The organism is Sorangium sp. So ce363 (assembly GCF_051520435.1).
In the GTDB taxonomy this organism is placed as follows: domain Bacteria; phylum Myxococcota_A; class Polyangia; order Polyangiales; family Polyangiaceae; genus Sorangium; species Sorangium cellulosum_B.
The window spans coordinates 3,492,501-3,953,873 of the sequence record NZ_CP150333.1 but is presented as its reverse complement, the minus strand read 5'-3'; the positions used below and the strand labels follow the sequence as shown (position 1 = coordinate 3,953,873).

The window sequence follows — 461,373 nt, the reverse complement described above, 5'->3', positions numbered from 1 at the left end:
CGCGCGCGACGAGATCATCCGCCGGCTCGGCTGGCCGCTGCCCGCGCCCGACGGCGCGGGCGACGGCGGCGGTGATGCGGTGAACGGGCGCGGCCCCGAGGAGCCGCCGCCCAAGGTGATCCTGCGCGGCTTCGCCCGGCCCAACCTCCACCTGCAGGTCTCCGCGGTCGACGGCCCGCGCGAGGCCGGGCGCCGCACGGCGCGCGCGCTGCTGGAGGCCCTCGGCGATCCCGGCCGGCCCCGCGGGGCGGGCATCGTCTACGCGGCCACCCGCAAGGGAGCCGAGCGCCTCGCCGAGGCGCTCCGCGACGCTGGCTGGAACGCGGAAGCGTACCACGCCGGGCTCGCCCCCGAGTCCCGCGCCCGCCTCTCGGCGGGCTTCGCCGATCGCAGCCTCTCCGTGGTCGTGGCCACGAACGCCTTCGGCATGGGGATCGATCGCCCCGACGTCCGCCTCGTCGTGCACGCCCAGCCGCCGTCGTCGATCGAGGCGTACTACCAGGAGGTCGGCCGCGCCGGGCGGGACGGCGCCCCGGCCCGCGGCCTCCTCTTGTTCGCGCCCGCGGACATCGCGCTGCGCCGCCGGCTCTGCCAGCTCGGCGAGGGGGGCGTCGAGGCGAGCGCCGACGACGCCGCGCGCGCCTGGGGGCTGTTCCGCGAGCTGCTCCGCTACGTCGACGCCGCGACGTGCCGGCACGACTTCATCCTCCGCTACTTCGGCGACGAGGCAGAGTCGCTCGGCGGCTGCGGCCACTGCGACGTCTGCCTGGAGGTCGACGCCCTCGAGGCGAGCGACCCGGCCGCGCTCGCCCGCGACAACGACCTCGTGCGCCGCGCGCTCGCCGGCGTCGCGCGGGTAAAGGGCGGCGCCGGGATGCAGGCGGTCGCGTCGATGCTGATCGGCGAGTCGAACGAGCGCGTCCGCCGCATGGGGCTCGACCGGCTCTCGACGTTCGGCGTCCTCGAGAGGAAGAGCCACGACGAGGCGATGTCGATCCTTCGCGCGCTGCTCGCCAACGCGTGGATCGATCTCACGACCGGCGAGTTCCCCGTCCCCCTCATCACGCCGGCGGGCTGGCGCGTGATGCGCGGAGACGTGCCCGCGCGGGTGCGGCTCCCGGTCCCCGCCGCGCGCCGGCGGCCGCGCCGCGCGGCGCCGGGCCCGTCCGCTGCGCGCTCGCCGGCGGCCGCGCCCTCCCCGCGGGCGCGCACGCAGCCGGCCCCGCAGGCGCTCTCGTCCGCCGCGACCCGCGACGACGCGGCGCGCCCTGCGCCGGGCGCCCCCCTCCCCGCCTCGCGCGCGCAAGCGGAGCCCGGCGTCGAGCTCGAGGAGCGCGACGTGCCGCTGTTCGAGGCGCTCCGGGCCCACAGGGCCGCGCTCGCGAAGGAGAAGTCGCTGCCCGCCTACGTCATCGCGCACGACCGGACGCTCCGGGAGATCGCGCGGATCCGGCCCGCGTCGCTCGACGACCTCGCGCTCGCGCGCGGCATGGGGCAGGCGAAGATCTCGAGCTACGGGGAGGGCATCCTCCGCGTCGTCCGGGAGTTCTCGGGCCCCTGATCGGCCCGGGACCTCAGGCGAGACCCGTAACGCGGAGCTCCGCGATGAGCTGGCCATCCAGGCTGACGAAGGTCGTCAGGCGCCCCTCGACGTTGATGAACACGTCGAGCATCAGGCCCGCGCCGAGATCCAGGACATGGAGGTCACCCTTGAGGACCACCGTCGGGGCCTCGCCTCCCCTCGGCGGCCGTCTGGGTTCCCTCTCCATGGCCTTCTTCGAGTTCATGCCCGCCTCCGCCCACCAGCCCATCCGCGCCCAGGACCGCCGCCGCACGCCGCGCGGTCGACCCGGATGCGACCACACGCGCGAGGCAGCCCGCCCGCCGGCCACCACGTCAAGCGCGTTCCATGCCGTGCTCGCACGGCTGGAGTGATCCTTCCCTTCACGCAGCCCCCTTTCTCGCCCGCTCCTCACCCGGCCGGCGATGCCTTCATTTCATGGGATCGGCTTCACAGGAAGGTGCGAAGTTCAGCGAGGATCGGACTTTTGTTCCCGGCTTCCCATCCTCCCGATCGAGGCGGGCAACCCCGGTCGAGCTGGGCAGCCACGATCCCTCACCTCTCCCTCGCCCAGGACGAGAGCGACGCTGCTGCGCCCACCGAGACCCGGCCCGAGGCGAGCACCGGCCCCAGCGCTGGCTGCTCCATGAGCAGCGCCTCGACCCGCAGCAGCGCCGGCAGGTAGACGACCTCCCGCGCGAGGCCGCCGCCCCGGTGGACACGCGCCGCGATGCGCAGGGCGTCCCCCATGGAGCGCGCGCCGCGCGCCTCGAGGAGCCGCGCGGTCTCGACGAAGCCCGCGCCGCGCTCGACGCTCCGCGCGGCGAGGTGGCGCAGCCCGAGCTCGATCCGGCGGGCGCCGACCAGGTACCCCGCGGCGCGCTCTCGCGCGAGCGCCCAGCCCTCCTGATCGTCGCCCCCGTTCGCGGTCCCGATCGCGAAGATCCCGAGCGGGAGCGCCGCGGCGCGCACGCTGGGCGCCGCGTGCCCCTCGATCTCGTGGAGCACCGTGCGCTCGACGTCGTCGCGCGTGAGCATGCGCCCCCGCGCGACCTGGATCACCCCGTCGCCCGTCGCGGCGAGCGGCGCGATGTCGGCGATCACGACCCGGAGGGGCAGGCGCCACTCCCCGATCTCGCGGCGCATCCGCGACACGAGCGACCGGGGCGAGCGCGCGTCATCGCTCCGCACCCGCTCCTCGTCGCTCGACGCGGCGCCCGCCTCCTGCTCGACCCAGGCCGCGGCGAGCGCGTCCGCCTGCTCGTCGAACGCGTCGCGCGCGGCGTAGCGGCGGCGCGCGGCGGCCCAGCACCCGGCCCCGCCCGCGGCCTCGCAGATGGCGGCCTCCGCGGCGAGCTCGCTCGCGCGGCCGGCGTAGACCGCGCCGAGCTCGCCCTGCCCGGCGAGGCGCTCGGCCGCCGCCTCCATCGCCTTCCGGAGATCGCTGTGGTCCTGCGCGGGCGCGTAGGCGAACCGCGGGAGCTCCCCGCCGCTCCGAGCCCAGGAGGCGGCGAGCCGCGCGAGCTCCTCGACGAGGTTCACCGGCGTGCTCGACCCGACGACGCGGATCCGCCGCGCCGCGGCGCCGAGGAGCCGATCCGCGTCCGGCACCCACGCCGGAGGCGCCGGCCGCTCGGCCGATCTAGCTCGAGGACGCCGCGCCACGGCCCGCCGCTCCTTCCAAGTACGCCCCCGCCCCGTGCGCCCCCGCCTCGTGAGAGCGCCGCGCGCCCGGCGCCGCCCGCCTCAGAGCAGGTTCGCCGCGAGCTCCGCGAGCTCGCTGCGCTCGCCCTTGGCGAGCACCACGTGACCCGCGATGCGCTCGCGCCTGAACCGCTCCGCCACCACGAGCAGGCCGTTCGACGCGTGGTCCACGTACGGGTTGTCGATCTGCTGAGGGTCGCCGGTCAGCACGATCTTGGTCCCCTCGCCGCACCGCGTGATGATCGTCTTCACCTCGTGCGGGGTGAGGTTCTGGGCCTCGTCCACGATGAGGTACTGGTGCGGCAGGCTGCGCCCCCGGATGTAGGTCAGCGGCTCGACCTGGATCTGCCCGCTCTCCAGGAGCTCCACGAAGCCGCGCGCGTCGCGCCCCGGCCTCGTGCCGCCGTTCGAGAACAGGAACTCGAGGTTGTCGAAGATCGGCTGCATCCACGGGTTCAGCTTCTCGTCCACGTCGCCCGGAAGGAAGCCCAGATCGCGCCCGAGCGGCATGATCGGCCGGCTCACGAGCAGCCTGCTGTAGGCGTTGTCCTCGGTCGTCCGCTTGAGCGCCGCCGCGAGCGCGAGGAGCGTCTTGCCCGTCCCGGCCTTGCCGATCAGCGTGATCAGCCGGACCGAATCGTCGAGCAGGAGGTCCAGCGCGAACGCCTGCTCCTTGTTGCGCGGCCGGACCCCCATCACCCCCTCCCGCCCGACGCGGAGCGCGACGATCTGCCCGCGCGCCGCGTCGAACCGGCCGAGCGCCGTGTGGCTCGGCGCCCCCGCGTCGCGGAGCAGCACCGCAGAATTCGGCAACAAATCCGCGAGGTTGGCGCCGGCGAGAAAGCCGTTCTGGAAGAACGCGTCGACCTCGGCGCCGGGCACCTCGAGCTCCACCACCGACTGCTCGATGGCCGGGTCGTGCACCCGCTGGTTCTCGTACGTCTCCGCCGGGATCCCGAGCGCGTCGGCGCGGATCCGGAGGTTCGTGTCCATCGTCACGAAGATGGTCGGCCGATCCTTGTGCCGATCGCGGATGTCGATCGCCGTCTGAAGGATGGCGTTGTCCTGCGATCCGGACTCCAGCCCCACGAGCAGCTCCGGCCGCCGCTCCGGGATCGCGATCCGCAGCGTTCCGCCGCTCTCGAGCAGCACCCCGGTCGCGAGCGTCCCGGCGCCGCGGACCTCGTCGAGCAGCCGGGCGATCGTCCTCGCGTTGCGCCCGCGCTCGGAGCCCTCCCGCTTGAACTGATCGATCTCCTCGATCGCGTAGATCGGGATGATGACGTCGTTGTCCTCGAACCTGAAGATCGCGTGCGGATCGTGGAGGAGGACGTTCGCGTCGAGAACGTAATTCTTCTTCATGGGGGAGCGGGACGACGTAGCCGCCTGAAGCGACGGGCGCAAGAGAGCTGTTGTGCCGCCCGCGCCTGGTTGTCGTCACGCGCGCGGTCACGCGTTGACCCATGCATCGGCGCGAGCCTCGCCCGGACATCTGGAGAATACCGATCTTCGACTCGGCCGGATCTGGAACATCGCCCACAGTCGTCGCGTCGTCCCCGTCGATTCCCAGCCGGCCCGTCGTCGTCAGAGATCGATCCGGTAGTCCTTGATCTTGTAGAGCAGCGCCCGGTGGCTGATCTCCAGCACCTCGGCCGCCTTGGTCCGGTTGCCCTTCGTCTTCTGGAGCGCGCGCCGGATGAGGATCTCCTCGATGACGCGGGACGTCTTCTTGATCGACAGCTCGCCGCTCGTCAGCTGCATCTGGATCGGATCGCGCGCCTCGCGGATCCGCTCGGGCAGGTCGGCCTCGCCGATGCGCTCGCCCTCGCAGAGCACCATGGCGCGCTCGACGGTGTTCTCCAGCTCCCGCACGTTGCCCGGCCAGCGGTACTCCAGGAGCAGCCGCCTCGCCTCGGGCTCGAAGCCGCGGATGTTGATGCCGAACCGCGCGTTGTTCCTCGCGAGGAAGTGATCCATGAGGATCGGGATGTCCTCCCGCCGCTCGCGGAGCGGAGGGATCGCGATCGGGAGCACGTTGATCCGGTAGAAGAGGTCCTCGCGGAACCGGCCGGCCTGCGTCTCGGCCATCAGGTCGCGGTGGGTCGCCGCGAGGATGCGGACGTCGACCTTGATGTCCTTGCTGTCCCCCAGCCGGCGGAGCGTCTCCTCCTGGAGCACCCGGAGCAGCTTCACCTGCAGCGGGAGCGGCAGCTCGCCGATCTCGTCGAGCAGCAGCGTGCCGTGGTTCGCCTGCTCGAACAGCCCCGCCCTGTCGTTCACCGCGTCGGTGAACGCGCCCCGCTTGTACCCGAAGAGCTCGCTCTCCAGCAGGTTCTCCGGGATGGCGCCGCAGTTGACCGCGACGAACGGACCGCCGCGGCGGCTCGACCGCCGGTGGATCGCCCGGGCCACGAGCTCCTTGCCGACGCCGCTCTCGCCCGTGATGAGCGCCGTGGTCTTGTAGTCGGCGACCTTCGCGATCGTCTTGAAGATCACCTGCATCGGCGGGCTCTTCGCGAGGATCTCCTCGAAGAGGTTCTCCCGCCGGATCTCCTGGCGCAGCACGCGGTTCTCGCGGCGGAGCGCCTCCCGCTCCTCGGCCTTGCGGAGCGTGAGCAGCACCTCCTCGGCCTTGAACGGCTTCTGGAGGTAATCGTAGGCGCCCGCCTTCATCGCCTCGATCGCCAGGTCGACGTTGCCGTAGGCGCTCATCACGATGACCGTGGCCTCGTTGCCCTTGGCCTTCAGCGTCGCCAGCAGATCGAGCCCGCCCATCCTGGGCATCCGCACGTCGGTCAGGATGACGTCGGGCCCGAACGTCTCGACCATCGCGAGCGCCTCCTCGCCGCTCGAGACCGCCTCGACTTCGTAGCCATCCCGCTTGAGGAAGGTGCGCACCACGAGGCGCAGGTTTTCTTCGTCGTCAACGACTAGGACACGGCGCATACACCCTGAAAACTTTTCCTACACCGGCGCGCACCACTCCGCAACGAGTTGCGTCTTTGCCCCTGCCGCAGCCTGTCATCCGCGGTGTTTGGGAGTCGGGCGCAGCGCGCGCGGGCCCCCGGCGGGCGAGCTCTGCGAACGTCGCCGCGCACCACGCGAACGCCCCTGCGCGACGCGGAATGCGCGTGCGCGGCGACGGCGCTTCGCGGCGCTCGCGGCACGCCGGGACGACGCGGTGGTGGCAGTTGACGCGGCCCGCGCAGGCTGCTTTAGCGGCGACACGCGCAGGGAACCAGCTGGGGCCCGAGAGGCCTCGATCCTGCACGCCGGAGCGGCTTTCGCGGACAGGACCGCGCCCCTTAATTCGATCGCGTGAGGAGCCAGGGCATGAGGATGAAGGATCGTCTGGTCGACCAAGCAAAGAAGCTCACCTCGTCGGGCGTGGTCGTCCGTGTCGTCAGCAACGATCGCGTGATGCGGCTCGCCACGGGGGTCATGGACGCGAAGAACCGCCTGCGCGCCGCCCGGGAGCGGGCCGCGGAGGCCTGGGACATCCTGCTCAACGGGCACGCGCTCCCGAACATCGATCCCGCGCTCGACGACGAGGCCGGCGTCCACGTGGCGACGCCGTCCCGCGCGGCGGCCCGCCAGCCCGCCGCGGGCGGCGCGGGCGGCGCGGGGCTGTCCGTCGTGGAGGACACGGCGAGCAGCGACGCGCTGCGCGAGCGTACCGCCGAGCGCACCGCCGCCCGCACGCACGTGAACGGCGTGGGCGCGAACGGCGCGGGCTCGAACGGCGCCGGCACCTACGTGGCCGCGGCGGCCGAGCAGCAGCTCGCGACCCAGATGGCGGCGCGGACGTCGCTGTCGCGGATCGGCGGGCGCGACGTGTTCGAGAAGGCGTACAAGTTCATGACCGCGGACAACGCCCGCGCCATGGGCGTCTACCCCTTCTTCCGCCCGCTCGACTTCAACAACGGCCCCGAGGCGCAGCTCGAGGGCCGGACCGTGATCATGCTCGGCTCGAACAACTACCTCGGGCTGACGACCCACCCGAAGGTGCGGGAAGCCGCGCGGAACGCCATCGACAAATACGGCACCAGCATGACTGGCTCGCGGCTCGTGAACGGGTCGATGCGCCTCCACAACGAGCTCGAGCAGAAGCTCGCCGCCTTCCACGGCAAGGAGGCGGGGCTCGTGTTCACGACGGGCTATCAGGTGAACATCGCGACCATCTCGGCGCTCCTGAGCAACAAGCGGAGCGTCGCGATGATCGACAAGGACGATCACGCATCCATCTACGACGGCGTGCGGCTCGCGCAGGCGGCCGGCGCCCGGATGGTGCGCTACAAGCACAGCGATCCCGCCGCGCTCGACAGCGCGCTCTCCGAGATCGCCGACACCGAGGGCGCCCTCGTGATCACCGACGGCGTCTTCAGCGCCCAGGGCGAGATCGCGAGTCTGCCCGGGATCGTCGAGGTGGTGAAGAAGCACAAGGCGCGGCTCCTCGTCGACGACGCGCACGCGCTCGGCGTCATCGGCCCCGGGGGCCGCGGCACCGCCGCGCACTTCGGCCTCGAGAAGGAGGTCGACCTCATCGGCGGCACCTTCTCGAAGTCGCTCGCCTCGATCGGCGGCTGGCTCGTCGGTGAGCGAAAGGTGCTCGATTACATTCAGCATTTTGCCTACAGCTTCCTCTTCGCGGCGAGCGCCGCGCCGCCCTGCGTGGCCGCCGCCATGGCCTCGCTCGAGGTCATGCAGGAGGAGCCCTGGCGCCAGGAGAAGCTCCGCGAGAACTTCACGTACATGCGCACGGAGCTGCAGCGGCTCGGCTTCGAGCTCGGCAAGACCGAGACGGCCGTCATCCCCATCTACATCCGCGACGATCTCAAGACCGTGATGATGTGGAAGTCGCTCCTCGACGACTACTCGCTCTACGTGAATCCGTTCATCACGCCCGGCGTCCCGCCCAAGCAGCAGGTCCTCCGCACGAGCTACATGGCGACCCACGAGCGCAAGCACCTCGATCACGCGCTCGAGGCGTTCGAGAAGGTCGGCAAGAAGTTCGGCGTCATCTGAGCCGGTGAGCCGGGAGCGGCGCCCTCCGGGCCCGCTCCCCGCGCTCGACGTGATCGACGCGCGCCCGCCACGTTCGGCATTTTCGCCGCGCGGCGGGCGTGGTCAGCTGAGCGGTCATGGATCTTCGACCGTTCGCGCAAGGTGTCGCCGGTGCGCTGGGACCTGCGCTCCGCTCTTTCTTCCTGACCGCCGCGGCCATGTCGTTCCTGGCCCTCGTGCTCGCCGCCTCGTCGTATGCCATCGCGGCCGACGGCTCGGCGCTGCGCGGGGCGCTGGCGGCCGTCGCGGCGCTCGCGCTCTCCGCCGTGATCGGCTTCACGCTGTCGTGGAAGCGGGCGCTCGGCACCGGCATCCTGCAGATCGTGCGGGCGAAGCGCCTCGGCGGGACGCTCGTGAGCTCCGTGTTCGAGCGGCTGCTCGGCGTCTCCGAGCAGGCCGAGGCGGGCGCCCGCGGCGGGCGGATGGCGCAGGCGGTGGAGCGCGTCCCGCTCAACGAGGCGGTGAAGCGCCTGCGCCTCGCCGTGATCCACAGGGTGCAGGCCGCGCCGACAGGGGGCGGCGTGCGGGGGTTCCTGCGGCGCAGGATCGAGGCGCAGCTGCTCGGGACCATCGAGACGCTGACGCTGGCGCGCTTCCGCAACGAGGCCAACCAGGGAGGCGGCATCGACCTGCTGAAGGTGCGGGACGAGCTCGCCCAGGGCGTCGACGGCCTCGTCACCGACCAGATCGAGGGGACGCTGCTGAAGATGACGCTGCTCCTCGTCGGGGCCGCCGCGCTGGCGTCGCTCGGGGCGGCCGCGGGCATCCAGCACATCCCCCTGTGATCCTCCTCTCAAACCACGCGCAGGCCCTCTCCCCCTGCGCGCCCCCGGCCCTCGGCAAACGGCACCCTCGCCCGGTCGAGCGCCGCCGACGGCTCAAGCCGCTCCCCTGCCCGATCGACGCCTGTGGCCAGCGAGGTGCGCCGGCGCGGGCAGGCCACGCCGCCGCGCGCGCCGCTCGGGGGCTTCCCGTGCACATCGGCTTTGCCTAACCGCTCTCCATTACGTTAGTGTCGACCGACTGCCGCTACGTTTCATGTTGCTCTCATGTTTCATGTTGCTCTCACGTTTCATGTTGCTCTCACGTTTCATGTTGCTTTCACCTCATGCTGCGCAGAGGAGGCAATTCGATGATGGAGAACGATATGCGGAGATGTTGCTCGGCGCTCGCTTGCGTCGTGGGGTTGCTCGCGTCGCCGGCCGCCTGGGCTCAGGATCCCGCGCCGCCCCCGGCTGATCCAGACGCAGCGGCCGCGGCCGGGGCGACGGCCGCGCCGACGCCCGCGGCGGAGCCCGCCGCGCCGGCGCCGCAGGCGAGCCAGATCCCGAGCTGGTTCCGCTTCGACGCAGACAGCCTCGGTCTCCAGCTCTGGGCCGGCGCCACGCACCAGGTCGGCCCCATCAGCCTCTCGAGCGACATCTACCTCACCACGCTGGGAACCGCGGAGTTCGACATCGGCCCCGCCTTCACGATGGGCCCTGTCATCATCAACCCGATGGTGGGTTTCTCGTTCAACTTCATGACGATGCAGCCGGCGGCGCTGGTCGCCCCGCAGCTGTTCACCTTCGTCGACTCGAAGCCCGTTTACTTCGAGTCGTGGATCCTGGGGTCGTTCTCCAGCATGTTCAACGAGAGCGTCCAGAACTACGTCTACACGCGGGACTTCCTGCTCTACTACCCCATCGACGACTTCGGCATCGGCCCGCACCTCGAGGCCACGGTCGACCTCAACGAGGTCGCGCTCGAGGACGACCCGTTGACCGCCGGTGCGGACGTCGACGAGAGCGGCCTCGCCAGCCTGCAGGTCGGCGGCGTGATCGGGCTGAACTACGGCACGGGAAACAAGCTGCTCCTGTACGTCGGCTACGAGACGCAGAAGGAGAGCCAGATCGAGGAGAAGTACAAGCTCGCCGGCCGGTTCACGTTCATCCACAACTTCTGACGACGCGCGCCGCGCGGCGGCGGGTCGAGCTTCCCACCAGCCTCGGGCGCTGGTACCGCAGCGCCATGGCCAGACCGATCTCGTTCTTCACGACAGCGCTGTGCACGTTGCTGGGGCTCGGATGTCAGGCCCGGGATAGCGTCCCGCCGGCCGCGCCGGCCCCGAGCGCGTCCGCGTGCCAGCCCGCCGACTGCGGCCCCCTCGCGATGATCGCCCGCGTCTGCGACGACGGCTCCACCGGCAGCCCGCAGTGCACGCGCGCCGAGGGCGGGGCGTGCCGGTGGGAGCACGTCTGTCCCGGCGCGAAGCCGGCCTCCGAGGCGGCGGCCCCTGGGCCGAGCGAGCCCGCCCTGCCGGACGCACAGCAGCCGGATCCGCCGCCGCCGGCCACGGCGCTCGCGGACACGAACGCCGCGTTCGCGCAGCGCCTCTACGGCAAGCTCGCCGCCACGAAAGACAAGCTCTTCTTCTCGCCGGCGAGCATCTCGACGGCGCTGGCCATGACCTACGCCGGCGCCCGCGGCGAGACGGCGGCTCAGATGGCGAAGACGCTCGAGTTCACCCTCCCGCCCGAGGCGCTCCACCCCGCGTTCGCCGGGCTCCTCAAGGAGCTGGCGCTGGCGACCGGGCCCAAGGGGCCCGAGCTCCGGATCGCCAACCGGCTGTGGGGCCAGGCCGGGCTGCCGATCGAGCCCGCGTTCCAGAGCACCACCCAGCAGCACTACGGGGCCGGGATCGAGCTCGTCGACTTCAAGGGCGGGAGCGAGCCGGCGCGGGGGCGCATCAATCAATGGGTCGAACAACAGACGAACGGGAAGATCAAGGACCTGATGCCCGCCGGCAGCATCACCGGTCTCACACGGCTCGTCCTCACGAACGCCGTCTACTTCAAGGGGAAGTGGGCGACGCCGTTCGACAAGCAGGCCACCAAGAACGAGCCGTTCACGGTCAAGCCCGGGACGGCGCCGGCCGTGCCGATGATGCGCAAGACGCTCCTGGCGGGCTTTGGAAAGGCCGCTGACGCGTCGGTGCTGGAGCTCGCGTACGAGGCGCAGAGCCCCGAGCGCCGGCTTGCCATGGTCGTCGTCCTGCCCGCGCAGGTGGACGGGCTGGCCAAGGTGGAGCAGCGCCTGGCAGCGGGGGAGCTCAAGGCGTACGTAGAGGCGCTCCATCCGGCGCGGGTCGACGTGGCGCTCCCGCGCTTCAAGATGACCGCCGAGATCGAGCTGTCGGCGACCCTGAGCGCGCTGGGCATGCCGCTCGCGTTCGACGACAAGAAGGCCGATTTTACCGGGATCACGAGGGCGGAGCCGCTCTTCATCTCCCAGGTCCGCCACAAGGCGTTCGTGGAGGTCAACGAGGAAGGGACCGAGGCCGCCGCGGCCACGGGGGTCGTCATGACGACACGGTCGGCCCCGGCGCTGCCCCAGGTGTTCCGCGCGGATCACCCGTTCGTGTTCCTGATCCGCGACGTCGCGACAGGCACCGTGCTGTTCATGGGCCGCGTGACCGACCCGCGATGACGTTCCTCCCGGCGGAGGGGGGCCGAAAGTCCGCGCGGAGCGCCAGAACCGCCGTACGATGAGCCGTTTTGCCGGGCCTTCACGGGCTCCGCCAACCCCCGATCTCAAGGAGCGAGCGATGAAGAACGAAGACGCCGCGAAGGTGCTGCATGCCGTCCGTGACCTGGCCCCCGCGATCGCCTCACGGAGCGCGGAGATCGAGGAGGCGCGGCGCCTCCCCGCGGATCTCCTCGGCCAGCTCAAGGCGGCGGGTTGCTTCCGGATGTTCGTGCCGAGGAGCCACGGCGGCCACGAGGTCGATCTGCGCACGGGGATGGACGTCCTCGAGACGCTCGCCCGGGCGGACGGGGCCACCGGCTGGACCGTGATGATCGGCTCGGAGAGCCCGAACCTCTTCGCGCTCCTGCCGCGCGAGCGCTTCGACGCCATCTACGCCGGCGGGCCGGACGTGATCATCGGCGGCGGCTTCAACGCGCAGGGGGAAGCCCACGCGACGGACGGCGGCTACCGGGTCACCGGGCGCTGGAGCTTCGCGAGCGGCTGCGAGCACGCCAGCTGGTTGTTCGGGAACTGCGTGATCATGGACGGCGGCCGCCCGCGGATGGGCCCTGCGGGCGAGGCGCTCGAGGTGCCAGAGATGCGGGGCATGCTGTTCCCGGCGAGCGAGGCGCGCATCATCGACACCTGGTCCGTGCTCGGCCTGCGCGGCACGGGCAGCCACGACATCGCGCTGGAAGGGGCCTTCTGCCCCGAGGCGAACACGTTCGATATCTTCCGGGGCCAGCCGTCGGTGGCCGGGCCGGGCTTCGCCGCGCCGGTCCTGCACTTCGTGCTCCACATGGGGGCCGTGGCCGTGGGGATCGCCCAGGGAGCGCTCGACGACGTCGTGACGCTCGCGAGCTCGGGCAAGAAGCGGCTGTATGCGCGCGCCCAGCTGGCGGACTCTCCGCTGTTCCAGGTGAACCTCGGCCGCGCCGAGACGAGCGTCCGCGCGGCGCGCGCCCTGCTGCGCGACGCGGGGGACGAGCTCTGGGACGCGTGCGTGAACAACCCCGGCGCCGCCCTCGCGATGGCGCCGCGGATCTCGGGCGCCCTGGCCTGGGTGACGGAGGTGACCGCCCGGGCCGTGGACGCCTGCTATCAGGCGGGCGGAGGCGGAGTCGCCCGGAACGCCTCGCCCGTGCAACGGCGGTTCCGGGACATTCACACCTTCTCGCAGCACGCCGCCGCCGCAGAGGGCTGGTTCGGCCAGGTCGGCGCCGCGCTCCTGGGGCAGCCGACCGGCTTCTGGACCTGAACCCTAGCGATCACCGTCGTGGTCGTGGTCGTGGTCGTGGTCGTGGTCGTCAACGGCTCGATCGTGAACGTGAACGTCACTCGGAGATCGCCGCTCTCAACTCCCACGATTCACGTCGGCCGGCGCACGACCACGTTCACGACCACGACCACGACCACGTTCACGACCACGACCACGTTCACGACCACGACCAACGCGGTAGCGGTATACGTGGACATGTTGCGCCCCGCCCCGCTCGCCCCGCTGGTCCTCGCCGCCGTCTCGTTCGTCGCCTGCGCCGGTGACCCGCGCCAGGCGGATGCTCCCGCGCCGCCGCGGCCCCGGGCAGGCGCCTGCTCGGCCCGTCCGGCCTGCGACGCGCCGCCGCCGGCTGCCCTGCCGCGCGGGTTCAGACACACGCGCTCGCGCCTCGTCGCGGCCGGGTGGCCGCGCCACCGCGGGCGCGACCTCTTCGCCCGCGCCGACGGGCCCCAGTGGGCCATCGCGAAGCTCGCTTACGGGCCGCAGGACGACGATCTCGAGGACGAGGACGTCGAGGCCTACCTGCTCCGCGGCTGCAGCGGCGCCTGGGAGCGGCTCGGCACCTTCCGGACGAGCGACGACGACCACCCGCATCCGACCACGGAGGGGATCCCGGACACCGGCGGGCGCGTCTACATCGACCTCGCCGCGGGCCGGCGCCTCGAGGTCGGCCGGCACCGCGTCCACCTCGCCGTGGCCGGCGACGCCACGAGCGCGGATCTGTTCATCGAGATCCTCCCGCCCGGCGCGCAGGTGGCCGTGACCGACGTCGACGGGACGCTCACGTCGAGCGAGGTGGCGGTCGTGAGCGAGCTCGTCGGCGGCGGCCCGCCGGCCGCCCACCCCGGCGCGGCGGAGGCGATGCGCGCCCTCGCCGAGAGCGGGATCTACCTTTTCTATGTGACCGCGCGCCCCGAGTGGCTCGTGGGCAGCACGCGGATCTGGCTGCGAGAGCAGGGCTTCCCGCCGGGCATCCTCCACACCACCATCGGCGTCACCGGCGCGTTCGGCGGCGCGGCGGCCGAGTACAAGACGATCGAGCTCGGATGGCTCAAGGCGCGCACGGGCATCGTGCCCTCCTTCGGCTTCGGCAACATGCCGAGCGACGTGGCGACGTACACGGCCGCCGGGATCCCCGCCTCGCGGTGCTTTTATTACAAGCTCGGCGGCGATCTCCGCGGCGGCGTGCCCCACGAAGACTACCGGGGCCTCGCCCCGGCGCTCTTCAGCCCACAGGCCGCCTGCGCGCCCTGAGGGAAGCGCTCGCGACGCGGGCCTGCGCGCCCCGCGCCACGCGCCACGCCAGCGGCGGGCGCGCCCGGATCAGGGAGCGCCCCCGCCGCCGATCACTGCGGGATGTCGATCACGTCCTCGCAGGTGAAGTCGACGCCCAGGGACGCCTCGGGATCGGACTGTATCGCGCCGCACACGCTCTCGCAGAGCTCGATCTGCGTCGGGTTCGACGGATTGTCGTAGCGCCAGGCGTCGGCGCTCGCGCACTCCTGATCGTACGCGACGGCCTTCGGCTGGCCCCCTCCGCTCGTGTACGTCACGCGCACCCGCTGCTTGTCGAACGTCCGCCCGTCGGGAGCGGCCGGGATCGCGACCGTGCACGACACCGAGGCGCCGCGGATCTCGTCGATCGCCGCCCTGAACGCGGTCGCGGTCGCGTCGGGGTTGCCGGTCTCGATGATGAACGCCTTCCCCGTGCCGCCCGCCACGGCGATGTCGCGCAGGTTGTCGACGTTCCCCGGCTCGTCCTCCGGCGGGTTCGCCACCCCGATCACGTAGGTCGGGACGTTGTCCTGGCGCGCCCCCTCGACGCGCTCGACGACGGCCTCGATGCTGTCCGCGTCTCCGCCGCAGCGCTGCGGGTAGCCGTCGGTCACGAGCACGAGCGCGTACTTCCCGGGGTTCTCCTGGCGCTGCGCCTCGATGAAAGTCACCGTCCCGTCGACCACGAACGCCGTCGGCGTGCTCGTGCGCCAGTCTTCGTCGCGCGCGGGCGTGACATCGTCGATCGCCTCGCCGAACGCCTCGGAGGGCAGCGGCGTCATCTCGACGTCCGGCGTGCGGTAGGTTCTGGCGTCGCACATCCGCCGCTCGCCGGGGAAGAACGTGAGCGAGGCGGTGAGCCCCGCGGACGCCGGATCCTTGAAGAACTGCTTGGTCGCGGCGACGACGGGATCCCACTTGAGCTCCTTGCTGTGCGAGGGCCTGTCGTTCATCCCCATGCTGCCTGACACGTCGAACGCGACAGCCAGGTACACGGGCTGGAGCCCGGCCTGGGCCGATTGCGTGGCGCACGCCTCGCCGGCCCCGGTCGAAGGGCCTGCGCCGCTGCTGGGGTCGCCTGAGCCGGCGCCGCTGCCCGAGGTCACCCCCCCTGAACCGAAGCCGTTGTCGTCGCCTCCGCTCCCATTACCCGAGCTGTTCCCGGCGCCCGAGCCGCTCTGATTGAGACTCTCGTCGTCACCACCGCCGCCGCACGCCGCGCTGGCCACGGCGACCGTGAACAAGGCAATGCCCATCGCAGGCAATCTCATGGCCTGACTCCTTTTTAAGTAAGTGCCGGCGCTGCGCGCCGGTAGCAAAGCAGACCGCCACACGCGACCTCAGGAGCCGGCGCATCGCCGGACCACGCTCCTGAGAACTCGCCACCCATGCCGAGTATAAGCCATCGCGCAGCGCATTGCGAGATGCGCTTACTCAAAGTTCGTATCAGTTTCGTGACATCGTGTCGGTTCGCGCTGGTTTGCGCTGGTTCGCGTTGGCTCGCGCTGGCTCGCGCGCCCTCAGCGCAACTCGCCCGTGTGGCCGCACGCCTGTGCGCCTGTGTGACCTGTATGCGCACACAGGCGCGCGCCGGTGCTACGGTTCGCGCCTGATGGTCCGCGCAGTGTGTTTCGATCTGATGGACACCGTCCTCTACGACCCGTACCGGGAGGCGCTCGCCGCGGCGATCCGGTCCGCCGCGCCCGCCGCGCGCGCCGCGCCCCCCGAGATTGCAAAGCACCGCGACCCCACGTGCTGGCCTGCGTTCGAGATCGGCGAGATCGATGAGGCCGAGTTCGCTCGCCGGTTCTTTCGTGAAGGCGCCGAGGGGTTCTCGTTCGACCTCGACGCGTTCAACCGGGTGCGCCGCGCGGGATATCGCTTCTTGCCCGGCGTGCGGGAGATAGTAGCGTCGCTCGAGGGCCGCTCGCTCAGGTTCGTGGCGAGCAATTACCCCGTGTGGGTCGAGGAGGTGCGCGAGGCGTTCGCGCTCGACGTCCTGTTCGAGGGGGTCTATTCGAGCCATCACCTGGGCGTGCGCAAGCCGGCGCGCGAGTTCTTCGATCGGCTCATGACGCGCATCGGGGTCGGCGCGGGCGAGTGCCTGTTCGTCGACGATCGCGCGGAGAACTGCGAGGCGGCGGCCGCGGTCGGGATGCGCGCGCACGTGTTCGACGGGGCCGCGGGGCTGCGCGCGCGGCTTGTCGGCGAGGGGCTGCTCGGCGCGTGACGGGCTCGCCCCGCGCCGCCCCGCGCGTCAGAGCGCCGCGCAGAGCGGGCACGACGCGCCCGCGTGCGGCGCGTCGCCGCGATGGAGATCGAGGATGGCGCGGGAGATCTGCGCGAGCTCGCGCCGCACCTCGCGGCGCATCCCCTTCACGCGCGGGATGACCATCGCGTCGTAGGCCGTGGTCTGGTGCCGCATCCAGGCGATCACGGCCGACTCGGCGCGCTGCGCGACCGGGATCCGCTCGGTGCGGGCGACGGTGCCGCTGCCGACCGGCGTGGCGTGCAGCGTCACCTTGGTCGCGATCGCACGCGCGAGCGCCGCGTAGCGCGGCGAGAACCGGAGGAACGCGGCCACCGCCGCTTCGAACTCGCGCACGTACTCCTCCTGGTCGCGCTCCCTCCGCCGGGCGTCCGCCTCCCGCTTCTTTGCGTACGCGGGCGTGCTGCGCTCGGCCTCGAGCGCAGCGCGGGCGGCCTCGATGGTGGCGGCCGGCGCCCAGAGACCCCGGGAGAACGTCTTTCTCCCGCGCTTCTCGACGACCATCCAGGACGGGCCCGCGAGCTTCACCCGGCGGGTGAGCCCGGGGTCGCCCGGGGGAAGGCACACCCAGCCTTCGGGCGGCGAGAGCAGCGCGCCGTCGGGCGCGCGGAAGCGGCGGGGATCCGGGGTCGGGGCCAGGGTCAGGCACTCGGGCATGGCAAACCGCCGGCGTGCTAGGCCAGCTCATGCCGCGCGTCCAGAAGACGCCGGCCGCCGCCGTCGCCCCGCGCCGAAGCGGCCCCGCTGGAGGATGGTACGCTCCGCGCCAGCGAGGGGCGCTCACCGGTGTTCGCCCCGGCGCGGCCAACAGGACAGGAGGACAGCGTGTCGGACGACGATCGCACGAGGTGGGACGCCCGCTACCGCGAGGGCGGCGGCGATCCGGGGGAGCCTTCCGCCGTGCTCACGGCGCTCGATCCGCTCCTGCCCCGGCGCGGGCGCGCGCTCGACCTGGCGGGCGGCGCGGGTCGTCACGCCCTGTGGCTCGCGCGGCGCGGGCTCGACGTGACGCTGGCCGACATCTCCGAGGTCGGGCTCGGCATCGCGCGGACCGCCGCGGCGAGAGAAGGGCTCGCGCTGCGTACGGTGGCGCTCGACGTGGAGCGCGACCCGCTCCCTGCCGGGCCGTGGGACCTCCTCCTGATCTTCTACTTCCTCGAGCGCAGGCTCGCGGCCTGCGCGGCGGAGCTCGCCCCGGGCGGCCACCTCGTCGTCGTGCACCCGACGCGGTCGAACCTGCTGCGGCGCGCGCACCCGAGCGCGCGCTGGCTGCTCGATGACGGCGAGCTGCCGGCGCTCCTCGGCGACGCGCTCGAGGTCGTCCGTTACGAGGAAGGGTGGCTCGAGGAAGGGCATCACGAGGCTCGCCTCGTCGCGCGACGTCGGGGCGTCGCGGCGCCTCCTCGGTGACGGCGGCCCGCCGCCGACGTCGCGCGACGACCATGACGCACGAGCTCCGCGCTGGCGGGCGCCCGGCGCTCGTACGTCGCGGTGCGCGGGTCCCCAACGCTTGCCGCGACGCGAAGATCGCGCTTTGCTCGCGCCATGCGCTTCGCTCGCCTCGCGCCTCCCGATCAGGATCGCCCCGCCTTCTTCGCCCGCCTCGACGGCGCAGCCGCGCTCGTCCTGGACGCTCCGCCCTGGCTCGGCGGCAAGACCACGGGGGAGGCCGTGGCGTGGACCGACATCGATCTCGCCTGCCCCGTGGCCCCCACGAAGATCGTGTGTGTGGGGCGCAATTACGCCGCGCACGCGCAGGAGCTGGGCAACGACGTCCCGGTCGAGCCGCTCCTCTTCCTCAAGCCGCCCTCGGCGCTCATCGGTCCTGGCCAGTCCATCGTGCTCCCTCCGGAGAGCCAGCGGGTCGAGCACGAGGCGGAGCTCGGCGTGATCATCGGCCGCCGCGCCCGGGCCGTGCGGCCGGAGGACGCGCTGGACCACGTGCTCGGGTACACCTGCCTGGGCGACATCACCGCGCGGGATCTGCAACGGAAGGACGTGCAATTCACGCGGGGCAAGGGGTTCGACACGTTCTGCCCCGTGGGGCCGTGGATCGAGACGGCGCTCGATCCTGCGGCGCTCCGCGTGCGGGCAGTCGTGAACTCCCAGGTGCGGCAGGACGGCATGACGGCGCAGATGATCTGGGGAGTCGCCGAGCTGGTCGCGTACATCAGCCGGGTGATGACCCTGGAGCCTGGCGACGTCATCGCGACCGGGACGCCCCAGGGCGTGGGGCCGCTCGTGTCCGGCGACGAGCTCGTCATCGATATCGCCGGCGCCACGGCCGAGGCGCGCGGGATCGGCGCGCTGCGGGTGTCCGTGGCCGCGCGGGGAGACGGCGCGAGCGCGCGCTAGGGCCGCGTCATCGAGGTTCCTCCCTGGGGTGAGGTCGTACTGAGCTGCCCGGACACGGACGAGCACCGCCGACTGGTGGAAGCTGCAAACCGCGGGCGAGCTGGGTACCCTCTGGCGGCTTCTTCGATTTTTGTGGAAGCAAGGCCTTGCGCCCGTACTACGAGATCCGTAGAACTAGTGCGTGCCGTCGACCCTGGAGCGTCACGCTGAACAGCTGGCCGCGCTTGGCCACCCGGTGCGCCTCGCAGTTTTGCGTTTCGTGGTGCAGGCCGGCGCGGATGGCGCGTCCGCCGGCGACATCCAGGCGCACATGCACATGCCTGCGTCCACGCTGAGCCATCACCTGAAGCGGCTTGTCGACGCCGGCGTTCTGCAGACGCGCGGTGAAGGAACGTTCCACTTCTACAGCGCCGATTACGCGGCGCTTCGCGGCCTCACAGACTACCTCTGGGAGGACTGCTGCAAGCGCGGGAAGGGCTGCTGCTAATTGGTTCACCGCGTCAACTTCATTCGCTAACCCTGCAGTCACCCTCGCCCGCGCCGCAACCGACACGTTCGCTGGCATCCGTCCCATCGACACCCTGGGCTTCATCATCGCCCAGGTCGCCGGCGCTGCTGCCGCGACAGTGTTCTTCCGCTGGCTGGTGCCAAGCCTGCCCCAGCGCGCATCCGATGTCGTCGTGCCGCGGGAGGAGGCCCGCACGTCATGACAACCACACCGAAGCGGATCCTCTTTGCATGCATCCACAATGCGGGCCGATCGCAAATGGCCGCGGCATGGTTCAACGCCCTGGTCGACCCCTCGAAGGCACGCGCCATCTCCGCCGGCACCGAGCCTGGCTCGCGCGTTCACCCTGAGGTGCGCGAGGTGATGCAGCAGGTCGGGATCGACCTGTCCGGGTCGACGCCGCAGAAGCTCACGGACACGCTCGCAGCGGACGCGCACCTGCTGATCACGATGGGCTGCGGCGAAGCGTGTCCGGCGGTCCCAGGCCTGCGCCGCGACGACTGGCCGCTGGAGGATCCGAAGGGAAAGCCGCTGGAGCGCGTCCGTGCCATCCGCGACGAGGTGAAGGCACGCGTCGAGACGCTCATCGCAGCCGAGGGGTGGGGATGATGAGCAACGCGAAGATCGACCCTGCTGCGGCGGGCGATCTCGACGTCGTTCGGGAGCTCCTTGCCCAATCGGAGCTTCCGACCACCGGCCTCCTCGACCAGTTCCCCGCCGCATACGTCGTCATGCGGCGCGGCCTGGAGCTCGTCGGCGTCGCTGGGCTCGAGACGTACGGACGAGCCGGCCTTCTGCGCTCCGTGGCCGTGGTGCGGACGCTTCACGGGCGAGGTATCGGTCAGGCCCTCATCGCCAACCGCATCGACGCTGCACGGGCAAAGGAGCTCGAGGCCGTTTACCTTCTGACCACGACCGCGGCGGACTACTTCCGGGGGCTGGGCTTCACCTCGGCGTCGCGCGAGACGGTTCCAGCCGACCTCGCCGCCTCCCCGGAGTTCGCGGGAGCCTGCCCGGCCTCGGCGACCTGCTTGATGCTCTGCTTGTGATGCCAGCGAGCCAGCGCGGCTGGTCTCCTGCCCGCAGACGACGCTCGAACCCCAGCGCTCATCTCATGGACACGCTCACATCAGCCCTTCCGCTGCTCTGATATCCTTCCACGAGCATCGAGACCTCGCTCAAGCTCCCCATGTTCATCCCCAGCCTCTGCCATGCGTCAAAGTGGTTGGCGACGGTGATGGTTCCGCTCGTCCGCTTCTGCTTACGAACGCTCCAGAACTGATAAGGGGCATTGATGCCATCGATCGCAAGCACTTCGGATCGCTGGGTTTTGTAGATGTCATAGACGCCTCCGTCGCTCGTGACGGTGCCCATGGTTCCTGGTCCGCCAGGGGGACGCCAGGTGCCCCAGCCATCAATGATATAGTATTCCACGGCCGGGCTCTTCGTCCACCCGTAGACACCCAGGAAGGAATTGCCGCCTGGCTGAAAGTCGGCCTCATAGGTCACGATCTGATTCCGTGACCCGGGCCTCAGCCCCTTACGCCCCAGCAAATTATTGATGTTGCTCCATTCCAGGCTGAAGCCATCCGCGGTGTTGGTCAGGCATCCGGTCCCCTGGTCCTTCCAGAGTTGATAGTAGAAGCCGCAGTGGTCGCCAGTTTGATTGCTGCAGACCGGCTGTTCGGATGTCGTGCACGTGTCGGGCGCGCCGCCGGCCCCACCCTCCCCGCCGGCCCCGCCGGCCCCGCCGGCCCCGCCGCCGCCCGTGCCCGAGCTGCTGCTCGACGACGAGCTCGCGCTGCTGCTCGACGACGAGCTCGCGCTGCTGCTCGACGACGAGCTCGCGCTGCTGCTCGACGACGAGCTCGCGCTGCTGCTCGACGACGAGCTCGCGCTGCTGCTCGACGACGAGCTCGCGCCTCCGCTGCCGGCGACCGATACGAGCGAAGGCTTGCCGGAGCCGTTCGCGCAGAACCCGAACGTCATCGAGGCATTCGGCCGCAGATTTCCGTTCCAGCTCAGGTTCGAGGCGGTGAGCTGCCCGTTCGATGAGGCGAAGGTCGCGTTCCACTGGTTGGCCACCGTGGCGCCGTTGAGGCCGACCACCACGCGCCAGCTGGTGGTGTTCTGCTGGCTCGTGTTCTTGACCGTCACGTTCGCGCAGTAGCCACCCTGCCACTGAGACTGAAATGCGAGTTCCGCGGACATCGTGCCGTCCGAGCTGTTCAACGCGGAGTTCAGGACATTGAGGTCCTCGTCCACGATGTGCTCGACGTTGCACGCCAGCAGGCTGCATCCGATCGAAGCGGCGAAGTAGCCAAGCAAGGGAGCGATGCGCATTGAAGGTTTCTCCAGGAGGGTCCGGTGGAGTCGCGGGCTTCTGCTCGAGATGGATTGATGAACCATCGAGACGCCTGCGCGCCCTCGATCCATTGGTTAAGATTCAGAATTTCCGGCCAGCGCGCTCATGATCCCGGTGTTCACGAATGCACCCGTGAGCCGGCGCAGACCCCATGCCCTGGTGCTCACGACGCTCGTCGAACAGACGCGCACACACGAATACGCCGTGTGATGGTGCCGGGCACCAGCTCGCAGAAAGCAAGAGCAACTCGGACGCGCAGCCGCAAGAAGCAAGTGATCCCGGCAGTAGCCCCCCTCGGAGTCGGCCCTTGAGCGATCCTGCAACCGACTGCGGCGCCCGGCTGAGAGAGGTCCGGACCGCCAAGGGGAGTTTGGAATAGTCTTACAACCATGAGGCGAAAGTCAAGGGCGCTTTCTTCATCTCGGCCAATTCGCCCTGGGAAAATTGCAAGATCACAGTCACGCTGCATGCGTGGGTTCAATCATCGAAGCATCGTTGAAGCGGCGAGCGCGACGAGGGCATCGCCGAAACCTCCGAAGAGCAAGCCGACGAAGCCGGGGTCCGGCGCTGCGGTAGCCGTGAGCGTGGAGCGCGACGGCGCGCCGCTCGCGCCCCCCTCGGAGGCGAGTGCGCCGGCCGCGGCGAGCTTCCAGCATCGCCCGACGCCCACGCACGCGCCCGTTTCGTGCAGACGGTCCAGAACGGCATGTCGATTCTGGCCCGCGATGGGGCGAGCCGCGCCGAGTTGGAGGCGGTGGCCCGCGTCGCGATGCTGAACTGGGACGTGGTCGGCCGAGTCGCACGCGCGCTCGAAGGTTTCAGCTCCGAGCCCGAGGTCGGCGTCGTGCTCGGCCACCACTGCTCGCTCGATCTGTCAGGATCGCGCTCGTGACAATCTCGAAGAGATGATCGGCGCGTCGACCAATCGACGGTTGGTCGCCGAGCCACGCCAGCGCCGCGATCAGCGCGAACAGCTCCGTGCCGTCGATGTCGCTCCGCGCCTTGCCTTCAGCTTGCGCGCGGGTGAGGAGTCGCGTGCCTGCCGCGCGCACCGCGACGCACGAAGCGTGGAGGGCGGACTTCGGGTCATCGAGGGCGGCGATCATCAACGCCGTGATGCCGTGATAATTGCGCGTGAACGCGACCGCATCGCGTAGCCACGTCACGAGCGCATCGTCCGGCGCGCTCGAAGTTTCGAGCTCGGACGCCTGCGCCGTCATGTCGTCGAGACTCGTGCGAAGCAGCGCCTCGAGCAACGCCTCTCGCGTCGGGAAGTGACGGTACAGCGTGCCGAGGCCGACGTCGGCTCTGCGGGCGACGTCGCGCAGCGATGCGTCGGCCCCCTGCTCTTTGACGACGGCGCGCGCGACAGCGAGCAGGTGGTCGTAGTTCTTCTTGGCGTCAGCACGCATGGGACTCTCTTGACAAAAGGAGCACCGCTCCGCATATGTGGATCACTGCTCCGAATACAGGGAGCACTGCTCCGGAAAGAATAGCCCATCCACGCGTCGTTCTCGATGAAAGGAACATCATGTTCAGCAAGCTCGATCTCTCGAAGGAACTCATCGGTCGCCGCGCGCTCGTCACCGGAGGCTCGCGCGGCATCGGCGCGGCGATCGCGCAACGCCTTCTCGACGCAGGCGCCAAGGTCGTCGTCTCCGCGCGGTCGCGCAACGAGGAGACGCCCGCGGTGGCGACGTTCGTTGCCGGCGACATCCGCACCAGCGAAGGGGTGAACGCGATCGCGTCGGGGGCGCTCGCAGCCCTCGGTGGGCTCGACATCCTCGTGAACAATGCGGGTGGGTCGAACGGATTCCCGGAAGGCGCCGCCTCGATCCCGGAAGGGGAGTGGCAGGACGTCTTCGCGTTGAACCTCTTCTCGTCGGTCCGCCTCACCAACGCGGTGCTGCCGGCGCTCCGCGAATCGAAGGCGGCCGCGGTCGTGAACATTTCCTCGACGGCCGCGACGATGGGGGCCGGGGCAGGCCCCTTCGCCCACTACAGCGCGGCGAAAGCGGCGCTCGACGCCTACTCGCGCGTCCTCGCCGTCGACCTCGCGCCGAGCAATATCCGCGTGAACGTCGTGACCCCCGGACCGGTGACGACCGTGGGCTCGGACGCGGTCCGGAAGACGTTCGGCGACGCGATGGGCGTCCCCGCCGAGGCCTGGCTCCAGTCGGTGCCGCTCGGCCGCTGGGGTGCCACCGACGACATCGCGGAGGTCGTCGCGCTGCTCGTATCGGATCGCGGCAAGTGGTTGACCGGCGTGAATTACCGCGTCGACGGCGGAATGACGGCGCGCTGACCATCCAGACCCTCGATGGCCTCGTCGCCCGGTGCCGCAAGGACCGCGCTCGCGAAGCTGCGCACGCTTTCGAGACGCTTCAGGTCGAGGGGCAGCATCTCGAACTCGGCCTGGAGAGCTGCCGCCGAGTGCGTCGATGAGCTCGTCGACGGCGCTGCGGCTGCGGTAGTTGACGACCGCCGACGCGCCGAGGGAGCGTACGTAGTCGAAGTTGTGCGGTCGACCCGAGGCGCCCCGACAACCGGCGACTGGGCGGTCTAAGGGGCATTCAACGTCCTGGCCTCTGGGACAGACGCCCCGTGAGGAGCGCCTCCGCGTCTCTGCGAGCGCGGAGGCCGTGCGGGCGTTCCGGCGCGACGTGGGTCTTTGATCGCGTGAACACATGAACCCGTGATCGCGCGCCGCGTCCTTCCGGCGCGCCAGAATACGCGCGCCGGACGGCGCGTTGAGCCGGGCGTGCTCCTAAAGCCTCGCCCGGCCCGGCCTCGCCTCGGCGCGTCGACCCCTCGACGGCTCGCCTATCGCACGCTCGTGACCCTGGTGTTGCTGCTGCTCGTCGGGGGCGCTGCCCTGGCCTTCGCGCGCCTCTGGGTCCTCCGGTCGGCGCGCATCTACCGCGAGCTCGACGCCGTACCGCGGGGCGAGGTGGCCATCGTCCCGGGCGCGCTCGTGTGGCCGGACGGAACGCCGTCGGCGGCCCTCGAAGATCGGCTCGCCGCGGCCCTCGATCTGTACCGCGCCGGCAAGGTGCGGCGCGTCCTGGTCTCCGGGGACCACGGGCGTGTCGGGTACGACGAGCCCAACGCCATGCGCGCGTGGCTCGTCAGCCGGGGCGTGCCTTCCGAGGACGTGTTCATGGACCATGCGGGCCTGCGCACGCTGGACACGATGCAGCGCGCCGCGCGCGTCTTCGGCGTGCGCGACGCGGTCGTGTGCACCCAGGGCTTTCACCTGCCGCGCGCCCTGTACCTGGCGCGCGCGGCGGGCTTCCCCGCGGTGGGCTACGCCGCCGACCGGCGCGTCTACGCGAACGCCGACCGCGACGCACGGCGCGAGCTCCTCGCCACGGCGCTGACGCTCATCGACACCTGGTCAGGCCGCGGGCCGCGTTTCCTGGGGCCGCCGGTGCCCATCCAGGGCGACGCGAGCGCTTCCCACGACGCGTGGACGCGCGGGTTACCCCCAGGTTAGCGGAGGAGATCGATGGAGTTCAGAGTGCTGGGCGGGTCAGGGTTCAAGGTTCCGGTGCTGAGCCTCGGGACGGGGACGTTCGGCGGAGGGAACGAGTTCTGGGACAGCTGCGGCGGGATCGACGTGGCCTAGGCGATCCGGCTGGTCGACATCTCGCTCGAGGCCGGGATGAACATGTTCGACAGCGCGGACATCTACTCCAATGGGCTCGCGGAGGAGATCCTCGGCCAGGCTATCAAGGGCCGGCGGGATCAGGTCATCATCTCCACGAAGGCGACCTTCCGGAGCGGCTCCGGGCCGAACGACGTCGGCTCGTCGCGGTATCACCTGGTGAGGTCCGTCGAGGGGGCCCTGCGACGGCTGCAGACGGACCATATCGATCTCTTCCAGCTTCACGGCTTCGACGCGCTCACGCCGCTCGAGGAGACGCTCGGCACGCTCGACGATCTCGTTCGAGCGGGGAAGATTCGCTATCTCGGCTGCTCGAACTTCTCAGGCTGGCACCTGATGAAGTCGCTGGCGGTTTCGGAGAAGTATGGTCTTTCTCGGTACGTGGCGCACCAGGCCTACTACTCATCGGCTGACCTCACCGTGGCCCGCCGCCGTGCGCGGCGGGCCAGACGACGGGCGGCCCGCGGCGCCGCGCCGTGAGGGCCCAAACGTGCGTCGTCGAGGACGGGCTACATGGGATCCGGTACTGCACCACGACGTCCGGTGTGGATTATTGCTGGTGCTTCCCGGACGATTCTCTCGCTGGCCCCGTACCCGCGTGAGGCCCGCGAGGAGGGCGCTCGCTCAGACCCCAGCGCCCTCCCGGAGCACGATCGTCACGTGCGACAGCCCTGTCCCGCCGAGGAGCATCGCCTTCACGAGGAACTCGACCATCGTGTCGAGGCACTCGGCGGGCGAGAAGCCCGCCCTCCCCGCCCCGAGCAGCGGCAGCGCCATGTTCCGGAGCTTCATCGTGTCCGCGTGATAAAAGCACCCTTCCAGGAGCCGCAGGATGAGGTCGCGCGTCGGCCTGTAGGTCGCCACGTGATCCCAGTCGAGCGTGATCGCGTGGAACACGAACCGCGCGTTCAACCTGCCAGCGGAGCTGACCACCACCCCGCCGTGCCGCACGGGAACGTACTTGCGCGTCTCCATGTGGCACACGCCGCCGCTCGCGTGGTTCAGGGCGAGCGCCACGCCGCCCGACATGGTGAGCTGCCCGTCGTCCGCGCTCACGAGCGCGTCGGCCGACACGCCTGCGATGTTCGCGCGCACGATCGAGAGCGTCCTGTCCCCGTGGAACTGGAAGGCCGTGACCGGCCCCGCAGGGCCGCCCGACAGGAGGGCGGGCCGGAAGCGCTTGTACTGCTCCATGTACACGCGGAGCGTCAGATCGTGCGGGTCCCCCCAGCGGGTGCTCTGGGCGCCCACGAGGGCGGTGTCGATCTCGTCGAAGGACTGGAAGCGGTCCTTCGGGTCCTTGGCCAGGCAGCGCTCCAGGACGGCCTGCACGTCCTCGTCGAGCTCGGGACGGAGCGCCCGCGGCCGGGCCGGGATGTCCTGCCGGTGCGCGAGCAGGAGCGGCAGGAGCTCCTGCTCCTCGAACGGCCGCTGGCCCGTGGCCGCGTGGTAGAACGACGCGCCATAGCTGTAGATGTCCGCGCGAGTGTCGCTCTCCTGCGGGCTCCACGCCTGCTCCGGCGCCATGTAAAATGGCGTCCCCAGCACGGTGCCCATCGCGGTGAGGGGCTGCTCCCGGAGCGCCGAGGGCCCCGTCGTGGCGGTCAGGCGCGCGAGGCCGAAATCGGCGACCTTCAGCTCCCCTGACGGCGCGATCAGCATGTTCGACGGCTTCAGGTCGCGGTGCATCACGCCGAGCTCGTTCGCGGCGGCCATCCCCCGCGCCGCATGGAGCATGTAGCGCCGCAGATCGTCGAGCGGCAGCGGTCCATCCTGGAGCCGCGCGGCCAGCGACGGGCCGCCCACGTACTCCATGACCATGAACGGCGATCGGCTCGAAAGGAAGCCGAAGTCGTAGCAGCTCACCACGTGCGGCGACTTGATGAGCGCCGAGATGCGCGCCTCGCGCAGCATCCGCTCCCCGGCGTTCGGATCCGTGTGCCCGGTGAGCACCTTGATCGCGACGACCCGCGCGAGCGCGAGGTGGCGCGCGCGGAAGACGGCGCCCATCGAGCCCACGCCGAGCAGCCCCTCCACGCTGTACCGGCCCGCGAGCTCCTTGCCCAGCGTCGACGCGTCGATCATGAATGGACCATCGCTTGCACCAGCGATGATGTTCGGAACCCCGGGCGCCGCGGTCAAGGGGCACGGCGCGCGACGCGGCTCAGACGGCGTACGCCGCGGGAGCGCCGGCCTGCGCGCGCTGGCGCGGCGCCTCGCGCAGCCTCGCGATCTCGGCCTCGACGCGGGCCCTGAGGCGCGGATCGTCGGCGAGGCGCCTGGCCCAGAGCCGCTTCATGCGCACCCACACGGTGCGTCGGATCGCGCGGTCGCCGAGCGCCGCGGCGCCCCCGCTGCGCTCGGTCGCGACGATCAGCCGGGCATAGTCGGCCGCGTGCAGCGGGCCACAGATGGCTTCCCACGCGCCGACATAGGCGGCGTCGAACCTGTCGCGGAGCGCCCGCTCGCGGCGCCTGGTCTCTTCCGTCATCGCGTCCCTCCACCGCCGCTCGGCCTCTGCCCAGCGCGCCTCCGACAGGCCGTGCGCCCTGAGCACATCGGCGCGGGGGACCGGCTTCTCGGCGAGCTCCGCCGTGACGATGGCGCACCGCTCGAGGCTCACCTCTTCGCCGTCGCCGAGCGGCGGGAGCGACGCGGAGGGCGATTCGTCCTCGCGCCGGAGGACGTGAAAGAAGCGGGACGCGGCGGGTCGCTCGGGCTCGCGCGCGAGGACGCCCGAGGCCGGGGCGGCGTAGGACGAAGACTCGATGGGCGGCGGCAATACCTCGGCGGACGGCGGCGGAACATCCTCCTCCAGCGCGAGGGTCGCGAGCCCCATGGACGGGCCGGGCGCCGGTGAAGCGAGCGCGCCAGACCAGGGCGCGCCGGGGATCGGCGCCCCGAGCTCGACGCGCGGCGCCGCCCTCGGGTCGAAGAAGAACGGGATCGCGGGCCGCTCGCCGACGCGCACCTCCTCCTCGCTCGACAGCGCGAGCGTCGCGCTCGCGACGGCATCGATCTGCGGTCGCGCTGGCTCGGGCCGGCCCTGCCGCGCCGATCCCGGCGCGGGCGCGAACGGAAGCGCCGGCGCGCGCACCGCCGCCTCGCCCTGCTCGTCGGAGAGCGCGACCGTCTGCAGCGGCGACGGGCGCTGGATCAGGTCGATGAGCTCGATCTCGTCGTCCGAGAGGTGGATGGTGCGCCCCGGATCCCCGTCCCGCTGGCGCGCCTGGCCGGGCGCGTCCTCGATGTGCACCGTCCCTCGCGGGCCGATCGGGAGCGCATCCGGAGCCGCTCCCGCGGCGCCCGAGGCCCGCCCGGGGCGCAGGTCGGGCCACGCGAGCTCCTCGCCGTCGACAGCGACGCCGGCCGCGATCCGCACGGCCGCGAGGGCGTGGCCGTCGGGGACGGGGACGATCTGACGCCACACGACCGTGCAGCGCTGCTCGGCGCCGTCGATCCGGAGCGTGTCCGCGCTGAGCTCGATGATGTCGCCCCCTGTCGCAGGAGGCGCGGCGAGCCCGTGGATCCGCGCCACGCCGCGCGCTCGGGGCAGGCGCATCTCCAGCCGGCGAGCGGCCGGGTGCAGATTCTCGAGCACGATCCACTCGTCGCCGCGCAGATACTCGGTCCGCTGGTCCGGGGGCGCCGCCTGGAAGTACGACCAGTCGAAGCCAGCGGGGATCTCCGCGTTCGGGCCCTCGAGCGTCTCGCGCCGGGTCTTGCCGAGCAGCCGCTTGCGCACGGGCCAGGCGCGCGCGATCGGGCCGAGCCCCGCGGGCCGCGCGGGGTCCTGGGGATCGAGGACCCTGGCCTCGCCGTCGCTCGCGTCGATGCCGAAGGGGTTCTCCCACCCGTTCGCGCCACGCGCTGCCTTCTCGTACACGAGGGGCATCCGCTGGAACGGCTTCTTGTCGCGGACGAGGAGGCGTTTGTCGAGCGCGCAGCCGCCCGCGCCAAAGACGGCGAGCCGCACCGGCAAGCACTCGACATGCGCCCCGTCAGGGGCGTGCGCGTCGCCCGTGAAGAGCACGTCCGCGCGGCCCAGGTAGGGCGCGAGGTCGCCGGTGAACCGCACGCTCCGCGCGGGGTTCTTGCCGTGATGGACCTCGGCGCGGAGGATCTCCTGCGGCTCCGTCCGCCACATGGCCGCGCCGGGCGTGAACGCGAAGCTCGCCTTGACGATGATCGTGATGTAGCGCTGGCCCTGCGTGCGCCACGAGACGGCGGCGGCCTCGGCGCCCGGGAGCGACGTCACGGCGTCGGGCGGCAGCGCGCTCACGACCGCGTCCTTCTGCAGAAGCACCTCGCCATGGTTCGCATCGCGTCAAGCATCGCTCGGCGACCATTGAACCCGCTCAACGTGACCATCGCGTTGCAATCGCGTGATCTGCGTGTGGAGCCGGCGCGGCGGCGAGGGCGTGAGCGGGCGTGGACCGGAGCCGCCGCTCACCCGCCGCACGGGTTCACCCGGCATGCCCGGACGAAGCCGATCTCGCTCTGCCCCGCCTCGATCCGCTCGATCCACCAGGCGAGCCCCGGATAGGTGGCCCGGATGAACGCCGCCGCCTCCGCGAAGCGCGCCGCGTCCCCCCGCGCGGCGTAGATCTCGGCGCGGAGCGCGTGGGCCTCCGGCTCGTAGACGCCGCGGAGCACGTCGAGGAGAGCCGGGTCCACGTCGCCGAGCGGCTGCGGCCCGTACATCAGGTAACGCAGGATGCGGTCGAAGCGGAGCGGGTCGCCCGGCTCCACGCGGCCCGTGACCGCCGCGCCGCTTTCCGGAGGGAGGCTCGTCCAGCGGCCCCAGGAGCCCGCGCGGGCGGCCTCGGGCGCGAGGCGCCCGAGCTCGCGCTGCTCCTCGGGGCTCGGCGCCGCGAGCTCGATCGGCACCGGCGGGCTCTCCGCGCGGTCCGGCGGCCCGATGTAGACGATCGCCAGCGTGTACTGCCCGGGATCGAGCCCCGCCGGGAGGTACGACGAGACGTCGATGAGCATGCGCCTGCACTCGCCCGGGCACAGGCGGAACACCGGCGTGCCGTGCTCGGGGAGCACGACCGGCCAGGGCTCGGTCCTCGCGACCTCCTCGCCGGTGCCCGCCCGTGCGAGGCGGACGCCGATCGCGCCGGCGTTGCCCGCCCAGCTCGGGCGCGGCAACCGCAGGATACAGGCCCGAGGGCGGTCGGCGCACAGCGTGATGGCCACGTGGAGGGGAAAGCCGAGCACATAGCGGCGATCGTGATCGAGCGAGCGGAGCACCAGCCCAGGCGGGCCGACCGGGTCCCCGGCGCTTCGCGGGTGTTCATCGGACATGACGGCCCCTCATCTCCATCGAAGTCCCCTGTTGTTCTCGAGGCGCACGCGCCGGGTCTCCTTCATGTGGCGCCCGCACAGGTCGTTGCCGACCCGCCCGTCGGTTCCAGGGATGAGCTGCTGGTCGGCGTCCACCATCCAGTGGGACCGATAGTTCATGCAGCACGTCGTCTGGCGCGGCGTCCGGTAATCGAAGTAGCCGCACTTGTGCGGCATTCCGAACGCGTGCGTGAGCTCGTGGACGATGGTGTGGAGCGTGGCTTGCTCGTAGCCGCGCCGGGGCCGCGCCCCCTCGGGGTCCCACCACGCCCTGTGATGGGTGAACAGGATGGTCCTGCCGGCGAAGTACCTCGCCGGCCCGACGTCGATCGTGGGGCTCAAGCCGGCGGTGTAGGTGGCCCCTGGGCCCCGCACGTCGGCCTCGACGCGCGCGGGGATGCCGTAGCCCGGGGGCTCCCACGCCCCGTCCCTGCGGCGGGCCCGAGGGAAGAAGAAGAGGCGCCGCTCGTACGCGTGCGCCAGCGACCCGTCGCCCGCGGTGAACTGGTTCTGGATGTCGTGCGGCGCGATCCAGAGGCGGGTCCGCGGCGGGTCGCCGAGGATGGCCGCGCTCGCGACCGAGAAGCCCATCTGCCAGCCGTCCCAGCGGAACGTGACGTAGCTCGCGTCCGGGTGGGCGCCAGGGATCTCCACGTACTCGCCGCGCCGCTCGCCCTCGCCGCCGTCCAGGATCGTGACGCTCCCGGAGAACAGCGGCTCGCCCCGGACCTCGGGCACGGGGTGCGGATCGAGCGCGGCGATCAGGCAGAACCAGCCAGGGTCCCCGGCGTGCTCGAATTGCTCGCTCACGAAGCGCGAGGCCATCTCGCCGAGCGTGCCCGCGTCGAGCGCCATGTGCTGCAGGTCCTGGATCACGCGCGCCTCGGTGAAATCGAGCTGGCTGAAGACGGGCTCGAAGTGCTTCGGCGCCTGCTCCACGGGCAACGGGGGCGCGCTCTCCATCCGGATGTACTCGACGTCGATCCGGCGCCAGAGCGTCATGATCCCGGTCTCGTCGGCGGCGCCTTCCGCGAGGCCCTCGGCGTCGATCTCGGCGCGGACGATCAGGTTGTCGCCGGCGACATCGGTCATGTGGCGCCGGATCGTGCTCCGCCCCCCCACGATCGCGGTGCTCGCGCTGGTCTCCGTCGCGTAGGAGAGCGCATAGCCCTCCACCTCTTCCCATCCAGGCACCCTGTCCTGCGTTCCCTCGTTGTCGTCTTCAGCCGGCGCCACATAGTCCCCCGCGGCGTCGTAATCGTTCTCGTCGAGGGTGGCAGCCCAGTCCGGGTGCACCTCCGGCGGCTCATTCGAGGGATCGTCTGGATCGCGCGCGCTCCAGCGAATCCGGGCTCCTTCTGGCAGCTCGCCCTCGGAGCTCATCACCTCGACGGTGATCTCGACGAGCTGCGTATTCTTTGCCCACTGCCCATCGAGATCTCGGTTGATGTAGACGCGTCCCCGGTTATCGAGGCTCTTGTAACCGGGCTTATATCCAGCCGCCCGCGTCGTCCCCGGCGGCGCTGTGCTGTCGGGAAAGCCCGGCAGATACAGGCCCTTGATGTCGACAATCCGGACAGCGATCATCGGGACGCAGCATTGCAAATGCCGCGCTCAGCCCGGCCGCCTCCGGGCGTCTCATCCCCCGGGGCTCGTGCCTTCCGCTTGTCGCTTTCTCCCGGCGCGCGTTCGTGCGTAGACTCCGCGCCCTCATGAGCTTCGAGCCAGTTGCAGGGTTTCGCTTCGGCGCCATCAGCGCCGGGATCCGGAAAGACGGGCGCATCGACGTCGCGCTCGCGGTGGCCGATCAGCCGGCGATCGTGGCCGGCATGTTCACGCGGAACGTGGTGCGCGCGGCGCCCGTGGACATCGCGATGCAGCGCGTCCGGTCGGGGCGCGCTCGCGCCGTCGTCGCCAACAGCGGGTGCGCGAACGCGTGCACGGGCGAGGCAGGCTGGAAGGCGACGCTCGATACGACGCGCGCCGTCGCCGAGTCCATCGGCGCCTCGGAGGACGAGGTGCTCCCCGCCTCGACCGGCGTGATCGGCGCCGTCCTGCCCGCGCACCGGATCATCGAGCGTGTCCCCGAGCTGTCGGCGCGCCTGTCGCCGAAGGGCTACCTCGATTTCGCCCAGGCGATCTGCACGACCGACCGCTGGCCGAAGCTCGCGCAACGCAAGCTCGGCGCCGGCGCGACGCTGCTCGGCATCGGCAAGGGCGCCGGGATGATCCACCCCGACGTGGGCCCGCCCCACGCGACGATGCTCGTCTTCCTGTTCACCGACGCCGTGCTCGACGCCGGCGAGGCGAGCGACGCGCTGGCGGCCTCGTGCGACGTGACGTTCAACGCGTGCAGCGTCGACGGGGACACCAGCACCAACGACACGGTGCTCCTCCTGTCCTCCGGCGCGTCCCAGCGCCGCGTCTCGCGCGACGAGCTCTCGGCGGGCCTCACCGAGGTCTGCGGCGAGCTCGCGCGCTCGATGGTGGCGGACGGCGAGGGCAGCACGCACGTCGCCGAGATCCGCGTCCGCGGGCTCGCGACGCGCGACGGTGCGCGCGCCGTCGCGCGCACGGTGGCCACGTCGATGCTCGTGAAGACCGCGCTGTTCGGCAAGGACGCGAACTGGGGGCGGCTGCTCGCCGCCGCGGGCCGCGCAGGCGTCCCCTTCGACCCGCGCGAGGCCCAGATCCTCGTCGGCGGGATCCCGATCGTGCGGAACGGCGCGCCGGTCGGGGCGGAAGCCGAGCTCAAGGCGAACGAGGTGCTCGCGCGCGACACCTACGTCATCGAGCTCGTGCTCGGCGGCGGCCCCGGCGACTTCGCTTACCTCACGAGCGATCTCGGACACGGCTACGTCGACGTGAACGCGGGGTACCGCTCCTGATCCTCGCGGGATGACCGGCCGGGCTGCTCGCAGGGAGCGCCCCCGCGCCTTCGCCCCGACCGGAAGCGCCGTCTGCGGCCTTCCCCATCGCTCCCGGGCCCCGAGCGCCGGCCGTCCCCCGCCTCACCGCCGCACGATCCCCGCGGATCAGTGAACCTCGCGCGACGAGCATAGGTGAACGCAGGTTCACAAGCGGGTTCACAAAATGAGCGCCTCGTCGGGCTTCCCGGCGCTCCTCTCCTGCTGCCCCGTGGCACGCTGCGTGTTAGCGCGCGTCATGGTAGTCGTGCGGGAAGGCCGCGCCGGTGCCGGCCGCCGCTGGAGGACTTCGATGCTTCTTCATTCCCCCCTTGCGAAGATCCTGGGTCGAGGCGCGCTGTTCCTGATGATCACCGCGACCGCGACGGGCTGCGGCGGCTGTGGCGATGCGTCGCTCCAGTGCGACCCCGATGGTGAGAACTGTTTCCTCTGCGACGGTTACGGGTGTCGCCCCGTGGAGCCGGACATCGACGCCGCCAGCAGTGGGGGTCAAGGCGGCGCGGGTCCGGCAGACCCGGGCCAGGGCGGCGCGGGCCAAGGCGGCGCGGGGGGCGCGGAGGCCGAGTGCGACGCGGAGCTCACCACGTGTCCCTGCGACGGCGACAGCGCGTGCGAGGACGGCACGCGGTGCGTCGACGGGCTCTGCATCGCGGCGTGCGAGTTCAGCTACGAGTGCGGCGACGGCAGGGTGTGCGTGAACGGCGAGTGCGCCGATGGCTGCTCCAACGCCGCGCCCTGCGCGGAGCCCGGCACGCGCTGCGACCGCGGGGTCTGCGTCCCCGACCCCGCGAATCCCGAGTGCGGCGACGCGGCCCCGTGCGAGGGCGGCGCGGTCTGCGTCGACGGCGCCTGCACCACCGGCTGCGCGACGCACGCGGACTGCGCGTCCGGCGAGGTGTGCAACGCGGCCACCGGCGCGTGCATGGACGACCCCTCGCCTCAGCCCGGCTGCGGCGCCAAGGCCTGCGCGGCGCAGGGCCAGGAGTGCATGGAGGACGGCTACTGCCACTACCCGTGCGAGAACACGCGGGCCTGCCAGCTCATCGACAGCCGCTTCGTCGGCTGCGCGGACGGGTTCTGCAAGACGCGGGAGGAGGTCGCGCCGGAGTGCTCGCTCGACGAGCCTTGCCCCGACGGCGAGAGCTGCATCTCGGGCAAGTGCCTCTGATCCCCCGCACACCTTGACCGTCCGTCACGCGGCGGGTAATCGCCTCCAATGGTCTCCCGCTCTCCCGTCCATCGGCCCGCGCATCGGCCCGCGCCGCTCTTCGCTCGGATCGCCCGCGCCGCCGCCGTGTCGCTCGCCCTCGCCGTGCCGAGCGTCGCCGCCGCCGAGACCCGGATCGCCGTCGTCGACGTGCAGCACGCCGTCATGCAGACGGAGGACGGCATCCGAGCGCAGGCCACGCTGAAGAAGCTCTTCGACCGGCGGCAGCAGGAGCTCGACGCGAAGCAGACCGAGCTCCAGCGGGCGCGCGAGGACATCGAGAAGCAGTCGCGCGTGCTCTCGCGCGAGTCGCTCCAGAAGCGGATGGAGGACTGGCAGCGCCAGATGGTCGAGCTCCAGACCGTCTTCGTCGACTACAACAAGGAGCTCCAGAAGAAGCAGGGCGAGCTCACCGGGCCCATCCTCAAGAAGATGATGCTCATCGTCGGCAGGATCGCGAAGAAGTCGGGCTACGAGATCATCTTCGACAAGCAAGCGGCCCCGTACGTCCGCGCCGATCTCGATCTGACGGAGCAGGTCATCCAGCTCTACAACACCGGCGGCGGCGAGGACGACGCGGGCGGCGACAAGGCAGAGAAGAAGGACGACGCGAAGTAGCGCGCCGCCCGCGCGCTCCACACCGCGGAAAGGAGCCGGCCTTGCCTGAGCGAACCCAAGCGCCCGTCACGCTCGACATCCATCAGATCCTGTCGATCCTGCCGCACCGTTACCCCCTCGTGATGGTCGACCGGGTGACGGAGATCACCGCCAACAAGTGCATCCGCGGCTACAAGTGCGTCGCTTACAACGAGCCCTGGTTTCAGGGGCACTTCCCCCAGCGGCCGATCATGCCCGGGGTGCTGATCCTGGAGTCGCTCACGCAGCTCGGCGGCATCCTCGCCTATGCGTCGGATCCGTTCGACGCCACGTCGAACCTCATGTTCTTCCTCGGCATCGACAAGGCGAAGTTCCGCCACACTGTGACGCCCGGCGACCGGCTCGATCTCTACGCCGAGGTGCTGCACCACCGCTCGAACGTCTGGAAGCTGCGCGGCGAGGCGAGCGTCGACGGGACGCTCTGCGCCGAGGGAGAGATGCTCGCTTCCATCGTCGATCGCGAGCCCTGATCGGGGAGGGAGATCTCGTCATGAGGCCCAGTCCATCGCCGTCGTTCGCCCGTGTCCTCGCGGCCCTCTGCGCCTCGCTCGCGCTGTTGCTCGCAAGCGGCTGCGGCGGCGCCGCGCCCATCGCGCCCCCGGCGCCCGAGACGGGCGGCGGCCTGATCGGCTCGGCGGCGCCGGAGCTCGCGGCCGAGGTCGTGAGCGGCGAAGGGCCCTCCACGCTCAAGGAGGCGCGCGGCAAGGTGGTGATCGTCGATTTCTGGGCGACCTACTGCCGCCCCTGCAGAAGATCGTTCCCCAAGTACCAGGAGCTCGTCGACCGCTTCGGCGGCAATCTCGCCGTGCTCGCCGTCTCCCTCGATGCACCCGAGGACGTCTCGACGGAGCAGCTCGCGGGGTTCGCGGACGAGGCGGGCGTCAGGTTCAAGATCCTCTGGGACAAGGACCAGAGCGCGGAGAAGGCGTACAGGCCGCGGAGGATGCCGACCGCGTTCGTCGTCGATCGGAGCGGCGTCGTGCGCCATATCCACGCGGGCTACGAGGACGGCGAGGAGGACAAGATCTCCCGGGAGGTCGAGGCGCTGCTCGGCCCTGCGGCGACTCCGCCGCCTGCCGACGGCGGCCGCCGATCCCCTTGACGCTCCCGAGGAGGCGACGCTCGTCTTGATGACCCCCACCCTGATCCGGCGCGTCTCGGTCGAGGCGCTCGACATCCCCCTGCACGAGCCGTTCGGCATCGCCGGCGGCGCGCAGGAGCGCGCGGCGAACCTCCTCGTCACCGTGGAGCTCGCCGACGGGACGCTCGGCTTCGGCGAGGCGGCGCCGCTGCCCGCCTTCAACGGCGAGACGCAGGACGGGTCGCGCGCCGCCGCCCTCTCCTTGCGCGAGGCCGTGGTGGGCTCGGACGCGCGCGCGTGGCGCGCCGTCGCGCGCGCGCTCCGCGAGGCGTCCGGGGGCGGCGCCGGCGCGGCGCGCTGCGCGATCGAGGCCGCGATCCTCGACGCGCTCACGAAGCGCGCGGGCATGCCGCTCTGGGCCTTCTTCGGCGGCTCCGGGACGGCGCTCACGACCGACATCACCATCACCACCGGCTCGCCGGAGCGCGCGGAGGAGGCCGCGCGGCGCGCCGCGGCCATGGGCTTCCGCGCGCTCAAGGTGAAGGTCGGCGGCCGCCTCGCCGCGTCGGACCCCGCGCGCATCGAGGCGATCCACGCGGCCGCGCCCGGGGCGTCGCTGATCCTCGACGGCAACGGCGGGCTCACGGCGGGCGAGGCGCTCGCGCTCGTCGCGCACGCGCGCCGGCTCGGCGCGGACGTCGCGCTGCTGGAGCAGCCGGTGCCGCGGGACGACTGGGACGGCATGAAGGAGGTCACGCGGCGCGCGGGCGTCGACGTGGCCGCCGACGAGAGCGCCGCCTCCGCGGAGGACGTCCTCCGCGTCGCGGCGGAGCGCGCGGCGACCGTGGTCAACATCAAGCTGATGAAGGGCGGCATCGCCGAGGCGCTCGACATCGCGGCGGTCGCCCGCGCCGCGGGGCTCGGGCTCATGATCGGCGGGATGGTCGAGTCGGTGCTCGCGATGACGGCGTCGGCGTGCTTCGCCGCCGGCCTCGGCGGGTTCTCGTTCGTCGATCTCGACACGCCCATGTTCCTCGCCGAGAACCCGTTCGACGGCGGCTTCGTCCAGCGAGGCCCGGCGCTCTCCCTCGAGGGGATCCGCGCCGGCCACGGCGTCACCCCGAAGCGCCGCTCTCCAGGGGCGGGCTAGCGGCCGCGTCGCCGACGGCGCCGATCCACGCCGGCACGCCCAGCTGATCGAACGGGCCCCGCAGGTCGTCGGGCAGCGGCGCGGCGAGGCGCAGCGGCGCGCCCGTCTCGGGGTGGGCGACGGCGAGCTCGGCCGCGTGGAGCGCGAGGCGGTGCAGCGCATACCGCTCGCGGAACAGGCGGTTGTGCTCGCCCTTGCCGTAGTTCACGTCGCCGATGATCGGGTGGCTGATGTGCTTGAGGTGCCTCCGCACCTGGTGCAGGCGGCCCGTGCGCGGGCGCGCCTCGACGACGGCGTAGCGCTCGAGCGCGTGGAGGCGCTCGAAGTCGGTGACGGCCGGCACGCGCGGGCCCCCCTCGCGCCGCGGGATCGGGTGATCGATGCACCCGCGCTCGGGGGGCACGCCGCGGACGAGCGCCAGGTAGCGCTTCCGCGCGAGGCCCTGCTCGAACTGCGCGCAGAGCAGCGCGGCGGCGGCGGCGTCGAGCGCGACGAGCAGCACGCCGCTCGTCGCCCGGTCGAGGCGGTGGACCGGGTAGACCTTCCGGCCCAGCGCGCGCTCGGCGAGGTCGACGAACACGACCGGCGCGTCGCCCCAGCCGCGGTGCACGAGCAGCCCGGACGGCTTCGCGAAGGCCGCGACGCGATCGTCCAGGTGGAGCAGGGAGAGCTGCGTCGCGGCCGCGCTCATCCGGTCCCGAGCGCGAGGTACCGCGCGAGCCGCTGGTACAGGGCGGCCGCGAGCTCCGCGTCGTGCTCGCAGACCTCGGCGAAATCGTCCTTGCGGATCCGGATGAGCCGCGTCCGCGCCGCGGCGACGGGCAGATCGCCCTTGCGCCGCGCCCCCACGAGCGACTCCGGGAAGAGCAGGCCGGAGGACCCGACGCGCCGCCCGTCCGGCAGATTCACGGCCCCGTCGAGCACCAGGTAAGCGACCAGATCGCTGGCGACGTCGCGCGGGATCCGATCCCCCGCGCCGAGCTCCACCTCCACGCCGGCCGCGAGCGCCCCGAGCACCGCCGCGGGGCTCATGCCGGCGAGGAGCGGGCACGCGGAGAGCACCGACAGATCGCGCGAAGACGGGCCGGCGTCGTCCGCGCGCTTGACGAAGCGCTCCTTGATGTCGATGACGATCACGCTCGCGTTGTCGTGGCCTCCCCGCTCGCGCGCGTGGCCGAGGAGGCCGGCGGCGACCTCCTCGGGCCCGCCCTTCGAGCAGAAGCGGGAGAGCGACGCCTCGCTGTCGATCGCGTTGTGCACCCCGTCGGTGCAGAGGAGGATGCGGTCGCCGCGCGACAGATCGACGAACACGGTGTCGACCGCGACGGTGCCCGCGAGCCCGATCGCGTTCACGAGCGGGTTCCGTTGCGGCTTCCTGGCCGGGGTCGGGTTGCCGGCCGCGCGGAGCGTATCGTAGAGGGCGTGGTCCTGGGTGAGCTGGACGGTGGTCGTCGGGCGAACCAGGTACGCGCGGCTGTCGCCCGCGTGGGCGAAGAACGCCCGGCTGTGCGCGAGCACGACGAAATCGAGCGTCGTGCCCATCCCCTGGTAGCTCGGCTCCGTGCGGCGCGCCTCCAGGATGGCCGCGTGCGCGGCCTCGGCCACGCGCCGGAGCAGCGCGAACACCTCGCGCCGCGCCTCGATGTTCGGGTCGGCCACGTACGCGTCGAGGATGGCGGCGGCGGGCGGACGGAGCACCTCGCCGCGCACCGTGTCGACGGCGATCTGAGCCGCGACCTCGCCCGCGGCGTGGCCGCCCATCCCGTCGGCGATGCCGAAGAGGGCGAGCTCGGGGCAACAGAGGATCCGGTCCTCATTGCTCGGGCGGACGAGGCCGACATCGGTCGATGCGGCGAACTCGATGCGATAGTCGAAGCGTGGGAGGATCCGGGACACCGCGACCAGGATAGACACCGTGCGGGCGGCGTCAAAATGGCGCGTCTGTCGGCGACCGCGCGACGGCTCCACGCCCGCTCGCCTGCGTCGGCCGGCGCTCGCCCTCCCCCTGCCGCGAGCGCGCGCCACGTTGCCGCCCCGCTGCCCCGCTGGCGCCGCCGCGCCAGGGGGGCAGCGGGGCCTCGCCCTGGCCCCGCTGACGCGGGCCGGCGCGCCCTGCGCACCGGCCGAGGCGAGGCCGTGCCTCCGGCGGACACACCAGCGTGCAACGCGCACGGATCCACGGTTGGCCCGACTCTCGCGTCTTCGGGGAGCATGCAACTCATCGAGGTGGACGTCGGGCGCTTTCGGCTCGAATTGGGCGGAGGGCTCGGGCTGGAGGTCATCGTCCTGTTCAGCCGCTCGGTGGCCTTCTGGCGCTGGGGCGGCGAGCTCGTTGCGGAGGTCAGCGTCGGCGTGAGCTGAACCGGACAGCCGTCGTCTCGACCCGAGCCCCGCCGGCCACAGCAGATTCGGGGCGCGCAGCGAAAGAGCCCCAGACGAAAAATTCCGGTAGGATTCGGCTCGACCGCATGAGGCCTCGCTGCTGTCTGACATCCACCACGCTCGCTCCTGCCGCGGCTCTGCCGGAGGCCTGCGCAGCGACTCGGCCATTCACGCTCGAGCTCGGCGGTCCGACGCGGACTGCGGGGCGCGCGACCTCGCGCCGCTCGTGGAGCGCGCGATGACGGTAGAACCGCGGATCGACGTCGCCACGATGCGGCGAGCGCTGTCCACCGCCGAGGCGGTGATGGCGCTGAACCCTCCCGAGTCGCCGATGAGCGAGGGGTACCGGCTGTTCCGGGTGTCAGGCGGTGACGTCGCGTGGCTGGACCTGCCCGCGAACAGCGGCGCATATGCCGTCTTCGGCTCGCACCCGCGCTGCGACATGAAGTTCGCGTCGGGCGACGATGTCTGCGTGCGCCACCTGGTCGCCACCTGCTGCAACCTCCCCGACGGCGGCTTCGGGCTGCGGCTCATGGATCTGCAGACCTCGATCCCCTTCTTCGTGGACGACGACGTGCCGCGGCGGTCGATCGTCGTCAGCGGCCCGCTGCTCGTGCGCATCGGCAAGCACGTGGTCGGCGGGCTCCCGGTCGGGCCGCGCGCCTCGTCGAGGGTGCTCGAGGTGAGCTCGTGCGGGATGAGCGAGCCGCCGCGCGGCCTCGAGAGCGTCGCGGGCAAGGCCGTCATCGAGGGCGCCGCGCCGCCGGCGGCGACCGAGGGCATCACGACCAGCCACCGCTTCGCCCGCGGGGAGATCTCGCACATCACGTCGGTGCGTCCCGTCTCGCACATCGAGGAGATGGTGGCGCCGCGCGCGAAGAGCGGGTACGTGCGGCTCACGCTGCAATCGAGCGAGCGCAGCGCCGCGGTCGAGCTTCCCCAGCAAGCGCTCGACGACGGCGTGCTGCTCGGGCGCGCCGACAACTGCCTGGACCGCGGCCTGCGCTCCGTCCTGAGCACGCACATCTCGCGGACCCACCTGCTGCTCCTGCGGGACGGCGCGGAGATCATGGCCCTCGATCTCTGCTCGACGAACGGGACGAGGTTCGCAGGCCAGAAGGTCCGCCGCGTGATGGTGCCCGCCGAGGGCCTCGCGCTCACGCTCGGCCCCGAGCTCACGCTGATCTGGCACCCGCAGACCTGACACGCTGGCCGCGCGTCGCGTCCGCTGGCCGCCCTCGCGGCGAGACGCCTGGCGATCCCCGAAGTGCGGCACGTCCGGCCGAAGCACCGCACTCCCCAGGCCGCGCCGCGAGGAGCGCGGCGCGCTACGCGCTACGCTAGAAGCTGGCGCGCGATGACGAGGCGCTGGATCTGGCTCGTGCCTTCGTAGATCTGGAGGACCTTCGCGTCGCGCATCATCTTCTCGACGGGGTACTCCTTGACGTAGCCGTTGCCGCCGAACACCTGCACGGCGTCCACGGCGGTCTGCATGGCGCTGTCAGCGCCGTAGGCCTTCGCGAAGCTCGAGACGATCGGGTCGCGCACCCCGTGATCGAGGTTCCACGCAGCCTTCTGGTAGAGCAGGCGCGTCCCCTCGACGCGGATCGCCATCTCCGCGAGCATCCACTGGATGAGCTGGTGGTTGCCGATCGGCTGGCCGAAGGTCTTGCGCTCCTTGGCGTAGGCCACGCACTCGTCGACGCAGCGCCGCATCAGGCCCGTCGCGGCCGCGCCGATGTCGGGGCGGGTCTGGTTGAAGGTCTCCATGGCGAGCTTGAAGCCCTGCCCCTCGGGCGCGAGCAGGTTCGCCTTCGGCACCTTCACATCATCGAGGAACACCTGGGCGGTGTCGCTCGCCCGCTGGCCGAGCTTGTCCTCCTTCTTGCCGACGCGGACGCCGGGCGTGTCGCGGTCCACGATGAACGCCGCGATCCCCTTGTGCCGCAGCTCCGGGTTCGACGTCGCGAAGATCACGTAGTAACGCGCGTAGCTCGCGTTCGTGATCCAGCACTTCTGCCCGTTCAGCACGTAGTCGTCCCCGTGCTTCGTGAAGCGCGTCTTGAGGCCCGCGACGTCGCTGCCCGCGTCCGGCTCGCTCGTGCAGTAGCTCGCCATGATCGGCTCGGCGGTGAGCATGCCGAGGTACTTCTTCTTCTGATCCTCGTTGCCGGCGAGCTTGATGGGGGTGAGCGCGAGGCCGTTCGCGAGGAAGCTCGTCTGGATCCCGGTACACCCGTACGAGAGCTCCTCGGCGAGGAGGGCGTTCTCGAGCTCGCCCATCCCCGGGCCGCCGTACTCGGCCGGGCAGGTCGGGTTGACGAGGCCGATGTTCCAGCCCTCCACGAAGACATCCATCGGGAAGTACGATTTCTGATCGCACTCGGCCGCGATCGGGAGGATGCGCTCCTTCGTGAAGCGACGCGCCGTATCGATGAGAGCCTTGTGCTCTTCGCTCACAGAGAAATCGACCACCTTGTGACCTCCGGCTAGTGGGGCGGGGACGGCGCTCACCGGGCCCGCCAGCTACGCGGGACGAGGACCTGCGCCCCCGTCACTCCTTCATTCTGCGCCTGCGTCGCTCGAGCTCGGCGCGCACGGCGCGGCTGCCCAGAATGTAGCCGACGATCAGCCCAAGCATCAGCACCACGGGGATGTAGAGCGCGTGCTGCGGGGTCATCTCCCCCAGGTTCGGCATCAGCTCGCCCCCTGGCCCGCTCCAGCCCGTGCCTTCTGCACGGCGGCCTCGAGCGCGTCGATGCGCCGGTCGATCTGCTTCTGCCGGCGCCAGGAGACGAAGACCAGCGCGAAGAGGATGAGCCAGATCGCGGCGTACGCCTCGACCAGCAGCTTCTCTCCGCTCTGCATGTCGTTCCCCCCCTGAACGGGGCGGAACGCCTGCGCTCGGTCGTCCGTCGTGGTGCTCGTCGGCTGCTGCAACGCCGCATGGGAGAACAAGGAATGATTGGATTTCACGTTGTCAGTCCTCTCCGATGCCGGCTTCGAGGGCCTCTTGCTCGAGCTCCGCGAGCCGCGCGGACGCGAGATCGACGCGGTAACGCGCCCACACGAGCGCGAGGGTGAGCAGGGTGAACGAGAGGAAGCCGAAGCCGAGCGCCATCTTCATGTCAGGGTGCCCGAGGCCGCCGCCTTTGCCCGTGATGACCGTGGGGTGGTTACCGCCCCACATCTTCACCGAATAATGGATGATCGGCAGGTTGGCCGCGCCGAGGACGCCCAGGGCCGCCGCGAACTTGCGCTCGGCGTCGCTGTCGCCGGTGAAGGCGCGGAGCACGACGTAAGCGATGTAGATAAGCACGCTGAGCAGCGACGTCGTGAGGCGCGGATCCCACGTCCAGTACACGCCCCACGCCTTGGCGGCCCACAGCGGGCCGGTGACGAGGACGATCAGCCCCATCGCCACGGCGACCTCGGCGCCAGCCTTCGCCAGCGAATCCCAGCGCTGGGTGCCGCGCGCGAGGTAGCCGGCGGAGCCGATGAAGCAGACGGTCGCGCCGATGTACATCGCGTACCCGGCGGGGGCGTGGAAGTAGAAGATCTTCTGCACGATCCCCATCGTGGCCTCGGTCGGCACGACGTACGCCACGAAGTGGAGAGTGCCGATGACGGCGAGGGCCGACGCCGCGAGCAGGACGTAAAACGCGATGCTGGCGCCCGCGGATGCGCCGCTCGTCGCGCGCCGCGCCGCATCACCGTTCGCTGCCAAAGCCACCTTGTGCGGCGCCCGCTCGACGTTGACGTTGGCTCCCATGCTGTCGCGCACCGTACTGCCAAGGACGGTCGCGTTCAAGCCGGGGTGACGCGGAGCCGAGCGACGCGGCGCGTGCCTCAGCGCGGCCGCCCCCTCGCTCAGGTGCCGTCCGGCGCGATGGCGTCCCAGCCGGTCGCCTTCGCGAGCCGCGACATCGCCATGTCGAGATCCATCGTCGCGTTCAGCTGGTTAAATCGGTTCGTGGCATATGCCTTGGCTGGATCGATGAGATCCTTGTCCGCCATCGTCCCGACGTCGATTCCTTGCTGCACCATCACGAGCCAGCGCTTCCCGTACTTGGCCGCCTTGGTGTAGGCGTCGAGCCGCTTCTGGGCCTCCACGACCTCGGCATAGGCGGTCTCGACCTCGGTCGCGACCCCGCCCATGGCGAAGCGCTGCGTCGCGGCCATCTCCTCGAGCTGCGCCTCGGCGGCGCGGATGCGCGCCGATTGCGGCAAGAGGTCGAGCTTCCACTGCAGCGCGAGCGCCGCGCTGTAGTGGAAGAAGTTGCCGGGGTCGCTGGTGAAGGGGTTCAGCTGATCCGCGACCTCCGGGGCGGCGCTCACCCCGACCTGCAGGGCGATGCCGATGTCGGGGAACAGCTGCGCGCGCGCGAGCCGCACCTGCGCGGACCTCGCGTCGAAGCCGGCGCGTGCCTGCGCGAGCTCCGGCCGGTACAGGCGCGCAGCGGTCAGGTAACGGGTGACGTGGCCGAGCCGGTGGTTCGGCGGGCGGATCGGGACGTCGGGGATGTCGAGATCCGCGACGCCCGTGTAGAAGCGCAGCCCCGCCAGCGCGACCGAGATGTATTTGTCGACCTCGGCCCCGCGCGCCTCGAGCTCGGCCCCGAAGGTCTGCAGCTTGAGCAGCTCGATGGGATCACCCTCCTCGCGCTCGACCTGCTCCTCGAGGCGCCGGAGGGCCTTGTCCATCTCGGCCCTCACGTCGACGAGCAGGCTCCGCGAGTCGCGCGCGAGCTGGAGGCCGAAATAGGCCTTGCGGACGTCGAGCCGCACCGCGTCCCGCTCCTTCTCGACGCTCGCCTGGTTCACCCGGACGTTCGCCTCGGCGGCGTCCCAGAGGTTCGTGATCTTCCCGAACGTCCAGAGCGGGACGACGCCGTCGATGTTCACGCGCCAGCCGACCCCGAGGCTCGAGGTGAGCGAGACGTCGGTGTTCGGGCTGAAGACGTTGTTCCCGCGGACGGTCGGCGCGAGCGCGACGCCGCCCGTCAGCTTGAACTGCGAGAACGGGGCGTACCGGGCCTCGTCGAGCTGCGCGCGGACCTGGTCGAGCTTCGCGCGCGCGGCGGCGACGTTCGGGTGATTGCGGTCGGCGAGCGCGAGCACGCCGGGGAGATCGTGGACCACCGCCGCTCGCCGCCCGGGCGCCCCGCCGGTGTCGGCGGCGGCAGCAGGGAGCGGCGCGAGCCGGACCGCGAGGGAAACGGCGGCGGCAGCAAGGGCAGCTCGTGCAGCGCGTCGGGCCATTTTCGGCGCAACGTAGCACGAGCCGGCCGCGCGCTTCTGCGACGTGCGCGCGCGACGTGCGCCGCGACGTGCGCCGCGACGTGTCCGCGCGTCAGCCCGCGCCGCCCTTGCTCGGCCCCGCCCCGTCGCTCTCCCCCTGCGCTGCCTCGTCTCCGCGCGACGCGACCTTTTTCTTCAGCCTCCGGAAGTTCGAGCGATCCATCCCCGCCTGCCGCGCCGCCTCGCTGAGGTTGTTGCCCGTGCGCTCCAGCAGGCGCCCGACGTAAATCTGATCGAACGCGTCGACGGCGCGCTCCTTGGCCTCCGCGTAGGGGAGATCGCAGAGCTCGGCCGGCAAGACGAGCGCGTCCCTCGGCGGGCGAAGCGGCGGCCCGGAGCGCCCCGACACCGAGGGCGGCAGATCCGCGGGCAAGATCGCCTCGCCGCGCGCGGAGATCACGGCGTGCTCGATGGCGCTCTCGAGCTCGCGCGCGTTGCCCGGCCACGCGTGCTCGCGGAGCAGGCGCGCCGCCTCGGGGCCGATCCGCTTGACGCCGCGCCCGTGCCTGCGCGCGCACCGGTTCAGGAAGTGGCTCGCGAGCAGCGCGACGTCCTCCTTGCGCCGCCGGAGCGGCGGCAGCTCGACGACGATGACGCCGAGGCGGTACGCGAGATCCTCCCGGAGCTGGCCGGCGGAGGCGAGCTCGCGGAGGTCTTCGCACGTCGACGCGATCACGCGCACGTCGACGCGGCGCGGCTCGCCCCCCACCCTCGCGATCTCGCCGTGCGTGAGGACCCGGAGCAGCCTTGCCTGGGCCGCGGGCGGCAGCGCCGAGACCTCGTCGAGGAAGAGCGTGCCCTTGTCCGCCGCCTCGATCAGGCCCCCGCGGGCGCGCCCGTCCTGCGAGGCGTCGCCGCCTTCGCCGAAGAGCTCGACCTCGGCCCGCGACCCCGGCAGCGCGCTGCAGTCGACGGCGACGAACGGCCGCGCGGCGCGCGGGCCGCGCCGGTGGACGGCGCGCGCGACGAGCTCCTTGCCCGTCCCGCGCTCGCCCATCAGCAGGAGGGGCGCGCCGACGGCCGCCACGCCGAGCGCCTTCCTGTAGGCGTCCTGCATCGCGGCGGAGCTCGTGATCACCTCGCCGAGCTGCTCGTGCTCGTCGACCCGCTCCTCGAGGGCCCGCGCGCGGCCCTCGAGCCGCCGGCGCTCGATCGCGCGCTCGATCGCGATCGAGACCGCGGCCTCCGCGTCGACGGGCTTCGTCACGAACCCGTACGCGCCGGCGCGCACGGCCGCGATCGCGGCGTCGAGGTCGGCGTGGCCGGCCATCACGACGACCTCGACGTCGGGGTACGTGGCCCTGATCCGATCGAGCACCTCGGCGCCGCTCATGCGCGGCATGGCGAGGTCGAGCAGCACCGCCTCGACGCGGGTCGTCGCGAGCAGCCCGAGCGCCGCGGGGCCGTCCTCCGCGGTGAGGACGTCGAAGTCGCGCACGAGCGCGCGCGCCAGGCCGCGGCGCAGGGCCGGCTCGTCGTCGACGAGGAGGATACGGGCGCGATCTGCGGCGTTCACGAGGCGGAGCGGCGGGGCGGGGCTACAGCGGCTTGCGTGAGGCGAAGGGCGGGAGGTCGGTGCCCCGGCGCGTCTGCGGCTCCCTCGGCTCGTCCGCGGCCGTGTGCGCCGCGTGCGTCGCGGCGAAGGCGGGATCGCTGGAGCGGCGGAGCTTCCCTGGCGGCGGCGAGGACTGCGGCTCGCCGCTCGCCGCCGGCGTGTAGATCTGGCCGTGCTGCTGGAAGACGCAGATCCGGTTGCCGCCCTCGCGCTTCGCCTGGTTGAGCGCGCTCTCGGCGGCGCGGATCAGCCCGTCCTTGGAGCGGACGTCGCGCGAGGGATAGAGCGCGACGCCGATCGATACGCTGCACGGCCTCGCCTCTCCGCCGAACTCGACCGGGTTGCCGGCGGCCTCGCGCCAGATCCGCTCGGCCACCGTCAGCGACCCGGCGAAGTGGGTGCTCGGCAGGACGATGAGGAACTCCTCGCCGCCGTAGCGCGCGACCACGTCCACCTCCCGGACGGAGCGGCGTATCCCATCGGCCACGCGCCGGATCACGGCATCGCCGAGCGTGCGCCCCCCGGTCTCGTTCATCGCCTTCAGCCGATCGATGTCGACGAGCACGCAGGCGAACGGCTCGTGGTAGCGCTCCGCGCGCTTGAACTCCTCGTTGAGCCGCGTGAAGAGGTAACGGTAGTTGTAGAGCCCCGTCATCTCGTCGTGGATGGAGAGCTGCTCCAGGTAGGCGCGCTGCGCCGCGACCTGGTCGTGCAGCCGCTTGATCCGGAGCATCGCGCCGACCCGCGCGAGGAGCTCCTCCTCCTCGAACGGCTTGCAGACGTAGTCGTCGGCGCCGATCTTGAGCCCCTCGACCCGGTTCGCCGTGTCGCTCTTCACGGTGACCAGCACGACGGGGAGGAACGACTCGGAGGTCATGCTCTTGAGCAGCCTGCACGCCTCGAGGCCGGTGAGCCGGGGCATCACGATGTCGAGGAGCACGAGATCGACCCCTCCCCGCCCGATCAGCTCGATCGCCTCCTGACCGTCGTCGACCGCCTCGACCTGGAAGCCCGCCTTCTGGAGGATGCTCACCAGCATCTGGCGCGCGAGGCGGTCGTCGTCCGCGACGACGATCCTGGCCGGTCGACCGCTCGGGAGCTCGATCGGCGCGGAGAGCGGAGCGCTTCGGAGTTCGTCGCTGTTCGGCACCGGCACATCCTCCCTTCAGCCGGGGCCGGGCGCAACGAGATCGCGCTGCGGCGGACGCCGCCTCGCCGAAGGTCGCGCGCGGTCGCGCGCAATCACGAAGGCAATCGCAGGGGTTGCCCGGGCAAGTCGCCCCTGCATCGCCGATCTCGCGCGGGCTGCCGTCGCGCTGGTTTCGCGGTAAGGACCCGGCATGACTCAGGCGCGGTTCTGGAAGCTCGCGGCGCTCGCGCTGGCCTTCACGCTCGGCGTGATCCTGTGGGGCGCGTTCGTGCGCGCGACCGGCTCGGGGGCCGGCTGCGGCAGCCACTGGCCGACGTGCAATGGCGACGTCATCCCACGCGCTCCGAGCGCGGCGACCTTCATCGAGTTCACGCACCGCGCCACCTCGGGCGTCGCGTTCCTGCTCGTCGCCCTGCAGCTCGTCTGGGCCTTCGTCGCGTATCCGTCGGGCCACCCCGTGCGCGGCGGCGCGGCCGCGTCGATGCTGTTCATGATCACCGAGGCGGCGGTCGGCGCCGGGATCGTCCTGCTCGAGTACGTCGCCCACGACGCGTCGGCGGCCCGCGCGATCTGGATGGCGGTGCACCTCATCAACACGTTCCTGCTGGTGGGCGCCATGACCTGCACCCTCTACTGGGCGCGCGGGGGCCGGCGCGTGCGCTTGCGCGGCCAGGGGGTGACGGGCGCGCTGCTCGGCGCCGGGCTCGCGGGGGTCCTGGCGGTGGGCGTGACCGGGGCCATCGCCGCGCTCGGGGACACGCTCTTCGCCGCGGCGTCGCTCCGCGAGGGCCTGGCGCAGGATTTCTCGCCCGCGGCGCACTTCCTGCTGCAGCTGCGCGTGCTGCACCCGACCGTGGCGGCGGCCGTGGGCGTCTACCTCCTCTTCGCCCGCGGCGCCGTCGCTGCCCGGCGCCTCTCGCCCGAGGTCGCGCGGCTCTCGGCGGCGACCGGAGCGCTCGTGCTGCTGCAGATCGGCGCGGGGCTCCTCAACCTCTTCTTGCTCGCGCCGGTGTGGATGCAGCTCGTCCACCTCCTGCTCGCCGATCTCCTGTGGATGGTCCTCGTCACGTTCGCCGCGGCGGCGATGAGCGAGTCGGCCTCGGCGGCGGACGCGGGCCCGCCCGGGGAGAAGGCCCGGCGGGAGGCGGTCGCCATCTAGTTGCCCTCCAGCGGTGAGCTCGGCCGCGGCCCGGGCCCCCGCCGCGGCCAGCCGGAGCTCTAGAGATCCGAGCTCTCCTCGTCGCTCCCGGGGTCCTGCGAGATCGTGCGGCGCTCCGAGCGCTTGCGCGCTCCCTCGGCCGGCGCCGCGGAGCGCTGCTCGGGGACGGACGGGGGGAAGTCGACCTGGAGCACCATCCCTTGATCGGTCTCGAGCACGCGGTAGGTCGCGTCGGCCTGGGTGCGCAGGTCGATCACCATGTCGAGATCGTTGCCCTGGCCGACGAGCTGCACCTGGGTCACCGGGGTCGCGAAGAACGACGTCACGAGCGGGAAGCGGTTCGTCTGGATCGCCCCCGCGCCCTTCAGCCGGTAGACGAGGCGTCCGGCGGCCTTCGACTCGGCGACGTCGACCTTGCCGCCGTGGATCTGCACGAACACGCGCGAGCCGCCGGTCGGGAGCATGCGGAAGCCGGGGAAGGTGGCGACCGGCCGCCCGGTGAGGCTCGCCTGCGCGTCCTTCTTGGGCTTGCGCGCGCGCCCGGGGCGCTTCGGCGCGCCGGCGCTGCCGCCGCGCGGCTTGTTCACCGCCGCCTTCTGCGGGGCCGCGGCCTTCTCCGGCGCCGCGGCCGCCTTCGGGGCCGGCTGGGCGGTGGCGCCCTGCGCGAGGGCCAGCGACGAGGCGAGGCCGAGGGCCAGCGAGAGGCTCAGCGAGAGGTGCCCGGAAGGTCGCATCCTGGCAGTACAGCACGACCGCCTGGCCCGGCAAAGGCGGCAGCACGGTAAGCTCTTCGTGTGCCGGCCCGCGCTCCACGCTTCTCGCACGTCATCGGCGTCGACGACGCGCCGTTCGCCCGCGACCACCGCGGCGACGTGCAGGTCGTCGGGACCGTCTTTTCGGGGCTGCGCCTCGAGGGCGTCCTCTCCACCCGCGTGAGGCGCGACGGGCGGAACGCCACGCCCGCGATCGCCGCGATGATCCGCGGCTCGCGCTTCTACGCCCAGGCGCAGGTGGTGATGCTCCAGGGCATCGCGGTGGCGGGCTTCAACGTCGTCGATCTCGCGGCGCTGCACGACGCCCTCGCCCTGCCGGTCGTGGTGGTGGCGCGGCGCCTCCCGGACCTCGACGCGATCCGCGACGCGCTGCTCTCGCGCGTCCGGGGGGGGCGCCGCAAGTGGGCGCTCATCCAGCGCGCCGGCCCGATGGAGCCGGTCGCGGGCGTGTACGTGCAGCGCGCCGGGATCTCGCTGGACGACGCGAGCGCGCTCATCGCGCGGCTCTCGGTGAACGGCCACCTCCCCGAGCCCCTGCGCGCCGCGCACCTCATCGCCGGCGGGCTGACCACCGGCGAGAGCCGCGGGCGCGCGTAACGGGACGCTGACGAGCCGCTGACGGGCCGCGACGGCTCGCGCGCGTCAGAGCGCCTGCCGGCGCGAAGCGCTGGCGGCGCCCGCCTTCTCGGCCTTCTTCCCGCGGCCGGTCACCTTCGAGTAGATGACGTCGAGGTTGGCGTTGATGTCGAGATAGAACTGAGCGTCAGGGCTGTAGAAGAAGTTCCTGCGCTGGCCGTCCTCCCCGAGCTGCCCCGTGGTGTTGTTGTAGCCGAGCGTGAGGTCGACGACCTCGTAGACCGGGTAGCTGACGTTGATGTCGAACGCCGTGTTCGGGAGGTAGGTGGTCCCGTCGGAGCCATACCGGGCGCAGCCGGTGCTGATCTCGACGCATCCCTCTCCGAGCTCGGGCTTGAACCGGCTGAGCAGCCCGAAGCTCGCCCCCAGCGAGAGGTCCTTGTAGAGCGGCACGTCGAGATCGAGGCTCGTGGTCAGGCGATTGAGGACCTGAGCATACCCACTCAGCTGTTCGTCGCGCGCGACCTCACCGCTCGGGTTCTGCCGGAGTCGTCGGATGTCGGGGTTCACCCGCATGATCGATCTGGAGAACAGGTGGGCGTACGTCACGCCGAGCGTCGCCGTCACATGGTTGAGCCCGTCGGCCTTCGAACCGAGCAACTTGATCTTCTGGATCACCTGCGGGCCCACCGACAGGGTGAAGTAGTCGCCCGAGTTCCAGCTCTGCGGCGAGGTCGGCAGGGTCACGCGCAGCCGCATGGCCGCGTCCGTCTTGTACTCGCCTTTGTTCGCGCCGCCGCTCTCCCAGAGCGCGCGGCTGTACCGGGCGCCGAGCGACATGTCCTTGAGCTGCGGCTCCCGGTACGTGGCGGTGGTGTCGCTGTTCGTGAGCTCGACGAGCCAGCCGACCTCGGCCGATAGCGACACCTTCTCCTTGGGGCGATCGAGCAGGTAGTAGCTCGGCCGCAGCGTGAAATCCCAGCCGTAGACCTGGATGTCGGGCGTGTACTCGCCGCCGACGCCGAAGAGGGTCGTGCTGCCGGCCTGGTTCCAGGTGAAGCTCGTCCCGCGCCAGCGCAGGCTCGTCTCTTCGTCTTCCTCCTGCACGGCGTCCGCCGCGGTGGCCTGATTCCACTGCACCACCGGGGAGACCGCCGCTGCATCCGGCCGCGGAGGCTCCGGGGGTGACGGCGGCTCCGCCGGAGGCTGAGGCTGCGCGGGGGGCGCTGGCTCCGCGGGCGGAGCGGCAGCCGGCGCAGCAGCCGGCGCGCCGGGCGCAGCAGCCGGAGCGCCGGGAGCCACAGCAGGAGCGCCGGGAGCCGCAGCAGCGGGAGCGCCGGGCGCCGCCGGCGCCGGGGCGGCCGGTTGCTCGGTCGGCTGGAGCGGCGTGGGATCGACCGGCGGAGCTGTCGGCGGCGCAGGCGGCGTCTGCGCGGACGCTACCGAGATGCTGCCCAGGACACTGGCAGCCACAAGCAACGATCGGAACGTCATCTCCACTCCCTCTCCTGGTCGCCTCGGACCCTCACGCTCCACCGCGCGCTCGGCCAGACGTCGGCCCACGCTCCGCGCGCCCCCCGGCGGTCAGCGCGCCGGGACACCTGCTCGGTCCGCCCCCTCTGCAGAAAACGTACCCTTCCGCAAACATCGCCCAAGCATTGGTAATCATTGGACATACACGGCAACCTCCGCGTGCCCGTTACGGGGCTGACGCGCACCCCCGTTGCGAATGTGACGATGCCTGAAGTAAGCCAGCGGGCGATGGAGCCGATGTCCTTCCCGGGCGACAGGGATTCGCCCCTCTCGCCGCGATCCCCAGGAAGCCCCCGCGGCGACGACGGCGGGGGCCACCGGCCCACCGAGATCAACGCCCTCCTGGGCCGCGGTACGCACTTCGAAGGCAAGCTCTTCTTCGAGGGCCGCGTGCGCATCGACGGCAGCTTCCGCGGCGAGATCCGCGGCGAGGACGTGCTCGTGATCGGCGAAGGGGCGCTCGTGATCGGGGAGATCCACGTCGTGACGTGCATCGTCACGGGCGGCGAGGTCCAGGCGAGCATCCGCGCCCGCGATGCCATCGAGCTCTACGCTCCATCCAAGGTGACCGGCGCCCTGCACGCGCCCGCCATCTTCATCGACCGCGGCGTGCAGTTCGACGGCTCCTGCAAGATGGCCCCGCTCGACGAGGAGCCAGGCGAGCGGCCCCTGCGGCCGCCCACGGCATCGTCCGAGCCCGACGCCGACGCTGCCGGCCAGGCCGCGAGCGCCGCGCCCACGACGCCCACGACCGACGACAGCGCGCAACGCGCGCGGTGAGCGTCAAGCGCGCCGACGCCGACCGCTGAATTCCGACCTCGTCCGAAGAAAGCATGTTTTCTGTAGTGCGCAGGCGTGCGGCCGCGTGCTGACGGGGTTACATCTAGCGAGGGGCTGCGGTCTCGCCGCCCGAGGCGCATGTCCGCGACGTGGGGGGGAGCCCGCGCTGACGGACGTCGCTCGAACAGGAGAGTCCATGAAGAAACTGTGGTCCCTGTCCTTGATCGCCTTCTCGCTCGCCGTCCTCGCCCTCTCCCTCTCGCCGCGCGCAGCCCGCGCCGCCGACGCCGAGTCGGAGAAGCTCGCGTCGCTCGGGAAGGCGCTCCGGTACACGCTGAAGACCACCGAGCCCGTCGCCGCGATCGACACCGGGGGCGCGGCGATCCTCGTGAAAGCGCCCCTGCCGACGGTCCGGAAGATCGTCACCTCCTACGGCAACTACAAGACGTTCATCGGCCCCTTCGACCAGAGCCGCGTGCTCACGAAGCGCAAGGGCACGAGCGAGGTCTATCTCCAGGTGCCGATCCTGAACGGCGCCGCGCACATCTGGACGGTCGCCGACATGTCGCCGCCCACCAAGGACGGCGCCGACGAGGTGATCTCCGGCCGCCACAAGCGCGGCAACGTCGCCGACTTCCGCGCCCGCTGGCGGCTCCGCGCCGTCGACGAGCACCACACGATCCTGAAGCTCGAGCTCTTCGTCGCCCCGAAGCTCCCTTTCCCGCCCTCGGTCGTGACGACACAGCTCGTCAAGGCGGCCGACAAGGCGGTGACCGCGGTGCGGAATCGCGCACAGTCCGAGGCGCCCCCCGGCGCTGGGGCGACCACCGCCGCCACCACCGACGTTCCGCCGGGCGCCGCAGCGAGCACGTCCGCCGCCGCGTCCGCTGGCGCCGCTCCCGCCGCGCGAGGCGACGACCAGAGCAGCGTGACGGCGGCCCCCGCCCTGCTGCCAGCGAGCGTGGCCGATCTGCCGCCGGCCGACGACACAAGCGTCCGCCGCGACAAGGACGTGGCGCGCCGCTAGCTCTCCCCGCAACCGACGCAACCGACGCAACCGACAGGGCGCCTCGCGACAGAGCGCCCAGCCACCCCTCCTCCCCTTCTTTCCTTCCGTCCACCCTTCCCCGCTCGGTCTACCGAGGCGGCTCACGCCCCCGTCGTGACGCCCGGTCGCCTCCGATCGCCGCCGCCCACCGCTGAGCCTGTTGAAAACCCCGGAGCGCCCCGGGCGTGCTCCGGCGCGCGCTCGCTGGGTGCAATTCCGCAGATCTACGGAGGCTACGGCCCAGATCGTCCAGGGTTCCCAACAGGTTTTTCAACACGCATTCCGATTTCCCCACAAGAATTCCCACATTCCGCGAGACTTTTTCAACAAGGCGCGCCCCCGGCGGAGGTTGCGAGGGGACGGATGCATGAAGTAAAGCGTCTGCCGAGGTACCCCTTGCTGGACGTGCATTCAGATGCGCCGGCGCCCTCTCAGCCTCCTGCCGTGGCGGGCGCCTGCGCTTCCCGGGAGCGGCGCTCGGCCGTCTCGCGGTGGTGAGCAGAACATCGCTCCTCATTGTCCCGACCGAGCGGCACGTTGAACGCGAGCTCGCCTCTCTCGATCTGCGCGACGCGCGCACCGCGGACCAGGAAATCCGCTCACGGTGGAGCTTCGTCTCCGAGGCGCTCGCCCTGCTGGCGCCGGACGCCGCCATAGCGAGCCCTCACACCACCCGCCTCGCCACCCGGCTCGCCCTCGACGCCCTGCCGCCGGATCGGCTGCGGCAGCCGGCCGAGCCTGCCGCGCGCGTCGCGCTCGCGCACGCCCTCGACCGCGCCCTCGGGAGCTTCCGGCGCGCAGGGACCTCCCCGGCGGAGCTGCGGGCGCTCGGGACCCCGTACGCGATCGCCATCGCCGAGGTCCTCGATCGGGCGGACGCCGCCCTGCGGGCAGCGCGCCTCGTCGACCCGCGCTGCGCGGGGTTCCTGCTCGCGCGGGCGCTCCGCTCGGCCGGCGCGTCCGCCGCGCTCCCGCTCCCGCGCAAGGTCGCGATCCGCGGCGCCGTGGCCTGGGAGCCCGACGATCTCGCCTGGGTCGAGGCGCTCCACGCCGCGGTCCGCGCCCGCGGCGGCGCGGGCGTCACCGTCGAGCTGCCCGCGCTGCCGGACGACGGCGCGGCGCCGGTCGCCGACGCCCTGGAGCGGCGCTGGGCCTCGCTCGAGGACGCGCCGGAGATCGCGTGGGTGCCCGATGGCGGAGCGGAGCCGCTCGCCGCCATCGCGGCGAGGACCCCGGAGGGCGAGGCGCGCGCCGCCGCCGCCGAGGTGGCCGCCGCGCTCGGCCGCGGGATCCCGCCCGAGCGGATCGCCCTCATCGTGCCGGCGCTCGACGACGCCGCGCTCGAGCCCCTCCGCGCCGCCCTCGCCGACGCGGGCGTCCGCTCGTCGGAGCCGCGCGGCCGCGCCGCCGCGAGCTGCCCCGACGGGCGCGTCGCGCTCGCCATCCTGCGCCTCGCCGTCGGGCCGGTGCGCCGCGAGCAGGCGATCGAGATCCTCCGCGCCCCCGGGGTCCACGCCGGCGCCTGGATGGACCGCACGTCCGCCGCCGAGGCGGAGCGGCGCTCGACCGACCTCGCCCACCGGCTGCGCGACGTGCCGGTCGAGGTGGATCGCACGGGCCGGCTGCTCATCGACGGCCTCATCTCGGTCGTGGCGGCCCGCCGCGCGGACCGCCGCGCAGGGACGGCGCGGACGCCGCCGGCGACCGCGCAAGAGGCGCTGAGCGACGCGGAGCTCGCCCTGGGCCTTTCGGTGCTGGGCGGCGCGGACGGCGACGAGGACGGCGACGACGAGGCGTGGATGCCGCACGCGCTGGAGCGGCTGCTCGCCAGCGCCCGCTGGATCGGCGAGGCGACGACGCGGCCCGAGATCGTGCGGCGCTTCCTGTCGCTCCTCGACAAGCTGGGCTTCGGCGAGCCCGGGATCGAGGAGCTCCGCGCCGCGCTGCGCGGCGAGCGGCGGAGCGGCGGCGGGCTCGCGCTCGAGGCGATGGGCGCGATGGGCGCGATGGGTCAGAGCGCGCGGGCCGCGCGCGCGATCCGCGAGCAGGCCGAGGCGCTCGCGCGGGCCGCGTACGACCTCGGCTGCGAGGAGCGCCCCGCCACCGCGGCCGAGATCTACGCGGAGCTCGAGCGGGCCGCGGCCGAGCAGGGCGCCGGGCCGCGCGGCGACGCCGGCCGCGCCGGCGCGGTGCGCATCGACGTCGCCGCGGGGTTCACGGCGCTCGAGCACGACGTGGTGGTGGTGACCGGGCTCGACGCGCGCGCCTACGGCGGCAGCCCGGGCGCGGACGAGACGCTGCTCGGCGAGGCGCTCCGCGGGAGGCTACCGGCGCCGAGCCGCCCCGCGACGGGGCGCGAGCGCCAGGCGGCCCAGCGCGCGGAGCTCGGCTGGGCGCTCGCCGGCGCCCGGCGCGTCGCCCTCCTCTTCACGCGCGGGGACGACAGCGAGCCGAACGAGCCGCACCCGCTCTTCATCGCGGCCGCGGCGGCCGGCGCGCACCAGCGGACGGAGCCCGCCTCGCGCGTCGCCCCGGACGCGGCGCCCCTCGGCCCGCGCGACGCGGAGCTCATCGCCCTCGCGGGCGGCGGGAGGCCGGCGGCGGACCTCGCGGAGCGGATCCGGATCGAGCGCGCCCGCGCGGACTTCTTCCTCGATCCGCGCGCGCCGATCGACCTCCACACGGGCCGCGTCCTCGTCGACCGCGATCCCGCGCTCGCCGCGCAGCTCAGGGCCGCGATCGGCGGGGCGCACCCCGGCAGGCCGATCGCCGTCACCCACATCGAGCGCGCCGTGGGCTGCGCCTTCGCGGCGTTCGCCCGCCGCGTCCTGCACGTGCGCCGCGCCGAGGATCTCGCCGAGTCGGCCGACGCGCGCGAGCGCGGCACGCTGATCCACCGCGCCCTGCAGGCCTCGTTCGAGGCGCTGCGCGAGCTCGGCCCGGAGCGCGATCCGGCCGAGCAGCTCGCGGCGGCGCGCGCCGCGGCCGAGGCGGCGCTCGGCGCCTCGGCGCCCATGGCCCCGCTCCGCCGCGAGGCGGTCGAGAAGGCGATCGCGGACGTGATGGAGGTCGTGGCCCGCACCCTCGACGGGGAGGACGCGTCGCCGGAGCTCCACTTCTTCCTGGCCGAGCGGCGCTTCGGCGCCGGAGAGCCGCCCCCCTGGCAGCCGCTCGAGCTCCCCCCGCTGTCCGACGAGGAGGGCGGCCCGAGCCTGTGGGTCGACGGCCAGATCGACAGGCTCGATCGATCGACCGACCAGCGCGTCGTTCGGGTCGTCGACTACAAGACCGGCAAGCTCCCCGACGCCAAGGAGCGGCGGCGGGCGCTCCAGCTGCCGCTGTACAGCGCCATCGCGGCGCGCGCGCTGGGCGCGGAGGAGGTGCGGGCCGTCTACATCGGCGTGCGCCAGCGCGGGCTGATCGAGCTGTGGCCGCGCACGGCCGAGGACCAGCGCGCGCTCGCCGAGGGCTGGGCCGAGGCCGCGCGCACGGCGCGGGCCGCGGTCGTCGCGCTCTGGGAGGGCAAGGCCGCGCCGCGGCCGACGCTCTCGACGATGTGCGCGCGGTGCGACGCGCGCGACGTGTGCCGCCGCCCCGCGGTCGTGCCGAGCGACGAGGCCGCGGAGGAGGTCGCGTGAGCGACGCCCCGCGCGGCGCGGAGCTCGCCGAGGGCGACGCGCTCATCTACGCCTTCCGCCGCAACGTCGTGGTCGCCGCGAGCGCCGGCACCGGCAAGACCCACCGCCTCACGGCGCTCTACGTGCTGCTCACGCTCGGCCTCACCTCCCTCGGCCTGCCCGACGCAGCGTCCGCCGCGCCGCCTGTGCCGCCGGACCGCATCGTCGCGACGACGTTCTCGCGCGCCGCGGCGCGGGAGATCGCCCACCGCGTCGAGCGCTCGCTCCGCGAGATCGCCCGCTGGAACGGCGAGGCGGACATCCCCTTCGCCGACATCCTCCGGGCGCGGCAGGCGGCCGTCGCCGGCCTCGCTGGCGCGGGCGGCGGCGCGTCGCTGCCCGTCGCCGAGCTGCGCAAGCGCGCGGAGGAGGCGCTCGCCCGCCTCCCAGCCGCGCGCATCGACACGCTCCACGGCGTCGCCAAGCAGATCGTGGACCGGCACGCGATCGCGATGGGGCTCTCGCCCTCGGCCCGGATCCTCGACGAGGAGGAGGCGCAGGCGCTCAGCGACCTCGCGGTCGACGAGGCGCTGAGCCGCGCGCTCGCCGAGGGGGGCGAGCGCGCCGAGGCCGCGCGCGCGCTCATCGCCGCGACGGGCGGCGTCGAGGCCGCGCGGAGCGAGGTCACGCGGCTGCTCGACCGGCTCGACGAGGACGGCCTCGCGCCGCGCCGGCTCGCCGTGTCCGACCACGCCGCCGAGGCCGGCGCGCTCGCGCGGGAGCTCCGCCGCCTCGCCGCCGAGAGCGCCGCGCTCGGCAGCGCCGCCTTCCGCGCGCCGGCGGCGGCGCTCGTGGCGGCGCTCGGCCGCGAGGACGGCGGCGCGCCCTTCCCCGCGAGCGCGGCGAGCGCCCCGCTCATCGAGCTCCTCACGCAGCGCAAGCCGCACAAGAGCAAGTCCACGCCGGCCGACGAGGCCCTCATCGCCTTCCGCGAGGCGCTGCCGGGCGAGACCCACCGCGACAAGGCGCAGCAGCTGCTCGGCTTCCTCCGCGAGGCCCCGGCGCTGTCGCGCCGCGAGGCGCGGATCGTCGAGCTGCTGGAGGAGATCCGCGAGCGGCTCTCGGCGATCCGCCGCACCGAGGGCGGCCTCGGGTTCGGGGATCTCCTGCGCGCCGCCCGCGACGGCCTGCGGGACGATCCGGCGATCGGCGCGGCGGTCCGCGGCTCGGTCGACGTGCTGCTCGTCGACGAGTTCCAGGACACGAGCGCGGTGCAGCGCGATCTCGTGTACCTCCTGCGCGAGCGGGACGACGCCGCCCTCTCGCGCCCGGCCGGCGTGGCCCCGACGGCGGCCGGCCTGTCCGGTCATGGCCTGTTCCTCGTCGGTGATCGCAAGCAGTCCATCTACGGGTTCCGCGGGGCCGACGTCTCCATCTTCTGCCGCGTCTGCGCGGAGCTCGCCGGCGCCGCCGCGGGCCGCGCGCTCGAGCTCGCGGCCGCGCTCTGGTCGCCGAACCCGAGCGCCGATTTCGTCGCGCTCCGCGAGAGCCGCCGGTCGACGCCCGAGCTGCTCGCGTTCATCAACGCCTTCTCCGCGCGCGATTTCGCCCAGGATCGCGGCGCGGGCGACGGCGACGCGGGCGCGCCCCCGGCCTCGCCGCGCGAGTTCGAGATCGCCTACAGCGCGGCCGAGCACCTCGTCGCGGCGCCGGGCAGGGCCGCGGAGGGCCCGACGGACGTCGTGCTCGTCAGCGACGGCGGCGGCGCTCCGGACGGGGTCGACGCCCTCGTCCGGGACGCGCGCGGACAGCTGCGCGAGGCGCTGATCGCGGCCGCGTACATCGCGCGGCGCGTCCGCGGCGCGGGCGTCGCCGGCGCCGCTGGCGGCGACGGCGCCACGGACCGCGCCGGCGCCGCGACCGGCGATCTGCGCTTCCGCGACGTCGCCGTGCTCACCCGTCGGAGGAGCACGATCCCGCTCGTCGAGCTGGCGCTCGCGCGCCTCGAGATCCCGTACGTGGTGGCCGGCCGCGCGCTCTTCGACGCGGCCGAGGTCCGCGATCTGGCCGCGATCCTCCGCCTCCTGCTCGATCCGCGCGATCGCCTGGCCCTGGCGACCGTCCTCCGCGGCCCGGTGGTCGCGCTCTCCGACACGTCGCTCGCGCTCCTCGCGCCTCCTGGCCGCGGCCTCGCGGTCCCGTTGCTCGGCCGCTGGCCCGCCGCCGCGCTGGCGCAGGGGGTCTGGTCGCCCTCCCCGGACGACGCCGAGCTCGACGACGGGCGCCCGCTCCCCGTCCTCTCGCGCCTCCCCGCGGGGGATCGCGAGCGGCTCGAGGCGTTCCGCGCCCGCTATGCCGGCCTGCGCCGCGCGGCGCTCCGCTCGACGCCTGGCGAGGCGATCCGCGCCGCGGTCACCGCCTTCGATCTCGACCGCGTCCTCGCGGCGCTCCCTCGCGCCCAGGCCCGCCTCGGCAACGTCGATCGCCTGGTCTCCATCGCCCGCCGCCGGGGCGGCTCGCTCGCGAGCTTCGTCCGCTGGCTCGACCGCCGCATCCGCGACGAGGCGGACGAGCCCGAGGCCGCTGTCTTCTCGCCCGAGGACGACGCCGTGCGGCTCACGACGATCCACGCCAGCAAGGGGCTCGATTTCCCGGCCGTCGTGCTCCTGGATCTCAACGCGGAGCCCCGCGCGGCTCAGCCTGGCCTGAGCTACGTCCCCGCCGCCGGGGACCGGCCTGCCGCCCTGCTCGTGCGCCACTACGCGCGGGTCATCGACGGGCGGTCGCGGACCGGCTCGCTGCACGAGGCCGAGGCGTCGGCGCGCGGGCCGTCGTTGCCCGTCAGCACGCCCGCGCTCCAGGCGGCGCGCGCCGAGGTGCGGGCGCGGGAGCGCGCCGAGCGGCAGCGGCTCACGTACGTCGCGATCACGCGCGCCCGCCGCGAGCTCGTGCTCGTCGGCGCCGAGGCGAAGCCGCGGAGCGGCTCGGCGTGGCTCACGCTGAAGGCGGCGGTCGACGCCGAGCCCCGGGCCGCGGCCGCGGTCGACGCCGAGCCCCGCATCACCGCGGCGGACCTCGGCATCGAGGCCTCCACGCTCGCCGGCACCCTCCGCGCGACGCTCGACGCCAGCTCGCTGCTCGCCGGGGCGAAGGCGCCCGCGCCTGGCACCGACGCGTACGCGCGCGCCGCGCCGGCCCCCCGGGCGCCGCCGGCGATGGGGCCTGCCCGCGCGCAGACCGTGCTGGTCGCGGCGGCGTCCCTCGCGGCGTTCCAGGCGTGCCCGCGCCGCTTCCGGCTGCGCCACCTCCTCGGGATCGGCGAGCCTGCCGGCGAGGGCCAGCTCGGCCTGTTCGACGTCGAGGGCCCGCCCGAGCTCCCGGGCGAGGAGCGCGTCGAGCTCGAGGACGGCGCGGACCCTCGCCCTCCTGGCCGCGCCGTGCACCGGGTGCTCCAGCGCTGGCCGCGCGCGCGCTGGGGTCAGCCGACCGAGGCCGAGGAGGTCGTCGCCCGCCTCGCCTTCGAGGGGTTCCCGCCGCACGGCCCCGACGTGCTGCGCACCGCGGAGCGCGTCGCGCGCTTCCTGGACGGCCCCTACGCGCGGCAGGTGCGCGGCGAGGAGGCGTCGCTCCTCCGGGAGGAGGCGCTCGTGCTCGACGTCGAGCCCCAGCGCGCCGGACGGCGGCGCGGCGCGAGGCTCGCGCTCTCGCTCGCCATCGATCTCGCCGTCCTGCACCCGGGCGGCCTCATCGACATCGTCGAGTACAAGCGCGCGCGCCCCCGGGCGGATCTCTCGCCGTACGAGCTCCGCCTGCGCGCGTGTGCGCTCGCGCTCAGGAGGCGCCACCCCGACCGCCCCGTCCGCGCAGGCGTGCTCTTCGTCGGCGCCGAGGTCGAGCCCGTGTGGCTCGCGGCTTCGGGCCCCATGGGGACCCTCACCGACGACGAGCACGCGCGGTTCGAGCGCGAGCTCGCCCGCCTGGCCGAGCGCTTCGCCGAGGCGAGGGCGGAGGATCGCTTCGACGGCGTCCCGGTCGAGGCGTGCCGCAAGCTGCGCTGCGGCTTCGCGCGCGCCTGCCACGGCTAGCGTCGCCGCGGCCCCCGGAACGCGCTCGAAATCGAACGAAGGCGGGACGGCGCTCGTGGAGCGCCCTCCCGCTACGCCCCCGCCTGCTCCTCGAGCTCCTCCTGCGACGCGCTCTGCGCCGGAGCGCGCCGCGGCGGCTCCAGCACGAGCGGCAGGATCTCCTCCATCGACGACACCATCGTGATCTTGATCTGATCCTTGACGTCCTGCGGCACGTCCTCGAGGTCGCGCCGGTTCTTCACCGGGATGAGCACGTGCCGGATCCCGGCGCGGTGGGCCGCGAGCAGCTTCTCCTTGACGCCGCCGACCGGCATCACCCGCCCGCGCAGCGAGATCTCCCCCGTCATCGCGACGTCGCTGCGCACCGGCGCGCCGAGCAGCAGCGACGCCACCGCGGCGAACATCGTCACGCCCGCGCTCGGCCCGTCCTTCGGCGTGCCGTGCTGCGGGATGTGCACGTGCAGATCGATCTCCTTGAGCCACTCCGGATCGAGGTGCAGCCGATCGGCCTTGCTGCGCACGAAGCTCACCGCCGTGCTCGCCGACTCCTGCATCACGTTCCGCATGTTGCCGGTGAGCACCACGTTGCCCTTGCCCGGCATCTTCGTCGCCTCGATGAAGAGGATCTCGCCGCCCGCCGGCGTCCACGCGAGGCCGGTCGCGACCCCGGGCTGGAGCGTCCTCTCGGCGATCTCGGGGCGGTGCTTGTGCGGGCCGAGCACCTGCTCCACGTGCTCGGGCGTCGCCACCTCGCGCACGTCGTGGCCCTCGGCGACCTTCACCGCCGTCGCGCGGCACACCGCCGCGATCTGCCGCTCCAGGCCGCGCACGCCCGCCTCGCGCGTGTAGTGGTCGACGACCGCCTCGATGCCCGGCTCCGTGAACTCCAGGCGCTCGTCCGTGAGCCCGTGCGCCGACAGCTGCTTCGGCACCAGGAACTCCCGCGCGATCCCCAGCTTGTCCGTCCGCGTGTAGCCGGGCACCTCGATGACCTCCATGCGGTCGACGAGCGGCCCCGGGATCCCGTCCCAGTTGTTCGCGGTCGCGAGGAACATCACCTGCGACAGATCGAACGGCAGGTCGAGGTAGTGGTCCTGGAACGTCGAGTTCTGCTCCGGATCGAGCACCTCGAGGAGCGCCGCCGCCGGATCGCCCCGCAGGTCGACGCCCATCTTGTCGACCTCGTCGAGCACGAGCACCGGGTTCTTGGTCCCCGCCTTCTTCAGCGCCTGCAGGATGCGCCCGGGCAGCGCGCCCACGTACGTGCGCCGGTGCCCCCGGATCTCCGCCTCGTCGCGCACGCCGCCGAGCGCGATCCGCTCGTAGCGGCGCCCCATGCTGCGCGCGATCGACTTGCCGAGCGACGTCTTGCCGACGCCGGGCGGCCCGATGAAGAGCAGGATCGGCCCCTTCTTGTCGGTGCGAAGCTGCCGGATCGCCGAGTACTCGACGATCCGCTTCTTCACCTTCTCCAGCCCGAGGTGATCCTCGTCGAGGCAGCGCCGAACGCTCTCGACGCTCAGCTTGTCCACCGTCGTCTTGGACCACGGCAGATCCGCGATCCACTCGAGGTACGTCTTGGTCACGTTGAACTCGGCCGACTGCTGCGCCATCGAGCGCAGCCGGCTGAGCTGCTTGCGGACCACCTTGTCGACCTCCGCCGGCACCTTGGCGCGCCGGATGCGCTCGCGGAGCTCCTCGATCTCGTCGTCGTCGCCGCCCTCGCCGAGCTCCTCCTTGATCGACTTCATCTGCTGCCGGAGGATGTACTCGCGCTGCGACTTGCCCATCTCCTCCTGCACCATGGAGGAGATCTCCTTCTTGACCCGCAGCACCTCGAGCTGGCGGCCGACCATCGCGAGCACGAGGCGGACGCGCGCCTTCACGTCGAACGCCTCGAGGATCTCCTGCTTATCGCCGACCGAGGCCTGCGCCTGCGGGAAGTTCGAGGCGATCAGATCGGCGAGCGCGCCCGGCTCGCGCACGTTGTCGAGGATGCCCGCCGTGTCGCGCGGCAGGTTCGGCATCAGGCCGAGCACCTCGCGCGTCGCCTCGCGCAGGCCCGCGCCGAGCGCCTCGAGCTCCACGTCGCGCACGAGCGACTCCGGGATGCGCTCGATCCGCGCGCGCATGTACGGCTCCAGCGAGAACGCCGACTTCACCCGGAAGCGGCCGAGCCCGTTCAGCACGACCGAGTAGTTGTTCGGGCCGAGCCGGATGACCTTCACAACGCGCGCGACGGTGCCGACGGAGTAGAGCTCCTTGAACGTCGGCTCGTCCACGTCGGGCGACCTCTGGCTGATCACGCCGACCAGCGCGCGCTCGCGGCCGAGGAGATCCTCGACGAGGCGCACGCTCCGCGGCCGGCCGACGTTGATCGGCACGACCGACATCGGGAACAGCACCGAGTTGCGCAGCGGGAGGATCGGGACGCTATCCGCGTCGGGCGAGGGAGGCGTTCGCGAAGAAGGATCGCCGGTCGGCATGCAGACAACCCTAGTACAGCGCTCTTCTCGAAGCCATGACGCGGGCGCGCCGCTAGAAGTCCTTGATCTTCCAGACCCCGTGCTCGCGCGTGAAAGCGACCGTGCCGCCGGCGCCATAGGCCATGGACGCGCTGTCCCCGGTCTCCTCGATGGTCGCGGTCGGCAGCGCCGCCTTGATCGCCTGGACGACCCGGTTGATCTGCTCCTTCTGCGGCCCCTCCCAGGCGCTCTTCAGCTTCTCGGGCGTCAGCTGCGCCGCGGCGGCCGCGGCCCTGACCGTCCCGGGCCGACCGCCAGGCTTCTGCGCCGCGTCAGCTCCCGCGGTCCCCGGCGCGGCTCCAGGTCCGGCGGGCTGCGCCGGGCCCTCGCCGCCGGCGCGCGCAGCGCCCGCCTCGCCGGGCGCGCCTGCCTCATCGGGCGCGGCGCCCGCGGGCTCGACGAGGCCTTCCCTCTCGGCGTCGGGAACGTAGCGCATGATCACGTCGTAGCGCCTCCGCTCGAAGGCCCGCAGGAACCCCACCAGCGCCTGCCGGGGCGTCGCCTGACCGTAGAGATCGACCGCCGCCGCGTCGAGCCGCCAGCGGCCGCCCTCGAAGACGAGCAGGAGCTCCTCGCCGTTCGGCATGGTGACCGTCGCGGTCACCACCGGATCGGCCGCGGGCCGCGCGATGGCGCGGGCGATCTCGAGCGCGTCGTCCGGGTTGTCCCGCACCGCGCGCCGGAAGGCCTCGAGCGACATCGACCGCTTGGCCTCGTCCGAGAGCAGCCGGTAGGCCGCGTCGACGCGCCCCTCCTGGAGCGCCTGCGCGTAGGCCCGGAGCGTGTCGCTCGGGCCCTGCTGTGCGTAGCTCGATCCACACGCGGGGAGCGCGAGGGCGAACAGGAGAAGCGCCGTGCGTTTCACGGATCGCGCCATAGCACACGCGGCGGCGAGCGCGCAGGCGGCGCGGCGCCGCCCCCTGCGCTCGCCGCCGTCCCCGTCACTTCGCGCGCTTCAGCACCGCCCCGTCCCTCACCGGCGCGCCGTCGCTGCCGTCCGGCGATCCCTCGTTGATCCAGTAGACGGTCGCCTCGTCCACCACGATGTCGCCCGGCCGCGCCTGCCCCGAGGCCAGCACCTCCTGCTCCCCGCCCCCCTTCGGCATGCGCACGACCGTCCCCGCGTCGCGCCGCGTCCAGTACACGTGCCCCTCGTCCACCGCGAGGCCGTTCAGCTGGCCCTGATCCGACACGATCTCCTCGGGCGCGCCGGCCTCCGCCCCGCTCAGATCCGCCCGGAAGACGCTGCCGCCCTCGAAGCTCGCCCAGTAGACCGCCGCCGCGCTCCCCTCCCCGTCCACGTCGAGCGCGATCTCGCGCGGGGTGAGCTGCTCCGCGGCGATCGTCACCGAGGCCTCTCCCACGCGGCACGCCACCGCCCCGTCGGTCCTGCCCAGCGTGCCCTGGTACGTCCAGCACACGGTGTCCCCCGCGCTGGCCACGCGGTAGGGCGACGAGAACGCCGTGCCGGGCGGCGTCAGCTCCTCCGGCGCGCCGAGCGCGACCTCCGCGCCGCTGCCGCTCAGCTGCGCCCGGAACACGCCGCCTCCCCAGAGCTCGGTCCACGCGAGCGCGCCGCCCGAGAGCGCGAGCCCCTCGGGCTGCTCCAGATCCGCGAGCAGCACGCGCGGCTCGCCGCCCGCGAGCGGGACCACCCTCAGCGTGCCGTCCTCCGCGTTCGTCCAGAAGGCCACCTGCCGCACCTCGTCGATCGCGAGATCCCGCGGCGAGGCCTGCGTCGCGCCGAGGATCAGCGGCTCGCCGCCGTCCACGGGCGCCGTCTTCAGCGCCCCGTCCTCCTGGGCCATCCCCTCGCCGTCGAACGTGGCGCCCGCGATCCACGTCACGCCGCCCGCCGCCACCTGCAGCGACACCGGGTGGACCTGCGCCACCGCCACGGGGACGGGCGCCGACGCGTCGGGCTCCGTGGACTCGCCGCCCCGCAGCGCCGACCACGGGCCGCACGTCGGCAGATCCGTGCCCTTCCTGCGGCACTGCCCCTCGCCCGCCGCCGCGATCGCGAGCCCCGCGAGCTTGCCGCTCTGCGCCCGCCGGCACACCTCGACCGGCAGTCGGAGCACGTTGCCCTCCTCCACCCGGAAGCCCGCGTCGCTCTCCGCGTCGAGCGGCACGAAACACGCGCTCTCGCCGCAGATCCCGCCGCCCTGCGTGAGCAGCGCGACGTTCACGTCGCCGCTCGGCGCGGCGGCCCGGCAGACGGTGCCGTCCGCGGCGAACGCCTCGAGATCGACCGGCGCCGACGCGGCGCCGGCGAAGCACTGGAGAGTGTCGAAGCAGAGCCCGTCGCCGTCGCCTGCCCCGCCGCCGAACACGGCCACGGCCTCGTAATCGGGCAGCTCGCGCGAGTCGACCTCGCGCGGCACGCACGAGCCCGCGACGCAGCTCTGGCCCTCGGGGCAGCTGTTCTTGACGAGCACGTTGCCCTCCGCGTCGCGCAGCGCGTTGCCCTGCTCGTCGCGCTCGACCTCGGCCGAGCCGTCGCACAGGAACTGGATGGGCATGTGCAGCGTCGCCGTGCGCCCCTCGGGCACGGTCGTCAGCACCTCGCGGAGCAGGCGCACCCCGTCCTTCCCGCCGCGGCTCGCGATGACGCGCACCCGGAGCGCCTGCGACGGGTCGTCGGGCGTGAGGAAGCCCAGCGTCGCCGGCAGGAGGATCGACCCCTCGCTCCCGAGCCGCTCGAACGTCTCGTCGTAGACGACGGACCCGTCGAGCGTCGCCTCGATCCGGACCGTATCGATGTCCTTCGGCAGCGACATGTCCGTCTGGAAGACGACCATGAGCTGCCCCTTCTCCCCGCCGCAGGCCGAACCCCCCGCCGCCGCCGCGAGCGAGAGCAACACCACCGCCGACATCGGTCCCGTCCGCTTCGTCCGCTTCGTCCGTTTCATCCGCATCAACGTCTCCCTCCGAAGCCGAGCGGGACCGTGCCCAGGCTGCCCTGCTCTGCCGGCGTCCCCGGCTCGAAGAGCAGCGAGCCCGCGACGAGCGCGCCCGCGAAGATCGCCGCGCCGCCGCCGATCCAGAGCCACTTGCTCGCGCCGCCCCGCTGCGCGGTGCGCTCCAGCGACACGTCGATCCGGCGGCGCTCGTCGTCGCGGACCAGGATCTGCGCCTCGTGCGGCGTCATCCCCGGCGCCGTCACCCGCAGCGCGTGGGTCCCGCTCTGCACCGAGCCCTCCCAGCGGCCCTTGCCCACCACCTTGCCGTCGATCGCGATGAGATCGTCCTGCCCCGCCGCGATGGCGAGCCGCCCCCGGTTCACCGCCCGGTCGAGCCGCGCCACGAGCGCGACGCTGTCGCCGCCCACGACCTTCACCTGCCGGACGAAATCGACGAAGCCCGGCTTCGACACGCGGATGCGGCGCTCGCCGATGTCGATCGGCACCGGCGCGGCGAGCGGCGTCGTCCCGACCGGCTCGTCGTCCACGAACACCGCGGCCCCCGGCTCGCTCGCCCTGACATCGAGGAGGGACACGAAGATCCCGGCGGCCTTGAGCAGATCGGCGATGTCCTGCCTGTCGCGCGCCGACAGCGCGGCGCCCGCCTCGGCCTCGATCCGGCGCAGCGTCGCGAGCATCGTCGCGTAGCGCCGCAGGTTCTTCTGGCAGAGCGCGACCTTCCAGAGCAGCCGGTGATCGCGCGACAGCTCGTAGGCGCGCTCGTACCGCGCGAGCGCGCCCGCGTAATCGCCGTCGTCGAACAGCGCCGCGCCCGCCCCGTGCTCGGCCCTGGCCATCCCGGTCAGCGACTCCGCGAGCGGCGTCTCCGCGGGCGGCGTCGCGGCGGGCACGGCGGGCGCTGGCTGGGCCGCGGCGACGCCCGCCGCGAGCCACACGCCGAGCGCGGCCGCGATGGCGCGCCCCCAATGGCCCAGGTGCTTCCCTCGCATCGATGCTCCTTGCTGGCGGAGGCACGCCGCGATGGCCGCGCTCCGACTCTCCGACTCTCCACCTCGGATTACCGCGATGCTATCCGATGCACGCGCCGCACGAGCAACTGTTGGAAACGTCTCGGACAAATCGCCTTTGCTCCGCTTGCGGTGGCGGGGATACCATCCGGCGCCCATGAGAGGCTTCATCACGGTGGGCGCGGCGCTCGCGGGCGCGCTGATCGGCATCGCCCTCGGCCCGTCCTCCGCGCGCGCGGAGGGGCCTGGCGCCGTCGCGCTCAGCCGGTTTGAGCCGACACCCGCGGGTGATCCGCTCTTCGGTGTGCCGTCGCCGTTCATTGGAGGGCACCTGGTCCCGCGCGGGCTCGCCCTGTTCGACCACGCGGAGGATCCGCTCACGCTCGGAGGCGGTGCCTCGCCGGAGCGGGCGATCGTCGGCAGCCAGTCGCTCCTCCACGTCGGCGGCTCCCTCTCGCTGTGGGATCGGCTGCTCGTCTCGGCGTCGCTGCCGCTCGCGCTCGCCCAGAGCGGCGACGGCGCCGCGGCGGCGGCCGGCGCGGGCGCCCCCGAGGCGCCGTCTTCCCCTGCGCTCGGGGATCTGCGCCTCGGCGTGCGCGTCCGGCTGCTCGGCGACGACGGCGACCCCTTCCAGCTCGGCACGAGCGCGTCCCTGCACCTGCCCACGGGCAGCTCGGACGCGTACGTCGGCGAGGGCGCGGTCCGCGTCACGCCGCAGCTCCTGCTCGGCGGGCGCATCGCGCGCGTCGTGTGGAGCGTCGCGGCCGGCGCGGTGATGCGGAGCTCCGAGAGCCCCTCGACGCTCGCTTATGGCGGCGGCGCGGGCGTGCTCCTCTGGGACGAGCGGCTGCAGCTCGGCCCGGAGGTGTACGCCGAGACGATGCTCCAGGGCGGCTCCCTGTCGCTGACCGCGCGCGAGCGGGTCGAGGTGGAGAGGACGACGAGCGCCGAGCTCCTGCTCGGCGCTCGTCTCCGCCCCCTCGCTGGCCTCGTCGTCGGGGCGGCGGCCGGTCCGGGCATCGGCGACGCGATCGGCACGCCGTCGTTCCGCGCGATGGGGACGGTGGCGTGGGCTCCCCCGGCGCCGCCGCCCGCCGGCGCGGCGGCGGACGCCGGCGCGAACGCGGATCCGGACATGGACGGCATCCCCGGCGCGCGGGACGCGTGCCCGTACGCGCACGGCCCGGTCAGCGCCGACGCGAAGAGGAACGGCTGCCCCGTCGAGGACGAGGACGAGGACGGCGTCGCCGATCCGGACGACCTCTGCCCCCGGGCGGCCGCGGGCTCCGGGGGCGGCGATCCGTCGCGGCGCGGCTGCCCCGCGGACCAGGACGGCGACGGATTGCCCGACGCGCTCGACGCGTGCCCCGCGGAGAAGGGCGACGCAGCGGGCGGCGCGACGCGCCCTGGCTGCCCCCCTGGTCCTCGCCAGCCCACGGACCAGGACGGCGACGGCCTGCCCGACGACGCCGACGCGTGCCCGCGCGAGAAGGGCCCGGCGAGCGGCGACGCGCCCGCGAGCGGCTGCCCGACGCGGGTGCGGGTGCAGGGCGAGCAGATCGTGCTGCTGGAGCCCGTCGTGTTCCGCGTGCTGAAGAATGACCCGGCGCCGATCGATCCGAAGAGCGAGGCGGTGCTCGCCGAGGTGCGCGACGTCATCGAGCAGCACCCGGAGTGGGTGAAGATCGAGGTCTCCGCGCACACGGACGGCGCCGGCAACGCCAGGTTCAACGAGACGCTCTCGACCGCTCGCGCGGAGGCCGTGCGCCGGTGGCTCGTCGGGAAGGGCATCGCGGCCGAGCGGCTGGTCGCGAAGGGATACGGGGCGAGCCAGCCGATCTCGGACGACAGGAGCGCGGCCGGGCGGGAGAAGAACCGGCGCGTGCAGCTCCTCGTCCTGGAGAAGAGATAGCCGGCGGGCGACGTCGGAGCGCTGACGAGCGCGTCAGGCCGTCTGGCGCGGCCCGGGGAGCAAGAGAGTGATGATGAAGCGAACCGTCATGGCCACAGCAGTCGGCGCCGCGCTGGCCCTCGCGGCGGCGCCGCGGAGCGCGGCGGCGCAGTGCGCTGTCACAGGGCCCGTTCAGGCGCTCGTCGATGGTCTCAACTTCCGGTGGGACGTCGGGACGGAGGGGGTGATCAGCGACGGGACCGATGACGCCTTCGACAGCGGCATGCTACTTCGGGTGGACGGGGTCGCCTTTCCTGCCTCGGCCCGGGTGGAGGAGATGGACGGGAGGCAGTTCGTCCACGGGCCGACGCTCCTCGGCGATCTGGAGGTCACCCGCAAGGTGTACGTGCCGACCGACGAGGGCTGGGCGCGCTTCCTGGAGATCCTCCACAACCCCACCACCCGAGAGCGGGCAACGGTCGTGCGGATCGAGACGAACGTCGGATCCGACGGCGCTACCACCATCACGCAGTCGCACACCGGCGATCTGGAGTTCACGCCGGCGGATCGATGGCTCGCCACCGACGACGCCAACGACATGGCGGGGGATCCGAGCCTCTTTTTCAATTTCTACGGGCCTTCCGCGGTGATCGCCCCGGGGAGCGTCGGGATGGCCACCTTCGACTGCGCGGAGACGCAGGGGCCCGTCGTCGAGTTCACCCTGCAGCTGCCGCCCGGAGAGACGCGGGTCGTCATGCACTTCGGCGGCCAGCGCGCGAGCCGGGCCGATTCCCACGCGGGTGCGGCCCGCCTCGACGCGCTCCCGGCGCCGGCGCTCGCCGGGATGTCGGTGGCCGAGCGGGCCTTCGTCGTCAACTGGGACGTGGACGGCGACGACGACGGCGTGAAGGACCTCGACGACAACTGCCCGTCCGCGCCGAACCCGGCTCAGGCCGACGCCGACAGCGACGGCGCGGGCGACGTCTGCGATCCCGACGACGACGGCGACGGCGTCCTCGACGGCGACGACAACTGCCCGCTCACGCCGAACGCCGATCAGTCGGACCTCGAGGGCGACGGCGCGGGCGACGCCTGCGATCCCGACGACGACGGCGACGGCGTGCCCGACGGCGTCGACAACTGCCCGTCGGCGCCCAACGCGGGGCAGGAGAACAACAAGGACGAGTCGCCGCCGGACGAGAGCGGCGACGCGTGCGACGACGACGACGACAACGACCGCCGGGGCGACGAGGCCGACAACTGTCCGCTCGTCCCCAACCCCGATCAGGCCGACGCCGACACGGACGGCCGGGGCGACGCGTGCGACCTGAACGCGCTGGACAGGGACGACGACGGCGTGGAGGACGGCGTGGACAACTGCCTCTCCATCCCGAACCCCGACCAGTCCGATCTCGACCGCGACGGCGAGGGCGACGCGTGCGACGGCGACGACGACGGCGACGGCGCGTCCGACGGCGGCGACAACTGCCCGCTCACGGCGAACCCGAGCCAGAGCGACGGCGACGACGACGGCTACGGCGACCGGTGCGACGACGACGACGACGGCGACGGCGCGCCCGACGACGGCGACAACTGCCCGTTCCTCTCGAACGAAGGGCAGGAGGACGCGAACGGCGACGACGTCGGCGACGCGTGCGACTGCAGCGCGCCGGCGAAGCCTGACGGCACGCCCTGCGACGACGGCGACCCCTGCACCCGGACCGACGCCTGCGACGGCGGCGTCTGCAAGGGCGCCGATCCGGTCGTGTGCGCGCCCTCCGGGGACGCCTGCACCTCCGCGCAGTGCCACCCGAGGCACGGCGAGTGCGCGCTCTTCCCCAACGAGGGCGCCCGCTGCCCCGGCGGCACCTGCGTGGCTGGCGGCTGCGTGCCCGATGACGCCGGCAGCGGAGGCGGCGGCGCGGGCGGCGAAGACGGTGCGGGCGGCGGCGACGCGGGCTCGGGCGGCGGCGACGCGGGCTCGGGCGGCGGCGACCCCGGGGCGGGCGGCGTCGGAGGCGACGGCGGCGAAGACGGCTCGGGCGGCGAGGGCGCCACCCTCAGGCCGCTGCGCGGCGACCCCCGGGCGCACGGCAACGGCTGCGGGCTCGCGGCGGGCGCCGACGGGGCGGCGGGCTCGGCAGCGGCGTGGCTCGCCGCCGCGGCGCTCCTCGCGCGGTGGCGGCGGCGGCGCGGGTGACGCGCGCCGCCGGGCCGTCCGTCACGTGATCGGCGCCAGCGCACACCGCGCGATGCGCCGATCCACGCGTGCCTGTGGCCCTCGTTGCCGGCCCCGTGGGTACCGCGCGCGCTGCCTGCCGTGGTACGGTGAGCGCGGTGCGAGACCCTGACGAGCTTCGCCGGTTCGCTCGCCAGGACTGGGCGGCAGCCCAGCGCGACAAGGAGCTCTACTGGCGCGACTGGAAGAAGCAGCACGGCCCCGCCGCTGGAGTCCGGATCGCCGATGAGCTCCGCAAGCAAGTCCTCGCGCAAAGGCCAGCGTGGCCGAGCGACGGAGAGCGCGAGGAAGACCTCGCCACGCACCTCCGCGTCCTCGAGGCGCTCGATCGCCTCCCGCCCCGCCGCCGTCGCGTTGCTCGCTGACTTCGCCGCAGCGATGCGCAGGCGGCGCCTTGACTGGTATGTCTTCGGCGCCCAAGCAGCGGTGGCCTACGGGAGACCCCGCATGACCGCGGACGTCGACGTCACCGTCGCCATCGAGCAGCTGGGCACGCTCGCGCTCGTCGACGAGCTCTCGCGTGCCGGATTCGACCTCCGGGTCGCCCTCGGCGAGGACTTCCTGCGCGACGCTCGCCTGCTGCCGCTGGTGCATCGCTCGACCGCCATGCCCGTCGACGTCGTGCTCGCGGGCTCCAGCCTGCACCTGGAGTTCCTCGCGCGCCGGAGGCTCGTCGACGTCGGGGGCGTGCGTGTGCCGATGATCAGCCCGGAAGACCTGATCGTGACCAAGGTCCTGGCCGGCAGGCCCAAGGACCTGGAGGACGTGCGCGGGGTGCTGCTCGAGCAGCCCCGCCTCGACCTCGAACGCGTCCGCGAGCTGCTCGGCGAGCTCGAGGTCGCGCTCGGCGACGACCAGCTGATCCGTCGTTTCGAGCGCCTGATCCGTCGACCACGCGCGAGGCGCGCTCGCGCGAAGTGACCCCAGGGCGGCCCGCGCGCGATCCCGGCGCGCGGCCTGCGGCATGCGATATGCGCCGCCCGGCCGCGTCACTCCACAGGCGGGCTGACCCCGGGCGCGCCTCCGGCGGCGGCGCCCCCCTCCCCCGCTGCCGCCGGCTGGCGAGGCCCTTCGGCGCCGGCGCTCCCGGCCTTGCCGCCGGCGTAGCGCCTGCCGGCTCGCTCGGACGCCTTCAGGACGGGGCCGCGGATCGTCTCGATGGCTTCCGCGGGAGCGCTGGAGATCTCCAGGTTGGAGAGCACCGCGGCGACGACGCGGAGCCATTGATTGCGCGCCGCCAGGATCGTCGCGTTCACGAGCGGCGCGGTCTTCTCCTTGGCGGCGAGCGCGTCCCGCCGGTGCTCGATCGTCGAGAGCTCCTTTCCCGACGCGAGCCACCGCTGCACGGTGTGGAGCAGCGTCGTCTTGCCCGGCGCCGGGATCGCCTTGAGGAACGCGGCGGTCGAGGGCTCCTCGTCGAGGAGCCGGGCGATCCGCGCCGTGTTGCCCGACTCCGCGGTGGGCGACGCCTTGATGATGGCGAGCCCGGTCGGGAACAGCCTGGCCTGGGCCCGATCACACGCCTCCGCCCCCGCGACGTCCGGCGGCTCCTCCGCCAGACAGTGCTCGCGGTGCGCGTCGATGCCGTACGAGACCGCCTTGGCCAGGTGATCGTGGCGCTCGTCGACCTTCGAGAGCTCGTCGTTCAAGGCCGTCATCCCGGCCGACACGCCCGTCCTGCTCGGGCGAACCGCCAGCACGGCGCCGTGGACCTCGGCCACCTTGTCGTGCAGCCCGGCGATCTCCGGGATCGACAGGAACAGCCGCTTCCGCTGGGCATCCTCGATCCACGGAGCGACGAGGGCGACCATCTCTTCAATCATCAGGTGTTTCAACATGGGACAGACCTCCACGTGGGGGGACAGCGCGTCGTGCCAGGGAAGCGCCGGTCTCGTGTCCTGTCGATGACACCCGATTACAGGAGCAACCGCGGAGCGCGCAGCGCGGCCCCAGGGCGCGCCTCGGGGTGACCGACGTGACGTGACGGCCCTCACCAGCGCCCGTCATGGGCCGAGGCTCACAAGAGCCGGAGGAAGGCAGCCCCGATCTGGCGCGCAGCGTAATTTTGAAGGGAAGCCCAGGTGTGGACCTGGGCACCGCGTTCGCGGCAAGGTCCTGGGAGGGTCGCGATCTTGCCGGCACGTCGAGCTCCGACGCTCGGGCAGATCGCGACCTGGGCGAGCGCCTGGCGACGAGCGTCAGCTCAGGTCACGTTCTCGACGGGACACCCGAGTTCGAGCGTCCTCCCAGATCGCGACCTGCCGGAACGCCGGACGACGAGCGTCAGCTCAGGTCACGTCCTTGACGGCAGGTCGTTATCGACCGCTTTCCCAGATCGCGACCTGTCGGAACGCCGGACGACGAGCGTCAAGTCAGGTCACGCTCTCGACGGCACGTCGATATCGAGCGCTCGCCCAGATCGCGACCTGCCGGAACGCCGGACGGCGAGCGCTCGGTTGGGTGGAGGGGGATTTCGGCCAAAAGTAAGGTCTTTTGAACCGCCAAAAGACGCCCAGATTTTGAGTTTTTCTTGGCGTCTTTTGGGTCCCGGTAGGGACGGCCCGCGCTGACCTACTTTCGGTCAGTCTGGGCCGCCCCCCGGACAGAACCCGGCGAGCGGATTTCCCGCACCGGGCTCCCACCTCGGGTCAACGGACTGGCTCGCGGTAGAGCCGGCCAGGGATGATGGATGCGGGGCGGCGGGAGGGGAAACCGCTCGTCGAACCCCGTTCGTTGCCGTCGGGACCAGTGCGCGCGCTGGCTCCTGCGCTGAAGCTGGCGGTGCCAGCTTGCGCGCACGCGTTCCCGAAACTGCTGCAACGCCCGGTAGTTCGTGGGCACTCCGTAGTACCGGAAGTGCCCTTCGAGCACGCTGGAGAGCCATGCGTGCTGGGTTGGCACGGGCTCATGCCTGCGCTCGTGCATCGCTTCGCGCAGGCTCGCCAGCTTGGCGTTCCGTTTCTTCCGCGAGGTGCGGCGCTTCAGCTGGAACTCGCCTCGCCGGCTTGCGCCGGCGATGTGCGTGAACCCCAGGAAGTCGAACGTCTCAGGGCGTGCACGCCCATCGCGCTCGGCGTCCTGCCGGGCGAATCTCCCGAACCGAAGCACCCGGGTCTTCTCCGGGTGCAGCTCCAGGCCGAACTTCGCGATGCGGGAGGCCAAGGCCTCCCGCATCGCGCGCGCGTCCCGCTCGAACTGAAAGGCCATCGCGAGATCGTCGGCGTAGCGCACGATGTACACCTCACCGCGTGCATGCCGCTTCCTCCACTGGTTGACCCACAGATCGACCGCGTAGTGAAGGTAGACGTTCGCAAGCAGCGGGCTGATGCTCCCGCCCTGTGGCACTCCTTCCTTCACCTCGCGTAGCTCGCCTTCCTCCATGACGCCCGCGTGCAGCCACTTCATCAGCAGCCGCACCATGCGCCTGTCCCCGATCCGGTGCTCGAGGAACTTCTGCATCCATCCGTGATCGATGGTGTCGTAGAACGATCGGATGTCTGCATCGAGCACCCAGCTCGTCTTCCGGCTGATGGCCTCTGCGAGTGCGTTCAGGGCGTCGTGCGGCCCCCGGCCGGGCCGGAAGCCATACGAGAACCCCAGGAACGCTCGCTCGTAGATCGGCTCCAGCACCATCCGCGCCGCCTGCTGGACGAGCTTGTCTTCCAGCGCCGGGATGCCGAGCGGCCTCACGCGCCCATCGCCTTTCGGGATGTGCACGCGCCGCACCGGCTGCGGGTGGTAGCTGCCGCGATGGATGCGATCCTGAAGGTCGAGCAGCCGAGCGTCGAGGTGCTCGCCGTACTCTTCCCACGTGATCCCATCCACTCCGGGCGCCGCGCGCTTACGCAGGCGCTGGTACGCCTCCTTCAGCAGCGGCGCCTTGATCGCGCTCAGCAGGTTGTCGAACCGCTCCCCTTTCTTCTCCTTCGCTCGCTGTCCGATCCGCACCACTTGCGTGGGCGCGCCTTGCCGGTCCTGAGCCCGGGACGCGTTTCGTGCTGCGGATTTCCCCTCGGCCGCGGGCCGTCCCTCCACCGACTCGACGGGCGTTACCCGCGTCTTCGCCGGCTTCTCCGGTACCATGCCCCCGTCCGACTCCTCGAAGTACAACACCACGGAGTGCGGCTTTGTGCCTTCCCGCGGCTGTCCGCTGCCCACCACCGGCATCGCGGCTCCTTCGAGGTCTCCCGGTTCCCGTGCATGAGGCGTGTGTGCGCGTGCCGAACTCCTCGACCCCGGAGGGGGTGGTTGGCCCAGGTCCACTTTGTTCGGGCCTCCACCATGGCCTTCCACGCAAGACGATCGTGTCGGCCCCCTCGAATTCAACCGTTTCGGGGCTGTATCACCCGGCCCGCTCACTCGTCCCCCTACGCTTCGCCTCGTGGGTCGCTCCACGCTGCGCAAGGGCTGGCCTTCCCGGGGGTGGACTCCTCCCGGGGCAGGACTCGCTCGATTCGCTGGTGCTGCTCCTCGTTGCTCACCTGCTCCCTCATGCCGGTCTTGACCGGCGCATCCGTCTTGGCGGTTCCATCATCACGGATTCACGGAGCCCGACGCCGACCACGGCCCGCACGTCGGCAGGCCCACGGTCTTCTGGACGCACGCGGCCGTCACCGGCGACGTCACGACGGCCGCGATCTTGCCGGCGGCCACCTGATCACAGACGGCGGTCGGCAGCTGGATCCGCCCGTCCTCCGCTACCCCGAAGCCATCCGCGCTGCCGGCGTCGAGCGCCACCAGGCAACGTTCGGCGTCATCGCAGATCCCGTCGCCCGCCGCGGTCTCCAGCGCCACGTTCAGCGGGACCCCGCCCTCGCCCGCGATCGAGCACGCCGCGTCCACCTCCGCAGGCGTCGTGCCCTGGAAGCAGGCCGTCACGTCGAAGCAATCGCCGTCGCCGTCGCCGTCACCGCCGCCATAGACGTCCGCGGGCGCGTAGTCGGGGAGCGCGCCCGCGTCGACCTCGCTCGATGCACACGCCCCCGCGACGCAGGTCTGCCCCTCCGAGCAGTGCTTGTTCACCACGTCGCCGTTCGCCTCGATCTCGCCCGAGTCGTCGCAGAGGAAGTTGAGCGGCAGCGTCAGCAGCGCGACGCGGTTCTTCGGGATCCTCGTGACCGCCTCGCGCAGGACGCGCGGCGCGCCGAGCTCGTTCCCGATGCGGGCGCTGACCTTGATCCGGATCGAGTCGCCCCCGCCGCTCGAGGAGTAGAAGCCGATCGTCGCCGGCAGGCGCGCGGCGGCATCGGACTCGCCGAGCCGCTCGTAGGTCGCCGAGAACTTGGGGGTGCCGCCCTCGAACACCTGCACCTGGAGGGCGCCGAAGTCCTTGGGCATCTCGAGATCCGTCGAGACGGCGAGCATGATCTCGTCCGGCGGAGAGCACCCGCAGGCCGCGACAGCGACGAGCGCGGCGAGCGCCGCCCGGGCGACGGCGCTCATCGGCCACCCCCGAAGGGGATCGTGAACGTGGCGCCGCCCTTCCGGGACAGGGAGACCGAGCCGGGCGACGTGCGGCCGTCGACCGGCGGCTCCGGGCCGAAGACCCCCGTGGCGACCAGGACCGCGCCCGCGAGCACCAGCACACCGCCGCCGATCCAGAGCCAGGTCTCGACGTTCCCTTGCTTGGGCTGCGGGACCAGCGTGACCTGCACGCGGCGCGTCTGGTTGTCCTGGATCATCACCTCGGACTGGTGCGTCACCATGCCGGACGCCGTGACGCGGAGCGCGTGACCGCCGCTCGGCACGGGGCCGTCGTAGCCGCCGCGGCCGACCACGCGACCGTCGATGGAGATGACGGCGTCCGGCGCCGCCGTGACGATGAGCCGCCCTTGATGGACCTCTTTCTCCAGCGTGGCCGTGACCGTCACCTCGCCGCCGCCCGCCACCTGCTGAGAGACCTCGACGTCCTTGAAGCCCTTCTTGGTCACCCGGATCTTCCGGGTGCCGACGTCGAGCAGCACGGGCTCGCTCAGCGGCGTCTGGCCGACCTCCTCGCCGTCGACGAAGACCGTGGCCCCCGCCTCGCTGGCCTTCAGATCGAGCCGGCTCACGTAGGCCTTCGTCGCCTCGATGAGCGCAGCGGCGTCCTTGCGATCCTGCTCCCCGAGCTGGGGGCCGGCGTCCCTGAGGAGCTTCTCGACCGTCCCGAGGAGGCGCGCGTAGCGCTTCAGGTTCTTCTGGCAGAGGGCGATGTTCCAGAGCAGCCGCGGGTCGCCGGAGAGCTCGAAGGAACGCTCGAACTTGATGATGGCGTTGCGGTAGTCGCCGTCGTTGAAGAGGATCCGCGCGGCCTCGTACTCGGCCTTGGCCTCGCCGGTGAGCGTCGCGGACAGCGGCCCCTGGACGGCAGGCGCGCCCGCGGCGGGCGCCGGCTGCGCCCCCGCGGGCGCCGGCTGCGCTCCCGCGGGCGCCGGCTGCGCCCCCGCGGGCGCCGGCTGCGCTCCCGCGGGCGCGAGGGCCGTCAGCACGGCGCCGCCGAGCGCGACCGCGGCGCCGACGCGCAGGCTCCTGCTGCTCCACAGCGGGAGCCGTTCGCTTCCTGGCCAACTCATCTGGGCTTACCTTTGTCGTTCAGCACATCGAAGATGCTCCCCGGCTGCGCGGCGGTCGCGGTCGCGGTCGGCGCGGCGGTCGCGGCCGGTGGGGCCGAGGGCGCGGCGGTGGGCTTCGGCCGAGGCCCCGTGGCGACCGGCGTCGCGCTCGCCGGCGCCTTCGGCCCGGCGGTCGACAGCGGCGCCGCGGTGGCCACCGGCGCGGCGGTCGCCACCGGGGACACGGTCGCTGACGGCGCCGCGGTCGCCGGCGGCTGCGGCTCCGCGGTCACCTCCGGAGGCGCGACCGGCGGGGGCGGGGCCAGCGTCGCGGGCGCCGAGGGCTCGGCGGAGGCGGTCGCCGCAACGGCCGACGGGTCGGCGGGAGGGGCGTCCGCGCCGCCATGGAACGTGACGAAGCGCAGGATTCCGCCGAGCACCACGGCGACACCCACCACGGCCAGCGCGAGCACGACGCCGCTCCGCGAGCGCGCCCCGGGCGCGGCGCCGCCGGCCGTCCAGCCAGGCGCGGTGCCCGCCGGGCCAGCCGTGTGGCCGACCGCGCCGCCCGCCGTCGCGCCGGCAGGCGGCGCCGCGCTGTGCCGCGCGGTCGCCGCGGGGACGCCGCTCACGCGCTCCTGCGACGTCTGCCAGGGGGGCGGCGTGCTCATGCGCTCGCGCACGGAGCTCGCCCGGTCCCGGAAGGAGACCGCGGGTACGAGCCCCAGCGTCCGCTCGATCCGCTCCAGCGAGGCCAGCGCGAGCGGAGGCCCGAAATCGACGATGGCGCCCGCGAGCTCGGCGACGGACTTGAAGCGCTTCGCGACGTCCCTCTCGAGGCAGCGCAGGATCGCCGCCTCGAGGCCCGGCGGCAGGTCGCGCCGGAACGTGGTCGGGGGCGGCGGCGGCTCGGTGTTGATCATCAGGATGAGCTCGGACAGCGAGCTCGCGTCGAAGGGGACACGCGCGGTGAGCAGCTGGTAGAGGATGGCGCCGAGCGACCAGACGTCCGCGCGCGCGTCGACCGAGCGCGCCGAGCGCATCTGCTCGGGCGCCATGTAGAGCGGCGAGCCGAGCACCATCGCCGTCTTCGTCAGTCCGAGCTCCGGCTCGGCCCCCGCCGTCGACGGGTCCGCGAGCGCCTTCGAGATGCCGAAGTCGAGCACCTTCACCATGCCGCTGCCGTCCGCCGCGCGCGTGAGGAAGAGGTTCGCCGGCTTGAGATCGCGATGGATGATGCCGGCCGCGTGCGCCTCGGCGATGGCCTCGCAGGCCTCGAGCACGTAACCCACGGCCTCCTCCAGCTCGAGCGGGCCGCGCCGCCGCAGCGTCTCCTGGAGGTCGCTCCCCTCCAGGTACTCCATCACCATGAACGGCGCGCCCGTCTCGAGCGTCCCGACGTCGAGCACGCGCGCGACGTGCTCGCTCTTCAGGCGCACCGCCGCGCGCGCCTCGCGCACGAAGCGCTCCACCATCTCGTCGTTGGCGCCGGGATGGAGCAGCTTGATGGCGACCCGCTGCTGGAGCTGCTCGTGCAACGCGGCGACGACGACGCCCATGCCCCCTTGCCCGAGGATGCGCTCGACCCGGTATTTCCCCGATAGAACTTGACCTTCGGTGACCGGTGAGCTCACGAACGCTCCCGCGCTGGGGCTGCCTCCAGGGCGCCACCACCGCCACGTTATCCAGGGGGCCACCTTATGCGATCCGGCGCTCGCGTCCAAGGCCATTGCCGCGTTACCTGCGACGTCATCGGGATCACGCCGCTTCCCTTGCCGCGAAGGGCGACTACCCTACGCGCCATGCCCCGCATCGCCAGTGTCGAGCGCAAGACGCGCGAGACCGACATCCGCATCGAGATCGATCTCGACGGCCAGGGCCGCTCGGAGATCAAGACGCCGCTCCCCTTCCTCACGCACATGCTCGATCAGATCGCCCGCCACGGCCTGTTCGATCTCACCATCCACGCCGAGGGCGACGTCGAGATCGACGGCCACCACACGACCGAGGACTGCGGCATCACCCTGGGCACGGCCGTGCAGAAGGCGCTCGGCGACAAGGCGGGCATCGCCCGCTACGGCGAGGCGACGCTCCCCATGGATGAGGCGCTCGCGCAGTGCGCGCTGGACCTCTCCGGCAGGCCCTACTTCGTCTGGCGGGTGCCGCTGCCCAAGGCGAAGCTCGGCACCTGGGACGTCGAGCTCGCCCCGGTGTTCTTCGAGGGCTTCGCGCGCGGCGTCGGCGCGAACCTCCACGTCCGCCTCATCGAGGGGGACAACCTGCACCACATCGTCGAGATCTGCTTCAAGTCGTTCGCCAAGGCGCTGATGAAGGCGACCCGGATCGAGCCGCGCGTCGCCGGCATCCCGTCCACCAAGGGGAGCCTCTGAGCCATGCAAGCCATCGCGCTCGTCGATTTCGGGATGGGCAACCTGCGCTCCGTGGAGCGGGCGCTCCAGAAGGCCGCCGAGGACGCCGGCGCGCCGTGCGCGGTGACGCGCACGGGCGACCCGGAGATCATCGGCCGGGCCGACAAGGTGGTGGTGCCCGGCCAGGGCGCCTTCCGCGACTGCGCCGCGGCGCTGCAGAACGGCATCGGCGAGGCGCTGCGCGCGCAGATCCGGAAGGGGACGCCCTACCTCGGCATCTGCCTCGGCATGCAGGCGCTCTTCGACGGGAGCGAGGAGGCGGAGGGCGCGCGCGGGCTCGGCGTGTTCCCCGGCACCGTCAAGCGCCTCACCCCACAGCCGAGCGCGGCCGAGGCGGACGCGGTCGCCGGCCAGCCCTGGGTCGGGATCAAGATCCCCCACATGGGCTGGAACCGCATCGCGTTCGCGCGCGAGGTGGCGGGCCCGCTCGGCGTGTTCGCTGGCGAGCGCCCCTTCGTCTACTTCGTCCACAGCTACCACGCCGTCCCGCTCGACCCCGTGCTGGTCGCGGCGACGACGGAGCACGGCCCGCACCGCATCACCGCCGCGATCGAGCGGGACAACGTCACGGCGACGCAGTTCCACCCCGAGAAGAGCCAGGCCGCCGGCCTGCGCCTGCTCGCCCGCTTCCTGGACGGCTGACCCGCCCGCGCGCGCGTCAGTGCGGGCGCAGCAGGCGCTGGTGCACCTGCTTGACCTGCGCGAGCTTGAGGTGCGCGCCCAGGGGAAGCTCGGGCGCGCGCGCCCCGCCCGCGCCGCGCCCGCGCCGCGCCCGCGCCGGGCGCGAGGGGGGAATCGGCGAGGAGATCGACGAGGAGCGCCGCGCCGCCCTCACCCGCTGCGGCCGCCGCGGGGCGAGCGGGAGATCGACGATGAACGCCGCGCCGCAGCCGAGCTCGCTCTCGACGCGGATCGCGCCGCCGTGCGCGCGCGCCGCGACGTGCGCGATGTACAGGCCGAGCCCCAGGCCGCCGAAGCGCTCCACCGGGACTGCCCGCTCGAAACGCGCGAAGATCCGCTCTTGGTCCTCCCGCGCGATCCCCATGCCGCGGTCGCGCACGATGAGCCGCGCCCGCGCGCGCGTCGCGCGCACCTCGATCGAGATCGGCTTGCCCTCGCCGAAGGTGAGCGCGTTCTTGATCAGGTGGAACGCCATGCGCTCGATGTGAGACCGGTCCCACCAGCCGATCACCGGGCCCTCGGCCGCGACCGAGATGGCGCCGCACGCGGCCGGCCGGTGCGCGACCGCCGTCGCGAGCACCTCGCGGATGAGCCCGACGAGCTCGACCGGCTCACGGGTCGGGGCGCCGCGGGCCAGGCCGCCGTGCCTCGCCTGGAACATGTCGTCGCAGAGCCGGGCGAGACGGCCGAGCTGACGGTCGAAGACGGCCAGCATCGCCGCCGCCCACGCCGGGGTCTTCTCCGGCTCCTGCTGGCTCATCCGCTTCGTCAGCTGGAGCTGCAGGAGGAGCGAGGTCACGGGCGTCCTGATCTCGTGCGCGGCGAGCACGAGGAAATCCTCCCGGATCCGGGCGGTGTCGTCCCGGATCGGGACAGCGGGGATACGAGGGTCGACGTCGTCCAAAAACGCGGTCATGGCAGAGCCTGCTGGGCGGAGTTGTGGTGTGCCCCCGCGCCCGCAAACGCATGGAGTGTGCCGCCCGCGAGGGCCCGCAGATTGGCACTTCTGGCGGCAGGAGAGCGCCCGATCTGCCGAGCGGACGCGCGTCAAGGCGTCGCATCGCGCCGTCCACTGCGCAAAACCCCGCGAGTGTGAGCCGAGCCGCCTGGACCGTTCTGCAGCGCGCGGCGCCTCGGGTCACGCCGGAGCGCCGCCAGGCTGCTGCGGTACACGGGTCAGGGCGCACCCCTGCTTGCGGGCCAGGGTCCGCGGAGCAGCTTTGTCCGCATGCAACACCAGAGTGGAGAGCAACACCGGAGTGTGGAGCCGGGGGCCAGGGCTCAGATCCGCGGATCCATGAGCGAGCTGCACGCGCTCCTCAGGGAGTTCGACACCGCCATGCTCGTCACGATGACCCCCGAGGGGCTGATGCGGGGGCGGCCGATGGAGATCCAGGAGCCGGCCGAGCTGATGGACTGCGATCTCTGGTTCGTGACGGAGGACGAGGCGGCGAAGACAGGCGAGATCGCCCGCGAGCACCAGGTGGCGGTCTGCTGCTACAGGCCGCGGGATCGGGCGTACATCTCGATCTCGGCGCGCGCGACGATCGAGAGGAACGAGGAGAAGATCCGGAGCCTCTGGAAGCCCTCGTGGAAGGCGTGGCTGCCGGCCGGCCCCACCCACCCTCACGCGGCCCTCCTGAAGCTCTATGTCGAGCGCGCCGAGTACTGGGAGCCCGAGGGCGGGCGGCTGCGGGTCCTCTACGAGAAGGCCAAGGCGCTCGTCCAGCGGAGGTCGGCGGAAGACAAGCTGAACCCGCCGAAGCACATCTGAGCCGCGCCGCGCCTGCGGCGGCGATCGAGCAGGCGCAACCCGAGGCGAGAGGGTCCTTGGGCTGGATCAACCTCGGATGGATCAGCCAGGTGTCGGCGTAGCGTCGGCCGCGCGCTGCGCGCGCTCCCCGTCAGGGGTGCCGCTGCTCTCGAGCGCCGCGCAGATCTCGGCAAAGCCGTCAAAGGGTGTGCACGGTATCCCGTCGCGGGAGCAGAGCACGTCGAGGGCGCTGTCCCGCACCGCGAACACGCGATCGCAGCACCGCGCCGCGGGGTAGTCCAGCCGGCCGTCGCCGATGTAGACCGTGGAGGTCTCGCCGGTGGCCGCCTTCAGCTGGTCGAGCACGCGGATCTTGAAGTCCTCGCCGGGAGCGAGCGGCACCGTCTCCGGCACGGTCACGCGCCAGCGCCCATCGAAGGCGGCATCGAAGCAAGAGAACGCGGTGCCCGGCGGCAGGAACTCGCGGATGTAGAACGGCAGGCCGTGGCTGATCACGTGGAACACCCACGACCGGCGGGCGCACAGGGCCAGAAGATCCGCGAAGCCCGACCGCAGCTCGGCGTGCGGGCGCAGCTCGGCCAGGAGCTCGGCGGCCGGGCGATCCACGTCGGCGTAGCCGCGGCGGAGGAGCTCGAACGGCGTGAGCTCGCCGGAGGCGGCAGGCGCGAGCAGCGCCTGCCGCCAGTCATAGCGAAGGTGGGCGTCCCAGATCCGGTTCGTCAGGTCGTCGCAGGTGATGGTCCCGTCGAAGTCGCAAAGAATGAGCACGACCGCTGATTTGCACGCCGCCACGCCGGACGCCACCGCCGTGCTGCCCTGACCGGCCCTCGCCACGGGATCGCCATCCACGGCTCGGGTGCGGTGCGCGCCCCCGAGCCGGGCCTCCGCGCAGGATCAGCCGCCGGTCGCGGCCAGGCCGCGACCGTCAGAGCGCGACAGGGAACGGATTGCGCTCCGTGAACGCGCCGACCTGGTGAAAGTAGGGATATGGCAGCTTCGTCTTGCTCGCAGCATCCAGCTTCGCGATGTGCTCTGGCGCGAGGTTCCAGCCGACTGCCCCGAGGTTCTGTCGAAGCTGCTCCTCGTTGCGAGCGCCGATGATCACGTTCGCGACGCTCGGCCGCTGCAGCAGCCAGTTGAGCGCGATCTGCGGGACGGTCTTGCCCGTCTCCTTCGCCACCGCGTCGAGCGCGTCGACCACACCATAGAGGTACTCGTCGTCGATCTGCGGCCCCCCCTCGACAGACAGCTTGTTCCGGAGCCGGCTGACCTCCGGCAACGGCTGCCCGCGCCGGATCTTCCCCGTGAGCCGCCCCCAGCCCAGCGGGCTCCAGACCACCGCGCCGACCTTCTGATCGAGCGCCAGCGGCATCAGCTCCCACTCGTAGTCGCGCGCCACCAGCGAATAATACGCCTGGTGCGCCACGTACCGAGAGAGACCATATTTCTCCGACACCGCGAGCGACTTCATCAGGTGCCAGCCGGAGAAATTCGAACATCCGAGGTAGCGGATCTTCCCCGCTCGCACGAGATCGTCCAGCGTGCCGAGCGTCTCTTCGAGCGGCGTGACCGCGTCGAAGCCGTGCAGCTGAAAGAGATCGATATGATCCGTCTGCAGCCGGCGCAGGCTCCCCTCGATCGACCGGATCAGGTGATACCGCGACGAGCCGACGTCGTTGGGGCCCTTGCCGCTCCGGAAGGTCGCCTTGGTGGAGATGATGACCTTGTCGCGCCTGCCCTTGATCGCGTGGCCGAGGATCTCCTCAGCGAGCCCGTCGGAGTAGATGTCGGCCGAATCGAACATGTTCATCCCGGCCTCGAGCGAGACGTCGACCAGCCGAGTCGCCTCGGCCACGTCGCTCGCGCCCCACCCCCGGAAGAACTCGTTGGAGCCACCGAACGTCCCCGTCCCGAGGCTCAGCACCGGTACCTTGAACCCTGACCCGCCGAGCTGTCTGAACTCCATGAATCGCCTCCGCGCCAAATGGGGACGACCTCTGAGCGCGGGGGGAGGAGCGCCGGACATCAGGCTCTCGCCCCCTTGCCGCGGTCGTGGACGGTTAGGAACTCCAAAGCGATCCGGAAGTCAAGCACCACCGTGGCCAGCGCGCGGAGCTGCGGGGAGCGCGAGCGCCGCGCTCCGCGATCACAGCCCGAGATCGAACCGGAACGCCCGCAGCGCCTCCGCGCTCGCAGAGCACCGGAGGCGCTCGTCACGCGGCATCTGCCCGAGCGTGCGCGTGTGCCCGGCCGGGATGAACATCGGCTCCCAGTGGATGCCCTCGTCTCCCCGCCGCTCGACGGCGATCTCGCCGGGGACGCTGCCCGTGTAGACACGCAGCGTCCGGCCGTCGCAATAACACACCTTCTGGACCACGTGCGCCGCGCGCGACTGCCCCGGAGGGATGAGGGAGCAAATCCGGTCCTGCAACCGCTCCCAGAACGGCATCACGAGCGGGCCCGGGAAGCCGTTCAGGTGCTCGATGAAGAGGCCGCCGTGCTCGACGAAGAGCGGCACGAGGGAGAGCCGGTAGGCGGCGAGGGCCTCCTCGCGTACGACGGTGTCGAGATCCGAGGAGAGGATCTGGGGCACGTCGAGCCGGAGGACGCGGAGCGGCGTCGGGGCGTCCTTCCACACATAGGTCATGTCCGCGACCTTGCGGTGGTTCGAGGAGACGAAATAGACCATGACCATCGCCCTCACCCGTCCCCTCACGCGTCCAAAGCGTCGAGCAGGTCCACGACGCTCTTCGTCTTGTCGTTCGGGTCGAGCTCGATCACGTCGATGTGCCAGTCCTCGAGCAGCGCCGGCTGGACGAGCCCGGCGCCGAAGGTCGCCCAGTAACCGCGGCGGTTCGACGCGCGCCTCGCGAGCTGCGGGCTGCCCTCGATGCGCATCTGCTCCATGCGGTACCAGATGTACCGGATGTCGACGTCGCCGAAGCTGTAGCCGAGGAAGAGGAAGCTGTTGCTGAGCAGATCGGCCCGCAGGCGCTGATCGGGGGCCGCCTCGAGCCGGAGGCGGCCGAAGTACTGCGATTCGGTGAGCACCACCGTCTCGGGCCAATCGAGATCTCCATGAAACTTGATGACGTGGCACGCCCCCTGCGCCGGGCACCGCGCGAAGTCGTCGAACCTGGCGAGCGCCACGGCCTCTTTTCCTGCGTCCCGCAGCGCCTCCTCGATGTGGTGCTCGAAGTTGGTCGTGTAAATGGTCGAGAAGTCGCGGCGCGCCAGGGCCTTGTGCTGGCACGAGCTCCTGCGCCGCTCGTCGACCTCGCGCGCGTGGAAGCGCGCGCGCATCTCGGCGATGAAGCTGTCGAGGCCGCCCGCGCACTCGCGGGCGAAGAAGCCGGCGAGCTGCGGGGGCAAGCCGTGCAGCTCGAAGAGCGCTGGCTCGAACCCGAGCGCGGCGCCCATCCACCCCATCAGCTCCTTCCACATCGGCAGCCGGAGCGGGGCAGAGAAGCCCGCGCCCAGAAAGGGAATGAGGCGACCTTCCCGGTACGCCTGCCGGAGCGGGATCGCCGCTTGCTCGAGCGTGAGTACAGCCATCTTCAGCGAGCGATGGTATCTGCCCGACGACCTCGCGCAACCAGCGCCCGCCGGGCCGGAACGCCTCGCCCCGAGCGGATGTCGGCGCGGATGTCGGCCGGCGAGCAAGGACAGAAGCCGCGACGCATCAGGACACGCGCGGCAGAGCTCGGCGCTGCGGAGGAGGGCGCCGGTCGCACCTCCCTCCCCACGGCGGCAGAGCGGCGTCGAGCGGGCCCTCGCGCGAGGCAAAATGCCAGTAGAATCCCGCGCATGGAGATTCTTGGGATGGAGGCTTGGCGTCCGCTGCGCGCGGTCCGGTCCGCGCTGGTCGAGCGCCTCGGAGCGCGGCGCTGATGCAGATCGCAGCGTCTGCCGTGACGATGTGGACGGGGGCATGCCTCGTGATCGGGGGCTGCACGGCGATCGTGGGCGTGGACAAGCCGTACCACCTGGCGGACGGCGCGGGCGGCGGAAGCGGAGGTGGAGGTGGAGCCGAGACGTGCACGCCAGAGGAGGTGCGATGCGCGCAGAACAGGCCGCAGACGTGCGACGAAGGCGGAGCGTGGCAGGACGAACCCGAGTGCCCGGCGGAGGTGCCCCTGTGTGACGACGGGCGCTGCATCGTCCCTCGGAGCTGCGCCAAGATGGACGCGATCTGCGGGCCGCGCGGAGACGAGGGCTGCTGCGGGAGCCTGGTGGTGCCCGGAGGCACGTTCGATCGGGGCGACGCCGAGCCGCGGCTGGCGACGGTGAGCGACCTCCGGCTGGATCGATTCGAGGTGACGGTGGGGCGGTTCCGGGCGTTCCTGTCGGAGTACCCGGCGAGCTGGCCAGCGGTGGGGGCAGGAGCACACCCGAAGATTCCGGACAGCGGGTGGCGCGCCGCGTGGGACGCCAACTTGCCCGTGGACCGGGCGGCGCTGTCGGCGTCGCTTCACTGCGAAGATCCCTATTTTTCGTGGACCGACGAGGTGGGCGAGCACGAGCTCCTGCCCGCGGCCTGCGTGAGCTGGTACGTGGCGTTCGCGTTCTGCGCGTGGGACGGCGGTCGGCTGCCCACGGCAGCAGAGCGGCGCTACGCGGCCGCCGGCGGGGACGAGCAGCGCACGTATCCATGGTCGAGCCCGGAGAGCGCCCCGGAGCCCGACGAGAGCTACGCGGTGTACGGTTGCGGCCTCGATGGATCGTGCGAGATCGCGGACCTCCAGCCGGGCGGATCGAGGTCGCCGCGGGGAGACGGGCGGTGGGGACACGCGGATCTGGGGGGAAACGTGTGGGAGTGGGTGCTGGATTCGTTCGCCGCGGACGACCCGATCGCGTGCGATGACTGCGCCGTCCTCACCCCCGACACGAACCACATGATCTGGGGCGGGGGCTGGCGCAGCGGGAAGGAGACATTGCTCACCTCCGCCTTCCAGGAGCGCCCGCCGAACGGCCACTTCGCCGGCGCGGGGCTGCGATGCGCACGGGCGCGGTGATGCGCGCAGCTGGGCGTCGCGGCGTCGCGGCCGCCGCTCCGCGCAGCGCGCGCCGCCCTTCGGGGTCCCTGGAACCTTGACGCGACAGCCGCCGCGCGCGACCCTCCCGCCGTGTCGGGCACGCTCGCGGACGGAACGGTCTTCGCGCACCGCTATCGCGTGGCGCGCCTCCTCGCCGTGGGCGCGATGGGGTCCGTCTACGAGGTGGTGCACATCGAGACGAACCGCCGCCGGGCGCTGAAGGTGATGCACGCGTACCTCTTCCAGAGCGAGGAGATGCGCAGCCGCTTCAAGCGCGAGGCGCAGATCACGGCGGAGATCGAGAGCGAGTACATCGTCGACGTCTTCGACGCGGGCATCGACGAGGCGACGGGCATGCCGTTCCTCGTGATGGAGCTGCTCCGCGGCGAGGAGCTCGGCCAGCGCCTCAAGCGCCTCGGCAGGCTGCCTCCCGGCGAGGTCGCGACGTACCTCCAGCAGACCGCGTCGGCCCTCGACCGGACCCACGCGGCGTCCATCATCCACCGGGATCTCAAGCCGGAGAACCTGTTCGTCACCCAGCGGGACGACGGGACGCCCCGCATGAAGATCCTCGACTTCGGCGTGGCGAAGCTGCTCGCCGAGGGCGGGACGGCGGCCGGCATCACGCGGAGCCTCGGGACGCCCATCTACATGGCGCCCGAGCAGTTCCGCACCGACACGAAGCTCACCAGCGCCGTGGACATCTACGCGCTCGGGATGATCGCGTACACGCTGCTCGTGGGGACGCCGTACTGGAGCCCGGAGGCGCTCAGCGCGAACGACGTGATCGCGTTCGCGCTCGTGGTCGTCCACGGGCCGCAGGAGCCGCCGGTCCACCGGGCGATGTCGCAGCGGGTGGTGCTGCCGCAGAGCTTCGATGGCTGGTTCGCTCGGGCCACGGCCGTCGATCCAGCGGCGCGGTTCCGCCTCGCGAGCGAGGCGGCGCAGGCGCTCTCCGAGCTGCTCGTCCTCGCCCCGTCCAGCAGCGGGCGTTCGCCCCGCCCGACCACGCCGCCCTGGGCCCTGGCGAGCCCCTCGGCGCACGCGCTCGCCACGCCAGCACCCGCGCTCGCCGCGCCAGCGCTCACCGTGCCGGCGATCACCGCGCCCTCGTTGATGCCGCCGGTGGCGACGAGCATCGGCCCGATGGGGCCGGAGCACCCGTCTCGCTCCCCGGTTGCGCCCCTCGCGGCGACCATGGAGACGTCGGTGACGTCCGTCCCTTCAGGGAACATCACACCGATAGCGCCAAGCCGAGCCCCGCTCGTCGCCGCCGCGGTCGTCCTCGGGCTCGGGGTGCTTGGCGCAGGGACCTGGCTCCTGATGCGCGCCGGGGCCCAGGCCGATCCGGCGGTGGCCGCGTCGCCTTCGGCCGCTGCGCCGGACGCCGGCTCGGCGAGCGCCGCCGCGACCGCTGCGCCGAGCGCGACGCCGCCGGCAGAGCCGTCGGCGCCGACGCCCAGCGCCTCCGCGCCAGCGCTCGCCGCGGAGCCCACCCAGCCCGCGACCAGCGCGAGCGCCAGCGCGAGGCCGGCCGCGCGCGGGGCGGCGGGCGCTCCCCCGAAGGCGACGCCGAGGCCCGCTTCGACCGGGCGAACAGGCGCCGCCGCTCGCCCCAAAGTCCCTTTGCTGGGACGAGATTGAGACCGATGTCCGCCGCGCTGCCGGTCCGCCCCTCGCCGACACCGGTTGACACCTTCGCCTGTGGATACCCCAGAACATGACACGTCGCCTGCGCCGGATGGCTCCTCTCGCTCTCGTCCTCTGGCCGCTCGCCGCCGCGACGCCCGCCGCGGCGCAGGACAGCGCGGCCGCGGAAGCCCTCTTCAACCGGGGCCTCGCCGAGATGGAGGCGGGCCAGTACGAGACCGGCTGCAACGCGATCGCCGAGAGCCATCGGCTCGAGCCCAAGCCGGGGGCGCTCTTCACGCTGGCCATCTGCGAGTCGAGGTGGGGCCGCGTCGCGAGCGCGTTCGCCCACTTCGGGGAGTACCTTGCGCTCCACGAGCAGCTGACGCCGGAGCAGAAGCGCCGGCAAGGAGAGCGGCCCAAGGTCGCCCGGGAGGAGCGCGAGAAGCTGGCCCCGCTCGTGCCGGAGCTCGCGCTCTCCCTCCCGCCCGGAGCCCCCGCAGGGACGGTGGTAAAGCGCGACGGTCGCGCGGTGGACAGCGCCGCGCTGGGCGCGAGCGTGCCGGTGGATCCGGGAGAGCACGTCGTGTCGACGCAGGCGCCGGGAGGGCCTGTCCAGGAGACGCGGATCCACCTCGCTCACGGCGAGAAGAAGCGCGTCGATCTGCAGGTGAGCGGCGCCCCGGCGCCGTCCGCCGAGAGCCTTTCAGGCCGGCGGGCGGCCGTGTACGCGGCCGGCGGCGTCGGCGTCGCGGGGCTCGTGCTCGGCGGGGTGACGGGCGCGCTCACGCTCGGCAAGAAGAGCGTCGTCCGCGAGCACTGCGGCAGCGGGATCGGCCTGAGCGACCCGACGGCCTGCGACCAGACGGGCCTGGACGCGGCGGAGAGCGCGAGCACCACCGGGCTCGTGAGCACGATCGGCTTCGGCGTGGGGCTGGCCGGGCTCGGGGCGGCGGCGGTCCTCTACCTGACCGAGCCGACGCAGAGCGACATGACCGCCGGCGCGACGTCAAGGCGGATCCGCGCAGGGGTGCTCGCGGCAGGCCCGGAAGGGGTCGTGCTCGGGGCGAGCGGGTCGTGGTGACGCGGCGGGGCAACGGACCTTCGCCGCCTTCGCCGCCTCTACCCACCGGCGCAGAGGCGCGCTAGACCCGCCGCGTGCAGCTCATCCCCGCCATCGATCTCCTCGGAGGCCAGGCCGTGCGCCTCCATCAAGGGCGCTACGATCAGGTCACCGTCTACGACCAGGACCCGGCGGCGCTCGCCGCTCGCCTCCGCCGTGCCTGCGATCGGCTGCACGTGGTCGACCTGGAAGGGGCCCGCGCCGGCCTGCCCGTCCAGGCCGACGCCGTCCGCGCCGTCATCGCGGCCTTCGGCGCGGAGGGCGGCAGCGTGCAGGTGGGGGGCGGCATCCGCTCCGCCGCCGCGGCCGAGAGTTACCTCGCGCTGGGCGCCGATCGCATCGTGCTCGGGACCGCCGCGGTGAACGATCCCGCGCTCGTACGCGACCTCGCCGGCCGCTTCCCGGGGCGCGTCGTGGTCGCCGTGGACGCCAAGGACGGGCGCGTGGCCGTGCAGGGCTGGGAGCAGGTCTCCTCCGTCACCGCCCTCGACGTCGCCCGCGCGCTCGCCGGCGCCCCCGTCGCGGCGCTCCTCTACACCGACGTCTCCCGCGACGGCACGCAGGTCGGCCCCAACCTGGAAGCCACCCGCGAGCTCGCCGCCTCGTGCGGCTTCCCCGTCCTGGCCTCCGGCGGAGTCGGATCGCTCGCTCACCTGCGCGCGCTCGCGCAGATCCCCGGCGTCAGCGGCGTCATCGTGGGCCGCGCGCTCTACGAGGGGGCCTTCACGCTCGCCGAGGCGATCGAGGCGGCGAGCGCCTGACGGCGTGTGTGCGTTTTCGTGTACGATCCCCCCGACAATGCACGAGCGCGACGACCCACGGCCCTCCACACGCGAAGTCGCGGCGGAGGAGTTCCTGTTCCACCTGCACCGGGGCAGCGAGCTCCTGCAGGACAACCGGGTCCACGCCGCGAAGGCGGAGCTCGAGCGCGCGCTGTCGCTCCAGCCGAGCGATCCCAAGGGGCAGGACCTGCTCGGGATCGTCTACTTCCGGCTGGGGCTCTACCCGCGGGCGATCGCGATCTATGAGCGGCTGATCCAGGCCCACCCGGAGGCGGTCGAGCCGCGCATCAACCTCGCGCTCTCGTACCTCAAGACCGGGCAGCCGGCGCAGGCGCGGTCCGAGCTCGAGAAGGCGCTCGAGCAGAACCCGAAGCACCAGCGCGCGTGGGGCTACCTGGGGCTCGCGTTCCAGCGCATGGGCGACTACGAGCGCGCGAGCCACGCGTTCGCGGCGGGCGGCCACGACGCGATGGCGCGCCGCCTTCTCGACATGACGGGCAGCGCCACGGGCCGTTACTCGATGGAGCCGCCCGACACCGAGGATCAGCCGCCGGTCGAGGCCAAGGCCGAGGTGCAGCGCGCCGCAGGCGAGGCGGTGCAGGCGCTCGATCGCGCCGGCGCGGGCTTCCGGCACGACTCGGATCTGCCGCGCATCCCGTCAGGGACATGGTCGGCCATCGAGCCTGGCCGCGAGATGATGCCGACCATCCCGGCGCCGCCGTCGCTCAAGAGCCTCGGGGCGGACGGCCGCGCGGGAGGCGCGACGAACCCGCTCGGCGCGGGCAAGGCTCCCGGCCCGAGGGTCGGCGCGGCGCCGACGGTCCCGTCGATGCCGGCGGTGCAGGCGCCGCCGGGAGGGAGCGTGGCCCCGACCGTGCGCCGCAGCACGGTGGCGCCCGAGGAGCCCTCCGCGACGGGCCGCTTCGCGATCGCCGTCCCCGCGGCGGCGGACGCGGCGGCGGCGAGCAAGAAGGCGGCGGGGCGCCCGTCGTCGTCCTCGCTGCCGCCTCCCACGGCGGCGCCCGCCGCGACGCCGCCGGCCGCGACGCCGCCGCTGGAGACGCTCTCGGCGCTCGCGCGCGAGCGGCTGCTCGTCTTCCCGCGCGAGGCCGCGGTCACGCGGCACCCGACCGGCGTCGTGCTCGTGCAGTCGACGAAGGGCTTCGTCGCCCGGCTCGACGCGCTGCGCACCATGAGCGTGCACTCCGGGACCGCCACGCACGTGCTGAAGCGGCAGGCGCGCGGGCGCATCTTCGACGAGCCGCTCGGCGGGCCGAGCACGCCCTTCATCGAGATCGGCGGGCGCTGCGAGCTCGTGCTCGGCGCGCCGGAGGGGCGGCGGCTCCACCCGGTGACGCTCGGGGAAGAGTCCATCTACCTGCGCGAGGACGTCCTCGTCGGCTTCGATCTGCCGATCGGCTACGAGAACGGCCGCCTGCCGGCCGGCGAGGGCGAGGCGGTCGCGATGGTGCAGCTCCGCGGCCGCGGCCACATGGTCCTGTCGGTGCCCGAGCGCGCCGCCGCGCTGGAGATCACCCCGTCGCGGCCGACGTCGACGCGCGCGACCGCGGTGCTCGGGTGGATGGGCCGGCTCCTGCCGCGCACGCTGCCCGCCTCCGAGGCGCCTGGAGGGATGCAGGGCTTCGTGACGTTCGGCGGAGAGGGGATGGTCCTCGTCGATGGTCGCTAGCGCGGGCACGTCCTTGCGGGGCATCAAGGCGCAGCGGCGGCGCACGCTCTGGGAAGACGCGCGGAACCTCCCGAACCTGCTCACGTTCGCCCGGATCCTCATGATCCCGGCCGTCCTCTTGCTCCTGTCGAGGGGCGCGCCGCGGGACTGCTTCTGGGCCGCGGGCGTCTACTCGCTCGCGGCGATCACCGACATGCTCGACGGCTACCTGGCGCGGCGGCAGGGCCTCGTGAGCGTGCTCGGCAAGTTCCTCGATCCGCTCGCCGACAAGCTCATCGTCGCCGCCACGCTCGTGTGGCTCGTGCCGATGGGCCGGATCCCGGCGTGGGCGGTGGTGCTGCTCATCTCGCGCGAGATCACGATCACGGCGCTCCGCTCCATCGCCTCGACCGAGGGGCTCGTCATCGCAGCGGGCGACGGCGGGAAGATCAAGACAGCGCTGCAGATGATCGGGATCGTCTGCTTGATCCTCGGCTACCCGTACCACATCCACCTCGGCGTCGACTTCGGAGAGGTCGACGTGGTGCACGTCGGACGGCTGCTCATCTATCTATCGCTCGTCTTCTCGATCACGAGCGCCGCGCAGTACATGGGCCTGTTCATCGACGCCATCGACGCCAAGAACCGGCCGGCCCCTCCGCAGTAGATGGGCAATAGGCAAGCCCGCCTGGTTCTGCTAGACCAGCGCGCGTGAAAGCCCCGAAGACATCGCGCAACGCCTTGCGCCCCGCGCTCCTCCTGGCCGCGCTCGCCGCGGCGATCGTCGCCTCAGCCGCGAGCTGCAGCCGGCAGCAAGAGGGCGAGCCCTGCGAGATCGCGAACGGCAACGATGACTGCGCCGATGGCCTCGAGTGCATGGGCATCGGTCAGCAGCAGCAACAACATCGTTGCTGCAGGCCGAATGCGATCACGCAGGTCTGCGATCCCAACCAGGATCCGACGACGAGCGGCACGAGCAGCGCGAGCGGCACGAGCAGCGCGAGCGGCACGGGCGGCGGCGGTGGCGACGGCGGCAACGGGACGGCCGGGGGCGGCGGTACAGGCGAGGGCGGAAGCGGGGGCGGTACCGGTGGCGCCGGTGGTACGGGCGGAGGCGGTGGCGGCACCGGCGGCGCGGGCGGCACCGGCGGCGCGGGCGGCACCGGCGGCGCGGGCGGGCGCTAGCGCAGCGAGGGCAGCGCCCGCACCCCCGCATCACACCCACGGAAGCGACACGCGCGAGCGCTCCAGGCCTCGCGCTCGCGTGGAGGGCAAGCGGCGCGCGTCGATGCCGCCGCCCGCCGCGTGACGCCAGCGGCATCAGGCCCTCAGGCCGTCACTTCAGCCCAGCGCGCGACGCGCCCGCGCACGCCGCCTGAGCACGGCAGCTCCGGCGAGCGCGACCCCGGCGAGCGCCGTCCACGGCGCGACGGGCGCGCTCGGCTCACCAGCGCGGCAAGCGCACCCCACGACCGTCGCCTCCGGCTCGGGATCCTCGACCGGATCCGTCGGATCCGGCGTCGCGCCGCCCGTGGAGCCGGCGGGCTCCGGCTCGACGGGCTCCGTCGGATCGACCGGCGGCTCCACCCCGAGATCGTCGCTCTCCACCGTCACGGACGAGGACGGACAGTTCTTGTGACCGATCACCAGATAGTACGTCTGCGTGGGATCGAACGGCGGATCGGAGGTCTCGTCGATGACGAGCTCACCGCTCGTCTCGGTGATCCCCTCGACGCTGTAATCGTAGTTCGTGGCCTCCGGCAGCAGCTCGCCCAGCGTGAAGCCGACGTGCCGGCCGGTCCTCACGTAGATGCTCCACTCGACGTCGTTGCCGCGGTCGGGATCGAGCTCCACGGTGAAGCGGACGCCCTTCGCGGCCCGATCCGGCTTGCTCTTGAAGTGGAAGAGGCTCTGCAGGCTGAGCTGCGAGCGGTAATCCGCGCACGACGCCCCCGAGCCGAAGACCAGCGAGTCGATCCCGAACATGTTCGTCGTCTGCGACTTGCCCCCGCTCAGATCGAGCACCTCCTCGCAGTCGTCGAGGCCCCGGCTCTCGATCAGCGCGTCGACGGCGCCGGCGTCCGCCTCCGTGAGCTCGCCGGCGGTCACCAGCTTGTCGGTCGCCCGCTTCAGCGCCTTGGCGAAATCGCCGAACGAGGCGTTGGGGGTCAGCAGCGTCACCGTGCCCCAGACGAGCTTGTCGCCCACCTTGGCCCCGAATTTCTCGCGCAAGGACCACGCGAGGCTGCCGATCAGCTCGCCGTCCTCGTGCACCTCGCCCACCAGATCGCCGGGGCACGTCTTGGTGTCCTTCGCGAGGTCGCGCGCCATGCCGAAGGGCGCCAGCGTCGCCTCGCCGAGCGTGGAGTCGCCGTTCACGGTGCAGGCGAAATAGTCCGCGATGCCCTCATCGATGCTGCCGGCCCAGGGGGAGAGCCCGTATTCGTTGATCGCGAACTGGCCTCCATTGTAGCCGACCGCGTTGGCGGAGACGTAATGGGTGAACTCGTGGAGGAACACGTCGGAGTCGTCCGAGAAATCGAAGAACGAGCCCTGGCCGATGGCGATGAGGTTCGGCGCGCGGAAGGGCTCGCCCACGCCCTCTCCCGAGAAGAACGCGTTGTCCATCGGCCGGCCCGCCTCCAGCATGTTGGCGACCGCGACGAGCTTCCAGCCAGGCGCCCCCATGTCGATCTGGTGGGTCGACACGAAGTAATCGCGCATCCGGGTGAGGTGGTAATAGATGCCGACCTGCGCGAACTGGTCGTGCGCATCCTCCGCGCTCGTGGGCGGATCGTAGAGGAAGTCCTCCCCTGTGTTCGGCTCGACGCTCTGCTCCAGGGTGAGCGGGACGCCGGCGGTGAGGTCGCCATCCACGTAATTCACCACCTTGAAGTTGCCGTTCCAGCCGCTCAAGGTCTGGGGATCCGCCGCGTCGAGGCTGCTGAGCTCGAGATCCTGGACCTCGGGCGTGACCGCCGAGCTGATGGGGTAAACGCGCCCTCGCGCGTGCACGGCCAGCGAGCGCCTGTGGACGAGCTTGCCAGTGTGCGCGTCGACGAGGTAGCGCTCCCCGCCGCGATCCGACCGGACATCGACGACCCAGACGAGCTTGCCGCCCGTCTCCGCCTCGGGAAACACCGCGAGCGCCGCGTTCGGCCGCTCCGCGAGCGTCATTCCGTAGGTCGCCTCGACCGCGCGCTGCGCGGCCTCTTCCCCGTGAGTCGGCGTCGTCGCGACCGACAGGTCCCGCGCCACGTCGAGCACCACGACCTCCGCGCGGTTCTCCCGGGTGAGATCGATCGCCACCGCGGCGCCGAGCACGGGCAGTCCGGCGTGGACCTGCGCAAACCGGACAGTGCGGTGATCGCCATCCACGAGCTCGCTCTGGTAACGCAGCGAGACGCCCTGGAGGCGGAGGTCTGAAGCGGCGTGCTTCAGCGCCGCCTCCGCCGCGCCCCGCGCGCCATCCGTGCCGCGGAAGGACAGCGCCGTTGCTGGCGAGCCCTTCGGTAGCGTGTGCCACTCCGACGCGGCGGCGGGCCCCGCAGAGGCCAAGGCTGCGAGTGCGGTCAACGGAAGCAAGAGCGGCAGTCGTCTCATGGGTTCATCTCTCCGGCTGGATTTCTGCTGGCTTTCTGCAAGCAGCGCTCGCGTGAGGCGCGGCAGGGCCGGACCGACGAGCGCGACCAACGTAACGAGTTGCGTTGGCTCATCAAGGAGAAGCGACGCGACGTCCTCGCGGAAAATCAAGGAGTTGTGGCCGCGATTGCCTCGTTACGTGACCTCCCTGGTCAACCTGCGTGGTATGTCTCCGGCACCTTCAACGCAGGCTGCCGTGGCTCTCTCTGAAACAAACACCTCCATTGGATTCCCGGTGACGTTCGCCCCGAGCGACATCGTCTCCGCCTGTTCCCCGCGCCCCTCCGGTCCCTCCGGTGCGCCGCTGCCCAGCAGGGTTCGCGTCGGCGGCCGCGTGCTCGAGGTCGCGGAGGGCGCGGTCGTCCTCGGCGACGCGTTCGGCGCGCTGCGCGTCGCGCTCGAGGGCGCGCTCGCGCCGCCGCTCGAGGTCGGCGATCTCGCGATCGTCGAGGGCGCGCCGGCGCCGACCGACTGCGCGCTCGCGTCCGCGCGGCTCGTCGAGCGGATCACGCCCCGGAGGCCGCCGCGGGCGCGCGCGGGCGCCGCGGCGCCGCCGTCGAGCGAGACGGAGCGCGCGATCCATCGCGGGCGCGGCGCGGCGCTCGCGCAGCGCGCGGCGGCGCTCGCCGCGGTGCGGGCGCTGTTCGCCGAGCGCGGCTTCCTCGAGGTGGAGACGCCGAGCATGGTCCCCTCCCCCGGGCTCGATCTGCACCTCGACGCGTTCGCGGTGCAGGCGGCGCGCCCGACGTTCCTGATCACGAGCCCGGAGTACCAGATGAAGCGGCTGCTCTCGGGGGGCGTCCCGCGCTGCTTCCAGCTCGCGCGCTGCTTCCGGCGCGGAGAGCTCGGGGACAGGCACAACCCGGAGTTCACGATGCTCGAATGGTACCGCGCCTTCGCCGGCGTGGACGAGGTAATGGCCGACACCGAGGCGATCGTGCAGCGCGTCGCGGGCGCGCTCGGCGCGGATGGCACGATCTCGACGTCCGGCAAGCAGGTACGTTTGGAGCGGCCGTTCCCGCGGATCTCGATCGGCGAGGCGTTCGCGCGCTGGGCGGGCGTGCCCGCGGACGACGCGATCGCGCTCGCGTCGAGCGACGAGGAGCGGTTCTTCCGCCTGCTCGTGGACGCGGTGGAGCCGGCGATCGCCGCGCTGCCCCACCCGGTGTTCCTGGTCGATTTCCCCGCGCCGTTCGCGTCGCTCGCGCGGCTCAAGCCGAGCGATCCGCGGGTCTGCGAGCGGTTCGAGCTGTATGTCGCGGGCGTCGAGCTCTGCAACGGCTTCGGCGAGCTGACCGACCCGGTCGAGCAGCGCGCGCGGCTCCTCGCCGATCAGGCCGCGCGGGCCGCCCAGGGCAAGCCGGTTTATCCGATCGACGAGCGCTTCCTCGACGCGCTCGAGGAGGGGATGCCACCCGCGGCGGGCAACGCGCTCGGGGTCGATCGCCTCGTCGCGCTGTGCCTCGGCGCCGCGTCGATCGGCGACGTCCTCGCGTTCCCTCACGGCTGGCTGTGACCGGCGCGGAGGTCCCCGACGGCGACACGCGCCTCTCACCGGAGGTCCTGTCGCAGCTTGCCCGCAAGTACCTCACGCTCGCGGAGCTCCGGCGCGCGCGGGCGGCCGGGGAGCCGATCCCGGGCAAGGAGGTGTTCCGCGCGCTCGCGGGGGAGTTCCCCGGCGCGCTGAACGAGCTCGACAACCTGCCCTTCGACGAGATCGAGCGGCGCCGCGACGCGCTCTCACGGGCCCTCGCCGGGGGCCCGGAGGAGCGCTGGATGGCCTGGATGCACGGCTATCACGCGCTGATGCGGGCGGCGCTCTACGTGAAGATCCGCGTCGCGCGTCGTGAGGAGCTGTCCGACGTCGCCGCGGCGGCGCTCGCGGAGCGGGCGGCGAGGCACGCCGGCACCCCCGTCGACGTCGCGTTCGTGATCGCGGTCAAGGCGCCGCCGGACGGCCGGCTGAACCGCCTCGTCCTCGGCCGGCTCGCGACGACGTTCGGCGCGTCGATGGCGGAGATCCGGGGGACGATCTTCCCGCGGCGAAGGGCGGCGGGCGGCTGACGCGCGGCGCGCTCGGCCGAGCGCCCCCGTGACGAGCTCCGGCCATCGGCTAAGCTCCGCGCCCGATGGAACGTCTCTTCTTCCTGCTCTCGGGCGTTTACGGGTTCCTCGCGGTGGCGCTCGGCGCCTTCGGCGCCCACGGGCTCAAGGCGACGCTCGACGCGGAGCCGGACGGCGCGCTGCGCCTCTCCTGGTGGCAAACGGGCGCCCAGTACCACCTCGCCCACGCGCTCGCGCTGGCGCTCGCCGCCCACCTCGCCGCGCGCACCGGCGGCGTTGCGGCGACGGTCGCCGGCTTCTGCTTCGCGGGCGGCGTGCTCTTCTTCTCTGGCAGCCTCTACGTGATGACCGTGACCGGCGTCCGCGTCCTCGGCATGGTCACGCCGTTCGGCGGGCTGCTCCTGCTCGCGGGCTGGGGCGCGGTGGCCGTGGCCGCGCTCGGGATGGCGAAGGGCTGAGGCGCCCGGCAGCGGGCGCCGCCGCGCCTACGTCGTCCTGCGCGCGAAGAGCCGGCCGAACCGCGCCGACGCGCGCTCGCGGAGGGATGCCACGCGGGACCGCACCCGCCCCCAGCGCTCGCTGCGCGCGAGATCGTCGAGCAGCGAGTACGAGACCGGCGTGACGATCAGGGTGAGCAGCAGGCTCAGGGACTGGCCACCGATGACCACCACGGCGATGGTCTGGCGCTCCTCGGCCCCGGGCCCCGTGCCCAGCCAGAGCGGGAGCATGCCCGCGACCAGGGCCAGCGTGGTCATCAGGATGGGCCGCAGCCGATCGCGGTTCGCCTGGAGGATCGCCTCCTCGCGCGGCACGCCCTCGCCCCGCAGCTTGTTCATGTGATCGACCTGGAGGATCGAGTTCTTCTTCACCACGCCGAACAGCACGAGGAAGCCGAGCGCAGAGTACAGGTTCAGCGTGTTCCCGGTCGCCCACAGGCTGAGCAGCGCGAACGGCACCGACAGCGGCAGCGAGAGCAGGATCGTCACCGGGTGCACAAGGCTCTCGAACTGCGACGCCAGGATCATGTACATGAGCACGATCGACAGGAGGAACGCCCAGATGAACTCGCCGAACGTGCGCTCGAGCTCCGCGCCGCGGCCGCGCACGCTGGTCGTGTACGCCGCGGGCATGTCCATCTCCCGGGCGGCGCCGCGCAGCGCCTCCAGCCTGTCGGCGAGCGCGTAGCCGGGGGCGACGCCGGCGCGCAGGCTCGACACCCGCTGGCGATCGAGCCGGTCGATGCGCGACGGGCTCCTCGCCTCCTCGATGCGCACCAGGTTGTCGAGGCGCACAAGGTCGCCCCGGAGCAGCGGCGTCCCGGCCGAGGGCGCCGTCGCGCCGCCGGCGCCGCCCGGCGACGGCGCGGCCGACGAGCGCGCCGTCCGGGGCACGTACAGGCGGCGGACGGCCGCCACCCGATCGCGATCCTCCTCGATGAGGCGCAGCTGCACGTCGTAGTTCTCGTTCTCGGCCTCGTCCCGGAAGCGCGAGACCGCCTGATCTCCGCCCACCATCAGGCGCAGCGCGGTCGCGATGTCCTGCGTCCGGACCCCGAGCTGCGCCGCGCGATCGCGCTCGATGAGCACCCGGAGCTCCGGCCGGTCGATCTTCAGCGTCACGTCGGCGTCCACGATGCCGCCGAGCTGCGCGGAGCGGTCGCGGAGCTCGTTCGCGTAACGCTCGAGCTGCTCGATGTCGGGGCCCTGGATCGCGAAGTCGATCTCGAAGTTCCCGCCGCCGATGTTGAACGACGGCACGTTGCGCACCGAGATCCGGAGATCGGAGTACTTGCGCAGCTTGCGCCGCACCTCCTGCATCACGTCCTTCTGCGAGTAGTTGTCCTTGAAGGCGCGCCATGGATGGCCGGAGAACGTCTCCCGGAGCAGCCGTGTCAGGGAGAACGTGCGCTCGTCGTGCGGGGCGATCCGCACGAAGGCCTCGCCCGCGCTGACGCCGCCCACGAAGCCGCCGCCCGCGGTGGCGAGCACGCTCCGCACCCCGCGCACCCCGCGGACGTCGTCGCCGATCTGCCGCATCACGTCGTCCATCGCGCCGATGCTCGCGCTGAGCGGGGCCGTGACGCGGATCTCGAACTGCGCGTCGTCCGCGCCCGAGGGGATGTACTCCTGCTTCACGAGCCCGTAGAGCGGCACGGCCGACGCCATCACCAGCGCGCCCGAGACGGCGACGAGCGCCCGGTGCCGCATCGCGAACGCGAGGGCGCGCGTGTACCTGGCCTCGAGCCTCCCGTAGAAGCCCTCCCGCGTCGCCGCCTCGCCCCCGCCGCCCGGCCCGTGCGCGCGGGCGCCCTCCTCGCGGAGCAGGCGCGCGCTCATCATCGGGGTCAGCGTGAAGCTGACGAGCAGGCTCACGAGGATCGCGACCGTGGCCGTGATCCCGAACTGGAACAGGAACCGCCCCGAGATCGACGACATGAACGAGACGGGGACGAAGATGACGACGAGCGACAGCGTCGTCGCGAGCACGGCGAGCCCGATCTCCTGCGTCGCGGCCCTGGCCGCCTCGAAGGAGTCCATCTTCTTCTCCTCGACGAAGCGGAAGATGTTCTCGAGGACGACGATGGCGTCGTCGATGACGATGCCCACCATCAGCACGAGCGCCAGCATCGTCACGCTGTTCAGCGTGAAGTCGAGCAGCCACATCATGCCGAACGTCGCGACGACCGACGTCGGGATGGCGACGCCCGCGATGATCGTGGACCGCCACGACCGCATGAAGAGCAGGACGACCGCGCACGCGAGGATGCTGCCGAGGACGAGGTGCACGTTGATCTCGTGCAGCGCCGTGTAGATGTAGCCCGACTGATCGCGGATCACCTCGAGCCGCACGTCCTCGGGCATCTGCTCGGAGAGCTTCGCCAGGTTCGCCTTCACGGCCTCGATCACCGCGACGGTGTTGGCGCCCGACTGCCGCACGACGTCGAGGACGACGGTGGGCTTGCCGTCGAGGCGGGCCAGCGAGCGCTGCTCGTAGGTGCCGTCCTCGGCGCGGCCGATGTCGCGCACCCGGACGGGCCGCCCGTCGACGGTGGCGACGACCAGATCGTTGAACGCGCCCGCGTCCTCGATGCGGCCCATCGTGCGCAGCGTCCGCTCCTCCTCCTTCCCCGTGACGTTCCCCGCGGGGATGTTCGCGTTCTGCTGCACGATCGCGTCGCGGACGGCGGTGATCGGCAGGCCGTACGCGGCGAGGCGGTCGGCGTTCAGCCAGATCTTGATGGCGCGCTCCTGCCCCCCCACGACGCGCACCTCACCGACGCCCGACGACCGCTCGAGCTGCACCCGCACGAGCTTGTCGGCCACCTCGGTGAGCTCCCGGATCGAGCGATCGGCCGAGAGGGCGATCGACATGACCGGGGTCGAGTCGTTGTCCTGCTTCGCGATGACGGGCGGCTCGGTGCCCACCGGGAGCCGGCGCAGCGCCGCCTGCACGCGATCGCGGACGTCCTGCGCCGCCGAGTCGATGTCCCGGTCGAGGTTGAAGGTGGCGACGACGACGGAGGTTCCGCTCGTCGAGATCGAGCGGAGCTCGGTGATCCCCTCGACGGTGTTGACCGCCTCCTCGATCTCCTCGGAGATCTCCGACTCGACGTCCTCGGGCGCGCCGCCGGGGAGCGTGGTGCGGACCGAGACCGTCGGCAGGTCCACGGCGGGGAAGCGATCCACGCCCAGCTTGAAGTACGCCACGGCGCCGACCACCACGAGGGCGAGCGTCAGCATGGCGGCGAACACGGGCCGCTGGATGCAGATCCTGGCGAGCGCTTGCACCCTAGCCCCCTTCCACCACGCGCACCGGCTGCCCCTGCTGGAGCGACCCGGGCCGGGAGACCACGGACTCCCCCACCGCGACGCCGGACACGATCTCGACCCGATCCCCCGACGTCTTTCCGGTGGTGACCAGCTTCTCCTTCGCCTTGCCGTCCTCGACCGTGATGACCTTCGCGAGGCCGGCGAACCGGACGACGGCGGTCGCCGGCACGGTCGGCACCGGCCTCGAGCTCACGACGATCTGCGCGCTGACGAGGCTTCCCGGCCGCAGGTGGCCGGGGTTCTTGATGTCGCTCTCCACGAGCAGGGTACGGCTCTGCGGGTCGATCGCGGGCGCGAGGCGCGCGACCGTCCCCGGATAGGTGGCGCTGTCTCCCTGGAGGGTCACGCGCACGGGCTGGCCCGCGCGCACGCTGGCCGCGTCGAGCTCGGGGATGGCCACGCGCAGCCGCAGCGGGTCGATCCGGACGACGTCCACGATCGACGCCCCCGCGGCGAGGTACTGGCCGACGTTCGCTCTCCGCACCTGGACGACGCCATCGAGCGGCGACCGCACCAGGGTGTCGGCGAGCTGCTGCCGCGCCATGCGCAGCTCGGAGCGCCGCTGGCGGACGGCGGCCTCGCGGATGCGCACCTCCTCCCGCGCCGACTGCACGGCGGTCTCCGCGCGGACCGCCGCCGCCTCGGCCGCGTCGAGGTCCATGCCCGACATCAGCCCTTCCCTGGCGAGCCCCCGCGCCCGGACCTGGTTGGCCTGCGCTTCCTTGAACGTCGCGAGGGCCTGCCTCACCACCGCCGTGCCCTCGATATCGAGCTCGCTGTCAGGCCCGTCCGGGGGCAAACCGAGCTGGGCGCGGCTCTGCGCCAGCGCGGCCGTGGCCTGCTCGATGCGCAGCTCGTAGTCCCGCGCCTCCAGCTGAGCGATGACCTGATCTCGCTGGACCGGGCTCGCCAGGTCGACCGAGATCGAGGCGAGGCGCCCGGCCACCTTGGCCCCGAGCGTCACCTGCTCGTCGGCGTCGAGGGTCCCCGAGATGTCGACGGCCTGCTCCATGACGAGCTCCGTCACGGGGGCGAGCGTCACTTCCTTGACGCTGGCCGCAGGCTTCTCCGCCTTTGCGCCGCCGGGCTGGGACGCTCCCTGATTGCACGCGAGGCACTGCAGAGCGGCCGCGAACGCGACCGCCGATGTCCAGAGCACCCTTGGCGGGCCGGAGGCGCGGTGACGGGAGTTTTCGGGCTGGCGAAGCTCGGGAAGGACAGTCCACATGGCGGCGGCCTCAGATGACCAGGAACGCCCCCCCGAGCGCGTGTTCGCCGCAGGATATTGACGGCATCAGGGTTGGAGCGCAACGTGCGCGCGGGCACGCCGCAGCGGTGTCCGCTTCGCGAAAGCGGCTCGGATCGGGCTCTCGACGTGTCGGATCGCTCTGCCGTCCTATCGGATCGGCTCTCGGCGTGTCCGATCGCGCTCCCGGCGTGTCCGATCGCGCTCCTGCGATGTCGGATCGGGCTACCGGCATGTCCGATCGCGCTGCCGTCAGGTCGATTCAGGCTCAGGCGCTGCCGGTGTCGGGCTCGATCCAGTCGTTTCGGGCTCATCCTGCTTCACCGCGCGCCGACGCGCGCGGGCACGCGCGCTCGACGTGCGGAAGAGCGCGAGCACCTTGCGCTCGTCGCGGTAGACATAGCGGCCTGCGGCGCGGATCTCGTCCATGGCCTCGCGCAGCCACCAGAAGGCGCGATTCCGGAGCGCCATCGCGGCGTTGCCGTGGGGATCGACGGCGCGCTCCGCCGCGCCGCTGCTGAGCGCCGCGGCGAGCTCACGGGCGCGCTCCGGGGCGCGCTTCGGAAGATCGGCCCTGGCCAGCGCGTCGCGGTGCTGCTCGAGGAGCTCGGCGAGCTGGTTCAGATCGCTCACCAGATCGGCGACGCCGGCGCCAAGGACGATCCCGTCGACGCGGCGCTCCACGTCCTCGTCCGTCGCGAGGAAGTAACGGAGCGCCGCGATGGCGTCGCGCTTGAGGGCTTCCGCGTCCTTGCGCTGCGCCCGCAGGTCCGAGGAGAGCGGGAGCGTGCGGAACTCGGTCCAGGCGGACTCGGCGGCGGCGAGCAGGTCGCGCCGGGCAGAGATCGAGGTGCCGACCTCCTTCGAGAGCCTGCTCTTCTTGTAGATCTCCTTGCCGAGCTTGCTCAAGGCGACCTCGAGCTCCCGCGCCTCCTGCAACGTATCGGAGACGGGGTGGTCGATCGGCGCCTCATAGGCAGGATCGAGATCGAGCAGCTCCTGCCGCTGGGCGGCCGTGAGCGTCGACTTCTTCTTGCCGCCGCGCTGCGGCTCCGCGGAGGGCTTCTCGCCCTGCATGTCCGCGTCCGAGGCGGCCTCGGTTCGTGACTTCTTCTTCTTCTTTTCGCTGGTCATCGGCGTGAGCGTACGGCAGCTCGCGCCATGCGGTCGAGCGTCAAGGGCGCGTGCTGCCGGCCTGCCGAGGGCGCCGGCTACACCCGGTGCAGCAGAAAACCGCCATGACGCCAAGAGAAGAGGGGAAGATCCCGTCACGGCGTCTTCCGCACCTACTCCGCTCGTTCCTTGGCGCCCTCGGCGTCATGGCGGTTCGCTTCGTCGCCCGACTTCCCGCAGCGATGATGGCTGGTCCGGATAGAGGGGATATCCCTGGCGTCATCGATCGAAAGGTGAACGGAGTCCATCCCAGGCTTCCTTGCTCGAGACGAGAGAGCTGGGGCCGTCGCCCTCACATCGCTGCTCCCGCGGGAGCGGACATCGCCTGTCCCGGCCCGCCCGGCGCGGCCGCGGCCACGGGCAGGAGCGGCACGCCGTCGCGGTAGATGACCACGTTCCCGAGCGCGGCCGGCACCCGCGGCCCCCGCGTGACGATGCCGACCAGGTTCAGCGGGTCGCACGCCGAGAGCTGCACGATCTCGCCGGACAGGGGCTCTCGCCGGACGGCGCGGAGCGCGTCGAGCGCCTCGGGCAGCGCGAAATGCTCGCCCACGAAGCCGGCGACGAGGTGCCCTCCCCGGAGCTGACCCGCCATCTCGAGCCGCCGGTAGACCCGGAGGAGGTCGCGCCACGCGGGCGGCCGCGGCTCGCGCGCGAGCAGCTCGCGACAGACCACGCCGTAGCGGCGGAGGTACTGGTGCGCGAGCGCCTCGACAGCGTCAGGGCCCTCGGCGCCCTCACCAGCAGCGGGCGCGAACGCGTCCGGGCGCGCTCGCAGGAGCGACCACCTGCCCGACGCGACGGGGCCACCCCGGCGCGCCCCGCCGCGCAGGCGGCCCGCGCCCAGCGCGACGGCCGCGCCGCCGCCGAGCAGCGAGCGCAGCGCCGCGAAGCCGTCGCCGGTCACGAGCCCCGCGGCGACGAGCTCCCAGAGCGCCTCCTCGACCTCGTCCCGGGAGCGGCCCGCGCCGCCCACGCCGCCCACGCCGACGGCGAGGTCGTCGAAGAACGACGCGCCCGCGCGCGTCAGGAACGACAGCACGCCCTGCGCCGCCTCGGAGAGCGACGCCGGCGGCGGCGCACCCTCGGCCTCCCGAGGCGCGAGGAGCCACGGGAGATCGCGGCGCAGCGCCAGCGTGATCGGCGCAGCGCGCGTGGGCGCCGCCACGTCGCGCGGGACCACGCGGCCCCACGCCACCTCGCCGGACAGGCAGAGCGCGTCGAGCAACCCCTCGTCGTAGCCAGCCACGCGCGCGGGCAGCACCGCCTGCTCCCACGCGCCGGCGGCGAGCTCGAAGCCCTGCAGCTGCTCGATCACCCGCCCGAGGCCCCCCGGCCCGCGCGCCTGCGTGCCCGGCCGCACGCCCTGCCACGCAAGGAGGAACCGGAGGAGCTCCGCCGCGGTCGCGGGCTCGATCGCCTTGCGCAGGCCGGTGACGGTGCGGCGGTGGATGCGGGCGAGGAGATGGCGGTCGCACCACTCGATCGACAGATCGCCGCCGCCCGCGGCGGCCTGCGCCGGCCGCGGCGGCGCGCTCGGGAGGAAGCGCCCGCGCAGCGCGCCGCCGGCGAGCTCGATCCGCGCGAGCGCGGACTGCGCCTCGTACGCGGGCACGTCGAGCCGCGACGCGAGATCCTCGGTCGAGATCGGCCCCGCGGCGCTCAGGAAGCCGCGGACGAGCGCCGTGATCGCGGCGCCGCGATCGACCGCCCCGGCGGCCCCGCGCACGGCGGGCGGCACCGCGACGTCGGGCGCAAACACCGCCCCCGGCCAGATCACCTCGACCAGCGGCCGCCGCTCGGTCGCCACCCAGCGCGGCGCGCGCGGCGCGCCGGCCCCCGCGCCCGGAGCAGCGCCCACCTCGGCCGCGCGCCCGGCGGCGCAGAGCGCCTCGAAGTGCCTCGCGAGGCCGCTCCGGATCCCCTCCTCCGCGGGGAGCGCGACCCGGTCGAGCAGGAGCTCGTGCAGCTCGTCCGCGTCGCGCACGTCCGGCCGCGCCTCGGCGACCACCTCGGCGACGACCGCCGGATCGAGCCCGCCCAGCCGCTCGGCGACCTCCGCCGGGAGCCCGCGCCGCACCCGGACCGCCCTCGCGCGGCGCTCCTCCAGCGGGGCGTCGTCGAGGAACGCATAGGGGTTCGCGTTCAGGATCTCGTGCGAGAAGACGCTCGGCTCCGGCGTGTCGAGCGCGACGACGCGGATCGCCCCGCTGCGCAGGCCGACGAGCAGCGCGCGCAGCCCCTCGACATCCATCAGCTCGGTCAGGCAGTCGCGCAGCGCCTCGCGGACGAGCGGGTGATCCGGCGGATCGACGTGCGCGAAGAGCCCGTGGTTGTCCTGGCAGCCCTGCTGCTCGGGGAAGATCGAGAGCAGGAGGTCGTCGGCGCGCATGCGCTGGAGCGCCGGCGGCACCCGCCGGCCCCCGCGGAACCGGAGCAGCGCGAGCGCGCGGGACGCGGCCCAGCGGAAGCGCGTGCGGAACATCGGGCCCTGGAGAGCGGCCTGGACGAGCACCTCCTCGAGGCCCTCGGGGCGGACCAGATCGAGCACCTCGTCGATCGGGAGCCCGTGCTCCGCCGACAGCGAGAGCAGCACGCCGTCGTCGGTCGCCGCCGCCTGGAGCTCGAAGTCGAACGAGCGGCAGAAGCGCTTGCGCAGCGCGAGCCCGAGCGCGCGGTTCACGCGGCCGCCGAGCGGCGTGTGCACGACGATCTGCTGCCCACCGGCCTCGTCGAAGAAGCGCTCGACCACCACGGTCGCGCCGCCCGGGACCGCGCCGAGCGCCGCGCGCCCCGCCTCGATGTAGTCGCGCACGAGCAGCGCCCCGCGCGCGTCGAGCGCGCACGCCTCCATGAGCCAGCGCGCCGCCCGGGACCACGCCGCCCGCGCCTCCTCGCCGCCCTGGCCCCGCTCGGCCGCCGGCCGCGGCCCATCGGCCCGCTCCTCGTCGAGGCGCGCCGCGACCTCGGCGCGGAGCGCGGCGACCTCGGCCGAGAGCTCCGGCGTGCGCGCCGGCGCCTCTCCGAGCCAGAACGGCACCGTCGGCGCGGCGCCGTGGGCGTCCTCGACCCACATCTGGCCGCCCTCCAGCCGGAGCACCCGCCAGGAGGTGTTGCCCAGCAGGAAGACGTCGCCCCCGGACGACTCGATCGCGAAATCCTCGTCGAGCGTGCCGACCTTGGTCCCGTCGGGCTGGAGCACCACGTCGACGGCCGCGATGTCGGGGATCGCCCCGCCCGAGGTGAGCGCCGCGAGCCGCGCGCCGCGCCGCCCGCGCAGCCGGCCGCCGATCGCGTCGCGGTAGACGAGCGACCCGGCCCGCTGCCGCGCCCCACGGGCGGCGGACGCGCCGTCGTCCGCCGCGGCGGCGCCGCCCGAGACCATGGCCACCACCGCGTCGAAGTCGCGGCGCGAGAGGCCTTCGTACGGCGCGGCCCGGCGGACGAGCGCGTAGAGCCCCTCCTCGTCCCGCTCCTCGCAGGCGCACGCGGCGATGATCTGCTGCGCGAGCACGTCGAGCGGCCCCTCGCGCGACGCCATCCGATCGAGCTCGCCGCGGCGCGCCGCGCGCACGATCGCCGCGCACTCGACGAGCTGGTCGCGCGTCAGCGGGAAGAGCCGCCCGCGCGGCGTCGCGGCGAGGGCGTGGCCCGAGCGGCCGATGCGCTGGAGGGCGACGTTGATCGACCGCGGCGAGCCGACGAGGCAGGCGAGGTCGACCGCGCCGACGTCGATGCCGAGCTCGAGCGAAGCGGTCGCGACGACGACCCGGAGCTCCCCGGCCTTGAGGCGCCGCTCCGCCGAGAGGCGCCGGGCCCGCGAGAGGCTGCCGTGGTGGGCCGCCACGACGTCCTCGCCGAGCCGCGCGCCGAGCGCGTGCGCGACCCGCTCGACGAGGCGGCGCGTGTTGACGAACACCAGCGTCGACCGCGCTCCCTCGGCGAGCGCCGCGATGCGGTCGTAGATCTCGGTCCACTGCTCGTGCGTACAGACCGCGCCGAGCTCGTCGCGGGGCACCTCGATGGCGAGATCGAGGTCCCGCCGCTGCCCGACATCGACGATCTGGGGCAGCTCGCGCGCGCCGGCGACGAGCCGGGCGGCGACCTCGATGGGGCGGACCGTGGCGCTGAGCCCCACGCGCTGCGGCCGGGCGCCGCCCTGGCCGACCACGAGGTCCTCGAGCCGCTCGAGCGAGAGCGCGAGGTGGGCGCCGCGCTTGTCGCCGGCGATCGCGTGGACCTCGTCGAGGATCACGGTGCGCACCCCGGAGAGCGCGCGCCGCCCCGACGCGCTGGTCAGCAGGATGAACGCGGACTCCGGCGTCGTGACGAGCACGTGCGGCGGCCGGGCCGCCATGGCGCGCCGCTCCTGCGCGGGGCTGTCGCCGGTCCGCACGAGGGCCCGGATGCCCGGCGCGGGCAGGCCCGCGGCCTCCATGGCCGCGGAGATCTCGGCGATCGGCTGCTCGAGGTTGCGGTGGACGTCGTGGGAGAGCGCCTTCAGCGGCGAGATGTAAAGGACGTCCGTGCGGTCCTGGAGCGCGCCACGCGCCGCGTCGCGGACGAGCCGGTCGAGGCAGAAGAGGAAGGCCGCGAGCGTCTTGCCGGCGCCGGTCGGCGCGCTGATCAGCGCGTCGCGGCCGGCCGCGATGACCGGCCAGGCGCGCTCCTGCGCGGGGGCGGGGGCGCCGAAGCGGTCACGAAACCACCGGTCGACGACGGGGTGAAACATCCTATCGAGGGTAGCCCGCCGGGGGGAGAGGCGAAAGCGAGAGGGGCGGCGGCCGGCGCGGGGGAGCGGCGCTGGGCGAAGGCCCGCGGCGACCTGGGCGAGCGCTCGACGAAAGAAATCGACAGATGCCTGTCGGGTTCCTTTCTGACCTTTCGGATGAAGTAGTGAAGCGCGCGGAGTGCGGGGTGAGACGCACCCCGAGACCGCTCATGCTGCCGGAGCGAGGCGCACGGAAGGCCTCTCTCCCACCCGAGAGGAGAACCTCGATGCCTACCCCCACCACCGCCGAAGTGAAGCTCCCCAACATCCAGCCCCAGCGCACCGAAGCCGTGTACCTCGCAGCCGACGAGTCGCTGATGCAGTTCGTTGTCGACTACTACTACCGGCGCTACGACGAGTACTTCGAGCAGGAGGGCACGCTGCCGGAGCTCGGCGTGAGCTATCTGTACTCCATCCCGGAGTCGCCGAGGCTCAACCTGGCGCCGCTTCCGCCCCAGGTCCAGGCCGGCAGGTCCAACACGCTCTGCACGGTGGAGACGATCCGACTCGCCCTCACCTTCCCGGACCGCAAGGTGGAGTTCATCGCCAGGGCCGACATCCTGGCGACGTGCGTTGTGGCCGGTCCGCGGCTGATCATGAAGGTGGACAAGGCCGTGGCCACCACGCAGGGCCAGGTGGATCCTGTCGCGACCCAGGTGCTCGACAAAGTGGTGGTGCCGGCGCTGGTCAAGTGGCTTGAGCGCCTCCTGATCCCCGAGCTGACGCAGGGGCTCGGCGACATCCGGGCGACCTTGATCAGCGCGCAGGTGGAGGACGATCAGATCAACGGGTATGCACGGGTCTTCGGCGGGAACCAGGCCACGGCACCTGGAATGGCGATCCCGCGCACGGACCTCGCGCCGATCGAGGGGGCCGGGCGCGTGCGGCTCGTCGTGCGCGAGGACGCCATCAATGTGGCCTTCGAGGAGCTGGTCAAGGACCCCTCCTGGAAGGAGAAGGAGAAGGCCAGCTACTCGGTCTTCTCGGGCGAAGCCGAGGTGAAGGCGACCGTCTATTCCCCCAACCTCGAGATCTCCGAGGGCAAGGCCACGTGCACGCTCCGCGTCAAGGCGTACGCCAAGGTCTCGGGGAAAGTGGCCGGCATCGGCGAGTCCATCAAGCTGGAAGGAGAGTGCGTGCTCAAGCCCGTCGTGAGGTTAGAGCGCCTGGACGGAGACGCGAAGGTGGCCATCAACCTCGACGTGAAGCGCTCAGACATCGACATCAAGCTCGATGGGAGCTGGGGCCCGCTCGACTTCGCCCGCAAGTCGCTCAACAAGACCATCGACGCCCTGCTGGACGCCGTGCTGGACCAGGTGGCGCGCTTCGCCTCCAACATCCGGCTCGTCGCGTTCGACATGAACAAGCTCGCGAGATCGGCGGGCCTGGAGGTTGCCGTCGGCCTGGACGAGCTGAGCTTCAAGAAAGAGATGCTCTGCGGGCAGTTCACCCTCCGCGAGCGCCCGTGATCTGATTATTGAGGAGACGTGGTGCGCGGAGCACGGCCCAGTCCGTGTCGCTCTCCATGACGAGCGCCTCCATGGCCCGTATGTCCGCATCGTGGTGACGGCAGACGCTCCGCGTGAGGAACAGCTTCGAGCGTGGCGGCGAGCTCTCGTGGTTCGGTGACCACTCTCGCCAGCCGACCTCGGCGCGACGTCTGCCCTCCGGACGCCCTGGCGATGTTCAGCGGGAAAAGCCCGTTTGGTTCATCGCTTTGTTGGGCCGCATCCGTCGACGGTCACGAGAGCACGTCGGCGGCGGTCTTCGCCCCAAGGACTTTATCGATCCAGCGGTCGAGGGTCGCGATGTCCGTGCATGCCTGGACGCGCGCGCTCTCGCTCTCGGTGAGCACGATCCCTGCACGCGCAAGAAGCCGAAGCAGCGTGTCCCTCTTGCCCTCACGCAGGCCCTCGAGCTTGCCCTCACGTAGGCCCGCGAGTTTGACGCGATCCATGAGCTCCCGCACGAACGGAAAAGTCGTCTCGCCTTCGATCTGCCGTTCCATGACCAACGCCTCCAGAGCCCGCCGCATGGGCTCACGCAACCCGCTCCAGATGACTTGAAAATAGACCATGGCGTGCTCCTGATCGAGCCGGCCAAGGGCAACGAGCGCCGCCCGGACCACGGTGAGCCCGTTCGGCCCGTTGCCGTGCGCCACCGCCGAAAGCACCGCCAGCTCGGTGTCCTTCTCCGCGTCGGCTGGGTCGGTGATCTCGGGTACGACGGCCGGACCGAGCACCAGCGGCTCGACGTTGCCGAGGCCCAGGCCGAGGTCGATGTTCTCCGCCGCCCAGTCGGCCACGCCGGCGTCCGGTGCGATCACGAGGACGACCGTGCCGCACCGCTTCCTGGCACGCACGACCGTGACGTACGTCGGCCTGCCCCGCGAAGGTTACCGCCACACCAGCCGTGCGGCGCCGTCAGCGCCCGCCGCGGCCTCGCCGGGCCGCGCGATCCGCCTCTTCCTCGCCGAGCTCCTCCGACTCGGCCTCGTCCGCGTCGAGCGGCGCGATCCGCCGCCTGCGCGGCGCGTCTTCGACCGGCGCCGGCGCCGGCGGCGGCGCGCTCCCGCGGATCTCCTGCGCGATCCGCGAGAGCACCGTCGCGACCCCCTCCTCGACGGCGTGCCCGAAGTCCTCCGCGCTCTGCTCGAGGCGCTGCTTGCGCTCGAGGCGCTCGATCCGGCGCTGCTCCTTCAGCCGCCGGTGCTGCTCCTTCCGCGCCTGCGCGGCGCTGCGCTCGAGCTCCCGGCGGATCTGCCGCGGGGACACGTCGCTGGAGAGCGCGCCGAGCGCGTGGAAGGCGAGCCCCAGGCCCCACCCGAGCAGCGGCCAGAAGAACCACCACGGCCCGTCCGTGAGCGCGTTCACCGCGAAGAGGAACGCGTTCACGAGGAGGAACGAGAACAGGTGCGAGCGGAACCCCTTGCGCCGGCGCGCGAGGATGGCCTCGCGCGCCGCCTCCTCGCCCCGGACATGCTCGATGTCGCGCGACGCGGCCTCGATCGCGCCCCGGGAGATGCCGATCTCCTCGGCCGCCGCGACCAGCTCGTCATGGCTCACGTCGCGCGTCTGCGCGTCCCGGAGGGCGCGCTCCAGGATGGCCCGCACCTCGGCCTCGGTGTACTGCCGCCCGCTCGGCTTGCCCGGTTTCACCATCGCTCTCCTCGCGACCGCGCGGAGCATACGCTTGACCGCGTGCGGCCGCGCCGCTTCCATGAAGGCAAGGATCCCATGAGCAGCGAAACCGCCTCACAACGCGTGGGGACCACGATCCGCAACAAGTGGACGCTGGAGCGGCTGCTCGGCGCCGGCGGCATGGCCGCCGTCTACGTCGGCGTCCACCGGATCGGCCGCCGGGACGCGCTCAAGATCCTGCACCCGCAGGCCGCGAAATCGAAGGAGATCTGCGACCGGTTCGAGCGCGAGGCCCAGGCCGCGAACCGCTTCCGCCACCCGGGCGCCGTCGAGATCCGCGACATCGACGTCGCCGAGGACGGGGCGCCTTTCCTGGTGATGGAGCTCCTCGAGGGCGAGTCGCTCGCCGAGCGCGAGCGCCGCCTCGGCGGCCTCCCGCTGGCCGAGGTGCTCCGCTTCACCGCGCAGGTGCTCGACACGCTCGCCGCGGCGCACGCGCAGGGGATCATCCACCGCGACATCAAGCCGCCCAACCTGTACGTCGTCGGCGACGGCGCAGCGGACACGCCCGCGCACGGCGGCGTCCCGCGCATCAAGGTCCTCGATTTCGGGCTCGCGCGGATCCGCCAGGACTCCAGCCTCCAGGGGGAGCTCACGCGGATGGGCCTGGTGCTCGGCACGACGCCCTACATGCCGCCGGAGCAGGCGAAGGGCCGCGACATCGACACCCGCGCCGACCTCTTCGCGGTCGGCGCCACCATGTTCCGGCTGATCGCCGGCCGCCATGTCCACGAGGCGAGCACCGACTTCGACCTCCTGCTGAAGATGGGCAGGGAGCCGGCGCCGCCGCTCGCGCAGCGCGCGCCGCACGCGCCGCGCGACGTGTGCCTCGTCGTCGATCGCGCGCTCGCCTTCGACCGCGACCAGCGCTACCCCGACGCGCGCCAGATGCTGGAGGACGTGCGCGCCCTCCTGCGCAGCGAGCCGCCGCCGCGCGCGTCGCGGTTCGCGCACGCGCTCGCTCCGGACGCGATCACGCTGCGAGAGCAGCCGTCGCCCCGGGGCGCCACGGACGAGAGCGGGCCCGCCACGATCCCGGTGCACCCCGCGAGCGTCTCGACCTCCATCGATGTCATCGCCGTCGACTGGAGCGACGAGCCGCCCGTGAGCGGCGGCTCCATCACCAAGGAGTGGGTGCGCCCCGAGGCCGCGAAGGAGGACTCGATCGCCGTCGACTGGAGCGACGAGCCGCTGGACGCAGGCGCGCCCGCCTCGCGCCCGGCGCGGCGCTGACCGGGCGGCGGGCGGTCCGCCTGCCGGGGCGAAAGCGCCGCTGCCGCCCGAGCAAGACGGGAGCCGCTCGGCTAGGATGCGCCGGCCATGCTCGGCGAAGCGAAGCGGATCTACCTGGCCACGCGGAAGAAGCACGATCAGCTCTTCAACACCTACCTGATGCGCCCGCTCGCCGGCGGCGTGGTCGCGCTCCTCGCGCGGACCGCGATCACGCCGAACCAGGTGACGCTGCTCAACCTCGCCGTGTTCGTCGTCGCGGCGGCGCTGCTCGTCGCGCTGCCCACGGCGGCGGGGGGCCTCGTCGCCATCGCCGTGCTCGAGCTGAGTTACCTGCTCGACTGCGCCGACGGGATGCTGGCGCGCCACAAGCAGCTCGCGTCGAAGGAGGGCCACCTCTTCGACTTCTTCACGGACGAGCTCAAGGCGGTGCTCCTCTCGGGCGCGCTCTCGATGCGCCTCTTCAGCGCCGGCGGCCTCGGGCTGGACGGCGGCCGCTGGCCCGGCGGAGATCCGCGCTTCCTGCTCGCCGGCGTCGTCGGGGTCGCGGTGATCGCCTCGGCGATCTCGCTGACGAACTTCGTCCGCCGCCCGGAGATCAGCGGCAAGGAGACCTCGGTCTCCGCCTATTACGAGACCGCCACGGAGGAGCGGCCCCGGTCGCCCGCCGCCCGGGCGGCGGCGCTCGTGATGACGTTCCTGCGCTTCCTGAACCACTACCCGAGCCACATCTGGGCGTTCGCGCTCGCGGACCGGCTCGACGTGTTCTTCTGGATGTATGTGCTGATCAACCTCCTCTACCTGGCGAAGGGCTGGCTCGGGCTGCTGCTCAGGTTCGGACGGTCGTAGCCCCTCTTCGTCCCCCACCGTAGGGCCATGTCCTAGGGCGAGTGCGTCGAGACGACCACCCTGCGTTCATGTGTGCGATGACCGAACAGCATGATCCGCCCCGACGGACTGGTGGAGATCCTGGGCCCGGTTGCGGTATGAACGCGCGATGGAGATCCAAGATCTGTCCGACTTCCTGCGCGCCGATCCTCGCTTCGCCACCCGTCGCAAATGGCTGATCCTGAGCGAGTTCGTGTACACGTCCACGGGTGAGAAGGTGGAAGAAGGCTTCCGCTACTTCACCTGCCCGATCGGAGCGCTCACCGCCGCCCTGGAGAGGCGGGACTTCGCCGCCATCGCGAAGCTCCCCTTCGCCCTGGACGGGGATGGCGACCCGGACACCTCCGCGGTGCGCCTGGATCTCGCCTACACCGCGTCCGGCGCGCTCGCCGCCTTCCAGCCCGTGGAGTTTCGCGACCACGCGCCCACGCCCCTGTCGGCGCCCGTGATCCTCGAGCGTGCCGAGGCCCAGGCGCTCCGCGACGTCGTGCGAGAACTCGACCAGTCCGCCTAGTACTACAGCAGAGGTTCGAAGGCAGCACCCTCGGCACGCACGCAGCCGGGTGCTGCTCCGCTGCGCGCGCCGCGCGGCCATGCTGGCAGCCGCTCCTTGCAAGCTCCCCGGAGGCTCGGTTAAAGCGCCTCGATGCGGAGATCCCTTCCCTGGCTGGCTTGCTTCATCCTCGGCCTCGGGCCCGTCGGCTGCGGCACAGAGGGCGATGACATGACCCCGGCCACACCGTCGGAGTACAAGCACCCTTTGCCGGAAGGCGAGAGCATCTGTGGGCGAGCCGACTTCGAGGAGATGTTCCCTTTCTCCCTTCGATCCTCGACCCTCCCCGTGCTCGTGCACCATTACAAGGCGGAAGAGCGCGACACCGCGCGCCAGGTCCTCGCGTTCATCGAGGAGGGCTGGGACTATCATGTGCGCCGGATCGGCATGCGCCCGCCCATCGGCGATGGCGGAGAGTGCGGGCCGGACGACGCATTCGATGTGTTCGTGTGGAGAGGCCACCGCAGCTGCCTCGTCGACGTCCTCGGAGGCGAGCCGTCGACCTCATGGGACGACCGGCGCCCGTACATGATCGTCGATCCGTGGGGGCCTTACGGCGGCTCCGCTCTCGAGGAGACCGTGGTGCACGAGATGGCGCACGCCTCGCAGGCCGCGGACGACTGGAGCGAGAGCCCCGTCGTCTTCGAGATGTCGGCGACGTTCCTCGACCAGGTCCGCGCGGATCGCTATACGAGCGACGGCCTGGCCGATTTCCAGAGGCACCCGGAATGGGCGATCGACCACAACGACCATTACGAGACATGGTCCATGTACGGCGCCTCCATGGTGCTGCTCTACCTCAAAGATCGGTTCTTCGACGGCGATCCGCGGTTCGTCTCGCGCATGTGGCTCGGGGCGCGCGACGCCCCCGCCACAGGCGACGGCGCGCAGCCCAACGAGCCTGACTTCGTCGATGCGCTCGATGCGATGCTCCGAGAGGCGGCGGGCATGAGCTATGTCGAGGCCGTCCCCGAGCTCGCGCGCTGGCGCTGGTACACCGGCGATCACATCGACGATCGCCATTTCCGGCACTTCGCGGGCGGCCTTCAGAACCTCGCGGCGGCGAAGCTCTCGCTGGCAGCCCAGGTCGAGGCCAGGCCGGGCAGGATCGACGTCCGCGAGCGCGCGCCGATGTTGCTCGGCACCAGCTATATCGAGCTCTCGGCAGGAGCCGACACGCCACGATCGCTCCGGGTGTCGCTCGAGGCGCCCGACGACGCGAGGCGCCGCTTCGTCGTCCAGGCCGTCCCCGGTCTGACGCCTGACTCGGACGGCGAGATCCTGGACCTCTCGTCCGGCTCCGCGGAGCTGAAGCTCGCGGCGGACGGGAAACGAACGCTCGTGGTGACCGCGCTGCCCACCGGGGCCTACGATCCCGACGCGAGAGGTGAAGAGCGGTATCCGTTCACCCTGATCGTGCGCGACGGCGCGGCCGCCGTCGCCGACGTCGAGGCGCGTCGAGGGCGGCTCTCGGCGCCTGATCCGAGGTGAGGCGGCGAGAGCCCACCTCCAGCCGACTGCCGAAAACTGGCCCTCCTCCCCCTCCTGTGCACTACGGTCGGCGCGCCATGGACACGCCGCCTCGAACGCGCGCCGCAGCCACGCTCGCGGCGAGCCACCATGCGCTCGCGCTCCTCGCGCTCGCCGCGTCCCTCTCGGCCTGCGGGCGCTCCGGGAGCGCCGCCGACGCGCCCATCGAGCTCCCCGGCGCCGCAGGAAGCCAGAAGGCCCAGGGCGCCTCCGCCGCCGCCCTCGCTTCCCCCGCGGCCGTCGCCTCCCCCGCCCCGGCCGAGGATGAGCCGCCGCCCGGCCTGCCCGAGGGCCCGCCCATCGTCTCGCTCGGCGGCGTCGCCACCCCGCCGGCGCCGATCCCCGAGGGCCGCCCGCGGCTCGCCAGCACCTCGATGCTCACCCGCGTCCTTGCGCGGCCCAGCACCGACGCGAAGCCCGTCGGCTTCCTGCGCGCCGGCGCGGTCGTGGAGATGGATCCCGAGCCCGCCGGCACGTCCGGCTGCCCCGGGGGCTTCCGCAAGGTCAAGCCGTTCGGCTACGTGTGCGTCGGCCCCGACGCGACGCTCGACCTCGACGACGAGATCGTCCGCGCCGCGGCCCGCCGCCCCGACGTCACCCACAAGCTCCCGTACATGTACGGGACCGTCACGCGCGGCGGCCCCGCCTACGCGCGCATCCCGACCGAGGACGATCTTGCGCGCTTCGAGCCGAGCCTCAAGAAGCACCTCGATCGCTGGGCCAAGGACGAGGAGAGCGGCGCCACCTACGGCCTCGACGTCTGGCTCAAATGGAGCGCCGAGCCCGCCCCGCCCGCGCTCGACGCGCTCGCGCAGCGCATCACCGATCGCGAGATCCCCTGGTACCTGCGCGAAGGCCGGCGCGCCCCCAACCTCTCCGGCCTCATCAAGACCGATGACGCCGTGAAGATCGACGAGGTCTCGCGGCGCAACGGGATGGCCTTCCTCGAGTCGTTCCTCCACGAGGGCCGGCGCTACAACGTCACCACCGATCTGCGCGTCGTCCCGGCCGACAGGTTCCGCCCCATCCGCGGCTCCGAGTTCCACGGCGTCGAGATCGGCAAGGACGTCGACTTCCCGTTCGCGCTCGTGCGCCGCGCCGGGGGCAAGCGATGGCGCGTCGAGGGCAAGAAGCTCGTCGACGGCGGAGAGCTCGAGTGGCGCTCCGCCGTGCCCCTCACCGGCAAACAGCAGTTCTTCGGCGGCAAGCTGCACTACGAGACGAAGGACGGCGACTGGGTCGACGACCGCCACGCCGGCCGAATCGACCCTGCCAAGAAGATGCCTGCCTGGGGCAAGAACGGCGAGAAGTGGCTCGACGTCAACATCACGAAGCAGGTGCTCGTCGCCTACGAGGGCACGAAGCCCGTCTATGCGACGCTGATCTCGAGCGGCGAGGCGGGGCTCGATGACCACGAGTCCAGCACCGCGACCAAGCGCGGGATCTTCCGTATCCACACGAAGTTCGTCACGAGCACCATGGACTCGGACACCGTCGGTGAGGAGTTCGAGCTGCGCGACGTGCCTTACGTGCAGTACTTCGAGGAGGGGTATGCGCTGCACGGCGCGTACTGGCACGACAAGTTCGGCCGGCCCAAGAGCCACGGCTGCATCAACCTGTCTCCAGAGGACGCCCGCCGCCTGTTCTTCTGGACCGAGCCGGCCGTCCCGCCGGGATGGCACGGCGCAGCGCGCTCGCTGACCGGCACCGTGGTGTTCGTCCACCCCTGAGCCGCGCGGCGCCACGGCCGCCAAGCGCCCGGCAGCCCCTCGGCTCAGGCAGGGCAAGGGCAGCACGAACGCTCGGCGCGCTCGCACGCGAGAGGAGCGGGACAGATCGATCGGAGGTCACACGCCGTGCGACTGCCGGCTCGAACGGCGCCGGGGTCGTGGTAGCGTCCCGCCCATGCAGCTTGCCGTCGTGGGAACAGGGTATGTCGGCCTCGTCGCCGGCGCGGGGTTCGCGGATTTCGGGAATGACGTGGCGTGCGTCGACGTGTCCGCTGCCAAGATCGAGATGCTGAAGCGCGGAGAGGTGCCGATCTACGAGCCCGGCCTCGACGTGTTGATCGCAAAGAACACCCGCGACGGCAGGCTCCGGTTCTCCACCGACGTCGCCAGCGCCATCCGCGACGCCGAGATCGTCTTCATCGCCGTCGGTACGCCCCAGGCGGACGACGGCTCCGCCGACCTCTCCGCCGTCGAGGCCGTCGGCGAGACGATCGGCAAGAACCTGAACAATTTCAAAGTGATCGCCACGAAGAGCACGGTCCCCGTCGGCACGGCGGACCGGCTCCGGCAGATCATCGGCGCGAACGCCACCCAGCCGTTCGCGGTCGCGTCGAACCCGGAGTTTCTCAAGGAGGGTGACGCGGTCAACGACTTCATGAAGCCCGACCGCGTGATCATCGGCTCGGACGACCCGAAGGCGCGCGAGATCCTGCGCCACCTCTACAACCCGTTCGTGCGGGCGAGCGACCGCATCCAGCTCATGGACGCGCGCTCGGCCGAGCTCACCAAGTACGCCGCCAACGCGCTGCTCGCGTCGCGCATCTCGTTCATGAACGATCTGGCCGTGCTCGCGGAGAAGCTCGGCGCGGACATCGAGCTCGTGCGCAAGGGCGTCGGGGCCGACCCGCGCATCGGCACGAAGTTCCTGTTCGCCGGCCCGGGGTTCGGCGGGTCGTGCTTCCCCAAGGACCTCTCGGCCATCCTCTACACCGCGGGCTCCGTCGGGCACGATCTGGAGATCGTCCGGGCGACCGAGCGGATCAACGCGCGGCAGAAGCGGCTGCTCGCCAGCAAGGTGAGCGCCTACTTCGACGGCGCGCTGAAGGGGAAGACGATCGCGGTCTGGGGGCTCGCGTTCAAGCCGCAGACGGACGACATCCGCGAGGCGCCCGCGCTCACGCTCATCGACGCGCTGCTCGAGGCGGGCGCGACGGTCCAGGCGCACGACCCGCAGGCGATGCCGAACGTGCGCGCCATCTACGGGAGCCGCATCCTCCTGAGCGACGGCATGTACGGCGCGGCCGAGGGCGCGGACGCGCTGGTCGTCGTCACCGAGTGGCACGAGTACCGGCGCCCGGACTTCCACCGGCTGAAGCGCATCCTGAGCTCCCCGACGCTCTTCGACGGGCGCAACATCTGGGAGCCGGACGAGCTCCGCGGCATGGGGTTCGTCTACACGGGCATCGGCAGGAAGTAGCGCGCGACGCCGGTGGCGCGGCGCGGCACGCCACCGGCGCCGCGCCCCTCAGGCGTCGTCGTGGTCTGGCGGCGGCACCTGGCGGCGGGTGCTCGGCGCTTCCTCGCTGGCGTACCGCGGCAAGCTCACGGGCGTGTGGTTGCGGTTGCCCGGCAGCTCCTCGCCGAGGTGCCGCGTCCCGTTCGCGGGCGTGTGCCGCCGGCTGCTCGGCGGCTCCTCGCCGAGGTGGCGCGCGGCCATCGGCGTCGGCATCGACATCCGCCGGCTGCTCGGCGGCTCCTCGCCGGTGTGCCGGTCCCAGCGCCGCTCGAGCATCTTCCGATCGACGCCGATGAGCCGCGCCGCGGCCGCCTTGTTGCCGCCGCAGCTCTCGATCGCGTGGTGCAGGACGGCGCGCTCGATCACCCGGAGCTTCGATCCCAGCCGCTCGGGCAGCGCGAGCAGGGCGCGCGCCAGCCGGTCGATCTCCGCGGTGGCGTCCACGACCGGCCGCTCGCGCGCGAGCTCCTCGAGCGTGGGGACGTCGATGAGATCGTCGTCCGCGAGCAGCCCCAGCCGCTCGACGACGTTCCGGAGCTCACGCACGTTGCCGGGCCAGGGCCGCCGGACCAGCCACGCGATCGCGTCGTCGGTGTAACGCAGCTTGCGCGGGAGCTCCGCGCTGAACGCGAGCAGGAGCTCGATGAGATCGGCGTCGCGCTCGGCCAGCGACGGGACGTGCACCGTGACGACGTTGAGCCGGTAGAAGAGGTCCTCCCGGAAGCGCCCCTCGCTGATGCGCTTCTCCAGGTCGACGTGGGTCGCGGCGAGGACGCGGGCGCGCAGCGGGATCTCCGACTCGGCGCCGAGGGGGCGGAAGCGGCGATCCTCGACGACGCGGAGGAGCTTCGCCTGGAGCTCGCCGGGCATCTCGGCGATCTCGTCGAGCAGGATGGTGCCCGCGCCCGCGAGCTCGAGCTGGCCGCGCATGCGCTTCTCGGCGCCGGTGAAGGCGCCGCGCTCGTGCCCGAAGATGAGCGACTCGATGAGCGTCCCCGGCAGCGCCGAGCAGTTGACCGCGACGAACGGCTCGCCGCGGCGCGAGCTCATCTCGTGCAGCGCGCGGGCGACCATCTCCTTGCCGCTGCCGGTCTCGCCGCGGATGAGCACCGTCTTGCTCGACTCGGCGACCCGCTCGATGATCCGGCGGACGCGCTCCATCCCCGCGGACGAGCCGATGAGCGCCTTCGTGCCGAACGTGCGGTCGACCCGCTCGCGGAGCCGCACCACCTCGCCCTTCAGGAGCAGCCGCTCGCGCTGCCCCTCGATGATCGGCAGGAGCATCTCCGGGCAGAGCTCGTCCTTCAGCACGTAGTCCTGCGCGCCGAGCCGCATGGCCTCCCGGATCTCGGAGAGCTCGCTGACCGACGTGACCATCAGCGCCGGCGTGCTCCGCCCCGAGGCCCGCACCCGCCGCAGGATCTCCAGGCCGCCGCGGTCGCGCGGATCGTCCGACAGGCGCACGTCGAGGAGCAGGAGGTCCGGCGCGCTCCGCTCCACGACCGCCATCGCGTCGTCCAGGCCGACCGCCTCGAGCACCTCGACCTCGTCGAGCGCGGCCAGGATCTGCCGCAGCGTGCGGCGGCCGCTCCGCTGATCATCGACGATCAGGATCTTCACGCGACCTCGTCCTCCGCGGTCATGGAGACGTCGGCGGCTGGGATCGAGATCACGAACCGCGTCGTGCCGTCGCGCCGCTCCGGCTCGATCAACCACCCGTGGGCCCGGACGATGCGGTGCGTGATGGCGAGCCCGAGCCCGGTCCCGCGGGGCTTCGTCGTGTACCAGGGCGCGAAGAGGCGCGACGCGTCCCCCGAGATGCCGGGCCCCGTGTCCCACACGACGAGCTCGGCGCCGCTCTCGGTGGTCTCCCAGACGACCCCGATCGTCCCCTTGTCGCCGGCCGCGTCGAGGCCGTTCGAGAGGAGGTTGACGAGCACCTGCGTGGCCTGATCGGGATCGCAGCGGAGCCTCGATCCAGCGCTCACGCGCGCCTCGATCCGCCGCTTGCCGAGCTGATCGCGCAGGAGCATCTCCGCCCGGCTGACGAGCTCCTCGACCGCGAGGCGGCGGCGCTCGAGCTTCCTGTGCGTCACCCGGCGCAGCCCCATCACGAGGCGCTCGAGGCGCTCGACCTCCTCGCAGCCGATGTCGACCTCCTCGGCGTCCAGGCTCTGGTTCTTCGATCCGCGCTTGAACACGGAGCGGAAGAAGTTGATCGGGTAGCGCACCTCGTGGGTGATCTCGGCCGCGAGCGTCTCGATGAGCGCCGCGCGCTCGTCGCGCCACGCGGCGGCCTGCTCCCGCCGCCGCCGCTCCAGCTCCGCGTAGCTGTGGGCGTGCGCCATGGCGAGCGCGGCCTGGTTGCCGATCGTGCGGAGCAGATCGAGATCTTCGCTGGTGAACAGGGCGCCGCCGCGCTTCTTGCCCACCTCGAGGACGCCGAGCAGCCGGCCGCGGAACATGACGGTCAGCGAGAGCTCGCTCGCGCTCGCGCTCGCCTTGGAGGGCTCGACCTCGATGACCCGCTCGCCGCTCGACTCGTCCGCCCTCGGCGCCGGCTCGCCGGGCGCGGCGCCGGCGCTGCCCGCGCCCGCGCCGTCGGCCGCGTCGACCGCGATGCGACGGAAGGTGACGCGCTCGCAGGAGAGCCAGCGCGCCACCGTGCGCTCGACCGCGAAGGCGACCTCGTCGGGATCGGCGACGAGCGTCAGCTCCTCGCTGAGCTGCTCGACGGTGGGCTTGTACTCCGCGCGCGCCGGGAAGAGCTTCCGATCGCCGGCGCCGAGCGCGGACACGACGAGCGCCGCGCTGACGACGGCGGCCGGCGCCGCGACCTTGATCGCGCCGAGCAGCGGGAGGCCGGCGTACCCCGCGCACGCGGAGCAGAGGATCACCGTGAGCGCGACCATCATGCAGGCGATGATGACGCGCGTGAGCGGGCGCGACAGGAGCGCGCGGCTCCCCCAGAGGTCGTAGCGGATGAACGCGACGACGCTCGAGACGGGTGTGAGGGCGAGCGCGGGGATCGCGAACCACGCGAGCGTCGACGCCGGGGCGCCGAGCATGGCGAGCATGAAGCCGAGGGCGATCACCACGTGCGGCGGCGCCATCGCGAGGAGCAGCGCGCGCAGCGTGCGGCGGCGATCGCCCTCCGCCGCGGCGAAGCGGAGGATCAGCGTGGTCGCGAAGAAGAAGAACGACGCCACGAACAGGATCGCGCAGACGCTCCGGAGCGCGACGGTGGTCCAGCCCATGGCGTGCGAGGCGAGCAGGGCGGCGGCGAGCAGGCCGCCGAGCCCGTGCGCGATCCGCGCGAAGACGGGGTAGCGCGCGATGAGCGGGACGTCGTCCGGCAGCCGCAGCGCCAGCGTGAAGAAGCTCATCGGGACGAGCGCGTAGGCGACGTGGAAGAACGGGACGAGGTGGCGCGAGCTGTGGTAGTCGAACAGCGCGAACTGGAAGAGCGCGGCGAACAGCGCGGCGCTCGCGAAGGCGCGGGCGAGCTTGCCGTGGGGGCTCGCGCTGAGGGCGATGAGCGCGGCGCCCACGTAGAGCGAGGCGACGACCATCAGCCCGCCGGCGTAGAACCACCAGGCGAGCGCGTCGAAGGGGACGAGGGAGAGCTCGACGTCGCGCAGCCCCTCCGCCGTCTCGACGCGGGCGTGCACCGAGCGGCGCCCCTCGCGCGCCGCCCGCTCGACCGCGGCGTCCCAGGCGCCGGCGCGGTAGCGCCCCGCGGTGCTCTCGAGGCGCCAGCCGTCGACCTCGACGACGCGATCCGGGTACCGGAGGCCCTTCTGGAAGCCCTCCCAGGACGGCAGGCCCACGCTCGAGACCACGCCGTCCGGATCGACGAGCACGCCAGGGAACGGGCGCTCGTACCAGCTCAGAGCGCTCCTCATCCCCGAGCCGCCCAGCACGAGCGCCGCGAGGACGACCACCGCGAGGAGCCAACGGCGATTCTCGATAGCTGGCATCGGGAGAGCCGACGGCGCGCAAATTGCGCCGCCAGCCGTTCACGATACGCTGGAACTCCGGGTGAACCAACGGGGCTCGCGCGCCGGACCGGGCGCAACGCGCCCGTCACCCGCGATCCCGGCGCCCCGGCGGCGCTACTACGCAATTATCATTACGTTTTCCCGTGGAGATGAGAGCGGGATCACCCCGCGGCGGGACGGCAGCGCGCTCAGGCGGCGCCCTCGTGCGCGTCGCCGTCCGTGGCGTCCGCGAACACGACGTCCGCCAGCGCTCCGAAGCGCGACTCGACGTCGGCGACGGCGGCGGCGTCGGTCGCCGATCGCTCGAGCCGGTCGAGCAGGGCGGTGATTTCGTCGCGCACGCGCGGCGATGGCGGCGGCGCCGCGCGGCTCGCGGCGAGGGCGCGGACGACGAGCGAGAGCTGCCGCAGCACGGCGCCCGCGCCGTGGGCGCGCCGGCGCCGCGGGTCGCCCGCGGTGAGGCGGGCGTGGCGCACGAGCGCGCAGACGCCGTGGCAGAGGCTCGGGTCGGCGAGCAGCGCTCGGACCGCCCAGCGCGCGAGGCGGCGCGAGTACAGGCGGCGGACGAGCGGCCCCTCGGCGCGGGCGTCGTGCCAGATGCGCGCGGCGCCGTCCTCGCCGACGGACACCAGCGCGAGCGCGATCGGATCTCCGGCGGCGAGGCAGGCTCGACCGGCGTCGATGCGGCCGTAGCCATGCTTGGCGTTGTGGCCATCGCGATCGCGCCCGTCGGGGAGCACGTCCCACGCGTCGGCGATCGGCTCGGCCGACGCGGGCGCCGCGGGAGGCACCGGGGCGAGCGTGCGCATCACGAGGGCGTCGAGCTCGGGCAGGCGGAGCGACGGGTTTTGCGACAGGACGAGGAGCAGCGAGCCCGCGGCGAGGGCCGAGGCCCCGCTCGACTCGGCATGGCAGAGCCGCTCGAGCGCGGGGGTCGCGCTGGACGCGGGCGGCAGCGGGCAGGTGATGTCGTCGCCTGGCGCGAGCCACCGCACCGCCGGGCCGCGGTTGGCGAAGGGGCGGCTGCGCCCCTGCCGGTCCCGCCAGAGGAACCACCCGTCGCCGCGGGCGCCCGGGCCGACGCAGAACACGCGCGGGTCGCTCGCGGGCTCGCCGAACCCGAGCGAGAAGCTCGCGTGCAGCGACTCGGGAGGGCTCGAGGCCTCACGGCCCGTGGGGAACACGACAGGGCAGCCCCGGCCGCGGCGCCCGAGGCGGGCGGCGAACTCGAGCGCGTCGTCGAGCATGGGCGTCGTCGAGCCCTCGACGTACGCGGCGCACACAACGACGTCGGCGCCGTCGCTGACCGCCCGGACGATCGCGACCGGCAGGGCGAGGACGCACGATCCAGGCTTCGGGATCAGGTAGAGCCGGGGCGACGCGTCCGGCGCGACGCCGCGGAACCCGCCGGGGCGACGGCCCCCCACGGCCCACGCGACCATGAACGCGCCGTGCGCCTGGCTGCGCGGCGGCTGCTCCATCATGACGAGCACCTCGCGCTCGAGGCCGAGCTCGTCGGCCGTCCACGCGTCGTCGTCGATGACCCCGAGGCGCGTCCCGGCGCCGCCCCCGCAGCGGCGGCGATCGACCCCGATCCCGCCGCCCTCGTCGCGCAGGAACCAGCGGCCGGGGGTGACGGGCTCGTCCTCGACCGACGCGCGGCGCGCGGTCCACCCCTCCGGCCGCGCCGCGGCGCCGGCGGCCGCGTCGAAGCGCGGGGCGACGGCGGCGCTCGGGCGCCGGGCCGACGCGACGTAGCGCACCGGCAGCGCCGCGGCCGAGAGCGCCGCGGCGACGTCGGCGCGCCGCCCGGGGTCGGGGGACCGGGCGCGGAGCCAGAAGATGGGCGTCCGTTCGATGACGCGCTCGACCGCGACGCCAGACCAGCGCGCCCCGAGCGCCGCGGCGACCGCGTCGGGCGCGACGGGGCACCGCGAGGCGACGACGACGTCGAGGGGACCATCGTCGTCGTCGCCGGCGGCGGTGGGGACCGGGGCATAGCCGAAGTCCCACGGCGGGCGCCGCGGGCGCGCCCTGGGCGTGGCGGACGACGCTGGGGGCGGCGCGCTCTTGCGACCGGGCGCCGGACGCGCGCGCGCGGACCCCTCCTCCGGAGAGCCCGCCCCCCCTCGCGCGGCCGCGCCGCGGCCGCGGCTCATGCCAGCACGGCCTTGGCCCAGGCGTTGAGCGCGTGGGCGCGGTTGGCGAAGCCGGGGCTCTCGGCCTCGCACCGCGCGAGCTCCTGCGCTTGCCCCTCCCTCCCCTCCGCCCAGGCCGCGACGCGGCGAGCGCCGAGCACCGCGGCGCGCCGCCGCGCGGCGCGGAAGCACCGGCGCTCGCCGTCGAGCATCGCCGCGAGGACGCCGGACTCGAGGACCATCCGGCGGACGGGGAGCAAGGACGAGGGCGCGTCGGGGGTCGGCGGCTCGCTCTGCGCCTTCGGCGTCACCGCGATCCCCCAGGGCGGCGTGCCGAGCGGTCCGTACGCGACCGCGCCGCGGTGGCGCGGCTCCGAGGCGCGCTCCCGATCGCGCTCCTCGGCCCGGGGCTCTCCGTGCGCGCGCGATCGGAGCTCCGAGGCCAGGACGACGGCCCAGGCGCCGCCTCGCTGGTAGTCGTCCTGCCAGTCCATGACATCGTCGTGGAGCTGCAGCCCGAGCCACACCGACGACAGCAGCCGCGCGAGCACCTCGCGCCGCTCGGCCGTCCAGCCGGCAGCGTGCGCGAGGGCGATCGACGCCGGGAAGCCGACGCTCTGCTTGCCGAGGGAGAGCGCGTAATAGCGGCTGAAGCCGGCGGGCCCGCCGCTCGCGAGGAGGCTGCGCTCGGTCTCGATGGCGAACAGCGTCGCGTCGTCCGCGCGCGCGAAATCGATGGCCGGGTCGTCGACCCCTGGCGCGACGCGGCGGAGCGCCTCGTCGCGCGCCCGCCGAGCGTGCGCCAGGATGGCCTCGAGCTGCCAGGTCGGGCGGACCTGCTTGTCCTTGATGCGATCGGTGCCGAACGCCTCGATGACGGCGAGCAGGTGCGCGAGGAGCGCGTCCTGCACCGTGGCCCCGCGGACGCCCGGCATGGCCTCCGCGAGCAGCGCGGGCGCGGCCAGCGTGATCTCGTTGCTGAACACGGCGCTCCAGGGCACGTCGCGCGACGGCGACAGGCCGAGCGTGTAGGCCAGCCCCTGCGCGTCGGCGTGCAGCATCCCGGGGAGGGTCCGCCAGAACGCCTTGTAGAGCTCGTCCACCCACAGGGCGTCATCCATGTGCGGGCACCTCCCTCGCCCGGCGCGGCGCGCCGGGCTCGGCGCTCGCGGTGCGCGGCGCGCTCCGGGCGCCGGTAGATGGCACCGGGGCAGAGCCGCGCCGGTGAGACGTACGCCGATGGCGGTGCAACCCCGCCTGTCGCCTGCGCCGCGGCATCAATAGACGTTCGACTCCTTCCAGGGCGACAGGCACACGTTGAAGCGCTCCTCGACCACGATCGCGCGCCACTGGAGCACCTGGGAGGCGCTCAGCCCATCGAAGAAGCCGCCGATCCAGGAGCGGATGCGGCCGTTGAGCTGCGCGCGGATCCTGGCCGCGTCCACCGGCTCCTCATCTGCCTCGGGCGCGACGACGTAGAGGGCGAGCAGCTGCTTGAACTCGTCGAAGTGCTCCTGGTTTCGGAGCAGGGAGATGTAGAGCGCGCGCAGCTGTGCGTGCGGGTCGATCGAATTCACCGTTTGCATGGGCCTCCGCCGCCGGTCCACCGCCGGCGTCGGACGGCACATTGCACGTCACGGGCCGCCGCGGGCCAGCGTGTAAGCCATTGAAATTACTCGATCGCCAGCGGCGGCCGGAGCGGGGCGATACCCGAAACCGACCATCATCTGCCCGAATCCGACCGCTCCGCTCGACGCGATGTCGCCTTTCCACGGAGGTGGACATAGACATGTCCAGTGCTGCTCGTGCCCGACTCGACACCAGCCGGGATCGCAAAGGACGCACCGGCACAGGCCGTTCATTTCATACGTAGCCGAATCGAGCAGTGGAGCTGGATCACTTCCCGCCGCCGAAGCTCGGGCTGCCCCCCCCGCTCGGAATGAAGATGACGCCGCCGCCGCCCCCACCGCAGTCGCTGAGCGCGATGAGAATGAGGAGGACGACGATCAGGACGACGACGATGACGACGATCCGGCCGGCTCCGGCGCCCGTCCCGTCGCCGAACGAGGGGCTCGGCGGGGGTGGCAGGTGGAAGGCGGCGGCGAGCTCCTTCCCTGGAAGCGGTGAGCAGAACGACACGCTCACCTCGGTCGGGGCCTGCTCGATGCTGACCTTGCCGCCCTCGCCCTGGTACTCCGTGGCCTGCACGGCCTCGCCGATCTCGACCTTCCAGTAGAACTCGCCGATGACGTATTCCACCTCGGCGTGGACGCTCTGCTTGAGCGCATACGTCCGCCCTTGATAGCTCGCCGTCGAGCCCATCGGCTGGACCTCGCCGGGCGAGAGAGGCGTCACGAGCTGCCACGCCCCGTCCTCTTCCATGAGCCACAGGTAGCCAATGCTCGGTCCGCCGTAGAGCAGGTACTCGCGCCAGCGGTAACGCTCGCCCTCCACGGTGCAGCCGCGGATGACGAAGCCGATGCAGAGCACGCGCATGCCGCGGAGCTGGCCCTCGGCGCCGAGCGGGACGTACGGCTCCATGGGCGGCCTGGGGACCTGGCCGAGCGCGACGAGCGCGCCCTTCGTGAGATCGCTCGCAGTACCACAGTACCGGCAGACGATGCGCTCCGTGGTGCCGGGCGCGGCGAGCGGCAGGTTGCCGCCGCAGCTCGGGCACACGACGGCCGACACCTGCGCCGTGGGCTGGTCCACAGGGGCCCCGGTGTCGAGCTTCATGGTGGCCGGGTCGATCTGCCGGCCCAGGTAGAGCTTCGGCGGGATCGTCCGCCCGTCGCCGTAGTCGAGCGTCCCGAACTCGCCCCTCGGCCCCGCGATGTCGACGAAGCCCGTCACCACGCCCGGCGCGGCGACGTGGGGCATCTCTCCTTCGGCCGAGATCACGCGCCGGCGGCCGACCTCGACGACGGTGAACATGCCGTGCCCCTCGAGGTGGACACGGCCGCCCGGCTGGAGGGAGCTCCACTGCGGCAGCCCGTTCAGCGGGAGCGGCGCCTCGGTGGTGGCGTACCAGCGCCCCTGGGCGAACGCGACCCACGTCCAGCGGCCGCTGGCCGGGAACGCGATGAAGATCTCCTGCCAGGGCGCGCCCGGCGCGCTGGCCCGATCGAGCTGGACGCGGCCGTCGACCACGAACGGCTCGTTGCCCCAGCGCCCGGTGACGCCGAGCTGGAGGGGCGTGGGAATCTCGACCAAGTCGGCGACGCGCCCGACGGCGCGGAGGTCCCGATCGGTGCGCGCGACGACGAACTTGCAGTGCTTGCACACCTGCGCCATCGCGCCCGCGAAGCGAAACGTGATCGGCGCGCCGCAGGAGGGGCACGCGGCTGCTCGGTCGAAGGGCGTGCTCACGCGAGCACCATACTAGAAGCCTCGACGACGAAAGAGGAAGCGTTTCAGGTGCGCCGGCGAGCCCGAACAGGCTGTGGTCCAGCGCGAGCGGTGCTAGGACCGCGCCGATGCCGGCCACCGAGGAGAGCCCTGCGGGAGCTCGGGGCGCCCCTCCCGGGGACGCCCCGGCGCCCTTCCCCGCGGCGCAGCCGCTGCCCCGGCTCGTGCACCCGGCGCTCCTCGCGAGCGTGTTCGTCATCGCCACGTCGGGGCTCGTCTACGAGCTCATCACCGGCACGCTCGCGAGCTACGTCCTCGGCGACTCGGTGACGCAGTTCAGCTTCGTCATCGGCCTCTACCTGTTCGCGATGGGGATCGGCTCGTACCTCTCCCAGTACATCGAGAGCCGGCTCCTCGAGCGCTTCGTCGAGATCGAGCTCGGCCTCGCGCTCGTCGGGGGGCTCTCCGCGCCGATGCTCTTCCGGGTCTACACCGCGCTCGGGTCGTTCCGCGCGCTGCTCTACTCGCTCGTGCTGCTCATCGGGATGCTCGTGGGGCTAGAGATCCCGCTGCTCATCCGGCTGCTGAACTTCTCGCTGGATCTCAAGCGGCTCGTCGCGCGCGTGCTCACGCTCGACTACATCGGCGCGCTGGCCGCGAGCCTGCTCTTCCCCTCGCTCCTCCTGCCGCGCCTCGGGATCCACCAGACGAGCCTGTTCTTCGGCGTGCTCAACGCGGCCGTCGCGCTGACGAGCACGTTCCTGTTCCCGCTCGATCGCGCCGTCGTCGTCCGGCTGCGGGCGCTCTGCCTGATCGTGATCGCCGGGCTCGGGGTCGCCTTCGCGCTCGTCTCGCGGTTCGTCGAGCGCTCGGAGGCTCTCTATTTCGGGGCGCCCATCGTCTACGCGGCGCAGTCGCCGTACCAGCGCCTCGTCATCACGAGGAGCCCGCGCACGACGCGCCTCTTCCTCAACGGCAACCTCCAGTTCTCGTCGGACGACGAGCATCGGTACCACGAGGTGCTCGTGCACCCGGCCGTCGCCGCGCTGGGGCGCGAGCCGCGGCGCGCGCTGATCCTCGGCGGCGGCGACGGGCTCGCCGCGCGCGAGCTGCTCCGTTACCCGTCGGTCGAGCAGATCCTGCTCGTCGACCTCGACGGCGCGGTCACCGGCGCCTTCCGCGATCTGCCGCTCGCCGCGGACCTGAACCAGGGCTCGCTGCGCGACCCGCGCGTGGCCGTCCGCAACGAGGACGCGTTCAAGTACCTCGAGGAGTCGACCGAGTCGTTCGATCTCGCGATCGTCGACTTCCCCGATCCCGGCAACTACGCCGTCGGCAAGCTGTACACCGACGCCTTCTATCACCTGCTCCGGCAGCGGCTCTCCGTGCGCGGGCTCGCCGTCGTCCAGGCGACGTCGCCCCACTACGCGCGCGAGTCGTTCTGGTGCGTCGTGACGACGCTCGAGGCGGCCGGCTTCAAGGCCGCGCCGCTCCACGTCTACGTGCCGAGCTTCGGCGAGTGGGGCTTCATCCTGGCGGGCGGCGAGGGGCTCGCCGCGCCCGGCGCCCTCCGGATCGATCCGTCGAGGCTCCGCTACCTCGACTCGAGCGGCCTGCCGGAGCTCTTCCGGTTCCCCCGCGATCTGGGCCGCGTCGAGGCGCCGATCAACCGGCTGAACGACCAGAAGCTCGTCTCCGTGTACACGCGCGAGTGGGCCGAGTGGACCCGGTGATCCGGTGAACCGCCGCGGCTTCCTGAGCTCCGTGGCCGCGGGCTGGGTCGTGCACACGGCCTCGCCGGGGCGCGCGCCGCTCGCCGGCGAGATCGTCGGCGCGGCCCACGGCGCGGGCCACCTGCTCCGCGGCGGCCCGCTGCCCGCGGCGAGCGGCCCCGCCGAGCGCGCGGACGTCGTGATCGTCGGCGGCGGGGTGAGCGGGTTGTCGGCCGCGTGGCGGCTCGCCGGCGCCGGGCTCGATCTGCGCGTCCTCGAGCTCGAGCCGAGGCCGGGCGGCACGAGCGCGTGGGGCGACGACGGCGTCGTGCCGTACCCGTGGGGCGCGCACTACCTCGCCGCGCCGAACGTCGAGGCGCGCGCGACGCTGCGGCTGCTCGAGCAGATGGGCGTCGTCACCGGGTGGGACGCGGCGGGGCGCCCCGTGTTCGATCCGCGGCGGCTGTGCCACGCGCCGGGCGAGCGGCTGTTCTACGAGGGCGCGTGGCACAGCGGCCTCGCGCCGGTCGACGCGCTCTCGAGCGAGGCGCTGGACGAGCTCGAGAGGTTCCACGCGCTGGAGGAGGAGCTCACGGAGCTCACCGGCAGCGACGGGCGCCCGGCGTTCCAGATCCCGCTCGATCGCTCCTCCCGCGACCCCGAGCTCCTCCAGCTCGACCGGATGAGCATGGCGGCGTGGCTCGATCGCGAGGGGTACCGCACGCCGTTCCTGCGCTGGTACGTGCGCTACGCGATGCTCGACGACTTCGGCGGCGCGCTCGAGGAGATCTCGGCCTGGGCGGGGCTGCACTACTTCGCGGGGCGCAAGGCGCGCGCGCCCGAGCTCGCGGGCAGCCGCTACCTCGTCTGGCCCGAGGGCAACGGCCGGCTCGTGAAGGCGCTGCTCGAGCGCGCGGCGCCGCGCGTGTCCCTCGGCGCGCTCGTCACGTCGGTGCGCCCGCAGCCGAGCGGCCGCGTCGAGATCGACTACGTCGACCTGCAGCGCGGCGAGGCGCGCCGCGTCGAGGCCCGCGCGGCGATCCTCGCGGCGCCGGCGTTCGTCGTGCGCCGGATCTTCGCGGGGAGCGCGGCGGGCGAGCTGCCGGAGCGGGTCGCGTCGGCGTGGCTCGTGGCGAACCTGCACGTCGAGCGGCCCATCGATCCCAACCACGCGTGGGATTCCGTCCTCTACGGCGCGGAGGGGCTCGGCTACGTCGACGCGCGCCACCAGCTCACCGATCTCGCGGCGGCGACGACGCAGCGGTCGCGCCTCGCGACGCCGGTGCAGCGCACCGTGCTGACCTACTACCGCGCCTTCGGCGGGCCGGACGTCGCCGCCGCGCGCGCGGCGCTGCTCCGCGCGCCGTGGGCGTCGCTCGCCGACGGCGTGCTGCGCGATCTCGCGCCGGCGCACCCGCACCTGCGCGACGACGTCGAGCGGATGGACGTCATGATCTGGGGGCACGCGATGCCGCGCCCGCGCCCCGGCTTCCTCGGCTCGCGGCCGTTCGAGCCGCGCTGCGCGCTGTCCGAGCGCGTCGCCTGGGCCCACGTCGATCAGCCGGGGATGGCGCTCTTCGAGGAGGCGCACGCGTGCGGCGTGCGCGCCGCCGAGACGATCGCGGCCTCGGCGGGGATCGCGATCGGCGAGAGCTGGCTCTGAGCTCGAGCGCCCGTCGCCTCGGCGCGCGCCGCGGAGCCCCACGTCCTCTCCCATCTTTCAAGAGCAAAGTGCGTCCGGCGAGCGAGCGCCTCCGGAAGGGTCCTCTACCCCTGCCGCCGGCCGCTTCCAGCGGCCATGGAGCGGCCGCTGTGGGAGATCAGGCCCAGGATTTCAGCTTTGCCCTCGCCTTGAACTTGCGCTGCCCCCCTGCTCCGCGTCTACTCTCTGCCCATGTTGCGGACCCGGTTTGCCGGGATGACGGATACCGGGCTCCTCCGGGACCACAATGAGGACAACCTCCTCGTCAGCGAGGAGTACCGTGTCGTGGCCGTGGCGGATGGAATGGGCGGACACCGCTCGGGCGACGTTGCGAGCCAGCTTGCCGTGAACACCCTCTCGGACTTCTTGTCCGTGACGGTCGGGAGGGACGCCACCTGGCCCTTCCCAGCCGATCCGAACCTGACCGAGGAGGAGAACTACGTCGTCACCGGCCTCCGGCTGGCGAACCGGCGCATCTTCGATCGCTCGCTGAAGACGCTCGCCGACTTCGGCATGGGCACGACGATCGTGGCGGCGATGTTCTCCAAGGACGCCGAGCACGTGACGGTGGGTCACGTCGGGGACAGCCGCTGCTATCGCCTGCGCGACAGCCAGATCACGCAGCTCACCCGTGACCACTCGCTCGTCAGCGACGCGGCGCACATGGCGCCGTGGATGACCGAGGAGGAGGTCCGGCAGCTGCCGGCCAACGTCATCACGCGCGCGCTTGGCATCCGCGAGGACGTCCTCGTCGATCTCGTGACGGACGAGACGCGGCACGGTGACGTGTACCTCCTCTGCTCGGACGGCCTGTCGGGGCTGGTGAGCGACGATCAGATCCTCGAGCTCGTGATGTCCAGCGGCTCGCTGGACGCTGCGTGCAAGGCGCTCATCGATCGGGCGAACTACTTCGGCGGCACCGACAACATCACGGTCGTCCTCGCCCGCGTCGAAGAGGTGCCCGACGGCAAGCGCCCCTTCAACGACGAGCCCACCCAGGAAAGCCGCTAGCCCGCGCTCCGCGCCGCTCTGCTCTACGGTCGCGTCGCGCGCGAGCACCCGACACCGACGCCGCGCAGGCCTCACCTCCTGCGCGGTGCGCTCTCGCCCGGAGCAGCGAGCGATCCCCCCTCGGGCCGGGTAGCTCGGCGCGACGATCGCGTCGAGCGCAGCGCCACCATCACCCGCGCGCGCACGACGCCGCGGACGCTCCGCGCCGATGCGTCGGCTACAGGACGAAGTGATCCATGAGCTGAAGGACCTCCAGGTTCAGCCCCTTCAGAGCGGCGCACTCTCGCTCTACCTCGGCCTGGAAGACCGGCTTGATGTGGTAGAGCATCGTCGGCAGATCCCTCGGCGCGCGGAACTTCTGGAGCTCGAGGGCGAGCGTCTGCGGCGTGTGGTGGCCGCTCACGGTGGCGAGGCGCTGCTCCCGGTTGGGGAAGCTGACCTCCATCAGCAGCGCGCGGAGGTCCTGCTGCTGGTTCAGCACCTCCCACAGCCGCTCCGTGGGCCCGGTGTCGCCGCTGTACGCGATCGCGCCGCCGTCCCCTTCGATCACGAACGCCGATGCGTCGATCGTGTGCGTCACGTGGACCGCGCGCACGAGCCGCCCGGCGACCGGCGTGGGGCGCTCCGGCTTGAGCTCGAGGTACTGGATGGTCGGCTGCCCGGCGCTCGGGATCACCGCGAAATCGGGCCAGAGCACGTTGTTGAAGAAGTGCTTCTTGAGCGTGCGCAGCGTCTCGCGCGTGCCCGCGATCACGAGCGGCGGGCACCCGAGCTGGCAACGGTTGTCCGCGATCGTGGCCAGGTCGCGGATGTGATCGAGGTGCGCGTGGCTCACCAGGCACGCCTCGATGCGCGCCTGGTCCTTCACCTCGAGCCCGCTGGTCAGCGAGCCGGCGTCGATCGCGAGGATGTCGTCCACGACGAACGCGCACGTGCGATGCCTGGGGGTCTCCCCGCCGTGGCAGCCGATGACACGCAGCTCCACTGGTTCAGCTCTCTCCGCCGAACTTCTGCGGCATGTCCAGGAACTCGATGAAATCCCGGAACCTGCGCATGTCGGTCACCATGATCGCCGCGGGTCCAGGCGGCCCGTACGAGAGGAGCTTCAGCCGGCGGAGCCGCTTCATCACCTCGTCCACCGTCTCTTGCTCGACGTCGACCTCGCGCGCGATGTCCTCGGGAGAGGAGCGGACGCGTATGCCTTCAGGCGTCTCCTCCCCGAAGGCCTCGGCGTGGCGCGCGAGCGCCAGCATCACGCGCGCCTTCGGGTCACGGTGCATGAGGATCTCGACGAGCGAGTTCGCCGCGTCGAGCCGCTTCGCCAGCTTCTTGAGGAGACGGAGCGCTATCTCGACGTCGCGCTGCAGCATGACCTCCAGTTTCCGCGCGTCGATCACGAGGCAGCGGGACGGCTCGCTCACGGTGGCCGTCGCGTTCCGGGGCTTGCCGTTCAAGATCGCCATCTCGCCGACGAACTCGCCGGGCCCGAGCACCGCGAGCACCTTGTCCTCGCCGGCGACCGACTTCGTGATCCGCACGGCGCCCGACTGGATGACGAACATGACGTCGCCGGAGTCACCCTCACGAAAGAGCACGTCGCCCGGCACATACTCGCGGCCATAGCGGGCGAACGACGACTCCGACATTGCCCTGGAGTCTAGCGCCCCACGTGACCGCGGGTCAAAAACCCGGGCAAGAGCGCTGGCGCTCACAAAACGCGAGGGGCCCCCAAGCCAGCATGCTTTGGAGGACCCCTCGGCCCGCTTCGTCGGGGCAGCGCGCTCGGCGGGCCGGCGCCGCACGGAGGCGGCGGCAGCCCGAGAGCGGCGCGGACAGGCGATCAACCCATGTCGAAGTCGCCCATGCCGCCCATGCCGCCCATGCCGCCCATACCCCCCATGCCGCCCATGCCGCCCATGCCGCCGGGAGCCCCGCCGGCCGCGGCCTTCTCCTTCTTGGGCTTCTCAGCGACGAGGGCCTCGGTCGTGAGCATCAGCGCGGCGACGCTGGCCGCGTTGGAGAGCGCGTGCCGCACGACCTTGGCCGGATCGATGACGCCTCCGGCGAGCAGGTCCTCGTACGAGTCGGTCGCGGCGTTGTAGCCGAACGTCGGCGCGCCCGACCGGACCTTCTCCGCGACCACCGTCCCGTCGACCCCCGCGTTCTGGGCGATCTGGCGGAGCGGCGCCTCCACGGCGCGGCGCACGAGCCGCACGCCGACGTCGCGCTCGTCGTTGAACTTGAGCGACTCCAGCGAGGCGGCAGCCCGGAAGAGGGCCACGCCGCCGCCGACCACGATGCCTTCCTCGACGGCGGCGCGGGTCGCGTGCAGCGCGTCCTCGACGCGCGCCTTCTTCTCCTTCATCTCGGTCTCGGTCGCCGCGCCGACCTTCACCACCGCGACGCCGCCGGCGAGCTTCGCGAGCCGCTCCTGGAGCTTCTCGCGATCGTAGTCGCTCGTCGTGTCCGCGATCTGCTTGCGGATCGCCTCGATGCGGCCCTTGATGGCGCCCTTGTCGCCCTGGCCGTCGACGATGACCGTGTTGTCCTTGTCGATCTCGACCCGCTTGGCCGTCCCGAGGTCGCGCACCGTGGCGCTCTCGAGCTTCTGGCCGAGGTCCTCCATGAACGGCGTCGCGCCCGTGAGGATGGCGATGTCCTTCAGCATGTCCTTGCGGCGATCGCCGAAGCCGGGCGCCTTCACGGCGGCGACCTTGATCGTGCCGCGCAGCTTGTTCACGACGAGCGTGGCGAGCGCCTCACCCTCGACGTCCTCGGAGAGGATGAGCAGCTCGCGCCCCTGCTTCACCACCTGCTCGAGCAGCGGCAGGAGGTCGGCCATGGCCGAGATCTTCTTCTCGTGCACGAGGATGAGCGGGTTCGTGAGCACCGCGGTCATCTTCTCGGGGTCGGTCACGAAGTAGGGCGAGAGGTAGCCGCGGTCGAACTGCATGCCGTCGACGGTCTCGAGCTCCGTCGTCATGCGCTTGTTCTCCTCGACCGTGATCACGCCCTCCTTGCCGACCTTCTCCATGGCGTCGGCGAGGATCTGGCCGATCTCCTTGTCGCCGTTGGCGCTGACCGTGGCGACCTGGGCGATCTGGTCCTTGTCCTTGGTCGGCTTGGCGGCCTTCTGCACGGCCTCGATGACCTTCGCGACCGCCGCGTCGATGCCGCGCTTCAGATCCATCGGGTTGTGGCCGGCCTCGACGAGCTTGAGGCCCTCGCCGAAGATCGCCTGCGCCAGCACCGTCGCCGTCGTCGTGCCGTCGCCGGCCTTGTCGCTGGTCTTCGAGGCGACCTCGCGCACCATCTGGGCGCCCATGTTCTCGAGCTTGCCGGCGAGCTCGACCTCCTTGGCGACCGTGACGCCGTCCTTCGTCACGACCGGGGAGCCCCAGCTCTTCTCGATGACGACGTTCCGCCCCTTCGGCCCGAGGGTCACCTTGACCGCATCGGCGAGCGTGTTCACGCCCTTGAGGATCGCGGCGCGGGCGCCGCGGCTAAAAACGATCTGCTTCGCAGCCATCTATCAATCCCCTCGCGGCCGCGCGGCCGCGTGTACTAACGCTTGCGTTCGGTTGCCTCGGACCTGGTTCACGTCGCGGCGGACTCGGTCACGGCGAGCACGTCGTCCTCGCGGATGAGCACGTGCTCCTCGCCGTCGAGCTTCACCTCGGTGCCGCTGTACTTGCCGAACAGCACCTTGTCCCCGACCTTGACATCGAGCGGACGAACCTTGCCGTCCTTCAGGACCTTGCCGTTGCCCACCGCGACGACGCGCCCCTCGATCGGCTTCTCCTTCGCGGCGTCGGGGATGATGATGCCCCCCTTGGTCTTCGTCTCGCTCTCGACGCGCTTGACGACAATCCGATCCTGCAGCGGCCTGATTTTCATGCTGGCTCCCTCGTCCTCGGCTTGTTGACTGACCATCGGCTCGCCGGAGGTCCCGTTCGCCCCCCCGCTGGGGCGTTCCGCCCGCGCGACGAGAGCTAAGTGCCCGAGATCGCAGTGTCTTGGCACTCTCCTAGGCCGGTGGCTAAACCGCGGGCGAAAGTAAATCAGTCACCCGGCGCGTCAAGGGCACGCAGCAGGGAGCCGCGACTTTTCCGGGGCCGAGAGTCCCGAGCGGCGAAGCCGAGATGTCTGGAGAAGCGACGGCGAGGGCGCGGTCGCGACATCGTGGAGCCTCCTCAGGGACGAGCCCCCCTCCGACAGCGCGGAGACAATCTGGACGGATCATGGCGAGAGCGCGGCGACAGCAGCGCGACGAGCGACGAGCGACGAGCGACGAGCGACGAGCGACGACAACGGACGGCATGCAACGAGGGCGGAGCGGGTTGAGCGAAGGGTTGAGCAGGGGGAGGCCTTGCTCAACCCGCGAAGCGCCCGAACCACCCGAAATATGGGCGATTTTTGGCGGCGGGCATTTTTCTTTGGCGGGTCCGATTTTGATTGCTTGACAATCCAGGCAGCCCGAGTAGATTCCGCGGCCCGTGGCGCTGATGAACACGGCGCTGACCCCTTGGGGGATCGTCTAACGGCAGGACGCAAGATTCTGGCTCTTGCTATCAAGGTTCGAATCCTTGTCCCCCAGCCAGGCCGCTCAGCTCTGCTGTCGGTCTTCTCCACAGAACAAGGTCCCATCGTCTAGCGGTTAGGACATCGGCCTCTCACGCCGGTAACGCGGGTTCGATTCCCGCTGGGATCGCCACTTCACTCCCCTCGCCTCGTTCCCTGCTGCTTCCGTCTGATGTCGTGCGTCGAGCACGGCGCGAAGCACAGCGTCATCTGACGAGCGCGAGCACGCAGTTCAGCGAAGACGTCCTGCTCCGTTCACGTTGCGCTACCCTCTAGCGCATGGCGGCGCAGGACGAAGAGGAGCTCTTCGACATCCTCGATGACGGGGGCCGGTCGCTCGGCGTGCGCAAGGCGCGCAGGCTCGTTCACCGCGACGGCGACTGGCACCGGAGCGTTCACGTGTGGGTGCTCCTCGAGCGGGGGCCCGATGGTCTGGAGCCGGACAGCGGCCAGAGCGCCGCGGAGCCCTGGGTGCTCTTCCAGCAGCGCAGCCCCGACAAGGACACCTGGCCCGGCGCGCTCGAGGTCGCCGTGTCGGGGCACTACCGCGCCGGAGAGGATCTCGCGGGGGCGCTGCGCGAGGCGGAGGAGGAGATCGGCCTGCCGCTCGCGCCGCGCGACGTGGTCCGGCTCGGCACGCGCCGCAGCCAGGACGATCACGCGCCGGGCATCGTCGATCGCGAGCTGCAGGACGTGCTGCTCGCGACGACCCGACACGCGCTCGAGGAGCTGCGTCCCGATCCGCGCGAGGTGACCGCGCTGCTGTCGCTCCCGCTCGGCGCGGCGCTGCGCCTCGTTCGAGGCGAGGTGCCCCACGCGAGCGGCCTCGTGCGGCGGCCGCCGGACGCCGCGGGCGCCGTGAAGGTCGAGCCGCGCGACGTGCGGCTCGATGAGTTCGTGGTCGCGCGCGACGGCTATTTCGAGCGCGCGCTTGACACGATCCGCCGGCGCCTCGCGGGCGAGGCGCCGGCCCCATGGCTCCTCGGCTAGGACGGCGGCGCTTTCTCCTCGCGCCCGTGCTGTCAGCCTGAGCCGCGGCGGCCGTCGGCCGGCCGCCGGGGCTTCTCGGGGGGCACCGCCGACGCGACGAGGAACCCTTCGGCGCGGTGCGGGGCGAGCCCGCAACGCGCGTTCATGCGCTTGGCGATCTCGTCGCCGGCCCTGACGAGCGCGTAGAACCACCGGATCCCGAAGCGATCGTGCCCTTCCCGGAGCGCCGCGGCCTGCAGGGGGGCCCCGAGCCCCCGCCCGCGGTGGTCCTCGCGCAGAGAGGTGCAGATCGGCATGGCCGTCCACGAGGGCGCCTCGCCCACATCGGAGATCCAGAGCGGCGGGGCGCCCAGCAGCCCGAGCTGGGCGAGCGCCTCGCGCCCGCCGATCTCGGCAGGCTGTGGCCGCGTCATGACGCACAGGGTGGCGCAGCCGATCAACGCCCCCGCGCCGTCGCGCAGCGCGAGCGTCAAGGAGCGCCCCTCGCCGCCGCGCAGGTACCACCCCGGGAGCGGCGCGTGGCCGCTCTCGGCCTGAAGCTCCTGGATCGCGCGGATCGACGCCTCGTCGTCGTCCGGCGACACCCTGGACAGGCGCAGGCCCGGCGGGAATGTGCGAAACCGGCTGAGCCCCTGCACGGCGGCGCGCACCTCGCCGGCCGGGGCGCCCATCACCGAGAGGTCCTCGTCCACGGAGAGCCCCGCCTGGCGCAGCGACGCCGAGAGCGCGGCGAGCTCCGGCCGGGGGGCGTGCAGGATCACGCGCTCGAAGCAGCGCACGAGCGCCTCGCGCCGCTCCGGCGGCGTCCGCTGGGCGTGCAGCAGGATCAACGAGCGACCGTCGGTGGTGATGCCGTCCTGCTCGCCGATCCAGTCGCGGGCGGCGTACAGGATCCGCTGAGCACGGTAGTCCGCGGCTTCACCGAAACAACCCGGTCCGTCCGCAGGACCGGGGCCGCGCTGCTGCGGGGCGTCGTCGCGATCGAGGTCGAAGGCAAGCATCATGGCGGCATCCCTCCTGTCGAGAAGCAACGGCGGCTTCCACGCATGGCGGCCCCTCGAGGAGCCGCCACCCGGCGCGGGACGCCCGCGCCCAGCGCCCGAGCGAGCCCCTGCCGCGCCGCGCAGGTCCACCGGCGAGATGGCCTGACACGGCGGTGCGCGAATGCGGGAGAACTCCGCTCCACCAGCGGCTGTCCAGCCCGCGTGTCGAGACTTCAACTTATCCCTGCTCGGCGATCGCGCAAGCGGCGACATGCCATGATCCGGGCAGCGCTCCAGCTGGGACACGCACGCTCACGCATGCTTACAAGCAATCGGAATCACTAACGAATCAGGCCAACATCCACTGTCGACCTCAAGGCACATCGCCGCCCGACGGGGCCGCGGCATGGACATAGAACGACCTAGCCTGGAGAGACCCATGGCCCCGGGCACCCGCGCGTCGGGGGCGGACCGGCGAGGCGCGTCGGACCAGGGTGCTCGCTCGCGGTGGCCTTCGGCGGTTGAGGACGATCGCGCGCCCTGGTAGGTTGGCGTCCAGTATTGCGCGATGACCACCGCCCTTGTCACCGACCCCGACGACGACGCGCCCGTGACGCCCCGCCCGTTTCTCAAATGGGCGGGCGGCAAGGGCCAGCTGCTCCGGCAGTTCCAGCCGCTCCTCCCCGCGTCCTACGGGCGCTACTTCGAGCCCTTCATGGGGGGGGCCGCGCTCTTCTTCTGCCTGCAGCCGAAGCGCGCGACGCTGACGGACGTCAACGCCGAGCTCATCGACTGCTACCGGGCGGTGCGCGATCGGGTCGACGAGGTGATCGCCGCGCTGGGCAGCCACGCCTACGAGGAGGCGCACTACTACAAGGTTCGCGACGTCGATCCCGCCTCGCTCACGCTGCCCGAGCGCGCCGCGCGGACCATCTTCCTGAACAAGACGGGGTTCAACGGGCTCTACCGGGTCAACAGCGCCGGCCGCTTCAACGTGCCTTTCGGCCGCTACGTCAAGCCGTCCATCTGCAACCCGCCCCAGCTGCGGGCCTGCTCGGCGGCGCTGCAGGGCGTCGAGCTCGAGGTCCGCGACTTCGAGCGCGTGCTCGATCACGCCCAAGAAGGCGACTTCGTGTACCTGGACCCGCCGTACTCGCCGGTCTCGTCGACCGCGAACTTCACGTCCTACAGCGCGGGCGGCTTCGGCTTCCGCGACCAGGAGCGCCTCGCCGCCCTCTTCGCGGAGCTCGACGGGCGAGGCGTCCAGGTGATGCTCTCGAACTCCGATGTTCCGGAGATCCCGCCGCTCTACAAGCGGTTCAAGATCGACCGCGTCGCGGCGCTCCGGAGCATCAACGCGAAGAGCGACGCCAGAGGCCGCGTGGGGGAGATCGTGATCCGGAACTACGGGGCCAGGCGGAGCCGCAAGGCGGCGCCCGCAGACAAGGCGGGCTGAGCCCGGCGCCGCCGCGCGGCGCGCCGCTCAATCGACGGTCTTCCCCTCGCGCTTCTCCGGATCGGGGGCCGCGCGCTCCTCGGCGTACGCCATCGCCACCTCGATCTCCTCGTGGATCTCGCGCGAGGTGACCTTGTTCCCCGAGGGATCGACGGCCTCCCACACGAAGCCGCGGACCTCCCCCGGGCGCTCGGGTATCCAGCGGACCCGCAAGGTCCAGCCGTGCAACTCGGCCGTATAACCACCTTCCTCGTGATCCCGCTGCCATGCAGAGACGGTCGGGTGCTTCACCATCGCGATGTCTCCGCCGCAGAAGGTCGAGAGGACAGAAGAACTGTTCCCGAATGGCCGCGCTCCCCCCCCGAGCAACGCCGCCGTCCGGGAACACGGGGAAGATAGCAGGCGCCCGGCGCGCGGCGATCAGGCAGGCGTGTGTTCCTCATGCGGATGCACCTTACCCGAATCCCAGCGCGCGCCGAAAGGTCCTCCCCTTCCGATGGGGCCGTCGGCGCGAGCAGCGTGAACAGCACAGGCATCGTCGCGCGGACAGGCGGCGCCTGCGACGCGCACCCCATGCTACGAAGCATGCATGGGGGGAGGAATCGTCGTCTTCTTCGGGCTCGCGCTCGTCGGCTATCTCCTGGTTGCCCCGCTCGTCGCCTTCGTGTTCGCCGTCCGGGCCAACCGGCGCAACGAGGACCTGCTGCTTCGGATCCACGCGCTGGAGCACCGGGTGGCCGAGCTCTCCGGGCTGCGCGGCCGCGCAGCGCTCACCGCGGCGGCGGAGAGCCCGCGAAGCACACACGACCTGGAGCAAGAGCGGATTGCCCAGGGCGCGATCCCGCCCCCAGCGGCGGCGCACCCCGCGCTCGACGCCGAGGGCGCAGGTGCGCCGCCCGCGCTCGACGCGGCGACCGCCGGCGCGCCTCCCGAGATCGCGCATCCGACCGCCACCGCGCCCCCGGCGGTCGCGTCCACGGCGGTCGCCGCCGCGGAGGCCGCGGCGCCCCCCGCGATCGCGTTCCCGAGTCCCGCCGCTCCTCCGATGCCTCGAGCGCCTCTCCCCGCGGCGACGCTCGACGCGAGCGCGTCCGGCGCCGGCTCGCCCGCGCACCGCGAAGCCCCGGAGCGACCCTCCATCGAGGAGCGGCTCGGCCTCACCTGGCTCACCCGCGCAGGCGCGACCACCTTCTTGCTCGGCGCGCTCTTCTTCTTCAAGTACGCCTCGGACAACGCCTGGATCGGGCCGTTCGGGCGCGTCGCGATCGGCGCCGCGACCGGCGCCGCGCTCCTCGCGATCGCCGAGGTGCTCCGCGGACGCGCGCAGCGTCGCTTCGTCCACACGCTCATCGGCCTCGGCCTCTCGGTCCTGATCGCGTCGGTGTGGGCGAGCGCCGCGCTGTACGAGCTCGTCCCGATCCCCGCGGCATTCGCGGCGGACACGGCGCTCCTCCTGCTCGGCGCCGGCCTCGCGCTCCGCCACCGCGGCGAGGCCATCCTGATCCTCAGCCTCGTCGCCGGCTTCCTCAACCCCGTCGTGCTGTCGACGGGGCAGGACCGGCCGCTCGTCCTGTTCGGCTACCTCCTGCTCATGACGAGCGTCGCCCACGCCGTCGCAGCGAGGCTCGGCTTCCGCGTCGCGCCGTGGCTCGCGATCGCAGGCCATACGGCGCTGTTCTGGGGCTGGTACGCCACGCACTTCGACGCCAGCGCCGCCCCGGCCGGCGGAGACCCGGACGCGGCGCCCTGGCTCGACTCGCCCGCGCAGGCGCTCCCGGGGCCCTACTTCCCGCTCGCCGCGCGCGCGGCGCCCCTCGCGTTCATCGCGCTCGCCGCGGCGCAGGGCATCCTGCGCGCGCTGTGGCTGCGGCGCGCGCCCGCCTCGAGCCCCGACCGAAGCGCCGCGCCGACCGGCGCGGCAGCGACCGGCGTCCTCCGCGTCGCGGCGCGCGCGGACGCCACGGCGACCAGCATCGCTGCGCTCGTGCTCGCCCACGCGGGCGCGACCGCGCTGCTCTTCGACGCGCCGCGCGCGCTCACAGCCACCGCCATCGCGCTCGCGCTCGCGGCGCTGGTCGCCCTGCGCGCGCCGGAGGAGAGCGCCTGGCTGCTGGCGCCGATGGGCGCCGCCTTCCTCGCCTTCGCCGCGACGTTCGCGGACGCGCCTGCCGCGCACCGGACGACGCTGGTCGCGCTCGTCGCGGCCTGGACGCTCGTCTACCTCGCGGGGTGGCTCCGCGGCGCCGGGCTCGCGGGTCAGCTCGATCGGAAGACCGCCATCGCGTGCTCCGCCGGCGCAGCGCTCTTCGCCTGCACCGCGGGCATGCTGCTGATCGAGGCCGATGCGGCGCTCTTCGCGCTCGCGCTCGCGGGCGCGGCCGCCCTCGCGGCGTGGACGGCCGCGCGCGCCGCGCTCCCCGCCCTGCTCCTCGCCGCGGCGATCGTCTCGGCAGGCGCGCTCGCGGCGGCCGCGCATTTCGCGATCGCGCCGGCGGACGCGGGCGCCTCGGCGGCCGCCGATGCCGTCGACGCCGTGAGCGCCGTCAACGCAAGTTTCCTCGGCGCATCAGCGCTCGTCATGCTGGTGTTCCTCGGCGCCGCGGGCGCCTCGGCGCGGCGCACGCGCGAGCCCGGCGCGCCGGCGCTCTCGTGGTCCGACGCGCTCGCCGCGTGCGTGGCGACGCTCGGGTTCGTCGCGGCCGCGCTCGGCGCCACGCCGGAGGACACGCCGACGCTCCGCGCGCTGCTCACCGCGGGCGCCGGCGCCCTGGACCTGGCGCTCGGCGCCGCGCTCCTCCGCGCCGGCGTGACCCGCGCCGGCGCCGCGCCCCCCGCCGATCGCATCGCCCTGCTCCTCGGACAGGCGCTCGCCCTGTTCGCCGCGGCCGTCGCGTTCGGGCTCGGCGGCGCGACGGTCACCGTGGTCTGGAGCATCCTCGCGGCCGTGGCGGCCGCGATCGCGGCGCGCACCGGCGAGCGCGCCTGGCTCGCCGTCACGCTGCTGCTCTTCGGCGCCGCCCTCGCGCGGGCGCTCGTCGTCGATCGGGCCGAGGCCGAGGCGCTCGTGACGACCTGGTTCGCGACGCACGGCCGCGATGGGACGATGGCGGTTCCCGTCCTGCTCAACGCGAGGACCTATGCGTTCGCGGGCGTGAGCGCCGCCCTGCTCGCCGCGGGGCGGCTGCTGTCGCGCGCGGCGTTCGCCCGCCCCCCGGACGCCGCGCGCGCCGAGCTGCGCGGCGCCGCGGTGGCGGCGCTGGGCGCGGGGTATGCCCTGCTCATCACGACCGTCGTCCTCGAGGTGCGGAGCGCGATCACCGCGCTCCCCGCCGCCCCCCCTGCCCCGCTCGACGCGGCCGAGTTCGCCGAGCTCACCGTGCAGCACCGCGCCGCCCTCGAGGGCCAGCAAGGCAGCCTCGCGATGGCGACCACGCTCGTGCTCGCCCTCGCGGCGATCGCGCTGCTCACCGCGGGGTTCGCGGCGCGCGACGCCTTCCATCGCTACGCCGGGCTCTCCCTGTTCGCCGTCACCATCGCGAAGCTCGTGACCTGGGACGTCTGGCACGTCGAGCGCATCTACCAGATCGCCCTCTTCACGGGCGTCGGGGCGCTGCTCGTCGGCGGAGGGTTCCTCTACGCGCGGTTCGGCCGGCGCCTCGTGACGCTCCTGCGCGCCGGATCGCGGGGCGCGGCCGGGCCGCTCGCGCTGCTCGCGGCGATGAGCCTCGCGCGGCCCGCCGAGGCGCAGACCGGCGCGGCGCTCCCGACCGAGAGGCACGCGCTCGTCCGGCCCATCGAGGGCGTGGACGCCGCCGGCGACCACCGCGTCGACGTCGATCTCGACCTCTACCGCGAGAGCCGGGCGGAAGAGCTGCTCGCCGACGTCCGCATCGCAGGCCCCGACGGCGCCGAGGTGCCCTACGTGATCCGCGAGCCGGGCGCCGCGCACGCCTCCGGGCGGATCGCGGCCACGATGCTCGATCCGGGGGTCGACGCCGCCGGCGTGGCGCACGCGACCTGGGCGCTCGACGCGCCCGGCACGCGCCACTGCCGCGTCGAGCTCAGCGTCACCGGCGGCAGCTTCCTCCGCGAGGCGCGGGTCGAGACCGGCGCGGATCCGCGGGCGCTCAGCGAGGTCGCGCGCGGCGCCCACGTGTACCGCATCCCCCAGGGCTCGGAGACGGTCGAGCACCTGTCGGTCCGCTATCCCCTCTCGCGCGCCGCCCTGGTCCGGATCCGCCTTGTCCCCCAGGGCGCCCCGGCGCGCGACGCGGCCGCGGACGTCCGGATCACGGGCGGCGCCGTCTCGTGCGAGCCGCAGGCCCCCACCGAGTCCCCCGCGCTCCCGCCGCTCGCGATCGTCGAGACGCAGCGGGACAGCGAGGCGAAGACGACGCTCGTCACGCTCGACGCCGGCGCCGACGGCGCGCCGCTGGAGGCCGTCCTCCTCGACGTCGCAACGCCGGAGTTCAGCCGCCGCGTCGACGTCGCCTCGACCACGTACCGCGCGGTCTGGCCGGCCGTGGGGAGCGGCATGATCCATCGCATCCGTCCGCACGGTGAGTCAGGGCCCTCGCTCGCGTCGACACGGATCCCGCTCATCCCCACCCGGAAGCGCTTCCTCCGGCTCACGATCCACGACGGCGACTCGGCGCCGCTCTCCCTCTCGGGCGCGCAAGGCGAGGTGCGGGCGCGCGAGGTCGTGTTCCGCGCCGCGCGGCCGGGGCCGCACCGGCTCTACGTCGGCGACGCGCTCGGCAAGCGCCCGAGCTACGATCTGGCCGACCTGCTCGACCACACCGTGCGCGAGCGTCCCCCTGCCGCGAGGCTCGGCGCCGCAGCGGCGAACCCGGAGCTCGGCGCCGCCCCGGTCGCGCGCGACCTTCCGTTCACCGAGCGGCACCGCGCGCCGCTCGGGGGCGCGCTGGCCGTCGGGTTGCTCGCGCTCTCGCTGTGGGCCGCGCGGCTCCTGAAGCGAGGGGAACGGGAGCAAGAGCAACGCGCGCCGCCCGACGACCCCGCGCCGCCGCGGCAGCGAACACAAGACAGCGAGCCCGGGCCGTGATGTGCTCGCATGTTGCCGTGGGTCGCCGGGAACGCGGCGCTCCGGCGGTCCGGACCAACCATCGAGGTGGATGCACCATGAGAGGCGGGCGCTTCGTCTACTTGGGTCTCTGCGCGAGCGTCGGGGCGGCGCTCTGGGCCTCGGGCGCGTGCTCCGCGACGGCGCGCAACCAGCAGGCGCCTGGCGAGGGCGGCGGCGGGGGCGCGAGCAGCGCCACGACGGCGGAGACGGGCAGCGGCGGACGGGTGGAGTCGACGGGCTCCTGGGCTGATTTCGGCGGCGGCACGCCGACGGAGGAGGGCCCGTCACCCGACGAGGACGGCGACGGGTTCACCATCGAGGACGGCGACTGCAACGACGGCGACACGAACGTCAACCCAGGCGCCGTCGAGGTCGTGATCACGGAGCCCGACCCGAGCGGCGCGGTGCCCGAGCCGGCCGACGAGGACTGCGATGGCGTGATCGACAACGCGCCGCCGGCCTGCGACAGGAACATCGCTCCCGCCGACTTCGACGCCATCCACGGGGCCCACGCGATCGACCTCTGCGCCAGGGCGTCGCCCGGGGACAGGAAGTGGGGCGTGCTGAGCGCGCAGTACGTGCGCGGCGACGGCTCGCCCGCGGAGCCCTCGCCCGCGGTGGGCGTGCTCGATTCCTTCGGCCCCAACGTGCACCCGCAGGGCGGGACCCGCCTGCTCGTCCTGTCCTCGGGTCGCGCCCGGATCGCCGGGTGGCCGGGCGCGTGCAACGCGCATAGCTGCACGAACTACGGGCCGGGCGTGGCGCCGCCCGGCTTCCCGCAAGGCGCCCCCGGGTGCCCTCCCTCGGCAAACATCCACGACGACATCGCCCTCGAGCTCGTCATCCGCACGCCGACGAACGCGACAGGCTACGAGTTCGCGTTCAAGTTCTACACCTTCGAATACCCCGAGTTCACCGTAGAAGACTGCTTCAACGACCAGTTCGTCGCACTGGCGACGCCCGCCCCGCCAGGGTCGCTCAACGGCAATCTCTCGTTCGATAGCCTTGGCAACCCCGTCGGCGTCAAACTCAGCTTCTTCGAGGTCTGCGAGGAGTGCCCGCTCGGGACGGACGAGCTCGAGGGTACCGGCTTCGGGCTCTGGAACGACGCCGGCGCGACCGGCTGGCTGCGCACGCGGGCCCCGGTGACCGGCGGCGAGGAGCTCAAGCTGCGGTTCATGATCTTCGACACCGGCGACGAAATGCGCGACTCGACCGCGCTCGTCGACGGCTTCAAGTGGGTCGCGAACGGCGGCACCGTCCCGCTCGAGACCGCACCCGTCGAGGATCCCCGGTAGCGCCCCGGGGTCCGGACGACCCGAGCCCTCCGGATCACGCGCGCCGGCCGCGGCGCGAGGTAGACCGCGCGCCGTGGCCGGCGCGATCCCGTATTTTACGGCCGGGATTGTTGCGCAGAACGATACGATGCCGCGATGCTGCTCCCTTCCTTGGAGAACCTCGCCTGCTTCGAGGCCGCGGCGCGGACGCTGAACTTCCGGACCGCAGCGCGCGCCGTCGCGCTCAGCCCCGCCGCGTTCGGCCAGCGCATCCGGCAGATCGAGGAGCAGGTCGGCGCTCCGCTGTTCGAGCGCACCACGCGCCGGGTGCAGCTGACGCCGCGCGGGCTCGCCTTGCTGCCGCGCGCCCGCCAGTGCCTGGCGCTCGCCGAGGACTGCCTCCGCAGCGCGATGGGCCCCGCGCCCGCTCCGGTCGAGCTGACGCTCGGCACGCGGTTCGAGCTCGGGATGTCGTGGATCGTCCCCCAGCTCGGCGCGCTGACACGGCGGCGCCCCGAGCTGACGCTCCACCTCTACTTCGGCGCCTCCGACGACCTGCTGAAGCGCCTCTACGACCGCAGCGTCGATTGCGTCGTCACCAGCGCGCGCTGGAGCGCGACGAGCCTGGCGGCGGAGACGCTGCACGAGGAGCGCTACGCGTTCGTCGCCTCCCCCAAGCTGCTCCGGCGCGAGGCGTTCGCCCGCCCGGAGCACGCGTCGCGGCACTGCCTGCTCGACATCGACCCGACCATGCCGCTGTTCCGGTACCTCGCGGATCAGGCGGGCGGCGCCGGCTGCTTCGCGTTCGCGCGGCACCGCTGGGTGGGGCTGGGCGCCGCCATCAAGGCGCTGGTGCTCGCCGGCGAGGGCGTCGCCGTGCTGCCGCGCCACATGGTCGCCGCCGAGCTCCGCGGCGGCAAGCTGAAGCGGCTCCTGCCGTCCGCGCCCCTCGCGCGCGATCATTTCCGGCTCATCTACCGGCGCGACGACCCGCGGAGCTCGCTCTACGCGAAGCTCGCCGAGTCGCTGCGCGCGGTGCCGATCCAGTGAGGCGCGCGCTCGCCAGCGCGGCGCGGAGCGGGCTGAACGGCGTAGACTCCCGGCCGAGGACCATGAGCGAGCTCCCCGGCGCCAGCGCGCGCCTCCCCGCGACGCCGATCACGGCGCAGGACATCAACGGCGGACCGGACCCGGAGCGCCGCGTCCCCTTCGTCATCACGGCGCCCGGCGTGTACACCCTCGTGGAAGACGTCGACTGGGTGGCGCACGACGCGAACGCGCGGGCCATCACGATCGCGAGCGACGACGTCACCCTCGACCTGTGCGGCAGGACGCTGCGGCAGATCGACCCTCCGGCGCCCGTCGTCGCCCCCGACCCGGGCGCGAGGCCTTGCCGGGGCGAGGTCGTCTCCGGGAACGTGGGCGTGCTCGCCGAGGGGAGGTCGCGGCTCGTCATCAGGAACGGCAGCGTGCTCGGGATCCAGGGGGTGGGGATCGCCGCCAGGGCGTGCAGCCAGCTGGATCTGCTCGATCTGTCGGTCCGGCGGTGCGGCGGCGACGGCGTGTTCGACACGGGCTTCCTGTGCCGCAACGGCGGGATCTTCGTGATGGGCGCCCGGGACGCGGCCGGCGGCGTCGCCTTCGCCGAAGGGATCCGGATGATCAACTGCGTGTGCTCGGAGAACACGAGCCGGCTCGATTTCGTCGTGACGCTGGGCGCGCTCGTCCTGTTCTGCGACGACGTGCAGGTCAAAGGGTGCGTGTTCAACCGCACGGCGAACACCAGCGCCCAGCCGAGCGGCGTGCAGTTCAACGTCGTCGGCGCCGACTTCGTCATCTGCCGCAACGTGCTCGTGGAGGACTGCGAGGCGCACGACAACACGTCGGGCGGAGAGCCGGCCGGCTTCTTCGCGTGGGGAGAGAACTACAAATTCCTGCGCTGCAGGGCGAACCGGAACTTCACGCTCACCGGGAACCGCGCGTGCGGGTTCAACATCTCGACAACGAGCAACCTGGAGATGGTCGAGTGCGAGGCGGACGGGAACTACAACGCGAACCCGGCCGCCTCCGCCGATGCGGTCAAGGACTTCTCCGCGCTCGGCTTTCGCATCGGCAGGGCGGTGTACCGCGGGCTTCTCGAGGGTTGCCGCGCGATCGGCAACCACGGCGCGAGCGCGAACGCGCCCGCCGGCGGCTTCGCGCTCCACGCGACCCGCCACGTGGTGCTGAGGCGCTGCGTGGCCGTGGGGAACAGGAACGCGAGCGGGACCGCCGAGGACGACGGGCTCGCGGCCGGGTTCATCGCGTCGACGCCGCTCGCGGATCCGCAGGGCGGCCTCGTGGGCGGCGAGGGCAACGCGTTCGTCGACTGCATCGCCGACGGCAACACGGTCCACCGCACGCCCCTGTTCGTGCAGCCGCCGGCCCCGCCCGTCGACGCCGGTCCGTCGCGCGGCGATCCTCAGAAGGGCGCGGGGTTCCTGCTCGAGAGGCAGAGCGACGCGAGGATCATCGGCTGCCAGTCCGCGAACAACGACGGCAAAGGGATCTGGCTGAGGGCCTGCGCGCGCGCGCTGGTCGAGGGAAACACGCTGTCGAGGAACACGCTTTACGGCATCCAGAACGACGATCCCGCGGGGCTCAGCGCCTTCACCGGCAACCGGGCGCACCTCAACGGGTCCCGGCACCGCCACAACTACGTCGGCCTGCCGCCGGGCACGCCGGTCCGCAAATGGACGCTCGGCTCCCCTCCCCTCGACGGCCCTTCGGACGGGATAGCCAACCTCAGCACCCGGCTGCCCTGAGCGGCGAGCGCCTCGCGCCGCCGGGGGCGATCACCGGGTACGGGCGAGGGCGCCCGGGGTGATCCCGAACCGCCGCTTGAAGAGCCGTGTCAGGTGGCTCTGGTCGGCGAAGCCGAGCGCGCGCGCGAGCTCCCCGATCGGGCGGTCGCCGGCGAGCAGCGCCTCGCGCGCGCGATCGAGCCGCCGCCGCGTCACGTAGGCGAGCGGCGGCTCCCCCAGCGCTCGCTTGAACTCCCGCGCCATGTGCGCGGGGCTCAGCCCGGCCACGCCGGAGAGCGCCTCCAGCCCGAAATCGTCGCCGAGGTGCGCCTCGATGTAGTCGAGCAAGCGCCGCAGCGTCGCAGGGGAGAGCCCGCCCCGAGCCGGCCGCTCCGCCTGGACCGCATGGCGGGCGCCGAGGCGCGCCGCGAGCCCGGAGAGCATCGCGTCCGCGAAGAGCGCGCCCGTGGCGCCGCCGCGCGAGACCTCGACCAGCAGCGCGCGGAGCACATGCTCGATCTGGGCGTCCACGAGCCCCACGCGGGGCTCGATCAGCAGCTCCCGCACCCCTGCGAGCCGCGCGAGCCGCGCGGGGTCGAGCACGAGCGCGCCATAGATCGTGGGCTCGCTCACGCGATGGGAGAAAGGCACCTCCGCGGGCTGGAGCCAGAGGCTGCCGGGCGGCATCTCCACGCGCTCGAAGCCGCGCTGGCCCTTTCGCTCGAAGCGCAGCGGCGCGTCCGCGAGGTTGATGGCGATGTAGTGGCCGGCGACGGCGAGGTGGTCTGTCTCCCAGGACGGGTTCACGCCGAGCTCGGCCACCATGCCGGTCCAGCGCAGCGAGCGGCTGGACGCGCGGATCTCCGCCTGCCGGAGCGCCTCGATGGGCTCGCGGGTGCCGGCACGGACGAACGGGATGGCGCTGCGGGAGACGCGGGACATCATCGGAGAGCCGGCCCCAGCATGCGCCCGCGGCGCGGGGCCGGTCAACGCAGCAGCCCGGTTCCAGGGAGCGCAGCGGCGTTCTATAGCGCCCTTCCCGCCCGCCCTAGGATGCCTGTCGCCGGGCGACGACTGCGCCCGAGGAGGACGACCATGGAGATGCGTTACAAGCTGCTCGGCGGCAGCGGGCTCAAGGTCTCGGAGATCAGCCTTGGCACCATGACCTTCGGCGAGGACTGGGGCTTCGGCGCCTCGGCCGAGGCGTGCCGCGGCATTCTCGAGGCGTACCGCGCCCGCGGCGGCAACTTCATCGACACCGCCAACAAGTACACGAACGGCAGCGCCGAGCGGATCGTCGGGGAGCTCGTCCGCGGAGACCGCGGCGCGTGGGTCATCGCGACGAAGTACTCGCTCTCCATGAACGACGCCGATCCGAGCGCGAGCGGCAACGGCAGGAAGAACCTTGTCCAGTCCGTCGAGGCGAGCCTCAAGCGCCTGGGGACGGACTACATCGATCTGCTCTGGGTCCATGCGTGGGACTGGACGACGCCGGAGGCCGAGCTCATGCGCGCGCTCGACGACGTGGTGCGCGCGGGCAAGGTGCTCTATGTCGGCATGTCCGACGCGCCTGCCTGGGTCGTCTCCCGGGCGAACGCGATCGCCGAGCTCCGGGGCTGGTCGCACTTCATCGGCATCGAGATCGAGTACAGCCTGATCGAGCGCACGGTGGAGCGGGAGCTCGTCCCGATGGCATCCCGGCTCGGCCTGGGCGTGCTCGCGTGGGCGCCCATGGCCGGCGGCGTGCTGACGGGCAAGTACACGCGGGGTGGCGGCAACGACGCCGCGCGCGCAGCGATGAACCAGGGGCGCCTGGACGAGCGGGGCCTGCGCGTCGCGCGCGCGGTCGACGCGGTGGCCGAGGAGCTCGGCTGCTCCTCGGCGCAGGTGGCGCTCGCGTGGCTCAGGTCGCGCCCGGCGCAGGTGATCCCCATCATCGGCGCCCGGAAGCCCGAGCAGATGCAGGACTGCCTGGGCTGCCTCGACGTCGTCTTGCCCGCCGCGGCCCTCGAGAGGCTCGACGCGGCGAGCCGCGTGCCGCTCGGCTTTCCCTACGAGTTCCTGGGCGACCCCGGCACCGAGCGGGTCGTCTACGGCGCCACGGCGGCGCGGCTCGACGTGCCCAACCCCGTCCGGCGGCTCGCCTCGGGCGGGTGACGCCGGCCTCGCCGCCTCTCCGCCTCGCTCGCGCGCGCGTCAGCGATTCCCGTCCTGCGCCTGCTCGACGCGCGCCCGGATGGCTGCGACGGCGCGCGCGGAGCCGTCCAGGTTCTCCGCGTTGAGGAGGCTCTTCGGAAGCGGCAGCTTCGGCCGGAGGAACACCTCGAGGGACAGGCGGGTCGACTGGGCGTCGATCTTCTCGAGCCGCCAGGTGGCCTGGAGATCTTGCACATTGCCGGAGATGAACCGGGACGAGTACGTCTCGACGCCATCCTCGACGACCGGCTTCTGGATCTCGATGCGCGCCCACATCGTGACCGCGCCCGAAAGGGCCGAGACCTCCATGTAGAGATCCCACCCGCCCGCGGGCGTGCGCCCGAGCAGGCGGCACTTCTTGTAGTGCGGCATGAACTCCGGATAACGCTCGAACGAGAGCACCGCGGCGCGCACGCGCTCCAGCGAGCCCTTCACGACCACCGTCGACCGTCCACGCGCAAATCCGGTGCTTCCGATCGGGACTGCCATGGTCGTGATCCCGGTCGTATCGGGCGCCGGCTGCGCGCGCTCGGCCTGCTCGCCGTCGCTCGTGACAGCCGGCAGGACATCACCTCTGTCGCGCTGTGCCGGCAGGCGCGGTACATCCAGGTTGATCCCCCGTTCCCCCGTGCTGCACGCGGTGGCCGCGAGGGCGAGTCCCCCGGCGAGCGCGCGCGGGATCGATGCGCGATGGCCGGTCGTGGTCGAGCGAGTTCTCCGCATGACGGCCCAGCTTGCCAGCGACGTGCCGGCCGCCCCCATCGCCCCGATGATACCGCGCAACACATCCGCTCAAGCCGCCCCCCCACCCCGGCCACCAAGAACGGATCACCCGCCCATCGAGCGCGGAAAACACGGGCTCCTTCCCGATTCTCCACGAGAGCTCGGAAGGCCCCCTGTCTCCCCCTTCGCGCTCCTATCGGTCAGGATTCGCCAGAGAGGTAAGCTGTCAGACTCGGAATGGGGATGCCTGTCGGGCGGCCGAACTGCCAGTCCGCCGACTCGACCCCGACGCCGCCGATGTCGAGGTGGATGAACGGCAGCGCCCCCCCCTTGAGCCCCGAGGCGATGTCGAGGAACGCGAAGGGGAACTGGTGCCCGCGCGGCGTGTTCACCGAGGCGAGGCGGTTCGAGGAGACCACGTCCTCGGCGCTCGACCGGGGCGCCACGAACGCGTAGTCCTCGCGCCGCGGCCGGACGCGCTCCATCGGCTCGCCCCAGCGCTCCGCGAGGACGTCGAGCCTGTCGAGCTCCAGCCGCGCGGCGGAGTTGCCGATCGCGCCGGTATAAGGCCCGTGGGCGCGGTAGACGTGCCCGGTCAGCGTCGCGACCGAGAACAGGATAGGGTCGGCCGCGCCGCTCATGGCGAGCTCCCGCCCGAGCGCGAGCAGGTCAGCCAGGATGAGGCGGCCCTCGGCGTCGGTGTTGCCGATCCGAACGCGCACGCCGGCGCGGCTGCGGATGATCTCGTCGCTCACATAGGACTCCTCGCCGATGCTGTTGCGCACGAGCCCGAGGAGCCCGACGATGCGCACGCCCTCCAGGCCGAGCGCCGCGGCCGCGCGCACGAGGCCGGCGACCGCGCCGGCGCCGCCCTTGTCCCGGGACATCCCGGCCATGTGCCCGTCGGTCTTCAGATCGACGCCGCCCGTGTCGTAGGTGACGCCCTTGCCCGCGAGCAGCACCGTTCGCCGGATCTCCCCGCGAGGCCTGTAGTCGAGCCGCACGACGCACGGCCGGTGCCGCTCGACGACCCGCGACGCCCGCGAGACCGCGCTGATGAGCGGATAGTCATCGACGTTGCGCTCGATCTTGACGAGCACCCCCGTCCTGGCGAACGCCGCCTCGCACAGCTCGGCGACGCGGCGGGGCGCCATCCGCTCCGGCTCGGTGCCCGTGATGTCGCGGCAGAGCGCCCGACCGACCTCGATGGCCGCGATCTCGCGGGCGCGCGCCTCCGACAGCCCGAGCACCGCGACCGACTCGGCCGAGCGCGGGGCCATCTCCGCCTCCCGCGCCTCGAGCGGCGTCCACTGGCTCCCGAGCGCGGCGAGCGCGCCCACCTCCACGGCCCGCGCGAACCGCGGCGCGGCGCCCACCGGAGCGCGAACGACGAGCAGCGGCCGGCTCGCCCCCGCGTCCACCGCCCGCGCGAAGCCGGCCGCCGCGGCCTCCGCGACGGAGCGGACGTCATCGATGTCCTCCGAGAGCGGCCCCATCGGCGCGAGCACCAGGCGCCCGCCAGGCACCCCCGGCGCCGGCAGGACGACCGGAGCACTCTTGCCCTCGAGCGCGGAGTCGACGCGCGCCGCAGCCTCGACCGCCGCGCCCACGGCGGAACCGAGCCCCCCCGCGTACTTCGCGATGGGCGATGGCGCGACGAGGACGACAGCATCGCAAGCCGCGATCGCCGCGTTCGACTCCGCGAGGGCGTTGGCAGGCAGCCCCGCCAGGGAGGTGACATGGACCATGGCGGCGAATGATGTCACATGGGTCAGCATTTTTGCAGCACCCGTCGCCGCCGATAGGGCACCGACATGCGCCCCGGAGAGCAGGCCTGGCGCGCGGGCATGGAGCACGCGCCGCGCCCGGCGCGCGCCAGGCCCGCGCGCCGAGCGGCCTGGCGCGCTCGTCCGCCCCTGCGGTCACGCGCGAGGCGGCCGGCGTCGAGCTCCGCGTCGCTTCAGGAGAAGAGCACGACGCTGCGGATCGACTCGCCTTCGTGCATGAGGTCGAAGGAGCGGTTGATGTCGTCGAGCGGCATCGTGTGGGTGATCAGCTCGTCGATCTTGATCTTGCCCTCCATGTACCAGTCGACGATCTTGGGAACGTCGGTGCGCCCCTTGGCGCCGCCGAACGCGGTGCCCTTCCAGACGCGCCCGGTGACGAGCTGGAAGGGGCGCGTGGAGATCTCCTCGCCGGCCCCCGCGACGCCGATGATGATGCTCGTCCCCCAGCCCTTGTGGCAGCACTCGAGCGCCTGGCGCATCACCTTGACGTTGCCGATGCACTCGAAGCTGAAATCGGCGCCGCCCCGGGTCAGATCGACGAGGTAGGGCACGAGATCCCCCGCCACCTCGCTCGGGTTGACGAAGTGGGTCATGCCGAACCTCTCGGCCAGCTCGCGGCGCTTCGGGTTGATGTCGACGCCGACGATGATGTCGGCGCCGGCCATCCGGGCGCCCTGGATCACGTTCAGCCCGATGCCGCCGAGGCCGAAGACCACGACGTTGTCGCCGGGCCTCACCTGCGCGGTGTTGATGACGGCGCCGATACCCGTCGTCACGCCGCAGCCGATATAACAGACCTTGTCGAACGGCGCGTCCTCGCGGATCTTGGCGACGGCGATCTCGGGCAGGACGGTGAAGCTCGAGAAGGTCGACGTGCCCATGTAATGGTGAATCCGCTCCTTGCCGATCGAGAATCGGCTCGTTCCGTCCGGCATGAGCCCGCGCCCCTGCGTGGCGCGGATGGCCTGGCAGAGGTTGGTCTTTCCGCTCGTACAATAAGAGCACTGCCGGCACTCGGGCGTGTAGAGGGGAATCACGTGATCGCCTTTCTTGAGGCTCTTCACGGACGGCCCGACGTCGACGACGACGCCCGCGCCCTCATGGCCGAGGATCGCGGGGAAGAGTCCCTCCGGATCCTTGCCTGAGAGCGTGTAAGCGTCGGTGTGACAGACGCCCGTTGCCTTGATCTCGATGAGGACCTCGCCCTCGCGAGGGCCCTCCACCTGAACGTCCTCGACCGTCAGCTTCTCGCCGGCCTTGTGGGCCACGGCTGCGCGCGCTTTCATGATCGGTGGTTCTCCTCCCGCAAGCGGGGCGTTCGGGGCCCGAGCGGCGCCCGAGCCCCTCCCATAGCCGGGCGGGGAAGCAGGTTTCAAGGGGAACCCCGCCGGCGCCGCCCCGCGTCGCCCGCCGTCCAGCCTGCCCGCATTGCGCCGCCCGGCCTGCCCGCATCGCGCAGCCCGCTCGCTGCCCGCGCCCCCACCCCAAACGAGCCCCGTCTGCGCGCCCGGCGCCCTCTCTCTCACTCCACCCCACAGACGACACGCACTGTTCGTGGGGAGGACAACCGGTATTGCGAGGGCACAGCGAGCGCGCCTTCTCGCGACGTCGCGCATCTCGCCAGTCTCGCCAATCTGGCCAATCTCGCCAGACGCTGTCCTCGACCGGCGCAACAGGGAATCCGATGGCGTTTGCGTGACAGCACGCGTACCATCACCCCGCTGTCCTTATGAACACACTCCGTTGCCCACCGGGTCTCCGCGCGCTCATCGCAATAGCCGCGCTGGTCCTCGTCGCCTGCACTGGCGTGAGCCCGCCTGCTGGCGGGGCGGCCGGCAAGGGCGCTGGCGGCGCCGGCGGCGGAGGCGGCGAGAGCGCTTCCTCCGAGGGTGGCCACGGAGGACAGGGAGGCGCGCCGATCGACACCATGGAGTGTGTCGACGAGTGCCCCGCTGAGAGCGCTGGTATCACGATCGGCTGCAAGAAGCGCTTCATGTTCGGAATGAACTATGCGTGGCACAACTTCGCCGGCGACTTCGGCGGCATCGCCGCGTGGGACAAGCGCGGCGTCGCGGCCGAGGTGGAGACGCACGCGAAGAACCTCGCCGACATCCGTGCTCACGGGGCGAGCGTCGTGCGGTGGTGGATGCTGCCGGAGATCCGGGGCGAGAGCGTCGTCTTCGACACGAGCGAGAACCCGACCGGCCTCGGCGGGACGACGCGGAGCGACGTCCAGAAGGCGCTCGAGCTCGCCGAGCAGGCGGACGTCAACCTGGTGTTCTGCCTGTTCTCCTTCGACAACTTCCACCCGACGCGGCTCGACGCCGACGTGAAGACCGTCGGTATCACCCCCATCGTGAAGGACGCAAAGCGGCGCGCGAAGCTGATAGACAAGGTCGTCCGGCCGATCGCCAGGGCCGTCGCGCAGAGCCCCTACCGGCACCGGATGGTCGCGTGGGACGTGATCAACGAGCCCGAGCTGGCCATGACCGGACCGAGCCCGGACGACGGCCCTCGCTACGAGCCCGACGCCCAGGTGGATCCGATCGAGCACGCGCAGATGACGGCGTTCCTCGGCGAGGCCATCCGGGCGCTGCGCGCGGAGAGCACGGCGCTCGTCACGATCGGCTCGGCGTCGATGAAGTGGGCGCGGTCCTGGCGCAACACCGACGTCGATTTCTACACCTTTCATATCAACGACCGGGTCAACCTGTACTGGCCCTACAACCAGTCGCCCGAGGACTACGGCATCACAGACAAGCCCGTCATCATGGGGGATTTCCCGATCGCCGGCCTGGCGACGGCCGCTTTGCCGACGCTCCTGGAGAGCTGGTACAGCCAGGGATACGCGGGCGCGATCAGCTGGGCCTACAGCGACGCGACCACGGCCGAGCTCGAGACGATCAAGGCCTTCGCCGACGCGAAGGGCTGCGGCGTGACGTACTGAGAGCCCCTCTCACGACAGCCAGTAGTCGACGAGGGACGCGCCCGTCACGTCGTGGGCGACCCCGGCCGCGATCGCCCACTGGGCCAGCGCGCGGCCGAGCGCGGCCATGGTCGTGAAGCGCCCGTCAGGGTCCTTGGCCAGGCCGCGCTCGATGATCTCCCAGAGCCGCGGGTGCAGCTCGAGGGCCTCCGGGCGCGGCGGGGCGGCGCGCAGCACGTCGTGCACGATGGAGATGCTGCTCGGGCCGCCGAACGGGCGACAGCTGCTCACGAGCTCGTAGAGCACGACGCACGCGCTCCACACGTCGGCGCGCGCGTCCGACTCCTGCCCGCCGCGGACCTGCTCGGGCGCCATGTAGGCCGGGCTCCCGACCAGCGTTTCCCTCCGCTCGTCGCCCGCCGCGCGCACCGCGGTGAACGCGATCCCGAAGTCGATCAGCTTGGGGACGGTGCGGCGGCCCTCGCGCACGAGGACGATGTTCGCCGGCTTCACGTCCCGGTGCACGACCCCCGCGCCGTGCGCCGCGCCGAGCGCGCCGATCACGGGAAGGAGCAGCTGGACCGCGGAGATGGGCGACATCGCGCCCGATTCGGCGAGCGCCTGGGCGAGCGACCGGCCCTGGAGGAGCTCCATCACCGCGAACGGCTCTCCCTCCTCCGTGAAGCAGAGATCGAAGATCCGCACCGCGGCGCGGTGCGACACCCGCGCCGTCGCCTGCGCCTCCCGGATCAGCCGCGAGGTGGCCTCGGGGACGGCGCAGTCGCGACGGATGAGCTTCAGCGCGACATCAAGGCTCAGGGAGAGATTCCGCGCCTTCCACACGGCGCCCATGCTGCCCTCTCCGAGGAGCTCTGTGAGGCGATAGCGCCCCCCGAGGACGTCGCCTGGGGCGTAGCGCCGCAGCGCGGCGGAGCACGGGTCGTTCGCAGGAACCGCCAGGGCGGCAGCGGACGGCGCTCCGGCAAGCCCGGTCCGCAGCGTGGCGGGCGGTACGCTCGCCGGGGTGGCCGGAGCGTCGCTCGGCGTCTCCAGCGGCGCGACGTCCCCGCCATGACGGAAGGCCGAGCCGGACGGCCGCGACAGGCGGCCCGACGTCCGGAGGTCGACTGGCTCGAACGGAGGGCGGTGAGACGAGGGCCAGCGCGGAGACCGCGGCGAGCGGTATGCACGCTGAGAGGCTCGGCCCCCGCTCGGGGGGCGGGATCGATTCGACGCGGGATCCATCGAGCCGCCATGTGGCGTCGTGGAGCTGTCAGTTCGGTGGCTGTCCATATCCTTGCCCACGTGTGCTGCAAGGAGCAGGCCGATGAAAATCGCCGCAGATCCGCCTCTTTCCCGCCCGCCGCGGCGCCGGGATTGCGGTGTGGAGGCATCAGATCCGGCGCCCGCGGCCATCGGCTCGCCCCGGAGGCTGCGCGCCGTCCGCCGCGACCGGCGCGCGCGTCTTCCGTGGCCGCAGCGCGTCGTCCGCCGGCGCGGTCCCGGGACGAGCGCGCGACCGATCCGTCGGCGCAACGGTCGTCGCACGACGCATTCCCTGCGCGCCACACCGGCGCTCTACGGGTACATCGACACAGGATGTCGGTCAGGATCGCCCGATAGCCAGCGAGGCACCCACGGGGCGCGCGCCGGGATCGCCGCGGCGCGGTCGCCCCCTCGCGCCGCTCAGCGGGCGGAGCCGGGCACGACGCGCCCCTTGAACGCGATCGGCACCTCGAGGGCCCTGGCCGCCTCGACGAGCAGCGCGTGCTCGCTCTCGTGGATCACGCCGTCAGCGGCCACGAGGCGGACGGCCAGCTCGATCGCGGCCTCGCGCATCCGCACGTCGGGCAGGCGGACGCGCAGCGCCGCGAAGCGGCCGCTCCTGCCCTCGTCGCGCACCGATCGCTCGATGATGGAGATGAGCGACTCGACGAGGTCGGCCCCGAGCCGCCCCTCGCTCATGGCCGTCACGTGCCGCGCGAGCTCGGCGCGCTCGGCCTCGTTGATGGATCCGTCAGCGTATGCGGCGAGGAACATGATCTCGACCATCGCCTCGAGCCTGCTGATCTCGAGGTGACGAAACGAAAGCTGCGTTTCTTCCATCATGAGGTCCTCAGGATAGCGTATCACGGCCGCGCTTGACACAGCGCCCCTGGGCCCGCCCGGTAATGGCGCTCGCCGCGCGGCAACGGCGCTCGCCGCGCGGCAACGGCGCTCGCCGCGCGGCGACGGCTTCCAGGAGCGCGCGGCGAAAGTTCTCGTCGAGCGCGACGCCGGTCGGTGCTCAACTCTCCCCACCATGAGCACCACCACCCCGACCGACCTCTTCCTGTCGCTGACGCCGCACAAGGTGATCGAGGCCGTCGAGGCCGCGGGCGTCCACTGCAACCGCGTCTGCTACCCGCTGAACTCGTTCGAGAACCGCGTCTACGAGGTCGAGCGCGAGGATCGCACCCGCGTCATCGCCAAGTTCTACCGGCCGGGGCGCTGGACGCGGGAGCAGATCCTCGAGGAGCACCGGTTCCTCGCGGAGCTGGCGGACGCCGAGATCCCCGTCTGCCCGACGCGCCCGTTCCCCGACGGCGAGACGCTCAAGCAGATCGACCACATCCCCTACTGCCTCTTCGAGCGCATGGGCGGCCGCGCCCCCGACGAGCTCGGCGACGAGCTGTTCGTGCGCCTCGGCAGGCTCGCCGCCCGCATCCACAACGTGGGCGCGGCCAGCGCCGCCGAGCACCGCGTCCGGCTCTCCGCCGACACCTACGCGCGCGAGGACCTCGGCTGGCTCGTCGAGCGCAAGCTCATCCCCGCGGCCGTCGAGCGGCGGTACCTCGCGGCCGCGCGCGCCGTCGCGGACGCGGCCGAGGAGCGCCTGCGCGGCGTCGACGTGCACCGCATCCACGGCGATCTGCACCCGGGCAACCTGCTCCTGCGCGACGGCGCGCTCCGCGTGCTCGACTTCGACGACATGGTCGTCGGCCCCGCCGTGCAGGACCTGTGGCTCCTCCTCCCCGGCCGCGACGAGGCCGCCCGGCAGCAGCGCGAGCTCTTCATCGAGGGCTACGAGGAGCTCCGCCGCTTCGACCGCTCGACCCTCGGGCTGATCGAGCCGCTCCGAGGGCTCCGCATGATCCACTACGCGGCGTGGATCGCGCGGCGATGGCACGACCCCATCTTCCCGAGGACCTTTCCGCACTTCGGCACGGAGGCGTACTGGCGCGAGGAGGCGAGCTCGCTCGAGGAGGTGCTCCAGCTGACGCGCGACGGAGACACGGGCGGCCCCGGCGGCGGCGCGGACGAGCCGCCGCCGAGCGGGGGCAAGTACTTCTGGGACCTGAACTGATCCCGCTGGAAGCGCCCACCGCAGGCGCACCCGGCGTCGATCAGAGACGCTTCAGCACCAGGATCAGCCGCCACGCCGCGGCGTGCTCGAACGGCACGTCGACGTTGAAGTCGCCGAGCGTCGCCACCAGCGAGAGCTCCGGCACCCGCTCCGCGACGCGCCGCCACCCGGCGAGGTCCGGGACGTACCACGTCGCCTCCTGCCGGATCGACGAGAGCTCCCTCGGCGCGCCGCCGTTGCGCCGGGCCGCGCACACCACCTCGAGGGTCACGGGCACCACGCGATCGGGCGTCGACCGCTCGATGTGGATGCGGAACCGAGCGTCGATCGACTGCTCGCCACGCAGCTCGGTCCACTCCGTCCTGTTCACGCCGGACGGCGTGAGATCGGCGGGGTGGGTCGCCTCGATGACGTGGACGCCGCCCGGCAGGAGCAGCGAGGCGGCGAGCCGGAGGTGGCGCTCGAGCGCCGCCGGCGTGGCCAGCTGGTGGATCGCCGAGAGCGGCACGAACGAGAGATCGACCGGCGCGACGTCCGGGCGCTCGTCGAGCTCCGCGCACGAGAAGCGGATGCACGCCCCGGCGCCGCGGGCGCCCGCGGCGCGCTCCGCAAAGGCGATCATCGCCGCCGAGCCGTCCGCGCCGGCGCAGCCGACGCCGAGCTCCGCGAAGGCCTCCAGGTGCCGCGCGGGCCCGCAGGCCCACGAGAGGACGCGCTGCACCGGGCGGCCGCCGAAGCGGCGCGCGCACGCGAGCAGGAAGTCGCGCTCGGCGGCGTAGTCGCGGTAGCCGAACGCCGCGTCGTAGAGCGCAGGCTCGCCCGGCGGCGGCGTATCGCCGCGCGCCGGCGCCTCGCCGCGCGCGGGCGCCTCGCCGCGCGCCGGCGCCTCGCCGCGCGCGGACGCCTCGCCGCGCGCCGGCGCCGCCGGGGCGACCCGCTTCGTGTAGATCATGAGATCGTCGCCCGGCGCGTAGAAGTCGGCGAGGACCGCCGCCCGCGTGAACTGCACCGCGTCGTAGAAGCGCACCGCCGCGCCGTGCCCCTCCCGGCTGCCCGTCTCCACGCGCACGAGGCCGCCGCCCTCGCGCGCGATCTCGCTCTCCATCGTGGCCACGAGCCCCCGCGCCACCCCCGACCGGGCGAAATCGGGCGAGGTCGCGATCCAGTACAGGTCGTACGTGGACTGCGTCATCGGCGTGCGGCCGTAGCAGAGGTACCCGAGGAGCCGCGGCGCCCCGTCGCCGCCCGAGGCGCCCTGGAAGCTCAGCACGAACCGGTAGCCATAACCGTCCGTCGAAGGCTGGCCGAGCGTCACGTCGACGAGCTCCAGCGCCACCGCGCGCTCGTCGTCGGTGAACGCCGGGACCGACTCGAGCAGCGCGGCGATGAGCGGCCGATCTTCCGCGCGGAGGCCGCGCTGGGTGATCACGGCGCCTCGGGCGCGGCGGCGAGGGCGCCGCGGGCAGCGGAGCGCGCCGCGGCGCGGCCGCGCGCCGGCGCGCGGCCGCGCGCCGGCGCGCGGCCGCGCGCGCGGAGCAGATCGTCGTGGCGCGCGCCGCGGGCGAGCGCCGCGCGGAGGATCTCCCAGACGACGTCGGCGTACGACAGGCCGGCGCGCGCCGCCGCCCGCGCGAAGCCGGCGTCCGGCGAGAGATCGCAGTTCGGGTTGACGTCGATGACGTGCGGCGTGCCGCGCTCGTCGAGCCGCACGTCCACGCGGCCGTAGTCGCGCAGCCCGAGCACCTCGAACGCGCGGCGGCCCACGGCGACGACCCGGCGCAGATCGAGCGGCCGCAGCACCGCCGCCGAGGAGGGCGTCCCGATCGACGCGGCGGTCTCCGGGCGCCACTTCGACTCGTACGTGACCACGTGCGGGTGCCCCTCTGGCAGGCCCTGAAAGGTGACCTCGCCGGGCGGCAGCACGCGCGGCGTCGGCCACCCGAGCAGCGAGACCGAGATCTCCCGCCCGTGCACGTAACGCTGCACCACCACCGGCTGGCGGCACTGCGCGACGACCGCGGCGACCTGGTCGCGGAGCGCCCTGCGATCGTGGACGACCGAGCCACGATCGATGCCCATCGAGCCGTCCTCGCGCTCCGGCTTGACGATGACCGGGAACGCGACCTCCGGGATGCGATCCGGGCCTTCGACCCGCACCGTCGCCGGCACGCGCACGCCGGCGCGCGCGAGGATCCGGTTCGCCTCGGCCTTGTGCAGGCAGCTCCGGAGCGCGACGTGATCGCTGCCCGTGAAGCGGAGATCGAGCCCCGCGAGCAGCCACGCGCACATGACCTCGTGGCGGCTGTCGCCGTCGAGCGCCTCGCACAGGTTGAAGATCACGTCCGGGCGATGGTCGCCGATGGCCGCGAGCACCTCGCTCGGCCGGAGCACAGGCCGGTGCGCCACGCGCACGCCCGGGGCCGCGGCGAGGGCCGCGAGCACGCTCTCCGCGACCACCGCGCTGCCGTCCTCGCGACCGAGCCGGAGCCGCCCGCTCCCCACCCGCTGCGCGAGTGGCGGCTCGTCGACGACTTCCTCCGGATCTCTGTTCGACAGGATCAGTATCCGAGGCTCAGGCACCGCACGCCTCCGAACCTACGCGGGGCAGGAGAGCCCGCGACGGCCGCGCCGGGCTCAGGGAGCGGCCGGAGAGAGGCCTGGCCATCGGCGAACGCGGAGAGGGTGCCCTGTCGAGAGACACGCGAACGAAACGGAATCCATGCATGCAAGTGGCCACACTTCACCAGCTTGCCCGGCAATCGCAAGGGGAGATTTGCCCTCTCCGGACGGAAAAGAAGGCGCGACGCGCCGCGGCTCAAAGCCCCCGCACCGGCTCGGATCCGGCGCGCGCGGCCGGGAAGCGAGCTTTCCGAGCACAACGTATCTCGGACAACAGGCTCTTCACACGCCAGCCACACGCGCGGGAGCGTCGGAGACGAGAGGAGACGGCTGGGCTGCAGGGGGAAGGGTCGAGTCCGGCGGCGAGAGGGGAGAGCGGAGAGCGCCGGACGCGCTCGCGGCGAGCGGGCGGCCTGCCGCCGAGGACGCCTGAAAAGGACTTCCCTTTCCGGCGTCCTCGAGCCTCCGCCGGTCAGGCGGCCTGGCCTTCGGGGCGCGGCCTGCGATCGGCCGGGAAACAGGCCTGGATCTCGTCCATGCCGAGCGTCTCCTTCTCGAGGAGCGCCCTGACGAGCGCCTCGATCTCGCCGCGCCGGGACCTCACGATCTCGATGGCGCGCGAGAGCTGCGCTTCCGTGAGCGCCCGCGCCGTCTCGTCGACCCGGTCGAGCAGGGCCGGGCTCCGCGAGGGGTGCCCGTCGCCGACGCAGATGGGGCCGAGGTGGCTCATGCCGAGCTCCGCGACCATCTTCCACGCGATCGTCGAGGCGCGCTGGATGTCGTCCGAGGCGCCCGCCGTCATCGTCCCGAGGACGACCATCTCGGCGGCGCGGCCGCCCATCAGCATGCAGATCTGATCCTCGAGGTACTCTTTCCGGTACATCAGCCGATCCTTCTCGGGCAGCGCCTGGGTCACGCCGAGCGCGCGGCCCCGCGGCAGGATCGACACCTTGTGCACGGGATCGCAGCTCGGCGCGAGGAGCCCGACCGCGACGTGCCCGGCCTCGTGGACGGCGGTCGCATAACGCTCGTCCTCGTCGACGAGCACCCCCTTGCGCTCGAGCCCCATGAGCACCCGGTCGCGCGCGCGGTCGATGTGCGTCGGGTCCACCGCGTCGGCGCCCTCGCGGGCCGCGAGGATGGCCGCCTCGTTCAGGAGGTTGGCCAGGTCGGCGCCCGAGAAGCCCGGCGTGCCGCGGGCGATGTAGCTGAGATCGACCTCCCCCTGGAGCGGGATCGGCCCGGCGTGGACGTTGAGGATCTCCTCGCGGCCGCGCACGTCGGGGAGCGGCACGGTGACCTTGCGGTCGAAGCGCCCCGGCCGGAGCAGCGCCGGGTCGAGCATGTCGGCGCGGTTGGTCGACGCGATGACCACGATGCCGGTCTCGTGGTCAAACCCGTCCATCTCGACGAGCAGCTGGTTCAGCGTCTGGTCGTGCTCCGCGGAGGCGGAGTCGCCGTGCCCCTTCGCGCGAGCCCGCCCCACGGCGTCGATCTCGTCGATGAAGACGATGCACGGCGCGGACTTGCGCGCCTCGGCGAAGAGCGCGCGGACGCGGGAGGCGCCCACGCCGACGAACATCTCCTGGAAGCTCGACCCCGACGCCGAGAGGAACCGCACGCCCGCCTCGCACGCGACGGCGCGCGCGAGCAGCGTCTTGCCGGTCCCGGGCTCGCCCGTCAGCAGCACGCCGCGCGGCGGGCGGCCGCCGAGGCGCGCGAAGCGATCGGGGCTCTTCAGGAACTCGACCGTCTCGGCGAGCTCCTGCTTGACCTCGTGCATCCCCGCGACGTCGGCGAAGCGCACCGCCGCCCGCGCCGCCCCGGCCTTCACGTCCGAGAAGACCTTCGGGCTGCGCCGCCGGCTCACCGTGAAGAGCGCGAAGCCGACCGCGGCCAGCACGACCACCGGGAGCACCGCGGACGCGGCGCGCGACGGATCCTCCTGGGAGGCGAAGTCGACCGAGGCGCCGGCGCCCGCGAACCGGGAGACCAGCTCCTGCCGGAGCGTCGGCTCGTCGACGACGGCCGTCACCGCGGCGCCGCCCGCCTGACGCACGAGGAAGCGATCCCCGCTCACCTCGACCGCGGTCGCCTGCCCCGCCTGCGCGATCTGGAGGAGCTCCGTGTACGTCGCCGTGCGCTGCGCGGACGACTCGCGAGCCGCGCGCAGCGCGAGCCCCAGCGTGACCGCAAGCACCACCCCCATGAACCCAAGCACCCAGAGCCGGCGCCCCGCGGGCCCCAGCCGCTTACTCACCTGCAAGAACCAGGAATTCACTGCTGCGCCACCTTACTGCTCCGGCGTCGGGCCGGAGCGGATCTCAGGTGTAGCAAGGATACGAACCTCAGGAAGTTCCTTCTGCCATCATTCTGACGATCTGAGCCGTAGAAACCTGCGAAAGGATGGCAGCACCGCAAAACGGAATACGGAGAACGGACAGCGGCAGGACGAACGTCTATTCAATGTTGGGAGGATTGGGAGGATTAATTGACGAGCTCGCCGATGGCGGATTGACGAGCCCGCCTGAGAGCCTCCTTCTCGGGATGGGGTCGCCGGTGGAGCAGGAACCAGGAGAGAGGGGCAGAGAGGGGCTGCCTGCGCGCTACGCCCCGGCGGCTCGCGCGAACTCGGGCGCGAACGGCAGCGAGAAGCGGAATGTCGTCGCGCCGCCAGGGCTGCTCTCGACGGAGATGGTGCCGCCGTGGGCCTCCACGAGGCCCTTCGTGATGTAGAGGCCGAGACCGACGCCGCGGACGCTGCGCGGATCGACCTCGGGCGCGCGCGAGAAGCGCTTGAACAGGTACGGGAGCGACGCCTCCGAGATACCACCGCCCCAGTTGGTCACCGCGATGTGCGCGCTGGCCCGCTCTGCGCTGACCGTGACCGCGATGTCGCCCTCCGGTCGACCGTACTTGGCCGCGTTGGAGAGCAGGTTGGTGACGATCTGCTCCAGCCGCCCGGGGTCCGCCAGGACGGCGGGCACATCGCCCTTCACCTCCAGGCGCAGGGCGTGGCCCGCGGTCACCTCGGCCGACTTCTCGAGGATCTCGCCGAGCTGCGCGCGCAGATTGACCGGCGAACGATCCAGCGTGAGCTGCCGCGCCTCGATCCGCGAGGCGTCGAGGAGGTCGTCGATCATGCGGCGCAGCCGCTCGATGGACGAGGTGATCCTGTCGAGCTGTTTTCGACCGTCGGCGACGGCCTGCTCGTCCGCCGCGCGACCCAGGAGCTGGCTCGCGGTCGCGATGACCTGGATGGGCTGGCGGAGATCGTGAGCGATGACGCCGATCCACTCCTGACGCTGCCGCTCCATCTCCTTGAGCGCCGAGATGTCCTGAAAGACGGCGACGGCGCCCTGGAGCTCGCCGTCGTCCGAGCGCACCGGCGCCGCGTTGACCAGCACCGGGACGAGGCCCCGGTCGGCGCGCCGCAGAAGCCCTTCGGCGCCCGCCACGACCTCCCCGCGCTCAAGGGCCCGGATCAGCGGGCGCTCGTCCCAGACGAGGGGCTCTCCCGCCGGCGTCCTGTGCTCGAAACTCAGCCGGTTGCCCCAGGGATCGGGCTCGTCCACGACGCTCGACGCGTACTGGAGCGCCAGTTTGTTGCAGCTGATGAGCCGCCCCTTGGCGTCGACGAGGATCGCCGCTTCAGGCAGCTGCTGCACGATCGCCTCGAGCCGCTTTCGCTCGTTCGCCTCGGCCCGGTACAGCCGCGCGGTCTCGAGGGCGCCGCAGGTCCGGTCGGCGAGCAGGTCCGCGACGCGCTCGTCGTCCTCGGTGAACGGCGGGCGGCCGGGGCGCTTGCCAAGGTACAGGTTGCCCACGCTCCGGCCGTGAAACCGGATCGGCACGCCCAGGAATGCCTCGATCGGGTCGTGGTGCGGCGGCAGGCCGATATAGGCGGGGTGCGCGCGGACGTCGGCGAGCCGGATCGTTCGGCCCTCGCGGACCACCGCCCCGAGGACGCCCACGGGCCGCGGGAGCGCGCCGATCTGCGCGATCCGCTCCGCGGGGACGCCGCTCGGGACCCAGGCGTCGAACTGCCGCTGGCTGTCCTCTCCGATGCCGAGCGCCGCGTAGTCGGCGCCCACGATCTCCTTCGCGTGCCGCGTCAAGACCTCCAGCACGGAGCGCACCCCCGACTCGGAGCGCGGCAGGCGCGCCAGCGCCTCCGAGACCGCCGCGCTCGCGGTGCCGATGGCCTCGAGCTGCGAGCGGATACGCCGCTCCGCCTCGTGAGCGCTCGCGATCTCGGCGTCCATCGCCTTGCGGCGCCCGATGTCTCGGCAGATCATCGAGACGCCGGTGACGTGGCCCGATGCGTCCGCGATCGACGACACCGTGACCTCGATATCGATGCTCGCCCCGCCCTTGGTCCGGCTCACGGCCTCGAAGCGCTCGACGCGCTCGCCGCGGCGCAGGCGCGCGAGGACGGCCTCCGCCTCGCCGGCGCGCTCGGGCAGGCACAGGACGGGCAGCGTCTTCCCGATCACCTCGCTGGCGTCGTAGCCGAAAAGGCGCTCCGCCGCGGGGTTCCAGCTCAGGACGGTCCCGTCGAGGGCGGTGCCCATCACGGCGTCGTCCGAGGACTGCGCGACGGTCGCGAGGAAGGCGCGCTCCTCCTCGGCGCGCTGCCGCGCCTCGTCGAGGAGGTTCATGCGCGCCGCGCTGACCCAGAGCATGGCCCCGAGCAGGAGCGTCGTGATGGCGGAGGCGAACCAGAACGACGCCGCGAGGGGGTATGCCCCCCGATCCGCGCCGACCAGGACGAGACGGCCGATCACGAGCGGAACGAGGACGACGTAGGGCAGGAAGCGCCGCAGCAGGATGCCTCCGGGCCGGCTGGCCGTCAGCGTGGCGAGCGCCGTGCAATCGGGCCGCGCCATGAGGAGCCCGGCGCAGAGGGCAAGAAAGGCGATCGCGGTGTGGAGCGCCATGCCCGTGAACGGGAGCAGCGCCGGAAGCCCGTAGAAGTAGTCGACGCCGAACACGTAGCCAGTCAGCGCGGCGAGCGCGAGCGCCGCGGCCAGGAGCGCGCTCCACTCCGAGAGCAGGCACGCTCGCCGCGTCTTCACGGGCAGCGAGAGGAGCGATAGGCCGATCAGGATTAAGCAGAGCGCGGTGTTCGGCGAGGGCCTGCCGGGGAGCTTGCCAGGGGAATCCATGCGCCCCGCGGGCAGCAGGCGATCGACGCCGAAATCGCGCGCGAAGGCGTACTCCACGAGGATCGCCAGGCCGAGCGCGATCACGACGGCGGCGCACGCCTGTCCCAGCCGGCGGACCGGCGCCGGACGCTCGCGCACGCCCAGCACCCAGAGCGACACGCTCGACAGGACGAGCGCCGCCGCGGTGTTGGGCACCATGCTCGGCAGGCCGTCCGCGATGGAGATGAGGGTGGTCGACCCGATCCACCAGCCGAGCAGGGCGACGCACCCAAGGACGAGCGAGCAGGTTGCCGCGACGGCGACACCGCGTCGCGCGCCGCTCGAAGGCACCATCGCCCCGTCTCCCATCGGGTCCTCCCGGCCAGAGCATAGTGCCGGGCTACCGGGACGGCGCGGCTCCACCTGCGCAATTCAGACGCGCAAACCGGACGGCGCACGCGCTGTCCGACGCAGATGGATCAGGCGCTCCGGCCTGCGCCGACCTCATCCGCCGTGCCGGACGGAGCGCGCAGCGGCGCTCGGCTCCGACGCACGAGCTCGGGCGGCGATGCCCTCGCGCGGATCGCGCGAGGGCGCGCGCGAGCGCTCAGCGCTGCTTCGTCCCGAAGACCGCCGCGTCGACGGAGAGCCTCCCCGGCCCGACGAGGAGGAGCGCAACGGAGATGGCGAGGTAGACCGCCGCCGTCTCGTAAGCGGGTCCGCCCATCGCGAAGAACGGATCGCCGCGCGACACGTGCATCAAGACCGCGACGACCATGGTGGCGACGAGGCCCAGCGACGCGACCGGCGTCAGGAGGCCGAGGATCCAGGCAAGGCCGCCCCCGAACTCCGAGAGCGCGGCCAGCCCTTGCAAGAACCCCGGAACGGGCGCGGTGGGCCCCATCCAGCTGAAGGGGGCCTGGATCTTCCCCCAGCCGTGAAACATGAACGCGACGCCGATAACGACGCGCAGCGCGAGCAGCCCGACCGAGGCCGAGAACGGCACGTCGGTTACCCGCAGGAATCTCTTGAGCATCGGGATCACTCCTCTCGGCCTCGGTAGTAAGGAGGAACGCCCGGGACATCAAGCGCGTACGAGAGGACCGGACCCGCCGGACCCGAGGCGCCGCGCCCCCGCGGCCCGGGCCCGGCGCGCCGGCCCGCGCCTCACGCGCTGGTCTGGGCCTCCAGGTCGTGGCGGTGCGCGGCGGCCGCGCGCTCGTCGCGGAGGGCCTCGAGGCACCGCCGCTTGATCGCCGCGAACTCGCCGGAGCCCACGATCGCCGCGGTCCTCGGCCTCCCGAACGGCACCGCGATCTCCGCGCCGACGCGGCAGGGGCGGCGGGTCATGAGGGCGATGCGGTCGGACAGGAAGATGGCCTCGTCGATGTCGTGCGTGACGAACAGCACCGTCGTGCGCACCTGGCGGAAGACGTCGAGCAAGAGCTCCTGCATCGAGAGCCTGGTCTGGGCGTCCAGCGCGCTGAACGGCTCGTCCATCAGCACGACGCGCGGCTCCGTGATCAGCACGCGCGCGATCTCCACGCGCTGCTGCATGCCGCCGGAGAGCTGCGCCGGATAGGCGTCCTCGAACCCCGACAGCCCGACGAGCGAGAGCAGGCGCCTGGACGCCTCCCGGCGCTCGCGCTCGGGGACGCCGCGCACCTTGAGGCCGAAGCCGACGTTGTTCAGCACCGTCTTCCAGGGGAGCAGCGAGCTCTGCTGGAAGACCATGCCGCGCGCCGGCCCCGGCCCCTCGACCCGCTCGCCGCCGACGACGATGCTGCCGCGCTCCGGCGCCACGTACCCGGCGACGGCGTTCAGGATCGTCGACTTCCCGCACCCGGACGGGCCGAGGAGGCTCACGAGCTCGCCGCCCTCGACGCGGAGGTCGAGGTCGCGCACCGCCTCGACGCGGCGGGCGCCCGTCCCGAGGGCCACGGACAGGCCGCGGATCTCCACGGCGCCCCCCGGGCTCTCCCGGCGCGCCGCCGCGCGGTTCGCGTCGAGCGTCATCGGCCCTTCTCCTGGGGCTCTTGCCACGGGGTGAGCCACGCGCCGGCCCGCAGGACGAGCGCGCTGCTGAGCATGCCGAGCAGGCCGATGAGCAGCATGCCGAGGACGATGTCCGGATAACGCTGCAAGTTGTACGACTCCCAGGTGAAGTAGCCGATGCCGTACTGCCCCCCGATCATCTCGGCGGTCACGAGGCAGAACCAGGACGTCCCCATGCCGATGCTCATCCCCGTGACGATGCTCGGCAGCGCGCCCGGCAGGACCACCTCGAGGAACAGGCGGAGCGGGCGCGCGCCCAGGCTGCGGGAGCTCGCGATGAGCCGCGGATCGAGCGCGCCCACGCCGTGGATCGTCGCGATCAGGATCGGGAACAGCGCGCCCATGTACGTGATGAAGATCATGCTCAGCTCGGCCGACGGGAACATCAGGATCGCGAGCGGGAGCCAGGCGACGCCGGGGATGGGGCGCAGGATCTCGAGCGGCGGCAGCAGGGTGTCCTCGGCGAGCCGCGACCTGCCGATGAGGAGCCCGAGCACGACCCCCGTGGCGCCCGCGGCGGCGAACCCCGCGAGGACGCGGAACACGCTGTTCCCGAGGTGCTGCCACAGCTTCGGCGAGGCGAAGAGCTCCCGCGCAGCGGCGAGGACGTCGGTCGGCGCAGGCACGTTGAGGAACGTGACGACGCCGAGATCCGCGCGGGTCATCGACGCCCACTGCCAGAGGCCGACGCACGCCGCCACGGACAGGGCGCGCAGGGAGGCGCGGCGGAGGTCGCGGCGCGTCGTCGCCGGCGCGGGGGACGGCGCGCCCCGCCGGGCCGCGCTCGCCACGGCGGGCGCGAAGGCCGCGCCGCCGGCGAGCTCCGCCCCGGCCGGCGCGCTGCGCTCGGAGATCATCGTCATGGCGCCGCCGCCGTGAGCTTCGCGCGCTCGGCCCGCAGGGTCGCGAAGTCGACGACCGCCGCGCCGTTCTCCGCGGCCCACCGCTCCGCGTCCTCCTTCGCCAGGAACGCCGACAGGCCGCCGTCCGGGCGCCTCGCGTACCACGCGCGATCGGCCAGGAGCTTCACCCCGCTCGCGCGATCGTGCACGAACACCGCGCGGATCTCCTTGCCCTCGGTCGTCAGCTGCCCGAGCGCGGCGAGCGCCGTGCCCGGGCTGGCGTACGCGCGCACCTTCGGCTCGCCCGCGACCCAGATCTGCGCGGCCAGCGTCGGCTCGGCGATCGGCTCCCCGGACAGCGCGTCCTTCCCGGACAGCGGGAGCTTCGCGTAGCTCGCGAGCCGCGCCTCGTAGTCGAGCCCGAGCTCCGCCGCCGCGCGCCGGATGTACCGGTCGTCCACGAACGTGCCGACATCGAGGGTCGTGTCCGTGCGCTTCAGCAGCGTGAGCGTGTCGACCGCCACCTGGAGGGCGCGGCGGACCTCGGGTTTGATCGTGAAGTCCCGCGTCTGGATGCCGAGCGGTCCGTGGAACATGTAGGCGACCTCGGCGTCCACCCCGGTCACCTTCTCGATGAGCTCGCTGTACTTCTCGGGCTCCTCCGCGAACAGGCGGTCGGCCTCGAGCGCCGCCTTGAGGAAGGCCACGACGATCTCCGGGTATTTCTCCGCGTACGCCTCGCGCACCAGCACGCCGTGCGCCGTCGGCACCTTCACGCCGGAGCCGTCGTAGATCTTCCGGGCGAAGCCGCGGAAGGGGAAGAGCTCAGCGAACGGGACGAAATCCGCGTGCGCGTCGATCTTGTTCGCCTTGAGCGACGAGCCGCCCACCTCCGGCGACTGCGAGACGAGCGTCACGTCCCTGTCCGGGTCCCAGCCGAGATCGCGGATCGCCCGGAGCAGCATGCCGTGGGCCGACGACCCGAACGGCACCGAGATCTGCTTGCCCTTGAGGTCCTTCAGGCCCTGGGCCGGGGAGTCGCTCGGCACGACGATCCCGTTGCCGCTCCCCAGCGCGCTGCCGGAGAGCGTGGCGATGAAGCGGCTGCGGCTCCCCTGCTTCTGGAACGCCACGCCGTTCAGCACGCCGGGGAAGTCGGCCATCGCGCCGATATCGAGCTTCTCGGCCACCATCTCGGTCGTCAGCGGCGGCCCGGAGGTGAAGTCCTTCCACTCGATCTCGTAGGTGACGTCCTTGTACTTGCCGTCCCTCGGCAGGTGCTTCTCGAGCAGCTTGAGCTCCCGGATGAGCAGCCCGCCGGTGGCGCAATTGATGGTCGTGTCCTGCGTCCCGATCGCGATCCGGATCGTCTGCTTCGCCTCGGGCTTGCACGACAGCCCGGCGACGACCGCCGCGAGGAAGCTGAGGAAGGCGAGCGCGCGGAGTGCCCTGGTCATCGGTTCAATCCCTCGCAAAGGTCTCATGTCGTTCGTTGCCTCGTCCGATTCCCGTCCGGATGGCCTCGAGCGCGCGGCCCGCCGCCTTCCGCACCTCGACGTCGGCGTCGCCGAGCAGCCGGCGGAGCGGCGCCTCCGCGGCCGCCGCCTCGATCTCGCCGAGCGCCTGCGCGGCCGCCTTGCGCAGATCCGCGAGATCGCTCCCGAGCAGCCCGACAAGGTCCTCCGTGGCCGAGGCGGCCCGGAGCCGCCCGAGCGCGAGCGCCGCCTCCTTCCGGACCTGCCAGGCGCCGTCGTCGAGCGCGCTCCGGAGGTGCGGCGCCGCGAGGCCGTGCGCCGAGCGGCCGAGCACGATGGCGGCCTCGACCCGCACCCGCCAGTCCGGATCGGCGAGCAGCCCCACGAGGTCCTGGACGAGCGCGGTATTACCCCGCGCGCCGAACGACTCGAGCGCGCCGATCGCCACCTGCCGCACCCGCGCGTCGGGATCGCGCAGGCTCGGGCGGAGCGCCGGCGCGGACTCGGGCCGCCGCAGGTAGGCCAGGGCGAGGACCGCCTCGCGCCGCACCTCGGGATCCGGGTCGCCGAGCGCCCCTTCGAGGGGCGCGAGCGCCCGCGGATCGCGGATCTCGCGGAGCGCCACGATCACCGAGGTGCGGACGAACGGGCTCGTGTGCCCCAGCGCGTCGATGAGGTGCGTGGCGGCGTCTGCCCCGCGGATCTCGCGGAGCGCCGTGGCGGCCGCCTCCCGCACGCGGGCGTCCTCGTCGTCGAGCGCCCCGACGACGGCGGGCACCGCGCGGGCGTCGCCGAGATCCTCGAGGTGCCCGAGCGCGAGCGCCCGCACCGTCGGATCCTCGTCGCGGACGGCCGCGATCAGGGGGTGGATGATCTCCGGATCCGAGAGATCCTCTATCTGCGTCAGCGCCAGCTGGCGCGCGCCGGGGTCGGGATCCCCGAGGATGCCCTCGAGATCCTGCGCGAGCGAAGGCTGTGTCATGTCGTCTCTGCCGTGGGGTCGTTATCGGATGAGAAAGGGGATCTTCACGGTGATGGCCTCTTTGGGGCAATCGATCTCGCACGCGAGGCAATACCAGCACTCGTCGTAGGCCATTCGGGCCTTCTTCGTCTCGGGATCGATCGCGAGGCAATCGACCGGGCACGAGTCGATGCAGATGCGGCAGCCCTTGATGCACGACGCCTCGTCGATGACGACAGGCAGATCGAGCCGCACGGCGGCCTCGGCGTGGCCCACGGACCTGGCGCTCTGCGCCTTGACGGATTCGCGGTTGAGCAGGTGACCCATCGCTTGATTGACCTCGTGTTCTCGCGTTCTCGCTCGCTCGTCAGGCCGACGCGCGCTGCTCCTCGGCCGGGATGCGCAGCCGGTGGTAGGCCGCGCGCTCGCCGTCGTCGATCGGGAAGAGATAAGGCTCCACCGGCCTCTTGAAGGCGACCATCTCGCCGCGCTCGTCCTTCTTCAGGTGCACGTGCGTGAACCAGCTTCGGTCGTCCATCTCGGGGTAATCGAGCCGGTAGTGGTAGAGGCCCCAGCGGCTCTCGGTCCGGTACAGCGACGCGCGCGCCGCCATCTCCGCGCAGTCGCGGATGAAATGGCACTCCATCACCCGCATGAGCTCGTGGGGGCTCTCCGCGGTGACCTCCTCGAGCTCCTCCTTCGCCCGCAGGAAGTACTCGAGCCCGAGCGTCATCTTGTTCCCCGTCTTGGGCGGCTGGAGATAATCGTTCACCAGGCGCCGCACCTTGTATTCGTACTGGTGCGGCGCCACCCCGCTCCGCCGCGAGAGGGGGGCGAGGATGCGCTCCCGCTCGGCGTCGACCGCGGCGGCGAGCGGCTCGACCGCGGGCGCGCGCTCGAGGTAATCGAGCGCGCTCTGGGCGCAGATCTTCCCGTAAGTGAGCGCGCCGAGCAGGTAGTTGTGCGGCACGCACGCCATGTCGCCGGCGGCGTAGAGCCCGGGCACCGTGGTCTCGCCCTTCTCGTTGACCCAGACCCCCGACGCGCTGTGCCCGCTGCACAGGCCGATCTCGGAGATGTGCATCTCGACGAGATCGCTCGCGTAGCTGTGCCCCCTCCCCTCGTGGAAGCGCCCGCGGCTCGGGCGCTCCGTCTGGTGCAGGACCCGCTCGACCTCGGTGATCGTCTCCGGGGCGAGGTGGGTGAGCTTCAGGTACACGGGGCCGTTCGCGGAGTGGAGCTCCCGGTAGAACTCGAGCATCATCTGCCCGCTCCAGTAATCGCTCTCGATGAAGCGGTGCCCCCGCGCGTTGACCGTGTGCCCGCCGAGCGGGCCTGTCACGTACGCGCACGCCGGACCGTTGTAGTCCTTGATGAGCGGGTTCACCTGGAAGCACTCGATGCCCGAGAGCTCGGCGCCCGCGTGGTACGCCATCGAGTAGCCGTCTCCCGCGTTGGACGGGTTCTCGTACGTCCCGTGGAGGTAGCCCGACGCCGGCAGCCCGAGCCGCCCCGAGGCGCCGCAGCACAGGATGACCGCCCTCGCCTTGATGATCTCGATATGTCCTTCCCGGGTGTCGAAGCCGATCACCCCGGCGACGTGCCCGTCGGTCACGAGGATCCGCGTCGCCATCACGCGGTTGACGACCTTCACGCCGGCGCGCTTGACCATGCGCGTCAGGATCTTCTTGAGATCGTAGCCCTCGGGCATCGGGAGGACGTAGCTCCCGTTGTGGTGGACCTTCTTGACGTCGAAATCGCCCGATCGCGTCTTCTGGAACTTCACGCCCCAGGAATCGAGCTCCTGGATCATCGCGAAGCTGTTGCGCGCATATTCATAGACGGCGCGCTGGTTCACGATGCCGTCGTTGGCCACCGTGATCTCCTTCACGTACTGCTCCGGCGTCGCGTGCCCTGGGATGATGGCGTTGTTCAGCCCATCCATGCCTATCGCGATGGCGCCGCTCCGCTTGATATGCGCCTTCTCGAGGAGGACGACCCTCCCCCGGGGCAACCGCTGTTGCGCCTCCACCGCTGCAGTGGAGCCTGCGCTGCCGCCGCCCACGACGACGACGTCCGCCTCTGTCACGCGAATGTCCATTACAAGCCCTCAAGGTTTCAGGCGCGCGCACACGACGACCCCACCGCCTCTCGGCCCAATGGGCCAACAGCCAGCGGCCGGGGTCGGACGCCCGGCGTCTCTCATCACAGACGCGGCATCCGTTTTAACAGACGGCCTGTGCTTCGGCAACCGCTTTGTTGCTGCTGGCGCAGCACCGGCCGGGTGTCGGGCGCCGTGGGAGGGCGCCTTGCAAGCGACACGTCAGGGTCTGGCGGCGCCGCCATCGCGGATGTGCGGCGCGCAGGCAGGCTCACCCCCGGCGGGGATCCCCGAGCCACCCAGAAAGATTCGCCTTTCCACCCTGGTTGTCTCCCCGGAGACGCGGGCGGGACGCTACCATGCGGGTCAACCCGTAGTCCTCCCATGGATCGGGGGAACCGAGCGCGGACCTCGTTCATCACCGGTCACCCGATTCACCGCGCTCGGCGCCTCCCAGCCAGGGCGCCCGCGCGCCGCTTCGCTGCATGGCCAAGCACCCGTCCCAGCTCGCCGACCTAGAGATCCAGCGCCGCCTCGGCGCTGGCGGCATGGCGGAGGTCTTCCTCGCCAAGAAGCGGGGCGCCGAGGGGACGTACAAGCTCCTCGTCGTCAAGCGCATCCTCCCCGCGCACGGGGCCTCGCGGCGCTTCCGCGCGATGTTCGTGGAGGAGGCCCACCTCGCCACGCGCCTGAACCACCCGAACATCGTCCAGGTCTACGAGTTCTCCGACCACGGCGAGGACGGGCTGCTCCTCTCGATGGAGTACGTCGAGGGCTTCGACCTCGGCAAGCTGATGCGGGCCGCCCAGCAGAAGGAGTCGCGGATCCCGCCGCTCGTGTCGGCGTTCATCGTCTCCGAGGCGGCGAAGGGGCTGCACTACGCCCACGAGCGCAAGGACGAGGGCGGCATGCCGCTCGCCATCGTCCACCGCGACGTCTCGCCGCAGAACATCCTGCTCTCGCTCGAGGGCGTCGTGAAGATCGCCGACTTCGGCATCGCCAGCGCCAACCTCTTCCGCGAGGAGCCCGGCGTGCTGAAGGGCAAGTTCGGGTACATGTCGCCCGAGCAGGCGCGCGGCGAGCGCGTCGACCGGCGCAGCGACATCTACGCCCTCGGCGTCGTGCTCTACGAGCTGCTCGCCATGCGCTCGCCGTACGGCAAGCTCGACGACGAGGCGCTGCTCCAGGCCGTGAAGGAGGGCCGCTTCGACCCGCCGTCGTCGCACGCGCGCGACATCCCCGCGGAGCTCGAGGCGATCGTGATGCGCGCCATGGAGCGCGAGCCCGAGGCCCGCTTCCAGACCGCGCGCGACCTGGCCGGGGCGGTCGCGCGCGCTCTGCTCGCGAGGCAGGAGCTCGTCGACAACGCCTCGGTCGAGCAGACCGTGGCCCACCTGCTCGGCCGCGACCGCGCGGAGGAGGCGCGCGAGGGCGCCGCGCGCCGCGTGGAGGGCGCGGAGGGCGCGGAGGAGCAGCCCGCCGACGACGGCTCCGTGGCGCAGCCGCAGACGCTCGCGGCGGTGCCGGCCGCGCGCACCGGAGGCGACGCCGAGGGCACGGGCGCGCCGCGCGCCGTGCGCGAGGTGCGCCACGTCGCCGTGGTCACGCTGCGCATCGAGGGCGTCGACGCGCTGCTCGGGGCGCAGGGCCGGCTCGCCGGCAAGCGCAGCGGGCGCTCGATCCGCACGACCCTCGACGCGATCGCCTTCAAGCACGGGGCGATCTGGTCGTGGGAGTCGCACGCGAGCGCGCGCGCGGTGGTCGGGCTGCTCGCGAACCCCTCGCGCGCCGCGGCCGACGCGGCCTCGCTGGCGGTCGACGTGCATGAGGCGCTCGCCGGCGCGTCGGAGGACCTGCCCGTCGAGCTCCGCGCCGCGATCGGCATCGTCCGCGGCATCGCGTACGGCGAGCGCGACGAGCAGGGGCACCTCATCAACCACGCGCTCAAGGAGCCCGCGAACTTCCTCGCCGAGCGCATCGGCAGCCGCACCCCGTTCGGCAAGACCTGGGTCGCGGGCGGCGTCTACCGCCTCGTCCGCCGCGACTTCCGCTGGGGCGACGCGCCCTCGCTCGACCTCGACGACGCCCGCGGCTACCCGGTCCCGCACCAGATGCGGCTCTACGCGCTGCAGCGGCCGCTCACGCGCGAGGAGCGGATGGCGGAGATCGCGCTCTCGCCGAACGACCTCGTGGGGCGCGACGCGGAGCGGGCCGATCTGCACGCGGCCTACCACCGGGCGATCTCGCCGCCCGTGAAGGGCAACGTCGAGCCGCCCGCGCGCTTCGGCGAGAGCGAGCCGCCGGGGAGCCGGCAGAGCAGGCCCCCGAGCATCTCGAGCAGGCCCTCGATCCCGCCGGTCGGCGCGCTCCGCGGCCAGTCCGTGGCGCGCGTCATCGTCGGCGAGATGGGCATCGGCAAGAGCGCGCTCATCTCCACGTTCCTCTCGGAGCTCCCCGGCGACGCGCGCGTGCTCCACGTCGAGTGCTCGCCCGTGAAGAGCGAGCTGCCGCTCGCCACGGTCTGCGACGTGCTCCGCGACGTCACCGGGATGGGGCTCGACCACGCGATCGACGACGCCTCCCACGTGATCCGCGCCCTGCTCGGGCCCATCGCGCGCTCGCCGCTCGGCGCGCGCATCGTCACGCGGCTCGCCGAGCTCGTCACGGGCAAGCAGCTCGAGCACCCCGAGGAGGAAGCGGCCGCCTACGGCCGCGACGTGGTGGTGCGGGGCGTGAAGTACCTGCTCGGCTCGCTGGCGCGCCACCAGCCGCTCGTCGTCGTCATCGACGGCCTCCAGTGGGCCGACCGGCCGAGCCTGGAGCTGCTCTCGGAGCTCCTGAAGCAGCGCGCGGAGCGGCTCCCGGTGCTCGTGCTGCTCCTCACGCGCCCCGAGGAGCGCGTGACCCCGTTCATCGAGGGGCTCGTGCGGATCGAGCTCCGCGGGCTCAGCGCCGAGGAGCAGATGCGCCTCGTCGAGGCCCGCCTCGGCGTGCGCGACGGGGTGGCGGCCGTCTGCGGCGAGCTCGTGCCGCGCGTCGCCGGCAACCCGTTCTTCCTGCTCGAGATGATCGACGCGCTCCTCGAGCGGGGCACGCTGGAGATCGTCGAGCACCCGGGCGGGCGGCACGAGCTCGTGCGCCACGACCGGACGGGGGATCGCGGCGAGCCGCTGCCCTCGACGCTGGAGCAGCTCATCGGCGACCGCCTGCGCGAGCTGCCGCCGGCGGAGCACGACGTCGTGAACTGGCTGGCGGTCGCGGGGGGGCCGCTGCTCAAGGACGACATCCTGAACCTGACGCGGCTCGCCGACGACGAGGCGGTGACGCGCCTCTGCGCCCGCGGCCTGTGCGATCGCCGCGCCGGGGCGGTGGACTTCCGGCACCCGCTCGTGCGCGACGTGGCCTACCTCGCGCTCGACGGCGCGAGCCGCGTGCGCATGCACCGGCGGCTCGGCGAGCACCTCTCGACGACGCCGCTCTCGCAGGGGCTCTCGGCCGCGATCGTGGCGCAGCACCTCGCGCGGGGCGAGGCGCCCGGGCCGGCGGCGGAGCTCTACCTCGACGCCGCGCGGGCCGCGCGCGCGGGGCACCAGGCGCAGCTGTCGCGGCGGTACTACGAGCGCGCGCTGTCGCTCCTGCCGACCGGCGACACGCGGCGGATGATCGCGCACGAGGCGCTGGAGGCGATCTTCCGCCACCTCGGCCGCCGCCGCGACCGGCGGCGGCACCTCGCGGCGCTGCGCCAGCTCGCGAAGGAGAGCGGCCACGCCCGCTGGGCGGCGCTCGCCCTCGTGCGCACCGCGCGGTTCGACCTCGACGACGGCTACCTCGCCCGCGGCCTGCCGGTGGCGCAGCGCGCGGCCGAGATCGCGCGCATCGCGCGCCGCCCCGCGCTCGAGGTCGAGGCGCTCACGATCCTGTCGGAGGTGCTGCGCGAGCTCGGCGACGTCCAGGGCGCGATCAGCGCGGCGGATCGCGCGCTCCGGGTGACGCAGGCGGGCGGGCTGACGCCGCGGGCGCGCGCGGAGGTGCTGCGCACGAAGGGGGTGCTCCTGCGCCGGGTCGGCCGCGTGCAGGAGGCGGTGGAGGCCTACGCCGAGGCGATCGCGGTGTTCCGCGCGGTGGGGGCGCGCCGCAGCGAGGCGCGCGCGAAGAACTCGCTCGCGGTGGCGATGTTCGTGCTCGAGCGCTTCGAGGACGCGATCGCGGTCGGGCTCTCGTCGATCTCCATCGATCTCGCGATCGGCGGCCGGTTCCAGATCGCCAAAACGTTGAGCAACATCGGCCACGCCTACGCGAAGCTCGGGGACGTACCGCGGAGCCTTGCGTACATGAAGCGGGCGCGCGAGGCCCACGAGCGCTATGACGATCAGGATGCGCGGGCCGACACGCTCCTCTGCTCGGCAGGGATCCTCCTCGAGGCGGGCGACGTCGACGCCGCGCACACGCTCTGCGCCGATGCGGGCGCGCTCATCGCGGTGACCGGCAGCGTCTACGACATGATCCACGAGCGCAACGTCCGCGGCCTGCTGGCCAGGGCGCGAGGCGATATCCAGGGCGCGATCGCGAACGCCTCCGAGGCGCGGCAGCTCGCCGAGTCGCAGGGGCTGATGAGCTACCACGCCCACGCGACGGCGATCGAGGCGGCGTCGCGGGTGGACGCGGGGGAGGTCCACTCCGGGGTGCTGCTCGCGCGGACGGCGCTCGGCGCTGTCGAGGCGGGCAGCTCGGAGTACGGCATCGAGGTGCGCGACCTCTGCTGCGAGGCGCTGCAGAAGGGCGCGCCGGCGAGCTCGACGGACGCGTACCACCGCGCGGCGGCGCACGTGCGGAGGGTGGCGGGCTACATCCGCGACGCGCGGCTCAGGGCGCTGTTCCTGGAGCGCACCGTGGTGCGGCGGGTCCTCGCCGCGGAGGCGGACGGACCGGCGGCGGCGCACGACCCGCTCCGCCGCGGGGAGATGGCATGACGGGAACGGGCGCGAGGCACGACCCGCTCCGCCGCGGGGAGATGGCATGACGGGAACGGGCGCGAGGACCGGGGCGAAGCCGCGGCGCAAGGTGGCGGTGATCCTCTCGGGCGGAGGCGCGCGGGGCGCGTACGAGGTCGGCGTGCTGTCGTACGTCCTCGACGCGTTCGCCCGCCTCCGCGGGGCGCCGCCGCGCATCGACATCCTGTGCGGGACGTCGGTGGGCGCGGTGAACGCGTGTTACCTCGCGGCGCACCTCGACGATCCGACGCTGGGGGTGCGGCGCCTCGTCAACCTGTGGACGCAGCTGAAGCTGGAGACGGTGCTCGGCTTCGGGGTCCGGCAGGCGATCTCGATGCCGAAGCTCCTGTTCGGGGGCGGGTCGGAGGGGGTGGGCCTGTTCGATGTCTCGCCAATGCAGCGGCTCGTCGAGCGGGAGATCCCGTGGCGCGCGATCGCGCGGACGCTGCGTCACGGCTACCTCTCGGCGGTGAGCGTGTCGGCGACCGAGATCGGGACGGGCCGCACGGTGATCTTCATGCAGACGGGCCCGGACGGGGCGCTGCCGACGACGGCGCCGCCGCGGACGATCATCCGGGGGGCGCTGATAGGCCCGCAGCACGCGCTCGCGTCCGCGGCGATCCCGATCCTGTTCCCGCCGGTGCGGATCGGCCGCGATCTGTACATGGACGGGGGCGTGCGGCAGAACACGCCGATCGCGCCGGCGCTCCGGCTGGGGGCGACGCACGTCCTGGCGATCGGGCTGTCGCGCGAGGTGCGGAGCATCGACGCGGGGGACAGCGGCAAGCCGCCGGGGATGGCGCTCGTGCTCGGCAAGGTGCTGAACGCGTTCCTGCTCGACCACATCCAGACCGATTTCGAGGTGCTGACGCGGGTGAACCACATGATCGAGGACGGGGAGCAGGCGTTCGGCCCGGATTTCCTGCAATCGATCAACGGAGCGGCGGCGCTGCGCGGGGCGCTGCCGTACCGGCGGGTGGAGACGCTGGTGGTGCGGCCGAGCGCGGATCTCGGGCGCCTGGCGGCGGAGCACGTGAGGGCGGGCAAGCTGCAGGGCGGCCCGGCGATGATGCGGAGGCTGCTCTCGCTGGTGGACGTGGGCGCGGAGAACGACGCGGATCTCGCGAGCTACCTCCTGTTCGACGGCTCGTTCACGCGGAAGCTCATCGAGCTGGGGCGCGCGGACGCGGAGGCCAGGCGGCACGACGTCGCGGACTTCTTCGGGAGCGCGGCGGAGGAGGCAGAGCCCAGGCTGTCGGACAGCGCGGAGTGGTCGATCCCGCCGCCGGTGGGGCCGGGGAGATCCGTGTAGCGCCGCGGCGGCGGAGGTCGTTCGGTCGCGCTCAGGGCCCCAAGCGCGACCCCCTCCCCCAGCGTTCACCAACGTGAACGTGGTCGTGGTCGTGGTCGTGGTCGTGGTCGTCGACGACACGATCGTAGACGTCAACGTTCCGCCGGTACCTTGATCGACGATTGACGGGACGAGACGTTCACGTTCACGACTGAGCCGTTAACGACCACGACCACGACCACGACCGCAGTGGTGGCTGCTGGGGGCTGGCTTGGGGCCCTGAACGCGCATGGTTAACACCTATGCCACGGGGGCCTACCGCGGCTGCCGTGGATGGGGAATCAAGGAGGACCTTCGGCGACGTGGGCCCAGGGCGCGGACAGTCAGCGCGCGTCGCGGCCCCGGCGGCCCCCTCAACGGTCCGGACCCATTGTGCCCCCCCTGGCGGCGCCCCCTTCCAACGGATCCGGTCCGCTTCGCCCCCCCCGGCGGCACCCCCAGGCCGAAGGCAAAGTATCTCGGAGAACACGATCTCAACGAGACCGTCGACGATATCCCCCTTGTGAGTGACATGCTTGTCGAGGAACATGGCCTCGACGTGCAAGCGCTGGCCGACAGCCCGCATCGTCACGGCGTCAAGGCCGGCCTCATCGACGAAGCGAAGCACCGCCCGCAACACCCGATCCCGCGACAGAGGCATGCGCGGGTCGGCCCCACCGCCCCGCTCCTGCGCATCCATCCATCCATCGACCGAGCCTTGCGCGGCGTCCGTGGCGAGCGCTTCCGGGAGCTCGACCCAAGCCTGCTGGGTATGCCTCCATAACGCCATGACCCCTCCCTGCTTCGCCGTTGACAAGATTACACAACAAACCCATTGTCTATCGCCTCGTCACTCGAAGGCTCACACAACGCCAGCGTGCCTGTCCTTCACCAAGGCTGACGCCGCTCCGATCGCCGGCATGACGGCGTTCAAAGGGCTGCACGACGTCGGGAAGAGCCGCGCTGGCAAACGCGTACTCGTCGGCGTGCGCGACAAGATCGCCGTCACCGGCTGACGGCTCGGATTGGAGCGAGAACCATGACCATCAACTCGAAGATCCTGATCACTGCGCTGGGAATGGGAATACTGGGTTGGGCTTCCGTGGCGCGCGCCGAGGCTCCCTCCGCAGCACCCGAGGCGGATCGCGCTCCGAACGAGTTCGCCCCGGCCCTGCGCCGCGGGGAATGGCTCTCGTCTCTGGGGTTGCACGCTTCGCTCGGCCTCGCCTTCGGCGGCGATGAGCTCGCCGAGCTCACGTACTCGGACGGCTCCACGACCGCCGTCCACGCCGGAGAAGGGATCTCCCTCTCCGGTGGACTGACCTGGACGCCTCTCTGGCTCGGAGATCGCGTGGGACTCGGTCTCGGGCTGGACGCCGGGTGGAAGTACAAGAGCACGCTCGTCGACGCCGATGGCTCGATCAAGCTGGAGCGCATCCCATTGATGGCCTCCGTCCGAAGCCTGGTGGCAGTCGACAGCTCGTGGCACGGCGTCCTGGCCGCGGGCGGGATCCTGGAGATCAACCCGCACCTCTATGGCGACGGCGTCCTCGGCGGCGCCGATGCTCGGTTCGACGACGCCCTGGGCGGCATGCTGGAGCTGGGCGTTCTGTGGGGTCGTCCGAAAGGCTTCGGGTTCGAGATGACCGGGCGCTGGACAATCCTGAGCTACGAGTACATGGGCGAGAGCAGCAACGCCAGCAGCGGGTCCGTCAACCTGACGGTCCACTTCTTCCTCTGAAGAGGAGAGGAAAGCGCCGAGCCCGGATTCGACCGGTTCAGGGCTCCCCGGGGCGCCCCTTCGACCGGCGCTCGATCTCATCCGCGGTCGATTCCAGCGCCGCACGCAGATCGAGCACCGCCCGCTCCAACTCCTCGACGCGCCGGCGGCTCACCGCGAGCTCCGCTGTAAGCGTCACCTCCGCCTGCCGTGCGAGCCGATAGGCCACGAGCTGCGGGCGATTCAATCGCAGGCGCTGGACGAAGAACTCGCCTGCGGGGGTGAGGCCAACGAGATGTCCGTCGTCGCTCTCGTGCAGGTGCTGCGCCAGATTATCTCGCCCGGGATGAAGCAGGCGGACATAAGGAGGATCCTGCTCGTGCCAGTAGGCGCCCTTGTGTTCGTTGCACCTGGCACAGCAGTAGACGAGGTTCGCCACGTCATCGGTGCCTCCATGCGCGCGCGGGCGATGGTGGTCGACCGTCAGCGTGGCCCCGACCGCATCCTCGTGCACCCCGCAGTAGGCGCAGCGCGCTCGAAAGCCCTCCCGGACCAGCGCGCGTAACTCATCGGCCACGCGACTACGCCCTCAGCGGGCCGGGGCGAGATCGTGCCCCATGAGGCGCCGGTAGTCCTCCGCCAAGGCCGCGTTCTTCTCCCGCAGCTTCTGGAGGTAGGTGGTGGCATCTGCCAGGAGCCCTTCCTGCTCGGCCACGATGCGCGCCAGGGCGTCAGCCTGGGATTCGATCTGTGCCTTCTGCGCCGCGAGGTGCTCCGCGCGTGCCGCTGCCAGCTCCATCGCCGGGCGCAGGGCGTCGGCCTCTTCCGCGTCGAGATCCTCGAACAGACGAGAGAGCTCCGCGCGCTCGGGGTCCGTCAACGTCCCGCGCGCCTCGGCCGCGCGGAGCGCCTGGAAACGCCGGCTCTTCTCGTCGTTCCACCGCACCCCAGGAGAATGCCACGCCGAGGACGGCGCGCCAACCTGGCTAGTTCCGCCCGGCCCGCGCCCCTCAGCGATCCTTGTCCTTCTTGCCGCTCCCCTTCTCGCTCTTCTTCTTGGCGTCGTCGACCTTCTTCTTCTCGTGCTTCTCGTTCTTCTCGGGCTTCGACTTCGACGCCACCTTCTTCGACTCGCCGCGGCCGAGCGAGATCTCCAGGCGATCGCCGCGCGCCTTCGCCTTGTAGGCGGGCACGCCGTCCTTGAACTGCAGGGTGACCTCCGCGCCGTGCGCGGTGTTGACCACGCGCACCGACGCGATGCGCTTGTCCTTGCGGGCGAGGCCGCTGCCCGACGACAGCGCCCGCCGATCGGGCAGCGATACCGTGAAGCCCATCGCGCCGGCCGCGCCGTTCAGCTCCTCGATCGGGCCGTCCATCTTGAGCTTCAGGACGATGGGGTTCCTCACCGACCCCTGCCCCCACTCCCGCGGCCCCTCCTGGTCGCCGTCGTCCGCCGCTTCCACCTCGTCGTCCTCGCCCGGGCCGCCCGGGACCGCCGCGCCCGGCGCGAGCGCGTCGCCGGCCAGCGCGCTCGGCTCCGCCGGCGGCGTCGGCGGCACAGGCTCCGTCGTCGACAGGGGCGTCGCGCCGAACAGCGGGACGTTCGCCGTGAGCGCGCCGCCCGGCGCTGCAGCCGGCCCCGCGGCCGCCGCGAGGGCAGGCGCGCCGGAGGACGCCGACGCTGGCAGCGCCGGCGCGCCCGCGGCCGACTCGGCCCCGGCCGAGGGCGCGTCGCCGCCCCGCAGGCCCAAGAGGCGCGCCGCCCCGAACACCACGAGCACCGCCGCCAGCCCAAGGAAGCTGCCGACCGCGGCCGCCTTCTTGTTGAAGCGCGGCGGCTCCCCGCCCTCGCCCGCCGCCTCCTCGGGCTCCTCGCGCACCAGCCGGCGCCCGCCGGACTTCAGCGCGCCAGCCGGCGGCGGCGCCGTCTTGCGGCGCGGGCCGCCGTCCTTGCCCGACCCGTCGCCGTCGCCTGCGCGCGCGGCGCGCCGCGCCTTGATCCTCGCCACGAGGCCCGCCATCGCCGTGGCCGCGCGCGCCCCGGCGCCGGCGAGCGCGGGCGCGATCTTGCCCGCCACCGCCTTGCCCGCCATCGCGGCCTTCTCGCCGACCTCGCGCAGCCGGCCCGGCTGCGCGTCGGCAGCCGCCTCGGCGCCCGCGTCCTCGGCCGCGCTCCCCGCGGAGGACGGCGCTCCGTCGTCCGCGGAGGGCGGGGCCGCCTCGGCGCCCGCGCGCGCCTCCCGGGCCGAGAGCGCCGGCGACACGTCGCTGTCGTGGTCGTCGTCCGCGTGGGCCGCCGCGCCGCCGCTCGCGCCCGAGGGGGCGCGCTCGCCCCGAGGCTCGGCCGGCGGCGCCGAGGACGGCCGCGCCGTCGCGCGCTCGCCCTGATGATCGCGCGCCGGAACCGTCGGTGCCGTGGAAGGCCGCGCAGCCGCGCGCTCGCTTTGATGATCGCGCGCCGGGACGGTCGGCGCCGACGACGGTCGCCCAGCCGCGCGCTCGCCCTGCGGCGGCGACGACGGCGCCCGCGCGCCGGCGTCGTGGGAAGATCGCGCCGGGGCCGGGGGAAGCGCCTCGGGCGACGAGGGCCGCGGCCGCGGCGCCCTGGCCGCGCGGGGCGCCTCGTAGGCCAGCGTGACCACGAGCTGCGGCACGCTCGTCGTCGGGTCGACCTCGACCCTCACGTGATCGATGTACGCCTCGCGGCGCGTGCCCTGATCGACCTCCTCCAGCTCGAGGGAGCGGCCCACCTTGAGGAACTCCAGGTTGGAGCCGACCTCCAGGTCGTCGAGCCCGCCGCCGCGCACGCGCGCCTTCATGGGCGAGCCCAGACCCTCGATGTGGAGCCGCACGCGGGAGCCCCGCTGCGCGGCCCCGGGCGACGCGGCCGCGGCCTGGACGGCGAGCGCCGGCGCGGGGCCCGCGGCGCCTGCGCCGCCCGCGTCGATCGACGAGCACATCGCGCGCACCGCCTCCTCCGACCCGGCGTCGAGGCCGGTGAAGCGCAGGCCGAACTCGCCGCCGCGCGCCTGCTCGGCGCGCCAGCAGACCTCGCCCTCGACGACCAGCTCCTTGCCGAGCCCGTCGAACCGGCAGATCAGGGCGTCGCCGACCCGCGGCAGGTACGCCGTGCGCAGGCGCATCCCCTCGGGGGACATGTCGATCGACTCGGCCTCGAAGCCGCCGCCCGACGTCTCACCGACCGCGACGAGCGCCTCGACGCGGACCCGCTGCCCGGCGCCAGCGCGCCGCTCGCCGCCGCCCTCGCGCTCTCTGTCCAAGGATTCCGGCGCCTTGCGAACGCCCTCTCCCTCTGCGCCTCGACCGTTCATACGCCCATTCCTCCGCCGCGAAGCCGCGTCCGCCGTCGCGGGCCCTCCGCGGTGCAAAGGGCCCATTGGCCGGCAGTACGGCGTAAGCCGCGCGCTGGCCAAGTTTTGGAGGCCCCGGCCACGCGCCATGCGCCACGCGCCACGCGCCACGTGAATACGCGCCGCCGTGATGCGCAGCGTTGCGGCGCGGCGAGCGACGGAGCAACGGGGGCGGAGGCGGTGTGCGATGGGCGGCAGGCGGTGACAGGCGGTGACAGGCGGTGACAGGCGGCGATCGAGCGCTCGCTTCACCTGGCGCTCGGGGGGGCAAACGTGGGAAACTCTCGCGATGGGCAAGGACGAGCCCCCGCAGAACCAGGACACGCCCGCGCCCGCCGCGAATCAGGATGTCGTCTTCATCCATAGCCCCGTCGAGCAGGGGGAAGGCTTCCGGGTCATCCGGAGCCGGGAGGACCGGCTCGAGATCGGCGAGCTGCGGCCCACCGAGCACGGGCGCCCGCTGAACGGGGAGCTCGTGAAGCTGACGCAGCGGTCCGAGCACGCGCGGCTCTTCGACGTGGAGGTGCTCCTCCCGGCGGCGCGCGAGTCGCCCCGGTCAGGCCCCGCGCAGGTCGCGACCGACGCCTACCGCTCGAACTGGGAGGCGATCTTCGGCCCGCGAGAGGCGAACAAGCTCGCCAACTGAGCGCCTGCGATCGCGGGCCGTCAGCGAGGGGCCATGGCGGCGAGCTGCCGCGCCTGGCCGGTCTTCCGGAGCGCGTACGCGATCCCGCGCTGGAGCGTCCCCTGGACGACGGTCTCGCTCAGGTCGATCCCGAGGCTGACCAGCGTCTGCGACACGTGGCCTCGGATCCCGGTGATCACCGCCTCGGCGCCGAGCAGCCGCAGCGCGGTCGCGGCCCGGACGAGCGTCGCGGCGACGCTGCTGTCCACGCCCTTCACGCCCGTGATGTCCAGGATGACGACCTGCGCCGACGTGTCCGCCACGCCGTGCAGCGCCGTCTCGAGCGCCTCGTCCGCCCGCTCCGCGTCCAGGGTCCCGATGAGCGGCATGACCATGATCCGGTCGGTGATCGGGATGAGCGGCGTCGACAGCTCGGCGAGCCGCTCGCGCTGCACGCGGATGAGGTCCTCCTGGAGGGCGGCGCGCGCCCGCTCGGCGCTCTCCCGCTCGACGAGCTCCGCCTCCAGCTGCACCTTCGCCGCGGAGAGCTCCGCGGTGCGGGCGGCGACGGCCGCCTCGAGCGCGTCGTTGGCCCTGCGGAGCTCGTCGCTCGCCGCCTGGACGCGCGCGTAGAGCAGCGCGTTCTTCACGGCGATGGCGGCCTGCGCGGCGACGAGCTCGAGCACGTCGAGGCGGGCGGGCGAGAACACCTCGGGCGCGGCGTTGTTCTCCAGATAGAGGACGCCCGAGATCTCCCCCTGGCTCACCATGGGCAGCGCGAGCACCGATCGCGGCTTGCGCGCCGCGACGTAGGGGTCCCCGTCGAACCGCCCGTCCTGCGCGGCGTCGGCCACGACGACGGCGCTCCCGGTGCGCATCGCGAGCTCGATCACCCGGGCTGCGGCGGCGCCGCTCTCGCGCACGGGCGTGGACGGGCCGACGCGCACCTCGCCCTCGTCCTCGGCGACGGCCTCCACGCGCGGCCCGCCCTCGTGGTCCAGGATCAGCGCGCCCCGCTGGGCGCCGACGCTCTCGACGGCGAGCCGGAGCAGCCGCGTCATCACGCGGCCGAGGTCGATCTCGCGCGCCACCGCCTGCGCGGCGCGGATGAGCGCCGCCGCGTCGAGCAGCGCCACGCGCCGCGCGACCGTCTCGATCGTCGACGAGGCGACCGAGGTCAGGTTCGACAGGACGCTCGCGGACGCGGGCTGGCCCGCCGCCGCGCGGGGGAGCAGCTCGACGTACGCCTCCTCCATCTGCCGCAGCTTGGCCGTGGCGCCCCAGCGCGCGTAGGCCTGGTAGGCCTCGACGAGGCACGAGCGCGCGAGCCACGGCATGCGCCTCGCCGCGAGGAACCTGCCGAAGAGCTCGCTGACGAGCGCGCGGTAGCGCACGTACCCCGCCTGCTCGGCCGCGTCGCTCGCCTGCTGGTAGAGCTCGAGGATCGGCTCCAGCGCCTCCCCGGCGACGCGCGCGCGCTCCGCCCGGACGAGCAGCTCCAGGTGCCGGAGCTCGGGGCAGTCCCGCGCGAGGACGGCGAGCTTGTCGTGGCTCGACGCGAGCATCTCGGCCAGCGCGCCGCCCTCTTCCCCGCTCGCCCGAGGGCCGAGCGCCAGGATGGTGAGGCAGGTGTAGAGCGGCAGATCGACGATGCCGATGTACTGGCCCGTCACGGCGCGGGCCCGCTCGTGCGCGCGGCGCGCCATCCGCAGCGCGCCCTCGTAATCGCCGTAGAGGTACGCGAGCGCGAGCTTGTTCGTGTAGTAGAAGCCAGCGACGATCGCGAAGCCCATCACATCGAGCTTCGGCACGAAGGCGTCCTCGTCGAAGCCGGCGTCGCTCAGCGTGCCGCGGTCCAGCGTGCGCCCCTCGAGGTTCTGGATCACCTGCAGCGCGACGGTCTGGACCGCCGTCGACAGCGCGTCCTTCGTGCGGGAGGTGAAGCGCAGGAACCCGCCGACGTCCTCGCGCACGCGCCGGAGCTCGCCTTCCAGGCTGAGCTTCATCTGGGCGACGATGTTGGAGGCCGCCGACGCGAACATGAAGTCGCCGGTCTCCATCCCGGCGACCCGCGCCCGCTGGAGGACCTCGAGCGCCTCGCGCTGCGGCCTCGAGTGGTTCATGACGACCCCGTAGTTGAAGTCGACCTTCGCCCTGATGGCATCGACCCGGTACCTCTCGTTCAGGGCGACGCCCATCCGCACGATCCTGTAGCCCTCGTGCGGCTGGCCCCAGAACGCGGCCAGGTAGAAGCCGTGGAGCGCGTACGCCACGCTGGCCATCGGCGAGATCCCGTGCCGGAGCGACAGGTTCGCCATCCTGACGGCGAGGAGCTGGGCCAGCGGCAGGTTGACGATATACGCCGAGGGCGAGCCGTAGCCGAGCATCTCCACCACGATCCTGACGCGCGGATCGGCGAGCTCCGGGCCCGCGCCGACGTCCTCGCCCCGCCGGGCGGCGAAGCCGCGCTCGGCCTCGGCGAGCTCCGCGCGGAGCGCGGCGGCGAGCGCCTCGCCCTCGGTGGGCACCTCCATGCCGAAGAGGCGCAGGCCCTGGAGCGCCACCGCGAGCGAGTCCGCCCAGCGGTGCTGCGCGTTGTAGAGGACCATCCGCATGCAGTAAACGCGCGCGCGCTGGACGTCCGAGGTGGCGCGCTCGAGGAGGGCGTCGAAGAGCGCCTCCGCGTCGTCGCAGCGGCCGGTCAGGTACGCGCACTCGGCCTTCGCGGCATGGATGTCGAAGACGTCGAAGGCGAGGCCCGGCTCGCCGGCCCATGGATCCGGGCCGAGCGCGGACGCCGCGGCGCTCAGGTAGCCGAACGCGGCGTCGTACGCGGTCGCCGCCTGCGCGCGTCGCCCCGCGGCCAGGTTGAGCCGCACGAACTCGCCGCGCTCCGCCGGATCCTCGATCGGGGCCGGGGCGAGGTTCAGGTGGCCGACGACGACGAACAGATCCTCGTCGCTCGGGTCCTCGCCGAGGCTCGCCGCGAGCAGCCGGCCGATGCGGTGGTGCAGCCGCTTCCGCTCCGGCTCGTCGATGAGCGCGTACGCCGCCTGCTGGACGCGATCGTGCAGGAACCGGTACGAGACGCGGAACGAGGGGTCCTCGAGCAGCCTGCCCGCGACCGCCGCGTCGCCGGCGTGGACGAGGCGGTACTCGGGATCGAGGGGCACGACGAGGCCCGCCCGCAGGGCCTCCCAGAGGGCCGCGGCCACCCCGCCCGGGGGCTGCTCGGCGACGAGCGCGAGCGTCCGGAGGTCGAAGCGGTGGCCCACGCAGGCGGCGAGCCGGAGGGCGCGCTGCGCGCCGGGCGCGAGCCGCCGGATCTTCGCGGCCATCAGCTCGACGACGCCCTCCGCGCCCTCCGCGCTCCGGGCGCGATCGAGGCTCCACGCCCACGCCCCCGCGGCCGGATCGAAGCGCACGATCCCCTCGCCGGCGAGGGCGTGCAGGAGCTGGTGGATGAAGAACGGGTTGCCCGCGGTCCTCTCCAGGATGAGCGCCGCGAAGGCGTCCGTGTCCTCGAGGCGGCAGCGCAGGGCGTCGGCGAGGAGCCGGCGGATGTCCTCGATCTCGAGCGGCCCGAGCCACACCTCGGAGGCGGACGCGCCCGCCGCCCGCAGGCCGCCGACGAACCTCGCCAGCGGGTGGGCGTCGTCGACTTCCTGGTCGCGGTAGGCGCCGATCACGAGCATCCCGCGGACGTCGGGATCGGTCATGAGGAGCTCGAGGAGCTTCAGCGAGGCCGGGTCGGCCCACTGGAGGTCGTCGATGAAGAGCGCGAGGAGGTGCTCCTCCGTGACCGCTCGGACGAAGGTCTGGAACGCCAGGCTGAAGCGGTTCTTCGACTCGCTCGGCCCGAGCGGCTGCACGGCGGGCTGGGGTCCGACGACGCGCTCGAGCTCGGGGATCACGTCGACGACGACCTGCCCGATCGAGCCGAGCGCGGCGCTCAGCCGGGCCTTCCAGCGCGCCACGGACTCCTCGCCCTCCGACAGGATGCGCTCGCACAGCTCGCCGAACGCCCGCGCGATGGCCGCGTAGGGGGTGCGCTGCTTGAGCTGGCCGAACTTCCCCGAGACGAAGTACCCGGGCCGCCGCGCGAGCACCTTGTAGACCTCGCGGACGAGGGCGGACTTGCCGACGCCGGCGTGGCCGGAGATGAGGAACATCTCGACGGCGCCGGCCGCCGCGCGCTCGCACGCGGCCACGATCGCCTGCGCCTCGGCCTCGCGCCCGTAGAGCTTCTCCGGCAGCCAGAGCCGGCCGCCCGCGTCGCGCTCGCCGAGCGGGAAAGGATCGACGCGGCCGTCGGCCTCGTACCTCCGGAGGCACTCCTCGAGATCGGCGCGCAGCGCCTCGGCGCACGGATACCGATCCTCCGCGGCCTTGGAGAGGAGCTTCATGACGAGATCGGAGACGACGCGCGGGATCTCGGCCGACGCGGCGTGCGGCGGCGTCGGCGTCCTGGCCAGGTGGCAGTGCACGAGCTCCATGGCGCTCGGCGCGGTGAACGGAGGCGCGCCCGTGAGCATCTCGTAGAGGGTGACGCCCAGGGAGTAGAGGTCCGTGCGGCAGTCGAGGCTGCGGTTCATCCAGCCCGTCTGCTCCGGTGACATGTACGGAAGGGTCCCCTCCGCGGCGCCCGGGTTCTCGGCCCTCGGCGCCTCCTGCGACAGGCGCGTTGCGATCCCGAAGTCGGCGAGCTTGACCACCAGCGGATCGAGGCGGACGAGCAGGTTGTGCGGCTTGACGTCCTTGTGAATGATGCCCGCGTGGTGCAGCGACGCGAGGGCGTCCGCGACGTGGATGCCGATCCGCAGGGTCGTGGCCAGGCCGAGCCTCTCGCTCCGCAGGACGATGTCGAGCGACGCGCCGCCGAAGTCCTCCAGGACGAGCACGGGCCCCCCGTCGCTCTCCTCGACGTCGAGGACGCGGAGGACGCCCGGGTGCGCGATCTCGCGCGTGATCACCTGCTCGTGGCGGAGCCTCGCGATCGCGCGCGGCGACGCCCGCCCGGCGCTCGGTCCCTTCAGCACGACGGGCTGCCCGTCCGACGCGCGGCGCGCGCGGCGCACGGTGATCATCGTCCCTTCGTGGAGGATGGCTTCCGCGGCGTAGCCCTGCAGCGGGCTCGCGGATCCGGTGGCATGGTCCGCGCCGAGCGTGGTCATGCGTACAGGTTACAACTGATATGGAACCTACCGTGACGGCGTTCGACGTCGCGTCGGAGCCGCCGTGACCTAGATCGGTAGTCCAGCGCACATCCCATCGATGGTCCTCGTCGTTCCTTGTCTCGAGCTCCGCCGGTGCGCGGGCGTGCCGAATCTTGAGCCGCGGAGGCCTCCCGGGGAACACTGCTGGGCGTGGTCCAACCCCGCCGGTCGACCGTCCCGCCCTTGACAGCGGTCGCGCCCTTCACGCAAAGGCGAGGCGTGCAGGCGCTACCGCTGACGGCGACCGACGACGAGGCGCTCGCGCGCGCCGCCGCGCAGGGACACCCGGGCGCCGCGCCCATCCTCTGGCAGCGGTTCGCGCCGCTCGTGCGCCGGATCCTGACGCGCACCCTCGGGCCGGGCGACGAGGTCGACGATCATGTGCAGGACACGTTCCTGCGCTTCTTCCGCGTGGCGAAGGACCTCAGGGACCCTTCGCTGCTCTCGAGCTTCATCGTCGGCATCGCGGTGCGCGTCGCGCGCGCCGAGCTGCGGCGCAGGCGCGTGCGGCGCTGGCTGCAGCTGTCGCCCTCGGGCGAGCTCCCGGACATGGGGGGCGCGCAGCAGGATCCGCAGGGGCGCGCGGCGCTCACGCGGCTCTACCGCATCCTCGACCAGGTCGACGACAGGTCCCGGACGCTCTTCGTGCTGCGGTTCATCGAGGGGCTCGAGCTCACCGAGATCGCCGCCGCGCTCGGCTGCTCCCTGGCCACGACGAAGCGCCACCTCGCGCGCGCGTCCCACCGGATCCTCACCGCCGCGGAGCGCGATCCCGCGCTCTCGGCCTACCTCACCAAGGCCCCGCAGGACCTCGATCGGCCCGGGACCCTCCCCGCCGACGGAGGAGATCGCGATGAATGAAGCGGAGAAGCTGAGCCGGCTCGCGGACCTCGTGCGGGGCGGCGTCCCCGCGGACGTCGACGCGGCGCACGACGCCGCCGAGCGCGCCCGCTTCGTGGAGGCGGTGAGCCGCGGCGCGGGCCGCGCGGGAGCCCTGGGCCGCGTGGGCTCGTGGCTGCGCGCCTCGCCCCTGTGGAGCGCGCTCTCCGGACGGCCGCGGTGGAGCTTCGCGCTCGCCGGCGCGGCGGCGCTCGCGCTCGCGCTCGTCACGCTCTGGCCGGCGCGGCCGCTCGACTACGCCGTCGAGGGCGCGCCTTCCGCCGCGGGCCGGTACATCGCCGCGACGGCCGGCGGAGAGGCGCGGCTCCGCTTCACGGACGGCACCTCCGTCGCGCTCTCGCCGGGCAGCGCGATGCGCGTGGTCGACGTCGACGCGGTCGGGGCGCGCATGCTGCTCGAGGACGGCCGCGCGTCGCTGCGCGTCACGCGGCGGCCGAAGGCGCGCTGGTCCGTCGAGGCGGGGCCGTTCGCGGTGCTGGTCACCGGCACGGCGTTCGACGTGTCCTGGAGCCGCGGCGACGGCACGCTGCGCGTCGATCTGCACGAGGGGAGCGTGACCGTGCGCGGGCCGCTCGCGCCCGACGGGCTGCCGCTCCGCGCCGGGCAGCGGCTCGTGGCGCGGATGCGCGAGGGCGACGTGCAGATCTCGAGCGGCGACGCCGCGAGCGCGGCGGACCCGGCGCCGAAGGCGCTGCCGCCCGCGGGCACGGCGGCGCAGCCCCGGGAGGAGAAGACCATCGGACCTGGCGACGCCGGGGGCGGCGACGCCGGGGCCGTACGGCCGGAGGGCTCGCGGGCAGAGGGGGCGCCCGCGAGTCCTCCGACGGACGGTGCGGGGCCGGCCGGCGCGGCGGCGGCGGCGCCGAGCTGGGCCCAGCGCGTGGCGGCGGGGGATTTCCGGGCGGTCCTGGCCGAGGCGGAGCAGCGCGGCCTCGGGGGGGTGCTCGAGCGGGGCTCGCTGGACGACCTTGTCGCCCTAGGGGACGCGGCGCGGTACGCGCGGCGCGGCGACGTGGCGCAGCGCGCGCTCTCGGCGACGCGCAAGCGGTTCCCGGGGACGAGCCAGGGCAAGGCGGCGGCCTTCCTGCTCGGCCGCCTGATCGACGACGGCGGCTCGCCCGAGGCGGCCGTCGCCTGGTACGACACGTACCTCGCCGAGTCGCCGGGCGGCCCGTTCGCGGCCGAGGCGCTCGGCCGCAAGATGGTGGCGGTCGAGCGCACGGCCGGCCGGGCGGCGGCGCGCCCCATCGCGGAGCTCTACCTGAAGCGCCACCCGCGCGGCGCGCACGAGCCCGTGGCGCGCGATCTCCTCACGCCGTGACGCCCGGCGGGTGACTCACCCGTTCTGGCATCCATCGTTTGATCCGATCGGGAGAGCGTTCGGGTGGTGGGGGGCTTCCCCCCATAGGCGTTAACCAAGCTTCGCGCCACGTTCTCCTACATCCGAACGCTTACGTAGTCGTGGTCGTGAACGTTTACGTGGTCGTGGACGTGAACGTGAACGTGAACGTTTACGTGGACGTGAACGTTTACGTGGTCGTGGGCGTGAACGTTTACGTGGTCGTGGGCGTGGTCGTTCACGGCCTATCGTTGACGACCACGACCACGACCACGACCACGACCACGACCACGACCACGTAAACGTTCACGTTCACGTTGCTGACGATGGTGGGTGGAGGGGGGCGGGCTTCGTGCCCTGAGCGTCACCGAACGAGCTTGGCCTAGGGGGGCTTACCCCACCCTGCCGGAACGATGGATCCGTCAAGACGCCCCAAGACGCCAAGATTCGGAGACCAGGAGCGCGCTCTGGCGAGGAGGTGTCAATTCGAGCGGCTCAGCGGGTACTTGTAGAAGTTCTGCGCCCACTCGATGGTCCAGATCGTCGGCTCCACGTACACGTTCTTGTCCGCGCCGAGGATCATGCCCCGCTTCATCTTCGCCATCGCCGTCAGGAAGACCTTGCGATCGTCCTCCATGCGCGGCCGCATCACGGTCGACGGGGGATACAGCTCCTTGACCTGAGCCACCGTCGCCGCGTCGTTGATCCACCCGTCGACCCCGTGCTCGCCCTTCGGGAGGCGCGAGCCGCCGGCGTCCAGCCAGTCGCGCAGATCGTTGTTGCCTCGGTTCATGCCGTCGGCATGGCAACCGATGCAGGAGCTTCCGGTGTTCAGGCGGCGGTCCTGGGTGGCGAAGCCCAGCGTGCTGTTGATCTGCGCGTCCGAGGCGGTCTTCTGGAGGCGCGGATCGCGCACGATGTTGACGAACGCGTCGACGCGGCGCTGGTTGATGCCGCCCCAGAGGGAGTACCCCTGCAGGCCGTTCGGCAGATCCCAGATCACCTCCTCCGCCGACTGCTGGAGGCCGTCGGTCCCCGTGTAGTAGCGGCAGTTGATGTAGCTGCCGCCGGCGTAGCTCGGCGCCCCGTCGCACCCCGCCGGCTCCGTGCCGTTCGGCTGAGCCAGCGTCGCGATGAAGCTGTAGTTGCTCGCCGAGCCGCCGGCCCCGCTGATGAACTTGGGGATCGGGTGCGCCCAGAAGGGGAACCGGATCTGGCCCGTCTCGTACGCCTGCTCGATGGTGGTCACGCCGTCGAGCTGCCCGGAGAAGACATCCCACGTCTTCCAGTAGAACCCGCCGCTCTTCGTCCTGGCCCTGTAGTACATGCGGGAATCGACGGTGATGGCCTGCTTCGTGAGCATGTACTCGTACGACTTGATCCCCGCGTCCTTGATGACGCCGAGCTCGGCCTCGAGATCCTGCGCGTACCAGGGGATCGCCATGATGGCGTTGTAGACGTCCGGGCGTGTCAGCGTGTAGACGAGCTGGCTCGCCTCGATGTAATCGGTCTTGAAGCCGTTGACGTTGGGCGGCAGCACCTGGCTGTCCGTGGCGCCCTCCACGTTGCCGGCGAGGACGCGCCCCCAGACGAGCCTGGCGAAGCTCGGATCCACCTGGACCGTCGAGGTGTATCTGTACCGCTCCCTGAACGTGACGTCGGAGCCGACGGGCTCACCCAGGTAGTTGACCGAGGTCCTCCCGAAGAAGACGTCGTCGTCCGATCCGCCGAAGTGGAGCTTCGTGACCCCCTTGTTGTAGCCCCAGTAGTTGCGGGTATCGAAGCGGTAGACCATGCCCTTGCCGTTGATGTCCACCGGGTTGACGATCGTGGGGGCCCAGCGCGCGGTCGAGTTCAGGGCCTTCGACAGCCCCACGCGGGCCACGTTGAGCTCCTCTGCGCTGACGCCCGCGTTGTGGAGCTCGTGCAGCGAGGCGTACTTGATGAACTCCGCGTCCGCCGCGGCGACGGTGGCCTTGTCCGTCGCGATCCACGCCTTGACCTGGTCCTCGGTGACCTTCTCGCCGGCCGCGACGGGGCGCGGGGTGGCCGGCAGGGTCGGCGCGACGGCGTTCGCCCACGCCGTGACGGCGTTGAGCATCTGCGTGTTCGCGTCTCTGCAGCTCGTTCCGAAGCAGTTGTGCCGGTCGATGCCCATCCGGACCACGAGCTTGGAGTCCGCCGGCTTCTTGAAGTTGACGCGCGTGAGCGCGTACTCGTGGGCCAGCGCCGGATCGACGTCGGAGTGCATGGGCGCCTGGGCCTTGCCCGTCGAGCTGTGGCAGCCAGAGCAGTTGGCGGTCAAGAGCGGGTAGACCGTCGTCTTGAAGGCCTCCAGCGACGCGGCCATGTTGAAGTTCATCTCCTTCGGAAGGCAGACGGCCTCGACGTTCTTGCCGCCCTTCCCGTCCGGGATCTGGCTGTAGCCGAGCGTGCAGCCCGACGCCGGGTTGACCCCTGTATCCGCGTCGCCGCCGCCCGAGCCGCCAGCACCGCCGGAGCCGCCCGCACCGCCGGAGCCGCCCGCACCGCCCGAACCACCGACGCCGGTGCTCGCGCTGCTGGAGCTGGTCGAGCTGCTGGAGCTGGTCGAGCTGCTGGAGCTGGTCGAGCTGCTGGAGCTGGTCGAGCTGCTGGAGCTGGTCGAGCCGCCAGCGCCACCAGCGCCGCCGGACCCGCCCGAACCACCGACGCCGGTGCTCGCGCTGCTGGAGCTGCTTGAGCTGCTGCTCGCGCTGCTTGAGCTGCTGCTCGCGCTGCTTGAGCTGCCCCCCACGACCTTGAACGTGAACTTCTGGTTGTCGCCGTTCGCCCAGCTGTACTGCTGGAGGCCGGCGCCATCTGCGGTCGACCGCCCGATGACGTCGAGCGCCTTGTTGCTGTTTCGGGCCATGATCCGCTGGGCGTTGTTGCCGACGTCCACGAACGAAAATTGCTGGCTCGTGGCGTTGCCGCAGCTGGATTGGACGACGGTGGCACCGTTCGCCGTCGATCCACCGTTGATCCCGAGGCAGAGGCCGCTGTTCACGTTCCGCAGCCGGAAGTATCCACTCCCCGCGGACTCCGCCCGGAACTGCTGTCGCGTGGAGCCGTTGCACGTGGCGATCTGCGCAGCCGCCGAGCTCGCCGTGCTGCCCCCGCGGATCTCGACGCACTTGTTGCTCTGCACGCCGACGAGCGTGTAGACCGCGTTCGGGTCGATCGTGAGGCTCTCCTCGAGCGCGTCGCCTTGCTCGCTGCCGGTGTCGTCCAGACCAGCGATGCATGAGACGGCGAGAAGGCTCGTCGCGGAGGCAAGCAAGGCGCTCCTTGATGCGAATCTCATGTTGTTCTCCTCTGTCAAGTAAGAAGTACGGTCTATCTACAGCTCGACGCTGCCCTTGCGCTGGTCAGGGGCTCTCGACACGCAATGCGCGATGGAGGCTCCGGAGGGACGGCCGCGGTGGTCATCGGTCATCGCCCCCCCAGGGGATCTCGATCACGAGGTGCGGAGCTGGAGGACTCGTTCGACAGGCGGTCAGGCACCGCTAAGAGGATTACTCTTGTCTCGTATCGTGTTGCGAGTCAAGCCAATCATGCGTCCCGCCGCGTCATTTGCACGTTCGTTTGCGTGGTCATTTACGTGTTCGTTCACATGGTCATTCACGTGAGCGTTCACATGATCGAACACATGATCGTTCGCGCGATCGTCAATAAATCCGCGCAAAAACGCACGAATTTGCGCATCTCCGCGCCGGTCTCCCGCCGTCGATCCTCTTCACTTTGCCGCGCATCTGTCCATCTTGTTCAGTTTGTCGGCATTTATGAACGACTATTTACGAAGCCACGACCACGACAGTTGATGGCCAATGACCTGTGCCGCAATGTCCCACATTGACCGAGACATTTGGCTTCTCGCGCCCTCTTCGCCCGTACCACTGAACGGGTCGAGTCTCGCCTGAACGAGAGTTGCCGCGGCACCCCTGGATCATCGGATGACCAGGGATTCGCCGTGCGTTGATTCCTGCACAAATCCAGGCAGGTCGCTCCCCCGAGGCGGTACCCGGCGGGGCACGGGGCGGATCGCCAACGGGCCAGGGCAAGGAGAAAGGGTCAGGCGATGGTCAACATTGACAAGTTGAGAACAATTTGTCAAGTTCAGGCCTTGACGGTCTGCGCGCCGATCGCAAAGCTCGTCCGGTGCGTGGGCGAGCCACCCTGGCCGAGCGCGCGCTCCACCCGGAGGAGCCCACGCCTCCTCCGGCGACCAGGTCGCGGAATGGTCGCCTTCAAGGTCGTGTTCTGTCTCGCCAGGCACCGCGCCTGGCAGGAGGTCGTCCCCTCATGAACGATTCACGGCGTCGCAAAGGGCTGCGGCTCGAGCGGGCGCGCGCTTCAGCTCAGTTCAAGGACGGCAAGTTCGAGAACCCGTCGGGCGCCGGCCCCACCATGACCAAGGGCTCGACGCTGCCCGTGCTCGGCGAGTTCTTCTTCCGCCGCGGCCGGCGGGAGCCGCCCGCGCCGCTGCCCGTCGTGCGGCCCCACGAGACCTGGACCCGGAAGAGCGACACCGGACTGCGGGTCACCTGGCTCGGCCACAGCACCGTCCTCCTCGAGCTCGATGGCCGCCGGGTCCTCACCGATCCGGTGTTCGGCGAGCGCGCCTCGCCGGTCTCCTTTGCCGGCCCGCTGCGCTTCCATCCGGTCCCGGCCACGCTCGACGAGCTGCCGCCGCTCGACGCGGTCCTGCTCTCCCACGACCACTTCGATCACCTCTGCGCGCCGACGATCGAGGCGCTGGCCCGCACGCGCGTCCCCATCGTCACGCCCCTCGGCGTGGGCGCGCTCCTCGAGGCGCTCGGCGTCGACCCGGCCCGGATCACCGAGCTCGACTGGCACGAGCGCGCGGAGATCGGCGGCGTCCGCTTCACCGCGACGCCCTCTCAGCACTTCTCGGGCCGCGGGCCGACGAGCCGCAACGCGACCCTCTGGGCTTCATGGGTCATCGAGGCGGAGCGGCGCAAGGTCTTCTTCTCCGGCGACACCGGGCTGTTCCCCGGGTTCGAGGACATCGGCAAGCAACACGGCCCCTTCGACCTGGTGATGCTCGAGGTCGGCGCGTACCACCCTGCGTGGGGGACCATCCACCTCGGCCCCGAGAACGCGCTGACCGCGTTCGAGATGCTCGGCGGCGGCACGCTCTTGCCCGTCCACTGGGGCACCTTCAACCTCGCCCTCCACGACTGGGACGAGCCGGCCGAGACGCTGCTCTCCCTGGCCACCGAGCGCGGCGCGCGCGTCGTGACCCCCGGGATCGGCGCCGCGTTCGAGCCCGAGCGCGTCGGGGCGCCGACCCCGTGGTGGCGAGCGGTCGCGGGCCCGCGGTGACGGACGGCGGCCAGCCCCGTTCCGCCGGAAGGCCGCGCCGCGCCTCGCGCGGTCACGCCGCCCGGGGCCTCGTCTCGGGCGAGAGCGGCGTGAGCTGCTCGACGGTGTAGGCGTATTCGTAGGTCTTGCGGAACTCGCGCCAGCTCCGGAGCTGCGGCATCCACTCGTCGTCCCGCAGCGCGCTGAGCAGGAGCAGGATGCGTGACTCGGAGGACAGCCGTATCACGGCGTCGCGCGTCTCCTGCGTGGCCATGCAGAGCTCGAGATCGGTCGCCGTGCGGATCCCATGCGCCTTCAGCTTCGAAAGGATGCTCGACGGCGCGTTCCGGGCCGGCTCGGCCTCGTCTCGCGCGTGGAGATACAGGATCGCCTGATCCACGAGGTCGACCAGGCGCGGGGCCGGGATGCGCGTGCGCAGGATCAGCTCGATCAGGTTGTGGTGCGCGAGGTTCTCGATGTTCTCGATGCCCTCCTCGAGCAGGCGCGCCTTGTCGTAGAGCGTGATGCCCTCGAGATGGGTCAGCGGGTCGCGGTCCTTCAGGGTCGGGACGAAGAACGTGACCATGCGCGTCTTGAGCAGGTCATGGAGAACGGCGAGCCCGGTGTCCGGGACGATGCCAATGAAGAAGGCGAGCACGAGCAGCTGCCAGGGCGCGTTGTCGATGGGCGCCGCGCCACCCGAGGGCGAGGCGCCCTCGAACGTCTTGCTCATGACCCAGGCCAGGATCGTGGCGATGATGATGCGCACGGAGATGTGGCTGTACGCCTTGGGCCCGAGATCCGCCCGCACATAGCGGCGGAATACCATGTTGAGCGCGAAGAAATACGTCCCGAGGAACGCGAACGTGAAGGCGGTCCGGTTGGGGATGAACAGGGAGTGAAGCTCGACCGGCTTGTCCCCCAGCGTCTCCGCCACGGACGCCACCGTCGGCAGCGCCGAGATCACCCAGCCGACCGAGAGGAGGAACGTGCTGAGGATGATCGGGACGAAGAACAGCGGACCGCGCCGGGTGTCCAGCGCGTCCTTCATCAGCGGAGAATAGGCCCGCTCCGCCTCGTCGATCGTGCGGAGCGCGGGGTCGAGCCGCAGCACGTCGCGGTGAAACTGCTCCTTCACCACGTTCCGGCGCTGCTCCGCGAACAGAAAGAACAGGAGCGCGGGCAACGTCGCCGCGGCGCCGATGAACAGCGCAAAGAGGAGCAGCAGCGCCATGCTGCGCATCGATAACGTGAAGATCTCGTGAAGGCGCGTCTCGGCCTGCAAGAGGACCGTGGCGGCGGGGATGCCGAACCCCACCAGGCACACCGCCAGCATGCCGATCGCGCGCCAGAACTGGTCGCGCAGCATCAACGCGGTGCTGCGATGGCGATGCCGGGCCCAGCGCTCCAGCGACGGGAACACGGTGAACGCGATCATCCCGACGCCGACCGTGCCGAAGGCCAGGCGGGCCCAGCCGTCCAGGGTGACCATGAACAGCGACGTGAGCCCCCCGAGGACCAGCACCCCCGCGATGGCGGCGGCGTCGAGGCTCGGCTCTTCGGCCTGGACCGGGGCGCGCTTCTCCACATAACCACGCTCGAGCCAGACGCTCAGATCCAGCCCCTGCGCCGCCGTCTCCGTCGTGCGCACCACGTCGAAAGGCGCCACGACGAGATCGCTGCCATCGCGCCGGATGCAGATCCGGCGAGCCGTCTTGTTGACGAGCTCGATCTCCTCGGCGGGCGGCGCCTGCCGTGCGTCCCCTCGCCCGCAGGGCGGCCGCCGTGCCCGCTCTGGCCTGGAAGGAGCCTGCCCTGCCTCCGGCGAGGCCTCCTGATGGCCTGACTGCCCCTGCCGTCCCCCGGTCGTCGGGCTCACGAGCACCAGCGGACCGCCGTCGCGCTTCGAATCCGAGCCGCTGTGTTGGCGCGACGGCAGCTGCTGCAGATCCTCGAGCTCCCCATCTGCCATGGCGTTTCCCCTCGATCGGCGCGGTCGCCCCTGATCCCTGCGGCGGCGACTCGACGACAGGTTGGGGCCCAGTCGAGCTTATGCCCATCGACGCTCCTCCGCGAGAGCGCGCCGCATCGGGGAGGTCTTCCCGGTCGTGGCCCGTCCGGACGGACGCTGCGGGATCCCGTGGCTCGGCTCCTCGGGTACGTCACGGGGGCCCCATGCCCCCTCCCCTCCCGCTCCCTCCCCGTTCGCTGCGATGCGCCTCCACCCCCGCCTGCGATCTGATAGAGCCCTGGCGCGTGCGCTCCCTCACTCTCCTGCTCTGGCTCCTCCTCGCGTCGGCGCCCGCCGCGGCGCGGGCCGACGCGGCGCCGCCCGGCGCGCCCTCACGGAAGGCCGAGGCGGCCGCGTCACGGGTGGTGATCGTCGAGGCCGGCGTGGACGACCCGCTCGTGCTCGAGGCGGCGACGCGGCTGCGGGCCGAGCTCGGCGCGGCGGGGTTCGAGGTGGTGCGCGTCATGCGAGCGCCCGAGGGCGATCTGCGCGCAGGGCTGGAGCGCGCCGCGAAGGAGGCAGACGCGTTCGCGGCCGCGACGATCGTCCGCTCGCGGACGGGCGCGACCGCCGACCTCTGGATCGTCGATCGGGTGACGCAGAAGACGGTGGTGCGCGCCGTGGAGGCGGCCGGCGCGGCGGCGCCGTCGGTGATGGCCGTGCGCGCGGTCGAGCTCCTGCAGGCGAGCCTGCTGGAGGCGAGCCTGCAGGAGCCGCACGGGCGCGCCGCGGAGGACGGCGGCGCCGCCGTTCCCGACGACGTGCGGCGGTGGATGGCGCCGGTCCGGCAGCGGGCCGGGATGCCCCCTGCGCCGGAGCGGGCCGGGATGCTCGCGGGCGTGGGCGTGGAGGCCGGCTTCGTGGCGCTCCTGAGCGCAGACGGCGTCGGGCCGGCGCTGGGGCCCGCGCTGCGGCTGTCGTACGGGGTCGGCGCGGACGGCCGCGGCGGCGCGCTGCCCGCGGGGCTCGCGGCGCGGCTGACGTTCGCCGGGCCGACGCTGGGGCCTACGCTCGAGGGCGAGCTCGGCACGGTGTCCGTCCGTCAGGAGATGGCCTTTCTGGAGGCGGTATGGGCGCTGGACACGGGCGGCGCGATCTCGCCTGTGCTCTCGGCCGGCGTGGGCGGAATTCACCTGTTCGTCAGCGGTGATCCCCTGCCGCCGCTGCGGAGCGCGACGGGCGATGTCTGGTCGGTCGCCGCGGCCCTGGGCGGGGGCGCCGGGCTGCGCCTGACCGACCGCGCAACCCTCCTGGTGGATGCACACGCGATCTTCGCCGAGCCCCGCGCCGTCGTGACGCTCGGCGGCGAGCGGCTCGGCACCGCGGGGAGACCGACGTTCGCCGGGTTTCTGGGGCTGCTCGTGCGGCTCTGAGCGGGCCGCGCCCGGGTGGGCCGGCGGGGGGCCGCGAACGCCGGCACAAGGCGGTTTGCCGATGTTGGAGAGGCGCCGATTCCGGTACCGTCTGTGAATCAGTCGATGGCGCGCCCGATGGGGGCACGGCCTCCTGGTTCGGGTGACAGCGATGAGAGTGCGAAGAATTGCGGCGGCTTTGCTCACCACGGTCGCCTTTTCGACGGGATTTCTCGGCTGCTCTGACGATTCCGACGACGGCGCGGGAGGCACATCGACGAGCGACGGCGCGGGCGCCGGCAGCAACGGCGCGGGCGCGGCGGGCCATGGCGGCTCCGGCGACGGCGGCTCCGGCGACGGTGGCTCTGGCGACGGCGGCTCCGACGGCAACGACGGCGGCTCCAGCGCCCAGAGCGGCGCCGGGGGCGGCGACGGCGGCTCCGGCGACGGCGGCTCCGGCGACGGCGGCTCCGGTGACGGAGGCTCCGGCGAAGGGCCGGGGCTCGGCGCCCGGTGCGAGAAGGACGCGGACTGCGGCCGGCGTGGCCTCTGCTTCACGGAGTCGGGCGACGAGTTCCTCGGCGGAGGCCCGGCGGGCGGGTACTGTACGACCACGTGCACCGGAGACAGCGATTGCGAGGGCGAAGGCAGCGCGTGCTTCGACGGCCTCTGTCTGCTCGGCTGCACCTCGGGCGAGCCCCCGCTCGAGACCATCGTCGACGAGCTCGATCCGACGAAGTGCCGCGGCCGCGAGGAGCTGCGCTGCGAGGACATCGAGGATGTGTCCGTGTGCATGCCGAACTGCGGATCGGACAGCCAGTGCGGCGGCCGGGTGTGCGATCCCCGCATGAACTTTTGCGTCGACGAGCCTACGCAAGGGCTGCCGGCAGGCGCCGCGTGCGCGCTCGAAGCCGACGGCACGGATCCCTGCGCGGCGTGGTGCATCGACATCGGCGCCGACGTCGGCGTGTGCGCCGAGCTGTGCGGGATCGGCGGGGACGTCGCCAACGAGGACTGCGGAGGGCTGGAGAACGGCCTCTGTGCGTATCCTCTGGCAGCCGAGCCCGGGATTGGTGACCTCGGAATGTGCGCGCCCGCGTGCAACAGCCACAGCGACTGCCTGCTGCCGCACGCCTCGTGTGTGTTCCTCGGCGTGGAGACCAACGGATTCTGCCTCTTCGGAGTGACGAAGTGCCCGAAGGGCCAGAGGGCCTGCGCGGCCGGCGAGGTCTGCACCGTGACGCCTGAAGGCCGTTTGTGCCTCGACGAGAATTACCCCCTGGAGGACCCGGGCACAGGCGGTGCGGGTGGTGGTGGCGGCGCGGGTGGAACGGGCGGCGCGGATGGCACCGGTGGCGCCGATGCCACGGGCGGCGCCGATGCCGCAGGCGGCGCCGATGCCACGGGTGGTGCAGGCGGCACGAATGGCGCGGGCGGCACGGATGCCTCCGGTGGCGCAGGCAGCACGAGTGGCGCGGGCGGCGCAGGCGGCACGGATGCCGCAGGCGGCGCAGGCGGCACCATTGGCGCAGGCGGCATGGATGGCTCGGGTGGCGCAGGCGGCACCAATGGCGCAGGCGGCACCAATGGCGCAGGCGGCACGGATGCCTCGGGTGGCGCAGGCGGCACCAATGGCGCAGGCGGCACCAATGGCGCAGGCGGCACGGATGCCTCGGGTGGCGCAGGCGGCACGAATGGCGCAGGCGGCTCCCTCGATGGGTCGTCGGTGTCTGCCGGGGGCGCCGAGTAGCGGGAAGCGCGATCAGGGCGCTGGCCGCTCCTGCCCAAGCAGCAGCGTTGTCGCTTCCGGCGCTCGCCAGTCCCTCGCGCCCGTGAAGCGGAGGGACATCCTGCCGTCCGCCTCCACCAGGAAGGTGTCGGGCAACGTCGAGACCCCGAACCGCTGCTGCACCGCAGGGGATCCGGCCCGCACGACGCCGGGAGGGACCTCGCCGCCGAAGAAGGCGCGCACGACTTCCCAGTTCTCGTCGACGCTCACGGCCACGACCTGGAGCCTCCCGGCCTTCTCCAGCTGCTGGCCGAGCTCCAGCAAGCGCGGGAGCTCGGCGCGGCAGGGGCCGCACCAGGTGGCCCAGAAGTGGAGCAGCACAGGCCGGCCGCGCAAGGCGGCGGCGCGAAGCGAGGTCCCGTCCGGTTGCTCGAAAGCAGCGTCGGGCACGCGCTGGCCGTCGTGGAGCCGCTCGACCACGAAAGGGCGACCTGGCCGCTCGGCGCCGCGGCGGCGCTCCACGGCCCAGTAGAGCCCCACCGCGAGCGCCTGGACGAGGATCAGGACGCCCGCGGTGACGGCGATCGTGCGGAGGCGGGAGCGCGCGCGCACCGGCTACTCCGCCGCAGGCGACAGGGCCGGGCCGGCGCGCCGCGGAGGCTCGGAGGCGCCCGCCTCGCCGGCGGCGTCCGCGCGGAGCCTCCCGCCGACCACGCTGTAGAGCGCCGGCAGGACGAGCAGCGTGAGCAGCGTGGAGGAGATCACGCCGCCGATCACGACGGTCGCGAGCGGGCGCTGGACCTCGGCGCCGACGCCCGTGTTCAGCGCCATCGGCACGAAGCCCAGGGAGGCGACGAGCGCCGTCATGAGGACCGGGCGGAGGCGCCGCTCGGCCGCGAGCTCGATGGCGTCCCGCACGGGCATCCCGGCCGCGGTGTGCTGCCGGATGGTCGAGACGAGCACCATGTCCCCGAGCACCGCGACGCCCGACAGCGCCACGAACCCGACGCCCGCGGAGATGCTGAAGGGCAGATCGCGAAGCCAGAGCGCGACGACGCCGCCGATCGCGGCGAACGGGACGCCCGTGAAGACGCGGACCGCATCCAGGAGCCGCCCGTACGTGAAGTAGAGCAGCAGCAGGATCAGCCCGAGCGCGATGGGCACGACGACGAGCAGGCGCGCCTGCGCCCGCTCGAGGTGCTCGAACTGCCCGCCGAAGCGGACGTAATAGCCGGGCGGGAGCTCGACCTCCCGATCGAGCCCCGCCCTCGCCTCCTCGACGAAGGTGCCCACGTCGCGGCCCCGGACGTTCGCCTGCACGACGATCCGGCGCTTGGCCCACTCGCGGTTGATCGCGGCCGGCCCCTCGGTCGTGCGGATCTTCGCGAGCCGCGCGAGCGGGATGCGCTCCCCGCCGGCCGCGGTGACCAGGATGCGGCCGATGGAGGCAGGGTCCTCCCGGTAGCGATCGTCGATGCGCAGCACCACGGGGAAGCGGCGCTCGCCCTCCTGGAGCTGCCCCACCTCCCGCGCGCCGAGGGCCTCGACGACATCCAGGACGTCGGCGGCCGCGATGCCGTGGCGGGCGATGGCGGCGCGGTCGACCTCGATCTCGAGCACGGGCTGACCCGTCACCTGCTCGGTCACGACGTCCGCGGCGCCGGGGATCTTCTTGAGGGCGGCCTCGATCTCGCGCGCCTTCTGCTTGAGCGTGTCGAAGTCGTCGCCGAACAGCTTCACCCCGAGATCGGCCCGGATCCCCGCGACCATCTCGTTGACCCGCATCTCGATCGGCTGCGTGTAGATGACGCGCATGCCCGGCATCCCCGCGAGCTCGGACTCCATCACCTGGACGAGCTCGTCCTGCGTGGCGGCGCGCTTCCATGCCTCCCGCGGCTTGAGCGTGATGAACATGTCGGACAGCTCGAGTCCCATCGGGTCCGTCGCCACCTCCGCGGTGCCCGTGCGCGTCCAGACGCGCTCGATCTCGTCCGGGAACCTCTCCAGCAGGACCCGCTCGAGCCGGGTGCCGTAGCGGATCGACTCGCCCGCCGAGACCCCCGAGAGCCGCACGGTGTTGGCGACGAGGGTGCCCTCACGGAGCCGCGGCACGAACTCGGCGCCGAGCCGCGTCGCGAGGAAGGCCGCGTTGCCGAGGAGCAGCACGGCGCCGGCGAGCACCGCCCAGCGCCACCGCAGCGCGAGGTGCAGCGCGGGCCGGTAGGCCCGCTTGAGGAGGCGCACGAGCACGTTCTCGCGCTCCTTCATTCGGCGCGGCAGGAGCAGGCTCGCGAGCGCCGGCATGAGCGTGAGCGACAGGATCATCGAGCCGATGAGCGCGAAGATCACGGTGAGCGCCATCGGCCGGAACAGCTTCCCCTCCGCCCCCTCGAGGGCGAGGATCGGCAGGTAGACGATCATGATGATGAGCTCGCCGAACATCGTCGGCTTGCGGACCTCGATCGAGGCGTCGCGCACGACGTCCGTCGTGCTCCGGTCGCTCGTGTCCTCCGAGAGCCGCCGGACCGAGTTCTCGACCATGATCACCGAGCTGTCGACGACGAGGCCGAAGTCGATCGCGCCGAGGCTCATCAGGCTGCCCGCGACGCCCGCGCGCAGCATGAGGTCGAACGCGAAGAGCATCGACAGGGGGATGGCCGAGGCCACGATGAGCCCGGCGCGGAGGTTGCCGAGGAAGGCGAAGAGCACCGCGACGACGAGGAGCGCGCCCTCGAGCAGGTTCTTCCTTACGGTGCCGAGCACCTTGTCGATGAGCTCGGTGCGGTCGTACACGACGGCGACGTCGACCCCTGGCGGCAGGCTCTTCTCGACCTCCGAAAGGCGCGCCTTGAGCCGCGTCGTGACGTCGTGGCTGTTCTCGCCCATCAGCATGAAGCCGAGGCCGAGCACGACCTCCCCCTTGCCGTCGGCGGTGACCGCGCCCCGCCGGATCTCGCGCCCCTCGACCACCCGGGCGACGTCGCGCACCCGGATGGGCGCCCCGCCCTTGGCGGCGACCACGATGTCCTCGATGTCGCTCACGCGCGTGGCGATGCCGATGCCCTGGATCAGGCTGGATTCGCCGGCCTGGTCCAGGTTGCCCCCGCCCACGTTGGCGTTGTTGCGCTCCAGGGCCTCGGAGAGGTCGTGGAGCGAGAGCCCCCGCGCGGTGAGCTCCGCCGGGTCGACGAGCACCTGGATCTGCCGCTCATCGCCGCCCCACGCGTTCACCTCGGCCACGCCGCGCACCGAGCGGAGCTGCGGCGCGATGACCCAGTCGTGGACCGTCCGCAGCTCGCTCAGCGACTTGCCCTTGCCCGTGACCACGTAGTGGAACACCTCGCCGCGCCCGGTGGCGACGGGGCCGAGCTCCGGGCGATGGATCCCCGGCGGCAGCGTCACGGTCTGGAGCCGCTCCATGACGACCTGGCGGGCCAGGTAGATGTCCGTGTCGTCCTCGAAGCGGGCGGTGACCTGAGAGAGGCCGAAGCGGGAGAGCGAGCGGACCTCCTCGAGCCTGGGCAGGCCCGAGATGGCCTGCTCGACGGGGGCCGTGATCTGGCGCTCGATCTCGACGGGGGAGAGGGCCGGGGCGACGGTGTTGATCTGCACCTGCACCGGCGTCGTGTCCGGGAAGGCGTCGATCGGCAGCTGACGGAACGCCAGGACGCCCGCAAGGGAGAGGCCGATCGAGGCCAGGATCACGAGGAAACGGTGGCGGAGCGACCAGGTGATGACGGCGTTCAGCATCGCGCGCGCCTCAGTCCTCGCCGCAGCAGCCGGCGCCGATGCTCTCCTTGAGGGTCTCGGTCTTGAGCAGGAAGCTCCCTTCGGTCGCGACCTCCTCGCCCGGGCGCACGCCCCTGGTCACCTCGACGACATCGCCCTCGGTCGCCCCGATCTCGACCCGCCGCGCCTCGAACTGGTCGTCCGCGAGCCGAACGAACACGAGCTTCACCGTCCTCGCGCGCTGCACGGCTGCGCGGGGCACCACGACCGCCGCGCGGGATGGGGCGAGGATGCGCGCCCTGCCGAACATGTTGGCCCGCAGCGCGCCGCCCGGGTTCGCGAGCGGCACGCGCGCCTTGGCGGTGCGCGTGGCCGGGTCGATGGCCGGCGCCACGTAGGTGATCTCCCCCTTGAGCTCGCGCCCCGCGATCCCGTCGACCTCGATGACAACGGGCTGCTTCAGCGAGACGGCCGGGAGGTCGGTCTCGGGGACGTCGAGCTCGGCCCACATGCTCGAGACGTCGACCACCTCGAACAGGGTCTCCTCGACGCCGACGAGCCTGCCCACGGTCGCCTTGCGCTCGGTCACGATGCCGGCGAGCGGCGTGGTGAGCGTGTAGCCCCCGCTGCCGCCCGCGCTCGCGCCCACGACGGCCAGGGAGGCCGCGAACGAGGAGCGCTCGGCGCGCGCGGCGTCGAGCTCCTGCTGCGCGGCGAGGACGCTCCGGCGCGACGAGATCCCCTCCTTTTCGAGCTGCTCCTCTCGCTTCAGGTTCTCCTCGGCGATCGTGAGGCGCGACTGCGCGCTGGCCAGCCGCGAGCGATCTGCCCCGACCTCGGCGCTGTCGATGACCGCGAGCGGCGCGCCCTTCTTGACCTCCGCGCCGACGTCCACGTGGAGCTGCCGGACGACCCCCGCGGCGCGGGCGTTGATCTCCGCCACCTTGAGCGCGTCGTAGACGATCCTGGCGGTCACGGGGATGCCGCCGCCGCCCTGACGCTCGACGGCCTTCGCGGTGAGGATCCCGGCGAGCCGGGCCGTGTCCTTGGTCTTGAGCTTGACCTTCGTCCCGTCGGCAGGCGCGCCGTCGCTCGCCACGTCGGCCGCCGGCTTGCCTCCGCGCTCGGGGTGGCAGATGGGGCAGATGGACTCCGGGAGCTCGTGCTCTTTGCACCAGTCTCCCTTCGCCTGGAAGATGGGGGCGAGCCTCGGATTGCACTTCGTGCAGAGCGCTTCCAGCACGCCGTGCTCCTTGCACATGGCGCCCTCGACGGGCGCCGCGGCCTTGGGCTTGGCCTCCGCCTTCTCCTGAGCGGCGCGGTCGGTCCCTTTGGCCCCGCACCCCGACAGAACGGCGAGGAGCATGAGCAACACGATGTGAACGCGGCGGGGCATGTCAGCTCCCCTTCGGCGGCCTGACGATCTTCAGGTCGGGGTTGCACTTGAGGCACTGCGACTCGGGCAGCCCGTGCTCCGCGCACCAGTCGTTCGTGGCCTTGAAGGCCGGGATCAGCTCCGGGTTGCAGCGGGTGCACTGCGACTCGGGCACCTGGTGCTCTCCGCACCAGTCCTCGTGGGAGCCGGGCTTCACGTCGGCCGGCGCGTGCGCCGCATTCGCCTGCGTCTGCTCGGGCGCCGCCTTGCCGGCGCTCGGCGCCTCCTTCGAGCACGACACGGCTCCGAGGGCGACGACGCAGAGCACGAGCGAGATGGAACGAATTTTCATGGGTGTATCCTTCCTTGTTGTTCGCAACGTCACGTGACGGACGAGTCTCGGGCACGCCGTCGCCCTCACGCGCCAGCGCGCCGCCGCTCAGCGCAGCACCGCTATCACCGCCGCCGACTTGCCCGCGAGCGTGATGCGCGAGCTAGGTGGAGCAGCGCTGAACGGACGCGCTGGAGCGGGCGCGCGACGACGCGTCGCGAGCATGCCTTCCGCTCGGACCTGGCAGGGCGCTGAACCACGCCGCGATCGCCTGAGGCCATCGAGGGCTGACGGGGCCCACGTGGAGCTCACAGGAGCGCGATCGACGGCTCGGGCCGGGGAGCGGCCATCAGCGCCGTGCTAGGCGCGGGGCCTTGGGACGTGGAGCACCTCGCGCGCCTCGGGCGACGGGGGTGCGCGCTCGGGCACGAGCATCAGGAGCTCCACGGAGGAGGGCGCGAGCAAGACAGGAACGATGGGCGAGGGTGGGACCGCCGGGGCTCTCGCCGCGCAGCACCCCGAGGCGCAATCCAGGGGACAAGGGCAGTCCCCCTGGTCGTCATCGTCGGGACACGACTCGCCGCAGTCGTCGACGGCCACGAAGGCGTACGCCACGGTCAGCTGGCTCATGACCAGGGCGAGCACGATCACGGAGAGCAGCCGGACGAGCCGCCGCGTCCATCGGGATCGGGGATGTTGCCTTCGCTGCCGAGTCACGAGCCGACAGAGGCTACCATGTGGACCGAGGGGAGCGAGCACCAACAGCCGCAGGGCCGGCCAGGAGACACCTTCCGCAGCAGCCGTGCTCGCCGCGCCACGTGGCGACGCCCTCCTTGACGACGAGCGCGGCGATGACCAGGGCAGCGATCGGGTCCGCCCACCACCAGCCGAGCGCCCCGTTGAGCCCGATCCCGGCGAGCGTCGCGAGCGAGAGCCAGACGCCCCGCCACGGCCAGCCATCGTCACGCGCCTGCAGGCTTGTCCGACAGCGATTGGATGCACATCCGCAGCCCCTCGCGGAGGTTCCGCAGCGTGGTCACGGCGGACAGCTCGAGGCCGAGCGACGTGATCAGCGCGGCCACCGCGGGGCGCACGCCGGTGATGACCCCCTTGGCGCCGAGCAGCTCGACCGCGCGGATGATCCGGATCACGTGATCGGCGGTCTCGCCGTCGATGCTGTCCACGCCGGTCATGTCGAGGATCGCATAGCGGGAGCCTGTCCTGACGATGGCGTCGAGCAGCTCCTCGGTGATCACCCCGGCCCTCACCCCGTCGAGCGTGCCGATCAACGGGAGCGTCAGCACGCCGTCCCACACCTGGATGATCGGGGTGGCGAGCGCGCGGAGCTCGTGCTGCTGCCGCTCGATCAACGACAGCTTGTCGCGGAGCTCCTGCTCGGTCCGCTGGAGCTCCTCGGCGATGCGGGCGCGCTCCTCGACCTCGCGCTTCAGCTTGTGCAGCGCGATGGCCAGATCCGTCTTCGTCGCCCGCTCCTCGTCGAGCAGGTGCTGCAGCCGGTCCTCCAGGCTGGTCGTGGCGGGGCGCACCGTGAACTCGTCGTGGGCGTCGCCCCGGGCGGCGAACGACGTCTGCTCGACGTCGCACTCCTCCCCGAAGAGCCGGGTGCAGAACCCGGCCAGCTTGCCCGCGATCATGCTGCTGCCCCAGCAGACGTCGAGCTCCTTCTGGTAGACCGACTCCCACCCGTTCACCACGCGGAAGCGGGCCTCCTTCCGCTCCCGGTCCAGGGAGAGCACGTGCCACACGCCCCAGCCCGCCGTGGCCGCGCCGACGCCGAGCGCCTTGAAGCCCTCCTCGAACGTCGGATAACCGGAGATGTAGGTCCAGTCGTCGTCGATGCTGAGCCGCCCCCCGCTCTCCACAGCGAGGTTGAAGCGCTCGGTCCCCGCCATCCGCTGGAAGCCGGACATCAGCCCAACCACGCTGCTCGGCAGGAACATCGACACCGAGGGGACGCCGGCCCAGGTGCACTGCCCGTTCTCGAGATCCCACTCGATCGCCATCCCCCCGACGACGACGCGGATCTTCTTGTCCAGAAGCTCAGGGCTTGTGCTCATAAATTCTCCGAGTCCACGAGCGCACCCGCCCGCCTGCCGCAGTGTACCGGCTCGACCCGGCGCGCGTCGCCCTCGACGGGCGAGCCACGACTGGCCTCGGTCCGGCCAAGACGGCGCTCTGGGGCTCGGGACGCGCTGCCGCCGCCCCACGTGCTCGTCCCGCGGAACCCGCCGCTCGTGGCCGAGAACCTGGCGCTCGTCGGTTCGTCCCTGATCTTCGCGAGCTCGGCTGGCAGTCTGGCGCGGCATGAAACCAATCTCGCAATGGCTGATGGCAGCCGGCCTGGTCACGCTGGCTGTCCCACAAACTGGGTGCAGCGGGGAGTCGCCCGCACTTCCCGAGCGGGACGAGCTCCGCGAGGAGCTCGAGCGTCGCCTCTCGGACGCGGCCGCGGCCGGGTTCTCCGGGTCGGTGTTGGTCACGGTCGACGGGGCCGAGGTGCTCGCGAGCGGCTACGGCTTGGCGGATCGAGACAACGACATCCCCAACGTCGCCGGCACGGCGTACGACTTCGGCTCCGTGATGAAGGACCTGACCGCGACGGCCATCTTCAAGCTCGAAGGCGACGGCGCGCTCGCGGTCACCGACTCGCTCGCGACCCTCTTCGATGACGTACCGGCCGACAAGGCCGAGATCACGCTCGTTCAGATCCTCCAGCACCGCGCCGGGTTCGACGAGTACCACGACACGGAGGGTGACTTCGAGCCGATGACGCGGCTCGAAGCACGCCAGCGGATCTTCGCGCAGGAGCTGCTGTTCGAGCCGGGAAGCAACGAGGAATACTCCAACTCCGGCTACACGCTGCTCGCCGACGTCGTGGAGACCGTCTCGGGACGAGCGTTCACGGACTACGTGCGTGACGAGCTCTTCGCTCCCGCCCACATGCGACAGAGCGGGTTCTTCGGTGACCCGATCTGGGAGCAGGTCGACACCGCGATCGGATACGACGCCTCGACCTTCGGGGAGAACGACCCCGCCGGATGGCCGTACACCTGGTCGCTCGTCGGCAATGGCGGGCTGGTGACGACCGTCTCCGACCTCGAGCGCTGGCTGGTCGCGGTCTGGAAGGGGGAGGTGCTCGGTCCGGCCGCATTCGAGTCGTACGAGACGCATTACCTCTCGGGCGGCGCCCACGACTTGGAGGGCAAGACGGTCTACGCCGCGGCCGGCGCCGGGGACTATGGCCTTGGAGGGGTTGCGGTCGACTGCCCGGCGGCGAACACGCGCGTGATCCTCGGGACGAACACGTACGATGTGTTTGACATCGAGGGCTTCGGGATCGAGCTGGCGAAGCTGGTCCTCTCGGCCGAGAGAGGCGAGCTCAGTCGGGCAGAGTGATGCCGACGGTGTTCTCCAGGAGCCGCTGCCGGACCTCTCGCGCGCGATCGCGCGAGACGGGCACGCGGAGCCCTGGACCGACCTCGAGGATCAGCTCCCCGTCGAGCCGGCCGAGCCCGTGCACGTGCGCCGGAGCGACGAGCCAGTTGCGGTGCACGCGAAGGACACGGTCGCCCAGCGTGGCCCCGAGCGCGTTGAGCGAGAGGTCCACCGAGAACACGCCGTCGACGTGGTGGAGATAGGTGAGCCGCTCCGCCGCCTGAAACGCCAGCATGCCGTCGAGGTCCAGGAAGACCAGGCGGTCGTCTTTTCGCGCGACCAGGCGGGGGTTTCCTGCGCTCGGGGACGGCGCCCGGCGTCGCTCGAGGAGCCGCGCCACACACGTGGTGACGCGGTCGAGCGTGAACGGCTTGAGGAGATAGTCGACCGCGCCCATCTCGAACCCATCGAGCGCGTGCTGCGCCAGAGCGGTGGCGAGCACCACCGCCGGCGGGCTCGCGCGATCCGAGAGGGAGCGGGCGAAGTCGAGGCCCGACGTGTCTCCAGGGCGATCGACGAGGCGGATATCGACGAAGACGGCGTCGATGCCGACCTCGATGCGATCGAGCGCCTCTCGAGCCGCCTCGACGCTCGTCACCGCGGCGATGGTCCCGAAGCTCCCGGTATCGCGCAGCAGCTCCACGAGGAAGTTGCGCGCCGGCCACTCGTCCTCGACGACGAGAGCAGAGAGCTGTTTCATGCGGTCCTCCTGGGCAGCGTGACCTCCAGGCGCGTCCGGCCGGGCTTCGAGTCGATGCGCAGCGACGCGTCGGCCGATTCCAGGGCGACGCGGCGCCGCACCAGCGCGAGCCCCCGCCCCTCCGGCGGGACAGCGGCCAGGTCGAAGCCGGGGCCCTCGTCCTCGACGGCGCAGCGCAGGTGTCCTGCCTCCCCGGTGATCTGCAGGACGACACGGCCGCGCTCCCGTCGGCGCAGCGCGCCGTGGTGCACCGCGTTCTCCAGCAGGGGCTGAAGCAGCAGCACCGGGAGCACGCAGTCGTCCACCGAGGCGTCGACGTCCCATTCGAACGCGAGCCGCCCGAAGTGCCGAGACTCCAGGATGCGCGCGAAGCCCCGCAGCCAGCTCACTTCCTCGCGGACCGTGTGATGGGATCGCCGCGATCCCTGCATGATGTCCCTCAGCAGGTCGCCGAGCGTCGCGATCAGGGCGCGAGCCTCGGCCGGCTCTTCGGTCACCAGGCCGGCGATCGTGTTGAGCGTGTTCAACACGAAGTGAGGCTCGAGCGCAGCGCGGATGTGCGCGAGCTCGACCTCCTGGCGCAGCGCGCGCCGCTCGTGCTCGAGCCTCCGCTCGACGCCGATCTGTCGAGGCAGCTCGATCAGGAGGGCCCAGAAGCCGAACAAGGCGTCGCCGTCGAAGAAGCCCACGACGGCGGTGGCCACGAGCGGCCGTCGCGGTCCTTCTGGAAACACCTCGGGCAGCGCCGTGGCGACCAGGAAGAAGATGGTGTTGGTGATGGAGCTGGCGATCCCGGCGGTGAACGCGAGCACGACGAGCTGACGCCAGATCGGCGCGCGCTGCGGTTCGATGCGGCGCGCCACCAGCGTGAGCGCGCCGAGGACCGCCGCGACCCACACCGCGGTGCCCAGCCCGCGCCAGGGCTCGAAGCTTCCATGGTCGATCCAGTCGAGGAGCCAGAGCACGGCCGTGGTGATCACCACGGCCTTGCCGACGTGGGCCTTTCCCTCGCTCGCGGGCTCCTGCGTCACCCGTTCAACGCTAGCAGCGCCGGGCCCCCGGTGTCGGGGAAGCCGCCTCCGTGCGGTCGCGCGCCGCTCGCGCGCGATCTCGCTCCATCGCCGGTCCCCGCGCGGCGACAGATTCCCTGTCTGCCGCGCTCGGGAGCGGCGCTCGCCGCGCGCGGGCGCACCGCGGCCGCGATTGTGGCGAGTCGCTCCGCTCACGTAGACTGCGGCCCCGATGCTCCTCACGCTCACCACCACGCACCGGCCGGCGACCGACCTCGGCTACCTGCTCGTCAAGAACCCTGCGAACACGCAGTCGTTCCCGCTGTCGTTCGGCAAGGCGCACGTGTTCTATCCGGAGGCGACCGAGGAGCGGTGCACCGCCGCGCTCCTGCTCGACGTCGATCCCGTGGACCTCGTGCGCGGGCGCGGCGCGGGCGAGCCCGGGACGCTCGCGCAGTACGTGAACGACCGGCCCTACGTCGCCTCGTCGTTCCTCTCCGTGGCGATCGCGCAGGTCTTCGGCTCGGCGCTCGGCGGCAAGTGCCGCGACCGCCCGGAGCTCGCGGACGCGCCGATCCCCCTCTCCGCCACGATCGAGGCCCTGCCGTGCCGAGGCGGAGAGGCGCTGCTCCGGCGGCTCTTCGAGCCGCTCGGCTACGAGGTCGCGGCCGAGCGCCTCCCGCTCGACGAGGCGTTCCCGGAGTGGGGCCAGAGCGCCTACCTGCGCGTCTCGCTCGCGAGGACGTGCCGGCTCAGGGAGCTGCTCGCGCACCTCTACGTGCTCGTGCCCGTGCTCGACGACAAGAAGCACTACTACGTGGGCGACGCCGAGGTCGACAACCTCCTCGCCAAGGGCAAGGGGTGGCTCGCGGAGCACCCGGAGCGCGAGGCGATCGCGCTCCGCTACCTGAAGCACAGCCGGCCGCTCTTCCGGGCCGCGCTCGCGCGGCTCGTGGCCGACGACGAGGCGAGCCCCGAGGAGGCCGAGGACGAGAAGGCCGCGCCCGAGGACCGGGGCGAGGCGCGGATCAGCCTCGACCAGGCGCGGCGCGAGGCCGTCGTCGCGGCGCTCCGCCGGGCCGAGGCGAGGAGCGTGCTCGACCTCGGCTGCGGCGAGGGCAAGCTGCTGAAGCGCCTCGTCGACGAGCGCGTGTTCGAGCGCGTCGCGGGCGCGGACGTCTCCGTGCGCAGCCTCGAGATCGCCAAGAACCGGCTGCGCCTCGACGACCTGCCCGACAAGCAGCGGCGGCGCATCCAGCTCTTCCAGGCGTCGGTCACCTACCGCGACGCGCGCTTCTCGGGCTACGACGCCGCGACCCTCGTCGAGGTCATCGAGCACGTGGACCTCTCGCGGCTCGGCGCGCTCACGCGCAGCGTCTTCGAGCACGCGCGGCCGCGCGTCGTCCTCGTGACCACCCCGAACTCCGAGTACAACGCGCTGTTCGAGGGGCTGCCGCGCGGCGCGCTCCGCCACGGCGACCACCGCTTCGAGTGGACGCGGGCCGAGTTCCACGCCTTCTGCGAGGGGGTCGCGGCCGCGCACGGCTACGCCGTCGAGCACCTGCCCATCGGCCCGATGGATCCGTCGCTCGGCGCGCCGACGCAGATGGCGATCTTCACGCGCGAGGGCAGCGCGGGCGGCACGAGCAGCACGAGCGGCGCGGGCGGCGGAGAGGCCCAGGACGGCGGCGCGGGCGGCGCGGGTAGCGCCCTCGCGCAGGCGACGGAGGTGGCGTCATGAGCGAGCAGGCCCCCCTCATCGTCCCTTCCCTCTCGCTCGTCGTGCTCATCGGCGCGTCCGGCTCCGGCAAGAGCACGTTCGCGAGGGCGCACTTCAAGCCGACCGAGATCCTCTCGTCCGATCACTACCGCGGCGTCGTGTCCGACGACGAGAACGATCAGGCCGCCAGCGGGGCCGCCTTCGAGGTCCTGCACTTCATCGCGGGCAAGCGGCTCGCGTCGGGGCGGCTCGCCGTTGTCGACGCGACCAACGTGCAGGCGGACGCGCGCAGGCCGCTCGTCGCGCTCGCGCGCGAGCACCACGTGCTGCCGGTGGCCATCGTGCTCGACATGCCGGAGAAGCTCTGCCACGCGCGCAACGCCGGCCGGCCGGACCGGCAGTTCGGCCCGCACGTCGTGCGGGGCCAGAGCCGCGAGCTGCGCCGCTCGCTCAAGGAGCTCCGGCGCGAGGGCTTCCGCTACGTGCACGTGCTCTCCTCCCCCGAGGAGGTCGCGGCGGCCACGATCGAGCGGCAGCGCCTGTGGACCGATCGCCGCGACGAGCGCGGTCCGTTCGACATCATCGGCGACGTCCACGGCTGCTTCGACGAGCTGGTCGAGCTGCTCGAGGCGCTCGGCTACAAGCTGGAGGGGCTGCCGGACGCGCCGCGCGCGTCGCACCCCGAGGGCCGGCGCGCGATCTTCCTCGGCGACCTCGTGGACCGCGGGCCGCGCTCGCCCGACGTGCTGCGCCTCACGATGGCGATGGTCGAGTCGGGCGCCGCGCTCTGCGTGCCTGGCAACCACGACGTGAAGCTGCTGAAGAAGCTGCGCGGGCGCGACGTGAAGCCGACGCACGGGCTCGAGCGGACGCTCGAGCAGCTCGAGGCGGAGACGGACGCGTTCAAGGCGAAGGCGGCGGACTTCATCGACGGGCTCGTCAGCCACTACGTGCTCGACGACGGCAACCTCGCGGTCGCGCACGCGGGGGTGAAGGAGGCGTTCCAGGGCCGGGGCTCGGGCGCGGTGCGCGAGTTCTGCCTGTACGGCGAGACCACGGGCGAGACCGACGAGTACGGCCTGCCCGTGCGGTACAACTGGGCCTCGGAGTACCGCGGCAAGGCGATGGTGGTCTACGGCCACACGCCGACGACGGTGGCCGAGTGGGAGAACCGCACGATCTGCATCGACACGGGGTGCGTGTTCGGCGGCGCGCTCACGGCGCTCCGCTACCCGGAGCGCGAGCTGGTCGAGGTCAAGGCGCGCCGCGTGTACTACGAGCCCGTGAAGCCGCTCGCGCCGCTCGCGGGCGAGACGAAGGCCGAGCCGCGCGGGCAGGCCTACGACGTGCTCGACATCGACGACGTGCGCGGCCGGCGCGCGATCCGGACGCGGGTGCACGGCATGGTGACGATCCGCGAGGAGAACGCGGCGGCGGCGCTCGAGGCGATGAGCCGCTTCGCCGTGGATCCCCGGTGGCTCATCTACCTGCCGCCGACGATGTCGCCGAGCGAGACGGCGAAGGACGGGGGCCTGCTCGAGCACCCGCGCGAGGCGTTCGCGTACTTCCGGCAGAACGGCGTGGGCCGCGTCGTCTGCGAGGAGAAGCACATGGGGTCGCGCGCGGTGCTGGTCGTGTGCCGCGACGAGGCCGCGCGGCGGCGGAGGTTCCGCCTCGACGAGGGGCCGCTCGGCGTGTGCACGACGCGCACGGGCAGGCCGTTCTTCTCGGACGAGGCGCGGAGCCGGGAGCTCATCGACCGGGTGCGGGCGGCGATGGATCGGGCGGATCTGTGGGCCGAGCTGCGCACGGACTGGGTCTGCCTCGACGCGGAGCTCCTGCCCTGGTCGGCGAAGGCGCAGGATCTCCTGCGCGGCCAGTACGCCGCCGTGGGCTCGTCGGGCCGCGCGTCGCTCGACGCGGCGGTGCGGGCGCTCACGATGACCGCCGCGCGCGACGAGAGCGCGCGGGGGCTGCTCGAGCGGCACGCGGCCCGGAAGGCGGCGATGGACGGGTACGTGGCGGCCTACCGGCGTTACTGCTGGCCGGTGCGGTCGCTGGCGGACCTCCGGCTGGCGCCTTTCCACCTGCTCGCGAGCGAGGGCGCGGTGCACGCGGCGCGGGACCACGGCTTCCACCTGCGGCAGCTCGCGCGGCTCGCCGAGGTCGATCCGGCGTTCTTCGTGGAGACCCCGCACCGCGTTGTCGACCTCTCGGACCCGCAGAGCGAGGCGCAGGCGGTGGCCTTCTGGACGGAGATGGTCGAGCGCGGCGGCGAGGGCATGGTGGTCAAGTCGTGGGAGTGGGTGGTCCGCGGCCCGCGCGGGCTCGTCCAGCCGGCGATCAAGTGCCGCGGGCCGGAGTACCTGCGCATCATCTACGGGCCGGAGTACCTGGCGCCGCAGCACCTCGCGCGGCTGCGCCACCGCAGCGTGTCGGGGAAGCGCGCGCTCGCGCTGCGGGAGTACGCGCTCGGCCTGGAGGCGCTCCACCGCTTCGTGGAGGGCGAGCCGCTCCATCGCGTGCACGAGTGTGTGTTCGGGGTGCTGGCGCTGGAGAGCGAGCCGGTCGATCCGCGGCTGTGACGGGGGTCGGCCAGACGTCTGGCGATGAATAGCCAGACGTCTGGCCGTCGAGCTCGGCGGCGACGATCCCGAGGGAGGCGCCGCGCCGGCGAGGCTCAGGGCACGGCCATCTCGAACGCCACCGCGTAGTTCGGCTGCGCGGTCCCCGTCATCGAGCCGACGAAGGGATCGGAGTCGCGCAGCTGGCCCGAGCGCCACGTCCGCCCCGAGAACGCCGTGCCGTCGCTGGTCATGGCGTAGCCGACCCAGACGCCCGTCGCGGGGAGATCGCTACCGACCGTGATGCGCACCGTGTCGCCCGAGATCGCGACGGAGCTGATCGGGATCCTGGTGCTCGCCGTGCGGACCTCGAAGCCGCGCCCCTGCGCCCACTCGGTGAGCGCGCTCTGGTGCGGCGCGGGGAGCGAGCTGTCCCAGGCGAGCGGCGGCACGGGCACGTGGAAGTGCACCGTGATCACGCGACCGCTGCGCTCGACCCGCGTCGGCTGGAGCGGCTGCCAGTCGCGGCCCTGCACGACCTTCTCGCTATAGATCTGCCCGAGCTTCTCGCCGAGCCGCTCGTAGCCGATCGCGGTCATGTGGATGTTGTCGCTCGCGTACGGGTACTGGTACTTCGGCCCCGAGCAGATGATGTCGCCCGGGCGGTCGATCCCGGCCTGCCACTGCGCGAGCGTGGCTGCCGACCGCTGGTTCGAGCCGCTCGGATAGGCGTGCTGCTGGGACACGAACATCGGGATCGACCGGGTCTGCCCGGTCAGCGGCTTGAGATCGGCGTTGTAGTCGGACCAGAGCTTGATGAGGTCGTTCTTGTAGCTGGAGCTGCCGGCGTCCGACTCGCCGTGGGTGATCACGATCGCGCCGACGCCGTACGTCTTGCCTGCCGCGCCGGCGAGGCGGGCGATGGCGGCGGCCTCGAACAGCGACGCCGCGTAGGCCCGACCCGTCGAGCCGGTGTCGGTGGCGCCCTTCCGGATGACCGACATGGCCTGTCCGCTCTCGCCGACGACGGTGTGAACGCTGATGTAATCGCCGCCCGTCGCTGCCTGCACCAGCGCCGTGATCTGGTCCCCCATGGCCGTGTGCGGCGACTCGCCATAGATGTTGCGCGGATACGCGCTCGGGTAGCCCGTGGCCAGCGCGCGGATGGGCTCGACGAGCGGCACCATCGAGAGCGAGCCGTTCCTCGGATCGAAGGGCGGCACGGAGGCATTGCCCAGCGAGAGCTTGAGGTTGTGACGGCGCTGGGTGGTCGCCCTGGCCGGCGTCCCCTGCGCCCCGACGGACAGGCTCTGACCGGTCCCGATGATGCCGGCCCAGTCCCAGCCAGGGCCCGCGCCTCCGCCGCCCGAGCCGCCGCTGCCGCCTGCGCCGCCGCTGCCGCCTGCGCCTCCGCTGCCGCCCGCGCCGCCTCCGCCAGAGCTGGCCGAGGAGCTGCTGCTGGAGCTGCTCGAAGCGCTGCTGCTCGAGCTGCTCGAAGCGCTGCTGGAGCTGCTCGAGGCGCTGCTGGAGCTCGCCGACGTCGAGCCGCCGTTCCCGTTGCCGTTGACCGACGTGATCGAGGGCTTCCCCGTGCCGTTCGCGCAGAACCCCCAGGTCGTCGACGCTCCTGCTCCCGTCGACGCTGCTCCCAGCGAGCCGTTGTAGCTCTCGTTGGTGGCGTTCAGCTGCCCGTTCGACTGCGTGATCCGCGCGTTCCACGAGCTGGACAGCGTCGCGCCGTTGAGCGCGATCGAAAGGCCCCAGGACGTGCTCGGCTTGGAGCTCGCGTTCCTCACGGTCACGTTGGCGCAGTACCCCGTCGACCACTGCGACTGGTACGACAGCTCCGCCGACATCGTCCCGTCCGAGCTGAGCAGCTCGCCCTCCAGCGACAGGATCTCTTCGTCGTCCGGAGACGCGGCGATGCAGGCGGCCAGGCAGCAAGCGATCGAGACTGAGCCCCAGCTCAGCAAGCTAGCAAAGCGCATGAATTTTCTCCTGAAAGCGGCCGAACGGGCCGCAAGCAAACTCCCTAAGATACCACGTTGGAACCGCGGAGGACACAGAGCTCCTTCGCGGGGGGGGCAGGGAATTCCCCCCAACCACCAAGTCACGCTCTCGTCTGTGCCTTCTGCGCCTCGTTGATTCCTTCTCTCACGAGGCCAGGAGCGAGCTGCAGCCGCTCGGCGACAGAGCGCTCCGCGGCTGACTCGGGTCCGGGCTGCTCGGGCCGCGCGGGGCGCGGCGGGAGGGGGCCCGCGGGGCGCGGGCCCGCTTCGTCACGGCGACAGCGTCACGGACTTCGCGTCGAGCGCGACTTCGTAGTAGCCGTGCGGATCCCAGTTCAGCGGAACGCCGTTCTGCTTGAGCGTGCCGCCGGCGACCGTCACGCGCAGGTACTTGCCCGGCGGGAAGTTGGCGGGGAGCTGCCACGTGTAGGTCGTCGCGCCGCCGGACGTCGAGGTGGTGGCGGAGGAGACCGCCTTCTGGCCGCGCCAGTAAGCGCCGACGTTGACCACGCTGTCGAGCCACATGTCGCCGAGCGCCTTCGAGTGCTTGACGTGATCGACGAAGGCCTGGAGCCCTATGGGCTGATAAGCGCCGTCGGAGCCGCCGGTGAAGCCGTGCACCAGGACGGTGCGCCACTTCTTGGCGTCCCGCGCGCTCGTGACCTGCTGGTCCAGCACCGTCGTGGAGGCGCCGGTCGGCGGGATGTAGCAGGGCAGCGTGAACGGATCAGTCGAGTCGTTCGGCCCGATGAGGTTGTTGGCCACGCCGCGGTTGATGAGGAAGCGGGTCCTGGCGATGCCCGTGTACACGGACGAGCCGTTCGGCGCCGCCATCGTCCACACCTTGGTCCCGAACCTGCTCTCGATGAACTGCGTCGCGGCGTCCGTATCGGAGCCGCTGTCGTTGCTCGAGTGGCTCTTCGTGTGGTTGCCGAGCTCGTGCCCGTCGCTCAGCGCCCTTTGCCACACCGAATTGGTCGATTCGGTCTTGCCGGTCTGGAGGTAGAAGGTGAACGGAACGTCGAGCGCGTTCAGCGTGTCGTAGTTCTGGATCTGGCTCGAGTTCGAGTCGTCGAACGTGTACGACACGGCGCCCGTGAAGCCGGCCCAGTTGATGACCCTGAACCCGCCGGCCGCGCCGGACGGCTTCGCCACGTTGCTGGGGCCTGGGGGCGTCGGAAGGCCGGAATTGACCACCGGGCCTCCACCGCTGCCGCCCGCGCCTCCGCCGCCTGAGCCTCCGCTGCCGCCTGCGCCGCCTGCGCCAGAGCTGGCCGAGGAGCTGCTGCTGGAGCTGCTCGAAGCGCTGCTGCTCGAGCTGCTCGAAGCGCTGCTGGAGCTGCTCGAGGCGCTGCTGGAGCTCGCCGACGTCGAGCCGCCGTTCCCGTTGCCGTTGACCGACGTGATCGAGGGCTTCCCCGTGCCGTTCGCGCAGAACCCCCAGGTCGTCGACGCTCCTGCTCCCGTCGACGCTGCTCCCAGCGAGCCGTTGTAGCTCTCGTTGGTGGCGTTCAGCTGCCCGTTCGACTGCGTGATCCGCGCGTTCCACGAGCTGGACAGCGTCGCGCCGTTGAGCGCGATCGAAAGGCCCCAGGACGTGCTCGGCTTGGAGCTCGCGTTCCTCACGGTCACGTTGGCGCAGTACCCCGTCGACCACTGCGACTGGTACGACAGCTCCGCCGACATCGTCCCGTCCGAGCTGAGCAGCTCGCCCTCCAGCGACAGGATCTCTTCGTCGTCCGGAGACGCGGCGATGCAGGCGGCCAGGCAGCAAGCGATCGAGACTGAGCCCCAGCTCAGCAAGCTAGCAAAGCGCATGAATTTTCTCCCAGGAGCGGCCGGAGGGGCCGCAAGCAATATCGGTAAGATGCCACGCCGACGCGCCGCGCGCAAAGCATATGACACGGCGCGCTCAACCTATCTTTGTTTCGTGTTCCGCTTCGTGTTCCGCTTCGTGTTCCGCTTCGTGGTCCGCTTCGTGGTCCCCCGATTTCCGATTTCCCATTCTCGATGCCGACCAGCGACCCTTCGATCACACCACGTACCGAGTCAAGAACAATTGCTCTCTCAGCCCGCGACGGATCAAACACCATGCTGTAGTTCAATGTAACGAAGCAGCACAGGGCACATCGGCGAGCCCACAGCCATCAGTGGCAACGAAACTATTCATCGACGCGATTCGCCGACATCGCGTCTCCCATGGCCACCCGGGTTCCTTGAAGAGAAACTATTTGAACCACAGGCGCACAGAGCACACGGATGCTCCTCTGTGCCCTCGCTGCCTCTGTGGTTCGTGCGCGACATCAGGGCCGCGCATCGAGTGATGCGGTAACAGAGCACCCCTCAGCGCCGAGGTCGCAGCGCGCGCCGGCTCGACCGCGGGGATGACAGGGTTGTTACGGCGACAAGGTGAGCGCGCCCGCGTCGAGCTCGATCTCGTAGTAGCCGTGCTCGTTCCACTCCAGCGCATTTCCCCCCTGCGTCAGCGTGCCGCCATCCACCGTGACACGGAGGTACTTGCCCGTCGGGAAGTGCTCCGGCAGCGTCCACGTCCAGGTCGTCTCGTCGCCGGACGTGTCGCTCGTCGCCTCCGCGAGCACCCTCTGACCGACCCAGTAGGTCCCGACGTTGACGGCTCGTTCCAGCCCGCGTCGCCGAAGGGAGAGGCCATCGTCCAGACGTCGCTCTGGCCGTAGTTCGAGACGAGATCGCGCTGCCGTGAGCCCGATTGGTATGTTGCTGTCCTGCCGCGCGGGAGCTCGGTTTGTGATGGCGAGGCACACCGGCGTGCCACTCTACGGGCTGACGAATCCCCTCATCTTGTTGGCATTTTCAGCGGAGAATTGAACAGGGAGACAGGGAGATCGGTGGGATTCCACTCCCCTCCTCCCCGCCTCCCTGTAAATTTTTCCGGGATTTCGAGGGAGGTTTCAGCTCTACGGGCTCATCCGCGTCGTTCGGCTCGCTGCGGCGTACCTTCGTATGCCTCGCTTCATTGCCTGACGGCTGAGCCCGTATCCCGCGAATCTGCAAGGAGCAGGAGGCGGCGGACGGCGCGCGATCAGCGCTCCGTCCGCCGGGAGATCGCCGTCAAGCCGGGCGATCGAGCTCGTCCCAGAGGCGCACGTCGCTGCGCTCTTTCAGGAAGATCCCGCCGACGACAACGGTGATGAGCGCCACCGCGATCGGATAGAGGAGCCCCGCGTAGATGTTGCCCGTCGCGACCGTCACCGACGAGGCGATGAGCGGCAAGAGCCCGCCGAACACGCCGTTGCCGACGTGGTACGGGATCGAGAGCGACGTGTAACGCACCTTCGCAGGGAAGGCCTCGACGAGGTAGGCCGCGATCGGGCCGTAGACCATCGTGACGAACAGCACGAGCACGAACACGAGCGCGGTGAGCACGACCGGGTTGTCCGCGTTCTGCTTCATCGCCCAGAACACGGGGAAGAAGCCGATCGCGCCGCACAGGTTGCCCGCGAGCATGATCTTCTTCCGGCCGATGCGATCCGAGAGCGCGCCGAAGAACACGAAGAACGGCATGCCGAGGGCGAGCGCGGAGGCGATCACGATCGTGGCCGTGATGAACGGGACCTTGAGCGTGTTCTGCAGGAAGTAGAGGGCATAGAACTGCCCCGTGTACCAGACCACGCCCTGGCCGGCCGTGGCGCCGAAGAGGGCGATCAGGATGACCTTCCAGTTGCGCTTGTTGCCGAGGCTGTCCTTGATGGGAGCGGTCGACGTCTTCCCCTCGGCCTTGAGCTTGCTGAAGATCGGCGACTCCTTGAGGCGGGCACGCACGTAGAAGGACACGCCGACGAGGAGGACCGACAGGAGGAACGGGATGCGCCAGCCCCAGTCCTTGAAGGCCTCCTCGCCCACGAGGAGGCGGGTGCTGAGGATCACCGCCAGCGAGACGAACAGACCGAGCGTCGCCGTGATCTGGATGAACGAGGTGTAGAAGCCGCGCTTCTCGTCGGGCGCATGCTCGGCGACGTACACCGCCGCGCCGCCGTACTCGCCGCCGAGCGCGAGGCCCTGAACGAGGCGGATCAGGACGAGGGCGATCGGGGCGAGGAGCCCGATCTTGTCGTACGTCGGCAAGAAGCCGATGAGCGCCGTCGCGCCGCCCATGAGCAGCAGCGTCACGAGGAACGCGTACTTCCGACCGACGATATCGCCGATGCGCCCGAACACGAGCGCGCCGAACGGGCGGACGACGAAGCCCGTGGCGAACGTGCCGAGCGTCAAGAGGAAGCTCGCCGTCGGGTTGTCCTTCGGGAAGAAGTGCGTCGAGATGATCGCGGCGAGACTCCCGAAGATATAGAAGTCGTACCACTCGATCATCGTGCCGCCAGCGGACGCGAAGATGACCTTCCAGAGCGTGGAGCTGCTGACAACCTCACGCGCGGCCGCGGGGGCCGGGCTCGTGGGCGTCACGGCGAAGGTTTGGGGAGACGTCTGTGCCATGAGAACGGTTCCTCGGAGGAGCTCCAGCGCTTGTCGAGAGGGCCGGAGACGGGCTTGGAGGCGCGCCGAGCGGAAAGAGGCAGCCAGGGTGTTCTTCATGGCTCCTCCTCCCTCGCACGCGAGGGAGGAGGAGGGGCCGGGCAGCGTGTGGGTCGATGCCCTGTCACCCCCGGCTCGCGGAATGCTGCTCTCTTTGATCTGAATACCACGCAAGCAGCCTTGAGAATACCTGTTCGTCCACGGGGCAAGCACGTTGGCGGGCTCGTTCGGCCACGTCTCGTTACGATCGGTAACACCCGACGTCCCGCGCCGACCGCTTCACCTTCGGGCCTCATCCACCGGGTCGACGCCGCCTCGACGACGCGGCGCGCGCAGCGCGCAGTCGGCCGCGTGCCGCCCTGAGGACGACCCCGGCCCGGGCCCGCGGGCGCCGGCTCAGGGCTCTGCCTCGGGCCTGCGCCGCGCGTCGCCCGCGCCCGCGCCCGCGAGCGGCAGCCGGACGACGACCGTCGTCCCCCGCCCCACCGCGCTCCGCAGCGTGAGGGCGCCGCCGTGATCCTCGACGATCGAGCGCGAGAGCGGCAAGCCGAGCCCCGTGCCGCTCGGGTCGCGCTTCGTCGTCACGAACGGCTCCAGCACCGCGGCGAGGAGCTCCTCGGGGATGCCGCTGCCGTGGTCCTCGACCTCGACCACGATCTGGTCCGCCTCGATCCACCCTCGGACGGCGATGAGCGCGCCGGCCTCGGACGCGTCGCGGGCGTTCGCGAGCAGGTTGACGAAGACCTGGACGAGCTCGCGCCGGTCGCCGATGACGACGAGCGACTCGGGGCAGGCCTGATCCACCCGGACGTGGGGCGCCGCGCGATCGAGCCGGATGAGCCGCACGGCCTCGGCGACCACCTCGGCGAGCGCCACGCGCCCGACCCGCGCGCGCGCGCCCTCGCCGGGCTTCGGCACGGCGCCGGTGCGGCTGTGGTCGAGCAGGGAGCGCAGGATGGCCTCGATGCGCGCCGCCTCGCCGAGGATGAGGCCCGCCCGCGCGCGGATCTCGTCGCTGTCGGACTCGGCGCGGAGGTTCTGCGCGAGGCAGGCGATGCCGGTGAGCGGGTTGCCGACCTCGTGGGCCACGCCGGCGGCGAGGCGGCCGAGCTGGGCGAGGCGGTCGCGGTGGGCGAGCTGCGCCTCGAGCGCGCGCTGCTCGGTGCGGTCCTCGACGAGGAGGACCACGCCCCCCGAGGCGGCGCGCGCGTCGAGCGGGTCGAGCGCGGCGCGGTGGACGCGCAGCGAGCGCGCGCGGCCGGCCACGTGCGCCTCGATCTCGTCCGCGCCGGCCTCGCCCGCGGAGGCGGCGCGGGCGGCGCGCGCGAACAGCTCCGCGAACGGGGCCGGCAGCCGGTCGAGCGGCGCCCCGACGAGGTCGCGCTCCTCGGCGCCGACGAGCGCCTCGAGGCGCCGGTTCACGAGGCTGATCGCGCCGTCGGAGCCCACGGCGCAGACGCCGAGGGGGAGCTGCGCGAGCACCGAGCGGAGCCAGCGCCGCAGGAGGTCGAGCTCCTTCGCGGCGCCGACGAACGTCGTCGTGGCCTCCCCGCGCGCGAGGCGCCGCTCCAGCCAGCGGAGCTCCTCGGTCAGCGCGCCGCTCGCCGCTCTGCTGCCGAACGCCCCGGGGGCGGCCTGCGCGTCCGCCTCCGCGACGGTCCTCGCGAGCACCGGGCCGACGAGCGGCGACAGGTTGCGGTGCAGGCGCTCCTGCAGCGCGTGGAGCTCCGTGGGCCGCGTCTCGTCGCGCGGGATGTCGAGCTCGATCCGGGCGCGCGTGACCTCGAGCGCGGCCGCCTCGCGGCCGAGCAGCCGCGCGAGCCGCTCCTCGAGCGCGCCCACGCTCGAGGCCACGGTCGCGCGCTCGACCGACGGGCCGATCTCGCGGCGCGTGCACAGGCGCGCCGCCTCGCGCTCCTCCTCGGCCGGGGGGCGCAGGAGCGAGACGAGCCCGAGCGTGGCGCCGTTGACGGCGAGCGACACGAACGTGGGCAGCGACCAGGTGTCCATGGCCGCCGCGGGGTCGGCCTGGCCCGCGCCCTCGCGCAGGAGATCGAGCCACCCCGGGTCGAGCCCGGACAGCTCGGGCAGGAAGGGCGCGAGGCAGGTGGCGGTCCACGTGCCGATGCCGGCGAGGAGCCCGGCGAGGAACCCGGCGCGCGTCGCGCGCTCCCAGAAGAGCGCGGCGAGCAGCCCCGGCAGGAACTGCGCGAAGGCGACGAACGACACGATGCCGCTCTCGACGAGCAGCCCGCGGTGCGGCTGCGCGCGGTGGAAGAGCCACCCGCCGGCGAGGATGACGATCAGGAGCCCGCGGCGGAGCCACAGCACGCGCGCGTAGACGTTGCGGCGCAGCGTCCTCCGGGCGAGCGGCAGGAGCAGGTGCGTGGCGCTGGCGCTCGCGAGGGCGACGGCCGTGACCATGACCATGGCGCTCGCCGCGGAGATGCCGCCGATGAACGCGGCGAGCGCGAGCCAGCCCTGGCCGAGCAGCTGCGGCACGAGCAGCACGTAGCTGTCGGCGGGCTCGACCGGCGCGAGGCGGGTCCCGGCCCAGAGGACGGGCAGGACGGGCAGGTTGAGCGCGAGCAGGAAGAGCGGGAAGGCCCAGGCCGCCTTGGCGAGCGCGCGGTCGCCGGCGCCGCCCGCGAACGCCATGTGCCACTGCCTCGGCAGCAGGAAGGCGGCGGCGAAGCTGATGACGAGCATCGACGTCCAGCCGCTGTCGTCGCGCACGGGGCGGCCGAGCGCCTCGACCTCGGCGGCGTGATCGCCGAGCCAGTCCGCGAGCCCGCCCGCCCCGCCGAAGGCCCCGAGCACGGCGACGAGGCCCACGGCCACGAGCACGGCGAGCTTCGCCGCCGACTCGAACGCGACCGCCGCCGCGAGGCCGTCCTCCCGCCCCTGCTCGGCGGCCGGGCGGGCGCCGAAGAACGCCGTGAAGAGCGTGAGCAGCGCCCAGAAGACGGCGCCCACGGCCTCCTCGTGCCCGGGCCCGGAGAGCACGCGGACCGACTGCTCGGTCGCGCGGAACTGCTGCGCGACGTAGGGCACGCTGGCGACGACGGAGAACGCGGCGACGACCGCCCCCGCCGCGGGGCTCTGGAAGCGGAAGGCGAAGAGGTCGGCGAGCGAGGAGAGGCGCTGCTCACGCGTGATCCGAAGGACGCGCGACCAGAGGAGCGGGGTGGCGATGCACGCGAGCGTCGGGCCGAGGTAGACCGCGAGGAAGACGAGGCCGTGGCGCTGCGCGAAGCCGACGCCGCCGTAGTAGGTCCACGATGAGGCGTAGACGCCGAGCGACAGGGCGAGGACGAGCGGGTGACGCGCGAGCGCGCGGGGGATCCGCTCGCGCTGCGCGGCGAGCGCGATCGCGGCGAGCACGGCGAGCCAGGCCACCGTGGCGAAGAGGAGGACGCCGACGTCGATCACGGCGGGCCTCGATCACCGGCGCCGGGCGCCGGGTCGCCGCGCTCGCGCTCGCCGCGGGCGTGATCGCCGTTTGGTAGGTCGCCGCGGTCGGCGCGCGTCGCGAGCAGGGCGAGCGCGATCAGCGCGGCCCAGACCGCGAAGACAGCGGCCACCGCGAGCAGGCCTCGGGCCCAGAGCAGCCGCGCCGGCGACACGAGCAGCACCGTGCCCAGCAGCATGAGCACGAGCGCGCGATCCGCCGCGCCGGCATCCGCGCCGTGTCCTCCGGTCATGCGGAGAGGCTACTCAGGGCCGCAGCGGCTGAACATGCGCTGGCCCACAATGCAACGCGTCATTTCAGTGGATGATGGGGGTGCGACGAGCCGGCGCTCACCCGCTCTCGGCCACGATCCCTGCGAGCAGGTTGCGCGCGTGGGCGATCACGCCCTCGTCGCCGGATTCGACGCCCCACTTCGCCGCGATCGCGGGGAACGCCGCCCAGCGCTCGCCAGCGTGGGCCGCGAGGCCCGGCCACGTCGTGCCGCCGGCCGCCTCGAAGCGCGCGAGGCACGCGTCGAGCGCGGCCTTGCCGAAGGCGCCGACGAAGAGCGCGAAGTCGACCGAGGGATCGCCGATGTGGGCCTCGGTCCAGTCCAGGATCCCCGTGAGCCGGCCGCCCTCGTCGAGGAGCATGTGGCCGGGGTGGAGATCGCCGTGCACGAGGGCGAGGTCGCGCGGCCAGATCGCGTCGTTCGCGAGCCAGCGCTGCCATCGGGCCCACAGCGCGTCCGGCGGCGCCAGCGCGGCGCGCGTCTCGTCCATGGCCCGCGCATGGACCTGGCGCGCGTCGTCGATGGACTTCACGGGGACGCCCGCCGAACGGGCCGCCGCCGCGTCCACGCGCTGGAGCGCCGCGAGCGCATCGGCCACCGACGCGATGAACACCTCGGACGGCGCCGCCGGATCGACGCGGCTCCAGCGCGGGCCCGCCTCGGGATCGAAGGAGACGGCGGGCACGTCGCCGAGGCGCGGATAGGCGATCACGTGGTCGGTGTGAACGCGCCAGTCGGGCACGGCCACCGGCAAGCGCTGGCGTACGAGGGCCAGCACGCGCGCTTCGACGCGCGCCGACGCGACGACCGCGATGCGGCGCGGCGTGCGCACGACCCACGGAACGCCGTCCTCGTCGTGGGCGTGCACGACGAGGAAGTCGAGCCCGCTCCGGTCGAAGTCGGCGTGGGACGTGACGAGACGGAGCCCCTCGCGGCGCGCCGCATCGAGGAGAGCGCCGACCGTGTCGATCGGCGCGAAGGAGGAAGAGCCCGTGGGGGAGATTTCGTTGCTTCCGGTCATGAGAGCGAGCCTCTTCGCGCGCCGCCTTTCCAGGGCGGCGCGCGCGGATGGGGAAGACTCGCGGCGCGAGCTCACGGCCGGCGGGGCGTGCGTGACGTGAACGTTCCAGGCTGCCGGGCGTGAGTCACCGCGCCCCGGTCTTCCACGTTGCGGGGGAAGACAGGGCACGGACAGGCACCCGCGCGCTCGCCGCGCCCCCCCGGCGGCGCCGGGGCGACAGGGCGGACGAGGATGCCGAGCTCAGCGGAACCTGGAGGACGCCACGGACGGAGGGTCTCATGTGACGCTCGGCGCCGCAACGCCTTCGTCCCGTGCCATGTCGAGGAGGCGCGCGAGGACGACCTCGAGCCAGCCCACGTTGCGCCCGGCACGCCCGTGGCCCCGCGCCGTCGGCTCGGCGGCCCGGAGCGCCTGCGCCCCGTTGGCGATGCCGCCGGGCCGCCGCCCGAGGTGCCGCGCGCAGAGCTCGCGCAGGTCGAGGCTCGGCGGGCGCCCGAAGCCCTCCTGCGCGAGCAGGTCCGCCGTGAAGGAGCCCCAGGTGCCCAGCACGCCATCGCCGACGAAGGCGCGGAAGCGGCTCAGGGCCGCGCCGGCGTCCTCGCCGCCCTGCAGGCGGTCCTCGGGCACCTCGAGCTGGTGCGCGACGCTCGGGCCCAGCGGCCGCCGCGGGCGGAGGAACGCCTCGAAGCGCTCGCCCGACGCGCGGCAGGCCACGAGGTGCACGAGCTCGGACGTCGGCTCGGCCGCGCCGGCGTCCGCCGGCCAGCCGGAGCTGGCCCCGCCGTCGACGAGCACCACCCTCGCCGGCTCGGCGAGGTAGGGGCGCAGCGGCGCGAGCGGCGAGGCCGCCTGCGCGCGCCGCCGTCGCGGGGCCTTGCTCCGCGCCTGGTGCTCGATCTGCCGGTCGACCATGAACGTGAAGGCCCGCAGCATCTCGTCGAAGCGCGCGGGCTCGCCCTCGAGCGCGGCCAGCGCGCTGGCCACCGCCTCGACCGTGGCGAGGCACTCGGGCCGGGGCTCCTTGCGGATGCGGTAGTTGCCCGGCGCGCGGGGCGTCACGCCGATGCGCCGCGCCGAGGCCAGGCGCGGGTTCAGCGCGAGCATCTTCCTCGCCTGCCACCACGTGCCGTCGAGCACGATGAGCGAGCGCACCGGCGCCCCGCCCGCCGCGGGCGCGTCGCCCCCGGGGAAGAGCACGGCCGTGGTCGGATCGCTCGCGAGGGCGGCGATCCGGGCGTCGTCCTCGAAGACCACCCCCTCGTGCAGCTCGGAGTTGGGCAGCGCCAGGTGGGCCATGCGCGCCGTGCCGATGCCAACCTTCCGCTCGCGCGGGTGCTGGAGGAGCACGACCCGGGTCCTCGTCGGCAAGGAGGGCAGGAGCGCGCAATAGCAGACCGGACGGGGGCGCCGGCAGCGCCAGCAGACGTCGCGCATGGGAGGCCCCTTGTACCGCGTCCCTGGCGGGCGAAGGACCGAGCCGGGGGTCGCCGCAGCTCTTGCGGTCGTCGCCGCCATCACCGCAGCCCAGGAGCGCCAGGCTCAGCAAACCCTGGTCACCCGAGGTGAGGCGCATTTTACAGACACAGTGCATTTCATCATGCAGCCAGGTCCGGGAGCCACTCGCCGTGGAGCCCCAGCGGGGCGCGGCACGGCAGGCGGACGCGGGCGACGGGCGGCGACGCGAACCTCGACGCGTCGAGGACGACGAGCTCGGTCGCGGAGCCGTCGCGGCGGTGGACGAACAGGATTACCCAGGCATCGTCCTCCGCGTCGCTGCCCGGCCGCGGCGCGACGACGCACTCGCCTGGCATCGCGTCGTCCCCGAAATCGTGGACGACCGCGGCGCCGGTCTCGAGATCGTGCTGGCGCGCGATCGTCCGCGAGAAGCTGCCGTCGGCGCCGAAGTCGCAGAGCTCTATCGTGTACGCTCGGCGATGGCGGGCGCCGACGACCGCCGGGTGCACGCGCGGGAAGTCGAGGAACCGAGGATCCAGCGCCGTCCCTGCGGCGCGGCCGCTCGAGAGGTCGAACGTGAACCGGTGGAGCGCGTGCGGCATCATGATGCGCGGGGCGCGCACGGCGTCGAGCACGATCGTGTCGCCTTCCTCGAAGGCGTTGACCGTGTGGCTGATCGTGCATGGCGCGACATCGAACCACCGCATGTCCTCATCGCCGCCGTCGCGGGGCAGGACGCCGAAGCGCGCGGGGAAGTCGTCGTCCCACCGGATAGGCACCGGAGATCGCACGTCCCCGAGGAGCACGGGAAGGACATAGAAGATGACATACCGCTCGGTGATCGCGAAATCGTGCATGAACGTCATCGCAGGGACCTCGATCGCCGCGCGATGCACGACGCGGCCGGCCGCGTCTGCGCGGTAGTACGTGAGGTGCGGACGCGAGGGCCCATTGGAGAAGAACAGGAGTTCGCCGGTGCGCGGGCAGATCTTCGGGTGAGCCGTCATCGCGCCGCCGAGCGCTCCGCCGAAGTCGTAGGGCCCCACGGTCTCGAGCTCGGCGGTCACCTCCACCGGCGACCGCGTCTCGACGAGCGCGAGGATCCGCCCGGCGTGGCGGACCACGCTCGTGTTCGGCGGATAGGCGCCTGCGATCCACCGGTTCCGGTACCAGCGCGCGCGGCCGCCCTCCAGGCGTACGCCGTGGAGCATCCCTTCTCCGGCGAACCACGCCGGCGACCGACCGGCCCGAGGATTCGGCCCGTTGCGCACATACGTGCCGCGGAGGTCCGCCGGGATCTCGCCGATGACTTCGAGCTCGACGTCGGTTCGCTCCTCGTGCACGGGAGCGAAGGCGCCGGCCAGGTGGAAAGGCACCGTGTCCGGATTCGACATGTATTCACTGTATACTCCAGGAGAAAAATGTCCAGCGTGAGGAGGAAGAAAGGCGGCACTTACCATCATGGCGACCTCCGGAAAGCGCTCGTCGACGCCGCCATGCGCGCGCTCGAGCATCAGCGGGCGGAGGACCTCTCTTTACGCGCGCTGGGCCGCGAGCTCGGCGTCAGCCCCCGCGCTCCGTACCGCCACTTCGAGACGAAGGAGGAGCTCCTGGCGGCCGTCGCGGTCGAAGGCTTCCGCGCCTTCGGGGAGCTCCTGACGCCGCGGGTGGTCGCCGCCGGTGCGGACCCGATCGCGCGGCTCCGGGCGATCGCGGAGGCCTACGTCGTCTTCGCGGTCGAGCGCCCGGCGGCGTTCCGCGTGATGATGGCGCCCTATGCCACGGTGAAGGAGAGCGCCCCGGACCTCTTGCAGGCGCGCGCCGAGAGCCATCGAGCGACGATGGATGCCATCGCGGAAGGGCAGGCCGCGGGGATCCTGCGCGGAGGCGATCCGATGCAGCTCGCCCTCGTGCTGTGGTCGAGCATGCACGGGCTTGCCGTGCTCCTGACGCAGGGGCAGCTCGGACGATACGACCGGCCCGTCGAGGCGGCGCAGCTCGCGAACCTCGCCAGCGGCCTGCTCATGGAGGGGCTGAGACCGCGTCCGGCAGAGCCTCTACCCGCGGACGAGTCTCCGGCTTGACGTGCTGCGGGCCGGGCCGCAGAGCCTGCGCACCGAAGGCCATGGGGAGCCGCCTACTCGTCCGCAAGCCGATGTCGGTCATGAAAAAGGAGCTGGAGGGGGAGCACCGCCTCCGGCGCGCCCTTGGGCCGCTGCAGTTAACGAGCCTCGGGATCGGCGCCATCATCGGGACAGGCATTTTCGTACTCACCGGTCAGGCCGCGCACGACAAGGCAGGTCCTTCGCTGATGCTGTCCTTCGTGGTCGCGGGGATGGCCTGCGTGTTCGCGGCCCTCTGTTACGCGGAGTTCGCGGCGATGGTGCCGGTCGCGGGCTCGGCCTATACGTACGCGTACGCGACGCTCGGCGAGCTGCCGGCGTGGATCATCGGGTGGGATCTCGTCCTGGAGTACGCCGTCGGCGCCGCCGCCGTGGCGCACGGGTGGTCCCACTATGTCCAGGACTTGATCGGGATCTTCGGGGTAGAGCTGCCAAGAGAGCTCAGGAGCGCGCCGTTCGACTACGATCCGGCGCTCGGCGAGCTGGTGTCCACAAGGGCGATCCTCGATCTCCCGGCCATCCTCGTGACAGCTGCGGTCACGGTGGTCCTGCTCAAGGGCATCCGCGAGAGCGCGACCATCAACGCCGTGATGGTCGCGCTCAAGCTCGTCGTCGTGCTCTTCGTCATCGCGGTCGGCGCGTTCCACGTCACCCCGGACAACTGGCGGCCGTTCGCGCCGTTCGGGCTCGGGGGGCTCAGCCTCTTCGGTCACACGCTATTCGGCGAGATCGGCAAGGGGGGAGAGCCGCTCGGGATGCTCGCCGGCGCCGCTACCATCTTCTTCGCCTACATCGGGTTCGATGCGGTCTCGGCGCACGCAGAGGAGGCGAAGCATCCGCAGCGCGATCTCCCCATCGGCATCGTGGCCTCGCTCGTCATCTGCACCACCCTGTACGTCGCCGTCGCGGCGATCCTGACCGGCATGGTGCCCTACGCCGAGCTGAGCATCGACGCGCCGGTCTCCGACGCCTTCGCGCGCGTCGGCCTCCCGTGGGCGCAGTTCATCATCTCCCTCGGGGCGGTCGCCGGAATCACCTCCGTCCTGCTCGTGCTCATGAACAGCCAGCCGCGCGTGCTGCTCGCCATCGCCCGCGACGGGCTCCTGCCCAGAGGCTTCTTCGGCTCGGTGCACCCGGTCTTCAAGACGCCGTGGAAGTCCACCCTCCTCACCGGGTTTGTGGTCGCCACCCTCTCGGCGGTCCTCCCGCTGCGGATCCTGGCGGAGCTCGTCAACATCGGGACGCTCCTTGCGTTCCTGTTCGTATGCGCGGCGGTCCTGATCATGCGCCGGACGGCGCCGGACGCGCCGCGCCCGTTCCGGGTGCCGCTCTATCCGCTCACTCCGATCCTCGGGATCGTGATCTGTCTCATCCTCATGTTCTCGCTGCCCACCGAGAACTGGCTGCGTCTCGGCGCCTGGCTCCTCCTCGGGCTCGCGATCTACTTCGGCTACAGCCGCAAGCACAGCGCGATCATGGAGAGCCAGTGACGCCGCGGCGCTCGCCGCGTTCGGCCCCCGCCCGCCGGCGCGAGGCAGACGGCCCAGCGGGCGGACGCCGCACGCCCCGGGGCTGCAACCCGGCCCGCCGTCACCCCTTCCCGGCCGGATCCCAGGCCTCCAGCAGCTGCCGCGCGGCGCGCAGCGGGCTGAGCGAGCCCGCCTCGACGAGGGCCTCCACGCCAGACAGGCGCTCCCGCACGCCAGCGCTGCGCAGGAACGCCTCCCGCAGGTGCCCCTCGATGAGCTCGAACAGCCAGCGGCGCGCCTGCCCCGCGCGGCGGCGCAGGAGCCAGCCGCCGGCCTGCATGTGCGCGCGGTGGCGCAGCACGATCTCCCACGCTTCGCGGACGCCGCGGCCCTCCTGGGCCGAGCAGACGGAGGCGACGGGCGCCCAGCCGTGAGGCGCCGGCGGGAACAGGTGCAAGGCGCTCTCGTAATCGCGGCGCGCTCGCGCGGCCCTGTCGACGTTCCCGCCGTCGGCCTTGTTGATGATCACGAGATCGGCAAGCTCCATGATGCCCCGCTTCACGCCTTGCAGCTCGTCGCCGGCCCCAGGCAGCATGAGGAGCAGGAAGCAATCCGTCATGTCGGCGACGGCGACCTCGGATTGCCCGACACCGACCGTCTCGACAAGGATGTTGCGGTATCCGGCCGCCTCGCAGAGCAGGATGGCCTGGCGCGTGGCCCGCGCCACGCCGCCGAGCGAGCCGCCCGACGGCGAGGGACGGATGAAGGCCCGCGGGTCGCTCGCCAGCCGTGGCATCCGCGTCTTGTCGCCGAGGATGCTCCCGCCATGGACAGGGCTGCTCGGGTCGACCGCGAGCACGGCCACCGTCTCCTCGCGATCGCGCACGAGGTGAACGCCGAGGGCGTCGACGAACGTGCTCTTGCCGACCCCGGGCACGCCGGTGATGCCGAGGCGCGTGGCGCCGCCGGCGTGAGGCAGGCAGCGCTCCAGGACCTCCTCGGCGAGCTCCTGGTGGCGGGGGAGCGAGCTCTCGGCCAGCGTGATCGCGCGCGCGAGCGCCGCCCGGTCGCCCGCGAGGAGACCGTCGACGAGCTGCCTCGGGCTCGACTTCAACCTAGCGCGCCTCCTGCGACGAGAGGCTCCCGAGGAGCGTCCGGACGATCCGCGCCGCGGCCTCGGGAATGACCGTCCCGGGCCCGAAGATCCCCGCGACGCCGCGCTCCTCCAGATACCGGTAGTCCTGCGGCGGGATCACGCCGCCCGCCACGACGAGGATGTCCCCGCGGCCGGCCTGCCCGAGCGCGTCGATGAGCTGCGGCACCAGCGTCTTGTGGCCGCCGGCGAGCGAGGAGACCCCGACCACGTGCACGTCGTTCTCGACGGCGTGGCGGGCCACCTCGTCCGGGGTCTGGAAGAGCGGGCCGATATCGACGTCGAACCCGAGATCCGCAAAGGCGGTGGCGATGACCTTCATCCCCCGGTCGTGCCCGTCTTGACCCATCTTGGCGACCAGGATGCGCGGGCGCCGGCCCTCGATGGCCGCGAACTCGTGGACGAGCGCCTCGACCTCTCGGCCAGCGCCCGCGTCGCGGATCTCCGCGCCGTACACGCCGCTCACCGTGCGCACCGGGGCCTCGTAGCGGCCGAAGACGCGCTCGAGCGCGTCGGAGATCTCGCCGAGCGTCGCGCGGCGGCGCGCGGCGTCGACCGCGAGCGAAAGCAGGTTCCCCTCGCCCGTCTCGGCAGCGCGGGTGAGCGCGGCGAGCGACTCGCCAACAGCAGCCTCCGCGCGGGCGGCCTTCACCTCGCGCAGCCGCGCGAGCTGGTTCTCGCGAACCGCGGTGTTGTCCACCTCGCGGAGCGCGATCGGCGCCTCTCTCTCCAGCCTGTACGCGTTGACCCCGATGATGACGTCGCGGCCCGCGTCGATCCGGGCCTGCTTGCGGGCCGCGGCCTCCTCGATGCGCAGCTTGGGCAGGCCGTTCTCGATGGCCTTGACCATGCCGCCCAGGGACTCCACCTCCTGGATGAACTGCCACGCTCTCCGCGCGAGCCGGTCTGTCAGGCGCTCGACGTGGTAGGAGCCGCCCCACGGGTCGATGACCCGGCAGATATCGGTCTCCCGCTGCAAGAAGAGCTGGGTGTCGCGCGCGATCTTCGCCGAGAAGTCCGAGGGGAGCGCCAGCGCCTCGTCCAGGGCGTTCGTGTGCAGCGACTGCGTGCCGCCGAGCACGGCCGCGAGCGCCTCGATGGCCGTGCGCGTGACGTTGTTGAACGGGTCCTGCTCGGTGAGGCTCCAGCCCGACGTCTGGCAGTGGGTCCGCAGCGCCATCGTCTTCGGGTTCTTCGGGTGGAACCCCTTCACGATCTTCGCCCACAGGAGCCGCGCGGCCCGCAGCTTGGCGATCTCGGTGAAATGGTCCATGCCGATGCCGAAGAAGAACGAGAACCGCCCGGCGAAATCGTCGATATCCATGCCCGACGCGATCCCGGTGCGCAGGTACTCGAGGCCGTCGGCGAGCGTGTACGCGAGCTCCAGCTCGGCGGTCGCGCCGGCCTCCTGCATGTGATAGCCGCTGATGCTGATCGAGTTGAACCTGGGTGTCTTCTCGGCGGTGTAACGGAAGATGTCGGCGACGATCCTCATCGACGGCGCCGGAGGGTAAATATAGGTGTTCCGGACCATGAACTCCTTGAGGATGTCGTTCTGGATGGTCCCGGAGAGCAGCTCGGGGCGCACGCCCTGCTCCTCGGCGGCGACGATGTAGAACGCCATGATGGGGAGCACGGCGCCGTTCATGGTCATCGATACGCTCATCGTATCGAGCGGTATCTGGTCGAAGAGGATCTTCATGTCCTCGACGGTGTCGATGGCCACGCCGGCCTTCCCCACATCGCCGACCACGCGCGGGTGATCCGAGTCGTAGCCGCGGTGGGTCGCGAGGTCGAAGGCCACCGAGAGCCCGGTCTGCCCTGCGGCCAGGTTGCGGCGGTAGAACGCGTTCGACTCCTCGGCCGTGGAGTACCCGGCGTACTGGCGGACGGTCCACGGGCGGACCACGTACATGCTGGTATACGGCCCGCGCAGGAACGGCGGCGCGCCGGCGGAGAAGCCGAGGTGCTCGAGCGACGCGACGTCCGCCGGGGCCGCGCCCGGCTCCGGGATCTCCGTTGTGTCGCCGAGCTGCCGCATCGCCGCGCGCGCGAGGCCCCGCGCGAGCTGCTCGATGTACCAGGAGCCGGCCGCAGGGCTGTCTCGCGCGTCGAAGCGGGCCTCCTCGCGGAGGATGACCCGGGCGTTGCCGAGCAGGCGCTCGGGCGGCGTGACGACGATGTCGTCCGCGCCGCCCGCGATGGCCGCCATCATCCCGACGATGCCGCGGAGGAGGTTCTTGTGCTCCTCGTCGCCGGGGACCACGGCCGACGGGATGACGGCGGTGATCGTGGCGCCCGGCCGCAGGCGCTCGGCCACGAGGCGCGCGGCGCAAAGGCGGGCGATCTCCAGGAAATAGCTGCATCCCATCGTGAAGCGCAGCTCCGGCGCGCAGCTCCGGAGCTCGGCGACCAGCGACGCCACGAGCGGGCCGCCCGTGGCCGGCGGGAGCGGGGGGCTGTCCGGCGCGAAGATCGGCGGCACGAGGAGCCCCTCGGCGCTCGCCCAGGAGAGGTCGTCCTCGGTCTTGCCCTTGAGATCCCGGTGGAGCGCCTGCTTCCACGTCGCGAGCGCGACCGGCGCGAAATCGGCGAAGAGCCTGTCATCCATGGGCCTGCACGACCTCGATGAGGTGACCGAACGGCGCGTCATCGCGCGATCGGGGGTGCACGAAGAAGATCGTCGTGCCCCGGGAGCCCGGCCGCGGCGCCGCGTCGATGATGCGGAAGCCGCGCGCCTTGAGCTCGTCGAAGGCGGCCTGGACGTCGCTGACCCGGTAGGCGACGTGGGCGAAGCCCCCGCGACCGCCGTTCTTCTCGATGAGCTTCTGGACGGGAGACTCGGGAGAGAGCGGCTCGAGGAGCTGGACGTGGTTGTCGCTGTCGCCGATGCGGAGCATCACCTCGCGGACCTGATCCGTGCCCCGCACCTCCTCCCGGTGCACCTCGCGGAAGCCGAGCATCTCGTACGCCTTCACCTGCGCGTCGAGCTGCCCGGCGGGCACCGCCATGGCGATGTGGTCGATGAACAGAAACCCAGGAATCTGGTCCTTCATGGGCTCTCGTTGGATCGGAAGGCCGGTCGGGGCTGCAGGGGCCGGCGGTGTCGAGGGGGGCGCCATGCGCGCAGCTTGCGCCGCGAAGCGGGGCGGCGGCAAGAGCCGCGCGCCGTCGCTCACGCGCGATAGGCTGCGGGCGTCGGCCGGCGTTGTTATAGACTCGCGACGACGTGCGGGAGCGCGAGCGCGCCCGGGGCAACACAGGGGGAGCGTGCGACATGCAGGGACGGGATCACGACGAGCTCGTCGCGGAAATCGAGCGGCTGCGCCTGCGCGTGAGCGAGCTCGAGAAGGACAGGATCCGTCGCGACGCGGGGGTGAAGCGGCTCGCAGACTACGTGCGACTCCTGACGAGTTACATGCCGGCGGCGGTCGCGCTGTTCGACCGCGACATGCGTTACCTGCTGACGAGCAGGCGCTGGCTCGACGACTATGGCCTCGCGCCGCGCGACATCATCGGTCTCTCGCACTACGAGGTCTTCCCCGAGATCCCGCAGCGATGGAAGGACATCCATGCGCGCTGTCTCGCAGGGGCGAGCGAGCGCCACGAGGAGGACCCGTTCCAGCGGGCCGACGGGCGCATCGAGTGGGTGCGCTGGCAGGTCTTCCCGTGGCACGACGAGCGCGGCGAGATCGGCGGGATCATGATGTTCACCGAGGTCATCACCAAGCAGAAGGAGCTCCAGGATCGGCTGCGCGTGCAGTCTGCCGCCCTTCGCGAGCTGTCGACGCCGATCATCCCGATCTGCGACGAGGTGCTGGTCCTGCCGCTCATCGGCACGCTGGACGAGCGCCGCTCGCAGCAGCTGACGGAGGCGCTCCTCGACAAGATCTCCGACAAGGGAGCGCAGATTTGCATCGTCGACCTCACGGGCGTCTCCGCCTTCGATACGCGGGCAGCGAGCGCGCTCGCGCGGATCGCCCAGGCGGTGCGGCTGCTCGGCGTCGAGGTGGTGTTGACGGGCATCCGGCCCGAGGTCGCTCAGGCGCTGATCGGCCTGGAGGTGGAGCTCAGCAGCATCGTCACGCGCCGCGACCTCTCGCACGGGATCGCGTTCGCGATGGCGACCAGGAAGCCCTGACCGCCCGACCCCTCCGGGCTCACCGGACCCGCCACGCCGGGTGCTCGTCCCCGAGGGCGGGCGCCTCCACCAGGCCGTTCTCGACCGCCCCGTCGTCGCTCTCCGGTTCACACAGGTACACGGCGATCGCGCCGAGCGGCTGCTCGGTGTCGACCCGGAACCAGCCCTCGGGGGCCCGCCGGGCCTCCTCGCGCCACCGCACCGACACCTCGCCGACCCGGGCCGCCTCCAGGATCGCCCGTCCCCCCTCGGCGCCGAGCGACGCCACCCGGGCGACCTCGACGTCGTGGACGCCCCCGGCCGGCTCGACGCGGAGCCCGTGCTGGCGCAGGGCCTCGGCGATCGCCGGCGGCACGAGGTAGGCCCGCGGCCGATCCACCACCGTGGTCCCGACGAACCGCGCGTGGTGCGGGATCCGCAGGGTGACCGGCTCGCCGTCGAACGCCCGCGGGCTGCGCGTCAGGATGTCGATAGGGGTCCCGGTCGGCTCGAGGCGGTACCGGACCGCGACGCGCTCCGGCGGCCGGGCGCTCGCGGCCACGACCTCGCGGACCGCGTCGGCGTGGGCGGCGAACCAGGAGAGGGCCTCGATCTGCCACGCCGAGGCGGTCTGGACGCGCTCCTCGAACGGGAGATAGCTATAACACTCGAGCAGCAGGTCGAGCCGCCCCGTGAGCCCGCGGTAGTTCGAGCCGAACCGCGGGTGATGCGGGTAGGTCATCCAGCCGAGGCCGACGGGCGACGCCGGGTCGACCTCGCCGTCCGCGTCGAGCACCCGCTCGTCCTCGACGAAGTTGCCGTACCAGCCGCTCTCGAAGCCGCGCCGCCGGACCGCGGCGATCACGTCGGGGACCAGGCGGTCGCGCACCATCGCGATCGGCTCCGGGCGGCCGGACTCGATGGTGTGCGGCACGTCGACCGTCATGTGGAACCGGTGCACCGACCCGTTGGTCGCGTGGTTGTCGATCGTGAGATCGGGCGCCCAGGGGATGCACACGCGCTGCTGGAGCAGGCGCATCTCGGGCGCGGCCTGGCGGAGGTAGTCGCGGTTCAGGTTGATGCCCTGGCTCTGGGTGCGGGTGCCCACGACGGGACCTGGCTGGCCGGTGAGCTTCTTCAGGTCGAGGCGGCGGTTCCGCGGGTCGAGCGCGTCGTTGCCATCCGCGTTGAACAGCGGAACGACGAGGAGCACGAGCGCGTCGAGCCAGTCGGGGTGGCGGCCGTCGAGCAGATCGCGGACGAGGGCGAGGCTGGCCTCCTTGCCCTCCACCTCGCCGGGGTGGATCCCGTCGAGCATCAGCACCACGGGGCGCCCGGCGCGGCGGGCCTCGTCCGGGGATCGCACGCCGTCCTTGGACAGCACGAGCAGCGGCAGCTCCCGCCCGCCCGGGCTGGTCCCGAAGGTGTTCACGTGCAGGCGCGGGTCGTTGCGGCCTTCGAGCGCGCGGACGAACCGCATGACGTCGGCGTGCAGGGAGGTCTCCCGGAATCCGGTGGCTTCGGCGCGGGTGAGCAGCATGGGCCCGATCTCTACCCCGCCGCGCGCAGCAGGGGGCAGTGATCGGCGACGACGGCGCGACGACGGCGCGCCCCGCCGGAAGAGCCCGCACGTGTGGTGGTGTGGCGGGTGTGGTGGACGAAGCGACGGAGTCCTCGTCCAGGCTGGTCAGAGCGACAGGACAGGACGCGACGCGAAACCATGGAAGGCTCGGCAGGCACGTCAGACACGCATGTCTTCCCGTCGCCACGGTCGCCGGCGCGCGCGGTCGGCACGCGGTGCCCAACGCGGTCCATGCGGCGACGCGGCGACCAGACGCTCAAAGAACGGATTGTCATTTTGGCAGGATGAGCCATTGTACAGGTGGCGGACGTGTCAGCTTTGGCAGAGCGGCGCAAGAAGCCCCTCGATCCATGCGCTGGTTCCAGCGGATGCCTGCTGGCACGACGCTCGCATTCGCAGGAGTTGTCACAGGGACGCTGGCAGCGAGCGGGCGCTCGCGAACGAGGCAGGTAGCACCATGTTGAAGATCCTCCGGAAGTTGAATGAAGGGAGCCTCCTCCAGCGCACAATGATGCATATCGCGGTGCTCGTCGCCGGATCTGCGAGCGTGGTCGCGCTGACCAGCGTGCTGCTCGTGTCGACCGCGAGGACCGTGCTGCCGCGCCACGATGCGACCGAGGCCGGCGCCGACAAGGCGGATGAGGAGCAGGGCGCCGACTCGGATGCTGATCCGAGCTCGTCGGAGGCGGCGGCGAGCCCCGCCGGCGCGAGAGGCGCGCCGAAGGCGCTGGCGCAGGCGCGCGTGGCGAATCGACGCGAGAGCGCGGTGGCGCGGTGATCGCCACATCACCTCATCACGGCATCTCCCTCGCTCGAACGCGCGGTTGTCGTCGCCTCGCCCCGAGGGCGTGAGCGCCGGCCAAGGGAACGCCGCGCCAGGACGCCTGCGCTGGATCCGCTCGGCGCACACGTGGTAGCACCGTCGCCGATGACGCAGCCCCCGAGCCCCCTCGCCACCCCTGTCGCGTGGAACATGGTCGCCGACGACTACGCGGCCGACATCGTCCCTCACTTCGAGAAGTATGCCGCCGACGCGCTCCGGCTCGCCGGCGTCGGCCCGGGCGCCCGCGTGCTCGACGTGGCCGCCGGGCCGGGCACCCTGTCCCTCCTCGCCGCCGGGGAGGCGCGCGTGACCGCGGTCGATTTCGCCCCCGCGATGGTCGAGCGGCTGCGCGAGCGCGCCGCGGCCGCGGGGCTCGCGGTGGACGCCCGCGTCGGCGACGGCATGGCGCTGCCCTTCGAGGACGGCTCCTTCGACGCCGCCTTCTCGATGTTCGGGCTGATCTTCTTCCCCGACCGCGACCGCGGCTTCCGCGAGCTCCTCCGGGTGCTGCGCCCCGGCGGCCGCGCGGTCGTCGCGAGCTGGGTGCCGATGGACAGGACGCCCATCCTGGGTGAGCTCTTCTCGGCGATCGGCGCCGAGCTCCCCGGGCTGCCCTTCGGCGAGGGCAAAGCGCCGCTCGGAGACCCAGGCGAGTTCCGCGCCGAGATGGCGGCCGCCGGGTTCCGGGACGTCTCGGTGCACGAGGCGGAGCACTCCCGCGAGTCGCCCTCGACCGAGGAGTTCTGGCGCTCGGTGAGCAGGAGCAACGCGCCGCTGGTGCTCCTGCGCGACAAGCTGGGCGACGAGCGCTGGGAAGCGCTCGGCAAGGCGATCCTCGGCAGGCTGCAGGCGCGGTTCGGCGACGGTCCTCAGCAGCTCTCGATGACCGCCCTCCTGGGCGTCGGCGTGCGGTAGCGACGCCATCGCAAACCGCGCCATGGGCCGCGTGGCGCGGTGGGCCCCGCGAGGGCCCACGACGACCGCCCATTCCAGCGCAGCGACGCGGACTACGGAGCGACGCGGAGCGTCCGCGACACCACGAGCGCCCGGCAGAGGGCGATCCGGTCATCCAGGTCGAGCCCGGGCAGCTCGCGCACGTAGAAGATGCCGTGAAGGGCGATGAAGCGCAGCGCGGGCTCGCCCCAGGCGTCGACGCGGACGAGCACCGCGTCGCCATCGACGAGCTCCGCCTTGCCGTCGTTCAGCCGGACCGACACGTCGCGATCGCGGATCACCCGGCGCGGGCCGCAGACGGACGAAGCGTCGCTCCACGGCTCGGGCGGCGGCTCGCCGTACAGGGCGCTGTACGCGGCCGCGAACTCGTCCCACGTCGCCTCGCGGCAGGCGTGCGTGACGGGCGCATTGCCCGGCGCGTGGTGCAGGAAGCGCCCGAAGAAGCGCTGGCAGAAGTCGGCATATTCGATCGTGAAGAGGACGAACTGGTGCCAGGCCTCGTCGACCCGCAGCGAGAACATCGGGTAAGCGCGGGAGCGGTCGGAGTCGACGAGCCAGAGATAGCGCACGAGCTCCCGGAACAGCGCCTCTGCCTCGCGCTCGGTGGCCACGGTCTTGTTCATGAGCAGCTTGCTGATGACGAACGGCGCCCGGTAGGCAAAGAGATCAGGCCGCCTGGTCGCGCCCGGCGTCACGACGTCTGTTTGAGTGAGCTGCGTGAGCTGCGTGAGCTGCGTGGGCTGCGTGGATTGCATGGGTCAGTTCTCCTGGGCTTCGAAGGGCTGAAAGGTCCCCCAGTCGACGAGGGCGCGGGCGAGCGCGAGCTGCTCTGCCTGCGCGAGGCCGGGGATGTCGCTGGGGCGGAGCTCCCGGGTGGTCGACACCGCGCGGAGCGCGGGCCCGGCCCACGCGTCGACGCGGAGCAGGACCTGGGCGCGCCCGCCGCACCGCGCGACGAGCTCGGCGCGGCCCGCGCGGGGCGCCACGTCAAGATCCACGCCGGGCCAGCGGCGCGCGAGGACGGTGTGCGCGCCGAGGGCCTCGGTCCGGCCGAGCGCCCGGGCGGCGCGCCGCCGGGTCCCCGCGTCACCGCGGGCGTGGAGGCGCGCGAGGAGCGCGGCGGCCTGCGGGCCCCGGCGCTCGAGGGCGTCGATCTGCGCCCGGCGAACGCACTCCCGCTCGTGCGCGAGGAGCGCCGCCGAGAGCGCGTCGTCCGGCTCGGCCCGGGGCGCCATGGGGATCAGGCCCTCGATGGGGCCCACCTGCGCCTCGATGACCGGACCGTCGTGAGGGCCGAACAGGTGCAGCGAGATGGACCAGCTCCCCGTCGGGTTCCGCGGGTCGTGGATGCACGGCCCGTAGATGTGGCCGACCCGCCCGGCCTCCGCGGAGAACAGCCGCTTCGGCACGAGCCGCCGCGCGCGGGCCGTCGCGTCCCAGTCGAAGGTCGCGACATCGAGCGTGTTGTGGACCACCGCCGTGACCGTCCAGTCCGAGTGCTCGTGAGCGCCGGCCGCGCGCCCGGGCCGCCAGTACGCGAACGCGAGGCGCACGCCGAGCTCGGGGAGGACGTGAAACGGCGCGAGATCCGGCGCGCCGTCGCGACGCTCGATCTCGAGCGCGAAGAGGTCGAGCAGGAGCTCATCGTCCGAGAGCCCGGCGCGGACCGCGCCCTCGACCGCGCGGACGTGATCGCGCGGCGGACGGCCGCGGCCCTCAGGGCCCGGAAAATCGAGCCGCCCGAAGAGGGCGGTGAGCTCGGCGAGCCTCATGGCGCGACCCGGAGGAAGTCGCCCTTCACGAGCGGACGGCAGAGCGCCACGCGCTCGCCGTCCTCGAGGCCGGGGAGCTCGCGGACATAGAAGTGATCGCAGTCGACGATGAACTGCAGCGCGTCCTTCGCCCACGCGTCGATGCGCAGGAGGACACGCGGCGGCTCCAGCGACCACACGAGCTCTGCCCTCCCCTGCTCGACCCGCACGAAGATGGGGCGGCCGAACGTGACGCGGATGAGCCGGGTGTCGGGCGTCACGGCGAGCTCGTCGCTCCACGCCGCGGAGACGGGCCCGAAGAGCGCCTCGTACTCGGCGCGAAACTCGGCGCGGGTCATCTCGGGGCGCGATCCGGGGCCGCCGCGAGGAGCCGTGTTGGCGGTGTGGTGGACGAACTCGCCGAAGAAGCGGTGTCCGAAGGCCGCGTACTCCTCGGTGAAGAGGACGAGCTGGTGCCAGACCTCGTCGATCCTCCGGGAGAACATGGGGACTTGCCGGGTCCGGTTCGCCTCGCAGAGGAAGAGGTATTTCTTTACCTCGTCGAGGAGCCGCGCCGCCTCCTCGCAGGAAGGGACCACCCGGTCCTTGACGAGCTTCTCTTCGAGCCACGGCGCACGGAAGGAGAGCAGTTCGGGGATGATTGACGTGTCCATCACCGCCCGTGCGTTGCGAACCTCGTGCCGAGCGGCGCTCACCCGCTTAGGGGACGGGCACATCTCGACGTTTTCGGTGCTCGGCGCACCGGAGTGCGCCTGCGCGCCGAAAACGCCGATCTGAGCCCGTCTCCTGTGCGGGTGAGCGCCGCTCGGAGCCCCAACCCGTGCACCGGGGCTGACCCGATCGGGAAGGGTGATGCCAGACGGATTTCCCCAATTGGGAAAGGGGTTGCTCAAGCGCGGCCGATACCGCGCCAAAGCGGCCGATACCGCGCCCAAAACGGCGTGGCACGGCGACTGCAATAGCCCTCCTCGCGGGACGTCGAGTCCCCGAATGAAATAACCAACCCATCCACGGAGCAATCGCCATGAACGAGCAGATCAAGGTCGAGGTCGAGGTCGAGTCGAAGCAGGAGACCGTCGAGGAGCGCCCTGCGCGCCTGACGGTGGAGGTCCCCACGGAGCTCCAGGCGGGCGTCGGCCCGGCCGTTTGCACCTGTCCGCCCGGCTGCTGCGGCAGCGGCAACTGAGCGGCCGTCGAGGCGCCGAATGCCGCAGCCCGCGGCGACCGGCTCCTCGAACCTGACGACACGACCGCGGAGGCCCGCGCTGCGATGAGCAGCGTCGGGCCTTTCGCGTTCAAGACGCACGATGCGCCGGCGAGGCCGGCCGTTCACGCCGAAGCCTCACAGATCGAAGCGACCCGACGCCTCGGGCTGATAGACGATGCGCTCGATCCGGAGCCGCCGGGTGCGGCTCGGCGTGGGCCACTCCACCTCGTCGGCCTCTCGACAGCCGAGCAGCGCGAGCCCCATCGGCGCGAGCACCGAGATACGGCCGCTTTTCACGTCGGCGATCCCGGGAAACACCACGGTCACGCAGAGCCGCTCCTCCGTGTCGAGATCGAAGAGGTCGACCGTGGAGTTCATGGTGACGACGTTCGGCGGGATATCCCCTGGCTTCACGACGTCGGCGCGCTCGATCTCGATCTCGAGCGCCTCCAGGTTCGGGGAGTCTCCCCCGGGCCGCGCGCGCAGCGCCTCGAGCAGCCGCGCGAGGCGATCGCGGTCAAATTCGGTGAGGACGATGGGGTTCGTGTGAGGTGCCATGAGCTGGGATCTCCTTGTGTCGTCAGTGCGATCCGGGCTTGGCCAAAGGTCCGCGCCGGCGAGCTGGACGGCGTGAGTGCTCGCCCAGGTCGCCCGCTCAGGCGCCCTCGACGCCAGGCCCGCTTCCTTCCGGGAGCGGCCAGCGAAAGACGCCGGAAGGCCGCTCCCCTACGAGCGTGCGGGCGACCTCCGGCAGAGGAGCCGGGATCGCAGGGGAATGAGCGCGCTACGCGCGCCGCGGCAAGGCCACGAACGCGACGCGACGGGGTGCAGGCAGGCGCTCATTCGATGGGCATCGTAACACGACGGTGCCCCCCAGGGCCATGACAAGGGGAGGCGCGCCCGGGAAGCTGTCCTCATTTGCCGCTGTCGTTCCCCCCGACCTTGCATCACCCCCAGGCGGGCTCGGCCATTGACCGGGTTGGTGCTGAGCTGGTCGAAGCACCGATTCGCCTCGCCCTCTCGCCGATTCATCGCAGATCCCACCCACGGACTCGGAGACCTTGTCGATAAAGCGTCATTTTTCCTGGAGGGATGCGGATCGCGTAAGGTTATCTATGTCAACCAGCGCGCGCAGCGTGGCTGTGCGCACGGAACTAGCGATGTGCCTGCCGACCAGCGCTCACGCTGGCGACAACACCCCTAGGTCGAGGCCGTCATCCGCTCCCTCACGCTCACGGGTGCGCGATGACGATCAGCGCCGGCGCCCGCTCCAGCACGGCGCCAACGCACTCGCGGGCGGTGAGCGGATCCAGCGCGCCGAAGCTCTCGTCGAGGATCACGGCGTCCGAGCGCTGGAGCAGCGCCCGCGCCAGGAACAGCCGGCTCCGCTCGCCGTGCGAGAGCTGCCACCCCGTCTCGCCCACGACCTGATCGAGCCCCGAGGGCATCCTGTCCAGCAGCGGCCCGAGCCCCAGCTTGCGGCACACGACCTCCGCCTCCCGCCGGTCCTCGGGCGACGCGGGCCACGCGCGGCCCATCAGCAGGTTGAACGCGAGCGTCCCGGAGAGAACGTGGTTGTCGTGGAACTGCGGCGCGCTCGCCACGCGGCTGCGCCACGCCGCGCCGCCCAGCGTCCGCCGGTCGAGGCCGCGCAGCAGCACGAGCCCCGACGACGGCGCGTGAAGGCCGCTGAGCACGGCCGCGAGCGTCGACTTGCCGCCGCCGGAGCGCCCCTCGAGCAGCAGCCGGTCGCCCTTCGAGAGGACCAGGTCGCAGCCGCGGAGGACCGGCTCGCCGCGCTCCCCGTCGTAGCGGAACGACACGCCCCGCGCCTCGATCACGACGTCCGACGCCGCGGGGCGCCCGAGCACGGCCTGCGGGATCCCGGCGGGCTCGCGCCCCTCGGCCGCCACGAAAAGCCGATCGATCGAGCGCCACGACACCGCAGCCGAGAGCAGCGCGCCGAGGCTCGTCGCCAGCGTCGCGAACGCGGCCTGCGCCTGGAGGATGCCGCCGGTCGCGACGACGAGCGGGCCCGCGCCCACCCCGCCGAGGACCGCGGGGACCAGGCCGAGCAGCCCGAGCGCGAGCCACCCGCGCGCCGGGAGCGACGCAAGGAGATCCCCCACGCTATCCATCCGGTGCGCGGCGCGGTGGTAGCGCTCCAGCGCCGCGTCCTCCTCCAGGTGGTGAAGGTGCGAGGCCTGCTGGGCGACGCGCGTCCGGTGCCCGACGACGTGCTCCACGAAGCCGCTCGTGATCGCGAACCGCTCGCCCGTCCACGCCGCCCGCTCCCGGGCGAAGCGGCGCCCGAGCAGCGCCACGGCGAGCGTCCACCCGAGGAGCAGCGCGACGTGGAGGCCGCCTCCGGCGCCGGCGGCGAGGACCGCCGCGGCGCTCGCGAGCTGCACGAGCGCGACGATCGCCCCGAGCGCGCCGCCGAGCCCGGCCGTCTCGACCGCCTCGGACTCGGAGACCATCGCCAGCAGCTCGCCCGAGCCGCGCGCCCGGATCGTCGCCGGCTCCAGGCGGAGCGCGCCGCACAGCAGGCGCTGCTTGAGGAGCGCGGCGACGTCGATCATGAGCACGCCCCCCGTGAACGAGGCGAACAGCTGCACGAAGAGCGCCGAGAGCGACAGGAGCACCCACGCGAGCAGCCACCCCGGCTGCACGTCGCCGTCGAGCGCGCCCGCGCCGATCAGCCACCAGGCGAAGACGCCGAGCGCGATCTGCAAAGCGGCGGCCGCGAGGAAGATCGCGCCCCGGCGGAGCACCCCGCGCCTCGAGAGCAGGCGCCGGAAGCTCGACCCCGGGTCGGGGCCCAGCAGCCACACGCCGTCGATGGGGCGATCCGCGACGAGCTGGGCGAGCAGCTCGTCGCGCGCCCGCGCGGCGCGCCGCGGCGGGACGCGCGCCGCGGCGAGCCACTTGTCGACGTGCGACGCGGGGCGATCCTCGAGGTGGGCGGTGAGCGCCCGGCGCACGGTCTCCAGCGGGATCCGCGCCGGCCTGAGCGCCGGCGTCAGCACCGAGAGCCCCCGCCGGCCCGCGGACATCACCGCGAGGTAGCCCTGCTCGACGCGGACGATCGAGGGGCCGAGGGACGGGAGCGCGCGCGCGAGCTCGGCGAAGCTGCACTGGACGGCCTCCGCCTCGACGCCCATGCACCCCGCGTACGCCTCGATCCACGCGGTGGGGTCGCCCTCCGGCGGCGCGCCGGGCGACGGCGCCGCGCCGCTCGCGAGCCCGCACGCGGCCGTGAGCGCGCTCATCGCGTGGCCGAGCGCGGACGGCTGCCACGCGAGCCCGCCCAACGTTGCGGCCTGTCCGGCCTCGCCCGCCTTCACGCCGCCCCCTGGAGGAGCCGGCCGCCCTCCATCGTCGCGCTCCGGAAGCGCTCCTTCGACCAGACCTCGTCGCGCGCCCGCGCGTCCGCCTCGGCGAGCGCGCGGTAGCGGCTCCGCGGGTCGTCCATGAGCTCGCGCGGCGCGCCGTCCTCGACGACCCTGCCCCCCTCGACGACCAGCACGCGGTCGAAGCCGAGCGTGTCCATGACGTCGTGGCTGACGAGGACGAGCGTCGAGCGCCCCCAGTGCTCCCGCGCGCGCGCGAGCAGCTCCCGGCGGCGCTCGCGCTCGAGCCCGCGGAACGGCTCGTCGAGGAGCACGAGGCGGGCGTCGCCCTTCATGAGCGCCCGCGCGAGGCGGACGCGCTGCCCCTGCCCGCCCGACAGGCGCGCGCCCCCCTCGCCGATCGCCGCCTGCAAGCCGTCGGGCAGGCTCTCCAGGACGCCGGTTAGCTCGGCCTGGCTCATGGACAGGGGCACGCGCGCGAGGGCGTCGCCGGCGTGGCCGAAGGTGATGTTCTCGAGGAGCGTGCGGTTCCAGAGCTGGATCGCCGGGTCCACCCACGCGGTCGCGCGGCGCAGGCGCTCGACCGCCGCGTCGTCGAAGGGGCGCCCGTCGACGAGCACCTCCCCCGCGGACGCCCGCAGCCACCCGAGGAGCAGCGAGAGAAGCGACGATTTCCCCGCGCCCGACGCGCCCACGATCGCCACGTGCGCCCCCGCCGGGACGCTCAGCGAGACATCGGACAGGAGCGTGTGCCCTCCCGCCTTCACGCTCACGCCCCGGAGGTCGATCGACGTAGCGCACGCGGCGGCCAGCGCGGCGCCCTGCGCGGCGCGCGCCGCGTCGACGGCGTCCTCGGCGGGCGCGCGGGGCAAGTCCATCTCCGGCGCCGCGAGCGGCGCGAAGAGGCGCACGGACGCGTTGCGCACGTTCTTCCAGCCGAGCAGCGCCGCGACGAGCTCCTGCGCCGCCGCGGGGAGGCGGAGCGACCAGAACACGAGCAGGAGCAGCGCCGCCGCCGGGCCGCCGGAGGCGACGTAGCCGCCGACGATCGCGACCGCCACGGCCGTGCTCGCGATCCCCTGGGCGGCCTGCATGGCGGTGGACTGCGCGTGCACGAGCCGGCCGGTGCGCGCCCACTCGACGAGCAGCGCCTCATGCTCGCGCCGCACCGCCCGCTCCGCGCCGTGGACGCGGATGGGCACGACGCCGAGCAGGGCGTCGAGGTAGAATCGCTCGAGCGACGCCGCGTGCGTGCGCAGGCGCATGAGGCTCTCCACGAGCGGCCTCCGCGCGAGGTACGGCGCGGCGAGCGCGACCGCCGCCGCCACCAGCGACAGCCACGCGCCGCCCGGGTAGAGCCAGACGACCCCGAGGAGCGTCGCGGCGAACGACAGCGCCGCGCGCGCGATGCGGGCGAAGAGCGCCGGGGCCTCGCGCATCAGGTGCATCGCGTGGCCCCGCGCGGTCATGTCCGAGGTCGGCCGGCTGCGCAGGTAGCGATCCTCGAGCCGCGGCAGCTTCTCCAGGAACGCGGCGCGGAAGCGCACCTCGAGGGCGCGCCCGAGGCGCGAGACGGCGTGGGCCACGAAGATCTCGAGCGCCAGGCCCCCGGCGGCGAACGCGACGAGGGCGAGGAGCCCGAGCGCGCGCTGGTACGCGACGGTGACGCTCTTCACCGCGTCGAACAGCCCGCGGAGGATGACCACGTCGATCGCGGCGATGGCCGCGCTCGCCGCGAGCGCGACCCCGACGAGCGCGAGCGCCCCGCCCGCGTCCGCGCGCAGCATCCAGAAGAACAGGCGCGAGGGGGACGGCGTCGGCAGCTCCAGCTCCCGGCGAACGGACGCCGGCAGCGCTGCGGTCGCGGTCGCGCGCGGCGCAGGCCGGTCCGGCGCGGCCGCGCGCGCGGCCTCGGGCGCGGCGCTGCCGCGGTAGCTCGGCGGCGGCGCCGCGGCGGGCGGCGCAGAGGCGCGCGCGGCCGCGCTGGCCCGGCTCGCGCCGCGCTGACGCGGGCCGACGTGGACGATGACCGCGCCATGCACGAGGAGCTTCCCCGGCGCCTTGCCCTCCGTGGCCCAGAAGAACCCCTTCGGGATGGCGCCCGCCTCCCCGGCGAGGGCGCGCTCGAAGACGCCCTCGAGCACGCGCTGCGCCTCGCCCCCGCGCGCGATCGCGCCGCCGCGGACGAGGCGCGCCACCATCCGCACCGCGGCGTCGAGCGCCGCGAAGGGCCGCCACCCCGGGTCCGCGTCGGCCCGGGCGATCAGCGCCTCCCCGTCCGCTCGCAGCGCGCGCAGCTTCGCGCGGAGCGGGCCGAGCGAGTCCGCGGACGACGCCCACCGCCGCCACCGATCGATCGAGATCGGGATCGGGAAGTGCGGCATGTCCTCCATGAAGCGCGCTGAGCGCACCCAGCGGCGCCCGCTGCCGGGGTCGAGGATCTGCACGAACGGCCCGAGCCGGCGCCAGACGACCACGAAGTGGAGCGCGCCGCCCGCGCCGCGCTTGACCACGATCGCGGGGAGGCAGTCGGCCTCTGGCAGGAGGAAGCTGTCGTGGGGGACCACCACCTCGGCGGTCGCGAGCCCGAGCTCCTGCCCGAGCGCGGCGAGCGCGTCGATCGACGTCCCGTCCACGTCCGTCTGGCAGCGGTCGCGGAGCCACTCGTAGTGCACGTCGACGCCGAACCCCTGCAGCACCGCCTTGAGCGCGGCGGGGCCGCAGTCCATGAGCGACGCCTGCAGCACCTCGGGGACGAGGAAAGCGCGCTTCATCGCGCACCTCCCGGCGCCACGGCGCGCAGGAGGAGCGCCCACGGAGAGACGCGCTCCACCTCGACCTCGGCGGTCCCAGGCATCCCGTGCTGCACCGGGATCGACGCCGCGCTCTCCGGCCGCACGAGCAGCTCGACGCGGATCGCGCCGTCGTACGGCTCGCTCGCGACGTGGGAGACCTCCCCCTCGATCATGCCGAACTGCGTCCACGCGAACCCGTCGAGGCGCATCCGCGCCCTCTGCCCGGGGACGACGCGCCCCACCGCGTCGGACGGCGCGAAGAGGGCGACGGCGTGGAGGTCGTCGCCCGGGACGACCGTCGCCACGAGGTCGCCCGGCTTGAGCACGTCCCCCACCTGGAGCGCCGCGATGTTCCCGAGCTTCCCCGCGATGGGCGCGCGGACCTTGCGCCGCTCGATCTGCGCGAGCGCCGTGTGCACCGCCGCGTCGGCCGCCTGCTGCTCGGCCACCAGATCCCCGAGCGCGCGCCCGAGCTCGGCGAGGCGGGCCGCCGTCTGCCGCTCGTCGTGGCGCCCCGCGACCGAGAGCCGCCGGAGATCGGCGCGCGCCCCCTCCGCCTTGAGCTGCTCGTCGGCGGCGCGGCTCTTCGCCTCGAGGTGGTCGGCCGTCGACGCGAGCCGCTCGTCGTGCAGGCGCTCCGACATCGCGCGCAGCTCCTCGCCGTGCGCGGCGGAGAGATCCCGCTGGCGCAGGTCGATCCTGGCGCGCGCGACCGAGGCGTCGGACAGCTTCACCTGCCACGCGCGCACCTCCTCCTCGACCGCGATCTGGTGCTGCAGCGCCTCGATCTTCGGCGCGAGCGCGGCCGCCCTCGTGCGCTCCTCCTCCAGGCGCCGCTCCTCGACGGCGGCGTCCAGCTCGACGAGCACCTCCCCTTGCTCCACGTGGCGGCCGAGCGAGACCTGCACCACCGACACGCGCCCGGGCTCGGCGGCGGCCACGCGGTGGGCCATCCGGCTGACCTCCAGGCGCGCCTTCCCGGTCGTCGCGTAGACCGAGACGCGCGCCGCGTGCATCCAGCCCGCCCAGGCGCCGAGCACGGCGAGGATCACGGCGAGGCGGATCCACGTCCTCGGACCGCGCTCGATCTCGAGCGACCGCATCGTGCGGAAGAACGGCGAGGCCACGTCAGCACTCCTCCAGCGCGACCTTCTTGCGGGGCCGCGCGATGCCGTACGTGTTGAGCTTGTTGGTGAGCGTGCGCCGCGACACGCCGAGCAGCTCGGCGGCCCGCGTCTGGTTCTGGCGGGACTGCTCGAGCGCCGCGACGATGCGGTCTCGCTCGAAGGAGCGCAGATCACCCTTGATCCCGGCCTCGACCGGCGCCCGCGGCGTCTCCAGCATCAGGTGGTCCGCGCCGATCGGCCCGCCCTTCGACATCACGACCGCGCGCTCGACCACGTGGCGCAGCTCCCGGACGTTCCCCGGCCAGGCGTGCGAGAGGAGCGCGGCCGTCGCCTCCTTCGCGAGCGGCGGCGCCGGGCGCGCGAGCCGCTGCGAGAGGCGCGCCGCGAAGAGCTCCGCGAGCGGCAGGATCTCGGAGGTGCGGGCCCGGAGCGGCGGGATCCGCAGGGTGATCGCGTTGAGGCGGAAGTAGAGGTCCTGGCGGAAGCTCCCCTCCCGCACCATCTGCTCGAGATCGCGGTGCGTCGCCGCGATCACGCGGACGTCCACGCGGCGCGGGCGCGTGCTCCCGACGCGGACGATCTCGCCGTACTCCAGCGTGCGGAGCAGCTTCGCCTGCGTGCGCGGGGACAGCTCCCCCACCTCGTCGAGGAACAGCGTGCCCTCGTGGGCGGCCTCGAACAGCCCTTCGCGCGGCGCCACCGCCCCGGTGAACGCGCCGCGCTCGTGGCCGAAGAGCTCGCTCTCGACGAGCGACTCCGACAGGCTCGCGCAGTTGACCTTCACGAAGCGCTCGCGCGGGTGCCGCGACATGCCGGCGATCCACTCCGCCACCACCTCTTTTCCCGTCCCGGTCTCGCCGAGGATCAGGACCGGCAGCGGCGTGGGCGCCACGGTCTCGAGGGCCTCGCGCAGGCGCCTCATCTCCGGATCGAGCGCGAGAAAACCGCTGGAACAGCCATCCACCATGAAAGCTCCCCCTCGCGCCGAAGGCGCGGGACGGCGTGTCGCGAGCGCGACCGAGTTCAGGAGCGAGCCGAAGCAAGTCGGTGGCCAACACGCCGACCCATCGATGAACGGACTGGCCTGGATGCCCGCGTGCTCCGTGGCGGCGCGAGGCACCGCCGAGGAGAGCGAGCAGGACGCGCAGGATGTCCCGCGCGGAGGCTGCGCGTCGAGGCTCGCCGCGCCGCCTGGAGGCCGGAGCCTCCACCTGATGGCGGGCGCCGCCACCAGGAAGGAGCGAGACGCTCACGGCGCGGGCGCGCCGCTGTCATGGACTGTCATTGCGTCGAGCGTCGATCTGGCCGGCCGGCCAGCGCGGGCGCCGACGTCGAGGGCGGCCGCGCCACGTCGGCGCGACTTGCGCAACATCGGCACGTCGTGCGCCACGCCAACGCGGGCACCGGGGCGCGTGGTCCTCGCCGGAGACCGAGCGCGTGTTCGTCCGCGCGGGGGCGCCCCGTGGGCCGCCAGGGTGCCGCCAGCAGCCTCCGGCCGCGGCGGGTGTTATCGCAGGACGCCGAGGGCGGTCTCGATCTGGTTGCGGGCGACGACGCCGTGATCGTCGATCGAGTAGTCGTCGGCCTCGAGCCGGAAGGTGCGCGTCGCGGTGACGTCCGCCCGGCCGCTGAAGCGGTACGGGATGACGGGCGACGAGAGCGTCTCGCGGAGCAGCTGGAGGCCGAGATCGACGGGGACGCTGACGGGGACGCGGACCTGGGTCGTGCGGTCGGAAGCGAGCCATACGCCGTCGCCGTCGGCCCGGAAGTCGACCGCCAGCGGGTAGCGGCCGGCGAGCACGACCTGACCGCGCACCGCGCGGACAGCGACGTCGTACGAGTTCGGGTTGTGGACGTTGACGACGATCGTCATGAGGATGCCGAGGCTCGGCGGGAAGGCGATGCGGATCCCTGTGATCTCGGCGTGGTCGAGCTGCATCGTCGGTTTGCTGACGCATGCGGCGCCGGCGATCGCCGTCAGCGCTGCGAGCGCGAGCGCGGGCAGGCGGCGCACGGGGTTGGTCTTCCGGGGAAACGGCACGAGCGCGAGCTTAGCCGCGCAGGGCCGCGCCGTCACCTCGCGGCGTGGCGGGGCGGGCGCGGCGAACGGCGGCGCGCGAACGGCGGGCCGCGGCGCTCCGCTCGCGCCGGCGACGCCGTGAAGCCGTCCACGAGCCCCAGGGGGACGGTGAACACCGGCAGGCCAAGATCGCGAACGTCCAGTCGCCCGAAGACGGGCACGTCGACGACGCCCGCGCTCGGGAGTCGCTCCAGAGCAACGAGCAGGCGACAACGCACGTCACGAGAGCTCGGATCACGACGGGAGGTCGTATGCAGTGTGGCTGTCGTACGATGCGTGCTCAGCAGCCAACGCCACGCATCCACGACCGGCTGGTGTCCATCGCGGCCAAAGACGATCTCTGGCTCCACCCCTCGGAGGCTCCCGCCGCCGAACGCCTTTATCATCCTGTCGTGTCGCGTCGCGTCGTGTCGCGCGCCTCGGAGAGCCCCTCGGCGGCGTCTACGGGCCGGCGGATGGGGCCGCTCGCGCGCCCGGTGAGCTCGACAATATCGAAGAACCGACGGGTCCGGAAGTTGCTTCAAGCGTGCCTATGATGCCGCTACCCAAGATCTGCGCCGCCGAGCTCATGACCGAGAACCCCCGGACCGTGCGGGTCGACGACCCCATCGGCGAGGCGGTGAACGTGCTCCAGACGATGGACTTCCGCCACGTTCCGGTCGTCGACGAGCAGGGTGAGCTGGTCGGGATGCTCAGCGATCGCGACCTGCGCGCGCTCCAGTCACCCCACGCCGAGGACACCGCGGAGGTCGGCGCAGCGCCGCGGAAGGCCCGCGCGCCGGTGTCCACGATCATGAGCGGCAATGTCGTGAGCGCCAGTCCGGACGCGGACGTGACCGAGCTCATGGAGCTCATGCTCGACAACAAGATCGGCGCGCTCCCGATCGTCGACGGAGAAGGTGCGCTGGTCGGCATCGTCAGCTATGTGGACATCTTTCGCGGGCTCCTCAGGGAGGAGTGACCGCCGCTTCAGGGAGGTGGGCTGGGCTACCGTGGCTGACCTACCAGCAGGCCGATGACGGGGAACGACATCAGGACCGAGAAGGAAATTCCCATCATCCAGCGCAACCATCTCTTCTCCGGATGATGGACCCAGTAAGACAGCAGCAGCGACAGAGACAGGGACTGCAGGAGAACCTCTGGAAGACCCCTGAGGTGGACCCATGTCGGCAACGTTGTATAGAGCATCCCCTCGATGGATCCCGGAGCCGGTCCGAACGTGCCAAGGATGCCTATCACCGCCAGGGCGATCCACATCACCAGCCACCCGTTCCTCTTCCCGAAGAACGGCTCGCGCAGCAGATGGAAGAGCCCCCCGAACATCACTCCCCGGATGGGCTGAAAGAGCGGTCCCGCCATCACCCAGGGATCGCTCGTCGGCCGCATCAGGAGGTTCAGGCTGGACTCCGCGAAGAACCGCGTATAATCGAGCAGCGAAGACGCCAGAAGACCCACGATGGTGTAGGTGACAGAGTGGGTCACGGCCGTCTTGACCACGATCTCGAGAAGCGTTGGTCGCACTGGACTCACGACGTGCCCCCTGTGAGACGATGTTATGTGGGCTGTACGGTGTTGATGGTCGCAGTCGCACGAGGTGGCGCTCGTGGTCACGCACATCGGCGCCGCTCGAGGAGCCTGCGGCTGCCGAGCCGCCCCGCGCAGGCGAGGCGCGCCGGGTGCCAGGGAGCCTGACGCGGCGCCCACGTGGACCGTGGTGATCCGCAATCGTATCGTTATCGTTATTGTGTTTGTTGCAGGCCACGTGCCAGCGATCGCCCCGGCCGGGGATCGTGGGCAGCGACCTGCAGTTCTTGCGTCAACGCGAACGACACGCGCATGGAGCAACAGCGCCGCGCTTGGGATTCACGCCGGCGCGGCCGCGCGGAGGTCGACCACGGAGCGCGCGAGCTCGGGCCCGGCGCGCCGGAACACGACGAGCTCCCCGGCGTCTTCGCCCTCGACCGCGTAGCGGAGGACAGGACCGAACACCTCGCCGAGCTCGCCGGCGTTGCACGTGGGCAGGTAGGTGCGCAGCACCCGCGGGTCGTAGTAGCGAAAGAACATGGCCGCCCCGTCCGGACCCAGGACGCGGAGCAGGCGGCGCAGGTGCCGCCGCACGGTCTCGAGGGGAGACGGCGTGGCGAGGAAGATACCCCAGCTCTTCCCCCACCCGAGCCGGAGCAGGCGTCGCGTGAACTCGCCCGATCGCTGGAGCCTCACCAGGTAGGGCGCCACCTGGGCCAGCTCCGGGCCCAGCTCGCCCGCGAGGAGGCAGCAGTGCGGCAGGTCCGAGGAGCGCACCGAGTCGGAGATCGCCGTGTCGCGCGCGCCGTCGAGGACGGCGTAGACCAGATCCGCCTCCGCGCCCCAGAGGTGCTGAACGATTCGATCGAGCGCGGCGTCATCCATCCATCACCTCGCGGCGGGGCCGCCCGGCGCGGCCCCGGGCATGATAACCTGCCTCCGTGCTGCGGCTGCGGTTGAACGAGCGTTTTCTCGACCTTGTCTCGCCGGAGGGCGGCGGGCCCGCAAGGCCGGGCGAGGAGCGGTGGATCGATCTCTTCTGGTCGTGGGAAGAGCCGCCCCCGGGCGATCGCGTGCCGCTTCGCGGAGATCGGCTCGCGGCGCGGCGCACCATCGCCTCGCTCGGCGCGCGCGCCGAGATCCTGCACGAGCTGCGGCGGTTCCTCCGCGAGGAGCGGCCCTGGCTCTCGATATCGCCGGACGATCGCGAGGTGATCGACCACCTCGCGGCCGCGCTCGCGGCGGGGCAGGTGCACGTCGCGGAGGCCCCGGACCAGGGTGGCTCCGGGAAGGACTTGGCCCAGCCCGCGCCCTCTCCCGCCGCGGCGGTCCCGGCCCAGCGCCCGCGCGCCGCGGCAGCGCCGGCGGAGGAGCCCGACGACGCGCAGGAGGAGCCGTGCTGGCCGTGCCTGCAGCGGGCCGCCGCCTCGGCCCAGGCGTTCCGGGACGCGGCCGCGGCAGGGCTCCCGTTCATCGCGGACAGCCCGCGCGCCCCCTGACGGCGCGGAGCGCCGCGCCTGACCGAATCCAATCGGCCGGAGTGGTGGTACCGTCGGCCCACCTATGGATGTCGTCTCCGACGGGCCGCTCCCCGTCGCCTCGCTCCTCTGGCAGGTGCGCTCCCTGACCTGGGTGCTCACCGTCGTCTGCAAGGCCACGTTCACGCTCGCGCCGGGCGAGTCGCCGCTCGCGCCCGCGCAGGAGCCGATCCGCGAGCGCGACGCGCACCTGGGCGACGACCCCGCGCGCAGCCTGATCGAGGCGAGCGATCTCGCGCCGCAGAAGCAGGGCGCCGATGTCGTCCTCGTCGGCCACGCCCACGCGCCCGGCGGCAGCCCCGCGCGGTCGCTGATCGCGCGGATGGCGGTGGGCGAGATCGATAAACCCATTCAGGTGTTCTGCGATCGCCGGTTCACCCAGGAGGGCGAGCTCCAGGAAGGAGCGCACTTCACGACGATGCCGCTCGCCTACGAGCGCGCCGCGGGCGGGCCGGACACGGACAACCCTGCGGGCATCCATCGCGAGGCGCGCGACGCCCGCGGCAGGGCCGCCGTCCCGAACCTCCTCCCCGTGGATCGGGTCGTGGCCAGCCCGGACGACCCCATCGCGGCGGTGGGCTTCGGCCCCATCGCCCCCACCTGGCCTTTGCGGCGCCGCAGGCTCGGCAGACACGCGGCGGCCTGGTCGTCGGGCGCGCTCCTCTCGAGCCCGCTGCCGGAGGATCTCGATCGCACCTTCTTCAACGTCGCTCCGCTCGATCAGCGCCTGCTGCAGCTCCGCGAGGACGAGCAGATCGTGCTCGAGAACCTCCATCCTCGCCACCCGCGCCTCGTCACCAGCCTCCCCGGCGTCCGCCCGCGGGCGACCGTCACCGGCCGCGCCGGCGGGCCGCGCGATCTCGCCATGCGCTGCGACACGCTCGTGATCGACACCGATCGCCTCCTCTGCACGCTGACCTGGCGAGGCCAGCTCCCGCTCGCGAGCCCCAAGGAGTCAGGGCAGATCCGCGTCTCGCTGGAGCGGCCCGCGAGGCAGGCGCCGGCCGAGGCACCCACCCCCTCGGCGCCGGGGCCCCAGCCGCCGCCGCGGGTGGCCCCGGCCGCGCCCAAGGTGAATCCCCCCGCCCTCGGCCCGTCGACGCTCACCCTCGACATCCAGGCGAAGTCGCTCGACGCCCCGCGGTCGCCGATCATGCCCTTTCGCGCGGGGCCGCCCACGCCGCCTCCTCCCGAGGCGCCCGCTCCGCGGCCGGCCGACCCGCCCGGTGTCCGGCCGAAGCCGAGCTCGACCGAGGGCCAGACGGGCGATCTCACCGAGGACGCGACGAAGGTGCCTCTCCCCTTCGTCGCCCCGTCCTCGGCGCCGCCCCCCGCCGCCGCATCGAACACCCCTCCTTCGAACACCCCTCCTCCCAACACCCCTTCTCCGATCCCTGCCCCGCCGATCGCGAAGGCCTCGCCCGGCGAGCCGGTGAGCCCCTGGGCGGCCGGCGCTCCGCAGCCCGGGTCGAGCGCCATGGGCATGATCCCGCACGCGCCGGCGGCGCCGCAGACCATCGGCGCGATGCTCGCGGGCACAGGCGGGGCAGCGGACGCCAGCGCCGCGCTCGCGCCGGCGCAGCGGGACGCGCTGACGCTCGTCTGGTTCGATCGGAAGAGCGTGCCGCGCATCGTCCGCAAGCCGGCCTGGCAGCGCCTGCTCGACGCGATGGAGGCCGAGCCCCTCGACCCGGAGGCCGACGATCCGGCGCTCTCCGACGAGCCCGCCGAGATCGAGGATCGGGCGCAGGTCTTCGAGATCCTCGATCGCGGCGCGGCCGCCGATGTCGCGGGCGTGCACGGGGCGCTCGCGCGCGCCGCCGGCAAGCGCGGCATGCCGGTGCCGCCCCTCGAGCTGATCGAGGGCGAGCTCTCGCTGTCCTTTGACGAAGTGGAGACGCTGAAGGCGCTGGTCTCCACCGCGACGCCGCTCGCGACAGGCGACGACGCGCTCGCGGCGGCGCTCGGGGCCGCCGAGAAATTCCTCGCCACGCCGGGCGTCTCGACAGCGCCCGCCGTCGCCGAGGCGCTGTGCGGGAAGATCCGCGAGGCGCTCGGCCACGGAAAGAAGGGCCGGGTAGAGCTCGCGAACGAGCAGGTGGAGCGCGCGCTGCTGGAGCAGCGGCACTACCAGAAGCGCAAGGTGCTGGGCGGGCCGCACCTGCGCGGGCTGCTGCGCGTCGCGGGAGAGACGCAGCCGCTCGTCATCTACCTGCCGGCCTCGATCGCCGAGGCGCTGCCGCTCTCGGCGCGCTTCCGAGCGCGGGTGATCGCGGCGGTGCACCCGGCGATGGACGAGCGGGAGGCGGAGCCGGTGGCGCTCCAGGCGGCGGCGCTGGGGCGGGTGGTGCAGGTCAGGCAGCGGCGCGCATCATGAGGATCCGGACAGGCGCCGTCACGCCCCCCCGAGCCGCAGCACCTCGCCCGTCTCGCCCTCGATGACGAACCCGCCGATCTCCGTCCCCAGGATCTCGCTCCGCTGCCGCACCGAGCACGACGGCAGGAACGACCGCAGCACCCGCGGATCGTAGAACCGGAAATAGAGCCCCCTCCCCGTCTCTTCGTCCCTCACGATCAGCGACCGCCGCAATCTCTGCCGCACCTCTCGAAAAGGCCTCCGCCCGGTCAGGTAGACTCCCCAGCTCTCGCCCCACCCCTCGTTCACGAGCACCGGCAGGAGCGCCGACCCCTTCTCGATCCGCACCAGGTGCGGCGCCGCCCGGGCCATCGCCTCGCCCGCGACGCCCTCGAAGAGCGAGCGATTCTCGTCCTCGCAGGCGCGCAGCAGCGTGAGGATGCGCCGTTCGCGGGCGGCGTCGAGGAGGGCGAAGAGCGGCTCCGGCTCGCTCTGCAGCGCCTCCAGCGCGACCGCCCGCGCGGCGAGCAGCTCCCGTGACGGCGGCGGGCGCGGCAGCGCTGGCGGGAGATCGGCGCCCAGATCGTCCGGCACGAGCCGCAGCAGGAAGTGGGTTTGCCCCGCGACGACGAGCGCGCCGTCGCCGATCGTGGCCTCGGCGACCGCCTTGCCGTCGACCTGCGTCCCCCGGCGGCTCCGATCGACGAGCCGGCACACGGCGCCATCCCAGGCCACCTCGAAATGCACCGGCGCCATCTGCTCGTCCTGCGAGATCACGATATCCGCCCGCCCGAGGCGCCCCACGCGCAGCGCCTCGCCGGCCTGGAGGCGCACGCGCCGCCCGGCGAGCAGCCCTGATGTCACATGGATCAGCGCCTTCACCCGGCGCCGTCCATCCGGCAGCTCTCGCAATCGAGGAACGGAGTCCCCGACACGGACGCGGCGAGCAACGCATCGATGGTGGGGGTCGAGCCGATGTTCACCGTCGGACACCCCGTCACGATCGCGCCCTTCGGCGCCGTCTCGTCGCCGAGACGCGCGGCCATGGCGCCCTCGATGAACACGGTCGCCGAGCCCTGGACGATCGCGGCGCTGGCCGGGCACGCGGCGCGATCGCCGACCCGCGCCGCGGGCAGGAAGCCGATGTTCACCGTCCTGGCCGACGAGACGATCGGCGTGGGCCCAGGGTGGGTCTGGCAGGTGTGCAGATCGGTGAGGCGCGCGGCGGCGGGCATGATCTCGCTCCTCCTCGTCTCAGGGAGACGGCGTGTCCTTGGGGTGCGCCTCTTCGGCCTGGAGCGGCGCCGCCGGGTTCGCGCCCTGGCCGGCGCCCGGCGCGCCGCCGCTGTTGATGTTGACGATGGATCCCACGATGTCGACGCCCCCCGGGTGGATGTCGATGAAGCCTCCAGGCCCCTTGATGGTGAGCCGCTGGCCGGCCTCGAGCACCAGGGTCGCGCCCGCCTTGATGTGGAGCTGCTTGCCGGCCTCGAGCGCGTGGTTCGCGCCCACGCGCTCGTCCCGGTTCACCGCGACCGTGAGCGACACCGAGCCGTCGACGGCCGTTCGCTGGTCCAGCTTCACGTGCACGTGGTCGCCCCCGTGGACGAGCTGCTTTCGCGCGCCCTTCACGACCACGTGCTCGTCGCCGCCCACGGTGCTCCGCTTGTGGCGCGCGGTGCGCTCGACCTCATCGCGCTTGACGAGCTGGTTCCTGTCGCGCTGCGCCTGCATGTAGACGAGCTCCTGGCCCGCCTGGTCCTCGAACTTGATCTCGTTGTACCCCGCGCCGCCGGGCGACGAGCTGCTCTTCCAGGTGCTCACCGTCTTGTGATCCGGCAGCTTGTACGGCACGAGCTCGCGGCCGTTGAAGGCGCGCCCGGCCACGATCGGGAGATCTGGATCGCCGTCGAGGAAGGCCACCAGCACCTCCTGGCCGACGCGGGGGAGCATGAACATCCCGAACCCGGCGCCCGCCCAGCCCTGGCTCACGCGCATCCAGCACGAGCTGTTGTCGTCGAGCTTGCCCTCGCGATCCCACGGGAACTGCACGCGCACCCGCCCGAGCTCGTCGGTGTGGATCTCGGCGCCCGGCGGCCCCACCACGGTCGCGCTCTGCAGCCCGGGCGCGACCGGCCTGGGCGTCTTGCGCGCCGGCCGGTACGGGACCTTGGGATCGGCGAAGAGCGCGCGCCCGCGCACGCTCCACGGCTCGCCGAGCGAGGCCACGATCTCGAGCTCGGCCACCAAGAGCGGCCCTCTTCCGAACTCCGGGTGCGGGTGCTGATCGACGGCGAAGACCCGGCCGGGGTAGAGGTCGATCACGTTGGCCTCGAAGAGCACGCCGCGCTTGTCGGCGCGCATCGCCGCGAGGACCCGTGTCGAGAGATCGGCTCCGTGCTTCGGGTCGTGGCGGTAAACGCCCTTGGCGTCGCCGACGGGCGCGCCGCCCCCGGCGCTCGCGGCGAGGAACGCGCCGGGCTCGTAGCGGTACTGCTCGTACTTCGCCTCGGGCGCGGGCGCCGGGGGCGCCTCGCCGGTGAGCGCGAACGAGGGCTTGCGGAAGTCGTGGCCGCGGATCGTGCTCGCGCCGGGCCGGACCTCGTGGCCGAGCCGCACCCTGGTGACGAACTCGCGCTCGGCGGTCTCGATGGGGTTGTCGACGTACGGCAGCGGCGGCCCCGGCCTCAGCGGCTCCGCCTCGAGCTTGTCGCTCAGGGTGAGCTTGGTGTCCGCCCCGCGGTCGGGGAAGGTGTAGGCGATGCCCGCCTCCTCGAGGAGGCGGGAGAGAAAGGCGTGATCACTCTCGCCGTGCTGGACCTTGTACTCGAGCCTGGGGTACGCGCCGCGATCGATCTTCCACGCCGGCTCGATCGCCCACTCGCCGAGGAGCGCGTCGACGATGTCGGGGATGGAGAGGTGCTGGTAGATGCGGTGGCCGCGGCGCTGGGTGAGCAGCCAGAGGCGCGGCACGATGCGGAGGTAGTACGTCGAGAGCCCCGTCGGCTCGGCCTGCACCTGCTCCACGTGGCTGCACACGCCTTGCCAGAGCCTGCTGCTCAGCCAGTGGAGGTGCGCGGCGTCGGGCTGGATCTGGAGCGACGCGCTCTGGCCGACGAGCGACTCCAGCTCGAGATCCGAGAGCCTGGACCGGGCCCACACCGAGACGGCGAAGAGCTCGGAGACAGCCTCCTGGACCACGACACGGCGCACGGAGAGCGAGGCCTCCCCGGACTGGAACGAGAGCTCGAAGATCGACATTCGGATCGGTCCTGGGTGCGAGCGCCGCCGCGGGAGGCTGCGGAGAGCGAATGGTAGCCCACCTCGGAAAAGAACGGGGGCGTGGCAGCCAGGAGCATCGCGTCGTCCTGGCCCCGAGACCAGACAAACGTCGACGCAATCCAGAAAAAACCCTCGAGATTCAGGGAGTCAGCCTTCGCGTCCCCACGAGTGCGCCGGGGCGAGCCGCGCCTCGAACCAGCAGAACGTCTCGCGCACCCGGAACACGCCGCCGTCGCCGTGCTGCTCGGCGAACCGAGAGAGCGCCGCGGGCTCGACGGCCCTCGGGTCGAACCGGTCGTGGGTCGTCGCCTGCCACCACCGCAGCAATGCGTCCAGCGTCGGATACACGTGAGTTCCATGCTGCTCCTCCAGGCGGAGCAGCTGGAGCCCGGCGCCCTCGACGTGGTGCGCGAGCGCCGCGGCGTCCTCGAAGGCGAAATCCCGCAGGATCTTCTCCCCCGAAGGGTCGGCGAGCCGCGAGAGCTCCCCGACGAGCGCTGGGAGCGACGAGACGCACTGGACGAGGATGCGCCCTGCGGGGCGGAGCAGGTCGCGCATCAGGCGGAGGACCGCGCGCTTGTCGCGGATCCAGTGAAACACGAAGTTCGAGAAGACGAGATCGAAGGGGCGGCCCCGGGCGACATCGCCGAGGGTCTCGGCCGCCGCCACCTGGAACTCCAGGTTGGGCGCGCCTGCGGTGCGCCGGGCGAGCGCGATCCGCGCCTCGTCCGGATCGATCCCAAGGACGCGCCCGTCGGGGCCCACGAGCTCGGCGAGCTGCCGCGTGAGGCCGCCGGTGCCGCAGCCGAGGTCGAGCACGAGCTCGCCCCGCCTCACGCCGGCGAACGCGATGAGGCGCTCGCCGCGCCCCCTCTGCCAGAGGCTCCCTCTCCGGTAGGCCTGCGCGGCGCTCGACGCGGCCACGGCGGGCATCCTGACGCCAACGTCCTTGTCGAGGCTCCGAGGAAGGTCACGTCTCATCTCGCACCCCCGTGGTCGAAGCGCACGGTGATGAAGTAGCCAGAGCCCTCGACCACGTTCGCCGAGTGCGGGACGCCCGGCGGGATCCAGATGCTCGTGCTCTCGGTGACGTGGTGGACGCGGGAACCGAGCTCGACGCGGTACTCGAGGCCCGCGGGATCCGGGAGGATCAGGTTGATCTCCGGGCCGTCGTGGGTGTGCAGCGCCGTGTAGTCCCGGCGCGCCGCCTCGGCGCTGTCCACCCGGTGAACCGCCAGGTGAACCGGGAACCCCGCGGCGAAGAACCTGCGGATGCACTCGACGTCCTCATGGAATGCGACCGAGGACAGCGGGCTCGGCACGTTGGCGCAGAGGACCGCCTCGTCGATCCGCTTTTCGACAGAGAGGGACCTCGAGAGGAGATTCATTGTCGTCATCGGTATCGGCGCAGACATCATGGCGCTCAGCTCCGTGTGATGGCGCGGCGGCGCCGCGCGCCCGTGGACGGGGGTCGCGAGCGGGCAACAACGCAACGCGCATGCCGCCTGGCGCGCCCTCCCCGGCGTGACGTCCATGGGCGCAGCGCAAGCGCACCGACGCGGCAAATTCGACCCAAATGGGCGCGCCGCGGCGCGCGCCGGGCCGACGGCTCGACCTCTGCGCCGGGCGAGCCGCCGTGACATGTCACGGCCGACAGCGTGACATGTCACACCCGAGAGCGTGACATGTCACGCCCGCCGTCACGCTCTGACCGTGCCATCGCGCGCCGCCGGGGCGATCTGTGACATGTGGCAAGCACCGCACCACCGTCGTCAGTCGGTGATCGTCTCGTATTGCAGCATCGTCCCGCACGCCGCCGCGAAGTACCCGAGGAGCAACATCATGTCCACGCCTGGCCCGAACGCGGTCATCTTCGCCGAGGAGAAGAACGCGAACAGGATGTCTCCCACGGCCATGAGCGCGCAGCCCGCGAGCAGCGATCCCCAGATCGCCCACACCTTGCCGCCGCGGAAGGCGCGCGTGATGCGCAGCATCACCAGCGCGGGGACGAGCGCGATCAGATCGAGGATGGGATAGGCGATGTTGATGAGCCGCTCGCCGAGCGGCACCGGCGCGCGCGCGATCGGGGCGAGCAGGGGATAACCGACGATCGCCATCGCCGCCGCCGCGCCCGCGGCGATGCCGAGGTGCTCGCGCGCGCTGCCGACGGGGAAGCCGGACGCGCGGTACACGAAGACGAAGCGCACCGACGCGGCGATCAGCAGCGCATATCCCAGGAGGAACGCGGCGTCCGCGATCGACGGCAGCGGCGTGGGCGCGCGCGCGACGAGCGGATAGTACACGAGCCCGACCTGGCCCAGGGTGAAGAGCGCGAGCCACGCGCCGAGCAGGAACCACGGGCCGCGCGCCGGGTTGTCGCGCTCGAGGCGCGCGGCGCTGCGCAGGCCGAACACGGCGGCGACCGCGAGGCACGCGAGCCGCACGAGCGGACCCACGGTGTCGACGACCGACGTCGGGAGGATCCGCTCGGAGAGCTCGGCGGCCTGTGGCAGGAGGCGCGGGACGTACACCGCGCACACGATCGTCACCACCACCGGCGCCACGCGGCGAACGGGGACTCGCGTCATCGAGCTCCTCCCTGCGCCCCGATCGCGGCGCGCGCCTCGTCGAGGATCCGCTGGGCCTTGTCGCGCCCGACGAACACGCCGAGCCCCGGCGCGACCGCGGCGAGCAAGCGCTCCACGTCGGCCGGGGAGAGGCGCCCGTGCTTGAAACCCAGCTTGTCCGCCTGGCTGCGCACGGCCGCGCGCGCCATGTTCTCGCCGAGGTACGGCGCGAGCACCTGCACCAGCTTCTTGATGACCTCGTCCGCCGGAAGCATCGCCCTCAGCAGCGACGCGCCATGGCGGCCTGGAGCTCGCCCAGGCGGACGACGTGGATGGTCATGGGGGCGCTCGCAAGGTAGACCGCGCTGCGCGAGAGGGTCAACGAGGCAGAGGAAGCGCCCGCGGGCCTCCCCATATGCTCCGTGACGATCTCCGAGAGCTCATCGAGCTGCCCATGCGCGAGCCGGCGCTCGAGAGCCGCGGTGTTCGCGCCGCAGCGCAAACGCGATACCCTCCTTCAGGGTTTGAAGCGTCACGAGGTCGCCGAGACCGACGCCCTGTTCGATCAACGACTGCGCGATCCGCGGCTGGATGCCGGCGAGCGCCACCTGGGCGGGGCTGCCTCCACGCGCCGCCTCTCGAAGAGCTCCCGCTCGGCCAGGCTATCAAAGGCACAGCCGTCCCAGGTCAACTCCGGACGAGGTCGCTCGCCGCGTCCAGACTCGCTGGCCTGCGGAGCCCGCCTTCCCATGGCGCCCCCTCGATCTCGCAGGTCAGCGGAACGGTTGGGCAGAAACGGGCAATTTATGGCCTCACTGAACGGGACCAACCATCGATACAGCTTCACTTTTCCAAGAGGAAGGCGGATGGCGCACGGAACCCTCGATCACCTGGTGAGCGGCGATCACCCTTGACTTATTAAAAGCTCTTTACTTTCCCTTTCCCCGCGGCTCATCCAACGTCGGCGATGATCGTTGTGGAGCAAATTTACACCCGCTTCTCTGCTCGGAGGCCTCGTGCTACGCAAATGCCTCCGGCGGTTGGCCGATGCTCCATCTGGCGTCTGGCTCAGCGGCTGCGCGGAAGCATGCACCCGGCACCCAGCGGTCCGGCATCCAGCGGTAACGAGGAGCACCATGCGAATCAACGATCAGGCAGGTCCGTCCACCGTGTCATTGGGCAAGAGGTCTCAACGCACGTTCGGTTTCCTCTCGTGCGTTACGGCCTTGCTGCTGGGCGCCTGTAGCGGCGAAGATCCCGACGCCGGGGGCTCTGGTGGAGCAGGCGGCAGCGTGTCGTCCACCTCCACCACGACCTCCTCGTTGACCGGCACCAGCGCCGGCCCCAGCACCAGCAGCGCCGGCGCCGGCGACCCCTCCACCTCCGCCGCGACCACGGGCTCGTCCTCGTCGACCGGAGATCCCGCCGGTGGCACCGGCGGCTCGAGCGGGACGGGCGACACGCACCCGAAGGATCATTGCGTGGATGGTTACGATCCCCATCCCAGCGACGCGACGATGAAGGACGGCGCGGCGGAGTTCGTGAAGAACAACCAGATCGATCTCACGGTTCAGCCGGAAGTCATCGCCTGGATGGAGGAGAACGAATGGCAAGCCGCCCACTTCGAGTGGCATAGCATCCGGCGCTGCAATGGCGGCATGGGCATGAGCAGGGTCAATATCTGCAGGTCGGCGGTCCCGGTCCCGTCGGACCAGGAGTGCAAGAGCACGGGCGACGGCTACCAGTTCCTCGCCATGCACCGGCACATGATCCAGTCGCTGAAGCAGCTCTGGCCGAAGCACTCGGAGCAGTTCGAGGGCTTCAAGAAGTTCCCCACGACGGCGGAGGAGCTGCCCCAGCAGTGGAGATCGGACTTCAGGCCCTGGAGCTCCACGACGCTCGCCAACGCGAAGATCGGCGACGAGATCGACAAGCCGGAGAACCTGAGCCGCTTCCCGGACGAGGGCGCGCTCGGTATGTGGCTCCAGTGCTTCGCCGGCCAGGCCATCCCGGGCACCAGCCTGCAGGCCAGCGGCCTGCACGGGGATCTCCACTTCAAGTGGGTGCGCCCCCAGAACACCGATCACGGCCTCGGCAACCAGTTCACGAACATCGACAACTACATGTTCTGGAAGCTGCACGGCTGGATCGACAACGTCTGGGAGAAGTACCGTGTCGCCAAGGGCATGTCGCCCACCGACCAGAAGCTGAAGGACGCGGTGGCCGCCCAGTGCTACGAGATGGACGCGATCGCTCAGGTCATCAATCCCGACCTGAAGCCGGATCCGGATCCGGGGAATCCCCTGCCCGAGGAGTCCGGCGTGTTCCACACCACCGTCCGTCCGATCTTCGAGAGCGCGATCCACAAGTGCAGCGGTTGCCACGCCGCGCCGTCGACCGGTCCCGCAGCAGGTCTGTCGCTCGGCGGCGACATCAGCTCGACGGACATCGTCGCGGGCCTCGTCAACAAGGCCGCCAAGGGCGGCGGGCAGTTCAAGCTCGTGGTCCCGGGAAATCCGGACCAGAGCTGGCTCTACCTCAAGGTCGCAGGGACGGCCGGGAGCGCCGGATGCAGGCCTTCTGCCGGAGGCACCTGCCAGACGGGCGTCATGCCGCAGGCCGCGGATGGCAAGCCGAGCGTGACGAGCGCTGAGCTCGCGACCCTCCGCCAGTGGATCCAGAGCGGCGCGCCCGCGCCGACGAAGAACTAGACTCGCCCCGCTCGGCCTCCCCCACGGCCCGCTCGCCCCTGCGCATGCGCGGCCCCTGGGGGGCAACCCCCCGTCAAGGCACGCCTCACCATCGTCATCGATGAACGCCGCCGGCTCGATGCCACCCCCTACGGTGCGCGAGCCGGCGGGCGACCCAACGCGCCCTCGAGCGGGCCCGTGGGGCTCTCGCTCTCGGCCACGCGGATGACCATGCAGGCGGCCGGCTCCCATCTTACGGCTTGGTTACCTCGAAGGACGCGACCTTCACCGAGCCGCCCAGAGACTGTGTGGCGTAGTTGAAGATGCCGAACCGGTAACCGAGGAAGTACTGCCAGTTCTTGTTCATGTTGAGCGTGTTGCCCAGGTTGGTGAATCGGGCGCCGTCCGTGCTGTAGGAGAAGCGCGCCTGCGCGCCGCCGTTATCCGTGCGGACGTTGGCCTCCACGCGCAGCCAGATCGTGTTGCCGGACGCCTCGGCGGAAGCCACCTCGGTGCCCGTGCTCGTCGTGGCCCAGGAGGTGTTCATGTTGACCCCATTGGTCATCACGACGCGCGTCGCCCCGTTCGCTCTCTTGACCCCGATCCACGCCGACATGTCGCGCAGGGCAGCGAGGCCGGCGACGTCGCCGTTCTGCATCTTGCTATGATCGAGCTCGATCGTCGCGATCGACACGGGCCCTTCGATACGGCGCGTCAGCGTGTTTCGCGCGGCGTACAGATCGCTCGTCACCGTCGCGGCTTGCAGGGTCAGCCCGGCCCCGGACGACCACTTGGTGCTGTCGGGGTTGTGGTTCCACTCCCACTCGGGGCGCAGGGTCGCCTCCGCGAAGGTGTCCTTGGTCACAGGCGGCTTCACCCGGTTCGATCCACAAGGCAGGTTCGGGAAGGGGTACGTACCTCCCCATTTGCCGTCCACCAGGGTGAGCGAGGGCCAGCCGTCGGCCCAGGTCATCGGGGCCATCACCGGGATGCGGCCCGCCGGGTACGAGTCGTTGAACCCGAGGTAGTACCAGTCGCCGTTCTGCGTCTGGACGACGCCGCCCTGGTGCGGGGCGCCGCCGGAGCCCGGAGCGCCGGCGTAGGGCAGCTTGACCGCGAAGGGCCGCAGCTCGTAGGGACCAAAGGGCCCACTCGTCGAGCGAAGCACGTACTCACCGTTCGCGTATTGCGTGGTGAAGATGTAGTAGTTTCCATCCTTCTTGATGAAGCGAGAGCCCTCCAGCGGTCCGGAGAGGTTGCCCGGCGTCTGGAACACCGTCTGACTCTTGACCTGGCTGAAGCCGTCTGCGCTCAGCTGCGCCACGCTGATCGTGTTGTTTCCGGAAGCCACGTACATGGTGTCGTCGTCGTCGATCAACAGCCCCATGTCGTAGTAGCAGCCGCCCTTGTGCTTTTCCCACGGACCTTCGGGGGACTTGGCCGTGAAGACCCAGCCGCCGCCCTTGTTGTGCATGCAGCCCATCCAGTAGAAGGTCTTGTTGCTCTCCCGGTACTGGAGCGTGGAAGCCCAGATGCCGTTGACATAGGATCGACCCCCGCTCAGGTCGTACGACGGGTCGACGTCGAGCAGGGGAACGGAGTGTGAGACGTACTCCCAGTGGACCAGATCGTAGGAGCGGAGCAGGGGCGCTCCAGGCGCATGGTGGAAGGTGGACGCCGTGTAGTAGTACGTGTCGTCCACGCGAATGACCTCCAGATCGGGGAGGTCTTGCCAGAGGAGAGGATTGGAGTAGGTCTCGGGGCAGACGGCGGGGGCGCCGCCGCCGTCGCCGCCGTCGCCGCCGCCAGCGCCGGGGTCACCGCCCCCGGACGCGGCCGAGCTTCCGCTGGCGCTCGTCGAGCCGCCGCTCGTCGTCTGCCCATCGCTCCCGCCCGAGCCGCCGCTGCTCGAAACGCCCGTTCCAGAGCCGGTCGTCGCGCCCGTGGCGCCGCCGCCGCCATCACCGTCGCCCACCTGCGACTCCCCACTACAACTTGCGAGGAGAGCGAGGAGACAGACAGCAGACGCCGCACCGCCTGCGCGTCGGTTGAGAGAGCGGGTGTTGGTAGGTCGGGAAGGGAAGTGCATGGTGATGGCCCGATAAGAGGTGTCAGCGAGAGCGCGCGGCGCGCGGCTGTCAGAAAAAAGAAAAACGAACGCGTCGAGGCGACGCGGCTCCTTGGTCGGGACGACCCGGCGTGGTCGCGCGGTCGCCGCCCAGAAGCATTCGCCCGAATCTTTCGGGAAAATTCACAGGGAGGCAGGGAGACGGGGAGTAAAATTCCACCGTTCTCCCCGTCTCCCCGCCTCCCTGTTCAATTTCCCGCGAAAAATGCCAGCCCAGGGGAGGCTTTGTCAGGTCACCGCCCTGCCCGAGCGCGCCTGAGTCAATTGTGAACGTTCACATTCCACCAGTCAACCAAAATTGACGGGGGCGCGCCGCCGTCGACGGAGGCTCAGGAGCGCGGCCGGGGGATCCCGAGCCGCTGCCGCCGCTCCCACAGCGCCTTGCGGCTGATGCCGAGGCGGCGGGCGATCTCGGTCTCCGTCAGCTCGTGCTGGTGCTCGAGGACGAAGCGGCGGAAATAACCCTCGAGAGAGTCGGACGGGGGCTCTCCCTCGTGCGCGTCCGCGGCAGGCGCGGGCGACGGCGGTTGAGGGGGCGCGTCGAGCCCGAGCAGCTCCAGCCCGATCTCGCTCGCATCGGCGAGCACCATCGCGCGATGAACGGCGTTCTCCAGCTCCCGGATGTTGCCCGGCCAGGGGGCCGCCGCGATGGCGGCGCGCGCCTCCGGCGTCAGCGTGAGCGGCGCGCGGCCCATCGCCCACGCGCGCCGCCGGAGCAGCGACTCCGCGAGGCGCAGCGCATCGCCCGGCCGCTCGCGCAGCGGCGGGAGGCGGATCTCGAGGACCCGCAGCCGGAAGTAGAGGTCGCTCATGAACGATCCGTCGCGCACCATCGCCACGAGATCTCGGCGCGTCGCCGCGACGAGGCGCACGTCGACGCGCCGGGCGCGGGTCGCGCCCACGCGCCGCACCTCGCCCGTCTGGAGGAAGCGGAGGAGCCGCGCCTGGACCTTGGGCGGCAGCTCGGCGACCTCGTCGAGCAGCAGCGTCCCGCCCTCCGCGGCCTCGCAGAGCCCAGCGCGCGCCGAGATCGCGCCGGGGACGGCGCCGCGCTCGTATCCGAAGAGCTCCCCCTCGATCTGCCCCTCGGGGATGGCCGCGCAGTGGACCGGGACGAACGCCAGCTGCCGGCGCGGGCTCAGCCGGTGCACGGCGCGGGCGAGCGTCTCCTTGCCCGTGCCGCTCTCGCCGAGGACGAGCAGCGTCGCCTCGCTCGGGGCGACCTTGCGCACCCGCGCGAACACCTCGCGCATGGCCGCAGAGCCGCCGACCATGCCCTCGAGCTCGTCGTCTTCAGTTGTAGGCGGCACGGGCGGCGCAGGCGGCGCAGGCACCGAGGCGCCTGGCGCGACGTCGGGGAGCGCGCTCCCCGCAGGCCGCGCGCCGGGGAGATGATGGTCGAGGAGGGCGACGAGCTCGGCATGATCGAACGGCTTCGACAGGTAATCCGCAGCGCCGCGCTTCACGGCGTCCACGGCCGCCTTCACCGTGGCGTAGCTCGTCATGAGCACGACCGGCGCGCCGCCGCACTGCCCGACGAGCGCGGTGCCCGGCGCGCCCGGCAAGCGCACGTCGGCCAGCACGAGATCGAACGCGCGCAGATCGTGATCCGCCGAGGCATCCTCGACCGACCCCGCCTCGATGACGTCGTGCCCATGACGAACGAGCAGCCGCCGGAGCTCCGTCCGGATGACGACCTCGTCCTCGACCAGCAGGATCCGGCTCACGGCGCCACCTCGAGCCCGCGCATGGGACAAGGCTACTCAGGACCGTTGCGGCTGAATACGTGAGGACGCATAGCGCAACGCGTCAACGCTGACGGCTCAGTTGTCCAGGTTACTGATCGCAGCGCCATGCGAGGACCGAGGCGCATTCTCCGCCGGGGGAGCGGGGGGCCTCACCGGGCGCGCAGGGGCTCCGAGCTCCGCGCGCCCGATCGGGCGCCCCCCACGAGCGGCCTCCGCTTTATTCGGGTTGGGGGACGAACAGCGTGAGGTCGATGGCATTCGCTATCGCCTCCAAGCCAGTCGGGTTGAAGTGCAGGCCGTCATCCTGGAAGTCAAGCTCAGGATTCACCCGGAAAGGATCGGTGGGGTCGAGGATCTCCGGTTCCACATCGATAACCGCGTCGAACTTGCCGCTCATGCGGATCCATGTGTTGACCGCCTGGCGGGTGGCCTCGTGCTCGGCGGTGTCGTAGTCCTTGTTGCCTTTGAACGGCGTGATGGGCATTCCGTAAACGCGCATCCCTTTATCGTGCGCCTTGGTGATGAACTCGCCATAGGCCTTGATCAGCTCATCGGCGACGTTCGGCACGCTGTTGCCGCCGATGTCGTTCACGCCCTCGAAAATGATCAGCCACTTGGCGCCGCGCTGGTCCAGGACGTCACGCTGGAAGCGATCCTTGGCGGTCGGCCCGAGCCCGCCGGCCAGCACTCGGCCCCCGCCGATCCCCTGGTTCAGCACGGCGACGTGCTGGGTCCCCTGATTGGACCGCAGCCGGCGAGACAGGAAGTCCGGCCAGCGGGTGTTCCCGTCCGTGTCCGAGCCGCGGCCGTCGGTGATCGAGTCACCGAGGATGACGACCGCCGCGGCCTCGGGGACCGCATCGACGTCGAGGCCCGTGATGTAGTACCAGTGCGCCGTGGACACAGGGGAGGTCAGGTTCGCCGCCGAGACCCCGTTGCCGGTCTGGATATACGAGTTGGTCCGCGAGCCCGGGTGTCCGGTGATCCCGGCCGGCACGGCGCCGAACTTGATGGTCACCGCCATCTTGGTGAGGGGCTTGATGGTGTACTCGATCGGATCGGAGAAGGCGGTCTTCCCCACCGGGATGGTCACCGCATCGGCCCCCGCAAACTTCAGGGCATGGTCGGTGGCAACGTCGATGCCGTCGGCGGTCGTCGACTCCGCGATGTGGACCGACTCCATGGTCACCGGCCCGTCGCCGAACTCGTTCGAGAGCAGCAGTCGCACGCCCTTGCCGCCGATCGACGTATAGATCACCTGGCGCAGCGTGTTGTTGGCCAGGCCCGGCGCGGGCGGGTTGTTGTTGGTCTCGGTCAGCTGCGGGCCGGTCGTCCACGTCCCGACCCAGTGCGCCTCCGCCGCGCCGCCGGCGCCACCACTGCCGCCGTCGCCACCCCCCACGCCCGTGGCCCCGCCGCCGCCGGTGGCGCCAGCGCCGCCCCCTCCGGTGTCGCCGCCGCCATCGCCGCCGCCGCCGCCAGAGGCATCACCCCCGCCGGAGCTCGCCGCGCTGCTCGAGCTGGACGTCGAGCTCGACGTGCTGCTCGATGTCGTGGTGTCCGTGTCATCGCCGCAGCCGGCGACAGCCAAAAACAGAAGAGCACAAAGTATTCTTCGCATGGTCCTCGACGCTCGAAAGATTGCTGTGTTCGCGATCGTTCGAATTGCCCCTCGGCGCACCGCCCCCGCCGACCAGCAGCTCCTTCAGCGCATTCGAACTTTCGAATTTTTTGATTTCAGCCGATAGCGCGCCGGTTCGCTCGTGCGCGCAGCGTCGCCCGGATCGAGCCCCGATCGATCGAAGAGCTCATCTGGATGGCTGCGCTGCCCACCGTCGATGTCCGGAGGCGCGCGGGAGAGCGCGGGCCGATGCCATGTCCCTCACACGCGCCATCGAGTGTGTCACACGAGGACTCGAACTACTACTCGGTTCATCGCCGGGAGGACGCCCGGGGCGCGCCGTCCGACCACGTGGCGTTACGTTCGGTAACGCTTCGATGCGCTCGCGTTACGTTCGGTAACACCCGGCGCAACGCGTCGTCGAGGCGCTTCGACCCATGACCCGAGGCCGCCGCGGGCCGCGCGGGCGGCGCTCCGGCCAGCCCGGCGCCCGCGGCGCGCCGCCGGGCGGCTGGCGGCGGGGGTCAGGACGAGCGCTCGGAGGGACCGGCGGCGAGGGCCTCGTGCACGGCCTCGCGCGTCCCGGTGCCGGCGAGGAGGTGCCACGCTCGGAGCGTCGGCAGGTCGCGCATGGCCTCCACGGCCAACCGCAGCGGTGGCGGCATGGGGCCGAACCGAGCTTCGTAGAGCTCGATCGTCGCTTGCGCCATCCCCTGCGCCATCCCTTGCGCGACCCCCTGCGTGCGTCCCTGCTCGATGAATTGCTCGACGAGTTCCTGCGTGGTCATCACGAACTCCTCTTCTTCCGGTGTCGCTGGCCCGCGCTGGATCGGTTCCGCATGGCGGGCGCAGGCTGGCACGCCGTGCGGACGAGACGAAGAAAAATTCAGGCTCGTCCGCGCGGCGGGCATCGCAAACCGCTTACGCGCGCTCGGCCCGATGCATTTTCATTTCGACACACCAACTGCCACCAACGGCCTGATCACAAGGTGCGATCGCGGCCGGCGGACCTCGCCAATCGCCGCGTCTTCCTTTCGTGGCCCCCGGAGCCGACACGTCGAGCCACGCCGACGCAGCGCGCCTCAGTCCGCCTCGATGAAGGCGTATCCGAGCGTCGGCTCCGCGACATCCCCTCCAATGTAGCCGGCGGCCGAGGCCATGCTGTTGCTGTACTGGAACGTCTCGCCGAAGCCCGTGGTGGGCTCGGTCGCGGCGAGCTTCTGAAAGACGCTTTCCGGAGTCGCACGCTCGAACTCGAAGAAGATGGGCGCGTCCTTGCGCGACAGCCCCGTACAGGGCGGGCTCTCCGAGCTCGCGAACGCCGAACCCGCCCTCGGTAACGCGGTCCCCCGTGCCTGCGAAAGTCGGCCGTACCCGAGGAGCGCCGCTCCGATGGTAGGATGCGGCGCATGCCCCTGCCGCACCTCGATCCCGGAGCCCTCAAGGCCATCGTCGAACCGACGGACGGGCCGCACCCGACCGGAGCGGTCCGGGCGTACCGGCGCTCCTTGCGCCTCCACGGGTGATGAGCGCTCCGATGGACCGAGAGTGGCCGCTCGACGCGGACGACTTCTCCGCCTACTACGCCTTCGCGCCCGCGGCGCTCGCCATCCGCGAGTGCGTGCGGCTGCGCGCCGTGCGCGAGCTCGATCTGCCGGAGCCGCTGCTCGACGTCGGCTGCGGCGACGGCCTGTTCGCGCGCCTCGCCTACCCGGACAAGCAGGCGTGGGGCATCGACATCAACCCGACCGAGGTGCAGCGCGCGCAGCGGACCGCGTCGTACCGCACGCTCATCTGCGGCAACATCGTCAACGTCCACCTGCCCGAGGGGTTCTTCGGCAGCGCCATCGCCAACTGCAGCCTCGAGCACGTGCCCGATCTCCACGGCGCCCTCGTGAACATCCGGCGCGCGCTCAGGCCCGGGGCGCGGTTCGTGCTCATCGTGCCCACGCCCGACTGGACGTACCAGCTCGCCCTGCCCGAGGCGCTCCGCTCCGTGGGCCTGGTCGGCCTCTCACGCGCGTACGGCGACGCGCTCGATCGGGTCTTCTCGCACGTCCACCTCTACGACGAGGCGGGCTGGCGCGATCACCTCGCGCGCGCGGGCTTCGACCTCGTGGAGACGCGCCCCATCGCGGGCCGGCCGACCTCGTGGGCGTTCGACTTCATGCTGTACCCGAGCTTGCTCGGCTACGTGATGCGCAAGCTCACCGGCCGCTGGATCGCAATGCCAGCGCTCCGCCCGCTCACCGTCGACGTGGCGCGCGCCCTGGTCAACGCGCTCGGGCGCCTCGCCCCGGGCGGCGACGCGGCCGCCGAGTACCTGCTCGTGGCGCAGGCAGGGCCCGATGGCTGAAACGGCGGCGCCGCCCGGCGACTACTTCTCGAACCACCGCCGCCGCGAGCGGTTCCCGTGGTCGCTCTACCACGGCGCGCTCACCCGCCCCCTCGCCCGCGCCATCGCCGCGCGTGGCCCGCGCCCGCGCGTGCTCCTCGTCGGCTGCGGCCTCGAAGGGGAGATCCCCGGCGCGCCGCCCGCGACCGAGCTCTACGGCTGCGATCTCGACGCGCGCGCCATCGAGGCGTGCCGGCGCCTCTACCCGGCGCGCGCAGCGCGCTTCGCCGTCTGTCCGGGGCCCTACGAGCTCCCGACGGGCGGCGGGTTCGACGGCCCGTTCGACGTCGTGCTCGCGAAGGAGGTCGTCGAACACACCCTCGATCCGTCGCGCTGGGCGCGCGGGCTCTCGGTGCGCCTCGCGCCGGGCGGCGCGCTGCTGCTCACGACCCCGAACTACGGCCGCCTGTCGACGCTGCCGCTCCTCGAGGCCACGGTGCTCGAGTGGATCGCGCGCCGCGACGGCTTCTCGCGCAAGCACATCCACCCGAGCAAGTTCGACGAGCGCAGCCTCGCGGCGCTCGACGTCGGGGAGCGGATGCGGCTCGTGTCGGTGCGACGCACGCTCACCGGCTGGTCGCTCCTCGGCACCTGGCAACGCGCCCCGGGCTGACCCGGGCGACGGCGAGCTCCGCTGATGCTCTACCTCCTGCTCGCGCTCGGCGTCCTCGTCCTCCGGCTGGCCGAGCTCCGCGCGGGCGCGGCCGCCGGCCCCACCGCGCCCGCGCCCGCGCCGGCCGTACCCGTCGCGCCCGCGCCCGCGCCGCGCCTCGCCTGGCTCGCCGCCGCCGCGGCGGTGGTGGTGGCGCTCCTGCCCGCGCTGCGCGACGCGCCCGCGCTCGCCGGGCCCGGCGCCGCGCTGTCGAAGGACACGATCTCGCACCTCGCCATCGCCTACGACATCGCGACGAGCGGCCTGCCGCACGGGTGGATCGCCACGAACAACGGCGGCTTCCCGGTCGCGCTGCACTACCCGCCGGTCGGCTGGCTGCTCGTGGCGGCGCTGATCCGCCTCGGCGTCGCGCCGGTGGTCGCGGTGAAGGGGCTCGGCTTCGCGGCCTTCGTCGGGGCCCCGCTGGTCGTCCTCGCCGCGGCCCGCGCGGTCGGCGCGCGGCCCGCCTCGGCCGCCGCCGGCGCGGTGGCGCTCGCGTGGGTCGCGCCGTACGTGCAGTTCGCCGGCGGGTGGCCGTCGTTCTTCCTCCTCGGGCTGCTCTCGCAGATCCTGGTCATCCCCCTCGTCATCGCGTGGGCCGCCGCGGTGATCCGCCCCGCCCGCTTCGAGCTCGGACCGGCGCTCGCCGCCGCCTGCGCGGCGACGCACCCGCAGGTCTTCACGGTGAGCGCCGCCGTCCTGGGCGCGGCCGCGATCGCCGCGTGGGATCGGCGGCTGTGCGCGCGCGTGCTCCGCTCGCTCGCCGGCGGCGGCCTGGTCGCGGCCGCGCTCTACGGCCCCGGCATCGCGTCGATGGCCGCGCCCTTCGGCTGGCCCGCCGGCCTCGGCTGGCGGCACATCGGCTTCGGGCCCGAGCGCGTGCTGCCGTGGATGCTCGATGGCGACCTGCTCGACTTCGCGCACGCCCCGGTGATCGGCTCCGCGTGGATCGCCGCCTGCTTCCTCCATGCGACGCGCCTCCGCGCCCCGGCGTCGCGGGCCGTCCTCGCGGCGTCGGCGCTCGCGCTGCTCCTGTCGATGAGCGGCGGCTGGATCGTAGGCGCAGGCCCGCTCGGCCGCGCGCTGCTCTCGCTGTTCCAGCCGATGCGCGCCCTCGCCCTCCTGCCGCTCGTCGCGGCCGCGGCCATCCTCAGCGCGCTCGACCTCGCGGCAGCGGCGCTCGCGCGCATCGGCGCCTCGCTGGCAGCGCGGGGCGCGCGCCGCTCGCGCCCCGCGCTCGCCGGGCTCCTGCCAGCCGCGCTCGCCGCGGTCCTGCCGGCCGCGCTCGCGCTCGTCGCGGCCCTCGAGATCCCCGCCCGCGCGGCCGATCTCCACGTCCTTGCAGAGAAGCAGGCCGCGCTCGTCGCGTCGCGCGGCTGCCCGCCGCCCGCCGAGGGCTTCGACCCCGATCTCATCGCCCGCTGGCTCGCCGAGGCGCCGCACGGCCGCGCGAGCTACGCCGTCGAGGACGAGTTCGCGACCTGCTCGATGATGCACGCCGCCGATCTCCGCCGCGCGGTCCCGATGGCCGTCTCGACCGGCGCGGGCGCGCATGTGGGCGTTCACGCGGCGGCCTTCCTCGAGGTGGCGCCCGAGCGCCCCGGGAGCGCCGCGCGGGCGGAGGCGCTCGGCATCCGCACGCTCATCCACCTGACCACGCAGCGGCCGGGGCCGCCCGAGGCGTGGGCGCTCGTGGACAGGCGCGGCGAGGTCGAGCTGTCTCGGCGGGTGGGCGGCACGGACTACGTGGGGCTCGGGTGCGTGCGCGAGGTGTGGCGCGGCCAGGAGGCCGATCTGCTCGCGGCGCTCTTCGAGCACCTGAAGCAGCCGCGCACCGTGCTCGACACGCCTGGTGAGCTCGTGGCGCTGGAGGCCACACGCGGCCCGCTCGAGCGCGTGGCCGTGGCCGACGACGGCTGCGACGCGGCCCGCGCCAGCGTGCGCGAGGTGCCGCGCGAGCCGGGCGCGTACGAGGCGTCCGTCGAGGCCGAGGCGCCGGTCGATGTGGTCTTCCGCGCCACGGCGTACAGCGGCTGGCGCGTGCGCGACGGCGGCGCCGAGCTGGCCCCGCGGCGCGTCGCCCCAGGCTTCTTCGCGGTGCGCGTCGGGCCCGGCAAGCACCACCTGGAGGCGGTGGTGGCGCTGCCGCGGTTTTACCTGCAGGGGCTCGCGCTCGCGTGCGGGGCCGCGCTCGCGCTCGGGGCCCCGCGGCTCCGGCGGCCGCTGTTCCGCCGGGGCCGGATGTCCGCCACCACGCGCCGGTGACTGGCGCGTACCCGAGACCACCGTGCGGAGCTACCCACCGCCGTTCCAGCGCCCGGTGACCAGGAGGTCTCCGGGCGCACGACGCCCGATCCGCCGGTCGGAGGTGTCGTATCCCTCGCCGTTCACGTATTTCACGTAGAGTACCGCGGCGCTCCGCGGTGAGCAGCGCGCGCGTCGAGCTTCGGCGGAGAGCGAGCAAACGAATGCAGATGGCCGCGGGGGGAGCGATGTATACACGGGTTGCTGTCGCGCAGCTCGCCTATTACCCGGCGATCATCGTCGATCGGCGGTCTCCGATCGAGGACCCGCTCTTCGATCCGAGGACAGCAGCCGATTCGCTGCTCCCGGCGCGCGCCGATGTGCCCGACGCGATCAAGCCGAGGCTCGAGGCCCTCCGGCGGCGCATCCGCGAGACCTACGACGCGCAGCTCTTCGCGCGGATCCGCGCGGTGCTGTCGGCTTGCCTGGAGTACGGGGCGAGGATCGTGGTGTTTCCCGAGTACAGCATCCCCTGGGAGATCCTCGGCGGCGTCGCCGACGCGGCGGGCGACATGGTGGTCGTGGCGGGGACGCACTCGGTGGATCGGGCGGCGCGCCGCTCCGGCATCTACGAGCGCCTCGGCGCGGGGCTCCCCGCGCTCGGACAGTCGGTGTGCCCGGTGCTGCATCGGGGTCGGCTCCTCGGCCTGCACGCGAAGCGAGCCACGGCGGCGGTGGAGCGGAGCACGATGCGCCCGGGCGAGACCTGGGCGCCCGTGGAGATGCCGGACGGGATCCCAGGCCCCATGGGCGTGCTGGCCTGTCTCGATTTCCTCCTCCGGCACGGCGCGCACGACGTGGCGCCCATCGCCGAGCGCGTCGGCGAGTGCCGCTTCCTCGCCGTGCCCAGCGCGACGCCGCACACCACGCTGCCAGAGCTCTCCGGAGCGGTGTGGGAAGAGGCGCGCCGGTACGGGCGGCCCACGCTGTATTGCGATGGCGCCGAAGGCGGCGGCACATCGATCTATGTCGATGAGGCCCAGGCCCACGAGCTGCGGCGGTTCCCGGACCGGGCGGGGTACCTCGAGCCAGGCGACGAAGGTGTGATCGTCGCCGACGTCGACCTCCGGTACGAGCGGGCCAGCGCGCACCTCGCTCGCTCCACCCGCCCCGCCGCGCCGCCGCCGGTCGTGCCGGTCGCCGAGGCGACGCTCGTGTACCGAGGGCACCCCGCGGGAGAGGCCTATGCGCGGTGGCTCGACGGCGCGAGGGAGCTCCTCCGACGCGACGACGACGAGGCGCTCGAGACGCTCGTTGCGCGGCTCGAGGAGGCGCGCGACGTGCTGCTGAACGCGGGCGCCCTGTCCGGGGCGGCGGCGCGCGGGAGGCGGCTGCGTCGGCTCTATGGCGAGCTCGACAAGCTGACCCGCGTCGAGGAGATAAGGCAGTTCACCCGGGAGATCATCGTCCCCGCCGAGGTGCTGCCGCTCGAGGCGCTGCGCGCGGCGACGGCGGGGGCGGCCGCCGACGTCGTGTTCGCCTGGATGGCCGAGCGGGAGGCGCGCGAGGCCGGGTTCGTGGAGGTCGAGGCGCGGCTCCGCAAGGCGGTGGACGCGAAGCGGGGCAACGGCGAATGGACGCCCGACGGCATGGCGGCGCTCGGCGCGGTGGCGCAGGCGGTGCGCGGCGCGCCGGAGGCGAGCGACGACGAGCGGGAGAGCACGCTGCCGCCGGACGTGAGGGCCGAGCTGCCGCGAAGGCTCGCCCCGGCGGCGCTCGGAACGCAGCTGCACCTGGGCTGGGTGCTCTCCTTCAAGCGACAGCCATCCGACTTCCGCGCCGCCATGGACGACGCCGCGCCGCGCGCCTCCGGCGGCGCCCGCGCGGCGCTGGGCCCCATCGCCGAGCCGAGCAAGGAGGAGCTCGCCCCGCGGTTCTCCGAGCACCAGATCCTCTCTGCGGAGACCGTCTTTCTGCTCGCGCTCGCCGAGGGGTGGGAGCACGTGGCGGCGGTCGGCGTCTGGCCTGAAGAGCGGCCGACCTGGTGCACGCTCATGGTCGCGGCCCTCCGGGACGAGGGGTGGACCTTGCTGTGGATCGAGGGCCTCGAGCGCTGGGCAGAGCCCCGGCGAGCGCGGGAGAAGCTCCGCGCGGCCGCCGTCCGGTCGGGTCTGGTCAACGCTGCGCTCGAGGCGATCCCGCAGGACACCCTGGCTCCGCGGATCGCGCTCCTGTCACCGCGCTTCGACGGCGCGCGCGACGTCGTCGCGGCGCTCCGCGAGCAGCGGCTGCGCGAGGTCGCGGGACGGTTCGTGGAGCCCGAAGCCTGCGTCGACGGGCGCGACGAGCCCACACCCCTGCTCGGCGCCCTCGACGCGTGGCTCTCGTCGGGCGAGAAGATCGCCCTCGTGCTCGGCGAGTTCGGCCTGGGGAAGTCCACCGCGCTCGCCGCGTGGGCCGAGCGGCGGTGGGCTTCCGCCGAGGGGCCGAGGCCCGTGCTCGTCAACCTCGCCAGCGCCTCGCCCCACGTGAGCCCGGAGCAGCTCCTGCTCCAGGCGGCCGGGGCCGAGGACCTCCCCGCGAACCGCGCCGCCCTGCGCCTGCTCATCCGCCACCGGCTCGTCGTCCCCTGCTTCGACGGCTTCGACGAGATGGCGACTCGCCTGGAGGCCTCCGAGCTCGCAGGGCGGCGCGCCAGCCTGCTGGAGGTCGCGGCCGGCGGCGGCAAGGTGCTCGTCTCCTCGCGAGATGACCACTTCCCCGCCGAGGCGCACCTCCAGACCGGCGCCGAGGGCGTGTCTTCTCAGCCGCCTGGCACGTCCGCGGGGATACGGCGGTTCGCCGTCCAGCCGTTCACCGAAGCGCAGGTGCGCGAGCTCGTGCGGCAGATCCGCGGCGAGGACGGCGCCGCCGCGGCGCTCTCGCGCATCGCCGCGATCTACGACCTCAAGGACCTCGTGCACCGGCCGCTGCTGCTCGGGATGGTGCTGGCCACGCTGGACGAGTTCGCCTCCGGGGCGAAGGTCGGGCGCGCCGATCTCTACGAGGCGTACCTGAAGCGGTGGCTCGACAATACCCGAAAGGGCGACCCCGACAGCTTCACCGACGAGCAGAAGAAAGAGTTCGCCGAGGCGCTCGCCGAGCAGCTCTGGCGGTCCGGCCGGCCGGCGTGCACCTGGCAGGAGCTCCAGCAGTCGGTCCGCGCGCGGCTCTTTCGCTTCCTGCCCGAAGGCATGCCGGCGGGCGCCGCGTTCCTGGAGATCCAGGGCGGGACGTTCCTCGTGCAGGAGGGCAGCGACGGATACCGCTTCGCGCACAAGGCGTTCCTCGAATACTTCCTGGCGCGCGCGCTGGTGGCGACGCTGGCCGAGCGGCCGCTCGAGGCGCTCCGGACCAAGCCGATCACGCGGGAGGTCGCGGCGTTCGTGGGCGAGATCCTGAGGACGTTCGGCGAGCCGAGGCGCGCGGCGGCGGTGCGCGCGGTCCAGTCGTTCCTGAGGATGGACCGGCAGCTGACCCCTTCGACGAGGGAGCCGGCCGAGAACGCCCTCCGGTTGCTGCTCGGTCTCGCGCGATGGGCCGAGGAGACGGCCGGATGGATCCCGGAAGGGGCAGATCTCCAGGGCGTGCAGCTCGCCGGCGAGGACCTGCGCGGCGCGCCCCTCGCGGGCGCAAACTTGCGGGACGCCAACCTGTCCGGCGCCGACCTCTCCGGCGCCGACCTGACAGAAGCCGCGCTGAGCGGGGCGATGCTCTCCGGCGCGAAGCTCGACGGGACGATCCTCCGGCGCGCGATCGCGCACCGGGCGGACTTCACGCAAGCCGAAGCCAAGGGGGCCATCCTCGAGCTGGCGACGCTGAGCGGCGCCATCCTGCGGCAATCGACGTGGACCGGGTGCCGCTGGAACGGCGTGCTGGCCGAAGGGACCGACCTGAGCGCCTGCGTCATCGCGGGCAGGGGGGCGCTCCTGGATCACGCGCGCAGGCTCGCCGCGACACCTCCCTCGGCGCACGCAGACCTGGTGTCCGGACACACCGGCACGATCAACACGCTCGCATGGTCGCCGGACGGCCAGCGCCTCGCGACCGCCGGGTACGACCAGACGGTGCGCCTCTGGCACGCGGACACCGGCATGGAGCTCGCCCGGTTCGAAGGACATTCCGACTGGGTCCTGGCCGTGGCATGGCGCCCGGACGGCCAGCGCCTCGCCAGCGCGGGATACGACCTGACGGTGCGGATCTGGCACTCCCTCACGGGCAAGGAGATCGCCCGACTCGAGGGGCACACCGACTGGGTGAGGGCCGTGGCCTGGCACCCGGACGGCGAGCGCCTGGCCAGCGGGAGCGATGACCGGACCGTGCGCATCTGGGACACGAGCACAGGCGAGGAGGTCGCCCGGCTCGAGGGACACGCGGACTGGGTGAGGGCCGTGGCCTGGCACCCCGACGGCAGGCGCCTGGCCACCGCGGGCGTCGAGAGCACGGTGCGCATCTGGGACGCGAGCACAGGCAAGGAGATCGCCCGGCTCGAGGGCCAGGCGCGCGGGGTCACGGCCGTGGCGTGGCACCCGGACGGCAGGCGCCTGGCCATCGCGGGCGACGGGAACACGGTGCGCATCTGGGACGTCAGCACGCGAGGCGAGATCGCCCGCCTCGAGCGCCGTTCGAGCGGGGTCCGGGTCGTGGCGTGGCGCCCGGACGGCAGGCGCCTGGCCACCGCGGGCGACGAGAGCACGGTGCGCATCTGGGACGCGAGCACAGGCAGCGAGCTCGCGCGGCTCGAGGGCCATACCAACTCGGTCAGGGCCATGGCGTGGCACCCGGACAACAGGCGTCTGGCGAGCGCGGGTGACGGAAACACGGTGCGGATCTGGGACACCGGCACGGGCAAGGAGCTGACTCGGCTCGAGGGCCACTCCAGCTGGGTGCTGGCCCTCGCCTGGCACCCGGACGGCGACCGCCTGGCCAGCGCGGGAAACGACTCGATGCTGCGGATCTGGGACACCGGCACGGGCAAGGAGCTGACTCGGCTCGAGGGCCACTCCAACTGGGTGCTGGCCCTCGCCTGGCACCCGGACGGCAACCGCCTGGCCAGCGCGGGAGACGACCAGACGGTCCGCCTCTGGGACACGAGCAAGGGTGAGGAGCTCGCGCGGCTCGTGGGCCATTCGAACGGTGTCCTGGCCGTCGCCTGGCACCCGGACGGCGGCCGCCTGGCGAGCGCCGGGCACGATGGCAGCGTGCGCATCTGGGAGGCGAGCACGGGCCAGAACCTCGCTCGGTTCGAGGGTCAGTCCGACTGGGTCCTCGCGCTGGCCTGGCACCCGGACGGCGGCCAGCTGGCGAGCGCGGGACACGACATGATGGTGCGGATCTGGGACCCGGACACCGGCAGACAGCTCGCGTTGCTGGAGGGTCATACGCGCGACGTCAAGGCCCTGGCCTGGTGCCCGGGCGGCAAACGACTGGCCAGCGCGGGCGACGACACGACGGTGCGGATCTGGGACGCGGGCACCGGCGAGGAGATCGCCCGGCTCGAGGGCCACACGCACGGGATCACGGCGGTGGCCTGGGCGCCGCGCGGCGATCGCCTGGCGAGCGCGGGGCACGACGGCACCGTGCGGCTCTGGGACGCGGGCACCGGCGAGGAGATCGCCCGGCTCGAGGGCCACACGCGGAGGGTCATGGCCATGGCCTGGCAGCCGCGCGGCGATCGCCTGGCGAGCGCGGGGCACGACGGCGCCGTGCGGATCTGGAGCGCGGATCAGCGAAGGCTCCTCGCCTGCTTCGTATCCGCCGGCCTGACCGCGCTCGCGCGCACGCCCGGGGGTTTCTGCGTGCTCGACGGCGCGGAGCCCGAGCGGGCGCGCCTCGCGCTCCGCCGCCCCGAATCGAGGACGACACTCTACCTGCCCCTCGCCGGCTTCCGCGACGTCCTGGGGCGTCCGGACAAGGTGGCCGCGGCCCTCGCCGGCGACCTCAGCGGCGATAACGTCACAGAGGAGCTCGCACGGCACGGCTATTCGGGCGGGGTCCCCTGGGATGGCGACGAGCGCTTCATCTCCGATGCTCCAGGGGCGCTGGCGCCGCGAGCCGCCAGCATCGTGCCCCCGCGCGCCGCCACGGACAGCGTCCCTGCGCCCGACCCTTCGCAGTCGTACGCCCTCACGAACCCCTTCCGGCCCGGCCCCGCCCTCACCGACGCTTCTGCCCTCCCGGGCCGCGCCCCCATCCTCGCGGAGCTCCTCGCCCTCATCGACAGCCGCAGCCCCGCGGTGCTCCGCGGCCCGCGCCGCTCGGGCAAGACCTCCATCCTCCACCACCTCGCCGCGCGCCTCTCCCCTGCCCGCGCCGTCCACCACCGCTCTCTCGAGGGCCGCGCCTCTCCCCTTCGCACCGCCGACGATCTCGCCGTCTTCCTCGACCCCTCTCTCCAGTCCGACGTCACCCCCGCGCTCACCCTCCGCGACCGCCTCTCCAGCGCCGGGAACGCCGTCCTGCTCCTCGACGAGGTCGCCAATCTCCACCAGGCCGACGCCACCGTCTTCGCCTGGCTCCGCGCCGTCGGCCAGGAGAGGACCAGCGTGGTCCTCGTCGGCTCGCACTGGGACTGGGTCACCATCGTCGAGCACGCCTTCGCCGCCGCCCCGGGCTCCTCGTTCGGCAACGACGTCACCCCCATCAACCTCGGTCCGCTCTCCGAGGCGGACGCGATCCGCTTCCTCGTCGACACCGCTCCTCCCGACGTCGCGGTGGAGGCCGAGCGCACAGCCCGCTGGATCGTCGAGCTCTGCGGCCCGTGGCCCTTCTATCTCCAGGTGATGGGTTATGCCCTCGTCCAGGCCGTCCGCGCAGGTCAACGCCGCGCCCTGGTCGAGCGCGCCGGCGTGCGCGAGCTTTACGAGCAGCGCCTCCTGCTCGACCGCGACGCGGCCTTCTTCCGCCCGCGCTGGGCCGAGCTGCCCCAGCGCGCGCGCGCCGTGCTCGGCGCCCTCCGCGGCGCCCCCGACGCGGCGCTGCCCGAGGTGCGCAGGCTGCCTTCGGAGGACGTCGCCGTCCTCTGCGACGCGGGCCTCTGCGATGCGCTCGGCGCATGGCTGGCGGATCCGCCGTTCTTCGACTGGATTCGCCGGGTGGCCAGGGAGCCAAGGAGAGAGCCGTGACGCGCGATTTCGACGTGAGGCGACCCTACGCACCGGAACGCGATGTCCGCAATCACGCGCAGCTCCTGGATCTCTTGCAGTCCTTGCCGGTGAACGGCGTGATATGGCCGCTCGTCGGCGCCCGCAGGGCCGGGAAGACGTGGACGCTCAAGGCGCTCGAGCACCACCTCGGCCTCGCCGACAAGACGAGCGTGCGTTACCTCGACCTCCGCAAGTTCGGCCGGGCGCTCCCCAGCGTGCCGCCGGGGACAACGCTCCTCCTGGATGAGCCGCAGCTCGCCGGCCAAGGCGGCAGCCCGCGCGACGCGAGCGCCTTCCTGCGCTGGTGCGTCGACCTCTACACGACCAACACAAGGATCTTCCTGGCGATGAGCCCCGCCGAGTGGATCGCGCTCGAGCGCGCGGCCTCCGGCGACGCCGGGCTCGTCTGCTCGCGGGACATGCGCTTCCTCGATCCCCTCACGCACAGCGAGGCGCTCAAGCTCGCCCGCACCGCGGTGTCGAAGGCGCTCCTCCCCGACCTGCCCGCCAGCTGGCGCCGGAATCCCTTCCTGCTCGAGCTCGTCTTCGAGCTCGCCGAGCAATCTCCCGCTCTGGCGAACACCCCATGGGCGCTCCTGCGAACGGCGCGCGTGAGCAGCGAGCGCATGGAATTCGCCTACCACCGCGCCGTATTCGAGGACGGCCTGACCGACGCGCAGCGGGGCGTGCTCCGCGAGATCGCGCGCGGCGCGTCTCCCCGCGACGAGAATGTCGATCTGCTCGAGCGCTGCGGCCTCGTGGAGCGCCGCGGCGGGCGCCCCGTGCTCGCCGATCCGATCCTCGAAGCGAACCTGTGCCCGCTGCGGATCCACCATGTCTCCGACATCCATTTCGGCCCGAAATCCGCCGAGCGCGTCGACGTCAAGGAGAGGAACCAGCACGGCAATACCATGAAGGGCGGGCTGGGCCCCCCGCGCGTCTGCGATCATTACGTCGAGCACGTCGCCGAGCTCGCCGCGGCCGGCCGCGCGCCGCACCTGCTCGTCGTATCCGGTGACGTCGCCGAGTGGGCCGACGACGACCAGTACGCCGAGGCCCGCCGCTGGCTCGATCAGGTCTCCAGGCACCTCGCCAATCACCCTCGCCTCCCGCCCGACGAGCCCAACGTGCTGCTCGTGGGCGGCAATCACGACGTCGACTGGCGGCAGGCGACGGGGCCCGCGCAGGCCGGGACGCAGGCGCGCCACGTGCCTTTCGCGCAGGCCTTCGGCGATCACCCGCGCTGCGCGCGGCCGCCGCTCGAGGAGCCGCCGGCGACGCGGGCGCTCGCGGTGGCGCGGTATGCGGATCTCGGGGTGGAGTTCGCGTTGCTCGGATCGGCGGAGTTCGGCGGCCAGGAGGAGGAGGGGGATCCGGTCCGGGACGAGCTCCTCTCGCTCATCGGCCGCCTGCGGCGAGGCGCCCTGGAGGAGCCGGACGCGGAGCGCGCCGCGGCGCTGCGCGACCACGTGGCGCGCATCGATCCCGGTCTGGTCCACAACGCGGATCTCCAGCGCCTGCGCAGGGCGCAGTGGCACGCGCCGATCCGGATCGCGGTCCTCCATCACCCGGTGTCCCCGCTGCCGTCCACCGAGCTCGCCCGCTTCGGCGGCCTGATCAACGCCGGTGAGGTGAAGGACGCGCTGGCCCACAAGGAGTTCTGCCTGGTGCTCCACGGCCACAGCCACACAGGCTGGTTCGGCAAGGAGCAATGGCCGGAGCGGCACGAGGACTGGACGATCCGTATCGCCGCGGCGCCGTCGCTCTCGAGCCGAGAGGTGCAGGAGCACAACGGCTACAACGAGATCGAGATAGCGCGCGACGGCGTGGGCGGCGAGGTCGACTATCACATCCACGTGAGGCGCATGGTGAGAGAGGGCGCGATCTGGACGCGGCGAGCGTCGATGGGGCCGTTCGCGCCGGGGAAGTAGCGCCGCGGCTGGGGGAGCGCGCTCGCAGCAGGAGCGCGCGAACACGCAAACCGCAGCGTCAGCGCCGGCGTCAATGCATGTGGTTCCCCGGCTGCCGGCGTCTAGCCGCTTTGCGATTGCGGTGTTGGTCAGGTCGCCCAGCGCTCAGAGAAATCTGGCGTTTCGCCGCGCTCGATGGCGAGCACCCATTTTTCAAGCACTGATGCGCCGCTCTCCCAGAACCTCTTGCAGCCGTCGATGTAGGATAGAACAGCGCCCCGATGCCCGATGGAAAACAACTGGGATGCGAGCTCAAAATCGGGCCCAAATGTGTTAAGCTGCGGCGAGCCGCGGACCTCACCAGCGGCCTGGAGGTGCTCTACTGCGCTGGTTGAATCGCTTCGTGCCATCGCGACCTTTCCTAGAACGACGTGTGCGTAATGCATGGCATTTCCGTACTCAAATGTGTCCACATGATCCGTGGCATCGGAGAGCAGTCGCTCTGCGGCTTCGGTCGCCCGTTCGTAGTTCTCGGACAGGACTGCCACCCTTGCGATGTCGATGAGAATTCCGAACGCTCCAAGCGCAGAGCGCTCAAGCGTGAGCGCCGCCTCGTATTCCGCGAGCGCCTCTCGTGCAAGTCGCACACGTTCTTCGCGCGATGTGGCACCAATGCTGGAAAGGAAGCACAGCCCTCCCAGGAGCTCTCGCCAGTCTGACGTATCCGGTTCGACTGTGGTTCCTCGCCTGTACAGTTCTTCGGCCAAATCTCGATCTTCGATCGAAAGAAATCTCCCGGCATTCCTGAGAATAGCGGGATCGTTGGGATGGTTGGACACCGCGCTCAACCAGAGGCGCTTTCCCTCATTGTACGCGTCCGGGCATTCATGCGGAGCGATGCGCGCGAACGCCGCCAGGCAGATTTCTGGGTGATGAGCGATTAGCCAGCGAACGTGATCTATCCGTCGGCGCCGGGCGTCATCATCTTGGTTCCTGAAATAGAACCCGAGCAACTTTACGCGTGCTTCGACGTCGTTCGGGCTCTTCAGCAGGTGGGTCTCAAGGGCTTCTGCATCTTGCGCGGCCAGGTCGATGGCGTCGGTGCATAGGGAGAGCCAGTCGGGTGAGCGTTCCATGGCGCTGCGAGGATAGCGCACCTGGCGGACGCATGTCGGCGAGCTCGGCGCCGCTCCTGTCCACCGGACCGAGCTCGGGCACATCGCCGACGAGGTCGCGCTGCATGACCCCGGAGCAGACCGCGCGGCGCCTGGTAGAGGTGGACGCCGCCTCGAATGCCCGAGGGCCGTGGCGGTGTGACTCGGACGTTCCTGCGAGCACCCGGCGGTCCTGGTCCGCGGCGACGCTCCCTGGGCCGAGCCGGAGAGCTCGCCGCGGTGAGCTTCAATCCCGCTATTCAGGAAACCGAAACGTCTCGACGGCGTTGCCGCTCTCGCCCTCCGTCGTGCTGCCGTCGTGGTTCCAGCTGGTGCCGCCCTTGCCTGGCTGTCCGATATCGAAGGTGACGCCCTCGAGCGTGAGCTGATCCTCGTCGAGGTAGGCGACGCCGATCGAGTCGCCGCCGCGCCCGGGGCCGCCGTAGCCGCCGGGCCCTCCTTGGCCACCCCTGCCACCCAGGCAGCCCTGAAAGACGTCCGCCTCGGCGGCGCCCGGTGCGCCTCGGCCGCCTCGGCCGCCTTCCTGGGGTGGCCCGCCGTCACCGCCTTGGCCGCCGGCGGCCGTCTCGATCACGCTGTCGCGCACGGTCACCCGGGCGTGAAGCGCGAGGACGCCGATGGTTGGATTTCCGTTCGCTCCCCCGCGTCCCCCCCGGCCTCCGCAACCGCCGGCCCCGCCCGAGCCTCCTCCCGCGCCTCCCTTGGAAGCCGCGCCGCACACGGCGAGTCCGCCCCGGCGACCGCCGCCGCCACCGCCCCCCTGGCCCGGGGTGCCCCAGGTCCCCTCGCCCCCCGTGTCGCCTTCCCACCCAGTCTCGGTGAGACGCCCGATGCCCCCACCGGGTGCGCCCTGCGTCCCCGGCGCCCCTGGGCCCCCGTTGGACCCGTCGTAACAGAGGACCCCGCCCAGCTCGCCGGTACCACCAAGCCCCGCGGGCGAAGGGTCCCGCACGGAGGCGGGCTCGCCGTCGGCTCCATCCTCGGCGCTGTCGGGCAGCCCGTCGCCTCCCTTGCCGCCGATGCTCGTGTGTCCGCTCTCGCACCGGTTCACGGCCGCATCCCCGCCGGCGACGACGGCCGCCGAGCACGCGTCCCTGGCGAACGTACCATCCGGTCCGTCCGGTGGGCTGTACCGAGGCCACTCCTCGCCATCGGTGCCTTCCAGCGCACTGTCTGCGAGGATCTCACTGCGCAGGATCTCCACCGCCGTGTTGGATTGAACGAGCGCGCCGAGCGGGCCAAACGCCCAGAGGTTGAGATCGGCGAGCGTCGACACCCCGTCTGCGGCCCCCGTGTCCTCGGGGCCCGCCGGCTCGACGATCACCATGGGGTCGAAGATCGGCGCGTGAAAGAATGTGGACCGCGGGATTCGGGGGTCGCGATCCCATCGCCGGCAGTGGAAGCCTCCGAGGAGGTCCACGCCGGAGGGCAGTAGGATCTGATGCACCTCGAATCCGTCATTGCAGATGAACACCCGCCCTCGTCCAGTGCGCGCGAGCTCGACGCCGCGCTCGACGGTGAACACCGGCTTCGCCTTCGTGCCGGGGTTCCCGTCGTCGCCGCCGCCGTAGTTTCCGGCGACGAACACGCCACAGCCGTCGTCGAGGATGTCGGCGGCGATGTGCTCGACGCAGACCGACTCCGGGGGCGGCTCGTCCGCGCAGGAGGTGCCTTCACAAGGCGTCACGCCAGGGTCGTTCACGTCAGGTGCAGTTCCGCAGCCGGTCGCCCACGGGGACAGCAGAAGGACCAAGGCCGCCGCGGTGCTCTTTTTCATGTGTGTCTCCTGACGGGTGCCGCCAGCACAGGGCGATTCATCGAGGTGGTTCCGGGGCTGGCGCATCGAACCGGTACCAGAACTGCGCAATCCCGCGTTCCCCCTCGCCGAGCCCGCTTTCCAGGGTTGCATTGCCGCCGATACCTCCCTCGCCGGCTTGTCCGGGCAAGACCGTCGCATGCTCCAAGATGGCCACGGAGGCGCCCAAGGAGCCGATGCCGAGCGAGTGGCCCCCGTGCCCGCCACCGGCATCGCCCCCGCGACCGCCTTTGCCTCCGGTGCCGCCGCGGCACGCGGGCCACATGTCACCTGAACCCGCCGGGGGCCTTCCACCGTAGCCGCCGAATGACCCGCCGCCGCCGGGCTGGCCCGTTCCACCGACCCCGCCATCGCCGCCCTTGGCCCCGAGGACCGTGCTGGCATCGACCGTGAGGTCGCTCCCCTGCAAGGCCACGATCCCGATGCTCGCGCCGCCGTAGCCGCCCCCCTGGCCGCCCTTGCCACCGCAGCCGCCGCTGCCGCCTGATCCACCGGCGGCACCGGCCTGGGGCCGACCAGCCGGACACGCGAACGTGCGGCTGCGCGAGTAGCTGCCCCCACCCCCGCCGCCGCCCTGGCCTACGCCGCCCTTCTCCCCGTCTTTACCGCGGACGCCGACCCATCCGTCGACGCCCAGAAGGCCAGCGCCAACCGCTCCCGCAGCGCGCTCCGCGGGGGCGCCGTCTGCGCCGCGGCCTCCATCCCCGCACGGCATGCCGGACGCGCCGGTGCCGGCCAGGCCGCGGTTGTCCGGAGTCCCGACCGGTTCCGGCTGGCCTGGCGTCCCATCGCCGCCCGTCTCGAGGCCCCCATCGCCCCCCTGGCCACCCGTCGACTCGATGCCATCGTCGCACACCGTCACGACCGGAAGCGCGCCCAGCGCCACGTTCGCCGTGCAGGCGTCCACGCCTTCATTCCCCAGCACGCCGGCATTCGCGCGGAAGCTCGGCGCGTCCTCGCCCGGCTCTCCATCCTTGCCGTCGCCTGCGAGGATCTCGCTCTTCCGCACGATCGCCCTGGCCCCATGCTCCAGGATCATCGCGATCGACGACTTGCCGTCGCGCGCGGAGGCGTCCGCCGCCACGGCGCGCACGCCGAAGATCACCGACGTCGCGTCGTCCCCCGCGATGACCGCGCCTTCCCGCCCGAGGACCCGCACCGGGATCCCCACGGGCGGCGCGATGACGGTCAGCGCACTCTGCCCGTCGAGCGGCCCTCCATAGGACCAGTCGCCGCCGGCACACACGCGGCTGCCCCAGAGGTCGACTCCCTGGGGGAGCGAGATCGCCTCCTCGAACACCCCACCGCAGGCGTACACGCGCCGGGTCGGCGCCTCACCACCCCCTCGCCCATTCGCGGCGAGCCGGATCGCACGTTGCAACGTCTTCACTGGCGCATCCTTCGTGCCAGCGCTCTCGTCGTCGCCCTGCTCGCCGACGAACACGCCGCACATGTCGAGCGCCGCCGCCTTCGCCGGATCCCCATCACAAGGAGACGGCTCCGGCGGCGGAACCTCGCACAGGTAGTCGTCCGCGCAGCTGTCCGAGTAGCACCCCGTGTTGCCGGCCGCGCCGGTCATACCGAGCGCGATCGACACCAGCGAGCGGAGAACCGCTCGACCGCGACCCACGGCGCCAGCTCTGGAACGCATGACCTCGCCCCGCTTCACCACGCTCCCTCGAGAAGCACCCCTGCCCGTTCGCTCGTCGCCGTAGGTACGACGCGGACGCCAGCGGCCTTCGGTCCTGCGTCGAAGACGGCGATCTCCGCGAAGAAGGAGGCCGCCGTCGCCACGCCGAACACGGCGCTCGTCACCAGCGACACCTTGCCGAGGGTGGCGAACAGAGCCCGCTCGTTCACCTGTTCGTGAATGCCGGCGCACGCCGCGGGGGCGCTCGCTTCCCGGCAGGTGTGCGACGTCCATCCCCGCGCGCGGCGCGCGGCGTCCCCCTCGCGCAGGTCGCCATGAACGACGTGAGCGCGCAGGAGAAAGACCGCACCGGCCGCTGCCGTCGCCGTCGACACGGCGATACCGACGATCCGCGCCGTCCCCGGCCAGGAGGCCCATGGGCTGGGGAGCCCATGGGCTGGGGAGCCCGTCCGCACAGCCGCCGGAGCGCTCGGGGCTCGCGGCGCTTCGTTCGGTGACACCGGCGCGCCCTCCTCGGCATCACTCGCCGACGCGCTCGCCGACGTGCGCGGCAAATGCATCACGATCTCGTGCTTCGCGCCTGCCACGGCGCCGACGATATGGAGCGCGTTTTCACAGCCGGGCGCTCGGGCCCACACCATGTGTTCGCCCGGCTCCAAGAAGAGCACGTAAGTCCGCGCGGACCGGCCGATCGGCTTGCCGTCGACGAGCACCTCGGCGTCCGGCGGATCCACGTTCAGACGCAGCACTGTCACGTTCCACTCCGCCTTGCGTCGCCCGACCTCGAACCTTCGCTGCAGCGGCAAAGGGAGCGCCTCGAGCTGCGAAAGGCTCCAGGCCAGGTGCTCGGCCGCGTCACGGTGCCGGTTCAGCGCGAGCTCGCACAGCCCGAGCTCCCCGGCGATCTCCGCGCGCTCTAGCCCCGTGCTGGATGCCGGGTCTGCCGCCTCGAAGGCCGCCTTGTAGGCGGCATAGGCCTCTGTCCACCGCCCGGCATCGCGCGCTCGCTGACCACGACGAACAAGGTCCTTCACCGTCGATCCGTTGCTCGGTCTCGCCTTCGACTGGATACCGTCTGCACGGGCCGAGTTCGTGAAGCCCGTCGCAGCCCCGAGCGTGAGAAGAACCGAGCAAAGATGCGCCATGAAACGCATGCGGTCACCGTACTCACGCTCACTGCGCCGCGTCAATCAGCAAGACGTGCTGAACGTCTTCTGCAAGCCCCAGGATTTCGTGCCCCACGTCGAGGATGCGCTCGTGTTGCGTCCGTCTTTGGTGTGGTTCCAATCCGGGCTGCTCGAGCTCTCGGCGGCGCGCAGGCTGCTCGACGCTGGGATTCCGGTCGCGGAGGATTGTATCGGCTGCCGGCGCGCGTCGATGTGGCCTTCCATCGAGCCATTCGAAGCACAACGCTCGGCGGCGAGCTCCAGGACGCCATGACAACAGCCCCACGCTCGACGCCCTCCGGCCTCGTGTGGATCCCTGGCGGCACCTTCACGATGGGCCAAGATCCGATCTTCGAGTCCGAGGCGCCAAACCCACCGCATCGCGTCGAGCTGTCCCCTTTCTGGCTCGGCGCGCACCCGGTCACCCGCGCCGAATACAATGTCTTCGTCGAGGCGACGGGCGCCTCGGCGCTGCCCTCCGCGGGCCGGGCAGAGCTCGACGCGCCCGATCGGCCCGTGGTGAACGTGAGCTACGCGGAAGCCCTGCGGTATTGCGCCTGGGCCGGTGGGACGTTGCCCACGGAGGCGCAATGGGAGCTCGCCGCGCGCGGATTCGATGGTCGGCGGTACCCCTGGGGAGACGATTCCCCGGACGAACGGCGCGCCTGCTTCGCCGAGGACTGGAATCGCGGCGGGCCGAGCCCGATAGGCGAGCACCCGGCCGGCGCGAGCCCTCTTGGTTGCCACGACATGGCCGGCAATGTCTGGAGCTGGTGCCTGGACGCGTTTCGCGCGGACGCGCACCTCGAACGAATGCGCCTCGGCCGCGATCCGTGCGTGGGCGGCGCGACGCGGGTGCGCCCGCTGCGAGGCGGGTGCTGGCGCAGCATCGAGAGCAGGCTCCAGTCGGCGTACCGCAACTGGAGCCACGAGGTCGCGCGACATACAACGATCGGCTTTCGCCTCTGTGTCTCGACTGTTTGACGCGAAGGCTGTCAGGACGAAGGCAGATCGCGTGAAGTCGGCGGGGGCGGGGATGCCGAGGGGTGCGGGACGCCGAGCAGGGCCGCGGCGGCGGGCGCGATCCTCCGCAGGTCCACGGCACGCTCGTGCCGTCCGCGTGGCGACGGCATCCTCCCGGCACACCTCGTGAGCGGCGCCAGCAAGACGAGCGCGTCCGACGCAGGCGAGAGCCCGACGCGCCTCGCGCACGCCTGTCCGCCGATCGCGATGGCTGACCAGCAGGCGCCCTGACCACGCCTCGCGCGCCGTGATGGGCACGGCGCAGACATCAAACGGAAACATACGGTCTACAACCCATCTGGCGTCCGACATCAAACGGAAACATACGGTCTACAACCCATCTGGCGTCCGACATCGACCGGAAACATACGGTCTGCAACCTATTTTGGGCTCGACATCGACCGGAAACATACGATTTACGACCCATTTACGGTCCTTGTTTTATGAATCCGTCCTGAGGCCTCGATCGCCGCACCGCGAGGTCCTTCAGAACTTGCAACTTACGAGGACCCATGACCCAGGCTACCAAGGCGACCAAGATCGAGCTATTTTCGCTGTCAACTCCAGCGATGCGCGCATTCCACCTGACCTGGCTGGCGTTCTTCGCCTGCTTCTTCGCGTGGTTCGCGGTGGCACCGCTGATGCCGGTCATCAAGGGCGAGTTCGGGCTGACCAAGGAGCAGATCGCCAACATCAACATCGCCGCGGTGGGAATCACGGTGGCGGGTCGTCTGGTGATCGGGCCGCTCTGCGACAAGTACGGCCCGCGGGCGACCTACACGTGCTTGCTCGCGCTCGGCGCCATCCCCGTGCTCGGGATCGCGCTCGCGCAGAGCTATGAGGTCTTCCTGTTCTTCAGGCTGCTGATCGGCATGATCGGCGCGAGCTTCGTCATCACGCAGTATCACACGTCCGTCATGTTCGCTCCCAACGTGGTCGGCACCGCGAACGCCACCAGCGCGGGCTGGGGCAACGCCGGAGGGGGGGTCACGCAGTCGACCATGCCCTGGGTGCTCGCGGCGGTGCTGAGCCTGGGTGTCAGCTCATCGCTCGGCTGGCGCCTCGCGATGGTGGTGCCGGGCGCGCTCATGCTCGTCGTCGCGGTCCTCTACTGGAAGTACACCCAGGACTGCCCGCAAGGGAACTACAAGGACCTTCGCGCGGCGGGCGTCGAGATCGAGGGCGGGAAGAAGGGCGGATGGGCGATCTTCAAGGCGGCGATGGGCAACTACCGGTCCTGGATGTTGTTCATCACGTACGGGGCCTGCTTCGGGATCGAGCTCTTCGTGCACAACGTGGCCGCCAGCTACTTCGTGGACCGCTTCAAGCTGGATCTTCAGACCGCAGGCATGGCCGCGGGTAGCTTCGGGCTCCTGGCGCTGTTCGCCCGCGCCGTGGGCGGCATGCTCTCCGATCGGCTGGCACACCGGAAGGGCCTGGACGCCCGCACGACCCTCCTGTTCGCGCTGATGGTCGGCGAGGGGCTCGGCCTGCTCTGGTTCTCCCGCATGCAGACGGCGGGGATGGCGGTGCTCGCGATGATCGTCTTCGGGCTCTTCACGCACATGGCTTGCGGCGCCACCTACGCGCTCGTGCCCTTCATCGATCGCAAGGCGCTCGGCGGCGTCGCAGGTATCGTGGGAGCGGGCGGCAACGTCGGCGCGGTCGCGGCGGGTTTCCTGCTCAAGGCGGTCGGCGACACCCAGGATTGCTTTGCGGTGCTGGGCTTCGCCGCGCTCGTCTCGTCGGTGTGCGCGATCCTGGTGCGCTTCACGGCCGCCCACAAGGCCAGCGAACAGGCCCTCTACGACAAGGCCCTCGCCGAGCGCCTCGCCCAGAGCGGCGCCCCGGCCACGGTCGGCCTCGCGCGCGCGAGCTGAGCACGCTCGAGGCGACCGCCGCGAACCATCGAGGGTCTCGCGGCGTCGCCCGTCGGCGGGAGCGCAGGGCGCCTCCTAATCGGCCTCCGCAACCCCCAGTCGAGCGCCCAGACGATCCTCGTCACGCGGCTCAACCCCGACGCGGCCCCGGAGAAACTACCACTGATCCATCTGAAAGTGATCGCGCACGATCCACTGAGGCGTTCCGCAGTCGTGAACACTGCCCAGCGTGAACCGCTGACCAAAGCCGCGCAGCGCCGCCGTCTGCTCGGGTGTCGCGGAGGTGATGTTCGCCAGCAGCCGCAAGTTCGGCAGCCCCTCGCCGCGCAGAAGCGACAGCGCCGCCTCCGCGCCGAGCGGCGTGAAGAATGACATGAGCAGCTCGAGCGACCGATCTCGAGCGTGACTCAACGCGTACGCGGCCGCGTCATCGAAGTCACTCTCCTCCACGTTCAGCCGCTGCAGCGAGGCCCAGCTCGCGCTCTCCGCCAGGTCACGCCAGAACGCCGGGCCCGCCGGAGTTCCCCACAAGCTCAGCGAGCGCAGCCGTGCCGCCAGCGGCAGACCCGACAGACGCGGCATCATGCTGGCATCCACCTCACCGCAGCCGAGCGCCAGCCGGTCCAACCGAGGCCAGCATGCGCCCTCGAACAGCGTGCACAGCGACCCGCTCAACACCCGCTCGTTGAAGCCCAACGACAGGTGCCGCAATCGCGGCCAGGCACCCGCGCCGTGCAGAGCCTCCAGCCCGGCATCCCCGATCCGCAGATTCCACAGCCCCAGTTGCTCGAGCTCCTCCTTGGGCAGCACGCGAGCAAACTCCCCCATCACGGCGTCCCCCTCGAAGCTCGCGCCGCTCGCTTCCAACACGAGCTGCCGCAGCATCGTCGCCGCGGGAGCTCGCGCCAGCGTCAACGCATCCTCTGCGTCGAGCAAGGCATCGGACAACAGCAGCCGTCGCGGCTTCAACGACTCGATCGCAGCCAGACACTCCTCTAGCTCAGCGCGCGGCAATTGCTCGAGCTCCAGCGAACTCGCGTCCAGCAACCGTACTCGGGTCAGACGCCACAGGCACGCCGCATGATCTTTCCTCACCCGACGCACCCTGAACAACCCCCACTCGAACTCGCCGTCGACCCCATCTTTGTCGCTCAGTCCCCACGCCCCGCGCAGCTCGTCCCGCGCCCTCCGCCGCGCTTGCCACGCTCCCGCCTCGTCGGCTCTTACCCGCCGCTCCCATTCGATCAACTCAGCCAGCGGATCACCCGCCGCGCTCAACGTCTCAGCGTACGCGAGCCAGGCCTGCGCGTCGGTCGGATCACGCCGCAGCGCGGCCTCGAGCTCCCTGTCGTTCATCGTTCGCCCTCAGCGTCGCTTTGCCTGCCATGGTGGGGTTGCCCCTTGCACCATCGCGTCATGGTACACCGGTCGTGCTCGCCTGCGGTTGCGCGCGCCGGGGCCTCCGGGACGCCGCCGGGCGCGGCGCCGCGGGCGAGCGAGGCAGGCGGAGCGCGGGCCGCAGGTCAGCGCGAGAGCGGGCTCGCCGTGCTCCGCAGCTCGCGGCGCCCCGCCGACAGGGCCTCCATCAGCGCGGTGTCCTCGGCTGGCTTGACGAGGTGCCTGTCGAAGCCCGCCTCTCGCGATCTCCTCCGGTCCTCGTCCTGACCGTAGCCGCTCAGGGCGACGAGGCGCGTCGATGCGAGCGACGGCTCGGCGCGGATGGCGCGGGCCACGTCGTACCCATCCATCCCGCCCGGCAACCCGAGGTCGCACAGGACCACATCCGGAGGGCGCGTCCGGGCCGCCGTCAGGCCGGTCGGGCCGTCGAACGCCGTCTCCACGTCGTAGCCGCTCAGGGTCAAGAGCATCTCGAGGCTCTCGGCCGCGTCGTGGTTGTCCTCGATCACGAGGACGCGAACCCCCTGGCGACTGGCATCCTCCCCGTCGGAGGCGGCCGACAGGTCCCGGGCGACCGGCGCCGCGAGCGGCAGCCGCAGCGTGAACACCGAGCCGCGGCCGGGCCCCTCGCTGTGAGCCGCCACCGTCCCGCCGTGGAGCTCGACGAGCCCCTTCACCAGCGCAAGGCCGAGCCCGAGCCCCCCCTTGCTCCGGGCCAGCCCCTGATCCGCCTGGCTGAACGGATCGAAGATGCGCGATAGCAGCCCCGGATCCATCCCGACGCCGTTGTCCTCGACCGTGATGACGGCCTGTCCAGACACGCCCCCTTCGCGCCCGGACCCCGGAGGGCCCGCCTCGACGCGCACGCCCACGCGCCCGCCCCCGCGCGCGCCCGCGTCGGTGAACTTGCCGGCGTTCTGCAGCAGATTGCCCAGCATCTGCGCCAGCCGGGTGTCGTCGCCCTCGACCCAGAGCGGCTCATCCGGCGCGCTCACGCGGAGCGCCACGCCGTCGGCCTCGAGGTTCGCCCGGTAATCCTCGGCGGTCTGGCGGACGATGCTGACGAGATCGCAGCGCGCCTTGCGGAGCTGGATCCGGCCGCGGGCGATGCGAGAGATGTCGAGCAGGTCGTCGATCAACCGGACCATGTGCGTGACCTGGCGATCGATCACGTCCCGGGCTCGCCGCTGCACGGGATCCGCCGCTCCGACCCTCCGGAGCATCGCGACGGCCGTGCGGACGGGCGCGAGGGGGTTGCGCAGCTCGTGGGCGAGCATGGCCAGGAACTCGTCCTTCCGTCGGTCCGCGTCCCGCAGCGCCTGCTCTGCCAGCTTGAGATCGTGGATGTTGATCGCGATCCCGAACCAGCGGACGATCCGGCCCGAGGCGCCGCGGATGGGCCGCCCGCGCACCTTGAACCACTGGTATCCGCCGTCGCGCCACCGGATGCGGTACTCCAGGTCATACGGGGCGAGCCCCCCGACCGCGGCGCGCCAGGCGGCGAAGACCCGCTCCCGATCGTCCGGGTGGAGGACCTCGAGCCACCGGTCGCCGAACTGCCGCTCGGCGGGCACGCCGGTGAACTCGACCCATTGCTCGCTGAAGAACTCGCAGTAGCCGTCGGGCCGGGTCGCCCACACCATGCCCGGGATCGATTCGAGGGTCTGACGGTGAAAGAGCTCGCTCTCGCGCAGCGCCGCCTCGGCCCGGTGGCGCTCGGTCAGATCCAGCATCGAGCCGATCATGCGGGTGGGCACGCCGCTCGCGCTCCGGCCGATGTAGCCGCGGTCGAGGAAGGGCGCGTACGAGCCGTCGCCCTTGCGAAAGCGGTACTCGTCGGTCCAGCTCTCCCCGTTGCCCTCGATCGCCGCGCGGATCCCCTCGGATACCCGCGCCCTGTCCTCCGGGTGGATGCGGTCGTACCAGCCCTCGGGGCCGTCGCCGAGCTCCTCCGGCGTGCAGCCGAAATGCTGGACGACCGCTCCGTTCCAGTAGACCCGGTTCGTCTCCAGATCCCAGTCCCAGATCACGTCGTTCGTGGCGCGGTTGACGAGGCGATACTGCTCCTCGCTCCGCCGGACGGCCGCCTCGGCCTCCAGCCGGGCGGCTTCTGCGCTGGCCGCGCGATCGCGGGCCTCGCTCTCCCGCAGCGCCACCTCGGCCTGCCCGGCCGCGGCGGCGCCCTCGGCGCGCCGGCAGCCAGCCCCGTCCACCCGTGTGCTCCGCATCGTCGTCGTCGCCCGGAGGTTTGCGTAGTGGCGCGCTCGGCATTTGGCCACCCGCCGGCGCGCTCGTCGCGCCAAGAAACGATGCCGGAGACGGTGGCGACGCGGGCCCCGCGCGGGCCCCGTCAGCCGACGCGAGCTCGCCTGCGCGGTTGCGGCCGCGACCTCTGGTAACAATGCATAGCGCGTGGCTGCGCTGGGGAAATCCGCGGAAGAAGGCGCCGCCGACGCGCTCAAGCGACAGCTGGCCGAGCTCGGCGGCGCCGAGGCGTTGCTGCAGGCGATCCTGGGCAGCGCATCCGATTGCATCCTGGTGCTCTCCCCGGACGGCACGATCCTGCTCTCCGGCCGCGCGCTGCCGAGGGCGAGCTCGACGAGCCTCCTGCGGACGAGCGTCTACGAGCACATCGCGCCGGAGACGCGAGAGGCGGCCCGCTCCTGCGTCGAGCGCGTGGTGCGGTCGGGGGCGTCCGACAGCTGCGAGTGCACGATCCCCGGCGAGCACGGCCAGGTAGCGCTCTACGAGGTGAGGGTCAGCCCCATCCTGCGCGGCGGCCGCGTCGCCACCCTGCTCATGATCTGCGCCGACGTCACGGAGCGGAGGGCGACGGAAGCGGCGCTCCGGAGGAGCGAGGAGCGCTATCGTTCGGTGATCGCCGCCCTCGACGAGGGGATCGTCCTCCAGGACGCGAGCGGCTCGATCGAGGCGTGCAACGCGAGCGCCGAGCGCATCCTCGGGCTCACGTCCGCGGAGATGGCGGGACGGGAGAGCCGCGATCCCCGCTGGAGGGCCGTCCACGAGGACGGCGCTCCTTTCAACGGCGACCTGCACCCGGCCATCGTGACGCTCCGCACGGGGGCGCCGCAGAAGAACGTGATCATGGGGGTCCACCGGCCGGAGGGCGAGATGGCGTGGATCTCCATCAACTCGCAGCCGTTGCTCCGCCCGAGCGAGTCCATCCCGTACGCGGTGGTCACGTCGTTCCACGACATCACGGAGCGCAAGCGCTCCGAGGAGGAGCTGAGGAGGAGCGAGGAGCGCTTTCGCGCCACCTTCAACCAGGCCGCGGTCGGCATCGGCCAGGTGTCGGTCGAGGGCCGGTGGCTCCGGCTGAACGAGAAATTCTGCGATCTCGTGGGTTACTCCCATGCAGAGATGACCGGTCTCACGTTCCAGCAGATCACCTATCCGCCGGATCTGCCCACCGACATCGAGAACGTGCGCCGCATCTTGTCGGGGGAGGTCCAGACGGTCTCGCGTGAGAAGCGTTATGTCCGGAAGGGCGGCGAGCTGGTCTGGGCGAAGGTCACGGTCTCGCTGGTCCGTCACACCTCCGGGGCGCCTGCCTACTTCATCGTCATCGCGGAGGACATCACGGACCGGAAGCACGTCGAGGAGACGCGCCAGGAGTTCTTGACCATCGCGTCGCACGAGCTCAAGACGCCCCTCACCCCGGTGATGCTCCGGGTGCAGGCGCTCCTGCGCATGTACCGGAGGGCCGGCGGGCCGCCGCCGGCCGCCGAGGAGGTGATCCCGAAGCTCGAGGCCGTGGAGGCGCTGCTCGAAAGGCTGCACCGGCTCGTCGAGGAGCTCCTCGACATCTCGCAGATCACGGCGGCGCCGATGACGGTGGCGCCGGAGGAGGTCGACCTCAGCGCGTTCCTCCGGGACATCCTGGACGGACACGCGGCGCTGCTCCGGCGCGCGGCGTGCCCGGTCACCGTCGACGCGCCGAGCGCCCTCCGCGGCCACTGGGACCCGGTGCGGCTCGAGCAGATCATCACCAACCTGCTCTCCAACGCGTCCAAGTACGGCGGCGGCAAGCCCGTCGACGTGGCGCTCGAGGCGTCCGGCGACATGGCGCGCCTCACCGTCCGCGACCGCGGGATCGGCATCGCGGCGGCCGATCACGAGCGGATCTTCCGCTGCTTTCAGCGGGCGACGACGTCCCGCCATTACAGCGGGTTCGGGCTCGGGCTGTGGATCGTGCGCGAGGCGGCGGAGGCGATGGGCGGGGCGGTCCGCGTGGAGAGCCGCCTGGGCGAGGGCGCGAGGTTCACGGTCGAGCTGCCGCGCGCGCGGCGGCACGCGAGCGACTGATCAGCTCGCGTCCGGGGGCATGATCCCGCGCACGAGCTTCTGCGCGCTCGCCATGCTGGAGACCAGGCTGTGATGCTGGACGGCCTTCTCGACGGCCGCGATGAGCCCCGACACGTCGCCATTCTTGTCGAAATAGCCGAACGCCTTGTGGGTCGAGAGCAGGTCTTGCTTCTCCAGGATGTCCTGGAACGCGGTGTAGAAGATGATCGGCACCTTCGGGAACAGCGCCTTGATCTTCAGGTAGGCAGTGAGGCCGTCGATGCCCGGCATGCGGATATCCAGGATGACCAGGCTGACCATCTCCGTCATGGCGGCGATGCCCTCCTGCGCGCTCGCGTACAGGCGCACGTCGTAATCACGCCGCAGCGTGAACTCGAGCGCAGACCGCATCCGCGGGTCGTCGTCGATCACGACCACGATCGCCCGCTCTTTGTCAGGCTCCTTCGGCGCCTCGTCCGAAGCTTCGCGGAAGCGCCTGGTGAATTTCGCCGATGTCATCTTGGCGCCTCCTTTCAATTCCCGGAGAGGTTGAGATCGATCCGGCCGGCGGGCGCGCCGGCCGGCTGCGGCCGTTGCGGCTGTTGGTGGGGCACCGCGCGCGGAAGCCGGACGACGAACGTCGTTCCGCGCTCCGCGGCGCTCTCGACGTCGATCGTCCCGCGGTACATCGCGACGAGGCGGGAGACGAAGCTGAGCCCCAGGCCCACGCCGGTCGTCGGCTTCGTCGAGAAGAACGGCTGGAAGATCTTCGAGAGGTCGTCGGACGAGATCCCGTCGGCGTTATCGCTGATGGTGAGGACCTGGAGCTCCCCCTCGTCGACCGTCTCGACCCGCATCCGCCGGCCGCGGCCGTCGCCGACCAGGAGCAGCGCGTCGCGCGCGTTCAGGACGATGTTGCTCACGATGGAGTCGAAGTGCGACTCGTACCCGACGACCGCCGAGCCGCCCCGGAGATCGAGCTCGACCGACACGCCCTGGCGCGCGAACTCGTCGCGGTGCCGCGCCGCGACGGACTCGATGACGCGGCGGAGGCTCACGACCTCGTTGCCGGCGAGCGCGACGCCGAGCTTCGAGTACTCCAGGATCCTGTTCGTGACGCTCAGCGCGCGCTCCGTGCAGTCGCCCACCATCCGGAGCACGCTGTCGAGCGTCTCCTCGGCCTCCTCGATGTCGCCCAGATGGGCGATGGCCGCCTTGAGCTTGCCCTCCGGGATATCGCCCTTGAGCAAGTCGAACAGCTCGCCGAGCCGGGCCGCGTTCTTCGCGCACAGCGTCTCGCCGCCCTGGGTCACCGACTCGAGCACCATGGCGGCCCCCGAGAGGGCGTTGCGCATCTCGTGCGCGAAGCCGCCCGCCATCTGGTTCTCGACCGCCTCCCGCTCCAGGCGGACGATCGTCGCGTGGGCCTGCTCGAGCTCCGCCGTGCGCTCGCGGACCTTCTGCTCCACGCCCGTGTAGAGCTTCGCGTTCTCGATGGAGATCGCCATCTGCGAGGACAGCATCGAGAGGAGCTCCAGCCGATCCTGGGTGAACGTCCCGGTCGCCGTGTTGTTCTCGAGGTAGATGGCCCCGTAAAGGCCGTTATGGTGGGTGATGGGCGTGCACAGGACCGACCTCGGGCAGCGCTGAGCGACGTAGTCGTCGCGCTGGAACTGCCGATCTGTCGATGCGTCGGAGAGGACGACGCACTGTCCCGTCCGCGCGACGTACTGCACGATCGCGGCCCAGAGGAGCGGGCGTTCGTGCGCCGCGGCCTTGTCGAGGGGCAGCCCCGGGAAGCGCGGTTCGTCGCGGCCGTCCGTCCAGTCGACCTCGGCCTCGATCCGCAGGCCGTCGCTGTCCCGGAGGACGAGGCAGCCGCGCTGGGCGCCGGCGTTCTCCATGGCGACCGACATGAGCTTGGCGAGGAGCCTGTCGAGCACGATCTCCCCGGAGATCGCCTGCGCCGCCTTCAGGACCGTCCTGAGGTCGAGGCGCGATGCGCCGAGCGAGGTCGTCGTGACGAACGTCCGTGAGGGCGCGATCTCCGAGGACCGCGGAGGGTGCGCCTCGCGCGCGGCGAGCTGTGGATACCGCTCCTCCAGGTCCTGCGCCTTGCGGACGGCGCCCCAGAGGTCGTAGTGGTAACTCGCGTCCGCGAGGTACACGCGCGCGAGCTTCTCTTTCCCCTGCGCGAGCCAGAACCGCCCCGCCAGCTCGCAGGCCACCGCGGCCTCGTTCACGTAGTCGTGCTCCGAGGCGGACGCGATGGCGCGGTCGTACAGGTCCAGCGCCTCGGCCGCGCGGCCGTCGATCCGCGCGAGCTCGGCCTCCACGAGCAGGTACCGGTGCAGGAAGTTGCTGGCGCACGTCCCGGACAGCGCCTTGAGCTTCGCCTGGTTCTCCGACAGCTTCGCGCGGTAGCGCGCCTTGTCCTCCGGCGAGGCCGCCGGGTAGAGCGCGGTCATGGCAAGGGAGTAATAGAAGGTGTGCAGCGGCGTGAACACCTTGCCCGTGCTCGCGCCGAGGGTCGGCTCCGTCTCGGCGGCGTGCTTGTAGGCGAGCTCGTATTCACCGAACACGAAATAGAGCATGGCCTGCGCCGTATGGATATAATTGACGGTGTTGAAGTTCTTCGTCGCGTAGAGGCCGGGGAGCGCCTGCTCGGCGTCGAAGAACTCTCCCTTGATCTTCGCCGCGTGCTCGGACCTGCCGGTGAGGTTCCGGATGGCCTGCCGCCACACGCTGAGCTGGTTGATGACCTGCTCCTGCTTGAACCTGAACACCTCCTCGATGTGCCTGTCGAACATCGCCTCGAGGTCGAGGAGGTTCTGCCCGGAGACGGCGCCGCAGACGAAGGCGTTGATCAGGCAGTACGCGGCGCTCTCGGCGTCGCCGTTCTCGGCGTAGCTCAGGTACCCTTCGATGAGCGGCGCCTGGCTCTCGCGGGCCGGACGGTAGAAGTGCCGCGAGAGCCCGTAATAGAAGTTGTAGACGCTCGCCTTGTAGAACGGCTCGTCCCGGCGCCGGTGCACCGCGATCGAAAGCTCGCCGAACCGGGATCCCGTCGCGATGTCGCCCACGCCGGCGTTGACGAGCACGCTGAACGCCGCGAACGCATAGGACGAGAGCGGCGACTCGCCGTGATCCATCGTCAGGTCGAGCGCGCGGCAGATGAAGAGCCCGAGCATCTCCGGCGCGGCGAAATACGACGCATGGATCGCGCGCCGGAGGATCACGAGCGCGGCTTGCTTCGGGGCCTCCGTCATCGGGGCGAGCCGGCCGAGGCGCTCGAGGCCGATCTCGGCGACCTGCTTCGTCGTCTTCGTGTAGGCGTCGAGGAAATCCTGCATGCCGGGGCTCGCCGGGAACGTCTCGCCGAGCTGCGCGAGCGCCTCCACGGCGATGTCCACGGCCTTCCGGAACTCCGCCTGGGTGTGGTGATAGAGGATCAGGAGCTCGTAGAGCTTGCTCCTGTTCATGACGTCGTGGATCTCGCACAGGGCGGCGTCGACGAGCTCCTTCATCGCGCCCCAGTCGGCGTTCATGCACGCCGCCTCGGCCGCGCCGACGTGGAGCGCGCTCATCAGCGCAGGATCGCTCTGCCAGGCGCTCGCGGGCAGCAGCGAGAGGCCTCGGGCGAAGTAGCCGCGCGCCGCGTCGAAGGCGGCGGAGAGCAGCGCGCGCCGGCCCGCGAGGAGGTTCAGCTCCGCGAGGCGCCGCTGCTCCGCGGCGTCGCTCAGCAGGTCGGCGCCGCGGTTCAGGTGGTAGACGACGTCGAAGACCTTCTCCTCGGGGGCGCGCCCGCCCAGGCTCTGCAGGAGCAGCCGGCCGATGTCGGCGTGGAGGCCGCTGCGCTCGCCGTCCTCGATCATGGCGTACGCGGCCTGCTGGACCCGATCGTGGAGGAACCTGTAGTCCGGGAAGACGAGCGGCGCGGCGAGATCGTCGGGCGCCGCGGGCTCCATCGGGGAGAGCGGGACGATGAGGCCCTCCTGCAGCGCGGGCGCGAGGTGCCGGTAGGCATCGGCGCGGGTCTCCTCGCGGATGACCGCGAGCCTGCCCAGGTCGAAGCGGTTGCCGAGGCAGGACGCCGACATGAGCGCTCGCTGCGTGTCCGCGGGGAGCTCCCGCAGCTTGCCGATCATCAGATCGACGACGTTGTCCGTGATGTTCCTGGACTCGATGTGCTCGACATCCCACGTCCACGCCGCGAGCCCGGCGTCGTACCGCAAACACCCGGTGTGGTGCAGCGTGCGGAGGAACTCGTTGACGAAGAACGGGTTGCCGCCCGTCTTCCGCGTGACCAGCGCCGCGAGCGGCATGACCGCCGCTGCGTCCGCGCGCAGCGCGTCGGCGAGCATCCGGCAGACCATCTCGGCGCCGAGCGGCCCCGGGGAGATCTCGCGCACCCGGCCGACCGCCCCTTCCCGTCGCAGCGCGGCGATCGCGGCCGAGAGCGGGTGCGCGGCCCCCACCTCGTTGTCGCGGTAGGCGCCGATCACGAGCAGGCCGCGCAGCTTCGCGTCGGTCATCAAGAGCTCGATGACCCTGAGGGACGCCGCGTCGGCCCACTGCAGGTCGTCGAGGAAGATGGCCAGCGGGCGCTCGGCGTCGCAGAACACGCGGACGAAGTTCTGGAGGACGCGCACGAAGCGGTTCTGGGACTCGGCGGGCCCCAGCGCCTGGACGGCCGGCTGGTCGCCCACGATGCGCTCGATCTCCGGGATCACGTCGACGAGGACCTGCCCGTTCGCCCCGAGCGCGGCCTTGATCTTCGAGCGCCAGAGCGCGAACTGCGCCTCGGGCTCGGCGACGATCTGCCGCACCAGGTCGCGGAACGCGCTGGTGATCGCGGTGTACGGGGTGCTTCGCTGGAGCTGGTCGTACTTGCCCGCGACGAAGTACCCGCGCGCCTCGGTGATGGGCTTGTACAGCTCGTGCGCCAGCGCGGACTTGCCGATCCCCGAGTACCCGGCGATGAGCATCAGCTCGGCGCCGCCCCGCGCCGCGCGCTCGAACGCCTCGATCAGCGCCTGCACCTCGCGCTCGCGCCCGTAGAGCTGCTGCGGGATGCGGAGCTCGCCGGAGGCGTCGGCGCGGCCCAGCGGGAACGGGGCGATCTCGCCCGTGGCCGCGAGGCGCCGCTCGCACTCCTCCAGGTCGTGAAGGAGGCCCGCCGCGCTCTGGTAACGGCCCTCGGCCGCCTTCGCCATGAGCTTCATCACGAGGTCCGACAGGACCTCCGGCACGCCCGGACAGCGCGCGCGCGGCGGGGCGGGATCGCGCGCGACGTGGCAGTGAACGAGCTCCATGGCGTCCGTCGCGCTGAAGGGCGGCGCGCCCGTGAGGAGCTCGTAGAAGGTGGCGCCGAGCGAGTAGAAATCGGTGCGATGGTCGAGGGACCGGTTCATGCGGCCGGTCTGCTCGGGAGAGATGTAGGCGAGGGTCCCCTCGAGCACCGCGGGGCTCTTGATCGAGAGCTCTTCCCGTGAAAGCCGCGTCGAGATGCCAAAGTCGATGATCTTGGCAACACCCGTCTCGCGGTTGGCTACGATATTGGACGGATTGATATCCTTGTGTATAATTCCGCTTCTGTGGACTTCGCGAAGGGCGCGCGTGATCTGGATCGCAAGCCGGACGAAGTCCGCGGCGTCGAACGGGCGGCGCTGGAGGTGGTGGAGGTGGTGCGCCAGCGAGCGGCCGCCGAAATCCTCGAGGACGAGGAGGAGCCCGTTCTCGTGCCTGCGCAGGTCGAGCGCCCGGACGACGCCCGGCGCATCCAGATTGCTGAGCACCGCGTATTCATGCCGGTAGCGCGTGAGCTCCGTCTGGCTGGGATAGTCCGAGCGCAGCAGCTTGAGGATCACGGCGCGCCCGTCTCCGGCGCGCTGGCCCCGGTAGACGCGCGAGCTGCCGCTCTCGTAGATCGTGTCGGTCGCTTGATACCCCGAGATCGTCAGCATCACTCCCCTTGACGTCAGACGTGCTCTGGCGCTGTCAGGCGCGGTCAACAGCCACGTCGTGGCATGCCCCCGCCACGAATGTGTCCTGGATGGTACCACGAAGCCGCTTCGCGGCTGGACGAATCTCGCCGGACGGCGTGGGTGGATATCCGCCGTTGATACCTGTTCTGGTTCAAGGTGCCACTTTGGGAGCCGGGCCTGCGAGGTCTCCGGACAGGCAGCAGGGAACAGAGGGCGATGGCCCGCACGGAGCCGAGATGCTGCCCGGCCGCTAGCTCCGTGAGCGTCGTGACGCCGTCGTCGAGTCCCTGGCGCTCGCCCTCTTCACGAAGGCGCCCGGCGTGAGCCCGACGAGCTCCCGGAAGTCGGTGATGAGGTGCGCCTGGTCGTAATAGCCCGCGTCTCTCGCGATACGCGCCCAGTCCTTCGAGGTCGCTGCCATCCGCACCGCACGCTGCAGGCGAACGGTGCGCGCGAAATCCTTCGGCGAGACGCCGACGCTCTCGGTGAAGGCACGGCGGAGATGCCGCGCCGTGACGCCCAGCCGCTCCGCCACGCTCTCCACCCGAACCTCGCCTCCTTCGAGCAAGCGAACCGCGCGGCGCGCGAGCCGCGCCGATGCCGATTCGAACGTCTGGCGGGCACGAAGGGCGATGGCGCAAGACACTCGGTCGAGGAGCTCCGGCAGGCTGCGCGCCGCGAGCAGCTCGTCGCAGAGATCGCCGCCCGGGCGGCCCCAGATGTCTTCCAGCGGGACGATCCGATCCGTCAGTACGTTCGCGGCCACGCCGAGGAGCGGCGCCGACCAGCCTGGCTTGAACTGGATGCTGATCGCCCGCGCCACGCCGCCGGCGTTCTTGAACAGCGCGCGCGTGCGCGGCCCCGCGACGCACACGTCGCCTCTCCGGCCTTCCTCGAGCGCGCGGAAGACGAGCATCGTTCGTCCGTCGGGCAGCCGTTCATGACGTGTGTGCCCACCCACCGGCAGGAGCGAGTGAACGCCCTCGACGAAGCGCGAGAGCGAGAACGTCGCCGCGGTGTCCGTCGTGTGCAGCACCGTCGCAGTGTCGCGCGCCGGCCGCGATCGTTCAAGCCGACGCGGAGCGAGCGCTCCGAAAATGTCCGGTCCTTCCAATGAGAGAGCGGTGGAGGGAGCTACCAAGGCGATGAGCGGGGCCGAGCCCCCGAAAGGAACTCCACATCATGAGCCAACCGACTCCCGCAGCGAACGCCTCCAGCGCACCCGCGCAGGTCTTCTCGATCCACCCCATCGTGCTGCCCGCTCCCGGCCGCCCCGTCGATCTCCAGGTGCGCGTCTCCGCGCCCGTGACCGGAAGCGAGCTGCCCATCCTGCTGCTCTCGCACGGCCACGGCCCCTCCAACTTCGTCTCGTCGCTCCACGGCTACGCCCCGCTCGCCAATTACTTCGCGGCGCACGGCTTCGTCGTGATCCAGCCGACGCATCTCGACTCGAAGACGCTGCCCTTCAGAGGCTCGGACCACCCCGATGCGCCTCTCTTCTGGCGCGCGCGCGCCGAGGACATGAGCCGCATCCTTGGCCAGCTCGACGCGATCGAGCGCGCCGTCCCTGCGATCGCCGGGCGTGTGGATCGAAGCAAGGTGGCGGTCCTCGGCCACTCGATGGGCGGGCACACCGCGAGCGTGCTGCTCGGCGCGCGCCACGTGGACCCCCACGACGGAAGCGAGGTGAGCGTCGCCGAGCCGCGGATCAAGGCGGGCGTGCTGCTCGCCGCGCCCGGCCGAGGCGACGCCCTCAGCAAGTATGCAGCAGAGAACTACCCATTCTTCGCGAACATCGATTTTTCCACCATGACGACGCCCGCGCTCGTGGTCGCCGGCGATAAAGACGGCTCTCCCCACCTGACGACCGCAGGCGCCGCCTGGCACGCTGATCCCTACTTCCTCTCCCCAGGCCCCAAGTCGCTGCTCATGCTGGTCGACGCAGGGCACGGGCTAGGGGGCGTGGCGGGCTACGACCTCGCCGAGACCACCGACGAGAACCCCGAGCGCGTGGCTGCCGTCCAGCTCCTCACGCGGGCCTACCTCCACACCGCGCTCTACCCCGGAGACCCCGCCTGGCGGGACGCACAAAGCGCGCTGGCGGGCGCTGCCAAGCCGCTCGGACGAGTCGAGTCCAAGTCGTGATGATCGAGCGCTCGCGGACGAGGCCTGCCGAGCACCAGGCAGGCGAGTGAGGCGTACGAAAGTACCCCGCAGCGAGCCGAACGATGCGGCGGAGCTCGCAGCGCACGAAGATGCGCCCCGCGTTCACCCCGTGAGCGCGTCGAGGGCCGCGAGCAGCGGCGCGGCCCTCTCGCGGTCGATCATCTGCACATAGGCGATCCTGCCGCGCAGGTGCGCCTCGAAGTCCGGCACGCCCCGGCGGTTCTGGGCGGCGAGGCCGGTCTTCTTCGCCGCGTGGAGGATCGCGCGCAGGCGGCGCACCTCCTCGCGCGGCGCCGAGGGCTTGTCGTTGACCACGACGCCCGTCACCACCTGCCGACCGCCGGCGCGCTGGATACGACCCTTCGCCGGATTGATGGCGAAGCCCTCCTCCTCGACGATGTGGCGGACGCGGGCGAGCAGCATTGCAATATCGCCGCGCTTGCCCGGGGGCGCCGAGAAGGTGAGGTCGTCCGCGTACCGTGTGTAGGTGAAGCCCGCGCGGGCGCACATGCCGGCGAGGCGGCGATCGAGCTTCCGCGCGACCTGGTTCGAGATCGCCGGGCTCGTGCACGCGCCCTGCGGCAGCGCGCGATCGCCGACCGCGACCCAGTAGCGCTGCCCGTCGTACTCGACAGGACGCCGCGGCGGCTCGGTGCAGAGCAGGGCGAGGAGCGTGGCCACCGCCGGGGAGTAGCCGAGCCGATGGAAGACGCCGCGCACCCGCGGGAACGTGATGGTCGGGAAGAACTCGGACAGGTCGAGGTTCACGACCACGTCGCGGCGCGTGTGCGGGCGCGCGTTGGTGAGCGTGGAGCGGCCCTTCACGAAGCCGTGCGCGGGCGCCTCGACGGGCAGCTTCTCCAGGATCTCGCGCAGGACCCACGCCTGCGCCGCGGCCAGGGATGCGTGGGGCGCCGCGAGCTGCCTCGTCCCGCCCGAGCGCTTCGGGACGTCGAAGTACACGTAGTGAGGGCGCTCGACCGCCTCGCCGTGAAAGCAGAGCCAGCGCAGGCGCGGGACGGCGACGCCGAGGGCCGCGGCCAGGTCGGCCGGGGTGGACAGCACGGGCAGCCCGCGCTGGGCGAGCGACTCGACGTGCGATCGCCGGTCCGCCAGGCCCGCCGAGACGTCGGTGCCCAGGAAGATGATGTCCTCGGCCCGGCGGCGCGCGATCGCCTCGGCGCGCTGCCGCTTGCGCTCGGCGCTCTGGCGCCGCTTCTCCTCCTTGCGGGCGAGCTTCTCGCGCTTGAGCCGCTCGATCGCCTCGTCGGCCGAGCGCGCCGCGACGGTGCCGGCGAGCGCCGCGGCGTCCTTGTGCCTGAGCCAGAGATCGCCGACGCGGTGGATCTCGGCGAGCTGCGCCTCGGTGAGCAGGCCGCGCAGGACGAGGCCCCGATCGATGAGGGCGGTGCGCTCGTCGCTCTGCGGCGGGATCGTGTCCACGCGGCCGATCCAGGCCGTCAGGCGCGGGTTGATCTTGAGCGCGCGCCTGCGCAGCTCGTCCGCGGAGAGGCCGAGGATCCCGCCGGCGTCGTAGGGGTCCGCGGGGCGCGGCTTCGCGCCCGCCGCCGCGGCGCGGGGCTGCCCCGCGCGGGCGGCCGGCTTCGCCGCCCGGGCCACCTGGACCTGCGCAGGCGCGGCCCCGGCGCCACCGCCGCCCGCCAGCTCGGCCTCGGTCCCGTCCGGCGCTCGCTCCCTCTGCTCGGCCCCGCCAAGGCCGAGCATCGACTTCAGCTTGTCCCAGAAGCCCATTCGACAGTTCCTCTGGACAGCACCCGGTCCAGCCCTCCAAGGAAGCCCGCCCGCCCGACTACTTGCTCGTGACCACGCCCGATCACCCAGGCGCCGGGCAGCTGTGCGGTTCCAGGACCGCAGGTCCCTCTGAGTGGAACCGCACAGCTGCTAAAGGCGCCCAAAGAACATCGGGGGTGGGGATGCATGGAAGAACAACCTCCACCGCGGCGGAGCGCCGCAGCATGTTGGGCTCGAGCGGACGGACCTCCTTGCAGGGCTGGACTCTCGGATCTTGGGTGAACCTCACTTCGTCGATCGCCTGGCGACGAGCCACGCGAGGCCCACCACCGCGGCGGGGCTCGCCTTGAACTGGTCAGCGACGCGCCGGATCTCGGCCAGCACGTCCGCGTGAACGGGGAGCGTCCTCACGACCGGCGTGCGGAGCTCGCGCGCGCGGAGCGCCCGCTCCGCCTCCGGACCGCCGAGCGCGAGGGCCTCGACCCAGGACCGGCAGCCCTGGATGCGCTCGAACGCGAGATCCCACGACGCCTCGACGATCTCCGCGAGCCCCGCCCGCTGGGCCGCCGCGGCGCGCTCGATCTCGACGAGGAGCTCCGCGGGGAACGGCACGGCCTCGCCTCGCGGGGCGGCCGTCGTCGCCCGCGGGCCGCGCGAGCCGGCCTCCGCCTGCTGCGACGGCTCCGGAGACGGCAGCGAGGGCGCCGCGTCACCGCGGCCGGACAGGTGGAGCTTGACCGCGAGCAGGTGCCGGCACGGGCCCGCGCGCAGCCGGTTCTTGTAGAAGTACGAGCAGCTGCACTTCGCCTTCTTGATCGCGCCGTCGGTGTCGAGGAGCAGCTCGCAGCTCGTCGCCTTGGCCCTGGCCATGACGACGCGGCGGCCGCCGGAGAGGGTCTCTTCCCGCGCGATCTCCACCCCGCCCCGGGCGATGCGCCGGCCCTCCGCGAGCTCCGGGGGCTCGGGGCCGAGCAGCGCGTCGGAGAGGGCGACCGGCATCACCGGGCGGCAGCGATAACACTCCGCGGCGTGGTCGTAAACCACCTGCCCCTGCTTCGCGGCGAGGTGCAGCGCGCCGCGGAGCGCGCCGTCCGGCGCGCCCATCGACACGGCGAGCTCGCCGTAGGACGCGCGCCGCACCATCTCGAGGTGGCGCGCGACGCGGTCCGCCAGCTGCGCGTCCGGGGTGAAGGCGTCCGCCATGACGTCGAGGTGCGAGCCCGAGGTCCAGTCGTTCGCCGTCCAGCCCGAGAGCGCCAGGGTGAAGCGCATCTCGCCCATGAAGACGATCCACAGGCTCGGCAGCCCGGAGCCGAGCAGCCGCACCTCGATGCGATCGGCGAGCGGCAGGAGCCGCGCGAGCACCGAGAGGCGGCGCCTCCCCCACACCTTGATCTCCTCGGTCGCCTCCGCCGCCGGCGCGCCCCTCGGCGCCCCGGAGCGGTACGGGCCGAGCCCACCCGCGCCCGCCGCGGGTCCCACGGCCACGGGGACATCGTCGCAGGTGACGCCGCGGCACGGGATGGAGACGCCCCAGGGGTCGAGCACGAGGATCGGCGCCTTGCCCGGCGTGAGCTGGAAGCGCAGGCTGCGCGGGCCCGTGCGCTCGCGGTGCCGATCGAGGTGCGCGAGCAGCGAGTAGACCGCCTCCACGGGGACGTCGACCCTCCGGCACGGCAGGCACATCGCCGCCTGGAGCTGGCCGAAGCCGCGCAGCCACGAGGGCGGGAGATCGATCTTCTCCTCGCGGTAGTCGCCGCGGCCCTCCACGGCGACCTCGAAGCCGGTCGGATCGACGAGGAGCCGCGTCGGCCGGTAGCTGCGGAGCGTCTGGAAGTGCTCGTAGAGCGCGAGCGAGTAGTCGACGTTCGTCGTGCCGAGGCCGGCGTCCTGCGCGCCCCGGAAGGCGTCGCGATCGACCGAGAGGCAGCCGTAGCTCGACTCGTCCTTGGAGAAGCACTCGAAGAAGACGACATCGGGCGCGACGGTCACGACCGGATCGCAGGGGACGAGGTGGCGGAAGAGCTGCGGATCGTTCCGCGCGAGCTCGTTCGCCCAGCGGACGCGCGCGCCCCAGTAGAGCTTGTGCATCTTCCGGAAGTCGGCCTCGAGGTTCGGCGGTAGCGGCGCGCTCCCGAAGCGCGCGAGCTCGGCCTTCATGGCCTCGCCGTGGAGCTCCCGGCGGAGCCGGGCCTCGCGCTCGGCCTCCTGCTGCTTCCACGCCTCGTGGGCGGAGCGATCCTTCGGCAGGCGCCGCAGGTCGCCCACGACGACGTCGTGGAGCGCGCTGATCGCCTCGCGGAAGCGCACCGGCCGCGCGAGCTCGCCGTCGAAGAAGACCCTGGGGCGCGCGAGGTTGGGCGCGAAGCTGAGGGCGGCGCCGCCGCCGAGCTCCTTGACGCCGCTCGTGCCGAGGTAACGGAGATCGAAGCTCACGCCGCGTCCTCCCCCTCGAACAGCCGGAGCTCCGGGAGCCTGCGCGCGATGGCGTCGCGCAGCGCGGGGGCGCGGAATGCGGCGCGGGCGAGGGCGCCGAGGGCGGCGCGCCGCTCGGGCGCGCGCACGCTGCGGAGCGCGACGCCGAGCAGCGGCAGGAGCGCGTCGGCCTCGCCGGGCCGGGCGACCACGCGGTCCGCGATCTGCCGGACGACCGCGCGCTTGTCGCGCGCGCCGCCGTGGACGGCGAGCAGCGCCGCCGCCCAGACGTGCCGCAGCGCCTCGGGCGAGAAGGCCGCCTTGCGGGCGGCGAGGTGCCGGACGAGGAAGGCGCGGGCATCGGCGTGGGGCGTCTCGGCCAGCGCGGCCCACAGGCCGGTGTCGTCACGGAAACGGGCGTCGGCCTCGAAGAGCTCGAGCGCGCGGGCGCGGACGTCCTCGTGGCGGGAGTCCAGGAGATCGCGCACGTGCTCGGCCCGGCCGTGGGGCGAGCGCCCGAGCACCTCGACGAGCCACGCGACCGCCTCCTCCCGCACCCGGGGGGCGACCGCGGTCGCGAGGCGCGCGAGGGTGTCGAGATCGGCGGCGGTCTCGACGGGCTTCGTCCTCGCCCAGCGGAGGCCGAGCTCCGCGACCGGCGCGGCGCGCGCGCAGGCGAGGGCCACGCACTCGGCGAGCGAGAGCCGCGCCGGCGAGACGTGCTCGACCACCGCCTCGCAGACGAAGGCGAGCGCCGCGGCGTTCTCGGTCTGGAGCAGCGAGAGCCAGTCCGCGATCGGAAGGCTCCCGAGGCCCGGGATCTGCCGGAGCAGGCCGGCGGCGAGGGTCTGCACCTCGTCGTGCGGGCTCTCGAGGAGCGCGCGCACGCGGGCGAGCGGCAGGCCGCGGAGCTCGGCGGCGTAGCCGCGCTCGAGCAGCCCCACGGCGAACGCCCGGACGGTGCGGCTCCTCGCGGCCGTGACCAGGCCGAGCACCTCGTCGAAGGCGCCCTGCCACGCCTCGGGGTAGATCGGCGCGGGCTCGAGCTCGGCGAGGGCGGCGCCCTCCGCGAGGCGGACGCCGCGCGGGAGGCGCTCGAGGGCGGGCGAGCCCCAGTAGAGCGCGTGGAGCAGCCCCCAGGCGTCGAGCAGCCGCTCGGGCCTGTCGAGGTGCTCGTCGCGGTAGAGCGCGAGCGCGGCGCGGATCGCGCGGCCGTAGCGGGCGGCGTCGCGCCGGCCGAGCCGCCGGAAGTAACGGAACGCGCGGCGCCGCAGGTAGTGGCGCGTCCGCATCGAGAAGCGCGGCGACGCGACGTCGCCCTGCGGGAGGCTGACCGGCACGCCGGTGTCGCTGACGAGGCAGGGCTCGTCGCTGGAGGTCCTGGTCACCCAGTCGTAGCGGGTCACCTTGACGAGCTTGCGGCGGACGAGGCGATCGAAGGCGACCATGAAGCGGCCGACGATCTCGTCGTCCCCCGCCTGCTCGGCGAGTTTGTAAAGGACCTTGACGAGGCCGCGGTGGTGCGGCCGGTCGCAGCCGTCGTCGATGTAGCGGAGCAGCGCGCGGCGCGCGAAGGGACGCCGGTCCGCGTACCAGCGCGGGGCGAGCGCTTTCAGCTTCCGGCCCGCCTCCGAGGCGAGCACCTCGTCCACGAACCGGTCGTCGCCGGCCTCGAAGTGCTCGTCGAGGAGGAGCGTCGACGCTGTCTGGGATCGAGCGGCGCTCATGCGCGGCAGGATGCTACGGAACCGGCGCGGAGCCGGTCAAGGGCGGCGCCGCCGCGCCGCGCGTCGCGCGAGGGGGGATCACGCGGCGCGCGGCGCGGACGGCGCCCTCGGTGTCCCCTTACAACCGGCGCTCAGCGCACTCGCCGCGCGACACGACCGACACGCCCGCCGCGTGCGCGAAGCACTCGTTGGGGTACGTCTTGTCGTCGCAGCCGCAGACCGGGTCGTACTGCTCCGTGCACGCCTCCGGGATGGTCTCGCAGGTGCCCGTCTGATCGGCCGCGCCGCACATGGCCTCGATGCTGTAGTTGCAGAACTCGCCCTTGCCACAGGCGAAGCCCGCGATGCCGCCGCAGATCGTCCCGGGAGCAGGCGCGCACTCGCCCTTCGACGCGACCGACACGCCCGCCGAGGCGGCGGCGCAGGCGTTGCCGTACGTCTGGCCGTCGCAGCCGCAGACCGGGTTGTACTCGAACGTGCACGCCTCCGGGATGGGCGTGCAGGTCCCCGGCCCGTCCCACGCGCCGCACTCGACCTCGGGCGGGAAATTGCAGAACTCGCCCTCCTCGCAGGTCCAGCCGCCGCGGGTGCCGCACGCCTTGCCTTCCGAAGGCGGCGCGCACTCGCCCTCCGACGCGACCGAGACGCCCGCCGCGTTCGCCGTGCACGCGTTGCCGTACGTGTTCCCGTCACAGCCGCAGACGGGGTCGTACTCCCTGGTGCACCCGCCCGGCGTGGGCAGGCAGGTGCCCGTCATGTCGCCCGCGCCGCACTGGGCGTCCGGCGCGAAGTCGCAGAACTCACCCTCCTTGCAGGAGAGGCCGAGGAGGCCGCCGCAGATGTCGCCCGGAGGAGGCGCGCACTGGCCGATCGACGACACCGACGTGCCCGCCGCGTTCGCCATGCACTCGTTGCTGTACGTGTTGCCGTCACAGCCGCAGACCTCCCTGAGCTCCTTCGTGCACACCTCGGGGATGGGCTGGCAGGTGCCCGTCTGATCGGCCGCGCCGCACATGGCGTCGAGCTCGTAGTCGCAGAAGAGGCCCTTCTTGCAGGAGAGGCCGAGGAGGCCGCCGCAGGCCTTGCCCTGCCCGCCGCCGCCCCTCACCTCCTCCGAGTTGGACGCGGTGTCGTCGTCGGCGATCTCCACCTGACAGCCCACGGCGAGCGGGAGCATCGACAGCGCGAGCCAGAGAAAGGATCCGATACGGCTGCTCTTGGTACGATTCTGGACGTTCATGGGTTCCTCCAAAAGAGCCCCGCCGTCACCGGCGAGGCGATAGACATCCACGAGCCCCTCCCCTCCAGGGGAAGGGCGCCTCGCGCCGCGCGCAGTACGGCGAGCGCGGCGCGCGAGTTCGATGTTCGTCTCCCCGACCGCTCAGTCGGGGAGCGTCAGTGTCAGGACGCGGCGCCCGGGCTCGGGCGCCGTGACCTCGAGGAAGAGCACGTCCTCGCGCTCGACCCCTTCACCGTCCGCGCGCACCGTGACGACGGCGGACTCGCCCGCCGGCACCACGAACGCCTCCGCCGGGCTGACCCCGAACGGCCCTGCGCCGCGGCGCAAGCGCGGCGCGCCGATGGACACGTCCTCGGCGCACGTGTTGCCGACGACAACGTCGCTCTCGCCGGCCTCGAGCGAGACCCACGAAGCGGGCTCGATCGTGAGGCAAGGCAGGTGCGCCAGCATCGTCTGCGTCGCGTTGATGGGCTCCCCCGTGAGCTGCAGATCCACCGGCTCCGACCGGCGCTCGCCCTGCTTCACCTGGATCCGCAGGACCTGATCCGTCGACGCGTCCACCGCGGCCACGAAGCTGCCGTCGCGGCTGATCTCCGCGATGACGGGCGCGTCCGCGCTGTCGAGGTTCGTCACCACGACCACGCCCTCCGCCGGCTCGACCGCGCCAGGCTCGCCCTTGAGGAAGACCTGTTGCCGCAAGACCATGGGGTCGCCCGACACGCCGACGAGCCCAGTGTCCAGGATCGGCTCGTGGACCGGCGGGCTCGGCTGCGGGCTCACGACACAGCCGCCAACGAGCGCTCCGAGGAGCGTCGCGACGCGCGCGCCCCGCCGTCCTCGGTGTCCGTATGTCGTCCGCATCGCCATGCCGGCCATTAGAGCAAACCTGGTGCCGAATGAAAAAGGACGGAAATCGTCGTGAAATGCGAGGCACAAGTGTCTCATCGAGTGTCTCACTGTCTCAGATGGCACATTCATGAGACACTATGCGGGTGAGCCAAGCCGAAGGGACCCTGCTCGCCCGCCGCTACCGCCTGATCCGTCCCCTGGGGCGGGGGGGCCTGGCCACGGCGTGGCTCGCGCGTGACGAGGCGCTCGGGCGGGACCTGTGCCTCAAGCTGCTCGGCCACGCGCGCACGGCGGAGCGGGCGGCGTTCCGCGGCGAGTTCAGGATGCTGGCGGGGCTCTTCCATCCGCACCTCGTCCGGGTCCTCGACTTCGGCATGCTCCGGGAGACCGGCGAGCCGCGCTTCTACTTCACGTCGGAGGCGGTGCTGGGCGCGCCGCTCGACGAGTACGTGACAGGCCGGCGCTTCGAGGAGGCGCGGGCCGCGATCGTGGACGTGCTCGACGCGCTGCGGTTCCTCCACCGCGCGCGCATCCGCCACGGCGACGTGAAGCCGGCCAACATCCTCGTCGGGGCCTCGGGGCGCGCGGTGCTGATCGACCTGTCCTGCGCGGCGCGGCTCGGGGGGAGGCCCGACGACGGCGTCTCCGGCACCCGGGGCTACCTCGCGCCCGAGGTGATCCGCGGCGAGCCGGCCGACGGGCGCGCGGACCTGTTCTCGCTCGGCCGCACGCTCGAGGCGATCGCGCCGCTGCTCGCGGAGCCGCTGCCGGAGGCGATCGGCGCGCTCGTCGAGCGGCTCGTGCGGTCCGAGCCGCGCGACCGCCCGGCCGACGCGGGCGAGGTGCTCGACTGGGTGGGCGCCGCGCCGCGCGCCGTGGCCCCGCCGCCGCCGGAGCCGCCCCACCTCGTCGGGCGCGATGCGGAGATGCGAGCGGTCGCCGAGGCGCTCGCCGCGCTCGAGCGAGGCGAGCGCGGCCCGCGCGTCTGCGTGATCGCCGGGGAGCCGGGCTGCGGGAAGAGCCGCCTCCTGCGCGAGGCGACGTGGAGCGCCGAGCTCCGGATGGAGGCCGTGGAGGGCTTCGCCAGGGCCAGCGCGCCGGTGGCCTCGATGCTGCGCCGCGCGACCGGCGAGGAGGCGCTCCCCGCCGGCGCGCTGGGCGCCCTGCGCGCGCACGAGCGCCTGACGCGGGCGCGGGGAGGCCACGCGGGGGCGGGGGCCGGGCCGCTGGTGCTCGTGCTCGACGACGCCGACGAGGTGAGCGGGGCGGACCGGGAGATGCTCGAGGCGCTCGCCCGCCTGCTCGGCCCCGAGGATCCGGTCCTGCTCCTCGCCGCCGAGCGCGTCCCGCACGGCGGCGGCCGGGCGCCGCTCGCCGCGGTGGCCGCCGAGGCGGGGCGGAGCGCGCGCGAGGTCGCGCTGCCGCCGCTCGGGCGCGAGGCGGTGCAGCGCTGGATGGACGACATCGGCCTGGGCGACGCGACGGAGGTCGTGCTGCGCGCGAGCGCGGGGTGGCCCGCCGATCTCGTGGTGATCGCGGGGCGGCTCGCCGAGAGCGGGGACGTGGCCGGGCTCGACGCGACGACGCCCGGGGCGAGCGCGCGCTACGCGCTGCGGCTGCGGGGCCTCGGGCGACCGCTGCGGGACGCGGTGGCGACGCTGGCCGTGCAGGGGGGCGCGGTCGCCGACGAGGAGCTGCCGCCGCTGGGGCTGCCGGTCGCGCACCTGGCCGAGCTCGCCGCCCGCGGCGTCGCCGCGCGCACCGCAGGGGGGTGGACGCTGACGCGCGCCGGGCCGATCGCCGCCCTCCTCTGCGCCCTCGGCGGCGAGGCGGTGCGCGCGGCGCACGCGCGGGCGGCCGCCGCCCTGCCGGCGCACGCCGAGCAGCGGGTGCTGCACCTCGCGCTGTCGGGCGACGCGGCGGCCGCCGAGCGCCTGTTCCTCGAGCGCCGCGCGGAGCGCGAGGCGGATCCGAGGCCGTGGGGCGCGACCGCGGAGGCGCTGCTCGAGGTGGCGACGTCGGCGGAGGCGCGGCTCGAGATCGCGTCCACCCTCCAGCGCGTCGGCCGCGCGGCGCGGGCGCGCGAGGTGCTGGAGCACCTGCTCGTGAGCGACGAGGCCGGAGAGCTCGGCGCGCGGCGCGCGCAGGCGCTCGTCCGGCTCGGCGCGTGCCTGCTGGAGCTGGGCGACCCCACGGCGGCGCTCGCGCGGCTCGACGAGGCCGAGCGGAGCGAGCAGGCCGGCGGGGAGGGCTCGGCGTCATCGTCCACGCCGCGCGAGCGCGCGGGGCTCGCCGATCTGGCGAGCCGGGCGCTGCTGCGGCTCGGATCCCACGCGGAGGCGCGGGCCCGCGCCGAGCCGGCGCTCGCGTGGTGCGACGAGCCGGAGGTGCTGGCGAGCCTCCACGAGGACGTCGGCGTCGCGGCGAGCTACCTCGGGGAGCGCCGGCTCGCGGGGCTGCACCTCGGGCTCGCCGCCGGGCTGCACCGCGATCGGCGGGCGCCGAGGGCGCTGGTGCGGGCGCTGTCGTACCAGGCGATCGACGCCTTCCGGGCCGGGGAGGTCGAGGCGGCGCTCGTCGGGTACCGGCAGGCGCTGGCGACGGCGGAGGAGCACGGGCTCGGCGACCTGGTGGCGCGCTGCAGCCTCAACGTGGGTACGGCGTGCCACCAGTCGGGCGAGCTCGGGGAAGCGCTCGCCGCCTACGAGCGCGGGGCGCGGCTCGCCTCCGCCCTGGGCCAGGCGGACCTGGTCCTCGTCCTCGATTTCGATCTGGCGAAGCTCTGGGCGGACGTGGGGGCGTTCGAGCGGGCCGCCCGCGTGGCCTCCCGGGTGGAGGCGGAGGCCGCGCGGCGGGGCGCGCCGTTCTTCGCGGCGGCGGCGGCCTCGGTCCTCGGGGACTGCGCGCTCGCGGGCGGCGACGCCGAGGAGGCGGCGCGCTGCTTCGAGCGGTCGCGGCGCGGCTTCGAGGCGCAGGGGGCGCAGCGGGAGGTGGTGGAGGAGGAGCTGGAGCTCTGCCGGGCCCACCTCGCGCGGGGCGCGGTGGGGGACGCGCGGGCCGCGCTGGGCCGGGCGCGCGAGCACGGCGCCGCCCGGGAGGCGCCCGACCTCGGGGCGCGCGCGGCGCTGCTGGAGGGGCGGCTCGCGCTGCTCGACGGCGAGGGCGACGGCAACCTCGGTCAGGTCGGTTCCGACCAGGGCGGTTTCAACCTCGGTCAGCCCAACCTCGGTCAGGGCGCCCCCAACCTCGGTCAGCCCAACCTCGGTCAGGGTGGCCCCAACCTCGGTCAGCCCAACCTCGGTCAGGGTGGCCTCAACCTCGGTCAGCCCAACCTCGGTCAGGGTGGCCTCAACCTCGGTCAGCCCAACCTCGGTCAGGACCTCACCGCCGCCCGGGAGCGCCTCGAGCGCGCCCTGGGCCTCGCCGAGCGCGCGGCGCAGCCCGACCTCGCCGCGGACGTCCGCCTGGCGCTGGCCGAAGCCCACGAGCTCGAAGGCGAGCCGGAGGCCGCCGCGGCGCAGCGGGAGCGCGCGGCCGCCGCCTGGACCGCCATGGCGCGCTCGCTGCCGGAGGCGCTGCAGCACGCCTTCTGGACCCACCCCCGGCGCCGCGCGGCGCAGCCGGCGCGCACCCCCGCGGCGGCCGAGGCCGCGGCGCCGCCGGCGGCGGAGCGCACGGCCAAGCTCGAGCGGCTCCTCGCGGTGTTCCGCAGGCTCAACTCCTCCGTCGAGATCGCCGACATCCTCGCGATGGCCATGGACGCCGCGATCGACCTCACGGCCGCGGAGCGCGGGTTCCTGCTGATCGAGCAGCCGGGCGGCGAGCTGCGCGTCGCGGTCGCGCGCAACGTCGACCGGGAGAAGGTCGGCAGGAGCCACCTCAAGTTCAGCTACGGCATCGCCGAGCGCGCGATCGCGACGCAGGAGCCCGTGGTCACCGTGGACGCCCAGGAGGACCCGCGCTTCCACGAGCACGCGTCGGTGCACGCGATGCGGCTCAGGTCCGTGATCGCCGTGCCGATCCGCTCGCCGGACGGCGTGCTCGGCGCGCTCTACCTCGACAACCGCTTCCGGCGCGCGCGGTTCGCGCCGGAGGACGTCGACCTGCTCCTCGCCTTCGCCGACCAGGTCGCGCTCGCGCTGCGCAACGCGCGGCTCGTCGACGACCTGCGCCGCCGCACCGTGGAGCTCGAGGCCGAGCGGCGCCGCGTCGAGGAGCTCCTGCGCGGCCAGGCCGCGGAGATCGACCGGCTGCAGGAGCAGGTGCTCGTCCGCCAGCAGGCCCTGGAGCACCGCTACGATTACGGCGCCATCGTGGGGCGCGGCCCCGCGCTCCGCGCGGTGTTCGCGACGCTCGACCGCGTGGTCGACGCGCCGGTCAACGTGCTCGTGACGGGCGAGAGCGGCACCGGCAAGGAGCTCGTCGCGCGCGCCATCCACTTCGCCGGCCCGCGGAAGAGCGGCCCGTTCATGGGGATCAACTGCGCCGCGCTCCCCGCCGCGCTGCTCGAGTCGGAGCTCTTCGGGCACGTCCGCGGCGCGTTCACGGGGGCCGACCGGGACCGGACCGGCCTCGTGGTCGCGGCGCGCGGCGGCACGCTCTTCCTCGACGAGCTGGGCGAGATGCCGCTCGAGGTGCAGGCGAAGCTGCTCCGGGTGCTCCAGGAGCGGGAGGTGCGCCCGGTGGGCAGCGCCGAGGCCGTGCGCGTGGACTTCCGCCTCGTCTGCGCGACGAACCGCGATCTCCTGGCCGAGGCCGCGCGCGGGCGCTTCCGGGAGGACCTCTACTACCGCGTCGCTGTGGTCCAGATCCGGCTGCCGGCGCTGCGCGATCGCCTGGAGGACCTGCCGGAGCTCGCGCTCCACTTCGTGCGCCGCGCCGCCGAGCAGCTGGGCCGCCCGGCGCCGCAGCTGTCCCACGAGGCGCTGCGGCGGCTCGGCCAGCACGGCTGGCCCGGCAACGTGCGCGAGCTGGAGAACGTGATCACGAAGGCGGTCGTGCTGTGCGACGGCCGCAGGATCGGCCCCGACGACGTGGACCTGCCCCGCGCGCAGGAAGGCGGCGGCCGCGGCGCGCCGCGACCGCCGCGCGACGAGCGCGCCGCGCTGCTCGCCGCGCTCGAGCGGACCGGCTGGAACGCGCTCCAGGCCGCGCGCGAGGCGGGCATGTCGAGGGCGACGTTCTACCGGAAGCTGCGGCGACTCGGAATCGAACGGCCGATCGAGCCGCCCATCCCACGCACGACCGAACGGCCGAAAGGCGCCCGCGACGACTGAGCCCTTCCTCCAGCGCCCCGAGCGCGAGCGCGGGCCCGATCGGACGCTGGCGACTGGCGCTCTGGACGGCGTCCGTCACAGGCGTACACACGCACCGTCCTCCGCCCGATAGCATTAGTTCTCCTCTTCTGACATCGCCGGCACGGGGCAGTTCGCCCCACTTGGGGCAGTCCGGCCTCTATCCAGCCATGAGCCTGCCAGCCGCGTGGCGTCGCGCACCCCGACGCGATGGAAGAGCCGCCCACGACACGGCGTGGAGAAAGGCATCTCATCCATCGGCGTGACGGGGATCATGCTCCACCCTGACCACGACCGCGCACCGACAGGCGCTCTCCGCCAGGGATGGCCCGGGCCTTGCGAGGGTGCCGGGCATGAACACAGCAAAATTCGTCCTGCTGCTGCCTCTCTCGCTTGCCGCTGCGGCCGGCTGCGATCGAGCGGAAGGCACGACTCGCTCGGACGGCAGTCCCGCGGTGCCGGGCGAGGTCGCCCAGCGGGCGAACAACCCCACGCCGACGGCCGCCGACAACACAGGCAAGAACGATCGCGATCGCGATCCCGCCGCGCTGACCCCCGGGGACCAGGGCGAGAACGAGGCCGATCGCACGATCACCCAGAAGATCCGGCAGGCGGTGGTCGCGAACGACACGCTCTCGATGAGCGCGAAGAACGTCAAGATCATCACGACGGGGCAGGTGGTGACGCTGCGCGGCCCGGTGAAGAGCGACAAGGAGAAGGCCGACATCGCCGCCATCGCCCTCGGGATCCCGGGTGTGCACAGGGTCGATAACCAGCTCGAAGTCGACGTTGACTGAACCGATACGAACGGTCCGAAAGGAAGACACCATGGCAACGAAGAAAGCGGTCCTTGGCCTCGTGAGCACGCTCGCTCAGGCAGACATCATCGTCGGCGATCTCCAGCGCGCCGGCTTCATGACCAGCGACATCTCGGCGCTCTTCCCCGACAAGCACGGGACGCGGGACTTCGCGCACGAGAAGCACACGAAGGCGCCCGAGGGCGCGACGGCGGGCGTCAGCGCGGGCGGCGCGGTCGGCGGGACCATCGGGCTGCTCGCCGGCATCGGCGCCCTCGCCATCCCGGGGCTCGGGCCGTTCATCGCGGCCGGCCCCATCATGGCCGCGCTGAGCGGCGCCGCGGCTGGCGCCGCGCTCGGCGGCGTGACCGGCGCCCTGATCGGGCTCGGCATCCCCGAGGTCGAGGCCAAGCAGTACGAGGGCAAGATCAAGGGCGGCAACATCCTCATCTCCGTCCACGTCGAGGACAGCAACGAGCGCGCGCTCGCCAAGCAGATCCTCGAGCGCGGCGGCGCGACCGACGTCGCGGTCCTCACCGAAGAGGGGATCTCGTCGAAGCACAGGGCCGTCGCCTGAGCGTGACGCGCTGTCATCCCACGTGATCTCGGGCAGCTGCCCGCCTGACGCCGCGCATCGGCCGGTGTCAGGCGGGCAGCCGCTCGAGGTCGAGCTCGTCCGACGGCGTGATGTCGGCCTTGAGGAAGCGCTGCATCTGCCGGAGCGCGTGGCCGTTGTCCTCCTCGGTCTCGGAGGCCACGCAGTCCGACGGGACGAGCAGCCGGTAATCGCGCATGTAGGCGTCGTTCGCCGTGAACAGGACGCAGATGTTCCCCGCCATGCCGGTGAGGAGGAGCGTCTGCGCGCCGAGCGACTCGAGCAGGATCTCCAGCGTGGTGCCGTAGAAGCCGGAGTGCTTGGGCTTGAGCACGAAATAATCGTCCTCTCCAGGCCGCAGCAGCGCCGCGATCTCGCGGCCGCACACGCCCTCTTCCAGGCAGTGCTCGATCTGACGGTGGAAGTTGGATTGCCAGCGGCCGAAGTTGTCGTTCACGTAGACCGCCGGAATGCCGGCGTCGCGACACCGCTGCTTCAGCGCCCGGATGCGGTGCGCCATCGGGAGCGCGTGGGCGAGCAGCCGGTCGCCTCCCGGGAAGTCCAGATCGTTGATCACGTCGATGAGGAGCAGCGCTGTCCGGCTCTCGTCCGGCGCGGCGCCGTGAAGGTCGTGGGAACGCCGAGGCATGTCGTGCGCGGGTTATACTGCAGGCGAGGGCGCGCGGGGCAGCGATCACCGCCGATCACCGCCGCGCCTGGTCCGCCGTGGCGAAACGCGACCTCGGCTGTGGCAGCGCGCGGCAGGGGGCGCAGGATCCGCGATGGCCCCCAGGCGGCCAGGACGGGCGCGCGGCGCAGGATGCGCGAGGACGCGTCGTCGGCCGCCGGCTTGCATTGCTCGCCATGACGGACCTGGCGCGGGCCCCTCGGGTCGCCTTCCGGGTCGAAGGAGCGCACATGCCTCGCAGCATCTGGAAAGGGAGTATCAGCTTCGGGCTCGTGCAGATCCCGGTGGCCCTCTACCCCGCCGAGGAGCCCGACGAGCTCCACTTCACGCAGCTCGACAGGCGCACCATGGCGCCGATCCGCTACGAGCGCGTGAACCGGGAGACGGGCGAGCCGGTGAGCTGGGACGATATCGTCCGCGGCTATCCCTACGAGAAGGGCGAGTATGTCGTCCTGTCCGACGAGGACCTGCGCCGCGCGAACGTGGAGGCGACGCAGACCGTGGACATCCTCGACTTCGTCGACGCCTCGGAGATCGACCCGATCTACTATGACAAACCGTATTTCCTCGCTCCCGCGTCTCAGAACGGCAAGAAGCGATCGCCGGTGACGGCGTATGTCCTCCTGCGCGAGGCGCTGCGGAAGACGGGCAAGGTCGGTATCGCGAAGGTCGTGATCCGGACGCGCGAGCACATCGCCGCGGTGAGGCCTCACGGCAGAGGGCTCGTGCTGAACCTGCTCCGGTTCGCGCACGAGCTCCGCTCCGATGAGGAGCTCGACCTGCCCGAGATGGACGCCCAGGGAAAGGGGCTCGGGAAGCGGGAGCTGGAGATGGCGGAGCGGCTGGTGGCCGAGATGGCCACCGCGTGGGAGCCGGAGAAATACAAGGACGAGTACCGCGACGACGTGATGAAGCTCATCGAGAAGAAGGTGAAATCCGGCCGCACGACGGCGCCCGCGGAGCCTGTCGAGGAAGAGCGCCACCGCCGCGCCACCGGCACGGTGGACCTCATCGCGCTGCTCAAGAAGAGCCTCGGACAGAAGGGCGAGAAGGCCGCGAACGACGAAGCGAACAGCGGCGCGAAAGACGGTGCGAAAGACGGGAGAAGAGCGCCGGAAGAAGGCGGCAAATCCAGGGTGCGAAAGGCGGAGGCCCCGAAGCGGAAGGGCCGCAGCTCGCGTCGGGCCGCGTAGCCCGCACGGAGAAGCGGCCTGCACGCCGCCCGCCGGTCTCACCGGGGGCGCAGAGGAGGGTAGAGCGAGCTCATGCGCCCCAAGTATCCGGCGGACGTCACGGCGGCTTTTCTCGAGCTGCAGGGGCAGCCCCCGCTCGCGGCGCAGAAGCTGGCTCCGGGCGCCCGCGTCGCCCCCGACGAGGCGCCGCCCTCCTTCGCCGCGATCCTGACGCAGCTGATCGAGACGCTGTTCTTCGCGTCCATGGCGACGGAGGAGGGGCGGCTCAACCCGATCGGCGTCGTGTTCGCCGAGCGCCTCGCCGAGTTCGAGTCCGGAGAGCCCGCGTGGGATCTCGTGCGGTTCGGGTCTCCGGTGGCGTTCGACGCGGAGCACCTGGCCAACCTGGGCCCGGCGAGCGCGTGGCCGCGCGCCTTCCTGGCCGTGGTGCCGCTCGATGGGTCGCTCGCCGTCGCCGGCATCGCGGTGCCGCACAGCCGGCCGTCGTTCGCGCTCGATCAGCTCGTGCGCGTCGTCGCCCCGAAGCCCGGCGTCGTGGCCGTGTACCGCGGCGAATGGGAGGTCGTTCGTTACGAGCGCGGCGCCGTACGGACGTGGATGCCCAAGAACCGGCCGCTGCTCGACTCCATCGAGCGGACCGTCGCGCGGGACCAGGCCAGCGCGCTCGCCCGCAACGTGCGCGGCTATCTGCTGCGCATCGTCGAGGGAATGGTCGAGCTCGGTCGCGGCGGGCTCCTCGTCGTCCTGGGGCCCGGCGAGGGCCTGCCGCAGCTCTTCGGGGAAGAGGGCAATCAGCTCGACACCGAGGTCAAGCGGCTGGCCCCTGCCCTGTGCCTCGGCTCGGCCATCCTCGACCTCGCCGGCGCGCACGAGACCCACCTGCCGGACGGGCCATGCCAGCCGTCCGGGGGGAGGCCAGCGCCGCGTGACTCGGAAGACGCGCTGCAGAGATCCGAGCGCGTCAGCCGGCTGCTCGAGCTCATCGTGCGGCTCACGACCGTCGACGGCGCGGTCGTGATGAGCCACGCCCTCGACGTGCTCGCGTTCGGCGCGAAGCTGCCGCCTCCGAGGGCGATCATCTCCGAGGTCTTCGCCGCCACCCCCGACCAGCGGATGGACGCGAGCTTGAGCCTCGACGCGCGCGGCACCCGCCACCGCGCGGCCGCGGCGTTCGTCGCAGGGTACCCGGAGAGGATCGCCTTCATCGTCTCCCAGGACGGCAACGCGGCGACGTTCCAGGAGATCGAGGGGAAGGTCGTCTACTGGCCGCTTTGACGAGGCGCGGCGCGCGAGGCGCGACCTGCGAACTCAAAGATGCCGCAGGATGGCCGCAGGCATCTGATCGAGCGGCGCCGCGGCCGCGGCGAGCCCGGCCTCCAGCACGCGGCGGGGCATGCCGTAAACGACGCAGGACGACTCGGCCTCCGCGAGGACCCTCCCGCCCGCCGCGCGGATCGCCCGGGAGCCCTCCAGGCCGTCGTCCCCCATGCCCGTCAGCACGACCCCGAGGACGCCCGGCCCGAACTCGGCCGCGGCGCTCGCGAAGAGCAGATCCACGGACGGGCAATAGAGGGACGCGCTGGCCGTCGCCACGAAGCGGACGCTGGCGCGCGCGAGGTTGCGCCGGACCTCGAGGTGCGTCCCCCCGCGCGCGAGGGCCACGAGCCCGGGCCGGAGCGGGAGATCGTCCGACGCCTCGACGATCGAGAGCGCGCTCGCCTCGTCCAGGCGGCGCGCCAGCGATTCCGTGTAGCCAGGAGGGATGTGCAGCGCGACGACGATGGGGACCGGGAACCCGGCGGGCATCGCCGCGAGGAGACGCGTCAGCGCCAGCGGGCCGCCGGTCGACGCGCCGATCACGACGACCCGCGTGCGCGACAGCGCCGGGATCGGGCCAGGCGCGGGCGGCGGCGCGGGCGGCGGCTCCACGCGGTGGACCTTCGCCTCGGCGGCGGCGAGCACCTTGCGGACCAGCTCGTCCGCGAGGCCGAAGAGGCGATCGGTCGCGAGCGCCGTCGGCTTCTCGACGAGGTCGGTCGCGCCTTGCTGGAGCGCCCTGACGCCGAGATCACTGTCCGCCTCGGCGCTGCTCACGACGATCACCCGCGGCGCGCCCTCGCGCGGCAACGACGCGAGCACGCCGAGGCCGTCGAGGTTCGGCATCACGAGATCCAGCGTGACGACATCCGGCTTGTAGCGCGCGATCTTCTCCAGCGCGTCGAGGCCGTCCATGGCCGTGTCGACGACCTCGATCGAGGAGCTCGCGCCGAGGACCTGCCGCAGCACCTTGCGCACGAAGGCCGAGTCGTCGACCACGAGCACGCGGACCGCACGGCGCCTCATGGCTCCGCGTTCCGGTACAGGAACACGCCGCCCCGCTCCTCGCAGGCGAGCGCGGTGCCGAGCCGGAAGAGCGACTCGGAGACCCCGACCAGGAGGATCCCGCCCGCGGAGAGCGCCCCCGAGAGGTTCTTGACCACCCACCGCGCCGTGTTGTCGTGGAAGTAGATGAGCACGTTGCGGCAGATCACGACGTCGAGCTGCCCGAGCGACGCGATCTGGGACGCGTCGAGCAGGTTGATCCGCCGCCAGTCGATCGCCCGCCTCAGGTCGGCGCTCACGACGACGCGGTCGGGCGTCACCTGCAGCCACCGCTCGGCGAACGGAGGGGGCGGGGCGTTGCTCCGGAGCGAGCGCGGCCCGAGCACGCCGGCCTGGGCCCGCGCGAGCGCCCGCGCGCTGATGTCGCTCGCGATGAGCTCGACCTTGTCGAGCAGGCCCCGCTCGGCCAGGAGCATCGCGAGCGTGAACGGCTCCTCGCCGCTCGAGCAGGCCGCCGACCAGAGCCGCGGCCGGCCGCCCGCCGCCACGCGCGGCGCGACGAACTCCGAGACCGCGAGCTCGAGCTGCGCGAGCTCGCGGAAGAAGTACGTCTCGCCCACGACCAGCCCGTCGATCAGCGCGTCCATCTCGGCCGCGCCCGCCGGGTCGTAGCGGAGGAAGTAGTAGTAATCGAGCAGCGAGTCGAAGCCGGCGTCCAGGGCGCGCGCCGACAGCTTGTCGCCGAGCAGCTCGCGATCGGCCGCGTCGTAGTGGAAGCCGATCTTCTCGGCGACGAGCGCGCTGAAGATCGCGAAGACCTGCGGAGAGATGGGGAGGCGGCTCGTCATGCCCACGGGATCAGACCCACTGCGCGAGGACGGACGCGGACACGCGCCGCACCTCGGGATCAGGATCGGTCCGCGCGGCGCACTCGACCGCCGCGAATCCCTCGCGGGTGGCCACCGCGGCGAGCGTCGTGGCGGCCGCCTTCCGCGCCGGCGCGCGCGGCAGACGGAGCGCCTCGAGGAGCGCGGCGTGCGCCCTGGGGAGCCGCATCCGCGCGAGCGCCGCGGTCAGGAGCGGCGAGAGCTCGTCGTCCGCCGTCCCCAGCGCGTCGAGGATGCCCTCGATGCGGCCCGGCACGGGCGTCGAGAGCGCGGCGAGGAGCGGGCCCTGCGCCCGCGCCGTGACGAGCAGCGCGACCAGGGTCCTCGTCGCCTCGGCGCCGGGCCGCCCCGCGATGAAGCTGGTCGCTGCCGCCCGCACGCTCTCGTCGGGGTCACCCACCGCGCGCACGAGCGCGGGCAGGACCTCGGGCGACGAGAAGCCGGAGATGGCCGACACCGCGACCAGCCGGGTCGCCACGTCCGGGGACGAGAGCGCGTCGAGCAACGTCGGCAGCGACGCCTCCCGCCCGGCGATGCCGAGCCCGATCAGCGCCGACCGCCGCATGTCCGTGTCGCCGTCCCGGGCCGCCTGCTCCAGCGCCGCGAGCGCGAGATCGCCCTTGATCCCCGACAGCGCCTCGATCGCCGCCACGCGCACTTGGCCGCTCTCGTCCCGGAGCCGCTCGGCGATGACCCCTGCCGCCGCCTCCCACCCGAGCTTCCCCAGCGACTGGCAGGCGTAGTACCGGACCCACGCGTCGCCGTCGCGGAGCCCCGCGAGGAGCGCGCCGATCACGCGAGGGTCCCGGCGCGACTGCCCGAGCGCCCGCATCGCCACGGCCCGGATCCGCGACGTGGGATCGGCCGCGACCGCGACGAGCGCGTCGAGCGCCGCCGGCGCCGCGAGGGACGCGAGGCCATGGATCGCCTGCTCGCGCGCCCGCACGTCGGGGTCGCAGAGGCCGTCGAGGAAGACCGGCAGCGCCGACGCAGGCGCGAGGTGCCCGAGGATCCGCAGGGCCGTCCGCCGCGCGGCCGGGGCCCCGTCGCGGGCCGCGGCGAGCGCGAGCGCCTCGACGTCCGGGCCGCCGAGGCCCTGGATCGCGGTCGTCGCTGCGTGGACCACGCGAGGGCTCGGGTCGTCGAGGACCTGGAACAGCGCGCGCGCCGAGCCGGGCTCCGCGATGCGCGCGAGCGCGTCGCACGCCGCCGCGCGGACCTCCGCGTCCGGATCGGCGAGGCAGCGCTCCACGTCGCCCGCGGCTGCGACGCCCCGGACGAGCGGCAGGAGCAGGAGCCTGCGCGTGCTGTCGCCGTCGCGCAGCGCCGCGAGCACCCGGGGGTCCGCGCTCCGCGAGAGCTGGCCGAGCGCCTCCGCGGCGGCGCCCGCGACGGGAGGATCGGCGTCGAGCAGGCGCGTCAGCTCGAGCAGGGCCTCGTCGCCCCCGATCGCGCCGAGCACGCTGCAGAGGGCGGCCTGCTCGGCCGGATCCGCGCCCGCGAGGCTCTGGGAGAGCCGCCGCGCCACGCCGGGCGCCGGCGCCTCGCTCCGGAGCGCCTCGTCGATCGGCGCGACCGTCCCGTAGCGCTCGCGGTACCGCTCGCGCAGCTCGGCAAGCGCCGCCGCGGCGACACGCACGACGCCGTCGCTGGGCCGCCCGAGGAGGCGCACCAGCGGCGCCACGGCGCCGCGGCTGCCGGTGCGGCCGAGCGCCCGCGCCGCCTCGAGCAGGTAGCGCGGATCATCGAGGAGGACCGCCAGCGGACCGGTCGCGCGCGGGTCGCCGCTCCGGCCCAGCACGTCGATCGCCGGGAAGACACGGAAGAAATTTCCGCTCGAGACGGCCTCCACGAGCGAGTCGACCGCGGACCTGCCGCCGACCCGGCCGAGCGCCTCGATCGCGGCGACCGCGACGTTGTCGTCGGGGTGCGATGTGAGCTCCGCGAGCCGGGAGACGGCCTTCGCGCTGCCGCGGCGGCCGAGGATCTGCGCCGCGTCGGCGACGAGCGCGGGGCGAGGATCCAGGGTCAGCGCGAGCACGGCGGCGTCGACGTCGCCCAGCGACGCGACGAGCGCGTCGACCGCGGCGGCGATGCGCGCCTCGCTGTCGCGCCGGGTGGAGAGGCACGCGCAGAGGGGGTGGACCGCCGCATCGCCGAGCGCGGCGAGAGACGCGACGACGGCCCGCCGCACGGTCCAGCTCGGATCCGCGAGCATCTCGATGAGCTCAGGCACCCCCGGGGGCCCCGAGGCGGCGAGCCGCTCGACCCGCTCGACGCGCAGCCGCTCCGCGTCCGAGATGGCGAGCGCGGGCGCGGGTCGACGAGCGATCATGCTGTCTCCGGCGGCGTGGGGTGCGGCGTCCCGTTCGCCTTGATGTGGGCGACGGCGTGGGCGACCGTGGCGACGACGCCCGCGACCGCGTCCGCGTGCTCCGCGCTCGCCTGCCGGATCCTGCCGAGCTGCTCGAGCACCTGGCCAGCGTCGCTCGCGATCACGCCGGTGTCCCTCGCGTGCCTGGCCGTGGAGGCGAGCAGCTCCCGGAGCGGGTCGCGCAGCCGCGAGAGCGAGGCGGCGTGCTGCTCGCTCCGGGTCGAGAGCTCGCCGATCCCCTTCTCGGCGGCCTGGAGCGACGACGTATGCCGGTTCGCGCCCGACGCGAGGGCCATGCTCGCCTCCGCCTGATCGGCCACGGCCCGCGCCGCCTGCCTGGCGATCCGGCGCACGGACTCCCCCTCTTTTGCCAGGGCCGCCGTCGCCTTGCCCTGGTCCGCCGTCGCGGTGGTCACCGCCGCCGCGAGCCGCGCGACCTGGCGGGCGGACGCCTCCAGCTGCTTCGCGGCCCGCGCCTGCTCGCCGATGCTACGCGCCGACTGGACCGATACCCGCCGGATGTCGTCCATCGCGCGCGCGATCTCGGTCGCGCCGCCCGCCTGCTCCGCGAGGCCGGCGACCATGCGCTGCGACGCGCCCGTGACGTCCTGCGTGAGCGCCGTGATCCCGGCCAGGGAGCGGGTCTGCTCGACCATGGCGGCGTTGGTCTGCTGGGTCAGCGCGCGCATCTGCGCGGCGACCTTGGCCAGCTGCAACGCCCCCGTCGCCTGCTCGTCCATCGCCCGCGACACGCGCTCAGCGGTGGATGTGAGCTGCGCGTTCGCCTTCACGGATTCCCGCAGCGCGCGCGCCTGCTCGGCGGTCGCGTCCTTCGTCTGCCGGGCCATGCGCCGCATCTCCGCGCTGCCCTGCGCGAGCGCCTGGATCGCCTTGGTCTGCTCGGCCGCGGAGCGCGCGACCGCCCTGCCCTCGTCGCTCATGCGCGACGCGGTCTGGGTCAGGGAGGCCACCGCCTGCACCTGCTCCGCGTTCGCCCGGTCGATGTCGCGGATCGAGCGGCCGAGCTCCTCGACCCCCTGCAGGATGGACGTGAGCGCCCGATCGGCGTCGCTCGCGAGCCGGGTCCCCTCGTCCGCGACCTTCACGCCCTCGCTCGAGGCGGCCACCGCCTCCCGGGCGCTCGCCTGGAGCGCGCGGACGATCTTGGCGATCTCGGCGCTCGAGACGGCGGCCCGATCGGCGAGGTTGCGGATCTCCTCGGCGACGACGGCGAAGCCGCGGCCGTGCTCCCCCGCGCGCGCGGCCTCGATGCTGGCGTTGAGCGAGAGGAGGTTCGTGCGGTCGGCGATCAGGTTGATCGTCTGGACGATGTCGCCGATCTCCTCCGCCCGCTTGCCCATCTCCTTCATGACCGACGCGGAGTCGGCCATCGCCTGCCGGATGCTCCCGAGCCCGGCGATGGACCGGCCGACCGTCGCGGCGCCCTGGCGCGCGGTCGCGACCCCCTGCTCGGCGGTCGTGCGCGCGGTCTCGACGATGGCGACGATCCGCCGCGTCGAGGCCTCGACCTGCGACGACGTGGCGGCGTTGCCGGCCGCGAGCCCGCTGATCTGCTCGGCGCTCTGCGCGACCTGCTGCGCGGCCCGCGCGAGCTGCTCGGCGGCGACCGCGTTTGCCTCGATGGTCGCCGCGTTCTTCTCGGCGGTGGCCGCGACCTCCTCGACCGAGCTCGCGATCTCCGTGATCGTGCTCGCGGTCGTCGACGCGCTCGCGTCGAGCGCCTTCGCGCTCTCGGCCACCCCGCGGATCGACCGCGCCATCTGCTCGGCGGTCGCCGCGGTCTCCTCGACCGCGCTCGCCATCTCGGTCGCGTCCTTCGCGACGCGATCGAGGGAGCCGCTCACGCCCACGACGGCCCCGGCCATGCTCGAGATCTGCGCCCCGACCCCCTTGGCGTCGGCCGAGAGGCGCGCGACGCCCTTCGACATCTCCTCGATGGTGGCCCCGATCTGCTCGATGGCCGCGGCGCTGCTCTCGCCGCGGACCGCCGCCTCGTCGGCCGATCCGCTCGTCACGGAGACCGCGCTGAGGAGCTCCTCGCTGGAGGACGCGAGCTCCTCGGCGCTAGCGCTCACCGCCTTCACCGAGCGGGCGATCTCCTCGAGCGCGACCGCGGTCGTGTCCGCCGAGGCGGCGAGCGCGTCGGCGTCGCCCTTCACGCTGGCGAGCGCGGGGGCGAGCGCGCCGATGCCGCCCGCCATTCCCTCGGTCCCCCTCACGACCTCGATGACGGCGTCGCCCACCCGCTGCCCGGAGCGGGCGAGCGCCTGCGCGGCCGCCCCAGCCTCCTCGATCTCGCCCGCGAGCGCCCCCGCCATGGCTCCCTGCTCCCTGCCGGAGGCGGCCTGCTCGGCGCCGAGGGCGGCGAGCCGCGCGGCCGCCTGCTCGACGCCGGCGACGGTCGCGATCGCCTGACGGAGCACGCGCTCGGTCTGCTCCGCCCGCGCGAGCGCGCCATCGATGTCCGCGATTGCATCAGATGCCATGATCCTGCTCCTCACCGATGATCCTGCCGACGTCGACGAGCATGACGAGGCGCTCCCCGAGCTTCGCGACGGCCCTGACGAACCCGGCGCTCTCCTCCGCCATGACCTCGGGGGGCGGCCTCAGCTCGCCCTCGGCGATGTTGACGACCTCGCGCGCGCTGTCCACCAGGAGGCCCACGGTGCGGCCGCCGCGCTGGACGACGATGACGCGCGAGTCCAGCGTCGGCTCCGCGCTCGGGAGCCCGAAGCGGACGCGCAGATCCACGACAGGGACCACGCGGCCCCGGATCTGCACCAGGCCGCCGACGTACGATCGCGCCCCCGGCACCCGGGTCGCCCCGGCGAACGACTCCATGTGGAGCACGTCCGCCGCCGAGATGATGTACTCGGTGTCCGCCACCTTCAGGACCACGTGCAGATCGCTCACGAGGCCCCCCGGACGAGCACGCCGCGACCGCCGCGGCCAGCGGAGAGCCTGCCGCTGAGGGTGACGAGGTCGAGGACGAGCGTGGGGCGCCCGTCGCCGAGATCCGTCGAGCCAGACACGCCCGGCACCCGGACGAGCGGGTCCTCGAGCGGCCGCACGACCACCTCCTGCTGGCCGATCACGCGGGTCACGCCGAACGCGAAGGGCGCGCCGTGGCGACGGACGACGAGCGCCCTGCGCGCCGGCGAGGCCCCGAGCTCGAAGAGGGCGCCGAGGTCGACCAGGGGCACGACCTCGCCGCGGCGCTCGATCAACATGGTCCCGCCGCGCGCTTCGCCCACGGCTGGCAGCATCGTCCCGCCCCGCGCTTCGCCCGGCGCTGGCAACATCGTCCCGCCCCGTGCTTCGCCCAGGGCTGGCAACATCGTCCCGCCCCGCGCTTCGCCCAGGGCTGGCAACATCGTCCCGCCCCGTGCTTCGCCCAGGGCTGGCAACATCGTCCCGCCCCGCGCTTCGCCCAGGGCTGGCAACATCGTCCCGCCCCGCGCTTGGCCAGGGGCTGGGCCGCGGAGGATGCGCGCGGCGTCGATCTCCATGACCTCCTCGACGCCCGCGACGGGCGTCACGAACAGCTGGTCACCGCACAGGAAGGAGAAGGCGTCCACGATGGTCAACGTGAGCGGGATCCGGAGGGTGAAGGTGGTGCCGGCGCCGGGCGACGTGCTCACCGAGAGCTCGCCGCTGAGCTGCTCCACCGCGATGCGGCGCACGATGTCCATCCCGAGCCCGCGGCCGCTGGTCTTCGTCGCCTGATCGAGCGTCGACAGCCCGGGGAGCGTGATGAGGTCGAGCAGCGCCGCGTCGCTCTCGGGCGCGGGGCGGCCGGCCCGCCTCGCGACCAGCGCGCGATCGATGCCGCGGCCGTCGTCGGCGACGCTGAGCTCGAGCTGATTGCTGGAGCGCTCGAAGCAGGAGACCCGGACGACGCCCTCCTCGGGCTTGCCGAGGCGCCGCCGCTCGGCGGGCGGCTCGATCGCGTGATCGACGGCGTTGCGGAGCAGATGCACGATCGCAGGGAAGACGCGCTCCGCGACCGCCTTGTCGAGCTCGGCCTTGCCGGCGTCGATCTCGAGCCGGACCTGCTTGCCGGTCGCGCGTCCGAGGCCGCGGACGACGAGCGGCACGCGCTCGAGGAGCTCCGCCACGGAGATCATGCGCGCGCGCATGATGGCGCCGCGCAGGTCGCGCAGCGTCCGGTCGTGCTCGCGCAGGATCTCCGACAGATCGCGGGTGTCGACCCCGCGGGCGCGCAGCTCGGCGGCCGCCCGAGCGAGCCGGAACCGCGTCACGACCAGCGCCGAGAGCTTGTCGAGCGCGTCGTCGAGGCGCGCCACCTCGACGCGGACGACGCCTCGGAGCTGGGGCTCCCGGTCCGCCGGCTCGTCCGGCTCGCGCTCCGCCAGCGCCGCGACGGCCGGCGGGACGGGGGGCTCCACGGTGAGCGCGCGGACGCCATCCGCCGCCGCCGCACGCGCGACCGCCTCGTCGGGCGCGCTCGTGAGGACGAGGAGCGCGAAGACGATGCCGCCCGGCGCCCCATCGCCGGCCGGCACCGAGAGCGGGACGACCTTGACGATCTCGGCGAGCTTGCCGACGCGCTCGCGGACGGTCGTGATGTTCACCCCCTCGGCGGTGCGCGCCGGCGAGGGGACGAAGTCGACCCGCAGCGCGCGCCGCCCGCCGGCCACGCCCTGCGCGAGCTGCACCCGCTCGCCAGGCCCGAGCTTCGCGAGGATCTCGGGATCGGCGCCGATGGTCGGCACGGGCGGCGACGGCGCGGCGGCGAGATCGAGCGCGGTGAGCGCGGCGAGGAGCTCGGGCGCCGCCGGCAGCACCGGCTTGCCCTCGGCGAGGGCCCGCGCCCGCTCCTCGATGGACCGGAGCCCGCGGAGCAGGACCTCGATCGACAAGGCGGAGAGGCTCCCGGCCGCCCGATCCGCCGCCCGGAGCACGGTCTCCATCGCGTGGGCGAGATCCACGATCGGCTCCACGCCGACCATGGCGGAGAGGCCCTTGATGGTGTGAAGGGCGCGGAAGAGCTCCCGGATCGCCTTGGGGCTCGACTCGCCGGCGCGGAGGGCCGCCTCGACGGCGAGGAGGTTGGCCATCGACGCGGAGAGGTGCTCTTCCACCTCGACGAGGTAGCCGGCCACGAACTCGTTCACATCGAGCGCGCCGCCCATCCGGTCATCCGGCGCTGGCGCCGTTGTCCTGCAGGAGCGCGCGCACGCTGGCCAGGATGGCGTCGGGAGTGAAGGGCTTCGTCATGAACTCGGACGCCCCCGCGGCGAGCGTGCGGACGCGGGACTCCTCATCACCCCGGGTCGTCACCACCAGGATCGGCAGGCTCCGCAGCCTGTCTTGACCCCGGATGAACTCGATCACCTCGAGTCCCCCGATATCGGGCATATTCAGGTCGAGCACCACGAGATCGAACGGCCTGAGCGAGAGCGTCTCAATCGCCTCAAGCCCGCTCGCCGCGTGCGCGAACCCGTGCTGCTCTGCCCGGAGGCAGGCCACCACCATCTCACGCATCACCCGGCTGTCATCGACGACGAGGATCTCTGCCACAGCGGTGCTCGATCGAGGGAATAGCCTTTCCGAATCCGGGGTGTCAATCGCGCTTGTGCGTCCGTGAGAGAATCAGGGAACTCCCGTCAGACACGTCCCGAGCTGCGGATGCCACGCTCGGGTGAGCAGCGCGCAGCGGCCATGCGCTGCCCGCGCGTAGAGGACCCGGTGCGCCAGCGAACGTCGGCGGGCGCGAACGCCACGACAGACGTCGATGGAACCCGGCGAGCGTTGCGTGATGCGTGGCGCAATGACCAGAAGCAACCTGACGCGACCAGAGGCAACCAGAGGCAACCAGAGGCAACCAGAGGCGACCAGAGGCAACCAGAGGCGACCAGAAGCAACCGACGCAGGCAGGCAGAAGAGGGCGACAGGGCGCCTTTCATCGTATTAGGCTTGCATCGTCGCGGGCTCTCCCTCAGATGAGACTGGGCGGTAAAGATGCTTGCGGAACCAACACGTCTCCGCGTCCCGTCCCGTCCCGAGAGGCGCCGCCCTGTGGCGATATGCCTCACGGCCCCTGCTGCTCCTGGAGAACCATGAATCGGTCAATGACGATGGACTTCGTGCTCGCCGACGCCGCGCGCGATGCGAACGGCCCGCCCCGGCGCCCGGCGCCGGCCGCGGGGCGAGGCGTCCGGGAGGGGGGCATGGAGCCGCCGCCGAGCGAGTACGCGCAGCGCGGGGTGGTGTGGATCCTCGACGATTCGTTGCTGGAGGCCGAGATGGCCGCGCGCGCCCTCGCGCCAGGGTACGAGGTCCAGATCTTCACGGACGCCGCCGCGATGCTCGAGCGCGTGGCGGGGGGCGATCTGCCGGATGTCCTCGTGCTCGACCAGGTGATGCCGAGCATGTCCGGCACCGAGATCTGTGGCCTCTTGCGGTCGCGCGCCGCCACGGTCGGGCTCCCGATCCTCATCCTGACCGTGGCCGGGCAGGAGGAGGACCTCGTCGAGGGGCTCACCGCGGGCGCCGACGACTACGTGGTCAAGCCCTGCCCGGCGGCCGCGCTGTCGGCGCGCGTCGGCGCGCTCCTTCGCTCGAAGCGGCTCCGCGAGCGGGCCGAGCGGGCCGAGCGGATCGCGGCGGTGGAGCGCGATCTGCTGCGGGCGCTCATCGAGCAGAGCGGCGACGGCATCATGGCCGCGGACGCGCGCGGGGCGCTCCGCATCTGCAACGGCGAGGCCCAGCGGCAGCACGGGGTGTACGCGAGCGACGCGCGCGACGCGCTCGACGCGCTCCGGACCCGCGGGCTGCTCGCGCTGGACGGCCGGCCGCTGCGCCCCGACGAGGACCCGCTCCACCGCGCGCTCCGGGGCGAGAAGGTCGAGAACGCGCGCTGGCTCGTCACGCGCCCGGACGGCTCCATCCGCGCCCTCGCCGGGACGGCATCGCCGCTCAGGCACGCCGACGGCTCGCCCGCGGGCGCCGTGCTGATCACGCGCGACGAGACCGACGCGATCGAGGCGGAGCGGGCGCTCCGGGACAGCGAGGAGCGCTATCGCGTGATCATCAGCGCGCTCGAGGAGGGCATCACGCTCCAGGACGAGCGCGGCGTCATCCGCACCGCGAACGCGAGCGCCGAGCGGATCCTGGGCCTGCCCATGGCCCAGCTCGTCGGGTCCACGATGCTGGGCCCGTCGTGCCGGCTCGTCCGCGAGGACGGCTCGACGTTCCCTTTCGAGATGGTCCCCTCGCAGATCGCGCTGCGGACCGGCGCGCCCCAGTCGGGCGTCCTCCTCGGGCTGGAGCGGCAGGGCGGCTCGGTCCTGTGGCTCTCGGTGAACGCGCAGCCGCTCCGCGGCGCGGACGGCTCGGTGGCCGGCGTCGTCTCCTCGTTCTTCGACATCACGGCGCGAAAGCGCGCGGAGGAGGAGCGGCAAGACCTGCTCGCCGCGGCGCAGTCCGCCCGGCGGGAGGCCGAGGCCGCGAGCCACCTGAAGGACGAGTTCCTGGCGACGATGAGCCACGAGCTCCGCACGCCGCTCACGGCGGTCCTCGGCTGGGTCCGGATGCTGCGCACCGGCAAGCTCCCCGAGGAGCGCCGCGACAAGGCGCTGGAGACGGTGGAGCGCAACGCCCAGGCGCAGGCGCAGCTCATCGACGATCTGCTCGACATCTCGCGCATCATGGCCGGCAAGCTCCGGCTGGACGTCCATCCGATCGAGCTCGTGCCGGTGATCGACGCCGCCCTCGAGGTCGTGCGGCCGGCCGCCGACGCCAAGGGGGTGCGGCTCCTGTCGCTCCTCGAGCCCGGCGTGGGCGCCGTCGCGGGCGACGCGGGCCGGCTGCAGCAGGTCGTCTGGAACCTGCTCAACAACGCGGTGAAGTTCACGCCGCGGGGCGGCGTGGTGCGCATCCAGCTCGATCGCGCCGACGGGTCCGCCGAGATCACCGTGTCCGACACCGGCCAGGGCATCGAGCCCGCGTTCTTGCCTTACGTGTTCGAGCAGTTCCGGCAGGCCGAGAGCGGCACGACCCGCAAGCACGGCGGCCTGGGCCTCGGGCTCACGATCGTGAAGAGCCTCGTGGAGATGCACGGCGGCACGGCCCACGCGCTGAGCGACGGGGAGGGTCGGGGCGCCACGTTCGTCGTCCAGCTGCCGCTCGCGGCGCCGCCGAGCCACGACCGGGGGCGCCGGCTGGCGCCGCTGCCGTCCGTCTCCGCCGGGAGCGACCGCCCGCCGGAGCTCGCGGCGCTGAACGTGCTCGTGGTCGAGGACGAGGACGACACGCGCGAGCTCCTCGTCACGATGCTCGAGCAATGTGGCGCGCGCGTGACGGCCGTGTCGTCCGCGGCCGAGGCGCTGCTCGCCGTGAAGGCGCTGCAGCCCGACGTGCTCGTGTCCGACGTCGCGATGCCCGGCGAGGACGGCTACGTGCTGATCCGCAAGATCCGCGCGCTCCCGGCGGCGAGCGGCGGGCGGACCCCGGCGATCGCGCTCACCGCCTATGCGCGCACCGAGGATCGCATGCGCGCCTTGCGAGCAGGGTTCAACACCCATGTCCCGAAGCCCATCGAACCGGCGGAGCTGCTCGCGGTGCTCACGACCATGTGCGGCTCGAGGGCGGGCTCCTAGGTCGCCTGCGGCGCGCCATCGCGCCATCGCGCCGCTCGCACGATCGGCTCGGCGCGGCGCGCCGCCGGCTCACCCCCTCCGGCAGCTCCGCTCGATGGTGTCCATCAGCTTCAGCACGTCGAACGGCTTGCTGAGGATCGCGTCCGCGTCGATGCCGGCGCGCTCCGTCGCGCCGCGCGCGGTCATCACCACGGTGGGCGTGGCGGCGAGCGTCGGGTCGCGCTTCTGCTCGGCGCGAAACTGGAACCCATCCATGACCGGCATCATCAGGTCGAGCAGGACGAGCGCGATGGACGAGGGGTCGTCGCGCAGGCATGCGAGGGCCTCGCGCCCGTTCGCGGCGCAGGCGACCGCATACCCCTCCTCTTCCAGGAGCTCGCTCAACGTCCGGCGGATCGCGGCGTCGTCATCGACGATCAGGATGCGCTTGCTGGGACGGCTCATCGTCATGCGCACTCGCTCCCTCCGCAGGGTGACAGCGACCAGAGCGCCACGACCTCGGGCCGGCCCGCGGGGCCCCCTCGCGCCGGGCGCCTCAGGCGCCCTCGAATCCCGGCAGACCCTGCCGGCCCGAGGCCCGAGGGCCGGCGAGCGGCAGGGTCACCTTGAAGGTCGAGCCCTCTCCCAGGACAGAGCTCACCTCGATCGAACCATCCAGCGCTTCGACCACCTGCATCGTGATGTAGAGCCCCATGCCCAGACCGCCATAGTGCCGCGCCGACACGGCGCGCTCGAACCGCCCGAAGATCCGGCCGATGTGCTCCTGCGCGATCCCGATGCCGTGGTCCGCGATCGTCAACGTGGCCATCGAGCCCACCGAGGCGACGGTGATCTCTATCGGGTTTCCCTGACCATACTTGAGCGCGTTCGAGACGAGGTTTTCGACGACCTGCTCGAGCCGCACCCGATCCCAGTTCCCTGCGGCGTCGTCCGCCGCGCTCACGGTGACCCGCGAGCCCGCCTCCGCGATCTCGCCGCCCTCCTGGAAGCGAGACACCACCTGCCGGACGATGTCCGACAGCCGGACTTGCTCGAGCTCCAGGGCGAGGCGCCCCGCGGAAATGCGGGAGATGTCGAGGAGGTTCTCGACGAGCCGCCTCAGCCGCTCGCTCTGCCGGCGAACGAGCCCGAGCCGGTCCATGAGCCACGGGAGGCGCTCCCTGTCGGGGCACAGCTCGGGCGCGCGGCGCATCAGGGTCTGGATCTGCAGCGCGAGCGGGGTGAGCGGCGTCTTCAGCTCGTGGGAGGCGATCGAGAGGAACTCGTCCCGCAGCGCGATCGCGCTCTGCGCGTCCCTGTACAGGCGCGCGTTGTCCACCGCGAGCGCGCAGCGGCGCCCGAGCTCCTCCGCTGCCGCGAGGTCCGCCCGGCTGTACCGGCGCTCGGATCGCACGACGATGAAGGTCAGCGTCCCGAAGAGCCGCCCGCGCCGCGCCAGCGGGACGCACATGAACGAGTGCCCCCCGATGGCCCGGATCACCCGGAGGTGCTCGTCGTTCTGCGCGATGGCGCACATCTGCTCGTCCGTGAAGTGCTCGACGAGCACCGACCTCTGCTCGAGGAGCACCTTGGTCGGCGGGTGCTCCGGGTTGCCGTCGAGCTTGGGCGCGAAGCGCTTCGCCTCCTCGGCCACGGCCGCGAGCGAAGGGTCCGAGTGCGCCACGCCCACCCGCCGGAAGGTGCCGTCCTCCTCGTCTTGCAGGTCGACGATGCAGAAGTCGGCGAGGACGGGCACCGCGAGCTGCGCCACCCGCGCGAGCGTCGTGGAATAGTCGAGAGACTCGGCCAGCACCACGCTCGCCGCGTCGAGGAAGCGGGGCAGCTCCTGCGCGCGCTCCCGCTCCGCGGCCTCGACGGCGCGCCGCCGCATCCGCGCCATCTCGATCTGCGTCCGGACGCGGGCGAGGAGCTCGCGCGGCGAGAACGGCTTCACCAGGTAATCGTCCGCCCCCGTGTCGAGGCCCTCGACGACGGCGTCCTCCCCCGCCCGGGCGGACACGAGCACCACAGGGACGCTGCTCGTCCTCGGGTCCGCGCGGAGCTCCCGGAGGAGCGCGACGCCGTCGAGCTCGGGCATCATCACGTCGCTCACCACGAGGTCGGGCGGGCGCGCGAGCGCGGCCTCGAGGGCCGCCCGCCCGTCCGAGGCCGCTTCCACGCTCCACCTCGGCGTGAGCAGGTGGACGAGGTACTCGCGCATGTCCGCGTTGTCGTCGGCGACGAGGATCCGGCCCTCTCCGCCGCCCGGGGCGACCTGCACGGGCGCGGCGTCGGCGCGCGGCTCCGGGCCCGCTGGCGCCGCTCCTTCGCGCCCGGGTGAGGACCACTGGGACGCCTCGACCACGTGGAGGCTCGCGCTCGCCGCCGAGGGCGCCGGCTCCCCGGCGGCGACCACGCGCTCCGGCGAAAGGTGCGCGCGGCCCCTCGGGATCGCCACGGTGAACGCGCTCCCCTGCCCCACCGCGCTCGAGGCGCGCAGCGAGCCCCCGTGCGCCTTGACGAGCTCCTGGACGAGGGAGAGCCCGATCCCGGTGCCCTCGATGCTCCGGCTGCGCGCGCCGTTCACGCGGTGGAACCGCTCGAAGATGCGCGGGAGCTCCTCCGAGGGGATCCCGGTGCCGGTGTCGCGCACGGTCAGCTCGACGTGATCCGGGTGAGCGCGCAGCGAGACCGCGATCTCCCCCTCGAACGTGAACTTGAAGGCGTTCGAGAGGAGGTTCATGACGACCTTCTCCCATTGCGCCGCGTCGACGTAGACGGGCTCGGGCAGCGGCGGGCAGTCCACGACGAGCGACAGGCCCGCGCCCTCGATCAGCGAGCGGAAGGAGCTCGCGAGCTCCGCCGTGAGCCGCGCGAGATCGGTGGGCGCGAACGACGTCTGGAGGCGCCCCGCCTCGATGCGGGAGAAATCGAGCAGCGTGTTCACGAGCCGGAGGAGCCGGAGCGTGCTCCGGTGGGCCGCGGCGAGGCCGTCGCCCGCGAGCGACCTCGCCGGGCTCGACAGCGCGTCCTCGACGCGCCCGAGGATGAGCGTGAGCGGGGTGCGGAACTCGTGGCTCACGTTGGCCACGAACTCCGTCTTGAGGCGGTCGAGCGTCGCGAGCTCGTCCCGGTGCTGCGCGACCTCGCGCTCGAGCCGCCGCTGCTCGGTGACGTCCCGCCCCTCGGCGATCATGAAGACGACCTTGCCCTGCCGATCCTTCACGGGGTTCAGGTTGAAATCGATCGTGATGCTCTTCTCACCTTCGTTCCCCCCGAGGACCTCCACGTCGTACCTGACGAACTCGCCGCGCGCCGCGCGCCGCACAGCGTCCTTCAGGCGCTCCTGGATCTCCGGCGAGCCCTGCCACCAGCGGCACTCCCAGAAGGGCACGCCGTGCACCTCCCGCCGCTCCACGCCGGCGCCGCGGGTCGAGGTGTGGTTCGACTCCCAGCTCGTACCGTGGGCGTCGAGAAGGCCGAAGAACTGGAAAGAGCTGTTCATCGCGACCCGCGCCGCGAGGAGCCGCATCAGCCCCGACTCGCGGCCAGGGCTCGCGCGGGCGAGCTCCTGCTTCAGGAGCTCGGTGTCCCAGAGGAGATGTTCTTCGGAGTCGTCCACAGGTCGCACGATCGCGAGGTCTTCCAGGCATTCGATGAAGTCGCGCCCTTCTGCGCGTTCCTCGCTCGACCGCTGTTTCATCCCTTCTCGCATCACGCCCGCGGCTGCTCGAGGCAGAGAACAGCTCATCCTGAAGCGCTTAGTGGAGATCGCCGACCACGCAAGGGCCGAGCGGCAACCCCCCTTGAACTTCCACGGGGGGCCCGCGCGTGGATCCGGATCGTTCGAGCGCACGACCACCCCTGCGTGCGCCGCAGCAGCCGATCACCACCGGCTGCTGCTGAGGCAGCAGCCCCCTCGCACCGCTCCTCCACGGTCACGGCCAAGGCAGAGCTGGCCCGGTTAGTGCACTTGGCATTGGAGGGCGGAGCGCGCAATGACCGTCAGCTCATGAGGGCGCGCAGGGCGCCCAGGAAATCTCGGTGGAACCCAAGACCTCTCTGCAGCGCGCCCCCGGCGCTCCGGTGCTCCCAAACACGCCCTTCCGGTTCATCATTCACTTCGTCGGTCGTTACCGCGCCTGGTATCTGGCGATGTTCGTGTTCGAGTCCGCCCACGCCTCGTGCGGGATCATGATCCCGTACGCCATCGGGCAGGTCATCCAGGGGGTGACGCAGGCGTCGGGCGCTGGCCGCGCCGTGCTGAGCGGACGGCTGCGCGACGCGCTGGCGCTGTTCGTCGCGCTCATCGCCGGCGAGTTCCTGTTCAGCCGGATCGCCGGCCTCTGCCAGATCCTCGTCGGGCCGTGGCAGCGCCAGAACGTGACCCGCAATCTGTACGCGTACCTCCAGCACCACTCCCATCGTTACTTCAGCAACAACTTCGCCGGGGCGCTCGCCCACCGGATCAGCGAGACGTCGATGGGGGTCTCGCAGACCCTGTGGGCCATCCTCTTCGACTTCTGGCCCATCGCCATCGTCTTCTCGGTCTCGATCGGGCTGCTCTACCGCGCTCACCCGGCGCTCGCCGCGGTCGTCTCGGCCTGGGCGGTGCTGTTCGTCGGCATCTCCTACTGGCTCGCGACCCGGTGTCAGCCCCACGCGGTGCGCGCCGCGTCCGCGCGGAGCGAGACCACGGGCAAGCTCGTCGACTCGGTCACGAACCTCACGAGCGCGCGGCTCTTCGCCCGGTTCGGCTTCGAGCGCGAGTACCTGGACGAGCAGCTCAAACACGAGCTCCGCGCGGTGCGCAGATCGAACTGGTACTCCGAGCGCGTGCGCTGGTTCCAGTTCGCGTCCGCCGCGCTGCTCAAGGTGGCGACGCTCTACCAGTCGCTCAGGCTCTGGGAGCGCGGCGACATCGGCGTCGCCGAGTTCGTCATGGCGACGAGCCTGTCGCTCCTCATCATCAACGAGGCGCGCAACCTCAGCCGCCGCTTCCTCGAGTTCTTCGAGTTCGTCGGCAACGTCGCGAACGGGGTGAACACCATCGTCCGCTCCCACGAGCTCGTCGACCGCCCCGAGGCCGTCGCCCCGACGCTCGAGCGCGGCCGGATCGAGCTCCGGAACGTGACCTTCGGGTACACGCCCGATCAGCCGATCTTCGAGCGCCTCGACGTGACGATCCCGCGCGGCCAGCGCGTCGGGCTCGTCGGCTTCTCCGGCTCCGGCAAATCCACCTTCGTCAGCCTCATCCTGCGTCTCTACGACATCGACTCCGGTCACATCTTGATCGACGGCGTGGACATCCGAGACATGACGCAGGACGCGCTTCACGCGCAGCTCAGCCTGATCCCGCAGGACCCGAGCCTCTTCCACCGGACGCTCCTCGAGAACATCCGCTATGGCCGGCTGAACGCGACCGACGCAGAGGTGGTCGAGGCCGCGCGGAAGGCGCACGCGCACGATTTCATCGTGCAGATGAAGGACCAGTATCACTCCATGGTCGGCGAGCGCGGCGTCAAGCTCTCGGGCGGCCAGCGGCAGCGCATCGCCATCGCGCGGGTCATCCTGAAGGACGCGCCGATCCTCCTCCTCGACGAGGCGACATCGAGCCTCGACTCGATCACCGAGCAGGCCATCCAGGACACGCTGGACGACGTCATGAAGGGGAAGACGGTGCTCGTCGTCGCCCATCGCCTCTCGACGGTGGTCCACCTCGACCGCATCCTGGTGTTCGAGAACGGCCGGATCATCGAGGACGGCACGCACGCCGAGCTGCTCGCGCGAAACGGGGCCTACAAGCGGCTCTGGAGCAAACAGTCGGACGGATTTCTGCCGGAGAGCGCCGCCGAGGAGCCTCCGGCGATCGAGTCGCCACCGGTGCGCGTCCACGAAGCACCGCGGCTCCAGCCGGCGGCTGACCGCGCCGACGAGCTCCCGCGGGGTGCTCCGCTGAAAGCGTGGGAGGCACCGCTCGCCTGAGCGGCCGCCAGATCGAGCAGGCCGCGGGCACTCGTGCTCACCGAGCTCAGGCCGAGGCCGGCTCCTTGAGACCAGCTTCCCCCGACGCGAAGGCGCTCGGGACTGGAGCGCGCCAGCGCCGAAGAGGCGCGCTTACCGGAAGCTCCACGGCTGCGGCTGACCCATGCGGGCGCGGAGGCCCTCCTCCCAGCGGACGAGCCGCGGCGTGAGCCACGCCGTGCCCACGGCCAGGACCGCGCCGGCGACGACGTCGACCGCGTAGTGCCAGCGGAGGAGCATGGTGGAGACGATGATGTTCATGGAGAAGAACGCGGCCACCACGGCGAGCCAGAGGAGGCGCCGGTCGGTGCGGGCGCGGTGGAACGTGTACAGGGCGAACCAGAGCGGCGCGGCCGTGTGCAGGGAGGGAAAGACGTCCTTCATCGCGCCGCCGGCCTGCACGACGCTGCTCACGCAGCCCCAGAAGAAGCCGCCGTCCAGCGGCCCCTGATAGAGGTGGCTCAGCGCCTGGATGGGGCCGTACGCAGGGACCGCCATGTAACCGAGCTGGCCAACACAGTAGACGATCGTGGAGCCGACCGCGTACTCCGTCGTCCCCCGGCCTGGGCGGGCGACCCATACCGCCAGCACCATCGAGAGGAAACAGATCAAGAAGTAGCTGAAATAGAAGAAGGAGAACCACTCCACGATCGGGCGCGTGTTGAAGCGCTCCATCCAGAGCGCTGGCTCGACGCGGAAGAGGAGGAGATCGAGGTGGAGGAGCTCCGCGTCGACGCTATCGCTCCGGACCGCCGGCAAGAGGGTCCGCAGCGACAGGTAGTTGAGGAGGAAGGCGCCGACGAGCGAGAGTCGGTAAAGGACGCTCCGCAGCAAGGGCGCCAGGAACGTGGCGCGGCGCACGAGCACGCAGACGGACACCAGGGCGGCGATGCCCGCCAGATTGCGGTTCATGCACTGCGCTCGCAGCTCCGTCGGCGGCGCGCCAAGCAGGAAGATCGTCGTCAAGGCGAGATAGCCGATGAGGATCGCGTCGTGGAGAGCGAACACGCCGACCAGGCCGCGCAGAGCGTCCTTCAACAGCGCGCCTTCGCGCTCGACGTCGACCAGCCCGCCGGAGCCGGCGACCTCATCGCAGTCCGTTGTGAGCCTCTCTTGCATTCGGGGACGTTCCAGGGATGGCATGGTGCGCATGGGCTGATGACGCCGGGCCGCTCTGTATCACGTGTTCACGCGTGGCGTCACCGTGACATCGGTGACGCTCCAGCGACCGGGAGGCAGCAGGCGGAGCAACTCGGGGGCCACACGGATGTCGAGTTTTTGACGGGCCGCTTCGCGCCGCTTGACAGCGGTACGGGCCTCCACGCCCCCGGCATGGCGCTCGTGCGACAGCCCAACCGCCGCCTCGGCGGACCGCTCGCATGCGAACGCGGCGACGCAGCGGCGCAGGGCCTACGCGTCACCACGACGCTGTCGCGTCCCAGGTTGGGCTGCCCGGGCTCCCGGACGCGCAGAATCTGCGCGGCTGCGGCGCCCTGGATCTGCGGGACGGCTGCGCCCGACAACGCCGGTCGGGGGATCGGCGATGGCGATCGAGAACGCGCGCCGTCAAGCACGCTGGGCACCGGAGCTCATCCTCGCGGCGGCCCGGCGGCCGTGACGTCGGCGACGTCGCGAGCGCTGGAGTCGTCCACACGAGAGGGCGCCGTGGGATTTCGACCGCGCGGCGCGGACGAGGCGCGATGGCCCGCGCGCTCACGACCGGTGGGGCAGTCTGCCGCGCGGCGGGGCGTCCGCTGGAACGCCGGTCTCGGCCGGGCTGAGCGGCGCTGGACGCAACGCGATCGGCGCTGCGCACGTCGGCGCAGAAACCGCGTCTTCCCCGGGCGCGCGCGGAGGATCGCGGTCACCTCACCCTGCTGGAGCGCACCCTGGACGCTCCCGGGCGCTCACGAGAATCCGCGGAAGCCCCGTTGGATCCGCGCCGGTCACGTCGCGTGGCCATGGATCCCTCTTCATGGCACTCACGTTGCAGTCCCCCGGAGGAGCCGACATCGTTCAGCGACGATCCCACAGGGCACCACGCCTGGGTCGCCCCGTGAGGGCGCTGAAGCGATGCGCCCAGACACCAAGGAGACGACTCATGGCACAGCAACACGGTCAGAGCAGCAGTCGTGGGTTCGCCGCGATGGACCAGAAGCAGCAACGCGCGATCGCGAGCATGGGCGGCAAGGCCGCGCACGAGAAGGGCACGGCCCACGAGTTCAGCTCCGAGGAGGCCCGCGCGGCCGGCCGCAAGGGCGGCGCGAGCGTGAGCCAGAATCGCGAGCACATGGCCGCGATCGGCCGCAAGGGCGGCGCGGCCGTGAGCCAGAACCGCGGACACATGGCGCAGATCGGCCGCAAGGGCGGCGAGTCGCGCGGCGACGGGCAGAGCGGCGCGCCGGGGGAGAGCGAGCGCGAGGGCGAGCAGGGCAGCAGCGCCGCACGGCACGCCGACGCCGTCGGGCCGCGCCACGAGACGAACTGAGCAGCGCTGCGGCACATCGCCGCCGGTGATCGGGCGCGCGGGGGTGCCTGCGCGCCCGATCGTCCGTCACGGCGACAGGGTGACGAGGAAGACGTCGCCGTTGCTGAGATCGCCCACAGGCGCGCTGTGCTCGATGGCGGGGAGGCCGCCGCCGAGCTCGATCCGCTCGCCGTGGAAGAGGCCAGCGGCAACGGTGTTCCCGCTGCCGGTGACGGCCTGGGCCGTCGAGAAGCAGAAGACCCCATCGCGGTAGACGTCGGACCAGAGCTCCTCGGAGAAGTCCGGACTGAGCTTCGCGACGAACGCATCGCCCGACTCGGGGGGCTCGATCTCCACGGGCGCCCCGCCGAGCTCGAGCGCCTCCGTGAAGTAACCGCTCAGCACGTGGTTGCCCCAGGGGTCCTGCGAGAAGCCCCAGACGAACTCGTCGCCCGCGGACGGGAGCCCACGGGCGGCGAGCGGCTCACCGGTCTCTGCGTCGAGCCGGGCCAGGTAGAGGTCGTAATCCCCGACGGCGGCGCGCTCGATGTCCGTGGGCCCGACGCGGAACGGAGCGCTGTAGTTGCCGAGCACGACCGGATGGCCGCCGAGCCCGAGGCCGATGAACTTGGCGAACTGCTCGCCAGCGGCGCCCAGCGACCGACCCCAGACGAGGCTGCCCGATGCGAGATCGAACCGCAGGACGAGCCCATCGATGCCGTAGATCGGCTCGTCGTCGCGCGAGCCGTCGACGGCGCTCTCCACGACGTGGCCGTCGATCTCGAGCCTTCCGCCGAAGGCGCCGGCCGCGTAGAGGGCCGACTCGCCGACCGCGATGCTGCGGAAGCGCTGCCAGCTCTCCGCGGACCCGAACCGCCGGCTCCAGAGGTGGCCGCCGCCGGCGTCGAGCTTCGCCACGACGACGTTGAGACCGCCGCTCCCCTCGAGCGCGGTCCCGGGCGCCTCGCTGAAATTGATGCTGCCGTCGACCATGCCGAGGACGACGATCTCGCCCGCCTCGGTGACGGCCACGGCCGTGGCGCCCTGGTCGAGCTCGCCGCCAAAGCGCTTGCTGAAGAGGTGGTTGCCGTCGGCGTCGAGCTTGGCGACGAAGAGGTCCTTCCCACCGGCGCTCACGAGCTCCGTGCTCGCGTCCGCGCCGAAGTTGAGGGTTCCCTCGAACTCCCCGGCGACGACGACGTTGCCGATCGAATCCGTGGCCACCGCGAACGCGACCTGATCGGACTTGCCCCCGAAACGCCTGCTCCAGACGTGTCCTCCCGCCGCGTCGAGCTTCACGACGAAGAGGTCGAGACCACCGTCGCTCGCGAGGGCGTCCGCCTCGCCGCCGAAGTTGATCGCCGTCTCGAAGCCGCCGACCAGGACGACGTCGTCGTGCGGATCCGCCGCGATCGCCTCGATTCGCTCGTTCTTCGCCTCGCCGGCGCCGAGCCCCCACAGGGCATCTCCGAGGAACGCTGGAGGCTCGCCGCCGCCGCTGCCGCCCGCGCCCCCGTCGCCGCCTGCGCCCCCCACTCCACCTGATGCACCGGCGCCCGCTTCGCCACCTTGCCCCCCCGCACCTCCGACTCCACCGCTGCCGCCGGCGCCGACTCCACCACTGCCGCCGGCGCCGCCGACTCCACCGCTGCCGCCGGCGCCGCCGACTCCACCGCTGCCGCCGGCCCCCCCTTCACCGCCTTGCCCGCCGCCGCCTCCGGCCCCGCCCTGCCCGGCGACGCCGCCTTCACCGCCTTGCCCGCCGCCGCCTCCGGCCCCGCCCTGCCCGGCGACGCCGCCTTCGCCGCCTTCGCCGCCTTCGCCGCCTTGCCCGCCGGCGCCTCCGACGCCGCTCGCCGACGAGGTGACGCCGTCCTCAGGCTCCGAGTCGCAGCCGTTGCAGCCCAGGGGAAGTCCCATGCTCGTCAGAAGAGCAATCCGAGCCACGTTCGTCACCAAGTGCGCTTTCATCCATCCTCCATGTCTCGACGAAGAGCCCGAGCCGCGGGCGCTCGGTGGAGCCAAGGCCGGTCCGGCACCCCCTCGCTGTGGGCTGTCGAACGTCCTCAATCTGCTGTGTCGTGGACGTCAAGTACGCGTGCGCGCGGATCGAATCAAGCAGCTGTCGCGGCGAATTCGTGGCAACGATCGGCTATCCCTGGATCCGCCGGAACGACGCGTCCCGCCTGGACGGCGCGCCTCGCCTGGAAGGGGCTCCCCGCTGACCAACCGTTCTCTTGCACACGGCCCGCGATGGCCTCGGACCCGCGCCGCGCGCGTCGCAGGTTTGCCCCATCGTGGCAGAATGCCCCACCGCGAGCCCCGCGGCACGTCCAACATACAAGCCGCGCCGGGCGGCGGTGGGCGCGGTACGCGATCTGCATCGTTCTGCGAGTGATGTGGGTGGCTTGGCTCAGGAGCGACACGGCTCTCTTTACGCTCACGCCCTTCCCGTGCAGCGGCGACAGGGGCCGCGCGGGCGAGCGTCGGCACGGCGCTCGCCCGCTCACCCGCCTGTCGCCCGCTCGCTTCAACCACCTCTCCGCCGACCCGCGGGAGGGGACTGACGAGCTCACCCGGGCGCGCATTCGCGCGCGAACGAAGAGCGCCGCCGGCGCGCGTCCCCCCGCGCGCGCCGGCGGCGCGGCGGCCATGGAGGCCGCATCCAGGGCATCTGGCGCGGCGGATCATCACGCCTCCCGGACGGCGGACCCCACGACCGATCACCGAGACGAAGCGCCGGGCCAAAGCGCTCGGCGTCCAGACGCGGAGCGCCTATGACGGAGCGAGCCTACGATAAGAACACCGCCTGGACCCACGCCGTCATCCCTCCGATGACCCCCCTCGCGACCGACCACGAGGCGGACGTGTGCGTCGTCGGCGCGGGGATCGCCGGGCTGACGACGGCGTATCTCCTCGCGAAGGCCGGCAAACGCGTCGTCGTCCTCGACAACGGCGCCATCGGCGGGGGCGAGTCAGGGCTCACCACCGCGCACATCACGCACGCGCTCGACCGGCGCTGGGCCTCGCTCGCGAAGCTGCACAGCAAGAGCCGCCTGCGCCTCGCCGCAAGGAGCCACACGGCGGCCATCGAGACGATCGAGCGGCTCGTCGCGGAAGAGAAGATCGACTGCGACTTCCGGCGCGTCCACGGCTATCTGTTCACAGCCCCGGGGTCGCCCCCGGCCACCCTCCGGGACGAGATCGAGGCCGCGCACCGCGCCGGGCTCGGCTCGACCCATTACGTCGACCGCGCGCCGCTGCTCGATTTCGATACGGGGCCCGCGGTCCGCTTCCCCGATCAGGCGCAGTTTCATATCCGCAGGTACCTCGCGGGGCTCGCGCGGGCGATCGAGCGCGACGGCGGCAGGCTCTACACGCTCGCGCACGTGGTCGACGTCGACGAGGACGCCGTGCCTCACGGGGTGGTCGTCAAGACGGCGCGCGGGCACCGGGTGATCGCCAGCGAGGCCGTGCTCGCCACGAACTCCCCGTTCCTTCCGCGCATCGCCGTGCACCTGAAGCAAGCCGGTTACCGGACCTACGTCGTCGGCCTGCGCATCCCGCGGGGCGCCGTCCCACCGGGGCTCTACTGGGACACGGCCGAACCGTTCCATTACGTCCGCCTCGCCAACATCAACGGCGCGGACGGCCCTGACGAGGTGCTCCTCGTGGGAGGAGAGGACCACAAGACCGGACAGGCCAGCGACGCGGACCAGCGCCACGCGCGGCTCGAGGCGTGGGCGAGAGAGCGCTTCACGCAGGCCGGCGAGGTGCTGCACCGCTGGTCCGGCGAGGTGATGGAGACGGCCGACGGCCTCGCGTACATCGGTCGCATCAAGAAGAGATCGAGGATCCTCATCTCCACGGGCGACTGTGGCAACGGCATGACGCACGGGACGATCGCGGGCCTCGTGATCTCCGACCTCGTGCAGGGCCGCGACAGCCGGATGGCGTCGCTCTTCGATCCCACCCGCGTCAACCTGAGCCTGGCCGCCGTCTCCGAGGTCGCGAAGGAGAACCTCAATGTCGCGTGCCAGTACGCCTCATGGCTCGGCAAGGGCGATGTCCCTGACGTGGCGCAGATCGCGCCCGGCGCCGGCGCCGTCGTGCGCAGGGGCCTGAAGAAGCTCGCCATCTACCGGGATCCGCAAGGGCAGATCCACGAGATGTCGGCCATGTGTACCCACCTCGGCGGCGTGGTCTCGTGGAACTCCGCGGAGCGCAGCTGGGACTGCCGCTGTCACGGCGCCCGCTTCGACGCCATGGGCCGCGTCCTCCGAGGCCCGGCGACGGCCGATCTCAGGCCGATCGCGCCGAGCGAGGCGCCTCTCAGCGCCGGAGGATCGGTTTCGCCGCCGAGGGAGCGGGAGGGGGTCGCCGGCCAGCCGGCGGCCGTGCCCCTGTCCCAGAGTCGCCCGGCCACGTGAACGGAGCGAGTCGCGAACGCCAACAACCGGTGAACGCAATGGTCGTGGATCGACGTGATCGACATGATCAATACGATCGGCGCCATACGCGATGCGCGTGCCATGGGCCCATGAGCACGATGCGCGCGCTGGCGTAGTTGACCCCCGCGCGAGCGGCGTGCGATCATGATCGAGTAGTCCGGGGCTGTCCCGGGCGGCTTGGTGATGAGATGAAATTGTTGCGCCCCCGTGCCTCCCGCGCCGCAGGCATAGCCCTGGCTGTCCTCTCGGTCGCCGGGGCGCTTCCGGCGCGGGCCGAGCCCTCGGCGGCCGATCGGCAGACCGCGCGAACGCTCCTCATCGAGGGGCGCAAGAAGCGCGACGCGGGGGACGTCGCCGGCGCCCGCGAGGATTTCCAGGCGGCCCATGCGCTCGTGCGCGCCCCCACGACGGGGCTCGATCTCGCGCGTGCCGACGAGGCGCTCGGTCGCCTGATCGAGGCCCGGGAGACGGCCTACGAGGTCGTTCACCTGCCCCTCGGGAGCGACGAGCCGCCGGTGTTCACGCAGGCGCGGGCGGCCGCCGCGGCGATGGTCGAGCAGCTCGAGGCGCGCATCCCGTCGCTCCAGCTGCGGGTCGAGGGCCCGGCGCTGGACCAGCTCGAGGCGCGCGTGGACGGCCAGCCGATCCCCCGCGCGGCGCTCCCCTACCCGCGCAAGCTCAACCCCGGTCGCCACGAGGTGGTGGTGACGGCGCCAGGTTTCCAGACGGCGCGGCGCGAGGTCACGCTGAAGCAGGCGGAGCGCGCGCCGGTGGAGGTCCGCATCCGCCTCGTACCGGGGCAGTCGACCGAGCCGAAGGCAGGCGCAGCCGCGGGTGGGAGTATGGGCGCAAACGTGGGCGGAGGGCAGCTGCCACCCGTGGACGCGCCGACGGAGCCCCGCGCGCCGGTGCCGCTGTGGGCATGGACGGCGGGCGGCGTGGGGCTCGCGGCGCTCGCGGGGGGCGCGGTGTTCGCTGCCGACCACATGGCCGCGCGGGCTCGGGTCGAGGACGAGTGCCCCGGGTCCGTGTGTGATCGGGGCGTCCACGACTTCGAGAGCATGGAGGCGCTCCGGGCGCGGTGGAACCGCAGCCTGGGGCTGTCGGTGACGCTCGGCGCGGTCGGCCTCGCCGGCGTGGGCGCGGCGCTGGGCGGCATCCTCCTGCGGCCCGGGGCGGGCGGCGAGCGGGCGTCGTCGCTCGTGCCAATCGCGACGCCCACGGCGCAGGGTGTGGTGTGGCAGGGGGTGTTCTGATGAGGGTACGGCGGTTCTACCCGGCGACAGCCGGCGCGGCGCTTGGCGTCGTGATGGTGGGCGCTGCGGCGCTCGGCGCTGCGGTGCTCGGCTGCGCTCCCGAGCTCAGCCTGTCGACCCCTGCGGGGGCCGGCGGCGAAGGCGGCGGCGGCGCGCCGCAGTCGGGCGGCGAGGTGCAGTGGGCGCGCGCGCTCGGGGGCGACGGGGAGCGTGCAGGGGCGAGCGTGGCCGTCGCCGACGACCGCACCGCGGCGCTCCTTGGCAGGCTCACGAAGGCGGAGGACGTGGCCCTCGACGACGAGAGCGTGACCCCGATCGGCGAGGAGAACGTCTTCTGGGCGCGGCTCTCGGCGAGCGACGGGTCGGGGCTCGGGCTGAAGCGCTTCGGTGCGTTCGATCCGCAGACGGTGAACGCGCTCGTGCCGGACGGGAACGAGGGCCTCCTGGTCGCGGGGGAGTTCTCCGGCACGCTGGAGTTCGGCGGCGAGCCGCGGACGAGCGCCGGCGGGCGAGACGGCTACGTCGCGAGGCTCGACGCGGAGGGGCAGGAGCTGTGGCTGCAGCCGCTCGGGGGCATCGGCTTCCAGGCGGCGACGAGCGTGGCGGCGACGGCGATGGGGCGCCTCGTCGTGGCCGGCCGCTTCTCGGGCGCGCTGCACGTCGGCGAGGACCGGCTCGAGAGCGCCGGTGGCAGCGACGTGTTCCTGGCGAGCTTCGATGACAACGGCGCGCCGCTCTGGACCGAGCGGTTCGGCGACGGCTTCGATCAGCAGGCCCGCGCCGTGGCGATGGACGAGCGCGGCAACGCGATCGTGATCGGAGATTTCGCCGGCACGCTCGATCTGGGCGGCGAGCCGCTGGAGAGCGCCGGGGATTTCGATGTGTTCGTGGCGAGCTTCGACGCGCTCGGCGAGCACCGCTGGAGCAAGCGCTTCGGCGATGCGGGGCCGCAGCGGGCCAAGGCGGTCGCGGTGGACGGGGCGGGCAACGTGATCGTGGGCGGGGAGTTCGGCGCGACGATCGATCTCGGCGGGGGCCCTCGGGCGGCCGGAGAGCACCAGGCGGTGTTCGTGGCCAAGCTCGATTCGACGGGAGAGCACATCTATAGCCGGGTGATCGGCGAGGACGGCGCGTCGCTGGGGCAGCTCCTCGTCGACGGCGCGGGGGACGTGGTCGTCGCGGGGGGGTTCCGCGGAGACACGACGCTGGCGGACGGGTCGGTGACGAGCGCGGGGGACGACGACGTGTTCGTGGCCAAGCTCGATCCGGAGGGCGGCTACCGGTGGAGCCACCGCTTCGGCGGCGCCGGCGCGGACCGGGCGACGGGCGTGGCCATCGATCGCGACAGGCAGGTCTACGTGACCGGCGCGTTCACCGGGAAGGTGACGTTCGGGGAAAAGCGGATCGAGGGAGGCGAGGGCACGGACGTGTTCGTGACCAAGCTGTCGCCATGAAGGCCATGACGAATGGAGGCGCGATGAAACGTGCGGGGACGAGGGGCGTGCGGTCGCGCGGGCGACGGTTCTCGGTGGGGCTCGTGGCGGGCCTGTTCGGGCTGATCCTGCCAGCAACAGGCTGGGCGGAGGACCCTGATACCGATCTGGATGGGGTCGTGGATCCCCTGGACAACTGCGTGCAGACCCAGAATCCGGACCAGGCAGATGCCGACGGCGATGTTCTCGGCGATGCGTGCGACAACTGCCCGTCCGCTATCAATCGGGATCAGCGGGATTCGGATTCCGACGGCGTCGGCGACGCGTGCGACAACTGTCCTGTCGCGATGAACCCGGACCAGTCGGATGCGGAGGCGGACGGCACCGGCGACGCCTGCGACGACGATGACGACAACGACGGTGTCCTGGATGCCGATGACAACTGTCCTGGCACAGCGAACGCCGATCAGGTGGACTCCGATGGAGACGGCACCGGCGACGTTTGTGAGGCCGGTGACGACGACGGCGACGGCATCGACAACGACGTCGACAACTGTCGCGACGTCCCGAACTCGCTCCAGCAGGACAGAGACGACGACAAGATCGGCGATCTCTGCGACAACTGCCCTGCCACGCGCAATCCGAACCAGGAGGACGGCGACGGCAACGGCGTCGGCGACTTCTGCGAGCCCGACATCGACACCGACGGCGACGGGCTGCGCAACGCAGAGGACAACTGCCCTGTGGATCAGAACCCTGGCCAGGAGAACGCGGACGGGGACAGCCTCGGGGACGCCTGCGATCCCGACAGCGACGACGATGGCGTGGTCGACGTGGAGGACAACTGCGCCGTCGTGCCCAATCTGTTCCAGGAAGATACGGACGGCGACGGCACCGGCGATGCCTGCGAGGACGACGACGACAACGACGGCGTCGTGGACGCAGAGGACAACTGCCCGCACGTGCCCAACCAGGATCAGACCGACGGCGACGGCGACGGCCGCGGCGACGCCTGCGACCTCGGGGCCGACGTCGACGGCGACCGCGACGGCATACCGGACGAGACGGACAACTGCCCGCACGTGCCGAACCCCGATCAGACGGACGCCGACGACAACGGCGTGGGCAACGCTTGCGAGGACGTGGACGGAGATGGCCTGAGCGACGCGGCGGACAACTGCGACGAGGAGTACAACCCCGATCAGGCCGACAGCGACGGCGACGGCCAGGGCGACGCCTGCGAGGACGACGACGACAACGACGGCGTCCCGGACGAGCAGGACAACTGCACCTCCGTCCCCAACGCGGATCAGGCCGACAACGACGAGGACTATCAAGGCGACGCCTGCGACGTCGATGACGCGGACGACGACAACGACGGCGTCCCGGACGGCGACGACAACTGCCCGCTCGCGGCCAACGCGGATCAGGGGGATGGCGACGCCGACGGGGTCGGCGACGCCTGCGACGACAGCGGCGGTGCGGGCAGCAGCGGCGGCGGGTCCACGGAGCCGGAGGTCTCGTCCGGGCTGGTCTGCGCGATGCAGCGAGGCGAGCGCGGCGGCGCGCTCGTCGGCCTCGTGGCGCTCCTCGCGGGCGCGCTGGGCCTGGGCGCCCGAAGGCGGCGCGACCACGCGGCGTGACCGCCGCTGCGCGCTGCCCTGGCGCGCAGCGGGCACGCGACCCCATGAGAGCGACGAGCGTGCCCGCTCGGTTGCCACCTGGAAGACGAAGAGACAACTGCGAGCACAACGTGGGTTATCACCCCACGACCACACGCCGGTTTCGCGATGGCTCCGCGTTTTTTTCGCGATCGGTCATTTTTCTGAGCCGTGACCTGACCGCGGCGGAACTGCTCCGGATGAACGCGCCGGTAGTCCCGCTCCGCAGCTCGCGCTGCGGACGGGAGCGCCTGAGCCACCTCTGGAGACACCATGCGCCTAGCTCTCTCTCTCTCGTTGGTGACCGCCCTGTTTGGACTCACCCTCAGCGCCGGCTGTAGCGACAGCACCGTTGACGGCGCCGCCCCATCCGGCGGCGCGGGAGGAGGCGACACCGCGAGCGGCGGCGGCACCGCGAGCGGCGGCGGCACCGCGAGCGGCGGCGGCACCGCGAGCGGCGGCGGCACCGCGAGCGGCGGAGGGGCCGGCACCGGCGCTGCGGGCGGGGGCATGGCGACCCCGACGAGCATCGTCGAGTGCCAGGGCAAGATGTACGCGTGCGGGGATCTCGTCGACAACGACGACGATGGGCTCCTCGACGCGCAGGATCCGGACTGCCTCGGCCCCTGCGACAACACCGAGGGCAGCTACTACGGCGGGATCCCCGGCCAGGCGGGGCCGGCGTGCACCGTCGACTGTTATTTCGACCAGGACTCCGGCTCCGGCAACGACGATTGCCACTGGAACCACAAGTGCGATGAGCACGAGGTCGCGCCCGGGTTTCACCCGGAGTCCATCAACGGGACGATGTGCGCCTATGACAGCGGGGCCTCGACGCCGGGCGCCGATGGCAAGAGCTGCAGCGATCTCAACGACGAGCAGTCCGATATGTGCCATACGATCTGCGGTCCGCTCACGCCGAACGGCTGCGACTGCTTCGGCTGCTGCGAGCTGCCGGCGGGCGGCGGCAAGTACGTCTGGCTCGGCTCCGACGCCGATGGCACCGGTGAAGGCTCCTGCTCGCGCGGCCACGAGTCCGACCCGGCCCGCTGCGAGCCCTGCACGCCCGTGGATGCTTGCCTGAACGAGTGCGGCCGCTGCGAGCTGTGCCTTGGCAAGGACACGCTGCCAGACGACTGCTTCGAGTCCGGCACCGGCGCCGGGGGCGGCGGAGCTGGAGGCGGAGCCGCGACAGGCGGCGGCGGAGACGCGACCGGCAGCGGCGGCGGGCCCACCGGCGAGCCCCAAGGCCAGTGCGCGGCGGGGATCCAGCCGTGCGGGCTCTCCGGCCAGGAGCCTTGTGACGCAGGCTACTACTGCATCACCGGCTGCTGCCAGGTCATCTTGAACTAGCCCTACGTTTGCCCGGGTTCTCCCTGGATTCGAGGACAGGGATTGAACCGTGAAAGACACAGAAGAACCGGAGGGATGTGTTCCCCCTGCTCGGTGCCCGCCGCGCCTTCGTGATTCACTGTCCCTGCTCGGAGCGGCGACAGGATCGCAGGCCGCGGCGCTGGCCGCTCACGAGCTGAGAAGCTGAGCCTGCAGCGACAAGACGTGGTTTGAAAGGAGACGAGTCGATGGTGATGCGCTCGATATCTGTTGGATTGCTGTGCGCCTTGATGGGGATGGGGTGCGGCGGCGACGATGAGGGTCAGCCGCAGAGCTGCTCGGTGGCCGCGCAGACAGGGTGCGCCGCACCGCAGGTGTGCGAGGAGGTGGAGGGCGCCGAGCCCGCTTGCTTCGAGCCGGTGACCCTGAGGGGGCGCGTCTACGATTCGCTCGACGACAAGGCCATCGCGGGCGCGCGCGTGCTCGCCCGGGACCCGAGCGACGCGGTGATCTCCCGGGTGGCCGTCACCGGGGCCGACGGGACCTATGAGCTCGTCGTGCCCGCGCGGCGCGACGCGAGCGGCGCTCCGATCGAGGCCAACATCACGCTGCGCGCCGACGCGCAGGCGTACGAGACGTTCCCGAAGGCGCCGCGGGTCGCGCTGCCCATCGACCTCTCCACGGCGGCGGGCGAACCGCCCGCGATCGAGTCGGCGGCGACGGAGATCTCGCTGTTGCCGCTCTCGGACAGCGAGGGGCTCGGTTCCATCTCCGGGGTCGTCCACGCCGACCAGCCTGGCGGGACGCTGCTGGTCGCAGGCGGCGCCACCGGCGCGGCCGATCTCGACGGCAGCTACACCATCTACAACGTGGCTGCGGGCGACGTCACGGTGAAAGGTTATGCCGCCGACCTCGCGCTCGACACGGCGAGCGCGACGGTCAGCGCCGGCAAGGAGACGACGGGCGTGGATCTCCACGCGACCGGAGACGCGACGGCGGTGGTGAGCGGCAAGGTCGAGATCGTGAATGCTCCAGGGGGGAGCGAGACCTCGGTCATCCTCGTCGTGGCCGATACCTTTGACGAGGCGACCGCGCGCGGCGAGGCCCCGCGAGGGCTCCGGCAAGGCAACGTCACCGGCGACTTCTCGATCGCCGGGGTGCCCGATGGCGATTACGTGGTCCTCGCCGCGTTCGAGGACGACGCGCTCGTGCGGGATCCTGACACGTCGATTGGCGGGACCGAGATCGTGCGCATCACCGTCGCCGGCCAGGACCTGCCCGTCCAGGAGTCGTTCAAGGTGACGGGCGCGCTCGGCGTGGTCTCGCCCGGCGCGAGCACGCTGGAGGAGGTGAGCGGGACACCGACGTTCGTCTTCGCGGACGACTCCAGCGAAGATCTGTACGAGGTGAGATTGTTCGACGCGCTCGGCGCGAAGATCTGGGAGAACCTGGAGGTGCCCGGTGTGTCGGGGAGCAAGAACGTCTCTGTCGACTACGACGGTCCCGCGCTGATCCCGGGGATGATCTACCAGTTCAGGACCACCTCGAAGAAGGACGGCACGCCCATCTCGCAGACCGAGGATCTGAAGGGGGTCTTCCTCTACAGGTGATCGCAGGGCGCGCGGGCGCCGCCGTCATCAGCGACGGCGGCGGGCGCGGCGCGCGCTGCCGAGCGCCACGAGGACGCCGCACAGCGCGAGCGCGCGGGCCGCTCCTGACGCGTGCCCGGTCTCACCGCCGATGACGGCATACGCGCAGCTGACGCCCAAACAGCAGCAGTGGCCCGGGGGCGCTCCTCCCTCGGATTGGCCCCCTCCCCCTTCCCCACCCCCACCCGCCGCATCTCGGCCACCGCCGACCCCTGTGCCGCCCGCCCCGCCGGCATCGGTGGAGCAATCGCCGCCGGCGCCGTCGCCCCTGCCTCCGGCGCCCTGGGCCGGTCCTCCGGCGTCGCCGCCGCCGCCTGCGCCGCCGCCGCTTGCGCCGCTGCCGCCTGCTGCGCCGCCGCCGCCCACGCCTGCTGCAGTCCCTCCGCCGTCGCCGCCACCGCCCCCTCCCGCGGTGGCGCTGTTCGGCGTGTTCCGGCAGCCAAAGAAGGGATGGCATTCGTCCGTGGTCGTCGGATCCCCGTCGTCGCAGTAGAGCGGGATGTCGCTCAGACAGAGTCCCTGGAAGCAGACCTCGCTGCCATTGCAGACATCGAAATCATCGCAGCTGGCGCCGTCCGGCAGGCTCACGTCCGCGGGACAGCTGCCTGCGCCGTCGCAATACTCCCCGGGATCGCACAGCGAGGTCGCGATGCGGCAGATCGTGGTCGGCGGCTCGGCGGTGCACAGATCCGAGCAGCAATCGCCGTTGCGCAGGTTGCCGTCGTCGCACTGCTCGCCGAGCCCGAGCTCGCCATCGCCGCAGACGGCGGGCCTCACCGTGAGCACCGTCGGATCGGCCGCGCCGGCGAACAGGGGCTCGTCGGTCATCGCGCTCGACTCGTTGACGCCGTCGGAGTCCGCGTCGAAGAAGAGCGTGCCCTGGTTCGTGACGACGAGTCCGTCGGTCAGGGGAAGGAGGATCGCTTCCATCGTGAGCGCCACCCACTCCCCCGGCTCGACCTCGCCGTCCCAGCCCACCGTGTTGGTGGCGGGATCGGCCGAGACCGCGCCCTTGTCCGCGAACGCGCCTTCCAGCAGCAGCTCGGGCGGGAGCACGTCCACGAACTCGAACCCTGCATTGTCGGGCTGCACGCGCCCACCCGTGTTGCTGATGAGCGCCGTATAGGCGAGATCCTCGCCGGCGATGCGCTCGCCGAGGACCGTGAGATAGCCGATCAGGCGCGCTGGCACGGAGACGTCGATGCCCACGCCGCTCTCGTTGTTTTCCGGCGCCGGATCGTGCTCGCTCGAGCTCACCTTCGCCGTGCTCTCGATCTCCTCGTCGACCGTGGGCGGCGGGAGCGTGGGCGCGACCATGGTGACCGCGATGGACGAGCTCTCCCGTGCGGCGAGCGAGGCGCGCCGGCACACGAGCTCTCCGCCGGCCAGGTCGCACGTCCAGCCGGTCCCCGAGGCGTTGGCGAGGCTCGCCCCGGCGGGCAGCACGGACGACACGACGACGTCGCTCGCATCGCCCGGCCCCTCGTTGGCGACGTCGATCGTCATCGTGAGCTGCGCGCCCGGCGATACAGGATCCGGCGCGGCCGTCTGGGTGATGGCCAGATCCGCCCCGCAGGCCCCGGACACGACCGGCACCGCCGCGAACACGATGTTGTCGACCGCGACGCCGCACGGCCCGGGGCGCCCGATATCCGTGCAGACCCGGCTGTCGTCCTGCGTGTAGTCGAAGCGGAGCCTCACGGTCCGCCCGCGCATCCCCGCGCCAGGGAAGCGGATCGACACGCGCTTGCTCCCGCTGGAGCTGCCGGACCATACCGCGTTATCCTCCAGGTAGTCCGGGTCGTCGCGGGCTGGAAGGTGCTTTGGGAAGTGGTGGCTCCCGCCGGTGACGATCCGCTCGGCGAACGCCTCCGCGAGCACCGCCCGGGGCACGGCGCCGGCCGTGAGATCCTCCACGCGCAGCGTCAGACCGTCGAACGCCTGGATGAGCTTTTGCGGATCGTCCTCCAGCTCGTAGGTGAGATCGAAGTCGAGCGTGACGTGGGAGTTCCCGGAGCTCTCCGGGATCGTCACGGCGGGCGACACCAGCGCGACGAGCGACGTCACCGCCTCCTCGTCGTGAAATGCCGCGTTGTTTCCGGGCGTCAGCGTCTGCGCGACGGTCCACGGCGAGGCGGAGGCCGTCCCGCCGGCGCGCACCGACTGCCAGCCGGAGGGCAGCGCTGGCGCGCTCGCTGCGTCGAAGTCCTCGCGGAGGAGGACCTCCGCGGCGCCCGGCGAGCCCGTCTCGAGCTGGATCGGCAGCTCGACCGTGCCCTGAGCCGAGCTCACCGTGAGCGTCAGATCGATCGGCGTTCCAGGAACGAAGTCCCGGCCCGTCCTGAGGACGAATGGCGCGTCGCTCGCGACCGTGCGGAGGGGCTCGATATCCGGGTAAAGCGCGCTCGCCCTCACGATGGTCACGGAGGGCGTCTCCGTGGACAGCGCGGCGGTGATCCGGGAGACGGTCGTCCTGCCGGAGATCGGGTTGGCGAGGTGGTTCTCGAGGTAGACGCCGACGTCGACGAGCTCCCCCGGATCGACGCGCTCGTTCGCGAGGGCGCCGCACGCGGTGTCCGCGATCCGGGCGCCGGCCGCGCGCAGCGGCGGGACGCTGGCGAGCTCGTCGAGGACGTCGAGGTGGACGTTGGGCGCGATCAGGGAGGTCGACGACGGCTGCCCCTCGTCGAACCGCGGCGGGGTGGCCGTCATGCTGAAGACGCTGTAGAGCTCACCGGCGAGCGCGACGCCGCCGATGCGGTCGCCGAGGTTCTGCCGGGAGGCGTCGTTGCCGTGGCCCGCGTGAAAGGGGTGGTCCGAGATCGGCGCAGGCGGGCTGAAGGAGGCGCCTTGATCGCTCGACGCGGTGTGGACGATCTCGGTCAGGTCGCCCGAGCTGTCGACATCCTGGTCGTAGTAGACGACGTGCGCGGTGCCGGTCGTTCGGTCGACGGCCACGAAGGGGAAGAACTGGGCCCGATCGCGCCCTGGATTGCTGTTGAGGAGGACGGCGGGGCCTGCGGTGCACTGCTCCGTGAAGGAGCGCAGGGCGATGTCCCCTGTGCCGTGGGCGCCGCTCCGCTGGTAGACGACGTAGACCTGCCGCGTGGCCTGGTCGACGTCGATCGACGGGGCGCTCCTTCCGTGGTCGACGCCGAGGATCTGGTCTTCCGTGGGGTAGCTGGCCTCGTCGAGGAGGGTGAGCGGCTCCCAGGTGACGCCTCCGTCGATCGACCGGCGGCAACCGACGTTGCGCAGCGAGGTCCCCGGCTCGATGGCGCGAAAGACAGCATAGACGACCGAGTCCCTGTCGGTCGCCCCCGGGAGGATGCGCGCGCTCGGCCCGTCGAGATCGCCACCGGCGGGCGCCTGCGCGATCGTGGCCGCGGGCGACCAGGTCTGGCCGAGATCGTCGGAGTGGCTGTAGAGGATCCTCGGAGACGCTCCGCCGCGCTGAACCCAGGCAACGGAGAGGCGCCCGGTCGCCGCGTTGACGTCGAGGGAGGCCTGCTCGGCGCTCTCCCCCGCGACGAAGGCGGGGGTCACCTCGACCGGTGCGGACCATGAGGAGCCGGCCGTGCTGCTGCCGGGGTTCGAGGCATGGAGGCAGAGGCCCTGGAGGCCATCGGCGGGGCGAACGTAGGTGGAGGAGCTGACGAACACGTCGCGGGTCGGATCGTGGACGACGCGCGGGGCGCCGAGCACCTGGCCGCCGGCGACCGAGGGCAGCGCCCCCGCGCCGCTTGGGCCGAGGACCTCGGCGAAGGATCTCCCGCCGTCGGCGGAGCGCGCAACGCCGGACAGGCTGATCGGATTCGCGCGGGCGCCGCGCGGATCGGTGTAGGTCGCGACGAGGATGCTCGCGTCGGCGTTGGCGGCGATCGCGGCCTGGTGCTGAGCGCCGAGCGCATCGACCGCGTGCACGGTGCGGTCGGCGCTCGCGACGGCCGCGAGCCGAGCTGCGCCGAGCGCCTCCGGTTCGTCGCTGCCACAACCGGCGCTGGCGGTGAGGAGCCCCCCGCTGAGCAACCAAGCGACCGTGCGTCGCGCGCGCATAACACCTCCGAAAGGAGATAGATGCCGCGAGTTCGCAGGACGTGCCGATTTCCCCGACATTGCGAGGCCTGTCCGGCGAACGGGCGCGATGTGCTGGGGTCGGTCTCGCACAACGCCAGCGCAAGCCCCGCGCCGCGCGAGGGATGCGCCCGGCGCGAAGGCGCGCGTCGACGCGCTTTCCCTTTCTTCCTGGCCGGCGAGCCGTGTGCCAGGACCCGATGCGTCGCGCGCGGAGCGTCCAGCGAGCGCCCTGGCACCGGCAGGCGCCTGGGCGGACGGCTCAGGCGCGGCGCCCGGGGCCGCCGCGGTCGCGGCTCGCCTGGGAGGCGGGCGGCTCGGGTGGACGGGCGGGGAGCACCAGGTCCGCCAGACGGCGTGCCGCGGCGAAGGCCACCTCCGCATCTCTGACGGGGCCCTCACCCGGGTTGGCGGCGGACCCCTCACCCAGGTTGGGATCCTCAGGGGCGGACCCCTCACCCAGGTTGGGATCCTCACCCGGGTTGAGTGGGGTACCTGGGGCACCAGCTGGGGTACCAGCCGATGTTCCACCCAGGTTGGGAAAAGCCAGTACGGAAGGAATTTCCCTGGACGAAACCTCACCCAGGTTGGCGCGCCCGCTCAGCGCGAGCATCGCGATGCCATGGAGGCCCGCGAAGAGCACGTACGTATCTTCCTCCGGCCGCCTGCTACCGTGATGACGCAAGAGCTCGACGAATGAGCTCCAAAGAGGGCGCGCGAGCCGCAGGCGCCCCTGTTCGCGCAGGCGGGCGCGGTCGAAGCGGCGCTCAGCCATCAGCCAGTACAGGTCCGGATGGCACAGCGCAAACTCGACGTAGCCGACGGCAAGCGACCGCGCACCGGCGCCAGCGCGCGCCCGCGCGTCGAGGCGCTCCGCGAGCCGCCGCCAACCGAGGCCATCGACGCGAATGAGGAATCCGTCGAGCGAGCCGAAGTGGTGATACAGCACCATCGTCGTCTGGCCCAGGAATGCGGCGATCTTGCGGGCCGTCAGATCGTCCCGCGTCAGTCGTCCCTCGCAGAGCGCCATGAACACGCGTTCCACCGGCTCATCCGCATCCATCACACCCATGCCCACCATCCTGCCACGTCCGCGCCTCGCCCGTTGACGCCACCAGGATAACATTGTTATCCTTGGTCATGGGATGGCTGCTTCGCAACGCAACGTCGGTCTCCGGGGCGCAGCGCGGGGGCCGCTGGCTGGTAGGGTTGGCGCTTGCGGGGGCGTGCACGTCGCGACCGCCGACGGCGGACGACGCGCCTGCAGGGCCGTACGCGGTCGTGGACGGGTGGCCGCGTGTCCCTGACGGGATGGTGTTCGGCCCAGCGCTTGATGTGGCGGTTGATGCGCGAGGGCGCGTGCTGGTGAGCCATGCGGCCGGGCGCACGTCAGGGAACGACGCGCCGATCCGCGAACCCACGATCTTGGCGTTCGATCCAGAGACGGGCGAGCTGCTCGACGCGTGGGGAGAGGGGCTGTTCTTCTATCCACACGGGATCGAGGTGGATCGCAACGACTTCGTCTGGGTGACGGACTCCGAGCAGAACCGGGTGTTCAAGCTGACGGCGGAGGGGGATGTGGTCATGACCCTCGGCGAGGCGCCATGAAGGGCATCGGTGTGTGGATCCTCGTACTCCTCGCGGATATCGGGTGCGCGACGAGCCCCGAGCAGCTCGACCGGCCCACCAACGTGGCCTTCGGCCTAGACGGCGATATCTACGTGGCGGACGGCTACAACCATGCGCGGATCGCGCGCTTCTCCGAGGACGGCGGGTTCGTCATGGAGTGGGGCGAGAAGGGCTTCGGGCCGGGACAACTCGACACGCCTCACGGCATCGTCACCGACGACGAGGGGCGCGTCTACGTGGCGGACCGGGAGAACGCGCGTGTTCAGGTCTTCAGCGCGAACGGCCACTACCTGGCGCAGTGGAAGAGCGCCGCGTTGGGGCGACCGTGGGCGATCGCCTTCGGACCCGACCGGCACATCTACGTTGTAGACGGAGGCGATCAGGATCCAGAGCGGCCTCGGGGGCATGTGCTGCGGATGAGCCTCGACGGGAAGATCGTGGACCGGTGGAGCACATCGGGGGACGGTCCCGGGGAGATCGACTGGGGGCACGGGATCGCCGTTGGGCACGACGGCAGCGTCTACGTCACCAGCCTGAGGGGTCGCGGCGTGCAGAAGTTCCGGAGGACGAAGTGAGGAGGAGAGCGCGCGGGCTCGCGCTTACGATTACGGTGGTTGCCTCGGTCGAGGCGGCGCCGAGCTGGGCACAGATGACGGGGGACATTCCGTCGCGACCTGGCGGCCGCGGTCATATTGCGCTGTACGGCATTTTCACAGCCTCGCCGCAGAACCCGACGGTGGCTACGATTCATGTCGCGCCGCAGGTGGCGGGGGGCGTTCGCCTGAACAGCTGGCTGCACGCAACCACGGACGTCACCTCGGCCTGGACTACGTTTCGGATCGAGGGCGAGGCGCGGCGCTCATCGTTTCGCTTCGGGAATCCGTTCGTGACCGTGCAGGCGGCGCTTCTCGAGGAGCGAAACCGCTCGATCTATGCCGGGGTCGGGGTTGCACCGCCGGTGACGACGTTCCCTGGCACCATCCCGAAGAATACGGAGGCCGAGTACAACTACGCGGTAGCTACGGCCGCGCGCGGGTTCGCGGATTACTGGATGTGGGCACCGAACGCGATCCCGATCGCGCTGTTGCTCCGCAGCCGGGCGGAGCTGTCCATGCCGGTGATCGTTGGCGCTGAGCTGGATCCAGCCGTGCTCGTTTCCGTGAACTCCAACCCGTCTCGGCTGGCGGTCGTGGCCGCCGCTCACGCGGGTTTGCGGATGGGTTTGCTGACACCCGGAGTGCGAGTGCAGATGCTCGCGCAGTCGGCACCGCTCGCAGGGCGAGATTTCTCACAATGGGCAGCAATCTTGTATGCGAATGTCGAATTCGAGCCGGTGTTCGTACGCTCCCAGGTTGCCGTCAACCTGGATGCGCCGTCCGGGCTGACCGGGCAGCGAGGGGCGACTACGTGGGGGGTATCGCTGGGAGGCGGGGTCCACCTTTAGAACTGTTGAGCTCTTTCTTTGGTTTTGTTGCCGGCCCGCGATGCATCGCCAGCATCCCCTCCATGGCCTTCGCAGCAGCCGCCGTTCACCGAGCCACATTGCGACGTCGCGGCGACGTCGCGCTCGACTGACGTTGCGCTCCGCACACGCCCTGCTCTGCCCCCCGACCTGACCATTGGGTGGCGCAGGTGGCGAAGAGGATGACGGCCGCCACCTCCTCGAACACCCAAATCCTCAAAAATCGGCCGATTTCGAGTCTGGCACGGCGTTTGACATACCCGTCAGGCATGAGCCAGCCTCGTGCGATCGTCCCCGGCGCTACGTATCTTCTCACCCGCCGTGTACTGCGAAGGCATTTTCTTTTCCGCCCCGATTCCGCGATCACACGGCTCGTGATCTATACCCTGGCCGTCTCGGCCCACCGCTATGGTATCCTCGTACACGCCCTCTGCGTGATGTCCACGCACATTCATATCGTTGTCACAGACACACGCGGTGAGCTCCCACGATTTTTGCAGAGATTCCATCGGCTTGTCGCTCTCGGGACCAAGATCTTGCGCGCGTGGGAGGGGCCGGTGTGGGACGATCGAGCAACGAGCGTGGTACGGCTAGCAACACGGGACGCTCTGGTGGAGAAGATCGCTTACACCCTCGCAAATCCAGTCGCTGCTGGTCTCGTACCGCATGCACATGAGTGGCCAGGAGCCAAGGTGCTCGTCGGCGACATCGGCTGCGGCGTGCTGCGCGCCCAACGCCCTGAAATATACTTCAATCCACAGAGCCCCGAATGGCCAACCGACGTCGCACTTGCGATCACGCTTCCACCGTCGATCAGCGATTCCGATGCCGACAAATTTCGCCGGGAGATCACAGGACGGATCGATCTGCACGAGAGACAGGCTCACGCTACCCTGAAGCGACAAAGGCTTGGCTTCCTCGGGGCTGCGCGCGCGAGGAATATTTCTCCTTACAAGCGAGCAACGAGCATCGACCCACTTCGCGATCTCAATCCAACATTCGCAGTCGGCCGCCGACAGGTAGACGCAAAGAACGCCGCCATCGCGGCCGTACAAGCCTTTCGCATCGCATACCGACATTCGATCAATCAATGGCGTGCAGGTGTACGCAACGTAACTTTCCCAGCGGGTACGTGGTGGATGCGCGTGTTCCACGGGGTCACCGTCAACGAGGGCGAGCCTGCGGCCGCATAGACGCAGAACCAGCACACATTGACACAATTATATTAATATTGGAGACCAGGAGTCTCAGTTCGCCCGTCGCACAACACGACTGACGCCTGGATGCGGCGTTGTTGCAAGCAACGGACGGGACCAAGCATTCGATCTCCTTCAAGGCTCGATTCATGCGCAACAACGGACGATTCGGCTGGCCGGCAGGCGTACTGGCTCGCCAGCCCGGGTTCGCTCGGGGCTGCCAGGCTCGGCGTGAACAGAGTCCGAGCGGTCGAAAAGTCTGCGCGGAGTGGAGTCGAGAGTCGACATTACCATCGTGACGAGAGGCGATTCGGGGCCGGGACCGAGCTGGCGTGCGCGTCACGTAGCGCCCAGCACGGTGGGGTTGCGTTCCCGGCCGCAGCACGGCGGGGTTGTGCCCCGCGCGCGGCGCCAACCACGGTCGGGTCGAGACCGCGGGTCGAATCGCGCCGCCTATGCTAGACCGCGCTGCGCCGATGCCCCCCGAGCGCTCCCTCACTTCCACCTCGAGCTCCCCGCTCAGCGCCACGATCGCCGAGCTCTCAGGCCACGTCGACGACAGCGCCTCGAACGATACCGCTACCAGCGGCCCGCCCGCCTCCGCGCCGGCCGACTTCGAGCCGCTCCCGTCGTTCGACCTCCCGGCAGACCGCCGGGTCGTCACGCCCCGTGAGCTCGCCGCAGAGCTCGCCGCGGCGCCGCCTGGCACCCGTCATGTCACAGGCTCGGCCGGCTCGGCCGGTGCCCTCGTCATCCGTCGCCTCGTCGCGGCCGCCGCCGGGCGCCGGATCATCGCCCTCACTCCCGACGTCGACAGCGCCCGCGCTCTGGCGGCCGATACCTCGTTCCTGCTTGTCGATCGGGACGCCGATGACGCCGAGGCCGCCGGCTCGACCACGTTCGGCCGCGTCCTTCTCTACCTGCCGAACGAGGCCAGCCCTTACGCGGATGTCAACCCGGACCGTCGGGGCGCCCAGACCCGCCTCGCCACGCTCTTCCACCTCGGCATGGACCTTCCCTGGTCGGTCCTCGTCTGCCCCATCACCGCGCTCGCCCGCAAGGTCGTACCCAGGGACGAGATCACCGAACACGCCGAGCTCGTCATCGCCGAGCAGGAGATGGATCGCGACGCGCTCTCGGCCCGCCTCGGTGCATCGGGCTACGTCCGCAGCCCTCTCGTAGAAGACCCCGGGACCTTCGCCGTCCGCGGCGCCCTCCTCGATGTCTGGGCGCCCTCCGCCGAGCTGCCGGTGCGCATCGACTTTTACGGAGACATCGTCGCATCGATCAAGACCTTCAACCCCGACGACCAGCGCACGGTCACCGAGGTGAAGGAGGTCTGGATCCCGCCGGCGCGCGAGGCGATCCTCACGCCTGCCAATGTCGAGCGGGCCCGCCAGCGGGTACGCGCCGCGTGTGACGTCATCGACTTCCCCTCAACCAAGGCGCGCGCGCTGGTCGACGACGTCGCGAGCGGCCGCGCCTTCTTCGGGGCCGAAGGCTACTTGCCTGCCTTCATCGACCTGGCCTCCTTCACGTCGTACCTGCCCGACGACGCGCTCATCCTCCTTGAGGACCCGGCCTCCGTCACCGCCGCCGTGCGCAACGAGCTCGGTCGCGCTGCGGCCGACCGGAGCAACAAGGACCGTGAGCCGCACTTCCCGCTGGCCTCCTTCTACGAGGACGAGGCACACGTTGCCTCGTGGCTCGGCGCGCGTACCGTGCTTGCCCTGCACCGCACCGGGGTTGAGGGTGCTGCGGAAAACCGGAACTCGCTGGAGCGCTTCGAGGTCGTCGCTGAGGACGTCCCGTCGCTCGCGACGCGCGACCAGTCGGACCTCGAGCGCGCCATCAAGACGGCTCGCGCGTCACGCGGCAAGCACGGCGCTCTCGACCCGCTCGTTCGTCGCGTGGTCGCTTGGCAAGAAGCAGGCCTACGAGTGCTTATCGCTGCGCGCGCACAGACCCAGGTTGAGCGCCTCGTCGCCCTGCTCCGCCATCGCGACGTGCGGGTGAAGGCCAACCTCGGTCCGTTCGACCCCGCTTTCTTCGATGGCAGCAGCTCCGCCTCTCCGCGCGACACGGCCCTCGTCGTCACGGGCTCTCTTGCGCGCGGCGTCATCGCTCCTGCCGAGGGGCTCGCGCTGGTCACGGAGGAGGAAATCTTCGGTGCCCGCGCTCACCGCCGCGCCGCGCGCGCCGCCGCCTCCTCCACGAAGCCGTCGCAGGCCTTCCTCGAGGACCTCCGCAACCTCGGCGTCGGCGACTACGTCGTCCACGTAGAGCACGGCATCGGGCGGTACCTTGGCCTCGTCCACAAGCAGGTCGGCTCAACCACGGTCGATCTCATCGCCGTCGAGTACGCCGGCGGCGACAAGCTCTACCTCCCGGTCTACCGCCTGAACCAGATCCAGAAATTCAGCGGCGGCGAAGGCGCCCCCAAGCTCGACCGGCTCGGCGGGCAGACGTTCGCCAAGACAAAGGCGCGGGTCGAGAAGAGCGTCCGCAAGATGGCCGACGAGCTCCTCCGCCTCTACGCCGAGCGGCGCGCCGCCACGGCGGAGCCCGTTCCACCTCCGGACGACGATTACCGCGCCTTCGAAGCGACCTTCCCCTTCGACGAGACACCCGACCAGGCCCGGGCGATCACCGAGGTTACGGCCGACCTCGAGTCCGGCCGTCCGATGGACCGCCTCGTCTGCGGCGATGTCGGGTTCGGAAAGACCGAGGTTGCCATCCGCGCCGCCTTCCGCGCCGCGAACGCCGGCAGGCAGGTCGCCGTCCTCTGCCCAACCACGGTGCTCGCGCAGCAGCACTACCTCAGCTTCCGATCCCGGATGGCCTCCTACCCCATCGAGGTCCGCGTCATGTCCCGCTTCCAGACCAAGCAGGAGCAGGACGAGGTCTCCCGCGGCCTCCGCGACGGCAGCGTCGACGTCGTGATCGGCACCCACCGCCTCCTCTCCAAGGACGTCCACTTCAAGCGGCTCGGCCTCCTCGTCGTCGACGAGGAGCAGCGCTTCGGCGTCACCCACAAGGAGCGCATCAAGGCGCTCAAGACCAACGTCGACGTCCTCACGCTCTCGGCCACCCCCATCCCCCGCACCCTCCAGATGGCGGTCTCCGGCCTCCGCGACATGTCGATCATCACGACCCCCCCGGTCGATCGCCGCGCCATCCGCACCGTGGTGACCCGCCACGACGAGGCCGTCCTCCGCGACGCCGTCCTCCGCGAGCTCGGCCGCGGCGGCCAGGTGTTCTACGTCTACAACCGCGTCGAGGGCCTCTACGAGCGCGCCGCCCGCCTCGCCGAGCTCGTTCCGAGCGCCCGCGTCTGCGTCGCCCACGGCCAGATGAGCGAGCACAACCTCGAGCAGACGATGCTCGACTTCGTCGAGGGGCGCTACGACGTCCTCTGCGCCACCGCCATCATCGAGAGCGGCCTCGACATCCCCCGCGCCAACACGATCCTCATCGACCGCGCCGACATGTTCGGCCTCTCGCAGCTCTACCAGCTGCGCGGCCGTGTCGGCCGCTCCAAGGAGCGCGCTTACTGCTACCTCATCGTCCCGCCCCCGAACGCCATGACCGACGAGGCCCGTGCCCGCATCGAGGCCCTCGAGCGCCACACCGAGCTCGGCTCCGGTTTCCAGATCGCCTCGCTCGACCTGGAGCTTCGCGGCTCCGGTGACCTCCTCGGCGCCGAGCAGAGCGGCACCGTCGCCCAGGTTGGCTTCGAGCTCTTCTGCCAGATGCTCGACGAGGCCGTCCACGAGCTGCGCGGCGAACCCGTGGTCCACGACGTCGACACCGAGCTCTCCTTCGACGCCGACGCGCTTCTGCCAGAAGAGTATATTTCCGATGTAGGCGTACGCCTCTCCCTCTACAAGCGGCTCGCCGGTGCCGCCTCGACCGAGGACGTGCAGGACCTCGCGGTCGAGATGGAGGATCGCTTCGGCCCGCCTCCGCTCGAGGCGCGCCGGTTCGTGCACCTCATGCGGCTCAAGACCGAGCTGCGCCGGCTGAAGGCGCTCGCATGCGAGGCGAGCGCCAAGGGCGTCACGCTGCACTTGCGCGAGGACACCCCGCTCGATCATGCCAAGGTGCTCAAGCTGGTCCAGCCGAAGGCCTCACCCTACCGACTCTCGCCCGACATGCGCCTCACCCGCCGAGCCAAGGAGGGCGAAGTCTTCACGAGCGGTCTGGAGGCGACCGACAAGCTCCTCAGCGAGCTCGCCGGCTGTCTCAAGGATGGCAGTGATCTCGCGTAGCGTGAGTGCCCACGACGTCGTCGCGCCCCGCTGAAGCGCGCGGCCGAGGCGACGCGGCGCTCTGGCGGTGATAACCTCCCTTGAGCGGAGGGACGGATGATCGATCGCCCGGATCGCGAGCGGCTCGCGGCGCTCCAGCAGAGCGTCATGACGTGCTGGTACAGCCCCTTCCAGCTGGCCCGCTCCGCGCTCGACATGACCGTCTCCCGCCTGATGGGCGCGCGCGGCGATTTCCGCCTCATCGAGGCGATCGCGGGGCCGCAGCCGCCCTTCGACTATGCCGTCCGAAACGGCGTCATGCGCGACGAGCTCTGGATCGATTACGTGGCGGACACAGGCGATGGCTTCAACCCCACCTACGCGATCGCCAGCCTGCTCGCACGGCCGGTCCTCTCGCTGGGCGGCCGGGAGACGAGGCGCGGAGAGGTGCTCATCATGGGCGGCGACCAGGTCTACCCCTCGGCCACGCGTCAGGCGTACTGGACGCGGCTCGTCGAGCCCTACGCGGCCGCGCTCCCGAAGGCCGATGTGACGGATCCGCCGCACCTGTTCGCCATCCCTGGCAACCACGACTGGTACGACGGGCTGATGAGCTTCATGCGCCTCTTCGGCCAGAAACGCACGCTCGGCGCCTGGAAGACGTTCCAGTCGCGGAGCTACTTCGCGCTGAAGCTGCCCCACGGCTTCTGGCTGCTCGGCGTCGACATCCAGCTCGAGTCCGACATCGACCAGCCGCAGATCGAGTATTTCTGCAAGCTGGCGACGCACGACATGCGCGACGGCGATCGCGTGATCCTCTGCACCGCCGAGCCCGACTGGGTGAAGGGCGCCATCTACAACCCAGAGCTCCAGAGCAACCTCGCCTTCTTCGAGAAGCAGCTCGCCGACGCGCGGCCCGGGGTCGAGATCGTCGCGCGCATCGCCGGAGATCTGCACCACTATCGCCGCCACGAGTCCGCGGACGGCCGGCAAAACGTCATCGCCGGCGGCGGCGGCGCGTTCCTCCACCCGACCCACGGCGAGCCGGTCACCGTGGTCCGCTCCGGCGCGGGCGCCGACCAGCGCCCTTATATGTTGCGCGCCTCATTTCCGTCAGAGTCGGAGTCGCGCCGGCTCGCCTGGCGCAACCTCTCGTTCGCTCGGCACAACCTCGGCTTCTGGCCTGCCGCCGCCTTCGTCTACATGCTCTCCTCCCTGACGCTGCCCCGTCCCGGGCCGGGGGCCGTGGGGTGGGTCCTCGTCGTCGTGCTCGTGTTCATCGTCTTCACGGACACCTACAAGACCTGGTATCGCCGGTTCGCGGGCTCGCTCCACGCGCTCGCGCACCTCGGGGCGGCGCTGGGGCTCGCGCACCTCGGCGGCGCGCTGCTCGGCGTCGACGTCCGGGACCTCCCGTCCATGTGGAGCCTCCTCGGCGTGACGCTCTTCGTCGGCGCCACCGGCGCCGTGGTTGGGTCGACGATCATGGGCGTCTATCTCCTGATCTCGCTCAACGTCGCGCGGCGGCACGGCAACGAAGCGTTCTCGGCGCTCCGGATCCAGGACTACAAGAACTTCTTGCGGATTCACGTCCACCGCGACGGCCTCACCCTCTATCCCGTCGGGCTGAGGAGGGTGCCGCGCGCGTGGAAGGTGGCCGACGATCGCAAGCCCGGCGAGCCGCGCTTCATCCCCGCCCGCGGCGCCCTGGCGCCGGAGCTCATCGAGGAGCCCATCACCATCCCGACCGCGCGGCAGCCACGCCGGACCGGCCAACTCACGGTCGACGCGGCAAGCGCTGGGCACCGCGAGTGCCCCGCGGGCGAGCGGCGGAGTCGCCCCCCCGCAGCGGGCGCCGCGGCGGGAGCTGGCGCGCCCGAGCCGTAGAGGCAGACCGGAGCCCTGGCGATCGTTCCTTCTCCATGAGGCAGTTCGCCTCAGCCGCGACATTCTGCCTTCGCTCTGGCAGGCACAACCACATCCGGGCGGTCGAATCGTGGAAGCGGTCGACCGCAGAAGGACTCTTGCGTGCCGAGCTCGCCGCGCGCTCCTGCGCGCGCGAACGTGAGGTCAGTGGGCGCAGCGAGGTTTTCTGGCGCGAGCCGGCTGCGCTCAGGGCGACGCGGCGGCGTTGGGCAGCCTCGGCGGAGCGGCCTTGGGACAGATCTCGCGCAGCTCGCCGGGGGGCGAGAGCGGATCGGGGCCGTCCCTGGGGCAGGAGCTCGGGCCATTCGCGATGGCGTCCTGACCACGGTCCTCCGGGGTCCATTCGCGGTTGATGCCGGGCGCGTTCGCGAGCCCCTCGGCGCAAGCCGCGGAGGCGGCGAGGAGCAGCGCGAGCGCGGCGCGCATCGAGGAGCGGCCAAGAGAGCGTTTCATAGGCACATTCCATCTCCCCGCGGCGCCGGCGCTGGCGGCGCCGGTCCACGGAAGCTGTCAGGGTTTCCCGTCACCCGTCTCCCCGACTGACTTTCACGGTCCGTGCCAGGTCGAGGTTGCCGGACCGATCGGGATGCCGGGCCGCCCGCCGCGGCCGCCAGCGGCGGCCGAGCCGAGCGCGGCCACGGCGACCCCAATTTCCGGCTACGACGTGCGCATGGCTTGCGCCCCCACGCAAATGCCCCAGGTGGTGGGCGCGGGGGTCCGTGCGGGACGCGATCCCGGAAGGAGTGTCGATCATGGCGAGAGACGTCATCGAGGTGCTCAACGACCTCATCCAGCTCGATCGCGACGCGATCGCCGCTTATGACCAGGCCATCGAGGCGTGCGGGCACGCTCATACCAGGGAGAGGCTCGCGAGCTTCAGGGACGATCACGCGCGCCACGTCGTGGATCTGAGCGCGCATGTGACGTCGCTCGGCGGCATCGCGGCGCAGACCCGCGACCTCAAGGGCAAGTTCATCGAAGCGTTCACGGCCATCACGAGCAGGGGAGACCAGAGCGCGCTCCTCGCCATGCGCGGCAACGAGGAGCTCACGAACCGGCAATACCAGGCGGCGCTGGACGAGTCGCTCACGGCCGAGGCGCGCGCGATCGTCGAGCGCAACTACACTGATGAGCAGCGGCACCTCGCGTGGATCAAGGACGCGCTGTCAAGGAAGGTCTGGGAACAAGCCGCCTAGTGGGCGGTCGGCCCGCGGCGGTGGTGAGTACGATCGGAAGCAGATTCTACGGTTGGGGGTAATATGAAATCGAATCGGTCCATCCAACTCGCGCTCGCCATGGGAGCGCTCGCGGTCGTGCCGGCGCTCGCGGCAGCACAGACGGGCGGCACGGGCTCGCCGCAGCAACGCGAACCGGGTTCGCCGGGAGCAGCGCAGGGCGGCGCGCTGCATCAGGGCGACAAGCCCAGCCCGAGCGGCGCACAGCGCACGCAGCAGCAACAGGGGCAGAGTCAGAAGAAACAGGCGATGAATCTCAAGGAGCAGATCTCGTTCCCGGTCGAGGAAGGGTGCACCTACACGGCCTCCGTCAACGGTCGGATCGATCCCGTCGCGGCGGGCAAGTCGCAGCAGCCGTCGGGCGGTCAGACCGGCAGCGGCAGCGGCAACCTGGGACGGGAAGGCGGCGCGGGTGTGCAGGGCCAGACCGACGGCAGCCAGGCCCATGCCGGCGGCGCTCAAGGCGGCAGCCAGGCCCACGAAGGCGCCCAGGCCGGCAGGGCTCAAGGGGGCGGTCAGGCCGGGCCAGGTGCTGACTACCGCGAAGGTCAGGAGAAGGTGAAGCCCAACCTCACCGTCGCCGCCAGCGTCAGCTGCCCGAACGCGGCCGATCTCAAGGTCTCGGACACGCTGAAGACGGACAAGGCCATCAGCCGCTCGGAGCTCGAGGAGATGATCTCGCGTCGAACGAGCATTGCGACCGAGAAGGGCGGCCGCTTCTGCATGTACGTGCCGCAGTTCGAGCTGACGCGCGAGAAGCTGAGCGGAAAGGGCATCGCCCAGCTCTGCCGCGTGCCCGCGGCGGCCGAGAAGGGCGGAACGCCGTAAACGCCGGAGGGGGGAGAGGGCGATCCTGAGAGCGCGTGCTCTCAGGATCGCCCGGTGAACGCGCCGCTGCGCCGGAGGCGCGCCGGTTCAGGGGGTCAGGGCAGCGGGCAAGAGTTCAGCCTGCCGATGACGAAGGGCCGCTGCGCGACGGTCGTGCTCGTGATCGGGAAATAGGTGCCGCCCGAGGTGACGCTCCAGGTGTGACCCACGGGGACTCCCGAGGAATCGGTATAGATGCGCATGTAGCCCGTCCCCGGCCCTGCGACGAAGTCGCTGCACGTGTTCGTCCACCGGCTGTCACGCCAGATGGCGTCGCATCCGTGGACCGAACTGGTGGAGTCGGCGATCGGCAGCGCCCACTGGATCGTGCCCGTGTAGATCGGGTTGAGGGCCGTCGTGAGCTGCTGCGCCGGGCCCGTGATGATCACGGTGTGCCCGCCGTATGCGGTCTGTGGGCCGCCTGGCACCGCCACCGTCTTGTTGATGACGAGCACGTCACCCGCAGCGACGTTGGAGATGTTCGAAATCAGCGAGACGATGGCCCCGGGCTTGGTGAACTCGGTATAGTACTTCTCCGAGGTCGGGCTCGTCGAACCCCAGTAGGAGGACATCTTGGCCGAGTCGTTCACCGCGTCCACGATCGGGTCCGGGTCGAACCAGAACTCCTCTTTCTGAACGTTCGTGAGGAAAACAGCTCCGTTCCCAGACGGCGTACCGGCAGCGATAAAATCGAGCGCTCCGGAGGAGAGCAGGGAGCACGCGTCGGCCGGGGCAGCGCCGAGCGCGACGAAAGAAGCAGCAGCAGACACCATCAGAAAGCGAACCGCATTGCTGAGCATGAAGTACCTCGGTTGACGGTTACCACGTTGCCGTTCCGCAGGCCGAGCAGATTCGGTTGAGGAGGTCGATCGTGTACAGCAAGAGAATCGCACCTGGTCGCGTCGAGCCTAGCATCCAGTGTTTACTTCCAAAGCACGGCATTCGTCAACACACTTCGAGCACATTATCCATCGATTCAATCACTTTTCTGTGTTCATGTAGGACACGAGAGTTCTTCAGACGGCACTGCCGGATACTGTCCACCGCGTGATGGTGACCTGAAGTCATCGAATCAGTCATCTCGCGGCTGACGCTGCGCGCCAGCGTCCGCGAAGGGCTACCTCGTGACACATCGCCCTGGAAACTGGCCTGAGTGGAATCCAGCAACACGCCAAGCGCTGAGCGCCGGGGGGCTCGATGGGGCCGCGACGGCGACCGCAGGAGGGGAATGTCGCCGACCGGATGAGGCGAGGCATGCTGGGGACGCCGCGAGGCGGCTCGAGACAAGCCGCCTCGCCCCCGCGCTCGTCCGGACGGACCGCCTCAGTACGGCATCTCATCCAGCGCAGGCACCTCCGGGGGCCGCCCCCGCGCGCCGTTCTTCCCGAGCCGCGCCGTGGTCGGCACGGCCGCCCCGGGCTGCGTCGGCTCGCCGTCGTCGTCCGGACCCGGCACGGGCTCCGTCAACGCGGCCCGCCGCCCCGCGAAGCGGAGATCCCGCGCGATCACCTCGGTGCGGTAGCGCTTGATCCCGTCCTTCTCGTAGCTCGACGTGCGCAGCCCGCCCTCGATGAGCACGCCGTCCCCCTTCGTCAGCACCTTGGCCAGCGCCTCGGCGCGCGGCCCCCAGAACACGATGCTGTGCCACTCGGTGCGCTCCTTGGGCTCCTTGTTCCTGTCCACGAACGACTCGTTCGTCGCCATGCGCAGGTGAAGCACCGGGGTGCCGTTGCCCGTGTAGCGCAGCTCCGGATCCGCGCCGAGATTGCCCATGAGGATCACCTTGTTCAGTCCTTCGTTCATGACATGCTCCAGTTCGCTTCTGTGTTGTCGTCTGCTGTCGTTCTCTTGTCCGTGTCGTCTCTGCCGTCGCTCACCATCCGCCGGCGCCCACCGCCCTGCGCCTCTCGCGAGGCGCGGCGTCGTCGCGCAGCGAGAGCGGCCGCGCCGGCGGCGGCGAGCCGCCGGGCGCGCCGACCGCCCCGAGATCAGGAATCCATCGCCGCGCTGCCGTTGCTACCGTTAGCTCGCGCCGGCGCCGCCGCGTCGACGGCGGCGCGGAGCGACGAGGCGAGCGTCGGCTTGCCGAGCAGCGCCTCGCGGGCGCGCTCCCTCCCCTGCCCGATGTGCTCGCCCGCGAACGACAGGTGCGCGCCGCTCTTCTCCACGACCCCGAGCTGGCAGGCGAAGTCGATGAGATCCGCCGCGCCGTCGATGCCCGCTCCCCACCGGATGTCGAACTCGGCTTCTCTGAACGGAGGAGCCATCTTGTTCTTGACCACCTTGACGCGCGTCCTGCTTCCAATGGCCTCGTCGCTCACCTTCACCGGCCCCACCCGGCGCACGTCGAGCCGCACGCTCGCGTAGAACTTGAGCGCATTGCCGCCGGTCGTCACCTCGGGATTGCCGAAGACGACGCCGATCTTCTGCCGGAGCTGGTTGATGAAGATGAGCGTGGTGTCGGTGCGGTGGCATATGCCCGTGAGCTTCCGCAGCGCCTGGCTCATCAGCCGCGCCTGGAGGCCCATGTGCGAATCGCCCATGTCCCCCTCGATCTCGGCCTTGGGCGTGAGCGCAGCCACCGAGTCGACGACGATCACGTCAACGGCGCTCGAGCGCGCGAGCATCTCGACGATCTCGAGCGCCTGCTCGCCGTTGTCCGGCTGCGAGACGAGCAGCCTGTCGATGTCGACGCCGAGCGAGCGCGCGTACGTGACGTCGAACGCGTGCTCGGCGTCGATGAACGCGGCGACGCCGCCCGCGCGCTGCGCCTCCCGCATCGCGTGCAACGTGAGCGTGGTCTTCCCCGACGACTCCGGGCCATAGATCTCCACGATGCGCCCGCGCGGGTATCCCCCGATCCCCAGCGCCGCGTCGAGCGACAGGGATCCGGTCCGGATCAGGCCGATGTCCCGGGTCTCGTTCTCGTCGTTCAATGACATGATCGCCCCCTTCCCGAACTGCTTCTCGATGGTGCCTACGACGGTCTTCACGGTGCGGAGCTTCTCAGCGATCTCGGTCATCATCTCGGTCTCTCCTTTTCCACGTGCGTTCGTTGCTTGTTGCGGTTCAATTGTTGCGTGTTGAACGTGCGCGCCCCCGAGCGCGCAGACAGACGATCCAGCGCGGCCGTCGGGGCGGCCGCGATCGCGCCCGCATCTCTGCGGGCGCGGTGGTCCTTGGCCTTGCGGCGAGCTCAGGCGCCCGCGGCGGTGGTGGCGGGCGCCGGCCCGCAGGCGGCCTCGCGATCGAACAGCCGCGCGCCGATCGCCTCGGCCACGTGCGCTGCCCGCACGGCAGAGCTCCTGTCCATGTCGGCGAGCGTGCGGGCGACCCGCAGCACCTTGGTATACGCCCGCGCCGAGAGGCCGAGCCGCTCCACGGCCGACGCGAGCACGCGCGCGCCGGTCGCGTCCGGCATGGCGACGCGCGCGAGATCGCGCGGGCCGAGCTCGGCGTTGTGCGTCGCCGCCACCTCCCCCGCCTCGAAGCGCGCGCGCTGCGCGGCCCGGGCCTCGACCACGCGCGCCCGCACCGCCGCGGAGCTCTCGGGCGCGTCGAGCGACGACCGGCCGTCGGCGAGCGGCGCGCACAGGTGAGCGACGTCGACGGGCGGCAAGGAGATGTGAAGATCGATGCGATCGAGCATCGGCCCGCTCAGCCGCGCGCGGTAGGCGCGGACACGATCGAGGGAGCAGGCGCAGCGATTGCCGCGGTCGCCATGGAAGCCGCACGGACAGGGGTTGATGGCGGCCACCAGGATCGGACGCGCCGGGAACACGACGCGGGCGCGGGCGCGGCAAAGGGCGACCGTGCCCTCTTCGAGCGGCTCGCGGAGCGCCTCGAGGACGCCGCGGCGGAACTCGAGCAGCTCGTCGAGGAACAGGCACCCGTGGTGGGCCAGGGAGACCTCGCCGGGGCGGATGGGATCCCCGCCGCCGACGAGGCCCGCGGCGCTCACGGTATGATGCGGGGCGCGGAACGGGCGAACCGCGACGAGGCCCCTGTCCGGGGAGAGCAGCCCGGCGACGGAGTGGATCGCGGTGATATCGAGCGCCTCGTCGTAGGACATCGGCGGCAAGACCGTTGGCAGGCGCCGAGCAAGCATGGTCTTTCCGCTGCCTGGCGGGCCGACCATGATCAGGTTGTGTCCCCCGGAAGCGGCAATCTCGAGGGCGCGGCGCGCCCCGTGCTGGCCGCGGACCTCCGCGAGATCTGCCGCTGCAGCGCTCGGCTCCGCGTCGATCGCGGCCATGGTCCCCGCGCCCGGGAGGGGCTTGTTGCCGCGGAGGTGCGCGACGACCTGGCCGAGGTGCTCCGCGATGAGGACGTCGATACCAGCCACGCTCGCCGCTTCGCGCGCGTTTCCCTGGGGCACGATCGCGCGCGTGACCCCCTGCGCCGCCGCGCCGCGCAGCGCCGGCAGGACGCCGCGCACGGGGCGCACCGCGCCGCTCAACGACAGCTCGCCCAGCAGGCCAATCCGGTCGAGCCCCTCGGCGGGCACCTTGCCGAGCGCCGCGAGCGCGGCGATCGCGATGGCGAGGTCGTACGCGCCACCGCTCTTCTTGAGGTCTGCCGGGGCGAGGTTCACAGTGATCACATATTCGTCAAGCTCGATGCCCAGTTGCTGGAGCGCGGCGCGGACGCGCACGCGGCTCTCGCGGACGCTCGCCTCGGCGAGGCCCACCATCTGGAAGAACGACGGACCGCGGCCCGAGTCGACCTCCACCCGGATGGGGTGCGCGTCGAGCCCGAGCAGAGAGAACGTGAGCGCCGTGGCCTGCATGCCGGAGCCCTTTCGCGAAAGGCGTGCCAGACAGAGAGGGCGGCGAACTCAGGGAATTTCGCGGCGGGAGGGGTGGCGAACGCGGCGGACGGGGTGGCGGCCGCCAGAGGGAGCCGCCGGAATCGAGAGGATCACCGGCAGGTGCCTGGCGAGCCAGCGTCGCCACGGCGACAGGCCAAGGCAGTTGTCCGCAGTCCCTGTGCGTGTGGCCCCTGGCGCCCACCGCGCCTCATTAGACGCGCTCTGGCTATTTCATCATGAGCAGCAAGAATTGGTCGCTTCCACGTCGTCGGTCCGAGCGACGGCCCTGTCCGACGGAGGATCGAATTCGCGACATCGAGGCTCGCCTACCTCGCTCCCTTCGGGTAGAGACAGCCGGATGCCGGGGACTCCGCACGAGGTGCTCCGGTGCTGAGCGACGCCATGCTGGCCGCGCTCAGGGAGATGGCCATGGATCCAAGCAAAGTCCCTGAAACCCCGGCGTCTCGACGTTTCCGGCTCTTCTTCGAGAAGCGTGGTCGGGCCGAGGGCAAGATCGAAGGCAAGATCGAAGGCAAGATCGAAGGCAAGCGGGAGGCCCTGCTCGCGGTGCTCGAAGCGCGCGGCCTGTCACTGACGGCCGATGAGCGGGCTCACATTGACGCCTGCACGGCTCCTGCGGAGCTCGACCGATGGATCGCCAGCGCGGCGACGGCGGCGTCGATGAGCGAGGTGTTCGCGTCGAAGCCAGCCAGCACGACCCGCCGATCCCCTGCCACGACGCGCTCGCGCGCGCCGGACCACCGTGGACCGCGGGCACAGAACGCGACAAGGCCCCCAAAACCAGGGCGCTCGCGGTAACTGCGCGCGGCCTTCTCCTTCGCCCTCTCGCCAGCAGAAGCACCGGCGGTGCCCCACGCAGCGAGGAGCTCCACCGGCGCGATGGGTCCACCACGAAGAACGAGCCCGGCCAGAGCGAGCGCCGCCCCGCCGCAGCTACTCGGGCGCGCGATACCTCGCCACCACGATCGTGATGTCGTCGTCCGGGCTCGGGCACCACCCCTCGACCGCATCGAGGATCCGGTCGCGAATCACGCCGACAGGCTCCGTCTGGACAGCCTCGATGACGGCGCAGAGCCGCTCCAGCCCGAACTGCTCATGATGGGCGTTCCGCGCCTCGGTCACGCCATCGCTATAGAGCACGAGCACGTCCCCATCCCCAAGGTAGAGCTCGGCATCCCGCGTCAGCGCGCCGATCTCGGGCAGCGCGCCGATCCAGACGCCTGAGCTCGGAATGCACCCGCAGCGCCGCGTCCGCGCCGAGCACACGACCAGGTCGTCGTGCGCGCCCGCGAACGTCACGCGCCCGTTGCGCTCGTACCGGAGCAAGAGGAGCGTCGCGTGCTCGTCGCGCTCCAGACGATCGCGGACGTTCTTGTAGATTGCCTTGTTGAGCGCCGTGATGACCTTCGCCGGGCTCGCGGCCGGGTCGTTGCACGTGAGCGCCGATACCATGCTCTGGATCATCAGCATGATGAGACCCGCCGCGAGCCCGTGCCCCGCGACGTCGCCGATCCCCAGCCACCCGCCCCCGTTCGCCGGGATCACATCGTAGTAATCACCGCCGACCTCGGCCGCCGGCTTCATGACCGCGCAGAGGTCGAGCCCCTCGATCGAGAGCTGCTTCGGCACCAGCGTGGTCTGGATGCGCGCCGCGACCTGGCTCTCCTGACGGACCCGCTCCTGCTCCAGCCGCTCGCGCAGCTCCACCTCCCGGACGACCTGCCGGTGCAGCGCCGCGGCCTTGACCGCAGAGCCGAGCTGGAGGCGCAGCACCTCGTACATCATGCCGCTGGCGCGGTGGTCGAGCACCGCGACGCCGAACCTCTCCTCGTCGCCGAACGCAACCGGGAGCACGATCCTGCTGATGCGCTCGTCGGCGTCCAGGAAGCCCGGGGGCGCGAGGAGGTGCGCCGGGAAGCTCACGGCCGGCACCTCCACCTCGTGGCCGTCCTCCATCACGAACAGCGGCTTCATGGTGGCGTGCTGAGCGTCGTCGTACAGCGACACGGCGACGTCCGAGAACCGCATCCTCGGCAGCTCCGACGCCAGCAACCCCTTGAGCACGGGCAGGCTCAAGCACGCGGAGAAGCCCCGCGCGCCGTAGGTGACATCGATCGCGACGAGCTCGACGTTCAGCCGCTGCTCCCCCTCGACGTGCACGCACTCGCTCCCGATCAGGATGCGCGCGGCGTGCCAGAGCTGCTCCAGCGCTGCGTCGCCGCCCACGGGCGACCCCTGTACCCGCGAGCGCAAGAGCGATATCACCGCCTGGAACTCCTCGAGGAGCACACCCTCGCGCCTCGCCCCGTCGAGGAGCGCCTGGAGCGCGCGCAGGAAGCGCCCATCGTCGCCCGCGAGCTCCGCCTCGATCGCGGCGAGCAGGTCGCCCGCCCAGCCGTCGAGGGCGCCCCTCGGGATCGCCACGCTGCTGGCGAGCGCGCGCTCCAGCGACGCCCGCTGATCCGCGATGGGGCGCGGAAAGCCGCGCACCGAGGGGACCGGCTGCAGGAACGTGTCGCCCGCGCGGTACCCGCAGCCGCAGGACTCGCGCTGCGTGAGCTCCACACGCGCGAGCTGCAGCGGCTCGACGGCCTCGCCGTCGATCATGCGGAGGACCGTGCTCACGGCCATCCCCCCGAGCCGCTCGATCGGCTGGCGGACCGTCGTCAACGACGGCTTCGTGAAGCGCGCGATGCCGACGTCATCGAACCCGCAAACTAGGACGTCTTCCGGGATGCGGCGTCCCTCGGCCTTGAGCACCTCGATCGCCCCGAGCGCCATCCTGTCGTTGGCCGCCACCACGGCGTCGAACGCCACCCCGCGAGCCAGGAGCTCGCGCATCGCCGCGCGCCCCGTCGGGATCGTGAACCCACCGAACACGAGGAGGCGCTCGTCGCAAGCGAGCGCCCGCGCCGCAAGCGCCCTCCGGTACCCGCCGGCGCGCAGCGCGGCCTCCTCGCTGCTGCTCGGGCCGCCGATGTACGCGATGCGCCGGCACCCGTGCTCGTCCGCCATGTGCCCGACCGATATCTCGCTCCCGAGGGCGTTGTCGACCATCAGGCTCGGCACACCGTCGATCGCGGTCCCGATGCTGCACACCGGCAGCGGCGCGAAGGACCGGCAGAACGATCGCATGACCTCCATGCCGCCGTAAGGGGAGAGCGTCGACGAGGCGACGATGACGCCGTCGGCGGTCTCAGGGCCGATGAGGTGATAGAAGGTGCCCCGGTCGGCCACCTCCGGCCGGCGAGCCATGGCCGGGTCGCTGAACGCCGTCAGCAGGTTGACGTCGTGCGCCGCGGCGCCGCGCTCGATCCCGGCGCGCAGCTCGGACTGGTAGTCGCCAACGACATTGTCGATCAGAAACGCGAGCGTCCGACGCTTCCTCGTCATGGCCTCGGGCTCTCGATCATGCATCCGCGATCGAGACCAGCTCCGGGCATATGCGATCCAGGGGCTTCAGGCTCCGTCGCTGCCATGTCCGCTTCGCGTCCGTGACGAACCGTATCCTGCATTTGAGGCCATGGCCCATCAGGCCGCAGATGAAGCCGACGAACGCCTTGAGGCAGCTCGAGCTCATGAAGCGCAGGTCACGCACGTCGAACTCGACGGTGCTCACCGAGAGGCGCATCACCTCGCCCTCCAGCGCCTTGACGTACCTGCTGAGCGGCGGAGATGCCGCCATGTCCCCCGTGCCGGTGAGCTTGACGCTGAGGGTGTCGTCCCTCAAGGCTGGCTCGATCCCGAAGCTGTCGGTGACGACAGGATCCACGCTCAAGCAGCTCATTTCTTCTCCATCTCTCGACCGAGCGCGCGACGACCGCCGGATCGTTCCTCTGGATGCTGCAGCCGACAGCCGGTGCGATGGTCGATGCGAGCTCTCCACACTACGACGTAGTCGCGCCGGAGCCAATCCCTTCCCGCAAGCCGCGCGGGTCGATCTCGGCACGCGCCACGTGCCACGCGCCACGCGCCACGCGTGAGTGCGGGTAGCAGGTGGAAGGCGCACACGATGCGGCGTCGCGCGGTGAGCACCGCAACATTTCGCGAACAGGCTTTTCGATGCAGAGCGCGCCCGCTCGATCGCGGCTTCCCGGCTCGGAGCGCGGGATGCCTCCGAATTCGTGTGGATGTCGTCCGGGCGCGTGGCGCCTCGCAGGGCAAGCGCAGTGCAGCGCGTCGACAGTCGCGCCGGCGTCGCTTCAGAGCGCGCTGACGAGCGGCCCGGCGTCGCCTTCGAGCCATTGCTCGGAGATCATGACGCTCGTCGAGAGCCCGGTCTGGAAGCGGTATCCTTCCTCGATCGAGACGATCTCGATGACCCTCCTGTCGCCGATCCGGACGGGGAAGATCACCGAGACGCTCGACGGAAAGGGGCCGTCCTCGTCGGCCTTGTGCTCGCCGACCGAGACAGACTCGCCTCCGGCCCCGGCGCCGAGCGACCTCACGGCGACCACCGACGGAACGCTGCAATCGATCCGCAGCCACTCGCGCTGCCGGCGCGCCTTGCACGCGCCGCCCCTCGCGACGCGCGCGAGCGTCACCTGCTCCGCGGCGTCCCACTCGGCCGCTGCCGGCCGCGCCGTCCGCTCGGGCGGCGGTGGCGTCGTCGCCTCGAGCGCGCGCTTCTGTGGCGCCTCCGCGCCTCCTCCCGCGTCCGCCGGACCTCCCGCGGCTCCCGCCTGCGGCCCGGCCGCCGCGCCTCCCGCCGGGGCGAGCACCGACTCCGCCGCCTGCGCCGGCGCGAGCGCGCCGAGCAGGACCATCCCGATCACCGCTCTCTTCTTCATAACGTCCTCAAGAAGGCGGCGAGCGCCGCCTTGTCATTCCTCGACATGTGGCTGGTGCGACCCATCCGGTCCTGGTTGGTGTCGATGAGCTCTTCGAGCGTCTTCGCGGATCCATCGTGGTAATAGGGTGCCGTCCCGCCGACGAAGCGCAGCGAGGGCGTCTTGAACACCTGGCCCGCCTTCTCCTCCGCGAACCCGGGCCGCGCCGCGAACCCGGGCATCGGGTAGCCCATGCGGTCGGTGTGCTCCGTCTCGGGCACGTGGCAGCGAGCGCACTGCGCCGTGTCGCTCATGAAGAGGGCGCGGCCGTGCTCCTCCTGCGGCGTGAGCTTCCGCGCCTCCCTGGCCGGCGGCACGAGGCCCGCGCGCAGGAACGCGGCCAGGTGGCGCGCCCTCAGGGCGAGCTCGCCGTTGCCTAGACCACCGGGCCCCCACCGGTGAAGGCCGAACCCCTCGCGGAGGCGCTCCGCCAGGTTCTCGCTCTGGGCGTTCCAGCCATAAGGCCCCTCGGCCGACACGCGGCCCGCGAGCATGGGAGTCTGCCGGGGCACGCCGCCGCGCGGCTCCACGTCGATCGGCTGATTCTCGGCGGACCCGAGGAAATTGACGCTCTCGCCGCCGATGTCCATCACGTGGGCCTCGTGCCACACATGGCCGTCGTCGCGCCCGTCCGGATGGCAGCCAGCGCACCCGAGGCCGCCGCTCGTGCCCCAGTCGACCGCGTTGTAGAAGAGCTTCCGGCCGAGGGCGGCCTGCTGCGGGACCGGCGCGTCGGCCAGCGCGATGTACGGCACGGGGCTCGGCTCGAACGGAGCGTCGTCGCGGTGCTCGTCGAGGCGGACGATCGCGAGGGCGTCCGTGGAACGGCAAAACACCCACGCCATGGACTCGTCCGCGGACAGCGCGACGCCGCTGGGCGCGCCGCACAGGGTCGCCACGTAGATGTCGGGGCCCGCATGGCGGCCGAGATCGTAGGTGCGGAGCGGCCGGAGCGCCGGATCGACCGCGAGCGCGTCGAGCTCCACCAAGGTGTCGGTGCCCTCGCTGGCGACGAGCAGGGTGCGGGTGCTCTTCCGGTACACGAGCGCGCGCGGCTGGACGAACGGGGCGAGCGAGGTGTTGGGGAGCTCCAGCTCCGCGTCGTCGAACGGGGCATCGTCGAGCGCGCTCGCCCGCCAGAGCGGCGCGCCCTGGCGGCGCCGGGGCGCGAGGGGCGCCTCGTCGCTCGTCATGAGGACGTCCACCGTGGAGGCGCCGAACCACGCCTGTTCACCGAGCGCGCCGAGCGCATGGCGCGCGACGAAGAGGCGGCGGCCATCCGGCGAGAGCGCTGCCGCGTAGCCGAGCGACGCGGAGAGCGACTTGGCATGAGGAGCCCGGAAAGGCGACGGAGGAAGGACGACCGGCCGGGCCTCGGGAGCGCCACCCAGCGCGATCCGGGTGAGCGAGGCGGACGTGAGGTGCGTGACGTACGCGGCCGCGCCGTCCTCGCGGATCACGACGCCGCGGGGCTCGCGCGGGACATCGATGGCCCATGTCGCGGTCGCGGTCGCGAGGTCCACCGCGGAGACCTTGCCCGCCCATGCGCTGGTGACGAGCGCCGTGCGCTCATCCGGCGTGATCGCGAGCCCCCAGGCGTCGGCCGGCAGGGGCACGCGGGCCGCTTCCACGAGCCCCGCCGCCGGATCGGGCCGCAAGACAAGGAGGAGCCCGGGATCGCGGATCGTGACGAGCACGCGGTCCGCGAGCGCGAGCACCTGCGCCGGCCGCCCCGGCATGGCGATCTCGACAGGCGGCGTGCTCACGTCGACGGGAAGCGGGATGCGCCGGAGGACGGCGTGGTCCTCGTCGGCCAGATAGAGCGCGTCGTCCTGCGGCGCGCGCGCGAGCGCGCTGCCGACCCGCGTGACGGCCTGGAGCTTCTGCGGCGGCGGCGGAGAGGCTGGCGGAGCCGGCGCCGCCGTCCCGGCGACTTCGGCGCTGCGCTCTGCGGCCGGCGTCTCTCTGGAAGGGCGCGAGCAAGCCGCGGCGAGGAGCGCGGCCAAGAGGAGGGCTGATGGTCGGTGCTTCATCGGTCGCCCGAGCCAACGACGGCGCCTGGCATTCGTATTCCTCGGCACCGTCGGTCCCGATCCTCCGCGCCCCGGCCACCCCTGCGCGGGAGGCGTCGGGACACCTGCGACTCACGCGCTCTGCGCGAAGCGCGCGACTGACGAGCTGGCGAGAGAGGGCGCCAGAGCGCCTCCCACGCCCCACACGCGACCAGCTGCGATGACGCGCCGTGCGCGTCAAAGGCAAAGGCGCGTGCGTGCGTGCGTGCGCGTGCGTGCGCGTCAACCACGCCCACATCAGCGGTCCTTATGGCAGATGAGGAATCGCGTACTTGGCGCGTACTTGGCGCGCACTTGGCAAAAATCGCGTCACGCCTCAATGCACACTTGAACAATTATTTCGCCCTGCCTTACAGTCCTGGATCGTCGTCGCGTGGCTTGGGGCCACTCGACAGCATGGAGGCACCCATGAATCGATTGCCCGGCTCACGGTGGGCGACGTTAGGCGTTCTCGTCGCATCCCTGACTGCAGTATCGCTCTCAAGCGCGCCGGCCATGGGCGCGCCGTCGTTCACCGCCTTCGAGAGCGGGCAGGTCCGCCCGCTGGCCATCTCACCGGACGGGAAGCTGCTCTTCGCCGTCAACACGCCGGACAACCGCCTCGAGGTGTTCCGCATCCTGAGCGGAGGCGGCCTGGAGCGCCGCGCGTCGATCTCGGTCGGTCTGGAGCCGGTGGCCGTGGCCGCGCGCAGCAACAACGAGGTCTGGGTCGTAAACCACCTGTCGGACAGCGTGAGCGTCGTCAACGTGGGTCTCGGCGGCTACACCGGACGCGTCGTGCGCACGCTCCTCGTGGGCGACGAGCCACGCGACATTGTGTTCGGCGGCCCGGGGCGAGGGCGCGCTTTCATCACGACGGCTCACCGCGGCCAGAACAACCCCATCGACCCACAGCTCACGACGCCTGGCGTCGGCCGCGCCGATGTCTGGGTCTTCGACGCGAGCCAGCTCGGCACGTCCCTCGGCGGCGCTCCGATCAACGTCATCACCCTCTTCAGCGACACCCCGCGCGCCCTGGCCGTGACGCCGGACGGCACGCGCGTGTACGCGGCGGCGTTCCACTCCGGCAACCGCACCGCCACGGTCAACGAGACGCTGGTCCCCGACGGCTTCGGGCCTGACGGCGTGCCCGGCCCGAGCACCAACTTCGAAGGCGTGCCGGCGCCCGAGGTCGCCCTCATCGTGAAATACGATGGCGGACACTGGTACGACGAGCTGGGCCGCACCTGGGACGACCAGATGAGGTTCTCGCTGCCCGACAAGGACGTCTTCGTCATCGACGCCATGGCGAACCCCCCCGCGTGGATCAGCGGCTCGCAGGGCTTCTTCTCCGGCGTCGGGACGGTCCTCTTCAACATGACCGTCAACCCGGTGAACGGGAAGGTCTACGTCGCGAACACCGAGGCGTTCAACGAGAAGAGCTTCGAGGGGCCCGGCATCTTCGCCGGAGAGACCGTGCGCGGCCACCTCCACGAGAGCCGGATCACCGTCCTCAGCCCGGGGAGCGTCGCGCCGAGGCACCTCAACAAACACATCGACTACAGCACCTGCTGCGCGCCGATCCCCAACGCGGAGAACGCGAAGAGCCTCGCCTTCCCGCAGGAGATGGTCGTGACGAGCAACGGCGCGACGCTGTACGTGGCCGCGCTCGGCTCGAGCAAGATCGGCGTCTTCAGCACCGCCGCGCTCGAGAACGACACCTTCGTGCCAGACACCGCGAACCAGATCCCGGTGAGCGGCGGCGGGCCGACGGGCATGGTCCTCGATGAGAGCCAGAATCGCCTCTACGTGCTGACGCGCTTCGACAACTCCATCTCGATCATCAACACCTCATCGAAGACGGAGGTGGGGCACGTCGCGATGTTCAACCCCGAGCCGCCCAGCATCGTGAACGGCCGCCGGTTCCTCTACGACGCGTCGTTCTCGTCGAGCCACGGGGACTCGGCCTGCGCGAGCTGCCACGTCTTCGGAGATCTCGACGACCTGGCCTGGAACCTCGGCAACCCGGACGCCCCCGTCGTGCCGGACCCGGGCCCCTTCCCGTTCGGCCTCTTCAACGTCATCACCCAGACGCCCATCACGGACGTCACTTTCCACCCCATGAAGGGGCCGATGGTGACGCAGAGCCTTCGCGGCCTCGCCAACCACGGCCCGATGCACTGGCGCGGCGACCGCACCGGGGGCTACAGCGAGCCGTCCGCCCAGCCGGACGACGGGGCGTTCGACGAGCGGGAGGCGTTCAGGCAGTTCCAGGCGGCATACCCGGGCCTGCTCGGACGCAGCGACTTCATACCGGCCGAGGACATGGAGGCGTTCACCGACTTCATGCTCCAGGTCACCTACCCGCCCAACCCGATCAGGGCGCTCGACAACTCGCTCACGCCCGATCAGCAGGCAGGAAAGGACTTCTTCAACGGCCCCGTGGTCAACTCGATCTCGAGCTGCGGCGGGTGTCACGTGGTCGACCCCGACGCGAACCCGGGCGACGACTTCCCCGGCCTCTTCGGGACGAGCGGAGATTCCGTCTTCGACTTCCAGACGCAGCTCTTCAAGATCCCCCAGCTCCGCAACGTCTACACCAAGGTCGGCGCGTTCGGCCTGCCGGACATCCCGTTCGTCTTCCTCGCGCGGGACAACGATCACATGGGCGACCAGATCCGCGGCATCGGCATCCTGAACAACGGCACCGTCGATACGATGTTCCGCTTCTTCTCCGCGTTCGGGTTCTCCGACCAGTTCACGAACAACCCCACGGGCATCCCCTTCACCCCGGCAGGCGACGTGACTCGCCGGCAGCTCGAGTCCTACGTGCTCGCGATCGAGAGCAACCAGGCCCCGATCGTGGGCCAGCAGGTGACGCTCAGCCACGCGAACGGCCCGATCGCCGCGCCGCGCATCGATCTCCTCATGGACCGCGCGGAGGCCGGGGAGTGCGACCTCGTGGCGAAGACCCAGGGGTTCCTGCACGAGATCGGGTTCCTCTACGTCGGCGGCGGCTTGTTCCTCACCGATCGGCAAGTCGTGCCGCCCATGAGCGACGCCGTGCTCCGGCTGCTGGCCACCCAGACCCACCACGATCTGACGTACACGTGCATGCCGCCCGGCTCCGGCGCCCGCGCCGGCATCGATCGCGACAGCGACGGTTACCTCGACGGGGACGAGCGAGACTCCGGCAGCGACCCCGCCGATCCGAGCAGCACGCCCTGACGCGGCCCCCCGCTGCTGCGCGCGCGCCTCGCGGCCGCGCGCAGCGGCGCCGCTGCGCGCGCGCCTCGCGGCCGCGCGCAGCGGCGCCGCGCGCGTCAGGCGAGCCGCGTCGCCCCTGCCCGCCGGGCGACCGACCCCGGCAGGCCGCGCGGCCCCAGCGCATACGCGATGCTGCTCTGAAGGGTCCCCATCGTCACGACCGATCCGAGGAAGACGTCCTGCTCCACCAGCGCGCGGGCCACCTCCGGCCGGACCCCGGAGAGCACCGTCTTGGCCCCGAGCAGCTGGAGCGCCTTGGCCGTCTTGATCAGCGCCTCCGCCACCGCGGCGTCGACCCGCGCCACGCCGGTGATGTCCAGGATCACCACCTTGGCTTGCCTCGACTGGAACCCTTCCAGCGCCGTCTCCAGCACCCGCTGGGCGCGCTCGCCGTCCATCGCGCCGACGATCGGCATCACCAGCACGTCGTCCGTGATGGGGATGAGCGGCGTCTGCCGGCGCAGCATCTCCTGCTGCAGGAGCTCCCGCTCCGCCTCGGACGCCTCGCGCAGCTCGAGCTCGCGCTGCAGCTGCTCGTTCGAGCGCTGCAGCGCCTCGGTGCCCGCGCGGATGCTCGCGATGAGCAGCGCGTTCTCCAGCGCGATCGCCGCCTGCGAGGCCAGGAGCCCGCAGACCTCGACCCGCCCCGGCGTGAACGCCCTCGGGGCCACGTTGTTCTCCAGGTACAGGAGCCCCGCCGAGCGCCCCTGGTGCGCCATCGCCAGGCACAGGATCGAGCGCGGCCTCCGCTCCACGACGTACGGATCGGCCGCGAAGCGGCCGTCCTGCCGGGCGTCGTTCAGCACCACGGGCTCCCGCGTCCTCGCGACCAGCTGGATGACGCTCGTCGCGAGCTCCTTGCTCTCGAGCGCCGGGATCGACAGCCCCGTCTGCACCGCGTCGGGGTCGACGCGCATGGTCGCCACGATCGTGAGCTTCCCGTCGCGCTCCAGGATCAGCGCGCCGCGCTGCGCCCCCGCGTTCGCGACCAGGCTCCGCATCAGCCGGTCGAGGAGCCGGTCGAGCACCGTCTCGCTCGCGACCGCCTGCATGGCCTTGACCACGGTCGCGACGTCGAACGACTCGGTGCTCCCCCTGCGCGTCACCGTCGTGCCGACGACCCTGGGCTGCTGCGCGTCGCCGAAGGACGCCGCGTCGAGCAGCGGCTCGTGCTGCTTCGCGAGGTGCTCCGCCTTGCCCGTCGCGCCCCACCGCAGGTACGCCCTGTACGCATCGGCCATGTACCACCGCGCGATCCTCTCGCGCCCCCGCTGCAGGTAGAACCGCGCGCACAGCTCGTTCGCGAGCGCCTCCTGGTGCGTGAACCCGGCCTGCCGCGCCCCCTCGATGGCCTGATCGTAGAGCTCCGCCGCCTCCGCGTCCTTCCCGAGGACGCGCGCCACCTCCGCCCCGATGAGCTTCTCCTTGTGCGCGTAGTTCTCCGGGGCGTGCTGCGCCCAGCCCGCGATCTTCGCCCGGTGCTCCGCCGCCGAGGCGAGGTGCCGCTCCCGCTCCTCCTCCGTCGCCGTCGCGCACAGCGCGAGCAGCGAGAGGCTCACGTAGAAGGGGATGTCGTTCGCCAGGAACAGGCCCATCGCGCTCGCGCTGTGCTTCTCCGCCCGCGCCGCCATCAGCAGCGCGCCCGCGTGATCGCCGTAGAGCACCGCGAGCACGAGCATGTTCACGAAGTACCAGCACCGCGGCAGCTCCTGCGCGGGCACGAGCCCCGAGAGGAACGCGCCCTCGTCGAACGACGCGTCGGTCAGGCTGCTCCGCCCGCTCGTCTTGCCCTCCAGGCACGCGATCATCTGCTGCGCGACGACGAGCACCGGCGTGGCGAGCGGATCCTTCGTCCGCTGCAGGAACCGCATGAACACGGCCAGCTCCTCCCGGAGCGCGCCGAGCTCGTGGCCCGAGGACAGCAGGATCGTCACGATGTTCAGGCAGGCGTACGCCCCGAAGCTGAAGTCGCCCGAGCTCAGCCCGGCCTGGTAGGCCTTCGTGAGGCACGTCACCGAGGCGCGGACCGGCTCGAAGAGGTGGGACGGGGCGCCGCACACCAGGTACGCCTTGCACTGCAGCTCCACCCCGTCGGACCTCTCGCAGAGCGCGAGCGAGACGCGCTGGAACTGCCGCGCCTCCTCGTACCGCCCCATCCCCCCCGCGAGCAGCAAGCAGTAGAGGCCATAGGCGCACGCCGCCGCGGGCGAGTTGCCGTACCGGAGCGAGAGGTTCACCTGCGTCGCGGCGATGAGCGCGAGCAGCGCCGGGTTCAGCGTGTACGCCCCCGGGATCATCGCCGCCAGGAGCCGCAGGACGGCCAGCTGCTCCTCGCCGCCGATCCACGGCGCGTGCACGAGCTCCTCGATGCGGCGCTCCGCGAGGTGGCCGGGCATCTCCGCGAGCGCGGCCCCGAACGCCGCGTAGATGGCCTCCGTCGGCTCCGGCAGCTCGATCCCGAAGAGCGCCACGCCCTCCCGGCCGACCCGGAGCACCTCCGCGAACTCCCCGCGCATCGTGTGCACGAGGATCCGGAGGTTATGGACCTCCGCGCGCTCCCGGCGCGATCGCGCGTGCTCGAGGAGCTCGCGGATCAGGGCCTCGGCCTGCGCCTCGTTGCCGCTCAGCCAGTCGCACTCCGCCCGCTCCCGGTGCAGCGCGAAGCAGAGCTCGTACTCCTCCTCCCACGCCCGCGGCCCGAGCAGCGACAGCGCCGTCTTGAAGTGCTCGGCCGCCGCCGCGTGCGCCATGGAAGCCTTGGCCCGCCGCCCGACGGTCAGGTTGAGCCGCGCGAGATCCAGCTGCTCCGCCCGCTCCTCGATCAGCGCCGCGCCGACGTTCGCGTGGCTCACGACCTTGAACAGGTCCTCGTCGCGCGGCTCCCCGCTGAGCTGCGCCCGCATGAGCCGGCCGATCCGCAGGTGGACCTCCTGCTTCTGCGCGTCCTCGATCAGGCTGTAGGCCGCCTGCTGCCCGCGATCGTGGAGGAACCGGTACCTCACCGACAGGGGCTGCTCCGCGTGCGCGCCGTCGGACGCGTGGAGCAGCCGGTAGTCGGAGTCCAGCGGCAGCACGAGCCCCTCGCGCAGCGCCTCCCAGAGATCCGCGGCGACCTCCGCGGGCGGCCGCTCGCGGACGGTCGACAGCGTCTTCAGGTCGAACTGGTGACCGATGCACGCCGCGAGCTGGAGCACGCGCTGCGTCTCGGGCGAGAGCCGCTGCATCTTGTCCACGAGCAGATCGTGCACGCTCACCGCGCCCCAGCGCTGGCGGATGGACTCGAGGTCCCACGCCCACCGCCCGGCCCCCGGGTCGAACGACACGAGCCCCGCCGCGTACAGCTCCTTGAGCAGCTGGCTCAAGAAGAAGGGGTTGCCCTTGCTCATGGCGTAGAGCACCTCGGCGAGCGCCTCTGCCTGCTCCGCGCGCGCGCCCAGCGCGTCCGCGAGCAGCTGGCGCACGTCCGCGAGCGCGAGCGGCGGGAGCAGCAGCTCGCGCCGCGCGACGCCCGCCGCCCGCAGCTCCCCGAGCCAGATCGTGAGCGGCTGCCCCGCGATCGCCTCCTGATCCCGGTACGCGCCGATGATGAGCAGGTAGGCCCCCGCCGGATCGGTCACGACGGGCTGCAGCAGCTTCAGCGACGCCGGGTCGGCCCACTGGAGATCGTCGAGGAAGAGCACGACCGGGCGCTCGGCCGTGGCGACGGCGCGCAGGAAGTCCTGGAACACGAGGTTGAAGCGGTTCTGCGACTCGCTCGGCCCGAGCTCCGGAACCGGCGGCTGCGGCCCGAGCACGAGCTCGAGCTCCGGGATGAGCTCCACCAGGATCCGCGCGTTCTTCCCCGCGGCCTGGAGCAGCTTGTCCTTCCAGTGCCGGAGCGACTCGGCCGGCTCGGTCAGGAGCTGGCGGACGCGCTGGCGAAGCGCGCCCGCCAGGGGCGCGAGCGGCATGTTCCGGCTCAGCTGATCGAATTTCCCCTCGACGAAGTGCCCGCGCCGCTGCGCGACCTCCTTCTGGATCTCGTTCACGAGCGCCGATTTCCCGATGCCCGGCCCCCCCGCGATGAGCAGGAGCTCGCACCTGCCCCCGCGCGCCCGCTCGAAGGCGGCGAGCAGCTCGGCCATCTGCGGATCGCGGCCATAGAGCTTCTGCGGCAGCCTGAGCTCGCTCGATACGTCGCGAGACCCCAGCTCGAACGGCTCTATCCGCCCGGTCGCCTCGAGCGCCGACAGGCACGCATCGAGATCCGCCTTGAGGCCGGTGCCGCTCTGGTACCGCTCCTCGGCGACCTTGGACATCAGCTTCTGTACAATGTCCGACACCGCTCTCGGGATCTCCCGCGACCGCTCGCAGAGCGGCGTCGCGACCCGCGCGATGTGGCTGTGCATGAGATCCACGGGATCGGTCGCCTGGAACGGGAGCACCCCCGCGAAGAGCTCGTAGAGCGTCACTCCCAGGGAGTAGAGATCGGTCCGGTAGTCGATGACGCGGTTCATCCTGCCTGTCTGCTCAGGAGACATGTAGGCCAGCGTCCCCTCCAGGAGATCCGGGCTCTCCGCCGCCAGCGCCTCCTCGGAGAGCCTCGTCGAGCTCCCGAGGTCGGTCAGCTTGACCTGGCCTGTCTCCCTGTGGACGAGGATGTTCTGCGGCTTGACGTCCTTGTGGATGACCTGCTTTCCGTGGACCTCCGCCAGCGTCCCGGCCAGCGACGACGCGATACGCAGCTTCGCCTTGAGGTCGAGCGGGGTCGAGCGGGCGAGCTTGTCGAGCGACAGTCCCGCGAAGTACTCCATCACGAGCGCGGCCCCGCCCGGCACCTTCTCCAGGCGGTCGGCGCGAATGACGCTCTCGAGCTGGAGGTGACGTGAGATCTCGAGCTCGTGCCGGAGCTGCGGGACGTGCCGCTGGCCGGGGTGCTCACCCTTCAGCACCTTGATCGTCGCGGCGGCGCCGTCGGCGTCGCGCTGCGCGCGGTAGAGGACGGTGTCCGCCGTTTCGTACATCAGCTCAACCAGTGTGAAGGGCAGATCACCAATCCTGGTCTGGCGCATAGGTTTTCGATGGTTGCATGGGGAGAACGCCTGTGGCAAGTGCCTGGATGACCTCTCAGGATCAGCGCTTCAGGTGTGTGATGTGCGCCTTGCCACGGACATCGCGAGTCCCATGGGTGGGGACCAGCGGCTCGCGTGGAGCCTCGGGGAGCGTTGGTGGGACCGAGGGTGGGGCGACTCGGCACATGGGAAGGTGCCGGCGCTGGCCGGCTGCGCGCGCGGCTACGCCCGCCGCGGCCGGCGCCCGGCGCCCCTCACCGCGCGATAGTCGGTGAGGAGCGACCCCAGGATCGTGGCCGCCCCCGCGGCGACGTGGATCACCGCGGCGAGCGGGTCGCGCTTCGCGTAGCCGAGCGCGAACGGCGCCGCGATCGCCGACACGCCGAAGGCATGGTCGATGACCTCGTGCGCCTCGATCGGTATCCGCTTTGCCAGGCTCAGCCGGTAGTCGGTGAGCAGGGAGACGAAAATGACCGACGCGCCGAGCGCGACGCCGGCGATCCTCGCGGCCTTCGTCCGCGCGGAGAGCCCGGCCAGAGCGACGATGAGCCCGTTCGAGTAATCGAGGGCGGAGTGCACGTCCTCGGGGATGATCCGCGCGAGGGGCGCGGCGCCGAGGAGCGGCCTCGAGGGGATCGTCGTCGTCCGCTGCGCCTCCCCCACGCTCGGGGCGAGCGAGGCGAGCTCTGCAGTCGGTACGTCGTCCGGCGGCAGGTAGGTCGTCGGCAGCTCGTATGCGCCCAGCGAAACGTTGGATTGTGCCATGAGGTCCTCCCGCTCTGCGCAGAGGCAATCCGCAGACCGGGGACAGGCCTCCTGCGCGGCGCGGGGCCCAGCTCTCTTGAGCTCGGCCCCCCGCCCGCGCCTCGCGCACAGGTCGCTCCGCGCGCGCCGCGCGTCCCACGGAGGCCTCTGTTCGTGCGATCCGCGATGCTAGGCTGCGCCCATGGGAGTCCGGATTATTCCGCTCGGCGGCCTCGGCGAGGTCGGGATGAACGCGATGCTGATCGAGGAGGAAGGCCGCCGCGTGCTCGTCGACTGCGGCGTCATGTTCCCCAACGACCAGGTGCTCGGCGTCGAGGTCGCGATCCCCGACCTCAGCTACGTCCGCGAGGCGGGCGGGGTCGACGCGGTGCTGCTCACGCACGGCCACGAGGATCACATCGGCGGGCTGCCGTCGCTGCTGCGCGAGTTCCCCGTCCCCGTGTACGGGACGCGCTTCACGCTCCGGCTGGTGCGCGAGCGCCTCGCCGAGCACGGCATCGACGTGCCGCTCCGCGAGGTCGAGCCGCAACAGCACTTCGTGGCCGGGCCGTTCCGCGCCGAGCCCCTCCGCGTGACCCACTCCATCCCCGACGCGGTCGGCTACGCCATCGAGACGGGCGAGGGGATCCTCATCCACACGGGCGACTACAAGATCGATCTCACCCCCGTGGCCGGCGAGCGGCTCGATCTCGGCCGCTTCGCCGAGTACGGCCGGGCCGGCGTGGCGGCGCTCCTCTCGGACTCGACCAACTCGGAGCGCGACGGCTGGTCGGTCAGCGAGACCGCGGTGGCCGAAGGGTTCACCCGGCGGTTTCGCGAGGCGAAGGGGCGCATCCTCGTCGCGCTGTTCGCCTCCAACGTCCACCGGGTCCAGAGCGTCCTCGACCTCGCCGCCCAGCTCGGCCGCAAGGTGGTGCTCGCCGGGCGCAGCCTCGCGACCAACACGCGGATCGCCCAGGAGATCGGCATCCTGAGCGTCCCGCCCGGCGTGCTCGTCGACGATGCCACGGCGGCCTCGCTCCCGCCCGAGCGCCTCGTCGTGCTCGCTTCGGGCGCGCAGGGCGAGCCGAACAGCGCCCTCGCGCGCATGGCCATGGGCGATCACCACCGGCTGCGGGTCGATCCGGGGGACACGGTGATCTTCTCGTCCCGCGCGATCCCCGGCAACGAGATCGCCGTCAGCCAGCTCGCCAACCGCCTGGCGAAGCGCGGCGCGGTGGTGCTCGATCGCGGCCTCGATCCCATCCACGCGAGCGGCCACGCGCAGGCCGAGGAGCAGAAGGTCCTCCTCGACGCCGTCCGGCCGGAGCACTTCGTCCCCATCCACGGCGAGTACCGGATGCTGCTCGCCCACGCGCGCACGGCGCTCCGGATGGGCGTGCCGGCGTCGGGGGTCTTCGTCGTCGAGGACGGCGACTCGCTGATCCTCGAGAACGGCCGGATGCGCCTCGGCGAGACGGTGAAGAGCGGGCGGGTGTGGCTCGACGCGCGCGGCGGGCTCGACGTCTCCGAGCTGGTGCTCCGCGAGCGCGAGCACATCTCGGATCAGGGGCTCGTGATGGTCCTGGTGGTGGCCGACCGCAAGACGGGCGAGATCTTGCGCGGCCCCGATCTCCTCGGGCGCGGCGTGGCGCACTTCGAGGAGGGCGGCCCGCTGTACGCCGCCACGCTCGACAGCGCGCGCGACGCGCTCGCCGCGCTGTCACCCGCGGCGCGCACGCTGGCGCCGGCGCTGGAGGACGCGCTCAGCCGCGGCGTGCGGCGGGTGTTCCGGCGCGAGGCCTCGCGGCGCCCTGCCGTGCTCCCGCTGGCCGTGTTGCTGTGAGGTCCGGCGCCTCTCGGCCAGGCGGCCCGGGCGGCCCAGGCGCCTGGCCGCGCTGACAGGCGATCTGGAGTGAGCGCGGCTGTCGCCGGCGCTGGATCGCGCGGACCGGCGGAGCCCCTTTGTTCTGTCGCCGCATGACCGGAGTCGCTTCATGGTCCATCCTGGGGGGTTGCCCTCAGGCCGCGTGTCCCGGCGAGCGCCCGGGCCGATCACCGCGCGACGCGGCATCATGGTGGAGCAGGCGAGATGAACGAGAGTCCCACGAGCTCGCGCCTTCTGGGCGAGGCGGAGACGACGATCATGGAGGGAAGGGACGCTGTCGCCGAGACGCGGGCCGAGGAGCCGATCGGCGCCGACACCCCCCCTCCCCCGTCGTCGCGGCGGGGAGCGCCCGCCAGCCGGCGGGCCGCGTCGCCGGCGCGGCCGAGCGAGGACGTCGCCGCGGTCTATCTCCAGGAGATCTCCGGCAGCGCGCCGCTGAGCCGCGAGCTCGAGGTGGAGCTCGGCCGTCGTATCGAGTCGGCGGAGCGCGCGATGATCGAGGCCTGGGTCGCGTCGCCCGTCGCGCTGCGGGCGCTCGCGGCGCTGGCGGACGATGTGCGGGCGGGGCGGGTGGACATGGGCGATCTGCTGCTGAACGCGGACGGAGGCGACGCGCCGAGCGACGCGACGTCCGTGAGGATGGCGCGGCTGCTCGGGCTCGCGCGGCCCCTGGCGGAGGCCGGGCGGACGGAGGCGAGCGGGCAGCGAGCGCGCGCCGCGCTCTCGGCCGGGCTCTCCGAGGTGCGCCTGGGCCCCCTGGTGGAGGCGCGGATCGAGCGCGCGCTGAGCGCGGCGATCCCCGCGGTCGACAGGCTCGGGCGCCAGGCGATCGGGGGGACGCTCTCGGCGATGCGCGCCGCCCGCCGGGAGGCGGCGGAGGCGAGGGCCGAGATGGTCCGCGCGAACCTACGGCTCGTGGCGGCGGCAGCCCGGCAGCTCCGGCACCGCGGCGTGCCGCTGCTCGACCTCATCCAGGAGGGCAATCTCGGGCTGATCCGCGCGGCGGAGAAGTTCGATTACCGGCGCGGCTATCGGTTCAGCACATATGCGATGTGGTGGATCAAGCAGGCGCTCTCTCGCGCGCTGCTCTATCAGGGCCAGGTCATCCGGGTGCCGGTCCACATCGCCGAGACCCGGCGCCGGGCGCTGCAGGCGCGGCGGGAGCTCGAGCAGGAGCACGCGCGCGAGGCGGCGCCCGAGGAGGTCGCCGAGCGGAGCGGGCTGTCGATGGAGAAGCTCCAGACGCTGCGGGAGATGGCGCTGCCGCCGGTGTACCTCGACGCTCCGGTGGGGGACGACGACGGCGCGCGCCAGGGTGACTTCTTCGCGAGCGAGGGCGCCGCGCCGGACGAGCTCCTGGTCCACCGCCGCCTGCACGCGCAGGTCTCTGCGCTGCTCGAGTCGCTGACGCCGCGCGAGCGCGACGTGCTGCGGCTCCGGTTCGGCCTCGACGGCGGGCAGCCGCACACGCTCGCCGAGATCGGCGGCATGTTCTCGGTGAGCCGCGAGCGCGTCCGGCAGATCGAGGAGAGCGCGCTGAGCAAGCTGCGGACGCTGTCGCGGAGGCAGGCGCTGGAGACGCCGCTCGGGGGTTGAGGGGCGCGGCGCGGCGGCTGACCCGGGCAGCCGTCGCGCCGCGATGTGCGGACGCGGCGATGTCGCGGCGGCCCTCCGCCGCACGAGCCGCTTGCGCGACAGCGCACTTGCGGGCGATGGTAGCGTCTCTTCACCCGAGGAACGCTCATGAAGGACATCCTCTCCGCTCGCCTGGAATCGCGTGCTTTCTCTGCAGATGCCATCGAGCTCCACGAGCTCACCGGGCGCGAGGTCGTCTCGCAGCCCTTCGAGTTCCAGCTCCACGTCGTCTGCAAGACGCCCGAGGGCCTCGACGAGGAGGCGCTCCTCGCCGAGCCCGCCGCGCTCGTGTTCCTCCGCGGCGATCGCGAGGAGCGGCGCCTCTTCGGCGTGATCTCCGTCGTGCGCGACGCGCTCCACACCGAGACGCTGCATATGGCCTACACCCTCACCTTCGTCCCGCGCGCCTTCCGGATGACGCTCACCGAGACCTCGGAGATCTTCATGGATCTCACCGTCCCGGAGGTCATCAAGACCAAGCTCCAGCGCGCCGGACTCCAGGAGGGCGACGACTTCGAGCTCCGCCTGGTCTCGGACCATCCCCCGCGCGAGTATATCGTGCAGTACAAGGAGACGGACCTCCACTTCGTCTCCCGCCTCGCGGAGCACCTCGGCATCTCCTTCTTCTTCGAGCACCGCGACGGCCGCGACGTCATCGTCTTCTCCGACGCCAACAGCGGCTTTCAGCCCATCGCCGGCGGCGGGCGCGCCCACTTCTACCCGCGCGGCGATCGGCTCGGCGTCTACCGCCTCGAGGGCACGACACGCACCATCCCGAGCCGCTACGTCGTCAAGGACTACAATTACCGGACACCACATGTGCCTTTGATGGCGGCGGCGACGGTCTCGGCCGTGTCCGGCGGCGACATCGTCGAGTACGGCGCCCACTTCAAGACCCCCGACGAGGCCGAGCGCATCGCCGCGATCCGCGCCGAGGAGCTGCGCGCGGGCCGCAAGGTCTTCGAGGGCGCCAGCGACGTCCAGGCCCTCGCCGCCGGCGCTCGCCTCACCCTCGAGGGACACCCCCGCGGCGACGTCGAGCTCCTGCTCGTCGAGGTCCGCCACCGCCTCCAGCAGGCCACTCTCAACGCCGGCGCCGGTGAGGAGCGCGCTTATGCCAACGAGTTCAGGGCCATCCCCTTCTCGACGACGTACCGCCCGCCGCGCGTCACCCCGAAGCCGAAGGTCCACGGCGTCATCACCGGCGTCATCGACGCCGCTGCCAAGGGCCAGTACGCGGAGGTCGACGAGACCGGCCGCTACCGCGTCCGCTTCCTCTTCGACACCAGCGCCGCCGAGGACGGCAAGGCCTCGAGGCTCATCCGCATGGCACAGCCCCACGCCGGCGCCGGCTACGGCTTCCACTTCCCCCTGCGCAGCGGCGTCGAGGTCATTCTTACCTTCATCGACGGCGACCCCGACAGGCCCATCATCGCCGGCGCCGTCCCCAACCCCCATACGCCCAGCACCGTCGACGCCAAGAACGCCCGCAGGAACGTCATCCGTACCGGCGGCGGAAACGAGATCAACATCGACGACAACGAGGGCGAGGAGCGCATCAAGCTCTCGACCCCCTACGGCGGCGCCACCTTTCAGCTCGGCTCTCCGAACACCCCCGAGGCTGGCGCTGCGATCACCACGAAGGAGGCCTACACGGCCGTCGCCAACGCAGGCGTGAGCACGCTCACATCCGTAAGCACGGTGATGTCCGACGTCGCCTCCGTCCTGGCTTCCGGCAATATCGTCAATCACGCTGGAGCGGCGAGCGTCATGGAGGCGCTCAAGGGAGAGAAGGGGCAGAAGCTGCTGGACGGCGTGCTCGGCGTCGCCAAGAGCGTCGTGGACACCAACACGAAATGGCACGGCCTTCAGCACGCAAAGCTCGACGAAGAAGCCGTGAAAGCGCAGGCGCGTGTCGACGCCCTCGAACGCTCGGTGACTAGCAGAATGCAAACCATCGACTTCATGACGCGTCCCGAGGGTGACAACGCGAAGGGCGCGAGCCGGCCGACCACACGCGAGGAGTGGGATGCCAGCCATCCCGAGGACGTCCAGAGGATCGCAAAGGCGACGGAAGAGGCGAAGGCCGCAAAGGCCCTGGCCGACTCGTACAAGACGCTGAACGCGGAGAGCGACGACGCGGTGACCTGGCGAACCGCCGGGGATTCGCTCGAGAGGGCAAAGGCGGGAAGTGCGCTATTAAATGCCAGGCGTGACCTCATCAGCTCCACCACGAAGATCGCCCAACGAAACACGGATCATGCCAGCGTCGCGGGCGCGAAAGGCATGGCTCTCCTGGCCAACGGCTTCGCATCGGCGGGCCGGATCCCATCTCCTGTCCCCGCACCTGGAACCCCGATCAACTTGAATTCTTCCATGGTGACATCCGCCATCACGGGGCTCACGAGCGCCTATGTGCTCGGCGGCGCCAATGCGACAATGTCAGCCAATGGGCAAGCTATCGTTGCAGGCGGGGCGGCCGCGGTACTGAAGTCCGGCGGCGCCGTCGAGATCGCAGGCAGGGCCAGAGCCCTGGTCACATCCGATGCGCTCGTGGACCTGATGTCGCTCGGTCTCTTAAAGCTCAAGAGCAGCCACGCGATCACAATCGACAGCGACAATGTCGTGCACATAGAGTCGGGCACAAGGCTCGACATGAAGACTGGTAGCTCGCTCGAGATGAGAGCCACAGGGCCGCTCGTCGCCGAGTCGAGCGGCGCCGTCAACATCAAGTCCAAAGGTGCGACGAGCATCAAGAGCGCAGGCAAACTCGAGATAGAAGGAAGCTCCGCGCTCGTCAAGGGGGGGCAATGGAGCCTGAGCGCAGATGATGCCACCGTCACCGTTGGGAACAAAGATTGCCGCTTGGCGGTCACAGGGAGCCAGGCGCGCCTCATCAAGGGAGGATCCATGTGCAGCGTAACGAGCAGCACTATCGAGCTGTTTGCCGGATCGGCGAAGGTCACCGTCGGAAAGGGCGCATTCAAGGTCAGAGCAGGCCGCATCGATCTTGGATAGAGCCAAACCGATTTTTCCGGCATTCAACTGCAATTCTCATACGCAAAGAACGCAAGAATCAGTAAAATCGTGAGCACCCATGAGATCTTGTTAATGAAGCTCTTGCTCGCCTTCTCCCGCCTCGTCAGCTCCCCGTGAACTCGCAGCAAATCCTCCTGGCAGGCATTGGCCCGCACGTTTGCCATCTCCATGACGTTCTCAACGTGCTGCTGGAAGACCTCGTCCATGGTCGGGTTCTTCGACCTGGGCTCCTTCTCGCTGGCGAAGAGGAGCTTGCACCTCGGGTCGAACTTCCAGGCGAGCCCCTCCTTACCGAACAGCCAGAACGACCCGTCTGGACATACAGCGATGCTCATGTCCGAGCGCGGCAGGGCGTCACGCTCCACGTGCAGAATCACGCTCTCGTTGCCCGTTGCGCCGACCCGCACGAGTCGATCGCTGCGGATGACATAAGCATTCCCGTCGCGATCGGCGCCTACCGCACCCCTCGGTCGATCCGCGGAGCCGCCACCGATCTCGACGCAGTATACCTTGCGCCCGCCTCGTTCGAAGCGAGCGAGCAGGTTCGCGTCGAGCAGGTAGAGAGAACCATCCGGACCGCAATATATAGACGTGCTTGCCAAGGACGAAAGCGTCACCGGATGATCGGCGAGCGAGGTCAAGCTCCAGTAGGACCTCTCGCCGGTGTCGTCCCGCGCGGCGCCGTTGGTCCACACGGGCATCGCCGCTCCGTCCGCCCCGATCCGCTGGAGCTTGCCATCCTTCTGGAACAGCAGCGAGCCGTCATGATCGTAGCTCAGGCAGCCCTGCTCGATCAAACTCAGCTCGATGCTCGGCGCCACGGCGCCTGCGCTCTCGAGGGGCGCACCCGTCGCCGACGCGAGCCGGAGCGGTGGCGCACCTCCGGCGTCGATCACGAGGAGCGTGTCCTTCGCGCATCCCAAGGAGCGCACCTCATCCGGTCGATCGCGCTGGAGCCAACGGATGCCCAGCGAGGGGTCCATGGACCACAGGACCCTGTCGATCTTGTGTTGCGTTCTGCCGGCTTGATCGAGGTACCAGCGCGACTGCGTGGCTGCGCAGTAGAGGTTCCCCTCCGCGTCGACGGCCGCCTCCGGCAGCCCTTCCCAGTCGAACAGCCCCGCGGCGACGGCCTGCGCGGCGGGGGTGCGCACGACGATGGACGGCGCGAAGCAGAGATACCAGTGCGCCACCACCCGCCTTCGTCCCCGGTACACGAACTCATCCGGGACGTGGACGCTCGCGCTGCAGAAGCGGCACACACACGCTCGGCTCACCCCGTCGAAGGCGACCGGCGAGCCGCACTGCGGGCACGGAAACGTCGCCGGCTCCGCCTGGGGCGCAGGGGCTCCTGCGAGCCGGTCCGGCTCCTCGCCGACCAGGTGCGTGATGTCAGGGAGCGCTCCGGCCAGCTCCGGCGGCACCCGCCGGACCCGGGTCTGCACCGCGCAGCGATCGCAACGGAGCATCGCTTGATCCACCACCGCCTGGATGCTCGATGCGGGGATCGCCTTCTCGCAGCCCTGGCACGCGGGCGCGCGCCGAATGTAGGCGGCCGACAGCTTGCCAGCCGCGCTGCGACGCACCTCGTTCGGGAGCAATCTTGGGCCGTTGTAGAGCGGATCACGGAGCAACGCTTGCCAGAGATCGACACCGAGCGCCGCCGGCCTCCCGCAGCTCGGGCAGCCCACCTCGCGAGCCAGCGTGTTGACCGGCATCGGCATCCTGCACGTCCCGCACTCCGTCTCGATCTTCACCGCGACGCTGATCATCCCTCTCCGCTCCTCTCCCCTCCCCCGCTCCCAGCCAACGCCCCCGGCACCCCCGGCGAGCTCACGCCCAGCCCGCACGCTACCTCAGCGACACAGGCCGCGCGATGGCCTAGCCTCGCCGCGACCATGTCCGCCGAGCGCAACGACGGCTCCGCCGCGACCGCAGCCGAGCTCCAGCAAAAGAGCCAGCGCGGCGAGCTCGCCGGCAGCCACATCGCGGACGCGGCCGCGCCCGGCATCGATCTCCGCGGCGCCGATCTCTCGCAGGCCCTCCGGCGCGACATCGATCTCCGCGGCGCGAACCTCTCCGGCGCCGTCTTCCGCAACGTGAACCTCTATGCCATCCAGAGGGGTTCTGGCGCGCCGCGCACCCCGACCGGGGGCGTCGGGACGGCCTCGGGCCTCCTGGCGGGAGCCCGCCAGCCCCCGCTCAGCGCGGCGAGTCCCCGCGGCGGTACTCCGCGGTCGCCTCATCGAGCCGGGCCTTGAGGGCTGGATCGAGCGCCAGCTCGGCCGCGGCGATCGTCGCGTCCAGCTGCTCCGGCCGGCTGGCGCCGATGATCGCCGACGTGATCGCCGGGTTGGCGAGCACCCACGCGACCGCGACGCTCGTCAGCGATAGCCCTGCTTCGGCGACGATGCCCTGCAGCTTCTCGACGGTCGCGAACGCGCGCTCGTTCCAGTAGCGCTGCTGGTAGATCGTCCCCGCCGTGCCGAGCGTGAAGCGGGTGCCCGTCGTCGGCTCGCCGCGGCGGTGCTTGCCCGTGAGGAGCCCGCCGGCGAGCGGGTTGTAGGGGATGACGCCGAGCCCCTCCTCCTGCGCGAGCGGCAGCAACTCTCGCTCGATCTCCCGGAACAGGAGCGCATAACGCGGCTGCACCGACACGAACCGCGCGAGCCCGCGCACGTCGGCGCGGCCCAGCGCCCGCGCAAGGCGATACGCCAGGTAGTTGGAGACGCCGATGTACCGCGCCTTGCCCGAGCGGACCACCACGTCGAGCGCCTCCAGCGTCTCGTCGATCGGGGTGTCACGATCGTCGGAGTGGAGCTGATAGAGATCCACGTAATCGGTCCCGAGCCGCCGAAGCGACGCGTCGATCGCGTCCAGGATGTGCTTGCGCGAGGCGCCCTGATCCCACGCGTTCGGGCCGACGCGGCCGACGCACTTGGTGGCGAGGATGAAGCGATCGCGCTTGCCCTTGAGCCAGCGGCCGACGATCTCCTCGGTGCGCCCGGCTGCCTCCAGGCCGCCGCCCAGCGGATACACATCGGCCGTGTCGAGAAAGTTGACGCCGGCGCCAGCGGCCTTATCGAGGATGACGCGGGAGGTCTCCTCGTCCGTCTGGAAACCGAACGTCATCGTGCCCAGGCACAGGCGAGAAACGGTGAGGCCGGTACGGCCGAGTCGGGTCGTCGGGATGCTCATGATCTTCCGTTGGTGCTTTGGCTAGGTTGGCTCGTGGCGTCGCGCTGGCGCGGTCGCCTCCCGCTCCCGGGTGGGGCGCGGGCCCGTCGGTTCAGGGCTCAATAATAGATCGGCCCGACGCTGCCGCCGCCGGCGACGACGGCATCGCCGTTGATCGCGACGCTCCTCGGCGAGGCGAGGAACGCGACGACCCACGCGACCTCGCGGGAGTCGACGATCCGGCCGATGCTCACCGACGCGGCGAGGTCCTTCTCGGGCTCGGGCCGGGTGCGCTCGGTGCGGGTCGCGCCGGGGTGCACGACGGTGACGTTGATCCCCTTCGGACCGAGCTCGTCCGCGAGGTTCTTCGTGATCGCCGCCACGCCGACGTTGCGCAGGGTGGCGACCGGGCGGCCGGCCTTGCGCACGGCGAGCCCGCCGATGTTGATGATGCGGCCCCAGCCGTTCGCGATGAGGTGCGGCGCGACGGCGCGCGCGGTCCGCAGGTAGCCCACGACCTTGATGTTGATGTCCTCGATCACCTGCGCGTCGATGATCTGGTCGAGGCGCGTCGCGGTCGAGATCCCGCCCGGCACGGCCGCGTTGTTGACGAGGATGTCCACGCCGCCCAGCGCGGCGACGGCGCGCTCGACGAGCGCGTTGACCGAGGTCTCGTTGCCGGTGTCGACCACCAGCGGGACGACGCGGCGGCCCGTCTCCGCCGAGAGCTCCGCGGCGGTCGCCTCCAGCTTGTCCTTGCCGCGCGCGGCGATCACGACGTCGGCGCCTTCCCGCGCGAGCTCCCGCGCGATCGCCTTGCCGATACCGCGGCTGCCGCCGGTGACGATGGCCCGCTTGCCGGTGAGTTCGAGATCCACGATCAGCTCCTTCTCCATCGGCAGACACGAGGTCGTGTGTCTTCTCGCGCCGAGGGAGCCGCGCCTGAGCACGTTTCATTCCACCCTGCGCTTGCCCCGTGTTCGCAGAGGGGATGGCGCGCGCCGGCGCCCGCGTCGCCCTGCCGGCGCCCGCCGGGCACTCCCGGCGGCGCCGCGCGCGCCGGCACGCCGGGCGGCGTGTCTGCTTCGCAGGCAGCAGCCTGCTGGCGACGTGCTGCGGGCGGAGCAGCTCGCCCATCGCCGAGGCGCGCGGAGCGAGCGCGGGGCGCGCGAGGGCGCCCTGCACGAGCCCGCCGAGGCGGCGCAGGCAGCCGCTCAGCGCGGCGGCGAGCCGTCCGAGGGGGCGCGGGTCACCGTGACCGGAGCCGGTCGACGACCGCGAGCACGCCCGCCGCGATCGCGAGGATCGGCGCGAAGATCACGCCGCCGAACCACGCCAGCGCGTAGGCGACGCCGAGCAACGGATCGCCCCCACCGGCGGGCGGGGGCGTGCCGCTCAGCACCGACACATGCTCGCGCAGGCCGAGCATGTGGCAGGCAGCGAAGGCCGCGATGAGCATCGCGGCGCCGAGGGCCAGCTGTCGGCTCACGGGGCACCTCCTGCGCCGGCGATCCGTTCCCAGAGCGGGCCGAAGCTCAGCGCGTAGAGCAGCGCCGCGTCGCCGACCTGGTTGCTTGCGGCGTACCGCAGCCGGTCGCCCTCGCGGATCGGGAACGCCGCGAGGTCGAGCGAGGTGAGCAGCCCCCCGAGGTACGGCGCGTCGCCGAAGGCCGCGGCGCCGAGCAGCGCGAGGCCGCTCGATCCGGCGCTCGCCCCGACGAGCGGCACGATCGGACCCGAGTCCACGTCCTCCGGGCCGGCCCACGAGCGGGGCCACTCGCGCGCCCAGCCGAAGCCGAGGAGCTCCGCCCCGAGCTCGCGGCGCGCCCGCGCGTACTGATCGCGCGCGAAATCAGGGTCGATCAGGAGCAGCGCGTGCGCGACCAGCCAGAGGGACGACCCCTCCGGGCCGTCCAGGATCCTGCCGTCGTGGGTGTAGCTCGACACGAGCAGCCCCGTCTTCGGGTCCAGGAGCCGGGCGCGCGCCGCCGCGAGCCAGCGGCGGCCGAGCTCGAGGCCGCGGCGCTCGCCGTGCAGCGCGTCGGCCATGCGCATCGCGGAGAGGGCGAGCGTGTTGCAGAAGGTCCAGCACTCGTCGGGGTAGCTCTCGGCCGACAGCACGGGGCTCCGTTCCATGCGGGACCGCATCTCGGCGACGCGCGCGTCGAGCTCGGCCTCGTGATCGGCGCGGCGCGCGACCAGGGCGCGCGCGCCCAGCATGAGCGCGATCTCGCCGTCCACGAAGAGGCTGCGCGCAGGCTGCTGCACGAACGGCCGCCGCGTGGCGTACGGCATCATGAAGTGCAGCATCCCCCGCTCGCGCTCGATCGCGAGGGTCTCGTCGACGATCCGGTCGATGACGGCGAGGTGGCGCGCCTGGGCGCCCGGATCCCGCAGCGCGGCGTTGGCCAGGCCGAGGACGAGGAAGGTCCGTCCCATGAAGTCCCACTCGGCGTTCGCGGCCCGCATCCGCGCGAGCGCCGCGTCCTGCGCGGCGCTGTCCTCCTCCCAGAGCGAGAGCTGATGCGCGAGCAGCGCCTGGCCACGCGGCGAGAGCGCGCCCGAGGCGCGGTGCTCGCCCGGCTCGCTCCGGAAGAAGAGGTGGAGGCACGGGAGCCATACGGCCGTGGCGACCAGCAGCGACAGCGCGGCGGCGCCGAGCCGGCGCAGGCGGCCCGCCGCCGCAGGGCGAACCACGACGCCGGCGGTGGAGGAGAGGTCGGTCATGGGACGGAGCGTGGCGCGGCGCCGTGGCCGGGCTGCGCGCGAGATGTGGCGGATCGGAGGAGGCTCCGGGGATTTTCTCACCGGATGGCCGATTTCGCATACGGCGGTGATGGCTGGCCTTCAACCCGAAGGCGTGATGGGGGGAAGGATGATCCCTGTCCATTCTGACTTCCCGCCTTGAGCCAGCGGGACGGGGACTCGCTCGCTTCCAGGAATTCGAAGCGGAGGGGCACGTGAGCCTCATCGTGAATCAGATGGAGGAGATTCTGAGGAGCCTGGCTGCGGACGCCCGATAGGGCCGGCAGGTCGCTGCGCACCCCCGTTGCTCAACGCTTGGTGTCCTGGCGGAAGAGCCTCCGCGTGACGGCGCGGGTCATGGCGAGGAGGTTTTCGCTGGTGAAGCGGAACCAGAAGCCGGCGTAGCAGCCGTTCGTGCGGAAGCCGGGGTTGGCCGCGGCGTAGCGCCGCGCGGCCGGGCGCTCGAAGTAGCGCGGCGGATACCGGCTCACCGTCTCCTCGGTCATGAAGATGTTGACGCGGAAGAGGCCAGTCTCGTCGTCGACGTGGTAGTTGCTCTCCCTGGCGAGCCTGAAGAACGCCTCCCGCACCGCCTCGTCCTCCGCGGCGCCCCGGCGCTTCGGATCGAAGAGCTCGTAGCGCGCGAGCGCCTCGGTGATGGAGACGAACCCGAAGAGGCTGGCGATCGAGAGCCGGTAGAGGCGGGTCCGCGGCGCGCGGCGCTTCGTCTCGAGCAAGAACAGGAGGTTGGAGACGAGGTGCAGCCCGCGGGTCCGGAAGTCGGGCGAGATCCTGAGCTTCCCGCCGACGATGGCCCGGCTGCGGGGCAAGGTGAGCGGCGCGGTCTTCCAGAACTGGAAGCCGACGATCGCCCCGGTGTCGGCGCGGCGGAAGACGTGCACGACCTCGTTGGTCCTCGCGTGGACGCAGAAGTGCCCGAAGTCCTCGGCCATGAGCGCGTTCGAGAGGGCGTGGAGCTCGCGGAGGCGCGGCTCGGTGAAGTCGCGCCGCTCGACGGTCTCGAGGCGGACGGCGGGGCGCAGCGGGGAAAGTCGTAGAAGGAGGTTCAACATGGAGGGCTCCGATGGCTCCGGGATGACCCCGACTCCGCGGTGGGCGACCGCCGCTCGCGTGGTCGCGGTATCACGCCGCGGCCCTGACCACGATCTCGGGGATACGCGGGTCGCGGAGGAGCAGCCATGCGTCCATCAGGCCGTCGACGAGCAGCGAGGTCATGAACGGCGAGCCCCCGTGAGGGCCGTCCCCGCACTCGCCGGGATCGCGGCGCACCCCGCGAGGAGAAAAGGACGGGCAGGCCGCGCAGGAGGAGCGCCAGCGCGAAGGGACCGTGGCGCGTTCGCTTGCGGTCGTGTGGGATCGACATCGGCCCGGCGTCGCCTACGATAGCCGGGATGCCGCGAGAGCGTACGGAATTCGCTTTTCTCTGATCCTTCGCCAGGCTCGCGGTCGTCGGTCTCGTGAAGATACACGCGGCGGGGAGCGAGACCTGGGTGACGCTCGAGCACCTGCCCACGCCACAGGACCTCGCGGGCCAAGGAGCCGCAGCGAGGCCCGGGGGGCGGCCGGGGAGCGCAGGGCAGCGCTAGCTCGCTCGTTCCGACTGGCGCCTCTCCGCGAGCCCCGGCCGACCGGGCACCTCGCCAGGACGGCAAGCGGCAACGGGGCGTGACCGCACCCAGGCTGCCGATACCAAGCCGAATGCAGCCCCTTGTGTGCAGGGCGCACGACGTCCATCGCCTGAAGCTCGATCCATCATCTCCCATTTCATCGAATCCCCAGTTGGCACGAACGGGAAACAACACCCACAAACGCCACGAGATCTTTGCCCTCGACGCCTGTCGCCGGCTCACGACCCGCACACGAGCAGCTCACCCGACGAAACGTTCATGGACTCTCTTACTTGCCCACGAAGGCATACAAACCACTTTTGGATTCGCAGTATGACGCGAAGACACCGAAAGGTCTTACCATGACGACACATCTCACCATGCTCTTGGTGCTCGCTGGAGCGACGGTCCCGCTCGGCGTGGCCGCGCTCGCTTGCAGCTCGGCCGATCGGGACGAGAAGGCAGAGCACGTCGCCTCCGCCGAGGACGAACTGCCCCGCCGCGCGCGATTCAGCAACTTCGACGCCACCATAGAACGAAATACGCGCAACTTGCTCCAGCGGGGACAGGAGATCTTCCGATTCGACACCTTCGGCGACGAGGAGTTCTGGGGCGGCAAGCTCCGGTTGCACCAGAGCATCGCCAACGTGACGCCGGCTCAGGCGCTGGGGCTCGGGCTGAAGGTGGACGCGGACGCGCTCCCGTCGCGGCTCCGAGAAAAGATCGCGCGCGGCCAGGTCAACCTCGACGATCCCGCCGTCACGTCGAGCCTCTTGCAGCTCGATGCGATCCTCGGGGTGACGGGCTTCTTCGACGACAGCGGCAACCTGATCTCTATCGGGCTCCAGTGCGCGCTCTGTCATTCCACGGTCAACGACTCCGTGCGTCCAGGCATCGGCACGCGCCTCGACGGCTGGGCCAACCGGGACCTGGACGTCGGCGCCATCATCGCTACGGCCCCGACGGTCCAGCCGATCGTCGACCTGCTGCCGAAGGTGCCCGAGGGCATCAACGAGGAAGGCGTGAGGAGAGTTCTGCGCAGCTGGGGGCCGGGCAAGTACGACGCCCAGTTGCTCCTCGACGGGAAGGCGTTCCGGCCTGACGGAAAGACCGCCGCGACCTTGCTCCCCAACGCGTTCGATGTGGGCGGAGTCAACGAGCACACCTGGACGGGCAACTGGGGCTCGGTGCCCTATTGGAACGCGTACGTCGCCGTGACCCAGCTCCATGGGAAGGGTAATTTCTTCGATCCGAGGCTCAACGATAAAGACAAGTACCCGAACGCCGCGGCCACCGGGATCTGGAATGTGATCGTGGATCCGAAGAAAGATCTCGTCACGTCGAAGCTCCCGGCGTTGCACTTCTATCAACTCGCGCTCCCGGCGCCGAAGCCGGAGCCCGGGCTCGATTTCGACAGGGAGGCCGCCGAGCGCGGCGCGAAGCTGTTCACCGGCGACGCGAAGTGCACCGACTGCCACAACAAGCCGCTCTGGACCGACGCTGGCTGGAACCTGCACACACCCGAGGAGATGAAGATCGACGCCTTCCAGGCGAACCGCGCGCCCGGCAACTCGTACAAGACGATGAACCTGGCCGCCCTCTTCGTCCGAGAGCTAGGGCTGTTCATGAAGCCGAAGAACAAGGGTCGCTTCTACCACGATGGCCGCTTCGAGACGCTGCTGGACGTCGTGCGCAGCTACAACGAGCGCTTCGATCTGAGGCTCGACTCCAGCCAGAAGCGTGACCTCGTGGAATACCTGAAGTCGCTCTAGTCGGACAGGCCGGGGTGGGTCGGCCTCGGCGGTGCGCGTCGAACGGCTGCACATCGTCTATCCCCCGTCCACCCCGTACAGGGCGTGCAGCGCCCGCGTGGCCTCGTCCGCCGCGAAGTTCACCGGGTCGACCAGCGCCGCGTCCGCGCCGAACGTCGTGCGCAGCGGCCGTTGCCCGTGCGGCATCTCCAGAAGCCTCAGCAGCACGCCCGCGAGCTCTTCCGGGGATGGTCCCTTCATGGTCCTGGCCATCTCGAGCGTGGCGCGCGCCACGCCCCCGAGCGCCCCGTACTCGGCGGCGCGCGCCGTGTCGTCGTCCAGCCACATGTTGTCGAAGATCTTCGTCTGGACCATTCCCGGCTCCACGATCACGACGTCGATCCCGAAGGACGCGAGCTCGCGCTTGTAGCCCTCGGCGATCATCTCCATCGCGGCCTTGGCCGCGGAGTAGTGCACCGTGGTCGGTATGACGACGCGCCCGGCGAGGCTGGACGTGAAGGCGAGCACCCCGGTCTTCCGCCGGCGCATGTGCGGCAGCACGGCGCGACAGACGCGCTGTGTCCCGAAGACGTGCGTCTCGAAGAGCTGCCGCATCTGATCGACGCTGCTGCACTCGGCCAGCCCCATCACACAGCCGCCCGCGTTGTTCAGGAGCACATCGATCTTCCCCGTCTTCTCCACCACCATCGCGACCGCCGCGGCCACGGAGGCGTCGTCCGTCACGTCGAGCGCGACCGCCTCGATGGGGATCCCCGCGCTCGCCAGGCCGGCCACCTCGTCGCGCGCCGCTCGGTTCCTGCCGTTGGGATCGCGCATGCCCGCGAAGGCCACATACCCGTTCCTCGCGAGCGTCTCCGCCACGCTCCGGCCGATCCCCGTGCTCGCGCCCGTCACCAGCGCCACCCGCTTCGCCGTCATCGGTCCTTCCCTCCTCGGGCGCCGAGGCCTCACCCGGCGCTCGTTGCCCCATCGACGGTGATACACGACCCGGAGAAAATTGAAATTCTGGACGGAGGTGTGCGGTGCCATCCAGCCAGGATTCAAATTCAAACCGGAGGCGTCAGCGGTCGCCGTCGACACGCCCTACGCCACGGCGAACCCGGCGCTGAGCAGGTCCTATGGCCGGGACGACGAGCCGAGCGGGTCCGGCAGATCGAGGAGAACGCATTGAGCAAGCTCCGGATGCTGTCGCGGCGGCAGGCGCGCGAGGTGCCGCTGGAGGGCTGAGGGGCTTCCGCGAGCTGTGTCGCGCGGCGACGCGGCGGTGCTCCGCTTCACGAACAGCTTGAAAGAGAGCTCGCCGGCGGGCGATGGTAGCGTCTCTTCACCCGAGGGACGCTCATGAAGGACATCCTCTCTGCTCGCCTGGAATCGCGTGCTTTCTCGGCCGACGCGGTCGAGCTCCACGAGCTCACCGGGCGCGAGGTCATCTCGCAGCCGTTCGAGTTCCAGCTCCAGGTCGTGTGCAAGAGCCCCGAGGGGCTCGACGAGGAGGCGCTCCTCGCCGAGCCCGCCGCGCTCGTGTTCCTGAGGGGCGACCGCGAGGAGCGGCGTCTCTTCGGCGTCATCTCCGTCGTGCGCGACGCGCTCCACACGGAGACACTGCACATGGCGTACACGCTCACCTTCGTGCCCCGCGCCTTCCGGCTGACGCTCACGGAGACGTCGGAGATCTTCATGGATCTCTCGGTCCCGGAGATCATCAAGAAGAAGCTCGAGCGGGCCGGTCTCCACGAGGGCGACGACTTCGAGCTCCGCCTGGTGTCGACGTACCCGCCGCGCGAGTACGTCGTGCAGTACAAGGAGACCGACCTCCAGTTCGTCTCGCGCCTCGCCGATCACCTCGGCATCTCGTTCTTCTTCGAGCACCGCGACGGCCGCGACGTCGTGGTCTTCTCCGACACGAACAGCGGCTTTCAGCCGGTCGCCGGCGACGGACGCGCGCACTTCTATCCGCGCGGTGATCGCATCGGCGTCCACCGCCTGGAGGGCACGACGCGCACCGTCCCGAGCCGGTACGTGGTGAAGGACTACAATTACCGGACGCCGCACGTGCCGCTCATGGCGGCCGCGACCGTCTCGGAGGCGTCCGGTGGCGACATCGTCGAGTACGGCGCGCACTTCAAGACCCCCGACGAGGGCGAGCGAATCGCGGTCCTCCGCGCGGAGGAGCTGCGCGCCGGCCGCAGGGTGTTCGAGGGCGCCAGCGACGTGCAGGTCCTCGGCGCCGGGGCGAAGCTCACGCTCGAGGGGCACCCGCGCGGCGACATCGAGCTGCTCCTCGTCGAGGTGCGCCACCGCCTGCAGCAGGCGACGCTCAACGCCGGGACAGGAGAGGAGCGCGCTTACGAGAACGAGTTCAGGGCGATACCGTACGCGACCACCTACCGGCCGCCGCGGGTGACGCCGAAGCCGAAGGTGCACGGCGTCATCACCGGCGTCATCGACGCCGCGGAGAAGGGTCAATACGCCGAGGTCGACGAGAGCGGCCGCTACCGCGTGCGCTTCCTGTTCGACACCAGCAGCGCCGAGGACGGCAAGGCATCGAGGCTCATCCGCATGGCCCAGCCCCATACCGGTGCGGGCTATGGGTTCCACTTCCCGCTCCGCAGCGGGGTGGAGGTGATCCTCACCTTCATCGACGGCGATCCGGACCGGCCGATCATCGCCGGCGCGGTGCCGAACCCGCAGACGCCCAGCACCGTCGACGCGAAGAACGCGCGCAGGAACGTCATCCGCACGGGCGGCGGGAACGAGATCAACATCGATGACAACGAGGGCGAGGAGCGCATCAAGCTCTCGACGCCGTATGGCGGCGCGACCTTCCAGCTCGGAGCGCCGAACACTCCCGAGGCTGGCGCTGCGATGACCACCACGGAGGCCTACAGTCAGATAGCCTTCGCTGGCGTGAACACTGCGACCAGCGTGATGAACTCAGTGGCCAGCACGATGTCCTGGTTCGCCGCCACCGACATCACAAACTTTGCCGGCATTTCGAACGTACTCAGCAAGCTCGAAAAAGTCGAGAACATCGTAGGCAACTATCTTACAACGGCCAAGTCAGCGCTCGACATTCCAAAAAAATACGATGCCTATCAACAGGCAAAGATGGACGAAGCGACCGTGCGCGCCGAAGAGGCTGCAAAGAGAATGGAGGAAGAGGCGGTCCGGTCCGGAGCCGCACTTCCATCGCCTCCTCCCATGATTCGCGGCTTGGATGGGTTCGATCGCCCGATGACGTTGGAAGAGTGGAACGAGCAACTTGCGATGTCCTATCAAGGCGTCCCCGAGGCACGCGCAGCAGCACAGGAAGCAAAAAAGGCAGCCGAGGCCAGGAAGAAGGCAAGTGAAGCCGACGAAACGAACCTGGCGCTGAAGGGGATCGGCGCGGCGGTCGACGCTGCTACCAGCGTCCACGGCGCCGTCAAAGCTGGCCGCCCTCAACTTATCAGCGCTGCCTCCAAGCTGATGAAATCTGCCGGGGACAAGTCGGCCGCTGCATTGGCCAGTCTGATGTCCGTCGCCGCAAATGCATCGGCGGCCCAGGGGCGCATCCCGAGCGGCGTCATGACCATCGGTTCTCCGAGCTGCATCAACGCGGCCGTCACGACGTCAGCCGTCATTGGGCAGATGAACGCCTTTGTGAGCGGCGGTGCGAACGCCGCCCTCGCCTCCGAGGGCGTCGCGGTCGTCACGGGTCTCGCAGCCGCAGTCCTCAAGTCGCCGGCTGCTGTTGAGATGGCGAGCGGAGCCAAGGCGCTCATTACCTCGACGCTGGTCGACATTCTTGCGGGCAAGGACGTCTCGGTGCGTTCAACGACAATCGGCATTGAAGCGCTGTCGCAAATCTTCATCGGAACGAAGGACTTTAGCACCCGCGTCGCCGGCAAGACCGAAATTAAGACGGGCGGGTCGACCGACATCAAGGCAGGCGGCGCCGTGAACATTCAGGCCGGCCCCGATCTTAACGGCAATGCCGCGAAAGTCTCTTTCAAGGGCAGGAGCAGGGCGGCGCTCGAGGTCGGGGCCTGGCACACGATCGTCGGGAGGGAACAAGTGATGGTCGGTGGTCCGGGCTCCAACTGCACCCTCACCGGCGATTCTGCCGTCCTCAAATGTGGCTCGAAGGTGACATGTGACAAGAGCAGCGTAACCGTCAAAGCGTCCACCGTTGACCTGAAGGGGAGCGGGAGCGTCCGACTGAGCGGTGCGCGAATCGACCTCGGATGAGCGGAACGAGCGGCTCTCGAGAAGGGCCGCCGCTTCGCGGCGCCGCAGAGGACCGGTCAAATCGACGAACCGCGACACCTCCGACACGCTAGCCATCTCATCCCTTCGATGGGCGCACATATCGCCAGAGAGCGACAACGTCAGGCCCGAAGCCGGCGACAGAATGTCGGCCGCAGGCCTTCACGCCGTAAAACTCGGCAATGTCCGAATCTACCTTGACCGACAGCTAGCGGCTCAAGGCTGCGCACGGCCCACAAACAGCCACAACAAGAACAAAACCAGCACCACCAAAACCAAAGCACCGACTACCCATCCAATCTTATCAACGCGACGCTTCCATTCTATGCTTGCACTGACCAACTCCTCTGCCATACGGAAGTTCTCGGCGGCGACTACACGGGCACGCTCGGCTTGTGCCATGTACGCTTCCGCGGCCGCATTTGCCTTGCGCTGAACAAGATCATCATGAGTCGGCTTCCTAGGTCTGGGCTCCTTCTCGCTGGCAAAGAGCAGCTTGCCTCCCGGCTCGAACTTCCAGGCGAGCCCCTCCTCACCGAAGAGCCAGAACGACCCATCGGGGCATACGGCAATGCTCATCTTGGACCGCGGCAGCGCGTCGCGCTCCGCCGTCAAGACAACGCTCTGCGCGCCAGTGGCACTGACCCGCACGAGTTGACTAGCACGAAGGACATAGGCGTTGCCGCGAAGGTCGGTGCCGAGCACCTGATGCTCTTCACCCGGAGCTTGATCGGGGAGCTCCACGCGATAGACCGTCCGTCCATCCGCGTCGAGGCGGACAAGCACGTCGGGCCAGAGCTCTTTCAGCATGTAAAGCGAGCCGTCTGGACCGCAATGCAAGACGTCGACCGATCCACGTATTTCCACCGGACGATCGACCGGCTCGTCCCAGTCCCAGTGGCGAACCTCGTCAGCGTGGTCCTCTGGAGCGCCTTTCGCCCACAGGGCGACCTCCGCACCATTCGCCGCAATCCGCCGCAGCCTGCTGACTTTGAGGACCAGCAACGAACCATCGCGATCGCAGGCCAGGGGACCAGCACCAGATAGTTCGACGCCGCGCGCCGGTGACGCTGCTCCTGAGCTCTCGACGGGCGTACCTGTCTTCGAATCAAGCCAGAGCGGCGATGAGCTTGCAGTACCGATCACGAGGAGCTTGTCCTCTATGCAACACATGAAGCGCGCAGCGTCCGATCGGTCGCGCCGAAGCCAGCGTACCTTCAGCGAGGAATCAAGGGACCAGAGAACGTTCCCCTTCTTCTCCGTTACCTCATTGTTCTCGTCGTAGTACCAGTGCGACTGCTTCGCCGCGCAGTAGACGTTGCCCTCTGAGTCGACGGCCGCCACAGGCGGTTCTTCCCAGTCGAACAGCCCTGCGGCGACGGCCTGCGGGGCCGGTGCGCTGTCGGCGATCGACGGATGAAAGATGAGAAACCAGTCCGCAACCACCTTCCTTCGCCCGCGATATACGAAGTCGTCCGGCACGTGCACGTTCGCGCTGCAGAAGCGGCACGTGTACGCTCGGTTCACGCCGTCGAACGCGACCGGTGAGCCGCACTGCGGGCATGGGAACGTCGCCGCCTCCGCCGCATTTGCCGGCTCCATGACGAGCGGATCGGGATCTTCGCCCACGACGTGCGTGATGTTCGGGAGCGCTCCTGCGAACTCTGTGGGCACCGTTCGCACCCAGGTCTGCGTGGCGCATCGATCGCAGCGGAGCAGCGCCTGCCCCCGCACCGCCACGATGCTCGTGACGGAGATCTCCTTCTCGCATCCTTGACAGCAAGGGCCGCGCCGCGTGTACGCGGCCGAGAGCTTCCTCAACGAGCTCTGCCGTCCCTCGTTCGGGAGCATCTTCGGCCCCTCGTACACCGGATCGCGGAGCAGCGCTTGCCAGAGCTCGCCTTCAATCGCCGTCGGCCTTCCGCAGCTCTGGCACCCCACCTCCCTGGCCAGCGTATTAACCGGCATCGGCATCCGGCACGTGCCGCACTCCGTCTCGACCCTCACCGCGACGCTGATCATCGCTCTCCCCACCTCCCCCGCTCCCGCGCCCCTGCCACGGCCCCTCCCGGACAACTCCGACGGACCCGTGCCAGCGCGCACGCTACCTCAGTGACACCCCCCGCGCGATGGCCTAGCCTCGCCCGAACCATGCCCGCGGAGCGCAACCATGGCCCAGCCCCGACGCCTGCCGAGCTCTTGCAGAAGAGCCAGCGCGGCGAGCTCGCCGGCAGCCGCATCTCGGGCGCCGTCGCCCCCGGCATCGATCTCCGCGGCGCCGATCTCTCGAAGGCCCTCTGGCAGGACGTCGATCTGCGCGGCGCCACCCTCGCCGGCGCCACGCTCTCCGGCGTCATCTTCCGCAACGTGAACCTCGAGGGCGCCGACCTCACCGACGCCGACCTCACCGGCGCCCTCCTCGGCGGCCCTCCCGGCGAGGCCTGCCGCCTCGCAGGCGCCGATCTCCGCGATGCCGTCCTCTCCAACACCTCCCTCCATCAGGTCGACCTCACCGGCGCCAAGCTCTCCGGCGCCCTGCTCGAGCGAGCCGATCTCGGCGCCACGCGCCTCCACAAGGCCGAGCTCCTCGACGCGGTCCTCTCCGGCGCGCGCCTCCAGCGCTGCGACGCCCAGGGCGCCCGCCTCGACCGCGCCGCCGTCGACGGCGCCGATCTCTCCTCCGCCGACCTCACGGGCGCCTCGCTCCGCGACGTCGATCTCCGCGCCGCCGTCACGACAGGCCTCCTCCTCGGCGGCGCCGATCTCCTGCGCGCCGCCGCCACCGGACTCGACTTCTCCGCCTCGGGCCCCCCGGCATCCCTCGCGGGCGCCGAGCTCCACGCCTCCCGGCTCACCGCGATCGATCTCCGCCGCACCGCCCTCGAGGGGGCGCGCCTCGTCCAGTGCGACCTCGCCCGGGCCGACCTGTCCGGCGCGAGCTGCGACGGGCTCGTCCTCGACGGCTCCTCGCTCCGGGGCGCCCAGCTCCAGCGCTGGCGGGCCCGCGGCGCCTCGCTCGCCGGGGCGGACCTCACCGGCGCCTCCCTCGACGGCGCCGATCTCCGCAACGCCAACCTCGCCGGCGCCACCCTCGACGAGGCGTCCCTCGCCGGCGCGAAGCTCGAGGGCTGCTCGCTCGAGGGCGTCCGCCTCGCGGGCGTCGACCTGCGCGGCCTCGACCTCGCCGGCGTGTCCCTCGGCAAGGCGGCTCTCCGCGGCCTCTCGTGGGCCGGCGTGAACCTCTCCGGCGCCGATCTCGCCGAGGCCGACCTGCGCGGCGCCTCCCTCGCGGGCGCCGACCTCTCGGACGCCGACCTCTCCGGCGCCTGCCTCGCCGGCGCGAAGCTCGGCGGCGCCACCTTCCGCGGGGCGCAGCTCGCCGACGTCGACCTCACCGAGGCCGATCTCTCCGACGCGGATCTCTCGGAAGCCGCCCTGTCCACCGCCGCCATCGCCGGGGCCGACCTCCGCCGGACACGGCTCTTCGCGGCCGACCTCTCCGGCGCCGATCTCCGCGCCATGCAGCTCGCCGGCGCGGTGATCGAACAATCGCTCCTCTGCGACGCGAACGGCGAGGGCGCCGATCTCCGCGGCTGCGTCCTGACGAATGCCACGCTGTCGGGCGCGAACCTCCGCGGCGCCAACCTCACCTCGGTGGAGGCCTCTCAGGTCAACCTCGAAGGCGCCGATCTGAAGGGCGCGAAGCTCGCAGGCCTGCGCGCCCCCGCCGCGAACCTCAGGAGGGCGATCCTCGACGGCGCCGATCTCTCCCGCGCCGACCTCTCCGACGCTGCGCTCAACGACGCCGTGCTGCGCCGCGCCCACCTGCGCGAGGCCAGCCTCGGCGCGGCGAGGCTCCCCGGCGCGGACCTGCGCGACGCGGTGATGGCGAACGCCGATCTCTCGCTGGCCGATCTCTCGCACGCGCGCCTCGAGCGCGCTCACCTCGTGAACGCCAACCTCGAGGGCGCCGACCTGCACCGGGCCAGGCTCGATGACGCCGAGCTGCTCGGGGCGCGCACCCGCAACATGAAGAACACCGACCCTGACCGCGCGCGCGCGGAAGATTTCCGGACGGAGCCCCGATGAACGCGAACGACGCTGTCGCCCTGGAACACGAGCCCTCCCCGGGCGGCGTGCTCGAGGCCACCCTCGTCGACCTGGAAGACGCCGCGCGCGCCGTCGTGCGCCTCGTCCGGCCCGGCGCCCCCGGCGCCGAGGGCGCCACGGCGCGCGCGCGGCTCGCCGTGCCCGGCTACCAGGCCACCCCCGGCGACCGGGTGCTCGTCTCGAAACACGCAACCACATCAGATTTTTACATCGTTGGCATCCTTCTCGCCGCCCGAGGGCCCGTGATCCACACGGCCGAGGGGGCCACGGCGTCGGCCGAGGGGAGCACGATCGCGATCCGGGACGCGTCGGGCGCTGTCGCCGTCACGTACGACGCCGCGACGGGCGCGGCGCGCGTCGCCGCCCCCGCGGGGGACCTGACGCTCGCGGCGCCGCGAGGGAAGGTCGTCGTGGAGGCGGCCACGGACGTGGAGCTCCGCGCGCGGCGCGATGTCCGGCACCGGGCGGGGCGGCGCGTGGCGAGCGAGGTCGGCGAGGGCGGCGAGCCGGCGCTCGTGATCGAGCGGGCGGCCGTGCGCGTGTCCGCGGCGGCGGTCGACGTCACCTCCGAGAGGGCGTCGCTCCACGCGACCGAGGCGACCGTGCTCGCCGAGCGGATCGCCACGACCGCCGCGCAGATCGCCGCCACCGCCGGCCGGATGGAGATCCAGGCCGAGCGGCTGATCGAGCGGGCAAGGGACGCTTACCGCGACGTCGACGGGCTGCTCCAGACCCGGGCGAGGCGCGCGCGCTCGCTCATCCGCGAGGCGTATCAGCTCGTCAGCGAACGGACATCGATGGTCTCGAAGAAGGAGACATCGATCGACGGCGAGCGCGTGCTGCTCGGATGAGCCAGCGTGGAAGTGGAGGGATCTTGAGATGAAGATGCCCGCAGCGACGAAGGCCGGCGGCATGTGCTTCGCCATGCCGGACGTGTGCAAGGTGCCAGCGCCGCCGGCGCCCCCCGTGCCGACGCCGTTCCCGAACATCGGGACGCTGAACGGCTGCGAGTCGACCGTCTCCAAGGTGCTCGTCCAGAAGAAGGAGACCGTGACCGAGGCATCGAAGATGCCGAGCAGCAAGGGCGATGAGGCCGGCACGCTCGGCGGGATGGTCTCGAACGTGAACCGCGGGCAGGTGACCTTCAAGCGCGCGAGCTCGAAGGTCTACGCCAAGGGGAAGAAGATCGTCTATCACACCGCGATGTCGGCCCATAACGGCTCGAACGCGAACATGCCCGCCGGCGCCCACGTCGCGCCTTCGCAGGTGAAGGTGTTCGTGGCGGTGTGATCCGCGGCGCGCCGCGAGGAGCCCACCCGCGAGCGGGTCCTCGGTGAGGTCGCGCCGCCCGGCGGTCTCGAGGCGGACGGCGGGGCGCAGCGGGGAGAGGCGCAGAAGGAGGTTCAGCATGGCTGTTCCACTCATCGCTCCTCCAGCTTGGTCCCTGCCGTGAATGCCTCCGCGATGTGGAGTTCGGCCGTGCGCGCCTTCCAGGTCTCCGCCTGATACAGGTTGGCGCCGCGCAGGTCGGCCCCCTCGAGATCGGCGCTGTCGAAGGCGGCGCGCATCAGGTTCGCATGGCGCAGGCGCGCGCCGCGGAGCCGCGCCTTGCGGAAGCGCGCGTCGACAAGGTCGGCGCCCTCGAAGATGGCCCGGTCGAGCGTCGCCCGGGTGAAGCTCGCCTCCGGGAGCGCCGCGCCCGCGAAGACGCCCTCGGTGAGGTCGGCGCCCTCCCACACGGAGCCCGGGCCCCGCGCGCGACGGAACGACCCGTTCCGAAGGACGACGTCGTCGGCGCGGAGGTCGGCGAGCGAGGCCCCGTCCAGGGTGACGCGCGCCCCGGTAGCACCGTAAATTTTCACATCATCGAGCGTCGCGTCGCGGAAGCTCGCGTCGTCGAGGGCGGCCTGCATCATCTCGGCGCCGGTGAGGTCCGCGCGATCGAAGCAGGCCCTCGTGAGCGTGGCCCCCGCGAAGCTGGCGCCGGGCGCCCGGGCCCCCTCGAAGACGGCGCCCTCGCAGCGCGCCTCCGCCGCGGCCGCGAGCTCCAGGACGGCGCCGGCGAAGCACGCGGCCTTGACGTTCGCGCCGGTGAGGTCGGCCCGGGTGAGATCGGCTCCCTCGAAGCGCGCGCCCTCGGCGTCGGCCTCCGCGAGCACGGCCTCGACGAGCCGCGCGCCGTCCATGCGGGCGCCCCGGAGGTTCGCCCGCTTCAGGATGACGCCGCCCAGGTCGGCCCCGGCGAGGTCCGCGCCGGAGAGGTCGATGCCGGTCAGGTCCATGCCGGCGAGCGGCTCGCCGAGGCGAAGGAGCTCGAGGACGGCGTCGCGGCCGGCGGTCGGCGGCGCCGCCACGGGATCGCTGGGAGCAGCCTCTTCTCGCGGGGGGACGCCGCCTTCCGCCTGCGCCGGCGCTGCGGCAGCCGCCGCCGCGGCAGCCCCCGCCGCCGCCGCGCCGCTCCCGGCCGCCGTGCGCCGCCGCGCGCGCGCCCGGGCGAGCGCCTCGGCGATGCGCGCCTCGAGGGCCGATTCGCCCTCCTCGGCCGCGGTGTCGTTTGCCGCCCCCTCCTCGCCTGCCGCCGGCGCCTCGGCCGCCTCGCGCGCCGCGAGCTCCGCGAAGAAGCGCGCCCGCGCGTCGCGCTTCGCCGCCGGCTCGCGCTTCGCCCCGCCCTGCGCCATCGGCTCGCTCAGGACGAACAGCGACGCGATCTCGGAAGCGTCCTCGTCGGCCACGTCGAGCAGGCCCCGCCAGACCAGCACGAGCCGGAGCGCGTCGGCGTCGAACCACACGGTGTCGAGCCGCATCGGGACCTCGGAGAACCCGCCGCCGGCCTCCTCCGTCGCCTGCTTGAACGCGCGGACCCGCAGCTCGGGCAGCCGCCCCCGGACGACCTCGCCCTCCGGGCGCACGGACCAGAGCTCGAACGGCTCGTCCCCCCGGGGATAGGCGATCTGCTGCTCCGCGGGCGCGGCGTTGAAGAAGGTCCAGTCGAAGTCGTCGGGAAAGAACGGCCAGCGCGTCTTCCTCCAGCGCTCGCCGTAGGACCCGATCTTCTCGAGGCGATCGCTCCACGTCGCCGCGATCGGCGCGAAGCACGCCGGAGAGGGCCTGTCGCCCGCCGAGCGGATCACCCGATCCGGCAGCTCGAGCGACGGGAGCGGGCCGCCTGCCCGCGCGCCGTACCCGGTCCCGACGGGGTTCGGGCCGAACCCGGCGCCGCCGAAGGCGCTCTCGAAGCGGAGCGGGATGCGGTCCCACGGCCCGGGCGCGGTGGGCGCGCCGAGCGCGTCCCAGCGGCGCGGGCCGATGGCCGCGACGGCGCGGTCGAGCGCGTCGCCGAGGCGCAGCCGGACGAGCGCCGCGGCGTCGCCGTCGCTGGCGCGGTGCGCGTGCCCGACCAGCAGGACGTCGGCTCTCGGCTTGAAGATCGCGAAATCGGACGGGTAGCGGAGGCTCTTCTCGGGGTCGTCGTCGACGTGGACGTCGCCGCCGGGGAGCTCCTGATCGGCCGCGATCGACGCCGGCGCCCCGGGCACGAGGTCAAAGGTGCCCTTGACCACGACGGTGAGCGAGTCCCTCGGCGGCCGGGCCTGCCAGGGGATGGTGAAGGCGGCGAACGGGGTGAGGTTCAGGATCGGGACGTGCTCGGTGGTCCTCGCGGGCGGCGGCAGGTCGGGCGAGCCGGCGAGATCCTCGCTGGTCGGCTTCGACGGCTCCGGCTCGGGCAGCGGCAGCGTGGCCGTGGGCAGCGGCGCGCCGGCGTGCGCCACGATGTGCGCGGCCATGGCGGGGAAGGCCTGCCGGAGGGCCTCCAGCGAGACCTGGGCAGGGGCCCGCGCGGGCTCGGCCTGCTCCGCGGGCCGGGGCGGCGCGATCGGGAACGGCGCGTCCTCCTGGCGCGCGCCGCGCAGCACGTCCTGGAGATTGAACTCGCGCGTGTCCGCGAGCACCGGCGGCTGCCCGGACACCGGCGGCTGCCCGGACACCGGCGGCGCGCCCGCGCCTCCGGCCGCCTCCCCGGCGCCGGGACCCGCCTGCGAGGCCTCCGCGGCGACGGCGCCGGGCGGCGCCGGGTCGAACGCGCGGAGGGCCTCGGCGAAGGCAGCGGGGTCGAGGGGGCGCGTCTGCGTCAGGTCGAGCGACGGGCGCAACGCCTCCGCGCCCGCGCCGCGCGCGGCCCACTCCTCGGCGCTCATGCCGCGGACAACCGACGGATCCGGCTCGGGAATCGGGAGCGACGGCCGCGCGCCCGCGGGCGGCCTCACGCCCTCCGGCAGCGGCGCCGTCGTCGCGCCGACCGGCGGCGCGGCCGCGGCCGCGGGCTCCGGCGCAGGCCACGCCGCGCGCTCGTCGAGAGGCGTCAGCGTCACCAGGATCCTGCCGCGCTCGACGGCCTCCAGGGCGCGCTCGGCGACGGCCAGGGATGCGCGCCATGTCAGGGTGCACCGGAGCGCGTCGGCGTCGATCCAGAGCGTGTCGCAGCGCACGGTGAGCTCGACGCCGGCGGGGTCGGCGAGCCGCGGCGCGCGGAGGAGCACGCGCGCCGTCACGCCCGGCAGGCGAGAGCGCACCTGGGCGGCCGTGGGGTGGAGGCCTTCGAGCAGGATCCACTCGTCCCCGCGCAGGTAGCGTATCTGCTGGTCGCGCGGGGCCGCGTTGAAGTAGCCCCAGTCCATGGCGATCGGGAGCTCCGGGACAGGCAGCAGGAGCTTCGCGGGATCCCACGCGGCGAGCGCGCGCCGCCGCTGCGGCCACGCGCCCGAGATGGGCCCGAAGCCGTCGGGGGCGTCGGGCGCAGCGGGGTTGACGATGCTCGGCAGCCGGACGTCGGCGGGATCGGCCCCCCTTCCGACAGGGTTCTCGGGGCAGCGCGCGCCGCCGAAGGCGAGCTCGTAGCGCACGGGCAGCCTGGAGAACGGGGCCGGCGCCGTCGCCTGGCCGGTCGCGGGATCGCGCTGCCGCTCGCCCACGACCTGGAGCCGCTTGTCGACCGCGGGCGCCTGCCCGTGCGCGTGCGCGTGGAAGACGGCGAGGCGCACCCACCGGTGGCTCACGCGCTGGCCGGGCGGGGCGTACGCGCTGCCGGTGAGCAGCACGTCGGCGCGGGGCTTGTGGGGCACGGCATCCGAGGCGACATAGAGGCTCCGGCCCGCGTTCTGCTCGTGGAAGACGTCGTCGAAGAGCGGCAGCGGCGCGGCCAGCGCGGCGACGCCGTCGGGCGAGAGCTGGAAGGTCGCCTTCACGGCGACGGTCACACAGGGTCCGTTCGCCGTTCGCCAGAGCAACGCCGACGCGGCCAGGGGGGACAGGGAGATGAGCTGCATGAACGGCCCGGCACCCTAGCCGAGAGCGCCGGCGGATGCGCCCCCCTCGGCGACGCGGGGCCGCTCCGCGCTTCGACCTGCGTGCGGTGAGGAGCAGTGGTCCTCAGAAGATACGTTGAGCCAGCGGAACGCCAAGCACGGCGAAGCCGGCGCTGAGCAGGTCCTGCGGCCGGGACGACGAGCCGATGTGGACACGGAAATCCCCCGGCTCCACCACGCGGCGCCCCTCCGCGTCGACCAGGGACAGCTCCGCCACGGGCAGGTCGAAGCGCACCTTGCGCGCCTCCCCCGCGGCCAGGCTCACGCGGTGGAAGGCCTTCAGCTCCTTCTGCGCCCACGTGGACGACGTCACCAGATCTTCGATGTACAGCTGGGCGATCTCGACGCCATCGCGCCCGCCAGCGTTGGTGATCGTCACCTCGAACGACGCCGTGCCGCCTCGCTCCACGCTCGGCGTCAGGACCTTCAGATCGCCGTAGGTGAAGCGCGTGTAGCTCAGGCCGAAGCCGAAGGCGAACGCCGGCTCCTGCGTGAGGTCGGCGTAGCGATTCCCGTGCTGACCGCGGGCCTGGTTGTAGAATATCGGCTGCTGGCCCACGTGGTAGGGGAACGAGATCGTCAGCTTGCCAGAGGGGTTGATCGTCCCGAACACCGCCTCGGCCACGGCCCGCCCGCCCATCATCCCCGGATTGAACGCCTCGAGGATCGCCGCCGCGCCGAGCGCCGAGCGCGGCAGGACCAGCGGCTTGCTGTTGACGAGGACAACGACCGTGGGCACGCCGGTCCTGGCGATCGCGTCCGAGAGGGCCCTCTGTCCGCCCATGAGCTCGAGGGTCGCCGTGCTCTTCGTCTCGCCGATGAGCTCGATCCTGTCCCCCAGGACCAGCACCACCGCGTCTGCGCCCCGGGCCAGCTCGACCGCGGCAGGAATGCCCGACTCGTCCTCGCCGAGAACCGAGCAGCCCGCAGCATAGACCACCTCACACCCCGGGGGCGCGAGCTCCCGTATCCCATCCACGATCGTGACGATGCTCGAGCGGGGGTGCTGCGGCCCGTTGCCGCCGCTCATCTGGCCCGAGCCGAGCGACCAGTCGCCCAGCTGGGCGATCGTGTCGTCCGCGTTGGGGCCGATCACCGCGATCCGCCGCAAGGGTCTCGACGCCGCCGCCTCCGCGAGCGGCAGCAGGCCGTCGTTCTTGAGCAGCACGAGAGACGCCCGCGCGACCTCCAGGTTCAGGTCCCGGTGGGCCGCACACCCGATGATCTCCTGGATGCGCTGCTCGCTGCTGTACCCGGGGTCCTCGAAGAGCCCCAGGGAGAACTTGAGCGACAGGACGCGCCGCACGACCGCGTCGATCTCGGCCTCGGCGAGGAGCCCGCGGCGCACCGCCTCCTGGGCGCCCTCATAGAACTGCGGTGTCGCCATCATCAGGTCGTTTCCGCTCCGGACCGCCACCGTGGCCGCCTCGGCCATGTCCTTGCAGACCTTCTGATCGAGCACGAGATTGCCCACGTTGTTCCAGTCGGTCACGAGGATCCCCTCAAACCCCCACTCCTCCTTGAGGACCTCCGTCAGGAGCCAGCGGTTGGCGGTGGCCGGGATCCCGTCCATGGACTGATATCCAGTCATGAATGCCATGCAGCCGCTCCTCGCGGCCCGCTCGAAGGGCGGCAGGAAATACGAGCGCAGGTAGCGCCGCGAGATGTTCGCCTCCGAGGCGTCACGGCCGCCCAGCGTCTCCGAGTACCCCGCGTAGTGCTTGGCGGTCGCCAGCACCGCGTCCGGATCGTCCAGGCCCTTGCCCTGATAGCCCTTGATCATCGCGCAGGCGAACTCGCCGATCAGATAGGGATCCTCGCCGAATGTCTCCCCGACCCTGCCCCAGCGGAGATCGCGTGTGAGGCACAGGACGGGAGAGAACGTCCACTTGAGTCCCGTGGCCCGCATCTCGGCGGCGGTCACCCGCGCGACCTGCTCCAGGAGCCCCGTATCCCAGCTGCAGGCCATGGCGAGCTGCGTGGGGAAGATCGTGGCGCCCGCCCAGAAGGAATGGCCATGGATCCCGTCGTCGGCCATCAGCACCGGAATGCCAAGGCGGGTGTCCAGCGCGCGCCGGATCGCCGTGTCAGCGTCCTTCCCGTTGCAGTGCAGGAGGCTGCCGACCTTCATCCGCCCGATCGCGTCCTCCAGATCTCCCTGGGCGTCGAGCTGCATGAGCTGCCCCACCTTCTCGTCCAGGGTCATCCGACTCAGGAGGTCTTCCACCCGCTTTCCCACGGGTTGCTTGGCATCTTTGTAGAGAGGAGCGTCGTTCATGGGTTCTCCTGCACGATGGGGAGCGCACGGCGACAAGTCCACCGTCGCGCTCGTCGCCTTCGTCGCGAGCGTGGCGGTGGGGAAATCCCCCCACCCCGCCGCCGAGCGCAGCGCGCGCTCCCTCGAGGGCCGTGTGCCCGCCGGGCCGCCCGCCGCCAGAGACCCCGGCCCTCGTCGACTCAGACGCGGAGCACGGCGCTGCCCCACGTGAGGCCGCCGCCGAGCGCACACAGCAGCACGTGATTCCCGGGCACGATCCGGCCATCGCGGAGCGCCTCGTCGAGCGCCATGGCCACCGAGCCCGCGCAGGTCCCGGCCGCGCTGGCGCCGTCGACCGCGCCGAGGACACGCTCGGGCGAGCACCCGAGGCGCTCGGCGAGGAGGGCGACGAGGTGCGGGTCGGCGTGGTGCGGGATCACCCAGTCGACGTCCGCGGGCGCAAGCCCGGCGGCCGCGACCGCCGAGAGGGCGTGGGCCCCGAGGTGCTCCTCCGCGGCCTGCCGCAGCTCGTGCTGCTTCACGCGCAGGTAGTGCCGCCGGTCGGCGAGCCGCTCCACGGTGAGCGGCTCCGCGGAGCCTCCGCCGGGCACCTGGAGCACATCGGCCCTCTTCCCGTCGGCGCGCAAGCCGACGCTCAGGATCCCCCGACCGTCGCCGGTCGCCGGCCCGATCACCGCCGCGCCGGCGCCATCGCCGAACAGCTGGGCCGAGACCCTGTCCCGCGGATCCAGGCGGCGGGAGAGCAGGTCCGCGCCGATGACGAGCACGTGCTTCATGGTCCCCGCCGTCACGAACTGGTTCGCCACCGACAGCCCGTAGAGGAAGCCCGTCAGCGACGCGGAGAGGTCGAACGACGGGATGTGCTCGGCGCCGAGCTTCTGCTGCACGTACACCGCGGTCGCCGGCATCGGCGCGTCGCCGCTCGAGGTGGCGAGGATGATCATCTCGAGATCGCGCGGCCCGACGCCGGCCGCCTCGAGGGCCGCCTTCGCCGCCCGCGCCGCCAGGTCGCTCGTCCGCTCGCCGGGCGCGACGCGGCGCCGCTCGTCGCTCGCGCCCGGGTCGCCCGCCGCGCCGTCCGCCGGCGGCGCGCCCGCCTGCGCCTCGCTCGTCGGGACGGCGAGCGGCAGGGAGCGGCCCGTGCCGAGGATGCGCGCGCGTGGATTTCTGGCATCGAACGTCATCGCGGCCGCAGCCTACATCAAGGGCTGCTCGTTGGAACGGGCGATCGTGCCCTGCCGCTCGGTCCACGGAATGCTTGAGTCGCGGGCGCGCTCCGGTACATAAAGCGCCTCGATGGCTACGAGCTCCGAAGACAGAGACCGCCCCGACACGGACGAAGCGCCTCCCGGCGAGGCCGACGCGCAGGACACCCGCAGCGAGGAGGACGGCGAGGGCCGCGCCGACGGCGCCGCGCCGGCCAGAGCCTCGCGTCCTGCAAAGCAGGCTGGCGCAGCGCGGCGCCCGGCCGGCAAGAAGCCCGGCGCGCGGCCTCGCGCCGCCGCCCAACCGCAGGGCGGCTCGCTCGGCAAGAGCATGATCCTGTTCCTCATCATCATCGGCGGCCTCGCCGCGGCCTTCGCCTATTTCGGGCGTGAGCCTGCGGCCGGCACGGCCGGCCCCAAGTGGAAACCCGGGGACAAGTCCCAGGTCGAGGTCACCCTCGTGTCCACCGACATCAAGGATCTCGCCTGTTGGTCGGCCGAGGAAGTCAGCGGCCGGCACTGCGCGTTCGAGTCGCCCACCCAGGGTTGGTCCAAGGGGGATGCGGACGACAAAAAGCTGCTCCGTCCTTACACGACCACGGACCGCGTCCAGTTCCTCGCCGCCGGCCTCTGGAGCGAGTCCGCGCTCACCGCAGGCAAGCTGCCGTCCGCACGGTTCGCGGTGAAATGCACCTACACCGTCGAAGGCAGGATGAAGCGGCCCGGCATCCGTTGGTCCAGCGAGGGCGCATGGCTCGACAGGACCGATGATTGGTACACGGGGCTCCTGTCAGACTGCAAGCTCATCACCCCCTGATGTCGCAGGCGCCGCTGCGTTCATCGTCGTGACGCGCGTGAAGCGGCGTACGACGCAGTGCATACAGCCGGCGCTTCGCCGTGTGCCATGCCCCCCTCGTGTGGCCGCGCCCCTCCGTGGTAGTGTGATTTTCGGCTTGGAGGTGTTCATGCCCTGTCATCGGGTGATCGCGTTGCTGTTGTGGGCCGCATTGTTCGCCGTCGCTGGATGTGAAGCTGACCCGGGCACCGTGAACGTTCTGCCGATCTATGTCACCGCATCGAGCTCCTCCAGCGGGGGCGCGGGCGGAGAAGGCGGAGCGACCTCCACCGTCGCGACGACGAGCACGGGGGGCGAGGGCGGCATGGGCGGCGAGGGCGGCACGATGTGCACGTGCGAGCCCGGGCTCTCGTGCTGTGGATCGGAGTGCGTCAACCTGGCCGGTGATCCGCGCAATTGCGGGTCGTGCGGCACGACCTGCACCGAGACTCAGGTCTGCATCCAGGGCGAATGCGCGAATGCGTGCGCCCCCGGCTTCGGCTGCGAAGAAGGCCTCTGCTGCGGCGTGCGATGCTGCGACGCTGGCGAGATCTGCTGCGACTACGGCGACAGCGCCGGCGCGCCCGACCTTCACTGTCAGGCGACGGTGAACGGCACCTGCCCCCTCGCCTGCAGCGGCTGCGAGAACTGACGGACGTCGATAGCGGCGCGCGGCGCACCAGGCGGCGCCGCGCGTCGGCGCATTGCTCGCGCCGCGCCTCGTGTGCACGGCAGGCGGCGCATTGCTCGCGCCGCGCCTCGTGTGCGGGCTGCCGCTCGTGCGCGTCAGGCAGCTCCGCGCGCCGGCGCACTGCGCGCAGCGCGCCTCGTCCGCGCGCCGCGCCTCGTGTGCACCGCAGGCAGCGCGTCGTGCGTCGCGCGCAGCGCGCCTCGCACGCGCGCCGCGCACGCCACGTCGGCTCACGCCTTCTCGAAGATCTTGCCCGGGTACTTTCGCTCGAAGTGCCCCACCACGCCCCGGCCGATCGCCTCGATGGTGAGCCCTGCGATGCCCATCTTGATGGCCGGCCCGATCAGGGGGACGAAGCCGACCGCCCGGGTGGCCAGGAATTTCAGGCCTTGCCCGAGGATCGCGAAGCTCCCGCCGGCGGCGGTCGTCACCACGGATCCCATGTTCTCGCCGTAGATCTCGCCGACCATCGCCATCATGTGCGTCTCGATCGCGACGAGCCCGGCGGAGGTCGAGATCGGGAGCGGAAGCGCGGCGAACGCCGCCCCGCCGATCGCGTAGCGGTGAACCCAGCGGAGAGCTTCATCCCTGCACGTCGTCATATCCCGAGGTTGCCGCAAGTCGCGCCGTCCGTCCATCGAGCACCGCGCTGACGGCGCGGGCGCGTCGATGGCCCGGCCACGCCCGGGCTTTCTGTGCGCTGCCTTCCCGCGCCGCGGGAACCGCGCGTGCATGGCCCTCGCTCGGCTCGACCTCCGCGATCGCGCCGGAGGGAGGCGCCCGAGGCAAAGCGACCCCGCGAGGGGATGTTGGACCGTCGGAACCCGTGGCGATCCGGGCTCCAGGGAGGTTGCCCATGACAGCTCGACGCGCGCTCTTCAGCCTGCCCCTGCTCTGCGCCTGCGCCGTCTTCGCGGCGTGCGGCGCGGAGCCACGCCCAGCCTCGCCCGGAGCGGAGCCGCCGACCGGCCCTGCGCCTACGGAGGCCCCCGACGCCGAGCGCATCCCTCTGTTCGAGGACATCGGCGCTCTCCATCACCCCGTGACGACGTCATCGCAGCTCGCGCAACGCTATTTCGATCAGGGGTTGCGGCTCGTCTACGCGTTCAACCACGACGAGGCGAGGAAGGCATTCCGGGAGGCCGCTCGCCTCGATCCCGGCCTCGCCATGGCCCGCTGGGGCATCGCGCTCACGCTCGGCCCCAACATCAACCAGCCGGCCGACGCGGCGCGGGAGCGGGCCGCCCTCGAGGCCGTGGAGGAGGCGCGCGCGCTCGCCGCGCCCGCCAGCGAGCGCGAGCGCGCGTACATCGACGCGCTGGCGGAGCGCCACGCTTCAACGTCGGGCCGCACGCCGGGCCGCGACCGCGTGGACCTCGACCGCGCCTACGCGAGCGCGATGCGCGAGCTCGCCCGTCGCTTCCCCGACGACCTCGACGCGGGTGTCCTCTTCGCCGAGGCGCTCATGGATCTGCGCCCGTGGGATCTCTGGACGCAGGACGGCCGGCCGCAGCCGGGGACCGAGGAGATCGTCTCCACGCTGGAGGGCGTCCTCCGGCGAGATCCCGAGCACCTCGGCGCGAATCACTACTACATCCACGCGGTCGAAGCGTCGCGCGCGCCGGAGCGGGCGTTGCCGAGCGCCGAGCGGCTCGGCGGTCTGGCCCCTGGCGCTGGGCACCTCGTGCACATGGCGTCGCACATCTTCATGCGCGTCGGTCGCTACGCCGACGCCTCTGACGCGAACGAGCAGGCGGTGCTGGCCGATCGCCGGTACATCCGCGAGCGGCGCCCGGAGGGCATCTATCCGATGATGTACTTCCCGCACAACCTCCATTTCCTCTCGGTCTCGGCGAGCATGGAGGGGCGCAGCGCCGTCGCCGTGCGCGCCGCGCGAGAGCTGGCCGCGGCGGTGCCCGACCACAACGTCCGACACATGCCGATGCTCGAGATGTTCCGCCCTGCGCTGCTGTTCGCGCTCGTCCGGTTCGGACGGTGGGACGACGTCCTCGCAGAGCCGGCGCCGCCGCCCGAGCTGCGGTACACGGCGGGGATATGGCGCTATGCGCGCGGCCGCGCGCTCGCCGCGACGGGGCGCCATGACGATGCCGCGCGCGAGGCGGCGGTGCTCCGGGCGATAGCGTCCGAGAGCCGGGAGGACGCGACGATCGGCAGGAACCGCGCGAAGGATCTGCTCGAGATCGCCTCGCTCGTGCTCGAGGGCCAGATCGCGTCCGAGCGCGGCGACACCGGCGCCGCTGCTCGCATGCTCGAGGACGCCGCGCGCATCGAGGACGAGCTGCGCTATTTCGAGCCGCCGGACTGGCCCGAGCCGGTCCGCCACACGCTCGGCGCGGTGCTCCTCACGGCGGGCCGCGCGCGCGACGCGGAGGCGACGTACCGGGAGGACCTGCTCCAGCACCCGCAGAACGGCTGGTCGCTGTGCGGGCTCGAGCGCAGCCTCCGCGCACAGGGCAGGGAAGAGGAAGCGGACGCCGCACACGCGCGCTTCAAGCGCGCCTGGGCGCGAGCCGACGTGCGGCTGTCCGGGTCACGCCCGTGAATGTCCGGTCTCGAGCGGCTAGAGACGGCGAGAGAGGCGCGCATTGCCGGCGTGCGCATCGGACCATCTGCTAGGTTGGTGGGGTGTTGCGCGCAAAGCTTGGACACTCGGCGCCCTGGTGTCTTTTTTCTATCGCTTCCAGCCTGTACGCGGTCTCGCTCTTCGGCTGCGAGAGCACCGACCTGCCCCCGTATACCCACCTCCCGGGGGAAGGCGGCGGCGGCTCGGGGTGTGCGCCGGGGCAGATCAGCGGCGCCAGCGGATGTGCGCAGGTGGGCATTCGGGGCTGCGCCGACGCCTTCGTCGACGAGGACGGCTTCTGCCGCCCCGCGCTCGCGAAGTGCTCGCCCGGGACGATCCCGAAGCACGACGAGGGCTGCATCGAAGTCGGGATCCCCGGCTGTGCGGCGGAGTTCGTGGAGGGCGGTGCCTGCCATCCCACCATGGCCAGGTGCCCGGAGGGGACATTCGCGGTCCCGCAGAAGGGCTGTGTTTCCATCGACGGCCCGGACGGCTGCGGCTCGGCGCCGTGGGGCGAGATCGTCGAGGCGCCCGGCGATCTCCACGTCGATCCTGGCTACGAGGGCGGAGACGGCGACGGGTCGCGGGAGAGGCCGTTCACGACGCTGGCGGAGGCGCTGGCGGGCGTTCAGGCGGACGGGCGCGTCGTCCTGGCCGAGGGCGAGTACGACGAGCCGATCGAGATCGCGAAGCCCATCGAGATCGTCGGGCGGTGCGCCTCGCGGGTGGTGCTCCGGGGCGAGAAGAGCGATCCCGACGGCAACGTCAGCGCGGTCTGGATCCACGACGTCGACCACGCCGGCGTGCGCGGCGTGAGCCTGCTCAGCCCATCGATCGGGGTGTTGATCCAGTCAGCGGCGGTCTCGGTGCGCGACATCCGGGTGACGGGCGAGAGCGGCAAGGGGCTCGTGGTCGCGCTCCCTGGCGCGAGCCTCGATCTGTCGCGCAGCCTCGTCCAGTCGTCGTGGGCGGACGATGGAACGGGCGAGGGCTGGATCAGCGTGCTCGTCGTCTCCGGGGCCGAGGCGCGGCTCACCGAGAACGCGCTGGTCGGCGGCACGATCAACCTGCGGATCAGCTCCGAGGCGGCGGAGGTGGTCGCGGAGGGCAACCTGCTGGAGGCCGCGGCGCTGCCGTCGGCGACGAGAGACGGCGTCGGCGTGCACCTCGAGGACGGCACGCTCCGGCTCGACGCGAACGCGCTCGTCCACCATCACCTGGGCGCGCTGGTGACGGGCGCCGGCGCGGAGCTCGTGGCGGCGCGCAACCTCATCGCCGCCGCGGCGGACCCGGCGCCCGAAGCCGGCGGCCTGGCCGTGGAGCAGGGCGCGCGCGCGTCGCTCGCGTCCAGCGTGCTGTCCGGCGCGTGCGACGCGCTGCTCGCCGTCGCGGACGCCGGCACGGAGGTCGAGGCATCTGGCAACCTCTTCGATGGCGCGGCCGCCTCGGAGAGCGGTCACCTCGGAGTCGCCGTCGAGCAGCGCGGCGGAGCGCTCTCGCTGTCGTCGAGCCTCGTGCGCCAGGCCGGCGACGCCGGGCTGTTCGTCTCGGGCGGGACGCTCTCGGCGAGCGGCGTGGTCATCGAGGGCACGCGCGCGAACCCGCTGCACCGGGATCGCGCCGCCGGCGTGCTCGTGCAGGGTGGCCGCGCCACGCTTGCGTCGACGTATGTCGTGGAGCCCCACGTCGCGGGCGTGTCCGCGTCCCGGGGCGCGACCCTCGAGATCGCGGACAGCCTCATCGAGCGCTCGCTGCCGGAGGAGCGCGACGGCACGGGCGGCGTCGGCCTGCTGAGCGCCGGGGCGGCGCATGTCCTCGTCCAGAGGTCGGCCGTGCTGGAGAGCCGCGTGGCGGGCCTGCTGCTGGCCTCGCCGAGCACGGTGGAGGACACGGTCATCCTCGGGGTCGAGGGCGGCACGTTCTCGGCCCTGAGCTCCGGTGGGCAGACGGAATCGGTGCCGGACCTGGGCGACGGCCTCGTGGTCCTGGGTTCGACGGCGCAGGTGAGCACGGTGCAGGTGCAGCGCTGCGCGCGCGCCGGTTTGCTGTTCAGCGACAGCGGCGGCGCGCTCGCGAGCTCGGAGTCCACCGGCAACCGGTTTGGCCTCGTCGTGCAGGGCGCGCAGGCGCCGTCGGTGTCGGAGGACAACAGCTTCGAGGGCAACCAGGAGAGCGATCAGCTCGCCGAAGGCGCGCTCCCCGTCCCGAGCAGCGCCACGCCCGCCCCGTGACGATCGCTCACCGAAAGGCCCGGCCCCGCCCGGCCCGGACGGACGTCGAGCCGTCGCGGCGACACGCGCACGACGCGCTCGCGGATGTCGTGTTGAGATCGCGAGGCGCGCGTCGAGGCGCCTCGCGCAGCGATGGTTTGCGTCGCCGAGAGCTTGCGTCGATGTCGCGAGAACGACGTCGGTCAGGGCTCACGATCGCGTCGATGACGACGATCGCGCACCTCACGGACTTCCATCTCCTCGAGGCGGATCACGACCGGCGCCGCGGCGCCGAGCGGTGGCGGCTTCGCTACCTGAGCTTCGGCCGCCCCATCGACGCAGCGCAACGGCGCCGTCGCACGCTGGCGGCGCTCATCGAGGCGTGGCGGACCGGGGCGGACCACCTGGTGCTCACCGGCGACCTCACGGAAGACGGGACCCCTGCCCAGTTCGAGGTGCTCGCCGCCGTCCTGGCGGAGAGCGGCTGGGACCCCGCCCGCGTCACGTTGGTGCCTGGCAACCACGACGCGTATACCGAAGGCGCGTGGGAGCGCGCGCTGGAGGGCTGCCTCCGCCCCTTCGCGGCGACGAGCAGGCAGGGGACGGCCGTCGCGCTGCCTGGGGCTGTCGTGGCCGGGGTCTCGACGGCCATGATGCAACCGGTGACCCGCTCGGCGGGCGCGATCGCGGCCCGCGAGCTCTCGTGGATCGCCTCGCTCGCCGCCGAGGCGCGCCGCTCGGGCGACGCGCTCGTGCTCGCCCAGCACCACCCGCCGCTCCGCCATCCGATCGGAGCGATGCAGTGGCTGGACGGGCTCATCAACAGCGCTGAGCTCATGGCATTGCTCCACGAGCACGATCACCTTCACGTGATCCACGGCCATACGCACCGAGCGCACGACGCGCCGGTGCGCTCAGGCGCGCCGCCTCGCATCTTCTGCGCTCAGGCGCTCGTGGACGGACCTTCACCGCTACGCCTCTACCGTGTGCGTTGCGGGCGCCTCCTGTCCGAGCGAGCGCGCGTTCGGAGCGGCGCGTCGGCGTTCGCGCTGGCGTAGAATCTCTCACACGCACTGCAGCGCGCGTTCCCCTCATCGCGCTCTTTTCGCCCAAGACGCGGCTCGTATAGAGTCCTCGTTCGATCATGAAATTCACGTGCTTACTCAGGGGTACGATCACCGTCGTTGCTCTCTCGACGTTCGCGGCCCAGCTGGGCTGCGGCGGCGCCGCGCCCACGTCCGTGGCACCGGTGATGGTCGACGCCGAGCCTGTCGAGACGTCGAGCTCGAAGATGAGCTCGCGCTCCGAGATCGGCGGCATGAACGAGGAGAAGGTGCAAGCGGCGTTCGAGCGCGCGTCGTCTCGGCTCTCGCGCTGCTACCAGAAAGGCGTCCAGCGGATCCCCTATCTCGGGGGCGAGATTCGCTTCAAGGTCCGGGTGACCGAGGAGGGCACGGCGCGCTGGGCGTTCGTGAAGGACTCGAACCTGGGCGATCGCGAGACCGAGGCGTGCATGCTGAGCGTCCTGAAGGCGACGAGGTGGCCGAAGCCGGTCGGCGGAGAGGGCCTGGCGGAGAACAGCTTCACCTTCGAGCCGAGCAGCGACGAGCGCCTGCCCGTGCCCTGGACGCCCGACCAGCTCGGGACGCCGTACAAGAAGGCGAGGCCGGCGCTCGCGTCGTGCCGGAGCCAGGCGGGCGCCAGCCAGCTCAAGGCCACGCTCTACATCGACACCGACGGCAAGCCGCTCAGCGTGGGCGTGTCCAGCAACGACGAACGGGGCGAGGAGGCGGCCGAGTGTGTCGCCGGCGCGCTGCGCGAGATCACCTTCCCCTCTCCTGGCAGCTATGCATCGAAGGTGAGCGTCGACATCGATTGACGTGACGCCGCGCACCGCCCGCAGCGATCGCCCGCACGCCGGGCTGGCCGCTGGCGGAGGTGTCCGGCAGGCGTGCCGCTGCGCGCTGCGTCCCGCCCTGTCCGACGCGGCGAGGATCGCAGGGCTCGTCCATTGGCCGCGAATTCTACCGCCCTTGCTGGCAGCGCGCGCCGCGGGACTGCGCTACGCTCTCGTCGTGGGCAAGGTCCTCCGGCAGATCCTGGTGCTCTTGTGGAAGGTGGCTCGCCTCGTCCTGTGGAAGTGGCTGAAGCCGCGCCTCATGAGGTTCGCGATGATCACGGCGGCGCTCGTCGGGGTCATCCTGCTCGTGGTGGCCGTGCTCGGCAGGCTTTAGCGGCGAGCGCGGCTCCCCGGCTGGCAGCCGCGGGCGGCGCGGCTGTCGTTCGTTTGTCCGCGGTCGCATCCGGCAACTAGTCTCTCCCGCTTGCATGGCTAGCTCACCGCCTTCCTTCCTCCTCGCGGCCCTGACGTGCGCGATCGCGTCGGGGGGCGCCGCAGCTTGTTCCGAAGAGAGCCCCGCCGATGCGGCGCCTGCCTCGCTCGAGGCGGACTCCCTGCGGACGCCCCCCGAGGCGGACGCGCCGCGCGTGTCCTCGGGAGCGGCCGTGCCGCGCGCCGCGCTCGTCGAGGCGGCGCACGTCACGAAGGCCCCGGCCCCGGCCCAGGCGGAGGCCGACGCGCCGCCCGCGGCGAGCGCGGCGGCAACGGCGCCGCCCGCCATCGCGGCGGCAGAGGGCGCGCGCATCTACTCCAAGGCGCGGTTTGCGTGGATCAACCCTGGCCCTTACCCGACGCGGGGCTGGAGCGGCTACCTGGGGCTCGGCGGCTCCGTCGCGCTGCGCGGCGGCAGCGTCGAGGCCGCGCGGACGCCGGGCGAGGGGTGCGACGCGTGGTACGCCATCGAGCCGCGGGGCTACGTCTGCGCTGGCGCCAGCGCCGCGGTCGACCCGAACGACCCGGTCGTGGCCGCGTTGCGGCCGCACGCGCCCAGGGTCGACTCCCCGTGGCCCTATGACTACGCGGAGTCGACCGGCGCGCCGCGCTACCCGCAGCTCCCGAGCGCGAAGGAGCAGCGGCGCTCCGAGTGGGACCTCGAGGAGCACCTCGCGAACATCGCGAAGGTGCGCGCCGCCGAGGGCGCTGGCGAGGAAGCCATCCGCGAGCTCGACGAGGCCCTCGTAGGAGTCGACCTGAAGCCTGCGGGGGTGGCCGCCCCGGCGCTATTTCCATTCGGCGGCCTCGTGCGCGAGGGGCGCGACCGGATCGTGAACGGCTCGACGGTGGCGTTCACCCGCGCGTTCGACGCGCAGGATCGGACCTGGGTGGTGACCTCGGACCAGGCGTACATGCCGAAGGATCGCCTGAAGCCCTACCCGCGATCGAGCTTCCAGGGCGTCTGGCTGAAGGACGGGCGTTCGCTCCCGCTCGCGTTCTTCCGCAAGACCGATCGGCCGAAGTACCAGCGGGGCGCCGGCGGCCGCTTCGAGCCGACCGGCGCGTCGTTCGCGCGGCTCGCCTCGGTCGGGCTCACCGGTCGCGCCGAGAGCGAGGACGGCGAGCGGCTCCTCGAGACGCAGGAGCCGGGGGTCTACGTGCGCGCGGACGACGCCGTCGTGATCGAGGCGGCGAAGAGCTCGCCGCTCGAGGGCGAGGGCGATCCGTCGTCGCCGCGCAAGTGGATCGAGGTGAGCGTGCTCGGCGGCTGGTTCGTCGCCTATGAAGAGCTCACCCCGGTCTTCGCGACGCTCATCTCACCGGGGCGCGGCGGTGTCCCGAGGCAGGGCATCCCCGCCATCGAGACCGCGGCGACGCCGACCGGGCGCTTCCGCATCGACGGGAAGTTCGTGACGGCGACGATGGTCTCGAGCACGAACGACAAGATCGTCCACTCCGAGGTGCAGTTCGTGCAGAACTTCAGCGGACCTCACGCGCTGCACGGCGCGTACTGGCACGACGCCTGGGGCGAGCCGAAGAGCGGCGGCTGCGTCAACCTCTCCCCCATCGACGCGAAGCAGATGTTCGCCTGGACCGACCCGCCGGTGCCGGAGGGGTGGCACGGCCTGCGGGCCTCCCGTGACGCCGGCCGCTCCACGGTGGTCCTCATTCACCGCTGATCGCGCGCGCGATCCGGCCCACGAGCCGCAGCGCGGCTTCCGCGAACACGTCCGGATCGAGCAGCAGGCCGACCACGAGGAAGCCGTCGCGCGGCATATCGAAGAAGTAGCCGGGGTGGACGATGATCCCCTCGTCGCGCACGAGGAGCTCGACCCAGCCGTCCTCGTCGTGCACGCGCGGGACCTCCAGCGTCGCGTACCAGCCGCCGTCGATCGGGAGCCGCCGGACCGCACCCCCGGCGCGCGCGGCGATCGCCGCGTCGAGCGCCGCCAGGTTGGCCTGCACGCGCGACAGGATCGCGCGCTGGACGGGCGCCCGTGAGGCGAGGATCTCCGGCAGCGCGAGCTGCACCGGGGTGCCGACCGAGAGGTAGGTGTCCGCGATGACCTCGAGCCGCTCCAGCGCCGCCGCGGCGAGCTCCGGCGGCCCCGAGACCGCGATCCAGCCGAGCTTGAGCTGCGGCAGCGCCATCACCTTGGAGAGCCCGCTCAGCACGAACGTCAGCGCCTGCCGCGCGCCGGCGAAGCTCGGCAAGCGGTCCGGGGCGAGGTCTCCATGGGCGTAGTCCCCGAAGACCTCGTCGACGATCAGCGCGAGCCCGCGCTCCCTGGCGCACGCCTCGAGCGCGGCCGCGTCGTCGCGGCGCACGAAGGAGCCGGTCGGGTTGTTCGGATGGACGAGCACCACCGCGCGCGTCCGCTCGCCGGCCGCGCGCTCGAGCGCGCCGAGGTCGATGCGCCATCCTTCCTCCCTGAGGAGCGGGTAGGGCGTGAGCGCGACGTCCTCGAGGCAGGCCAGGTACTCGAGCAGCGGGTACGACGGCACGGGGACGAGCACGTCGTCGCCGCGCTCGGCGAGCAGCTTGAGCAGCCATCCGTACGCTTCGCTGGTGCTGGCCGTCAGCACGACGCTCGACGGATCCACGTCGAGCCCGCGCTCCTGGTAGTAGCGCGACACCGCGGCGCGCGCCGCCGGATCGCCGAGCGGCAGCGGCGCGTACCGCTCGCCGCGCGGCTCGCCGAGCGGCGCGATGAGGTGAGCCGCCTCGACGATCCCGCAGCGCGTCGGGTTCGACTCCGTGAAGTCGACGAGCGCGCGCCCCGCCCCGCGCGCCTCGGCGAGCACGGACGCGAGGCTGTTGCCCGAGAGATCCCAGCCTGTGCGCGCCGCGAACCGCAGCGGCCTGGGTGCGCGCGCGTGTTCCGCGTCCGCCTCTGCCATGGGAGGTCGATCCAGGATCACCCGTTTCTCCATGCGTCCTTGCTCCATCGCCGTCCTGCTCTACCCCGCCCCGCCGGTCGGCCACCGTGACACGGACGGCGCCGGACGGCAGCCGCGCGTGCACCCGGGCAACGCAAGGGTGCGCGGGCTGCCTGCGGGGGTGCTCAGCCGCGGCGCCGCCGGCGCGCCGCCGACGCCGCCACGAGGAGGCTCGCGAGGCCCCAGGCGGCGCGGCTCGACGGCGGCGTCCCGTCCGGGCGAGCCGCGGCCCAGGTGCACGCGCCGCTGGTCGCCTCGAGCTCTCCGTTCGCCATCCAGACGTCGCTCCCCACCGGGAGCTCGCGCGCGCCGAGCGAGGCGCCGTCGTAGAGCACGTCGACGGCCAGCGTCGCCCCTCCGGAGCCGCGCGGCGCGGCGACCGCGAACTGCCACAGCCCGCGGCGCACCTCCCGGAGCGGCGTGTGCATCACCCCGCCGCGGACGGCGACCGTGAGCTTCCCATCGACGCCCCTCACCGGGGCGCCGTCAGGGCGTCGCAGCTCGATCGTCCCCCAGACCGGCCACGACGGGTCGGGCCTCGCGTAGGTGCTCGACAGGACGTACCAGCTCTTGTCGAGCGCCGGCTCGTTGCCGCCGGTCTCGGCGGCCTCGAGCGCGAGGCGCGCGCCTTCGAGATCGAGCACGCCGGGACCGAGCTGCGCGTCGAGCGGCACGGCGCCCCTCGGGTACCGCGCGCCTGCCTGGAGCGCCTCCGTGACCTCCGCCTGGCTCAGGTTCGGGTTGACCTGGAAGAGGAGCGCGATCGCCCCTGCGACCTGCGGCGCCGCCATGGACGACCCTGACGCGATCGCGTGGTGGTCGTCGACGACGAAGCAAGGCTCGTCGCCGGGGCACCCGGGCGTATCGAACAGCCCTCCGGGATCGTCGCGCGGGTCGACGCCGCTGGCCATGGCGGCCGCGACCAGGCCGCCGGGCGCGCTGATCTCCGGTTTGGCCACGCCGAACGGCGTGGGGCCAGCCGCGCTGAAGTAGCAGGCGCTGTCCTCTTCGATGTCCACGCCGTCGAGGCTCGTGAGGCGCACGCTCGTGGAGCTCCCCTGCGGCTGCCAGCGGACGCGGTTGATGGTGCACCCCACGGCGAGCAGCCCAGGGTGGCTCGCGGGCACGTTGATCGTCCCTTGCTTGATGGCGCGCGGGAACAGGAGCCCGAGATCGTGCGACGGCGAGACGTCGCCGAGCCCCGTCACCCAGAGCTGCGCGTCCCCTTGGCCTCGCAGGCGGATCGCGAACTCGCCCGCCTTCCACGCCCCGCTGAAGGCCACGACGGCGCTGTTCGTCGCCGCGGTGATGGGCGACTTCCCGTTCGCGAGCCGGTTGATGACCGCGCCGGTCGTCTCGCCGTCGTCGCCGGTGTAGCCGGCGTCATCTCCGGGCTCGATCAGGCCGATCCACGCCTCGCCGCCTGGCCCGTCGAGGCCGACCGACACCTCGTCCCCGGGCCGGAAGGTGATCCAGACGTATCCTTCGCCGCGCTCAGCGCTCGGCGTCCGGATGGGCACGCGCGTCTCGGCGTGCGCCGACACGTGGGCCTCGGTGTGGATCCCGAGCGGCCCTTCGCCGTCGAGCTCGTACATCGCGCCGCTGTTGCCGGCGGCGACGACGATCGCCCGCCCCGGATGAGCGCTGCCGACCATCGCGGCGAGCCCCGCCTCGAGCGGGCTCGTCCCGTCGTGGGGCCCGAAATCGCTCCCGACGCTCAGGTTGACGACCGCCGGCATGTTCAGCTCCTCGGCGCGGTCGAAGATGAACTGCACCGCCTTGAGGATGTCCGGATCGTCGAAGCCCTCGCCGGGCCGCGCGGGCGCGGCGATGATCAGCGTCGCGGCGGGCGCCACGCCGACGTACCGCGGCCGCTCCGAGACCATCGGCCCGCCGTTGCCCGCGGCGATGGAGGCCACGTGCGTGCCGTGCCCCGCGATATCGCGGAGGATGCCGGGCTTGCTCTGCGCGAGCATGGCGTCGATGTCGGCGTCGGAGAAGATCGCGCACGCCGACTGGTCCGGATCATCGCACCCGTAGGTGTGCTCGAGCGCCGCGTGCAGCCCCTTCGGGCTTCCGGCCTGCAGCATCCATCGGATCCGTGTCTTGCCGTCCTTGTCTCGAAAATCCGGGTGGGTCACGTCGAGACCGGTATCGACGACGCCGACGACCACCCCCTTGCCGTCCGCGCCGGTCGCCTTCCTGTACGGCTCGACGCGGATCCACCCCTTGGAGCGATCGAGCAGGGGCCGCCGCGGCGGTCCTGTGAGCAGCCTGAGCTCCGGGTGCGCGGCGGAGAAGGCGCCGACGTCGCCGGGCGCGAGCCGGATGGCCCCGAAGCCCGGCGCGACCGGGAGCAGCCCGAGCGCTCGCGCGTCGGCGCCGGCGGGCAGCGGCACCGTCACGGGGATGCGCCCGCGCGGATCGGCAAGCGGGTGCCGACCCAGGCGCGAGCCGAGCAGGCGCGCCACCGCCGGGGCCGGGACGTCGGCGCGCGCTTCACCCGCCGCGAGAGCGAGGCCGAGCAGCGCGATGGAGAGCGGAAACCTGCGGGCGAGCACGCCGCGAGTCTACACCACGTCCGCGCGCGGCCGAGGTCACGAAGGGCGCTGCCCTCGCCGCGCGCTCTCCGGAGCGCGCCGCGCGCCGCTCACACGGGCGGCACGAGGTGCTTCTTTCGTGGCCTCTCCTCGACCTTGCCGGCGTACCGCTCGAAGCGGCGCGCCACCTCGCGGCGGAGGTTCGCCGTCGGGATGATCGCGTCGATCACGAGCTCGCTCGCGAGCTTCTCCAGATCGACGTCGGCCCGGTACTCGTCGCGCAGCTTCTGGACGAGCGCCTCGCGCTCGGGCCCCGCCGGGATCGCCTGGATCTTGTTGAAGTAGACGGCGTTCACCGCGGCGCTCGGCCCCATCACGGCGATCGAGGCCGAGGGCAGGGCGATGCACTCGTCGGGCGCGAACGCCGGCCCGCACATCGCGTAGAGCCCGGCCCCGTACGCCTTGCGCACGACGACGGACAGCTTCGGCACGCTCGCCTCGCTCACCGCGGCGATCATCTTCGCCCCGGCCCGGATGATCCCCTGCCTCTCGACGACGGTCCCGATCATGAAGCCGGGCACGTCGGCGAGGTACAGGAGCGGGATGTTGAACGCGTCGCACAGCCAGATGAACCGCGCCGCCTTGTCGGCCGAGTCCACGAACAGCACGCCGCCCTTGTATTTCGGCTGGTTCGCGACGATGCCGACCGCGCGTCCCTCCACGCGCGCGAGCCCGGTGACGATCTCTCGGGCGTAGAGCTTCTTGATCTCGACGAAACTGCCCTCGTCGATGATCGCGTCGATCACGGCCATGATGTCGAACGGTTTGTTCTCGTCGGCGGGGATCACGTCCTCGAGCGGCCGCTGCCCTGGCTTCTCCGGCCTCGGCTCGACGCGGGGCGCGGTCTCGGCGGAGCTCTGCGGCATCAGCGCGAGGTAGCGCTTCGCGAAGGCGATCGCCTCCTCCTCGGTCTTCACCAGGACGTCGCCGCACCCGGAGACCGAGCAGTGCATGCGCGCCCCGCCGAGCTCTTCGAGCGTGACCTTCTCGCCGATCACCATCTCCGCCATGCGCGGAGAGCCCAGGTACATGCTCGCGTTGCTCTCGACCATGCACACCACGTCGCAGAACGCCGGGATGTAGGCGCCCCCCGCCGCCGACGGGCCGAACAGCAGGCAGATCTGCGGGACGAGGCCGCTCAGCTCGACCTGGTTGTAGAAGATCCGGCCCGCGCCGCGCCGCCCGGGGAACATCTCGATCTGGTCGGTGATGCGCGCCCCCGCGGAGTCGACCAAGTAGAGCAGCGGGCACCGGAGGCGCCGCGCGGTCTCCTGCACGCGCAGGATCTTCTCGACGGTGCGGCGCCCCCACGAGCCGGCCTTCACCGTCGAGTCGTTCGCCATCACGCACACGGGGCGCCCGCCCACCGTCCCGGTGCCCGTGATGACGCCGTCGGCCGGCAGCTCGGGATCCAGCGCGTTGGCGAGCGCCGCGTCCTCGATGAAGCTGCCTTCATCGACGAGCAGCGCGACCCGTTGCCGCGCGAACAGCTTGCCCTGTTCCGCGTTCTTGTCGTGGTACTTCTGCGCGCCTCCCTTCTCGATGCGCGCCGTGAGATCCCGCAGCTTCTGATCGAGCGACATGGCGCGACCCATAGCCCTAAGCGCGCCGGGCGACCACCTCCCGCGCCGCCGATTCGAGCTCCCGCGCGGTCCGGGCGACCAGCACCTTCGTCGCCGCCGCGGCGTAGCGCGGCATCGCGCTGTCCCCCGTCCCCCAGGCGCCCGGCCCCTCGGGGCACAGCCACAGGAGCGCCCGCGCCCGGTCACGGAGCTTCCTCACGACCTCCGCCTCGTCCGCGAAGTAGTTCGTGCGCCCGTCGCCCAGGATCACGAGGGTCACCCGCCGGTCCACGTCACGCCCGTGTCGCTCTTCGAAGGCCAGCAGGGCGCGCCCGTAATTCGAGTTGTGCGCCCGGCTCACCACCTCGCCGCGCTGGATCCGCTCGAGCGCCGAGCTCGCCGGCAACGCCTCGAAGAGCTCGGTCGTCTCGGCGAGCTCGCTCACGAAGACGAACGATCGCGTCCGGTCGAAGAGCTCCTGCGCCGCGCAGACGAACTCGAGCATGAACCGCGCGGCGACGCGGACCGAGTCCGACACGTCGCACAGGATCATCAGGCGCGGCTTGTCGCGCCGCCGCGCTCGACGCGCCGGCAGGAACGGCACGCCGCCGGTCTGGAGGCTGCGCCTCAGCGTCCGGTGAGGATCGATCCTCCCGCGCCGCGCGCGGCGCCTCCGGAGCCGCTCGGCGCCCCGGAGCCGCACGGACAGCTCCTTCACGGCGCGGCGCACCTCCTCCATCTCGCCCTCGCCGAGCGAGGCGAACGGCACATCCATGCGGCCGTGGGCAGCTGGCTCTTCACCCTCGAAGCGCCGGAGCGACAGCGTCACGTGCTCGCGCACGCGGTGCCGCATCCGCTCCAGCTCGGCGGCGAGCGCCTCCGCCAGGGCCCTCCCCCGCTCCTCGCCGAGCGCCTCCTCGAGCACGCTCCGGATCCGCCGCAGCGCGCTGGCGACGGCCGGCACCCCGAGCTGATCCATCACCCGCTGCGCGAAGAACCCGACCTGGAGCGAGCTCGTCATCGGCGCGAGCACGCGCGCGATCCCGGCCGCCTGGAGCGCTCGGTCGAGCTCCCCCGCGGTCCCTGCGAGCGCCTGGAACGCGATCGCGTCGCCCGAGGCGCCGCTCCGCTCCGCCGCCGCGCTCAGCAGATCGCGCAGGGCGGAGAGCTCCCCATCCGAGAACCCTCGCTCCCGCAGGCGCCCCCACAGATCGCCGACGTGCGCGCCCGCGGGAGAGAAGAAGCGGTCGAAGCAGGCGCGGTACCGGCGGAGATCGGCGGCGCGCTCGACGACCACCGCGCCGATGGCGTCGCGCAGCGTCCCGCGGTCGCCGAACCCGACGAGGGCGCACGCGCGCGTGACATCGATGGCCTGCGCCGTCGAGACGGCGAAGCCGTCGCGGCGCAGCGCCCAGAGGAACTCGTCGATGGATAGGAGCATGGAGAGCGTACCGGTCCAGCCGGCGCGACCCCGCGGCGGCTACGGCGCCGGCGCGGGCTCCGCGAGCAGCGCCTTGAGGAGCTTCTCGACCTCGGCGTGCCGGGTCGGGTCGTACCCGACCACCACGTCCCGGATGACGCCCTTCTTGTCGATCACGAACATCGTGGGGAGCGCCTTGACGCCGTAGGCCGCGGAGGTCGACTCCGACGCGTCCGCCGCGACCGCGTAGCGCATCGAGAGGGCCTGCGCTGTCTTCGTCGCGACGCTCACGTCGTCGGTCGTCACGCCCACGACCCGCAGCCCTTGCGCGGCGTACGCCGCGTGCCACGCCGAGAGCTGCGGGGCCATCAAGCGGCACGGCGCGCACCAGGTCGCCCAGAAATCGAGCAGCACCACGTTTCCGCGCAGGGTCCCGATGTTCGCCGGGACGGTCCCTCCGACGGTGGTGAGCGACTTCCAGGCTGGCGCGAACGTGCCGATCTTGTCGAGGCGAAGGATCTGATCGTGCCCGGGGAACGGCACCAGCGTCGGCGCGACGTCTCGCTCTCGTCCGCCGCGCCGGATCCGGAGGTTCACCACGTTTCCAGGCCCCGCGAGCGCGACACGCGCGACGAGCTGCTTTGGCTCGTCGATCTCGACGCCATCCGCCGCGATGACCTGATCCCCGTCCACGATGCCCGCCTTGGCCGCCGGCGAGCTGGTGACGACGTGCTTCGCGACCACCCCCCCGGCCGGCCCTGGCTCCAGCTCCACGCCCAGCCAGGCGCGGCGGGACGCCTCCTCGGCGGCTGCGTGCGGGGCGCCTCCCAGCAGCGCAGCGCCCGACAGCGACACCAGCGTGGCGGCCAAGAGGGCGCGCCATGCGCGGCCTCGCCTGGAAGAGGCCAGGTACATCCGGGCAGTGTAGCATCTCGACCGGTGCGGTCCCGAACCCGCCTCTCTGCGTGGTGCGCGCTCGCTGCGGCGTCGCTCGCCTCGATGACGCTCTCGACGGAGGCGCGGGTCCGCTCCGGGTGGGCCCCCCTGCCGCTGGGCTGTGCGCCGCCCCCGCCGTCCGCGTCCCCCGCTCACGTCGCGGAGACCACGGAATGGATCGGACGCGGCTCCAGCTCCATCCCCGAGGCGCGCGCGCCGGCCCCGGCGCCCGCTGCACCGCCGGCCGCGGCGCCCTCGGCGTGGGAGCTCGCCGGGCAGCTCGCGAGCTTCCAGCCCGTCACGGATCGAGCTCGCTCCCAGCACTTCACCGGCGAGATGGAGGCGGAGGTGAGGATCAACGCGGCGGCTGCGCCCTACCCGCAGCTCGGTCCGGATCGCGTTCTCCCCTCCGGCGCGGCCGTGGTCGAGTTCCACTACCGGGCGGGCGCATCGGAGCCGGACACGCTCCTGGCCATGGTGAAGCGACCGGCTGGCTACGACCCCGACGGCGGCAACTGGGAGTACCTCGTCCTCACGCCCCAGGGCACCTCCACCCACCGCGGCGCTCTGCCCCTCTGCAAGCGCTGTCATGCCGACGCCCCGCACGACCACCTCTTCGGCGGCCCCCGATAGGCGCTCGCGTGGCCCTCGACAGCGCGACGCGTCACAGCGTCCATTGGCCGGGGCTCTTGGTCCGCAAAGATTGCGAAACACGGCATGGCACGCGACACCGCTGCCCGAGCACCTCGTCGGACACGGATCCACGACAGCCGAAGAAACCGCGGCGAAACGTGAGTATTCCGCTGGACGTACGCGCGCGCGAGGACGCAGCGACGAGGAGGCCGCGAGATGGCACAGAGGCTGCTCCAGGCGGAATTGACCGTGTTCTGCGCTGTGGGCTGCAGCGTGTCTCGGTCCTCCTCCCCTCGTAACGGGCCTCACTAGCTTGTGCTTGGTCGTTCAGCGGGCGCCATCCCGCCTCTCCATGGCGCCGCTGCTGCTTGGCTTACGGCTTCTTCCCGTTTCGTCAGCTTGGCCTGCTCATCTCGTGGTGCGCTTCTAGAGCTTCGCTTGCCCTTCGAGAGCGTGTGAAAGCGCGCGGCCATTCCGTGACGGAGTCGCCGCGCGCCCTGTTTTTGTCCTGCGCTCGTTGCCCGCCGCCGGCTTCGTGTGCGTCGCCGGCATGGCCCGCGCCGCTCGCCCGCTTCGCCCTACGGCGGCTCAACCTTGCGGATGGGATCAGCCTTTGCGGGCGAGAAGGCTCGACCATTCGGGGGAGTCGCCAGGGCGCGAGGCGTGAGGGCGACGAAGGAGCGAACTTCGCAACGACCTCGGCGGCAAACGCCGCGCATCCGAGCAGACGCACTCAGGCATCGATCACTTTTCCTTTGACAGCTCGCTCGGGGGCGTATAAACGCCGGCACTCACTTCGCGCAACCGAGCGCGACGCGGGAGTGCGGTGGCGTAGCCACGTCTTGCACTTGTCTTCACCAGAGCGCCCATAGCTCAGCTGGATAGAGCATCGGCCTACGAAGCCGGGGGTCGGAAGTTCGAATCTTCCTGGGCGCGCCTGATCGGTCGTGTAAAAGGTCCTGAGCCTCTCATGGATGTCATGGATGACGGAGCGGATTTGCTCCTCTCCCCTGTGGCACAGCCGGAGGAACCAGCGAACGTCGACGCGCTGTGGATGCGCGAAGCGCTCGCGGAGGCCGAGGCTGCGGCAGGTGCCGGTGACGTCCCCGTAGGGGCGCTCGTCGTCGACGCGGCGGGGACGGTGCTGGCGCGCGGTCGAAACCGCCGCGAGATCGACCAGGATCCGACCGGTCACGCCGAGGTGGACGCGCTGCGGGCGGCGGCCAGGCGGCTTGGTCATTGGCGGCTCGAAGGGGCGACCGTCTACGCGACGCTGGAGCCGTGTCCCATGTGCGCCGGCGCGCTCGTCAATGCCAGGATTGCGCGGCTCGTCTACGGCTGCCCGGACCCGAAGGCGGGAGCGGTCGACACGCTCTTCGCGATCGGGCGCGACAACCGGCTCAACCATCGCTTCGCGGTCACGTCGGGCGTGCTCGCAGACGAGTGCGCCGGCGTGCTCCGCGCGTTCTTCGCGAAGCTCCGGACCGCCGCGTCGAAGCGCTGACAGCCCAGCCCGCGCGTGCAGGCGTCAAGGCGCCGCCCACGCGCCCCCCTCGTCCTCTCCCGATCTCTCCTCGCCGGCTTCACCGCCATCCTCGGAGGGCTGGCGGGGCGCCAGATGGGGCGCAGGGGAGCCTCGCACCACGACCTCCTGGAGCCCCTTCTCCAGCTCCTCGTCGGAGATCCGCCGGCGCCTGTGCGCGATCTGCATGAGCTTGCGCAGGTACCCGCTCCACGCAGCGGTGACCTCACCGTTCGCATCGAAGTGCTGCACGCTCGGGTTCGGCAGGATCGACGCGATGTACAGCGCCTGTCCGAGCGAGAGCTGCGCCGCCGACGCGTTGAAGTAGTGCCGCGCGGCGGCGCCGATGCCGTAGACCAGCGGTCCGAACTCCACCGCGTTCAGGTAGAGCTCCATGATCTGCTCCTTGGTGAGCTCCTGCTCGAGGTACATGGTGAGCAAGGTTTCCTGGAGCTTGCGCGCCACGCTCTTGGTCCGCTCGAGGTAGAGGTTCTTGGCGAGCTGCATGCTGACGGTGCTCGCCCCCCGCACGAACCTCCTCTTCCGGAGGTTCTCGCGGATCGAGTTCTTGATGGCTTCCTCGTCGAACCCGTGGTGCCGGTGGAAGGCGCCATCCTCCGTGGTCAGCACGGCGACCTCCATGAAGCGGGAGATGTCCTCGTAGGGGACCCAATCGGCGGTCCCTGGCCCGGACTCGATGTCGACGCGCTTGCCGCCGGGCCCGTAAACCAGGCGCCGGAACGCGCGCTTGAAGCGATCGACGCTGAGCTCCGACGGCATCTCCGTCACGCGGCAGGTGTTGGACACGCCCCAGTCAAGCAAAAAATTCCGGTCGAGGTTCGCGGTATCGAACCGGAGCTTCCCTTCGATCCCGAACGAGCCGGCGAGCCTCATTCCGTGGAGCTTCGCCACCATCCCTTTGGGCACCGAATCCAGCATCGACTGGCAAGCCGTGAGAGGCACCTCGAAGGTGCCGCGGACCCGGTGTGAGTTCCCGGCGTGCTCGTACTCGCCGCGCGCGATCAGCCTCAGCGCACCGAGATCGACCTCGGCGTCCTCGGCGACGAGCTTGGACCCGTCGAGCTTGCCGTTCGCCTTCGCTCGCCATGCCAGGTCGAGGCCTGCGATGGGCTCATCTGCCAGGGCCGCGCTCCGCAGGGAGAGGTTTTTCAGCCTTCCTTCGCCGTCGACGCCAAGCGTCTGGCCGTCGGCGGAGAGGACGACCCGCGCGCGGCTGACGATCGACGTCCGCGCCACATCAAACAGGCCCATGTCCCCTTCATGGACGCCGAGGGTGGAGAGCCAGATGGGTCCGCCCTGCACGTCGGCGACGATCTCCTGCGGGGTCTCCTTCGCGTCGCTGAGCGGCACGCGAAGGCGAAAGGTGAGCGCTTGCTGGGCGTCGGCGCCGGCGGCCGCGATCGCGGCCTCTCCAGGCGAGAGCTCCACCACGAGCGAGCCTGCCTCGCGCCGCACGGCGAGGTGCCCCGGTCCCAGGTTGAGGTGATCGGCGTCGCGCCGGAGGCGCGCGGTGACGCCTGCGACGTCGACCTTGGCGTCCTTGCCGAGCGCCAGATCGATGCCCTGCGCCGCCCGCAGAAGGGCATCTCGAACCGCAGCCCCTCGATTCCGCCCCCCATCGGCCCCGTCGCTGCGCTCGGGCGTCCTCGTCAGCTGTGCCGGATGGGTGCGCTCGCTCTGCTCAGGCACGACCTGAGGTTCAGGGGTCCCCTCCGGGAGCGCCACGTTGGCGTCGATAGAGTCGGCCGAGAGCTCGCTCACCTGATATCGCCCCTGCTCCAGGGCGAGCACCAGTCGGCCGTGCCGGACCGAGAAGGCCGCCCGTCCCAGGGACAGGATCGCTTCGCGCGCAGCGATGGCTGTCCGCCCTCCCGCGCGCGACAGGTGCACGTTGTCGGCCGACAGGCTCTCCGCGGGCGAGTCGGCCCGATCGGTCCAGACGAGCCGCAAGCCCTCCAGCTCGGTGCTACCGCCCCCCTCGCTCGTCGCGGTGCCGGTACGTCCTGCCGGCTGCCCTGCCCGCCAGGTCTCCAGTTGGTGAAGGATGGCCTCGCGCGGGCCGACGGCGGAGACCGTCCCCCCGCGCATCGTCACGCGCCGTCCCGAGACGCCCAGCGCGACCGCGACCTCCTCCAGGCGGATGGAGATGCTCGGCGCCCCGCGCAGCTGGACGTCCACACCCTTCAGGGAGACGCCGCTCCAGGTGGGCCGAACCTGGTCGATCGACAGCGATGCCCCGTACCGATCAGCCGCCTGCTCGGCCTGGTAGCGCACAAAAGGGGCGAACCCGACG

At 71.9% G+C, this 461,373-nt stretch carries 327 protein-coding genes, 3 tRNA genes and 3 pseudogenes (2 of these 333 running past the window's edge); 150 read left to right on the top strand and 183 right to left on the bottom strand.

Translation table 11 applies throughout. From position 1 onward, the window contains the following. A protein-coding gene (locus WMF12_RS15175) for a RecQ family ATP-dependent DNA helicase (protein ID WP_437872267.1) crosses the window boundary here: on the top strand, positions 1–1,561 show its 3' portion. The gene continues 614 nt to the left of window position 1, outside the view; the window shows 1,561 of its 2,175 coding nt (coding positions 615–2,175); its start codon lies beyond the left edge, outside the window; the stop codon is at positions 1,559–1,561. A gap of 13 nt (positions 1,562–1,574) precedes the next feature. On the opposite strand, the gene WMF12_RS15170 is transcribed toward WMF12_RS15175, so the two are convergent. The 4 genes from WMF12_RS15170 to WMF12_RS15155 all read right to left on the bottom strand — a co-directional run bounded on the left by WMF12_RS15170 (position 1,575) and on the right by WMF12_RS15155 (position 6,211). Then, complete coding sequence (locus WMF12_RS15170) at positions 1,575–1,787, bottom strand: hypothetical protein (RefSeq protein WP_437746370.1); 213 nt, start codon at positions 1,785–1,787, stop codon at positions 1,575–1,577. A 329-nt stretch (positions 1,788–2,116) separates the two neighbouring features. After that, the gene (locus WMF12_RS15165; protein ID WP_437872265.1) at positions 2,117–3,226 is read right to left on the bottom strand and encodes a tyrosine/phenylalanine carboxypeptidase domain-containing protein; all 1,110 of its coding nucleotides are present in this window, start codon (positions 3,224–3,226) and stop codon (positions 2,117–2,119) included. An 81-nt stretch (positions 3,227–3,307) separates the two neighbouring features. Continuing rightward, on the bottom strand, positions 3,308–4,627 hold the full coding sequence (locus WMF12_RS15160; protein ID WP_437872263.1) for a PhoH family protein: 1,320 nt from the start codon (positions 4,625–4,627) through the stop codon (positions 3,308–3,310). A gap of 222 nt (positions 4,628–4,849) precedes the next feature. Next, on the bottom strand, positions 4,850–6,211 hold the full coding sequence (locus WMF12_RS15155; protein WP_437746367.1) for a sigma-54-dependent transcriptional regulator: 1,362 nt from the start codon (positions 6,209–6,211) through the stop codon (positions 4,850–4,852). 393 nt (positions 6,212–6,604) lie between these two features. Here WMF12_RS15155 and WMF12_RS15150 point away from each other — a divergent pair, with 393 nt between their 5' ends. The 6 genes from WMF12_RS15150 to WMF12_RS15125 all read left to right on the top strand — a co-directional run bounded on the left by WMF12_RS15150 (position 6,605) and on the right by WMF12_RS15125 (position 14,369). After that, on the top strand, positions 6,605–8,290 hold the full coding sequence (locus WMF12_RS15150) for an aminotransferase class I/II-fold pyridoxal phosphate-dependent enzyme (protein WP_437872261.1): 1,686 nt from the start codon (positions 6,605–6,607) through the stop codon (positions 8,288–8,290). Between the two features lie 116 nt (positions 8,291–8,406). Then, positions 8,407–9,114 (top strand): hypothetical protein, encoded by a 708-nt coding sequence (locus WMF12_RS15145; protein WP_437872260.1) that lies wholly within the window; start codon positions 8,407–8,409, stop codon positions 9,112–9,114. Between the two features lie 347 nt (positions 9,115–9,461). Further along, positions 9,462–10,274, top strand: a complete 813-nt coding sequence (locus WMF12_RS15140; RefSeq protein WP_437872259.1) for a hypothetical protein — start codon at positions 9,462–9,464, stop codon at positions 10,272–10,274. Positions 10,275–10,339: 65 nt separating this feature from the next. Then, positions 10,340–11,797, top strand: coding sequence for a serpin family protein (locus WMF12_RS15135; protein ID WP_437872258.1), 1,458 nt, complete (start codon positions 10,340–10,342; stop codon positions 11,795–11,797). A gap of 118 nt (positions 11,798–11,915) precedes the next feature. Beyond that, positions 11,916–13,094: an acyl-CoA dehydrogenase family protein gene (locus tag WMF12_RS15130; protein ID WP_437872257.1), complete on the top strand. Its 1,179-nt coding sequence runs from the start codon at positions 11,916–11,918 to the stop codon at positions 13,092–13,094. 18 nt (positions 13,095–13,112) lie between these two features. Beyond that, positions 13,113–14,369, top strand: coding sequence for an LNS2 domain-containing protein (locus tag WMF12_RS15125; protein WP_437872256.1), 1,257 nt, complete (start codon positions 13,113–13,115; stop codon positions 14,367–14,369). Positions 14,370–14,461: 92 nt separating this feature from the next. Here the strand turns inward: WMF12_RS15125 and WMF12_RS15120 are convergent, their stop codons facing one another. Beyond that, positions 14,462–15,661, bottom strand: a complete 1,200-nt coding sequence (locus WMF12_RS15120; RefSeq protein ID WP_437872250.1) for a vWA domain-containing protein — start codon at positions 15,659–15,661, stop codon at positions 14,462–14,464. Positions 15,662–16,002: 341 nt separating this feature from the next. Here WMF12_RS15120 and WMF12_RS15115 point away from each other — a divergent pair, with 341 nt between their 5' ends. Beyond that, on the top strand, positions 16,003–16,620 hold the full coding sequence (locus WMF12_RS15115; RefSeq protein ID WP_437872246.1) for an HAD-IA family hydrolase: 618 nt from the start codon (positions 16,003–16,005) through the stop codon (positions 16,618–16,620). 27 nt (positions 16,621–16,647) lie between these two features. Here WMF12_RS15115 and WMF12_RS15110 read toward each other — a convergent pair whose 3' ends face one another. Next, positions 16,648–17,316: a DUF2293 domain-containing protein gene (locus WMF12_RS15110; protein WP_437746357.1), complete on the bottom strand. Its 669-nt coding sequence runs from the start codon at positions 17,314–17,316 to the stop codon at positions 16,648–16,650. Between the two features lie 168 nt (positions 17,317–17,484). Here WMF12_RS15110 and WMF12_RS15105 point away from each other — a divergent pair, with 168 nt between their 5' ends. The 6 genes and pseudogenes from WMF12_RS15105 to arsN2 all read left to right on the top strand — a co-directional run bounded on the left by WMF12_RS15105 (position 17,485) and on the right by arsN2 (position 20,571). Further along, positions 17,485–18,069, top strand: a complete 585-nt coding sequence (locus WMF12_RS15105; protein ID WP_437872245.1) for a class I SAM-dependent methyltransferase — start codon at positions 17,485–17,487, stop codon at positions 18,067–18,069. Positions 18,070–18,204: 135 nt separating this feature from the next. Further along, on the top strand, positions 18,205–19,014 hold the full coding sequence (locus WMF12_RS15100) for a fumarylacetoacetate hydrolase family protein (protein WP_437872241.1): 810 nt from the start codon (positions 18,205–18,207) through the stop codon (positions 19,012–19,014). 181 nt (positions 19,015–19,195) lie between these two features. Continuing rightward, on the top strand, positions 19,196–19,501 hold the full coding sequence (locus WMF12_RS15095) for an ArsR/SmtB family transcription factor (protein WP_437872238.1): 306 nt from the start codon (positions 19,196–19,198) through the stop codon (positions 19,499–19,501). Then, positions 19,494–19,724: pseudogene (locus WMF12_RS15090) on the top strand (aquaporin family protein); the annotation flags it as partial. The gene WMF12_RS15095 and the pseudogene WMF12_RS15090, both read left to right, overlap by 8 nt. After that, on the top strand, positions 19,721–20,131 hold the full coding sequence (locus tag WMF12_RS15085; RefSeq protein ID WP_437872233.1) for an arsenate reductase ArsC: 411 nt from the start codon (positions 19,721–19,723) through the stop codon (positions 20,129–20,131). The pseudogene WMF12_RS15090 and the gene WMF12_RS15085, both read left to right, overlap by 4 nt. Next, positions 20,131–20,571, top strand: a complete 441-nt coding sequence (gene arsN2, locus WMF12_RS15080; protein ID WP_437872231.1) for an arsenic resistance N-acetyltransferase ArsN2 — start codon at positions 20,131–20,133, stop codon at positions 20,569–20,571. The genes WMF12_RS15085 and arsN2 overlap by 1 nt, the downstream gene beginning before the upstream one ends. Positions 20,572–20,629: 58 nt before the next feature. Here the strand turns inward: arsN2 and WMF12_RS15075 are convergent, their stop codons facing one another. Beyond that, positions 20,630–21,733 carry a glycoside hydrolase family 11 protein gene (locus WMF12_RS15075; RefSeq protein ID WP_437873854.1) on the bottom strand — a complete coding sequence of 368 codons (1,104 nt, stop codon included), beginning with the start codon at positions 21,731–21,733 and terminating at the stop codon, positions 20,630–20,632. Positions 21,734–22,512: 779 nt separating this feature from the next. Between WMF12_RS15075 and WMF12_RS15070 the strand changes: the two are divergent. After that, positions 22,513–22,671 (top strand): annotated as a pseudogene (locus WMF12_RS15070) (TetR/AcrR family transcriptional regulator); the annotation flags it as partial. Positions 22,672–22,705: 34 nt separating this feature from the next. On the opposite strand, the gene WMF12_RS15065 reads toward WMF12_RS15070, so the two are convergent. Next, positions 22,706–23,299 carry a TetR/AcrR family transcriptional regulator gene (locus WMF12_RS15065; RefSeq protein ID WP_437872229.1) on the bottom strand — a complete coding sequence of 198 codons (594 nt, stop codon included), beginning with the start codon at positions 23,297–23,299 and terminating at the stop codon, positions 22,706–22,708. 119 nt (positions 23,300–23,418) lie between these two features. Between WMF12_RS15065 and WMF12_RS15060 the strand changes: the two genes are divergently transcribed. The 3 genes and pseudogenes from WMF12_RS15060 to WMF12_RS15050 all read left to right on the top strand — a co-directional run. Then, positions 23,419–24,192 (top strand): oxidoreductase, encoded by a 774-nt coding sequence (locus WMF12_RS15060; RefSeq protein WP_437872226.1) that lies wholly within the window; start codon positions 23,419–23,421, stop codon positions 24,190–24,192. A 531-nt stretch (positions 24,193–24,723) separates the two neighbouring features. Beyond that, a complete protein-coding gene (locus WMF12_RS15055; RefSeq protein WP_437872225.1) occupies positions 24,724–25,383 on the top strand; it encodes a SanA/YdcF family protein in 660 nt (219 codons plus the stop codon). 12 nt (positions 25,384–25,395) lie between these two features. Beyond that, a pseudogene (locus WMF12_RS15050) lies at positions 25,396–25,959 on the top strand (aldo/keto reductase); the annotation flags it as partial. A gap of 219 nt (positions 25,960–26,178) precedes the next feature. On the opposite strand, the gene WMF12_RS15045 reads toward WMF12_RS15050, so the two are convergent. From WMF12_RS15045 to WMF12_RS15030, 4 genes are all read right to left on the bottom strand, one after another. Continuing rightward, positions 26,179–27,639, bottom strand: coding sequence for a serine/threonine-protein kinase (locus tag WMF12_RS15045; protein WP_437872224.1), 1,461 nt, complete (start codon positions 27,637–27,639; stop codon positions 26,179–26,181). Between the two features lie 79 nt (positions 27,640–27,718). Continuing rightward, positions 27,719–29,860, bottom strand: coding sequence for a DUF2169 domain-containing protein (locus tag WMF12_RS15040; protein WP_437872223.1), 2,142 nt, complete (start codon positions 29,858–29,860; stop codon positions 27,719–27,721). A gap of 143 nt (positions 29,861–30,003) precedes the next feature. Further along, complete coding sequence (locus tag WMF12_RS15035) at positions 30,004–30,864, bottom strand: hypothetical protein (RefSeq protein WP_437872222.1); 861 nt, start codon at positions 30,862–30,864, stop codon at positions 30,004–30,006. A 9-nt stretch (positions 30,865–30,873) separates the two neighbouring features. After that, positions 30,874–32,490, bottom strand: coding sequence for a hypothetical protein (locus WMF12_RS15030; RefSeq protein WP_437872219.1), 1,617 nt, complete (start codon positions 32,488–32,490; stop codon positions 30,874–30,876). A 125-nt stretch (positions 32,491–32,615) separates the two neighbouring features. On the opposite strand from WMF12_RS15030, the gene argJ reads away from it, so the two are divergent. From argJ to WMF12_RS15000, 6 genes are all read left to right on the top strand, one after another. Continuing rightward, on the top strand, positions 32,616–33,791 hold the full coding sequence (gene argJ, locus WMF12_RS15025) for a bifunctional glutamate N-acetyltransferase/amino-acid acetyltransferase ArgJ (protein WP_437872217.1): 1,176 nt from the start codon (positions 32,616–32,618) through the stop codon (positions 33,789–33,791). A 331-nt stretch (positions 33,792–34,122) separates the two neighbouring features. Further along, positions 34,123–34,998 (top strand): hypothetical protein, encoded by an 876-nt coding sequence (locus WMF12_RS15020; RefSeq protein ID WP_437872215.1) that lies wholly within the window; start codon positions 34,123–34,125, stop codon positions 34,996–34,998. A gap of 48 nt (positions 34,999–35,046) precedes the next feature. After that, entirely contained in the window at positions 35,047–35,655 is a 609-nt protein-coding gene (locus WMF12_RS15015; protein ID WP_437746345.1) for an OmpH family outer membrane protein, read from the top strand. 41 nt (positions 35,656–35,696) lie between these two features. Further along, a complete protein-coding gene (gene fabZ / locus WMF12_RS15010) occupies positions 35,697–36,164 on the top strand; it encodes a 3-hydroxyacyl-ACP dehydratase FabZ (RefSeq protein ID WP_012235490.1) in 468 nt (155 codons plus the stop codon). Positions 36,165–36,184: 20 nt separating this feature from the next. Further along, a complete protein-coding gene (locus WMF12_RS15005; protein ID WP_437872213.1) occupies positions 36,185–36,796 on the top strand; it encodes a TlpA family protein disulfide reductase in 612 nt (203 codons plus the stop codon). Between the two features lie 28 nt (positions 36,797–36,824). Continuing rightward, on the top strand, positions 36,825–37,925 hold the full coding sequence (locus WMF12_RS15000; RefSeq protein ID WP_437872211.1) for a dipeptide epimerase: 1,101 nt from the start codon (positions 36,825–36,827) through the stop codon (positions 37,923–37,925). On the opposite strand, the gene WMF12_RS14995 is transcribed toward WMF12_RS15000, so the two are convergent. Together WMF12_RS14995 and WMF12_RS14990 are read right to left on the bottom strand one after the other, a co-directional pair. Continuing rightward, positions 37,891–38,616, bottom strand: coding sequence for a pseudouridine synthase (locus tag WMF12_RS14995; RefSeq protein ID WP_437746342.1), 726 nt, complete (start codon positions 38,614–38,616; stop codon positions 37,891–37,893). The two genes, WMF12_RS15000 and WMF12_RS14995, sit on opposite strands and share 35 nt — an antisense overlap. Further along, the gene (locus WMF12_RS14990; RefSeq protein WP_437872206.1) at positions 38,613–39,821 is read right to left on the bottom strand and encodes a protein phosphatase 2C domain-containing protein; all 1,209 of its coding nucleotides are present in this window, start codon (positions 39,819–39,821) and stop codon (positions 38,613–38,615) included. The genes WMF12_RS14995 and WMF12_RS14990 overlap by 4 nt, the downstream gene beginning before the upstream one ends. Positions 39,822–40,136: 315 nt before the next feature. Here WMF12_RS14990 and WMF12_RS14985 point away from each other — a divergent pair, with 315 nt between their 5' ends. Then, a complete protein-coding gene (locus tag WMF12_RS14985; RefSeq protein WP_272098061.1) occupies positions 40,137–40,286 on the top strand; it encodes a hypothetical protein in 150 nt (49 codons plus the stop codon). A gap of 259 nt (positions 40,287–40,545) precedes the next feature. After that, positions 40,546–41,511, top strand: coding sequence for an FHA domain-containing protein (locus WMF12_RS14980; protein WP_437872205.1), 966 nt, complete (start codon positions 40,546–40,548; stop codon positions 41,509–41,511). Positions 41,512–41,642: 131 nt separating this feature from the next. On the opposite strand, the gene WMF12_RS14975 is transcribed toward WMF12_RS14980, so the two are convergent. The 7 genes from WMF12_RS14975 to WMF12_RS14945 form a co-directional block, all read right to left on the bottom strand. Continuing rightward, positions 41,643–42,782, bottom strand: a complete 1,140-nt coding sequence (locus WMF12_RS14975; RefSeq protein WP_437552715.1) for an acyl-CoA dehydrogenase family protein — start codon at positions 42,780–42,782, stop codon at positions 41,643–41,645. Between the two features lie 79 nt (positions 42,783–42,861). Beyond that, positions 42,862–43,005 (bottom strand): hypothetical protein, encoded by a 144-nt coding sequence (locus WMF12_RS14970; protein ID WP_012235483.1) that lies wholly within the window; start codon positions 43,003–43,005, stop codon positions 42,862–42,864. After that, on the bottom strand, positions 43,005–43,283 hold the full coding sequence (locus WMF12_RS14965) for a CcmD family protein (RefSeq protein WP_012235482.1): 279 nt from the start codon (positions 43,281–43,283) through the stop codon (positions 43,005–43,007). Before WMF12_RS14965 ends, WMF12_RS14970 begins: the two co-directional genes overlap by 1 nt. Before the next feature lie 4 nt (positions 43,284–43,287). Continuing rightward, positions 43,288–44,079 carry a cytochrome c biogenesis protein gene (locus WMF12_RS14960; RefSeq protein WP_437746339.1) on the bottom strand — a complete coding sequence of 264 codons (792 nt, stop codon included), beginning with the start codon at positions 44,077–44,079 and terminating at the stop codon, positions 43,288–43,290. A 98-nt stretch (positions 44,080–44,177) separates the two neighbouring features. Then, positions 44,178–45,449: a TolC family protein gene (locus tag WMF12_RS14955; RefSeq protein WP_437872203.1), complete on the bottom strand. Its 1,272-nt coding sequence runs from the start codon at positions 45,447–45,449 to the stop codon at positions 44,178–44,180. Positions 45,450–45,660: 211 nt separating this feature from the next. Then, positions 45,661–47,124, bottom strand: a complete 1,464-nt coding sequence (locus tag WMF12_RS14950) for a sigma-54-dependent transcriptional regulator (RefSeq protein WP_437872202.1) — start codon at positions 47,122–47,124, stop codon at positions 45,661–45,663. Positions 47,125–47,146: 22 nt separating this feature from the next. Continuing rightward, the gene (locus WMF12_RS14945) at positions 47,147–48,313 is read right to left on the bottom strand and encodes a diguanylate cyclase (protein WP_437872200.1); all 1,167 of its coding nucleotides are present in this window, start codon (positions 48,311–48,313) and stop codon (positions 47,147–47,149) included. Between the two features lie 190 nt (positions 48,314–48,503). On the opposite strand from WMF12_RS14945, the gene WMF12_RS14940 reads away from it, so the two are divergent. Further along, positions 48,504–49,472: a COX15/CtaA family protein gene (locus tag WMF12_RS14940; RefSeq protein WP_437872197.1), complete on the top strand. Its 969-nt coding sequence runs from the start codon at positions 48,504–48,506 to the stop codon at positions 49,470–49,472. A 59-nt stretch (positions 49,473–49,531) separates the two neighbouring features. Here WMF12_RS14940 and WMF12_RS14935 read toward each other — a convergent pair whose 3' ends face one another. Then, complete coding sequence (locus tag WMF12_RS14935) at positions 49,532–50,206, bottom strand: hypothetical protein (RefSeq protein WP_437872195.1); 675 nt, start codon at positions 50,204–50,206, stop codon at positions 49,532–49,534. 60 nt (positions 50,207–50,266) lie between these two features. Here WMF12_RS14935 and WMF12_RS14930 point away from each other — a divergent pair, with 60 nt between their 5' ends. After that, entirely contained in the window at positions 50,267–50,842 is a 576-nt protein-coding gene (locus WMF12_RS14930) for a DUF99 family protein (protein ID WP_437746333.1), read from the top strand. Positions 50,843–50,887: 45 nt separating this feature from the next. Here WMF12_RS14930 and WMF12_RS14925 read toward each other — a convergent pair whose 3' ends face one another. After that, entirely contained in the window at positions 50,888–52,315 is a 1,428-nt protein-coding gene (locus WMF12_RS14925) for a hypothetical protein (protein ID WP_437872193.1), read from the bottom strand. Positions 52,316–52,558: 243 nt separating this feature from the next. Here WMF12_RS14925 and WMF12_RS14920 point away from each other — a divergent pair, with 243 nt between their 5' ends. From WMF12_RS14920 to WMF12_RS14905, 4 genes are all read left to right on the top strand, one after another. Further along, complete coding sequence (locus WMF12_RS14920) at positions 52,559–53,134, top strand: bactofilin family protein (RefSeq protein WP_437872191.1); 576 nt, start codon at positions 52,559–52,561, stop codon at positions 53,132–53,134. Positions 53,135–53,330: 196 nt separating this feature from the next. After that, positions 53,331–54,161 carry an SRPBCC family protein gene (locus WMF12_RS14915; RefSeq protein WP_437872188.1) on the top strand — a complete coding sequence of 277 codons (831 nt, stop codon included), beginning with the start codon at positions 53,331–53,333 and terminating at the stop codon, positions 54,159–54,161. A 515-nt stretch (positions 54,162–54,676) separates the two neighbouring features. Continuing rightward, positions 54,677–57,820: a PD-(D/E)XK nuclease family protein gene (locus WMF12_RS14910; protein WP_437872187.1), complete on the top strand. Its 3,144-nt coding sequence runs from the start codon at positions 54,677–54,679 to the stop codon at positions 57,818–57,820. Beyond that, positions 57,817–61,884, top strand: a complete 4,068-nt coding sequence (locus WMF12_RS14905) for a UvrD-helicase domain-containing protein (RefSeq protein WP_437872186.1) — start codon at positions 57,817–57,819, stop codon at positions 61,882–61,884. Before WMF12_RS14910 ends, WMF12_RS14905 begins: the two co-directional genes overlap by 4 nt. Before the next feature lie 71 nt (positions 61,885–61,955). Here the strand turns inward: WMF12_RS14905 and lon are convergent, their stop codons facing one another. From lon to WMF12_RS14885, 4 genes are all read right to left on the bottom strand, one after another. Beyond that, complete coding sequence (gene lon, locus WMF12_RS14900; RefSeq protein WP_437872184.1) at positions 61,956–64,370, bottom strand: endopeptidase La; 2,415 nt, start codon at positions 64,368–64,370, stop codon at positions 61,956–61,958. 52 nt (positions 64,371–64,422) lie between these two features. Further along, on the bottom strand, positions 64,423–65,274 hold the full coding sequence (locus tag WMF12_RS14895; protein ID WP_437872183.1) for a hypothetical protein: 852 nt from the start codon (positions 65,272–65,274) through the stop codon (positions 64,423–64,425). A gap of 76 nt (positions 65,275–65,350) precedes the next feature. Further along, a complete protein-coding gene (locus WMF12_RS14890; RefSeq protein ID WP_437872181.1) occupies positions 65,351–67,327 on the bottom strand; it encodes a hypothetical protein in 1,977 nt (658 codons plus the stop codon). Next, complete coding sequence (locus WMF12_RS14885) at positions 67,327–68,322, bottom strand: PEGA domain-containing protein (protein ID WP_437872180.1); 996 nt, start codon at positions 68,320–68,322, stop codon at positions 67,327–67,329. The genes WMF12_RS14890 and WMF12_RS14885 overlap by 1 nt, the downstream gene beginning before the upstream one ends. Positions 68,323–68,497: 175 nt before the next feature. Between WMF12_RS14885 and WMF12_RS14880 the strand changes: the two genes are divergently transcribed. The 4 genes from WMF12_RS14880 to WMF12_RS14865 all read left to right on the top strand — a co-directional run bounded on the left by WMF12_RS14880 (position 68,498) and on the right by WMF12_RS14865 (position 73,391). Then, positions 68,498–70,252 (top strand): OmpA family protein, encoded by a 1,755-nt coding sequence (locus tag WMF12_RS14880; protein WP_437872177.1) that lies wholly within the window; start codon positions 68,498–68,500, stop codon positions 70,250–70,252. Positions 70,253–70,340: 88 nt separating this feature from the next. Beyond that, positions 70,341–72,431: a thrombospondin type 3 repeat-containing protein gene (locus WMF12_RS14875; RefSeq protein ID WP_437872176.1), complete on the top strand. Its 2,091-nt coding sequence runs from the start codon at positions 70,341–70,343 to the stop codon at positions 72,429–72,431. Between the two features lie 137 nt (positions 72,432–72,568). Then, positions 72,569–72,835, top strand: coding sequence for a hypothetical protein (locus tag WMF12_RS14870; protein ID WP_437872175.1), 267 nt, complete (start codon positions 72,569–72,571; stop codon positions 72,833–72,835). Between the two features lie 13 nt (positions 72,836–72,848). Continuing rightward, the gene (locus WMF12_RS14865; protein ID WP_437872173.1) at positions 72,849–73,391 is read left to right on the top strand and encodes a nucleotidyltransferase; all 543 of its coding nucleotides are present in this window, start codon (positions 72,849–72,851) and stop codon (positions 73,389–73,391) included. Between the two features lie 68 nt (positions 73,392–73,459). On the opposite strand, the gene WMF12_RS14860 is transcribed toward WMF12_RS14865, so the two are convergent. The 5 genes from WMF12_RS14860 to WMF12_RS14840 form a co-directional block, all read right to left on the bottom strand. Then, entirely contained in the window at positions 73,460–74,308 is an 849-nt protein-coding gene (locus WMF12_RS14860; RefSeq protein ID WP_437872172.1) for a hypothetical protein, read from the bottom strand. 733 nt (positions 74,309–75,041) lie between these two features. Next, positions 75,042–76,733, bottom strand: coding sequence for a group II intron reverse transcriptase/maturase (gene ltrA / locus WMF12_RS14855; protein WP_437851622.1), 1,692 nt, complete (start codon positions 76,731–76,733; stop codon positions 75,042–75,044). A 270-nt stretch (positions 76,734–77,003) separates the two neighbouring features. Continuing rightward, positions 77,004–77,912, bottom strand: a complete 909-nt coding sequence (locus WMF12_RS14850; RefSeq protein WP_437872171.1) for a hypothetical protein — start codon at positions 77,910–77,912, stop codon at positions 77,004–77,006. After that, positions 77,909–79,024, bottom strand: a complete 1,116-nt coding sequence (locus WMF12_RS14845; protein ID WP_437872169.1) for a PEGA domain-containing protein — start codon at positions 79,022–79,024, stop codon at positions 77,909–77,911. The genes WMF12_RS14850 and WMF12_RS14845 overlap by 4 nt, the downstream gene beginning before the upstream one ends. Further along, positions 79,021–80,637 carry a serine/threonine-protein kinase gene (locus WMF12_RS14840; protein WP_437872166.1) on the bottom strand — a complete coding sequence of 539 codons (1,617 nt, stop codon included), beginning with the start codon at positions 80,635–80,637 and terminating at the stop codon, positions 79,021–79,023. Before WMF12_RS14840 ends, WMF12_RS14845 begins: the two co-directional genes overlap by 4 nt. 168 nt (positions 80,638–80,805) lie before the next feature. On the opposite strand from WMF12_RS14840, the gene hisB reads away from it, so the two are divergent. After that, the gene (gene hisB / locus WMF12_RS14835) at positions 80,806–81,393 is read left to right on the top strand and encodes an imidazoleglycerol-phosphate dehydratase HisB (RefSeq protein WP_437552686.1); all 588 of its coding nucleotides are present in this window, start codon (positions 80,806–80,808) and stop codon (positions 81,391–81,393) included. A 3-nt stretch (positions 81,394–81,396) separates the two neighbouring features. Continuing rightward, positions 81,397–82,074 (top strand): imidazole glycerol phosphate synthase subunit HisH, encoded by a 678-nt coding sequence (gene hisH, locus WMF12_RS14830; RefSeq protein ID WP_437872165.1) that lies wholly within the window; start codon positions 81,397–81,399, stop codon positions 82,072–82,074. Positions 82,075–82,090: 16 nt separating this feature from the next. Here hisH and WMF12_RS14825 read toward each other — a convergent pair whose 3' ends face one another. Beyond that, complete coding sequence (locus tag WMF12_RS14825) at positions 82,091–83,029, bottom strand: sensor histidine kinase (RefSeq protein WP_437872164.1); 939 nt, start codon at positions 83,027–83,029, stop codon at positions 82,091–82,093. Between the two features lie 381 nt (positions 83,030–83,410). Here WMF12_RS14825 and WMF12_RS14820 point away from each other — a divergent pair, with 381 nt between their 5' ends. Further along, a complete protein-coding gene (locus WMF12_RS14820; protein ID WP_012235453.1) occupies positions 83,411–83,887 on the top strand; it encodes a pyridoxamine 5'-phosphate oxidase family protein in 477 nt (158 codons plus the stop codon). Between the two features lie 81 nt (positions 83,888–83,968). Here WMF12_RS14820 and WMF12_RS14815 read toward each other — a convergent pair whose 3' ends face one another. The 4 genes from WMF12_RS14815 to WMF12_RS14800 all read right to left on the bottom strand — a co-directional run bounded on the left by WMF12_RS14815 (position 83,969) and on the right by WMF12_RS14800 (position 87,442). Beyond that, entirely contained in the window at positions 83,969–84,721 is a 753-nt protein-coding gene (locus WMF12_RS14815; RefSeq protein WP_437872163.1) for an HAD-IB family phosphatase, read from the bottom strand. A 91-nt stretch (positions 84,722–84,812) separates the two neighbouring features. Next, positions 84,813–85,853, bottom strand: coding sequence for an aldo/keto reductase (locus tag WMF12_RS14810; protein ID WP_437746314.1), 1,041 nt, complete (start codon positions 85,851–85,853; stop codon positions 84,813–84,815). Positions 85,854–86,033: 180 nt separating this feature from the next. Beyond that, on the bottom strand, positions 86,034–86,576 hold the full coding sequence (locus tag WMF12_RS14805) for a non-canonical purine NTP pyrophosphatase (RefSeq protein ID WP_437872161.1): 543 nt from the start codon (positions 86,574–86,576) through the stop codon (positions 86,034–86,036). Positions 86,577–86,599: 23 nt separating this feature from the next. Further along, positions 86,600–87,442 carry an SIR2 family NAD-dependent protein deacylase gene (locus WMF12_RS14800; RefSeq protein WP_044964899.1) on the bottom strand — a complete coding sequence of 281 codons (843 nt, stop codon included), beginning with the start codon at positions 87,440–87,442 and terminating at the stop codon, positions 86,600–86,602. A 335-nt stretch (positions 87,443–87,777) separates the two neighbouring features. Between WMF12_RS14800 and WMF12_RS14795 the strand changes: the two genes are divergently transcribed. The 7 genes from WMF12_RS14795 (at position 87,778) to WMF12_RS14765 (ending at position 95,311) form a co-directional block, all read left to right on the top strand. Continuing rightward, positions 87,778–88,902, top strand: a complete 1,125-nt coding sequence (locus WMF12_RS14795) for a formylglycine-generating enzyme family protein (protein ID WP_437872154.1) — start codon at positions 87,778–87,780, stop codon at positions 88,900–88,902. Positions 88,903–89,013: 111 nt separating this feature from the next. Further along, on the top strand, positions 89,014–90,567 hold the full coding sequence (locus WMF12_RS14790; protein WP_437872152.1) for a serine/threonine-protein kinase: 1,554 nt from the start codon (positions 89,014–89,016) through the stop codon (positions 90,565–90,567). Positions 90,568–90,664: 97 nt separating this feature from the next. Then, on the top strand, positions 90,665–91,636 hold the full coding sequence (locus tag WMF12_RS14785) for a hypothetical protein (RefSeq protein ID WP_437872150.1): 972 nt from the start codon (positions 90,665–90,667) through the stop codon (positions 91,634–91,636). A 74-nt stretch (positions 91,637–91,710) separates the two neighbouring features. Continuing rightward, positions 91,711–92,436: a 1-(5-phosphoribosyl)-5-[(5-phosphoribosylamino)methylideneamino]imidazole-4-carboxamide isomerase gene (hisA, locus tag WMF12_RS14780; protein ID WP_437746310.1), complete on the top strand. Its 726-nt coding sequence runs from the start codon at positions 91,711–91,713 to the stop codon at positions 92,434–92,436. 37 nt (positions 92,437–92,473) lie between these two features. Further along, the gene (locus tag WMF12_RS14775; RefSeq protein ID WP_437872149.1) at positions 92,474–94,147 is read left to right on the top strand and encodes a tetratricopeptide repeat protein; all 1,674 of its coding nucleotides are present in this window, start codon (positions 92,474–92,476) and stop codon (positions 94,145–94,147) included. Further along, a complete protein-coding gene (pgsA, locus tag WMF12_RS14770) occupies positions 94,137–94,793 on the top strand; it encodes a CDP-diacylglycerol--glycerol-3-phosphate 3-phosphatidyltransferase (protein WP_437768326.1) in 657 nt (218 codons plus the stop codon). The genes WMF12_RS14775 and pgsA overlap by 11 nt, the downstream gene beginning before the upstream one ends. A gap of 44 nt (positions 94,794–94,837) precedes the next feature. After that, positions 94,838–95,311, top strand: a complete 474-nt coding sequence (locus WMF12_RS14765; RefSeq protein WP_437872148.1) for a hypothetical protein — start codon at positions 94,838–94,840, stop codon at positions 95,309–95,311. 156 nt (positions 95,312–95,467) lie between these two features. Here the strand turns inward: WMF12_RS14765 and WMF12_RS14760 are convergent, their stop codons facing one another. Further along, the gene (locus WMF12_RS14760) at positions 95,468–97,684 is read right to left on the bottom strand and encodes an MYXO-CTERM sorting domain-containing protein (RefSeq protein ID WP_437872147.1); all 2,217 of its coding nucleotides are present in this window, start codon (positions 97,682–97,684) and stop codon (positions 95,468–95,470) included. Positions 97,685–98,003: 319 nt separating this feature from the next. Between WMF12_RS14760 and epmA the strand changes: the two genes are divergently transcribed. The 3 genes from epmA (at position 98,004) to WMF12_RS14745 (ending at position 100,290) form a co-directional block, all read left to right on the top strand. Beyond that, positions 98,004–99,284, top strand: a complete 1,281-nt coding sequence (epmA, locus tag WMF12_RS14755; protein ID WP_437872144.1) for an EF-P lysine aminoacylase EpmA — start codon at positions 98,004–98,006, stop codon at positions 99,282–99,284. Then, a complete protein-coding gene (locus tag WMF12_RS14750) occupies positions 99,281–99,832 on the top strand; it encodes a hypothetical protein (protein ID WP_437872142.1) in 552 nt (183 codons plus the stop codon). The genes epmA and WMF12_RS14750 overlap by 4 nt, the downstream gene beginning before the upstream one ends. A gap of 65 nt (positions 99,833–99,897) precedes the next feature. Next, positions 99,898–100,290: a DUF423 domain-containing protein gene (locus WMF12_RS14745; protein WP_437872141.1), complete on the top strand. Its 393-nt coding sequence runs from the start codon at positions 99,898–99,900 to the stop codon at positions 100,288–100,290. A 27-nt stretch (positions 100,291–100,317) separates the two neighbouring features. Here WMF12_RS14745 and WMF12_RS14740 read toward each other — a convergent pair whose 3' ends face one another. The 4 genes from WMF12_RS14740 to WMF12_RS14725 all read right to left on the bottom strand — a co-directional run bounded on the left by WMF12_RS14740 (position 100,318) and on the right by WMF12_RS14725 (position 110,813). Continuing rightward, a complete protein-coding gene (locus WMF12_RS14740; protein ID WP_437872139.1) occupies positions 100,318–103,620 on the bottom strand; it encodes an efflux RND transporter permease subunit in 3,303 nt (1,100 codons plus the stop codon). A 1-nt stretch (position 103,621) separates the two neighbouring features. After that, positions 103,622–104,821, bottom strand: coding sequence for an efflux RND transporter periplasmic adaptor subunit (locus WMF12_RS14735; protein ID WP_437872137.1), 1,200 nt, complete (start codon positions 104,819–104,821; stop codon positions 103,622–103,624). Between the two features lie 339 nt (positions 104,822–105,160). Further along, on the bottom strand, positions 105,161–106,042 hold the full coding sequence (locus tag WMF12_RS14730) for a hypothetical protein (protein WP_437872135.1): 882 nt from the start codon (positions 106,040–106,042) through the stop codon (positions 105,161–105,163). Between the two features lie 331 nt (positions 106,043–106,373). Continuing rightward, positions 106,374–110,813, bottom strand: a complete 4,440-nt coding sequence (locus WMF12_RS14725) for a DEAD/DEAH box helicase (protein ID WP_437872134.1) — start codon at positions 110,811–110,813, stop codon at positions 106,374–106,376. Positions 110,814–111,079: 266 nt separating this feature from the next. Between WMF12_RS14725 and WMF12_RS14720 the strand changes: the two genes are divergently transcribed. Next, a complete protein-coding gene (locus WMF12_RS14720) occupies positions 111,080–112,321 on the top strand; it encodes a hypothetical protein (protein WP_437872132.1) in 1,242 nt (413 codons plus the stop codon). A gap of 272 nt (positions 112,322–112,593) precedes the next feature. On the opposite strand, the gene WMF12_RS14715 is transcribed toward WMF12_RS14720, so the two are convergent. Together WMF12_RS14715 and WMF12_RS14710 are read right to left on the bottom strand one after the other, a co-directional pair. After that, the gene (locus WMF12_RS14715; RefSeq protein ID WP_437872130.1) at positions 112,594–113,178 is read right to left on the bottom strand and encodes a hypothetical protein; all 585 of its coding nucleotides are present in this window, start codon (positions 113,176–113,178) and stop codon (positions 112,594–112,596) included. A gap of 97 nt (positions 113,179–113,275) precedes the next feature. Beyond that, complete coding sequence (locus WMF12_RS14710; RefSeq protein ID WP_437872129.1) at positions 113,276–114,013, bottom strand: 2TM domain-containing protein; 738 nt, start codon at positions 114,011–114,013, stop codon at positions 113,276–113,278. A 75-nt stretch (positions 114,014–114,088) separates the two neighbouring features. Here WMF12_RS14710 and WMF12_RS14705 point away from each other — a divergent pair, with 75 nt between their 5' ends. The 6 genes from WMF12_RS14705 to WMF12_RS14680 all read left to right on the top strand — a co-directional run bounded on the left by WMF12_RS14705 (position 114,089) and on the right by WMF12_RS14680 (position 121,460). Continuing rightward, a complete protein-coding gene (locus WMF12_RS14705) occupies positions 114,089–115,285 on the top strand; it encodes a serine/threonine-protein kinase (RefSeq protein ID WP_437872128.1) in 1,197 nt (398 codons plus the stop codon). Between the two features lie 87 nt (positions 115,286–115,372). Then, the gene (locus WMF12_RS14700; RefSeq protein ID WP_437746294.1) at positions 115,373–116,131 is read left to right on the top strand and encodes a CDP-alcohol phosphatidyltransferase family protein; all 759 of its coding nucleotides are present in this window, start codon (positions 115,373–115,375) and stop codon (positions 116,129–116,131) included. Positions 116,132–116,279: 148 nt separating this feature from the next. Beyond that, positions 116,280–116,684, top strand: a complete 405-nt coding sequence (locus WMF12_RS14695) for a hypothetical protein (protein WP_437872126.1) — start codon at positions 116,280–116,282, stop codon at positions 116,682–116,684. Positions 116,685–116,816: 132 nt separating this feature from the next. Next, entirely contained in the window at positions 116,817–118,214 is a 1,398-nt protein-coding gene (locus WMF12_RS14690) for a hypothetical protein (RefSeq protein ID WP_437872125.1), read from the top strand. 77 nt (positions 118,215–118,291) lie between these two features. Then, positions 118,292–119,983, top strand: coding sequence for a L,D-transpeptidase (locus WMF12_RS14685; protein ID WP_437872124.1), 1,692 nt, complete (start codon positions 118,292–118,294; stop codon positions 119,981–119,983). Between the two features lie 175 nt (positions 119,984–120,158). Next, positions 120,159–121,460 carry a UDP-glucose dehydrogenase family protein gene (locus WMF12_RS14680; protein WP_437746290.1) on the top strand — a complete coding sequence of 434 codons (1,302 nt, stop codon included), beginning with the start codon at positions 120,159–120,161 and terminating at the stop codon, positions 121,458–121,460. Positions 121,461–121,508: 48 nt separating this feature from the next. Here WMF12_RS14680 and WMF12_RS14675 read toward each other — a convergent pair whose 3' ends face one another. The 6 genes from WMF12_RS14675 to WMF12_RS14650 all read right to left on the bottom strand — a co-directional run bounded on the left by WMF12_RS14675 (position 121,509) and on the right by WMF12_RS14650 (position 131,007). Beyond that, entirely contained in the window at positions 121,509–123,119 is a 1,611-nt protein-coding gene (locus WMF12_RS14675; RefSeq protein ID WP_437872123.1) for a sigma-54-dependent transcriptional regulator, read from the bottom strand. Continuing rightward, complete coding sequence (locus WMF12_RS14670) at positions 123,116–125,479, bottom strand: ATP-binding protein (RefSeq protein WP_437872120.1); 2,364 nt, start codon at positions 125,477–125,479, stop codon at positions 123,116–123,118. The genes WMF12_RS14675 and WMF12_RS14670 overlap by 4 nt, the downstream gene beginning before the upstream one ends. 209 nt (positions 125,480–125,688) lie before the next feature. Then, positions 125,689–127,659 carry a S8/S53 family peptidase gene (locus WMF12_RS14665; RefSeq protein ID WP_437872116.1) on the bottom strand — a complete coding sequence of 657 codons (1,971 nt, stop codon included), beginning with the start codon at positions 127,657–127,659 and terminating at the stop codon, positions 125,689–125,691. Further along, positions 127,656–128,759 (bottom strand): hypothetical protein, encoded by a 1,104-nt coding sequence (locus WMF12_RS14660; protein WP_437746286.1) that lies wholly within the window; start codon positions 128,757–128,759, stop codon positions 127,656–127,658. Before WMF12_RS14660 ends, WMF12_RS14665 begins: the two co-directional genes overlap by 4 nt. A 156-nt stretch (positions 128,760–128,915) precedes the next feature. After that, positions 128,916–129,224, bottom strand: coding sequence for a hypothetical protein (locus tag WMF12_RS14655; protein ID WP_157906673.1), 309 nt, complete (start codon positions 129,222–129,224; stop codon positions 128,916–128,918). A 310-nt stretch (positions 129,225–129,534) separates the two neighbouring features. Continuing rightward, positions 129,535–131,007, bottom strand: coding sequence for a DUF4178 domain-containing protein (locus tag WMF12_RS14650; protein ID WP_437872115.1), 1,473 nt, complete (start codon positions 131,005–131,007; stop codon positions 129,535–129,537). Positions 131,008–131,114: 107 nt separating this feature from the next. Between WMF12_RS14650 and WMF12_RS14645 the strand changes: the two genes are divergently transcribed. The 3 genes from WMF12_RS14645 (at position 131,115) to WMF12_RS14635 (ending at position 135,411) form a co-directional block, all read left to right on the top strand. Next, the gene (locus WMF12_RS14645; RefSeq protein WP_437872114.1) at positions 131,115–132,719 is read left to right on the top strand and encodes a polyamine aminopropyltransferase; all 1,605 of its coding nucleotides are present in this window, start codon (positions 131,115–131,117) and stop codon (positions 132,717–132,719) included. A 4-nt stretch (positions 132,720–132,723) separates the two neighbouring features. Further along, a complete protein-coding gene (locus tag WMF12_RS14640) occupies positions 132,724–134,361 on the top strand; it encodes an FAD-dependent oxidoreductase (protein WP_437872113.1) in 1,638 nt (545 codons plus the stop codon). 231 nt (positions 134,362–134,592) lie between these two features. After that, a complete protein-coding gene (locus WMF12_RS14635; protein WP_437746282.1) occupies positions 134,593–135,411 on the top strand; it encodes a PP2C family protein-serine/threonine phosphatase in 819 nt (272 codons plus the stop codon). Positions 135,412–135,628: 217 nt separating this feature from the next. Here WMF12_RS14635 and WMF12_RS14630 read toward each other — a convergent pair whose 3' ends face one another. The 4 genes from WMF12_RS14630 to groES form a co-directional block, all read right to left on the bottom strand. After that, positions 135,629–136,396 carry an MBL fold metallo-hydrolase gene (locus WMF12_RS14630; protein WP_437552641.1) on the bottom strand — a complete coding sequence of 256 codons (768 nt, stop codon included), beginning with the start codon at positions 136,394–136,396 and terminating at the stop codon, positions 135,629–135,631. Between the two features lie 4 nt (positions 136,397–136,400). Continuing rightward, positions 136,401–137,057 carry a Crp/Fnr family transcriptional regulator gene (locus tag WMF12_RS14625; RefSeq protein WP_437536126.1) on the bottom strand — a complete coding sequence of 219 codons (657 nt, stop codon included), beginning with the start codon at positions 137,055–137,057 and terminating at the stop codon, positions 136,401–136,403. Positions 137,058–137,251: 194 nt separating this feature from the next. Next, complete coding sequence (groL, locus tag WMF12_RS14620) at positions 137,252–138,940, bottom strand: chaperonin GroEL (protein ID WP_437872109.1); 1,689 nt, start codon at positions 138,938–138,940, stop codon at positions 137,252–137,254. A 68-nt stretch (positions 138,941–139,008) separates the two neighbouring features. Beyond that, entirely contained in the window at positions 139,009–139,308 is a 300-nt protein-coding gene (gene groES, locus WMF12_RS14615; protein ID WP_272097991.1) for a co-chaperone GroES, read from the bottom strand. Positions 139,309–139,937: 629 nt separating this feature from the next. On the opposite strand from groES, the gene WMF12_RS14610 reads away from it, so the two are divergent. The 3 genes from WMF12_RS14610 (at position 139,938) to WMF12_RS14600 (ending at position 140,982) form a co-directional block, all read left to right on the top strand. Further along, a tRNA-Gln gene (locus tag WMF12_RS14610) sits at positions 139,938–140,011 on the top strand. Between the two features lie 39 nt (positions 140,012–140,050). Next, positions 140,051–140,125 (top strand) — tRNA-Glu (locus tag WMF12_RS14605). A 146-nt stretch (positions 140,126–140,271) separates the two neighbouring features. Then, on the top strand, positions 140,272–140,982 hold the full coding sequence (locus tag WMF12_RS14600) for an NUDIX hydrolase (protein WP_437872106.1): 711 nt from the start codon (positions 140,272–140,274) through the stop codon (positions 140,980–140,982). A 32-nt stretch (positions 140,983–141,014) separates the two neighbouring features. Here the strand turns inward: WMF12_RS14600 and WMF12_RS14595 are convergent, their stop codons facing one another. Further along, positions 141,015–141,986 carry a hypothetical protein gene (locus WMF12_RS14595; protein ID WP_437746278.1) on the bottom strand — a complete coding sequence of 324 codons (972 nt, stop codon included), beginning with the start codon at positions 141,984–141,986 and terminating at the stop codon, positions 141,015–141,017. Positions 141,987–142,533: 547 nt separating this feature from the next. Here WMF12_RS14595 and WMF12_RS14590 point away from each other — a divergent pair. Next, positions 142,534–143,421 (top strand): DNA adenine methylase, encoded by an 888-nt coding sequence (locus WMF12_RS14590; RefSeq protein WP_437872105.1) that lies wholly within the window; start codon positions 142,534–142,536, stop codon positions 143,419–143,421. 27 nt (positions 143,422–143,448) lie between these two features. Here WMF12_RS14590 and WMF12_RS14585 read toward each other — a convergent pair whose 3' ends face one another. Then, the gene (locus tag WMF12_RS14585) at positions 143,449–143,715 is read right to left on the bottom strand and encodes a hypothetical protein (RefSeq protein WP_157906672.1); all 267 of its coding nucleotides are present in this window, start codon (positions 143,713–143,715) and stop codon (positions 143,449–143,451) included. 295 nt (positions 143,716–144,010) lie between these two features. On the opposite strand from WMF12_RS14585, the gene WMF12_RS14580 reads away from it, so the two are divergent. The 4 genes from WMF12_RS14580 (at position 144,011) to WMF12_RS14565 (ending at position 152,588) form a co-directional block, all read left to right on the top strand. After that, a complete protein-coding gene (locus WMF12_RS14580) occupies positions 144,011–148,486 on the top strand; it encodes a DUF2339 domain-containing protein (protein ID WP_437872104.1) in 4,476 nt (1,491 codons plus the stop codon). A gap of 77 nt (positions 148,487–148,563) precedes the next feature. Further along, on the top strand, positions 148,564–149,805 hold the full coding sequence (locus WMF12_RS14575) for a putative metal-binding motif-containing protein (protein ID WP_437872103.1): 1,242 nt from the start codon (positions 148,564–148,566) through the stop codon (positions 149,803–149,805). A gap of 135 nt (positions 149,806–149,940) precedes the next feature. Beyond that, positions 149,941–150,834 carry a LysR family transcriptional regulator gene (locus WMF12_RS14570; RefSeq protein ID WP_437872101.1) on the top strand — a complete coding sequence of 298 codons (894 nt, stop codon included), beginning with the start codon at positions 149,941–149,943 and terminating at the stop codon, positions 150,832–150,834. Between the two features lie 62 nt (positions 150,835–150,896). Then, the gene (locus tag WMF12_RS14565; RefSeq protein WP_437872100.1) at positions 150,897–152,588 is read left to right on the top strand and encodes a right-handed parallel beta-helix repeat-containing protein; all 1,692 of its coding nucleotides are present in this window, start codon (positions 150,897–150,899) and stop codon (positions 152,586–152,588) included. Positions 152,589–152,618: 30 nt separating this feature from the next. On the opposite strand, the gene WMF12_RS14560 is transcribed toward WMF12_RS14565, so the two are convergent. Continuing rightward, complete coding sequence (locus tag WMF12_RS14560; RefSeq protein WP_437872098.1) at positions 152,619–153,509, bottom strand: helix-turn-helix domain-containing protein; 891 nt, start codon at positions 153,507–153,509, stop codon at positions 152,619–152,621. Between the two features lie 159 nt (positions 153,510–153,668). Here WMF12_RS14560 and WMF12_RS14555 point away from each other — a divergent pair, with 159 nt between their 5' ends. Further along, entirely contained in the window at positions 153,669–154,724 is a 1,056-nt protein-coding gene (locus WMF12_RS14555; RefSeq protein WP_437747981.1) for an aldo/keto reductase, read from the top strand. 39 nt (positions 154,725–154,763) lie between these two features. On the opposite strand, the gene WMF12_RS14550 is transcribed toward WMF12_RS14555, so the two are convergent. The 3 genes from WMF12_RS14550 to WMF12_RS14540 all read right to left on the bottom strand — a co-directional run bounded on the left by WMF12_RS14550 (position 154,764) and on the right by WMF12_RS14540 (position 158,559). Beyond that, positions 154,764–155,486, bottom strand: a complete 723-nt coding sequence (locus WMF12_RS14550) for a type II toxin-antitoxin system RatA family toxin (protein ID WP_437872097.1) — start codon at positions 155,484–155,486, stop codon at positions 154,764–154,766. A gap of 200 nt (positions 155,487–155,686) precedes the next feature. Beyond that, positions 155,687–157,234, bottom strand: coding sequence for an aminopeptidase (locus WMF12_RS14545; protein ID WP_437872095.1), 1,548 nt, complete (start codon positions 157,232–157,234; stop codon positions 155,687–155,689). A 212-nt stretch (positions 157,235–157,446) separates the two neighbouring features. Continuing rightward, positions 157,447–158,559, bottom strand: a complete 1,113-nt coding sequence (locus WMF12_RS14540; protein WP_437872094.1) for an S-(hydroxymethyl)glutathione dehydrogenase/class III alcohol dehydrogenase — start codon at positions 158,557–158,559, stop codon at positions 157,447–157,449. Between the two features lie 443 nt (positions 158,560–159,002). Here WMF12_RS14540 and WMF12_RS14535 point away from each other — a divergent pair, with 443 nt between their 5' ends. Beyond that, a complete protein-coding gene (locus tag WMF12_RS14535; RefSeq protein WP_437872092.1) occupies positions 159,003–160,220 on the top strand; it encodes a hypothetical protein in 1,218 nt (405 codons plus the stop codon). A 9-nt stretch (positions 160,221–160,229) separates the two neighbouring features. Here WMF12_RS14535 and WMF12_RS14530 read toward each other — a convergent pair whose 3' ends face one another. Both WMF12_RS14530 and WMF12_RS14525 read right to left on the bottom strand, forming a co-directional pair. Further along, on the bottom strand, positions 160,230–161,123 hold the full coding sequence (locus WMF12_RS14530) for a serine/threonine-protein kinase (RefSeq protein ID WP_437747980.1): 894 nt from the start codon (positions 161,121–161,123) through the stop codon (positions 160,230–160,232). Between the two features lie 762 nt (positions 161,124–161,885). Next, entirely contained in the window at positions 161,886–162,308 is a 423-nt protein-coding gene (locus WMF12_RS14525; protein WP_437746268.1) for a tellurite resistance TerB family protein, read from the bottom strand. A gap of 193 nt (positions 162,309–162,501) precedes the next feature. Here WMF12_RS14525 and WMF12_RS14520 point away from each other — a divergent pair, with 193 nt between their 5' ends. After that, complete coding sequence (locus tag WMF12_RS14520) at positions 162,502–163,545, top strand: serine/threonine protein kinase (protein WP_437872089.1); 1,044 nt, start codon at positions 162,502–162,504, stop codon at positions 163,543–163,545. Positions 163,546–163,585: 40 nt separating this feature from the next. Here the strand turns inward: WMF12_RS14520 and WMF12_RS14515 are convergent, their stop codons facing one another. The 11 genes from WMF12_RS14515 to WMF12_RS14465 form a co-directional block, all read right to left on the bottom strand. Next, positions 163,586–164,974: a GNAT family N-acetyltransferase gene (locus WMF12_RS14515; RefSeq protein ID WP_437872086.1), complete on the bottom strand. Its 1,389-nt coding sequence runs from the start codon at positions 164,972–164,974 to the stop codon at positions 163,586–163,588. Next, positions 164,971–166,125, bottom strand: coding sequence for a D-alanine--D-alanine ligase family protein (locus WMF12_RS14510; RefSeq protein ID WP_437872084.1), 1,155 nt, complete (start codon positions 166,123–166,125; stop codon positions 164,971–164,973). The genes WMF12_RS14515 and WMF12_RS14510 overlap by 4 nt, the downstream gene beginning before the upstream one ends. A gap of 511 nt (positions 166,126–166,636) precedes the next feature. Next, the gene (ftsH, locus tag WMF12_RS14505; protein ID WP_437872083.1) at positions 166,637–168,424 is read right to left on the bottom strand and encodes an ATP-dependent zinc metalloprotease FtsH; all 1,788 of its coding nucleotides are present in this window, start codon (positions 168,422–168,424) and stop codon (positions 166,637–166,639) included. A gap of 346 nt (positions 168,425–168,770) precedes the next feature. Next, entirely contained in the window at positions 168,771–171,680 is a 2,910-nt protein-coding gene (locus WMF12_RS14500) for a PAS domain S-box protein (RefSeq protein ID WP_437872081.1), read from the bottom strand. A 238-nt stretch (positions 171,681–171,918) separates the two neighbouring features. Beyond that, positions 171,919–172,347, bottom strand: a complete 429-nt coding sequence (locus tag WMF12_RS14495) for a DoxX family protein (protein WP_437872079.1) — start codon at positions 172,345–172,347, stop codon at positions 171,919–171,921. Between the two features lie 131 nt (positions 172,348–172,478). Next, on the bottom strand, positions 172,479–173,327 hold the full coding sequence (locus tag WMF12_RS14490) for an ABC transporter ATP-binding protein (RefSeq protein WP_437872077.1): 849 nt from the start codon (positions 173,325–173,327) through the stop codon (positions 172,479–172,481). Beyond that, positions 173,324–174,229 (bottom strand): ABC transporter permease, encoded by a 906-nt coding sequence (locus tag WMF12_RS14485; protein WP_437872075.1) that lies wholly within the window; start codon positions 174,227–174,229, stop codon positions 173,324–173,326. Before WMF12_RS14485 ends, WMF12_RS14490 begins: the two co-directional genes overlap by 4 nt. Beyond that, positions 174,226–175,665, bottom strand: coding sequence for an ABC transporter substrate-binding protein (locus WMF12_RS14480; RefSeq protein ID WP_437872074.1), 1,440 nt, complete (start codon positions 175,663–175,665; stop codon positions 174,226–174,228). The genes WMF12_RS14485 and WMF12_RS14480 overlap by 4 nt, the downstream gene beginning before the upstream one ends. Before the next feature lie 4 nt (positions 175,666–175,669). Continuing rightward, a complete protein-coding gene (locus WMF12_RS14475; RefSeq protein ID WP_437872073.1) occupies positions 175,670–176,665 on the bottom strand; it encodes a HEAT repeat domain-containing protein in 996 nt (331 codons plus the stop codon). Positions 176,666–176,686: 21 nt separating this feature from the next. Continuing rightward, positions 176,687–176,971: a 4Fe-4S dicluster domain-containing protein gene (locus WMF12_RS14470; protein ID WP_012235387.1), complete on the bottom strand. Its 285-nt coding sequence runs from the start codon at positions 176,969–176,971 to the stop codon at positions 176,687–176,689. Between the two features lie 40 nt (positions 176,972–177,011). Next, the gene (locus WMF12_RS14465; protein ID WP_437872072.1) at positions 177,012–178,745 is read right to left on the bottom strand and encodes a fumarate reductase/succinate dehydrogenase flavoprotein subunit; all 1,734 of its coding nucleotides are present in this window, start codon (positions 178,743–178,745) and stop codon (positions 177,012–177,014) included. Between the two features lie 485 nt (positions 178,746–179,230). On the opposite strand from WMF12_RS14465, the gene WMF12_RS14460 reads away from it, so the two are divergent. From WMF12_RS14460 to WMF12_RS14440, 5 genes are all read left to right on the top strand, one after another. Continuing rightward, on the top strand, positions 179,231–183,715 hold the full coding sequence (locus tag WMF12_RS14460) for a serine/threonine-protein kinase (RefSeq protein WP_437872063.1): 4,485 nt from the start codon (positions 179,231–179,233) through the stop codon (positions 183,713–183,715). A 46-nt stretch (positions 183,716–183,761) separates the two neighbouring features. Further along, a complete protein-coding gene (locus WMF12_RS14455) occupies positions 183,762–185,048 on the top strand; it encodes a patatin-like phospholipase family protein (RefSeq protein ID WP_437552608.1) in 1,287 nt (428 codons plus the stop codon). A gap of 550 nt (positions 185,049–185,598) precedes the next feature. After that, positions 185,599–185,850: a hypothetical protein gene (locus WMF12_RS14450; protein ID WP_437872047.1), complete on the top strand. Its 252-nt coding sequence runs from the start codon at positions 185,599–185,601 to the stop codon at positions 185,848–185,850. Between the two features lie 4 nt (positions 185,851–185,854). After that, a complete protein-coding gene (locus WMF12_RS14445) occupies positions 185,855–186,082 on the top strand; it encodes a hypothetical protein (protein ID WP_437872043.1) in 228 nt (75 codons plus the stop codon). A 23-nt stretch (positions 186,083–186,105) separates the two neighbouring features. Further along, positions 186,106–186,807: a hypothetical protein gene (locus WMF12_RS14440; protein ID WP_437872039.1), complete on the top strand. Its 702-nt coding sequence runs from the start codon at positions 186,106–186,108 to the stop codon at positions 186,805–186,807. A gap of 37 nt (positions 186,808–186,844) precedes the next feature. Here WMF12_RS14440 and WMF12_RS14435 read toward each other — a convergent pair whose 3' ends face one another. From WMF12_RS14435 to WMF12_RS14425, 3 genes are all read right to left on the bottom strand, one after another. Beyond that, entirely contained in the window at positions 186,845–187,363 is a 519-nt protein-coding gene (locus WMF12_RS14435) for an HNH endonuclease (protein ID WP_437872036.1), read from the bottom strand. Positions 187,364–187,375: 12 nt separating this feature from the next. Further along, positions 187,376–187,732, bottom strand: coding sequence for a hypothetical protein (locus WMF12_RS14430; RefSeq protein WP_437872033.1), 357 nt, complete (start codon positions 187,730–187,732; stop codon positions 187,376–187,378). Positions 187,733–187,796: 64 nt separating this feature from the next. Continuing rightward, the gene (locus tag WMF12_RS14425) at positions 187,797–190,067 is read right to left on the bottom strand and encodes a PilZ domain-containing protein (protein ID WP_437872029.1); all 2,271 of its coding nucleotides are present in this window, start codon (positions 190,065–190,067) and stop codon (positions 187,797–187,799) included. 379 nt (positions 190,068–190,446) lie between these two features. On the opposite strand from WMF12_RS14425, the gene WMF12_RS14420 reads away from it, so the two are divergent. Further along, a complete protein-coding gene (locus WMF12_RS14420) occupies positions 190,447–190,803 on the top strand; it encodes a hypothetical protein (RefSeq protein ID WP_437768380.1) in 357 nt (118 codons plus the stop codon). 20 nt (positions 190,804–190,823) lie between these two features. Here WMF12_RS14420 and WMF12_RS14415 read toward each other — a convergent pair whose 3' ends face one another. Continuing rightward, the gene (locus tag WMF12_RS14415; RefSeq protein WP_437872027.1) at positions 190,824–195,956 is read right to left on the bottom strand and encodes an AAA family ATPase; all 5,133 of its coding nucleotides are present in this window, start codon (positions 195,954–195,956) and stop codon (positions 190,824–190,826) included. Between the two features lie 261 nt (positions 195,957–196,217). Between WMF12_RS14415 and WMF12_RS14410 the strand changes: the two genes are divergently transcribed. The 3 genes from WMF12_RS14410 (at position 196,218) to WMF12_RS14400 (ending at position 198,539) form a co-directional block, all read left to right on the top strand. Then, complete coding sequence (locus WMF12_RS14410; protein ID WP_437872025.1) at positions 196,218–196,859, top strand: RNA polymerase sigma factor; 642 nt, start codon at positions 196,218–196,220, stop codon at positions 196,857–196,859. Then, positions 196,852–198,219: a FecR domain-containing protein gene (locus WMF12_RS14405; RefSeq protein WP_437872024.1), complete on the top strand. Its 1,368-nt coding sequence runs from the start codon at positions 196,852–196,854 to the stop codon at positions 198,217–198,219. The genes WMF12_RS14410 and WMF12_RS14405 overlap by 8 nt, the downstream gene beginning before the upstream one ends. A gap of 146 nt (positions 198,220–198,365) precedes the next feature. Further along, complete coding sequence (locus tag WMF12_RS14400) at positions 198,366–198,539, top strand: hypothetical protein (RefSeq protein WP_437872023.1); 174 nt, start codon at positions 198,366–198,368, stop codon at positions 198,537–198,539. A 179-nt stretch (positions 198,540–198,718) separates the two neighbouring features. On the opposite strand, the gene WMF12_RS14395 is transcribed toward WMF12_RS14400, so the two are convergent. Continuing rightward, positions 198,719–201,562 (bottom strand): RICIN domain-containing protein, encoded by a 2,844-nt coding sequence (locus WMF12_RS14395; protein WP_437872022.1) that lies wholly within the window; start codon positions 201,560–201,562, stop codon positions 198,719–198,721. Between the two features lie 998 nt (positions 201,563–202,560). Here WMF12_RS14395 and WMF12_RS14390 point away from each other — a divergent pair. Further along, a complete protein-coding gene (locus WMF12_RS14390) occupies positions 202,561–203,604 on the top strand; it encodes an MBL fold metallo-hydrolase (protein ID WP_437872018.1) in 1,044 nt (347 codons plus the stop codon). Between the two features lie 52 nt (positions 203,605–203,656). Here WMF12_RS14390 and WMF12_RS14385 read toward each other — a convergent pair whose 3' ends face one another. Then, complete coding sequence (locus WMF12_RS14385; RefSeq protein ID WP_437872015.1) at positions 203,657–205,555, bottom strand: hypothetical protein; 1,899 nt, start codon at positions 205,553–205,555, stop codon at positions 203,657–203,659. 284 nt (positions 205,556–205,839) lie between these two features. Between WMF12_RS14385 and WMF12_RS14380 the strand changes: the two genes are divergently transcribed. Both WMF12_RS14380 and WMF12_RS14375 read left to right on the top strand, forming a co-directional pair. Continuing rightward, entirely contained in the window at positions 205,840–206,967 is a 1,128-nt protein-coding gene (locus WMF12_RS14380) for a hypothetical protein (RefSeq protein ID WP_437872013.1), read from the top strand. Between the two features lie 151 nt (positions 206,968–207,118). Continuing rightward, complete coding sequence (locus WMF12_RS14375; protein ID WP_437872011.1) at positions 207,119–208,696, top strand: hypothetical protein; 1,578 nt, start codon at positions 207,119–207,121, stop codon at positions 208,694–208,696. Positions 208,697–208,708: 12 nt separating this feature from the next. Here the strand turns inward: WMF12_RS14375 and WMF12_RS14370 are convergent, their stop codons facing one another. The 6 genes from WMF12_RS14370 to WMF12_RS14345 form a co-directional block, all read right to left on the bottom strand. Further along, positions 208,709–209,287, bottom strand: coding sequence for a TlpA family protein disulfide reductase (locus WMF12_RS14370; RefSeq protein ID WP_437872008.1), 579 nt, complete (start codon positions 209,285–209,287; stop codon positions 208,709–208,711). A 3-nt stretch (positions 209,288–209,290) separates the two neighbouring features. Further along, entirely contained in the window at positions 209,291–212,425 is a 3,135-nt protein-coding gene (locus tag WMF12_RS14365) for an efflux RND transporter permease subunit (protein ID WP_437872003.1), read from the bottom strand. 10 nt (positions 212,426–212,435) lie between these two features. Continuing rightward, on the bottom strand, positions 212,436–213,800 hold the full coding sequence (locus tag WMF12_RS14360; protein WP_437871997.1) for an efflux RND transporter periplasmic adaptor subunit: 1,365 nt from the start codon (positions 213,798–213,800) through the stop codon (positions 212,436–212,438). Position 213,801: 1 nt separating this feature from the next. Further along, positions 213,802–214,131 (bottom strand): hypothetical protein, encoded by a 330-nt coding sequence (locus tag WMF12_RS14355; protein WP_437871993.1) that lies wholly within the window; start codon positions 214,129–214,131, stop codon positions 213,802–213,804. Positions 214,132–214,470: 339 nt separating this feature from the next. Further along, on the bottom strand, positions 214,471–214,761 hold the full coding sequence (locus WMF12_RS14350; protein ID WP_437871990.1) for a hypothetical protein: 291 nt from the start codon (positions 214,759–214,761) through the stop codon (positions 214,471–214,473). Positions 214,762–215,072: 311 nt separating this feature from the next. Further along, positions 215,073–216,188, bottom strand: a complete 1,116-nt coding sequence (locus tag WMF12_RS14345) for an STAS domain-containing protein (RefSeq protein WP_437871988.1) — start codon at positions 216,186–216,188, stop codon at positions 215,073–215,075. 247 nt (positions 216,189–216,435) lie between these two features. Between WMF12_RS14345 and WMF12_RS14340 the strand changes: the two genes are divergently transcribed. Next, positions 216,436–217,527, top strand: a complete 1,092-nt coding sequence (locus tag WMF12_RS14340) for a serine hydrolase domain-containing protein (RefSeq protein WP_437871982.1) — start codon at positions 216,436–216,438, stop codon at positions 217,525–217,527. Here the strand turns inward: WMF12_RS14340 and WMF12_RS14335 are convergent. Both WMF12_RS14335 and WMF12_RS14330 read right to left on the bottom strand, forming a co-directional pair. Beyond that, a complete protein-coding gene (locus WMF12_RS14335; RefSeq protein ID WP_437871977.1) occupies positions 217,511–218,266 on the bottom strand; it encodes a LytR/AlgR family response regulator transcription factor in 756 nt (251 codons plus the stop codon). The genes WMF12_RS14340 and WMF12_RS14335 overlap by 17 nt on opposite strands. After that, positions 218,263–219,297 (bottom strand): sensor histidine kinase, encoded by a 1,035-nt coding sequence (locus WMF12_RS14330; protein ID WP_437871970.1) that lies wholly within the window; start codon positions 219,295–219,297, stop codon positions 218,263–218,265. Before WMF12_RS14330 ends, WMF12_RS14335 begins: the two co-directional genes overlap by 4 nt. Positions 219,298–219,508: 211 nt before the next feature. Between WMF12_RS14330 and WMF12_RS14325 the strand changes: the two genes are divergently transcribed. Together WMF12_RS14325 and WMF12_RS14320 are read left to right on the top strand one after the other, a co-directional pair. Further along, positions 219,509–221,017, top strand: a complete 1,509-nt coding sequence (locus WMF12_RS14325) for a 3' terminal RNA ribose 2'-O-methyltransferase Hen1 (protein WP_437871966.1) — start codon at positions 219,509–219,511, stop codon at positions 221,015–221,017. After that, positions 221,014–223,581, top strand: a complete 2,568-nt coding sequence (locus WMF12_RS14320; RefSeq protein ID WP_437871963.1) for a polynucleotide kinase-phosphatase — start codon at positions 221,014–221,016, stop codon at positions 223,579–223,581. The genes WMF12_RS14325 and WMF12_RS14320 overlap by 4 nt, the downstream gene beginning before the upstream one ends. Positions 223,582–223,676: 95 nt before the next feature. On the opposite strand, the gene WMF12_RS14315 is transcribed toward WMF12_RS14320, so the two are convergent. From WMF12_RS14315 to WMF12_RS14275, 9 genes are all read right to left on the bottom strand, one after another. Next, entirely contained in the window at positions 223,677–225,548 is a 1,872-nt protein-coding gene (locus tag WMF12_RS14315; RefSeq protein ID WP_437871959.1) for a cellulose binding domain-containing protein, read from the bottom strand. A 291-nt stretch (positions 225,549–225,839) separates the two neighbouring features. After that, positions 225,840–227,387 carry a cellulose binding domain-containing protein gene (locus WMF12_RS14310; RefSeq protein WP_437871955.1) on the bottom strand — a complete coding sequence of 516 codons (1,548 nt, stop codon included), beginning with the start codon at positions 227,385–227,387 and terminating at the stop codon, positions 225,840–225,842. Positions 227,388–227,965: 578 nt separating this feature from the next. Next, on the bottom strand, positions 227,966–228,169 hold the full coding sequence (locus WMF12_RS14305; RefSeq protein ID WP_437871953.1) for a hypothetical protein: 204 nt from the start codon (positions 228,167–228,169) through the stop codon (positions 227,966–227,968). A gap of 490 nt (positions 228,170–228,659) precedes the next feature. Continuing rightward, a complete protein-coding gene (locus WMF12_RS14300; RefSeq protein WP_437871950.1) occupies positions 228,660–230,039 on the bottom strand; it encodes an MFS transporter in 1,380 nt (459 codons plus the stop codon). Between the two features lie 435 nt (positions 230,040–230,474). Further along, on the bottom strand, positions 230,475–233,510 hold the full coding sequence (locus tag WMF12_RS14295) for an ATP-binding protein (RefSeq protein WP_437871948.1): 3,036 nt from the start codon (positions 233,508–233,510) through the stop codon (positions 230,475–230,477). Further along, a complete protein-coding gene (locus WMF12_RS14290) occupies positions 233,507–233,782 on the bottom strand; it encodes a hypothetical protein (protein WP_437871947.1) in 276 nt (91 codons plus the stop codon). The genes WMF12_RS14295 and WMF12_RS14290 overlap by 4 nt, the downstream gene beginning before the upstream one ends. 97 nt (positions 233,783–233,879) lie before the next feature. Beyond that, positions 233,880–234,842, bottom strand: a complete 963-nt coding sequence (locus WMF12_RS14285; protein ID WP_437871946.1) for a macrolide 2'-phosphotransferase — start codon at positions 234,840–234,842, stop codon at positions 233,880–233,882. A 276-nt stretch (positions 234,843–235,118) separates the two neighbouring features. Then, positions 235,119–236,276 carry a DTW domain-containing protein gene (locus tag WMF12_RS14280; protein ID WP_437871945.1) on the bottom strand — a complete coding sequence of 386 codons (1,158 nt, stop codon included), beginning with the start codon at positions 236,274–236,276 and terminating at the stop codon, positions 235,119–235,121. A gap of 161 nt (positions 236,277–236,437) precedes the next feature. After that, the gene (locus tag WMF12_RS14275) at positions 236,438–237,691 is read right to left on the bottom strand and encodes a carotenoid oxygenase family protein (RefSeq protein WP_437871944.1); all 1,254 of its coding nucleotides are present in this window, start codon (positions 237,689–237,691) and stop codon (positions 236,438–236,440) included. A gap of 36 nt (positions 237,692–237,727) precedes the next feature. Between WMF12_RS14275 and WMF12_RS14270 the strand changes: the two genes are divergently transcribed. Further along, a complete protein-coding gene (locus WMF12_RS14270) occupies positions 237,728–238,381 on the top strand; it encodes a TetR/AcrR family transcriptional regulator (RefSeq protein ID WP_437871942.1) in 654 nt (217 codons plus the stop codon). An 80-nt stretch (positions 238,382–238,461) separates the two neighbouring features. After that, positions 238,462–239,910 (top strand): amino acid permease, encoded by a 1,449-nt coding sequence (locus WMF12_RS14265; RefSeq protein ID WP_437871941.1) that lies wholly within the window; start codon positions 238,462–238,464, stop codon positions 239,908–239,910. Positions 239,911–240,010: 100 nt separating this feature from the next. Here the strand turns inward: WMF12_RS14265 and meaB are convergent, their stop codons facing one another. From meaB to WMF12_RS14250, 3 genes are read right to left on the bottom strand one after another with little or no spacing between them, the layout of a single operon-like run. Next, positions 240,011–241,003 (bottom strand): methylmalonyl Co-A mutase-associated GTPase MeaB, encoded by a 993-nt coding sequence (meaB, locus tag WMF12_RS14260; protein ID WP_437871940.1) that lies wholly within the window; start codon positions 241,001–241,003, stop codon positions 240,011–240,013. Between the two features lies 1 nt (position 241,004). After that, positions 241,005–243,653, bottom strand: coding sequence for a methylmalonyl-CoA mutase (gene scpA / locus WMF12_RS14255; RefSeq protein ID WP_437871939.1), 2,649 nt, complete (start codon positions 243,651–243,653; stop codon positions 241,005–241,007). After that, positions 243,646–244,098, bottom strand: a complete 453-nt coding sequence (locus WMF12_RS14250; RefSeq protein ID WP_437746202.1) for a VOC family protein — start codon at positions 244,096–244,098, stop codon at positions 243,646–243,648. The genes scpA and WMF12_RS14250 overlap by 8 nt, the downstream gene beginning before the upstream one ends. Before the next feature lie 221 nt (positions 244,099–244,319). Between WMF12_RS14250 and WMF12_RS14245 the strand changes: the two genes are divergently transcribed. Continuing rightward, the gene (locus tag WMF12_RS14245) at positions 244,320–245,183 is read left to right on the top strand and encodes a PAS domain-containing protein (RefSeq protein ID WP_437871937.1); all 864 of its coding nucleotides are present in this window, start codon (positions 244,320–244,322) and stop codon (positions 245,181–245,183) included. 19 nt (positions 245,184–245,202) lie between these two features. Here WMF12_RS14245 and WMF12_RS14240 read toward each other — a convergent pair whose 3' ends face one another. After that, positions 245,203–246,702 (bottom strand): M14 family metallopeptidase, encoded by a 1,500-nt coding sequence (locus tag WMF12_RS14240; protein WP_437871936.1) that lies wholly within the window; start codon positions 246,700–246,702, stop codon positions 245,203–245,205. A gap of 499 nt (positions 246,703–247,201) precedes the next feature. Here WMF12_RS14240 and WMF12_RS14235 point away from each other — a divergent pair, with 499 nt between their 5' ends. Then, complete coding sequence (locus WMF12_RS14235; protein ID WP_437871933.1) at positions 247,202–247,522, top strand: hypothetical protein; 321 nt, start codon at positions 247,202–247,204, stop codon at positions 247,520–247,522. Between the two features lie 150 nt (positions 247,523–247,672). Next, positions 247,673–248,482 carry a class I SAM-dependent methyltransferase gene (locus WMF12_RS14230; protein WP_437871932.1) on the top strand — a complete coding sequence of 270 codons (810 nt, stop codon included), beginning with the start codon at positions 247,673–247,675 and terminating at the stop codon, positions 248,480–248,482. A 92-nt stretch (positions 248,483–248,574) separates the two neighbouring features. On the opposite strand, the gene WMF12_RS14225 is transcribed toward WMF12_RS14230, so the two are convergent. Genes WMF12_RS14225 through WMF12_RS14215 form a run of 3 tightly spaced genes read right to left on the bottom strand, consistent with a single transcriptional unit; the run spans position 248,575 to position 250,946 of the window. Then, positions 248,575–249,276 (bottom strand): glycine-rich domain-containing protein, encoded by a 702-nt coding sequence (locus WMF12_RS14225; RefSeq protein ID WP_437871930.1) that lies wholly within the window; start codon positions 249,274–249,276, stop codon positions 248,575–248,577. Positions 249,277–249,279: 3 nt separating this feature from the next. Continuing rightward, positions 249,280–250,293, bottom strand: a complete 1,014-nt coding sequence (locus WMF12_RS14220) for a hypothetical protein (protein ID WP_437871929.1) — start codon at positions 250,291–250,293, stop codon at positions 249,280–249,282. Beyond that, a complete protein-coding gene (locus WMF12_RS14215) occupies positions 250,290–250,946 on the bottom strand; it encodes a hypothetical protein (RefSeq protein ID WP_437871927.1) in 657 nt (218 codons plus the stop codon). Before WMF12_RS14215 ends, WMF12_RS14220 begins: the two co-directional genes overlap by 4 nt. Before the next feature lie 371 nt (positions 250,947–251,317). On the opposite strand from WMF12_RS14215, the gene WMF12_RS14210 reads away from it, so the two are divergent. Continuing rightward, positions 251,318–251,479 (top strand): hypothetical protein, encoded by a 162-nt coding sequence (locus WMF12_RS14210; RefSeq protein ID WP_437746193.1) that lies wholly within the window; start codon positions 251,318–251,320, stop codon positions 251,477–251,479. A gap of 156 nt (positions 251,480–251,635) precedes the next feature. On the opposite strand, the gene rnk is transcribed toward WMF12_RS14210, so the two are convergent. The 6 genes from rnk to WMF12_RS14180 all read right to left on the bottom strand — a co-directional run bounded on the left by rnk (position 251,636) and on the right by WMF12_RS14180 (position 260,816). Next, on the bottom strand, positions 251,636–252,058 hold the full coding sequence (rnk, locus tag WMF12_RS14205; protein ID WP_437871923.1) for a nucleoside diphosphate kinase regulator: 423 nt from the start codon (positions 252,056–252,058) through the stop codon (positions 251,636–251,638). 674 nt (positions 252,059–252,732) lie between these two features. Further along, on the bottom strand, positions 252,733–254,847 hold the full coding sequence (locus WMF12_RS14200) for an ATP-binding cassette domain-containing protein (protein WP_437871922.1): 2,115 nt from the start codon (positions 254,845–254,847) through the stop codon (positions 252,733–252,735). Beyond that, a complete protein-coding gene (locus tag WMF12_RS14195) occupies positions 254,844–257,627 on the bottom strand; it encodes an ATP-binding cassette domain-containing protein (RefSeq protein ID WP_437871920.1) in 2,784 nt (927 codons plus the stop codon). The genes WMF12_RS14200 and WMF12_RS14195 overlap by 4 nt, the downstream gene beginning before the upstream one ends. Beyond that, entirely contained in the window at positions 257,624–258,775 is a 1,152-nt protein-coding gene (locus WMF12_RS14190; protein ID WP_437871918.1) for an HlyD family secretion protein, read from the bottom strand. Before WMF12_RS14190 ends, WMF12_RS14195 begins: the two co-directional genes overlap by 4 nt. 1 nt (position 258,776) lies before the next feature. After that, positions 258,777–259,742 (bottom strand): sigma-54 interaction domain-containing protein, encoded by a 966-nt coding sequence (locus WMF12_RS14185; protein WP_437871917.1) that lies wholly within the window; start codon positions 259,740–259,742, stop codon positions 258,777–258,779. Between the two features lie 540 nt (positions 259,743–260,282). Continuing rightward, complete coding sequence (locus WMF12_RS14180) at positions 260,283–260,816, bottom strand: LEA type 2 family protein (protein WP_437871916.1); 534 nt, start codon at positions 260,814–260,816, stop codon at positions 260,283–260,285. Between the two features lie 571 nt (positions 260,817–261,387). On the opposite strand from WMF12_RS14180, the gene WMF12_RS14175 reads away from it, so the two are divergent. After that, the gene (locus WMF12_RS14175) at positions 261,388–261,816 is read left to right on the top strand and encodes a CBS domain-containing protein (protein WP_437871915.1); all 429 of its coding nucleotides are present in this window, start codon (positions 261,388–261,390) and stop codon (positions 261,814–261,816) included. 26 nt (positions 261,817–261,842) lie between these two features. On the opposite strand, the gene WMF12_RS14170 is transcribed toward WMF12_RS14175, so the two are convergent. Continuing rightward, on the bottom strand, positions 261,843–262,352 hold the full coding sequence (locus WMF12_RS14170; protein WP_437871913.1) for a hypothetical protein: 510 nt from the start codon (positions 262,350–262,352) through the stop codon (positions 261,843–261,845). A gap of 366 nt (positions 262,353–262,718) precedes the next feature. Continuing rightward, on the bottom strand, positions 262,719–263,264 hold the full coding sequence (locus tag WMF12_RS14165) for a DUF4123 domain-containing protein (RefSeq protein WP_437871912.1): 546 nt from the start codon (positions 263,262–263,264) through the stop codon (positions 262,719–262,721). A 71-nt stretch (positions 263,265–263,335) separates the two neighbouring features. Here WMF12_RS14165 and WMF12_RS14160 point away from each other — a divergent pair, with 71 nt between their 5' ends. Continuing rightward, positions 263,336–263,878 carry a hypothetical protein gene (locus WMF12_RS14160; protein ID WP_437871911.1) on the top strand — a complete coding sequence of 181 codons (543 nt, stop codon included), beginning with the start codon at positions 263,336–263,338 and terminating at the stop codon, positions 263,876–263,878. A 64-nt stretch (positions 263,879–263,942) separates the two neighbouring features. Next, positions 263,943–266,294, top strand: coding sequence for a DUF2169 domain-containing protein (locus tag WMF12_RS14155; protein WP_437871910.1), 2,352 nt, complete (start codon positions 263,943–263,945; stop codon positions 266,292–266,294). 18 nt (positions 266,295–266,312) lie between these two features. Here the strand turns inward: WMF12_RS14155 and WMF12_RS14150 are convergent, their stop codons facing one another. From WMF12_RS14150 to WMF12_RS14110, 9 genes are all read right to left on the bottom strand, one after another. Further along, positions 266,313–267,155: a DUF4123 domain-containing protein gene (locus WMF12_RS14150; protein ID WP_437871909.1), complete on the bottom strand. Its 843-nt coding sequence runs from the start codon at positions 267,153–267,155 to the stop codon at positions 266,313–266,315. Continuing rightward, positions 267,152–267,508: a PAAR domain-containing protein gene (locus tag WMF12_RS14145; RefSeq protein ID WP_012235334.1), complete on the bottom strand. Its 357-nt coding sequence runs from the start codon at positions 267,506–267,508 to the stop codon at positions 267,152–267,154. The genes WMF12_RS14150 and WMF12_RS14145 overlap by 4 nt, the downstream gene beginning before the upstream one ends. 19 nt (positions 267,509–267,527) lie before the next feature. Continuing rightward, positions 267,528–269,534 carry a type VI secretion system Vgr family protein gene (locus WMF12_RS14140; RefSeq protein WP_437871908.1) on the bottom strand — a complete coding sequence of 669 codons (2,007 nt, stop codon included), beginning with the start codon at positions 269,532–269,534 and terminating at the stop codon, positions 267,528–267,530. A 168-nt stretch (positions 269,535–269,702) separates the two neighbouring features. Then, the gene (locus WMF12_RS14135) at positions 269,703–270,536 is read right to left on the bottom strand and encodes a class I SAM-dependent methyltransferase (protein ID WP_437871907.1); all 834 of its coding nucleotides are present in this window, start codon (positions 270,534–270,536) and stop codon (positions 269,703–269,705) included. Then, complete coding sequence (locus WMF12_RS14130; RefSeq protein ID WP_437871906.1) at positions 270,533–270,943, bottom strand: AraC family ligand binding domain-containing protein; 411 nt, start codon at positions 270,941–270,943, stop codon at positions 270,533–270,535. Before WMF12_RS14130 ends, WMF12_RS14135 begins: the two co-directional genes overlap by 4 nt. Positions 270,944–271,327: 384 nt before the next feature. Next, positions 271,328–272,143, bottom strand: a complete 816-nt coding sequence (locus WMF12_RS14125) for a hypothetical protein (RefSeq protein ID WP_437871904.1) — start codon at positions 272,141–272,143, stop codon at positions 271,328–271,330. Continuing rightward, entirely contained in the window at positions 272,140–272,397 is a 258-nt protein-coding gene (locus tag WMF12_RS14120; protein ID WP_437871903.1) for a hypothetical protein, read from the bottom strand. Before WMF12_RS14120 ends, WMF12_RS14125 begins: the two co-directional genes overlap by 4 nt. Positions 272,398–272,402: 5 nt before the next feature. After that, positions 272,403–272,624, bottom strand: coding sequence for a hypothetical protein (locus WMF12_RS14115; protein ID WP_437871902.1), 222 nt, complete (start codon positions 272,622–272,624; stop codon positions 272,403–272,405). 687 nt (positions 272,625–273,311) lie between these two features. Further along, positions 273,312–273,584, bottom strand: coding sequence for a hypothetical protein (locus WMF12_RS14110; protein ID WP_437871901.1), 273 nt, complete (start codon positions 273,582–273,584; stop codon positions 273,312–273,314). Positions 273,585–273,603: 19 nt separating this feature from the next. Here WMF12_RS14110 and WMF12_RS14105 point away from each other — a divergent pair, with 19 nt between their 5' ends. Next, on the top strand, positions 273,604–274,833 hold the full coding sequence (locus WMF12_RS14105; RefSeq protein ID WP_437871900.1) for a hypothetical protein: 1,230 nt from the start codon (positions 273,604–273,606) through the stop codon (positions 274,831–274,833). A 232-nt stretch (positions 274,834–275,065) separates the two neighbouring features. Here WMF12_RS14105 and WMF12_RS14100 read toward each other — a convergent pair whose 3' ends face one another. The 3 genes from WMF12_RS14100 to WMF12_RS14090 all read right to left on the bottom strand — a co-directional run bounded on the left by WMF12_RS14100 (position 275,066) and on the right by WMF12_RS14090 (position 280,090). Next, positions 275,066–276,901 carry a glycoside hydrolase family 43 protein gene (locus tag WMF12_RS14100; protein ID WP_437871899.1) on the bottom strand — a complete coding sequence of 612 codons (1,836 nt, stop codon included), beginning with the start codon at positions 276,899–276,901 and terminating at the stop codon, positions 275,066–275,068. A gap of 368 nt (positions 276,902–277,269) precedes the next feature. Beyond that, positions 277,270–278,667 (bottom strand): sigma-54-dependent transcriptional regulator, encoded by a 1,398-nt coding sequence (locus WMF12_RS14095; protein ID WP_437871896.1) that lies wholly within the window; start codon positions 278,665–278,667, stop codon positions 277,270–277,272. A 238-nt stretch (positions 278,668–278,905) separates the two neighbouring features. Continuing rightward, positions 278,906–280,090: an SGNH/GDSL hydrolase family protein gene (locus tag WMF12_RS14090; protein ID WP_437871894.1), complete on the bottom strand. Its 1,185-nt coding sequence runs from the start codon at positions 280,088–280,090 to the stop codon at positions 278,906–278,908. 46 nt (positions 280,091–280,136) lie between these two features. Here WMF12_RS14090 and WMF12_RS14085 point away from each other — a divergent pair, with 46 nt between their 5' ends. Further along, positions 280,137–280,436, top strand: coding sequence for a hypothetical protein (locus tag WMF12_RS14085; protein ID WP_437871893.1), 300 nt, complete (start codon positions 280,137–280,139; stop codon positions 280,434–280,436). 397 nt (positions 280,437–280,833) lie between these two features. Here WMF12_RS14085 and WMF12_RS14080 read toward each other — a convergent pair whose 3' ends face one another. Both WMF12_RS14080 and WMF12_RS14075 read right to left on the bottom strand, forming a co-directional pair. After that, complete coding sequence (locus tag WMF12_RS14080; protein WP_437871890.1) at positions 280,834–281,097, bottom strand: hypothetical protein; 264 nt, start codon at positions 281,095–281,097, stop codon at positions 280,834–280,836. A 294-nt stretch (positions 281,098–281,391) separates the two neighbouring features. Continuing rightward, positions 281,392–281,784 carry a hypothetical protein gene (locus tag WMF12_RS14075; protein WP_437871889.1) on the bottom strand — a complete coding sequence of 131 codons (393 nt, stop codon included), beginning with the start codon at positions 281,782–281,784 and terminating at the stop codon, positions 281,392–281,394. Between the two features lie 62 nt (positions 281,785–281,846). Here WMF12_RS14075 and WMF12_RS14070 point away from each other — a divergent pair, with 62 nt between their 5' ends. The 5 genes from WMF12_RS14070 to WMF12_RS14050 all read left to right on the top strand — a co-directional run bounded on the left by WMF12_RS14070 (position 281,847) and on the right by WMF12_RS14050 (position 294,715). Further along, the gene (locus WMF12_RS14070; RefSeq protein WP_437871888.1) at positions 281,847–282,665 is read left to right on the top strand and encodes a class I SAM-dependent methyltransferase; all 819 of its coding nucleotides are present in this window, start codon (positions 281,847–281,849) and stop codon (positions 282,663–282,665) included. Next, positions 282,658–283,317, top strand: coding sequence for a class I SAM-dependent methyltransferase (locus WMF12_RS14065; protein WP_437871885.1), 660 nt, complete (start codon positions 282,658–282,660; stop codon positions 283,315–283,317). Before WMF12_RS14070 ends, WMF12_RS14065 begins: the two co-directional genes overlap by 8 nt. A gap of 24 nt (positions 283,318–283,341) precedes the next feature. Beyond that, positions 283,342–285,621 carry a hypothetical protein gene (locus WMF12_RS14060; protein WP_437871883.1) on the top strand — a complete coding sequence of 760 codons (2,280 nt, stop codon included), beginning with the start codon at positions 283,342–283,344 and terminating at the stop codon, positions 285,619–285,621. 227 nt (positions 285,622–285,848) lie between these two features. Next, entirely contained in the window at positions 285,849–292,763 is a 6,915-nt protein-coding gene (locus WMF12_RS14055; protein WP_437871882.1) for an eIF2A-related protein, read from the top strand. Then, entirely contained in the window at positions 292,760–294,715 is a 1,956-nt protein-coding gene (locus WMF12_RS14050) for a metallophosphoesterase (RefSeq protein ID WP_437871881.1), read from the top strand. Before WMF12_RS14055 ends, WMF12_RS14050 begins: the two co-directional genes overlap by 4 nt. A gap of 128 nt (positions 294,716–294,843) precedes the next feature. On the opposite strand, the gene WMF12_RS14045 is transcribed toward WMF12_RS14050, so the two are convergent. The 4 genes from WMF12_RS14045 to WMF12_RS14030 form a co-directional block, all read right to left on the bottom strand. Next, on the bottom strand, positions 294,844–295,830 hold the full coding sequence (locus WMF12_RS14045) for a tetratricopeptide repeat protein (protein ID WP_437871878.1): 987 nt from the start codon (positions 295,828–295,830) through the stop codon (positions 294,844–294,846). A 274-nt stretch (positions 295,831–296,104) separates the two neighbouring features. Continuing rightward, complete coding sequence (locus WMF12_RS14040) at positions 296,105–297,646, bottom strand: hypothetical protein (protein WP_437871876.1); 1,542 nt, start codon at positions 297,644–297,646, stop codon at positions 296,105–296,107. Positions 297,647–297,683: 37 nt separating this feature from the next. Further along, the gene (locus WMF12_RS14035) at positions 297,684–299,336 is read right to left on the bottom strand and encodes a hypothetical protein (protein ID WP_437871875.1); all 1,653 of its coding nucleotides are present in this window, start codon (positions 299,334–299,336) and stop codon (positions 297,684–297,686) included. 14 nt (positions 299,337–299,350) lie between these two features. Further along, on the bottom strand, positions 299,351–300,370 hold the full coding sequence (locus WMF12_RS14030; protein WP_437871874.1) for a hypothetical protein: 1,020 nt from the start codon (positions 300,368–300,370) through the stop codon (positions 299,351–299,353). Between the two features lie 109 nt (positions 300,371–300,479). Between WMF12_RS14030 and WMF12_RS14025 the strand changes: the two genes are divergently transcribed. The 3 genes from WMF12_RS14025 to WMF12_RS14015 all read left to right on the top strand — a co-directional run bounded on the left by WMF12_RS14025 (position 300,480) and on the right by WMF12_RS14015 (position 303,405). Further along, the gene (locus tag WMF12_RS14025) at positions 300,480–300,776 is read left to right on the top strand and encodes a CoA-binding protein (protein WP_437871873.1); all 297 of its coding nucleotides are present in this window, start codon (positions 300,480–300,482) and stop codon (positions 300,774–300,776) included. After that, a complete protein-coding gene (locus WMF12_RS14020) occupies positions 300,773–301,486 on the top strand; it encodes a formylglycine-generating enzyme family protein (RefSeq protein ID WP_437871870.1) in 714 nt (237 codons plus the stop codon). Before WMF12_RS14025 ends, WMF12_RS14020 begins: the two co-directional genes overlap by 4 nt. A 551-nt stretch (positions 301,487–302,037) precedes the next feature. Beyond that, on the top strand, positions 302,038–303,405 hold the full coding sequence (locus WMF12_RS14015; protein ID WP_437871865.1) for an MFS transporter: 1,368 nt from the start codon (positions 302,038–302,040) through the stop codon (positions 303,403–303,405). A 156-nt stretch (positions 303,406–303,561) separates the two neighbouring features. On the opposite strand, the gene WMF12_RS14010 is transcribed toward WMF12_RS14015, so the two are convergent. Both WMF12_RS14010 and WMF12_RS14005 read right to left on the bottom strand, forming a co-directional pair. After that, positions 303,562–304,761, bottom strand: coding sequence for a hypothetical protein (locus tag WMF12_RS14010; RefSeq protein ID WP_437871862.1), 1,200 nt, complete (start codon positions 304,759–304,761; stop codon positions 303,562–303,564). A 167-nt stretch (positions 304,762–304,928) separates the two neighbouring features. Further along, positions 304,929–307,031, bottom strand: coding sequence for a hybrid sensor histidine kinase/response regulator (locus WMF12_RS14005; RefSeq protein WP_437871852.1), 2,103 nt, complete (start codon positions 307,029–307,031; stop codon positions 304,929–304,931). 184 nt (positions 307,032–307,215) lie between these two features. Here WMF12_RS14005 and WMF12_RS14000 point away from each other — a divergent pair, with 184 nt between their 5' ends. Continuing rightward, positions 307,216–309,129, top strand: coding sequence for a PAS domain S-box protein (locus tag WMF12_RS14000; protein WP_437871848.1), 1,914 nt, complete (start codon positions 307,216–307,218; stop codon positions 309,127–309,129). Here WMF12_RS14000 and WMF12_RS13995 read toward each other — a convergent pair whose 3' ends face one another. The 3 genes from WMF12_RS13995 to WMF12_RS13985 form a co-directional block, all read right to left on the bottom strand. Further along, positions 309,130–309,627 carry a response regulator gene (locus tag WMF12_RS13995; RefSeq protein WP_437871847.1) on the bottom strand — a complete coding sequence of 166 codons (498 nt, stop codon included), beginning with the start codon at positions 309,625–309,627 and terminating at the stop codon, positions 309,130–309,132. A 14-nt stretch (positions 309,628–309,641) separates the two neighbouring features. Next, a complete protein-coding gene (locus tag WMF12_RS13990) occupies positions 309,642–315,074 on the bottom strand; it encodes a trifunctional serine/threonine-protein kinase/ATP-binding protein/sensor histidine kinase (protein WP_437871843.1) in 5,433 nt (1,810 codons plus the stop codon). A gap of 271 nt (positions 315,075–315,345) precedes the next feature. Further along, complete coding sequence (locus WMF12_RS13985) at positions 315,346–316,131, bottom strand: helix-turn-helix domain-containing protein (RefSeq protein ID WP_437871840.1); 786 nt, start codon at positions 316,129–316,131, stop codon at positions 315,346–315,348. A gap of 146 nt (positions 316,132–316,277) precedes the next feature. On the opposite strand from WMF12_RS13985, the gene WMF12_RS13980 reads away from it, so the two are divergent. Then, positions 316,278–317,240, top strand: a complete 963-nt coding sequence (locus WMF12_RS13980) for an alpha/beta hydrolase family protein (protein WP_437871838.1) — start codon at positions 316,278–316,280, stop codon at positions 317,238–317,240. A gap of 123 nt (positions 317,241–317,363) precedes the next feature. Here the strand turns inward: WMF12_RS13980 and WMF12_RS13975 are convergent, their stop codons facing one another. From WMF12_RS13975 to WMF12_RS13955, 5 genes are all read right to left on the bottom strand, one after another. Next, positions 317,364–319,013, bottom strand: coding sequence for a reverse transcriptase family protein (locus tag WMF12_RS13975; RefSeq protein WP_437871837.1), 1,650 nt, complete (start codon positions 319,011–319,013; stop codon positions 317,364–317,366). 285 nt (positions 319,014–319,298) lie between these two features. Then, a complete protein-coding gene (locus WMF12_RS13970) occupies positions 319,299–321,449 on the bottom strand; it encodes an SWIM zinc finger family protein (protein ID WP_437871836.1) in 2,151 nt (716 codons plus the stop codon). Then, complete coding sequence (locus WMF12_RS13965; protein ID WP_437871834.1) at positions 321,446–323,155, bottom strand: hypothetical protein; 1,710 nt, start codon at positions 323,153–323,155, stop codon at positions 321,446–321,448. The genes WMF12_RS13970 and WMF12_RS13965 overlap by 4 nt, the downstream gene beginning before the upstream one ends. A 118-nt stretch (positions 323,156–323,273) precedes the next feature. Next, positions 323,274–324,395, bottom strand: coding sequence for a Kazal-type serine protease inhibitor domain-containing protein (locus tag WMF12_RS13960; protein ID WP_437871833.1), 1,122 nt, complete (start codon positions 324,393–324,395; stop codon positions 323,274–323,276). A gap of 141 nt (positions 324,396–324,536) precedes the next feature. Further along, positions 324,537–325,175 carry a hypothetical protein gene (locus WMF12_RS13955; protein ID WP_437871832.1) on the bottom strand — a complete coding sequence of 213 codons (639 nt, stop codon included), beginning with the start codon at positions 325,173–325,175 and terminating at the stop codon, positions 324,537–324,539. A gap of 212 nt (positions 325,176–325,387) precedes the next feature. Between WMF12_RS13955 and WMF12_RS13950 the strand changes: the two genes are divergently transcribed. From WMF12_RS13950 to WMF12_RS13940, 3 genes are all read left to right on the top strand, one after another. After that, a complete protein-coding gene (locus WMF12_RS13950) occupies positions 325,388–330,520 on the top strand; it encodes a sigma 54-interacting transcriptional regulator (protein WP_437871829.1) in 5,133 nt (1,710 codons plus the stop codon). 371 nt (positions 330,521–330,891) lie between these two features. Continuing rightward, positions 330,892–331,335, top strand: a complete 444-nt coding sequence (locus tag WMF12_RS13945; protein WP_437871828.1) for a BON domain-containing protein — start codon at positions 330,892–330,894, stop codon at positions 331,333–331,335. Between the two features lie 31 nt (positions 331,336–331,366). Beyond that, the gene (locus WMF12_RS13940) at positions 331,367–331,912 is read left to right on the top strand and encodes a DUF3341 domain-containing protein (protein ID WP_437871826.1); all 546 of its coding nucleotides are present in this window, start codon (positions 331,367–331,369) and stop codon (positions 331,910–331,912) included. Positions 331,913–331,979: 67 nt separating this feature from the next. On the opposite strand, the gene WMF12_RS13935 is transcribed toward WMF12_RS13940, so the two are convergent. After that, positions 331,980–332,579, bottom strand: coding sequence for a cysteine hydrolase family protein (locus tag WMF12_RS13935; RefSeq protein ID WP_437746101.1), 600 nt, complete (start codon positions 332,577–332,579; stop codon positions 331,980–331,982). A 269-nt stretch (positions 332,580–332,848) separates the two neighbouring features. Between WMF12_RS13935 and WMF12_RS13930 the strand changes: the two genes are divergently transcribed. Together WMF12_RS13930 and WMF12_RS13925 are read left to right on the top strand one after the other, a co-directional pair. Then, positions 332,849–333,811, top strand: coding sequence for a Ku protein (locus WMF12_RS13930; protein ID WP_437871824.1), 963 nt, complete (start codon positions 332,849–332,851; stop codon positions 333,809–333,811). Positions 333,812–333,883: 72 nt separating this feature from the next. Then, positions 333,884–335,086: a putative sensor domain DACNV-containing protein gene (locus WMF12_RS13925; protein ID WP_437871822.1), complete on the top strand. Its 1,203-nt coding sequence runs from the start codon at positions 333,884–333,886 to the stop codon at positions 335,084–335,086. 33 nt (positions 335,087–335,119) lie between these two features. On the opposite strand, the gene cheB is transcribed toward WMF12_RS13925, so the two are convergent. The 7 genes from cheB to WMF12_RS13890 are packed head-to-tail and all read right to left on the bottom strand — an operon-like array spanning position 335,120 to position 344,959. Next, a complete protein-coding gene (cheB, locus tag WMF12_RS13920) occupies positions 335,120–336,154 on the bottom strand; it encodes a chemotaxis-specific protein-glutamate methyltransferase CheB (protein ID WP_437871821.1) in 1,035 nt (344 codons plus the stop codon). Beyond that, positions 336,151–336,981 carry a CheR family methyltransferase gene (locus WMF12_RS13915; protein WP_437871819.1) on the bottom strand — a complete coding sequence of 277 codons (831 nt, stop codon included), beginning with the start codon at positions 336,979–336,981 and terminating at the stop codon, positions 336,151–336,153. Before WMF12_RS13915 ends, cheB begins: the two co-directional genes overlap by 4 nt. Positions 336,982–336,991: 10 nt before the next feature. Then, a complete protein-coding gene (locus WMF12_RS13910) occupies positions 336,992–339,355 on the bottom strand; it encodes a HEAT repeat domain-containing protein (RefSeq protein ID WP_437871817.1) in 2,364 nt (787 codons plus the stop codon). After that, positions 339,352–341,901: a methyl-accepting chemotaxis protein gene (locus tag WMF12_RS13905; RefSeq protein ID WP_437871815.1), complete on the bottom strand. Its 2,550-nt coding sequence runs from the start codon at positions 341,899–341,901 to the stop codon at positions 339,352–339,354. The genes WMF12_RS13910 and WMF12_RS13905 overlap by 4 nt, the downstream gene beginning before the upstream one ends. Further along, the gene (locus WMF12_RS13900; RefSeq protein ID WP_437746094.1) at positions 341,891–342,328 is read right to left on the bottom strand and encodes a chemotaxis protein CheW; all 438 of its coding nucleotides are present in this window, start codon (positions 342,326–342,328) and stop codon (positions 341,891–341,893) included. Before WMF12_RS13900 ends, WMF12_RS13905 begins: the two co-directional genes overlap by 11 nt. After that, positions 342,325–344,571: a chemotaxis protein CheA gene (locus WMF12_RS13895; RefSeq protein ID WP_437871807.1), complete on the bottom strand. Its 2,247-nt coding sequence runs from the start codon at positions 344,569–344,571 to the stop codon at positions 342,325–342,327. Before WMF12_RS13895 ends, WMF12_RS13900 begins: the two co-directional genes overlap by 4 nt. Before the next feature lie 4 nt (positions 344,572–344,575). Beyond that, positions 344,576–344,959, bottom strand: coding sequence for a response regulator transcription factor (locus WMF12_RS13890; RefSeq protein WP_437746092.1), 384 nt, complete (start codon positions 344,957–344,959; stop codon positions 344,576–344,578). Positions 344,960–345,498: 539 nt separating this feature from the next. Between WMF12_RS13890 and WMF12_RS13885 the strand changes: the two genes are divergently transcribed. After that, complete coding sequence (locus WMF12_RS13885; protein WP_437871793.1) at positions 345,499–348,039, top strand: hybrid sensor histidine kinase/response regulator; 2,541 nt, start codon at positions 345,499–345,501, stop codon at positions 348,037–348,039. Between the two features lie 69 nt (positions 348,040–348,108). Here the strand turns inward: WMF12_RS13885 and WMF12_RS13880 are convergent, their stop codons facing one another. Both WMF12_RS13880 and WMF12_RS13875 read right to left on the bottom strand, forming a co-directional pair. Continuing rightward, positions 348,109–348,489, bottom strand: a complete 381-nt coding sequence (locus tag WMF12_RS13880) for a response regulator (protein WP_437299693.1) — start codon at positions 348,487–348,489, stop codon at positions 348,109–348,111. Positions 348,490–348,574: 85 nt separating this feature from the next. Beyond that, positions 348,575–351,649 carry an ATP-binding protein gene (locus WMF12_RS13875; protein ID WP_437871780.1) on the bottom strand — a complete coding sequence of 1,025 codons (3,075 nt, stop codon included), beginning with the start codon at positions 351,647–351,649 and terminating at the stop codon, positions 348,575–348,577. A 413-nt stretch (positions 351,650–352,062) separates the two neighbouring features. Between WMF12_RS13875 and WMF12_RS13870 the strand changes: the two genes are divergently transcribed. Then, positions 352,063–354,003, top strand: a complete 1,941-nt coding sequence (locus WMF12_RS13870; protein WP_437871775.1) for an ABC transporter ATP-binding protein — start codon at positions 352,063–352,065, stop codon at positions 354,001–354,003. Between the two features lie 132 nt (positions 354,004–354,135). Here WMF12_RS13870 and WMF12_RS13865 read toward each other — a convergent pair whose 3' ends face one another. Then, positions 354,136–355,161 carry a phosphatase PAP2 family protein gene (locus WMF12_RS13865; RefSeq protein WP_437871772.1) on the bottom strand — a complete coding sequence of 342 codons (1,026 nt, stop codon included), beginning with the start codon at positions 355,159–355,161 and terminating at the stop codon, positions 354,136–354,138. A gap of 982 nt (positions 355,162–356,143) precedes the next feature. Here WMF12_RS13865 and WMF12_RS13860 point away from each other — a divergent pair. Then, positions 356,144–356,530 (top strand): KGG domain-containing protein, encoded by a 387-nt coding sequence (locus WMF12_RS13860; protein WP_437871771.1) that lies wholly within the window; start codon positions 356,144–356,146, stop codon positions 356,528–356,530. Positions 356,531–356,596: 66 nt separating this feature from the next. On the opposite strand, the gene WMF12_RS13855 is transcribed toward WMF12_RS13860, so the two are convergent. Continuing rightward, positions 356,597–358,429 carry a PE-PGRS family protein gene (locus WMF12_RS13855; RefSeq protein WP_437871769.1) on the bottom strand — a complete coding sequence of 611 codons (1,833 nt, stop codon included), beginning with the start codon at positions 358,427–358,429 and terminating at the stop codon, positions 356,597–356,599. An 857-nt stretch (positions 358,430–359,286) separates the two neighbouring features. On the opposite strand from WMF12_RS13855, the gene WMF12_RS13850 reads away from it, so the two are divergent. From WMF12_RS13850 to WMF12_RS13825, 6 genes are all read left to right on the top strand, one after another. Then, the gene (locus tag WMF12_RS13850) at positions 359,287–360,939 is read left to right on the top strand and encodes an FAD-dependent oxidoreductase (RefSeq protein WP_437871767.1); all 1,653 of its coding nucleotides are present in this window, start codon (positions 359,287–359,289) and stop codon (positions 360,937–360,939) included. Between the two features lie 209 nt (positions 360,940–361,148). Beyond that, entirely contained in the window at positions 361,149–362,216 is a 1,068-nt protein-coding gene (locus tag WMF12_RS13845; RefSeq protein ID WP_437871765.1) for a PEGA domain-containing protein, read from the top strand. After that, complete coding sequence (locus WMF12_RS13840; RefSeq protein ID WP_437871764.1) at positions 362,216–363,670, top strand: SBBP repeat-containing protein; 1,455 nt, start codon at positions 362,216–362,218, stop codon at positions 363,668–363,670. Before WMF12_RS13845 ends, WMF12_RS13840 begins: the two co-directional genes overlap by 1 nt. Positions 363,671–363,693: 23 nt before the next feature. After that, positions 363,694–365,292 (top strand): thrombospondin type 3 repeat-containing protein, encoded by a 1,599-nt coding sequence (locus tag WMF12_RS13835; protein ID WP_437871762.1) that lies wholly within the window; start codon positions 363,694–363,696, stop codon positions 365,290–365,292. A gap of 291 nt (positions 365,293–365,583) precedes the next feature. Beyond that, a complete protein-coding gene (locus WMF12_RS13830; protein WP_437871761.1) occupies positions 365,584–366,663 on the top strand; it encodes a hypothetical protein in 1,080 nt (359 codons plus the stop codon). Between the two features lie 233 nt (positions 366,664–366,896). Next, the gene (locus WMF12_RS13825) at positions 366,897–368,252 is read left to right on the top strand and encodes a hypothetical protein (RefSeq protein WP_437871759.1); all 1,356 of its coding nucleotides are present in this window, start codon (positions 366,897–366,899) and stop codon (positions 368,250–368,252) included. 27 nt (positions 368,253–368,279) lie between these two features. Here WMF12_RS13825 and WMF12_RS13820 read toward each other — a convergent pair whose 3' ends face one another. After that, the gene (locus WMF12_RS13820; RefSeq protein ID WP_437871757.1) at positions 368,280–372,347 is read right to left on the bottom strand and encodes a hypothetical protein; all 4,068 of its coding nucleotides are present in this window, start codon (positions 372,345–372,347) and stop codon (positions 368,280–368,282) included. Between the two features lie 280 nt (positions 372,348–372,627). Beyond that, complete coding sequence (locus WMF12_RS13815) at positions 372,628–373,437, bottom strand: WHG domain-containing protein (RefSeq protein WP_437871755.1); 810 nt, start codon at positions 373,435–373,437, stop codon at positions 372,628–372,630. Positions 373,438–373,730: 293 nt separating this feature from the next. Between WMF12_RS13815 and WMF12_RS13810 the strand changes: the two genes are divergently transcribed. From WMF12_RS13810 to WMF12_RS13785, 6 genes are all read left to right on the top strand, one after another. Continuing rightward, positions 373,731–373,973 carry a hypothetical protein gene (locus WMF12_RS13810; RefSeq protein ID WP_437871754.1) on the top strand — a complete coding sequence of 81 codons (243 nt, stop codon included), beginning with the start codon at positions 373,731–373,733 and terminating at the stop codon, positions 373,971–373,973. Then, positions 373,970–374,569 carry a 6-bladed beta-propeller gene (locus WMF12_RS13805; RefSeq protein WP_437746076.1) on the top strand — a complete coding sequence of 200 codons (600 nt, stop codon included), beginning with the start codon at positions 373,970–373,972 and terminating at the stop codon, positions 374,567–374,569. The genes WMF12_RS13810 and WMF12_RS13805 overlap by 4 nt, the downstream gene beginning before the upstream one ends. 35 nt (positions 374,570–374,604) lie before the next feature. Beyond that, entirely contained in the window at positions 374,605–375,438 is an 834-nt protein-coding gene (locus WMF12_RS13800; protein WP_437871752.1) for a hypothetical protein, read from the top strand. Positions 375,439–375,725: 287 nt separating this feature from the next. Next, the gene (locus WMF12_RS13795; protein ID WP_437873853.1) at positions 375,726–376,649 is read left to right on the top strand and encodes a transposase; all 924 of its coding nucleotides are present in this window, start codon (positions 375,726–375,728) and stop codon (positions 376,647–376,649) included. Positions 376,650–377,128: 479 nt separating this feature from the next. Further along, complete coding sequence (gene mfd, locus WMF12_RS13790; protein ID WP_437871751.1) at positions 377,129–380,923, top strand: transcription-repair coupling factor; 3,795 nt, start codon at positions 377,129–377,131, stop codon at positions 380,921–380,923. 96 nt (positions 380,924–381,019) lie between these two features. Next, entirely contained in the window at positions 381,020–382,789 is a 1,770-nt protein-coding gene (locus tag WMF12_RS13785) for a metallophosphoesterase (RefSeq protein WP_437871747.1), read from the top strand. Positions 382,790–383,014: 225 nt separating this feature from the next. On the opposite strand, the gene WMF12_RS13780 is transcribed toward WMF12_RS13785, so the two are convergent. Beyond that, positions 383,015–383,281, bottom strand: coding sequence for a hypothetical protein (locus WMF12_RS13780; protein WP_437871744.1), 267 nt, complete (start codon positions 383,279–383,281; stop codon positions 383,015–383,017). Between the two features lie 299 nt (positions 383,282–383,580). On the opposite strand from WMF12_RS13780, the gene WMF12_RS13775 reads away from it, so the two are divergent. Together WMF12_RS13775 and WMF12_RS13770 are read left to right on the top strand one after the other, a co-directional pair. Then, the gene (locus WMF12_RS13775) at positions 383,581–384,024 is read left to right on the top strand and encodes a ferritin-like domain-containing protein (protein ID WP_437746071.1); all 444 of its coding nucleotides are present in this window, start codon (positions 383,581–383,583) and stop codon (positions 384,022–384,024) included. Positions 384,025–384,123: 99 nt separating this feature from the next. After that, positions 384,124–384,891 carry a hypothetical protein gene (locus tag WMF12_RS13770; RefSeq protein ID WP_437871738.1) on the top strand — a complete coding sequence of 256 codons (768 nt, stop codon included), beginning with the start codon at positions 384,124–384,126 and terminating at the stop codon, positions 384,889–384,891. A gap of 95 nt (positions 384,892–384,986) precedes the next feature. Here the strand turns inward: WMF12_RS13770 and WMF12_RS13765 are convergent, their stop codons facing one another. The 4 genes from WMF12_RS13765 to WMF12_RS13750 all read right to left on the bottom strand — a co-directional run bounded on the left by WMF12_RS13765 (position 384,987) and on the right by WMF12_RS13750 (position 389,719). Then, positions 384,987–385,730 carry a hypothetical protein gene (locus WMF12_RS13765; protein WP_437871734.1) on the bottom strand — a complete coding sequence of 248 codons (744 nt, stop codon included), beginning with the start codon at positions 385,728–385,730 and terminating at the stop codon, positions 384,987–384,989. 523 nt (positions 385,731–386,253) lie between these two features. Further along, entirely contained in the window at positions 386,254–386,733 is a 480-nt protein-coding gene (locus tag WMF12_RS13760; RefSeq protein WP_437871731.1) for a single-stranded DNA-binding protein, read from the bottom strand. Between the two features lie 185 nt (positions 386,734–386,918). Beyond that, positions 386,919–387,956, bottom strand: coding sequence for a recombinase RecA (recA, locus tag WMF12_RS13755; protein WP_437871725.1), 1,038 nt, complete (start codon positions 387,954–387,956; stop codon positions 386,919–386,921). Between the two features lie 170 nt (positions 387,957–388,126). After that, the gene (locus WMF12_RS13750) at positions 388,127–389,719 is read right to left on the bottom strand and encodes a YifB family Mg chelatase-like AAA ATPase (protein WP_437871719.1); all 1,593 of its coding nucleotides are present in this window, start codon (positions 389,717–389,719) and stop codon (positions 388,127–388,129) included. Positions 389,720–390,127: 408 nt separating this feature from the next. Between WMF12_RS13750 and WMF12_RS13745 the strand changes: the two genes are divergently transcribed. Further along, positions 390,128–390,559 (top strand): hypothetical protein, encoded by a 432-nt coding sequence (locus WMF12_RS13745; RefSeq protein WP_437871714.1) that lies wholly within the window; start codon positions 390,128–390,130, stop codon positions 390,557–390,559. Between the two features lie 135 nt (positions 390,560–390,694). Here the strand turns inward: WMF12_RS13745 and WMF12_RS13740 are convergent, their stop codons facing one another. From WMF12_RS13740 to WMF12_RS13725, 4 genes are all read right to left on the bottom strand, one after another. Next, positions 390,695–393,154: a SpoIIE family protein phosphatase gene (locus WMF12_RS13740; RefSeq protein WP_437871711.1), complete on the bottom strand. Its 2,460-nt coding sequence runs from the start codon at positions 393,152–393,154 to the stop codon at positions 390,695–390,697. 16 nt (positions 393,155–393,170) lie between these two features. Next, positions 393,171–393,548, bottom strand: a complete 378-nt coding sequence (locus WMF12_RS13735) for a hypothetical protein (RefSeq protein WP_012235248.1) — start codon at positions 393,546–393,548, stop codon at positions 393,171–393,173. A 415-nt stretch (positions 393,549–393,963) separates the two neighbouring features. Further along, positions 393,964–394,551 (bottom strand): hypothetical protein, encoded by a 588-nt coding sequence (locus tag WMF12_RS13730; RefSeq protein ID WP_437871707.1) that lies wholly within the window; start codon positions 394,549–394,551, stop codon positions 393,964–393,966. Then, a complete protein-coding gene (locus WMF12_RS13725) occupies positions 394,548–396,623 on the bottom strand; it encodes a hypothetical protein (protein WP_437871704.1) in 2,076 nt (691 codons plus the stop codon). The genes WMF12_RS13730 and WMF12_RS13725 overlap by 4 nt, the downstream gene beginning before the upstream one ends. Positions 396,624–397,157: 534 nt before the next feature. Here WMF12_RS13725 and WMF12_RS13720 point away from each other — a divergent pair. Beyond that, positions 397,158–399,869 carry a YncE family protein gene (locus tag WMF12_RS13720; protein WP_437871701.1) on the top strand — a complete coding sequence of 904 codons (2,712 nt, stop codon included), beginning with the start codon at positions 397,158–397,160 and terminating at the stop codon, positions 399,867–399,869. A 95-nt stretch (positions 399,870–399,964) separates the two neighbouring features. On the opposite strand, the gene WMF12_RS13715 is transcribed toward WMF12_RS13720, so the two are convergent. Then, positions 399,965–404,911, bottom strand: a complete 4,947-nt coding sequence (locus WMF12_RS13715; protein ID WP_437871698.1) for an AAA family ATPase — start codon at positions 404,909–404,911, stop codon at positions 399,965–399,967. A gap of 270 nt (positions 404,912–405,181) precedes the next feature. Next, positions 405,182–405,724, bottom strand: a complete 543-nt coding sequence (locus tag WMF12_RS13710) for an SPW repeat domain-containing protein (RefSeq protein ID WP_437871695.1) — start codon at positions 405,722–405,724, stop codon at positions 405,182–405,184. A 181-nt stretch (positions 405,725–405,905) separates the two neighbouring features. Between WMF12_RS13710 and WMF12_RS13705 the strand changes: the two genes are divergently transcribed. From WMF12_RS13705 to WMF12_RS13695, 3 genes are all read left to right on the top strand, one after another. Beyond that, positions 405,906–407,549, top strand: coding sequence for a ribonuclease J (locus WMF12_RS13705; RefSeq protein WP_437871692.1), 1,644 nt, complete (start codon positions 405,906–405,908; stop codon positions 407,547–407,549). Positions 407,550–407,795: 246 nt separating this feature from the next. Then, positions 407,796–409,187, top strand: a complete 1,392-nt coding sequence (locus WMF12_RS13700; protein ID WP_437871686.1) for a sigma-70 family RNA polymerase sigma factor — start codon at positions 407,796–407,798, stop codon at positions 409,185–409,187. Positions 409,188–409,334: 147 nt separating this feature from the next. Further along, positions 409,335–412,244: a type VI secretion system Vgr family protein gene (locus WMF12_RS13695; RefSeq protein WP_437871682.1), complete on the top strand. Its 2,910-nt coding sequence runs from the start codon at positions 409,335–409,337 to the stop codon at positions 412,242–412,244. Between the two features lie 23 nt (positions 412,245–412,267). Here WMF12_RS13695 and WMF12_RS13690 read toward each other — a convergent pair whose 3' ends face one another. Then, a complete protein-coding gene (locus tag WMF12_RS13690) occupies positions 412,268–414,037 on the bottom strand; it encodes a hypothetical protein (RefSeq protein ID WP_437871676.1) in 1,770 nt (589 codons plus the stop codon). A 126-nt stretch (positions 414,038–414,163) separates the two neighbouring features. Between WMF12_RS13690 and WMF12_RS13685 the strand changes: the two genes are divergently transcribed. Next, positions 414,164–414,526: a pentapeptide repeat-containing protein gene (locus tag WMF12_RS13685; RefSeq protein ID WP_437871674.1), complete on the top strand. Its 363-nt coding sequence runs from the start codon at positions 414,164–414,166 to the stop codon at positions 414,524–414,526. Here the strand turns inward: WMF12_RS13685 and WMF12_RS13680 are convergent. From WMF12_RS13680 to WMF12_RS13655, 6 genes are all read right to left on the bottom strand, one after another. Further along, positions 414,468–415,463, bottom strand: a complete 996-nt coding sequence (locus WMF12_RS13680) for an aldo/keto reductase (RefSeq protein ID WP_437871669.1) — start codon at positions 415,461–415,463, stop codon at positions 414,468–414,470. The two genes, WMF12_RS13685 and WMF12_RS13680, sit on opposite strands and share 59 nt — an antisense overlap. A 98-nt stretch (positions 415,464–415,561) precedes the next feature. After that, positions 415,562–416,320, bottom strand: coding sequence for an SDR family NAD(P)-dependent oxidoreductase (locus tag WMF12_RS13675; protein WP_437871665.1), 759 nt, complete (start codon positions 416,318–416,320; stop codon positions 415,562–415,564). A 371-nt stretch (positions 416,321–416,691) separates the two neighbouring features. After that, a complete protein-coding gene (locus WMF12_RS13670; RefSeq protein ID WP_437871662.1) occupies positions 416,692–416,931 on the bottom strand; it encodes a hypothetical protein in 240 nt (79 codons plus the stop codon). Then, positions 416,928–418,169, bottom strand: a complete 1,242-nt coding sequence (locus WMF12_RS13665; protein WP_437871660.1) for a hypothetical protein — start codon at positions 418,167–418,169, stop codon at positions 416,928–416,930. Before WMF12_RS13665 ends, WMF12_RS13670 begins: the two co-directional genes overlap by 4 nt. 326 nt (positions 418,170–418,495) lie before the next feature. After that, positions 418,496–419,260 carry a hypothetical protein gene (locus WMF12_RS13660; RefSeq protein ID WP_437871658.1) on the bottom strand — a complete coding sequence of 255 codons (765 nt, stop codon included), beginning with the start codon at positions 419,258–419,260 and terminating at the stop codon, positions 418,496–418,498. A 70-nt stretch (positions 419,261–419,330) separates the two neighbouring features. Next, positions 419,331–419,477 carry a hypothetical protein gene (locus WMF12_RS13655; protein ID WP_437746048.1) on the bottom strand — a complete coding sequence of 49 codons (147 nt, stop codon included), beginning with the start codon at positions 419,475–419,477 and terminating at the stop codon, positions 419,331–419,333. Positions 419,478–420,177: 700 nt separating this feature from the next. Here WMF12_RS13655 and WMF12_RS13650 point away from each other — a divergent pair. Beyond that, positions 420,178–421,587 (top strand): hypothetical protein, encoded by a 1,410-nt coding sequence (locus WMF12_RS13650; protein ID WP_437871656.1) that lies wholly within the window; start codon positions 420,178–420,180, stop codon positions 421,585–421,587. Between the two features lie 57 nt (positions 421,588–421,644). Here WMF12_RS13650 and WMF12_RS13645 read toward each other — a convergent pair whose 3' ends face one another. Further along, the gene (locus WMF12_RS13645) at positions 421,645–422,505 is read right to left on the bottom strand and encodes an SDR family NAD(P)-dependent oxidoreductase (RefSeq protein ID WP_437871655.1); all 861 of its coding nucleotides are present in this window, start codon (positions 422,503–422,505) and stop codon (positions 421,645–421,647) included. 423 nt (positions 422,506–422,928) lie between these two features. Between WMF12_RS13645 and WMF12_RS13640 the strand changes: the two genes are divergently transcribed. After that, complete coding sequence (locus WMF12_RS13640; protein ID WP_437871653.1) at positions 422,929–425,817, top strand: type VI secretion system Vgr family protein; 2,889 nt, start codon at positions 422,929–422,931, stop codon at positions 425,815–425,817. A 234-nt stretch (positions 425,818–426,051) separates the two neighbouring features. Here WMF12_RS13640 and WMF12_RS13635 read toward each other — a convergent pair whose 3' ends face one another. Beyond that, the gene (locus tag WMF12_RS13635) at positions 426,052–427,857 is read right to left on the bottom strand and encodes a hypothetical protein (protein WP_437871650.1); all 1,806 of its coding nucleotides are present in this window, start codon (positions 427,855–427,857) and stop codon (positions 426,052–426,054) included. Positions 427,858–427,986: 129 nt separating this feature from the next. Between WMF12_RS13635 and WMF12_RS13630 the strand changes: the two genes are divergently transcribed. The 3 genes from WMF12_RS13630 to WMF12_RS13620 are packed head-to-tail and all read left to right on the top strand — an operon-like array spanning position 427,987 to position 431,235. Next, positions 427,987–429,924, top strand: a complete 1,938-nt coding sequence (locus WMF12_RS13630; protein ID WP_437871648.1) for a pentapeptide repeat-containing protein — start codon at positions 427,987–427,989, stop codon at positions 429,922–429,924. Next, a complete protein-coding gene (locus WMF12_RS13625; protein ID WP_437871645.1) occupies positions 429,921–430,796 on the top strand; it encodes a DUF3540 domain-containing protein in 876 nt (291 codons plus the stop codon). Before WMF12_RS13630 ends, WMF12_RS13625 begins: the two co-directional genes overlap by 4 nt. 28 nt (positions 430,797–430,824) lie before the next feature. Then, positions 430,825–431,235, top strand: a complete 411-nt coding sequence (locus WMF12_RS13620; protein ID WP_437290455.1) for a PAAR-like domain-containing protein — start codon at positions 430,825–430,827, stop codon at positions 431,233–431,235. Positions 431,236–431,366: 131 nt separating this feature from the next. On the opposite strand, the gene WMF12_RS13615 is transcribed toward WMF12_RS13620, so the two are convergent. The 3 genes from WMF12_RS13615 to WMF12_RS13605 form a co-directional block, all read right to left on the bottom strand. Continuing rightward, positions 431,367–435,269, bottom strand: coding sequence for a DUF2169 domain-containing protein (locus WMF12_RS13615; protein WP_437871644.1), 3,903 nt, complete (start codon positions 435,267–435,269; stop codon positions 431,367–431,369). 103 nt (positions 435,270–435,372) lie between these two features. After that, positions 435,373–437,586, bottom strand: a complete 2,214-nt coding sequence (locus WMF12_RS13610) for a glycoside hydrolase family 3 N-terminal domain-containing protein (RefSeq protein ID WP_437871642.1) — start codon at positions 437,584–437,586, stop codon at positions 435,373–435,375. Positions 437,587–437,765: 179 nt separating this feature from the next. Continuing rightward, positions 437,766–438,770 carry a 3-oxoacyl-ACP synthase III family protein gene (locus WMF12_RS13605; protein ID WP_437746038.1) on the bottom strand — a complete coding sequence of 335 codons (1,005 nt, stop codon included), beginning with the start codon at positions 438,768–438,770 and terminating at the stop codon, positions 437,766–437,768. Positions 438,771–438,882: 112 nt separating this feature from the next. On the opposite strand from WMF12_RS13605, the gene WMF12_RS13600 reads away from it, so the two are divergent. Together WMF12_RS13600 and WMF12_RS13595 are read left to right on the top strand one after the other, a co-directional pair. Beyond that, positions 438,883–439,608, top strand: coding sequence for a hypothetical protein (locus WMF12_RS13600; RefSeq protein ID WP_437746037.1), 726 nt, complete (start codon positions 438,883–438,885; stop codon positions 439,606–439,608). A 229-nt stretch (positions 439,609–439,837) separates the two neighbouring features. Beyond that, positions 439,838–440,278: a hypothetical protein gene (locus tag WMF12_RS13595; protein ID WP_437746036.1), complete on the top strand. Its 441-nt coding sequence runs from the start codon at positions 439,838–439,840 to the stop codon at positions 440,276–440,278. 269 nt (positions 440,279–440,547) lie between these two features. Here WMF12_RS13595 and WMF12_RS13590 read toward each other — a convergent pair whose 3' ends face one another. Further along, positions 440,548–440,919 carry a hypothetical protein gene (locus WMF12_RS13590; RefSeq protein ID WP_437871639.1) on the bottom strand — a complete coding sequence of 124 codons (372 nt, stop codon included), beginning with the start codon at positions 440,917–440,919 and terminating at the stop codon, positions 440,548–440,550. A 254-nt stretch (positions 440,920–441,173) separates the two neighbouring features. On the opposite strand from WMF12_RS13590, the gene WMF12_RS13585 reads away from it, so the two are divergent. The 6 genes from WMF12_RS13585 (at position 441,174) to WMF12_RS13560 (ending at position 449,125) form a co-directional block, all read left to right on the top strand. Next, positions 441,174–442,880 (top strand): hypothetical protein, encoded by a 1,707-nt coding sequence (locus WMF12_RS13585; RefSeq protein WP_437871638.1) that lies wholly within the window; start codon positions 441,174–441,176, stop codon positions 442,878–442,880. 83 nt (positions 442,881–442,963) lie between these two features. After that, a complete protein-coding gene (locus WMF12_RS13580) occupies positions 442,964–445,132 on the top strand; it encodes a DUF1565 domain-containing protein (RefSeq protein ID WP_437871636.1) in 2,169 nt (722 codons plus the stop codon). Positions 445,133–445,335: 203 nt separating this feature from the next. Then, a complete protein-coding gene (locus tag WMF12_RS13575; protein ID WP_437871634.1) occupies positions 445,336–446,169 on the top strand; it encodes a metallophosphoesterase family protein in 834 nt (277 codons plus the stop codon). An 86-nt stretch (positions 446,170–446,255) separates the two neighbouring features. Continuing rightward, entirely contained in the window at positions 446,256–446,990 is a 735-nt protein-coding gene (locus WMF12_RS13570; protein WP_437871633.1) for an AgmX/PglI C-terminal domain-containing protein, read from the top strand. Between the two features lie 196 nt (positions 446,991–447,186). Further along, positions 447,187–447,345, top strand: coding sequence for a hypothetical protein (locus WMF12_RS13565; RefSeq protein WP_157906653.1), 159 nt, complete (start codon positions 447,187–447,189; stop codon positions 447,343–447,345). A gap of 94 nt (positions 447,346–447,439) precedes the next feature. Beyond that, a complete protein-coding gene (locus tag WMF12_RS13560) occupies positions 447,440–449,125 on the top strand; it encodes a L,D-transpeptidase (protein ID WP_437871630.1) in 1,686 nt (561 codons plus the stop codon). Here the strand turns inward: WMF12_RS13560 and WMF12_RS13555 are convergent. From WMF12_RS13555 to WMF12_RS13535, 5 genes are all read right to left on the bottom strand, one after another. Continuing rightward, positions 449,112–450,380 carry a pyridoxal phosphate-dependent aminotransferase gene (locus tag WMF12_RS13555; protein ID WP_437871629.1) on the bottom strand — a complete coding sequence of 423 codons (1,269 nt, stop codon included), beginning with the start codon at positions 450,378–450,380 and terminating at the stop codon, positions 449,112–449,114. The genes WMF12_RS13560 and WMF12_RS13555 overlap by 14 nt on opposite strands. A 131-nt stretch (positions 450,381–450,511) precedes the next feature. Further along, positions 450,512–452,947, bottom strand: a complete 2,436-nt coding sequence (locus WMF12_RS13550; RefSeq protein ID WP_437871627.1) for a S8 family serine peptidase — start codon at positions 452,945–452,947, stop codon at positions 450,512–450,514. Positions 452,948–453,036: 89 nt separating this feature from the next. Next, on the bottom strand, positions 453,037–454,569 hold the full coding sequence (locus WMF12_RS13545) for an acyl-CoA carboxylase subunit beta (RefSeq protein ID WP_437746028.1): 1,533 nt from the start codon (positions 454,567–454,569) through the stop codon (positions 453,037–453,039). A 16-nt stretch (positions 454,570–454,585) separates the two neighbouring features. Further along, positions 454,586–455,989 carry a VWA domain-containing protein gene (locus tag WMF12_RS13540; RefSeq protein ID WP_437871626.1) on the bottom strand — a complete coding sequence of 468 codons (1,404 nt, stop codon included), beginning with the start codon at positions 455,987–455,989 and terminating at the stop codon, positions 454,586–454,588. 39 nt (positions 455,990–456,028) lie between these two features. Beyond that, complete coding sequence (locus tag WMF12_RS13535) at positions 456,029–456,838, bottom strand: redoxin domain-containing protein (RefSeq protein WP_437871624.1); 810 nt, start codon at positions 456,836–456,838, stop codon at positions 456,029–456,031. Between the two features lie 69 nt (positions 456,839–456,907). Between WMF12_RS13535 and WMF12_RS13530 the strand changes: the two genes are divergently transcribed. The 3 genes from WMF12_RS13530 to tadA all read left to right on the top strand — a co-directional run bounded on the left by WMF12_RS13530 (position 456,908) and on the right by tadA (position 459,041). Then, the gene (locus WMF12_RS13530; protein WP_437746025.1) at positions 456,908–457,537 is read left to right on the top strand and encodes a hypothetical protein; all 630 of its coding nucleotides are present in this window, start codon (positions 456,908–456,910) and stop codon (positions 457,535–457,537) included. An 862-nt stretch (positions 457,538–458,399) separates the two neighbouring features. After that, positions 458,400–458,473 (top strand) — tRNA-Arg (locus tag WMF12_RS13525). Positions 458,474–458,507: 34 nt separating this feature from the next. After that, positions 458,508–459,041 carry a tRNA adenosine(34) deaminase TadA gene (tadA, locus tag WMF12_RS13520; RefSeq protein WP_437871620.1) on the top strand — a complete coding sequence of 178 codons (534 nt, stop codon included), beginning with the start codon at positions 458,508–458,510 and terminating at the stop codon, positions 459,039–459,041. A gap of 24 nt (positions 459,042–459,065) precedes the next feature. Here the strand turns inward: tadA and WMF12_RS13515 are convergent, their stop codons facing one another. After that, on the bottom strand, positions 459,066–461,373 hold the 3' portion of the coding sequence (locus WMF12_RS13515) for a transglycosylase domain-containing protein (RefSeq protein WP_437871619.1). Its footprint extends 62 nt past the window's final position; the window shows 2,308 of its 2,370 coding nt (coding positions 63–2,370); its start codon lies beyond the right edge, outside the window; its stop codon occupies positions 459,066–459,068.

What these genes read in the sequence shown, in the direction of transcription:
- WMF12_RS14385 (WP_437872015.1), bottom strand. Translation starts at nt 205,555, where the DNA reads ATGGCAGATGGGGAGCTCGAGGATCTGCAGCAGCTGCCGTCGCGCCAA.
- WMF12_RS13760 (WP_437871731.1), bottom strand. Translation starts at nt 386,733, where the DNA reads ATGAACGAAGGACTGAACAAGGTGATCCTCATGGGCAATCTCGGCGCG.
- WMF12_RS14710 (WP_437872129.1), bottom strand. Translation starts at nt 114,013, where the DNA reads ATGGTGAAACCGGGCAAGCCGAGCGGGCGGCAGTACACCGAGGCCGAG.
- WMF12_RS14665 (WP_437872116.1), bottom strand. Translation starts at nt 127,659, where the DNA reads ATGAGCCGCGGCCGCGGCGCGGCCGCGCGAGGGGGGGCGGGCTCTCCG.
- WMF12_RS14500 (WP_437872081.1), bottom strand. Translation starts at nt 171,680, where the DNA reads ATGGGAGACGGGGCGATGGTGCCTTCGAGCGGCGCGCGACGCGGTGTC.
- WMF12_RS13690 (WP_437871676.1), bottom strand. Translation starts at nt 414,037, where the DNA reads ATGATCAGCGTCGCGGTGAAGATCGAGACGGAGTGCGGGACGTGCAGG.
- WMF12_RS15150 (WP_437872261.1), top strand. Translation starts at nt 6,605, where the DNA reads ATGAAGGATCGTCTGGTCGACCAAGCAAAGAAGCTCACCTCGTCGGGC.
- WMF12_RS15075 (WP_437873854.1), bottom strand. Translation starts at nt 21,733, where the DNA reads ATGTCCGCGGAACTCGCATTTCAGTCTCAGTGGCAGGGTGGCTACTGC.
- WMF12_RS14045 (WP_437871878.1), bottom strand. Translation starts at nt 295,830, where the DNA reads ATGGAACGCTCACCCGACTGGCTCTCCCTATGCACCGACGCCATCGAC.
- WMF12_RS14555 (WP_437747981.1), top strand. Translation starts at nt 153,669, where the DNA reads ATGCGTTACAAGCTGCTCGGCGGCAGCGGGCTCAAGGTCTCGGAGATC.
- WMF12_RS14420 (WP_437768380.1), top strand. Translation starts at nt 190,447, where the DNA reads ATGGGCAAGGACGAGCCCCCGCAGAACCAGGACACGCCCGCGCCCGCC.
- WMF12_RS13855 (WP_437871769.1), bottom strand. Translation starts at nt 358,429, where the DNA reads ATGGGACTTCCCCTGGGCTGCAACGGCTGCGACTCGGAGCCTGAGGAC.
- WMF12_RS14345 (WP_437871988.1), bottom strand. Translation starts at nt 216,188, where the DNA reads ATGAGCACAAGCCCTGAGCTTCTGGACAAGAAGATCCGCGTCGTCGTC.
- WMF12_RS14335 (WP_437871977.1), bottom strand. Translation starts at nt 218,266, where the DNA reads ATGAAACAGCTCTCTGCTCTCGTCGTCGAGGACGAGTGGCCGGCGCGC.
- WMF12_RS13930 (WP_437871824.1), top strand. Translation starts at nt 332,849, where the DNA reads ATGCCTCGCAGCATCTGGAAAGGGAGTATCAGCTTCGGGCTCGTGCAG.
- WMF12_RS14415 (WP_437872027.1), bottom strand. Translation starts at nt 195,956, where the DNA reads ATGACCACGCTCGGCGCGGACCATGCCACCGGATCCGCGAGCCCGCTG.
- WMF12_RS14535 (WP_437872092.1), top strand. Translation starts at nt 159,003, where the DNA reads ATGAACACACTCCGTTGCCCACCGGGTCTCCGCGCGCTCATCGCAATA.
- WMF12_RS14670 (WP_437872120.1), bottom strand. Translation starts at nt 125,479, where the DNA reads ATGCCAGCTATCGAGAATCGCCGTTGGCTCCTCGCGGTGGTCGTCCTC.
- WMF12_RS15005 (WP_437872213.1), top strand. Translation starts at nt 36,185, where the DNA reads ATGAGGCCCAGTCCATCGCCGTCGTTCGCCCGTGTCCTCGCGGCCCTC.
- WMF12_RS13645 (WP_437871655.1), bottom strand. Translation starts at nt 422,505, where the DNA reads ATGACGGCGAAGCGGGTGGCGCTGGTGACGGGCGCGAGCACGGGGATC.
- WMF12_RS13905 (WP_437871815.1), bottom strand. Translation starts at nt 341,901, where the DNA reads ATGGCATCTGATGCAATCGCGGACATCGATGGCGCGCTCGCGCGGGCG.
- WMF12_RS13845 (WP_437871765.1), top strand. Translation starts at nt 361,149, where the DNA reads ATGAAATTGTTGCGCCCCCGTGCCTCCCGCGCCGCAGGCATAGCCCTG.
- WMF12_RS13615 (WP_437871644.1), bottom strand. Translation starts at nt 435,269, where the DNA reads ATGCAGCTCATCTCCCTGTCCCCCCTGGCCGCGTCGGCGTTGCTCTGG.
- WMF12_RS13540 (WP_437871626.1), bottom strand. Translation starts at nt 455,989, where the DNA reads ATGCTCCTATCCATCGACGAGTTCCTCTGGGCGCTGCGCCGCGACGGC.
- WMF12_RS15135 (WP_437872258.1), top strand. Translation starts at nt 10,340, where the DNA reads ATGGCCAGACCGATCTCGTTCTTCACGACAGCGCTGTGCACGTTGCTG.
- WMF12_RS13750 (WP_437871719.1), bottom strand. Translation starts at nt 389,719, where the DNA reads ATGCAGGCCACGGCGCTCACGTTCTCTCTGCTCGGGCTCGACGCGCAC.
- WMF12_RS13575 (WP_437871634.1), top strand. Translation starts at nt 445,336, where the DNA reads ATGACGACGATCGCGCACCTCACGGACTTCCATCTCCTCGAGGCGGAT.
- WMF12_RS14560 (WP_437872098.1), bottom strand. Translation starts at nt 153,509, where the DNA reads ATGTCCCGCGTCTCCCGCAGCGCCATCCCGTTCGTCCGTGCCGGCACC.
- WMF12_RS13975 (WP_437871837.1), bottom strand. Translation starts at nt 319,013, where the DNA reads ATGGGCTTCTGGGACAAGCTGAAGTCGATGCTCGGCCTTGGCGGGGCC.
- WMF12_RS14135 (WP_437871907.1), bottom strand. Translation starts at nt 270,536, where the DNA reads ATGAGACGTGACCTTCCTCGGAGCCTCGACAAGGACGTTGGCGTCAGG.
- WMF12_RS15160 (WP_437872263.1), bottom strand. Translation starts at nt 4,627, where the DNA reads ATGAAGAAGAATTACGTTCTCGACGCGAACGTCCTCCTCCACGATCCG.
- WMF12_RS14125 (WP_437871904.1), bottom strand. Translation starts at nt 272,143, where the DNA reads ATGACGCGAGTCCCCGTTCGCCGCGTGGCGCCGGTGGTGGTGACGATC.
- WMF12_RS13820 (WP_437871757.1), bottom strand. Translation starts at nt 372,347, where the DNA reads ATGCGCGCGCGACGCACGGTCGCTTGGTTGCTCAGCGGGGGGCTCCTC.
- WMF12_RS14970 (WP_012235483.1), bottom strand. Translation starts at nt 43,005, where the DNA reads ATGCCGAACCTGGGGGAGATGACCCCGCAGCACGCGCTCTACATCCCC.
- WMF12_RS14625 (WP_437536126.1), bottom strand. Translation starts at nt 137,057, where the DNA reads ATGTCGGAGTCGTCGTTCGCCCGCTATGGCCGCGAGTATGTGCCGGGC.
- WMF12_RS14455 (WP_437552608.1), top strand. Translation starts at nt 183,762, where the DNA reads ATGACGGGAACGGGCGCGAGGACCGGGGCGAAGCCGCGGCGCAAGGTG.
- hisB (WP_437552686.1), top strand. Translation starts at nt 80,806, where the DNA reads ATGCCCCGCATCGCCAGTGTCGAGCGCAAGACGCGCGAGACCGACATC.
- WMF12_RS13945 (WP_437871828.1), top strand. Translation starts at nt 330,892, where the DNA reads ATGAACACAGCAAAATTCGTCCTGCTGCTGCCTCTCTCGCTTGCCGCT.
- WMF12_RS14475 (WP_437872073.1), bottom strand. Translation starts at nt 176,665, where the DNA reads ATGACACAGCCTTCGCTCGCGCAGGATCTCGAGGGCATCCTCGGGGAT.
- WMF12_RS14825 (WP_437872164.1), bottom strand. Translation starts at nt 83,029, where the DNA reads ATGACCGCGTTTTTGGACGACGTCGACCCTCGTATCCCCGCTGTCCCG.
- WMF12_RS15015 (WP_437746345.1), top strand. Translation starts at nt 35,047, where the DNA reads ATGGTCTCCCGCTCTCCCGTCCATCGGCCCGCGCATCGGCCCGCGCCG.
- WMF12_RS14250 (WP_437746202.1), bottom strand. Translation starts at nt 244,098, where the DNA reads ATGAAGGACCAGATTCCTGGGTTTCTGTTCATCGACCACATCGCCATG.
- WMF12_RS14635 (WP_437746282.1), top strand. Translation starts at nt 134,593, where the DNA reads ATGTTGCGGACCCGGTTTGCCGGGATGACGGATACCGGGCTCCTCCGG.
- WMF12_RS13775 (WP_437746071.1), top strand. Translation starts at nt 383,581, where the DNA reads ATGGCGAGAGACGTCATCGAGGTGCTCAACGACCTCATCCAGCTCGAT.
- WMF12_RS13825 (WP_437871759.1), top strand. Translation starts at nt 366,897, where the DNA reads ATGCGCTCGATATCTGTTGGATTGCTGTGCGCCTTGATGGGGATGGGG.
- WMF12_RS14405 (WP_437872024.1), top strand. Translation starts at nt 196,852, where the DNA reads ATGAATGAAGCGGAGAAGCTGAGCCGGCTCGCGGACCTCGTGCGGGGC.
- WMF12_RS13725 (WP_437871704.1), bottom strand. Translation starts at nt 396,623, where the DNA reads ATGAAGCACCGACCATCAGCCCTCCTCTTGGCCGCGCTCCTCGCCGCG.
- WMF12_RS14100 (WP_437871899.1), bottom strand. Translation starts at nt 276,901, where the DNA reads ATGCACTTCCCTTCCCGACCTACCAACACCCGCTCTCTCAACCGACGC.
- WMF12_RS14310 (WP_437871955.1), bottom strand. Translation starts at nt 227,387, where the DNA reads ATGCGCTTTGCTAGCTTGCTGAGCTGGGGCTCAGTCTCGATCGCTTGC.
- WMF12_RS15115 (WP_437872246.1), top strand. Translation starts at nt 16,003, where the DNA reads ATGGTCCGCGCAGTGTGTTTCGATCTGATGGACACCGTCCTCTACGAC.
- WMF12_RS13835 (WP_437871762.1), top strand. Translation starts at nt 363,694, where the DNA reads ATGAAACGTGCGGGGACGAGGGGCGTGCGGTCGCGCGGGCGACGGTTC.
- WMF12_RS14645 (WP_437872114.1), top strand. Translation starts at nt 131,115, where the DNA reads ATGCCGGCCACCGAGGAGAGCCCTGCGGGAGCTCGGGGCGCCCCTCCC.
- WMF12_RS14695 (WP_437872126.1), top strand. Translation starts at nt 116,280, where the DNA reads ATGGAGATCCAAGATCTGTCCGACTTCCTGCGCGCCGATCCTCGCTTC.
- WMF12_RS14660 (WP_437746286.1), bottom strand. Translation starts at nt 128,759, where the DNA reads ATGGATGACGCCCTGTGGGTGGACGAGCTCTACAAGGCGTTCTGGCGG.
- WMF12_RS14165 (WP_437871912.1), bottom strand. Translation starts at nt 263,264, where the DNA reads ATGGATGACGCCGCGCTCGATCGAATCGTTCAGCACCTCTGGGGCGCG.
- WMF12_RS14570 (WP_437872101.1), top strand. Translation starts at nt 149,941, where the DNA reads ATGCTGCTCCCTTCCTTGGAGAACCTCGCCTGCTTCGAGGCCGCGGCG.
- WMF12_RS14265 (WP_437871941.1), top strand. Translation starts at nt 238,462, where the DNA reads ATGAAAAAGGAGCTGGAGGGGGAGCACCGCCTCCGGCGCGCCCTTGGG.
- WMF12_RS14225 (WP_437871930.1), bottom strand. Translation starts at nt 249,276, where the DNA reads ATGCAATCCACGCAGCCCACGCAGCTCACGCAGCTCACGCAGCTCACT.
- WMF12_RS14360 (WP_437871997.1), bottom strand. Translation starts at nt 213,800, where the DNA reads ATGCCCCGCCGCGTTCACATCGTGTTGCTCATGCTCCTCGCCGTTCTG.
- WMF12_RS13935 (WP_437746101.1), bottom strand. Translation starts at nt 332,579, where the DNA reads ATGCCTCGGCGTTCCCACGACCTTCACGGCGCCGCGCCGGACGAGAGC.
- WMF12_RS13680 (WP_437871669.1), bottom strand. Translation starts at nt 415,463, where the DNA reads ATGAGCATCCCGACGACCCGACTCGGCCGTACCGGCCTCACCGTTTCT.
- WMF12_RS14495 (WP_437872079.1), bottom strand. Translation starts at nt 172,347, where the DNA reads ATGCTCAAGAGATTCCTGCGGGTAACCGACGTGCCGTTCTCGGCCTCG.
- WMF12_RS14915 (WP_437872188.1), top strand. Translation starts at nt 53,331, where the DNA reads ATGAAGAAACTGTGGTCCCTGTCCTTGATCGCCTTCTCGCTCGCCGTC.
- WMF12_RS14035 (WP_437871875.1), bottom strand. Translation starts at nt 299,336, where the DNA reads ATGCGTTCCAGAGCTGGCGCCGTGGGTCGCGGTCGAGCGGTTCTCCGC.
- WMF12_RS13635 (WP_437871650.1), bottom strand. Translation starts at nt 427,857, where the DNA reads ATGATCAGCGTCGCGGTGAGGGTCGAGACGGAGTGCGGCACGTGCCGG.
- WMF12_RS14395 (WP_437872022.1), bottom strand. Translation starts at nt 201,562, where the DNA reads ATGAGATTCGCATCAAGGAGCGCCTTGCTTGCCTCCGCGACGAGCCTT.
- WMF12_RS14850 (WP_437872171.1), bottom strand. Translation starts at nt 77,912, where the DNA reads ATGAGCGCCGTCGCCCGGGCGGCGCTCGCCGCGCTCGTCGCTGTCGCG.
- argJ (WP_437872217.1), top strand. Translation starts at nt 32,616, where the DNA reads ATGAGCTTCGAGCCAGTTGCAGGGTTTCGCTTCGGCGCCATCAGCGCC.
- WMF12_RS14375 (WP_437872011.1), top strand. Translation starts at nt 207,119, where the DNA reads ATGAGAGTGCGAAGAATTGCGGCGGCTTTGCTCACCACGGTCGCCTTT.
- WMF12_RS13815 (WP_437871755.1), bottom strand. Translation starts at nt 373,437, where the DNA reads ATGGGTGTGATGGATGCGGATGAGCCGGTGGAACGCGTGTTCATGGCG.
- WMF12_RS14240 (WP_437871936.1), bottom strand. Translation starts at nt 246,702, where the DNA reads ATGCTGCTCACCCGCGCCGAAGCCACCGGATTCCGGGAGACCTCCCTG.
- WMF12_RS13545 (WP_437746028.1), bottom strand. Translation starts at nt 454,569, where the DNA reads ATGTCGCTCGATCAGAAGCTGCGGGATCTCACGGCGCGCATCGAGAAG.
- WMF12_RS15030 (WP_437872219.1), bottom strand. Translation starts at nt 32,490, where the DNA reads ATGATCGCTGTCCGGATTGTCGACATCAAGGGCCTGTATCTGCCGGGC.
- WMF12_RS14805 (WP_437872161.1), bottom strand. Translation starts at nt 86,576, where the DNA reads ATGGTCTATTTCGTCTCCTCGAACCACCGCAAGGTCGCGGACATGACC.
- scpA (WP_437871939.1), bottom strand. Translation starts at nt 243,653, where the DNA reads ATGGATGACAGGCTCTTCGCCGATTTCGCGCCGGTCGCGCTCGCGACG.
- arsN2 (WP_437872231.1), top strand. Translation starts at nt 20,131, where the DNA reads ATGAGCAACGCGAAGATCGACCCTGCTGCGGCGGGCGATCTCGACGTC.
- WMF12_RS15155 (WP_437746367.1), bottom strand. Translation starts at nt 6,211, where the DNA reads ATGCGCCGTGTCCTAGTCGTTGACGACGAAGAAAACCTGCGCCTCGTG.
- WMF12_RS14155 (WP_437871910.1), top strand. Translation starts at nt 263,943, where the DNA reads ATGGATGTCGTCTCCGACGGGCCGCTCCCCGTCGCCTCGCTCCTCTGG.
- WMF12_RS14810 (WP_437746314.1), bottom strand. Translation starts at nt 85,853, where the DNA reads ATGGAGTTCAGACAGCTCGGCGGGTCAGGGTTCAAGGTACCGGTGCTG.
- WMF12_RS14060 (WP_437871883.1), top strand. Translation starts at nt 283,342, where the DNA reads ATGCTCTACCTCCTGCTCGCGCTCGGCGTCCTCGTCCTCCGGCTGGCC.
- WMF12_RS14325 (WP_437871966.1), top strand. Translation starts at nt 219,509, where the DNA reads ATGCTCCTCACGCTCACCACCACGCACCGGCCGGCGACCGACCTCGGC.
- groL (WP_437872109.1), bottom strand. Translation starts at nt 138,940, where the DNA reads ATGGCTGCGAAGCAGATCGTTTTTAGCCGCGGCGCCCGCGCCGCGATC.
- WMF12_RS14315 (WP_437871959.1), bottom strand. Translation starts at nt 225,548, where the DNA reads ATGCGCTTTGCTAGCTTGCTGAGCTGGGGCTCAGTCTCGATCGCTTGC.
- WMF12_RS14275 (WP_437871944.1), bottom strand. Translation starts at nt 237,691, where the DNA reads ATGTCGAATCCGGACACGGTGCCTTTCCACCTGGCCGGCGCCTTCGCT.
- WMF12_RS14390 (WP_437872018.1), top strand. Translation starts at nt 202,561, where the DNA reads ATGAACGATTCACGGCGTCGCAAAGGGCTGCGGCTCGAGCGGGCGCGC.
- WMF12_RS14925 (WP_437872193.1), bottom strand. Translation starts at nt 52,315, where the DNA reads ATGACGTTCCGATCGTTGCTTGTGGCTGCCAGTGTCCTGGGCAGCATC.
- WMF12_RS14775 (WP_437872149.1), top strand. Translation starts at nt 92,474, where the DNA reads ATGCACGAGCGCGACGACCCACGGCCCTCCACACGCGAAGTCGCGGCG.
- WMF12_RS13805 (WP_437746076.1), top strand. Translation starts at nt 373,970, where the DNA reads ATGAAGGGCATCGGTGTGTGGATCCTCGTACTCCTCGCGGATATCGGG.
- groES (WP_272097991.1), bottom strand. Translation starts at nt 139,308, where the DNA reads ATGAAAATCAGGCCGCTGCAGGATCGGATTGTCGTCAAGCGCGTCGAG.
- WMF12_RS15110 (WP_437746357.1), bottom strand. Translation starts at nt 17,316, where the DNA reads ATGCCCGAGTGCCTGACCCTGGCCCCGACCCCGGATCCCCGCCGCTTC.
- WMF12_RS14120 (WP_437871903.1), bottom strand. Translation starts at nt 272,397, where the DNA reads ATGCTTCCGGCGGACGAGGTCATCAAGAAGCTGGTGCAGGTGCTCGCG.
- WMF12_RS13570 (WP_437871633.1), top strand. Translation starts at nt 446,256, where the DNA reads ATGAAATTCACGTGCTTACTCAGGGGTACGATCACCGTCGTTGCTCTC.
- WMF12_RS14210 (WP_437746193.1), top strand. Translation starts at nt 251,318, where the DNA reads ATGAACGAGCAGATCAAGGTCGAGGTCGAGGTCGAGTCGAAGCAGGAG.
- WMF12_RS14960 (WP_437746339.1), bottom strand. Translation starts at nt 44,079, where the DNA reads ATGGGAGCCAACGTCAACGTCGAGCGGGCGCCGCACAAGGTGGCTTTG.
- WMF12_RS14365 (WP_437872003.1), bottom strand. Translation starts at nt 212,425, where the DNA reads ATGCTGAACGCCGTCATCACCTGGTCGCTCCGCCACCGTTTCCTCGTG.
- WMF12_RS14685 (WP_437872124.1), top strand. Translation starts at nt 118,292, where the DNA reads ATGGACACGCCGCCTCGAACGCGCGCCGCAGCCACGCTCGCGGCGAGC.
- WMF12_RS13960 (WP_437871833.1), bottom strand. Translation starts at nt 324,395, where the DNA reads ATGAACGTCCAGAATCGTACCAAGAGCAGCCGTATCGGATCCTTTCTC.
- WMF12_RS14215 (WP_437871927.1), bottom strand. Translation starts at nt 250,946, where the DNA reads ATGGACACGTCAATCATCCCCGAACTGCTCTCCTTCCGTGCGCCGTGG.
- hisH (WP_437872165.1), top strand. Translation starts at nt 81,397, where the DNA reads ATGCAAGCCATCGCGCTCGTCGATTTCGGGATGGGCAACCTGCGCTCC.
- WMF12_RS14130 (WP_437871906.1), bottom strand. Translation starts at nt 270,943, where the DNA reads ATGAATCTCCTCTCGAGGTCCCTCTCTGTCGAAAAGCGGATCGACGAG.
- WMF12_RS14720 (WP_437872132.1), top strand. Translation starts at nt 111,080, where the DNA reads ATGCCTACCCCCACCACCGCCGAAGTGAAGCTCCCCAACATCCAGCCC.
- WMF12_RS13995 (WP_437871847.1), bottom strand. Translation starts at nt 309,627, where the DNA reads ATGACATCGGCGAAATTCACCAGGCGCTTCCGCGAAGCTTCGGACGAG.
- WMF12_RS15020 (WP_437872215.1), top strand. Translation starts at nt 34,123, where the DNA reads ATGCTTCTTCATTCCCCCCTTGCGAAGATCCTGGGTCGAGGCGCGCTG.
- WMF12_RS15120 (WP_437872250.1), bottom strand. Translation starts at nt 15,661, where the DNA reads ATGAGATTGCCTGCGATGGGCATTGCCTTGTTCACGGTCGCCGTGGCC.
- lon (WP_437872184.1), bottom strand. Translation starts at nt 64,370, where the DNA reads ATGCCGACCGGCGATCCTTCTTCGCGAACGCCTCCCTCGCCCGACGCG.
- tadA (WP_437871620.1), top strand. Translation starts at nt 458,508, where the DNA reads ATGGATGTCATGGATGACGGAGCGGATTTGCTCCTCTCCCCTGTGGCA.
- WMF12_RS14440 (WP_437872039.1), top strand. Translation starts at nt 186,106, where the DNA reads ATGACCATCAACTCGAAGATCCTGATCACTGCGCTGGGAATGGGAATA.
- WMF12_RS14040 (WP_437871876.1), bottom strand. Translation starts at nt 297,646, where the DNA reads ATGAAAAAGAGCACCGCGGCGGCCTTGGTCCTTCTGCTGTCCCCGTGG.
- WMF12_RS14445 (WP_437872043.1), top strand. Translation starts at nt 185,855, where the DNA reads ATGACCCCTCCCTGCTTCGCCGTTGACAAGATTACACAACAAACCCAT.
- WMF12_RS13695 (WP_437871682.1), top strand. Translation starts at nt 409,335, where the DNA reads ATGAAGGACATCCTCTCCGCTCGCCTGGAATCGCGTGCTTTCTCTGCA.
- WMF12_RS13980 (WP_437871838.1), top strand. Translation starts at nt 316,278, where the DNA reads ATGAGCCAACCGACTCCCGCAGCGAACGCCTCCAGCGCACCCGCGCAG.
- WMF12_RS14485 (WP_437872075.1), bottom strand. Translation starts at nt 174,229, where the DNA reads ATGACGATGATCTCCGAGCGCAGCGCGCCGGCCGGGGCGGAGCTCGCC.
- WMF12_RS13735 (WP_012235248.1), bottom strand. Translation starts at nt 393,548, where the DNA reads ATGAGCTGCTTGAGCGTGGATCCTGTCGTCACCGACAGCTTCGGGATC.
- WMF12_RS14070 (WP_437871888.1), top strand. Translation starts at nt 281,847, where the DNA reads ATGGACCGAGAGTGGCCGCTCGACGCGGACGACTTCTCCGCCTACTAC.
- WMF12_RS14800 (WP_044964899.1), bottom strand. Translation starts at nt 87,442, where the DNA reads ATGGCTGTACTCACGCTCGAGCAAGCGGCGATCCCGCTCCGGCAGGCG.
- WMF12_RS13865 (WP_437871772.1), bottom strand. Translation starts at nt 355,161, where the DNA reads ATGCAAGAGAGGCTCACAACGGACTGCGATGAGGTCGCCGGCTCCGGC.
- WMF12_RS14745 (WP_437872141.1), top strand. Translation starts at nt 99,898, where the DNA reads ATGGAACGTCTCTTCTTCCTGCTCTCGGGCGTTTACGGGTTCCTCGCG.
- WMF12_RS14655 (WP_157906673.1), bottom strand. Translation starts at nt 129,224, where the DNA reads ATGCAAACGGTGAATTCGATCGACCCGCACGCACAGCTGCGCGCGCTC.
- WMF12_RS13715 (WP_437871698.1), bottom strand. Translation starts at nt 404,911, where the DNA reads ATGTACGAAACGGCGGACACCGTCCTCTACCGCGCGCAGCGCGACGCC.
- WMF12_RS13840 (WP_437871764.1), top strand. Translation starts at nt 362,216, where the DNA reads ATGAGGGTACGGCGGTTCTACCCGGCGACAGCCGGCGCGGCGCTTGGC.
- WMF12_RS14235 (WP_437871933.1), top strand. Translation starts at nt 247,202, where the DNA reads ATGTTGAAGATCCTCCGGAAGTTGAATGAAGGGAGCCTCCTCCAGCGC.
- WMF12_RS13610 (WP_437871642.1), bottom strand. Translation starts at nt 437,586, where the DNA reads ATGAACGACGCTCCTCTCTACAAAGATGCCAAGCAACCCGTGGGAAAG.
- WMF12_RS14890 (WP_437872181.1), bottom strand. Translation starts at nt 67,327, where the DNA reads ATGCGGATGAAACGGACGAAGCGGACGAAGCGGACGGGACCGATGTCG.
- WMF12_RS14005 (WP_437871852.1), bottom strand. Translation starts at nt 307,031, where the DNA reads ATGCGGAGCACACGGGTGGACGGGGCTGGCTGCCGGCGCGCCGAGGGC.
- WMF12_RS14185 (WP_437871917.1), bottom strand. Translation starts at nt 259,742, where the DNA reads ATGGTGGATGGCTGTTCCAGCGGTTTTCTCGCGCTCGATCCGGAGATG.
- WMF12_RS14590 (WP_437872105.1), top strand. Translation starts at nt 142,534, where the DNA reads ATGACCACCGCCCTTGTCACCGACCCCGACGACGACGCGCCCGTGACG.
- WMF12_RS14940 (WP_437872197.1), top strand. Translation starts at nt 48,504, where the DNA reads ATGACTCAGGCGCGGTTCTGGAAGCTCGCGGCGCTCGCGCTGGCCTTC.
- WMF12_RS13915 (WP_437871819.1), bottom strand. Translation starts at nt 336,981, where the DNA reads ATGACGAGCCGCCTCCCCATCTCTCCGCAGGTCTTCGCGATCTTCAGC.
- WMF12_RS13600 (WP_437746037.1), top strand. Translation starts at nt 438,883, where the DNA reads ATGGCTACGAGCTCCGAAGACAGAGACCGCCCCGACACGGACGAAGCG.
- WMF12_RS15145 (WP_437872260.1), top strand. Translation starts at nt 8,407, where the DNA reads ATGGATCTTCGACCGTTCGCGCAAGGTGTCGCCGGTGCGCTGGGACCT.
- WMF12_RS14820 (WP_012235453.1), top strand. Translation starts at nt 83,411, where the DNA reads ATGAGCGAGCTGCACGCGCTCCTCAGGGAGTTCGACACCGCCATGCTC.
- WMF12_RS14860 (WP_437872172.1), bottom strand. Translation starts at nt 74,308, where the DNA reads ATGTTGAAACACCTGATGATTGAAGAGATGGTCGCCCTCGTCGCTCCG.
- WMF12_RS14015 (WP_437871865.1), top strand. Translation starts at nt 302,038, where the DNA reads ATGACCCAGGCTACCAAGGCGACCAAGATCGAGCTATTTTCGCTGTCA.
- WMF12_RS14865 (WP_437872173.1), top strand. Translation starts at nt 72,849, where the DNA reads ATGCGCAGGCGGCGCCTTGACTGGTATGTCTTCGGCGCCCAAGCAGCG.
- WMF12_RS14875 (WP_437872176.1), top strand. Translation starts at nt 70,341, where the DNA reads ATGGCCACAGCAGTCGGCGCCGCGCTGGCCCTCGCGGCGGCGCCGCGG.
- WMF12_RS14490 (WP_437872077.1), bottom strand. Translation starts at nt 173,327, where the DNA reads ATGACGCTCGACGCGAACCGCGCGGCGGCGCGCCGGGAGAGCCCGGGG.
- cheB (WP_437871821.1), bottom strand. Translation starts at nt 336,154, where the DNA reads ATGAGGCGCCGTGCGGTCCGCGTGCTCGTGGTCGACGACTCGGCCTTC.
- WMF12_RS13590 (WP_437871639.1), bottom strand. Translation starts at nt 440,919, where the DNA reads ATGACGACGTGCAGGGATGAAGCTCTCCGCTGGGTTCACCGCTACGCG.
- WMF12_RS14985 (WP_272098061.1), top strand. Translation starts at nt 40,137, where the DNA reads ATGCAACTCATCGAGGTGGACGTCGGGCGCTTTCGGCTCGAATTGGGC.
- WMF12_RS14795 (WP_437872154.1), top strand. Translation starts at nt 87,778, where the DNA reads ATGCAGATCGCAGCGTCTGCCGTGACGATGTGGACGGGGGCATGCCTC.
- WMF12_RS15170 (WP_437746370.1), bottom strand. Translation starts at nt 1,787, where the DNA reads ATGAACTCGAAGAAGGCCATGGAGAGGGAACCCAGACGGCCGCCGAGG.
- WMF12_RS13780 (WP_437871744.1), bottom strand. Translation starts at nt 383,281, where the DNA reads ATGAAACGCTCTCTTGGCCGCTCCTCGATGCGCGCCGCGCTCGCGCTG.
- WMF12_RS15065 (WP_437872229.1), bottom strand. Translation starts at nt 23,299, where the DNA reads ATGCGTGCTGACGCCAAGAAGAACTACGACCACCTGCTCGCTGTCGCG.
- WMF12_RS14230 (WP_437871932.1), top strand. Translation starts at nt 247,673, where the DNA reads ATGACGCAGCCCCCGAGCCCCCTCGCCACCCCTGTCGCGTGGAACATG.
- WMF12_RS14595 (WP_437746278.1), bottom strand. Translation starts at nt 141,986, where the DNA reads ATGATGCTTGCCTTCGACCTCGATCGCGACGACGCCCCGCAGCAGCGC.
- WMF12_RS15060 (WP_437872226.1), top strand. Translation starts at nt 23,419, where the DNA reads ATGTTCAGCAAGCTCGATCTCTCGAAGGAACTCATCGGTCGCCGCGCG.
- WMF12_RS13850 (WP_437871767.1), top strand. Translation starts at nt 359,287, where the DNA reads ATGACGGAGCGAGCCTACGATAAGAACACCGCCTGGACCCACGCCGTC.
- WMF12_RS14320 (WP_437871963.1), top strand. Translation starts at nt 221,014, where the DNA reads ATGAGCGAGCAGGCCCCCCTCATCGTCCCTTCCCTCTCGCTCGTCGTG.
- WMF12_RS14145 (WP_012235334.1), bottom strand. Translation starts at nt 267,508, where the DNA reads ATGCCCGCCGCCGCGCGCCTCACCGATCTGCACACCTGCCAGACCCAC.
- WMF12_RS14730 (WP_437872135.1), bottom strand. Translation starts at nt 106,042, where the DNA reads ATGACCAGCGAAAAGAAGAAGAAGAAGTCACGAACCGAGGCCGCCTCG.
- WMF12_RS14290 (WP_437871947.1), bottom strand. Translation starts at nt 233,782, where the DNA reads ATGACCGGAGGACACGGCGCGGATGCCGGCGCGGCGGATCGCGCGCTC.
- WMF12_RS13660 (WP_437871658.1), bottom strand. Translation starts at nt 419,260, where the DNA reads ATGTTGAACCTCCTTCTACGACTTTCCCCGCTGCGCCCCGCCGTCCGC.
- WMF12_RS13620 (WP_437290455.1), top strand. Translation starts at nt 430,825, where the DNA reads ATGAAGATGCCCGCAGCGACGAAGGCCGGCGGCATGTGCTTCGCCATG.
- WMF12_RS14550 (WP_437872097.1), bottom strand. Translation starts at nt 155,486, where the DNA reads ATGCGGAGAACTCGCTCGACCACGACCGGCCATCGCGCATCGATCCCG.
- WMF12_RS14195 (WP_437871920.1), bottom strand. Translation starts at nt 257,627, where the DNA reads ATGAAGCGCGCTTTCCTCGTCCCCGAGGTGCTGCAGGCGTCGCTCATG.
- WMF12_RS13605 (WP_437746038.1), bottom strand. Translation starts at nt 438,770, where the DNA reads ATGACGTTCGATGCCAGAAATCCACGCGCGCGCATCCTCGGCACGGGC.
- WMF12_RS13640 (WP_437871653.1), top strand. Translation starts at nt 422,929, where the DNA reads ATGAAGGACATCCTCTCTGCTCGCCTGGAATCGCGTGCTTTCTCGGCC.
- WMF12_RS15085 (WP_437872233.1), top strand. Translation starts at nt 19,721, where the DNA reads ATGACAACCACACCGAAGCGGATCCTCTTTGCATGCATCCACAATGCG.
- WMF12_RS13650 (WP_437871656.1), top strand. Translation starts at nt 420,178, where the DNA reads ATGACGACACATCTCACCATGCTCTTGGTGCTCGCTGGAGCGACGGTC.
- WMF12_RS14575 (WP_437872103.1), top strand. Translation starts at nt 148,564, where the DNA reads ATGAGAGGCGGGCGCTTCGTCTACTTGGGTCTCTGCGCGAGCGTCGGG.
- WMF12_RS14340 (WP_437871982.1), top strand. Translation starts at nt 216,436, where the DNA reads ATGAAACCAATCTCGCAATGGCTGATGGCAGCCGGCCTGGTCACGCTG.
- WMF12_RS14565 (WP_437872100.1), top strand. Translation starts at nt 150,897, where the DNA reads ATGAGCGAGCTCCCCGGCGCCAGCGCGCGCCTCCCCGCGACGCCGATC.
- WMF12_RS14140 (WP_437871908.1), bottom strand. Translation starts at nt 269,534, where the DNA reads ATGTCGATCTTCGAGCTCTCGTTCCAGTCCGGGGAGGCCTCGCTCTCC.
- WMF12_RS13665 (WP_437871660.1), bottom strand. Translation starts at nt 418,169, where the DNA reads ATGACCGACCTCTCCTCCACCGCCGGCGTCGTGGTTCGCCCTGCGGCG.
- WMF12_RS14175 (WP_437871915.1), top strand. Translation starts at nt 261,388, where the DNA reads ATGATGCCGCTACCCAAGATCTGCGCCGCCGAGCTCATGACCGAGAAC.
- WMF12_RS14460 (WP_437872063.1), top strand. Translation starts at nt 179,231, where the DNA reads ATGGCCAAGCACCCGTCCCAGCTCGCCGACCTAGAGATCCAGCGCCGC.
- WMF12_RS13925 (WP_437871822.1), top strand. Translation starts at nt 333,884, where the DNA reads ATGCGCCCCAAGTATCCGGCGGACGTCACGGCGGCTTTTCTCGAGCTG.
- WMF12_RS14520 (WP_437872089.1), top strand. Translation starts at nt 162,502, where the DNA reads ATGAGCACCACCACCCCGACCGACCTCTTCCTGTCGCTGACGCCGCAC.
- WMF12_RS15035 (WP_437872222.1), bottom strand. Translation starts at nt 30,864, where the DNA reads ATGTCCGATGAACACCCGCGAAGCGCCGGGGACCCGGTCGGCCCGCCT.
- WMF12_RS14065 (WP_437871885.1), top strand. Translation starts at nt 282,658, where the DNA reads ATGGCTGAAACGGCGGCGCCGCCCGGCGACTACTTCTCGAACCACCGC.
- WMF12_RS14935 (WP_437872195.1), bottom strand. Translation starts at nt 50,206, where the DNA reads ATGCGACCTTCCGGGCACCTCTCGCTGAGCCTCTCGCTGGCCCTCGGC.
- WMF12_RS14845 (WP_437872169.1), bottom strand. Translation starts at nt 79,024, where the DNA reads ATGAGTTGGCCAGGAAGCGAACGGCTCCCGCTGTGGAGCAGCAGGAGC.
- WMF12_RS14540 (WP_437872094.1), bottom strand. Translation starts at nt 158,559, where the DNA reads ATGAAAGCGCGCGCAGCCGTGGCCCACAAGGCCGGCGAGAAGCTGACG.
- WMF12_RS14080 (WP_437871890.1), bottom strand. Translation starts at nt 281,097, where the DNA reads ATGACCACGCAGGAACTCGTCGAGCAATTCATCGAGCAGGGACGCACG.
- WMF12_RS15130 (WP_437872257.1), top strand. Translation starts at nt 11,916, where the DNA reads ATGAAGAACGAAGACGCCGCGAAGGTGCTGCATGCCGTCCGTGACCTG.
- WMF12_RS14525 (WP_437746268.1), bottom strand. Translation starts at nt 162,308, where the DNA reads ATGATGGAAGAAACGCAGCTTTCGTTTCGTCACCTCGAGATCAGCAGG.
- WMF12_RS14480 (WP_437872074.1), bottom strand. Translation starts at nt 175,665, where the DNA reads ATGACCAGGGCACTCCGCGCGCTCGCCTTCCTCAGCTTCCTCGCGGCG.
- WMF12_RS13585 (WP_437871638.1), top strand. Translation starts at nt 441,174, where the DNA reads ATGACAGCTCGACGCGCGCTCTTCAGCCTGCCCCTGCTCTGCGCCTGC.
- WMF12_RS14920 (WP_437872191.1), top strand. Translation starts at nt 52,559, where the DNA reads ATGCCTGAAGTAAGCCAGCGGGCGATGGAGCCGATGTCCTTCCCGGGC.
- WMF12_RS14680 (WP_437746290.1), top strand. Translation starts at nt 120,159, where the DNA reads ATGCAGCTTGCCGTCGTGGGAACAGGGTATGTCGGCCTCGTCGCCGGC.
- WMF12_RS14355 (WP_437871993.1), bottom strand. Translation starts at nt 214,131, where the DNA reads ATGAAAATTCGTTCCATCTCGCTCGTGCTCTGCGTCGTCGCCCTCGGA.
- WMF12_RS14020 (WP_437871870.1), top strand. Translation starts at nt 300,773, where the DNA reads ATGACAACAGCCCCACGCTCGACGCCCTCCGGCCTCGTGTGGATCCCT.
- WMF12_RS13830 (WP_437871761.1), top strand. Translation starts at nt 365,584, where the DNA reads ATGCGCCTAGCTCTCTCTCTCTCGTTGGTGACCGCCCTGTTTGGACTC.
- WMF12_RS14280 (WP_437871945.1), bottom strand. Translation starts at nt 236,276, where the DNA reads ATGCGCGACGTCTGCTGGCGCTGCCGGCGCCCCCGTCCGGTCTGCTAT.
- WMF12_RS14465 (WP_437872072.1), bottom strand. Translation starts at nt 178,745, where the DNA reads ATGGACATTCGCGTGACAGAGGCGGACGTCGTCGTCGTGGGCGGCGGC.
- WMF12_RS14580 (WP_437872104.1), top strand. Translation starts at nt 144,011, where the DNA reads ATGGGGGGAGGAATCGTCGTCTTCTTCGGGCTCGCGCTCGTCGGCTAT.
- WMF12_RS13885 (WP_437871793.1), top strand. Translation starts at nt 345,499, where the DNA reads ATGAATCGGTCAATGACGATGGACTTCGTGCTCGCCGACGCCGCGCGC.
- WMF12_RS14700 (WP_437746294.1), top strand. Translation starts at nt 115,373, where the DNA reads ATGCTCGGCGAAGCGAAGCGGATCTACCTGGCCACGCGGAAGAAGCAC.
- WMF12_RS14010 (WP_437871862.1), bottom strand. Translation starts at nt 304,761, where the DNA reads ATGAACGACAGGGAGCTCGAGGCCGCGCTGCGGCGTGATCCGACCGAC.
- WMF12_RS13910 (WP_437871817.1), bottom strand. Translation starts at nt 339,355, where the DNA reads ATGATCGCTCGTCGACCCGCGCCCGCGCTCGCCATCTCGGACGCGGAG.
- WMF12_RS14470 (WP_012235387.1), bottom strand. Translation starts at nt 176,971, where the DNA reads ATGGGTCACCTGCTCAACCGCGAATCCGTCAAGGCGCAGAGCGCCAGG.
- WMF12_RS13720 (WP_437871701.1), top strand. Translation starts at nt 397,158, where the DNA reads ATGGGCGCGCCGTCGTTCACCGCCTTCGAGAGCGGGCAGGTCCGCCCG.
- WMF12_RS14705 (WP_437872128.1), top strand. Translation starts at nt 114,089, where the DNA reads ATGAGCAGCGAAACCGCCTCACAACGCGTGGGGACCACGATCCGCAAC.
- WMF12_RS14785 (WP_437872150.1), top strand. Translation starts at nt 90,665, where the DNA reads ATGGCTCCTCTCGCTCTCGTCCTCTGGCCGCTCGCCGCCGCGACGCCC.
- WMF12_RS14450 (WP_437872047.1), top strand. Translation starts at nt 185,599, where the DNA reads ATGCTTGTCGAGGAACATGGCCTCGACGTGCAAGCGCTGGCCGACAGC.
- WMF12_RS13880 (WP_437299693.1), bottom strand. Translation starts at nt 348,489, where the DNA reads ATGACGATGAGCCGTCCCAGCAAGCGCATCCTGATCGTCGATGACGAC.
- WMF12_RS13555 (WP_437871629.1), bottom strand. Translation starts at nt 450,380, where the DNA reads ATGGAGAAACGGGTGATCCTGGATCGACCTCCCATGGCAGAGGCGGAC.
- WMF12_RS13990 (WP_437871843.1), bottom strand. Translation starts at nt 315,074, where the DNA reads ATGCTGACGATCTCGGGGTATCAAGCGACCGACACGATCTACGAGAGC.
- recA (WP_437871725.1), bottom strand. Translation starts at nt 387,956, where the DNA reads ATGATGACCGAGATCGCTGAGAAGCTCCGCACCGTGAAGACCGTCGTA.
- WMF12_RS13630 (WP_437871648.1), top strand. Translation starts at nt 427,987, where the DNA reads ATGCCCGCGGAGCGCAACCATGGCCCAGCCCCGACGCCTGCCGAGCTC.
- WMF12_RS13770 (WP_437871738.1), top strand. Translation starts at nt 384,124, where the DNA reads ATGGGAGCGCTCGCGGTCGTGCCGGCGCTCGCGGCAGCACAGACGGGC.
- WMF12_RS14285 (WP_437871946.1), bottom strand. Translation starts at nt 234,842, where the DNA reads ATGACCGGAAGCAACGAAATCTCCCCCACGGGCTCTTCCTCCTTCGCG.
- WMF12_RS15045 (WP_437872224.1), bottom strand. Translation starts at nt 27,639, where the DNA reads ATGATCGACGCGTCGACGCTGGGCAAGGAGCTCGCGGGCCGGTACAGC.
- WMF12_RS14600 (WP_437872106.1), top strand. Translation starts at nt 140,272, where the DNA reads ATGGCGGCGCAGGACGAAGAGGAGCTCTTCGACATCCTCGATGACGGG.
- WMF12_RS15140 (WP_437872259.1), top strand. Translation starts at nt 9,462, where the DNA reads ATGATGGAGAACGATATGCGGAGATGTTGCTCGGCGCTCGCTTGCGTC.
- WMF12_RS13795 (WP_437873853.1), top strand. Translation starts at nt 375,726, where the DNA reads ATGAGCCAGCCTCGTGCGATCGTCCCCGGCGCTACGTATCTTCTCACC.
- WMF12_RS13705 (WP_437871692.1), top strand. Translation starts at nt 405,906, where the DNA reads ATGGGAGTCCGGATTATTCCGCTCGGCGGCCTCGGCGAGGTCGGGATG.
- WMF12_RS13710 (WP_437871695.1), bottom strand. Translation starts at nt 405,724, where the DNA reads ATGGCACAATCCAACGTTTCGCTGGGCGCATACGAGCTGCCGACGACC.
- WMF12_RS14980 (WP_437872205.1), top strand. Translation starts at nt 40,546, where the DNA reads ATGACGGTAGAACCGCGGATCGACGTCGCCACGATGCGGCGAGCGCTG.
- WMF12_RS13700 (WP_437871686.1), top strand. Translation starts at nt 407,796, where the DNA reads ATGAACGAGAGTCCCACGAGCTCGCGCCTTCTGGGCGAGGCGGAGACG.
- WMF12_RS14245 (WP_437871937.1), top strand. Translation starts at nt 244,320, where the DNA reads ATGCAGGGACGGGATCACGACGAGCTCGTCGCGGAAATCGAGCGGCTG.
- WMF12_RS14725 (WP_437872134.1), bottom strand. Translation starts at nt 110,813, where the DNA reads ATGTTTCACCCCGTCGTCGACCGGTGGTTTCGTGACCGCTTCGGCGCC.
- WMF12_RS15000 (WP_437872211.1), top strand. Translation starts at nt 36,825, where the DNA reads ATGACCCCCACCCTGATCCGGCGCGTCTCGGTCGAGGCGCTCGACATC.
- WMF12_RS13625 (WP_437871645.1), top strand. Translation starts at nt 429,921, where the DNA reads ATGAACGCGAACGACGCTGTCGCCCTGGAACACGAGCCCTCCCCGGGC.
- WMF12_RS14545 (WP_437872095.1), bottom strand. Translation starts at nt 157,234, where the DNA reads ATGGTCCATGTCACCTCCCTGGCGGGGCTGCCTGCCAACGCCCTCGCG.
- WMF12_RS14300 (WP_437871950.1), bottom strand. Translation starts at nt 230,039, where the DNA reads ATGGCACAGACGTCTCCCCAAACCTTCGCCGTGACGCCCACGAGCCCG.
- rnk (WP_437871923.1), bottom strand. Translation starts at nt 252,058, where the DNA reads ATGGCACCTCACACGAACCCCATCGTCCTCACCGAATTTGACCGCGAT.
- WMF12_RS14585 (WP_157906672.1), bottom strand. Translation starts at nt 143,715, where the DNA reads ATGGTGAAGCACCCGACCGTCTCTGCATGGCAGCGGGATCACGAGGAA.
- WMF12_RS13895 (WP_437871807.1), bottom strand. Translation starts at nt 344,571, where the DNA reads ATGGGCGGCGCGCTCGATGTGAACGAGTTCGTGGCCGGCTACCTCGTC.
- pgsA (WP_437768326.1), top strand. Translation starts at nt 94,137, where the DNA reads ATGGTCGCTAGCGCGGGCACGTCCTTGCGGGGCATCAAGGCGCAGCGG.
- WMF12_RS14880 (WP_437872177.1), top strand. Translation starts at nt 68,498, where the DNA reads ATGAGAGGCTTCATCACGGTGGGCGCGGCGCTCGCGGGCGCGCTGATC.
- WMF12_RS14885 (WP_437872180.1), bottom strand. Translation starts at nt 68,322, where the DNA reads ATGCGAGGGAAGCACCTGGGCCATTGGGGGCGCGCCATCGCGGCCGCG.
- WMF12_RS14690 (WP_437872125.1), top strand. Translation starts at nt 116,817, where the DNA reads ATGCGGAGATCCCTTCCCTGGCTGGCTTGCTTCATCCTCGGCCTCGGG.
- WMF12_RS13730 (WP_437871707.1), bottom strand. Translation starts at nt 394,551, where the DNA reads ATGAAGAAGAGAGCGGTGATCGGGATGGTCCTGCTCGGCGCGCTCGCG.
- WMF12_RS13560 (WP_437871630.1), top strand. Translation starts at nt 447,440, where the DNA reads ATGGCTAGCTCACCGCCTTCCTTCCTCCTCGCGGCCCTGACGTGCGCG.
- WMF12_RS13940 (WP_437871826.1), top strand. Translation starts at nt 331,367, where the DNA reads ATGGCAACGAAGAAAGCGGTCCTTGGCCTCGTGAGCACGCTCGCTCAG.
- WMF12_RS13685 (WP_437871674.1), top strand. Translation starts at nt 414,164, where the DNA reads ATGTCCGCCGAGCGCAACGACGGCTCCGCCGCGACCGCAGCCGAGCTC.
- WMF12_RS13785 (WP_437871747.1), top strand. Translation starts at nt 381,020, where the DNA reads ATGATCGATCGCCCGGATCGCGAGCGGCTCGCGGCGCTCCAGCAGAGC.
- mfd (WP_437871751.1), top strand. Translation starts at nt 377,129, where the DNA reads ATGCCCCCCGAGCGCTCCCTCACTTCCACCTCGAGCTCCCCGCTCAGC.
- WMF12_RS13965 (WP_437871834.1), bottom strand. Translation starts at nt 323,155, where the DNA reads ATGAGCGCCGCTCGATCCCAGACAGCGTCGACGCTCCTCCTCGACGAG.
- WMF12_RS13860 (WP_437871771.1), top strand. Translation starts at nt 356,144, where the DNA reads ATGGCACAGCAACACGGTCAGAGCAGCAGTCGTGGGTTCGCCGCGATG.
- WMF12_RS14995 (WP_437746342.1), bottom strand. Translation starts at nt 38,616, where the DNA reads ATGAGCGCGGCCGCGACGCAGCTCTCCCTGCTCCACCTGGACGATCGC.
- WMF12_RS15100 (WP_437872241.1), top strand. Translation starts at nt 18,205, where the DNA reads ATGCGCTTCGCTCGCCTCGCGCCTCCCGATCAGGATCGCCCCGCCTTC.
- WMF12_RS13765 (WP_437871734.1), bottom strand. Translation starts at nt 385,730, where the DNA reads ATGCTCAGCAATGCGGTTCGCTTTCTGATGGTGTCTGCTGCTGCTTCT.
- WMF12_RS13740 (WP_437871711.1), bottom strand. Translation starts at nt 393,154, where the DNA reads ATGACGAGGAAGCGTCGGACGCTCGCGTTTCTGATCGACAATGTCGTT.
- WMF12_RS14025 (WP_437871873.1), top strand. Translation starts at nt 300,480, where the DNA reads ATGAAACGCATGCGGTCACCGTACTCACGCTCACTGCGCCGCGTCAAT.
- WMF12_RS14055 (WP_437871882.1), top strand. Translation starts at nt 285,849, where the DNA reads ATGTATACACGGGTTGCTGTCGCGCAGCTCGCCTATTACCCGGCGATC.
- WMF12_RS14220 (WP_437871929.1), bottom strand. Translation starts at nt 250,293, where the DNA reads ATGAGGCTCGCCGAGCTCACCGCCCTCTTCGGGCGGCTCGATTTTCCG.